The sequence below is a fragment of the Pseudoduganella sp. HUAS MS19 genome, from assembly GCF_053615455.1.
On sequence record NZ_CM132133.1, the window covers coordinates 5,049,713 to 5,507,778 of the forward strand.

The 458,066-nt window shown below is 62.6% G+C and carries 419 protein-coding genes, 3 tRNA genes and 1 other RNA gene (2 of these 423 running past the window's edge); 236 read left to right on the forward strand and 187 right to left on the reverse strand.

The features are described from left to right. Positions 1-2,404, reverse strand: partial view of an error-prone DNA polymerase gene (locus tag ACWBU6_RS23125; protein ID WP_452645690.1) — the 5' portion only. The gene continues 749 nt to the left of window position 1, outside the view; 2,404 of the gene's 3,153 nt are visible here — the first part of the coding sequence; the start codon lies at positions 2,402-2,404; its stop codon lies beyond the left edge, outside the window. 55 nt (positions 2,405-2,459) lie between these two features. Here ACWBU6_RS23125 and ACWBU6_RS23130 point away from each other — a divergent pair, with 55 nt between their 5' ends. The 3 genes from ACWBU6_RS23130 (at position 2,460) to ACWBU6_RS23140 (ending at position 6,086) form a co-directional block, all read left to right on the forward strand. Beyond that, positions 2,460-3,224: a PhzF family phenazine biosynthesis protein gene (locus tag ACWBU6_RS23130; RefSeq protein ID WP_452645691.1), complete on the forward strand. Its 765-nt coding sequence runs from the start codon at positions 2,460-2,462 to the stop codon at positions 3,222-3,224. Positions 3,225-3,331: 107 nt separating this feature from the next. Further along, positions 3,332-5,707 (forward strand): TonB-dependent receptor plug domain-containing protein, encoded by a 2,376-nt coding sequence (locus ACWBU6_RS23135; protein WP_452645692.1) that lies wholly within the window; start codon positions 3,332-3,334, stop codon positions 5,705-5,707. Positions 5,708-5,894: 187 nt separating this feature from the next. Further along, a complete protein-coding gene (locus tag ACWBU6_RS23140; protein ID WP_452645693.1) occupies positions 5,895-6,086 on the forward strand; it encodes a hypothetical protein in 192 nt (63 codons plus the stop codon). Here ACWBU6_RS23140 and coaD read toward each other — a convergent pair. From coaD to ACWBU6_RS23165, 5 genes are all read right to left on the reverse strand, one after another. After that, complete coding sequence (gene coaD, locus ACWBU6_RS23145) at positions 6,069-7,199, reverse strand: pantetheine-phosphate adenylyltransferase (protein WP_452645694.1); 1,131 nt, start codon at positions 7,197-7,199, stop codon at positions 6,069-6,071. The two genes, ACWBU6_RS23140 and coaD, sit on opposite strands and share 18 nt — an antisense overlap. A gap of 29 nt (positions 7,200-7,228) precedes the next feature. After that, positions 7,229-8,569 (reverse strand): ATP-binding protein, encoded by a 1,341-nt coding sequence (locus ACWBU6_RS23150; RefSeq protein ID WP_452649609.1) that lies wholly within the window; start codon positions 8,567-8,569, stop codon positions 7,229-7,231. Beyond that, positions 8,569-9,228 (reverse strand): response regulator, encoded by a 660-nt coding sequence (locus tag ACWBU6_RS23155; RefSeq protein ID WP_057261227.1) that lies wholly within the window; start codon positions 9,226-9,228, stop codon positions 8,569-8,571. Before ACWBU6_RS23155 ends, ACWBU6_RS23150 begins: the two co-directional genes overlap by 1 nt. A gap of 23 nt (positions 9,229-9,251) precedes the next feature. Further along, a complete protein-coding gene (locus tag ACWBU6_RS23160; RefSeq protein WP_452645695.1) occupies positions 9,252-10,736 on the reverse strand; it encodes a DegQ family serine endoprotease in 1,485 nt (494 codons plus the stop codon). A 117-nt stretch (positions 10,737-10,853) separates the two neighbouring features. Further along, positions 10,854-11,309 carry an Hsp20 family protein gene (locus ACWBU6_RS23165; protein ID WP_452645696.1) on the reverse strand — a complete coding sequence of 152 codons (456 nt, stop codon included), beginning with the start codon at positions 11,307-11,309 and terminating at the stop codon, positions 10,854-10,856. Positions 11,310-11,487: 178 nt separating this feature from the next. Here ACWBU6_RS23165 and ACWBU6_RS23170 point away from each other — a divergent pair, with 178 nt between their 5' ends. Next, positions 11,488-13,380, forward strand: coding sequence for a M61 family metallopeptidase (locus ACWBU6_RS23170; protein ID WP_452645697.1), 1,893 nt, complete (start codon positions 11,488-11,490; stop codon positions 13,378-13,380). Positions 13,381-13,445: 65 nt separating this feature from the next. Beyond that, the gene (locus ACWBU6_RS23175; protein ID WP_452645698.1) at positions 13,446-14,051 is read left to right on the forward strand and encodes a glutathione S-transferase family protein; all 606 of its coding nucleotides are present in this window, start codon (positions 13,446-13,448) and stop codon (positions 14,049-14,051) included. On the opposite strand, the gene ACWBU6_RS23180 is transcribed toward ACWBU6_RS23175, so the two are convergent. From ACWBU6_RS23180 to imuA, 3 genes are read right to left on the reverse strand one after another with little or no spacing between them, the layout of a single operon-like run. Then, the gene (locus ACWBU6_RS23180) at positions 14,014-14,802 is read right to left on the reverse strand and encodes an alpha/beta hydrolase family protein (RefSeq protein ID WP_452645699.1); all 789 of its coding nucleotides are present in this window, start codon (positions 14,800-14,802) and stop codon (positions 14,014-14,016) included. The two genes, ACWBU6_RS23175 and ACWBU6_RS23180, sit on opposite strands and share 38 nt — an antisense overlap. Before the next feature lie 28 nt (positions 14,803-14,830). Beyond that, a complete protein-coding gene (locus tag ACWBU6_RS23185) occupies positions 14,831-16,297 on the reverse strand; it encodes a Y-family DNA polymerase (protein WP_452645700.1) in 1,467 nt (488 codons plus the stop codon). Continuing rightward, entirely contained in the window at positions 16,227-16,913 is a 687-nt protein-coding gene (gene imuA / locus ACWBU6_RS23190; protein WP_452645701.1) for a translesion DNA synthesis-associated protein ImuA, read from the reverse strand. Before imuA ends, ACWBU6_RS23185 begins: the two co-directional genes overlap by 71 nt. Positions 16,914-17,070: 157 nt before the next feature. Between imuA and ACWBU6_RS23195 the strand changes: the two genes are divergently transcribed. Both ACWBU6_RS23195 and ACWBU6_RS23200 read left to right on the forward strand, forming a co-directional pair. Next, the gene (locus ACWBU6_RS23195) at positions 17,071-18,306 is read left to right on the forward strand and encodes a putative Na+/H+ antiporter (RefSeq protein WP_452645702.1); all 1,236 of its coding nucleotides are present in this window, start codon (positions 17,071-17,073) and stop codon (positions 18,304-18,306) included. A gap of 88 nt (positions 18,307-18,394) precedes the next feature. Further along, positions 18,395-18,925 carry a PRC-barrel domain-containing protein gene (locus ACWBU6_RS23200; RefSeq protein ID WP_452645703.1) on the forward strand — a complete coding sequence of 177 codons (531 nt, stop codon included), beginning with the start codon at positions 18,395-18,397 and terminating at the stop codon, positions 18,923-18,925. Positions 18,926-18,969: 44 nt separating this feature from the next. Here the strand turns inward: ACWBU6_RS23200 and hrpA are convergent, their stop codons facing one another. Continuing rightward, positions 18,970-23,193, reverse strand: a complete 4,224-nt coding sequence (hrpA, locus tag ACWBU6_RS23205) for an ATP-dependent RNA helicase HrpA (RefSeq protein WP_452645704.1) — start codon at positions 23,191-23,193, stop codon at positions 18,970-18,972. Positions 23,194-23,249: 56 nt separating this feature from the next. Here hrpA and argA point away from each other — a divergent pair, with 56 nt between their 5' ends. Next, positions 23,250-24,560: an amino-acid N-acetyltransferase gene (argA, locus tag ACWBU6_RS23210; RefSeq protein WP_452645705.1), complete on the forward strand. Its 1,311-nt coding sequence runs from the start codon at positions 23,250-23,252 to the stop codon at positions 24,558-24,560. A gap of 24 nt (positions 24,561-24,584) precedes the next feature. Then, complete coding sequence (locus ACWBU6_RS23215) at positions 24,585-24,857, forward strand: oxidative damage protection protein (RefSeq protein WP_057261247.1); 273 nt, start codon at positions 24,585-24,587, stop codon at positions 24,855-24,857. Between the two features lie 63 nt (positions 24,858-24,920). Here ACWBU6_RS23215 and ACWBU6_RS23220 read toward each other — a convergent pair whose 3' ends face one another. Beyond that, positions 24,921-25,283 (reverse strand): hypothetical protein, encoded by a 363-nt coding sequence (locus ACWBU6_RS23220; RefSeq protein ID WP_452645706.1) that lies wholly within the window; start codon positions 25,281-25,283, stop codon positions 24,921-24,923. A 22-nt stretch (positions 25,284-25,305) separates the two neighbouring features. Next, a complete protein-coding gene (rpiA, locus tag ACWBU6_RS23225; protein ID WP_452645707.1) occupies positions 25,306-25,983 on the reverse strand; it encodes a ribose-5-phosphate isomerase RpiA in 678 nt (225 codons plus the stop codon). A gap of 67 nt (positions 25,984-26,050) precedes the next feature. Between rpiA and ACWBU6_RS23230 the strand changes: the two genes are divergently transcribed. The 3 genes from ACWBU6_RS23230 to ACWBU6_RS23240 are packed head-to-tail and all read left to right on the forward strand — an operon-like array spanning position 26,051 to position 28,001. Then, on the forward strand, positions 26,051-26,416 hold the full coding sequence (locus ACWBU6_RS23230; RefSeq protein WP_452645708.1) for a response regulator: 366 nt from the start codon (positions 26,051-26,053) through the stop codon (positions 26,414-26,416). Positions 26,417-26,418: 2 nt separating this feature from the next. Then, on the forward strand, positions 26,419-27,048 hold the full coding sequence (locus ACWBU6_RS23235; protein WP_452645709.1) for a chemotaxis protein CheC: 630 nt from the start codon (positions 26,419-26,421) through the stop codon (positions 27,046-27,048). Then, positions 27,045-28,001: a diguanylate cyclase domain-containing protein gene (locus ACWBU6_RS23240; protein ID WP_452645710.1), complete on the forward strand. Its 957-nt coding sequence runs from the start codon at positions 27,045-27,047 to the stop codon at positions 27,999-28,001. Before ACWBU6_RS23235 ends, ACWBU6_RS23240 begins: the two co-directional genes overlap by 4 nt. 55 nt (positions 28,002-28,056) lie before the next feature. Here the strand turns inward: ACWBU6_RS23240 and ACWBU6_RS23245 are convergent, their stop codons facing one another. Together ACWBU6_RS23245 and ACWBU6_RS23250 are read right to left on the reverse strand one after the other, a co-directional pair. Next, positions 28,057-28,437 carry a hypothetical protein gene (locus ACWBU6_RS23245; protein WP_452645711.1) on the reverse strand — a complete coding sequence of 127 codons (381 nt, stop codon included), beginning with the start codon at positions 28,435-28,437 and terminating at the stop codon, positions 28,057-28,059. Further along, positions 28,434-29,483: an acyl-CoA dehydrogenase gene (locus tag ACWBU6_RS23250; RefSeq protein ID WP_452645712.1), complete on the reverse strand. Its 1,050-nt coding sequence runs from the start codon at positions 29,481-29,483 to the stop codon at positions 28,434-28,436. Before ACWBU6_RS23250 ends, ACWBU6_RS23245 begins: the two co-directional genes overlap by 4 nt. A 47-nt stretch (positions 29,484-29,530) precedes the next feature. Here ACWBU6_RS23250 and ACWBU6_RS23255 point away from each other — a divergent pair, with 47 nt between their 5' ends. Beyond that, complete coding sequence (locus ACWBU6_RS23255) at positions 29,531-30,010, forward strand: GlcG/HbpS family heme-binding protein (protein ID WP_452645713.1); 480 nt, start codon at positions 29,531-29,533, stop codon at positions 30,008-30,010. Here the strand turns inward: ACWBU6_RS23255 and ACWBU6_RS23260 are convergent. From ACWBU6_RS23260 to edd, 5 genes are all read right to left on the reverse strand, one after another. Further along, positions 30,007-31,233 carry a DUF3667 domain-containing protein gene (locus ACWBU6_RS23260; protein ID WP_452645714.1) on the reverse strand — a complete coding sequence of 409 codons (1,227 nt, stop codon included), beginning with the start codon at positions 31,231-31,233 and terminating at the stop codon, positions 30,007-30,009. The genes ACWBU6_RS23255 and ACWBU6_RS23260 overlap by 4 nt on opposite strands. A gap of 208 nt (positions 31,234-31,441) precedes the next feature. After that, positions 31,442-32,050 (reverse strand): RDD family protein, encoded by a 609-nt coding sequence (locus ACWBU6_RS23265; RefSeq protein WP_452645715.1) that lies wholly within the window; start codon positions 32,048-32,050, stop codon positions 31,442-31,444. 28 nt (positions 32,051-32,078) lie between these two features. Next, positions 32,079-32,591 (reverse strand): Rhs element Vgr protein, encoded by a 513-nt coding sequence (locus ACWBU6_RS23270; RefSeq protein ID WP_452645716.1) that lies wholly within the window; start codon positions 32,589-32,591, stop codon positions 32,079-32,081. After that, a complete protein-coding gene (eda, locus tag ACWBU6_RS23275) occupies positions 32,591-33,211 on the reverse strand; it encodes a bifunctional 4-hydroxy-2-oxoglutarate aldolase/2-dehydro-3-deoxy-phosphogluconate aldolase (protein ID WP_452645717.1) in 621 nt (206 codons plus the stop codon). Before eda ends, ACWBU6_RS23270 begins: the two co-directional genes overlap by 1 nt. A gap of 1 nt (position 33,212) precedes the next feature. After that, the gene (edd, locus tag ACWBU6_RS23280; protein ID WP_452645718.1) at positions 33,213-35,135 is read right to left on the reverse strand and encodes a phosphogluconate dehydratase; all 1,923 of its coding nucleotides are present in this window, start codon (positions 35,133-35,135) and stop codon (positions 33,213-33,215) included. A gap of 187 nt (positions 35,136-35,322) precedes the next feature. On the opposite strand from edd, the gene pgi reads away from it, so the two are divergent. Genes pgi through ACWBU6_RS23300 form a run of 4 tightly spaced genes read left to right on the forward strand, consistent with a single transcriptional unit; the run spans position 35,323 to position 40,222 of the window. Further along, complete coding sequence (gene pgi, locus ACWBU6_RS23285) at positions 35,323-36,972, forward strand: glucose-6-phosphate isomerase (RefSeq protein WP_452649610.1); 1,650 nt, start codon at positions 35,323-35,325, stop codon at positions 36,970-36,972. Continuing rightward, positions 36,969-37,862: an SMP-30/gluconolactonase/LRE family protein gene (locus ACWBU6_RS23290; RefSeq protein WP_452645719.1), complete on the forward strand. Its 894-nt coding sequence runs from the start codon at positions 36,969-36,971 to the stop codon at positions 37,860-37,862. Before pgi ends, ACWBU6_RS23290 begins: the two co-directional genes overlap by 4 nt. A 33-nt stretch (positions 37,863-37,895) precedes the next feature. Further along, a complete protein-coding gene (gene zwf, locus ACWBU6_RS23295; RefSeq protein WP_452645720.1) occupies positions 37,896-39,368 on the forward strand; it encodes a glucose-6-phosphate dehydrogenase in 1,473 nt (490 codons plus the stop codon). Beyond that, on the forward strand, positions 39,368-40,222 hold the full coding sequence (locus ACWBU6_RS23300) for an SIS domain-containing protein (RefSeq protein ID WP_426339189.1): 855 nt from the start codon (positions 39,368-39,370) through the stop codon (positions 40,220-40,222). Before zwf ends, ACWBU6_RS23300 begins: the two co-directional genes overlap by 1 nt. 82 nt (positions 40,223-40,304) lie before the next feature. Here ACWBU6_RS23300 and ACWBU6_RS23305 read toward each other — a convergent pair whose 3' ends face one another. Next, positions 40,305-40,709 carry a hypothetical protein gene (locus ACWBU6_RS23305; protein ID WP_452645721.1) on the reverse strand — a complete coding sequence of 135 codons (405 nt, stop codon included), beginning with the start codon at positions 40,707-40,709 and terminating at the stop codon, positions 40,305-40,307. A gap of 81 nt (positions 40,710-40,790) precedes the next feature. Between ACWBU6_RS23305 and ACWBU6_RS23310 the strand changes: the two genes are divergently transcribed. Then, positions 40,791-41,732 carry a diguanylate cyclase gene (locus ACWBU6_RS23310; protein ID WP_452645722.1) on the forward strand — a complete coding sequence of 314 codons (942 nt, stop codon included), beginning with the start codon at positions 40,791-40,793 and terminating at the stop codon, positions 41,730-41,732. Here ACWBU6_RS23310 and ACWBU6_RS23315 read toward each other — a convergent pair. From ACWBU6_RS23315 to ACWBU6_RS23325, 3 genes are all read right to left on the reverse strand, one after another. Then, positions 41,729-42,004, reverse strand: a complete 276-nt coding sequence (locus ACWBU6_RS23315) for a DUF4242 domain-containing protein (RefSeq protein WP_452645723.1) — start codon at positions 42,002-42,004, stop codon at positions 41,729-41,731. The two genes, ACWBU6_RS23310 and ACWBU6_RS23315, sit on opposite strands and share 4 nt — an antisense overlap. Before the next feature lie 76 nt (positions 42,005-42,080). Continuing rightward, positions 42,081-43,337, reverse strand: a complete 1,257-nt coding sequence (locus ACWBU6_RS23320; protein ID WP_452645724.1) for a D-amino acid dehydrogenase — start codon at positions 43,335-43,337, stop codon at positions 42,081-42,083. A 16-nt stretch (positions 43,338-43,353) separates the two neighbouring features. Further along, on the reverse strand, positions 43,354-43,728 hold the full coding sequence (locus ACWBU6_RS23325) for a hypothetical protein (protein WP_452645725.1): 375 nt from the start codon (positions 43,726-43,728) through the stop codon (positions 43,354-43,356). Between the two features lie 118 nt (positions 43,729-43,846). Between ACWBU6_RS23325 and tal the strand changes: the two genes are divergently transcribed. From tal to ACWBU6_RS23355, 6 genes are all read left to right on the forward strand, one after another. After that, positions 43,847-44,776 carry a transaldolase gene (gene tal / locus ACWBU6_RS23330; protein ID WP_452645726.1) on the forward strand — a complete coding sequence of 310 codons (930 nt, stop codon included), beginning with the start codon at positions 43,847-43,849 and terminating at the stop codon, positions 44,774-44,776. 120 nt (positions 44,777-44,896) lie between these two features. After that, positions 44,897-46,093 carry an efflux RND transporter periplasmic adaptor subunit gene (locus ACWBU6_RS23335; RefSeq protein ID WP_452645727.1) on the forward strand — a complete coding sequence of 399 codons (1,197 nt, stop codon included), beginning with the start codon at positions 44,897-44,899 and terminating at the stop codon, positions 46,091-46,093. Positions 46,094-46,105: 12 nt separating this feature from the next. Next, positions 46,106-49,252: an efflux RND transporter permease subunit gene (locus tag ACWBU6_RS23340; protein WP_452645728.1), complete on the forward strand. Its 3,147-nt coding sequence runs from the start codon at positions 46,106-46,108 to the stop codon at positions 49,250-49,252. Continuing rightward, positions 49,249-50,730, forward strand: a complete 1,482-nt coding sequence (locus ACWBU6_RS23345) for an efflux transporter outer membrane subunit (RefSeq protein ID WP_452645729.1) — start codon at positions 49,249-49,251, stop codon at positions 50,728-50,730. Before ACWBU6_RS23340 ends, ACWBU6_RS23345 begins: the two co-directional genes overlap by 4 nt. Further along, a complete protein-coding gene (locus ACWBU6_RS23350) occupies positions 50,730-51,803 on the forward strand; it encodes a patatin-like phospholipase family protein (RefSeq protein ID WP_452645730.1) in 1,074 nt (357 codons plus the stop codon). Before ACWBU6_RS23345 ends, ACWBU6_RS23350 begins: the two co-directional genes overlap by 1 nt. Before the next feature lie 94 nt (positions 51,804-51,897). Continuing rightward, positions 51,898-53,691, forward strand: coding sequence for a methyl-accepting chemotaxis protein (locus ACWBU6_RS23355; RefSeq protein ID WP_452645731.1), 1,794 nt, complete (start codon positions 51,898-51,900; stop codon positions 53,689-53,691). Between the two features lie 144 nt (positions 53,692-53,835). Here ACWBU6_RS23355 and hemW read toward each other — a convergent pair whose 3' ends face one another. The 5 genes from hemW to ACWBU6_RS23380 are packed head-to-tail and all read right to left on the reverse strand — an operon-like array spanning position 53,836 to position 58,378. Next, positions 53,836-55,077 carry a radical SAM family heme chaperone HemW gene (gene hemW, locus ACWBU6_RS23360; protein WP_452645732.1) on the reverse strand — a complete coding sequence of 414 codons (1,242 nt, stop codon included), beginning with the start codon at positions 55,075-55,077 and terminating at the stop codon, positions 53,836-53,838. Then, a complete protein-coding gene (gene rdgB / locus ACWBU6_RS23365; RefSeq protein ID WP_452645733.1) occupies positions 55,074-55,661 on the reverse strand; it encodes an RdgB/HAM1 family non-canonical purine NTP pyrophosphatase in 588 nt (195 codons plus the stop codon). The genes hemW and rdgB overlap by 4 nt, the downstream gene beginning before the upstream one ends. A 46-nt stretch (positions 55,662-55,707) precedes the next feature. Further along, positions 55,708-56,436, reverse strand: a complete 729-nt coding sequence (gene rph, locus ACWBU6_RS23370) for a ribonuclease PH (protein WP_426339211.1) — start codon at positions 56,434-56,436, stop codon at positions 55,708-55,710. 7 nt (positions 56,437-56,443) lie between these two features. Beyond that, positions 56,444-57,376 carry a PP2C family protein-serine/threonine phosphatase gene (locus ACWBU6_RS23375; RefSeq protein WP_452645734.1) on the reverse strand — a complete coding sequence of 311 codons (933 nt, stop codon included), beginning with the start codon at positions 57,374-57,376 and terminating at the stop codon, positions 56,444-56,446. A gap of 12 nt (positions 57,377-57,388) precedes the next feature. Next, a complete protein-coding gene (locus ACWBU6_RS23380; RefSeq protein ID WP_452645735.1) occupies positions 57,389-58,378 on the reverse strand; it encodes a serine/threonine protein kinase in 990 nt (329 codons plus the stop codon). A gap of 97 nt (positions 58,379-58,475) precedes the next feature. On the opposite strand from ACWBU6_RS23380, the gene ACWBU6_RS23385 reads away from it, so the two are divergent. After that, positions 58,476-59,366, forward strand: a complete 891-nt coding sequence (locus ACWBU6_RS23385; RefSeq protein WP_452645736.1) for a YicC/YloC family endoribonuclease — start codon at positions 58,476-58,478, stop codon at positions 59,364-59,366. 85 nt (positions 59,367-59,451) lie between these two features. Here ACWBU6_RS23385 and ACWBU6_RS23390 read toward each other — a convergent pair whose 3' ends face one another. Further along, entirely contained in the window at positions 59,452-60,753 is a 1,302-nt protein-coding gene (locus tag ACWBU6_RS23390) for a M20/M25/M40 family metallo-hydrolase (protein WP_452645737.1), read from the reverse strand. A gap of 53 nt (positions 60,754-60,806) precedes the next feature. On the opposite strand from ACWBU6_RS23390, the gene ACWBU6_RS23395 reads away from it, so the two are divergent. Then, entirely contained in the window at positions 60,807-61,547 is a 741-nt protein-coding gene (locus tag ACWBU6_RS23395; protein WP_452645738.1) for a DUF72 domain-containing protein, read from the forward strand. Here ACWBU6_RS23395 and ACWBU6_RS23400 read toward each other — a convergent pair. Further along, on the reverse strand, positions 61,544-62,587 hold the full coding sequence (locus tag ACWBU6_RS23400; RefSeq protein WP_452645739.1) for an ABC transporter ATP-binding protein: 1,044 nt from the start codon (positions 62,585-62,587) through the stop codon (positions 61,544-61,546). The genes ACWBU6_RS23395 and ACWBU6_RS23400 overlap by 4 nt on opposite strands. A gap of 76 nt (positions 62,588-62,663) precedes the next feature. Here ACWBU6_RS23400 and ACWBU6_RS23405 point away from each other — a divergent pair, with 76 nt between their 5' ends. Beyond that, positions 62,664-64,310: an ABC transporter permease gene (locus tag ACWBU6_RS23405; RefSeq protein ID WP_452649611.1), complete on the forward strand. Its 1,647-nt coding sequence runs from the start codon at positions 62,664-62,666 to the stop codon at positions 64,308-64,310. Here ACWBU6_RS23405 and ACWBU6_RS23410 read toward each other — a convergent pair. The 3 genes from ACWBU6_RS23410 to ACWBU6_RS23420 all read right to left on the reverse strand — a co-directional run bounded on the left by ACWBU6_RS23410 (position 64,286) and on the right by ACWBU6_RS23420 (position 66,856). Beyond that, a complete protein-coding gene (locus tag ACWBU6_RS23410) occupies positions 64,286-65,293 on the reverse strand; it encodes an extracellular solute-binding protein (RefSeq protein ID WP_452645740.1) in 1,008 nt (335 codons plus the stop codon). The two genes, ACWBU6_RS23405 and ACWBU6_RS23410, sit on opposite strands and share 25 nt — an antisense overlap. A 73-nt stretch (positions 65,294-65,366) precedes the next feature. Continuing rightward, positions 65,367-66,275: an alpha/beta hydrolase family protein gene (locus ACWBU6_RS23415; protein WP_452645741.1), complete on the reverse strand. Its 909-nt coding sequence runs from the start codon at positions 66,273-66,275 to the stop codon at positions 65,367-65,369. Then, the gene (locus ACWBU6_RS23420; RefSeq protein ID WP_452645742.1) at positions 66,272-66,856 is read right to left on the reverse strand and encodes a TetR/AcrR family transcriptional regulator; all 585 of its coding nucleotides are present in this window, start codon (positions 66,854-66,856) and stop codon (positions 66,272-66,274) included. Before ACWBU6_RS23420 ends, ACWBU6_RS23415 begins: the two co-directional genes overlap by 4 nt. Positions 66,857-66,978: 122 nt before the next feature. Between ACWBU6_RS23420 and gmk the strand changes: the two genes are divergently transcribed. The 3 genes from gmk to ACWBU6_RS23435 are packed head-to-tail and all read left to right on the forward strand — an operon-like array spanning position 66,979 to position 70,169. Then, positions 66,979-67,620, forward strand: a complete 642-nt coding sequence (gmk, locus tag ACWBU6_RS23425) for a guanylate kinase (protein ID WP_452645743.1) — start codon at positions 66,979-66,981, stop codon at positions 67,618-67,620. Between the two features lie 41 nt (positions 67,621-67,661). After that, a complete protein-coding gene (gene rpoZ / locus ACWBU6_RS23430) occupies positions 67,662-67,865 on the forward strand; it encodes a DNA-directed RNA polymerase subunit omega (RefSeq protein ID WP_005665923.1) in 204 nt (67 codons plus the stop codon). Positions 67,866-67,889: 24 nt separating this feature from the next. Further along, the gene (locus tag ACWBU6_RS23435; protein ID WP_452645744.1) at positions 67,890-70,169 is read left to right on the forward strand and encodes a RelA/SpoT family protein; all 2,280 of its coding nucleotides are present in this window, start codon (positions 67,890-67,892) and stop codon (positions 70,167-70,169) included. A 33-nt stretch (positions 70,170-70,202) separates the two neighbouring features. On the opposite strand, the gene ACWBU6_RS23440 is transcribed toward ACWBU6_RS23435, so the two are convergent. From ACWBU6_RS23440 to greB, 6 genes are all read right to left on the reverse strand, one after another. Next, a complete protein-coding gene (locus ACWBU6_RS23440) occupies positions 70,203-70,823 on the reverse strand; it encodes a transposase (RefSeq protein WP_452645745.1) in 621 nt (206 codons plus the stop codon). Positions 70,824-70,934: 111 nt separating this feature from the next. Then, positions 70,935-72,158, reverse strand: coding sequence for an ABC transporter permease (locus ACWBU6_RS23445; protein ID WP_452645746.1), 1,224 nt, complete (start codon positions 72,156-72,158; stop codon positions 70,935-70,937). A gap of 4 nt (positions 72,159-72,162) precedes the next feature. Then, complete coding sequence (locus ACWBU6_RS23450) at positions 72,163-72,846, reverse strand: ABC transporter ATP-binding protein (protein WP_452645747.1); 684 nt, start codon at positions 72,844-72,846, stop codon at positions 72,163-72,165. Further along, positions 72,843-74,060, reverse strand: coding sequence for an efflux RND transporter periplasmic adaptor subunit (locus ACWBU6_RS23455; RefSeq protein WP_452645748.1), 1,218 nt, complete (start codon positions 74,058-74,060; stop codon positions 72,843-72,845). Before ACWBU6_RS23455 ends, ACWBU6_RS23450 begins: the two co-directional genes overlap by 4 nt. A 7-nt stretch (positions 74,061-74,067) precedes the next feature. Further along, entirely contained in the window at positions 74,068-74,748 is a 681-nt protein-coding gene (locus ACWBU6_RS23460) for a YIP1 family protein (protein WP_452645749.1), read from the reverse strand. 75 nt (positions 74,749-74,823) lie between these two features. Beyond that, the gene (greB, locus tag ACWBU6_RS23465) at positions 74,824-75,387 is read right to left on the reverse strand and encodes a transcription elongation factor GreB (protein WP_452645750.1); all 564 of its coding nucleotides are present in this window, start codon (positions 75,385-75,387) and stop codon (positions 74,824-74,826) included. A gap of 106 nt (positions 75,388-75,493) precedes the next feature. Between greB and ACWBU6_RS23470 the strand changes: the two genes are divergently transcribed. The 11 genes from ACWBU6_RS23470 to ACWBU6_RS23520 all read left to right on the forward strand — a co-directional run bounded on the left by ACWBU6_RS23470 (position 75,494) and on the right by ACWBU6_RS23520 (position 87,146). After that, positions 75,494-76,585, forward strand: coding sequence for a histidine kinase (locus ACWBU6_RS23470; protein WP_452645751.1), 1,092 nt, complete (start codon positions 75,494-75,496; stop codon positions 76,583-76,585). Next, entirely contained in the window at positions 76,578-77,225 is a 648-nt protein-coding gene (locus tag ACWBU6_RS23475; RefSeq protein ID WP_452645752.1) for a response regulator, read from the forward strand. Before ACWBU6_RS23470 ends, ACWBU6_RS23475 begins: the two co-directional genes overlap by 8 nt. Before the next feature lie 113 nt (positions 77,226-77,338). After that, the gene (locus ACWBU6_RS23480) at positions 77,339-78,916 is read left to right on the forward strand and encodes a GGDEF domain-containing protein (protein ID WP_452645753.1); all 1,578 of its coding nucleotides are present in this window, start codon (positions 77,339-77,341) and stop codon (positions 78,914-78,916) included. 289 nt (positions 78,917-79,205) lie between these two features. Beyond that, the gene (locus ACWBU6_RS23485) at positions 79,206-80,666 is read left to right on the forward strand and encodes a flagellin N-terminal helical domain-containing protein (RefSeq protein ID WP_452645754.1); all 1,461 of its coding nucleotides are present in this window, start codon (positions 79,206-79,208) and stop codon (positions 80,664-80,666) included. A 76-nt stretch (positions 80,667-80,742) separates the two neighbouring features. After that, a complete protein-coding gene (locus ACWBU6_RS23490; RefSeq protein WP_452645755.1) occupies positions 80,743-81,114 on the forward strand; it encodes a flagellar protein FlaG in 372 nt (123 codons plus the stop codon). Between the two features lie 183 nt (positions 81,115-81,297). Then, on the forward strand, positions 81,298-83,955 hold the full coding sequence (fliD, locus tag ACWBU6_RS23495) for a flagellar filament capping protein FliD (RefSeq protein ID WP_452645756.1): 2,658 nt from the start codon (positions 81,298-81,300) through the stop codon (positions 83,953-83,955). 21 nt (positions 83,956-83,976) lie between these two features. Continuing rightward, the gene (fliS, locus tag ACWBU6_RS23500; RefSeq protein WP_452645757.1) at positions 83,977-84,414 is read left to right on the forward strand and encodes a flagellar export chaperone FliS; all 438 of its coding nucleotides are present in this window, start codon (positions 83,977-83,979) and stop codon (positions 84,412-84,414) included. Between the two features lie 12 nt (positions 84,415-84,426). Beyond that, positions 84,427-84,753, forward strand: coding sequence for a flagellar protein FliT (locus ACWBU6_RS23505; protein ID WP_452645758.1), 327 nt, complete (start codon positions 84,427-84,429; stop codon positions 84,751-84,753). A 14-nt stretch (positions 84,754-84,767) separates the two neighbouring features. Next, the gene (fliK, locus tag ACWBU6_RS23510; RefSeq protein ID WP_452645759.1) at positions 84,768-86,042 is read left to right on the forward strand and encodes a flagellar hook-length control protein FliK; all 1,275 of its coding nucleotides are present in this window, start codon (positions 84,768-84,770) and stop codon (positions 86,040-86,042) included. Beyond that, the gene (locus ACWBU6_RS23515; protein ID WP_452645760.1) at positions 86,029-86,385 is read left to right on the forward strand and encodes an EscU/YscU/HrcU family type III secretion system export apparatus switch protein; all 357 of its coding nucleotides are present in this window, start codon (positions 86,029-86,031) and stop codon (positions 86,383-86,385) included. The genes fliK and ACWBU6_RS23515 overlap by 14 nt, the downstream gene beginning before the upstream one ends. A gap of 26 nt (positions 86,386-86,411) precedes the next feature. Beyond that, positions 86,412-87,146 (forward strand): flagellar brake protein, encoded by a 735-nt coding sequence (locus tag ACWBU6_RS23520; RefSeq protein WP_452645761.1) that lies wholly within the window; start codon positions 86,412-86,414, stop codon positions 87,144-87,146. 75 nt (positions 87,147-87,221) lie between these two features. Here ACWBU6_RS23520 and fliE read toward each other — a convergent pair whose 3' ends face one another. Next, complete coding sequence (gene fliE / locus ACWBU6_RS23525) at positions 87,222-87,563, reverse strand: flagellar hook-basal body complex protein FliE (protein WP_452645762.1); 342 nt, start codon at positions 87,561-87,563, stop codon at positions 87,222-87,224. A 169-nt stretch (positions 87,564-87,732) separates the two neighbouring features. On the opposite strand from fliE, the gene fliF reads away from it, so the two are divergent. From fliF to fliR, 13 genes are all read left to right on the forward strand, one after another. After that, positions 87,733-89,469: a flagellar basal-body MS-ring/collar protein FliF gene (gene fliF, locus ACWBU6_RS23530; protein WP_452645763.1), complete on the forward strand. Its 1,737-nt coding sequence runs from the start codon at positions 87,733-87,735 to the stop codon at positions 89,467-89,469. Next, the gene (gene fliG, locus ACWBU6_RS23535; RefSeq protein ID WP_452645764.1) at positions 89,462-90,460 is read left to right on the forward strand and encodes a flagellar motor switch protein FliG; all 999 of its coding nucleotides are present in this window, start codon (positions 89,462-89,464) and stop codon (positions 90,458-90,460) included. The genes fliF and fliG overlap by 8 nt, the downstream gene beginning before the upstream one ends. A 29-nt stretch (positions 90,461-90,489) precedes the next feature. Continuing rightward, the gene (locus ACWBU6_RS23540; protein WP_452645765.1) at positions 90,490-91,236 is read left to right on the forward strand and encodes a flagellar assembly protein FliH; all 747 of its coding nucleotides are present in this window, start codon (positions 90,490-90,492) and stop codon (positions 91,234-91,236) included. A 1-nt stretch (position 91,237) separates the two neighbouring features. Then, positions 91,238-92,641, forward strand: a complete 1,404-nt coding sequence (gene fliI, locus ACWBU6_RS23545; RefSeq protein ID WP_452645766.1) for a flagellar protein export ATPase FliI — start codon at positions 91,238-91,240, stop codon at positions 92,639-92,641. A 34-nt stretch (positions 92,642-92,675) separates the two neighbouring features. Beyond that, positions 92,676-93,116, forward strand: a complete 441-nt coding sequence (fliJ, locus tag ACWBU6_RS23550) for a flagellar export protein FliJ (RefSeq protein ID WP_452645767.1) — start codon at positions 92,676-92,678, stop codon at positions 93,114-93,116. Positions 93,117-93,128: 12 nt separating this feature from the next. Continuing rightward, positions 93,129-94,592, forward strand: coding sequence for a flagellar hook-length control protein FliK (locus ACWBU6_RS23555; RefSeq protein ID WP_452645768.1), 1,464 nt, complete (start codon positions 93,129-93,131; stop codon positions 94,590-94,592). A gap of 129 nt (positions 94,593-94,721) precedes the next feature. Next, positions 94,722-95,237 carry a flagellar basal body-associated protein FliL gene (fliL, locus tag ACWBU6_RS23560; protein ID WP_452645769.1) on the forward strand — a complete coding sequence of 172 codons (516 nt, stop codon included), beginning with the start codon at positions 94,722-94,724 and terminating at the stop codon, positions 95,235-95,237. Positions 95,238-95,251: 14 nt separating this feature from the next. After that, positions 95,252-96,232, forward strand: a complete 981-nt coding sequence (gene fliM / locus ACWBU6_RS23565; RefSeq protein ID WP_057260407.1) for a flagellar motor switch protein FliM — start codon at positions 95,252-95,254, stop codon at positions 96,230-96,232. A 24-nt stretch (positions 96,233-96,256) separates the two neighbouring features. Beyond that, positions 96,257-96,676: a flagellar motor switch protein FliN gene (gene fliN, locus ACWBU6_RS23570; RefSeq protein WP_055930721.1), complete on the forward strand. Its 420-nt coding sequence runs from the start codon at positions 96,257-96,259 to the stop codon at positions 96,674-96,676. After that, entirely contained in the window at positions 96,673-97,317 is a 645-nt protein-coding gene (gene fliO, locus ACWBU6_RS23575; RefSeq protein WP_452645770.1) for a flagellar biosynthetic protein FliO, read from the forward strand. The genes fliN and fliO overlap by 4 nt, the downstream gene beginning before the upstream one ends. After that, positions 97,307-98,053 (forward strand): flagellar type III secretion system pore protein FliP, encoded by a 747-nt coding sequence (gene fliP / locus ACWBU6_RS23580; protein WP_452645771.1) that lies wholly within the window; start codon positions 97,307-97,309, stop codon positions 98,051-98,053. The genes fliO and fliP overlap by 11 nt, the downstream gene beginning before the upstream one ends. A gap of 11 nt (positions 98,054-98,064) precedes the next feature. Next, complete coding sequence (fliQ, locus tag ACWBU6_RS23585; protein WP_055930712.1) at positions 98,065-98,334, forward strand: flagellar biosynthesis protein FliQ; 270 nt, start codon at positions 98,065-98,067, stop codon at positions 98,332-98,334. A gap of 3 nt (positions 98,335-98,337) precedes the next feature. Beyond that, entirely contained in the window at positions 98,338-99,198 is an 861-nt protein-coding gene (gene fliR, locus ACWBU6_RS23590) for a flagellar biosynthetic protein FliR (protein WP_452645772.1), read from the forward strand. On the opposite strand, the gene flgL is transcribed toward fliR, so the two are convergent. The 6 genes from flgL to flgG form a co-directional block, all read right to left on the reverse strand. Beyond that, positions 99,156-100,385: a flagellar hook-associated protein FlgL gene (gene flgL / locus ACWBU6_RS23595; RefSeq protein WP_452645773.1), complete on the reverse strand. Its 1,230-nt coding sequence runs from the start codon at positions 100,383-100,385 to the stop codon at positions 99,156-99,158. The two genes, fliR and flgL, sit on opposite strands and share 43 nt — an antisense overlap. A gap of 21 nt (positions 100,386-100,406) precedes the next feature. Next, entirely contained in the window at positions 100,407-102,356 is a 1,950-nt protein-coding gene (gene flgK, locus ACWBU6_RS23600; RefSeq protein WP_452645774.1) for a flagellar hook-associated protein FlgK, read from the reverse strand. A gap of 62 nt (positions 102,357-102,418) precedes the next feature. Next, a complete protein-coding gene (gene flgJ, locus ACWBU6_RS23605; RefSeq protein ID WP_452645775.1) occupies positions 102,419-103,339 on the reverse strand; it encodes a flagellar assembly peptidoglycan hydrolase FlgJ in 921 nt (306 codons plus the stop codon). 10 nt (positions 103,340-103,349) lie between these two features. Continuing rightward, positions 103,350-104,456: a flagellar basal body P-ring protein FlgI gene (locus tag ACWBU6_RS23610; RefSeq protein WP_452645776.1), complete on the reverse strand. Its 1,107-nt coding sequence runs from the start codon at positions 104,454-104,456 to the stop codon at positions 103,350-103,352. A 2-nt stretch (positions 104,457-104,458) separates the two neighbouring features. Further along, complete coding sequence (locus ACWBU6_RS23615; RefSeq protein WP_452645777.1) at positions 104,459-105,115, reverse strand: flagellar basal body L-ring protein FlgH; 657 nt, start codon at positions 105,113-105,115, stop codon at positions 104,459-104,461. A gap of 15 nt (positions 105,116-105,130) precedes the next feature. Continuing rightward, entirely contained in the window at positions 105,131-105,913 is a 783-nt protein-coding gene (gene flgG / locus ACWBU6_RS23620; RefSeq protein ID WP_452645778.1) for a flagellar basal-body rod protein FlgG, read from the reverse strand. Between the two features lie 178 nt (positions 105,914-106,091). Here flgG and ACWBU6_RS23625 point away from each other — a divergent pair, with 178 nt between their 5' ends. From ACWBU6_RS23625 to ACWBU6_RS23720, 20 genes are all read left to right on the forward strand, one after another. Then, entirely contained in the window at positions 106,092-108,965 is a 2,874-nt protein-coding gene (locus ACWBU6_RS23625; RefSeq protein ID WP_452645779.1) for a type VI secretion system Vgr family protein, read from the forward strand. Beyond that, entirely contained in the window at positions 108,966-109,850 is an 885-nt protein-coding gene (locus ACWBU6_RS23630) for a DUF4123 domain-containing protein (RefSeq protein ID WP_452645780.1), read from the forward strand. Positions 109,851-109,915: 65 nt separating this feature from the next. Then, positions 109,916-110,434 carry a DUF3304 domain-containing protein gene (locus ACWBU6_RS23635; protein ID WP_452645781.1) on the forward strand — a complete coding sequence of 173 codons (519 nt, stop codon included), beginning with the start codon at positions 109,916-109,918 and terminating at the stop codon, positions 110,432-110,434. Continuing rightward, on the forward strand, positions 110,424-112,406 hold the full coding sequence (locus ACWBU6_RS23640) for a T6SS phospholipase effector Tle1-like catalytic domain-containing protein (protein WP_452645782.1): 1,983 nt from the start codon (positions 110,424-110,426) through the stop codon (positions 112,404-112,406). Before ACWBU6_RS23635 ends, ACWBU6_RS23640 begins: the two co-directional genes overlap by 11 nt. A gap of 24 nt (positions 112,407-112,430) precedes the next feature. After that, on the forward strand, positions 112,431-115,487 hold the full coding sequence (locus ACWBU6_RS23645) for a type VI secretion system Vgr family protein (protein WP_452645783.1): 3,057 nt from the start codon (positions 112,431-112,433) through the stop codon (positions 115,485-115,487). Between the two features lie 5 nt (positions 115,488-115,492). Next, complete coding sequence (locus ACWBU6_RS23650) at positions 115,493-117,925, forward strand: phospholipase D-like domain-containing protein (RefSeq protein ID WP_452645784.1); 2,433 nt, start codon at positions 115,493-115,495, stop codon at positions 117,923-117,925. Then, positions 117,925-119,022: a T6SS immunity protein Tli4 family protein gene (locus tag ACWBU6_RS23655; protein WP_452645785.1), complete on the forward strand. Its 1,098-nt coding sequence runs from the start codon at positions 117,925-117,927 to the stop codon at positions 119,020-119,022. The genes ACWBU6_RS23650 and ACWBU6_RS23655 overlap by 1 nt, the downstream gene beginning before the upstream one ends. Before the next feature lie 424 nt (positions 119,023-119,446). Continuing rightward, on the forward strand, positions 119,447-120,334 hold the full coding sequence (locus tag ACWBU6_RS23660; protein WP_452645786.1) for a T6SS immunity protein Tli4 family protein: 888 nt from the start codon (positions 119,447-119,449) through the stop codon (positions 120,332-120,334). Positions 120,335-120,391: 57 nt separating this feature from the next. Continuing rightward, positions 120,392-121,641 (forward strand): IS3 family transposase gene (locus ACWBU6_RS23665; protein WP_452645787.1). Its coding sequence is split into 2 segments (ribosomal slippage): positions 120,392-120,677 and positions 120,677-121,641, totalling 1,251 coding nucleotides; the frame shifts between segments, so codons are not numbered across the junction. A 329-nt stretch (positions 121,642-121,970) separates the two neighbouring features. Then, the gene (locus ACWBU6_RS23670; protein ID WP_452645788.1) at positions 121,971-122,198 is read left to right on the forward strand and encodes a hypothetical protein; all 228 of its coding nucleotides are present in this window, start codon (positions 121,971-121,973) and stop codon (positions 122,196-122,198) included. 34 nt (positions 122,199-122,232) lie between these two features. Then, the gene (locus tag ACWBU6_RS23675; RefSeq protein ID WP_452649612.1) at positions 122,233-122,733 is read left to right on the forward strand and encodes a DUF3304 domain-containing protein; all 501 of its coding nucleotides are present in this window, start codon (positions 122,233-122,235) and stop codon (positions 122,731-122,733) included. A gap of 538 nt (positions 122,734-123,271) precedes the next feature. Further along, positions 123,272-123,682, forward strand: a complete 411-nt coding sequence (locus ACWBU6_RS23680; protein ID WP_452645789.1) for a DUF3304 domain-containing protein — start codon at positions 123,272-123,274, stop codon at positions 123,680-123,682. Position 123,683: 1 nt separating this feature from the next. After that, complete coding sequence (locus ACWBU6_RS23685; protein ID WP_452645790.1) at positions 123,684-124,394, forward strand: DUF3304 domain-containing protein; 711 nt, start codon at positions 123,684-123,686, stop codon at positions 124,392-124,394. Positions 124,395-124,670: 276 nt separating this feature from the next. Further along, positions 124,671-126,044 carry an IS4 family transposase gene (locus ACWBU6_RS23690; RefSeq protein ID WP_452649585.1) on the forward strand — a complete coding sequence of 458 codons (1,374 nt, stop codon included), beginning with the start codon at positions 124,671-124,673 and terminating at the stop codon, positions 126,042-126,044. 8 nt (positions 126,045-126,052) lie between these two features. Then, a complete protein-coding gene (locus ACWBU6_RS23695) occupies positions 126,053-126,325 on the forward strand; it encodes a DUF3304 domain-containing protein (protein WP_452645791.1) in 273 nt (90 codons plus the stop codon). 10 nt (positions 126,326-126,335) lie between these two features. Beyond that, positions 126,336-126,725 (forward strand): hypothetical protein, encoded by a 390-nt coding sequence (locus ACWBU6_RS23700; RefSeq protein WP_452645792.1) that lies wholly within the window; start codon positions 126,336-126,338, stop codon positions 126,723-126,725. Between the two features lie 78 nt (positions 126,726-126,803). Further along, the gene (locus tag ACWBU6_RS23705; protein ID WP_452645793.1) at positions 126,804-128,207 is read left to right on the forward strand and encodes a tetratricopeptide repeat protein; all 1,404 of its coding nucleotides are present in this window, start codon (positions 126,804-126,806) and stop codon (positions 128,205-128,207) included. Positions 128,208-128,512: 305 nt separating this feature from the next. After that, positions 128,513-128,806 (forward strand): DUF3304 domain-containing protein, encoded by a 294-nt coding sequence (locus ACWBU6_RS23710; RefSeq protein ID WP_452649613.1) that lies wholly within the window; start codon positions 128,513-128,515, stop codon positions 128,804-128,806. 278 nt (positions 128,807-129,084) lie between these two features. Further along, positions 129,085-129,531, forward strand: coding sequence for a DUF3304 domain-containing protein (locus ACWBU6_RS23715; RefSeq protein ID WP_452645794.1), 447 nt, complete (start codon positions 129,085-129,087; stop codon positions 129,529-129,531). Between the two features lie 107 nt (positions 129,532-129,638). Beyond that, positions 129,639-131,114 (forward strand): tetratricopeptide repeat protein, encoded by a 1,476-nt coding sequence (locus ACWBU6_RS23720; RefSeq protein WP_452645795.1) that lies wholly within the window; start codon positions 129,639-129,641, stop codon positions 131,112-131,114. 9 nt (positions 131,115-131,123) lie between these two features. Here the strand turns inward: ACWBU6_RS23720 and ACWBU6_RS23725 are convergent, their stop codons facing one another. From ACWBU6_RS23725 to flgB, 6 genes are all read right to left on the reverse strand, one after another. After that, a complete protein-coding gene (locus ACWBU6_RS23725) occupies positions 131,124-133,457 on the reverse strand; it encodes an EAL domain-containing protein (protein ID WP_452645796.1) in 2,334 nt (777 codons plus the stop codon). Positions 133,458-133,564: 107 nt separating this feature from the next. Beyond that, positions 133,565-134,308, reverse strand: a complete 744-nt coding sequence (gene flgF, locus ACWBU6_RS23730; protein ID WP_452645797.1) for a flagellar basal-body rod protein FlgF — start codon at positions 134,306-134,308, stop codon at positions 133,565-133,567. Positions 134,309-134,328: 20 nt separating this feature from the next. Beyond that, positions 134,329-135,870 (reverse strand): flagellar hook protein FlgE, encoded by a 1,542-nt coding sequence (locus ACWBU6_RS23735; protein ID WP_452645798.1) that lies wholly within the window; start codon positions 135,868-135,870, stop codon positions 134,329-134,331. 24 nt (positions 135,871-135,894) lie between these two features. Then, the gene (locus tag ACWBU6_RS23740; RefSeq protein ID WP_452645799.1) at positions 135,895-136,587 is read right to left on the reverse strand and encodes a flagellar hook assembly protein FlgD; all 693 of its coding nucleotides are present in this window, start codon (positions 136,585-136,587) and stop codon (positions 135,895-135,897) included. 2 nt (positions 136,588-136,589) lie between these two features. Beyond that, positions 136,590-136,994 carry a flagellar basal body rod protein FlgC gene (gene flgC / locus ACWBU6_RS23745; RefSeq protein ID WP_452645800.1) on the reverse strand — a complete coding sequence of 135 codons (405 nt, stop codon included), beginning with the start codon at positions 136,992-136,994 and terminating at the stop codon, positions 136,590-136,592. Beyond that, positions 136,994-137,413, reverse strand: coding sequence for a flagellar basal body rod protein FlgB (gene flgB, locus ACWBU6_RS23750; protein ID WP_452645801.1), 420 nt, complete (start codon positions 137,411-137,413; stop codon positions 136,994-136,996). The genes flgC and flgB overlap by 1 nt, the downstream gene beginning before the upstream one ends. Positions 137,414-137,541: 128 nt before the next feature. Here flgB and flgA point away from each other — a divergent pair, with 128 nt between their 5' ends. The 4 genes from flgA (at position 137,542) to ACWBU6_RS23770 (ending at position 140,760) form a co-directional block, all read left to right on the forward strand. After that, positions 137,542-138,228 (forward strand): flagellar basal body P-ring formation chaperone FlgA, encoded by a 687-nt coding sequence (gene flgA, locus ACWBU6_RS23755; protein WP_452645802.1) that lies wholly within the window; start codon positions 137,542-137,544, stop codon positions 138,226-138,228. A 95-nt stretch (positions 138,229-138,323) separates the two neighbouring features. Then, positions 138,324-138,647, forward strand: coding sequence for a flagellar biosynthesis anti-sigma factor FlgM (flgM, locus tag ACWBU6_RS23760; RefSeq protein ID WP_452645803.1), 324 nt, complete (start codon positions 138,324-138,326; stop codon positions 138,645-138,647). A gap of 6 nt (positions 138,648-138,653) precedes the next feature. Continuing rightward, entirely contained in the window at positions 138,654-139,118 is a 465-nt protein-coding gene (locus ACWBU6_RS23765) for a flagella synthesis protein FlgN (RefSeq protein WP_452645804.1), read from the forward strand. 76 nt (positions 139,119-139,194) lie between these two features. Continuing rightward, a complete protein-coding gene (locus tag ACWBU6_RS23770) occupies positions 139,195-140,760 on the forward strand; it encodes a hypothetical protein (protein WP_452645805.1) in 1,566 nt (521 codons plus the stop codon). 69 nt (positions 140,761-140,829) lie between these two features. On the opposite strand, the gene motD is transcribed toward ACWBU6_RS23770, so the two are convergent. The 8 genes from motD to ACWBU6_RS23810 form a co-directional block, all read right to left on the reverse strand. Then, positions 140,830-141,591: a flagellar motor protein MotD gene (gene motD, locus ACWBU6_RS23775; RefSeq protein WP_452645806.1), complete on the reverse strand. Its 762-nt coding sequence runs from the start codon at positions 141,589-141,591 to the stop codon at positions 140,830-140,832. A gap of 1 nt (position 141,592) precedes the next feature. Next, positions 141,593-142,339: a flagellar motor protein gene (locus ACWBU6_RS23780; RefSeq protein WP_452645807.1), complete on the reverse strand. Its 747-nt coding sequence runs from the start codon at positions 142,337-142,339 to the stop codon at positions 141,593-141,595. Continuing rightward, positions 142,321-143,052, reverse strand: a complete 732-nt coding sequence (locus tag ACWBU6_RS23785; RefSeq protein ID WP_130310819.1) for an RNA polymerase sigma factor FliA — start codon at positions 143,050-143,052, stop codon at positions 142,321-142,323. The genes ACWBU6_RS23780 and ACWBU6_RS23785 overlap by 19 nt, the downstream gene beginning before the upstream one ends. Positions 143,053-143,069: 17 nt before the next feature. Further along, entirely contained in the window at positions 143,070-143,870 is an 801-nt protein-coding gene (locus ACWBU6_RS23790) for a MinD/ParA family ATP-binding protein (RefSeq protein ID WP_452645808.1), read from the reverse strand. Continuing rightward, positions 143,863-145,233 (reverse strand): flagellar biosynthesis protein FlhF, encoded by a 1,371-nt coding sequence (flhF, locus tag ACWBU6_RS23795; RefSeq protein ID WP_452645809.1) that lies wholly within the window; start codon positions 145,231-145,233, stop codon positions 143,863-143,865. The genes ACWBU6_RS23790 and flhF overlap by 8 nt, the downstream gene beginning before the upstream one ends. Before the next feature lie 197 nt (positions 145,234-145,430). Then, positions 145,431-147,557 carry a flagellar biosynthesis protein FlhA gene (flhA, locus tag ACWBU6_RS23800; protein WP_452645810.1) on the reverse strand — a complete coding sequence of 709 codons (2,127 nt, stop codon included), beginning with the start codon at positions 147,555-147,557 and terminating at the stop codon, positions 145,431-145,433. Positions 147,558-147,569: 12 nt separating this feature from the next. Then, on the reverse strand, positions 147,570-148,706 hold the full coding sequence (gene flhB, locus ACWBU6_RS23805; RefSeq protein WP_452645811.1) for a flagellar biosynthesis protein FlhB: 1,137 nt from the start codon (positions 148,704-148,706) through the stop codon (positions 147,570-147,572). Between the two features lie 81 nt (positions 148,707-148,787). Then, positions 148,788-149,819 (reverse strand): fumarylacetoacetate hydrolase family protein, encoded by a 1,032-nt coding sequence (locus ACWBU6_RS23810; RefSeq protein ID WP_452645812.1) that lies wholly within the window; start codon positions 149,817-149,819, stop codon positions 148,788-148,790. A 113-nt stretch (positions 149,820-149,932) separates the two neighbouring features. Here ACWBU6_RS23810 and ACWBU6_RS23815 point away from each other — a divergent pair, with 113 nt between their 5' ends. The 3 genes from ACWBU6_RS23815 (at position 149,933) to ACWBU6_RS23825 (ending at position 151,238) form a co-directional block, all read left to right on the forward strand. After that, entirely contained in the window at positions 149,933-150,310 is a 378-nt protein-coding gene (locus tag ACWBU6_RS23815) for a DUF2061 domain-containing protein (RefSeq protein WP_452645813.1), read from the forward strand. Between the two features lie 121 nt (positions 150,311-150,431). Then, complete coding sequence (locus ACWBU6_RS23820; RefSeq protein ID WP_452645814.1) at positions 150,432-150,809, forward strand: VOC family protein; 378 nt, start codon at positions 150,432-150,434, stop codon at positions 150,807-150,809. 9 nt (positions 150,810-150,818) lie between these two features. Continuing rightward, a complete protein-coding gene (locus tag ACWBU6_RS23825) occupies positions 150,819-151,238 on the forward strand; it encodes an EF-hand domain-containing protein (protein ID WP_452645815.1) in 420 nt (139 codons plus the stop codon). On the opposite strand, the gene ACWBU6_RS23830 is transcribed toward ACWBU6_RS23825, so the two are convergent. Next, a complete protein-coding gene (locus ACWBU6_RS23830; RefSeq protein ID WP_452645816.1) occupies positions 151,239-151,955 on the reverse strand; it encodes a pseudouridine synthase in 717 nt (238 codons plus the stop codon). A gap of 143 nt (positions 151,956-152,098) precedes the next feature. Between ACWBU6_RS23830 and ACWBU6_RS23835 the strand changes: the two genes are divergently transcribed. Continuing rightward, the gene (locus tag ACWBU6_RS23835) at positions 152,099-152,392 is read left to right on the forward strand and encodes a hypothetical protein (protein ID WP_452645817.1); all 294 of its coding nucleotides are present in this window, start codon (positions 152,099-152,101) and stop codon (positions 152,390-152,392) included. A 139-nt stretch (positions 152,393-152,531) separates the two neighbouring features. On the opposite strand, the gene ACWBU6_RS23840 is transcribed toward ACWBU6_RS23835, so the two are convergent. Genes ACWBU6_RS23840 through rluC form a run of 4 tightly spaced genes read right to left on the reverse strand, consistent with a single transcriptional unit; the run spans position 152,532 to position 155,581 of the window. After that, positions 152,532-153,530, reverse strand: coding sequence for a S49 family peptidase (locus ACWBU6_RS23840; RefSeq protein WP_452645818.1), 999 nt, complete (start codon positions 153,528-153,530; stop codon positions 152,532-152,534). Next, the gene (locus ACWBU6_RS23845; RefSeq protein WP_452645819.1) at positions 153,527-153,892 is read right to left on the reverse strand and encodes a Rieske (2Fe-2S) protein; all 366 of its coding nucleotides are present in this window, start codon (positions 153,890-153,892) and stop codon (positions 153,527-153,529) included. Before ACWBU6_RS23845 ends, ACWBU6_RS23840 begins: the two co-directional genes overlap by 4 nt. Next, positions 153,892-154,551 carry an HAD-IIIA family hydrolase gene (locus ACWBU6_RS23850; RefSeq protein WP_452645820.1) on the reverse strand — a complete coding sequence of 220 codons (660 nt, stop codon included), beginning with the start codon at positions 154,549-154,551 and terminating at the stop codon, positions 153,892-153,894. Before ACWBU6_RS23850 ends, ACWBU6_RS23845 begins: the two co-directional genes overlap by 1 nt. Before the next feature lie 10 nt (positions 154,552-154,561). Continuing rightward, positions 154,562-155,581: a 23S rRNA pseudouridine(955/2504/2580) synthase RluC gene (rluC, locus tag ACWBU6_RS23855; RefSeq protein ID WP_452649614.1), complete on the reverse strand. Its 1,020-nt coding sequence runs from the start codon at positions 155,579-155,581 to the stop codon at positions 154,562-154,564. A 563-nt stretch (positions 155,582-156,144) separates the two neighbouring features. On the opposite strand from rluC, the gene ACWBU6_RS23860 reads away from it, so the two are divergent. The 5 genes from ACWBU6_RS23860 to ACWBU6_RS23880 are packed head-to-tail and all read left to right on the forward strand — an operon-like array spanning position 156,145 to position 163,922. Further along, the gene (locus ACWBU6_RS23860; RefSeq protein ID WP_452645821.1) at positions 156,145-159,297 is read left to right on the forward strand and encodes an Rne/Rng family ribonuclease; all 3,153 of its coding nucleotides are present in this window, start codon (positions 156,145-156,147) and stop codon (positions 159,295-159,297) included. Continuing rightward, complete coding sequence (gene chrA, locus ACWBU6_RS23865; protein WP_452645822.1) at positions 159,290-160,651, forward strand: chromate efflux transporter; 1,362 nt, start codon at positions 159,290-159,292, stop codon at positions 160,649-160,651. The genes ACWBU6_RS23860 and chrA overlap by 8 nt, the downstream gene beginning before the upstream one ends. A gap of 13 nt (positions 160,652-160,664) precedes the next feature. After that, the gene (gene moaA / locus ACWBU6_RS23870) at positions 160,665-161,777 is read left to right on the forward strand and encodes a GTP 3',8-cyclase MoaA (protein ID WP_452645823.1); all 1,113 of its coding nucleotides are present in this window, start codon (positions 160,665-160,667) and stop codon (positions 161,775-161,777) included. A 7-nt stretch (positions 161,778-161,784) separates the two neighbouring features. Continuing rightward, positions 161,785-163,674 (forward strand): molybdopterin molybdotransferase MoeA, encoded by a 1,890-nt coding sequence (gene moeA, locus ACWBU6_RS23875; protein ID WP_452645824.1) that lies wholly within the window; start codon positions 161,785-161,787, stop codon positions 163,672-163,674. Continuing rightward, the gene (locus ACWBU6_RS23880) at positions 163,674-163,922 is read left to right on the forward strand and encodes a hypothetical protein (RefSeq protein WP_452645825.1); all 249 of its coding nucleotides are present in this window, start codon (positions 163,674-163,676) and stop codon (positions 163,920-163,922) included. Before moeA ends, ACWBU6_RS23880 begins: the two co-directional genes overlap by 1 nt. A 116-nt stretch (positions 163,923-164,038) precedes the next feature. On the opposite strand, the gene ACWBU6_RS23885 is transcribed toward ACWBU6_RS23880, so the two are convergent. From ACWBU6_RS23885 to ACWBU6_RS23895, 3 genes are read right to left on the reverse strand one after another with little or no spacing between them, the layout of a single operon-like run. Then, complete coding sequence (locus tag ACWBU6_RS23885) at positions 164,039-164,374, reverse strand: hypothetical protein (protein ID WP_452645826.1); 336 nt, start codon at positions 164,372-164,374, stop codon at positions 164,039-164,041. Between the two features lie 3 nt (positions 164,375-164,377). Further along, positions 164,378-165,628: a DNA recombination protein RmuC gene (rmuC, locus tag ACWBU6_RS23890; protein ID WP_452645827.1), complete on the reverse strand. Its 1,251-nt coding sequence runs from the start codon at positions 165,626-165,628 to the stop codon at positions 164,378-164,380. Further along, positions 165,628-166,020: a group II truncated hemoglobin gene (locus ACWBU6_RS23895; RefSeq protein WP_452645828.1), complete on the reverse strand. Its 393-nt coding sequence runs from the start codon at positions 166,018-166,020 to the stop codon at positions 165,628-165,630. Before ACWBU6_RS23895 ends, rmuC begins: the two co-directional genes overlap by 1 nt. A 91-nt stretch (positions 166,021-166,111) precedes the next feature. Between ACWBU6_RS23895 and ACWBU6_RS23900 the strand changes: the two genes are divergently transcribed. Together ACWBU6_RS23900 and ACWBU6_RS23905 are read left to right on the forward strand one after the other, a co-directional pair. Continuing rightward, complete coding sequence (locus tag ACWBU6_RS23900) at positions 166,112-167,341, forward strand: sensor histidine kinase (protein WP_452645829.1); 1,230 nt, start codon at positions 166,112-166,114, stop codon at positions 167,339-167,341. Between the two features lie 3 nt (positions 167,342-167,344). Further along, on the forward strand, positions 167,345-168,340 hold the full coding sequence (locus tag ACWBU6_RS23905) for a response regulator (RefSeq protein WP_452645830.1): 996 nt from the start codon (positions 167,345-167,347) through the stop codon (positions 168,338-168,340). Between the two features lie 58 nt (positions 168,341-168,398). Here ACWBU6_RS23905 and ACWBU6_RS23910 read toward each other — a convergent pair whose 3' ends face one another. Together ACWBU6_RS23910 and ACWBU6_RS23915 are read right to left on the reverse strand one after the other, a co-directional pair. Further along, complete coding sequence (locus ACWBU6_RS23910) at positions 168,399-170,924, reverse strand: ABC transporter permease (RefSeq protein WP_452645831.1); 2,526 nt, start codon at positions 170,922-170,924, stop codon at positions 168,399-168,401. 6 nt (positions 170,925-170,930) lie between these two features. Next, positions 170,931-171,944 (reverse strand): adenosine deaminase, encoded by a 1,014-nt coding sequence (locus ACWBU6_RS23915; RefSeq protein ID WP_452645832.1) that lies wholly within the window; start codon positions 171,942-171,944, stop codon positions 170,931-170,933. Between the two features lie 340 nt (positions 171,945-172,284). On the opposite strand from ACWBU6_RS23915, the gene ACWBU6_RS23920 reads away from it, so the two are divergent. The 18 genes from ACWBU6_RS23920 to ACWBU6_RS24005 all read left to right on the forward strand — a co-directional run bounded on the left by ACWBU6_RS23920 (position 172,285) and on the right by ACWBU6_RS24005 (position 192,008). Then, positions 172,285-174,207 (forward strand): PrkA family serine protein kinase, encoded by a 1,923-nt coding sequence (locus tag ACWBU6_RS23920; RefSeq protein WP_057260456.1) that lies wholly within the window; start codon positions 172,285-172,287, stop codon positions 174,205-174,207. A gap of 49 nt (positions 174,208-174,256) precedes the next feature. Next, positions 174,257-175,525 carry a YeaH/YhbH family protein gene (locus ACWBU6_RS23925; protein ID WP_452645833.1) on the forward strand — a complete coding sequence of 423 codons (1,269 nt, stop codon included), beginning with the start codon at positions 174,257-174,259 and terminating at the stop codon, positions 175,523-175,525. After that, positions 175,522-177,060, forward strand: a complete 1,539-nt coding sequence (locus ACWBU6_RS23930) for a SpoVR family protein (RefSeq protein ID WP_452645834.1) — start codon at positions 175,522-175,524, stop codon at positions 177,058-177,060. The genes ACWBU6_RS23925 and ACWBU6_RS23930 overlap by 4 nt, the downstream gene beginning before the upstream one ends. A 364-nt stretch (positions 177,061-177,424) precedes the next feature. After that, positions 177,425-178,087, forward strand: a complete 663-nt coding sequence (locus ACWBU6_RS23935) for an energy transducer TonB (protein ID WP_452645835.1) — start codon at positions 177,425-177,427, stop codon at positions 178,085-178,087. Between the two features lie 87 nt (positions 178,088-178,174). Then, positions 178,175-179,101 (forward strand): MotA/TolQ/ExbB proton channel family protein, encoded by a 927-nt coding sequence (locus ACWBU6_RS23940; protein ID WP_452645836.1) that lies wholly within the window; start codon positions 178,175-178,177, stop codon positions 179,099-179,101. Positions 179,102-179,105: 4 nt separating this feature from the next. Continuing rightward, positions 179,106-179,531 (forward strand): ExbD/TolR family protein, encoded by a 426-nt coding sequence (locus ACWBU6_RS23945; RefSeq protein ID WP_452645837.1) that lies wholly within the window; start codon positions 179,106-179,108, stop codon positions 179,529-179,531. Positions 179,532-179,585: 54 nt separating this feature from the next. Beyond that, entirely contained in the window at positions 179,586-180,008 is a 423-nt protein-coding gene (locus tag ACWBU6_RS23950; RefSeq protein ID WP_452645838.1) for an ExbD/TolR family protein, read from the forward strand. A gap of 84 nt (positions 180,009-180,092) precedes the next feature. After that, complete coding sequence (locus tag ACWBU6_RS23955) at positions 180,093-181,304, forward strand: tetratricopeptide repeat protein (RefSeq protein ID WP_452645839.1); 1,212 nt, start codon at positions 180,093-180,095, stop codon at positions 181,302-181,304. A 102-nt stretch (positions 181,305-181,406) separates the two neighbouring features. Next, complete coding sequence (locus tag ACWBU6_RS23960) at positions 181,407-182,366, forward strand: bifunctional riboflavin kinase/FAD synthetase (protein WP_452645840.1); 960 nt, start codon at positions 181,407-181,409, stop codon at positions 182,364-182,366. A gap of 53 nt (positions 182,367-182,419) precedes the next feature. Next, positions 182,420-185,278: an isoleucine--tRNA ligase gene (ileS, locus tag ACWBU6_RS23965; protein ID WP_452645841.1), complete on the forward strand. Its 2,859-nt coding sequence runs from the start codon at positions 182,420-182,422 to the stop codon at positions 185,276-185,278. A gap of 50 nt (positions 185,279-185,328) precedes the next feature. After that, the gene (lspA, locus tag ACWBU6_RS23970) at positions 185,329-185,841 is read left to right on the forward strand and encodes a signal peptidase II (RefSeq protein ID WP_452645842.1); all 513 of its coding nucleotides are present in this window, start codon (positions 185,329-185,331) and stop codon (positions 185,839-185,841) included. Positions 185,842-185,851: 10 nt separating this feature from the next. Next, complete coding sequence (coaBC, locus tag ACWBU6_RS23975; RefSeq protein WP_452645843.1) at positions 185,852-187,072, forward strand: bifunctional phosphopantothenoylcysteine decarboxylase/phosphopantothenate--cysteine ligase CoaBC; 1,221 nt, start codon at positions 185,852-185,854, stop codon at positions 187,070-187,072. Next, a complete protein-coding gene (dut, locus tag ACWBU6_RS23980) occupies positions 187,069-187,518 on the forward strand; it encodes a dUTP diphosphatase (RefSeq protein WP_452645844.1) in 450 nt (149 codons plus the stop codon). Before coaBC ends, dut begins: the two co-directional genes overlap by 4 nt. A 10-nt stretch (positions 187,519-187,528) precedes the next feature. Then, positions 187,529-188,638, forward strand: coding sequence for a M48 family metalloprotease (locus ACWBU6_RS23985; protein ID WP_452645845.1), 1,110 nt, complete (start codon positions 187,529-187,531; stop codon positions 188,636-188,638). Beyond that, positions 188,635-189,024, forward strand: a complete 390-nt coding sequence (locus ACWBU6_RS23990; protein WP_452645846.1) for a surface-adhesin E family protein — start codon at positions 188,635-188,637, stop codon at positions 189,022-189,024. Before ACWBU6_RS23985 ends, ACWBU6_RS23990 begins: the two co-directional genes overlap by 4 nt. 20 nt (positions 189,025-189,044) lie before the next feature. Then, complete coding sequence (locus ACWBU6_RS23995) at positions 189,045-190,052, forward strand: XdhC family protein (RefSeq protein ID WP_452645847.1); 1,008 nt, start codon at positions 189,045-189,047, stop codon at positions 190,050-190,052. A 148-nt stretch (positions 190,053-190,200) separates the two neighbouring features. Beyond that, positions 190,201-191,100 (forward strand): DMT family transporter, encoded by a 900-nt coding sequence (locus ACWBU6_RS24000; protein WP_452645848.1) that lies wholly within the window; start codon positions 190,201-190,203, stop codon positions 191,098-191,100. Then, positions 191,097-192,008 carry a DNA-3-methyladenine glycosylase 2 gene (locus tag ACWBU6_RS24005; RefSeq protein WP_452645849.1) on the forward strand — a complete coding sequence of 304 codons (912 nt, stop codon included), beginning with the start codon at positions 191,097-191,099 and terminating at the stop codon, positions 192,006-192,008. The genes ACWBU6_RS24000 and ACWBU6_RS24005 overlap by 4 nt, the downstream gene beginning before the upstream one ends. Before the next feature lie 2 nt (positions 192,009-192,010). Here the strand turns inward: ACWBU6_RS24005 and ACWBU6_RS24010 are convergent, their stop codons facing one another. Both ACWBU6_RS24010 and ACWBU6_RS24015 read right to left on the reverse strand, forming a co-directional pair. Then, positions 192,011-194,239 (reverse strand): hypothetical protein, encoded by a 2,229-nt coding sequence (locus tag ACWBU6_RS24010; RefSeq protein WP_452645850.1) that lies wholly within the window; start codon positions 194,237-194,239, stop codon positions 192,011-192,013. Then, positions 194,236-194,994, reverse strand: coding sequence for a hypothetical protein (locus tag ACWBU6_RS24015; RefSeq protein ID WP_452645851.1), 759 nt, complete (start codon positions 194,992-194,994; stop codon positions 194,236-194,238). The genes ACWBU6_RS24010 and ACWBU6_RS24015 overlap by 4 nt, the downstream gene beginning before the upstream one ends. A 116-nt stretch (positions 194,995-195,110) precedes the next feature. On the opposite strand from ACWBU6_RS24015, the gene ACWBU6_RS24020 reads away from it, so the two are divergent. After that, the gene (locus tag ACWBU6_RS24020) at positions 195,111-196,124 is read left to right on the forward strand and encodes a MerR family transcriptional regulator (protein ID WP_452645852.1); all 1,014 of its coding nucleotides are present in this window, start codon (positions 195,111-195,113) and stop codon (positions 196,122-196,124) included. A gap of 57 nt (positions 196,125-196,181) precedes the next feature. Here the strand turns inward: ACWBU6_RS24020 and ACWBU6_RS24025 are convergent. Next, positions 196,182-196,258 (reverse strand) — tRNA-Met (locus ACWBU6_RS24025). A gap of 124 nt (positions 196,259-196,382) precedes the next feature. Between ACWBU6_RS24025 and ACWBU6_RS24030 the strand changes: the two genes are divergently transcribed. Genes ACWBU6_RS24030 through ACWBU6_RS24040 form a run of 3 tightly spaced genes read left to right on the forward strand, consistent with a single transcriptional unit; the run spans position 196,383 to position 198,444 of the window. Further along, positions 196,383-196,961: an NUDIX hydrolase gene (locus ACWBU6_RS24030; protein WP_452645853.1), complete on the forward strand. Its 579-nt coding sequence runs from the start codon at positions 196,383-196,385 to the stop codon at positions 196,959-196,961. Further along, complete coding sequence (gene aat, locus ACWBU6_RS24035; RefSeq protein ID WP_452645854.1) at positions 196,958-197,665, forward strand: leucyl/phenylalanyl-tRNA--protein transferase; 708 nt, start codon at positions 196,958-196,960, stop codon at positions 197,663-197,665. The genes ACWBU6_RS24030 and aat overlap by 4 nt, the downstream gene beginning before the upstream one ends. 26 nt (positions 197,666-197,691) lie before the next feature. Continuing rightward, positions 197,692-198,444, forward strand: a complete 753-nt coding sequence (locus ACWBU6_RS24040) for an arginyltransferase (protein ID WP_452645855.1) — start codon at positions 197,692-197,694, stop codon at positions 198,442-198,444. On the opposite strand, the gene ACWBU6_RS24045 is transcribed toward ACWBU6_RS24040, so the two are convergent. After that, on the reverse strand, positions 198,410-199,723 hold the full coding sequence (locus ACWBU6_RS24045; protein ID WP_452645856.1) for an amidohydrolase: 1,314 nt from the start codon (positions 199,721-199,723) through the stop codon (positions 198,410-198,412). The genes ACWBU6_RS24040 and ACWBU6_RS24045 overlap by 35 nt on opposite strands. Positions 199,724-199,783: 60 nt before the next feature. Here ACWBU6_RS24045 and ACWBU6_RS24050 point away from each other — a divergent pair, with 60 nt between their 5' ends. The 4 genes from ACWBU6_RS24050 (at position 199,784) to ACWBU6_RS24065 (ending at position 204,715) form a co-directional block, all read left to right on the forward strand. Continuing rightward, positions 199,784-200,824, forward strand: a complete 1,041-nt coding sequence (locus ACWBU6_RS24050) for a quinone-dependent dihydroorotate dehydrogenase (RefSeq protein WP_452645857.1) — start codon at positions 199,784-199,786, stop codon at positions 200,822-200,824. Positions 200,825-200,826: 2 nt separating this feature from the next. Beyond that, positions 200,827-201,873 (forward strand): aldo/keto reductase, encoded by a 1,047-nt coding sequence (locus ACWBU6_RS24055; RefSeq protein ID WP_452645858.1) that lies wholly within the window; start codon positions 200,827-200,829, stop codon positions 201,871-201,873. 86 nt (positions 201,874-201,959) lie between these two features. Then, positions 201,960-202,871, forward strand: a complete 912-nt coding sequence (locus ACWBU6_RS24060; RefSeq protein ID WP_452645859.1) for an alpha/beta hydrolase family esterase — start codon at positions 201,960-201,962, stop codon at positions 202,869-202,871. 179 nt (positions 202,872-203,050) lie between these two features. Then, the gene (locus ACWBU6_RS24065; protein ID WP_452645860.1) at positions 203,051-204,715 is read left to right on the forward strand and encodes a methyl-accepting chemotaxis protein; all 1,665 of its coding nucleotides are present in this window, start codon (positions 203,051-203,053) and stop codon (positions 204,713-204,715) included. Positions 204,716-204,721: 6 nt separating this feature from the next. Here the strand turns inward: ACWBU6_RS24065 and ACWBU6_RS24070 are convergent, their stop codons facing one another. The 6 genes from ACWBU6_RS24070 to ACWBU6_RS24095 all read right to left on the reverse strand — a co-directional run bounded on the left by ACWBU6_RS24070 (position 204,722) and on the right by ACWBU6_RS24095 (position 211,909). Then, on the reverse strand, positions 204,722-205,654 hold the full coding sequence (locus tag ACWBU6_RS24070; RefSeq protein WP_452645861.1) for a CysB family HTH-type transcriptional regulator: 933 nt from the start codon (positions 205,652-205,654) through the stop codon (positions 204,722-204,724). Beyond that, positions 205,651-206,715 (reverse strand): sulfate/molybdate ABC transporter ATP-binding protein, encoded by a 1,065-nt coding sequence (locus ACWBU6_RS24075; protein ID WP_452645862.1) that lies wholly within the window; start codon positions 206,713-206,715, stop codon positions 205,651-205,653. The genes ACWBU6_RS24070 and ACWBU6_RS24075 overlap by 4 nt, the downstream gene beginning before the upstream one ends. A gap of 1 nt (position 206,716) precedes the next feature. Further along, positions 206,717-207,601: a sulfate ABC transporter permease subunit CysW gene (gene cysW / locus ACWBU6_RS24080; protein ID WP_452645863.1), complete on the reverse strand. Its 885-nt coding sequence runs from the start codon at positions 207,599-207,601 to the stop codon at positions 206,717-206,719. Then, positions 207,598-208,404 carry a sulfate ABC transporter permease subunit CysT gene (gene cysT, locus ACWBU6_RS24085; RefSeq protein ID WP_452649615.1) on the reverse strand — a complete coding sequence of 269 codons (807 nt, stop codon included), beginning with the start codon at positions 208,402-208,404 and terminating at the stop codon, positions 207,598-207,600. Before cysT ends, cysW begins: the two co-directional genes overlap by 4 nt. A 200-nt stretch (positions 208,405-208,604) precedes the next feature. Further along, positions 208,605-209,378, reverse strand: a complete 774-nt coding sequence (locus ACWBU6_RS24090) for a sulfite exporter TauE/SafE family protein (RefSeq protein WP_452645864.1) — start codon at positions 209,376-209,378, stop codon at positions 208,605-208,607. 119 nt (positions 209,379-209,497) lie between these two features. Then, positions 209,498-211,909 carry a TonB-dependent receptor plug domain-containing protein gene (locus ACWBU6_RS24095; RefSeq protein ID WP_452645865.1) on the reverse strand — a complete coding sequence of 804 codons (2,412 nt, stop codon included), beginning with the start codon at positions 211,907-211,909 and terminating at the stop codon, positions 209,498-209,500. A gap of 203 nt (positions 211,910-212,112) precedes the next feature. On the opposite strand from ACWBU6_RS24095, the gene ACWBU6_RS24100 reads away from it, so the two are divergent. Continuing rightward, on the forward strand, positions 212,113-212,439 hold the full coding sequence (locus tag ACWBU6_RS24100; protein WP_130310766.1) for a hypothetical protein: 327 nt from the start codon (positions 212,113-212,115) through the stop codon (positions 212,437-212,439). Between the two features lie 57 nt (positions 212,440-212,496). On the opposite strand, the gene ACWBU6_RS24105 is transcribed toward ACWBU6_RS24100, so the two are convergent. The 4 genes from ACWBU6_RS24105 to ACWBU6_RS24120 all read right to left on the reverse strand — a co-directional run bounded on the left by ACWBU6_RS24105 (position 212,497) and on the right by ACWBU6_RS24120 (position 215,216). After that, on the reverse strand, positions 212,497-213,135 hold the full coding sequence (locus ACWBU6_RS24105) for a peroxiredoxin (RefSeq protein WP_452645866.1): 639 nt from the start codon (positions 213,133-213,135) through the stop codon (positions 212,497-212,499). Continuing rightward, positions 213,062-213,697, reverse strand: coding sequence for an RBBP9/YdeN family alpha/beta hydrolase (locus ACWBU6_RS24110; protein WP_452645867.1), 636 nt, complete (start codon positions 213,695-213,697; stop codon positions 213,062-213,064). The genes ACWBU6_RS24105 and ACWBU6_RS24110 overlap by 74 nt, the downstream gene beginning before the upstream one ends. A gap of 28 nt (positions 213,698-213,725) precedes the next feature. Continuing rightward, a complete protein-coding gene (locus ACWBU6_RS24115) occupies positions 213,726-214,739 on the reverse strand; it encodes a sulfate ABC transporter substrate-binding protein (protein WP_452645868.1) in 1,014 nt (337 codons plus the stop codon). 93 nt (positions 214,740-214,832) lie between these two features. After that, on the reverse strand, positions 214,833-215,216 hold the full coding sequence (locus tag ACWBU6_RS24120; protein WP_452645869.1) for a diacylglycerol kinase: 384 nt from the start codon (positions 215,214-215,216) through the stop codon (positions 214,833-214,835). Positions 215,217-215,303: 87 nt separating this feature from the next. On the opposite strand from ACWBU6_RS24120, the gene ACWBU6_RS24125 reads away from it, so the two are divergent. Beyond that, complete coding sequence (locus ACWBU6_RS24125; protein ID WP_452645870.1) at positions 215,304-216,086, forward strand: IclR family transcriptional regulator; 783 nt, start codon at positions 215,304-215,306, stop codon at positions 216,084-216,086. Here the strand turns inward: ACWBU6_RS24125 and ACWBU6_RS24130 are convergent. The 3 genes from ACWBU6_RS24130 to ACWBU6_RS24140 all read right to left on the reverse strand — a co-directional run bounded on the left by ACWBU6_RS24130 (position 216,071) and on the right by ACWBU6_RS24140 (position 218,826). After that, on the reverse strand, positions 216,071-217,117 hold the full coding sequence (locus ACWBU6_RS24130; protein WP_452645871.1) for a serine hydrolase: 1,047 nt from the start codon (positions 217,115-217,117) through the stop codon (positions 216,071-216,073). The two genes, ACWBU6_RS24125 and ACWBU6_RS24130, sit on opposite strands and share 16 nt — an antisense overlap. Positions 217,118-217,260: 143 nt before the next feature. After that, complete coding sequence (locus tag ACWBU6_RS24135; protein WP_452645872.1) at positions 217,261-217,956, reverse strand: nitroreductase; 696 nt, start codon at positions 217,954-217,956, stop codon at positions 217,261-217,263. A 9-nt stretch (positions 217,957-217,965) separates the two neighbouring features. After that, positions 217,966-218,826, reverse strand: a complete 861-nt coding sequence (locus tag ACWBU6_RS24140) for a DMT family transporter (protein ID WP_452645873.1) — start codon at positions 218,824-218,826, stop codon at positions 217,966-217,968. A gap of 232 nt (positions 218,827-219,058) precedes the next feature. On the opposite strand from ACWBU6_RS24140, the gene ACWBU6_RS24145 reads away from it, so the two are divergent. The 4 genes from ACWBU6_RS24145 (at position 219,059) to ACWBU6_RS24160 (ending at position 222,373) form a co-directional block, all read left to right on the forward strand. Next, positions 219,059-219,616, forward strand: coding sequence for a phasin family protein (locus tag ACWBU6_RS24145; RefSeq protein WP_452645874.1), 558 nt, complete (start codon positions 219,059-219,061; stop codon positions 219,614-219,616). A 176-nt stretch (positions 219,617-219,792) separates the two neighbouring features. Next, the gene (locus tag ACWBU6_RS24150; protein ID WP_452645875.1) at positions 219,793-220,425 is read left to right on the forward strand and encodes a helix-turn-helix transcriptional regulator; all 633 of its coding nucleotides are present in this window, start codon (positions 219,793-219,795) and stop codon (positions 220,423-220,425) included. Beyond that, positions 220,415-221,407: an ornithine cyclodeaminase family protein gene (locus ACWBU6_RS24155; RefSeq protein ID WP_452645876.1), complete on the forward strand. Its 993-nt coding sequence runs from the start codon at positions 220,415-220,417 to the stop codon at positions 221,405-221,407. Before ACWBU6_RS24150 ends, ACWBU6_RS24155 begins: the two co-directional genes overlap by 11 nt. 12 nt (positions 221,408-221,419) lie before the next feature. Next, a complete protein-coding gene (locus tag ACWBU6_RS24160) occupies positions 221,420-222,373 on the forward strand; it encodes a threo-3-hydroxy-L-aspartate ammonia-lyase (RefSeq protein WP_452645877.1) in 954 nt (317 codons plus the stop codon). Here the strand turns inward: ACWBU6_RS24160 and ACWBU6_RS24165 are convergent. The 7 genes from ACWBU6_RS24165 to ACWBU6_RS24195 form a co-directional block, all read right to left on the reverse strand. Continuing rightward, complete coding sequence (locus ACWBU6_RS24165) at positions 222,370-222,915, reverse strand: nucleotidyltransferase family protein (RefSeq protein WP_452645878.1); 546 nt, start codon at positions 222,913-222,915, stop codon at positions 222,370-222,372. The genes ACWBU6_RS24160 and ACWBU6_RS24165 overlap by 4 nt on opposite strands. After that, on the reverse strand, positions 222,912-223,634 hold the full coding sequence (locus tag ACWBU6_RS24170; RefSeq protein ID WP_452645879.1) for an ABC transporter ATP-binding protein: 723 nt from the start codon (positions 223,632-223,634) through the stop codon (positions 222,912-222,914). The genes ACWBU6_RS24165 and ACWBU6_RS24170 overlap by 4 nt, the downstream gene beginning before the upstream one ends. Beyond that, a complete protein-coding gene (locus tag ACWBU6_RS24175; protein ID WP_452645880.1) occupies positions 223,634-224,404 on the reverse strand; it encodes an ABC transporter ATP-binding protein in 771 nt (256 codons plus the stop codon). Before ACWBU6_RS24175 ends, ACWBU6_RS24170 begins: the two co-directional genes overlap by 1 nt. A gap of 11 nt (positions 224,405-224,415) precedes the next feature. Next, the gene (locus tag ACWBU6_RS24180) at positions 224,416-225,627 is read right to left on the reverse strand and encodes an ABC transporter permease subunit (protein ID WP_452645881.1); all 1,212 of its coding nucleotides are present in this window, start codon (positions 225,625-225,627) and stop codon (positions 224,416-224,418) included. Positions 225,628-225,640: 13 nt separating this feature from the next. Further along, complete coding sequence (locus tag ACWBU6_RS24185) at positions 225,641-226,570, reverse strand: branched-chain amino acid ABC transporter permease (protein WP_452645882.1); 930 nt, start codon at positions 226,568-226,570, stop codon at positions 225,641-225,643. 155 nt (positions 226,571-226,725) lie between these two features. Continuing rightward, on the reverse strand, positions 226,726-227,676 hold the full coding sequence (gene ispH, locus ACWBU6_RS24190; protein WP_452645883.1) for a 4-hydroxy-3-methylbut-2-enyl diphosphate reductase: 951 nt from the start codon (positions 227,674-227,676) through the stop codon (positions 226,726-226,728). A gap of 7 nt (positions 227,677-227,683) precedes the next feature. After that, on the reverse strand, positions 227,684-228,127 hold the full coding sequence (locus ACWBU6_RS24195; protein WP_452645884.1) for an FKBP-type peptidyl-prolyl cis-trans isomerase: 444 nt from the start codon (positions 228,125-228,127) through the stop codon (positions 227,684-227,686). Between the two features lie 145 nt (positions 228,128-228,272). Here ACWBU6_RS24195 and radC point away from each other — a divergent pair, with 145 nt between their 5' ends. The 3 genes from radC (at position 228,273) to rpmG (ending at position 229,483) form a co-directional block, all read left to right on the forward strand. After that, positions 228,273-228,947, forward strand: a complete 675-nt coding sequence (gene radC / locus ACWBU6_RS24200; RefSeq protein WP_452645885.1) for a RadC family protein — start codon at positions 228,273-228,275, stop codon at positions 228,945-228,947. 117 nt (positions 228,948-229,064) lie between these two features. Beyond that, complete coding sequence (rpmB, locus tag ACWBU6_RS24205; RefSeq protein WP_008451488.1) at positions 229,065-229,301, forward strand: 50S ribosomal protein L28; 237 nt, start codon at positions 229,065-229,067, stop codon at positions 229,299-229,301. An 11-nt stretch (positions 229,302-229,312) separates the two neighbouring features. Beyond that, positions 229,313-229,483, forward strand: coding sequence for a 50S ribosomal protein L33 (gene rpmG, locus ACWBU6_RS24210; RefSeq protein ID WP_028101815.1), 171 nt, complete (start codon positions 229,313-229,315; stop codon positions 229,481-229,483). Positions 229,484-229,578: 95 nt separating this feature from the next. On the opposite strand, the gene ACWBU6_RS24215 is transcribed toward rpmG, so the two are convergent. From ACWBU6_RS24215 to ACWBU6_RS24240, 6 genes are all read right to left on the reverse strand, one after another. Continuing rightward, positions 229,579-230,058, reverse strand: coding sequence for a hypothetical protein (locus ACWBU6_RS24215; RefSeq protein WP_452645886.1), 480 nt, complete (start codon positions 230,056-230,058; stop codon positions 229,579-229,581). Between the two features lie 235 nt (positions 230,059-230,293). After that, the gene (locus tag ACWBU6_RS24220) at positions 230,294-231,490 is read right to left on the reverse strand and encodes a DesA family fatty acid desaturase (RefSeq protein ID WP_452645887.1); all 1,197 of its coding nucleotides are present in this window, start codon (positions 231,488-231,490) and stop codon (positions 230,294-230,296) included. 92 nt (positions 231,491-231,582) lie between these two features. Next, positions 231,583-232,878, reverse strand: coding sequence for a mechanosensitive ion channel family protein (locus ACWBU6_RS24225; protein WP_452645888.1), 1,296 nt, complete (start codon positions 232,876-232,878; stop codon positions 231,583-231,585). A 116-nt stretch (positions 232,879-232,994) separates the two neighbouring features. Continuing rightward, positions 232,995-234,287 (reverse strand): RsmB/NOP family class I SAM-dependent RNA methyltransferase, encoded by a 1,293-nt coding sequence (locus ACWBU6_RS24230; protein ID WP_452645889.1) that lies wholly within the window; start codon positions 234,285-234,287, stop codon positions 232,995-232,997. Positions 234,288-234,305: 18 nt separating this feature from the next. Then, entirely contained in the window at positions 234,306-234,914 is a 609-nt protein-coding gene (gene purN, locus ACWBU6_RS24235; protein ID WP_452649616.1) for a phosphoribosylglycinamide formyltransferase, read from the reverse strand. 80 nt (positions 234,915-234,994) lie between these two features. Further along, positions 234,995-235,393 (reverse strand): barstar family protein, encoded by a 399-nt coding sequence (locus ACWBU6_RS24240; RefSeq protein WP_452645890.1) that lies wholly within the window; start codon positions 235,391-235,393, stop codon positions 234,995-234,997. Positions 235,394-235,701: 308 nt separating this feature from the next. Here ACWBU6_RS24240 and ACWBU6_RS24245 point away from each other — a divergent pair, with 308 nt between their 5' ends. From ACWBU6_RS24245 to ACWBU6_RS24260, 4 genes are all read left to right on the forward strand, one after another. Then, positions 235,702-236,217 carry a glycine zipper 2TM domain-containing protein gene (locus ACWBU6_RS24245; protein ID WP_452645891.1) on the forward strand — a complete coding sequence of 172 codons (516 nt, stop codon included), beginning with the start codon at positions 235,702-235,704 and terminating at the stop codon, positions 236,215-236,217. A 118-nt stretch (positions 236,218-236,335) separates the two neighbouring features. After that, positions 236,336-237,121: a spermine/spermidine synthase domain-containing protein gene (locus tag ACWBU6_RS24250; RefSeq protein ID WP_452645892.1), complete on the forward strand. Its 786-nt coding sequence runs from the start codon at positions 236,336-236,338 to the stop codon at positions 237,119-237,121. Between the two features lie 8 nt (positions 237,122-237,129). Then, the gene (locus tag ACWBU6_RS24255; RefSeq protein ID WP_452645893.1) at positions 237,130-238,893 is read left to right on the forward strand and encodes a GspE/PulE family protein; all 1,764 of its coding nucleotides are present in this window, start codon (positions 237,130-237,132) and stop codon (positions 238,891-238,893) included. Positions 238,894-238,950: 57 nt separating this feature from the next. Then, positions 238,951-239,026: transfer RNA gene (locus ACWBU6_RS24260), tRNA-Lys, on the forward strand. Between the two features lie 47 nt (positions 239,027-239,073). Here ACWBU6_RS24260 and ACWBU6_RS24265 read toward each other — a convergent pair. Then, positions 239,074-240,318 (reverse strand): outer membrane protein assembly factor BamB family protein, encoded by a 1,245-nt coding sequence (locus tag ACWBU6_RS24265; protein WP_452645894.1) that lies wholly within the window; start codon positions 240,316-240,318, stop codon positions 239,074-239,076. A gap of 103 nt (positions 240,319-240,421) precedes the next feature. Here ACWBU6_RS24265 and ACWBU6_RS24270 point away from each other — a divergent pair, with 103 nt between their 5' ends. Both ACWBU6_RS24270 and ACWBU6_RS24275 read left to right on the forward strand, forming a co-directional pair. Next, positions 240,422-241,075 (forward strand): response regulator transcription factor, encoded by a 654-nt coding sequence (locus ACWBU6_RS24270; protein ID WP_452645895.1) that lies wholly within the window; start codon positions 240,422-240,424, stop codon positions 241,073-241,075. Further along, a complete protein-coding gene (locus tag ACWBU6_RS24275) occupies positions 241,072-242,433 on the forward strand; it encodes a sensor histidine kinase (RefSeq protein ID WP_452645896.1) in 1,362 nt (453 codons plus the stop codon). The genes ACWBU6_RS24270 and ACWBU6_RS24275 overlap by 4 nt, the downstream gene beginning before the upstream one ends. Here the strand turns inward: ACWBU6_RS24275 and ACWBU6_RS24280 are convergent. Further along, positions 242,430-244,361 (reverse strand): helicase-related protein, encoded by a 1,932-nt coding sequence (locus ACWBU6_RS24280; RefSeq protein WP_452645897.1) that lies wholly within the window; start codon positions 244,359-244,361, stop codon positions 242,430-242,432. The genes ACWBU6_RS24275 and ACWBU6_RS24280 overlap by 4 nt on opposite strands. Positions 244,362-244,389: 28 nt before the next feature. Then, a complete protein-coding gene (locus tag ACWBU6_RS24285) occupies positions 244,390-245,226 on the reverse strand; it encodes a helix-turn-helix domain-containing protein (protein WP_452645898.1) in 837 nt (278 codons plus the stop codon). 69 nt (positions 245,227-245,295) lie between these two features. Here ACWBU6_RS24285 and ACWBU6_RS24290 point away from each other — a divergent pair, with 69 nt between their 5' ends. Then, positions 245,296-246,708 carry a cytochrome P450 gene (locus ACWBU6_RS24290; RefSeq protein ID WP_452645899.1) on the forward strand — a complete coding sequence of 471 codons (1,413 nt, stop codon included), beginning with the start codon at positions 245,296-245,298 and terminating at the stop codon, positions 246,706-246,708. Here ACWBU6_RS24290 and ACWBU6_RS24295 read toward each other — a convergent pair. Further along, positions 246,659-247,465 (reverse strand): hypothetical protein, encoded by an 807-nt coding sequence (locus ACWBU6_RS24295; RefSeq protein ID WP_452645900.1) that lies wholly within the window; start codon positions 247,463-247,465, stop codon positions 246,659-246,661. The genes ACWBU6_RS24290 and ACWBU6_RS24295 overlap by 50 nt on opposite strands. A 111-nt stretch (positions 247,466-247,576) precedes the next feature. On the opposite strand from ACWBU6_RS24295, the gene ACWBU6_RS24300 reads away from it, so the two are divergent. After that, positions 247,577-249,691: a dipeptidyl-peptidase 5 gene (locus ACWBU6_RS24300; RefSeq protein WP_452645901.1), complete on the forward strand. Its 2,115-nt coding sequence runs from the start codon at positions 247,577-247,579 to the stop codon at positions 249,689-249,691. A 15-nt stretch (positions 249,692-249,706) separates the two neighbouring features. Next, a complete protein-coding gene (locus ACWBU6_RS24305; protein WP_452645902.1) occupies positions 249,707-250,090 on the forward strand; it encodes an MAPEG family protein in 384 nt (127 codons plus the stop codon). 4 nt (positions 250,091-250,094) lie between these two features. On the opposite strand, the gene ACWBU6_RS24310 is transcribed toward ACWBU6_RS24305, so the two are convergent. From ACWBU6_RS24310 to ACWBU6_RS24335, 6 genes are all read right to left on the reverse strand, one after another. Further along, a complete protein-coding gene (locus ACWBU6_RS24310; RefSeq protein WP_452645903.1) occupies positions 250,095-251,393 on the reverse strand; it encodes an MFS transporter in 1,299 nt (432 codons plus the stop codon). 87 nt (positions 251,394-251,480) lie between these two features. After that, positions 251,481-252,212: a BON domain-containing protein gene (locus ACWBU6_RS24315; RefSeq protein ID WP_452645904.1), complete on the reverse strand. Its 732-nt coding sequence runs from the start codon at positions 252,210-252,212 to the stop codon at positions 251,481-251,483. Between the two features lie 83 nt (positions 252,213-252,295). Beyond that, the gene (locus ACWBU6_RS24320; protein WP_452645905.1) at positions 252,296-252,982 is read right to left on the reverse strand and encodes a hypothetical protein; all 687 of its coding nucleotides are present in this window, start codon (positions 252,980-252,982) and stop codon (positions 252,296-252,298) included. A 102-nt stretch (positions 252,983-253,084) separates the two neighbouring features. After that, complete coding sequence (locus tag ACWBU6_RS24325) at positions 253,085-254,785, reverse strand: dipeptidyl-peptidase 3 family protein (protein ID WP_452645906.1); 1,701 nt, start codon at positions 254,783-254,785, stop codon at positions 253,085-253,087. A gap of 49 nt (positions 254,786-254,834) precedes the next feature. Next, the gene (locus ACWBU6_RS24330; RefSeq protein ID WP_452645907.1) at positions 254,835-255,437 is read right to left on the reverse strand and encodes a short chain dehydrogenase; all 603 of its coding nucleotides are present in this window, start codon (positions 255,435-255,437) and stop codon (positions 254,835-254,837) included. After that, entirely contained in the window at positions 255,437-256,039 is a 603-nt protein-coding gene (locus tag ACWBU6_RS24335; RefSeq protein ID WP_452645908.1) for a short chain dehydrogenase, read from the reverse strand. The genes ACWBU6_RS24330 and ACWBU6_RS24335 overlap by 1 nt, the downstream gene beginning before the upstream one ends. A gap of 101 nt (positions 256,040-256,140) precedes the next feature. On the opposite strand from ACWBU6_RS24335, the gene ACWBU6_RS24340 reads away from it, so the two are divergent. Both ACWBU6_RS24340 and ACWBU6_RS24345 read left to right on the forward strand, forming a co-directional pair. Beyond that, entirely contained in the window at positions 256,141-257,028 is an 888-nt protein-coding gene (locus ACWBU6_RS24340; protein ID WP_452645909.1) for a LysR family transcriptional regulator, read from the forward strand. Between the two features lie 208 nt (positions 257,029-257,236). After that, positions 257,237-258,424: an IS4 family transposase gene (locus ACWBU6_RS24345; protein ID WP_452644560.1), complete on the forward strand. Its 1,188-nt coding sequence runs from the start codon at positions 257,237-257,239 to the stop codon at positions 258,422-258,424. A gap of 36 nt (positions 258,425-258,460) precedes the next feature. On the opposite strand, the gene ACWBU6_RS24350 is transcribed toward ACWBU6_RS24345, so the two are convergent. From ACWBU6_RS24350 to ACWBU6_RS24360, 3 genes are read right to left on the reverse strand one after another with little or no spacing between them, the layout of a single operon-like run. Next, positions 258,461-259,879: an efflux transporter outer membrane subunit gene (locus ACWBU6_RS24350; RefSeq protein ID WP_452645910.1), complete on the reverse strand. Its 1,419-nt coding sequence runs from the start codon at positions 259,877-259,879 to the stop codon at positions 258,461-258,463. A 21-nt stretch (positions 259,880-259,900) separates the two neighbouring features. Then, complete coding sequence (locus ACWBU6_RS24355; RefSeq protein WP_452645911.1) at positions 259,901-261,463, reverse strand: DHA2 family efflux MFS transporter permease subunit; 1,563 nt, start codon at positions 261,461-261,463, stop codon at positions 259,901-259,903. An 8-nt stretch (positions 261,464-261,471) separates the two neighbouring features. Then, entirely contained in the window at positions 261,472-262,590 is a 1,119-nt protein-coding gene (locus ACWBU6_RS24360; protein WP_452645912.1) for an HlyD family efflux transporter periplasmic adaptor subunit, read from the reverse strand. A 152-nt stretch (positions 262,591-262,742) separates the two neighbouring features. Here ACWBU6_RS24360 and ACWBU6_RS24365 point away from each other — a divergent pair, with 152 nt between their 5' ends. The 4 genes from ACWBU6_RS24365 to ACWBU6_RS24380 all read left to right on the forward strand — a co-directional run bounded on the left by ACWBU6_RS24365 (position 262,743) and on the right by ACWBU6_RS24380 (position 264,926). Further along, positions 262,743-263,384 carry a TetR/AcrR family transcriptional regulator gene (locus ACWBU6_RS24365; protein ID WP_452645913.1) on the forward strand — a complete coding sequence of 214 codons (642 nt, stop codon included), beginning with the start codon at positions 262,743-262,745 and terminating at the stop codon, positions 263,382-263,384. Positions 263,385-263,492: 108 nt separating this feature from the next. Continuing rightward, positions 263,493-263,675: a hypothetical protein gene (locus tag ACWBU6_RS24370; protein ID WP_130310722.1), complete on the forward strand. Its 183-nt coding sequence runs from the start codon at positions 263,493-263,495 to the stop codon at positions 263,673-263,675. Positions 263,676-263,769: 94 nt separating this feature from the next. Beyond that, positions 263,770-264,084, forward strand: coding sequence for a DUF3144 domain-containing protein (locus ACWBU6_RS24375; protein WP_452645914.1), 315 nt, complete (start codon positions 263,770-263,772; stop codon positions 264,082-264,084). A gap of 134 nt (positions 264,085-264,218) precedes the next feature. Then, entirely contained in the window at positions 264,219-264,926 is a 708-nt protein-coding gene (locus tag ACWBU6_RS24380; protein ID WP_452645915.1) for a transposase, read from the forward strand. 59 nt (positions 264,927-264,985) lie between these two features. On the opposite strand, the gene lpdA is transcribed toward ACWBU6_RS24380, so the two are convergent. From lpdA to aceE, 3 genes are read right to left on the reverse strand one after another with little or no spacing between them, the layout of a single operon-like run. After that, entirely contained in the window at positions 264,986-266,761 is a 1,776-nt protein-coding gene (lpdA, locus tag ACWBU6_RS24385) for a dihydrolipoyl dehydrogenase (protein ID WP_452645916.1), read from the reverse strand. Positions 266,762-266,771: 10 nt separating this feature from the next. Further along, positions 266,772-268,445 (reverse strand): dihydrolipoyllysine-residue acetyltransferase, encoded by a 1,674-nt coding sequence (gene aceF / locus ACWBU6_RS24390; protein WP_452645917.1) that lies wholly within the window; start codon positions 268,443-268,445, stop codon positions 266,772-266,774. 21 nt (positions 268,446-268,466) lie between these two features. Further along, positions 268,467-271,163, reverse strand: coding sequence for a pyruvate dehydrogenase (acetyl-transferring), homodimeric type (gene aceE, locus ACWBU6_RS24395; protein WP_452645918.1), 2,697 nt, complete (start codon positions 271,161-271,163; stop codon positions 268,467-268,469). Between the two features lie 230 nt (positions 271,164-271,393). On the opposite strand from aceE, the gene ACWBU6_RS24400 reads away from it, so the two are divergent. Continuing rightward, on the forward strand, positions 271,394-272,476 hold the full coding sequence (locus ACWBU6_RS24400; protein ID WP_452645919.1) for a sensor histidine kinase: 1,083 nt from the start codon (positions 271,394-271,396) through the stop codon (positions 272,474-272,476). Between the two features lie 80 nt (positions 272,477-272,556). Beyond that, complete coding sequence (locus tag ACWBU6_RS24405; protein WP_452645920.1) at positions 272,557-273,381, forward strand: DUF2071 domain-containing protein; 825 nt, start codon at positions 272,557-272,559, stop codon at positions 273,379-273,381. Here the strand turns inward: ACWBU6_RS24405 and ACWBU6_RS24410 are convergent. Then, the gene (locus ACWBU6_RS24410) at positions 273,347-274,108 is read right to left on the reverse strand and encodes an AAA family ATPase (protein ID WP_452645921.1); all 762 of its coding nucleotides are present in this window, start codon (positions 274,106-274,108) and stop codon (positions 273,347-273,349) included. The genes ACWBU6_RS24405 and ACWBU6_RS24410 overlap by 35 nt on opposite strands. Before the next feature lie 88 nt (positions 274,109-274,196). On the opposite strand from ACWBU6_RS24410, the gene folD reads away from it, so the two are divergent. From folD to ACWBU6_RS24445, 7 genes are all read left to right on the forward strand, one after another. After that, entirely contained in the window at positions 274,197-275,042 is an 846-nt protein-coding gene (gene folD / locus ACWBU6_RS24415; protein ID WP_452645922.1) for a bifunctional methylenetetrahydrofolate dehydrogenase/methenyltetrahydrofolate cyclohydrolase FolD, read from the forward strand. Between the two features lie 87 nt (positions 275,043-275,129). After that, positions 275,130-277,202 (forward strand): M3 family metallopeptidase, encoded by a 2,073-nt coding sequence (locus ACWBU6_RS24420; protein WP_452645923.1) that lies wholly within the window; start codon positions 275,130-275,132, stop codon positions 277,200-277,202. Positions 277,203-277,218: 16 nt separating this feature from the next. Further along, on the forward strand, positions 277,219-277,851 hold the full coding sequence (locus ACWBU6_RS24425; protein WP_452645924.1) for a glutaredoxin family protein: 633 nt from the start codon (positions 277,219-277,221) through the stop codon (positions 277,849-277,851). Between the two features lie 17 nt (positions 277,852-277,868). After that, positions 277,869-278,291, forward strand: a complete 423-nt coding sequence (locus ACWBU6_RS24430) for a DNA polymerase III subunit chi (protein WP_452645925.1) — start codon at positions 277,869-277,871, stop codon at positions 278,289-278,291. 3 nt (positions 278,292-278,294) lie between these two features. Further along, a complete protein-coding gene (locus tag ACWBU6_RS24435) occupies positions 278,295-278,645 on the forward strand; it encodes a hypothetical protein (protein WP_452645926.1) in 351 nt (116 codons plus the stop codon). 72 nt (positions 278,646-278,717) lie between these two features. After that, positions 278,718-279,860, forward strand: a complete 1,143-nt coding sequence (locus ACWBU6_RS24440) for a branched-chain amino acid ABC transporter substrate-binding protein (protein ID WP_452645927.1) — start codon at positions 278,718-278,720, stop codon at positions 279,858-279,860. A 78-nt stretch (positions 279,861-279,938) separates the two neighbouring features. Then, positions 279,939-281,066, forward strand: coding sequence for a branched-chain amino acid ABC transporter substrate-binding protein (locus ACWBU6_RS24445; protein WP_452645928.1), 1,128 nt, complete (start codon positions 279,939-279,941; stop codon positions 281,064-281,066). A 57-nt stretch (positions 281,067-281,123) separates the two neighbouring features. On the opposite strand, the gene ACWBU6_RS24450 is transcribed toward ACWBU6_RS24445, so the two are convergent. Next, positions 281,124-281,435: a c-type cytochrome gene (locus ACWBU6_RS24450; protein WP_452645929.1), complete on the reverse strand. Its 312-nt coding sequence runs from the start codon at positions 281,433-281,435 to the stop codon at positions 281,124-281,126. Positions 281,436-281,545: 110 nt separating this feature from the next. Here ACWBU6_RS24450 and ACWBU6_RS24455 point away from each other — a divergent pair, with 110 nt between their 5' ends. After that, positions 281,546-281,779 (forward strand): TIGR04438 family Trp-rich protein, encoded by a 234-nt coding sequence (locus ACWBU6_RS24455; RefSeq protein WP_452645930.1) that lies wholly within the window; start codon positions 281,546-281,548, stop codon positions 281,777-281,779. Here the strand turns inward: ACWBU6_RS24455 and ACWBU6_RS24460 are convergent. Next, positions 281,742-282,542, reverse strand: a complete 801-nt coding sequence (locus tag ACWBU6_RS24460) for an MBL fold metallo-hydrolase (RefSeq protein ID WP_452645931.1) — start codon at positions 282,540-282,542, stop codon at positions 281,742-281,744. The genes ACWBU6_RS24455 and ACWBU6_RS24460 overlap by 38 nt on opposite strands. A 34-nt stretch (positions 282,543-282,576) precedes the next feature. On the opposite strand from ACWBU6_RS24460, the gene ACWBU6_RS24465 reads away from it, so the two are divergent. Then, a complete protein-coding gene (locus tag ACWBU6_RS24465; protein ID WP_452645932.1) occupies positions 282,577-283,569 on the forward strand; it encodes a helix-turn-helix domain-containing protein in 993 nt (330 codons plus the stop codon). 29 nt (positions 283,570-283,598) lie between these two features. On the opposite strand, the gene ACWBU6_RS24470 is transcribed toward ACWBU6_RS24465, so the two are convergent. Both ACWBU6_RS24470 and ilvD read right to left on the reverse strand, forming a co-directional pair. After that, on the reverse strand, positions 283,599-284,786 hold the full coding sequence (locus ACWBU6_RS24470; protein WP_452644803.1) for an IS4 family transposase: 1,188 nt from the start codon (positions 284,784-284,786) through the stop codon (positions 283,599-283,601). A gap of 154 nt (positions 284,787-284,940) precedes the next feature. Then, entirely contained in the window at positions 284,941-286,806 is a 1,866-nt protein-coding gene (ilvD, locus tag ACWBU6_RS24475; RefSeq protein ID WP_452645933.1) for a dihydroxy-acid dehydratase, read from the reverse strand. A 90-nt stretch (positions 286,807-286,896) separates the two neighbouring features. Between ilvD and ACWBU6_RS24480 the strand changes: the two genes are divergently transcribed. Further along, positions 286,897-287,793, forward strand: coding sequence for a LysR family transcriptional regulator (locus ACWBU6_RS24480; RefSeq protein WP_452645934.1), 897 nt, complete (start codon positions 286,897-286,899; stop codon positions 287,791-287,793). Next, positions 287,794-288,618 carry a prolipoprotein diacylglyceryl transferase gene (gene lgt, locus ACWBU6_RS24485; protein ID WP_452645935.1) on the forward strand — a complete coding sequence of 275 codons (825 nt, stop codon included), beginning with the start codon at positions 287,794-287,796 and terminating at the stop codon, positions 288,616-288,618. It abuts the gene before it with no gap. On the opposite strand, the gene ACWBU6_RS24490 is transcribed toward lgt, so the two are convergent. The 8 genes from ACWBU6_RS24490 to ACWBU6_RS24525 form a co-directional block, all read right to left on the reverse strand. Then, a complete protein-coding gene (locus tag ACWBU6_RS24490) occupies positions 288,583-289,122 on the reverse strand; it encodes a chromate transporter (protein WP_452645936.1) in 540 nt (179 codons plus the stop codon). The two genes, lgt and ACWBU6_RS24490, sit on opposite strands and share 36 nt — an antisense overlap. Continuing rightward, positions 289,119-289,685 (reverse strand): chromate transporter, encoded by a 567-nt coding sequence (locus ACWBU6_RS24495; protein WP_452645937.1) that lies wholly within the window; start codon positions 289,683-289,685, stop codon positions 289,119-289,121. The genes ACWBU6_RS24490 and ACWBU6_RS24495 overlap by 4 nt, the downstream gene beginning before the upstream one ends. A 58-nt stretch (positions 289,686-289,743) precedes the next feature. Then, a complete protein-coding gene (locus ACWBU6_RS24500) occupies positions 289,744-290,547 on the reverse strand; it encodes a sulfite exporter TauE/SafE family protein (protein ID WP_452645938.1) in 804 nt (267 codons plus the stop codon). Continuing rightward, complete coding sequence (locus tag ACWBU6_RS24505; protein ID WP_452645939.1) at positions 290,547-291,011, reverse strand: EVE domain-containing protein; 465 nt, start codon at positions 291,009-291,011, stop codon at positions 290,547-290,549. The genes ACWBU6_RS24500 and ACWBU6_RS24505 overlap by 1 nt, the downstream gene beginning before the upstream one ends. 67 nt (positions 291,012-291,078) lie before the next feature. Beyond that, positions 291,079-291,259, reverse strand: a non-coding RNA gene (gene ssrS, locus ACWBU6_RS24510) — 6S RNA. A gap of 57 nt (positions 291,260-291,316) precedes the next feature. Beyond that, entirely contained in the window at positions 291,317-291,619 is a 303-nt protein-coding gene (locus tag ACWBU6_RS24515; RefSeq protein ID WP_452645940.1) for a cell division protein ZapA, read from the reverse strand. After that, positions 291,616-291,837, reverse strand: coding sequence for a hypothetical protein (locus ACWBU6_RS24520; protein WP_057260584.1), 222 nt, complete (start codon positions 291,835-291,837; stop codon positions 291,616-291,618). Before ACWBU6_RS24520 ends, ACWBU6_RS24515 begins: the two co-directional genes overlap by 4 nt. 65 nt (positions 291,838-291,902) lie before the next feature. Beyond that, on the reverse strand, positions 291,903-292,028 hold the full coding sequence (locus tag ACWBU6_RS24525) for a hypothetical protein (protein WP_452645941.1): 126 nt from the start codon (positions 292,026-292,028) through the stop codon (positions 291,903-291,905). Positions 292,029-292,162: 134 nt separating this feature from the next. On the opposite strand from ACWBU6_RS24525, the gene ACWBU6_RS24530 reads away from it, so the two are divergent. From ACWBU6_RS24530 to ACWBU6_RS24565, 8 genes are all read left to right on the forward strand, one after another. Continuing rightward, positions 292,163-292,843 (forward strand): response regulator transcription factor, encoded by a 681-nt coding sequence (locus ACWBU6_RS24530; protein ID WP_452645942.1) that lies wholly within the window; start codon positions 292,163-292,165, stop codon positions 292,841-292,843. Next, a complete protein-coding gene (locus tag ACWBU6_RS24535; protein WP_452645943.1) occupies positions 292,840-294,231 on the forward strand; it encodes a sensor histidine kinase in 1,392 nt (463 codons plus the stop codon). The genes ACWBU6_RS24530 and ACWBU6_RS24535 overlap by 4 nt, the downstream gene beginning before the upstream one ends. A 208-nt stretch (positions 294,232-294,439) precedes the next feature. Continuing rightward, entirely contained in the window at positions 294,440-295,255 is an 816-nt protein-coding gene (gene pepA, locus ACWBU6_RS24540) for a flocculation-associated PEP-CTERM protein PepA (RefSeq protein WP_452645944.1), read from the forward strand. Positions 295,256-295,413: 158 nt separating this feature from the next. Next, complete coding sequence (locus tag ACWBU6_RS24545; RefSeq protein WP_452645945.1) at positions 295,414-296,178, forward strand: N-acyl amino acid synthase FeeM domain-containing protein; 765 nt, start codon at positions 295,414-295,416, stop codon at positions 296,176-296,178. Beyond that, on the forward strand, positions 296,171-297,079 hold the full coding sequence (locus ACWBU6_RS24550; protein WP_452645946.1) for a ThiF family adenylyltransferase: 909 nt from the start codon (positions 296,171-296,173) through the stop codon (positions 297,077-297,079). Before ACWBU6_RS24545 ends, ACWBU6_RS24550 begins: the two co-directional genes overlap by 8 nt. 215 nt (positions 297,080-297,294) lie before the next feature. Further along, on the forward strand, positions 297,295-297,585 hold the full coding sequence (gene groES, locus ACWBU6_RS24555) for a co-chaperone GroES (protein WP_028101749.1): 291 nt from the start codon (positions 297,295-297,297) through the stop codon (positions 297,583-297,585). Positions 297,586-297,626: 41 nt separating this feature from the next. Then, positions 297,627-299,273: a chaperonin GroEL gene (gene groL, locus ACWBU6_RS24560; RefSeq protein ID WP_452645947.1), complete on the forward strand. Its 1,647-nt coding sequence runs from the start codon at positions 297,627-297,629 to the stop codon at positions 299,271-299,273. A gap of 152 nt (positions 299,274-299,425) precedes the next feature. Further along, the gene (locus ACWBU6_RS24565) at positions 299,426-300,163 is read left to right on the forward strand and encodes a DUF6882 domain-containing protein (protein WP_452645948.1); all 738 of its coding nucleotides are present in this window, start codon (positions 299,426-299,428) and stop codon (positions 300,161-300,163) included. Positions 300,164-300,199: 36 nt separating this feature from the next. On the opposite strand, the gene ACWBU6_RS24570 is transcribed toward ACWBU6_RS24565, so the two are convergent. After that, the gene (locus ACWBU6_RS24570; protein ID WP_452645949.1) at positions 300,200-301,036 is read right to left on the reverse strand and encodes a DUF6348 family protein; all 837 of its coding nucleotides are present in this window, start codon (positions 301,034-301,036) and stop codon (positions 300,200-300,202) included. Between the two features lie 2 nt (positions 301,037-301,038). Between ACWBU6_RS24570 and ACWBU6_RS24575 the strand changes: the two genes are divergently transcribed. From ACWBU6_RS24575 to ACWBU6_RS24585, 3 genes are read left to right on the forward strand one after another with little or no spacing between them, the layout of a single operon-like run. Beyond that, positions 301,039-301,497 (forward strand): hypothetical protein, encoded by a 459-nt coding sequence (locus tag ACWBU6_RS24575; RefSeq protein ID WP_452645950.1) that lies wholly within the window; start codon positions 301,039-301,041, stop codon positions 301,495-301,497. A gap of 3 nt (positions 301,498-301,500) precedes the next feature. Beyond that, on the forward strand, positions 301,501-302,130 hold the full coding sequence (locus ACWBU6_RS24580) for a glutathione S-transferase family protein (protein ID WP_452645951.1): 630 nt from the start codon (positions 301,501-301,503) through the stop codon (positions 302,128-302,130). A 3-nt stretch (positions 302,131-302,133) separates the two neighbouring features. Further along, the gene (locus ACWBU6_RS24585) at positions 302,134-302,754 is read left to right on the forward strand and encodes a hypothetical protein (protein WP_452645952.1); all 621 of its coding nucleotides are present in this window, start codon (positions 302,134-302,136) and stop codon (positions 302,752-302,754) included. Here the strand turns inward: ACWBU6_RS24585 and ACWBU6_RS24590 are convergent. Both ACWBU6_RS24590 and ACWBU6_RS24595 read right to left on the reverse strand, forming a co-directional pair. Continuing rightward, positions 302,732-303,967: an MFS transporter gene (locus ACWBU6_RS24590; RefSeq protein WP_452645953.1), complete on the reverse strand. Its 1,236-nt coding sequence runs from the start codon at positions 303,965-303,967 to the stop codon at positions 302,732-302,734. The genes ACWBU6_RS24585 and ACWBU6_RS24590 overlap by 23 nt on opposite strands. Continuing rightward, entirely contained in the window at positions 303,967-304,491 is a 525-nt protein-coding gene (locus tag ACWBU6_RS24595) for a PadR family transcriptional regulator (RefSeq protein WP_452645954.1), read from the reverse strand. The genes ACWBU6_RS24590 and ACWBU6_RS24595 overlap by 1 nt, the downstream gene beginning before the upstream one ends. A gap of 147 nt (positions 304,492-304,638) precedes the next feature. On the opposite strand from ACWBU6_RS24595, the gene ACWBU6_RS24600 reads away from it, so the two are divergent. From ACWBU6_RS24600 to ACWBU6_RS24610, 3 genes are all read left to right on the forward strand, one after another. Further along, the gene (locus ACWBU6_RS24600) at positions 304,639-306,057 is read left to right on the forward strand and encodes a homospermidine synthase (protein WP_452645955.1); all 1,419 of its coding nucleotides are present in this window, start codon (positions 304,639-304,641) and stop codon (positions 306,055-306,057) included. Position 306,058: 1 nt separating this feature from the next. Continuing rightward, entirely contained in the window at positions 306,059-307,366 is a 1,308-nt protein-coding gene (locus tag ACWBU6_RS24605) for an NAD(P)/FAD-dependent oxidoreductase (RefSeq protein ID WP_452645956.1), read from the forward strand. A gap of 189 nt (positions 307,367-307,555) precedes the next feature. Then, positions 307,556-308,743: an IS4 family transposase gene (locus tag ACWBU6_RS24610; protein ID WP_452644803.1), complete on the forward strand. Its 1,188-nt coding sequence runs from the start codon at positions 307,556-307,558 to the stop codon at positions 308,741-308,743. Positions 308,744-308,772: 29 nt separating this feature from the next. On the opposite strand, the gene ACWBU6_RS24615 is transcribed toward ACWBU6_RS24610, so the two are convergent. Both ACWBU6_RS24615 and ACWBU6_RS24620 read right to left on the reverse strand, forming a co-directional pair. Next, positions 308,773-310,647, reverse strand: a complete 1,875-nt coding sequence (locus tag ACWBU6_RS24615; RefSeq protein WP_452645957.1) for a glucokinase — start codon at positions 310,645-310,647, stop codon at positions 308,773-308,775. Between the two features lie 84 nt (positions 310,648-310,731). Then, complete coding sequence (locus ACWBU6_RS24620; RefSeq protein ID WP_452645958.1) at positions 310,732-312,339, reverse strand: alpha-amylase family glycosyl hydrolase; 1,608 nt, start codon at positions 312,337-312,339, stop codon at positions 310,732-310,734. 195 nt (positions 312,340-312,534) lie between these two features. Here ACWBU6_RS24620 and ACWBU6_RS24625 point away from each other — a divergent pair, with 195 nt between their 5' ends. From ACWBU6_RS24625 to ACWBU6_RS24660, 8 genes are all read left to right on the forward strand, one after another. After that, entirely contained in the window at positions 312,535-314,163 is a 1,629-nt protein-coding gene (locus ACWBU6_RS24625; protein ID WP_452645959.1) for a POT-type proton-dependent oligopeptide transporter, read from the forward strand. A gap of 425 nt (positions 314,164-314,588) precedes the next feature. After that, a complete protein-coding gene (locus ACWBU6_RS24630; RefSeq protein WP_452645960.1) occupies positions 314,589-315,557 on the forward strand; it encodes an ABC transporter substrate-binding protein in 969 nt (322 codons plus the stop codon). 13 nt (positions 315,558-315,570) lie between these two features. After that, positions 315,571-316,392 carry an ABC transporter permease gene (locus ACWBU6_RS24635; protein ID WP_452645961.1) on the forward strand — a complete coding sequence of 274 codons (822 nt, stop codon included), beginning with the start codon at positions 315,571-315,573 and terminating at the stop codon, positions 316,390-316,392. Position 316,393: 1 nt separating this feature from the next. Continuing rightward, a complete protein-coding gene (locus ACWBU6_RS24640; RefSeq protein ID WP_452645962.1) occupies positions 316,394-317,191 on the forward strand; it encodes an ABC transporter ATP-binding protein in 798 nt (265 codons plus the stop codon). Positions 317,192-317,201: 10 nt separating this feature from the next. After that, entirely contained in the window at positions 317,202-318,893 is a 1,692-nt protein-coding gene (locus ACWBU6_RS24645; RefSeq protein ID WP_452645963.1) for a sensor histidine kinase, read from the forward strand. Further along, on the forward strand, positions 318,890-320,431 hold the full coding sequence (locus tag ACWBU6_RS24650; RefSeq protein WP_452645964.1) for a sigma-54-dependent transcriptional regulator: 1,542 nt from the start codon (positions 318,890-318,892) through the stop codon (positions 320,429-320,431). The genes ACWBU6_RS24645 and ACWBU6_RS24650 overlap by 4 nt, the downstream gene beginning before the upstream one ends. A gap of 62 nt (positions 320,432-320,493) precedes the next feature. Further along, the gene (locus ACWBU6_RS24655; protein WP_452645965.1) at positions 320,494-323,229 is read left to right on the forward strand and encodes an alpha-1,6-glucosidase domain-containing protein; all 2,736 of its coding nucleotides are present in this window, start codon (positions 320,494-320,496) and stop codon (positions 323,227-323,229) included. A 26-nt stretch (positions 323,230-323,255) separates the two neighbouring features. Further along, positions 323,256-323,693, forward strand: coding sequence for a macro domain-containing protein (locus ACWBU6_RS24660; protein WP_452645966.1), 438 nt, complete (start codon positions 323,256-323,258; stop codon positions 323,691-323,693). 139 nt (positions 323,694-323,832) lie between these two features. On the opposite strand, the gene ACWBU6_RS24665 is transcribed toward ACWBU6_RS24660, so the two are convergent. The 4 genes from ACWBU6_RS24665 to ACWBU6_RS24680 form a co-directional block, all read right to left on the reverse strand. Beyond that, entirely contained in the window at positions 323,833-325,452 is a 1,620-nt protein-coding gene (locus ACWBU6_RS24665; protein ID WP_452645967.1) for an alpha-amylase family glycosyl hydrolase, read from the reverse strand. Positions 325,453-325,462: 10 nt separating this feature from the next. After that, on the reverse strand, positions 325,463-327,097 hold the full coding sequence (locus tag ACWBU6_RS24670; protein ID WP_452645968.1) for an alpha-D-glucose phosphate-specific phosphoglucomutase: 1,635 nt from the start codon (positions 327,095-327,097) through the stop codon (positions 325,463-325,465). A gap of 117 nt (positions 327,098-327,214) precedes the next feature. Beyond that, positions 327,215-328,546: an MFS transporter gene (locus tag ACWBU6_RS24675; protein WP_452645969.1), complete on the reverse strand. Its 1,332-nt coding sequence runs from the start codon at positions 328,544-328,546 to the stop codon at positions 327,215-327,217. A gap of 105 nt (positions 328,547-328,651) precedes the next feature. Further along, positions 328,652-331,033: a TIM-barrel domain-containing protein gene (locus ACWBU6_RS24680; protein WP_452645970.1), complete on the reverse strand. Its 2,382-nt coding sequence runs from the start codon at positions 331,031-331,033 to the stop codon at positions 328,652-328,654. Between the two features lie 71 nt (positions 331,034-331,104). Here ACWBU6_RS24680 and ACWBU6_RS24685 point away from each other — a divergent pair, with 71 nt between their 5' ends. After that, positions 331,105-332,901: a M2 family metallopeptidase gene (locus ACWBU6_RS24685; protein WP_452645971.1), complete on the forward strand. Its 1,797-nt coding sequence runs from the start codon at positions 331,105-331,107 to the stop codon at positions 332,899-332,901. Between the two features lie 49 nt (positions 332,902-332,950). On the opposite strand, the gene ACWBU6_RS24690 is transcribed toward ACWBU6_RS24685, so the two are convergent. Then, on the reverse strand, positions 332,951-335,539 hold the full coding sequence (locus ACWBU6_RS24690; protein ID WP_452645972.1) for a TonB-dependent receptor: 2,589 nt from the start codon (positions 335,537-335,539) through the stop codon (positions 332,951-332,953). 453 nt (positions 335,540-335,992) lie between these two features. Between ACWBU6_RS24690 and ACWBU6_RS24695 the strand changes: the two genes are divergently transcribed. Further along, positions 335,993-337,819, forward strand: coding sequence for a glycoside hydrolase family 13 protein (locus ACWBU6_RS24695; protein ID WP_452645973.1), 1,827 nt, complete (start codon positions 335,993-335,995; stop codon positions 337,817-337,819). Continuing rightward, positions 337,819-341,049: an alpha/beta hydrolase-fold protein gene (locus ACWBU6_RS24700; protein WP_452645974.1), complete on the forward strand. Its 3,231-nt coding sequence runs from the start codon at positions 337,819-337,821 to the stop codon at positions 341,047-341,049. The genes ACWBU6_RS24695 and ACWBU6_RS24700 overlap by 1 nt, the downstream gene beginning before the upstream one ends. On the opposite strand, the gene ACWBU6_RS24705 is transcribed toward ACWBU6_RS24700, so the two are convergent. The 4 genes from ACWBU6_RS24705 to ACWBU6_RS24720 all read right to left on the reverse strand — a co-directional run bounded on the left by ACWBU6_RS24705 (position 341,046) and on the right by ACWBU6_RS24720 (position 345,143). After that, positions 341,046-342,677, reverse strand: a complete 1,632-nt coding sequence (locus ACWBU6_RS24705; protein ID WP_452645975.1) for a methyl-accepting chemotaxis protein — start codon at positions 342,675-342,677, stop codon at positions 341,046-341,048. The genes ACWBU6_RS24700 and ACWBU6_RS24705 overlap by 4 nt on opposite strands. 105 nt (positions 342,678-342,782) lie before the next feature. Beyond that, a complete protein-coding gene (locus tag ACWBU6_RS24710; protein WP_452645976.1) occupies positions 342,783-343,289 on the reverse strand; it encodes a GNAT family N-acetyltransferase in 507 nt (168 codons plus the stop codon). Beyond that, on the reverse strand, positions 343,286-343,807 hold the full coding sequence (locus ACWBU6_RS24715) for an N-acetyltransferase family protein (RefSeq protein WP_452645977.1): 522 nt from the start codon (positions 343,805-343,807) through the stop codon (positions 343,286-343,288). Before ACWBU6_RS24715 ends, ACWBU6_RS24710 begins: the two co-directional genes overlap by 4 nt. 34 nt (positions 343,808-343,841) lie before the next feature. Next, the gene (locus ACWBU6_RS24720; protein WP_452645978.1) at positions 343,842-345,143 is read right to left on the reverse strand and encodes an amidohydrolase family protein; all 1,302 of its coding nucleotides are present in this window, start codon (positions 345,141-345,143) and stop codon (positions 343,842-343,844) included. A gap of 174 nt (positions 345,144-345,317) precedes the next feature. On the opposite strand from ACWBU6_RS24720, the gene ACWBU6_RS24725 reads away from it, so the two are divergent. From ACWBU6_RS24725 to ACWBU6_RS24740, 4 genes are all read left to right on the forward strand, one after another. Continuing rightward, on the forward strand, positions 345,318-345,914 hold the full coding sequence (locus ACWBU6_RS24725; RefSeq protein WP_452645979.1) for a phasin family protein: 597 nt from the start codon (positions 345,318-345,320) through the stop codon (positions 345,912-345,914). 167 nt (positions 345,915-346,081) lie between these two features. Further along, complete coding sequence (locus ACWBU6_RS24730; protein ID WP_452645980.1) at positions 346,082-347,833, forward strand: ABC transporter ATP-binding protein; 1,752 nt, start codon at positions 346,082-346,084, stop codon at positions 347,831-347,833. Then, positions 347,820-349,601, forward strand: a complete 1,782-nt coding sequence (locus ACWBU6_RS24735; RefSeq protein WP_452645981.1) for an ABC transporter ATP-binding protein — start codon at positions 347,820-347,822, stop codon at positions 349,599-349,601. Before ACWBU6_RS24730 ends, ACWBU6_RS24735 begins: the two co-directional genes overlap by 14 nt. A 76-nt stretch (positions 349,602-349,677) precedes the next feature. Next, positions 349,678-351,639 carry a methyl-accepting chemotaxis protein gene (locus ACWBU6_RS24740; protein WP_452645982.1) on the forward strand — a complete coding sequence of 654 codons (1,962 nt, stop codon included), beginning with the start codon at positions 349,678-349,680 and terminating at the stop codon, positions 351,637-351,639. Here the strand turns inward: ACWBU6_RS24740 and ACWBU6_RS24745 are convergent. Together ACWBU6_RS24745 and ACWBU6_RS24750 are read right to left on the reverse strand one after the other, a co-directional pair. Further along, complete coding sequence (locus ACWBU6_RS24745) at positions 351,636-353,189, reverse strand: hypothetical protein (protein WP_452645983.1); 1,554 nt, start codon at positions 353,187-353,189, stop codon at positions 351,636-351,638. The two genes, ACWBU6_RS24740 and ACWBU6_RS24745, sit on opposite strands and share 4 nt — an antisense overlap. After that, entirely contained in the window at positions 353,186-354,061 is an 876-nt protein-coding gene (locus ACWBU6_RS24750) for an ABC transporter ATP-binding protein (RefSeq protein WP_452645984.1), read from the reverse strand. Before ACWBU6_RS24750 ends, ACWBU6_RS24745 begins: the two co-directional genes overlap by 4 nt. Positions 354,062-354,340: 279 nt before the next feature. Between ACWBU6_RS24750 and ACWBU6_RS24755 the strand changes: the two genes are divergently transcribed. Continuing rightward, the gene (locus tag ACWBU6_RS24755) at positions 354,341-356,416 is read left to right on the forward strand and encodes a diguanylate cyclase (RefSeq protein WP_452645985.1); all 2,076 of its coding nucleotides are present in this window, start codon (positions 354,341-354,343) and stop codon (positions 356,414-356,416) included. Here ACWBU6_RS24755 and ACWBU6_RS24760 read toward each other — a convergent pair. Further along, positions 356,413-356,736 (reverse strand): apolipophorin, encoded by a 324-nt coding sequence (locus tag ACWBU6_RS24760; RefSeq protein ID WP_452645986.1) that lies wholly within the window; start codon positions 356,734-356,736, stop codon positions 356,413-356,415. The two genes, ACWBU6_RS24755 and ACWBU6_RS24760, sit on opposite strands and share 4 nt — an antisense overlap. Positions 356,737-356,787: 51 nt before the next feature. Here ACWBU6_RS24760 and ACWBU6_RS24765 point away from each other — a divergent pair, with 51 nt between their 5' ends. After that, positions 356,788-357,426, forward strand: a complete 639-nt coding sequence (locus ACWBU6_RS24765; protein WP_452645987.1) for a hypothetical protein — start codon at positions 356,788-356,790, stop codon at positions 357,424-357,426. On the opposite strand, the gene ACWBU6_RS24770 is transcribed toward ACWBU6_RS24765, so the two are convergent. Together ACWBU6_RS24770 and ACWBU6_RS24775 are read right to left on the reverse strand one after the other, a co-directional pair. Continuing rightward, positions 357,410-357,691 carry a hypothetical protein gene (locus ACWBU6_RS24770; protein WP_452645988.1) on the reverse strand — a complete coding sequence of 94 codons (282 nt, stop codon included), beginning with the start codon at positions 357,689-357,691 and terminating at the stop codon, positions 357,410-357,412. The genes ACWBU6_RS24765 and ACWBU6_RS24770 overlap by 17 nt on opposite strands. A 44-nt stretch (positions 357,692-357,735) precedes the next feature. Further along, a complete protein-coding gene (locus ACWBU6_RS24775) occupies positions 357,736-358,191 on the reverse strand; it encodes a hypothetical protein (RefSeq protein ID WP_452645989.1) in 456 nt (151 codons plus the stop codon). A 109-nt stretch (positions 358,192-358,300) separates the two neighbouring features. Between ACWBU6_RS24775 and ACWBU6_RS24780 the strand changes: the two genes are divergently transcribed. Continuing rightward, positions 358,301-359,329: a hypothetical protein gene (locus ACWBU6_RS24780; protein WP_452645990.1), complete on the forward strand. Its 1,029-nt coding sequence runs from the start codon at positions 358,301-358,303 to the stop codon at positions 359,327-359,329. Here the strand turns inward: ACWBU6_RS24780 and ACWBU6_RS24785 are convergent. Both ACWBU6_RS24785 and ACWBU6_RS24790 read right to left on the reverse strand, forming a co-directional pair. Next, positions 359,296-360,477, reverse strand: coding sequence for a DUF418 domain-containing protein (locus tag ACWBU6_RS24785; RefSeq protein WP_452645991.1), 1,182 nt, complete (start codon positions 360,475-360,477; stop codon positions 359,296-359,298). The two genes, ACWBU6_RS24780 and ACWBU6_RS24785, sit on opposite strands and share 34 nt — an antisense overlap. A gap of 7 nt (positions 360,478-360,484) precedes the next feature. Further along, positions 360,485-361,438: a LysR substrate-binding domain-containing protein gene (locus ACWBU6_RS24790; protein ID WP_452645992.1), complete on the reverse strand. Its 954-nt coding sequence runs from the start codon at positions 361,436-361,438 to the stop codon at positions 360,485-360,487. A gap of 85 nt (positions 361,439-361,523) precedes the next feature. On the opposite strand from ACWBU6_RS24790, the gene ACWBU6_RS24795 reads away from it, so the two are divergent. The 18 genes from ACWBU6_RS24795 to ACWBU6_RS24880 all read left to right on the forward strand — a co-directional run bounded on the left by ACWBU6_RS24795 (position 361,524) and on the right by ACWBU6_RS24880 (position 372,600). Then, positions 361,524-362,363 carry a phytanoyl-CoA dioxygenase family protein gene (locus tag ACWBU6_RS24795; RefSeq protein ID WP_452645993.1) on the forward strand — a complete coding sequence of 280 codons (840 nt, stop codon included), beginning with the start codon at positions 361,524-361,526 and terminating at the stop codon, positions 362,361-362,363. Next, entirely contained in the window at positions 362,360-363,178 is an 819-nt protein-coding gene (locus ACWBU6_RS24800) for a sugar phosphate isomerase/epimerase family protein (protein ID WP_452645994.1), read from the forward strand. Before ACWBU6_RS24795 ends, ACWBU6_RS24800 begins: the two co-directional genes overlap by 4 nt. 129 nt (positions 363,179-363,307) lie before the next feature. Continuing rightward, on the forward strand, positions 363,308-364,291 hold the full coding sequence (locus tag ACWBU6_RS24805) for a hypothetical protein (protein ID WP_452645995.1): 984 nt from the start codon (positions 363,308-363,310) through the stop codon (positions 364,289-364,291). Further along, the gene (locus ACWBU6_RS24810) at positions 364,292-365,035 is read left to right on the forward strand and encodes a hypothetical protein (protein WP_452645996.1); all 744 of its coding nucleotides are present in this window, start codon (positions 364,292-364,294) and stop codon (positions 365,033-365,035) included. Positions 365,036-365,046: 11 nt separating this feature from the next. Continuing rightward, positions 365,047-365,553 carry a DUF4240 domain-containing protein gene (locus ACWBU6_RS24815; RefSeq protein ID WP_452645997.1) on the forward strand — a complete coding sequence of 169 codons (507 nt, stop codon included), beginning with the start codon at positions 365,047-365,049 and terminating at the stop codon, positions 365,551-365,553. Between the two features lie 12 nt (positions 365,554-365,565). Beyond that, positions 365,566-365,982 (forward strand): hypothetical protein, encoded by a 417-nt coding sequence (locus ACWBU6_RS24820; protein WP_452645998.1) that lies wholly within the window; start codon positions 365,566-365,568, stop codon positions 365,980-365,982. Beyond that, on the forward strand, positions 365,982-366,425 hold the full coding sequence (locus ACWBU6_RS24825; protein WP_452645999.1) for a hypothetical protein: 444 nt from the start codon (positions 365,982-365,984) through the stop codon (positions 366,423-366,425). The genes ACWBU6_RS24820 and ACWBU6_RS24825 overlap by 1 nt, the downstream gene beginning before the upstream one ends. Before the next feature lie 27 nt (positions 366,426-366,452). Next, on the forward strand, positions 366,453-366,812 hold the full coding sequence (locus ACWBU6_RS24830; protein ID WP_452646000.1) for a hypothetical protein: 360 nt from the start codon (positions 366,453-366,455) through the stop codon (positions 366,810-366,812). A gap of 54 nt (positions 366,813-366,866) precedes the next feature. Then, positions 366,867-367,103: a hypothetical protein gene (locus tag ACWBU6_RS24835; protein ID WP_452646001.1), complete on the forward strand. Its 237-nt coding sequence runs from the start codon at positions 366,867-366,869 to the stop codon at positions 367,101-367,103. Between the two features lie 19 nt (positions 367,104-367,122). Further along, on the forward strand, positions 367,123-367,419 hold the full coding sequence (locus ACWBU6_RS24840; protein ID WP_452646002.1) for a hypothetical protein: 297 nt from the start codon (positions 367,123-367,125) through the stop codon (positions 367,417-367,419). Further along, positions 367,419-367,916, forward strand: a complete 498-nt coding sequence (locus ACWBU6_RS24845; RefSeq protein WP_452646003.1) for a hypothetical protein — start codon at positions 367,419-367,421, stop codon at positions 367,914-367,916. The genes ACWBU6_RS24840 and ACWBU6_RS24845 overlap by 1 nt, the downstream gene beginning before the upstream one ends. A gap of 107 nt (positions 367,917-368,023) precedes the next feature. Next, positions 368,024-368,464, forward strand: coding sequence for a hypothetical protein (locus ACWBU6_RS24850; RefSeq protein ID WP_452646004.1), 441 nt, complete (start codon positions 368,024-368,026; stop codon positions 368,462-368,464). Positions 368,465-368,575: 111 nt separating this feature from the next. Continuing rightward, the gene (locus tag ACWBU6_RS24855; RefSeq protein ID WP_452646005.1) at positions 368,576-368,938 is read left to right on the forward strand and encodes a hypothetical protein; all 363 of its coding nucleotides are present in this window, start codon (positions 368,576-368,578) and stop codon (positions 368,936-368,938) included. Positions 368,939-369,159: 221 nt separating this feature from the next. Further along, a protein-coding gene (locus ACWBU6_RS24860; protein ID WP_452646006.1) for an IS3 family transposase occupies positions 369,160-370,409 on the forward strand; the annotation gives its coding sequence in 2 pieces (ribosomal slippage) (positions 369,160-369,445 and positions 369,445-370,409; 1,251 coding nt in all). Positions 370,410-370,490: 81 nt separating this feature from the next. Next, entirely contained in the window at positions 370,491-370,829 is a 339-nt protein-coding gene (locus ACWBU6_RS24865) for a hypothetical protein (RefSeq protein ID WP_452646007.1), read from the forward strand. Between the two features lie 50 nt (positions 370,830-370,879). Continuing rightward, positions 370,880-371,185, forward strand: a complete 306-nt coding sequence (locus ACWBU6_RS24870; RefSeq protein WP_452646008.1) for an NIPSNAP family protein — start codon at positions 370,880-370,882, stop codon at positions 371,183-371,185. Between the two features lie 54 nt (positions 371,186-371,239). After that, positions 371,240-371,716 (forward strand): cupin domain-containing protein, encoded by a 477-nt coding sequence (locus ACWBU6_RS24875; RefSeq protein WP_452646009.1) that lies wholly within the window; start codon positions 371,240-371,242, stop codon positions 371,714-371,716. Positions 371,717-371,727: 11 nt separating this feature from the next. Then, positions 371,728-372,600 carry an alpha/beta hydrolase gene (locus ACWBU6_RS24880; protein ID WP_452646010.1) on the forward strand — a complete coding sequence of 291 codons (873 nt, stop codon included), beginning with the start codon at positions 371,728-371,730 and terminating at the stop codon, positions 372,598-372,600. Here the strand turns inward: ACWBU6_RS24880 and ACWBU6_RS24885 are convergent, their stop codons facing one another. Genes ACWBU6_RS24885 through ACWBU6_RS24895 form a run of 3 tightly spaced genes read right to left on the reverse strand, consistent with a single transcriptional unit; the run spans position 372,601 to position 375,209 of the window. Next, positions 372,601-373,311 carry an anaerobic ribonucleoside-triphosphate reductase activating protein gene (locus tag ACWBU6_RS24885; RefSeq protein WP_452646011.1) on the reverse strand — a complete coding sequence of 237 codons (711 nt, stop codon included), beginning with the start codon at positions 373,309-373,311 and terminating at the stop codon, positions 372,601-372,603. Continuing rightward, a complete protein-coding gene (nrdD, locus tag ACWBU6_RS24890) occupies positions 373,304-373,477 on the reverse strand; it encodes an anaerobic ribonucleoside-triphosphate reductase (protein WP_452646012.1) in 174 nt (57 codons plus the stop codon). Before nrdD ends, ACWBU6_RS24885 begins: the two co-directional genes overlap by 8 nt. Positions 373,478-373,487: 10 nt before the next feature. Beyond that, positions 373,488-375,209, reverse strand: coding sequence for a ribonucleoside triphosphate reductase (locus ACWBU6_RS24895; RefSeq protein WP_452646013.1), 1,722 nt, complete (start codon positions 375,207-375,209; stop codon positions 373,488-373,490). Between the two features lie 147 nt (positions 375,210-375,356). Between ACWBU6_RS24895 and ACWBU6_RS24900 the strand changes: the two genes are divergently transcribed. The 3 genes from ACWBU6_RS24900 to ACWBU6_RS24910 all read left to right on the forward strand — a co-directional run bounded on the left by ACWBU6_RS24900 (position 375,357) and on the right by ACWBU6_RS24910 (position 376,698). Beyond that, the gene (locus ACWBU6_RS24900; RefSeq protein WP_452646014.1) at positions 375,357-375,680 is read left to right on the forward strand and encodes a low molecular weight protein tyrosine phosphatase family protein; all 324 of its coding nucleotides are present in this window, start codon (positions 375,357-375,359) and stop codon (positions 375,678-375,680) included. Between the two features lie 153 nt (positions 375,681-375,833). Further along, positions 375,834-376,103: a hypothetical protein gene (locus ACWBU6_RS24905; protein WP_452646015.1), complete on the forward strand. Its 270-nt coding sequence runs from the start codon at positions 375,834-375,836 to the stop codon at positions 376,101-376,103. A gap of 64 nt (positions 376,104-376,167) precedes the next feature. Continuing rightward, a complete protein-coding gene (locus ACWBU6_RS24910; protein ID WP_452646016.1) occupies positions 376,168-376,698 on the forward strand; it encodes a CPBP family intramembrane glutamic endopeptidase in 531 nt (176 codons plus the stop codon). On the opposite strand, the gene ACWBU6_RS24915 is transcribed toward ACWBU6_RS24910, so the two are convergent. The 3 genes from ACWBU6_RS24915 to ACWBU6_RS24925 form a co-directional block, all read right to left on the reverse strand. Then, the gene (locus ACWBU6_RS24915) at positions 376,699-379,014 is read right to left on the reverse strand and encodes a CHASE domain-containing protein (RefSeq protein WP_452646017.1); all 2,316 of its coding nucleotides are present in this window, start codon (positions 379,012-379,014) and stop codon (positions 376,699-376,701) included. 77 nt (positions 379,015-379,091) lie between these two features. Then, a complete protein-coding gene (locus ACWBU6_RS24920; RefSeq protein ID WP_452646018.1) occupies positions 379,092-380,159 on the reverse strand; it encodes an HD-GYP domain-containing protein in 1,068 nt (355 codons plus the stop codon). Positions 380,160-380,199: 40 nt separating this feature from the next. Further along, a complete protein-coding gene (locus ACWBU6_RS24925; protein ID WP_426164285.1) occupies positions 380,200-380,511 on the reverse strand; it encodes a hypothetical protein in 312 nt (103 codons plus the stop codon). Positions 380,512-380,634: 123 nt separating this feature from the next. On the opposite strand from ACWBU6_RS24925, the gene ACWBU6_RS24930 reads away from it, so the two are divergent. The 8 genes from ACWBU6_RS24930 (at position 380,635) to ACWBU6_RS24965 (ending at position 390,168) form a co-directional block, all read left to right on the forward strand. Further along, entirely contained in the window at positions 380,635-381,090 is a 456-nt protein-coding gene (locus ACWBU6_RS24930; RefSeq protein ID WP_452646019.1) for a MarR family winged helix-turn-helix transcriptional regulator, read from the forward strand. A 96-nt stretch (positions 381,091-381,186) separates the two neighbouring features. Beyond that, the gene (locus ACWBU6_RS24935; protein ID WP_452646020.1) at positions 381,187-382,185 is read left to right on the forward strand and encodes an alpha/beta hydrolase; all 999 of its coding nucleotides are present in this window, start codon (positions 381,187-381,189) and stop codon (positions 382,183-382,185) included. A 180-nt stretch (positions 382,186-382,365) separates the two neighbouring features. Continuing rightward, positions 382,366-384,729 (forward strand): M1 family aminopeptidase, encoded by a 2,364-nt coding sequence (locus tag ACWBU6_RS24940; RefSeq protein WP_452646021.1) that lies wholly within the window; start codon positions 382,366-382,368, stop codon positions 384,727-384,729. Further along, entirely contained in the window at positions 384,726-385,214 is a 489-nt protein-coding gene (locus tag ACWBU6_RS24945; RefSeq protein ID WP_452646022.1) for a DUF6702 family protein, read from the forward strand. Before ACWBU6_RS24940 ends, ACWBU6_RS24945 begins: the two co-directional genes overlap by 4 nt. After that, the gene (locus ACWBU6_RS24950) at positions 385,195-387,234 is read left to right on the forward strand and encodes a TonB-dependent receptor (RefSeq protein WP_452646023.1); all 2,040 of its coding nucleotides are present in this window, start codon (positions 385,195-385,197) and stop codon (positions 387,232-387,234) included. The genes ACWBU6_RS24945 and ACWBU6_RS24950 overlap by 20 nt, the downstream gene beginning before the upstream one ends. 13 nt (positions 387,235-387,247) lie before the next feature. Continuing rightward, complete coding sequence (locus tag ACWBU6_RS24955; RefSeq protein ID WP_452646024.1) at positions 387,248-387,961, forward strand: 2OG-Fe dioxygenase family protein; 714 nt, start codon at positions 387,248-387,250, stop codon at positions 387,959-387,961. Between the two features lie 42 nt (positions 387,962-388,003). Next, a complete protein-coding gene (locus ACWBU6_RS24960; protein ID WP_452646025.1) occupies positions 388,004-389,365 on the forward strand; it encodes a hybrid sensor histidine kinase/response regulator in 1,362 nt (453 codons plus the stop codon). Continuing rightward, positions 389,347-390,168, forward strand: coding sequence for a response regulator (locus ACWBU6_RS24965; RefSeq protein WP_452646026.1), 822 nt, complete (start codon positions 389,347-389,349; stop codon positions 390,166-390,168). The genes ACWBU6_RS24960 and ACWBU6_RS24965 overlap by 19 nt, the downstream gene beginning before the upstream one ends. A 210-nt stretch (positions 390,169-390,378) precedes the next feature. Here the strand turns inward: ACWBU6_RS24965 and ACWBU6_RS24970 are convergent, their stop codons facing one another. Together ACWBU6_RS24970 and ACWBU6_RS24975 are read right to left on the reverse strand one after the other, a co-directional pair. Then, positions 390,379-391,626: a DUF1501 domain-containing protein gene (locus tag ACWBU6_RS24970; protein ID WP_452646027.1), complete on the reverse strand. Its 1,248-nt coding sequence runs from the start codon at positions 391,624-391,626 to the stop codon at positions 390,379-390,381. Positions 391,627-391,637: 11 nt separating this feature from the next. Further along, positions 391,638-392,999 carry a DUF1800 domain-containing protein gene (locus ACWBU6_RS24975; RefSeq protein ID WP_452646028.1) on the reverse strand — a complete coding sequence of 454 codons (1,362 nt, stop codon included), beginning with the start codon at positions 392,997-392,999 and terminating at the stop codon, positions 391,638-391,640. Positions 393,000-393,139: 140 nt separating this feature from the next. Between ACWBU6_RS24975 and ACWBU6_RS24980 the strand changes: the two genes are divergently transcribed. From ACWBU6_RS24980 to ACWBU6_RS25010, 7 genes are all read left to right on the forward strand, one after another. Continuing rightward, positions 393,140-394,543 (forward strand): efflux transporter outer membrane subunit, encoded by a 1,404-nt coding sequence (locus ACWBU6_RS24980; protein WP_452646029.1) that lies wholly within the window; start codon positions 393,140-393,142, stop codon positions 394,541-394,543. A gap of 13 nt (positions 394,544-394,556) precedes the next feature. Then, on the forward strand, positions 394,557-395,702 hold the full coding sequence (locus ACWBU6_RS24985; RefSeq protein ID WP_452646030.1) for an efflux RND transporter periplasmic adaptor subunit: 1,146 nt from the start codon (positions 394,557-394,559) through the stop codon (positions 395,700-395,702). A 9-nt stretch (positions 395,703-395,711) separates the two neighbouring features. Continuing rightward, entirely contained in the window at positions 395,712-398,810 is a 3,099-nt protein-coding gene (locus ACWBU6_RS24990) for an efflux RND transporter permease subunit (protein ID WP_452646031.1), read from the forward strand. Between the two features lie 10 nt (positions 398,811-398,820). Beyond that, complete coding sequence (locus ACWBU6_RS24995; RefSeq protein WP_452646032.1) at positions 398,821-399,285, forward strand: AraC family transcriptional regulator; 465 nt, start codon at positions 398,821-398,823, stop codon at positions 399,283-399,285. A 152-nt stretch (positions 399,286-399,437) separates the two neighbouring features. After that, entirely contained in the window at positions 399,438-401,741 is a 2,304-nt protein-coding gene (locus ACWBU6_RS25000) for a VIT domain-containing protein (protein ID WP_452646033.1), read from the forward strand. Further along, positions 401,738-402,523 carry an archaeosortase/exosortase family protein gene (locus tag ACWBU6_RS25005; protein WP_452646034.1) on the forward strand — a complete coding sequence of 262 codons (786 nt, stop codon included), beginning with the start codon at positions 401,738-401,740 and terminating at the stop codon, positions 402,521-402,523. The genes ACWBU6_RS25000 and ACWBU6_RS25005 overlap by 4 nt, the downstream gene beginning before the upstream one ends. Further along, positions 402,520-403,038 carry a hypothetical protein gene (locus ACWBU6_RS25010; protein WP_452646035.1) on the forward strand — a complete coding sequence of 173 codons (519 nt, stop codon included), beginning with the start codon at positions 402,520-402,522 and terminating at the stop codon, positions 403,036-403,038. Before ACWBU6_RS25005 ends, ACWBU6_RS25010 begins: the two co-directional genes overlap by 4 nt. Positions 403,039-403,048: 10 nt before the next feature. Here the strand turns inward: ACWBU6_RS25010 and ACWBU6_RS25015 are convergent, their stop codons facing one another. Further along, positions 403,049-405,328, reverse strand: coding sequence for a catalase (locus ACWBU6_RS25015; protein ID WP_452646036.1), 2,280 nt, complete (start codon positions 405,326-405,328; stop codon positions 403,049-403,051). A 15-nt stretch (positions 405,329-405,343) separates the two neighbouring features. Continuing rightward, complete coding sequence (locus ACWBU6_RS25020; protein ID WP_452646037.1) at positions 405,344-405,604, reverse strand: hypothetical protein; 261 nt, start codon at positions 405,602-405,604, stop codon at positions 405,344-405,346. A 135-nt stretch (positions 405,605-405,739) separates the two neighbouring features. Here ACWBU6_RS25020 and ACWBU6_RS25025 point away from each other — a divergent pair, with 135 nt between their 5' ends. Beyond that, entirely contained in the window at positions 405,740-407,884 is a 2,145-nt protein-coding gene (locus tag ACWBU6_RS25025; protein WP_452646038.1) for a hypothetical protein, read from the forward strand. 188 nt (positions 407,885-408,072) lie between these two features. Next, entirely contained in the window at positions 408,073-409,197 is a 1,125-nt protein-coding gene (locus tag ACWBU6_RS25030; protein ID WP_452646039.1) for a branched-chain amino acid ABC transporter substrate-binding protein, read from the forward strand. On the opposite strand, the gene ACWBU6_RS25035 is transcribed toward ACWBU6_RS25030, so the two are convergent. Continuing rightward, positions 409,160-410,065, reverse strand: coding sequence for a LysR family transcriptional regulator (locus tag ACWBU6_RS25035; protein ID WP_452646040.1), 906 nt, complete (start codon positions 410,063-410,065; stop codon positions 409,160-409,162). The genes ACWBU6_RS25030 and ACWBU6_RS25035 overlap by 38 nt on opposite strands. A gap of 103 nt (positions 410,066-410,168) precedes the next feature. Between ACWBU6_RS25035 and pcaD the strand changes: the two genes are divergently transcribed. Continuing rightward, positions 410,169-410,945 carry a 3-oxoadipate enol-lactonase gene (gene pcaD, locus ACWBU6_RS25040; protein ID WP_452646041.1) on the forward strand — a complete coding sequence of 259 codons (777 nt, stop codon included), beginning with the start codon at positions 410,169-410,171 and terminating at the stop codon, positions 410,943-410,945. A gap of 12 nt (positions 410,946-410,957) precedes the next feature. On the opposite strand, the gene entS is transcribed toward pcaD, so the two are convergent. The 14 genes from entS to ACWBU6_RS25110 all read right to left on the reverse strand — a co-directional run bounded on the left by entS (position 410,958) and on the right by ACWBU6_RS25110 (position 433,879). After that, a complete protein-coding gene (gene entS, locus ACWBU6_RS25045; protein ID WP_452646042.1) occupies positions 410,958-412,181 on the reverse strand; it encodes an enterobactin transporter EntS in 1,224 nt (407 codons plus the stop codon). A gap of 19 nt (positions 412,182-412,200) precedes the next feature. Then, a complete protein-coding gene (locus ACWBU6_RS25050; protein ID WP_452646043.1) occupies positions 412,201-419,409 on the reverse strand; it encodes an amino acid adenylation domain-containing protein in 7,209 nt (2,402 codons plus the stop codon). 9 nt (positions 419,410-419,418) lie between these two features. Then, on the reverse strand, positions 419,419-419,631 hold the full coding sequence (locus ACWBU6_RS25055) for an MbtH family protein (protein WP_452646044.1): 213 nt from the start codon (positions 419,629-419,631) through the stop codon (positions 419,419-419,421). Next, positions 419,628-420,845, reverse strand: a complete 1,218-nt coding sequence (gene fes / locus ACWBU6_RS25060; protein WP_452646045.1) for an enterochelin esterase — start codon at positions 420,843-420,845, stop codon at positions 419,628-419,630. Before fes ends, ACWBU6_RS25055 begins: the two co-directional genes overlap by 4 nt. Then, positions 420,842-422,488, reverse strand: coding sequence for a PepSY-associated TM helix domain-containing protein (locus tag ACWBU6_RS25065; protein ID WP_452646046.1), 1,647 nt, complete (start codon positions 422,486-422,488; stop codon positions 420,842-420,844). Before ACWBU6_RS25065 ends, fes begins: the two co-directional genes overlap by 4 nt. Positions 422,489-422,491: 3 nt before the next feature. Next, on the reverse strand, positions 422,492-422,788 hold the full coding sequence (locus ACWBU6_RS25070; RefSeq protein ID WP_452646047.1) for a hypothetical protein: 297 nt from the start codon (positions 422,786-422,788) through the stop codon (positions 422,492-422,494). Next, positions 422,785-423,033 carry a hypothetical protein gene (locus ACWBU6_RS25075; RefSeq protein ID WP_452646048.1) on the reverse strand — a complete coding sequence of 83 codons (249 nt, stop codon included), beginning with the start codon at positions 423,031-423,033 and terminating at the stop codon, positions 422,785-422,787. The genes ACWBU6_RS25070 and ACWBU6_RS25075 overlap by 4 nt, the downstream gene beginning before the upstream one ends. After that, positions 423,011-426,121: a multidrug efflux RND transporter permease subunit gene (locus ACWBU6_RS25080; RefSeq protein ID WP_452646049.1), complete on the reverse strand. Its 3,111-nt coding sequence runs from the start codon at positions 426,119-426,121 to the stop codon at positions 423,011-423,013. The genes ACWBU6_RS25075 and ACWBU6_RS25080 overlap by 23 nt, the downstream gene beginning before the upstream one ends. Positions 426,122-426,127: 6 nt before the next feature. Next, complete coding sequence (locus tag ACWBU6_RS25085; protein WP_452646050.1) at positions 426,128-427,432, reverse strand: efflux RND transporter periplasmic adaptor subunit; 1,305 nt, start codon at positions 427,430-427,432, stop codon at positions 426,128-426,130. Positions 427,433-427,448: 16 nt separating this feature from the next. Then, complete coding sequence (gene dhbA / locus ACWBU6_RS25090; RefSeq protein ID WP_452646051.1) at positions 427,449-428,282, reverse strand: 2,3-dihydro-2,3-dihydroxybenzoate dehydrogenase; 834 nt, start codon at positions 428,280-428,282, stop codon at positions 427,449-427,451. A gap of 8 nt (positions 428,283-428,290) precedes the next feature. Beyond that, positions 428,291-429,151: an isochorismatase family protein gene (locus ACWBU6_RS25095; protein WP_452646052.1), complete on the reverse strand. Its 861-nt coding sequence runs from the start codon at positions 429,149-429,151 to the stop codon at positions 428,291-428,293. A gap of 15 nt (positions 429,152-429,166) precedes the next feature. Beyond that, positions 429,167-430,741, reverse strand: coding sequence for a (2,3-dihydroxybenzoyl)adenylate synthase (locus ACWBU6_RS25100; RefSeq protein ID WP_452646053.1), 1,575 nt, complete (start codon positions 430,739-430,741; stop codon positions 429,167-429,169). Then, the gene (locus ACWBU6_RS25105) at positions 430,738-431,850 is read right to left on the reverse strand and encodes an isochorismate synthase (RefSeq protein WP_452646054.1); all 1,113 of its coding nucleotides are present in this window, start codon (positions 431,848-431,850) and stop codon (positions 430,738-430,740) included. Before ACWBU6_RS25105 ends, ACWBU6_RS25100 begins: the two co-directional genes overlap by 4 nt. Positions 431,851-431,929: 79 nt before the next feature. Then, positions 431,930-433,879, reverse strand: coding sequence for a TonB-dependent receptor domain-containing protein (locus tag ACWBU6_RS25110; protein WP_452646055.1), 1,950 nt, complete (start codon positions 433,877-433,879; stop codon positions 431,930-431,932). Positions 433,880-434,017: 138 nt separating this feature from the next. Here ACWBU6_RS25110 and ACWBU6_RS25115 point away from each other — a divergent pair, with 138 nt between their 5' ends. Next, positions 434,018-434,917 carry a LysR family transcriptional regulator gene (locus ACWBU6_RS25115; protein WP_452646056.1) on the forward strand — a complete coding sequence of 300 codons (900 nt, stop codon included), beginning with the start codon at positions 434,018-434,020 and terminating at the stop codon, positions 434,915-434,917. Here ACWBU6_RS25115 and ACWBU6_RS25120 read toward each other — a convergent pair. After that, the gene (locus tag ACWBU6_RS25120; RefSeq protein ID WP_452646057.1) at positions 434,868-435,215 is read right to left on the reverse strand and encodes an alpha/beta fold hydrolase; all 348 of its coding nucleotides are present in this window, start codon (positions 435,213-435,215) and stop codon (positions 434,868-434,870) included. The genes ACWBU6_RS25115 and ACWBU6_RS25120 overlap by 50 nt on opposite strands. Further along, positions 435,216-435,821 (reverse strand): alpha/beta fold hydrolase, encoded by a 606-nt coding sequence (locus tag ACWBU6_RS25125; protein ID WP_452646058.1) that lies wholly within the window; start codon positions 435,819-435,821, stop codon positions 435,216-435,218. A 159-nt stretch (positions 435,822-435,980) separates the two neighbouring features. Between ACWBU6_RS25125 and ACWBU6_RS25130 the strand changes: the two genes are divergently transcribed. Continuing rightward, positions 435,981-436,913 carry an alpha/beta fold hydrolase gene (locus ACWBU6_RS25130; RefSeq protein ID WP_452646059.1) on the forward strand — a complete coding sequence of 311 codons (933 nt, stop codon included), beginning with the start codon at positions 435,981-435,983 and terminating at the stop codon, positions 436,911-436,913. 105 nt (positions 436,914-437,018) lie between these two features. Here the strand turns inward: ACWBU6_RS25130 and ACWBU6_RS25135 are convergent. The 3 genes from ACWBU6_RS25135 to pepN all read right to left on the reverse strand — a co-directional run bounded on the left by ACWBU6_RS25135 (position 437,019) and on the right by pepN (position 440,835). Then, positions 437,019-437,094, reverse strand: a tRNA-Thr gene (locus ACWBU6_RS25135). A gap of 67 nt (positions 437,095-437,161) precedes the next feature. After that, a complete protein-coding gene (locus ACWBU6_RS25140) occupies positions 437,162-438,169 on the reverse strand; it encodes a class 1 fructose-bisphosphatase (protein ID WP_452646060.1) in 1,008 nt (335 codons plus the stop codon). Between the two features lie 23 nt (positions 438,170-438,192). Further along, complete coding sequence (pepN, locus tag ACWBU6_RS25145) at positions 438,193-440,835, reverse strand: aminopeptidase N (RefSeq protein WP_452646061.1); 2,643 nt, start codon at positions 440,833-440,835, stop codon at positions 438,193-438,195. A 163-nt stretch (positions 440,836-440,998) separates the two neighbouring features. Here pepN and ACWBU6_RS25150 point away from each other — a divergent pair, with 163 nt between their 5' ends. Then, positions 440,999-441,637: a DUF4136 domain-containing protein gene (locus ACWBU6_RS25150; RefSeq protein WP_452646062.1), complete on the forward strand. Its 639-nt coding sequence runs from the start codon at positions 440,999-441,001 to the stop codon at positions 441,635-441,637. Continuing rightward, positions 441,624-443,015, forward strand: a complete 1,392-nt coding sequence (locus tag ACWBU6_RS25155; RefSeq protein WP_452646063.1) for a C13 family peptidase — start codon at positions 441,624-441,626, stop codon at positions 443,013-443,015. The genes ACWBU6_RS25150 and ACWBU6_RS25155 overlap by 14 nt, the downstream gene beginning before the upstream one ends. Before the next feature lie 9 nt (positions 443,016-443,024). On the opposite strand, the gene ACWBU6_RS25160 is transcribed toward ACWBU6_RS25155, so the two are convergent. The 7 genes from ACWBU6_RS25160 to ACWBU6_RS25190 all read right to left on the reverse strand — a co-directional run bounded on the left by ACWBU6_RS25160 (position 443,025) and on the right by ACWBU6_RS25190 (position 450,465). Next, positions 443,025-443,756, reverse strand: a complete 732-nt coding sequence (locus ACWBU6_RS25160; protein ID WP_452646064.1) for an alpha/beta hydrolase — start codon at positions 443,754-443,756, stop codon at positions 443,025-443,027. A gap of 2 nt (positions 443,757-443,758) precedes the next feature. After that, positions 443,759-443,887, reverse strand: a complete 129-nt coding sequence (locus ACWBU6_RS25165; RefSeq protein ID WP_452646065.1) for a hypothetical protein — start codon at positions 443,885-443,887, stop codon at positions 443,759-443,761. Positions 443,888-443,895: 8 nt separating this feature from the next. Continuing rightward, positions 443,896-444,870, reverse strand: a complete 975-nt coding sequence (locus ACWBU6_RS25170) for a quinone oxidoreductase family protein (protein WP_452646066.1) — start codon at positions 444,868-444,870, stop codon at positions 443,896-443,898. An 11-nt stretch (positions 444,871-444,881) separates the two neighbouring features. After that, a complete protein-coding gene (locus ACWBU6_RS25175; RefSeq protein ID WP_452646067.1) occupies positions 444,882-446,459 on the reverse strand; it encodes an alpha/beta hydrolase family protein in 1,578 nt (525 codons plus the stop codon). A gap of 64 nt (positions 446,460-446,523) precedes the next feature. After that, positions 446,524-446,922 (reverse strand): methylglyoxal synthase, encoded by a 399-nt coding sequence (locus ACWBU6_RS25180; protein ID WP_452646068.1) that lies wholly within the window; start codon positions 446,920-446,922, stop codon positions 446,524-446,526. Then, positions 446,919-447,842 carry a DMT family transporter gene (locus ACWBU6_RS25185; RefSeq protein ID WP_452646069.1) on the reverse strand — a complete coding sequence of 308 codons (924 nt, stop codon included), beginning with the start codon at positions 447,840-447,842 and terminating at the stop codon, positions 446,919-446,921. Before ACWBU6_RS25185 ends, ACWBU6_RS25180 begins: the two co-directional genes overlap by 4 nt. Before the next feature lie 127 nt (positions 447,843-447,969). Next, positions 447,970-450,465 carry an alkaline phosphatase D family protein gene (locus ACWBU6_RS25190; protein WP_452646070.1) on the reverse strand — a complete coding sequence of 832 codons (2,496 nt, stop codon included), beginning with the start codon at positions 450,463-450,465 and terminating at the stop codon, positions 447,970-447,972. 197 nt (positions 450,466-450,662) lie between these two features. Here ACWBU6_RS25190 and ACWBU6_RS25195 point away from each other — a divergent pair, with 197 nt between their 5' ends. From ACWBU6_RS25195 to ACWBU6_RS25235, 9 genes are all read left to right on the forward strand, one after another. Continuing rightward, the gene (locus ACWBU6_RS25195) at positions 450,663-451,388 is read left to right on the forward strand and encodes a YebC/PmpR family DNA-binding transcriptional regulator (RefSeq protein ID WP_452646071.1); all 726 of its coding nucleotides are present in this window, start codon (positions 450,663-450,665) and stop codon (positions 451,386-451,388) included. Between the two features lie 5 nt (positions 451,389-451,393). Further along, positions 451,394-452,665 (forward strand): phosphoribosylamine--glycine ligase, encoded by a 1,272-nt coding sequence (gene purD, locus ACWBU6_RS25200; protein WP_452646072.1) that lies wholly within the window; start codon positions 451,394-451,396, stop codon positions 452,663-452,665. A 99-nt stretch (positions 452,666-452,764) separates the two neighbouring features. Then, the gene (hemF, locus tag ACWBU6_RS25205) at positions 452,765-453,676 is read left to right on the forward strand and encodes an oxygen-dependent coproporphyrinogen oxidase (RefSeq protein WP_452646073.1); all 912 of its coding nucleotides are present in this window, start codon (positions 452,765-452,767) and stop codon (positions 453,674-453,676) included. Next, positions 453,673-454,320 carry a nicotinate-nucleotide adenylyltransferase gene (locus tag ACWBU6_RS25210; protein WP_452646074.1) on the forward strand — a complete coding sequence of 216 codons (648 nt, stop codon included), beginning with the start codon at positions 453,673-453,675 and terminating at the stop codon, positions 454,318-454,320. The genes hemF and ACWBU6_RS25210 overlap by 4 nt, the downstream gene beginning before the upstream one ends. Before the next feature lie 3 nt (positions 454,321-454,323). Continuing rightward, a complete protein-coding gene (gene rsfS, locus ACWBU6_RS25215) occupies positions 454,324-455,028 on the forward strand; it encodes a ribosome silencing factor (RefSeq protein WP_130310590.1) in 705 nt (234 codons plus the stop codon). Between the two features lie 5 nt (positions 455,029-455,033). Continuing rightward, complete coding sequence (gene rlmH, locus ACWBU6_RS25220; protein ID WP_426164472.1) at positions 455,034-455,504, forward strand: 23S rRNA (pseudouridine(1915)-N(3))-methyltransferase RlmH; 471 nt, start codon at positions 455,034-455,036, stop codon at positions 455,502-455,504. 15 nt (positions 455,505-455,519) lie between these two features. After that, positions 455,520-456,140 (forward strand): Maf family protein, encoded by a 621-nt coding sequence (locus tag ACWBU6_RS25225; RefSeq protein ID WP_452646075.1) that lies wholly within the window; start codon positions 455,520-455,522, stop codon positions 456,138-456,140. Further along, the gene (rng, locus tag ACWBU6_RS25230) at positions 456,140-457,606 is read left to right on the forward strand and encodes a ribonuclease G (protein WP_452646076.1); all 1,467 of its coding nucleotides are present in this window, start codon (positions 456,140-456,142) and stop codon (positions 457,604-457,606) included. Before ACWBU6_RS25225 ends, rng begins: the two co-directional genes overlap by 1 nt. 42 nt (positions 457,607-457,648) lie before the next feature. Next, a protein-coding gene (locus ACWBU6_RS25235; protein WP_452646077.1) for a class I SAM-dependent methyltransferase crosses the window boundary here: on the forward strand, positions 457,649-458,066 show its 5' portion. Its footprint extends 332 nt past the window's final position; the window shows 418 of its 750 coding nt (coding positions 1-418); its start codon is at positions 457,649-457,651; its stop codon lies off the right edge, out of view.

Below are 458,066 nucleotides of genomic sequence, written 5' to 3' on the forward strand. Positions count from 1 at the left end.
TGCAAGTGATGTCGACCGGCCGCACTTCAATGCCATGCCGTTTCGCATCCTGCACCAGTTGCGAGGGCGAATAGAATCCCATCGGCTGGCTGTTCAACAAGGCGCACAGGAAGGCAGCCGGTTCATGGCATTTGATCCATGAGCTCACATACGTCAGCCAGGCAAAACTGGCCGCGTGCGATTCGGGGAAGCCGTATTCGCCAAAGCCCTGGATCTGCTGGCAGATCTGCAGCGCGAAGGCTGCGTCGTAGCCCCGATCCACCATGCCGCTGACAATGCGGTCCTGGTATTTTTCCAGCCCGCCCTTGCGCTTCCAGGCCGCCATCGAACGCCTTAACTGGTCCGCCTCGCCCGGCGTGAAACCGGCGGCATCGATCACCACCTGCATCACCTGCTCCTGGAAGATCGGCACGCCCAGCGTACGCCCAAGCGCTTTCTTAAGTCCCGGCGGAAAGTCGGCCGGCACCTTGCCCATGCGCCGCTGCAGGTAGGGGTGCACCATGCCGCCCTGGATCGGGCCGGGCCGCACGATCGCGACCTCGATCACCAGGTCGTAGAACACCTGCGGCTTCAGGCGCGGCAGCATGCTCATTTGCGCCCGCGATTCGATCTGGAATACGCCGATGGTGTCGGCCTGGCAGATCATCTCGTAGGTGGCGCGGTCTTCGCGCGGCACATCCTGCATGGTGAAGATTTCACCGCGGCGCGCGCTGACCAGGTCGAAGGCGCGGCGCAGCGCGGACAACATCCCCAGTGCCAGCACGTCCACCTTCAGCAAGCCCAGCTCCTCCAGGTCGTCCTTGTCCCACTGGATCACGCTGCGCTCTTCCATGGCTGCGTTTTCGATCGGCACCAGGCGCGATAGCTTGTCCTGCGAAATGACAAAACCGCCGACGTGCTGCGACAAGTGGCGCGGGAAGCTCAGGAATTGAAGCGCGATGTGAGCCCATTGATGCGCCAGCGGCGACTCCGGGTCCAGCCCGCATTCGGCAAAACGCTCCATCAACTCGTGCTTGCGGTCGAACCAGCGGTGCGATTTGGCGACCTTTTCGACAATCTCCAGGTCCACGCCTAGCGCCTTGCCGCTGTCGCGCAGCGCGCTCTTGGTGCGATAGCAAATCACTGTCGCGGCCAGCGCCGTGCGGTGGCGGCCGTATTTGCGGTAGATGTACTGGATCACTTCTTCGCGGCGCTGGTGCTCGAAGTCGACGTCGATGTCGGGCGGCTCATCGCGCTCGATCGACATGAAGCGCCCTACCACGCTGTTGCCCAGCGCAGGGTCGACTTCGGTAATTCCAAGGCAGTAGCAGACGGCCGAATTGGCGGCCGATCCCCGTCCCTGGCACAGGATCTCCTGTGAGCGCGCGTAGCGCACGATGTCGTACACGGTCAGGAAAAAATACTCGTACTTCAGTTGCGCAGCCAGCGCCAGCTCTTCCTCGATCTGGTTTTGCACATTGGCCGGCACGCCGGCCGGGTAGCGGCGATGGGCGCCGATATAGGCTTCCTGGCGCAGGAAGCTGGACGGCGTATGGCCTGCCGGGATCAATTCATTCGGGTATTCGTAGCGCAGTTCTTCCAGCGAGAACTTGCACATATCGGCAATGCGCATGGTCTCTTCCAGCACTTGCGGCGCATAGACGTTGGCCAGGCGCAGGCGCGAACGCAAATGCTGTTCGGCGTTCTGCCCCAGTTCATAACCGCATTCGCTGACCGGCTTGCCAAGCCGCACTGCCGTCAAGGTGTCATGCAGCGGCTTGCGGGAGCGTACGTGCATGCAGACGTGGCCGGCCGCGACCATCGGCATGGCATGCTGCAGCGCGACTTCCTCGATCGCTGCGCCGTGCGCTTCATCGAAGGCGCGGCCCAGCATGGTCATGGCCAGCCAGGTGCGCCCGCCAAAGGTGGCGGCCATCCAGGAAGCCTGCCGGTGCAGGCGTTCCACGTCGGCCGGGTATTCCGGCAGCAGGAGCAGCAGGCAATCCGGCAGGCCGCGCAAATGTTCGCGCTCGGGCGGCGGGCTGGCGAAATCGTCCGGGTGCAGTGCGTAACTGCCCTTGTCGGCACGCATGCGGCCAAGGGTGATCATTTCCGACAGGTTGCCGTAGCCATTGCGGTTGGTGGCCAGCGCCAGCAACGAGAGCGCGGGACGGCCGTCGGCATGGGTCAGGTGGAAGTGGGCGCCGATCAGCAGCTTCAGGCCGGCCTGCTTCGCCTCGCCGTGTGCGCGGACGACGCCGGCCAGCGAGCATTCGTCCGTGATGGCCAATGCGCCATAGCCAAGCTTTAGCGCGCGTTCCACCAGCTCTTCGGCATGGGAGGCGCCGTGCAGAAATGAAAAATTCGTCAGGCAAAACAGCTCCGCATAGGCGGGCAGCCCGGCGCGCGATGACTGTATATCCATACAGTATTTTACACCGCCTCCGGCATCCTGCGCCACCCTGTTGTATGCTGCGCCGATGGCTATTTACGAACTGAAATGTTTTGGCGCCCGGCCCGGCGCGGGCAATGCGGCATTGGTCATTCTCGACGGTCCTGCCGTCGCCGAGGAAAGGCAAGCCTTCGCCAGGTCGGCCAACAAGAGCGCCTGCGTGTTTGTCGACGGCGCGACCCTGGATTACTACTACCCGCACACGCGTTCTCCCCTCTGCCTGCATGCCACGCTGGCCGCGGCCCGCGTGCTGCTGGCAGACGCGCCCGGCCCGCTGACGGTGCGCACGGCAATGCGCGCGCAGGAGCTGGTGCTGACACGCAGCGGCGCCGCTCTCTTCGTGCGCCTGGCGCCGCAAGTTGCGCCGGCGGTTACCCCGCCTGCCGACCTGGCGGAGCGCCTGCTGGCCGCGCCCGGCCTGGCACTCGTCTCACCTCCCGCCGTCGCCTCGGTCGGCAGTCCCAAAATGCTGGTCGAAGTGGCCGACTGCGCCACCTTGCATTCGCTGCGCCCGAATCTGGCCGCGGTTGTCGAATGGGGCAAGGCAAATGGGGTGAACGGCATCTATGCCTGGTGCCGCCGCCCGGACGGCGCCTTGGAAGGCCGCAACTTCAACCACCTCGCCCCGGCAAATGAAGACAGCGCCACCGGCGTCGCTGCCGGCGCCCTCACCCGCCACCTCGGCCGCTCGCTCGATCTCTACCAGGGCGCGCCTCTCGGTCAGCCCTGCCGCCTGCGCACCAGGCTCGACGGCGACCAGATCCTGATCGGCGGCGCCGCGGAATACGTATGATCCGCAGCGCCGGCGTGGCGTCCTTGCAACGAAAACTTGTCATTTGTGAACGCTGCACAAATGTAGTTCGGCTAGAATCTAAGGCAATTTTTCCCAGGAGCAAAAAATTGTCAAGCCATTCGATTCTGCGTAAAGCCGTCCTGACCGCCCTGTATGGCGCGGGCGCCCTGTCCGCCCTGCCAGTAGCAGCGCAAACCCAAACCGCTTCCGGCGACATGACCGTGGTGAACGTGGTGGGGTCGCGCCGCGCGACCAGCTCCCTCACCGACACCGTAGCGCCGATCGACGTCATTCCATTGACCAAGGCCTCCGAGCAAGGCGCGCAGTTCGACTTGGCACAAACCCTGACCTTCATTTCGCCCTCGTTCAACTCGACCCGCCAGACCGGCGCCGACGGTGCCGACCTGGTGGACTCCGCCGCGCTGCGCGGCCTGAGCTCGGACCAGACCCTGGTGCTGGTGAACGGCAAGCGCCGCCACACCTCGGCCCTGGTCAACATCTTCGGCGCGCGCAACCGCGGCGCCACCGGTACCGACATGAACGCCATCCCGGTCATGGCGATCAAGGACGTGCAGGTGCTGCGCGACGGCGCCGCCGCGCAATACGGTTCCGACGCGATTGCCGGCGTGATGGACATCGGACTGAAAAAGAACGTGGGCTGCGAATCGGCAGTGGGCTACGGCCAATACGGCGCGGGCGACGGCAAGAACTGGCTGGCCTCGGCCTATTGCGGCTTCGCGCTGGCTGGCGGCACCGTCGGCATCACCGGCGAATTCCTCGACCGCGGCCGCTCCAACCGCGCCGAAGAAGGCAACCCGCGCACCATCGGCGATTCCAAGTCCAAGAACAAAACCCTGTACGTGAACGGCGAGATCCCGGCCGGTCCGGGCCGTGTTTATTTCACCGGCGGCGTGCAGCAGCGCGACGCCTCCAGCGGCGCCTGGGCGCGCAATGGCACCGATGACATCCCGACCCGCAACTCCGCCGCCATGTACCCGGACGGCTTCGTCCCGTTCATCAACGGCGACCTGGATGACCGCTACGCCATCTTCGGCTATAAGCAAAAGATCGGCGACTGGAATGCCGACCTGTCGCAAACCTATGGCTACAACCGCCTGAAGTACAACATCAGCAACACCCTGAACGCCTCCATCGCCAACCTCGACCTGCTGAACGGCGGCCAGGGCATCAGTCCTGACCACTTCGACGCGGGCGGCTTCTCGTTCCAGCAATCGACCACCAACTTCGACATGAACCGCTACTTCGAAGGCCTGGTTGGCGAAGGCCTGAACGTGGCTTTCGGCGCCGAGTACCGCGCCGAGAAGTACAAGATCTACGCCGGCGAACCTGGCTCCTACATCGACGCCGATGGCGCCGGCGGCGGCAATGCCGGCAGCCAGGGCTTCCCGGGCTTCCAGCCGGGCGACGCGACCAACGCCAAGCGCCACAGCACCGCCGCCTACCTCGACCTGGAAGCGGACCTGAGCAAGAATGCCCGCCTGCAGGGTGCCCTGCGCTGGGAGAAGTACAGCGACTTCGGCTCCACCGTGACCGGCAAGATTGCCGGCAGCTACCGCGTCAGCGATCCTGTGCTGCTGCGGGCCTCGGCATCGACCGGCTTCCGCGCACCGTCGCTGCAGCAGGCTTACTTCTCCTCGACCTACACCGACTTCGTGGGCGGCGTGCCGACCGATATTTCGATCACACCGGCCGTGGGCCCGGTAGGCAAAGTGGCCGGCCTCGATCCGCTGAAGGAAGAAAAGTCGCGCAGCTTCACCTTCGGCGCCACCTGGACCCCGACCGCAGACCTGTCGGTGACGGCCGACCTGTACCGCATCAAGATCAAGGACCGCATTGTGCTGTCGGGCCTGTTTGACGACTCGAACTACCCGACCCTGGCCGCCAAGCTGGCGACCCTGGGCGTGGGCGGCGCGCAATTCTTCGTCAACTCGGTCGACACCAAGACCCAGGGCCTGGACCTGACCGCATCGCACAAGGGCAGCCTGTTCGGCAACAAGCTGACCACCTTCCTGGCCATGAACTTCAGCAAGACCGAAGTGACCGACATCCACGCCCCGGCCGCGCTGCAAGGCTTTGAAGACGTGCTGCTGTCCGAACGCGAGCGCCTGTTCCTGGAACAGGGCGGCCCGCGCCGCAAGGCCACCCTGGGCTTCGACTACGCCACCGGCCCGCTGGAAACCAGCTTCAAGATCATCCACTTCGGCCCGCAGACCCTGGGCACCTGGAGCGGCACCGCAGCCGGCGTGGCCAACCAGAAGTACGAAGCGAAGACCTCGGCCGACCTGGGCTTCACCTACGCCATCAACAAGAACACGAAGCTAAGCTTCGGTGCCGCCAACATCTTCGACGTGCACCCAACGCCGCAGGACCCGAACGAAACCGACAACGGCTTCAAGTACGAGAGCGTGCAGTTCGGCCTGAACGGCGTGTCCTACTTCGCCCGCCTGCACGTCAAGTTCTAAGCGCCCAACGGCCCAGCCCGTGGCAACCTTGGGGTCAGACCCTTTGCTTGCCACGTGTGGCAAGCAAAGGGTCTGACCCCAAGGTTGCCACGGCTCTTGCGTATGGTTTGATGTAGCGCAAAGACTGTGGCGGGCAGTTGATGCAATGTGGAATCACATTCCACTCGGAGGAGGTGCTATGGCTGCAATGACGATCCACCTGGCTGGCGACGTTATTTCCGCAATCGCTAAATGGGCGCCGATGGAGCATATGTCGGCGGAAGAATTCATTCTCAGCGCCGTTTCCGAAAAGTGCGCGAAAGCGACCGCGCTGGAGGAGGTGGAGAGCTTCTGGCGCGACCTCGCCCTCCCTCTGCCGGCCTTACCCGTTCGAAATTAGCGCCAGCTCGGCGCCCATGTTCGCAATCGCCGCGGCGGTATAGTTGTCGGTGAAGAAGGGGTCGGCGAACAGGGTGCCCGCTTCGGCCTTGCCGCGCAAATGCGCCAGGACCTGGGCGCGCTGGCTGCTGTAGCGCTCTTCCGGTACGTGGGCATATTCGGCGCGGATGCCGCGTGCATAGGCCTGGTACACCTCGGCTTCCTGGCCGAGGATGGCCAGGTCCACCGACAGCATGGTGTCTTTCAACGGGTGTACGATGGCGCCGCCCTGGAAGTGGTCGGTGGCGCGGATCAGCATTGCCACATCGTCGGCACGGGCGCTGTCCGGCTCCAGCCCGCTGCCCAGCCACAGCCGGGCGCTGGCTTCTTCATTCGTCACCTCCCCTGCGCCGTGGGCGTACACGGCATCGTGGAACCAGAAGGCGGCTTTGACCACGGCCACGTCGGCTGGCACTGCGCCGGTATTGGCGGCCCAGGCGCGGATTTCCGCCAGGCCGTGCACCAGATGGTCCAGGTTATGGTAATGGCGGTCGGCGCCGCCGTAGGCTGCCTCGCCGGTCAGCCGGTCGAACCAGTCGGCCGAATGCGGGCGTTCGCGCCACAGGCTGTCCCACTCCTTGCGCAGCCAGGCCAGGATCCAGGCCTTGTAGGCCGGCGCGGGGACGAACTTCTTCATGGTCCAGTTCCAGCCCACCGGGCCTTCCAGCGCTTTCACGAAGCTGGAGCTCACCGAACCCAGGTCGCGCGGCGGCATCACGAACAGCGTCTTGGCGCCGCCGATCACTTCCACATTGGTTTGCTGGATCAGGTTCTCGTAATCGAAATCGGCGGTGCTGCGGATGCCGCGGATCAGGTAGTCGACGCCGTTGCGCTTGGCCACGCGCGCCGTGTATTCGCTCTTGACGATCTGCACGCTGACATTGCCCCAGCCCCGCTCGGCACAACTGGCCAGCACGATGGCCTTGCGCTCTTCGGCGGTGAACTTGGGCGCCTTGGTGGAGTTCTCGGACAGGAAGACCACCACTGTCTCCGCGAGCGAACGCGCCTCGCCAATGACCCACATATGGCCGTTGGTGATGGGGTCCAAGGTCCCCGAGAAACCGATCTTCTGCATGCCCTGCTCCGATTGTCAAAAACGACATTCTAGCGCGGGGCAAACTCCACCGTCACTTTCAGGCCGCCAAGGCGCTGCGAGGCGTCCAGCGCCAGCCTGGCGCCGTGCCGTTCGGCGATGGCGCGGATGATGGCCAGGCCAAGCCCGCTGCCCTGCGCTTCGCTGCCCGGCACGCGGTAGAAGCGGTGGAATACGCGTTCGCGCTCTTCCGGTGCGATGCCGGGGCCGCTGTCCTCCACCACCAGCCGCGCGCCGCGACCGCCCGCTGCATCAGCGCCCAGCACCGACACGTCGACGGTGCCGCCGGCCGGCGTGTACTTGACCGCATTGTCTACCAGGTTGCGCAGCAGGATAACCAGGGCGTCGCCCTGGCCCTGCACCTGCGCCTCCTCGGCCTGCTCCAGGCCAAGGTCGATATTACGCGCCTGCGCGGCGCCAGCCATGTCGCCTACCGCGCGCTTGGCCAGGTCGGTCAGGCTGACCGGTTCCAGCCTAGAGTCCGCCGCTTCGGTGCGCGCCAGCACCAGCAATTGTTCGACCAGGCGCGAGGCGCGCTCAACGCCCGCCGAGAGACGGCCAATCGCCACGTCGCGTGCTTCGCTGCAATCGGCGCGCGACAGGCTGAGGATCTGCAGCTTGAGCGCCGCCAGCGGCGTGCGCAGCTCGTGGGCGGCGTCGGCCACAAAGTTCTGCTGCGCCTCGAAGGCCGTCTCCACGCGCGAGAACAGCAGGTTCAGTTCCTGCACCAGCGGCCGAACCTCGTCCGGCAGGTCGGCATCGGACACTTCCGACAAATCGTCGGCCTTGCGCGACGCCAGTTGCCGCTGCACGCGCGCCACCGGTGCCAGCGAGCCGGATACCACCCACCACACCACCAGCATCAGCACCGGCGCCATCAGTGCGATGGGCCCGACAGTGCGCAAGGCCAGCGTGCCCGCCATGCGCTTGCGCACGGACAGGTCCTGGGCGATCTGGATGGTCTGGGTGGCGGTCTGCGCCGAGAACACGCGGTAAGTGGTGCCGTTGGCGCGCACATTGGAGAAGCCCAGCACCGCGCGCTGCGGCAGCTCGGCACGCGACAGGGAGCGGAACACCTGGATGCCGTCCGGCGTCCACACCTGTACCACCATTTCATCGTTGCCGGGGTCATTGGGGTCGCGGTTGCCGGTGGCGGCCATCGGCGCATTGGAGCGCAGCGACATGGCCATCTGCTGCATGTGGTAGTCGAAGATCTGGTCGGCGTCGTTCAGCGCCGAGCTGTACGCGATCATGGCCTGCGCCACGGCGGCCATGGTGATCGCCGCCAGCAAGAACCATAGCAGGCGCCCACGCAGCGAGTGCGTGACGTTGACCTTGGGGACCGCCATCATCATGCCTTGGGCACCATGTAGCCGAGGCCGCGCACGTTCTGGATCAGTTCCGACCCGAGCTTCTTGCGCAAGCCGTGGATATACACTTCAACCGCATTGGAATTGACTTCGTCTTTCCAGCTGTACAGCTTTTCTTCCAGCTGGGCGCGCGACAGCACGATGCCGGGGCGTGCGATCAGCGCTTCCAGCACCGCCCACTCGCGGGCCGACAGGCTGACCGGCTGGCCGTTGGCAATCACCTCGCGCGTCTGCGGGTTGATCGACACGCCCTTGTGCTCGAACACCGGCTCGGCGCGGCCGGCGGCGCGGCGCAGCAAGGCGCGGATGCGGGCCAGCAGCTCGTCCAGGTCGTAGGGCTTGAGCACATAGTCGTCGGCGCCGGCATCCAGGCCGGCAATGCGCTGCTCCACCGCATCGCGCGCGGTGGCCACCAGTACCGGCGTCAGCTCCTTGCGCGCGCGCATCGAGCGCAGCACTTCCAGGCCGTCTTTCTTGGGCAGGCCCAAATCCAGCAGCACCAGATCGTAAGTCTGGGTCTGCAGGGCCGTGTCGGCCATGGCGCCATCCTTGACCCAGTCGACCGCGTAGTGCTCGGCCCGGAGCAGGTCGAGCACTACCTCGCCGATCATCGTGTCGTCTTCTACCAGCAGGAGGCGCATTTCTTACTACCTTTCTTGTTTTGTTAGCCGAGGCGCACCGGGATAAAGATGCGATCCTCGCCGCGCTGGATCAGCAGCGCTACGGATTTACTCGATTTTGCCACGAGGTCGCGCACATCGTTCACGGACGTGACAGGACGGCCGTTCACCGACAACAGCACGTCGCCCGGCTGCACGCCGGCGCTGGCGGCCGCGCCGCCGGCATCCTCGATCAGCAAGCCCGATGCCAGGCCCGATTCACGGCGTTCCAGCGGGTCGAGCTGGCGCAGCGACAAGCCGAGGCGCAGCTTGGCGGCCGCTTCATCGTTCTGCAGCGCGGCCACATTGCGCTCGGAGGCGTTACCCAGCTTGCCTTCCAGCGTGATGGTTTTACCCTGGCGCCATACCTCAAGCGCTACTTTATCACCCGGCATAGCCAAGCCCACCATGGCCGGCAAATCGCCGGAGGCAACGATCTTCTGGCCGTTCATCTTGCGGATCACGTCGCCCGCCTTCAGGCCGAGCTTGTCAGCCGGGCCGCCGCGCTCCACGTTCGACACCAGCGCGCCTTCCGGCGACTCCAGGTCGAAGGAGTCGGCAAAGCCCTGGTTCACTTCCTGCACCATCACGCCCAGGCGGGCATGCACCACCTTGCCGGTCTTGATGACCTGGTCGCGCACACGGGTCGCCACGTCGATCGGGATCGAGAACGACAGGCCCTGGTAGCCGCCGCTCTGGCTGTAGATCTGCGAGTTGATGCCGATCACCTCGCCCTTGGTGTTGAACAGCGGCCCCCCCGAGTTGCCGGGATTGATTGCCACGTCGGTCTGGATGAAGGGCACGTTGGAGTCGTCTGGCAGGGAGCGCCCCTTGGCGCTCACCACGCCGGCAGTCACGGTGTTTTCCAGGCCGAACGGGGAGCCGATCGCCAGCACCCACTCGCCCACTTTCACGTCGGTCGAGCGGCCCAGCGGCACCACGGGCAGGTTCTTGGCCTCGATCTTCAATACGGCCACGTCGGTCTTCGGGTCGGAGCCCAGCACCTTGGCGCGGAATTCGCGGCGGTCGGTCAGCTTGACCGTCACCTCGCTGGCGTCGCGCACCACGTGGGCGTTGGTCAGGATGATGCCGTCGGCGCTGACGATGAAGCCGGAACCGACGCCGTGCGAAGGCGCCGGCGCGCTGCCGCGGCCGCGCTGGCCAGGCATCTGGAAGCGGCGGAAAAATTCGTAGAACGGATCGTTTTCAGCGTCGTCGTCACCGCGGAACTGGGCCTTGGTGGTGCCGGTAGTGCTGATGTTCACCACGGCCGGGCCATTGCGCGTCGCGATCACGCTGAAGTCAGGCAGGGAAATCATCGGCGCTGGCACCGGCGCCGGTGCGCCCTGGGCGGCGTTGGCCGGGGCGGTGGCGGTAACGACTGCTGGCGGCGATGCGAAGGCCTGGCTCTGCTGGACAGCGATGGCTGCACCGGCACCGATAACACCGGCGCTGGCCAGGGCGAGGAACATGGTGGTGGCGTTGCGCATGATTAAACTCCTGATGAAGATTGCTTTCTCAACGGCTCTAATATGCGGCATCAAACTTAGACGCGTCTTAATGCAAAAAGGCCGGAAAACCGGCCTTTTTCGAGGGGCTACGCGCGCTTAGGCGGCAGCTTTCTGCTCCAGGGCAGTGTGGTTGACCACGCCGTCAATCGCGATCTTGCGCGGCTTCAATGCCTCGGGCACTTCGCGCACCAGTTCGATGGTCAGCATGCCGTTGTCGAAGGAAGCGCCAGTCACCTTCACATGGTTGGCGAGCTGGAAGCGCTGTTCGAAGTCGCGGAAGGCGATGCCGCGGTGCAGGAATGTCTTTTCCTGGCCGTCTTTCTGCTTGCGGCCAATCACCACCAGGGAATCGCGCTCGGAGGTGATGTCGATTTCGCTACGGTCAAAGCCGGCCAGCGCCATCACGATACGGTACTGGTCTTCGGTCACCAGTTCGATGTTGTACGGCGGGTAGCTGGGCTGGTCGCCGCGATGCGAATCATTCAGCATCTGGGCCAGGCGGTCGAAACCGATAGCGGAACGATACAGTGGGGTCAGGTCAAAAGTACGCATTTTCATATCCTTTCAATTTAAGCGATATAAGGTCCGGCGGTCCCCGGCTGGGCAACCGCTGCATCCGATATAAGTGCCGCAAATAGGATTTCAAGGGCCTTTTTTGCGTTACGTTCCGAAACAATTTCGCTGACCCTGCGTGCTAAACTCGCCCGTCGTACTTTCCCTGTTGAAATAAATGAAACTGTTCACCAATACCGCCATCGCCCTGCTGCTGGGCGCCGCCTGCAGCGCCCAGGCCGGCCAAGCCATCCCTGCCCCGGCCGACCAGCCTTACCCCGGCACCATCGTGATGAAGGTCGATGCGTCGGATACCGCCCGGAATATCTACCGCATCCAGCAGACCATTCCCGCCAGGCCGGGCAAGATGACGCTGCTGTTCCCGCAGTGGGTCACGGCGCAGCATGGCCCGACCGGTGCACTGAACCAGTTTGCCGGCCTGAAGGTCTCCGCCAACGGCAAGACCCTGGCCTGGCGCCGCGACAATGTGAACGTGTATGCCTTCCACCTCGAAGTGCCGGCCGGCGCCAAGGCGATCGACGTGGAATACCAGCACCTGGCCCCGACCGAGGCTGCGCAAGGCCGCACCTCGATCACGCCCGACATGCTGGGCATCCAGTGGCAATCGCTGACCATGTACCCGGCCGGCTACGCCACCCGCCGCATCCCGATCCAGACCACGCTGACCTTGCCGGCCGGCTGGCAGTACGGCTCCGCGCTGGAAGAAGCTGAGCGCAAAGGCGACGTGGTGACCTTCAAGACCACCGACGTGGAAACCTTCGTCGACTCGCCGCTGTTCGCCGGCCGCCACTTCAAGCGCTTCGACCTCGACCCAGGCGGCAAGGTGCCGGTGCACCTGAACGTGGTGGCCGACACTGCGGAAGCGTTGGAAGCCAAGCCTGAACACATCGAACTGCACCGCAACCTGGTCAAGCAAACCTACAAGGTGTTCGGCTCCCAGCATTACAAGCATTACGATTTCCTGTTCGCGCTGAGCGATGAATTCGGCCGCGTCGGCCGCGAGCACCACCAGTCCAGCGAAAACGCCTTGAAGCCCGACTATTTCACCGACTGGAACAAGACAGAATCCGACCGCGGCCTGCTGCCGCATGAATTCACCCACTCCTGGAACGGCAAGTTCCGCCGCCCGAAAGGCCAGGACGTGCTGAACTTCAACCAGCCGCTGCAGAACGATCTGCTGTGGGTGTACGAAGGCCAGACCACCTACTACGGCGAAGTGCTGGCCGCGCGTTCCGGCCTGATGAAGGGCGCCAGCATCAAGGACATCATTGCCTCCAGCGCCGCGCGCTACGGCATCCAGAAAGGCCGCGAATGGCGTTCGGTGCAGGACACCACCTACGATCCGATCATCAACGCGCGCCGTCCGATTCCATGGTCGAACTACCAGCGCAGCGAAGACTACTACGTCGAAGGCATGCTGGTCTGGCTGGACGTGGATACCAAGATCCGCGAGCTGTCGGGCGACAAGCGCTCGCTGGACGACTTCGCGGCCAAGTTCTTTGGCGTGGAGGATGGCCGCGTGCAGGCGCTGCACTACACCTTCGACGACGTCGTCAAAGTGCTTAACAATGTGCAGCCGCACGATTGGGCGAGCTTCCTGCGCACCCGCATCGAGGAGCTGGGCCCGGTGCCGATGGATGGCATCACCCGCGCCGGCTACCAGCTGGTGTTCACCGAAAAGCAGACCGACTTCCTGAAGACCGCCGAAGAGCGCAGCAAGTCCGCCGACTTTACCTATTCGCTTGGTTTTAACGTCGGCAACGAAGGCAAGATCGAAGGCATCCAGTGGGAAGGCGTGGGCTTCAAGGCCGGCCTGTCCGGCAACACCACCTTGCTGGCGGTGAATGGCCGCGTCTACAAGGCCGAGCTGTTGCGCAAGGCGATCACTGAAGCCAAGGCCAGCAGGAAGCCGATCGAACTGCTGGTGAAACGCGGCCAGCAATACCGCACCGTCGCGCTGGCGTACTACGAAGGCTTGAAGTATCCGCGCCTGGAACGCATCGAAGGCACGCCTGACCGGCTGGAAGCCATCCTGTCGCCGCGACAGTAAGTCACATTCAACGGGCGCACTGCGGTGCGCCCGTTTTCATTTGCCCGCGCTAGAGTGTGGACACCATGTTTACCGTCTACACCTGGACCACCCCCAATGGGCGCAAGCCGCTGATCCTGCTGGAAGAGCTCGACCTTCCTTATGAGGTGGTGCCGGTCGACCTGCGTGAGCATGAGCAGTTCGCTCCCGCCTTCCTGGCCATCTCGCCCAACAATAAGATCCCCGCGCTGAAGGATGGCTCGCTTGCGCTGTTCGAGAGCGGCGCGATCCTGACTTACCTGGCCGAAAAGTACGAGCGCTTCCTGGCGCCGGAAGGGCCGGAACGCTACCACACACTGCAATGGCTGCACTGGCAGGTCGGCGGCCTTGGCCCCATGCTGGGCCAGTTGGGCTTCTTTTCAAAAGTAGATCTTGCGCTGCCGACGGAGCATTTCATCGCCGAGGCGGACCGCTTGCTAAATGTGCTCGACCGTACGCTGGCCGGCAATACCTATGTGGCCGGCGAACACTACACGATCGCCGACATGGCCTGTTACCCCTGGACGCAGGCCGCCGCTGCGCACCTGGAACTGAACTTGTCCGGCAAGCCCGCCGTGCAACGCTGGCTCGCGCTGGTCGGCGAGCGCCCCGCCGTCAGGAAGGCGATGGCGTGGAAGCCTGGTAATCCTTGAGATAGCGCCCGCTCCAGGCAGCAATCAGGCCAGCCACATACATCGCATCCTCGCGCACGGTCAGCAGGTGATCGGCTGTATCGAGTGAGATAAAGCTCTTTGGATGCTTGGCCGCCGTGAAAATTTCCAGCGCGTTATTGATGCCGACTGTCGTATCGCCCGGCGCGTGCATGACCAGCAAGGCCTTGCGCATATTGGCGATCTTGTTGCGCAGGCTGTTCTCCGCCACGTCTTCCAGGAACTGCCGCTTGATGCGGAACGGCCGCCCGGCCAATTGGACCATGGCCTCGCCCTGCGCCGTGATCGCATCGATCTGGTCACCGAACAAATGCGTCACGTGCACCGGATCGCTCGGCGCGGCAATGGTGACCACGGCTTGCGCTTCCGGCACGGTGCCGGCAAAGGCCAGCGTCGCCGCACCGCCGAGGCTATGCCCGATCAGGATGCGCGGCGCCTGGAATTCACGGCGCAGGAAATCGGTGGCCGCCTGCAGGTCGGCCACATTGGATGAGAAATTGGTGTTGGCAAAGTCGCCTTCGCTGGCCCCCAGGCCGGTGAAGTCGAAGCGCAGCACGGCAATGCCGTGCTCAGTCAGCGCCTGCGCGATGCGGCTGGCGGCGAAAACGTCCTTGCCGCAAGTGAAGCAATGCGCGAACAGAGCGTAGGCGCGCGCGCCAGTCTCAGGAGAGTCCAGCCGCGCCGCCAGCAATTGGCCATGAGCGCCAGGGAATTCGAGTCGTTGTGCGGTCATACGTCCCCCTTTCTCAATCAATGATACTTCAGGCGAACAATCCATGCAGATACCAGCGCGTTTCCTCGGTGCCAGGCGTGCGTTCGCGGTAGACCCAGTAGTAGGCATTGTCCTCGCCCTCGGCGATGAAGTAGTCGCGGCTTTGCGTTTCGCTCCACCAGCCGGCTTCGATGCGCTCAGCGGTCGACACCATGCGCAGCGGCGAGCAGTAGAACGGGCGGTGGTCGCGCATCAGGAGCGGGATCGGCTTGGGCAGCAGGAAGGCGGGGCGCGGCAACGGGCGCGGCGGCATCTGGGCTGCCACATCGGCCGGACGCACCTTCTCCTGCAGGGGCACCCAGCGGTTGGCCACTTCGGGGCGGTAGTCGGCCTTGGGATATGGCTGCAGCACGTTCTCCGCGCCAAGGCGCGCCACCAACACTTCGAACAGGCGCTGGCGGTCTTGCGGGCTGCCGCCGGGATCGGGGAACAGCGAGTCGCTAAGCGGCGCCATCGGCTCGACCTGGGCCGCTTCCAGCACCAGCCCGAGCACCGGCGCCGGCAGCTCCACCTTGGCCAGGCGTTCCTTCAGCAGGCGCACGAGATGCTCGTCGCGCCAGGTGGGCTCGGCCAACATGACTTCCACCGGCGTCGGCGGACACGCTTCGCGGCCGCGCTCATGCTCCAGCAGCAGGCGGATGCGCGAGACCGCAAACTGGTGGGCGCACAGCCAGCCGGTCAGTTGCTGCAGCAGGCGGCAGGCGCCGGCCAGCAACAGGTCGGCATTCTCGATGCGGCCAAACAATTCCAGCCGGGCCTTGAAGGCGGGCGGCGCCGCGATCCATTCGTGCATTTCGGGCGCCAGGCCTTGCGCGGCATCGAGCATGTCCAGCACCTCGATGCCGCAGCGGCGCTGCAGGCCGGGGCGCGGCAGGCGTACCAGGTCGCCGATATTCAGGCAGCCGATGCCATCCAGCCAGCGCAGGTGGCGCTGCAGCGGCGGCAGCAGGCCTACCGGCAGGCGATGCAGGCGGCGCAGCAGGCTATCCAATTTGAGCGTGCGGCCGCCGCCGGCACGCGCCAGCAGCCAGGCGCCGCGCGCAGTGGGCGCCACCCCCAGCACACCGCTGAAGCCAAGCTTTTGCAGGCTGTCCCGCACCAGGCGGCACAGGCGCCGGATGCCGCCGAACAGGCGCAGGCTGGCCCCCACGTCCAGCAGCAGGGTGGCGCCCTCGCCTGCCGCCACCTGGGGCGTGTATTGCAGCATGGCCATTGCGACCGCGTGCAGGGCTTCCTGTTCCTGCTGCGGGGCGCGTTCGTGCATCTGGGCTTCCGGCGCCAGCATCAGGGCGCCGCTGCGGCGCATGCCGGGACGCACGCCCATCATATGGGCGCGGTACGACACCGCGAGCACGCCCTCCTGTTCCAGCACGACGCTGCACAGGTCATCCGACCAATTCGGACAGAACACTTCGAGCGGTAGCCGGGGCAGGTAGAGGCCGATCCACAGGCGCATGGCGTTGCAACAGGGTTGGGGTTAATGGGAGGAACAGCGGCGTGTCGCGCTGCGGTCCGCGGCGTTTGACGAATTCGATATTGATCCCCCCGGACGCCGGCCGCAGCGCCAGCCGCAACGGCGCGGGCGAGGAATCCTGGGCGGCAGCAATTGGCCGCAGCAGGAAAAACAGCGTTTCGCCGCACTGGGCGGCCAGGTGCAGGCGGCGCAGCGATTCGTTGCGGATGTGCTGTTGCCACAGCAGCACCGCGCCGCAACTGCCGCTGCGCAGGATTTGCTCGGCCGCCCACAGGCCGTCGGCGGCCTTGCCGGTGTTGCGGATCCACAGCAGTTGCTGTGGAGGCAAGTCGAGGCCGAGGGCCTGGGGGGCATAGGGCGGCTGCAGCAAGGCCGTCGGGCGCGTCAGGTTGGCCAGGCTGGCTTTCAATAAACGCAACTCGCCTATGCCTGGTTGCTGGAGCAGCAACTCGGTCAGGACGCCCGTCGGCCAGCCGCCCCCCGGCAATTGATGGGAGAGAACGGGAATGCCGCTATCCACGCAGGACGTGGCGCCCTTGGTGAGCTGGGAAGCCAGCCAGAGGGCCGGGTGCAGGGGTTGGGGGTCGAAAAGCGCCATGATGGAAAATGCTGTATATGCATACAGTATAATCCTACGCGCGCGAAGAGGAAACCTGTTTCAGGGTTGGGGCATCCAGGACGGCATCACTCCCAGTCGGGCAAGTCAGGCCGCGCCTGATAGAATCGGCAATATTGCCAACTTACATTTCCCAGCCATGCAATTGATCGGCGCCATCCTGTTTGCCCTTGCCTTGCTTCACACCTTCAGCGCAAAAGCGTTTGAGCGCCTGTCGCACAAATGCCCGCGCCACAGCGGCTTGCTGCACTTGCTGGGCGAGGTGGAAGTGGTGTTTGGCTTCTGGGCCATGGTGCTGCTGGTGGTGATGGCCCTCGTGGCCGGACCGCAGAACGCCATCGCCTACGCGGAAACCCAGCAATACACCGAACCGCTGTTTGTCTTCGTGGTGATGGTGGTGGCCGCCTCGCGGCCGGTGCTGGATTTCGTGCAGCGCCTGGTCGACACGCTGTCCGGCGGCCGCCCGCTGCTGAAGGCGTGGATGGGCCTTGCCCTGGTGCCGCTGGTCGGTTCCCTGATCACCGAGCCAGCCGCAATGACGCTGGCCGCCCTGATGCTGGCGCCGCAAATCTTCCGCGATGGCGTGCCTGAATGGCAAAAGTACGCCGCCCTCGGCGTGCTGTTCGTCAACGTTTCGATCGGCGGCACACTGACCGCTTACGCCGCGCCACCGGTGCTGATGGTCGCTGCAACCTGGCAATGGGATAGCGCCTTCATGGCCGCCAACTTCGGCTGGAAAGCCACACTGGCCGTGCTGGTCAACGCCAGCGCCTTGACCTGGCTGCTGCGCGCGCACCTGCGCAATGGGGGCAAAGCCGATGCAGCGGCCCTCACCGCCCGTACAGCAGCCCCAATGCTCACCAGCATCATCCATCTGGGCTTCCTGGCAGCCGTGGTACTGCTGGCGCACCACCCGGTGCTGTTCCTCGGCCTGTTCCTGTTCTTCATCGGCTTCACCACGGCCTACCCGCAACACCAGTCGCCCCTGATCCTGAAGGAAGCCTTGCTGGTCGGCTTCTTCCTGGCCGGCCTGGTGGTACTGGGCAGCATGCAGCAATGGTGGCTGCAACCAATTGTCGAAAGCCTGCAGCCACTCGCGCTCTTCTTCGGCGCGCTGGGCCTGACTGCCATCACCGACAACGCCGCCCTCACCTACCTCGGCTCGCTGATCGACGGCATCTCGCCGCAGGCGCAATACATGCTCGTGGCAGGCGCCGTTGCCGGCGGCGGCCTGACCGTCATCGCCAACGCACCGAATCCGGCCGGCGTTGCACTGCTGCGCAAAGGATTCCGCGATGAATCAATCGGCGCCCTCGGCTTGCTGGCAGGCGCCCTGGCGCCGACTGCAGTTGCTGCCCTCGCCTTCTTTTTGTAGGACTATGCCGCGCTAGCGTAGCGCGCGCCTTGCGCCCGCTGCTTAGGCTATTCTGGGCTCACCCGTTCACACTAATGAGGAGAGCAGAATGAGCTACCTAGACCGCGACAAATTCGGCATCTATCGCGACCGTGACGACAACGATGGACCAGGCCCACGCCTGATGGGCGCTGACACGCTGATGGGCGAAGACGTCTATAACCGCCAGGAAGAAGACCTTGGCGACATCAAGGAAATCATGCTCGACATGCAGACCGGCCAGATCGCTTACGCGGTGCTGTCCTTCGGCGGCGTGCTGGGCATGGGCGACAAGCTGTTTGCCGTGCCATGGCAGGCATTGCAGCTCGACACCGTGAACAAGCGCTTCATCCTTGACTGCACCAAGGAAAAACTGGAGAACGCGCCAGGCTTCGACAAGGACCGCTGGCCAGACATGGCAAGCCCTGAATTCGGCACGCAGATCCATAATTTCTACGGCACCAGCGCCACCGGCATGCGTACTTCGACCGGCAGCGTAATGGGGGCCGGCACCAGCACCATGCAAAGCGGTTCGGCCAGCGGCAGCAGCTATAGCGGCGGCGCCACCGGCAGCGAAAGCGGCAGCAAGGGCAATTACTGATTTGCCTTGCGCGCGGCGCAATATGCGCCGCGCTTGCAGCATGTTTAACGCTGCATCGACTCCCACACCTTCATCAGGCGCTTGACGGAGACCGGCATCGGCGTGCGCAACTCCTGCGCGAACAGCGACACACGAAGCTCCTCCAGCATCCAGCGGTATTCCACCAGTTTCGGATCGGTGTTCTTGCCGGCCGACTTGTCGCGCATCAGACGCTGGAAAGGCGCTGCGGCCTGGTTCCATTCGGTCATGGCTTTGGCATCGCGCGCCGCGTCCGCGCGCAGCTTCTCCAGGCGCACGTTCATCGCCTTCAGGTAGCGCGGGAAGTGCGAAAGCTGCGAGAACTCGTTCTCGATCAGGAAGCGCTTATGCACCAGGCCCTGCAATTGCTGCTGCATATCCTGCGCCACCTGCTGGTTGATGCCTTGCAGGCGCTTGGGCAGGCCATGGTATTCGGTCAGCACTTGCGACACCAGGCGGGCGATTTCATTCACCAGCAGCACGATGCGCGACTTGCCTTCGTCCTTGCGTTTGATGAAGCTCCCCTCGTCGGTAGGCAGCGGGTCCTGCAGGCAGGCGATGTCGATAGCCTTGGCGATGATCTGGTCGCGCAGTTCCTCCTGCGTGCCCATGGACATGAATTGCATGCCCATCTGCTGCAGGTTCGGGATCGATTTCTCGACGAACTTGATCTGGTCGCGCATCTGCAGCATGAACAGGCGGCGCAGGCCGACACGGTGGGTGCGGGCGGCAACATTGGGGTCGTCGAACACTTCCAGGTCGCAGTGCGTGCCTTTATCCACCAGCGCGGGGAAGCCGATCAGGCTAAGCTTGCCCTGCGTGATTTCAAGCAGCTCGGGCAGCTCGCCGAAGCTCCAGGTGGTGATGTTTGTGTGTTGCGGAGCGGCGCCGCCAGCTGGCGCGGTCGGCGCAGCGGCAGGGGCTCGGGCCGGGGCTGCGCCGCACGCGGCGTCGGCAGCGATGCCGCCGTGCTTCGGCTTGGCCTGGGCGGAGCCGCTGCCGCTGCCGATGCCGCCGCCGGCCAGCTGCGCCAGTTGCGCGGCGGAGGCAGGCGCGTTGCCGCCTTCGGCCATGCGCTGGAAGCTCTGGCGCGCCTGCAGGCCGTACTCCGCCTGCAGCGTGGCCAGGTTGCGTCCCATGTCGAGCTGGCGGCCATGCTCGTCCACCACCTTGAAATTCATGAAGTGATGGGCCGGCAGCTGCTCCGGCTTGAAGTCGGAGGTCAGTACGCTGATCGTGATTTGCTTACGGATGTCGGCAATGATCGCGTCAATCAGGTCGCCGCGCGCGAACTCGGTGCGCTCGCAGAACTTGGCCGCGTAATCCGGCAGCGGCACCATGTGGCGGCGCTGCTTTTGCGGCAGCGTCTTGAGCAGCAGGTGCACCTTCTCCTTCAGCATGCCGGGCACCAGCCATTCGCAGCGTTCGCGCGAGAGCTGGTTCAGCGCATACAGCGGCACGGTGAGCGTGACCCCGTCACGCGGCGTGCCCGGTTCGAAGTGGTAGGAAAGCTGCATCTCCAGCCCGGCCGCCATCATCTTTTTCGGGAACAGGTCGGTCGTGATGCCGGCCGCCTCATGGCGCATCAAGTCATCGCGGATCAGGTACAGCAGCTTCGGATTGTCGGCCGAGGCATCCTTGTACCATTTCTCGAAACCGGCGCCGTTGACCACGTCGGCAGGAATCTGCTGGTCGTAGAAGGCTTCGATCAACTGCTCGTCCACCAGCACGTCCTGGCGGCGCGACTTGTGCTCGAGGTTCTCGATCTCGCGCACCAGCTTGTGGTTGTGGGCGAAGAACGGCGCCCGGGTGTCGTAGTCGCCGCCGACCAGCGCGTCGCGGATGAAGATCTCGCGCGCTTCGACCGGGTTCTTCTGGCCGTAGTTGATGCGGCGCTGGCTGTACACCACAAGGCCATACAGCGTGGCGCGTTCGGACGCGGTAACTTGCGCCGGACGCTTCTCCCAGCGCGGCTCACCCCAGGATTTCTTCAGCAGGTGGCCGCCGATCTTTTCAATCCATTCCGGCTCGATGCGGGCCACGCAGCGCGCGTACAGGCGCGTGGTCTCCACTAGTTCGGCCGAGACAATCCACTTGCCCGGCTTCTTCGACAGGTGCGCACCGGGCCAGATGTGGAACTTGATGCCGCGCGCACCGAGATAGGCGCCGCCCGGTTCATCCTCGCCCTTGAAACCGATATTGCCCAGCAGCCCGGTGAGCAGCGCCATATGCAGCTGGTCGTAGGTGGCCGGCAGTTCATTGGTGCGCCAGCCCTGCTCCTTCACGATCGTCAGCAGTTGCGAGTGCACGTCGCGCCACTCGCGCAGGCGCAGCTGGTTGAGGAAGGTCGCGCGGCAGCTGTCCATCAGCTGGCGGTTCGATTTCTTGTGCTCGATCGCGCTCTCGAACCACCTCCAGATTTTCAGGTAGCTGAGGAACTCGGACTTTTCGTCGGCGAACTTCTTGTGCGCTTCGTCGGCGGCCTGCTGATGCTCCACCGGGCGGTCGCGCGGGTCTTGCACCGAGAGCGCCGCAGCGACGATCAGCACTTCGGTCAGGCAGTGGTACTCCTGCGCGGCTAAGATCATGCGGCCGACGCGCGGGTCGAGCGGCAGCTTGGCAAGCTTGCGGCCCAATGGGGTCAACTGGTTATCGTCATCGACTGCGCCCAGTTCCTGCAGCAGCTGGTAGCCGTCTGCGATCGCGCGTCCGGGCGGCGGCTCGATGAACGGGAAGCTCTCCACGTCCGTCAGGTGCAGCGACTTCATGCGCAGGATGACGGAGGCCAGCGAGGAACGCAGGATTTCCGGATCGGTGAACTTCGGACGCTGCAGGAAATCCTGCTCGTCGTACAGGCGGATACAGACGCCGTCGGCGACACGGCCGCAACGGCCGGCACGCTGGTTGGCGGCCGATTGCGCCACCGCTTCTATCTGCAGCTGCTCGACCTTGTTGCGGTAACTGTAGCGTTTGACCCGCGCCAGGCCGGCGTCCACCACGTAGCGGATACCGGGCACGGTCAGCGAGGTTTCCGCCACGTTGGTGGCCAGCACGATGCGGCGCGCATTGGTAGTGCGGAAGACGCGGTCCTGCTCTTCAACCGACAGGCGGGCGAACAGCGGCAGGATTTCCACATGCGGCGGGTGATGCTTGCGCAGGGCTTCCGCGGCGTCGCGGATTTCGCGCTCGCCGGGCAGGAACACCAGCACGTCGCCGCTGCCGATACGGCAGACTTCATCGACGCCGTCGACGATGGCATCCATCAGGTCGCGTTTTTCGCGGGCGGCGGCGGTGCGGGCGCCCTTGGCGTCGGCGCCCTGCTGCGCGCCGGGCACGCTGACCTGTTCGCGCTCCACGGGGCGGTAGCGCACTTCGACCGCGTACAGGCGGCCGGACACTTCGATCACCGGCACCGGCGGCTTGCCCTCCTGCGTGAAGTGGCGGGCGAATCGTTCGGCGTCAATGGTGGCGGAGGTGATGATCACCTTCAGGTCCGGGCGGCGCGGCAGGATCTGCTTCAGGTAGCCAAGCAGGAAGTCGATGTTCAGGCTGCGCTCGTGGGCTTCGTCAATGATGATCGTGTCGTAAGCCTTCAGCAGCGGGTCGGTCTGGGTTTCGGCCAGCAGGATCCCGTCGGTCATCAGCTTGACCGAGGCGCCTTTGCTCAGGGTATCGTTGAAGCGCACCTTGTAGCCGACATGCTCGCCCAGCGGCGAGCCCAGTTCCACTGCAATGCGTTTCGCGGTCGACGAGGCCGCGATACGGCGCGGCTGGGTATGGCCGATCAAGCCTTTCTGGCCGCGTCCGAGTTCCAGGCAGATTTTCGGCAGCTGGGTGGTCTTGCCGGAACCGGTTTCGCCGGACACGATCACTACCTGGTGTTTGGTCAAGGCCTGCGCGATTTCCGCGCGGCGGCCCGAGACTGGCAAGTCCTCGGGAAAGGTGATCGGCGGCAGTGGATTGCGGAAAGCCTGCGCAGCCTCGCGGGCGGCGCGCTGTTCCGGCGTCTCGCGCGCACGGCGCTCGCCCCGTCGTTCCGCTCCAGCGTCGCCGCGGCCGGCGCCTTGCGCCGCAGCGTCACGCTGCTGTGGTCGCGCGGTGTCGCGACGGCTATCGGCCGGCACCGGGCGCGCCCCTTCCTTGCCGCCCTGGCGCGGTTGCGCGGCCTGGCTGGCCGGAGCCCGGCGGGCTTGCTGGCCCGGCTGGCCGGCAGCTTGCCGGGGAGGATTGTTCTTGCTTGCTTCAGACATCGTTTTTTACATAGTTTGGGCGCGAAAACCGCGCAGCGCATTATAATGCGCGGATAATGGAAAACCCTATCCAATTCGTCTCCTGGCTGCGCTCCGTCGCCCCTTACGTCCATGCCTTCCGCGGCAAGACCTTCGTGGTTGCTTTCCCTGGTGAACTGGTTGCCGCCGGCGCCCTCTCGGTGCTGGCCCACGACCTGTCCCTGCTGCACGCGCTGGACATCAATGTCACGGTGGTCTACGGCTCGCGCCCCCAGGTCGCCGAGCAGCTCGCCCTGCGCAACGTGGAAGGCCGCTTCCACAACGGCGTGCGCATCACCGACACGGCCGCCATGGAATGCGCCAAGGAAGCCGCGGGCGAACTGCGCCTCGATATCGAGGCCGCCTTCAGCCAGGGCTTGCCCAATACGCCAATGTCGCATGCCGCGATCCGTATCATTTCCGGCAACTTCATCACGGCCCGCCCGCTGGGCGTGATCGACGGCGTCGACTTCGAACTGACAGGCCTGACCCGTAAGGTCGACGCCGAAACCATCCACTCCATCATGGGGTCGGACGGCGTGGTGCTGCTGTCGCCGCTGGGTTTTTCCCCCACCGGCGAGACCTTCAACCTGACCATGGAAGACGTGGCCTGCACCGCCGCCATCGCCCTGCACGCCGACAAGCTGGTATTCATCACCGAAACCGAGATGATGACCGACGCCGGCGGCACCGAGATCCGCGAGCTGTCCTCGCACCAGGCCGAAGCCGTGCTGCAGGCCGGCTTCCTGCCCGACGCCACCGCCTACTACCTGAAGCACTGCATCAAGGCCTGCAACAACGGCGTCGAGCGTGCCCACATCGTGCCGTTCGCCATGGACGGTTCGGCCCTGCTGGAACTGTTCACCCACGATGGCGTGGGCACCATGATCTCGCACGAGAACCTGGAATCGCTGCGCCCGGCCACCATCGAAGACGTGGGCGGCATCATCAAGCTGATCGAACCGCTGGAAGCCGACGGCACCCTGGTCAAGCGCGGCCGTGAGCTGATCGAGCGCGAAATCGAGATGTTCTCGGTCATCGAGCACGACGGCGTGATCTTCGGCTGCGCCGCGCTGTACGTCTTCCCGGAAGAGAAAATGGCTGAAATGGCATGCCTTACGGTCAATCCCGACGTGCAAGCCCAGGGCGACGGCGAGCGCATCCTCAAGCACATGGAAAACCGCGCCCGGGCGCAGGGCATCAGCAAGCTGTTCGTGCTGACCACCCGCACCGCGCACTGGTTCATCAAGCGCGGCTTCATGCCTGCCACGGTGGACGCGCTGCCGAAAGACCGCCAGCGCCTCTACAACTGGCAGCGCAAGTCGCAAGTCTTGATCAAGACCTTATAATTGACTTTTTTAGGAGCACCGAAGATGGCCCGTACCGTCCACTGCATCAAACTGAACAAGGAAGCCGAAGGCCTGGACTTCCCGCCATATCCGGGCGAGCTGGGCAAGCGCATTTATGAATCCGTGTCGAAGGAAGCCTGGGCCGCCTGGATCAAGCACCAGACCATGCTGGTCAATGAAAACCGCCTGAACCTGGCGGACGTGCGCGCCCGCAAATACCTGGCCGCGCAAATGGAGAAACATTTCTTCGGCGAAGGCGCCGACCAGGCCGCCGGCTACGTACCGCCCAGCGCATAAAATAAATGGGGACGTACCCCATTTATTTGTTGCTAATTAAATGGGGTACGTCCCCATTTAATTTTAGCGGCTCGCTACATTGGCGCTCATCGGCTTGCACTGGCGCAGCTCGCAGCGCGCCATGAAGACTTGGCCATTGCTGCACGTCATCCGATACACCTCAACCGGACCCCGTTCCGTCACCAGCCCTGCCCCGCGACCGCCGCGGCAGCCTTCCGCATTGGCCAGGCGCTCCACCGTTGCCGAAGAGATCCCCGGGCGGAATTCCACCTTTTCCACCGGCACGCCGTCAATCACGGCGCGCCTGGATGCAGCTTCCGCCTCCAGCACGGATTTACGCTTCACAGGCGCTTGGGCAACCTGTTTTTTGGAAGCACAAGCACTCAACATACCAGCAGCCAGCAACAGCAGGAACAGTCGTTTCATGGGTTCTTTCTAAAGGGAAGAATCAGTATTTAACGGTACGCACGCCGTCGGGGGTGCCCAGCAGGCACACATTGGCGCCGCGGGCTGCGAACAGGCCGACGGCCACTACGCCGACGATCTGGTTGATACGGGTTTCCAGCGCAACCGGGTCGGTGATCGACAGGCCGGCCACGTCGATGATATTGCCGCCATTGTCAGTTACGAAGATTTCATCGGAACCGGCCTTGGTGCGCACCTTCGGCTGGCCGCCCAGGGCTGCCAGCTGGCGCATCACCGCGTTGCGGGCCATCGGCAGCACTTCCACCGGCAGCGGGAACTTGCCCAGGGTTTCTACCAGCTTGGAACCATCTGCGATGCAGACGAACTGCTTCGATACCGAAGCGACGATCTTTTCGCGGGTCAGCGCTGCGCCGCCGCCTTTGATCATGTGGCCTGCCGCATTGATCTCATCGGCGCCATCAATGTACACCGCAATTTCCGAAACCTCGTTAAGATCATAGACAGCAATGCCGTGACCGGCCAGGCGCGCTGCAGTCGCTTCCGACGAGGCAACAGCACCCTTGATGCGGTGCTTGATCTTGCCCAGTTCATCAATGAAGAAATTCGCAGTGGAACCGGTGCCAACGCCGATGATTTCGCCGTCGATCACGTACTCGATCGCCGAAATAGCAACAGCCTGTTTCAATTTGTCTTGCGTCATAGTTACAATGGATTCAATAAAGGTTGCCTATTTTATCCGAACTGTCAACTAAGCCGGGAAAAACGCCATGAAGCCAAGTACCGTATTGATCGTCGATGACAGCCGCGTGTCGCGCATGCTGACCCGCCAGCACATCCAGGTGCGCCATGCCGACTGGGTGGTGGAGGAAGCCGCCACCGGCGATGAAGCGATTGCCAAGGCCCAGGGATTGCAGCCCGACCTGGTGCTGCTGGACGTGAACATGCCGGGCATGAATGGCGTCGACGCCGCCGCCGCGCTGCGCGCGATGTTGCCCAACGCCCACATCTCCCTGCTGACAGCCAATGTCCAGGCCGCGACCCGCCAGCGGGCCGAAGCGATCGGCGTGGGCTTCATGGAAAAACCAATTACCGCCGAGCGCATCGCGCAGCTGATTGCGCCGTTGGAAGCCTGACCATGGTCCGGCTCACCGAACTGGAGCACGACGCCCTCGTCGAGCTGTTCAATATTGGCGTGGGCCAGGCTGCCTCTGCCATGAGCGAGATCGTCAACGAAACGGTCAGCATGTCGGTGCCTGCCATCAGCTTCCTCACCCGCGCTTCCGCCGCCAAACTGCTGGCCAGCCGCAGCACCGGCAACGGCCGCCTGTGCGGCATCAGCCAGCATTACAGCGGCGCCTTCGACACCGAAGCCGTCCTCATGTTCCCGGAAGAGAAGAGCCAGGAAATCGTGCGCCTGATGGTCGGCGAGGCCATGCCCCTGGCCGAGCTGTCGGCCATGGAACAGGAGGCGATGAGCGAGATCGGCAATATCCTGCTGAACAGTTGCGTCGGTTCGCTGGCCAACCTGCTCGGGCACGAGCTGCATGGCTCGCTGCCGGACTACCACGTGGGCTACAGCGAAGAGATCATGGCACTGGCAGGCAGCGGCGAGACGGCGGTGCTGATGCTGCATATCGAATTCGTCATCGAGCGCCAGCAGATTGCCGGCGATGTGGCCTTCATCATGGACATGACGGCGCTGCACGACCTGAAGCAGCATGTGGCGGACTTCCTCGAACGGTCGGTCGGCGGAGCGCAGCCATGAAATCTTCAGTCGAGTCCCTGCCGCTGCTGCAGGGCGTTATCGATTGCATCGACGTCGGTGCGCTGGTGCTCGATGCCAGGGAGCGGGTGGTGCTGTGGAACCGCTGGATGGACCACCACTCCGGTGTGCTCGGCGCCGAAACGCTGGAGCGCAACTTCTTCGACCTGTTCCCAGAACAGCGCGGCAAGCGGCTGGAGGCCGCCATCAGCCAGGCGCTGCGCAGCAACCTGCCCTCCTTGCTGTCGCAAACCCTGAACCGCTGGCCGCTGCCGCTGTACGCCAGCAAGGCTGCCGCCGAAAAAGGCGAGCGCATGCACCAGCAAATCACGGTCTCGCCGCTCAACCTGGGCAATAGTGAACGCTATTGCATGATCCAGGTCAGCGACGTATCAGCCGCCGTACAGCGCGAAAACCTGTTGCGCGAACAGGCCGTGGCGCTGCGCTCACAGACCTTGCTGGACGACCTGACCGGCGTTGCCAACCGTCGCCACTTCGACATGGCAATCGACCGCGAAACACGCCGCGCGCGGCGCATGGGCACCGATCTTTCGCTGATGATGCTCGATATCGATTACTTCAAGGCCTACAACGACCATTACGGCCACCAGCAAGGCGATGCCTGCCTGGAGGCCGTGGCCTCGGCGCTCTCCACCATGCAGCAGCGCCCGGCCGACCTGTTCGCGCGCTACGGCGGCGAAGAGTTCGCGGTGATCCTGCCCGACACGCCGGCCGACGCAGCCGTAATGATGGCCAACGCCATGTGCCGCAAAGTGCGCGACCTGCGCATCCCGCACCAGGCCGCCCGCACGGACGAGCGCATCGTCACCATCAGCATTGGCGTCGCCAGCAGCGACAGCAGCAATGCCGGCGAAGTGTACGACCTGATCAACGCCGCCGACCGCGCGCTCTACCAGGCCAAGGCATGCGGCCGCAACCGCGTGCACTCGCTTTGACAGCGCACGCATAGAGTTTTAACCTGGGCGTGGCCAGGCAGGCCATCGCCCTCTCCTATTGTGCAAAAACGAAGCGAACCAGGGCCAGCGACAGCGCGAACACATAACCATACGCGAAACGGTCGATGCGCAGCACTTCGTCGCCGCGGCGCGCGCGCCATGCTCCCAGCAGGCACATCATCCCGCCCGCCGCCAGCGGCGTGAGCAGCAGGTTCAGCACGCGCAGCACTTCACTGCGTACCAGGTGCTGCGGCAGCAGCCAGAGCGTGATGCCTCCCGCAATGGCGCCGAAAATGGCATAGCCCAGCCCTGCCATCCAGGGATTGCGTGGACGGCGGAATGGTTCGCCCAGCGAATGCAGGCCCAGTTCCGCCAGGGTCTCAAGCAGCACTTGCAGCAGGAATTCGCCGACGATCTCGAACAGGAATTCGATCATGGTGTGAACAGGGCATGCTGGCTGGCGGTATGAAAATCGCGCCAGGCACGGTTGATCTCGGAATCTTCCTGCGCAGCGCGCAGCCCGCAGAAAGGATAGATGTCGCCTACCGCCCGGCGCGCCGCCAGCACCAGGGCCATCGACGCCTGGCGCAACTGCGTATCCAGCGCTTCGTCGACGCGGCCACCCTCGCCGTCCGCCTGCGCCCAGGCCTGGTCGAGCAGCGCGAACATACGCTCCCGCGCCCCTTCCAGCGCCACGGCAGCCCGCGCCAGCGCATCCTGAGCGCTGGCGGGCGGCTGGCGGCGCGCAGCAACGACGTCATGCGCCAAAGCCAGGAAGTGCCGCGCCATGCCGGACAGGTTGGCCGCCAGCGTCACCCACGCCAGCAGCATGAAGGGAAAACGATACAGGGTGCCGGGCGCCGTCGCGTGGGCAGGGTCAATCGTAAAGCCATGGCTTGCCGGCACCCACGCGCCTTCGATACGGTAACTGTGCGACGCGGAGCCCTTCATGCCGAAGCTGCGCCAGGTCGCCTCAACCACCACCTGCGCGGCCGGCACAACAAATGCCCGAATCCGCGGCGCGCCATCCGGCCCGGCCTGCGGCTGGCCATTTTCGCGCAGCACCGCGTTGAGCGTGAAATGCGTCGCCATCGGCGCACCGCTGGCGATGTCCCAGCGGCCGGTAATGCGATAGCCCTCGCCTTCCCTGTCGGCGAAGCCGGTCGGCGCCCCGCTGCCCGCCAGGCAAACGTTCGGCGTCGAAATGATCTCGCGCGCCGTATCCGGCGCCAGGAAGCCGGCAAACCAGGCCGCGCCAGCGCACAGCGTGACCACCCAGCCCATGCTGCCATCGGCCTGCGCAATCGCCTCCTCCAGCCTCACCACCTGCGGCAAAGCCATCTCCGCGCCACCGGCGGCCCGCGGCGCCAGCATTTTCAGCCAGCCCTGCTGGTGGACCAGGGCCTGCTGGCCGGCCAGCAGGAAGCCCGCCGATTCGGCGCCGGAAGCGCCTTCACGGATACGTTCGATGTCAACTTTCATATGCAATCTATGACAGAATTGCCAGCATTCTAACCTTGGAGACCCCGATGCTGCGAAACGCCCTGCTTTGCCTTCTGACCGCCCTGCCGATCGCCGCCTGGGCCGCGCCACTCAACTCCCAGCTTACCCAACGTGCGGTACTGAACCTGAATGTGGTCAAGCAGGTTGCCGCGGCAGCCGAGGCGGAAGCGCGCAAGAACAACTGGAACGTATCGATCGCCGTCGTCGATGAAGCAGGCCAGTTGATGCATTTCATCCGCATGGACGATACGGCCAACTCCACGGTCAGCGTGGCACAAGGGAAAGCGCGCCACGCCGTCAACTACCGCCGCGATACCAAGTTTCATCAGGACATACTGGAAAAGGGCAATGCGGTCGTACTCGGCCTGCCCGATTCGCTGCCGGTCGAGGGCGGCGTGCGGCTGGTGGCCGACGGCAAGGTGATCGGCGCGATCGGCGTGGCAGGCGTCCAGGCGTCGCAAGACGCCCAGATCGCACGTGCCGGTGCGGCACTGCTGCAGGATTAAGCTGCTGACAGTGCCAGCACGACCAGGGCGTACATGATCAGTACGATGAACGTCATGAAGAGCAGGAAGCAGGTGCGCCACAGTGCGCCGAAACGCGACAGCCCATAGGCGCCGCGCAGCTGCAAGTACATGTGCACCGGCGGAATGAAGGCGAACAGGCTGCCGGCCAGGCCGCCGAATTCAAAGTAGCTCAGTGTCGCAACGATGGTAAACAGCAGCGACATGAATGACAGCGAATACAGCGAGAACACGGCATGGTCATACATCGTTATGCCGCGGCGCCAGAAGAACATCAGCCACAGGAAAGGCAGCGAGATCGGCACCAGCAGGAAGGAGTATTTGTAGGCCGCGTTCTTCAGCTTGTACTTGGCCAGCTCCGGGCTATCGACCGCGTGCTTGATGCCCTTGCCAATCCAGCCGGATTCGGCCTGGCTGGCGTCCTTGCTGTCGTCCGCGTCCTGCTCTGTGATCCCCTCGGCGACTTCGTTCAGGATCTCCTCAATGATGCCCGGTTCTTTCGCGTTCGCGTCGCCATCCGCGCTTTCCGCCGCGGCATCCTTGCCGGCCGGCTTGATCGATTCGGTGAACCTGGCGGTGCCGGTCATGGCGATCCTGCCCGTAGTCATAGCGGCATTCAGCCCATCGAGCGCTTTCCTTGCGTCCTCCAGCTTGCGCTGGGCTTGCGCAACTTCCGCCGTGCCGGGTGCCGCCGCCTTGGCTTCAGCCGTCGCCTCGGCGATCAACACCTTCTGTTCAGCGATCTTTTCGTTCATCTTCTGCTCGAACGCCGCCTTGCCGCTCTTGCCATCGGCAGGCTTGATTGCGCTCGGGCCTGAGCTGGTGCCCATCGTCAGCGAGAAGACGAAGAACATGAAGAACATCATGAACAGGAACAGCGCCAGCGGCGAAACGAAACGCGTGCGCTGGCCGTCGATGTAGCGGCGCGTGAGCTGGCCCGGGCGTGCAATCAGGAGCGGCATGGTGCGCCAGCCCTTGGTATCGAAGTGCAGCAGGCCGTGGATCAACTCCTCGCCCAGGTGCAGCACCGACTTGTGCAGGTGGCCTTTCTGGCCGCAGTTGCCGCAATAATGGGCGGTGACCGGCGTCCCGCAGTTTGCGCATGACGCGCTGTGTGCGTGTTCGCCGGTCTTGCCGGCGCCGCCCTCGACCTCTTTAGCCACCAGGCTGGCCGTCACCAGGTCACCTGCTGCTTCAACCTCCATCCCCATCGCCGCTGCTCCGCCAAATGCAAAGTTTGCATGTTAGCAAATAATCGGCCTCGGCAACACGGTCAGCGCGTTACCGCGACGAGCGCAAGCCCAAGGTTACGCCCCACCGTGCAGAGGGCCGCTGCCCGGCTTCCGGCCATCTGCGTCACCCAAACGCGTCGAGGCTTGGCAGCTGCGTCTTCGGACAGGGCCGCAAGCCCCATCACCGCTTCCGGCTTGTGTTCACCACCACGGTGCCGGCAATGAAGTCATGCAAGGCGCGGCGGCGGCTGTTAAGCAGCATGACAATTGCCCCCACCCAGGCCCAGCCATTAATCAGCCAGCTGACCATCTGCGCCCACTCCGGCCCCGACGCCGCCAGTACCGCGCTGCGCTCAAAGAAGCCATAGGCGTGGTAGGTCGCGTCGTCCATGGCCAGCGCCGCCAGGCCGAGTCCGAGACTGCTTGCAGCTCCCATCAACATCATTGGTGCTTCACGAATCAGGGCGGCCTTGAACGACACTGGCGCGTGGTCCTTCATCTGGACGCGCAGCTTCAACAGCAGCTTGCCCGGCGTGCCGCCGTAACGGCGCACCAGGTAAACCGAATAGAACAGGGCGAACAGCGCGGACGGGATGATCGACCACAGGTAAAAGGAGCGGGACAATGAACTCAGCCAGTAGCTCAGCCCGATCACCGGCGACATGACAAGGAAGTCGATGAATTTGGCGCCGACGCGCAGCCAGAAGCCGCCAACGTCGGGGGACGCTTTACTGTCGTCCTGCACCGGAAGATCGAGGTCCGCGACGGGTGACTGGTAGGGGTTAAGCATGCTGCCTCAAGAATGTGCTTTAAAGCAACTACGATAACACATTGTTAGCAAAAAATATACGCGGCAGGTTGGCCGGCGATGCCGGGTTGCGCAGGAAATCGCGCAGCATGTCGTGATACAGACCGGCATCGGTCTTGTGCAGGCAGACCATGGCGAAGTAATCGGCCAGCACTTCGGCCTGCGCTTCCATATTGAAATCGCACAGGCGCAGTTCGGGCGAAACTTCGTAGTCATAGCTCAAGCCGAGGCGAATCGCGCCGCGCCACAGCACGGGATAGCCAAGCTGGTGTTGCCACACGTGGGCCATCTCGTGCATGAACCAGTGCTGTTCGCGCTCGCTGGCGAGCGAAAAGTCTGCGCGGTAGCGGGAGATGTGGAAATACAGTTCGCCGTTGGGCGTGATACAGACGTCCTTGCGCTGCAGGAAAGGAATGAAACGGGTGTTGTGGATGCGCACCCGCTTGTAGTCGATCGCGCCGCCGAATACCAGCCGGGCCAGCGCGATCTCACCCGCCGTCAACGGCCGGGCGATGACTTCCATCAGTGGCGCAGCGCGCTGGCTGCTTTGGCGATGGCTGTGATGCGCTCCCAGTCGCCCGCCTGCATGGCATCCTTCGGCGTCAGCCAGGAGCCGCCCACGCAAGCCACGTTCTTCAGCGACAGGAAGGCCGGCGCGGTGTCTTGCGAGATGCCGCCGGTCGGGCAGAACACCACGTCCGACAACGGGCCGGCAATCGCATTCAGCATGCCGACGCCGCCGGCAGGCACCGCCGGGAACAACTTCAGTTGCCTGAAGCCCTGCTCGCGCGCCTTCATCACTTCCGACGGTGTCATCACGCCGGGCAGCAGCGGCAGGCCGCTCGACTTGGCAGCGCCGATCAGCGCATCGGTCAGGCCCGGCGACACGCCAAACACCGCGCCCGCATCGCGCGCAGCGGCGAACTCCTCCGGCTGGGTCAACGTGCCGACGCCGACGATGGCGCCTTCCACCTGGCTCATGGCGCGGATCGCGCCCAGGCCGTGCTGGGTACGCAGGGTCACCTCCAGCACGCGGATGCCGCCTGCCACCAGGGCTTTCGCCAGCGGCACGGCATGGTCAGGGTCGTCAATCGCAATCACAGGGATCACGGCCGAAGTACGCATAATTTCGAGCAGGGTCATGTCAGGCTTTCTTGGCAAGGAAATCTTCATCGGAACCGGGCACGGTATTGCCCACGTTATCGTCGCCATGCAGCGGCACAGTGGTCGGAATCGGCGACGGCAGCGGGAACATGGTTGCGCCCTGCTCCGCCGCGCAAACGCTGCTGCGGAACATGGTGAACAGTTCGCGGCCCATGCCGATCTGGTTGGGCGACAGGTCGGCCTGCGCCAGCGAGCGGCCATGCCACACGTCGGAGGAAACCAGTGCTTCGAGCGTACCGGAGGCAGCGTCGAGGCGGATGATGTCGCCGTCGCGCACCAGGCCCAGCGGGCCGCCGGCCAGGATTTCCGGCGAAACGTGGATCGCTGCAGGCACCTTGCCCGAAGCGCCGGACATGCGGCCATCGGTCACCAGCGCCACCTTGCGGCCGGCGTCCTGCAAGTTGGCCAGCGCCGGGGTCAGGGCGTGCAGTTCCGGCATGCCGTTGGCCTTCGGGCCCTGGAAGCGGATCACGGCCACAAAATCGCGATCCAGCGTGCCGGCCTTGTAGGCCGCCATGAAAGCTTCCTGCGAATCGAACACCAGCGCCGGCGCTTCGACCGTACGGTGCTCTTCCTTGACGGCGGACACCTTCATGATGGCGCGGCCCAGGTTGCCCTGCACCAGCACCATGCCGCCGTCTTTCGAGAACGGCTCGGCGGCGCCGCGCAGCACTTTTTCATCGGCGCTCTTGAGCGGCGCTTCCCTGAAGATCACGCCGGTGGCGTCTTCGTTCAGGAACGGCTCGGCGCAGTGCGCGCGCAGTCCCCGGCCCAGGATGGTGTTCACATCGTCGTGCAGCAAGCCGGCGTCGAGCAGTTCGCGGATCACGAAACCGGTGCCGCCGGCAGCGTGGAAATGGTTGACGTCAGCGTCGCCGTTCGGGTAAATACGGCACAGCAGCGGCACCACGGCCGACAGCTCGTTGAAATCGTCCCAGTCGATCACCACGCCGGCCGCCTTGGCGATCGCCACCAGGTGCAGCGTATGGTTGGTCGAACCGCCGGTCGCCAGCAGGCCCACCACGGCGTTGATGATGGACTTCTCGTCCACGATATGGCCGACCGGGATGTATTCACTGCCCATTTCGGTGATCTGTGCCGCACGCTGTGCGGCAGCGGCGGTGAGCGCATCGCGCAGCGGGGTGCCCGGGTTGATGAAGGCGGCTCCCGGCAAGTGCAGGCCCATGATTTCCATCAGGAGCTGGTTGGAGTTGGCGGTGCCGTAGAAGGTGCATGTACCGGCGCCGTGATAGGACTGGGCCTCGCCTTCCAGCAGCTCTTCACGGCTCGCCTTGCCTTGCGCATAGCGCTGGCGGATCGCCGCTTTCTCCTTATTCGACAAGCCCGAGGTCATCGGGCCGGCCGGCACGAACACCGCCGGCAAGTGGCCGAAATGCAGCGCGCCGATCAGCAGGCCCGGCACGATCTTGTCGCACACGCCAAGGTACAGCACGGAGTCGAACATATTGTGCGACAGGCCGATCGCCGCCGACATCGCAATCGCATCGCGCGAGAACAGCGACAGCTCCATGCCCGGCTGGCCCTGGGTCACGCCGTCGCACATGGCAGGGGTGCCGCCCGCATATTGCGCCACCGCCCCAACCTTGCGCACCGCGTCCTTGATGATGGCCGGGAAGGTTTCGAACGGCTGGTGCGCCGACAGCATATCGTTGTATGCGGAGATGATCGCCACTGAAGGCTGCTTCACCTCCTTCAGGATCAGCTTGTCGTTCGCCGGGAACGCGGCAAAACCGTGCGCCAGGTTAGTGCAGGACAGGGTTCCGCGCTGGGTGCGGCCTTTGACGCGGGCCGCCTGCAAGTGCGCCAGGTAGGCCCCGCGGGAAACGCGGCTGCGCTGGATGACGCGCGCGGTGACTTTTTCCAGGACTGGATGCAACGGCATGATCGTTCCTTTTCAATGAATTTCCGGAAATTTTACTACAAAATTTCCAGTTGCGAGCGCTCCCATTGCGTTCAATCTCACCCCAAAGCCCCTGGATATACCAACGAACGAAAAGATTTGTAGTGAATTTACCTGTTTTTCCTGTATAGTTAAACACAATTCATAAAACCATATGCCACAGGACATTATGCGCTTGCCCGCCCTGACCTCCACCGCCGCCTACCAGGCCCTCGAAAACCATGCCCACGATGCCCGCGACTGGCAAATGCGCCAGTTGTTCCGCAAAGACCCCGGCCGCTTCCCGCGCATGACGGTCGACGCGGCAGGCCTGTTCCTGGACTACTCGAAGAACCGCGCGGACCACGAGACCATCAAGCTGCTGGTGCACCTGGCCCGCACCCGCGGCGTGGCCGAACAGCGCGACGCCATGTTTGCCGGTGAAAAAATCAATATTACCGAACGCCGCAGCGTGCTGCACACCGCCTTGCGTATGCCGCGCGGCAAGGCGCTGAAGGTCGATGGCCAGGACGTCAACGCCGACGTGCACGCTGTGCTGGACCGCATCAAGGTTTTCACCGACAAGGTACGCAACGGCGGCTGGCTGGGTCATACCGGCAAGCCGATCACAGACGTGGTGAACATCGGCATCGGCGGGTCCGACCTGGGGCCGAAGATGGCCGTGCTGGCCCTGCGTTCCTACTGCCATCCGCGCCTGAAGATGCATTTCGTCTCCAACGTGGACGGCCACGACATGGATGCGGTGCTGGGCCAGGTGAATCCCGAAACCACGCTGTTCATTGTTGCGTCGAAGACCTTCACCACTGCGGAAACCATGCTGAACGCGCAGACCGCGCGCACCTGGTTCCTCGGCCGCGCACGCGACGCCGACTTGCCGCGCCATTTTGTCGCCGTCTCCACCAATACCGACGCGGTGCGCGCCTTCGGCATCGATCCTGAAAACATGTTCCCGTTCTGGGACTGGGTGGGCGGCCGCTACTCCGTGTGGTCGGCCATTGGCCTGCCGGTTGCGATCGCGGTCGGCTTCGGCTACTTCCAGGCCTTCCTGGAAGGCGCGCACGCCATGGACGAACACTTCCGCGAGGCGCCGCTGGAGGCCAACATGCCGGTGCTGCTGGCCCTGATCGGCTTCTGGAACCGCCAGTTCCTGGGCGCGGCTTCGCTCTCCATCGCGCCCTACCACCAGGACCTGAACCGCTTCCCGGCCTACCTGCAGCAGCTCGACATGGAAAGCAACGGCAAGCGCGTGACGAAGAACGGCCAGCCGGCCGACACCCCGACCTGCCCTGTCGTCTGGGGCGAGTGCGGCACCAATGCGCAGCACGCCTATTTCCAGCTCCTGCACCAGGGTACCGACGTAACGCCGATCGACTTCATCGCCGCGCTGCGCGCGACCCACGACCTGCCTGGCCACCATGACGCCCTGCTGGCAAACTGCTTCGCCCAGTCGGAAGCGTTCATGAAGGGCAAGACCGAAGACGAAGTGCGCGCAGAGCTCAAAGGCGCCGGCCTGACCGCTGCGGAAATCGAGGAGATGGTCCCGCACAAGGCCTTCCCCGGCAACCGCCCGTCCAACACCATCCTGATGGACCAGCTCACGCCGGCCACGCTCGGCGCCCTGATCGCGCTGTACGAACACAAGACTTTCGTGCAGGGCGTGATCTGGAATATCGCCAGCTTCGACCAATGGGGCGTGGAACTGGGCAAGGTGCTGGCCAGGAAGATCCAGGCCGAACTGACCGGCAAGGCCGATGCCGAAGCCCATGACAGCTCGACCAACGGCCTGATCGTGATGGCCAAGTCAGCGCAAATCCAATGAACAGCTATCAGATCGAAGTCGCCTGCGACGCCACCATGACCGTGGGCGAATGCCCGCTGTGGGCGCCGGACGAGCAAGCGCTGTATTGGGTCGATATCGAAGGCTTTGCCATTCATCGCCTGCGCACGGCCAGCGGCCAGCACGAGCAGTGGAAGGTCGACAGCGAGGCATCGTCGCTTGCGCGCGCCGCAAATGGCGGCCTGATGGTCGCCCAGCGCCGCGGCTTCTCCCGCTTCAATCCCGCCACCGGCGAGTTGAAGCTGGTAGCCGAAGCGCCGTTCGACCAGTCGACCACCCGCTTCAATGACGGCAAATGCGACGCGGCGGGCCGTTTCTGGTGCGGCACCATTTACGAGCCGCGCGACAAGCCGGCGGCGGAAATGTATGTGCTCGAGCGCGGCCAGGTGCGCAAGGTCTGGTCCGGCGGCATGGTCAATTCGAATGGCCTGGGCTTCAGCCCTGACAACAAGACCATGTTCCACGCCGAGACAGCCAGCCACCGCGTGACGCGCTTCGCATTCGACCTGCTGTCCGGCACCGTCGGCGATGAACGCGACGTGCGCCGTTTCAGCACCGACAAGTCGGCAGCCGATTACGGCGGCCGCCCCGATGGTGCGGCGGTCGACAGCGAAGGCAATTACTGGGTCGCCATGTTCGAAGGCGGCCGCATCCTCAAGCTGTCGCCGCAGGGCGACCAGCTCGATGAGATCCGCCTGCCGCTGCGTTGCCCGACCATGGTGGCTTTCGGCGGTCCCGACCTGCGCACCCTGTACATCACGACCGCCGGCAAGCGGCCGGCCGAAGAACTGGCAGCATTCCCGCTTAGCGGCAAGCTGCTGTCGGTACGCATGCCGGTGGCAGGCCGCATTGAACCTGCTTACGCAGACTGAAGTAAACCCGTATTAACTTACCTGAAGACGATTATGGCTCTCTCTGATTTCGACCTGGTTCTGTTTGGCGGCAGCGGCGACCTCGCAATGCGCAAATTGCTGCCTGCTATGTTTAGCCGCGACGTATGCGGCGACCTGCCGCCGACCGCGCGCATTGTCTGCGTCGGCCGCCAGGAGAGCACCCAGGAAGAGTTCATCAATATGGTGACGACCACCTCGCGCCCCCATATCAAGTCGGCCAAGGCTACCGACGAGAACTGGGACCGTTTCATCGCCCGCATCGTCTACGTCGCGCTCGATGCGGTCGACTCGACAAGCTACAAAGGCCTGGCCGAAGCGCTGCGCACCGACCCTGCCATCACCCGCGTCTACTACCTGGCCACCCCGCCCGCCCTGTTCTCGCGCATCTGCGACAACCTGAAGGACAACGGCCTGGCCACCGGCAATTCGCGCGTGGTGCTGGAAAAGCCGCTGGGCCGCGACCTGGCCTCGGCCAAGCAGATCAACAAGGAAGTGGGCAAGGTCTTCGACGAACAGCAGATCTACCGAATCGACCATTACCTGGGCAAGGAGACCGTGCAGAACCTGCTGGCCCTGCGCTTTGGCAATATCCTGTTCGAGCCGCTGTGGCGCCGCGAATGGATCTCCGACGTGCAGATCACCATCGCCGAAAAGCTGGGCGTGGGCAACCGCATCGGCTACTACGACACCTCCGGCGCGCTGCGCGACATGCTGCAGAACCACCTGCTGCAACTGCTTTGTATCGTCGCCATGGAACCGCCGACCTCGATCGCGCCGGACGCCGTGCGCGACTCCAAGCTGCAGGTGCTGCGCTCCCTGAAGCGCTTCACCCCGACCACGCTGGCGCAGAACATCGTGCGCGGCCAATACCGCGCCGGCCACGTGGAAGGCAAGGCCGTGCCGAGCTACCGCGACGAGCCGGAAGCGCCGCAGAATTCGAAGACCGAAACCTTCGTCGCCATGAAGGTCGAAATCGACACCTGGCGCTGGGCCGGCGTGCCGTTCTACCTGCGCACCGGCAAACGCATGGCTGACTCGCTGGCCGAAATCGTCGTGCGCTTCAAGCAGATCCCGCACTCGATCTTCAACCAGCCGACATCGAGTTTCCAGCCCAATTCCCTGGTGATCCGCCTGCAGCCGGACGAAGGCCTGCGCATGAACCTGATGGCCAAGACCCCGGGCGAAGGCATGCGCCTGAAACCGGCCGAACTGGAACTGGACTTCCGCGAAACCTTCAAGATGCCGCGCATGGACGCTTACGAGCGCCTGCTGCTGGACGTGCTGCGCGGCCAACTGACCCTGTTCATGCGTGGCGACGAACTGGAGGCGGCTTGGGAATGGGTCGAACCGATCCTGAACAACTGGGAGCAGGACGATTCCACGCCGCTGCCGTATGCCTCCGGCACCTGGGGCCCGGCGGCGGCCAGTGCCCTGATCGGCCGCGACGGGCTACAATGGCGCGAAGAAGCTTTGCCGGAAGACTGATGCTGCTCGACTCCATCCGCACCCAGCTCGACTCGCTCTCCAAATCGGAGCGCAAGGTCGCGCTGGCCGTGCTAGACAACCCGGCCCGCACCGTGGGCGCCAATATCACCGCGCTGGCCAAGAGCGCGCAAGTGTCCGAGCCAACCGTGGTGCGGTTCTGCCGTACGCTCGGCTACGACGGCTGGCATGAATTCAAGCTCAAGCTGGCGCAAGGCCTGGCGCTCGCCCTGCCCGGCCTGAACGACCAGCCGGCGCAGGACGACCTGGCGGCCGACCTGGTGAACAAGATCTGCAGCCGCTCCATCAACACGCTGCTGGATTTGCGCAACAACCTGAATGCGGAACCGGTGCAGAAGGCGCTCGACATCCTGTCGCGCGCGCGCAAGATCGAGTTCTACGGCCACGGCACGTCCGGCATCGTAGCGGCCGACGCACAGCACAAGTTCTTCCGCTCCGGCGTGCCGACGGTGGCCTACGCCGACCCGGCCATCCACAGTATTTCAGCGGCCCTGCTGCATGACGGCGATGCGGTGGTCGCGATTTCCCAGCGCGGCAACAGCCCGGCGCTGGTGCGCTCGGCCAAACTGGCGAGGGAGGGCGGCGCCGACGTGATCGTGCTGGCGCCCTCCGGCACCCCGCTGGCTGAAACGGCCACGGTGCTGATCCCGATCGACCTGATCTTCAACACCGACCCCTACACCCCGATCTCCGCCCGCCTGGCCTACCTCGTGGTGATCGACGTGCTGGCCGTCGGCCTGGCCCTGAAGCGCGGCCCCGAATTCCGCAAGAAAATGCAAAACGCCCAGAAGGCGCTGCAGGAGTTCGACATGCAGTTCGACTCCTTCATTGGTTAGAGAATAAAAGTCGGGGTCAGCTCCGGCAATCGGACATTCGCTGCGCGAATGTCCGATTGCCGGAGCTGACCCCGACTTTTAATCAGAGACTTTCTTTCAGCATTTTTTCCAGCGCCACGCGGGATACGTGTGGCGTGTCCTTGCCGGCTTCTACCTGCCACTGGCCGCCCTTCTGCAGGACGATGTAATCGACCTGGGCGCTGCCGCCTTTCGGATGCGGTACCGCCTGCTCCAGGTCCAGCCCAGCAGTCGGGGTGTAGGTGAAGGTGACGGTTGCCTTGCAGCGGGCGCCGTCGCAGTTGAGCGCGTCGGTTTTCCAGCCGTCGACCAGATGCACCTGCTCGTAATAGCCCTCGGTATCGTTGTGCAGGCGGCCGCCGTCCAGTTCGAATTTCAGGAATTGATCAAGTGCCGCTTGCGGCGTGGCTTCCGCGGCGTGGGCGGAAAAGGCGGCGCACAGCGCGGCCAGAATCAGTAGTTTTTTCATAGCAGCATTATATTTTTCCGCAATGTAATTTTTCAACAGGAAAATCCGACATGAAACTCTAAAATCCCTATAATGCCTTTCATGCAAGAACCAACACTATATGGCCGCGTTCTCGGCCTTGCCAACCTCGGCTTGATGGTACTGGACGCCGACCAGCGCATCATTTTCTGGAACCAATGGCTGGCCAGCCGCTCCGGCATGGCCGCCCCCCGCGTGCAAGGGCTGACCCTGGTGGAAGCCTTCCCCGAACTGTCCGGCAAACGCATCGAGCAATCGCTGCACACGGCGCTGGCCAACAACCTGCCCTCCGTGCTGCCGCAAAACCAGGACCGCACGCCTTTCCCGCTGTTCGCTGCCGGCACCTGGGGCGGCGAGCGCATCGAGCAGGCTGTTACGCTGACGCCCTTCAACGAAGGCAAGGAGCGCTTTTGCCTGATCGAGGTGGCGGACGTCAGCAACACCGTGGGGCGCGAACGCCAGTTGCGCGGCCAGGCCGAAGCCCTGCGCGCGCAGTCCTATGTGGACGGCCTGACCGGCATCGCCAACCGCCGCCACTTCGACGTGGCATTGGACCGCGAATTGCGCCGCGCACAGCGCCAGGGCGCCAGCCTGTCCCTGCTGCTGATGGATATCGATTCGTTCAAGGCCTATAACGACCACTTTGGCCACCAGCAGGGCGATGCCTGCCTGACCATGGTGGCCGAAGCCTTCGCCTCGCGCCTGCAGCGGCCGGCCGACCTGGCCGCGCGCTACGGCGGCGAGGAGTTTGCCGCCATCCTGCCCGACACCACGCCGGAACAGGCGGCCCAGCATGCGGAAGTGATCCGCGCCTATGTGGAATCGCTGAACATGGCGCATGCGCCCAAGGCCGTGCACCCGCAGGTCACCCTCAGCATCGGTGTCGCCAGCTTCGACAAGGAGCGCCTGAACGATGCCAGGTCGCTGCTGGATGCGGCCGACCGTGCGCTCTATTCCGCCAAGCGCGAAGGCCGCAACCGCGTGGTCGTCGAACGGCGCGCCTAGCCCTTGTAGAAATAGGGGTCGAGCGAGGTCACCTGCGTGATCTTGTCCACCGGCAGGTGGTTCATTTCCGCCGTCTCGCGGATCGCTTCCGGCGATGGCGCTTCGTACAGGCAGTATGTCTTGCGCAGGTCGTCGCTCACATAGGAATGAATCCAGGTAACGCCGCTGCGGGCATTGGTGCCAATGACCGCTTCACAGGCCCTGGCGCCGTCCGCGTTGACAGGAATGTGCAAGCCTTCCGGGAAAGTGCGTTCAACTATATAGCGGGGCATGATGGTCTCCTTCGGTTCCCTGATTTGCGGCCGGGCCGCCAATCTTCACCATAGACCATCCTGCCGCCCTGTCCAGTCAAGCCGCCAATGATGCGTGCTGGCGCGCAGTCCCCGGCGCGAGGGCCGCTTGCACTTGCCCCGCAATGAGCTCGGCAGTAGCAGCCGACATGGTCCACCCCAGGTGGCCATGGCCGGTATTGTAAAAGACGCCCGGACGCTTGCCTGCACCGACCCGCGGCATCAGGTCCGGCATCATCGGCCGCAAGCCGGCCCACGGCACCACCTGCCGGGTGCACACGCCCGGAAAGCACTGCTGCACCCAGTCCACCAGCGGTGCAATGCGGTCGGCGCGGATATCGCGGTTAAAGCCGTTGAACTCCGCCGTCCCGGCCACCCGAAAGCGGTTGGCGCCCAGGCGGCTGCTGACCAGCTTGGCGGCATCGTCCACCAGGCTGACCGTTGGCGCAGCGGCGCGGCTTTGCGCCTCTTCCAGCATCACGGTGATCGAATAGCCTTTCACCGGGTAGACGTTGACGCGGTCGCCCAGCATGGCGGCCAACGCCCGGCTGGCCGTGCCGGCGCAGACCACCAGCGCATCGAAGCGTCTTGCCTGCGCCGCGCCGTCCAGTGCAAACACGAGCTGCGCGCCATTCCCGTCTGCATCCAGGCTACGCACCTCGGCACCGCAAATCATGTGCACGCCGCGCGCCTCGGCAGCTGCCGCCAGCCCCAGCGTGTACTTGTGAATGTCGCCCGTGCTGTCGCTCTCGGTATAGAAACCGCCATAGAAGCGGCCTTCCAGCGTGGGTTCGATCGCCCGCATTTCGTCCGGCGTCACGGCGCGCCGCAGCAAGCCGCCCTGAGCCAGCAGGGCAGTCACCCGCGCAGCATGGTCGAAACCAGCCTTGTCGCGGTAGATATGCAGGATGCCCTCATGCCGCTCATCAAAATCGATGCCTTCCTCGCGCGCCCAGCCAAACAGGTGCTCGCGCGCTGCAATCGCCAGCCGCGTGCTGGCAATGGTGTTGGTTTCGTAGCGGGGGATGGCAGCCAGGAATTCGGCAAGCCAGGACAGCTTGTGCCAGCCGGGCTTGGGGTTGACCAGCAGCGGCGCATCGCCGCGCAGCATCCACTGCAAGCCTTTGCCAACCGTACTCCAGCTGTTCCATGCTTCCGCATGGGAGGCGGACAACTGGCCGCCGTTGGCGAACGATGTCTCCATCGCCGGATAGCGATGGCGCTCGAACAAGCTAACCCGGAGGCCCCGGCGCGCCAGCGCATAAGCTGTGGTGACGCCGGTGATGCCGCCGCCGATGACTGCGACTGATTTCATGAAGGAATTTCCGCTCTTACTGCGCCGCGACCCTTCCATGCGAGGCGGCGCCGGTTGCGCCCAGCACGCCGGCAATCAGCAACACGTACCACAGGGCGCCGGTGCCGCCCTTCAGCACCATCAGCGCGGTGGCATCGGCCACCAGGGCGGCCGCGCAGCCCAGCGCCAGGACCAGCAAGGCGATCGAGACGGCAAAGGACAGCACACGGAAATTGGCTGCGCGCGCTCCGGTGGCAAACAGCAGGTAGCCGGTAACGCTAAACAGCGGGAACATCAGCCACAGCGACATGCCGGCCGCCAATCCCCCGACGCCCAACTGGGCCAGGACCAGCGCGGCACCAGAAAACAAGCCCAGCGCCAGCAGCAGCGCACCAACAATTGCCAGGATCATGGCTGACTCCTCCGACCAAAATATGAGAAAACTGATAATCCCCATTGTAAACGCAACATGGCGGGCCTCGCCGATTTAGTACAATAGGTTTTTTGTCCCCCACGTTTCCAGGACTGCAATGAACCAGCTCGAACAGCTCAAGCAATACACTACCGTTGTTGCCGACACCGGCGATTTCCAGTCGATCAAGGCATATGCGCCGCAAGATGCGACCACCAATCCATCGCTGATCCTGAAGGCGGTGCAGAAGGATGAATACAAGCCGCTGCTGGAAAAAGCCGTGCGCGACAACCCGAACGCCACCAGCGGCGAGATCATCGACAAGCTGCTGATTGCCTTCGGCACCGAGATCCTGAAGTATGTTCCAGGCCGCGTTTCGACCGAAATCGACGCTGCCCTGTCCTTCGACGTGGCAGGCAACGTGGCCAAGGGCCGCGAACTGATCGCCCTGTACCAACAGGCCGGCATCCCGCGCGAGCGTGTGCTGATCAAGATTGCCTCCACCTGGGAAGGCATCCGCGCCTCCGAGCAGTTGGAGAAGGAAGGCATCCGCACCAACATGACCCTGCTGTTCTCGCTGTGCCAGGCCATTGCCTGCGCCGAAGCAGGCTCGCAGCTGATCTCCCCGTTTGTCGGCCGCATCTTCGACTGGTACAAGAAGTCCACCGGCATCGACTACCAGGGCGCCGAAGATCCGGGCGTGCAGTCGGTCAAGCGCATTTACAACTATTACCGCAAGTTCGGCTACAAGACCGAGGTGATGGGTGCCTCCTTCCGCAACACCGGCCAGATCCTGGAACTGGCCGGCTGCGACTTGCTGACCATTTCGCCGGACCTGCTGCAGAAGCTGGCCGACACCCAGGCCCCGGTCGAGCGCAAACTGTCCCCGGCCGATACCGGTACCGCCGTCAAGATCTCGATGGACGAGAAGACTTTCCGCTTCATGCTGAACGAAGACGCAATGGCGACCGAAAAGCTGGCCGAAGGCATCCGCGCCTTCGTGGCCGACTCCAACAAGCTGAAACAGATGATTTCGGCCATGCGCTAAGCGTTTCCCGCATCTACCTCGAAAAGGGCGCTTCGGCGCCCTTTTTGCTATACAAAACGTTACAATTGCTAGTGTTATACAATTTTCGGCGCTGTCCCACCTCACAAGAAGAGACGCCCAATGAAACCTGTATTGCGCACCCTGCCCCTGGCAGCCGCAGCCCTGTCGCTCACCCTCGCGGCATGCGGCGATAAAAAGGACGCCAACAAGGCTGCCCCGCCCCCACCCACCGTTTCCGTCGTCACCGCCACAACCGGCGAAGTCACCGTCACCAACGAGCTGCCGGGCAGGGTCGAGGCATCGCGCATCGCCCAGGTGCGGGCGCGTACGCCGGGCATCGTACTGCAGCGGGTGTTCAGGGAAGGCGGCGACGTCAAGGCGGGGGAAGTCCTGTTCCGTATCGATCCGGCGCAATTCCAGGCCAATGTGGAGAGCGCCGACGCGGCGATCGCCCGCGCAGAAGCCAACCTGGCGCAGGCCGACCTGAAGGCCAGGCGCTACAAGCCGCTGCTGGCGGCGCAAGCGGTCAGCCAGCAGGAATACGATGACGCGGTCACCGCGCAAAAGCAGGCTTCGGCCGAACTGCAGTCGGCCCGCGCCGCACGCAAGAATGCCGCACTGACGCTGGGCTACGCCACCGTCACGGCGCCGATCTCGGGCCGTGTCGGCCGCGCCCTGGTGACCGAAGGCGCCCTGGTGGGCCAGAACGAAGCGACGCCAATGGCGACCGTGCAGCAACTGGATCCGATCTACGTCACGATTTCCCAATCCTCCGCCGAGCTGCTGCGCCTCAAGCAGGCGCTGGCCGCCGGCACGCTGAAAAGCGCCGGCAAAGACCAGGCGCGCGTCACCCTGCTGACCGAAGACGGCCAGCAGTATCCGCGCCCCGGCAAGCTGCTGTTCGCCGATGTCGCGGTCGACGAATCCAGCGGTTCGGTATCGATGCGCGCCGAATTCCCGAACCCCGAGCGCACCCTGCTGCCGGGCATGTACGTGCGCGCCCGCCTCGAACAGGGCATCAACGAATCGGCCATCACCGTGCCGCAGCAAGCCGTGGTGCGCGGCGCGGAAGGCGCCTCGGTGCTGGTGGTCGGCCCCGACAACAAGGTCAGTTCGGTGCCGGTGAAGGCGGATGCAGCGGCCGGCGGCAAGTGGGTGGTCAGCTCGGGCCTGAAAGGCGGCGAGCGCATCATCGTGGAAGGCTTCCAGAAAACCAAACCAGGCGGCACCGTCAATCCGGTTCCGTGGAAAGGTCCGGCAAACGGGCCGGCACCGGCGGGCGCCGCGCCTGCCGCATCCGCTCCGGCGGCCAGGTAAAGGGGCCGCCACATGGCAAAGTTCTTTATCGACCGCCCCGTGTTCGCGTGGGTGATCGCCCTCTTCATCCTGCTCGGTGGAGCGCTGGCAATCACCGTATTACCGGTGGCCCAATACCCGACCATCGCGCCGCCCTCCATCGTCATCAGCGCAGCCTATCCCGGCGCTTCGGCGCAGGTGCTGGACGATGCCGTCACCTCGGTCATCGAGCAGGAGATGAACGGCGCCGACGGATTGCAATATATCGAATCCCAGAGCGATTCGAACGGCTCCGTCAGCATCACCGTCACCTTCCAGCCCGGCACCAACCCCGACCTGGCGGCGGTCGACGTGCAAAACCGCATCAAGCGCGTGGAATCGCGCCTGCCGCAAGCCGTGATCCAGCAGGGCGTGCAGGTCACCAAGGCGCGCTCCAATATCCTGATGTTTGTCGGCGCATCGTCGACCGACGGCAGCATGGATACCACCGCCATTGGCGACTACCTGGCGCGCAACGTGGTCAACGAGATCAAGCGCCTGCCCGGCGTCGGCCAGGCGGAACTGTTCGGCACGGAGCGCTCCATGCGCATCTGGGTCGATCCCGACAAGCTGACCGGCTACAAGCTCAATATGAGCGACGTCACGGCCGCCATTCGCCAGCAGAATGCCCAGGTCGCCGCCGGCACGGTGGGCGATTTGCCCAACGAGCGCTCGCAGACCTGGTTCGCGCCGGTGGTCGTGACCGGCCAACTGAGCTCCGTCGAGGAATTCGGCAAGGTCGTGCTGCGCGCCAACCGCGACGGCTCCCTGGTGCGCCTGCGCGACGTGGCGCGGCTGGAACTGGGCGGTGCCAGCTACCGCGTCAGCGCGCGCCTGAATGGCGAACCCTTTGTCGCCATCGCCGTGCAGCAGTCGCTGACGGGCAATGCACTGGCTACTGCCAACATCGTGCGCGCCAAGATGGACGAGCTGCAGAAGTATTTCCCGCCGGGCTTGAAGTACACCGTGCCTTACGATACCTCGCTGTTCGTCAAGATCTCCATCGAGGAAGTGGTCAAGACCCTGCTGGAAGCCGTGGTCCTGGTGTTCCTGGTGATGTATGTCTTCCTGCAGAACTTCCGCTACACCCTGATCCCGACCATCGTGGTGCCGATCGCGCTGATGGGCACTTTCGCCGCCATGCAGGTATTCGGCTTCTCGATCAACGTGCTGACCATGTTCGGCATGGTGCTGGCGATCGGCATCCTGGTCGACGATGCCATCGTGGTGGTGGAGAACGTCGAACGCATCATGAGCGAGGAAGGCCTGTCGCCGCGCGATGCGACGCGCAAGGCGATGTCGCAGATTACCGGCGCGATCATCGGCATCACCCTGGTGCTGATTGCGGTGTTCATCCCGATGGCCTTCTTCGGCGGCGCGGTCGGCGCGATCTACCGCCAGTTCTCGCTGTCGATGGTGTCGGCCATGGTGTTCTCGGCGCTGATGGCGCTGTCGCTGACGCCGGCCCTGTGCGCGACCATGCTGAAGCCGGTCGAAGCCGGCCACCACCATGCCAAGTCCGGCCTGTTCGGCTGGTTCAACCGCGGCTTCGCCTCCACTGCCACGCATTACCAGGGCTGGGTGGCGAAGATCCTGCAGCGCACCGGTCGCTTCATGCTGATCTTCGCGGCGCTGCTGGGCATCGTCGCCTGGCTGTACGTGCGGCTGCCCTCCTCCTTCCTGCCGAACGAAGACCAGGGCTACATCATCGCCAATGTGCAGCTGCCGCCGGGTGCGGCGCGCGGCAGGACCGAAGCCGTACTGGCGGAGGTGGACAAGTACTTCCGCAGCCAGCCGGGCGTAGCCCGCACCATTGCGGTGGCTGGCTTCAGCTTCTCCGGCAGCGGGCAGAATGCGGGGCTGGTGTTCATTCCGCTGAAGGACTGGAAAGAACGCGGTCCAGACCAGTCGGCCGAAGCGATCGCCGGCCGCTCCTTCGGCGGCCTGGCGCACATCCAGGACGCCCAGATCTTCGCCTTGAGCCCGCCGCCGATCCGAGAACTGGGCAACGCAACGGGCATCACGGCGCGCCTGCAGGACCGCAGCGGATTGGGGCACGACGCCTTGCTGGCTGCGCGCAACCAGCTGCTGGAGCTGGCGGGCAAGAGCAAGGTCCTGGTGGGCATGCGTCCCGAAGGCCTGGAGGATGCGCCGCAGATGCAGGTCGATGTCGACCGCGAGAAAGCCAACGCCCTGGGCGTGGCGTTCACCGATATCGCTGCCACCCTCGGCACGGCGCTGGGTTCTTCCTATGTGAACGACTTTGCCAACAGCGGCCGCCAGCAGCGCGTGATCGTGCAGGCCGACCAGGCCCGCCGCATGCAGCCGGAAGATATCCTGCGCATTCACGTGCGCAGCAACAGCGGGACGATGGTACCGTTTGCCTCCTTCGCCACCACGCGCTGGGTGACAGGCCCGATCCAGCTGGTGCGCTATAACGGCTATCCGGCGTATCGCCTGAGCGCCAACGCCGCGGCCGGCTATTCGACCGGCGAGGCGATGGAGGAGCTGCAGCGCCTGGCCGGGCAGTTGCCGCCGGGCTTCGGCATCGAATGGACCGGGCAGTCAGCCGAGGAGCGCCTGTCCGGCTCGCAGGCGCCGATGCTGTTTGCCCTGTCGCTGCTGGCCGCGTTCCTGGTGCTGGCGGCGCTGTACGAGTCGGAATCGATCCCGGTGGCGGTATTGCTGGTGGTGCCGCTGGGCGTGCTGGGCGCGCTGCTCGGTGCGCACCTGCGCGACCTGCCGAATGACGTGTACTTCAAGGTCGGCCTGATCGCCATCATCGGCCTGTCCGCCAAGAACGCGATCCTGATCATTGAATTCGCCAAGGACTTGCAGGCGCAAGGCAAGGGCCTGATCGAATCCACGCTGGAAGCGGTGCACCTGCGCTTCCGCCCGATCATCATGACTTCGCTGGCCTTCATCCTTGGCGTGCTGCCGCTGGTGATTGCCTCCGGCGCCGGCTCCGCCTCGCAGCGCGCCATCGGCACCGGCGTGATGGGCGGCATGATCACCGCCACCGTGCTGGCGGTGTTCCTGGTGCCCGTCTTCTTTGTGGTCGTGCGCCGCATCTTCAAAGGCAGCGAACGCCAGCGCCGCCTCGCCGCGCATGAACTGGATCTTCCGGAGTCGAAGCAATGATGAAGCCAATCTCCACCCACGCGCGCATGCCCGCCGCCGGCGCGATTGCCGCCGCGCTGCTGCTGGCCGGCTGCTCGATGGCGCCGACCTACCAGCGCCCGGACGCGCCAGTCGCGCAAACCTTCCCCGCCGCCGCCCCCGCCGCCGGCATGGCGGCCGCAGGCGCGATGCCCGCCGCATCGGCTTCCGCCCCGAGCGCCGCGCAGTACGCCGTGGACACCGACTGGCGCACGTTCTTTCCTGACGGCCGTCTCCAGCAGTTGATCGCCGCGGCGCTCGAAAACAACCGCGACCTGCGCATAGCGGCCCTGCGCATTGAAGAAGCGCGCGGCGCCTACCGCATCCAGCGCGCCGACCGCCTGCCGACCCTGAACGCCACACTTGGCGGTTCGCGCAGCCGGTCGCCTGGCTTTGCCAATTCCAACGGCCAGCCGCAAATCAGCGAACGCTTTGATGCCGGCCTGGGGATCTCCGCTTTCGAACTCGACTTCTTCGGCCGAGTAAGAAGCCTGAGCGACTCCGCCCTCGCCAGCTATCTGGCCACCGAAGAAGCCAGGCAAGCCGCCCAAATCAGCCTGATCGCCGAAGTCGCGAAGGCCTACTACACCGAACGCGCCTTCGCAGAACAGCAAACCTTGGCCGAAAGCACCTACGAAGCCCGCAAGCGCACCTTCGACCTGACGAAACAGCGCGTTGAAGCGGGCGCCTCGTCGCGCCTCGACCTGCGCTCGAACGAGCAGCAGATGGAGACCGCCCGCGCCGCCGCCCTCGCCCTGGCCCGCCAGCGCGCGCAGGCAGCCAATGCGCTGGCCCTGCTGGTCGGCCAGGCGCTTCCGGCCGGCGTCGTTACCGGTGGTCCCGCCCCGACGGAAGACGCCCAGGCCGACGCCATGTCCACCCTGGCCGCGGGCCTGCCATCCGACCTGCTGGCCAACCGCCCCGACATCCGCGCCGCCGAACAACGCCTGAAAGCGGCCAATGCCAATATCGGGGCCGCCCGCGCCGCCTTCTTCCCGCGCGTGACGCTGACCACCTCGATCGGCAGCGCCAGCCGCGATTTCAGCGGCCTGTTCGACAGCGGCAGCAACACCTGGAGCTTCACCCCGCAACTGGTGCTGCCCATCTTCGACACCGGCCGCAACCTGGCCAACCTCGACGTCAGCCACGCCCGCAAGAACATCGCCGTAGCCGACTATGAGAAAACCATCCAGCAAGCCTTCCGTGAAGTAGCCGATGCCCTGGCCGCCCGCAGCTACCTCGGCGAACAGGTGGCAGCCCAGCGGGCGGTGCAGGACGCCCAGGCCGAACGCCTGCGCCTATTACAATTACGCTTTGAGAATGGGGTCGCCAGTTCGCTCGACGTGCTCGACGCCCAACGCGAATTGTTCACCGCGCAGCAGGCCCTGGTCCAGGCACGCCTGCTGCGCACAAGCAGCGCCATCGACTTGTACCGGGCGCTCGGAGGAGGCTTGAAGTAGTGGATTCACCGATCAATATCCGGCTCGGCCAGCGCGCCCGCCAGCGCATCGAGCGCGAAGGCTTGCAGGCCGCCGACATCGCCATCATTCCCGCCGCGGCAGGCGGCCCCAAAGGCCTGATCCTGAACGGCATCGACCAATGGATGTTTGGCGAATGGCTGAAACAGGCGCCGCGCCAGCGCCGCCTGATCGGCGCCTCGATCGGCGCCTGGCGCATGGCAGCCGCCGCCTTCCATGATCCGATCGCCGCGCACAAGCGCCTGGCCCACCATTACGCCCACCAGACCTACCCGGACAAGGTGGATGCCGCCTACGTCAGCCGCGTCATCCGCAGCCTGCTTGACAGCGTGCTCGATGGCCGCGGCGAAGAAATGCTCACCAATCCCGACTACCTGCTGTCGGTGATCACGGTACGCGGCATCGGGCCCCTGGCCGACACGCGCGGCAGCCGCTGGCGCGAAATGGCCGGATTCCTGCGTGCCGCCGCCGGCAACGCTGTTTCGCGCAGCCGCCTGGCCGGCGCCATGGAGCGGGTGGTCTTCCACGATACGCGCGACGACGCGGCCTGGCTGCGCAGCAGCTTCGACGCCTTCGCCTCGCACTTTGTCGGCCTGTCGGAACAAAACCTGCACTCCGCCCTGCTCGCCTCCGGCTCGATCCCGCTGGTGCTGCAAGCGGTCAGCAACATCCACGGCGCGCCGCCCGGAGACTATTGGGACGGCGGCTTGATCGACTACCACCTGCACCTGCCCTACCAGCGCGACGAAGGCCTGGTGCTGTACCCGCACTTCACCGACCACATCGTGCCGGGCTGGCTCGATAAATCGATGCCATGGCGCCGCGCGCGCGACAGCGCACTGGAAAACGTGATCCTGGTTTCGCCCTCGCCGTCCTTCGTGGCGCGCCTGCCGAACCGCAAACTGCCCGACCGCACGGACTTCAAGCACTACGGCCAGGACCACGGCGCCCGCATCCGCGACTGGACCTACGCCATCGGCGAAAGCCAGCGCATGGCCGACGCATTGGCCCGGTGGGCCGAAAACCCGGACCTGAAGTTAGCCCGGCAGTTTTAAAGCAGCTGTGATTCCCTGTTGCAGCCTTGCAACGGGATATCTACCACGCAACTGTTCAGGCGCATACTAGTACTCCTAAATCCTGGAGGCCAGTATGCAATTCCTGTCCCAGCTCCGCATCGGACCGCGCCTTGCGGCGGGCTTTGGCATCGTCCTGATGCTGTCAGCCATCGGTACCAGCTATGCCTTGTACCATTCCAACCAGACCGCCAACGCCACGCGCGCCATGATGGACCGGCCGCTGGCAAAAGAACGCATCGTTTCGGACTGGTACGTCCTGATCTACTCGGCCATCGCGCGCACCCAGATGATTTCGCGCAGCAGCGATGCCGAACTGTCGAATACTTTCGCCACCATCATTGCCGACAGTGCCAAGCGCGGCGCCGAACTCCTGAAATCCATCGAAGGCTTGCTGGAGTCGGAAGAAGAACGCAAGATCTACCAGGACGCAGTCGCCATCCGCAACAAATACCAGGATGCGAAGAACCAGGTAATGAACGCCAAGAAGGCCGGCGACGCGGCGGAGGGCGAACGCCTGTACCGCGAGGTATTCGAGCCCGCGGCCAAGGCATACCAGGAGAAGGTCAAGGAGTTGTTGGCGCAGCAGCGCAAGGCCATCGACGCCACGGCAGCCGGCATCAACGAAGCCAATGCGCGCAGTACCCGCCTGATGCTTACCCTTGGCATCCTGTTGCTGGCCTTTGGCGCCTGGGCGGCATGGATCATTTCGCGCAGCATCACGGTACCGCTCAATTCCGCGCTGGGCATTGCGAATACGGTGGCAGAAGGCGACCTGACTACACGTTTCGACGAGCAGACTGCCCGCGATGAGATCGGCGACCTGATGAAGGCCCTGCGCGGCATGAACGACGCCCTGCGCCGCGTGGTAAGCCAGGTGCAGACCGGCACCACGGCTATTGCCACCGCTTCCAGCGAAATCGCAGAAGGCAACCTGGACCTCTCCTCGCGCACCGAACAGCAAGCCAGCTCGCTGGAAGAAACCGCCTCCTCGATGGAGGAACTGACGTCCACTGTGCGCCAGAACGCCGACAACGCCAACCAGGCAAACCAGCTCGCACAGGCGGCATCCGACGTAGCGGCACGCGGCGGCGAGATCGTGGGACAGGTGGTGGAAACCATGGGCTCGATCGATGCTTCCTCACGCAAGATCGTCGACATCATCGGCACCATCGACGGCATCGCCTTCCAGACCAACATCCTCGCGCTGAACGCAGCGGTCGAAGCAGCACGCGCCGGCGAGCAAGGACGCGGCTTCGCCGTGGTCGCCTCCGAAGTGCGCAACCTGGCGCAACGCTCGGCCGCCGCAGCAAAAGAGATCAAGGAGCTGATCGACGACTCCGTGGTACAGGTGAATGCCGGCACTTCGCTGGTGCAGCAGGCCGGCACCACCATGGGCGAGGTGGTGACCAGCGTGCGCCGCGTGACGGACATCATGGGCGAGATCACCTCGGCCAGCCGCGAGCAAAGCGTCGGCATCGATGAAGTGAACCAGGCCATCGGCCAGATGGACCAGGTGACGCAGCAGAACGCCGCCTTGGTGGAAGAAGCCGCCGCCGCTGCTGCCAGCATGCAGGAACAGGCCGCACAACTCGCGCAAGTCGCCGCCTCGTTCCGCCTCGGAACGGAGGCCGTCGCCCGCTGGAGCGCCCCGCCCCGCCGCGTCGCCGACGACGGCGCCCCCGCTCCTGCGGTCGAAGCGCCGCGTCCCAAGCGCCTCGCCGCACCGGACCAGCGCGCCGCTCCGCGCACCGCCCCACGCGCTGCGAACAGCAGCGCCAGCACCGCGACAGACCACACAACTGAACGACGCTCAAAAAGCGAACGGCGCGCTCCCGCCGCCGCCAACGATGAATGGGAAGAATTCTGAGGCAAGGGATTTGCTCAGCCCCGGCGAATTGACGAGCATGGCGGAATACGTCATGCCGTCATTGCCGGCGCAAGCGCATGCGCGCTAGCTTGAAGAAGTGAAAAGCCGCCGTCGGTCGCGTGTGGCGCGACGTGGAGCGGCAAATTACTCCCCGAGGAACATCTGCTGCAGGTCGTTCAGGAAGCGCTGGCCCAATTCGGTCGGCTTGATCAGCATGTGGTCGCGATACAGCAAGCCTTTGGCCTCGGCCGCGTTGAGCTGCTGTTCGATGGTGTTGAGCGCCACACCGGTGCGTTCGGCGAACAGGTTCGGCTCGAAGCCGCCTTGCAGGCGCAGGGCGTTCAGCATGAACTCGAAACCCATTTCGTCGCGCGACAGCTCGCGCTCTTCCTGCACGGGATTACCGGCGGCCACCGCTTCCATATAGGACTTGGGCTGCTTGTAGCGCGCCTGGCGCAGCACCCGGTGCGGGAAGGACAGCTTGGAGTGTGCGCCGGCGCCGATGCCGAGGTAGTCGCCGAACTGCCAGTAGTTCAAGTTGTGGCGCGCCTGGTGCCCCGGCTGGGCGTAGGCCGACACTTCGTAGTGGCCGTAACCGTTCGCCGTGGTCAGCTCGGCGATCATGTCCTGCATGTCCGCGCTCAGGTCGTCGTCCGGCAACTGCGGCGGATACTTGGCGAACAGGGTGTTCGGCTCCATCGTCAGGTGGTACAGCGACAGGTGCGGCGGCTTGAAGCCGATTGCAGTCTCGATATCCCGGCGCGCCTGTTCCAGCGTCTGGTTCGGCAGCGCGTACATCAGGTCCAGGTTGAAGTTGTCGAAGTTCGCCAGCGCGATCTCCACCGCGCGTTTCGCCTCGCCGTCATCGTGGATGCGGCCCAGCGCCTTCAGGTGCTCGCTATTGAAGCTCTGGATGCCGATCGACAGGCGGTTGATGCCGCTGTCGCGGTAGGAGCGGAACTTCTCGGCCTCGAAGGTGCCGGGATTGGCCTCCATCGTGATCTCGCAGGCGCCATCGAGCGGCAGCAGGCTGCGCAAGTCCGACATCAGGCGGTCCATGCCGGCTGCCGACATCAGGCTGGGCGTGCCGCCGCCGATGAATACGGTGTAAATCTTGCGCCCCCAGATCAGCGGAAGCGACATTTCCAGGTCGCGCCGCAGCGCGTCCAGATATTCCTTCTCTGGGACTTCGCCCTTCGCCTCGTGCGAATTGAAATCGCAATAAGGGCATTTGCGCACGCACCACGGCCAGTGGATATACAGCGACAACGGCGGCAAGGCCTGCAGGTTCAGCGCGCCAGGGCGCAGGTAGGTAGCAGCGACGCCGGCGGCGCTGTCGATGGTGCGGCTTGGTACGGCATTGCCGACCGGCTTAATCGGGATCATTTCTTCAACTTCTCAACCAGGGCGCGCAGGGCCTGGCCGCGATGGGACAGGCGGTTCTTCTCCTCCGGCGCCAATTCGGCAACGTGCTTCCCCAGCGAAGGAATCAGGAAATACGGGTCGTAGCCAAAGCCGCCCTCACCGCGCGCTTCGGCCGAAATCACGCCTTCCCAACGCCCGTCGGCGATCACCGGCTGCGGATCGTCGGCATGGCGCACGAATACCAGCACGCAGTAATAGTAGGCCGATTTGTCGGCATGCGCCGCCAGGTCGGCAATCAGTTTCTCGCTGTTGCGCGCGTCCGATTTCGGCTCGCCCGCATAGCGCGCCGAATACACGCCAGGCGCGCCGCCCAGCGCGTTGACGCATACGCCCGAGTCATCGGCCAGCGCCGGCATGCCGGTCAGGCGCGCGGCATGGCGCGCCTTGGCCAGTGCATTTTCGACAAAAGTGTGGAAAGGCTCATCCGCCTCCGGCACGTCGAATTCACCCTGCGGATGGGCGGAAAAACCAATGGTCGAGAGCAGCTCGTTGAATTCCTTGAGCTTGCCCTTGTTGTTCGATGCGAGAACGATGCGTTGTGTCATGTATGTCGGCTCTTAAGAGAGAGCCGACATTGTAAACCACTTGGGATTACAGGCCGAGCGCCTGCTTTTGCAGCTTGACCAGGTCGCGGATGCCGCCTTCGGCCAGATCCAGCAGGCGGTTCATGGCAGCACGGTCGAAGGCCGCACCTTCCGCAGTGCCCTGGACTTCAACAAAGGCGCCGGCATCGGTCATGATCACGTTCATGTCGGTGTCGCAATCCGAGTCTTCCAGATAGTCCAGGTCCAGCACCGGCACGCCCTGGTACACGCCAACCGAAATCGCGGCCACGAAATGCTTGACCGGAATGGTCTCGATCATGCCGCGCGCCTTGAGCTTGGAGAAGGCATCATAGGCCGCCACCATGGCGCCGGTGATCGAAGCGGTGCGGGTGCCGCCATCCGCCTGGATCACATCGCAGTCCAGTTGCAGGGTGCGCTCGCCGAACGCTTCCAGGTCGAAGGCAGCGCGCAGCGAACGGCCGATCAGGCGCTGGATCTCCTGGGTGCGGCCACTTTGCTTGCCCTTGGCTGCCTCGCGGTCCATGCGCGAGTGGGTGGAACGCGGCAGCATGCCGTATTCCGCCGTCATCCAGCCCTGGCCCTTGCCCTTCAAGAAGCCCGGTACGCGCTCTTCAATGCTCGCCGTACAAATCACCTTGGTATCGCCGCACTCGATCAGCACAGAACCTTCTGCGTGCTTGGTGTAGTCGCGGGTGATGCGGATGTTGCGCAGCGCATCGACGGCGCGGCCGCTCGGGCGGTTGACAGTGCTCATGGAATTCCTATTTCAGTAACTGGGTGGATTTCTCGATGGCGCCGCGGATTTCCGCGATCGCCTTTTCAATTTCGTCGTCGTCGAACACGTCGACTTCGGTCTTGGCCCCATGGATGGTCGTACTGACCACATCGTCGGGCAACTGCTCGGTCGAAATCACGGTGGAACCGGCGTGCGTGGTCGGCGTGCCGTCGGACACCAGGGCGCCCTGCCACATGATGGCCAGCGCCGTCACGTTGTCACTGGTGTCGCCGGCGCGGCGCAGCGCGGTGGCCAGCATGTCGGGCACTGCCCGCACGACGGTCTGGGTAGTCAGCATCTGCACCAGCTCTTCGTCGCTGACCACCGACCACAGGCCGTCGGAGCACAGCATTAGCGTGTCGCCGGGCAGCAGGTTGGCGCGGCCGGAAACCTCGATGCGCGGTGCGCTGCTGGCGCCAAGGCAGGCATACAGCTTGTTGCGGTCCGGGTGGGTATTGCGCGCCGACGCCGGGATCAGGCCCTTCTCGATCATGTTCTCGACGTGCGAGTGGTCGCGCGTGCGGCCATGCACCTGGCCGTTGCGCACCCAGTAAAGTCGCGAATCGCCGCAATGCGCCCACACGGCGGTATTGTGCTGCACCAGGCAAGCCACGATGGTGGTGCGCGGCGACTCCGGCATATTGTGGGTCATCGTGTACGAATGGATGTCCCGGTGCGCAGCAGCCAACGCCTCTTCGAGGAAGCGCTCCGCCCCCTTCACGTACGGCGTTGCCTGTTGCTGGAACATCTGGGAAATGGTGCGGGTAGCGATGGAGGCGGCAATTTCGCCGCGCGCATGGCCGCCCATGCCATCGGCGAGCACCAGCAACAGCGCATCGCGCGTGAAGCTGTAGCCCATCCGGTCCTGGTTAACCTTGCGGCCCCCGATATGCGTTTCCTGGTAGACGGCGAATTGCATGGCATGGGCTCCTTATTGTTGGCGCGGGGCCGAGTCTTTTTTACGGCCGAATCCGAGCTTGCCTGCCAGCTTGCCCAGCTTTTCCAAAGCCCCCGGTGGAGGCGGCGGTTCTTTTGGCGCAGGCGCCTGCGCCAGCATCTTCTGCAGCTCAAACAGGCTTTGCGGACGGGCCAGGGGATCGATCTCCAAAGTCCATCGTACCAGCTTCACCAGCTCCGGCGAATAGAGGATTTCCAGCTTCTGGAAATGCGGCTCCATCTTGTCTTCCTTACGGCGCTGGTCGGCCGGCTGCGGCGGCTGGCCCAGCATGCAGGCGAAAATCGACGCACCGATCGAATAGACGTCAGTCCACGGCCCCAGCGCCTCGGTCTTGGAGTACAGCTCGGGCGGCGCAAAGCCGGGGGTGTACATCGGCATCAGCTTCGGGCTGTCCGTATTCACCGTCTGGCGCGCAGCGCCGAAGTCCAGCAGCATCGGCGTGCCGTCCGTGCGCAGGTAGATATTGGCCGGTTTCAGGTCCAGGTGCAGCAGCTTATTGGTGTGCACCTCGCGCAAGCCTTTCAGGACTTGCGTGAAGATCTGGCGCACGAAGGCCTCGCTGCAATTGCGACCCTTGCTGCGTTGCCGCTGGATGTGATCCTGCAGCGAATGGCCGGACTCGTAGGCCATTACCATATAAACAGTTTCGTTAGCACGGAAGAAATTCAACACCCTTACAACATTGGGATGTGAAATTTTTGCAAGTGCACGACCCTCTTCGAAAAAGCACTTGAGCCCGATCCGGAACACCGGCAGGTTCGATTTTGTGACCACAGGTACCATCTCGCCCTCTTGACGCAATGCAAGGCTGCTTGGTAAATATTCTTTAATTGCTACTGCATTACCTTCTGCGTCGTAGGCCAAATACACAATACTGAACCCGCCTGACGCAATTTTCTTTACAATGCGGTATCCAGCAATTTCCAGACCATCCGGTAATGGAGCGTTGTTCTGAGCTGCCATAAGTTTCCTCGCTTCAACTAAACCGGATTGTGTGGGACAAAGCAATATATTGTAAAGACAAAGACAAAATCGGGGATATCCTTTGAGCATTTCCAGCATGACTGGCTACGCCGTAGCCACCAGCGAAAGCGCGGCGGGCACGCTGACAATTGAGATCAAAAGCGTCAATTCGCGCTTTCTTGACCTTCAATTCCGTATCAACGACGATCTGCGCGCCCTCGAACCCGATTTGCGATCCGCCATCATGGGCGCCATCACCCGCGGCAAAGTGGAGCTACGGCTGAGTTTTGGCCGCAAGGCCGTCGCCGCCGGCACCCAGGCCCTGAATGTAGCCCTGCTCAACGAACTGGCCCGCCTGCAAGGCGAGGTCAGCCAGCATTTTAGCGGCGCCGCGCAGATGAGTGTTGCCGAACTACTTCGCTGGCCCGGTGTTGTCGAAGAAGCACAAATCGGCCAGGAATGGCTCCAGGCCGACGTTTCGGCCCTGATGAACAAGACCCTGGAAGCCTTTGTCCAGAGCCGCCAGCGCGAAGGCGCGGCCCTGGAATCGATGCTGGTTTCGCGCATTGAAGCGATGGAAGCCATCGTCAAAAGAATCACCCCACTAATTCCTCAGGTAGTTGCACAATTCCAACAAAAAGCCGTGGAACGCATGCAGGAAGCGCTCGGTCTGGCCTGCCAGGGATCGAATACCGCGATGTCGCGCCAGGACGCGATGGAGCGCATCCGCCAGGAAGTCATCCTGTACGGCATCCGCATCGACGTAGCCGAAGAGCTGGGCCGCCTGTCGGCCCACCTGGGCGAAACCCGCCACATCCTGAAAAAAGGCGGCCAGGTCGGCAAGCGCCTGGACTTCATGATGCAGGAGCTCAACCGCGAAGCCAACACCCTCGGCGCCAAAGCCTCGGTCAAGGAACTGGCCGACGCCTCGATGGAACTGAAGCTGCTGATCGAGCAGATGCGCGAACAGGTCCAGAACCTAGAATAAAGAAAGTCGGGGTCAGCTCCGGCAATCGGACAAAAGGCGCACATTCGTGCGCCTTTTGTCCGATTGCCGGAGCTGACCCCGACTTTTATCTTGTAAGACGATACAGCAGGACCGCTGTCCGGATCGCTCCCTGCTCGATCGAGCGCACGTCAAGCTCTTCTCCCGGCGCGTGAGCGCCTTTGCCGATGGCGCCGAGGCCGTCCAGGCTGTCAACATACGGCGCGACAAATTGCACGTCGCCCGCGCCGCGCAAGCCGGGCGGCAGGGCGGCAACCGGGCCCAGGCCGGCGTCGGCGCTGGCTTTTGAATACATTCCCAGTATTTTCAGGTTGCCTTCGGTCGGCGCCATCGGCGGGTAGCCATCCTGGAAGCGGATCTGGGCGCTGGCGCCTGGCAGGCTTTGCGCAACGATTGCGCGCATGCGGATACGGGCCTGCTCGCCCTGCTCCGGCGTCAGGAAGCGCAGGTCGCCTTTGACCACCGCGCTGTTGGCAATCACGTTCGTCTTGCCGAAGGCCGTACCTTTCGCTGCCGGAGCGTCGTATGTGACCTCCGTGCCGCCCAGCACCAGGCCGGGGTTGAAGCTTAGGTTCGGCTCCTGCAATTGCTGGCGGAAGGCGTCCAGGATGCGTGCCGTTTCGTACACTGCGCCATAGCCTGCGCTGGCATTGAAGATGCCGGAGGAGTGGCCCTGCTTTCCCTTCACTTCCAGCTGCCATGAAGTCGAGGAGCGGCGGCCGATGGTGCCGGTGGCCCGGCCGTTTTCGTCAAGCACGGTGGCCTCGAATGCCAGCGCGACATCGCTGCGCCTGGCCAGGTTGACCATGTCGCGCCGCGAGATGTCTTTCGGGTCGCCGGCATTTTCTTCGTCGCCGGTGAAGATCACGCTGATGGTGGTGTTGTCCAGCGCACCCGCCGCATGCAGTGCGCGCAAGGCTTCGATGATGATGACGTTGCCGCCTTTCATGTCGTTGACGCCCTGTCCGCTTGCGCGCTCGCCCTGGCGGCTCCATCGCTGCATCGGCGCATCGGCCTCGAACACGGTGTCGAGGTGTCCGATCATCAGTACGCGCTTGCCCTGCCTGCCTTCGCGCGTGGCAACCAGGTGGCCGGCGCGCTGCATCTCCTTCGGCATGTCGATCCATTGCGTCTTGAATCCCAGCTGGTCGAATTCGGCGCGGAATACCTTGCCCACTTCGCGCACACCCTTGTGATTCATGGTGCCGCTGTTGATGTTGACCGTTTTTTCCAGCAGCGCGAGCGCCTGGCCGGAATTGGCCTTGACCAGGCTGACGATGCGTTCTTCGTCGGGCGATAGCGATTGCGCGGCCGCAGCGCCCATCAGCCCAGCGGCAAGCAGCGAAACGAACAGGCGGGACATTCGCATTTCTGGCATCCTCCTCGATGTGTGCTTGCAACTCTACTACGGAAACCAAAGCCATGAACATCCGCGTTGGCATCGGCGGCTGGGACTATGCTCCCTGGCGCGATACGTTCTATCCTCCCGACGTCCCGCTCAAGCGCGCGCTGGAATATGCCAGCAGCGTGCTGACCAGCATCGAAATCAACGGCACCTTCTACCGCAACGCCAAGCCGGAACACTTCGCCGGCTGGGCCGAACGCACGCCGGACAACTTCGTGTTCTCCGTGAAGGCGTCACGCTACGCGACCAACCGCAAGGTGTTGGGCGAGGCAGGCGAATCGATCGAGCGCTTTATCGGCAGCGGCCTGACGGAGCTGGGCGACAAGCTTGGTCCGCTCCTGTGGCAGTTGGCGGCGACCAAGCGCTTCGATCCGGACGACCTGGAGGCCTTCTTCAAGCTGCTGCCGAAGAAGCTGGGCAAGCGCAAGCTGCAGCATGTGCTGGATGCGCGCCACGAAAGCTTCTTGTGTCCCGAATACCTGAAGCTGGCGCGCCAATACAAGATCGCGACCGTGCTCACCGATTCGCCGAAATATCCCAACTTTACGGAGGTAACGGGCGATTTCGTCTACGCCCGCCTGATGCATGCGCAAAGCGAAGTCACCACCGGCTATACCAAGCCTGCACTGAAGAAATGGGCGGCACAGGCGCAGCAATGGAGCGATGGCGGGAAGCGCGAGGTCTTTATCTACTTCATCAACGGCGCCAAGGAGCGTGCGCCCGCCGCTGCGCAGCAACTGATACGAAACCTGGCCTAACGCTGCGGCCCGCCGCTTTCGAACGCTACGACATGCTCCGCCCCCAGCACGATGCCGATGCGTTCGCCCAGGGCGTGGTTGTGGTGGCTGGGCACCAGCGACAGCACCTGCACGCCGCTGGCCAGGCGCAGCGTGTACAGGAACTCCGCGCCGCGGAACGCCTTGGCGACCACTTCGGCCTGCAGCGGGCTGGCATCGTCATGCAGCACGTCGTCCGGCCGCAGCAGCACATTGACCTTCCGCCCCGGCGCACCCGCAGCGCCGCGCGCCGGCAGGCTGCCCAGCTCGATCCGGATGCGGCCGTCGCCCTGCACTTCTCCCGGCAGGAATACACCTTGTCCGACAAAGTCGGCGACAAAACGGTTGGCGGGACGGTGGTACAGGTTGTAGGGTGTGTCCCATTGCTGGATGCGGCCCTCGTCCATCACGCCGACCTGGTCGGCAAAGGCAAAGGCTTCGTGCTGGTCGTGCGTGACCAGGATCGCGCTCACGCCTTCAGCGCGCAGGATGGCGCGCACTTCCTGCGCCAGCCTTTCCCGCAGATCGACGTCAAGGTTGGAGAACGGTTCGTCCAGCAGCAACAGGCGCGGGCGCGGCGCCAGCGCGCGGGCCAGGGCCACACGCTGCTGCTGACCACCCGACAGTTCGTGCGGATAGCGCCCGCCCTGCCCCGCCAGGCCCACGGTCGCGAGCAGCGCGGCCACACGTGCCGGCCGTTCGCTGCGCTCCAGGCCGAAGCCGATATTCTCGGCCACCGTCAAATGGGGAAACAGCGCATAGTCCTGGAATACCATGCCGACGCGGCGCCGCTCGGGCGGCAGGTGCAGGCCGGGCCGGGCCACGAATTCGCCATCGAGCGCGATGCCGCCCGCCGCCACCGGTTCAAAACCGGCGATGCAGCGCAGCACCGTGGTCTTGCCGCATCCCGATGGCCCGAGCAGGCAGGCGATGCTGCCCGCCGGCAGTTGCAGCGACAGCCGGTCCACCACAAGGTGGCTGCCGAAGGCGAAGGAGATTTGCTGCAGGTCGAGGATGGGCATAGTACGGAATTATAATTCCCATTTTCGCCACGGAGCCGCTTTGACCAACCTTCTCTCCCGCCCGACCCGGCATTCGCTGAAAGCGCAACCGGCCATCCTGTGGTGGGCCCTGGCCGTGGCCGTGCTGGTCTCATTGCCGATCGCCAGCGTGGTTGCAAACCTGCTGTCGGGCGAAGGCGGAGAAACCTGGTCGCACCTGGCCGGCACCGTGCTGGCCGGCTACATCGGCAACACGCTGAAGCTGTGCGCCGGCGTGGCGCTGGGCACGGTGCTGGTCGGCACCGGCGCCGCCTGGCTGGTCACCATGCATGATTTCCCCGGGCGGCGCCTGTTCGAGTGGGCCCTGGTGCTGCCCTTGGCGATGCCGGCCTATGTCATGGCCTATACCTATACCGACCTGCTGCAGTTCGTCGGCCCCGTGCAAAGCTGGTTGCGCGCAGCCACTGGCTGGCAGGCTGGCGACTACTGGTTTCCCGATGTGCGCACCGTGGGCGGCGCGGTGCTGATGTTTGTCTTCGTGCTTTACCCCTATGTCTACCTGCTGGCGCGCGCCGCCTTCCTGGAACGCGCGGCCGGCGTACTGGAGGCGGGCCGCTCGCTGGGCCTGGGACCGTGGGCCAACTTCCTGCGCGTGTCGCTGCCGCTGGCGCGGCCGGCCATCGCCACCGGCGCCGCCCTGGCGCTGATGGAGACGCTGGCCGACTACGGGGCGGTTTCCTATTTCGGCGTGCACACCTTCACTACCGGGATTTACCGCGCCTGGTTCTCGCTGGGCGACCGCGTGGCGGCCTCGCAGCTGTCGGCGACCTTGCTCGGCTTTGTGGCCCTGGTGCTGTGGCTGGAATACCTGGCGCGCGGCCGGGCGCGCTTCCACAATACTGGCCGACGCGCTGCGCCGCCGGCCCAGCGCCTGCATGGCGTGCAGGCATGGGCGTCCGGCATGGCCTGCCTGCTGCCGCTGCTGCTTGGTTTCCTGTTACCGGGCGGGGTGCTGCTGCAAATGGCCTTGGGCGGCGGCGATGCGCAGTTCGGCCCGCGCTTCATGGAGCTGGCGCGCAACAGCTTCGTGCTGGCGGCGCTGACGGCCGGTTGCGCCGTGCTGCTGGCGGTGCTGCTGGCCTATGCCGACCGCCTGTCGGATCATCCCTTGCTGCGGCTGGCCAATGGCACCGTGGGCATGGGCTATGCGGTACCCGGTTCGGTGATCGCGGTGGGCGTGCTGGTGCCGCTGGCGTGGCTGGACAACCGTCTGGCGCAAACGGTGACGGCCCTGACCGGGAACAATCCGGGCTTGCTGCTGACGGGCGGTATCGCCGCTCTGGTGTACGCCTACCTGGTGCGCTTCCAGACGGTGTCTTTGCGCACGGTGCAGGCCAGCCTGGGCAAGGTCACGCTGAACATGGACGAGGCGGCGCGTTCGCTGGGCCAGACGCAGCTTGGCGTGTTGCGGCGCGTGCACCTGCCGCTGCTGCGCGGCAGCCTGTTGACGGCCGCGCTGCTGGTGTTCGTCGATGTGATGAAGGAACTGCCGGCCACCCTGGTCATGCGGCCGTTTAACTTCGACACGCTGGCCACCCAGGCTTATACGCTGGCGGCCGACGAACGCCTGGCGGAAGCGTCCACCGCAGCCCTGGCCATCGTGGCCGTGGGCGTGCTGCCGCTGGTGCTGCTGTCGCGGCAGATTCGCGAAGGCAGTGCCTACTGCCAGCCGGCGCGGTCGTAGATCTTTTGCACCGCGGCCTGGTGCTTGGCCAGCTTGCCGACGTTGATGCTGTCCTGCTTGAAGCTGCCCAGCTTCGCCAGCGCCGGGTTGGCGGTCTTCACGCCGGCCACCACCGGCCACTCATTGTTGCCGTCGGCGAAGTAGACCTGGGCCGAATCCGATGCCAGGTACTCCAGGAACTTGACGGCAGCGTCCTTGTTCGGCGCCGTTTTCAGCACGCCCGCCCCGGAAATGTTCACATGGGTGCCCTCGCCTTTCTGGTTCGGCCAGACCACACTGACCGACTCCATCAGCTTCTTGTCTTCCGGTTTGTCGGAACGCATCAGGCGCGCCACATAATAGGAATTGGCCAGCGCCACCCCGCATTCGCCGGCCGCCACCGCCTTGATCTGGTCGGTGTCGCCGCCCTTGGGCGCGCGCGCGAAATTGGCTACCAGGCCCTTGGCCCAGTCGAATACCTTTTGCTCACCGCCACGCTCATACATGGCCGCGCCCAGCGACAGGTTGTAGGGGTGGGCGCCGGAACGCACGCAGACCTTGCCCTTCAGGCGCGGGTTGGCCAGGTCTTCGTAGTTCTGCACATCGGCCGCGTTGACGCTCTTGTTGTGCACGATGACGCGGGCGCGGGTGGAAAAGGCATACCAGTCGGCCGTGCGCAAGTGGGCCGGCACGCGCGCGTTCAACGCGGCCGATTGCACGGGCGCGAACAGCTGCAATTCATCGGCCTTGGCCAGGCGCGCCGCATCGACCGTCAGCAGCACGTCTGCCGGGCTGTTGGCGCCTTCGTTCCTGATGCGCTCCAGCAGTTCGTTCTCGCCGGCTTCGATGCGGTTGATCTTGATGCCGGTCTGCTTGGTGAAGTTGTCGTACAGCGCCTGGTCGGTCTGGTAGTGGCGCGCCGAGTACAGGTTCAGCACTTGCGCTTGGGCGGCGCCGGCGGCCAGGGTGGCCGCTAGCAGGGCGACGGTTTGCAGCAGCTTCATGGGGCGTTCTCCAGTAATGGGATGAGGCCCCGATGCTAGCAAACAATCAAGATCAGATGCAAATGATTCTCATCTAACTGCCAGTGCGTCCCCGGCCGCTGCCGTCGATTCCGGCAAACCAGTCCAGCGCGGCCTGCCACAGCGGCTCGGCATGGGCGCGGAAATAGCCCATATGCCCCAGTTGGCCGAGGCCCTGCGCGGCCGGGTCAATGTCAATGCCATGCCACGGCGCATTGCGGTAGCCGGACATCAGCGCATCGCGCGAGCGCGGTGGCGCCCACAGGTCGTCGGTCGCGTTCAGGGCCAGAATCGGCGTGCGCACGGTGGCGAAGCCCTCGGCGATTTCCGGCACCTGCGGGTCATCCAGGAAATAGCGCGGGAATTTGCACCAATGCTTCCACTGGCGATAGACCCCCATCGGCAGATCCTCGCCCATGCCAAGCTTGCTCCAGGCCAGGCGCCCCTTCCAGCGCGTGACGATTGGTCCGACCACATGCCACATGGCCAGCACGCGCATGCGCTCGAGGCGCGGCATCCAGCCATGCCAGCCGGCGCCAACGCCGAACAGGTAAACGCCGGCGAGCTTCTCGTGGTTCGGCACCAGGCCCAGGGCATGGCCGCCGTAGGAGTGGCCCACCATGTACAGCGGCGTGCTGTCCGATGGCGCAAAATATTCGATGACTGCATTCAGGTCCAGCCGCGCCCAGTCGAGGAAGCTGGCCTCGAAGCCGCGCAGGGTTTTCGGCGCCGAGCCGCCCACGCCGCGGTAATCGAAGGTCAGCACGGTATAGCCCTGCGCCGCCGCGAATTCGGCGAAGCGGCGGTAGAACCCTTGCGGCACGCCGGTGGCGCCGGCCAGCAGCAGGCGCGCTTTCTCCGGACCGCGGGCGCGATAGCACATGGCCGACAGCGGGTAGCCGTCCAGCGCGCGCAATTCCAGTTTTTCAGCCAGCAGCAAGGCGGCGGCAGGCATATGGCTCATGTTTTTTTCTCCACTTTCAGCATTGGCATCAGGGCGTCCATGGTCTGCACCATGGGCGCGGTGTCGCCCGCCACGCGGGCTTGCAGCAGGCCGCCTTCGTAGGCGGCAAGAATCAGGGCGGCAATGCCCTCGGCGCGCAGGCGTTCATGGCCGGCCTGCGCCAGGGCGTCGGCCATGCGGCCGCGCAGTGCGGCAAAGCCGGTTTTCAGGGCGTTGCGGATTTCCACGTCGCCGGCTGTCGATTCGAGTGCCACTGCCGCCAGCGGGCAGCCCAGTTCGAATTCGCTGTCATCGAGGCCGCGCAGGGCGCGCAGGATCCAGGCTTGTAGCGCGGCGACCACATCGGGCTCGCGCTGCATATAGCTGTCCAGCTTATGCAGCAGGAAGCTGAACGTGGCTTCGATGGCGGCGACTGCCAGCTGGTCTTTGCCGCCGGGGAAATGGTGGTACATCACGCCTTTCGGCGCCTTGGCGGCGGCAAGGATCTCGCTCAGGCCGGCGCCATGCAGGCCGCGGTGCTGCAGTGTGGTGATCATGGCGTTGATCAGGCGTTCGCGGGTGCTCAGTTGTTGGGAGCTCATGCGGTTTACTCTATAGACCGGTCGGTCCAGTGTCAAGAACTGCCTGCACACCCCGTTTCAACTCTGCTTGCTCCTTGGTAAAATACTTCTTTGGGCGACAGCCTAGCTTTCGAGAATTGCAAATGAGCCAACATTTTTCCGGCAGCCTGTTCATGGTTGCTGCACCATCCGGTGCCGGTAAATCGACGCTGGTCAATGCCCTGCTGGCGCAGGAACCGGCCATCAAGCTGTCCATCTCGACCACCACGCGCCCGCCGCGGCCGGGCGAACAGCACGGCCGCGAGTACTTCTTCACCACGGCGGAGGACTTCCGCAAGCGCGCCTCGGAAGGCGAATTCCTGGAGTGGGCCGAAGTGCACGGCAATTACTACGGCACCTCGCGCATCTTCGTGGAAGAGCAAATGAAGGCTGGCACCGACATCCTGCTGGAGATCGACTGGCAGGGTGCGCGCCAGGTGAAGAAGCAATTCCCGCAAGCGGCCGGCATTTTCATCCTGCCGCCATCGTTCGCGGCGCTGGAAGAACGCCTGCACAAACGCGGCCAGGACGAGGTCCACGTGATCAACCGCCGCCTGCTGGCAGCGGGCGGCGAAATCGCCCACGCGCCCGAGTTTGAGTATGTTATTATCAACGAAGAGTTCCCGGTCGCCTTGTCGGAGCTAAGCGCGATCGTCCGATCGGCCCGTTGCCGGTTTGCGCAACAAGCCGCCCGCAATGCCAGGTTGATGTCCGAACTGGGCATCCACGCCGACCACGCAGAATAATCACCGACGCACCAAGTATCGAATTTACCCAGGAGTTAAGCATGGCCCGTATCACTATTGAAGATTGCCTGAAGAATGTCCCTAACCGCTTCCAGCTGACCCTGGCAGCCACCTACCGCGCACGCCAGCTGCTGCAAGGCCACACCCCCAAGGTCGAAGCCAAGGACAAGCCAACCGTGGTCGCCCTGCGTGAAATCGCCGCCGGCAAGGTAGGCCTGGAAATGCTGAAAAAGGTCCCTATGTAAGCTGGGAACCTTTTTGTTCCCGATATGAACCTGACTTCCGCCGATCCCAACATCAGCGAACAGCCCGCACGGCGGGCACGGCGCCCGGCTAAGCAACAGCCGGGCGTTGACGTTTCTGCACCATCAGTTTCCACTTCTGCACTAGCTGCGCCCACCGTGGCGACCGGCGTCGCGACCATCACCCACCTGACCGAAAAGCTTGCCGAGTACATGGGCGAAGCCGACCTGAAAAAGGTCAAGGAAGCCTATCGTTTCTCGGACGAGATGCACCTGGGCCAGGTACGCAAGTCGGGCGAGCCGTATATTTCGCACCCGATCGCCGTGGCCGAGATCTGCACCGAGTGGAAACTGGACGCGCAAGCCATCATGGCCGCGCTGCTGCACGACGTGATGGAAGACCAGGACGTCAAGAAGGATGAGTTGATCGAACGCTTTGGCGCCCAGGTGGCCCATCTGGTCGACGGCTTGTCCAAGCTGGAAAAAATCGAGTTCCAGAGCCAGATCGAAGCGCAGGCGGAAAACTTCCGCAAGATGCTGCTGGCCATGGCCTCGGACGTGCGCGTGATCCTGATCAAGCTGGCCGACCGCCTGCACAATATGCGCACGCTGGAAGTGATGATCCCGGCCAAAAAGCGCCGCATCGCGGCCGAGACGATGGAAGTCTACGTGCCCATCGCGCACCGTCTTGGCCTGAACAACATCTACCGCGAGTTGCAGGACCTGTCCTTCTCCCACCTGTACCCGGTGCGCTACCACGTGCTGTCGAAAGCCGTGAAAGCGGCGCGCGGCAACCGGCGCGAGGTGGTGTCGAAGATCCTCGACGCGGTAAAGAACACGCTGGCCATGGCCGGCATCGAGGCCGAGGTCTACGGCCGCGAGAAAACCCTGTACGGCATCTACAAGAAGATGCGCTCCAAGCACCTCTCGTTCTCGCAGGTGCTGGACGTGTACGGCTTCCGCGTGGTGGTCGACAGCTTCCCCAACTGCTATGTGGCGCTGGGCACCCTGCATTCGCTGTACAAGCCGATGCCGGGCAAGTTCAAGGACTACATCGCGATCCGTAAGCTGAACGGCTACCAATCGCTGCATACCACCCTGATCGGCCCTTACGGCACGCCGGTGGAATTCCAGATCCGCACCCAGGAAATGCACCGCACCGCCGAATCGGGCGTGGCAGCACACTGGCTGTACAAGAGCAACGACGCCAATATGTCGGACATGCAGCAGCGCACCCACGCCTGGCTGCAATCGCTGCTCGACATCCAGCAACAGACCGGCGACTCGGCCGAATTCCTGGAACACGTCAAGGTCGACCTGTTCCCCGATTCGGTCTACGTGTTCACACCAAAGTCCAAGATCATCGCCCTGCCGCGCGGCGCCACGCCGATCGATTTCGCCTATGCCATCCATACAGGGATCGGCGACCACACGGTATCGGTCAACATCAACGGCGACGCGGCGCAACTGCGCACGGAACTGCGCAACGGCGATATCGTGGAAATCGTCACCGACCCGAATTCGCGTCCAAGCCCGACCTGGCTGTCCTTCGTGCGCACCGGCAAGGCGCGCTCCGCGATCCGCCACCACTTGCGCACGATCAACCTGCCGGAATCGATCCGCCTCGGCCAGCAGTTGCTGGCGCAGGCGCTGGACGCGATCAGCGTCCCGGGCGAACTGGCGCCACCGCTGATGGAACGCCTGCTGAACGAATCCTCGGCCAAGTCGATGGAAGAACTGTATGCCGACATCGGCATCGGCAAGCGCATGGCCGCGCTGGTGGCGCGCCACATCTTCGGCCTGCTGGGCGGCGAATCGGCCAGCGCGCCGATCGAGCACACCAGCCCGAAGGAACTCGACCCGGTCACGATTTACGGCAGCGAAGGCGTATCGGTACAGCTGGCGCCGTGCTGCCTGCCGATCCCTGGCGACCATATCGTCGGCCAGTTGCGCCGCGACCAGGGCTTGCAGGTGCATACCGGCGACTGCTCCGTGGCCAAGCGTTCGAAGCAGAAGGAACCGGAGCGCTGGATTGCGGTCAAATGGGGCACCGAGATCAACCGCCGATTCGACAGCCGCATCCGCCTGATCATCAATAACGAAAAGGGCATCCTGGCGCGCGTCGCCGCGGAAATCGGCGAAAGCGACGGCAACATCACCTTCGTCGGCATGGACGAAGACAGGGAACACGTGCTGCACCAGCTGCGCTTCACGATCCAGGTGAAAGACCGCGTACACCTGGCGGCGCTGATCCGCAACGTCAGGAAAGTCGCCGGCGTCAACCGCGTCACCCGCGAGCGCGCATAGCGGGGTGTCAGACCCTGCGGGTCTGACACCGGTTTACTGGTTTACCGGTTTCCGCAAAGCGGCATCGCCTCTAATTGCGAACCTGATTCTCTCCAGATCTTTCTCAGCCAACGGCATATCAAACAACGCTCGATACGCACGCTGACGTTCCAGCGTGTCCCGACCTAGTCCAAGATAGACCGGATGCGGACAAAGCAAGTCATCCCTGCCCCCCTCGGCATTTGCCCGATAGCTCGACCACCTGTAACCGCCCGCAAATTCAACCATTCCCGCGCGAACGGGATTAAGTTCGATATAGCGCTGACATACAAGCAGATAAGCTTCGCTATCAATTTGTGATGAGTGATATCGCCCATCCCACATGGCGCCTGTTCCGCCATGTCGCATATGCCGCCAAAGCGCAGTTCGCTGGGCAAGCGACTTCATCAAATTTGCCTGCGAATTTCTTTCTCTCACGGTGACCAGTAAATGGAAATGGCTGGTCATCAGCACATACGCATGGATATCACAGCGGGATTTCAGGCCGTGTTCTTTAAGCAGGGATAGAAATCCTTGCCGTTCGTTATCGTCATGGAAGCATGACTGGCCGCTGTTGCCACGCTGGACTAGATGGAGGCAGGTGCCTGCTGGGTAATTACGTAGTGGACGGGGCATTTCCATTCTCCTTTGAAACCGGTCAACCGGTGTCTGACCCACAGGGTCAGACACCTCCCGTTCAAAGGATAGCGGTGCTGTTTTCGCGCGGCTTGTGCTGACTCAAGGGCGCTATTCGTAGCGCAAGGCTTCGATCGGGTCGAGCTTGGCGGCTTTGGCGGCGGGCAGCACGCCGAAGATCACGCCTACGCCGGCGGAGAACAGCACCGACAAGGCCACTGCCCACCACGGCACGTAGGCGCCGGGAAAATCGGGGATCACACTGGCAATCGCGTGACCCAGGCCATATCCCAGCAACACGCCAAGCGCGCCGCCCAGCATCGACAGGGTCACCGCTTCGATCAGGAACTGCATCAGGATGTCGCGGCTGCGGGCGCCGATCGCCTTGCAGATGCCGATCTCGCGCGTGCGCTCGCTGACCGATACCAGCATGATGTTCATGATTCCGATCCCGCCCACCAGCAGCGCAATGCCCACCACGCCGCCCATCACCAGCGTGACCGTCGTGGTCACCGTCTCGAAGCTCTTGAGGAACTGGTCGGATGACTCGATCTCGAAGTCGTCCTTCTGGTCCGCGCGCAGGCGGTGCGCCTGCCGCATCACCGTGGCAATGCGTGCCTTGATCTCTTCTGCGCGGCCGATGTCGCTAATCGACACCGTGATCGACATGCTCGGCTTGCTGGTATTGCCGATGATGCTCTGGCCGGTGCGGAAGGGCACCAGCACCTGGTCGTCCTGCGACATGCCCAGGATCTCGCCCTTCTTCTCCAGCACGCCGACGATCTTGAACCATTCGCCGGAAAACTGGATGAACTCGCCCAGCGGATTTTCCGGCAGGTGCAGCATCTCGATCAGCTTCTCGCCGATCACGCAGACCCGCCGGCCGCCGGCATTATCCGATTCGCTGATGAAGCGTCCCAGGCGCGGGTAGCTGCCGTTCACCTCCATGAAGGCTGCCGTCACCGCCAGCTGCTGGCGGCTGGAGGCAGTCCGGTTACCATAGCGGATTTCCCCGCCCGGGAACATGAAGGCCGGGCTCAGTTCGCGGATGCCCTCCACGTGCCCGCGCAACTGCTCGACGTCTTCAAACTGCAGGTAGTTGATCTTGCCCCGCATGACATCCTTGAAGTCGTTCTTGGCATGCACCGTCAGCGCATTGCCGCCCAGGCCTTCGAACTGGCGCGTGATCGATTGCGACAGCCCCTGGATCAGCGAAATCACGGTAATCACCGACGCCACGCCGATGATAATGCCCAGCGACGTCAGGAAGCTGCGCATGCGGTGGGCGCGGATCGCCGCCATGGCCGAACGCAGCGCTTCGATAAAGATGTACATCGGCTTATCCTCCCGCCAGGCGCTGGTCCGACAGCACGCGGCCGTCCTGCAGCCGCACGATGCGCTGGCATTGTTCCGCGATGTCCGGTTCGTGCGTCACCATCACGACCGTCTGCCCGTTCCGGTGCACGTCCTTGATCAGCGCCATGATCTCGCGCGTGGTGGCCGAATCGAGGTTGCCGGTCGGTTCATCGGCCAGCAGGATGGACGGCTTGCCCACCAGCGCCCGTGCAATGGCCACGCGCTGCCGCTGACCGCCGGACAGCTCGTTCGGCCGGTGATGCATGCGCTCGCCCAGCCCGACATGCTGCAGCGCCTCGCGCGCCATGCGCTTGCGCTCGGATGGGGGAATGCCGCGATAGATCAGCGGCTGCGCCACATTGTCCAGCGCGGTATGGCGCGGCAGCAGGTGAAAGCTCTGGAAGATGAAGCCGATCTCCTCGTTGCGGACCTGGGCCAGGTCGTCGCTGGCCATGGCCGCGACATCTTTCCCGTTCAGGAAGTATGTGCCGCCGCTGGGCCGGTCCAGACAGCCGACAATATTCATCATGGTCGACTTGCCGGAGCCGGAGGCGCCGATGAAGGCCACCAGCTCGTTGCGCTCGATATGCAGGTCGACACCCTGCAGTGCATGCACGGTCTGGTCGCCCATCCGGTATTGCTTGGTAATGCCGGTCAGCGTGATCACGGCCGGCTTCCATCGGCGACCTTGAGCGGTTTGGCGTCCGCCGCCCTGGCCTTGACGGCAACGCCTTCGCGCAGGTCGCGCAACGTGCGCGCCGGCCCGATCGCCACGGTTTCACCAAGCGCCAGTCCCTTGGTGACTTCCTGGTTGCTGTCATCCGACAGGCCCAGCTCCACGGTACGCTTCTTCACCACGCCATCGACCACCGCGTACACATAGTTGCTGCGTTTGCCCTTGCCTTCCGCCGCCTCGCTCAGTTGCACGGCCTGCAGCGGAACCACCGGGCGCAGCGCGCCGTCGCCGGTCACGATCTCGGCACGGCAGCTCATGCCCGAGCGCAGCGCCAGCTGGTGATCGGCCAGTTTGACCTTCACCACATAACTGCGCCCCTGGCTGGCCGCCTGGCCCAGGGCCTGGGCTTTGGGTGCCAGCGAGACCGATTCCACGCTCCCGGCCAAGGGGCGATCGGCGTAGGCCGAAGGGAAGATGCGGGTTTTCAGCCCCGGCACCACGTTGGCGATATCGCCCTCGTCGACATTCACTTCCGCGATCATCGAGCCGACGTCGGCAATCGTCATCAGGCTGGAGCCGGCAATGCCGGTGGCACTGGCAACTGCCGTTTCGCCGGCCTTGATCGATACGCTGGTAGCAGTGCCGGATATCGGCGCCCTCACCTCGGTCTTGGCCAGGCGCTCCTGGGCCAGCGCCAGCATTGCCATCGCCTGCTGGCGGCTTTCGCGCGCACTGCGCAGCGCCACCACGGCCAGGTCCACTGCCAGCTTCGCATCGTCCAGGCGCGACACGTCGATGAACCTGGCCGCGGCAAGCTGGCGCGAGCGCTCCAGCTTGCGCTGCTGGTTCTCCAGGTCGATCTGCGCACGGTCGACGCTGACGGCCGCGTTGCGCACCGCCGCTTCCTGCTGCGCCACGTCAGCCTTGTAGGTGCTCGGATCGAGGCGCAGCACGACCTGCCCTTTCTCGATCCTGTCGCCCTCTTTCACCAGCACCTCCGACACTTTGCCGATCACCTCCGGTGACAGCTGGACCTCCTGGCGGAACACCAGGCTGCCCGAGGCCAGCACTGCCGGGTAAATCGCCCTGTTTTCGACCCTGGCCAGCTCCGCTTCGACCTGCGCCGGCGAGCTGCCGAACTTGATCGCGACCGGAATGCCAATCATGGCCGCGATCACGGCCAATGCAATCAGTTTGCGTTTCATGCGCGCCTCAATTCGTAAACAGGACCCAGGCGGCCCAGCAACCGTAGATCAGCACATACGGCAGCGCAGCGATGATGGCACAGGTCGTGGTGCTCTTGCCGGTCCAGGTGCGCAGGCCGATGGCGGCCAGCACGATGACCCAGATATCGGTGACCTTGAGGGCGCTGGCCAGACCGAACCACGGCGTATGCGGTGCGGCGTGCACCAGCAGGAAGTTCAGCGACAGCATGTCGGCTTGCTCGAACGCCAGTTGCCCATTGCTGGTGGCGATCTGCAGCGCCATCAGGGGCACGCCGATCAGGCTTGGCAGCGACGACCAGGCGACCAGCGCGAAGCCCGACTTGAAGCTGAGCTCCATGCTGGCCAGCTTGCCCGCCAGCCAGAAGTAAAAGCCCAGCAGGCTGTAAATGAGCAGGGTGCCCAAGATGAGCCCGGCGATCCCCATCCCCATCATCACGCCAGGCGTCATGGTCCTGGCCGCAGCCTCACGCTGCTCGGCATCCAGCTCCGGCGGGAGTGCGTGTGTGATCATCCAGTCCCGGTCGATGGTCTGGAAGTACCACACCATCACGCCAATACTGGCCACGTAAAGCAGCAACAGCGGCAGCCAGGCCCGCGGCCGCTCCTTCAGCGCCGAGAACGCTGCCGATGGTTCATAGAAGACCTGCGTCAGTTGAGCAAATGCCATGCGCGCACCTTGCCAAAAGGGTAATTAAAAAATAATTATAACAACTTGGCAAGTTGCGCAACATACTATGCCTGCTCAGGCAGCGGGCGCTGGATAGCTGACTTCAAGAATGTCCAGTTCTTCGGCGCCGCTAGGCGTATGCAGCAGGACGGTGTCGCCTTCGCGGGCCTTGGTTAATGTGCGGGCAACCGGACTGATCCAGCTGACCTTGCCCTTCAGCGGGTCGAATTCATCAATGCCGACGATCGTGATCGTGTGCTCTTCTCCGTCGCGCCTGGCGTAAGTGACGGTGGCGCCGAAAAATACCTGGTCGTTGCCATAGTGGATGCTCGGGTCGACCACCTCGGCCAGGTCCATGCGCTTGGTCAGGAAACGGATGCGGCGGTCGATCTCGCGCAGGCGGCGCTTGCCGTAGATGTAGTCGCCGTTTTCAGAGCGGTCGCCATTCGACGCGGCCCAGTGCACCACCTTCACCACCTCCGGCCGTTCGACATCGATCAGCTGCAGCAACTCGTCCTTGATGCGCTGGTAGCCGGCCGGCGTAATGTAATTTTTGGAACCGGGAGGAATGGGCGGCGCACCTGGCGGCAGGTCGTCGTCATCGTCCTGTGCGCCCTCTTTGACAAAAGCTTTGTTCATAACCGTTTTCTGATTGTTTGGTGCAATAATGGCAGCCACATGAAGCGATTGTACACACTCAGGCGGCGCCTGTTTGCCCCCTCGCCCCTGACCTGCCAACCACCTTATGCGCCCTGCCTTGCCGACCGCCCTCCACCATATTGCCGCCAACGCTCCCGGCCTGGTATACCAGTTCCGCCGCCACGCCGACGGCAGCGTGGCCTTTCCCTATGTGAGCGATGGCTGCCTGGCCCTGTTGGGCATCAACGCCGCCGAACTGCAGGCCGAGCCGGAACGCTTCCTGTCGCTGGTGCTGCCGGAGGACCGCCCCGCCTACCTGGAATCGATGCAGGCATCGGCACAATCGCTGTGGAGCTGGAACTGGGAAGGCCGCATCTGGGTCGAGGCATGGAAGGACGTCAAATGGATCAACCTGCGCAGTACCCCGCACGCCCTGCCCGACGGCGGCGTGCAGTGGGAAGGCATCATGTCCAACATCACGGAGAGCAAGCAGGAGCAGCTCGAAGTGCGTGCCAGCCGCGCCCGCCTGGCCGAGCTGACCGCCCACATCGAACGGGTCAAGGAGCAGGAGCGCGAACGCATCGCGCGTGAAATCCACGACGACCTGGGCGGCAACCTGACGGCCATCAAGATGGCCCTGGCCATGCTGGCCGCGCGCTTGCCCGAAGGCGATGAAACCCTGCAGCAAAAAGCCGCCTACGTTGACGCCCTGGTCGACCGCACGATCGACGCGGTGCACCGCCTGACCCTGGACTTGCGTCCTTCCGTGCTCGATTTCGGCCTGCTGCCTGCGCTGGAATGGCAGGTCAAGGAATTCGAAGCCCAGGCCGGCATTGCCTGCACCCTGCAGGCCAGCATGAAGGAACTTGAACTCGACCCCGAACAGGCCGCTGCCCTGTTCCGCATCGCGCAGGAAGCGCTGACCAATATCGCCAAGCACGCGCAAGCCACGGCCGTCACCGTCAGGCTGACCCGCAGCCGCGGCGTGCTGAGCCTGAAGATTATCGACAATGGCCGCGGCATCCGCGCCGCCGACCGCGCCAAGCCCGATTCCTTCGGCCTGCGCGGCATGGCCGAACGCGCGCGGGCCCTGGGCGGCACGCTCAACCTGGGCCATGCGGCCGGCGGCGGCACCGAAGTGGCGATCAAAATCCGCCTCCCGGCCAGCACGCCAGACGTTACAATGGGTCATGAGTGAAAAAGCCGTCATCAAAGTTTTTATTGCCGACGACCATGCCATCGTACGCGAAGGCTTGAAACAGATCCTGGCTGAAACCAAGGACATTGTCGTCGCCGGCGAAGCGGAAAATGGCCTCGATGCCATCAAGCTGTTCCGCAAGTCCGGCTGCAATGTTTTACTACTCGACATCTCATTGCCTGACCGCAACGGCATCGAAGTGCTGAAGCAGGTCAAGAAGGACAAACCCGAACTGTCCGTGCTGATGCTGTCCATGCATCGCGAAGACCAGTACGCCATCCGCTCGCTCAAGGCCGGCGCTTCCGGCTACCTCACCAAACAAAGTGCACCGAAAGAGTTAGTAAATGCAATCCGCCAGTGCGCAGCGGGGTTAAAATATGTAAGCCCGGCATTGGCCCAGGAACTGGCCAACCATGTCGGCGAGGACCACCAGGTGGCGCCGCACGAAACCCTGTCGGACCGCGAGTACCAGACCCTGACCATGATCGCCTCCGGCAAGACCGTGGGCGCCATTGCCAAGGAGCTATCGCTCTCGGTCAAGACGGTCAGCGAGTACCGCTCCCGCCTGCTGGCCAAGATGAACCTGAAGAACAGCGCCGAGCTGACGCATTACGCCATCAAGAACCAGTTGATCGATTAGAAAATGATGCCAAGAAGTAAGCATATTTTCTCCCGTTTATCCTCGAATCGTGCGACTGGACAGTGGCTTAATATGCTGGTAATCGGTAAACCTTCGTAAAGGCTGTACGTCAGATGTCTAGCAAACCCACCAACCCAGCCGCGGCGGATATGAATCCGGCTGATATCGCGCGCGAGGCATTCCGCCGCCTTGCGGTGCGCCGGATTGCCCCTACGCCTGACGCGTATCGTGACATCTACAATGAAATCGCCGGTATCGTGCCGGTAGCGCCGGCCCCGGTCGTGCAGGAGAGCCCGGCAGAAACCATGCTGGTCCAGTTCGCGGCCCGCCTGACCGACCAGCCGGGCGACCTGGCCGATTTCGGCCGCCGTTTCAACCGCGCCGTCAAGGCGCGCGACTGGGATACCTATGCCCGCACCCTGGCCGCGCTGGCCGAACGCCCGCTGGTCAAGGTGGGCGCCGGCGGCCTGGTGCCGGAAGAGAATAACGAACAGGCGCGCCTGCTGCGCGAACTGCTGAGCCGGACCCTGACCTTTGCCGTCGCCTCCCTGCTGTCGGACAGCCCCAACCTGGTGGCCGAAGCCGAATCGCTCGGCGCCGCCACCAAGGAAGCGCATACCGAGCTGGCGCTGGCCGAAATCGGCAGCCGCCTGAAAGAATTGTGCTACCAGATCGAGATCCGCAGCGGCGACACCGCCGAGCAGCAGGAATTGCTGCTGCGCCTGTTCCGCCTGCTGCTGGAAAACGTCAGCGAACTGCTGGACGACGATTCCTGGCTGCGCGGCCAGATCGATGCCGTGCAAAACCTGATCGCCGGCCCGATCGACCAGCGCGCCCTGGAAGAAGCCACGCGCAGCCTGAAAGACGTGATCTATAAACAGAGCCAGCTCAAGCATTCGATCACCGACGTCAAGGCCACCGTCAAGAACATGATGATGACCTTCATCGACCGCCTCGGCGCCGTGGCGACCTCGACCGGGGACTTCCACGAAAAGATCGGTGGCTATTCCGACAAGATCCGCGCGGCGCGCGATATCGGCGAGCTGAACCAGATCCTCGACGATGTGCTGAAGGAAACCCGCCAGGTGCAGAGCGAAGCGCTCAAGGCGCGCGACAATATGATGGTGGCGCGGCAGGAAGTGCAGGATGCCGAAGCGCGCATTCACGCGCTGGAAGCGAAGCTGCAGCACTTGAGCGAACTGGTGCGCGAAGACCAGTTGACCGGCTCGCTCAACCGGCGCGGCCTGGACGACGTATTCGAGCGCGAAACCGCGCGCGCCGACCGCCGCGGCACCCCGCTCTGCATCGCCGTGCTCGACCTGGACGATTTCAAGAAGCTCAACGACACCATGGGCCACATCGCCGGCGACAATGCGCTCAAGCACCTGGTCAAGGTGGTCAAGGAGACCCTGCGCTCGATGGACGTGATCGCCCGCTTCGGCGGCGAGGAATTCCTGATCCTGCTGCCCGAGACCACCATCGAAGCAGCCGAGGCTACCATGACCCGCCTGCAGCGCGAGCTGACGCGCCACTTCTTCATGCACGAAAACGAGAAGGTGCTGATCACCTTCTCCGCCGGCGTTGCCCTGCGCCGCCCGCACGAAGGCCAGGCCGACCTGGTCAAGCGCGCCGACGAGGCCATGTACAAGGCCAAGAAATCCGGCAAGAACCGGGTCGTCGTTGCCGGATAGGCAATGACACTCCAGCAAGCCCGCCCGATCCGGCGGGCTTTTTTATTTTCTTTGCCCGTGAAAAATATTTTTTTTCGGCCTAAAGTTCATGCAAAGCCCGCCGTTTAAGCGGCACTCTGTCGGCAACTTGAGGGTAAGCACAGGGCGATTTTCCTGCTCAATCCCCCTAAAGGTTCCCGTGTGGAAACCGTTACCCAAAACAACAGCGGCTTGATCGTCACAGCACAGCGTGGCGGGCCAAAGTGAATGAGCAAACTGCCCAATCAGTAGTACCGAATGGAGAAATACCATGGCTTCCGTAATTAACACCAACATCTCGTCCCTGAACTCGCAGCGCAACCTGAACGCATCCCAGAGCAGCCTGTCGACCTCCCTGCAACGTCTGTCCTCCGGCCTGCGTATCAACAGCGCTAAGGACGATGCGGCTGGCCTGGCGATTTCCGACCGTATGAATTCCCAGATTCGCGGTATGAACCAGGCAATGCGCAACGCCAACGACGGCGTTTCGCTGGCTCAAACCGCTGAAGGCGCGCTGGCTTCCTCCGGCGACATTCTGCAGCGTATCCGTGAACTGGCCGTGCAGTCGTCCAACGCCACCAACTCGGCTTCGGACCGTCAAGCTCTGCAGACCGAAGTTGGCGAACTGGCATCGGAACTGAACCGCGTTGCCCAGACCACCAACTTCAACGGCAAAAACCTGCTGGACGGCTCGATGGGCACCGCGACCTTCCAGGTCGGCGCTGACGCGAACCAGACCATCCAGGCTGTGGGCGCGAACTTCCTGACCAGCACCTACGGCGACAACCGTATCGAAGGCTCGCCAGCTGCCGTGACCGCTGCCAACACCTCGGCTGCCACCACCGCTACCATCAACGGTTCCCGCGGTTCGGCAACCATCACCACCTTGGCCGCTACCAGCACCGCCAAGTCGGTCGCTGCCAGCATCAACGCCCAGACCGCCAACACCGGCGTCACTGCTTCGGCCAAAACCGACGCGGCACTGACCCTGGGCGCTGAGTCCTACACCATGACCGTCGAAGGCGACAACGCTGGTTCCCCAGTGACCGTGTCCTTCACCATCGGCACCGGCGCCAACTCGGCTGACGACTACGCTTCGGCGATCAATGCCTTCAATGCGCAATCGTCCAAGACTGGCGTTACTGCCCAGTACGACGAGACCAACAACAAGCTGAAGCTGTCGCACTCGACCGGCTCCGACATCAAGCTGACCAACACCAAAACCGGTGGCAACACTGTCTTGAGCGCACAGAACTACACCGCTGCCGGCGCCCTGAACGGTGCCGCCAACGCGATGACCGCTGCTGCTGCTGTGTCGACCGTCATGGGCCGCGTGACCATGGACTCCGAGAACTCGTTCTCGGTAACTGAAGCCGCTGCAACCGGTTTCAGCCTGGCTGGCGGTTCGACCCTGAAGTCGGTCGCCACCCTGGACGTGACCACCTTCGATAACGCCCAGCTGGCCATCAAGATCGCTGACGCCGCCCTGGCATCGGTGAACAGCCAGCGCGCTTCCTTCGGTGCACTGCAGTCCCGTTTCTCGTCGACCATCTCGAACCTGAGCGCAACGACCGAGAACCTGTCTGCATCCCGCAGCCGTATCGTGGACACCGACTTTGCTGCAGAAACCGCAAGCCTGACCCGCGGCCAGATCCTGCAACAAGCCGGTACCGCCATGCTGGCCCAGGCTAACTCGCTGCCTAACGGCGTGCTGAGCCTGCTGCGCGGCTAATCGCCAGGAAGCTAAGTAAAAAAGCGGTTCCCCGCTCCGGTTCGCCGGACCGGGGAATTTTCCGTAGGAGGTCTGTATGACTATCGATTCAATAACTGCTACTGTGCCGCGGGCTGACCGCGGCATCGCGGTCCCGGACTTCGTGGCCCTCCCGGTGGCAGGCCGCAGCCCGGCTGCTGCGGTGGAAACCATCGATGCGGTCAAGGCCAAGGAAGCAACGCCTTCCAGGCAAGAGGTGGAAGATGCAGTTGCCAGGCTGAACAACTCGGTGCAGCAGCGGGCGCAAAGCCTGCTGTTTGCCATCGACGACGACAGCCACCGCACTATTGTCAAAGTGATTGACCTGCGTACCCAGGAAGTACTGCGCCAGATTCCGACGCCGGAGGCGCTGGAGATCGCGAAAGCGATCGATGCTTTCAGGGGTCTGCTGGTCGACCAGGAAGCCTGACCACCAGCAACAGCATTCGCGGCCCGGCCTGCCCTTGCGGCAGTCCGGGCTTTTTTACGTTATGCTGCTCGTATTGACAGCTTGTCTTTTCGGTCACGAATAAACAGGTATTTCCCCCTCTCAAGTCCACTTTGAATCTGCCGTAAACAAGTTAGACTTATCTTGTTTCCTCAGGAGTTTGCCGTGGCCCTTTCCAGCACCCCAGCACTGTCATCCCCCGGTATCGGTTCCGGCCTGAATGTCAACGACATCGTTGACAAACTGATGGCCGCCGAAGCCGCGCCACTGGCGGGCTACGACCGCAAGACCGCCTCCTACCAGGCCAAGGTGAGCGCCTTCGGTTCGCTGACCGCGGCGGTCGGCGTGTTCCAGAGCGCACTGGGCGGGCTCACCTCGGCCAACGCCTTCAAGGGCTTTTCCACCACGGTAGGCAACAAGGATTTGCTGACCGCCAGCGCTTCGGCCAAGGCCGTGGCAGGCAACTACAAGATCAACGTCAGCCAGCTGGCCCAGGCCCAGACCCTGATGACCACTGGCCTGGCAAGCAAGACTTCGACCATCGGCCTGGGCGGCTCGACCACCCTGTTCTTCCAGTTCGGTACCGCCAGCGGCAGCTTCGGCTTGCAAGGCACGGGCTTGAGTTCGTCGATGCTGACCAACGGCCTGGCCAATGGCTCGCTCAGCATCAACGGCACCGCCATTGCCACCTCGAGCGGCACCAATAGCGCCACCGCCCTGGCCAATGCCATCAACGACAAGACCAGCACCACCGGCGTCACCGCCAGCGTAGCGAATATCTTCTCGACCTTCGGCGACGTCGCCACCGACGGCAGCGGTTCCTATGCGCTGAAAGTAGGCAATGTCACGATCGCCAGCCAGGGCGCAGGCGTCGCGGCAGGCGCCGGCGTAACGGCGGCCTCGCTCGATGCCGACCTGGCCAACGCGGGCGGCGCCACCGCCACCGCGCTTGCCGCGGCAGGCATCACCTTTACCGGCAGTGCCGCCGCCGGCACCCTGGAATTCCGCAGCGCCAGCGGCGCCAGCGTGGCCATCACCGAAACGGCCAGCGGCGTTACCGGCGGCGCAAAGACCGCGGCCGGCGCAGCCAATGCCGGCGCCAGCTACGCTTCGGCCAGCAGCGTCACTCTGACCTCGGCCAACGGCAGCCCGATTACCATTGCCGGCAACAACCCGGCCGCTGCCGGCCTGACTGCCGGCACCGGCGGCAGCATGATTGGCGGCGGGTTCAGCCAGGACGCCAGCCAGCCGTCCGGCTCGGTTGTCATCGACAGCACCAACAATACTTTGCAAGGCGTCGCCGATGCCATCAACAAGGCCAGCCTCGGGGTGACCGCCACCATCGTTTCCGACGGCAGCGCCACCCCCTACCGCCTGGTGCTGACGTCGAACAAGACCGGTGAAAACGCCGCCATGAAGATCAGCCTTAGCGGTGACGGCAGCAACCCGCCGGACGCCGCCCTCAGCAGCCTGCTCAGTTACGACCCGGCCGGCACCCAGTCGATGCAGCAGACCTCGGCCGCGCAGGACACCAAGCTGACCGTCAACGGCATTGCCGTCAGCAGCCACTCGAACACCGTCAACGAGTCGATCCAGGGCGTGGGCTTGACGGTCAACCAGCTGGGCAGCACCACGCTGAACGTGGCGCGCGACACCAACAGCGTCAAGACCAACTTGACGGCTTTCGTCAAAGCGTACAACGAACTGAACGGCGCGCTGAAAAAACTCACCGCCTACGACCCGGAAACCAAGAAAGCCGGTGCCCTGCAGGGCGACCCGACCGCCCAGTCGATGCAGGCGCAACTGCGCCGCATGATGAGCGGGCAGATCACCGGCCTGTCCGGCAGCCTGACCAATATGGGCCAGGTCGGCATTTCCTTTGCCAAGGATGGCACGCTGACCCTGGACGACGCCAAGCTGAGCAAGGCAATCGAGAAGAACTTCGGCGATATTGCCGGCCTGTTCACCGCCATCGGCAATGCCACCGACCCGAATGTAAGCTTTGTCAGCTCGACCGCGAAAACCAAGCCGGGCAGCTATGCGCTCAACATCACGGCGCTGGCCAGCCAGGGCGCACTGACCAGCTCGGCAGCGCTGGCCGGCACCACCACGATTGACGCCAACACCAGCTGGACGGTGACCCTGAACGACACCACGCCGAGCAACTCGAAAAATATCGCCAACGTCACGATCCCGGCCGGCACCTACACGCCCGCCGAGCTGGCCAAGATCGTGCAGTCGTCGATCAACGGCACCTCCGCCTTCGCGGATGCCGGCTCCAGCGTCACGGCCACGATTGACGGCAGCGGCAAACTGGTGCTGTCGTCCAGCAAATACGGTTCGGCTTCGAATATCGCCCTGACCAGTGTCACCGGCAGCACGGTCGACAGCGTGTTTGGCGGCGCGGCGCCGGTCGCCGGCACCGACGTGGCCGGCACGCTGGGCGGCAAGGCCGTGGTCGGCACCGGCCAGACCCTGACCGGCGCCGAAGGCACCGATGCGGAAGGCTTGAAGATCGATATCACCGGCGGCGCCCTGGGCGACCGCGGCACTGTCTCGTTCTCGCAGGGCTATGCCTACCAGCTCAACAACCTGGCCACGTCCTTCCTCGGCAGCAAGGGCTTGCTGACCACCGTGACCGAAGGTTTGAACAAGAGCATCAAGGACGTGGCCAAGCAGCGCGATGCCTTCTCCTCCAAGCTGGACGACGTCGAAAAACGCTACCGCGCCCAGTTCACCCGGCTCGATACCACCCTGGCGAAAATGCAGAGCACGCAAGCGTATTTGACTCAGCAACTGGCGGCCCTCGCCTCCAACAGCTGAGCGCAGAAATAAGGAGAGATTATGTTTGGAACTACTTCACGCGGTGTCAATGCCTACGCGAAAGTTGGCCTGGAAACTGGCGTTAGCTCCGCCTCGCCGCACAAGCTGATCGTCATGCTTTACGACGGCGCCTTGGCTGCGATCATGACCGCACTCACCCAGATGAACGCTGGCAATGTGCAGGAAAAAGGCCAGGCCATCTCGAAAGCCATCCGCATCATCGACGATGGCCTGCGCGCCAGCCTGGACAAGCAAGCTGGCGGCGAAATCGCGCAGAACCTGGACGCGCTGTACGACTACATGAGCCGTCGCCTGCTGGAAGCAAACATCAAGAACCAGCCGGAAATCCTGGAAGAAGTGCGCGGCCTGCTGGCCGATTTGCGCGACACCTGGAACCAGATCGGCGGCGCCCCAGCCAGCAACAACAATACCCAGCCTGCTGCTTTCGCTAGCATGTAATCGAGGACGACAATGACGAACGTGGAAGTTTTAAGCGCCTACACCGCCATGGCAGCACTGACCCACAAGATGGTGGCGGCAGCAACAATGTCCGACTGGGACGGACTGGAAGTGCTGGAAAGCCAGGTAGCGGCCCAGGTCGCCCTGCTGCGCGGCGCGGAAGAAGCGGTCGTGCTGGACGCCAGCGAGCGCCAGCAGAAGCTCGGCCTGATCAAGCAGATGCTGGACGACGACCGCCAGATCCGCGACCTGACCATGCCCTGGATGGCCCAGCTGTCCAAACTGATCAACAACACCGGCACTGAACGGCGCCTGGCCGCCGCCTACGGCGCCGTCTGAGCGGGGCGGCTGCCATGCTGCCCCCGCGCCTGGATGTCCGGGCCGTCAGCCCCACCAGCGCAGCGTCGTCCGCGCCAGCCGTTGCCGCACCGCGCCAGGAAGCTTTCCAGCGCGCCCTCTCGCAAATGGTCGGGCAAACCCTGCCCGCCCAGGTCCTCAGCAAATTCCCCGACGGCAGTTTCCTGGTGCGCGTGGCCGACACCAATGCGCGCATGCTGCTGCCGGCCGGGGTCAACGCCGGCGACGACCTGCCGCTGACCGTGCTCAGCGGCCAGCCGCGCCCCACGCTGCAAGTGGGCGCCGGCAGTGCGCAGGCCGGCCAGATGGCCACCTTTGTCGCCGGCGACCAGATGCCGGAGCTGCCGGCCACGGGCGCACGGCTGCCGTCGCAGGAGGCGGCCATCCTCAACCTCAGCGGCAAGCAGCCGCAGGCTGCCGGCGGCACCGAGGCCGGCCAGGCCGGCGCAGCGCAGGGCCGCACACTGAGTGCCGGCGCCGCCCTGCTCAGCAAGGCCCCGCTGGTGCCGGCCGACCAGTTGCCCGCACTTGGCAAGGACACGCCGCAAGCGGCCCTCAGCCCCGCCGCGCGCGCCATTGCCAGCGCACTGGCCTCGGCCTACACCACGCCCGGGGTGCCGGTCACCATCAACGGCAAGACGCCGCTCAGCGCAGGCGGCCCGCCCGATACCGGCAAGCTCAGCCAGGGCTTGCAGCGCGCCCTGGGCGACAGCGGCCTGTTCTATGAATCCCATGTGGCCGAATGGGCCGAAGGCAAGCGCCCGCTGCAAGACTTGCAGCGCGAGCCGCAGATGCAGCGCCAGGCTGGCGCGCCAGGCGCGGCGCAGAGCCAGGCCGAGGCGGTAGCGAAGGCGCTGGCCGGTCCCGACCTGTCCGCCGCGCAAATGATCAACCAGCAGTTGCACACCCACGAGCAGGGCAAGCTCATGTGGCAAGGCGAAGCCTGGCCCGGGCAGCAGATGCAATGGCTGGTGGAACGCGAGCAGCAGGACGAGGCCGGCGGCAAAGGCGGCCGCGGCGAAGGCCGCGATGGCGAAGCGGACCCGGTCTGGCGCAGCGGCGTGCGCTTCCGCTTCCCCATGCTGGGCCAGGTCGCCGCCAACGTCACCCTGGTCGGCGACCAGGTGCACATCGCCGTGCAGTCCGGTTCGCAAGACACGGCCGCCACGCTGCGCGCCTGGGCCGGCGCCTTGCAGCAGGCGCTGGATGCCGCCGGTGCACCGCTGGCATCGCTTGCCATCCAGGCGGAGGGCAAAGATGGCGCAGAGTGAGCATGGCGAGCCGCCCCGCCGCCCGCTGCAAAGCGCCGTCGCCCTCGCCTACAAGAGCGGCCAGGCGGCACCAAAAGTCGTCGCCAAAGGGCGCGGACTGGTAGCGGAGCAGATCATTGCCGTGGCCGCCGAGCACGGCGTCCACATCCATGAGTCAAAGGAACTGGTATCGCTGCTGATGGAAGTGGACCTCGACCAGCAGATCCCGCCACTGCTCTACCGTGTAATTGCGGAACTGTTGGCATGGCTTTATCATATTGAAGCAGCGCAAAAGACTGGCCAGCCCCCGCCGCCGGCGCCCGATCTCAGCGTACCGAATGAATCCCCCAAAAACGGACCTTGATGCACAGCTATATTTCGGAATCGGACATGGAAAACTGGCATGATTTCGAGGTTGCTTCGCGCCGCGAGATCACTGCGTTGCTGCGCAGTATCGGCGAGAAAAACCAGTTGATCCGCATGCTCGTCAAAGGCGAGTCCGACGTCTGCGTCACGTCCATCCTGGAGGTCGATGCCGATGGCGGCAACGTAATCCTCGACTGCTCCATCAGTCCCGACCAGAACCGCCGCATCCTTGGCGCCAAGCGGCTTTCCTTCGAAACCACGCTGGACAAGATCCGCATCATGTTCAGCGGCGAGCACATCGAATCGACCACGTTTGAAGGCAGCCCGGCCTTCAAGATGCCGCTGCCGGCCAGCCTGGTGCGCCTGCAGCGCCGCGAGTTCTACCGCATCGCCACGCCGGTCACCAATCCCGTGCGCGTGCTGATTCCGCAGCCGGCCGAACTGGGCGGCGGCAGCAAGGCGTTTCCGCTGTCCGACATCAGTTGCGGCGGCATTGCGATCCTCGATAACAGCCTGGAACTGGGCGACACGATCGGCAAGGTTTACCACGACTGCCGCATTGAATTACCTGAAGTGGCCACGGTCAGCACCGGCCTGCAGATCCGCAACTCGCTGGACCTGACGCTTTTAAACAACAAAACCAACCGCCGTCTCGGCTGCCAGTTTGTCGACATGCCGCGTTCCGCGCTGGCGGCTGTCCAGCGCTACATCACCAAGCTCGAGCGCGAACGCAACGCCCGCACCGCCGGCCTCGAATAATCAAGCACTTAGAAAATAGGGACGTACCCCATTTTTGAAAAAAATGGGGTACGTCCCTATTTTCTAAGTGCTTGATTACACTTGCATGTTCATGATGTCGTGGTAGGCCTGCACCAGCTTGTTGCGCACCTGCACGGTGGCTTGGAAGTTGATGCTGGCTTTTTGCATCGAAATCATGACGTCCGACAGGTTGACCGAATCGTCCCCCATCTGGAAGCGCTTGGTCAGGCCTTCGGCCTTGTTCTGGCTGGCCTGCACCGCATCGAGCGCGCCTTTCAGGGCGTTGGTGAAGTCGGGCTTTTCCGCCACCTTCTCGGTCTGGATCACCGGCGGCGTCGCAGAGGGCCGCGTGGCCGCCGCATGAAGCTGGGCAATCATGGCCTGGATTTGGCTAGAATCAATTCCGCCTGTTCTCATTAGTTGACTCCAAGATACAATATTCCTGTTTTCAGGCTTCCAGAATACCCGCGTGAAAGCCAGCGGATAGCCTTGAGCAGGCAGGCAAACGGCTGCCTGTTCCGGCCTTTAACGGGCGCAACATCGCCTGATAATGTGCAACAGGCCCATTAACCCACAGTGATAACCCATGGCTGCAGCCGCCGAACCAATCGATATCGACGCCCCCGAAGCCCAGCAGGCGCCCCGCAGCCGCTTTGCCTTCTTCCAGACCCCGATGGGCAAGATGGTGGTGCGCGGCGCCGCCGTGGCGGGCATCCTGGCGCTCATCCTGATCCTGTGGCTGTGGAATAAGGAACCGGACTACAAGGTCCTGTTCGCCAACTACACCGACAAGGATGGCGGCGCCATCACCGCAGCGCTGGACCAGATGCAGGTCAAGTACAAGCTGGCCGAGGGCGGCCAGGCCATCCTGGTGCCGGCCGAGCAAGTGCACAATGTGCGTCTGCGCCTGGCCCAGCAGGGCTTGCCGAAGGGGGGCAATGTCGGCTTTGAAGTCATGGAAAACCAGAAGCTGGGCGTGTCCCAGTTCCTGGAACAGGTCAATTACCAGCGAGCGCTGGAAGGCGAACTGGCGCGCTCCATCCAGTCCATCGCTGCGGTGGAATCGGCGCGCGTGCACCTGGCCTTGCCCAAGCCTTCCGTGTTCGTGCGCGACCAGCAGAAACCCACCGCTTCCGTGATCCTGCAACTGCACGCCAACCGCATGATCGATCCGGCCCAGGTCAGCGCCATCGTGCACCTGGTCGCCTCTTCCGTGCCGGAACTGTCGCCGGCCAACGTGACCGTGGTCGACCAGGCCGGCAACCTGGTTTCCGACCTCAACAAGAATGGCAGCGCAGCCGGCAACGCCAAGAACCTCGACGCTTCCCAGCTCAAGTATGTGCAGGAGATGCAAAAGCAAGTTATCAAGCAAGTCGAGTCGATCATCACGCCGATCGTGGGCGAAGGCAATGTGCGCGCCGAGGCCGTGGCCGACGTCGATTTTTCCGCCATCGAACAGGCGGCCGAAACCTACAAGCCGAATTCGCCGCCGGCCGCTTCCGCCATCCGCAGCCAGCAGAGCAGCGAAACCAGCGGCAATGCCAACGCCAACCCGGGCGGCATTCCGGGCGCGCTGTCGAACCAGCCGCCGGGCGTGGCCACGGCGCCGCTGACCACCACGCCGCCCGGCGCGGCCGGTGCGCCGGGCCAGCCTGGCACAGCCCCTGCAACCACGGCGGCCGGCCCCAGCCATAAGGAATCGACCACCAATTACGAAGTCGACAAGACTGTGCGCTATGAACAGAAGGCAATGGCCGGACTGAAGCGCATGACCGTCGGCGTCGTAGTAAACTATCGTCGGACCATCGATAAAAACGGCAAGGTCGTGGTCAAGCCGTTAAGCGCTGACGAAATGGCCAAGATCAACAGCCTGGTCAAGGAAGCCATGGGCTACAACCAGGACCGCGGCGACTCCGTCAGCGTGGCCAACGCGCCGTTCGACGGCGTCGACAGGGAACCGGAAGCGCCGCTGGAATGGTGGCGCGACCCGGCCAACCTGCCGCTGGCCAAGGAGCTGGCGAAATTTCTGATCACGGCCTTGATCCTGCTCTACATCCTGCTGCGTATCGTGCGTCCGATGATGCGTCCGGTGTTCAAGAAGATCGACCAGATCAACGAACCGGAACCGGAGCCGGAACCCGCGCCGATCGTCGAGCCGGTCGGCCCGACACCGGAAGAATTGCTGGCGGAGGAGATCGCCAAGATGGAAGAGAATACTGCCCGCACCTACCGCGACAATCTGGCGCTGGCGAAAAAACTGGCCGCGGAAGATCCGCGCATCGTCGCCAACGTCATCAAGGAATGGATAGGCAACAATGACTGAGAATACCGGATTGCAAAAGGCCGCCATCCTGATGCTGGCCATGGGCGAAGCCGAAGCGGCCGAGGTGATGAAATTCCTCGGTCCGCGCGAAGTGCTGAAGCTGGGCGCCTCGATGGCCACCATGAAGAACATCCCGCATGAAATGGTGGTCGATGTGCTGGACGATTTCCGCGACCAGTATGCGGCCGCTTCCACGGTCGGCCTCGATTCGGACGAGTACATCCGCCAGGTGCTGACCAAGGCGCTGGGCGACGATAAGGCTTCGGTCCTGCTGTCGCGTATTTTGGGCGGCAAGGATGCTTCCGGCATCGAGTCGCTAAAGTGGATGGATTCGCAATCGGTTGCCGAACTGATCCGCAACGAGCACCCGCAGATCATTGCCACCATCCTGGTCCACCTGGAGCGCGACCAGGCTTGCGAGATCCTGGGCCACTTCACCGACCGCCTGCGCAACGACGTGGTGTTGCGGATCGCCACGCTCGATGGCGTGCAGCCGGCCGCCCTGCGCGAACTGAACGACGTGCTGACCAAGCTGTTGTCCGGTAACGAAAACATCAAGAAATCGACCCTGGGCGGCGTGCGCGCCGCCGCCGAGATCCTGAACTTCATGTCCGGCGAGCAGGAACAGAACGTGATGGACAACATCAAGAACTACGACAACGACATGGCGCAGAAGATCATGGACGAGATGTTCGTGTTCGACAACCTGATCGATGTCGACGACCGCGGCATCCAGCTGCTGTTGCGCGAAGTGCAGTCCGAAATGCTGATCATTGCGCTGAAAGGCGCTTCGCAGGATTTGCGCGACAAGATTTTCAGAAACATGTCGGCGCGCGCTTCCGAAATGATGCGCGAAGATCTGGAAAACAAAGGCCCGGTACGCCTGTCGGAAGTGGAGACGCAGCAGAAGCAGATCCTGCAGATTGTGCGCCGCCTGGCCGATGAAGGGCAGATCGTGCTGGGTGGTAAGGGTGAGGACTCCTTCGTTTAAGGATTACCGGTTTAAAGACAAGTTCGGCAATGACAAGCATCCCAAAAGAAAAACAGACTGCCTACCAGCGCTGGGAATTGCAATCCTTCGGCGACTCGCGCCCGAGCGTGGTGGCGCAGCGCGAACGCGAAGAAGAGTCTGCGCGCGCCGCCGCCGCACAGGAAGCGGCAGCCCTGGCGGAAGTCGAGCAAGCCGAATACGCGGCAGAACACGCCCCTGCCCCCGAGTACCCGAGCGACGAAGAACTGGCTGCCATCCGCGAGCAAGCGCGCCAGCAGGGCTATGACGCCGGTTTCAAGGCCGGCCACGACGATGGCGCGGCACAGGCGCTGGATGAAGCGCGCGCCGCCACCGACCAGGCGCTTGCGCCGGTGCGCGCCATCGCCGACAACTTCAGCGCCGCCCTGCGCGACGCCGACCAGGCCATCAGCAACGAGGTGCTGGAACTGGCGCTGCACCTGGCCAAGGGCATGCTCAAGACCGCCCTGCGCGTCAAGCCGGAGCTGATCCTGCCGGTGGTGCGCGAAGCCATCGAATACCTGCCGGTCTTGCAGCAGCCGGCGCTGCTGATCCTGAATCCGGAAGACGCTGCCGTGGTGCGCGAGGGCATTGCGGAAGAGCTCGACAAAGGCGGCTGGCGCGTCATCGACGACCCTACCGTCGAGCGCGGCGGCTGCAAGGTCGACACCGCCTCCAACCAGATCGACGCCACCGTGCAGTCGCGCTGGCAACGCCTAAGCCTTGCGCTGGGCAAGGACATCGACTGGATCGACTGATATGGGCGCCCCCGACCCACAAGTGCACGCAGGCCGCTGGCGTTCTTACCTGAATGATTGCGCCACCCTGGTCGATTTCGTCGAACCGATGCAAGTGTCTGGCCGCGTCACGCGCGTGGCGGGCCTGGTGATGGAAGCGGTCGGCCTGCGCCTGGCGGTCGGCGCCGCCTGCACCGTGCCCCTGCCTTCCGGCGGCAAGGTCGAGGCCGAGGTGGTCGGCTTTGAAGGCGACAAGCTGTTCCTGATGCCGCAAAGCGACGTCGAGGGCATCATCCCCGGCACCCGCGTCTTCCCGGTCGAACAAAGCGTGCCCAAGCCAGGCTCGGTCAACCACCCGCGCCGCCGCCCCAGCGACCGCGCCCGCCACCTGCCGGTCGGCCCCGAACTGCTCGGCCGCGTGGTCGACGGCGCCGGCCGCCCGCTGGACGGCCTGGGCCCGATCCAGACCAATGATTCGGCGCCGATCAATGTGCGTCCGGCCAACCCGCTGGGCCGGGCGCCCATCGTGGAAACGCTGGACGTTGGCGTGCGCTGCATCAACGCCATGCTGACGGTCGGACGCGGCCAGCGCATGGGCCTGTTCGCCGGTTCCGGCGTCGGCAAATCCGTCCTGCTCGGCATGATGGCGCGCTATACCGAGGCCGACATCATCGTGGTCGGCCTGATCGGCGAGCGGGGCCGTGAAGTGAAGGAATTCATCGAGCAGATCCTGGGCGAGGAAGGCTTGCGCCGCTCGGTGGTGGTGGCGGCGCCGGCCGACACGCCGCCGCTGATGCGCATGCAGGGCGCCGCCTATTCCACCGCGATTGCCGAGCACTTCCGCGACAAGGGCCAGAACGTGCTGCTGATCATGGACTCGCTGACCCGCTACGCCATGGCGCAGCGCGAGATCGCGCTGGCGATCGGCGAGCCGCCGGCGACCAAGGGTTACCCGCCTTCCGTGTTTGCCAAACTGCCAGTGCTGGTGGAGCGCGCCGGCAATGGCGAACTGGGCGGCGGCTCGATCACGGCCTTCTACACCGTCCTGACCGAGGGCGACGACCAGCAGGACCCGATTGCCGACTCGGCGCGCGCCATCCTGGACGGCCACATCGTGCTGAACCGGCGCCTGGCGGAAGCCGGCCACTACCCGGCAATTGATATCGAACAGTCAATCAGCCGCGCCATGCACTCGATTACCTCGCACGCCCACCAGAACCAGGCGCGCCGGCTGAAACAGTTGTTTTCACGCTACGAACGCAGCCGCGACCTGATTGCGGTCGGGGCCTACACGCCAGGCACCGATCCGGTGCTTGACCAGGCCATCAAGCTCCACGATAAGATTGAACAATTCCTGCAACAGCAAATTACCGAGCAGGTGACTATGCCCGAGAGCTTGGGGCAGTTAACCACGCTATTCGACTGATTGATGCGTTTGGCCTTGCATATAATTGAACATCATGGCCTCTACCCAGCAACTTGAAACCCTGATCGACCTGGCGCAGCGGGAAACCGACGATGCCGCCAAGCGCCTTGGCGCGGCCCTGAAAGCCGCGGCGGACGCGGAAGAGAAGCTCAATATGTTGATTGGCTATCGCGACGAGTATGGCCGCCGTTTCGACGCTTCGCAGCAGCAAGGCATCACGCCGATGGCGTATCGCAATTTCCAAGCTTTCATGGAAAAGCTCGATACTGCGATCCAGGGGCAGCAGGAAGTGGTGCGCCACAGCAAGGCGCGCGGCGATAAAGAGAAGCAATTGTGGCAAGACGCGGAACGCAAGCGCATGTCGTATTCCACCCTGCGCGACCGGGCCGAAGCCCTGGAGCTCAAGAAGGAAGCCAAACGCGACCAGAAGGCCATGGACGAACACGCCTCCCGCCAGGCATTTTTCAAACGCTAGACTGATTCGATCATGCAAACCCAGACTGTACAGAACTCCCCTCTTCTTTCCGGCAATACGGCTTCCGGCCGCTCGTCCAATGCCGCGCAGGAAGACAATCAGTTCGCACAGGCCCTGAACAATCAGATCGAACGCCAGGCCAGGGCCTTGCCGCCGGCGCTGCAGCCGCAAGCGAATGGCGCAACGCGCCGCGCCGAGGCGCCCAAGCCTGCCGCGCAGCAGCCCCATGCCAACCAGCAGCCCAAGCCCGCCGCCAACGCCCCGGCCGCGGCCGCCAAACCGGCCGCACAAGCCCAGGCGCCCGCCAAGACCGAGCAAGGCAACCAGGCAAACAATGAAGCCACGCCCGCCGAGGCACAGGCGGCGCCGGCCGATACCGCCGCTGCCGCCTCCGGCGCCAGCGCATCCGCCAGCGCCGACCCGGCAAGCGAAGGCGGCGACAGCCAGCAGGCCGCTAGCGATGCCGCGGCCGACATGCTGGCCATGATCCAGGGCCTCGCCCAGCCGCCTGCCGCAGACGCCGCCGCCGCGAGCGCGGCCGCCGCCGCTGCGGCCGCTGCCGCTGCCGCGTCCGGCAAAGACGGCCGCGCCACCGGTGCCGAACTGGCCGGCGACGCCGTCCTGTCCAGCCCAGGCGGCAGGACCGGCATTGCCGAGCGCCTGCCGGAAGACGGCATGGCCGTCGACCAGGAAGCCTTGCTGGCAGCGAAAGCCGCCGCGCAAGGCGCCGGCACAGCGCAAGATCCCAGCCTGGCGGATGCCTTGGCGAAAGGGCGCCACGCTGCGGCGGCCGAGACCGCTGACGCGAATGCTGCACAAGCCTCTAGCAACGACAAGGCCGCGGTACAGCCGCGCGCCGATTTCCAGGCCGCCCTGCAGCGCGCCGGCACCGACGCCAGCAAGGCGGCCGACGCTGCCGCGCTGGAAGCGCGCCATGCCATCCAGCCGCAAGCAGGCGCCCTGCAGGCGGCCGCCACCGCCCTCGCCCCGGCCGGCGCCGCCCATGCACAGGCCGCGCATGCCCTGGCCGGCAACCAGCTGCACGCCCGCGTCGGCAGCCAAGGCTGGGACCACCAGCTGGGCCAGAAGGTGGTGTGGATGGTCAATGGCGGCGAACATAGCGCCACCCTGACCCTGAACCCGCCTGACCTCGGCCCGCTGCAGGTGGTGCTGAGCGTCTCCAATGACCAGGCCAGCGTCGCCTTCACCGCGGCCCAGCCGGAAGTTCGGGAAGCGCTGGAACAGGCACTGCCGAAACTGCGCGAAACCATGGGTGAAGCCGGCATCGCGCTGGGCGACACCAGCGTGTCGGCCGGCAGCCAGGACCAGCAGAAAGCCTTTGCCGAAATGGAGGCTGCCGCAGCCGGCCGACGCCGTGGCGTGGCCGATGGCCAGAATGACAATACGGAAGATGCCGCACCGGCTGCTCCCCAAGTACGGCGCAGCGTGCTCAGCGCCGTCGATACCTTCGCCTAAGGCAGAGATAGCCCTGCTTCCTGCCTCTTTTCGGCGCATCGCTCCCCGAAAGCTTTCGCGATAATGACATAATGGCGTCATGATCCAACTCTTGCATCCAGGGCAGCAGAATTGAAAGCGAATCCAAAAATGAAGGCTGATGCGAAGGCAGAAGCAGCACCGCCGGCAGGTGGGGGAAAGAAAAAGCTGATCATCATCCTGGCCGGCGTGCTGGTGCTCGCCCTGGCCGGTGGCGGCGGCGCCTGGTTCATGCTGAAGGGCGATAGCGAGGAACATTCGGAAGAAGCCAAGCCGAACAAGAAGGCCAAGAAGCCGGCCAAGAAGGCCGGCCCGCCGGTCTACATTCCAGTGGACCAGTTCACGGTCAACCTGCAGCCGGAAAACGGCGAGCAGTATCTGCAACTGGCAATCACGCTGCAGGCCAGCAGCCTGGAAGAGTCGGAGATCATCAAGACCAATATGCCGAAGGTGCGCAGCCGCATCCTGCTGCTGCTATCGAGCAAGCACGCGTCCGAGATCAATACCCCGGAAGGCAAGCAGCAACTGAGCAAGGACATCATGGACGCCGTCAACCTGCCGTTTGAAAACGAGGGCGAGGCGCAGGAAGTATCGGAAGTATTGTTCACCGCTTTCATCATCCAGTAAGGTCCGGGTGAAGCATGGCTGATAATTTTCTCTCGCAGGAAGAAGTCGATGCCCTCCTGAAGGGCGTCAACGGCGACCAGGACGACGTCGCTGCGCCCGAGGAGACGTCGGGTGTCCGCACCTACAACCTGGCGACGCAGGAACGCATCGTCCGGGGCCGGATGCCGACCCTGGAAATTATCAACGAGCGTTTCGCGCGCCTGCTGCGCGTGGGCCTGTTCAACTTCCTGCGCCGCAGCGCGGAAGTGTCGGTCGGCTCGGTGCGCGTGTCCAAGTATTCCGAGTTCATCCGCAACCTGGTGGTGCCGACCAACCTCAACCTGGTGCACATGAAGCCGCTGCGCGGCACGGCCCTGATGGTGTTCGACCCGGGCCTGGTGTTCCTGCTGGTCGATAACCTGTTCGGCGGCGATGGCCGTTTCCACACCCGCGTGGAAGGCCGCGACTTCACCCAGACCGAGCAGCGCATCATCCTGCGCATCCTCGACATCGTGTTCGAGGCCTATACCAAGTCGTGGGAACCGGTGTACCCGGTGGAATTCGAGTACATCCGCTCCGAAATGAATACGCAGTTCGCCAACATCGCCACGCCAAACGAGGTGGTGGTGGCATCGACCTTCACCATCGAGCTCGGTTCGGTGTCGGGCCAGATCCACTTCTGCATGCCCTACTCGATGATCGAACCGATCCGCGATGCGCTGACCTCCTCGCTGCAGGGTGAAGCGCTGGAAGTGGACAAGCGCTGGATCCGCCTGATGACGCAGCAGATCCAGATCGCCGAAGTGGAACTGGTGGCCAAGCTCGGCACGGCCAAGGTCAGCTTCGACGAAATCCTGAACATGAAGGTCGGCGACGTGATCCCCTTGTCCATCCCGGAAACCATCGAGGCCACCGTGGATGGCGTGCCTGTGCTCGACTGCACCTACGGGGTGTTGAACGGGCAATACGCATTGAAGGTGGAGAAACTGCTGGCAAACGCGGATAATATGAAATAAAGCTAGGAAAGCTAGGAGAGAAACATGGCGGATAATCAAGACGACGATACAAGCATGGATGACGATTGGGGCGCCGCGATTGCCGAGCAGGCTGCGGCCGAGGCTGCTGCCATGCAGAACCAGGCCGCCACTGCCGCCGTGTTCAAGGACTTTTCCAAGCAGCCGAACAAGACCGAAACCCATAACGATATCGACTTCATCCTCGATATCCCGGTCCAGCTCACCGTGGAACTGGGCCGCACCAAGATTGCCATCAAGAACCTGCTGCAGCTGGCGCAAGGCTCGGTGGTGGAGCTGGACGGCCTGGCGGGCGAGCCGATGGACGTGCTGGTCAACGGCTGCCTGATCGCCCAGGGCGAAGTGGTGGTGGTGAACGACAAGTTCGGGATCCGCCTGACCGATATCATTACGCCTTCCGAACGCATCCGAAAACTGAATAAATGAAGCACAGCCTCGCTGCCCATCACCTGCTGCGGCCGCTGACCATCGCGGCCGCACTCTGCCTCGCCGGCGCGCCCGCCCTGGCGCAGCAAGCACCGGCTCCCGACACCATTGCCACCTCTGCGCAAGCGGCCCCGGTCAACGCCGCCAGCCCGGCCGCGCCTGGCGCCGCCCAGCCTGCTGCTGCACCGGAGGCTGCCGCGCCAGCCGCAACGCCCGAGCAGCAAGCCGCCCTGGCCGGCGCCCGCGCCGCCAACGTCCAGGCGCCGAACAATGTGCTGGCAACACAGGCGCCCTCCGCTGCCGGCTCGCTGGTACAGACCGTGCTGTCGCTGGGCTTCGTCATCGCCCTGCTGGTCGGCCTGGCCTGGCTGCTGAAACGCTTCGGCCCGAGACACATCACCGGCGCCAGCAAGGTCAAGCTGGTGGGCGCACTGAGCGTCGGCGCCCGCGAGCGCATCCTGGTGGTGGAAGTGGGCGAGCAATGGATCGTGGTCGGCGCTTCGCCCGGCCGCATGAACGCCCTGGCCACCATGCCGCGCCAGGAAGCCGACGAAGCCGAACTGGCCGCCGCCCAGGCCGTGCCGGGCGCCAACTTCGCCGAATGGTTCAAACAGACGATCGAAAAGCGCAATGGCAAATAAACGCGCCCTGCGCCTGGCTGCCGGCGCCGCGCTGATCCTGCCGCTGATCGCCGCCGCCGAACCCACCATCCCGGCCTTCACCAGCACCCCGGCACCGGGCGGCGGCACCAATTACGGCCTGACGCTGCAAACGCTGATCCTGATGACGGCGCTGACCTTCATCCCGGCAGCGCTGCTGATGATGACCGGTTTCACCCGTATCGTGATCGTGCTGTCGCTGCTGCGCCAGGCGCTGGGCACGCAGTCGGCGCCGCCCAACCAGGTCATCATCGGCCTGTCGCTATTCCTCACCTTCTTCGTCATGAGTCCGGTGTTCGACAGGATTTACACCGAAGCCTGGGTGCCGCTGCAGGACAACAAGATCAGCATGCAGCAAGCGATGGAGCGCTCGGCCGCACCGCTGAAAACCTTCATGCTGAAGCAGACCCGCCAGTCCGACCTGGCCCTGTTCGTCAAGATTTCGCGCAGCCAGGAATTGCAGGGGCCGGAAGACGTGCCGCTCAAGATCCTGGTGCCGGCCTTCATCACTTCCGAACTGAAGACCGCCTTCCAGATCGGCTTTGCCATCTTCATTCCCTTCCTCATCATCGACATGGTGGTGGCCTCGGTGCTGATGTCGATGGGTATGATGATGATGTCGCCCGCCGTGATTTCGCTGCCGTTCAAGCTGATGCTGTTCGTGCTGGTCGATGGCTGGCAACTGCTGCTGGGTTCGCTGTCCCAGAGCTTTTATTAGGGAGGCTTGCGATGACGCCAGAAACCGTCATGACCATGGGCCGCCAGGCCATGGAAGTCACGTTGATGGTGGCCGCGCCCCTGCTGCTGGTGGCGCTGCTGATCGGCCTGGTGGTCTCGATCTTCCAGGCAGCCACCCAGATCAACGAAGCTACCCTGTCCTTCATCCCGAAACTGGTGGGCGTGTTCGTCACCCTGGTGGTGGCGGGACCGTGGATGATTTCCGTGATGGTCGACTATATGCGCCAGGTGCTGACCGGCATTCCATCGCTGGTCTCGTGACCGATGCTGGTCGTCACTTCCGCCGAGCTCAACACCTGGATCGCCGCCCTGCTGTGGCCGACGGCGCGCATCCTGGCGCTGATCGCCGCCTCCCCTATTTTCGGCAATGCCCGCATCCCGATGCGGGTCAAGGTCGCGCTCGGCGTGCTGATTGCGATGGTGGTGGCGCCGGGCGTGCCGGCCATGCCGGCGCTCGATCCGGCCGGCTGGGCCGGACTGTCGGTGCTGGGACGGGAAATCGTGATCGGCGCCGGCATGGGGTTCGCGATACGGCTGGTATTTGCAGCGGTGGAAATGGCGGGTGAGATTTCCAGCCTGACCATGGGTCTCGGTTTCGCCAGTTTCTTCGACCCGATGTCGCAAGGCCGCTCGTCCGCGGTGTCACAGTTCCTGGTATGGATATTGACGCTGGCGGTGCTGGCGGTGAACGCCCATCTGGTGCTGATCGAAGCGCTGGCGGAAAGCTTTTATACGCTGCCGGTGGCGGCCATCTCCTTCCACAACGACGGCTTCTGGGAACTGGCGCTGTGGGGGTCCAAGATTTTCACGGCGGGCCTGCAGTTGTCGCTGCCGATTGTCGCCGCGCTACTGATCACCAACGTCGCGCTGGGCATCCTGACCCGGGCCGCGCCGCAGCTGAACCTGTTTGGCATCGGCTTCCCGATCACGCTGGGCGTCGGCTTCCTGACGATGACCATGACCCTGCCTTACATGAGCATGCCGCTCCAGGTGCTGGTCAACGAAGGCATAGAAAAAGCGCGGCAATTGCCGCGCGAGTGGGACAGCAGGCAGGAAGCCCGGCCGCCAAAGCCGGGTAAGCCTCAGATCAAGTTGAACAACGACAAGCCTGCCAGCGCCTTATAGGACTTCTGCGCTGCTTCCAGCGTGGTCTGCTGCTGCGTGAAACGGGAAATGGCTTCCACCGGGTCCAGGTCGACCAGGTCGGAGATCTGGCTCGAATACTGCAGGTTCAGGTCCTCGCCCGCGCTGTCGAGGTGATCCAGTTCGCTCATGCGGGCGCCGACCGAGGCGCGCACCGACAACACATTGTCGAGCGAATTGGTGATGTTCTGGTTGGCCAGGTTCAGCGCATTGGTCAGGGCCGCGCCTGCCGCCGGCGTCCCCGAAGGGCCACGCAGCGCGCCAATCAGGGTGGTCATGGTCTCGAACACCGACTGGTTCTTGCTTGGGTCGACATTGAACACGTCGCCATTGGCCGGTGCCCCGGTAATGTCCATCTGGATGCCATCGAAGGCGATCGGCTGGCCGGACACATAGGGGACGTTCGACGCGACCGGCGTGCCGGTCGTGACGTTGTTGACGGTATAGGTGGTCACCGCCGGCGTGCCGGTCACCGTGAAGTTCAGCGTGTAGTTGTGGCCGGTGACTGCCGACGGCGTCTTCACCACGCCCGGCGAAATGATGCCGGTGCCGCCGCGCGTGACGTTGCCCGCATCGACGCTGGTCTGGAAGGTGCCGTTGCCGGTGATGTTGCTTTCAAAGATGGCCGAGCCAGTCTCGCTGGTGGCAAGCTTGCGCGACGAGGCCACCTGCAGTTCGCGCTGGCCCTGGTCGCCGTTGTAGGTAGCGCCGGTGGCGGAACGGGTAAATGGCTGGATGTCGCTCTTGTAGCCCGAGAACAGGTAGGCGCCGGTGCCGTCGGTGGCATTGGCCTGGCCCAGCAAGTCCTCCAGCCGTCCTTCCAGTTCCTTGGCCAGGGCTTCGCGGTCGGCCAGCGTGAAGCCGGGATTGCCGGCAGCGACGATCTTGCTCTTTACTTCCTGCAGCAAGTCGTCGGTGCTTGCCAGCGTATTGTCCACCAGCGACAGCGAGGCATTGGCATTGCTGCGGTTGGTGGCGAACTGGGTGTTCATGTTCTTGGACTGCGATACCTCCAGCGCGCGGGCCGAAGCGACCGGGTCGTCCGACGGGGTCACGACGCGCCGCATGGTCGACAACTGCAACTGCGTCTTCTGCAGTTGCGCCTGCAGCGTATTCAGCTGGCTGACGCCGCTCTCGTAAATCGTCCGGGTGGCAATACGCATGACCATGATGCTCTTCCTTCAAAAATCCTAATTGCCCAGCGACAGCAGGGTATCAAACAATTCGCTTGCCACCTGGATCACTTTGCCGGAGGCCTGGTAGGCCTGCTGGTAGCGCAGCAGGTTGGACGCTTCTTCGTCCAGGTTCACGCCGGACACCGAATCGCGCGCCGCCTGGGCCTGCTGCACGGTGGTGTCGGCTGCCGCGCCGGCAATCTGCACTTCGCGCGTCTTGTTGCCGACAAAATTGACCATCTGGGCATAGCTGGCCTGGAAGGTAGCGTGGCCATCATCCAGGATATTCTTGGTCTGCAGGCCAGCCAGCAGCACGCCATTGCGCGCATCGCCGACGCCGCTGCCGGGTGAGATGGTGAACTTGTCGTTGTTGGCCGGGCTGCCGGTGATCTCGATCTCGATGCCCTGGAAGGTCATCTTGGCGCCGGCGGTGTACGGTACCGGCGTACCCGCGGGATAGTTGGTGATAACGCCATTGACCGTGACGTCCACCGCCGTCGGGAAGCCGGTCAGCTGGTTGGTCGCGCTGTTGTAGGTCAGCGTGACCGGCGCCGCAAGCTGGTTGCCCGGCAACAGGTAGTTCGAGTTCACGGCGCCGGCACTGATCTTGCCGGTGCCGGTATTGGCGGTCGGCACCGTGGTGCTGATCGGCGCGCCCAGCGCAATCTTGTTGCGGTCCTTCAATTCAACAGCGAAATCCTGCGCCGCGTTATAGGTCGGGCGCACCACGAAGTGGTCCGGGCCGCCTGCCGCACCGGTGATCGAAAAGGCCACGCCATCGATTACTTGCGGCTGGGTCTGCGGATACGGCGCGATGGTCGTGGTCGCGCCATCGCTGGCGCGCGTCACGATAAAGTCGGTGCCGTTGTAGTTGATGTCGTAATCGGACGTGGTCAGCTTGGCCGCATCGACCACCACCGCATCGATTTTCACCGTGCTCGAGGGCGAGTTGCGGGTATCGTAGCCGACGTAGGCGTGGATGTCCTTGAAGAAGTTGCCGCCCAGGTTGCCGTCCAGGTCGATGCCGAGCTTGTGCTGGTCGTTGAAGGCATCGGCCAGGCCGGCGGCAATCTTGCCGAGGTTGGCATTGGCCACGTCCAGGCCGCTGTTGCGGAAGTCGATCAGGCCGCCCAACTGGCCGCCGGTCAGCACGCTGTCCGGCAGTTGCGAGAAGGTGCCGCCCTGGGTCCGGTAGCCCACCACGATGCGCTCCGGGTCGGAGGGCGAAGGCGCCGTTGCCAGTTCCTGGCTGCGGTTGCCAATCACCAGCGGCTGGCCGGTGCCGAACGATACGTTCAGCATATTGTTCTCGGCCGGGCGCACAGTCACCTGGATCTGCTTGTTCATTTCGGCGATCAGGGCGTCGCGCTGATCCATCAGGTCGCTTGGCAAGGCCGAAGGATCGACCGACAGGCCGGCAATCGTATTGTTCAGTTCAGCGATACGGCGCGCAAAGGAATTGATTTCGGTGACGCTGGCCGTGACGCCGCTGTTGACGCCTTCGTTCAATTCCTTCATGCGGCTGGACAGGCCATTGAAGCGCGAAGCCAGCGACTCGGCCGCCGACAGCATGGCTTGGCGCGCTGCCGTCGATTGCGGGTTGGAGTTGGCGTTCTGCACGCCAGTGAAGAAACCCTGCAGTGCCGGCCCGAGGCCGACCGTGGTATCGGCCAGCAGGTTATCGATCTGGCTGACCTGGTTCAAATAGGTGTCGAAATGGGCCTGGTTGGTCTGGGCGCCCAGCAGTTGGCGGTTCAGGAAGTCGTCATAGATGCGCTTGATCTGCGCGACCTCGGTACCGGTGCCGAGGAAACCCTCCCCCGTCTGCAGCGGCGGCGTGGTGCCCTGCACCACCACCTGCCGGTTATAGCCGAGCACGTTTGCGTTGGTAATGTTGTGCCCAGTGGTGGCCAGGCCCGTCTGGGCAGCCATCAAACCACTTCTACCGATGCTGAGTAAGGACATTTTGATAATTACCTTCGCTAGATATACAGTTTACGGCACATCCGGACAAAACTTGATGTTCGTCAGGCAAGAGTGCGCTTGATAATGCCGGCCAGCTTGGTGGCGTAGTTGGGATCGGTGGCGTAGCCGGCGCGCTGCAGGTTCCTGGCAAAGCCGGCGGCATCGGTGCTGCCGGCCGCTGCCAGCGCCTTTTCATAGCGCGGGTTGTTGCTCAGCAGGCGGGCGTAATCCTTGAAGCTGTCGGCATAGCTGTCATAGGCGCGGAATTTCTCGACACGGGTCTGCGGCTTGCCATTGATATATTCGGTTGTAGCCGTTTCGACAACACGCCCCTTCCAGTCCGGGCCAGCCTTGATGCCGAACAGGTTGTGACTGTTGCTGCCGTCGCGGCCCTTGATCTCGCGCCGGCCCCAGCCCGTTTCCAGCGCCGCCTGGCCCAGCATGAACTTGGCCGGGATGCCGGAGGCGCGGCTGGCCTCTTCGGCATGGCTGGCGAGCTTGTCCTGGAAGCTGCGCACATGGGCCGGCTTATCGGATGCCGCCACCGCGCCGGCGCCGGACCTGGCCACGGCCGCCGCGCCGCCGCTGGCTTCGATCGAACGCTGCAGCTTGGCCTGCTCCATCAATGCCCGCGCCATGGCCGGGTCGGTCGGCACGCCGTCCAGCGGCGCCAGCGTCTTCGACAGCTGGCGCACCAGCACATCGGCCAAGCCCAGGCCTTTCTTCGCGATGTCCTGGCTGGTCTGCTGGTCGAGCATGGTGGTGAACATCTTGGTTTGCTGGTTGTCCATCAAGCCGTCTTGCGAGGTGGCGTCGCGCATGCTCTTCATCATCATGTTGACGAACATGGCTTCGAACTGGGTCGCCGCGGTTTTCAGCGCCTCCGGCGACCCCGCGCGCGCCGACTGGCGCAGCTCGGACATGCCTTTGGTGTCGATGGCAAGGTTGGTGCTCAGGTCGGTGGAGGCGGTGCGCGGGATCATGGCAGCGTCCTTAGATGATTTCCAGCTCGGCGCGCAGCGAACCGGCCGCCTTCATCGCCTGCAGGATGGCCAGCAAGTCTTGGGGGGAAGCGCCGATGGCGTTGAGGGCTTTCACCACGTCGGCCAGCGACGCGCCGCCCCTCAGCATGATGACCTTGCCGGAGTCTTTCTTGATGTCGACATTGCCCTGCTGGGCCACCACGGTCTGGCCGCCGCTGAGCGGGTTTGGCTGGCTGACCTGGGTATCGGCACTCACCGATACTGACAGGTTGCCGTGCGAAATGGCGCACGTCTCAAGCGTCACTTCCTGGTTCATGACCACCGAGCCGGTACGCGCGTTCATGATGACCTTGGCCGCCTGGCGCGCCGGGCGCACATCCATCCCCTCCAGCTCGCCGATGAAGGCAACCCGCGCATCGCTCGACGATGGCGCGGTGACGCGGATGGTGCGGCCATCCTGCGCGTAGGCCACGCCGGCGCCGTACTTGTCGTTGATGGCATTGACCACGCGGCTGGCCGTGGCAAAGTCGGTGTTGTTCAGTTCAAGGCGGATCTGGTTGCCCTCGCCCAGCGTGGTCGGCACTGCGCGCTCCACCGTGGCGCCGCCGGAAATGCGGCCGACCGACAAGTGGTTGACCACGACTGCGGCGCCGCCTCCCGGCGCCTGCGCGCCAACGCCGCCGACCAGCACATTGCCTTGCGCCATGCCGTACACCTGGCCATCGGCGCCCTTCAAAGGGGTCATCAGCAGCGTACCGCCACGCAGCGACTTGGCGTTGCCCATCGAAGAAACAGTGACGTCGATCAGCTGGCCCGGTTGGGCGAATGCCGGCAGGTTGGTGGTAACCATCACGGCTGCCACGTTCTTCAATTGCAGCGTGGTGCCCGCCGGCAGCGCAATGCCCATCTGCTGCAGCATCGAGGCCACCGATTGCACGGTAAACGGGGTTTGCGTGGTCTGGTCGCCCGAACCGTCGAGGCCGACCACCAGGCCATAACCCATCAGCTGGTTCTGGCGCACCCCAGCGATGCTGGCCAGGTCCTTCAGGCGTTCGGCCTGCACGGCCGGCGCCAGCAGCAAGGCGGCGCAGAGAGCGAGGAGCTTGAAATTCTTCATGATCAGAAAGGCAGCAGGCTGAGGAAGAAGCGCGACAGCATCGACTGCACTTCGGCGCCGTCGATATTGCTCTTGGTGCGATATTCGACGCGGGCATCGGCGATCGAGGTCGAGGGCACCGAATTGCCAGTGATGGAATCCGGATTCACCATGCCGGAAATGCGGATATATTCAGTGGCCTTGTTCATGCCGACCTGCTTTTCGCCGGCGATGATCAGGTTACCGTTCGACAGCACCTCGACGACGGTGGCGCCAATGGTGCCGCGGAAGCTGTTGCTGAGCGATTGGGTGTCCGCATCGGCGTACTTGTTGTCGGCACTGGTGGCGATATTGGTGCCCAGCTTGTTCTGCAGCAGGCCCGGTACGCCAAAATTGACGCTGCCCGACTTGTTGCCGGCGCTTGCGCCATTCTTGACAGCCGACGTGCTTTCCGTGATGACGACATTGATCACATCCCCCACATGGCGGGCGCGACGGTCTTCAAAAGCCGGACGGTAGCTGGCGGCTTGGAAAATCGCGCCATTGTTCTGCGCCGCCGGCGGGTATGGCGGCGGCAGCGGACGGGCGCTGGTCGGGCCGTTGACGATCGAGGTTGGCGCGCTGACGCAGGCGGACAGCAGCGCACTGGCGATGATGGTGGCGGCAAGGCGGAATCGCATGGCGGGCTCGTTCTATTACAGTTGCGACAGGCGCTGCAGCATCTGGTCGGAGGTGGTGATCGCCTTCGAATTGATTTCGTAGGCGCGCTGGGTCTGGATCATATTGACCATTTCTTCGACCACGTTGACGTTCGAGGTTTCCACATAGCCCTGCAGGATGACGCCGGTGCCATTGGTACCCGGCTGGTTCTGTGTGGCGGCGCCGGAGGAACCGGTTTCCACGTACAGGTTTTCGCCCTTCGACTCCAGCCCGGTCGGGTTGATGAAGGTGGCCAGCTGGATGGCGCCGATCTGCTGCGGCGCGGCCTGGCCCGGCAAGGTAACCGACACGATGCCGTCGCGGCCCACGGTAATACTGGTGGCATTGATCGGGATGGTGATGGCCGGCTGCAGCACGAAACCGCTGGAAGTGACCATCTGGCCATTGTTGTCGCGCTGGAAGGAACCATCGCGGGTGTAGGCCGTGGTACCGTCCGGCAGCAGCACCGGGAAAAAGCCATTGCCGTTGACCATCAGATCCTTGTCATTGCCGGTCGACTGCGGATTACCCTGGGTATGGATGCGCTCGATAGCCACCGGGCGTACGCCGGTGCCGAGCTGCATGCCCGACGGGAGTTGGGTCTGCTGGGAAGACGCAGCGCCCGGCTGGCGGATATTCTGGTACAGCAAGTCCTCGAAGACGGCGCGCGACTTCTTGAAGCCGTTAGTGCTCACATTCGCCAGGTTATTGGACACCACATCCATCTGGGTCTGCTGCGCTTCCATGCCGGTCTTGGCAATCCACAGTGATCGAATCATTTGCTGCCCCTTAAACGGTAAAACTAAGCGGTTTTTCTATGCAGGCATTATCCCGTGGCAAGGATCAACTCAAAGCCCCGATCTGGCCGGTTTTCCCCCGCCTATTCAAGTGTGTGGCATGAATTGTTCAGCTCTGCTATTGTTTTCTATTTGCTAATTGTTGCCATAAAGATAGAATATGAGGACTGAACTCCTGTCCCAGGCGTATGCCGCCCTCGCCCAGTTCGCCAGTGAAAGCCGGCTGTACGAGCTGACACTGGAAAAAGACGGCGAATACGGCTCGGGCGGGCTGCTGGTCGAAGCATTCCTGGCCGACGACAGCCTGCAGGAAGTCGGTACCCGCGACGTGATCGCCCTTTCGACCAGCGCCACCATTCAACCAGCCAGCCTGCTGGGCCAGCGCGCCAGCCTGCAAGCCAGCCTGGCCGACGGCAGCCGCACCGCCTTCCACGGCTACATCAGCCATGCCGCCATGCTGGGCAGCGAGGGCGGATTTGCGCGCTATCGCCTGCGGATGTCATCCTGGCTGTGGCTGGCCACCCAGGCACGTAACAGCCGCGTATGGCAGGACAAGGGCGTAGCCGACATCGTGGACGAAGTGTTCTCCGGCTTCGCCCCCTACGCCAAATGGCAGTGGAGCGACGACGCGCGCACCCTGCTCGACGCGATCCCTGTGCGCAGCTACTGCTGCCAATACCGCGAATCCGACTACGACTTCGTGCGCCGCCTGCTGACGGAGGAAGGTATCACCTGGCGCCTCGAGGACGGCGAAGAAGAGCAAACCCTCGTACTGTTCGCCGACAGCAGCCAACAATCGGCCACACCGGAAGACGCCAGCAGCGCGGCCGGCAACGGCCTGCGCTACCATGCGGCCCGCGCCGGCGAGCAGTTCGACACCATCCAGTCGCTGCAATCCATGCGCCAGCTGGTTAGCGGCGCGGTGGCGGTCCTCAGCTACGACTACAAGGCCAAAGCCGCCGTCAGCGCCACCATTCCTACGCGCGTAAGCGACCTGGGCAAGCACGCCCACCAGCCGGAAAGCTATGACTATCCTGGCCAGTACTTCTACGGCGACAGCTCCGAGGCCGAACGCTACGCCACCCTGCACATGCAACTACATGAAGCGCGCAGCCAGCAGTGCTTGGGCCGCTCCACCGTGCGCACGCTGCGCGCCGGCACCCGCTTCACCATGACGCAAGGGGCGCTTCTCTCCGATGAAAAAGACGCAGAATATGTCGCCCTGCGCGTACTCGGCGTGGGCGTCAACAACCTGCCAATTGCCGCCAAACGCGGCCTGGCCGAGCTGTTCGGCCCCATCCCCGAACTGCTCGAAACGCTGGCCGCGCAAACGCGCGACCTGCCTGAAGATTTCGGCACCACGGTGGAAAAAGCTTCCGCCAGCGGTTATGCCAATAGCTTCGCCGCGTTGGCAGCAGACGTTCCGTGGCGCCCTGCCCACCATGGCGGCGAAGGCCGGCAGCACGCCAAGCCTACCGCCCTCGGCTCCCAAAGCGCGATCGTGGTCGGCGAGAACGGCCAGGACGTGCCGCAGGGCGGCAACGAGATCCATTGCGACCGGCTTGGCCGGGTACGGATCCGCTACCACTGGCAAGACTCCGCCGACGCCACGTGCTGGGTGCGCGTCGCGCAACGCTCGGCCGGCGGTGGCATGGGGAGCCAGTTCCTACCGCGCATCGGACAGGAAGTGCTGGTGCAATTCATCGAGAACGACATCGACCGCCCGATCATCGTCGGCGCGCTGTACAACGGCCAGGGCGAAAGCGGCATCCCGCCGACGCCTGGCGGCGCCACCGCCCAGGAGGCGTCCGATCATTTCGGCCATGCCCACGACCACGCCACTTCGGCGCAGGGCAACCTGGTTGGCGGCAATGGCCCGGTATGGCACGGCTCCGGCGGCGGCAGCGGCGCTCACCGCAACGCCTCCGCGATGTGGGGCGTGCGCAGCAAGGAATTCGGCGGCAGCGGCTATAACCAGCTCTTATTCGACGACACCGACAGCCAGGGCCGCGTACAACTGCGCACCACCCAGGCTGCCACGGAGCTGAACCTGGGCCACCTGGTGCACAACACCGACAACTACCGCGGCAGCCTGCGCGGCCAGGGCGCCGAGCTGCGCACCGATGCTTATGGCGCGGTGCGCGCGGGCGCCGGCCTGCTGGTCACGAGCTACAAGATCAGTCACGGCGCCCCTCAGCGCGACCCGGCGGGTGACAACACCGCTGGTATCGCCATGCTGAAGCAAGCCGTCAAGCTGGGAGAAACCTTCAGCGACGTCGCCGTGAAGAACGGCACCGTCGGCCTGGCCTCCCACATGGGCGCCCACAAAGCCAATGCCAGCGCACTCGATGCAAAAGAAGCGCCGCTGAAATCGTTGTTGACCGCAGTGTCCGGCATGGTGGGTGACGCCAGCCTCGACGCCGCGCAAGCGGATGCTGGCGAGCGCAAGACTAGAGCTGGCGCAGGAAAACTGCCGCACAGCGCAGATCCGATCGTCGCCATCACCGCCAAGGACGGCCTATCAGCGAGCGCCGCACGCGACCTGCAAATGGCAGTGGGCGAAACCGCAACCGTGATGAGCGGCGCCGACACGCAACTCACCACTGGCGGTCAGATGCGCATCCACACGCAGCAAACGATTGGGATGCTGGGCGGCGCAGTCAAGCCGGGCGAGCAGGATATCGGCGTGCAGGTCATCGCCGCACGCGATCCTATCGATATTCAGGCGCAGGCAGGTGCAATGCTGGTACAGGCGCTTAATGTAATCAACGTGAAGAGCTCCAATGCCCATATAGACTGGGCTGCGGCGAAGAAGATCAGCCTTTCCACCGTTGGCGGCGCAAACATCACTATCGATGGCGGCAACATCACGGTGCAATGCCCAGGAAAAATCGAGATTAAGGCAGGCAAGAAGTCCTTCGTTGGTCCCGAGCGGGAAGATTATCCAATGCCCAAGCTGCCGTCGAGTGCTCCTGTCTGTATCGAATGCCTGATAAAGGCCCTTAAGTCTGGTTCCCCTATTGCGGTGGTTTGAATGAAGAAAAGGTCGGAATTATTCGGGCAGGACCCGGCAAATGTATCTGCAGTAATCGCGGAATTGTATGAGCTTGCGAACTCAAAACCGGAACTGCATTGGGCTGCGCTCGTCGACGCAGCTTTCGACCATCCTTTGGCGCATGAATCACCGTATTGGAGCATCGGAATCAACTGCTACGACAGCGTCGCATACGAAGGTTTGACTAAGGCCGCTCCAATGCTAGTGCCCGTTGATCCAGTCAACAACCAAGCGTTCGTGTCCCGCTTGTTAAAGCACTGCTATGATCGACCAATGGTCAGCTTCATTGCATGCCAAATCGAATTGGACAAGTTGAGCGAATCGTGGCGACAACTGCATTGGATAACGGCGGTCGATCAACAACGGATGATTTTGCGATTGGCAGATACCCGTATTCTCTTGGCGCTTCCTCAAACACTGAAGAAAAACCAATGGGCAGCCTTCGCGGAACCGGTGGCACAGTGGCTCATTGTCAATCGAACGGGCGACCTCGCTCCGCTTGACCTTCCTGCACAAGATACTGCAAAAGTATCCACAATTCACCTCGAGCTTGAGCAACTTTCCGCTCTACTTTCTGCGGCTGAACCAGATAACGTGCTCGCAACGTTATCTGACTCCATGTCAGACATCCTTCCGATGGATATACGCCCTTCGGTTCGATACGAGATCGTTGCGCAATGCTGCGAACTGGCGAGCAGGTTCAATATCTCGAACTGGGCAGACGTGGTTTCACTTTCCATCGCTGCTTTCCTTACAGGAGGAAAAACAAATCATGACGAAGCTCTGCTTGCGTTCCTGAACGCTAAACAATGGACACCTGGAGACCTTGGGATCAGGTTGGTTAACGACGGCTTCATAAGCTAACAGCCCGCGCTTTGCAATTCTCCTTCGAGTCCCATTCAGCAGTCTCAAAAATCAAAGAAAGTGACGTGGCGGTGAAAAAAGTTACTTCAATACTCATACCCATCTTAAGCAGCATTCTTTTGCTAACTGCCTGCAAAGAACATTCTGTGCCTGCTGGCATAAGAGGGTTCAACCATACAAAAGACATGTATATCTATAACTATACTGTTAACGGAGCAATGGGAGCGGATATTGAGCCAGAAACAGGTGGCGGCACAAGCAGTTGCTGTATTTCTTTGCCTGCAATCTGGCGCCCGGGATTGCGGATGAAGATCTCGTGGGAGTACGGCCGCATTAAGGAGGGTGATCCGAAACTACCTCCGCAAATGGTGGAAGTCGAGGTTCCGAAATACGGAGAGAGTGCGGGAGATTTACATGTGCATTTCTATGGCGGCAATCGCGTAAAGGTCCTGGTCTCCCGTTGTTTGCCAGAACATCCTTTCTACCCAATGGATGCGGGATCGCTTTTGCCTTGGAAAGCAAACAGCACTAAAGAAGAATATCTTAAATGGAAAAAAAAGGTTGGTAAAGGTCATGGCTGCTAATATCGAATCGGCAAAAAACCCTACGCTTTTCAACTCTAGATCACGTTCCCGCCCCCTGAATAAACTGGAGATTATGCAACGCGCAAAAGCCATTAGCGCTCATAAGCTTCAGAACACTACTATGAGATGTTCCGGGCAAGTTTTTGGAGGTGTATTCTTCGATGGCACCGGGAATAATGAAGAGAAAGATTACTTCGAGGCTAAAGGTATTTCGCGGAAGCAAAAGCAAAGTAATGTTGTGCGCCTTCTCCATACCTACCCTCAAAAGAACGATGAAACAAACAAGTACTACCGAACATATATCCCTGGCGTCGGCACACCCTTCCCAAGTATCAAAGACGATGGTGGAGCATTTGGAACGGCAATGTCGTGGAACGGAGAGCCGCGCATTGTTTGGGGAATGTTTGAGGTCTTGAATTTTGTTAGCCTTTACGTCTCTAATGAATTGTTATTGTCTAAACACGAAGCCGGGGATTTGTCAAATGACCTCGGTGGAGTTGGATCCAGGGCGAAAAGGCGTAACGCCAAATTTCAAGAATGGATAAATAAGCTAGAATTAAAGATCAAAAACCGGGGCCCGCGTATGCCCATGCCCGAACAAATAAATTTGTCGGTTTTTGGTTTTTCGCGAGGCGCGGCAGAGTCGAGAGCATTCGTAAATTGGCTCTTCGACATCTGTGAAAAGCGGGAGGGCATTCACTTTCTGGCTGGCGTTCCGTTGCATATCAACTTCTTGGGCATTTTTGATACGGTCGCATCTGTCGGCATCGCTAATGCCTATTCTTCCGGCTTGCTATCTGCAGATGGCCATCAATCATGGGCTGACGAGAATATGCAAATTCACGGAAGCGTCCAGAATTGCTTCCATATTGTTGCTGCACATGAAGTACGTTCTACGTTTCCTGTTGATTCGGTTCGTATTGAAGGCCGATACCCACCCAATACGACAGAACATGTATATCCTGGCGCCCACTCCGATGTGGGTGGGGGATATTCCACAAACGCGCAGGGGAAAACAGATGCGTTAGCCCGCGTAGCCGGCTTCGAAATGTATTGTGCGGCGCTTGCTGCTGGTGTACCGCTTAAAAGAGTGGATGAGCTGGCGTTTGAAGCGCGCTCAGCTTTATTGCCATCTCAAGATGCAATTAACATCTTCACGACATATATGAAAGGAGCAAATATAAAAGAGGCACCCGTCGAAGACATGTTGCGTCAGCACATGGCACATTACTTCACTTACCGATATCAAGCCAGGAAGTCTCGAAATCTTTACTCCAATGCGGATCATTACTACTCACGCAAGTTCTTCAAGGTAGCTCCCGATGAACAGGAGTTCTTACGCGACACCCAACAGCATTTCATCGCTATCTTGGCTCGTGCAGTCAAAATGATGGAGAAAGTTCAATCTGGAAAGTCTTGGAGCGATCACCCGTTCCCTCAGCCATTTCGAAGTATTTACAGGTCTTCGCATCCTGATCCAGAAATTCCGCTTCCTATCATGGGGACACAGAAGGTCGCCTACCGCAGCGGGGCATTGATAGACAAAAAAGACGACGGATCGAACGATGCAGCAGTCAAGCAGATTCGAGAAAAGGTCGAGTCATGGCATAAATGGCTGGCTGACAATAATTATGCTTACCTCGTCGACGAAGACGCACCTGAGCGCGACATTATCAGCGTTCTACAAACCTTGAGCGAAGATCCGCAACCCAAAGAAATGATTGCCTTTTTCGACCATTGGGTTCACGACTCTATGGCAGGCTTAGCAAAAGACCATTTGAATGAATTTCTAGTAAACGGTATCGGACTGGCGAAATTCAGAAGAGTCTATTTTGGTGACATGGAAGACTCAATTGTTCGAAATGCGGTTAAAGAGGCTAACGCCAAGAAGTTGAGTCTAGCGCAAGAGCGCCGTAGACAAAAGAGGCAATGGGACCTGGAAGCGGCTGAGTTTGCACGCACCAGATCCTAGTCATCTGAAGGCAGTAGGATCCGCATGGCGTGCAGGCCGATCGAGCAAGTTAGCGACGTGGCGAAGCGTAGCCGCACCGCCTTCCACGGCTACATCAGCCATGCCGCCATGCTGGGCAGCGAGGGCGGATTTGCGCGCTATCGCCTGCGCATGTCGTCCTGGCTGTGGCTGGCTACCCAGGCACGCAACAGCCGCGTATGGCAGGACAAGGGTGTAGCCGACATCGTGGACGACGTGTTCTCCGGCTTCGCCCCCTACGCCAAATGGCAGTGGAGCGACGACGCGCGCACCCTGCTCGACGCGATCCCTGTGCGCAGCTACTGCTGCCAATACCGCGAATCCGACTATGACTTCGTGCGCCGCCTGCTGACGGAAGAAGGCATCACCTGGCGCCTCGAGGACGGCGAAGAAGAGCAAACCCTGGTGCTATTCGCCGACAGCAGCCAACAATCGGCCACGCCGGAAGACGCCAGCAGCGCGGCCGGCAACGGCCTGCGCTACCATGCGGCCCGCGCCGGCGAGCAGTTCGACACCATCCAGTCGCTGCAATCCATGCGCCAGCTGGTCAGCGGCGCGGTGGCGGTCCTCAGCTACGACTACAAGGCCAAAGCCGCCGTCAGCGCCACCATTCCAACGCGCGTAAGCGACCTGGGCAAGCACGCCCACCAGCCGGAAAGCTATGACTATCCTGGCCAGTACTTCTACGGCGACAGTTCCGAGGCCGAACGCTACGCCACCCTGCACATGCAACTACACGAAGCGCGCGGCCAGCAGTGCCTGGGCCGCTCCACCGTGCGCACGCTGCGCGCCGGCACCCGCTTCACGATGACGCAAGGGGCCCTTTTCTCCGATGAAAAGGACGCAGAGTATGTCGCACTGCGCGTGCTCGGCGTGGGCGTCAACAACCTGCCGATTGCCGCCAAACGCGGCTTGGCCGAACTGTTCGGCCCTATCCCCGAACTGCTCGAAACGCTGGCCGCGCAAACGCGCGACCTGCCTGAAGATTTCGGCACCACGGTGGAAAAAGCTTCCGCCAGCGGATATGCCAACAGCTTCGCCGCTTTGGCAGCAGACGTTCCGTGGCGCCCTGCCCACCATGGCGGCGAAGGCCGGCAACACGCCAAGCCTACCGCCCTCGGCTCCCAGAGCGCGATCGTGGTCGGGGAAGATGGCCAGGACCAGCCAAAGGGCGGCAACGAGATCCATTGCGACCGGCTTGGCCGCGTACGGATCCGCTACCACTGGCAAGAATCCGCCGACGCCACGTGCTGGGTGCGCGTCGCACAACGCTCGGCCGGCGGCGGCATGGGCAGCCAGTTCCTGCCGCGCATCGGACAGGAAGTGCTGGTGCAATTCATCGAGAACGATATCGACCGCCCGATCATTGTCGGCGCGCTATACAACGGCCAGGGCGAAAGTGGCATCCCGCCAACGCCTGGCGGCGCCACAGCGCAGGAAGCATCCGACCATTTCAGCCAGGCTCACGACCACGCCACTTCGGCGCAGGGCAACCTGGTCGGCGGCAATGCCCCGGTATGGCACGGCTCCGGTGGCGGCAGCGGCGCCCACCGCAACGCCTCCGCGATGTGGGGCGTGCGCAGCAAGGAGTTCGGCGGCAGCGGCTATAACCAGCTTTTGTTCGACGACACCGACAACCAGGGCCGCGTGCAACTGCGCACCACACAGGCCGCCACGGAACTGAATCTGGGCCACCTGGTCCACAACACCGACAACTACCGCGGCAGCCTGCGCGGCCAAGGCGCAGAACTGCGCACCGATGCTTACGGTACCGTGCGCGCCGGAGCTGGCCTGCTGGTCACCAGCTACAAGATCACCCACGGTTCATCGCAGCGCGAACCAGCCGGCGACAATACCGCCGGCATCGCCATGCTGAAGCAAGCCGTCAAACTGGGAGAAACTTTCAGCGATATCGCCGTAAAGCATGGCACCGTCGGCCTCGCCTCCCACATGGGATCGCACAAAGCCAATGCCAGCGCGCTCGATGACAAAGAGGCACCACTGAAATCGCTACTCACTGCCGCCTCGGGGATGGTGGGCGACGCAGGTGTCGACGCCGCGCAAGCCGATGCCGGCGAGCGCAAGACCGGCCCTGGCGCAGGAAAATTGCCGCACAGCGCCGATCCGATCATCGCCTTTTCCGCCAAGGATGGCCTGTCAATGAGCGCGGCACGAGACCTGCAAATGGCCACAGGCGAAACCGCAACCGTCATGAGCGGCGCCGACACGCAAATCGCCACTGGCGGCCAGATGCGCATCCACACGCAGCAAGCGATCGGCATGCTGGGTGGCGCGGTCAAGCCGGGCGAGCAGGACATCGGCGTACAGGTCATCGCCGCGCGCGATCCGATTGACATGCAGGCGCAAGCCGGTGCAATGCTGGTGCAGGCGCGCGACGTGATCAACGTGAAGAGCTCCAACGCCCATATCGATTGGGCTGCTGCGAAGAAGATCAGCCTGTCCACCGTTGGCGGAGCAAACATCACGATCGATGGCGGCAATATCACGGTGCAGTGCCCCGGCAAGATCGAGATCAAGGCAGGTAAAAAGAGCTTTGTAGGGCCGGTACGCTCGAACTACGTGATGCCAGCATTGCCGCGCTCCGCAATCAAGGATGTCCCTGTCAAATTTGATATGCGGCTTCAAGACGTCCCCGGCCTTGATGCAGAGCCATATCCGCATGCGAAATGGCGGATTGTTCGAGCAAGCAGCCATGCGCTCGCCCTCGGTGAGAAGAAGTTCCTGCTTTCCGGAGTGAGTGATCACGACGGGAAGATTGTGCTCACGCCTGCAGACGAAAAGACTCTGCACGAAGCCTACAATCAGACACCAAACAAGATCTGGCTGGTCGCCGTCGGCCACGCCCGCGAACTCGAAATCGGAGTTGCACAGGACGAATGGAGCGACACCGAAAAGTTCTATCACGGATTGAATGCCCTAGGGTATGCAGACAGTCACCTGAACGTGGCTGGCGTCGACGTGGAGCAATTCCATGCGCCGATTGCCCGAACCGAATTGAAGACAGCGAGTGGATCCACTCTCCTCAAGAAGATCAAGACTTAACGCAAATGAGCATTAATCAATCACCTAAGGTACCGCCTACACTTTATCAACTTGTCGGCAAAGATGGCGGCTCCTTTCAGGCAGCGCATACAGACACCCTATGGGTCGATGATAAAAACGCATTCTCAGCGCCTACGTCAGGCAATAAGATCGCCGCGTTTACCACTGGCGAGGCTTATTTCGCTGACCTGATCAAAGAATTTGATGCTGCAACCAGTGAGATATGCATGGCGGGATGGCAGGTGAACTGGGATGCCATGCTGGCGCCTGGTGTTCGCCTGTACGACGTTTTCCTTCGGGCTGCCAAACGAGGCGTGGACATCTACGTCATGCCATGGAACGATACGGAACCAGTCCAGACCTACGATGACCAGACCAAAGTGGTTCTGGAATCGATCAATGATCTGAAACCGAGAGACGGTACGAAATTCGGTAAGGTTAAGGTTGAACTTTGCCCCGCGTTCGTCGAGCACAATGGAGGCTATTACTCTCACCACCAGAAACAGGTGGTCGTCGATCGTAAGATTGCCTACGTCGGAGGAATTGACGTGGCTTACGGCAGGTTTGACGATGATACCTATGATCTTCGGCCTGATGCCAAAAGTCGGCAAGGCTTGAACCGCTACAACCCCGGTATTCCTCGTCTGTTGGATATCTCGTCAACTCCCTATGTAGATCCTGACTTGATGTCTGGTATGGTGGATCGTTCGCGCACTTTTGATGGAAAGAAAGTCGACGAGGCAAAAGCCACGAAGGAAGCTCGAAAAATCGCTGCCGGTTCGTGGCAAGTTCCATACGCCGATGCAGGCATGGCTGGGATCATTTTCAACAGCCCTCGAATTTCAGCAAACTCGACTGCTCCATATACGTTGGATCCTGCACGCCAACCCCGAATGCCGTGGCAGGATGTTCACAGCAGAATTGAGGGGCCTGCGGTTTCGCACTTGCTGCGCAACTTCGTGGCCAGGTGGAATGCGATTTCTGATATCACGCTACCTCCTGCGCCCGCGCCGGGAGCATATCCAAAGCTGGGAAACGCGCAAATTCAGGTTCTGCGCAGCGCAGCAATGGAACAATGTGCCAAAGAGCGTGGGAGCAAGAACTCTGCAAAAACTCAGACCGACATACATCAGGCGATGATCAAACTCATCGAGAAGTCGCGTCATTTCATCTACATTGAGAACCAGTTCTTCGTTTCTGATTTTGGAGAAGTCGACGGTGTGGGAGAAAAACTCTCGAACGCGGCGCAATTCATCAAAAACGGAGCCAATGGTCTTGGTGCAGTCGGCCAATTTGCCGTTCGGCGTGCGTCTGGCAGTTGGTGGAGCGAACTGGATCGCCTGCCCCAAAATCTGATCCTGAAAACCCTGCTTGACAGACTGCGCAAAGTTATAGTCGATGACGCTGCAGAACCGAACTTCCACGTCTATATCACAGTGCCAGTGCACCCTGAGGGCTCGATATACAATGCCGCGATTGCTGTGCAAGTATTCTTCACTATGCAATCACTGGTTTTTGGAAGTAATAGCCTTATCAATGGCATTCGGAGGTTGATCAAAGCACGTAAGCTAAAAGAAAGGGAAGACCCAACTTACGAGCGCGTAATCCGCGACCAAGACAACACTGAGTATAAGAGCGTAAGTATTGAAGAATGTTATCAGTACGTTACCCTAATGAATCTACGAAACTGGGCGAAGCTCGGCAATAGATACGTAACGGAGCAAATCTATGTTCATAGCAAACTGATGATCGTTGATGACCGCTTTGCGATCATGGGAAGCGCTAACATCAATGATCGCAGTTTGTTGGGTGATCGTGATTCTGAATTGGCAATACTAGTCGCGGATGAAGATTCGACACGCTGTGACATTAACGGTGACGGGTGCCCTCAACCTGTTCGGACTTTCGCACACGAATTGCGTAAGAACGTTTGGAAGAAGATTTTTGGAGTCGGTATACCAGGGCGAGAACCTGAGGGCATTGCCACCGCGATCGACGCGCCGGGCTCGCCGGCGAGCCGGAAAGCGATTGCAGAGCTGATCACGAAAAATGCCGGGATATATGAAGAGGCGTTCGACTATATCCCTCGCAACAAATCAAATTACGAAAAGGCCGCTGGTTCAATCATGCCCACGTGGACAGGAGACCCTGGAGCGAAATTCAAAGGAAAGCTCGCAGCATCATTACCATTCCAGGAAGAGTTTTGGAATCCTTCAGCGAAGTACTCGCAAGCCAGCGGAATCGCGGGGGTTCGTGGTTTCGCGTGCGCCTTACCAGTTAAATGGACTACCGGTGAGAACATTTGGATTAAGTTCCCGACGGCCTTGATCGTCAAGCGCAAAGAGGGAGCTGATCAACCAGCCACGCCTACTGAACCTAATAATGATGTGAGAGTGGCGAGCAATGGCATTCAGACTGACGGACTTGTAAAACTTTGATGAATATGCACGCAATCCACCTTCGAAGCATGCCGATTCTTTTGACCGTAACGATTTCCTTTGGCGCACAAGCAGGAATGCTCGCTACCTGGAAGTCTGAGTGCGTGGGCAGATCCAAGGTTTCGTTACCGTCCGATGTAGAAATGGCGGCAATCTCATATGACAGCTTTACCGAGGAACTTGCCGGAGGCTCTAGGCTTTCGGTAGCACAGTTTGAAGACGGGCAACGGGCTGGTTGGAGCAGCATTTCTTATCTCAGCGGATCGGTTGTGGTTTCCAATGAGCTGGAAGACGCTCAGATTGAAGACTTACGCTCTCGTTTCAGCAAACAGCCAGCGGGCGAACGCGACTATTTAAAGATGCTAGACACGCCCAAAAGCCGGGTCACGATTGTGCCAGACGTAAAGTCAAGCTCGCCTCAGGTAATGTCATGGAGTTACGGTTCTCACATATCATATCTTCATCAGCTGCAAAATCATCTGCTCTATACGGTGATCTCAAATGATGGCGAGAGACTTGCGGAATCGAACGAGAAATTTGTTTCGCTGGCAAAGAACACGAGTTATCGTGCACTGTTCTCCATACCCAACGGGAGTGGGGTATGCCTGCCCTTTGCATTTATCAAGGACAAGGGACGCGAGCCGCGGAGCATCGCAATTTCATATCGTGTGCGGTCCCATCCTGACGTAATGATTGTCGTAACCGACGAGAGTGCCGGAAAGTCAGATGATGCCGAGGCGAGAAATTCACCCGAGTCGGAGATCAACGAATTCTGGACCCAGTACGAAGTAAGTCGAACGGTCAAGAGGGTTGGTACCCGTTGGCCTCTGAACTCCAAACATGCGGTCGAGATGGATAAACGCAAAGGCATCGCCTCTTTTGTCAGCATTACTCGTAAGGACGACAGTAGAGACTTCGGCTACCTTGCAATCGTGCCGGGAGATCCGCAGTCAAAGACTGACGCTCCACAGCTCAGCTTGCTCGTTGTTCGGGAAGCCAAACACGCCCGAGCAAAGGGCATTGAACCCATCGATGAAAAAGCATTCCTTAAACTTGCTGAACGAATTGCAGCGACCGTGCAGGTTCGACGCGATTGATAGTGGGCGCTTCGAACTTTGTCGGACCACGGAAACGCCGCAGTCGAAAGGTAAAGTGGCAAACCCCAGAAGAGTTTTACAAGGCCTTTGACTCAAGCATCGAGTTGCGCCAGGTCTTTCCCGACAAGACGAAGTAGACCTCAGCGGAGAACAGAATATCACTAACTTCTTTCATATGCGCCAGGGGCTGGCGATGGCGAAGGAGGATGGCAAGTGACGAGCCTTAATGACTGGAGGCCTTCGTCGACGCCTTTTACGAACTTGTTGACTCTTTCAGATGAAGTTGCCACGAATCTTCCTAAACCGCAGCGTTCCGCTTCTTTTAACCGTAACGCTTCCGTTGGGTGCCCATGCGGTAACCTCCACTAACTGGGAACTTGAATGCGTCGGCAGGTCGAGCGTAACTTTGCCGTCGGACGTCGAGATGGCTGCGCTCTCATACGACAGCTTTGCCGAAGAAATTGGCGGAGGGTCCCGCCTTTCGGTATCGCAATTTAAGGACGGACAACGAGCAGGATGGAGTCAGATCTCGTATCTAAACGGGTTGCTTCTTATTTCAAATGAGCTCGACGCGACGCAAATTGCAGACTTACGCTCTCTGTTCATTAAACAGCCAGAACTCAAGCGCGAGCAACTAAAACAGCGTGATACAGCGAAAAGCCAAGCGACAGTTGTGTCGGACGTAAAGGTAAGCTCACCTCAACTAATGTCTTGGGGCTATGCTTCACACACGTTATACCTCCACCAGTTGCAAAATCACTTCCTGACAACGGGGTTTACAAGCGACGGCGAGACGAATTCAGCTTCGAACGAAACATTTGATCTGTTTGCAAAGAATGCCAGCTATCGCCCGCTATTCTCGATTCCTCGCGGGAAAGGTGTGTGTCTGCCTTATGCGTTTATTGGCGACCAGGGACACGGGCCTAGAGACATCTCAATCTCATATCGAATCAAGTCCCATCCAGACGTGATGATTGTCTTTACTGATGCGAGCGCCGAGGAACTCGATGATCCTAAAAGCGCCATCAAATCAGCAGAGGATGAAATCAATGACTTCTGGTCTCAGTACGAGGTCAGCCGAACGGGCAAGAAGGTCCGTTCACATTGGCCGATAAACTCTAAACGTATGGTCAAACTGGATGGGCGCAAAGGAGTTGCCTCCTTTGTCGACATAACGCGTAAAGACGATAGTAAAGACATCGGCTATCTAGCAGTCGTACCTGGTGACTCGCAGGCGAAGGTCGATGTTCCAAAACTTCGTTTGTTTGTGGTTCGGGAGGCCAACCACGCCCGAGCTAGGGGTGTTGTATAGTGGACCCCGAATTTGAGACGGTGGTTTAAGCTGTCGTCCGTGAAAGGATGATAGCGCATGAGTGAAGGCAAAAAACGCAGGGTGCATACGGCGGAGTTCAAGGCCAAGGTGGGCTTGGAAGCGGTACGCGGGGTGAAGACGGTGACGGAGATCGCGCAGGAATACGGCGTGCATCCGGTGCTGGTCGGGCAGTGGAAAAAGGAAATCCTGGAAAACGCCGGGGTGCTGTTCGACGTCAAGCGCGGCCCCAAGCCGGTCGATGAAAGCAGCCCGGAGGACAAGCTGTATGGCGAGATTGGGCGGCTGAAGATGCAGGTCGATTGGCTCAAAAAAAAGCTCGGGGAATGAGCCCAGCCGAACGGGCGCAGTGGATTGATCGCGGCGATGAGGTGCCGTTGGCGATGCAGTGCGAGCTGGCAGCCGTGCCGCGCTCCACGGTCTACCGGCGACTGGAAGCGGCAGCGCGCCAGCCGTTGATAGACGAGGAAGATGGCCAGCTGCGGGCGCTGATCGACGAGGAGTACACCAATCGGCCGTTCTACGGTAGTCGGCGTATGGTGGTGTTTCTGCGCGGGCGAGGCCATTGCGTCAACCGTAAGCGCGTGCAGCGCCTGATGCGGGAGATGGGCCTGGCCGGCATGGCGCCGGGACCCAACACGAGCAAGGCGCAGCCAGGGCACAAGGTCTATCCTTACCTGCTGCGCGGTGTGGCGGTAACGCGGCCAAACCAGGTGTGGTCGACGGATCTCACCTACATCCGACTGGCGAAGGGTTTCGCCTATCTGGTGGCGATCATCGACTGGTACAGCCGCAAGGTGCTGGCCTGGCGCCTCAGCAACAGCATGGACGCCGCGTTCTGCGTGGACTGCCTGGAAGACGCGATACGTCACCATGGCAAGCCCGAGGTTTTCAATAGCGACCAAGGCTCGCAGTTCACCAGCAGCGCCTTCACCGGTGTACTCAAACGCGAAGGCGTGGCGATCAGCATGGATGGGCGCGGACGGGCTTTGAACAACATCTTCGTGGAGCGCCTGTGGCGCAACGTGAAGTACGAGGACGTGTATTTGAAGGGCTATGCCAACATGGCCGAGTTGACGGTGGGGCTGGCGCAATACTTCGCGTTCTACAACGCCGGGCGCCCACATCAGGCATTGGGCTACGAGACGCCAGATCGGGTCTACAGCGCGGGCATCGGCGGCGGTGCGATGATCGTTGACAAATTCAGCGACGCAGATCAGGGGCAGGAAGAAGTGAGCAATACGGGGCAGCGCCGGGCAGCTGCAGAAGTGGAAACGGGCACAGCTTAAATTAACCGGCTAAGTGTCTTGACTGACGGGTCCACTTTATTGAGCCAATTGGCGAAAAGGCTTTCCTTGAACTTGCCGAGCAGATTGCATCATCCGTTCAAGTTCGCCGTAATTGATAGTGGGCGCATTGAATCTTGTCGCATCGCGGAAACGCCGCAGGCTTGGTCGACTTGAAGACCAGCAAGCCCAAGAACTTCCGGATGCACCAGTACGAATAGAATGGTGGAAGTATCTACCTACATTTTTATCCGGACGACTATGTGCGTGTGGCCCTATGACGGCGCAAGTCTGCTGCACCCTATTCAACGTCCTGAGAAGCCAACTGCGCAATGAGGAGATTTAGCATCAAAGCAGGCGTGTTGCTTGGCTCGCTACTTATTGCGGGCTGCTCTAATCTTCCCACTGAAGACGTTCCAAGTTATGGCGCCAGCATCGGCATCGTCAACCACACAGGAAAATTCATCTACTCCGCATCCGTGAATGGTGCTGGCGGCGGGAGCGTTGCAGAGGAAAACCGCTCCTTACAGCCAAATTATCAACTCACAAATATGAATTAGAGGTCAAAAAGTGAAAGTGCTCTTAGCATTTGGCGTGTTACTTCTAGCTGCGTGCTCTACTCATCCCAAAGCAGATGAATCCAATTACGGCGCGAGCGTAGGCATCGTAAACCATACCGGCAATTTCATATACTCAGCATCTGTAAATGGCGGCGGCGGCGGTCATATGGAAGCTTGGGGGGCCGGTGCAGCGAATGTTTGTTGCGTTATGGTTCCGAAGAAGTGGTACCCGGGTATGCAAGTATCGGTACGCTGGGATATGCCTCAAGGAAGCAAGCACATCTACAAAGAGAAGGTCGTCGAGGTCGAGCGATACGAGGAGTCTGGCAGCGTCTACATTCACGTTTTCCCAAACGATGAAGTCAGAGTCGTAATTTCAAACTATGACGGCTGGAGCTCCAAGCATCCCATCCAGGCTCCTAAGCGGCCGGCCACTCAACGCGCACCTACCTCATATGCCGAACTGAAGACACTGTCGAATGGCCTGTGCGCTGGGGCGATACTCGTGTCTTATCCAGCTTGTTGGATTCAATGACTACAACCCAACAAGGGCACCTGCTTAGCCCACTTTATTGCTGGTGGTCGCCAAATCGACAGGGGAATGAATTGAAATGGCGCGGTGTTGGCGCGGCTTCTCCGCTCGCAGCGGAGTTCGACAAGTTTCCGATAGATGACGCGACCTTTGCAGCGCTAATGGACTCGGCTGAGCCAGACTCCATCTTAAGCAACATCTATGACAGCCAACCAGATGTCTTGCGTGCTCACAGTCCCTTTCATGCGCACGCGACTGTGTCGCGACATCTGAAGGTGGCGTCTGCCCACCGAATTGAAGCTGCAAGAGCAAGGCACCACTTCGGCGTCTTATCGCTAATCCTCAGGGACGAATTCACAAAGCATCCAGCTATGGCTGCAACACTAAGTCGCGTTTAAGTGGAGCCGAGTACTTTGACGAAATTCGCAGACTCCCATCGAGCTTTTGGGAATCTGCTGAGGGATACCACTCTACGTCCTCGACCAACAGGCAAAAGGAATGTTCATGAAATTGCTAATCACGCTATTGTGCCGCGCTCTTGGTGGCTTGCTCCACCCCTGCCAAGCACGACGACTCAAAATATGGCGCCAGCGTAGGGATTGTTAATCACACAGGTCGATATATTCATTCAGCGACAGTAAATGGTGCAGGCGGGGCAAACATGGATGCATGGGGAGCTGGTATCGGTGACGTTTGTTGCGTTTCGGTTCCTACGAAATGGTACCCAGGAATGGAAGTCCTCGTACGTTGGAATATGCCTGAGAACGGCAAATATGTTTTCAAGGAGAAGATGGTCACGGTGGAAAAATACGACGAGCCGGGCAGCGTCTACATGCATTTTTTTCCGAATGATCAGGTCCGAGTAATTGTGTCCCGACATTGGAGCATCAGTGACAAGCATCCCATTCCCGCTCCAGTAAAGCCTGCGTCTTCGTCTAATCCATCACATTAAAATGACTAATGAAATTGTAGGGGCGCCTGGTCGAGCCCCTTATCCGGTATCTGACTTCCTAATACCGACCGCGCAGCGACAATCCGGTATGGCGGAGAAATTTGCGCGTTCGGACCCTAAGGACGGGCCGTGTTCGATCCCCGTTCACATTGCGCTGTTTTTTGATGGTACCAATAACAACCTATACCGCGATAAAGCCGTTCCCAATAGGCGCCAATTATTAAAAGGAACGTTCATGAAACTGCTAATTGTGCTTGGGGCAGCATTATTGTCCGCGTGCTCAACTCAGCCCAAACAAGACGACTCTAGTTATGGGGCGAATGTGGGTATCGTCAACCACACTGCTCACTATATACATTCGGCATCAGTGAATGGTGCAGGCGGCGCAAATATGGGCGCATGGGGGGCCGGCATGGGGAACGTCTGCTGCGCGATAGTTCCCACGAAATGGCATCCCGGTATGCAGGTCGTGGTGCGTTGGGATGTACCAGAGGGTAGTAAGCACGTTTATAAAGAAAAGACCGTCGAAGTAGAACGGTACGACGAGCCAGGAAGTATCTACTTACACTTCTTCCCGAATGACGAGGTACGGGTGGTCGTTTCTCAGTACGTGGGATGGAGTCCAATGCACCCGATTACACCACCAAAAAATCCTTCCTCCGAGCCCGTTCAATGTCTTCAAAATCATTCTGACGACAAACAGGGAATTTAAAGAGTGAAAGCACTTTTGGCGATTAGCGCGCTACTGCTGGCAGCTTGCTCCACGCAATCCAGGACCGAAGACTCAAAATATGGGGCGAGTATTGGCATCGTGAATCACACAAGCAATTTTATTTATTCTGCTGCTGCAAATGGTGCCGGTGGTTCAAACATGGCTGCATGGGGAGCCGGTATGGCTGAGGTCATGCCCTTATACACAAGTCTGACATGACCGGCATGCGCCAGAAAAATCAGTTTACATTCAAGGACTTGCAACAGCACTTGTAAGCTGACGTCATTTCGCGTTTACTCTCGCCTTTTAGGTGGCGCGTTGACGACAGCAGCACAGTGGGCAACCACGGAATTTGCAGGATTAGATCTCGGTGATGCGCGCCTCAACAATCGAGCGAGGACGTTGATGGAGCGATTTGCAGCCGACCCGACGGCGAGCATTCCTGATGCCTGCCACGGCTGGGCGGAGACGATGGCCGCTTACCGTTTTTTGAGCAATGAAGCGGTGGATTGGCAAGCCATCCTTACGCCGCATTGGCAGCAGACTCAGCAGCGCATGCACGGCAAGGCGGTCGTTCTCTGTATGCAAGACACGACAGAACTGAATTTCAACGGACAAGAGACGGAGGGCCTGGGGCCGTTATGTTACGAGCCGCAGCGCGGCATGTATTTGCATCCGACTTATGCGGTGACGCCGCAGCGCGAAGCGCTGGGTGTGCTCGATGCATGGATGTGGGCTCGCAGCAAGAAAGATGCATCTGGTAAGCGCAATGATTTGAAGGAAAGCCTGCGTTGGATCGAGGGCTATGATCGCGTTGCCGAAATGGCGGCGGACTTCCCCGATACGCGCCTGGTTTATTTGGCGGACCGGGAAGCCGATCTTTTACCCTTGATGCGCCGGGCGCAAGAAGCTGGCGAGCCAGCCGACTGGCTAATCCGCGCCGCGCACAACCGATGCCTGCCTGATGGCGGCAAGCTTTGGGAGCGCACCACCGCCAGTGAGCCAGTTGGGCAGATTGAATTCACCATGGCGTCGCGGCATGGCGTCAAAGCCCGTCCTGTACGCCAGCAATTGTGGGTGCAGCGGATTGATCTGCGCAACGGTGCCAATGGCCCCCTGGCCGTGACCAGCATCGTGGCGCGCGAAATCGATGCGCCAGCCGGCGTTAAGCCAATTGAATGGCGCTTGCTGACCAACCGTTGTGCCACTAGCCATGCGGAGGTAGTGGAATTGATCGACTGGTATCGCGCCCGCTGGGAAATCGAAATGCTGTTCGACATCCTGAAGAATGCTTGCCGTATCGAGTCGTTGCAGTTGGAGCATATCGGCAAACTGGAACGGGCTATCGCGATGTATCTGGTAGTGGCATGGCGCATCGCGCACCTGATGCGGCTGGGGCGAACCTGCCCAGACCTGGAGGCCAGTCGCTTCTTCGACTGGGCCGAAATTCGCGCTGCATACATGCGCTCCAAGGCTGGGCCGCCAGCAAAGCCGACGCTGAATGAGGTGCTACGTTTGATCGCCGGATTTGGCGGTTTCCTTGCCCGCAAAGGCGACGGTGAGCCCGGTGTGCAAACGATTTGGAAAGGACTGCGGAAAGTGCGCGTGGCGGCGGAAGCATTACGCTATGCAGCTATGCCTGCTTCCTGATTTTGGACTTGTGTATAAGGGCATGGGCTGAGGTATGCTGCGTGATGGTCCCTAACACATGGTACCCAGGCATGAAGGTTACGGTCGAGTGGGATATGCCTGACGGAAGCAAACACAATTACAAGAAGAAGACAGTCGAAGTCGAACAGTATGACGAGCCCGGCAGCGTATACCTGCACTTTTTCCCAGATGATCAAGTACGTGTGATTGTTACTCCATATGGCGGCCCTAGTCCAAAGCATCCTATTCCACGGCCACAGAAACCATCCTTAGCTCGATAATTGTCATCATATGATTCATGCAACTCCAAGCGAAACTTCTTTTCCGGTGTCAGACTTTCTTATGTTCAGCGCAATGGAAAAGTCTGATATTGCTAAGCAATGCAAACTAGGTTCAGGTAAGTGCTCAATACCGGTCCACGTAGCCCTTTTCTTCGACGGAACTAAGAACAATCTTTATCGTTACAAATTTGGCAGACGTATTGGCGTTCCGAATGGGGCAGGCGAACCGACTCCGATAAACAATAAGCAAATTGCACCTGAGGCAGCCGACCACCTGGTGTTCGGCACGCCAGACGGCAAGGAAAAATGGAAGACACGCGGAGAGCCCGACAAGGCTTTTGATATCAGTGAAGACGCGCGCCAAGTCTTCCCCGATCGGCCGCGGGACGATGACGAATAGCCTTTCCCAACGTTGATTCCAGCTCACCCATACCTACAAAATTTATTCCTCGAAATGACAAAGACTTCATTCACAATCTTGGCAGCCGCACTACTCAGCGTGCTGCCACTAACTTCCTCTGCACAGCAAGAGTTTCCGCTCACCGACGAAGAGAAAATCTACATTAACTCTCTGCTTGAATTCCAACAGGAGCCGGACTTGCCTATGCCTGCCAAACAGTTCCTGCTAGCGCGTGCTCATGGATATCGCGGAGACCTTCGCGAAGATGACAAGCGCTCGGAGAAGCTTTATGTCCTCGCTGCCGAAGGTGGCCACATTAGTGCACAGAAGCACCTGCTTGAGGCCCGGAAGGAGAACAGTTCCGGTTCGACGCCAACCGCAAAGCAGTTGGCGGAGTGGGAGGCGAACATCGAAAAGAACGCATCAGCTGCGCCTGCTGCTTCGGCGTCGAAAAGAGCCCGCTCCGATCGCGCTAATAACTTCATAATGTCGCTGTCATTATCGGAACCCTCACAGCGGCAGCAGGCATTCGAACTGCTAAAAAAATCTGCGGAGGCCGGGTACATACTGGCCCAACTGAACTTGGGATACAAATACCGGCGCGGCCTCGACGGGGTCGAGAGCAGTGTTACCAACAGCAAGCGATGGTATTTGAAGGCTGCCGAGCAACTCTGGCCAATGACTGACAAAGGAAACCCCATAGCCGCGAGCGCCCTGGCCGACCTGAGCCTGGAAAATAAAGGATTGCCTTATGACCCAGAACTGGCGGGAGTCCTGTTCAAAATCTCCCTGGAGCGTTTACCTGGACGTGAGCATGATGCAGAAGAATTGCGCAAGATCGAGCAAAAGCTTCCACCCGAACGGCTTGCCCGCATGAATGCCACAGCAGCACAATGGCGGCCTGGAATGGCGCTGCCGCGCGATCTTCGGCAAGCGCTTTGCACCTCGTCCGATTTTGTCCAGCCGGGTTTCGACAAGAAGAAGGCGCAAGCGGAATTTGCTGATTTCCAGGCGCGCCTGCGGAAGGCCGCCGATGATGTGAGTGAGGTCGAGCCATCGCGTATTGGCAAAACTGCCGCACTCAACGCGGTACGCACGGCGTTCGCGGGAACAATCGCGACAGGGGCTAAAGGCGAGGCGCTGCTGGCCGAACTCATTCAGCCTGCACCGAGGGGCATGGTTTCGCCAATGGGATCGATGTTTGAAAAAATCATGGGCAAAGCATGCCCGGCAGGATTCGGCGGCACCTTCACCGACGAAGGCAATTCCGTTGAGCTTTGGTATGTGGATCTCGATCCGGCCGACCGCGGCGCACTCAAGGCGTTCCCGAAAGCGGCGTTGCCTGCCCATGGAAGCCTGGTGCGCGGCAAATTCCCGGCGCTTGCTTTCTCGCGAAACCAAAACGGGGAGCTGCAGCTTTACGGCATGTCGCAGGAAATGGCGATGATCATGCAGTACTGGTGGGGCGTCCAGTTAATGTAGCCCCCAGGCTCTGGGCGCGACTAGAATCCCGTCGCGCCGGCTGCTGTGGCATGCTGCAACCCATCCGCAATTTCCCCAATATGCTGGCCGGAGCCCAATACGCAAGCTCAAGGTCCCAGCACCTCAAACAGGTAGTCATGAATGAAAGTACTTTGGGCATTTAGCGCTCTACTTCTGACGGCTTGCTCCATGCCGGCCAGGGTTGACGATTCGAAATACGGTGCGAGTATTGGTATCGTGAACCACACGAGCAAGTTCATATATTCTGCTTCCGCAAATGGCGGCGGTGGCGGTCATATGGAAGCCTGGGGGCAGGTGGTGCAAATGTTTGTTGTGTGATGGTTCCTCGTAAGTGGTATCCGGGAATGAAGGTTCCCGTGCGTTGGGATATGCCGGAAGGAAGCAAGCACGTCTATAAAGAAAAAATCGTTGAGGTGGAAAGGTATGAAGAGTCCGGCGGTAGCCTCTACATTCACGTCTTTCCAAACGACGCGATACGGGTGGTCATTTCGAAGTATGCAGGGTGGAGTCCAAAACATCCAATTCCGCCCCCGTGGAGCCTGCCTCAAAGATTGATCAGTCAAAATAAACATGATTAACGCGCGCCCCATTTCTGCCCCATTTCCAGTTACTGAATATTTGCGTCCCGATGCATGAGACCATTCTAAGATCTCCGAAAAAAGTGCTTGCGCCGCTGAAGGACCATGTTCAATCCTGGTGCACGTTGCAATATTCTTTGATGGGAACAATAACAATCTGTGATCAGAAAGGGGAGCGACTATTTCAAAGAGATTGCTCAGTTGCCGTCAACTTTTTGGGCTGTAGCCGAAGATTCCCGTGCCAATTCGCCAACGCGTACACCACCAAAGGAACATTCATGAAATCGCCATTTATGTTTAGCGCGCTGCTTCTCGCAGCTTGCTCTACGCCGCCGAAAAAAAACATTTCCAATTACGGGGCCAGCGTAGGAATCGTTAATCACACGGCCAAGTATATCCATTCCGCCTCGGTGAACGGTGCTGGCGGAGCAAATATGAGCCCATGGGGAGCTGGCGCTGCAGAGGTATGTTGCGCCGCCGTTCCTCGAAAATGGTATCCGGGAATGCAGGTAGTTGTGCGTTGGGATATGCCAGAAGGAGGAATGCACATTTACAAGGAAAAAGTCGTCGAGGTGGAGCAGTACGAAGAAGGCGGAAGCATTTATCTGCACTTTTTCCCTGACGACAAAGTGCGTGTTGTTGTGTCTCGTTATTACGGATCGAGTCCCAAACACCCAATTCCGAGCCCACAACAACCAACTTCACAGCCCACCCAACCCCATTAAACATGATTGGAGTTCGATGCACCCGATCAAGGCGCCAGAAAGCCCTGCCGAACAATCCAGCCAATCGAGATAAACATGCCCCAGCTGAAATCAATTAGGAAGTGGGAATGAGAGCACTTCTGGCGGCAATGGCCAACAAACTTTCGATCTTTGAAATGACAATAACTCCTGCCACCTTCTTTGCAGCAACGCTGCTTTGCGCGTCGCCATTTACTTTCGCTGCGGATTCAGACTTCGCGTTCACCGATAAGGAGAACATCTACATTAGCGCTATGCTCGAATTCGAGCAGATAGCCGAATTGCGCACGCCTGCCAAGCAGTTCATGGTGGCGCGGGAACATGAACATGGCGGCGACCTTGGACGAGATGATAAGCGCTCCCAAAAACTCTACATCCTCGCTGCCAACGGCGGGCACATTGCTGCACAGAAGCACTTGGTGGCAGCCTACCGGAAAAAAAGTTCCGGTTCGGCGCTAAGCGCCAAGCAGGTAGCAGCGTGGGAGGCAAACATCAAACGGCATGAGGGAGCGGCTAGCCCGGCTTTAATGCCGGAACCGGGCCGCACCGATCGCGTCACAGAATTCAGATTGTCGCTCTCTTTATCGGATCCCTCGCAGCAACAGCAGGCATTTGCGCTCCTTGAGAAGTCTGCGGAATCCGGATACATGCAGGCCCAGCTCAGCTTGGCATACAAATACCGGCGTGGCCTGGATGGGGTTCAGCGCAACGCTGCCCGCAGCAAGCAATGGTATCTGAAGGCCGCCGAGCAGCTTTGGACCATGGCCGACAACGGAAACCCTATTGCCGCTCGTGTCCTGGCCGACTTGAGCCTGCATAGCAAAGAGATACCTTATGATCCTGAATTGGCGGGAGTCCTGCTAAAAGTCTTGCTAGAGCGGATACCGGGAAACGAGCGCGACGCAGAAGAATTGCACAAGATCCAACGGGAACTGCCGCCCGAAAGGCTCGCTCGCCTGAATGCTACGGCAGCGCAATGGCGGCCAGGAATGGCGCTGCCACGTGATCTTCGGCAGGCGATTTGTACCTCTTCCGACTTTGTCCAGTCAGGGTTCGACAAGCAGAAGGCGCAAGCGGAGTTTGCTGATTTCCAGACGCGTCTGCGGAAGGCGATCGATGACGTGAGTGATGTCGAGCCCCGGCGGGTTGGCGAAACGGCCGCACTGACCGCGGTGGGCGCTGCATTTGCAGGCACAATCGCAACCGGGGCTAAGGGCGATGCGCTGCTGGAAGAACTCATTCAGCCATCACCCAGGCGCGTGGTTTCCCCGTTGGGATCCATGTTTGACAAGATCATGGGGAAAGCATGCCCGGTAGGATTCGGCGGCAGCTTTACCGACGACGGAAATACTGTAGAGCTTTGGTATGTGGATCTCGACCCTGCCGACCGCGGCTCACTTCAGGCCTTTCCGCAAGCCGCTTTGCCTGCGCATGGAAGCCTGGTGCGCGGCAAATTCCCTGCGCTGGCTTTTTCGAGAAACGAAAGCGGAAAGCTTCAGCTTTATGGCATGTCGCAGGAGATGGCGATGATCATGCAATTTTGGTGGGGCGTGCAGTTAATGTAGGCGCCTTCTTCAGAGCGCAGCTACCTTGTCTGGTTGCCGGACAGCCTTCAAAGGCTCGGGCCGACCTACCCCATAGCCTTGGGCGAAATCGACACCCATCGCGCGCAGGCAGGCCAGTATCGCATCGTCTTCAACGAATTCGGCAATGGTCTGCTTGCCCATCACATGCGCGATCTGGTTGATCGATTCAACCATGGCGCGTTCGGTCGGGCTGTGGAGGATGCCTTTGATGAAGCTGCCGTCGATCTTCACGTAATCGACCGGCAAGTGCTTCAGGTAGGCGAAGGACGACATGCCGGCACCGAAGTCGTCCAGCGCGAAGCGGGCCCCTTGCGCTTGCAGGTCCTGGATCAACGTAGCGGCCTGCGCAAGATTGGCCACTGCCACCGTTTCCGTGATCTCAAAGCAGACATCTTCCAGCGCCACGCCGGTGATGCGCTGCTGCTCCAACACGAATTCCAGCAAGCCCTCGTCGCATACCGAGGCGCCGGACAGATTGATCGCCCAGCTCGTACCCGGCGGCTGCTGCGCCAGCGCTTCGAAAGCGTGGCGGATCACCCAGCGATCGAGCAGCGGCATCAGGTCGTAGCGTTCGGCGGCGGGGATGAAGGCCATCGGCGGCACCAGGCCGCCCTCTTCGTCCAGCATGCGCACCAGCACTTCGGCATGGGCGCGGCCGCCGCGCAGCGGTGCAATCGTCTGCAGATGCAGGCAGAAGCGGTCGTTTTCCAGCGCGGTGCGGATGCGCGACACGGCTTCCATTTCCGTCTGCCGCACCGATAGTTCGGCATCGTCGTCGCTGTACAGGTGGATGCGGTTGCGGCCCTTTTCCTTTGCCATATAGCAGGCGGCGTCGGCCGCTTTCATCACTTCTTTCAGACTGCTGCTGCGGCTATCGAGCAGCACCAGGCCGATGCTGACGCCGATGCGGTAGCTGCGCACGCCCCAGGCGAAATGCAGGTCTACCACGGCCTTGCGTACTTTCTCGGCGACGCGCAAGGCGTCTTCGTGGCTGCACTGGGTCAGCATGATGCCGAATTCATCGCCTCCCAGGCGGCCAACGATATCGCGTTCGCGCAGCGTGGCTTGCAGGAGCTGGCTTACCTGCTTGATCAGCTCATCCCCGGCCGCGTGGCCGCTGGTGTCGTTGATGATCTTGAAGCGGTCAAGGTCGAGATACAGCACGGCATGTTCGCCGCCACTGCCTTGCCGCAGGGCTGCCAGCAGTTCGCGCAGGCGGCGTTCGAACTCGCGCCGGTTCAGGATGTCGGTCAGTTCGTCGTGCGTGGCCTGGTAGCTCAGTTGGGCGGCATGGCGGCGCGCTTCGCTGGCGTCGTGCAGCACGATGACCTGGCCGATGGCGGTGCCGTCCGGCGCGTGGATAGGCGCTTCCGAACAGTCGACTGGCAGCAGCGTGCCGTCCGCCGCCAACAAGTGCAGCGCACCACCCTCGCCTTCCAGCCGGCACACTTCATCCAGCAGGCGGCCCAGCATGGCGCCGCCTGGCATGCCCAGCATCTGTTCGGCATTGCGGTTGCAGTAGCTCACGCGCTGCCTGCTGTCGGTGGTGATGACGGCGTCGGCGATCGAGCCCAGGGTCACCTGCACCAGTTCTTTTTCGGCGAAAGCTTCCGCCTCGCTTTGGCGCAGCTGCTGCAGCAGGCGTGCGCGGCGGGCGAAAGAGCGGCGCAGGTAGCCATGGCCGCTCCACGCCAGCAGCACTGCCGCCATCACCAGCACCGCCAGCAAGGCGTTCGACACCTGGCGCGCTGCATCGTTGATGGCGGCGGCAAAGCCGATGGCGAGCGGCGTCAGGCGGCGGTCGATTTCCTGGATTTCCAGCAGCACCACCGGTGCGCGGCGTGCGGCGGGCGCCATGCCGCGCACGCGTTCGCCCAACTCGCGCAGGCGCAGCAGATGCTGGTCGCTGTGTTCCCAGTAGGTGATGGCGCGCGCCATCAGGTAGAGGTCTTTGAAGTTGCGGTACAGCCAGACCATGCCGCGCACATCTTCTTCGGCATTGCGGCCGCCAAGGAAGCCTTCGCGCACCACAACCCAATCCATCTGTTCCTTGTCCATTTCGCGCCGTGCGCGCATATCGGATAGTGGCACCGCCAGCTCGGTCTGGAACTGGGCGTAATCCTGCTCGTCGGAGGTGACAAGGTAGCGCTGCAGGGAGGCGATCGCGGCCTTCTGGCCTTTGGACCAATGGCTTTCACCGCCGACGTAGGCTCGCAGCGTAGCGGCAATGGACAGGCTGAACACCGCTACCAGGGTAAGCGCTGCCACGGCCAGCACGAACGGCAGGACTACGGTGGCGTAACGTTCCTCGGGGCGGGCCATAAACTTGCACTGCTGGGATGAAAAATCCCATGATGGGGGAATCCCGGCAATGCGCGCAATGGGGGAAATGCCATGCGTTGCCCGATGGCAACAAAATTAACGCAATATTAATTCAACGCTAAGATTTGCGTGGCCTTGGCTGCATTGTTTTCCGCATTCTTCAGCAAACTCATCTGCGTTTCGAAAGAACGTGCCAGGGTGATCATGTTGACCATGGCATCGATCGGGTTGACGTTGCTGCCTTCCAGCGTGCCGTCTGCCAGCCGCACGCCCTGGTCGGGATCGGCTGGCAAGCCGCTTTGCTGGCGGAACAGGCCATCGTCGCCGCGCACCAGCCCCTTGACGTCGGGATTAACCAGCTTGATGCGGCCCAGCACATTCGATGGACCCGGCTGGGTCTGGGTGGTGTCGATGGCAGACACGGTGCCGTCGGCGGCAATGGCCACCTGGGCATCGGGCGGGATGGCGATCGGACCATTCTCGCCCACCAGGGTCATGCCGGCCGAGGTTTGCAGCATGCCGTTTTCGCTGACCTTCAGGCTGCCGTTGCGGGTATAGGCTTCCGAGCCGTCGGGCGATTGCACGGCAATGAAACCGTCGCCACGCAGGGCCACGTCCAGCGCCCGCCCCGTGGTCTGCATCGCGCCGGCGCGGAAATCCGAGCCAACGGTGTTGTCGACCACGAAGGTGCGGGTTGGCAAGCCCTCCCCCACCACCGGCACGGCGCGGAAGGAGTCGAGCTGGGCGCGGAAGCCGGTCGTGGTGGCATTGGCCAGGTTGTTCGACGTGGTGGCCTGCTGCTCCAGGATGTGGCGCGCGCCGGTGGCGGCGGTGTAGACAAGGCGGTCCATCGCTTGCTCGCTTTATCCGGTTAGCGCAGGTTGACCAGGGTTTGCAGCACCGAGTCCTGGGTCTTGATGGTCTGCGCATTGGCCTGGTAGACGCGTTGCGCGGTGATCATGTCGACCAGTTCCTTGGTCAGGTCCACGTTGGACGATTCAACCGAAGAAGAGCGCAGCTGGCCCAGGTTGCCTTCGCCCGGTGTGCCGACTTGCGGTGCACCGGAAGCCGAGCTCTCTGCCCACACGTTGTTACCGAGCGGGATCAGGCCGTCCGGGCTGGCGAAGTTGGCCAGCACGAACTGCGCCAGTGGACGCGACTTGCCGTTGCTGTACTGGCCGATGATGGTGCCGCTGGCATCGGTCGAGAAACGCTGCAGGCTGCCGGACGAGTAGCCGTTCTGGGTCGATTCCTTCTCGCTGGTCGGCGAGCCGTATTGCGTGGTGCCGACGAAGTTGGTGGTGATCGTCATCGTCAGGTCGGCGCCGTTGTCCGGGAAGATCGGCAGGTCGATCGAGAAGGGCAAGGTCTGCGGCGGCGTCAGCAGCGCCATACGGGCCGCGCTCAGCTGGCCGTTGGTGTCGAACGCCAGGGTGCCGACCTTGACGGCCGGGACGGTAATGGCGGCCGCCAGTTTCTGGTCAATGATGTCAGGCGTATTGCCCGGGACGGCGCCAACGTCGGTCGGCGGCGTGTACACCGCTGCCAGTTTCGCCAGCTGGGCCGGGGTGGCGCCCGCCGCCGTCGCGGCAGCGGTCATGGCCGCTCCGGCAGCAGCGGAATACGCTTGCTGGGCCGCCAGCATGCCGGCGGCATTGCCGGCCGCCGCCGCGGTGTTGTAGGCAGCGCGCGCTGCCAGCGATGCCGGGTCGGTCAGCACGGCTTGCGCGATCGCCTTGGAGTCGACCTGCACACCATCGCTGCCGGCGTAAACATCCCATACGCCGCTGCCCTTGTTCACATAGAACACCGACATGGTGTGGGCATTGCCCAGGCTGTCGAACACATCCATCACGGTCTGCTTGGTGTAAGTCAGCGGATCGCTGGCGTCGAACGGCACCTTGGTCGGTACCGGCGAGGTGGACGACAGGTTGATCTTGAAGTTCGCTTCCGTGGTTTCGACCGGGGTCAGGTCGGCCGTATCGATCTTGATCGGCACCGGGGCGCCCGCCAGGATCACGCCGTCCTGGTTCGCCAGGTAGCCGGTAATGGCATTGCCCTGGGCGTTGGTGATGATGCCGTTCTTATCGAGCAGGAACTGGCCGTTGCGCGAGTACTGCACTTCGCCGCTGGGCGCCACGGTGCGGAAGAAGCCGCCGCCATTGATGGACACGTCCAGCGGATTGTTGGTGGTTTCGATATTGCCCTGCGTGAATTGCTGGGCGATGCGCGAAATGCTCACGCCGATACCGGGATTGTTGCCCGCCACTCCGTTGAGGGAATTGGCATACAGGTCGGCAAACTGCGCCTGCGAACTCTTGAAGCCCACCGTGCTCGCGTTGGCGATGTTGTTGCCGATAACGTCGAGCGACTTACCTGCGGCGTTCAGGCCGCTGAGACCTTGTTGAAACATGGTATTTCCCCTATCAGGTTGGGCTTACAAAACTTGTTTGATATCGTCCATGGTCAGTTGACCGATGGCTGGAACATTGAGCTTGGTGCCGCCGGCGCCGGTGGACACGCTGGCCACGGTGCCGAACGTCAGCGGCTGCACGCCTTCGGCGGGCTTGCCGCCCAGCGTGCCGCTGACTGCCACGGTGTACATGCCATCCGGCGCAGTCGTGCCATCGTCCATCTTGCCGTCCCAGCCGAGCGGCAGTACGCCGGCATCGACTGCCTGCAGCGTCTGCGTGTGCACCACCTTGCCGGCGGCATTCTTGATGTCGATCTGCAGCGTATCGACGGCATTTTTCAGTTCGACACCGAACAGGCCTTTGCCTGACGCCACCTGCAGGTTTTTGCCGGCAGCCAGCACGCCATGGTTGATCAGGTTGGTCGCCTGCAGCGAGGCCGAATTGGCGTAGTCTTTTTTCAGCGACTCGATCGTCTCGTTCAGTTTGTTGATGCCGGTGACCGTTTGCAGTTGGGCAAGCTGGCTGGTGACTTGGGCGTTGTCCAGCGGGTTCAACGGGTCCTGGTTCTTGAGCTGCGTAATCAGCAGCGTCATGAATTTATCCTGGTCGGCCGAGACGCTGGAGCCCGACGTGTTGTTGCCGCGGGTGTTGACCGCGTTGAGCAGGGCTTGCGACGGGGCGCCGCTGCCGGTGACAGGGGTGTTGGTGATGGCCATGGTTACTGTCCGATCGTCAGGGTTTTCAGCAGCATGGTCTTGGCTGCATTCATGGTTTCCACATTGGTCTGGTAGGAGCGCGAAGCCGAGAGCATATTGACCATCTCGTCGACCACGTTCACATTCGGCATCGTCACGTAGCCCTTCTCGTCCGCCAGCGGATGCTTGGGGTCGTACACTTGCTTGAGCGGCGACGGGTCTTCCACCACCTGGCTCACCTTCACCGAGGTGGCGGCGCCATTGGCGCTCGGGGTGGCTTCGAACACGACCTGCTTGGCGCGGTAGGCTTCGCCGCTGGCCGAGGTGGCGCTGTCGGCGTTGGCCAGGTTGGATGCCACCACGTTCAGGCGCTGGGCCTGGGCGCTCATGGCCGAACCGGAAACGTTGAAAATGCTGAACAAGGACATTACTGGCCTCCCTGGATCGCGGCCAGCAGGCCTTTGATCTGCGAATTAATAAAGGTCACGCCGGCTTCGTAGCGCAGTGCATTGTCGGCAAAGTTGTTACGTTCGACATCCATGTCGACCGTATTGCCGTCCACGGCGCCCTGCGCCGGGTGGCGGTACAGCAGGGGCGTACCGTCCGGCAGCGTGCTGCCGTCCTGCGGCGGACGCGGGTAGTGCTTGTGGGCCGTCGTCGTCAGGGGCTGCGGGGTGGCCGCGCGCTGCATGGCTGCCTGCAGGTTGGCGGAAAAGTCGATATCGCGCGCCTTGTAGTTGGGCGTATCGGCATTGGCGATGTTCGACGCCAGCACGGCCTGGCGCTTCTCGCGCAGGCTGAGGGCGGTTTCATTGAACAGCAGGTGGTTGTCGAGTTTGCCTAACATGGCACTTCTCCGCTTGATGACAGGTTCGATGATACGGAGCAATGTGCTTGCTTGATCGGAAGAGAAAGGCGGGGTTTTTGCCCTTATTCCCGGCTTGCCGCTGTCGCACGAGGGCTAAGATGGGCAACATGAAACTAATCCTCGTCATTGCCTCCCTGTGCGCGGCAAATGCTGCCTGCGCCGCCCCATCCCGCATGGAGCCTGCCGCCCTGCGCCAGGTAGCCGAACAATTCCTGCAAGTCCAGACTGCCGGCCTGCCGGGCAAGGTCACGGTCAGCGTCGGCGCGGTCGACCAGCGCCTGAACCTGGCGCCCTGTCCCGCCCCGGAAGCCTTCCTGATGCCGGGCGCCCGCGCCTGGGGCAAGACCACGGTCGGCGTACGCTGTGCGGCGCCTTCGCCGTGGACGGTATATATTCAGTCCCAGGTATCCGTGTTGGGCAGCTATGTGGCGGCCGCCGTGCCGCTGGTGCAGGGCCAGTCCATCGAGGATGGACAGTTGGCGATGATGCAAGGCGAATTGACCGCCCTGCCGCCGGGGATCGCGACCGACAAGGCGCAACTGGTCGGCAAGTCCAGCAGCATGTCGATTGCGGCCGGTACCCCGGTCCGGGTCGACATGGTCAAGGCCAGGCCGGTGATCCTGCAGGGCCAGCTGGTCAAGCTGGTCACCCGGGGCAATGGTTTCTCGGTGTCGGCCGAGGGCAAGGCGGCCGGTTCGGCGGCCGAGGGCCAGGTGGTGGCAGTGCGCACCGGCAATGGCCAGCAAATCAGCGGGATTGCCCGCGTGGGCGGACTGGTCGAAGTGGCTTTTTAAACAAGTTTCACCATGCCAGCTAAAGTTTGGCGGCAGGTTGCCGTAATAGACTCGTATGCCGGGGTAAAGTACTCCAACCAGACGAGGATAAAGCTGTGAAGATCAACGATACATTGAAGAACACGCCGGGCTTGCCAAGTTCGCCCGCGACGAGCACGAACGCGCGCGGCGCGGACAAGGCCGCCGCGGCAACTTCGACCGCACCACAGGCAGGTACCGACAATGTGCGCCTGTCCGCACAAGGACAGGCAATGGCGGCCAGTGGCGCTGCAGCCAGCAATGCCGTGTTCGACACGAAAAAAGTCGAACGCATCAAGTTGGCAATTGCTGACGGCCAGTTCCAGGTCAATTCGGAAAAAGTGGCAGACGGTTTGCTGGACACGGTCCGCGACCTGCTGCACGCACGTAAGCAACGCTAAGGAAACATGATGGCCGCTGTCTCCCCCAAACACAGCCTGCAGGCTGAGTTGAGCAAGATCACGGAATTGCTGGAAGTCCTGCAGCAGGAACAGCAAGACCTGGTAGCGGCCGACATCGACCACCTGACCTCGCTGACCCCGCACAAGTCGGCCCTGGTCAATGAAATGGCCACCCTGGCCACCGCGCGCCACCGCGCCCTGGCCGAGGCGGGTTATCCGGCCATGGAGCTGGGCATGGAATCCTGGCTGGAAGCCCAGCATGACGATGCTGCCAACATCCTGTGGCAGCAGTTGCTGGACCAGACCCGCGCGGCGAAGGAATTGAACCGCCTGAACGGTTTGCTGATCAACAAGCACCTGGGCCACACCCAGGGGGCGCTGCAGGCGCTGCGCCCGCAGCAAACCACGGTCTATGGCCCGAGCGGCATGACCACGGGCGGCACCACCCGCCGCGGCTTCATCGCCGGCTGAGCCCTTCCGAAACCGGCCTGCTGCCGGACCTTTCATTTCATGTGACTTTTTATGCAACTTTCTGCATAATGAGCGGATGCGTACATTTCTCTCAGGAATTATTCTGGCGGCCACGACCGCTCAAGCCGGTGCCGCCTCCGTCCATTCCGCCTTGGGCGGTGAACAGTTCGGACTGCATCCCGCCCACAATTTCCGCCTGGCCAACGGCCGCTGCAACGATTGCGGCCAGAAGCAAGCCCTGTGGTACTTCCAGGACGAGCTGATCGCCTTGCCGGCGGCCGGTGCGGCGGACGCACCGGGCCTGGTCTGGCTCGGTTCGCCGCAACTGGTGCCGCAGGCGCGCTTTGACGGCAAATCGCTGCACACGGCCGATGGCGGAACACTCGGTTTCCGCTTGGCGCCCAAGCTTTCTACCAACCGCTCCTATTTCGACGCCAGCTCCGAAGCCTTCTTCCGCCAGCGCGAGGTGCGCGTGCGCGGCCAGTGGGATGAAGCCGGCCAGCAATTCGTGGCGCGCACGATCTGGCCGCGCGACTATGTGATCGATGCCGCCAAGCTGCCGCTGCAGCCGCTGGCCGGCGCCGACAACCTGCAGGGCTTCGTGCGCCAGGCCGAAGGCGGCGCGCGCGGCCAGTATGCGGTGCGCAAGGTGTGGCAGCGCCCCGGCGCCGCGCCGGCTGACCTGTCCGGCAAGCCGGTGCTGGCCATGATGCTGAGCGGCGCCCAGGGCGACGACGATGAAGCGTATGGCGGCCACTTTGCCATCGCCACCGGCCGCCTGGGACCACAGGGCGAGTGGTCTGACTGGCTGGTGAATAACTTCTACGGCCTGGATTCGTATAGCGAAAAAGGCATCGTCGCCTCGGCGCTGCCGATGGATAACTACCTGATGGACCTGAATAGCGGCCAACAGTATTACCGTCCCTCGTACATGCTGGTGGCGGTGCTGAAAGACCCGCGCACGGCGCAGGCTTACCAGGCCAACGTGAACCAGGTGTTCCGCGCGTTTTACGCCCATCATTTCAGCTACCAGCATGCGGCTGCCAACTGCACCGGAATCAATGTCGACGTGCTGCGCAAGCTGGGCTGGCAGTGGCCTTTGCAGGGGCCAACCAACCGGCTGAAGGCCGTTGGCGCGTTTGCCTACATGGCAGCGACGCAGATGAGCATTGCCAGCGGCAAGAAGGCCTACAGCTATTTCACCGAGGAGCAGACACGCTTGCATCCGGCGGTGGCGTTCGATGCGCTGGGCAAGGACCTGCTGGACGTATTGGGCGGACAGGCGGGGCGCCAGTTGAGCGGCTTTGAGCAGCAGTTGCAGGCGGATGTGGAAGCGGTGATGCTGGTGCGGATTCCGCAGGTGCCGTCCAGCCGCGCCTTCGGTTCGGCGCCGGCGTACTCGATCGACGAATTCATGGCGCGCGCGCCGCAAGACCGCAGCAAGTGGCAGGTGGTGCCGGTGGAGCCGCGGCCGTTTCCCGAAGAACTGATGGACGAGCAGGCGAAGAAGAATTTGCAAAGGTCGGCGTGGCCGATGGCGGCACTGGTGTTGCTGGTTGCCGCGATCGGGACGGGCTGGCATTGGCGCCGCCGGCAGCGGCTGCGGGCAGCAATGCAGCATCCGGAGCGCCTGCGCGCCTGAAACCGGCAAACCGGCGGCAGCCACAGCCCTGGTGTCTGACCCTGCGGGTCAGACACCGGATTACCGGTTTTAAGGGTTTGGAATCTCGGTAGCCGGATCAGGGATGCCCGACAAAATCGTCACCGCCACCCGCCGATTCCTCGCCCGCGACTCGGCATCATCATTCGAAGCCACCGGCTGGTTATCGGCATGCCCCACCGCAGTCATGCGCGACGCTGCGATCCCCGACTCGATAAACAGCCTGACCACACTCCCTGCCCGTACCGCCGACAACTCCCAGTTCGACGGATAGGTGGCATTCCTGATCGGCACGTTGTCGGTGTGCCCCTCCACCTGCACATTATGCGGATCGTCCTTCAGCAGCGTCGCCACCGCGGTCAGCGCCTCGCGCGATTCATCGGTCAGGCTCGCATCGCCAGCGCGGAACAACACTGAGGCATTGATCTCGACGCTCACCCCGCGGCTGTTCTGCGTCACCCGCACCTTGCCCTCCTTGACCAGCGGCGCCAGGGTACTGGCCAGGTCCTTGGCCAGCCGCGTCATCTGCTCCTTCTCCTTCTTGATCGCCTCATTGCGCTTGCGCGTGGCCGGATTGGGAATCGGCAGGCTCTGGACTTCCGTATTGGTCGGCGGCGCAGCGCCAGCCCCGCCGAACGCATCCCCCAGTGCATCGGAGAACACCTTGTATTTGCCGATGTTAACGGAGGACACCGCATACATCACGACAAAGAAGGCAAACAGCAGGGTAATGAAATCCGCGTAGGAGATCAGCCAGCGCTCATGGTTCTCGGGATCGTCATCGAACTTGCGGCGTGCGCGGCGGTATTGCATGTCACGGCTCCCGCATCAGGGTCGCGATCCGTTCATCGATAACGCGCGTGAAATCACCGGTGGCAATGTCGTACATCACCGCAGCGGTCAGCTCCTGCAAATAGACCTGGCGCGTGACAATGGTCTTGAGCTTGTTGGCGATCGGGTAAAAGAACAGGTTGGCCAGCCCGACGCCGTAAATGGTCGACACGAACGCCACCGCAATGCCGGAACCGAGCTTGCTCGGGTCGGTCAGGTTTTCCATCACATGGATCAGGCCCAGCACCGCGCCCAGGATGCCGATGGTGGGCGAGTAGCCGGCCGCCGATTCCCAGATGCGCACCGCCTGGCGCTCCGCCGTTTCGAAAGCGGTTATCTCCATGTCCAGCATCTGGCGCATCTTGTCCGGGTTGATGCCGTCCACGATCATGCGCAAGCCCTTGGCGATGAACTTGTCCTTGGCGCCCAGCATGGGGCGCTCCAGCGCCAACAGCCCGTCGCGGCGGGCCAGCATGCTCCAGGTATTGATATCGCGCGCCAGCTGGGCGCGGTTGTCTGGCGGCGGCTTGAACACCCAGCGCAGCATGGTCAGGCCGCGGCGCAAGGTTGGCACACGGGTTTGCAGCATGACCGCGCCGAAAGTGCCGATCACCACGATGGCAAACGCCGCGGGCTGCAGCAAGGAGGATATCTTGCCGCCTTCCAGCCCCTGGCCGACGATGATGCCGGCCAGCGCCAGCAAAACGCCGGCTACGCTGGACCAGTCCATGCCTGCTCCCGCAGCGAGGCACGCAGGCGCGCCACGGCTTGTGTATGCAACTGCGACACCCGGGATTCGGATACGCCCATCACGGCGCCGATCTCCTTCAGGTTCAGCTCTTCCTCGTAGTAAAGGCCCATCAGCATTTTCTCACGTGGCGGTAGCGCTTCAATCGCATCGATCACAGCCTGGCGGAAGTCGGTGTCGAGCAGCGCGCGCAGCGGATCGGCATCTTCATCATGGGCGTAGCGGTCGAGGAAGCTGTCGTTGCCGTCTTCCTCGTGAAAGTCTTCGTAGTACACCAGTTGGTGGCCGCCGCCTTCGGACAGCATTTCCTGGTAATCGGCCAACGACAGCTTGAGCGACTTCGCCACTTCCGATTCGGTGGGCGGGCGGCCCAGGCGCTGCTGCAGCGTGGCCATGGCGTTTTCAATCTTGCGCATGTCCTGGCGCATCGAACGCGGCATCCAGTCGGAAGAGCGCAATTCATCGAGCATGGCGCCGCGGATGCGCATCACCGCGTAAGTCTCGAACTGGGCGCCGTGGGTTTCTTCGTAGCGGTTGATTGCGTCAAGCAAGCCGATCATACCGGCCTGTACCAGGTCATCCACTTCCACACTGGGCGGCAATTTTGCCTTCATATGGTGGGCCAGGCGCTTCACCAACGGCATGTGCTCCGTCAGCAAGGAATCCTTGTCCACCTTCCCTTTGACCGTGTACATAAAGGTTCTAATTCTTTTCAGGCTCTAAAATGGTTGCAGCTCCCCATTGCAAAACGCCCGGCCAGCTGGCGGAAGGCCACTGAAGCCCCGGCCAAGGGGAAGGCGTCCACCACCGCACGACCCAGCCGGGCTGCACGCTGCAGGTATTCGTCGGCCGGGACAGACCCCATGGAAACGAGGTTGACTGCCAGGTAACGGCTTGCCGCATGTGCCATATTATCGTAAACCACCCTTGCTTCGGCCTCCGAAGCGCCGGTGACCAGGATGCCGAACGGACGGCGGCCCAGTTCATGGTTGAGCCGCTTGATCATCATATAAGCATTCTTGATGGAAGTGGCGCTGTTCGACACCTGCACCACGATCTCGGAACTGGCCATCAAGGGCACCGGGAAGGCTTCACCGTCGAACTCGCCGTCCACCAGCACGATGCCGGCCTGGCTGGCCAACACACCGAAGGCCTTGGCCAGGCGCCGGCCTTCGTCCGGGCCGTGGCGCGACTCGCCACGCGTCATCGACACCACGTTGAAGCCTTGCGGTGCAGCATGCAGCACCTGGTTCAGGCCGCAGCGCTGGCGCGCCACGTCGAGCAGGCTGGTGCCGTAGTCCAGGCCCAGGCGGGACACCACGCCGTGGGCGCTGGCGCAGGCATCGACCAGCAGCACGTTGTTGCCGGCTTGCGACAGCGAGGCGCCCAGGTTGACCAGCATGGCGCCCTTGTCGTCCTGCGGCGTGGCCGACAGGAAGGTGACGATGCGCGGCCGGGGACCGGCCAGCATCCGGCGCAGGCCTTCGGCCTGGTCGAAATCGAAATTAGCCAAAGCGTACCTCGCGCAGCATTGGGTCATGGGCGGCACCGGCCACCAGCAGCGGCAGCTCGGCGTCGCCGTATTTCGGGGCGGACTGGCAGCCGAAGGCGCGGCCTACCAGCGCCACCGGGTCGGCCAGGTGCAGGTCTTCCGGCACGCGCTGGCCGTTGGACGCGTAGTACAGGCGCAGCTTGTGGCGGATCACCACGTCCAGCGCGGAACCGATCGAGGCGGCTTCGTCCAGCTTGGTGATGATGGCGCCGGCCAGGCCGCTGCCCTGGTAGGCGCGCACCACTTCGGCCAGGGTTTCCTGGGTCGAGGTGGCGTTCATGCACAGGATGCGCTGGACGTCGGCGCCGACGCCCTGCAGCATGGCGACCTGCTCGGCCACCATCTGGTCGCGCTGGCTGACACCAACAGTATCAATCAGCACGGTGTGCTTGTTGCGCAGCTCATTGAGGGCGATGCGCAGGTCGGCCTCGTCCTTTACCGAGTGCACCATGACGCCCAGGATCTTGCCGTAAATGCGCAGCTGTTCGTGGGCGCCGATACGGTAGGCATCGGTGGTGATCAGGGCCAGTTTTTCCGGGCCGTGGCGCATCACGCAGCGCGCGGCCAGCTTGGCGGTGGTGGTGGTCTTGCCGACGCCGGTCGGGCCGACCAGGGCGAATACGCCGCCCTTTTCCAGCAGCGCATCTTCGTTGTTCATGGCGTTGATGTTGCGGGCCAGCACGGTGCGCATCCACTGCAGCGCTTCGGCGCTGTCGCGGGTGGCCGGCAGCTTGTCGGTCAGGTAGCGCGCCAGGCTGGCAGAGAAGCCGGCTGCCAGCAGTTCGCGCAGCACCACGGTCTTGTGCGGTTCGCGTTGCTGGGTGTTGGCGAAGGCCAGTTCATTGAGCTGGGTCTCCATCATGCCGCGCATGGCGCGCAGTTCGCTCATCATGCTGGTCATCTCGGCGGCGGCAGTGGCTTTGGCGCTGGCGACAGCTTCTGCGACCAAGGAGGAAATGCGCTCCATGTCCATGGCTGGAACGGCCGGAGCCGGTGCGATCGGGCGGGCCGCCGGGCGCGTGGCCGACGGCGCAGGACGCGCCGCGGCGCGCACGACCGGTGCGGCAGGCTGGGAGAGCAGTGCCGGGGCGTGACCTGCAGCGGGAGCGACCGGCGCCAGGTCCAACTGCGGCGCTGGGGCGGACATCGGGGAATCCGGGGAGTGCGGGGCCAGGGCGGCGGCATCGTCGCCGGCCAGGGCCAGGATTTCCACCGCGCCATCGACGGCACGATTGGAAAGGATCACCGCATCCGGGCCAAGCGCTTCGCGTACCTTGCGCAGCGCTTCACGAGATGTTGGGGCGGTAAATTTTTTGACGTTCATTTCCTGCTGCTCCGACTGATTCGCACATGGTCAGATTATTGACGATGCGTGAAGGTAACAATCGGTGGAATAGCTCGGGAAATGCGGCTTAATTCAAAACCGGTAAACCTGGGTCAGACCCCGTTGGCGCCACGGCCAACCCGCAGCAGCCGAACAGGCAGGGTCAGACCCTTGGGCCTGACCCTGGTTCACCGGTGTTATTGCGCACCCACCAGCGCGGTGACACGAATGGTTTTAGTCTCCGGAATCTCCGAATGCGACAGCACCTTCAGCTGCGGCAGCGCGCGGCGCAGGAACTTGGACAGCAGCGGACGCAGCGCCCCCGGCACCAGCAGCACCGGCGTGACGCCCAGCGCCTCCTGCTGCTGCGTTGCTGCCGCAGCCTGCTGCGCGATCGTATCAGCCAGTCCCGGTTCGATGCCGGCGGCATCGGCGCCGCCGCTGGCCATGGCCTGCATCAGCAAGCGCTCAAGGCGGTTATCCAGCGTCATCACGGACAGCTCCCCGCCTGCCGGGAACAGCTGCTGCACGATCGCCCGGCCCAGCGCCACGCGCACCTGCGCAGTCAGCTCATTCGGATCCTGGGTATGCGGTGTGAACTCGGCCAGCGTTTCAATGATGGTGCGCATATCGCGGATGTGCACCCCTTCCGCCAACAGGTTCTGCAACACCTTCTGCAGGGTCGACAGCGACAGCATCTTCGGCACCAGGTCCTCCACCAGCTTCGGCGAGTCCTTGCCCAGGTGATCCAGCAGCGACTGCACTTCCGCGCGGCCAAGCAGTTCGGATGCGTGCGAGGTGATCAGGTGATTCAGGTGGGTCGCCACCACGGTGCCGGCATCGACTACGGTATAACCCATGCCGGTAGCCTGGTCGCGCAGCGAGGCATCGATCCAGATGGCCGGAAGGCCGAACGCAGGATCAGTGGTCACCATGCCCGGCAGCGTGCCGCTGGCCATGCCCGGGTTGATCGCCAGGTACTGGCCATTGAATGCCTCGCCGGTACCGACTTCCACACCCTTTAACGTAATGCGGTAAGCGGAAGGCTTCAGTTCCAGGTTATCGCGGATATGTACCGGCGGCGCCAGGAAACCCACCTCCTGCGCGAACTTCTTGCGGATGCCCTTGATGCGTTTCAGCAGTTCGCCGCCCTGGGTCTTGTCGACCAGCGGAATCAGGCGGTAGCCTACTTCCAGGCCAAGGGTATCGACCGCCAGCACGTCCTGCCAGGTCGCCTCCTCCTGCTCGGGCGCCGCCTGCGTCCCGGCAGCCGCACCGGCGCCGCCGCCGCCCGCCCCGCCGGCTTCTTGCGCGGCAACCGTTTCGGCTTTTTCCCTGGCCCGCTTCTGCTGCAGGTAGCCGGCGCCGATCAGGGTCGACGCCAGCAGGATGAACACCAGGTTTGGCATGCCGGGAATCAGGCCCAGGCCGCCGATGATGGCGCCGGTGATGAACAGCACTTGCGGCTTGGCGAACAACTGGCTGATCACCTGGGTACCGATATCGGTTTCGGAGGCGACGCGCGATACCACAATACCAGCGGCGATCGAGATCACCAGCGAAGGAATCTGTGCCACCAGGCCGTCACCGATTGCCAGCAGAACGTAGTTTTTCAGCGCGTCGGCAAAAGCCATGTCGTGCTGGATCATGCCCACCAGCAGGCCGCCCACCACATTGATGACGGTAACGAGGATGCCGGCGATCGCATCGCCGCGCACGTACTTCGATGCACCGTCCATGGCGCCGTAGAATTCCGCCTCCTGCGAGACTTCATTGCGGCGGCGCTTTGCTTCCGCCTCGCCAATCAGGCCGGCATTCAGGTCGGCGTCAATCGCCATCTGTTTGCCGGGCATCGCATCCAGGGCGAACCGCGCGCCCACTTCGGCGATACGGCCAGCACCCTTGGTCACCACCACGAAGTTGATGATGGTCAGGATCACGAACACCACGATACCGACAGTGTAGTTGCCGCCGATCAGGAAGTGGCCGAAGGCCTCAATCACCTTGCCGGCCGCATCCGGGCCGGTGTGACCTTCGGTCAGCACGACGCGGGTCGACGCCACATTCAGGGACAGGCGCAGCATGGTCGACACCAGCAGAACGGTCGGGAAAGCCATGAAGTCCAAAGGCTTGACCGTATACAGGCTGGTCAGCAGCACGATGATCGACAGCGCGATATTGAAGCTGAAGAACAGGTCGAGCACGAACGCCGGCAAGGGCAGGATCATCATTGCCAGCAGCATGATGATCAGGATCGGTGCAGCCAAGGCCTGGCCGTTGCCGGCTATGCCTTTCATCCATGGCGGCATGTTCAGGGCGTTCATTCTCTAACTCCGTTAATGCTTGTTCAGTGGGTCCATATCGTCCGGCACATCGAGCCTGGTCGGACGGTCCGGGTAACGCAGGCCTGGACGATAGGCCTTGATCTGGTACACATACGCCAGCACTTCCGCCACGGCCGCGTACAGGCGCGGCGGGATTTCGTCGCCGATTTCCGTGTGCTTGTGCAGGGCCCGTGCCAGCGGCGGCGCTTCCAGGATGGCGACGCGATGCTCTTTCGCCAGCTCGCGGATCCTGGCTGCCACGGCATCGGTACCTTTGGCCACCACGCGCGGCGCACCCTGCCCGCCTTCGGCGTACTTCAGCGCCACCGCATAATGGGTCGGGTTGGTCACCACCACATCGGCGGTCGGCACTTCCTGCATCATGCGTTTCTTCGCCATTTCGCGCTGGAGCTGGCGGATCTTGCCCTTGATTTGCGGGTTGCCGTCCGATTCCTTGGACTCCTGGATCACCTCCTGCCGTGTCATCTTCAGCTTGTTCGCGTAATGCCACATCTGGTAGGGCGCATCGATCAAGGCAATGAAGCCCAGCGCGCCGACGATCACGATGAAGCTGAAGCCGAGCATATTCATGACGTGCGTGCTGCCGGTGTGCAGCGGCTCGACCATCAGGCCGATCGCTTCCTGCTGCTGGCGCGAAATGACCAGATAGGCCACCACACCCACCACGATGGACTTGATGATGGCCTTGACCAGCTCCACCAGCGAATTGGTGGAGAACATATTGCCGATACCCGTGATAGGGTTCAGCTTCATGAAATTCGGGGTAAATGCCTTGGCCGAGAACAGCCAGCCGCCAACCAGCAGCGGCGAGGCCAGTGCCACCACCATCACGGCGAGGGCGATCGGCAGGCAGGCCAGCATCACATGCACGACGTCGACCAGGATGCGGGTCGTCAGCACATCAGGATTGAAGACTTGCTCGCGCGTCAGCGACAGCCCCGAGGTGAGGCTGCGGCTCAATTCGCGCACCAGGCCGGAACCGGTCATCCACAAGCCGGCACCCGCTGCCATAAGAACGGTAAAGGTCGCCACTTCACGCGACCTGGGTACATCCCCTTCTTCACGCGCCTGCTCGAGGCGCCTCTGTGACGCGGGTTCTGTTTTCTCGGCTTCGCTGTCTTCAGCCATTGACCGCTCCTGTTATCGACCGTGCCATTATCGCTGCGGCCGGGCAAGAGCTATCGCTGGAAAAGGAAGGTAAATCCGGCTTTACTCGGCGGGGGCCGCCTCCGGAGCGTCCACTGCAGCCGTTTTCGGACGCCCCGCTTGCCAGACCTGCTGGTCGATGGCGCCGAAGATGGACTTACCGTCCGCGTCCAGCATTTCGATCTTGATGGTGTCGCCGAAGGACATGAAAGAAGTTGTGGCTTTGCCATCGGCGATCATCTCCAGGCAGCGCTTTTCGGCGATGCAGGAATAACCCTTTTTGGCATCCTTGTTGGACACGGTGCCGGAGCCGACGATAGTGCCAGCGCGCGCATTGCGCGTCTTCACCAGGTGGGCAATCAGCTGGGCGAAGTTGAAGACCATGTCCACGCCGGCGTTAGGCTGGCCCACCAGCTTGCCATTCCAGCTGGAGCGCAGCGGCAGGTGGACCTTGGCGTCCTTCCAGGCTTCGCCCAGCTCGTCCGGCGTGACAGCGACCGGCGCGAAGCTGCTGGCCGGCTTGGACTGGAAGAAGCCGAAACCTTTCGCCAATTCCTCCGGGATCAGGTTGCGCAGCGAAACATCGTTGACCAGCACCAGCAGGCGAATCTGCTGGAACGCCAGGTCGGGCGTGGCGCCCATCGGCACGTCGTCGGTAATCACGGCGATTTCCGATTCGAAGTCGATGCCCCACTCTTCGTGCTTCAGCTCGATGTCGTCGCAAGGACCGATGAAGTCATCGCTGCCGCCCTGGTACATCAGCGGGTCTTCCCAGAACGAGGCGGGCATCTCGGCATTGCGCGCCTTGCGTACCAGTTCAACGTGGTTGACGTAGGCCGAACCGTCGGCCCACTGGTAGGCGCGCGGCAGCGGGGCCATGCAATTCTTCGGTTCGAAGTCGAAGCTGCGGCGGGCTTTACCCTCGTTGAGCTGGCGGTACAGCTCATCCAGCTGGGGCGAAATGAAAGACCAGTCATCCAACGCGCGCTGCAGGTTGCGGGCAATGCCATCGGCGACCACGGCGGTCTTCAGGTCGCGGGAGACGACGATCAGCTGGCCGTCGCGGGTGCCGTCTTTAAGGGTGGCAAGTTTCATCTTGAGAATGCTATCGGATCGGTAGAGATAATCAATTTTACCTCTTAGATGCGAATCATTACCATTTGACCCAACTGGAAAGGGTATCGGCCATGGCAATCGCAGCAAAGAAAATGAGTCAAGTCACCGCCCACATGGGCATTGCGTTTGGCCTGATGTACCTGTTGACCGGCTCGGTAGCGTTTGGCGGCCTGGTTGCCGTCCTTGAGCCCGTCATCAATGTTGTGCTGCTTCCATTTCATGAACGGGCATGGCGCGGGGTACGCACACGCTTCAGCACACGCCGGCTGGCGCTGATCGCGGCCGAAAAGGTGTCGCAAACCCTGATGCATGCGCTGGTTGCATTTGCCACGCTGTACGCTGCCACCGGTTCGCTCGCCTTTGGCGGTCTTGCCGCTGTCCTGGAGCCCATCATCAACGTCATCGCTCTGCCTTGCCACGACCGCCTGTTCGACCGCCACGTGCTGCGGGCATCGCCGCTGGCGGCGTGATGGACGGCTTGCCCAGACGCAAAGCGGCGCGATAAATCAGCCGGGCCGGGTGCGACAACTAACCGACGCGGCGTGCGAACTGACTTAGCCTCCATCGGTAACACAGAGGCGGAGTCGGACCATGCTAGCTGACAAAGATGCGATTGCCATGATCGCCGTGAAAGACCTGGCTGCGGCAGCGAAGTTCTACGGTGACATACTTGGGCTCGAAAAACTCGACAGCCCCGAAGAGGAAGTGCTGATATTCCGTAGCGGAGCTAGCCGGATCAATGTCTATCGCTCGGAGTTCGCAGGGACTAATAAAGCAACTTGCGTGACATGGAACGCAGGCGCCGAACTGGAAACCGTTGCGGCGCGCCTGAAGGCACTGGGCGTGAAGTTTGAACATTACGCCATGCCGGGCCTGACGCTCGACGGCGACATCCACGTGGGCAGCCACATGAAGGTGGCCTGGTTCAAGGATGTCGACGGCAATATCCTCAGCATGGTTAGCGCTTAGGAGGCCAATATGAAAGTACCTGGCTTAATCGCAGCAGCATTGCTATCGGCCCAGGCAATGGCCGGGCCGGAAGTGGACCGGCAATTCACATCGATGGACGCAGACCGCGACGGCAAGGTGTCGGCGGCCGAACATGCGGCGGGCGCCAAGGCGATGTTCGGAAAAATGGACGCCAACCGCGACGGCAAGGTCACCGCCGCGGAAATGACTGCGGCCCACACGGCCGTTACGGGCCACACCGCCAGGACATCGGATATGCCCGCTGCCGACAAGATCAAGGCCGTCGATTCGGATGGAGACGGCCTCCTGAGCGCCGACGAGCACGCGAAAGGATCGGCATCCATGCTGGCGAAAATGGATACCGACAAGAATGGCTTCCTGAGCAAGGAAGAAATGGCCGCAGGGCATGCGGCCATGCTGAAGAAGTGATCAGGCAGGCGCCAACAGGGCAAGCTGTTCCGGCGTGAGGTAACACCACTCGCCCTCCTGCAGGCCCAGCGAGTCGAGCTGCAGTTGACCGATGGCGGAGCGATGCAGGGCGGAGCAGTGATTGCCGGCGGCAGCCAGCATGCGTTTGACCTGGTGGTACTTGCCCTGCTCCAGCACGATCTCAAGCTGGTGCTCGCCGCGTTTGATGCAGGTAACGGCGGCCAGCGGCGCCGGTTCATCGTGCAGCTGGACCCCGGCCAGCATCTGGGCCACCAGCTGGTCGGTCACCGGTTCGGCCGTGGTGGCCAGGTAGACCTTGGGCACGTGGCGCTTGGGAGAGGACTGGGCATGAATGAACGGGCCATCGTCGGACATCAGCAGCATGCCGGTGGTGTCGTGATCGAGGCGGCCCACCGGCTGGACTTCGCGCCAGGTAAATTGCTCAGGAAGCAAGGTCAGCACGCCGGGGTGATGGCTGGGCTTGCGGGAGCATTCGTAATTGGAAGGCTTATACAAGGCAAGATAGAGGTGCTCGCGATACACCCACTCATCGCCGAACACTTCCAGCACCAGGCCGTCGGTTTCGATAGTCGCTTTATAGTTATCCTGCACGGCGCCGCCGATGGAAACGTCACCGTCTTCGATCAGGGCGCGGCAGTATTTACGGGTGCCGAAGCCTTGCGACTGCAGGATTCGGTCCAGGGATAATTTACTCATGGGGCGGGATTTTACCGGATTTACGCTACCGCAAGCCTCCCTATTGATGCAGATCAAAGGGTGTGACAGTCGAGTTGGTACACTTAAATAGCATTAGGAATCTGCTGACTGGGCTATAGGAATTTCTTTGGGAGATCTCAGCAATGAAGCTCTACATCAACCGTAAGTCGTTGGCACAGGCCCATGCCGCTGCGCTGGAAACCAAGCTGGCTGTTGCGCGCTGGAGCGGCCAGGCAGGCGCAATGCCGCAGGCATTGTGGCGGCGTCAACAGGGAACAGAGTTGCTCGAGTGGATGGTGCAAGGCGGCTTTGCGACCGAAGAACAGAGTACGCAAACGAAAACAGCGGCCAGGGGCCGCCGTTCTCTTGCCTCCCAAAGAGACAGTGACGAGGAATGTGAATTCACTCAACTCCGCATCCGTGATGCGGCTGCGTAGTCTGCCTCAAGAATTGATTGCTAATCGCCCTCCCCTTGAATCGAACTACACCGTCAATATAGTCCACGTCGGGGAAATGGCAAGGCAAAATCTAGGCAAAAATGCCAATGTTAACTGCTGAGCCATTCGGGGCCACGGCTTAGCGCAAGCTCGGCTTGGCCGCATCGGCAGCGGCCTTGATTGCGCCGTAGCCCACGGCTGCGCCAAACTTCTTCAGCACGCGCTCAGGCAGGTTTTCATGCTGGGTGTAGTCGACAATATCTTCGGCTTTCACGATATCGCGCGCCACGCTGTCGACACTGCCCAGGTCGTCGGCCAAGCCCATTTCCACGGCGCGCGCGCCCGTCCAGTACAGGCCGGAAAACATGTCCGGCGTTTCCCTCAGGCGCTTGCCGCGGCCGGTGCGCACCACGTCGATAAACTGGGCGTGAATCTCCTTCAACATGGTCTGCGCGTGCTGCTTCTGCTTGTCCGACTGCGGGCTGAACGGGTCCATGAAGCCTTTGTTCTCGCCAGCCGTCAGCAGGCGGCGTTCAATGCCCAGCTTTTCCATGGTGCCGGTAAATCCAAAGCCATCCATCAGCACGCCGATCGAACCGATGATGCTGGCCTTGTTGACGTAGATACGGTCGGCCGCCGACGCGATGTAATACCCGCCCGAGGCGCAGATTTCATCGACCACCACATATAGCGGTTTTTGCGGGTAGCCTAGGCGCAGGCGGCGGATCTCGTCGACGATCATGCCAGCCTGCACTGCACTGCCGCCCGGGCTGTTGATGTGCAGGACGATGGCGACCGAGCCGGTGTCCGAGAAAGCTTTATTCAGCGCAGGAATGACGACGTCAGCAGCGCCGCTGCCTTCGGATTCGATGCTGCCTTCGATTTCAATCAGGGCGGTGTGGCGGCCGAGCGCTTCGGCATCGCCCCCCATCAGATTGACGCCGAAATAGCTGGCCAGGGCGAAGAAGATGATCGCCAATGTCGACACCTTGAAGAAGATGCTCCAGCGGCGATTGGCGCGCTGTTCCTTCAGTGTCGCGAAGACCAGCTTTTCCAGGACTTCGCGCTCCCACTTGATGGGCGGGTTCTCGGCAGGCGGGAGCGGCTGCTTGTCATTGTTGTCGATGTTATCACTCATGGTCGTGGGCGCACATAATCGTCAGGCTGCCAGTAGATGTTATCGTCGCGTTCGGTCACCGCAATAGGGCGCAGGCGGCCGCCGCGGCACGGGCCGCCGGCACATTGGCCATTCTCAGGCATATAAATGGCGCCGTGGGTGGAACACATAATATACAGGCCGCTGGATTCGAAGAACTCGCCCTCCGCCCAGTCCAGCTCGATCGGGACATGGGCGCAACGATTCAGGTAGCCGTACACCTTGCCGCCATAGCGCACCACGAAGCCGGTGGTGTCTTCGCCACCGGCGCGCAGCGGGAAGCGGATCCCTTTGCCGCCCTCCAGCAGCGCATCGGCAGCGCAAACCAGGATTTCAGCATCCATCAGGCGTTCTCAATCAGCCATTGGTGCAACTGCGGCACATTGCGCGCCGAAAACACCGGGTTGCAGGCAGCCAGTTGCTCGAGCGGATGGGCGCCATATTCGACGGCGATGCCGGACGATCCGGCATTTTGCGCCATCATCAAGTCATGGGTGGTGTCGCCGATCATGACCGTGCGGCGCAGATCCTGGCCCAGTTCGCGGGTCAGTTCCTGCAGCATGGCAGGGTGGGGTTTGGAGAAAGTCTCATCGGCACAGCGCGTGGCATCGAAGGTGGACAACAGGCCCGCGGCGTTCAGCGAGCGGTTCAGGCCGACCCGGCTCTTGCCTGTGGCAACTGCGAGGAAATAGCCCTGCTGCGATAAGTCCTGCAGCATATCGTGCACGCCGTCGAACAAGGTCAGCTCGTGGTCCTTCGCCAGGTAGTGGTAGCGGTAACGCTCCATTACGCGCGGATAAACCTTCGGGTCGAGGTTTGGCATCGCGACTTGCATGGCTTCCCCCATGCCCAGCCCAATCACATGGGCGGATTGCTCCCGGCTCGGGATGGGCAGGCCAAGGTCCTTGGCGGCAGCCTGGATGCACTTCACGATGGTGGCAGTGCTGTCCATGAGCGTGCCATCCCAATCGAAGACGATCAGGTCAAATTGCTTGCGCGGCATTATTTTTTTCTCAATTCAATGGTTTCCCCAAGCTTACCAAGAATCGCTGGCATTCGGCAGCCAAAGGCGCATTCAGGGTCATTTGCTTGCCCGTTTCCGGGTGGGTAAACGTAATCTGGTGGGCATGCAGGAACATACGCTTGAGCGCGCCGCGCGTTTCCGTGGCTTTCTGCAGTGCTTTATTTAAGGCGAAATCGCCGTATTTATCGTCACCTGCAATAGGGAAACCCGAAGATTGCAGATGAACGCGAATCTGGTGGGTGCGGCCAGTCTTCAACTCGGCTTCCAGCAAGGCAAAACCGTCGAACTTCTGCAGCAGGCTGAACACGGTATGCGAGGCCTGGCCGTCCGCTTGCACGCGCACCCGGCGCTCGCCGTCTGGCAGTGTGAATTTGTGCAATGCCAACTTCACGTGCTGGCGCTTGTTCTTCCAGTCGCCGACGGCCAGCGCCAGGTAGCGCTTGTCAGTCAGGCCGTCACGCATCTGGTCGTGCAGGTTGGTCAGGGCGGTACGTTTCTTCGCAATTAACAGCAGACCGGACGTTTCCCGGTCCAGGCGATGCACCAGTTCCAGGAATTTGGCCTCCGGGCGCGCAGCGCGCAGCTGCTCGATCACGCCAAACGAAACGCCGGAGCCGCCATGAACGGCCACGCCGCAGGGCTTGTTGATGACCAGCAAGTTGGCGTCTTCAAAAATCACCTCGAATTCAGCAGCCGGGACGGTAGCTTCTTGCTTCTCGGCAATTCGAATCGGTGGAATGCGCACCAGGTCGCCGGCATTCAGGCGGTACAACTGGTCGATGCGGCCCTTGTTGACCCGTACTTCCCCCGAACGCAGGATACGATAGACGTGGCTCTTCGGCACGCCTTTGCAAACACGCAACAGGTAGTTATCGATCCGCTGACCGGCCTCTTCTTCAGTGATTGTCACGAATTGTGCTTGCGGCAGGACCTGTTGGGGGGAAGCGGAATCGGCTTGTTGCGCCTTGTTTTGGCCCGGCTTCCCAGAATTTCTCTCTAAGTCCTTCATTTTGAATATATAATCGTTATGCCGCGGTTTTATCTGCTGCAAGTGTAAAGAATTAAACGTACATTTTACACAGGGGCGTATCTGCTGGCCTCGCCAAACGCAAATTCGGTGGAAAAAATTGTATACGCACATTCGTGCGCCGATCAGGGTCGCAACCACTGTTGCCATCGGCTCGAGCGCTCGTGTGCTGAATTAGACTGGCTGGATTGTTAGGATAAGTCCGGCGAGCAAGCACTACAGTCGTTGCTCGCTGGTTGATGAAGTGGATAACGCTTGCCGTTTCGCCAAGGCACCATACAAGATGCCCTGGCCCGACGATGTGCGCACGCCTGCATTCTCCCGCCACCCGGCAACGCTCGGGCCGTTGGATGATGTTGCACGCAGTGCGCAAACTCGGCATGACGATTTGCTTCATGCGCCCAATGCGGCGGCAGCGCTTTGCGCCTGCCGCATGACGAGGCATTTCCCCCTACAGCCTCCTTAATTCACGCGTATATCCTTGTACTTCGCCGTCTCCACGGAGGCGGCTTTGACATGGCCCAAGGGTCGCGGAGTTAATAAAAATGAAACGCATGTTGTTTAATGCTACGCAGCAAGAGGAGTTGCGCGTAGCAATTGTCGACGGTCAAAAATTGATCGATATCGACATCGAGACCGCCGGACGAGAGCAACGCAAGTCCAATATCTACAAAGGCGTCATCACTCGAATCGAACCCTCCCTCGAAGCTTGCTTCGTCAGCTACGGCGAAGACCGCCACGGCTTCCTCCCCTTTAAAGAAGTTGCCCGTTCCTATTTCCGCGAAGGCGTCGACGTCCGCAATGCATCCGTCAAGGAAGCGCTGCGCGAAGGCCAGGAAATCATGGTGCAGGTGGAAAAGGAAGAACGCGGCAATAAGGGCGCGGCACTGACTTCCTTTATTTCGCTGGCCGGCCGCTACCTGGTGCTGATGCCGAACAACCCACGTGGCGGCGGTGTTTCCCGTCGTGTGGAAGGCGAAGAGCGCCAGGAACTGCGCGAAACCATGGACAAGCTGGACCTGCCGCAAGGCATGTCGGTAATTGCCCGTACTGCCGGCATCGGCCGTACCGTGGAAGAGCTGCAGTGGGACTTGAATTACCTGATGCAACTGTGGCGCGCGATCGAAGGCGCCTCCAAGGCCGCCTCCGGCGCCTTTCTGATCTACCAGGAGTCTTCGCTGGTGATCCGCGCCATTCGCGACTACTTCCAGCCCGATATCGGCGAGATCCTGATCGATACCGACGAGATCTACGAACAGGCGCACCAGTTCATGTCCCATGTGATGCCGGACATGGTGCACCGCGTGAAACGTTACAGCGACGACGTGCCGCTGTTCTCCCGCTTCCAGATCGAACACCAGATCGAAACGGCATATAGCCGCACGGTGCCGCTGCCTTCGGGCGGCGCTATCGTGATCGACCACACGGAAGCCCTGGTGTCGATCGACGTCAACTCGGCCCGCGCCACCCGCGGTTCGGACATCGAAACCACCGCCTTCCACACCAACTGCGAAGCCGCCGACGAAGTGGCGCGCCAGCTGCGCCTGCGCGACCTGGGCGGCCTGATCGTGATCGACTTCATCGACATGGAAGTGTCGAAGAACCAGCGCGAGGTGGAACAGCGCCTGAAAGACGCCCTGCACCACGACCGTGCCCGCGTCCAGATGGGCAAGATTTCGCGCTTCGGCCTGATGGAACTGTCGCGCCAGCGCCTGCGCCCTTCCCTGTCGGAAGGCTCGCACGTGACTTGCCCGCGCTGCTCGGGCACCGGCCATATCCGCGATACCGAATCGTCCGCCCTGCAGGTGCTGCGCATCATCCAGGAAGAGGCGATGAAGGAAAATTCCGCCGCCATCCACGTGCAAGTGCCAGTCGACGTGGCTGCCTTCCTGCTCAACGAAAAGCGCGGCGAAGTGCTGAAGATCGAGACCCGTCACCGCATCACCGTGATCCTGATCCCGAACAAGCACCTGGAAACCCCGCATTACAAGCTGGAACGCATCAAGCACGACGATCCGCGCCTGGAAGACCACGCCGCTTCCTACACCATGGCCGAAGCTGCAGAGACCGACATGTCCTTCAGCAAACGCCATAAGGAGGAAGCCAAGCCGCGCCAGGAAGCCGTGGTCAAGACCATTACCCCAGAGCAACCAGCACCAATGGTGGAGCACAAGCCGGAAGCTGCCAAGCCGGTAGCTGCCGCTCCGCGCACTGTTGCCGCAGCTCCTGCAGAAAAAGGCTTCTTCGCCAAGCTGATCTCCTTCTTCACCGGCGGTGACAAGGAAGAGCCAGTGCAGCCGAAAGCGCCAGTGATTGTTACCAAGGCACCAGCCAGCGCAGAACGCGGCGACCGCAAGGATCGCGGCCAGCGTGGCCGCAACCGTGGCGGCAAAGGCGGCCGCGGCGAGCGCGAAGACCGCGAACCAGGTGCCCGTCCTGGCGCCGAGGAAGCCAAGCCGGCCGCCGAAGCCCGCAAGCCGCGCGAACAGCGTGAGCCACGTGAGCCGCGTGAACCACGCCAGCCGCGTGAACCACGCGAACAGCGCGACGGCGCCGAGGCAGCCCAGGCCCAAGGCCAGCGTGCCGAGCGCGAACCGCGTGAACCACGTGAACCGCGCCAGCCACGCCAGCCGCGTGAGCCACGCGCCGAGAAGCCGGTTCCGGCAGAAGCCAAGGCCGAGGAATTGGCATTGGCAGCAGCCGCCGTCGGCCCGGTTGGCACCGGCACTGGTGCAGCAGAGACGCCAGTTCTGGTGAAAGCTGCCGCCAATACCGGTCCCGAGGGTGAAGAACACGAAGGCGCTGAAGGTGGCGACGAGCCACGCCGCCGCCGCCGTCGCGGTGGCCGCAACCGTAACCGTCGTGAGCGTGAAGGCGCCGAGGGCGTGGACGGTGCGGAAGGCGCGACCGAGGCAACGTTCACCGTTGCTCCGGCTGAAGGCGAAGCTGCTCCTGTCGTGGCTGCCGCAGCTGCATCTGCTGCCCCAACTGTAGCCGATGCGCCTGCTGCTGTTTCCGTTGAACCTGCTTCCACCGAGGCCGCCAGCGCTGCTGCTGCCGAAGGTGCTGCTGCGCAAGCTGCCGCAACTGCGGCTGTCGAGGCGCCAGCGCTTGCCGAGCCGGTCGTTGCTGCCCCAGCGGCAGCCCCGGCCGCCCCTGCGCCAGTCGAAGAGGCTCCGGTCGCTGCTGCTCCAGTGCAGCCAGCTGCTGTGGACCTGCCCGTTGCAGCGCCAGCCGCCGCTGCGCCTGTTGCCGCTGCGCCTGCGTCGCCGCAAGGCGTGCTGCCGTTCGCTGAAGCTGCTCCGGCTGCTGTCGAACCAGCTACTGCAGAAGAAGTTGCCGCTGACGTGGTTGAACCAGCCGCCGCACAAGCGCCGGCCGAGCCAGTCGCTGCCGCTCCTGTCGCTGCCGCCCCGGCCCCTGCGCCAGTTGCACCAGCGCCAGCTCCGGTTGCAGCCCCAACTGCCACACCGGCTCCAGCCCCTGCTCCAGCCGCCGCCAAAGCAGACGTCGACGCCATGCTGGCCGCGGCCGGCCTGTCGATGGCTGTAACCGATCCGGCCAAGGTGCGTGCCGCCCAGGAAGCTGCTGCCGCAGCAGCCACCTCCCAGCCAATCCGCGTGCCCCGCGAGCGCAAGCCGCTGCCAGCGGTCGCCAGCGAACCGCTGGTGCAGGTTGAAACCAAGGTGAATGGCTAAGCAGCCTGTCGCTGAAGAAAAAGGGAAGCCAAGTGCTTCCCTTTTTCATGTCCCATTGTGGGAAGCCTTCCTCTACTGGCTCAAGCTGGGCTTCATCAGCTTTGGCGGACCGGCCGGCCAGATCGCCCTGATGCACACCGAGCTGGTTGAGCGCCGGCGCTGGATTTCCGAACACCGCTTCCTGCACGCCCTGAATTACTGCATGCTGCTGCCAGGCCCCGAAGCCACGCAACTTGCCATCTACATCGGCTGGCTCATGCACCGCACCTTGGGCGGCATCATCGCCGGTGTGCTTTTCGTCCTCCCTTCACTATTACTTCTGATCGGCCTGTCCTGGGCCTATATGGCTTATGGCAAGCTGCCCGCCATCGCCGGCATCCTGTACGGCATGAAGCCCGCCGTCGTTGCCATCGTGCTGGCGGCCGCCTGGCGCATCGGAAAACGCACGCTACGCAACCGCCCTTTGATGGCAATCGCGCTGGCAGCCTTCGTCGCCATCAGCTTCATCAAATTGCCCTTCCCGGCGATCGTCGCCAGCGCCGCCCTGCTCGGATGGTTCGGCGGCCGCCTGCGTCCTGAGGTGTTTGCGCTGGGTGGCATCGCGTACGGCCCGGCCGCAACGCAGGGCGCGCATGCCCGCGCCCTGATTGACGATGACACGCCGACGCCGCCGCACGCCCGCTTCAGCTGGGCCAGGCTGGCACGCGTCGCCCTAGCCGGTCTTGCGTTGATGGCTGGCGCCTGGCTGGTGCTCGCCTGGGCGTTCGGCATCGACAAGCCGCTGGCGCAAATGGGCTGGTTCTTCACCAAAGCCGCCATGATGACCTTTGGCGGAGCCTATGCCGTGCTGCCCTATGTTTACCAGGGCGGCGTCGAACACTTCCAGTGGCTGACCGCTGCCCAGATGGTGGACGGCCTGGCCTTGGGCGAAACCACGCCCGGCCCGCTGATCATGGTAGTGGCCTTCGTCGGCTTCGTCGGCGCCTGGACGCACGAAGCGATTGCCGGCTATCCTGCCCTGGCAGGCGTTCTGGGCGCCGCTGTGGCTGCCTGGTTTACCTTCGTCCCCTCTTTCATCTTCATCCTGGCCGGCGGCCCGCTGGTCGAATCCACCCGCGGCAATATCCGCATGACCGCCCCGTTGACTGCGATTTCGGCCGCCGTGGTAGGGGTTATTGCCAGCCTGGCACTATTTTTCGGCATCCATGTGTTCTACCCTGCCGGTCGCTGGGAATGGCCGGCCGTGGTAATTGCCGTTGCCGCCGCCATAGCCTTGATGCAGTACAAGCAAGGAACAATCCGCGTATTACTTGCCTGTGCGATTGCTGGCATCGTGCTATCGTACCGGGTGTAACCGAACACCCAGCATGACCGAAAAAATCATCCTATTGAATGATGGCCGCAGCCAGGCGCCGGCCATCCCGGCAAACTTAGAGGCCCCCACCGGCAGCCTGCTGGACCGGTTCGCCCGTCCCTTGCACGACCTGCGCATTTCCATCACAGACCGCTGCAACTTCCGCTGTGTCTACTGCATGCCGAAGGAAGTCTTCGACAAGGACTATCAGTACCTGCCGCACAACGCCCTGCTGACTTTTGAAGAGATCACACGCATCGCGCGATTGTTCATCGAACATGGCGTTGAGAAGATCCGCCTGACCGGCGGCGAACCGCTGTTGCGCAAAGACCTGGAGCGGCTGGTGGCAATGCTGGCCGAACTGCGCACGGTAAGCGGCAAGCCGCTCGACCTGACCCTGACCACCAATGGTTCCCTGCTGGCCCGCAAGGCGCAATCCCTGAAGGATGCCGGCTTGCAGCGCGTCACCGTCTCGCTCGACGCCCTGGACGACGCCACTTTCAAGCGCATGAACGATGTCGATTTTGCGGTGGCGGACGTGCTGCATGGGATCGATGTGGCGCACAGCGTCGGCCTGGGCCCGGTCAAAGTCAACATGGTGGTCAAGCGCGGCATGAATGAGCAGGAAATTCTGCCGATGGCACGCCATTTCAAAGGCTCGCCGGCGATCCTGCGCTTCATCGAATTCATGGACGTCGGCACGTCCAACGGTTGGAACATGCGCGACGTGGTACCGTCGGCGGAAGTGGTGCGCATGATCGGTGCCCAAATGCCGTTGCTGCCTGTGGACCCTAACTACACTGGAGAAACCGCCGAACGCTGGCGCTATGCCGATGGCGGCGGCGAAATCGGTGTCATCTCCAGCGTGACGCAGGCCTTCTGCAAGGATTGCTCGCGCGCGCGCCTGTCGACCGAGGGTAAGCTGTACACCTGCCTGTTCGCCTCGCGCGGCCACGACCTGCGCGCCCTGCTGCGCGAAGGCCGCAGCGACGCGGAAATTTCATCGGCCATCGGCGCGCTGTGGAGCGTGCGCGGCGACCGCTATTCAGAGCAGCGCACCATCAATACCGAGGGGCTGGCGCTGGGCGCCGACCGCAAAGTCGAAATGTCATATATCGGGGGCTAAGCCGGGGATGGAAAAAAACATCAGTGCATTGATCCTGGCAGGCGGCCGCGGCACCCGCATGGGACGCGTGGACAAAGGCCTGCAGCCATTTCGCGGCGGCACGCTTGCCTCGCACGTGCTGCATCGGATTGCGCCGCAAGTGTCCAGCGTCACCATTAACGCCAACCGCAACCTCGGCGCTTATGGCGCACTCGGCGTAGCAGTGCTGCCCGACGAGCTGGAAGGCTACGAAGGCCCGCTGGCCGGCCTGCAAACCGGCCTGCGTCACTGCGCAACCGAGCTGCTGCTGACGGCGCCCTGCGACTCCCCCTTCCTGCCGCCCGACCTGGCGCAACGCCTGTACGAAGCACTGAACGCGCAAGGGGCCGATCTCGCCGTCGCAGCCACGCTGGAAACCGACGAAGAGGGCAAGACGCGCACGCAACTGCATCCCGTATTCTGCATGGTGCGCAAGAGCGCCTTGCCCGCCCTGGACGAATATCTGCAAACCGGGGCGCGCAAAATGGATGGCTGGTACAAGTCGATCAAGGTGGCGGAAGTACTGTTCAACGATGCGGCGGCCTTCCGCAACATTAATACGCTGACCGAGCTGCAGATCGAGGAAGAAGCCGCAATCAACCCTTCGCTAAAGGAAGTGGCCAGTTGCCTGTCCGGTTATGATCCGGATGCGCTGCCGGTGCGGCAAGCGCAGCGCATCATCCGCGACTTCATCCAGCCTGTGCGCGGCATCGAGAAAGTGGCCCTGCGCAGTGCCCTGGACCGCGTGCTGGCGGCCGACGTGATATCGCCTATCAATGTGCCGGCACATGACAACTCCGCGATGGATGGTTTTGCCTTTGCCGGCGCCCAGCTCAAAGGCGACGGCAATACCACGCTCAAGGTGATTGGCACGGCTTATGCCGGCCGGCCTTCCGGCTTGAAGCCGGGACCTGGGGAATGCGTGCGCATCATGACCGGCGGCGTCATGCCCGATGGCTGCGACACCGTACTGCCCCAGGAGCTTGCGGCAGACATGAGCGACGTCGCCGTAACCATCGCACCGAACACCGTACGCACTGGCGACAATCGCCGCTTCAAAGGTGAAGACCTGGCCGCCGGCACGCCTGCACTACGCAAAGGAAAGGTGCTGCGACCGGCCGACCTAGGCCTGCTGGCATCGCTCGGCCTGGCCGAAGCACCAGTCCAGCGGCGCCTGCGCGTAGTTTTCTTCTCCACCGGCGACGAACTGCGCTCGATCGGCGAACCGCTGGCTGAGGGCTGCGTCTACGACAGCAACCGCTACACCTTGTTCGGCATGCTGCAGCGGCTCGGCTGCGACATCGTCGACATGGGGATCGTGAAGGACGACGCGGCATCGCTCGAAGAGGCCTTGCGCACCGCCTGCGAATGCGCCGACGCCGTGATCACTTCCGGCGGTGTATCGGTTGGTGCGGCCGATTACACCAGGCAGGTCATGGCCACGCTCGGCGACGTGCATTTCTGGAAAATCGGCATGCGCCCCGGCCGCCCGATGGCCTTCGGCCGTATCCGCTCCAATGGCCACAGCGCCTATCTGTTTGGCCTGCCGGGCAATCCCGTGGCCGTGATGGTCACCTTCTACTTCTTTGCGCGCCACGCCCTGCTGCGCATGATGGGTGCCGACACCCCAGGCGACCAGTTGCTGCGCGTGCGCTCCGCCCAGGCGATCCGCAAGAAACCCGGCCGCACGGAATACCAGCGCGGAATCCTCGCCACCGCCTTGGATGGCACCCGAGAAGTGCGCATCACCGGCTCGCAAGGCTCAGGCATCCTGCGTTCAATGTCTGAAGCAAACTGCATGGTGGTGCTGCACGACGAACAAGGCAATGTTGCCGAGGGCGATTTAGTCGACGTCATCGTTTTCGAAGGGTTGGTCTGATGACTCGCCTGGTGGACCATTCAAAGGAAAGTTTCGACGCCGTCGTGGCCGTGCTTGTCGAACATGGCAATTCCATTGTCGGGTCAGGCTGGTTCGTCAACAAGGAGGGCTATCATTTGCTGTTTGCAAAGCCCATCGACTGGAATCTCCTGTACTCGAAATTCACGTTCTCTACCGAAGAAATCAAGCTTGACCGCAACAGTATCTCGACTTGGCAAGAGGCCTACGAGATCATAGGCGGTCGGTAGCTTTCACATGCCCTAATTATTCATGGTTCGATTTACGCATGAGCACGATCTGACGGTCGTGTTGTACACATGCTCGGGATAACGCTCACCGCATGAGATTCGGCGACCTGGCCCGTTCAATAGCGGAAGCAGTGGGCCTGCTGCGGCTCGCTGCGCATTAGCGCGGTGGTCCACGCAGGATTAGTGGCTTGCTGGCACTTGAGCAGGACTTCGGACCAAGCCTTCAGATTGGTCTCGGAGGCGTCCTTTTTCCACGCCTCATCCAATGCGCGCGCCACGGCTGTTTGGCGGCGCAGGGCGGCTAGTGGGCGGCCAAAGCTGTCGCGCGCGGTGGGGATATCAAGCGGGGGGCGCAGGGCAGGTCTTACGGCAGGGAGTTCAAGTTCGCCGGCCCACGCGCTGGCAGCTACAGGCAGCAGCAACATCAGCGCGAGGTCGGCGGCGAACTTCATCGCTTACGCAGAGCTGTCGGCGTCGGTGTCGGCGCTGTCGACCGCGCCCAGCATGAGCAAGGCCTCTTCCGATGGTAGCGCTTCGACGGATTTCAGCTTGCGCGCCATCTGCCGGCTTCGGACTTCGGCATTTTCAATGTTGCGCGCGGCGCGTTCGAGCGTGGTTTTGGTTGCGGCGAGCACGTCGCCGAACTTGGCGAATTCGGTCTTCACTGCGCCCAGCACTTGCCATACTTCGGACGAGCGTTTTTCCAGTGCCAGCGTGCGGAAGCCCATCTGCAGGCTGTTCAGCAGAGCGGTCAGCGTGGATGGGCCGGCGATGCTGACGCGGTTCACGCGCTGCAATTCGTCGGCCAGGCCGGGGCGGCGCATTACTTCCGCGTACAAGCCTTCGGTCGGCAAGAACAGGATGGCGAAGTCGGTGGTCATTGGCGGCGAGACGTATTTTTCCGCGATGGTCTTTGCCTCGCCGCGCACGGCGCGTTCCAGCTCGCGGCCGGCGGCAGCAACTGCCTCGGCATCGGCACGGTCCGCAGCCTCCAGCAGGCGCTCGTATTGCTCTTTCGGGAATTTGGCGTCGATCGGCATCCACACCGGCGCCCCACCCTCTTTCTGGCCCGGCAGCTTGAGCGCGAATTCGACACGCGCATTGGAGCCGGGGATGGTTTCGACGTTCTTGGCGTATTGGTCCGGCGTGAGGATTTGCTCGAGCAGCATCTCCAGTTGCACTTCGCCCCAGGTGCCGCGCGTTTTCACATTGGTCAGTACGCGCTTCAGGTCGCCGACGCCCAGCGCCAGCTGCTGCATTTCGCCCAGGCCCTGGTGCACGCGCTCCAGGCGCTCGGACACCTGGCGGAACGATTCGGTCAGGCGCGTTTCCAGGGTTTCATGCAGCTTTTCATCAACCGTCCTGCGCATTTCTTCCAGCCGCGCGCCGTTATCGGCCTGCAGCTCGCGCATCCTGGTTTCCAGCGCTACCCGCACCTCCAGCAAGCGGCGTGTGTTCGACTCGGTCAGCACTTCGATCTGGCGGCGCATGGTTTCGAGCTGCTGCACAGTTGCGGCGTGCGACTGCGCGAGCAAATTGCCCATCTCCTGGCGCTGCGCTTGGGCAGTCGCCTGCAACTGCAGGCGCACCTCGCGTTCAACCCGATCCAGCTGGTCGGCGACGTCGGGGCCGCGGCTGCGCAGCAGCGAAACGATTTGCAGGACGATGATCACGGCGGCCAGCGCCAGCAGGATGGTCAATTCCATCAATCAGCCTTGTTCCGCATCCAGTCGGCGGTCTGGTAGAACGACTCCATCAGCCGCAGCCGCAAGGCTTCGGCGATGCCGACATCCTGCATTGCCCAGGCCATGCAGCGCAACCACTGGTCGCGTTCACTGGAGCCGACAGCGAAAGGCAGGTGGCGCGCGCGCAGGCGCGGGTGGCCGAAGCGCTCAATGAACAGGTCCGGCCCGCCCATCCAGCCGCTGAGGAACCAGAACAGCTTGTCGCGCGAGCCGTCGGTGCTGGGCGGGTGCATGGCGCGGATGCCGGCGAATTCCGGCTCCAGTTCCATCAGGTCGTAAAAGCGGTCAACCATCTCGCGCAGCTTGGCTTCGCCGCCGATGACTTCATAAAGGGTGCGTGCATCATCATTCATAAGGCAATGATAGCGCATGGACGTATTGATGTGGATCAAGCATAGTGCTGATTCTGCGCAAAATGCGCCAACAAACCGCCATTATTGCCAGATGATCCGACGTCTCATCCGAACCCGGCTGCATGCCCGCAGTGCCGAGGAAATCGCCGACCTGCGCCTCGCCGCCTTGAGCTGGCTCGGAATCACCTGCTTCCCCTTGTATTACGCGATTTTCGGCTGGCTGGTGCCGCAGCCTTATGAAAACCTGATGGCGCGCGCGGCCGGCACCGCGCTGGGATTGGGCGGCCTGTGGGCGAGACGCCTGCCGCCACGGCTGCGCGACCGCTACACCCTGGTGCTGGTGACCTACGAATTGCCATTTTTCTGCACCTTCATGTTCCTGATGAATCACGCTAACGTCACCTGGTCCCAGGTGATGCTGGTGATGCTGGTGGCGCTGTTTCATTTCGACGGCCGCCTCGCCTTGCGCGCTGGCGCAATCGGCATCTCCGCCGCCGTGCTGCTGACGATTGCATTGGGGGCTGGCGACGTCATAGTCTCCACGGCGGTGCTGCAATTGCTGCCGGTGCAGTTGTTCCTGGTCGGCTGGATGTGGGTATTTTCCCAAAGCCGCAAGGCGCTGGAAGAGGAAAAGCTGGAAGGCCTGGGCGAAGGCCTGGGTGCCGTGGCACACGAAATGCGTACCCCGCTGGCCAGCCTGGATGCCAATGTGCGCGGTCTGTCGCGCATGCAGCAGCGCGCAGGACAGGAAAATCCTGCCATGCAGCAGGCGCTGGGGCGCATGCAGTATGAGGTGCGCCATATGAACCATATGATCGACCTGTTCCTGCTCAGCGCACAGGCGGTGCGGCAGAAGCTGGATCCGCACGAAACCGTGTCCATGCTCGATACGGTTGAATCGGCGCTGCGCCGCTATCCTTTCACAGGGGAGGCGCAGCGCCAGCTGGTCGCGCTGCAGGTGCGCAGCGATTTCCGCTTCGGCGGTCAGAATGAGCTGGCCATCATGCTGCTGCTGAACCTCCTGCGCAATGCAATGCAAGCGGTTCAGCGTGCCGGCAAGGGACGGGTCCGGATCGTGATCGACGGCTGCCGGCCGGTTCCGCGCGTCCTGGTGATCGATACCGGCTGCGGCATCGCACCGCACCACCTGCCGATGATTTTCCAGCGCTTCTTCACTTATCCAGAGCATAATGGCGCCGGCATCGGCCTGGCTTTGTGCCGCCAGGTGATGCAAGCGTGGCAAGCAAAACTACATTGTGTCTCCCGCGAGCACGCATATGCTATCTTTGTGCTTGAATTTCCTTCACAAGCAAGCCGTTGAACCATGAAACTGCCCGTTTACGCCCACCCAACCATGACCGTCCTGGTGGACGACAGCGATACCTTCCTTCACAGCCTGGTATTCCAGCTCGACCCCATGCAGGCAAGCGTATGCTTCCACGACCCGCTCCAGGCGCTGGAATGGTTCAAAGCCAATGCCCGCAGCAGCGAACTGCCGCTGCAGGTGGATTTCGACAACCCGAACCAGTCGGCGGAGCAGCGCAATGTGGCGGTGGACCTGGAGCAGATCTACAAGATTTCCGGGCAACGCCAGCGCTTTTCCATTCCTTCCGTGCTGGTGGTCGATTATTCGATGCCGCAAATGAACGGCGTGGCGTTTTGCCAGGCAATCCAGCACCTGCCGTGCAAGAAAATCCTGTTTACCGGCCAGGCCGATGAAAAGATCGCGGTGGACGCCTTCAACCGCGGCCTGATCGACCGCTACATCAAGAAAAGCGCGGACGATGCGCTGGACCGGCTGGAAGAGGAAGTGGCGGCGCTGCAGAAGGCGTTCTTCCAGGAGCAGTCCGAGACCCTGCTCGATATGCTGGTGCTGCACGAATTCAGCTTCCTGCGCTGCGGCGCGCTGGCCAAGGTGGTGCAGCAGTTGTACCAGGAGCATGGCTTCGTCGAGCACTACCCCTTCCCCAGCCCGAGCGGTATCCTGTTCTTCAAGGCGGACGGCTCGGCGCAGCTGATGGTGGTGGAAACGCAGCGCGGCTACGAATCGCAGGTGGAAATGGCGCGCGACAGCGGCGCTCCGCAATCGCTGGTGGAAGCACTGGAAGAAAAGCGCATGCTGCCGTTCTTCCCGCCGGACGGCATGTATTCGGACGAAGTGGGCCAGCACTGGCACCGCTACTGCAAGGCGCCGCAGGTGTGCAAGGGGCTGGAGACCTACTATTGGGCCTTGTTCGAAGTCGAACCGACCCTGCTCGATATCCAGCCCACTCCCTACGCGGAATTCCTGCGCCAGCACACGCCGCCCCTGGCCGCATAACGGCCCAGCCCGTGTCACACCTTGGGGTCAGACCCCAAGGTGTGACACGGGCACAGCCTTAAGCTTCGCGCAGCGTTTGCAGCGGGGGGTGGTTCAGCACGTTGCGCAGGCCGAGCCAGCCGCCGATCACCGCGCAGATCGCGCCTGCCAGCAGGCCTGCCAGCCAGACCCAGGGACTGAAACTCCAGGCGAATTTGAACTGGTAGGTCGCCAGGCCCCATCCCATCAAACCGGCGCCGGTGGCGGCCAGCAGGCCTCCCAGGCCGCCCACCAGCATGAATTCGATCAGTTGCGCTTGCGAGAGCTGGCGCCGGGTGGCGCCCAGGGCGCGCAACAGGCCGGCTTCGCGGCGGCGCTCGTCCTGGGAGCCCATGAGCGCGGCATACAGTACCAGCACACCGGACAGCAAAGTGAAGGCAAACAGGAATTCCACCGCCTGGATCACCTGGTCCAGTACGGATTGCACCTGGCGCAGGATGCCGCCGACGTCGATGATAGTCAGGTTGGGGAATTCGCGCGACAGTGCATTGCCGGCAGCCAGGGCGTCCTTCGGCAAGTGGTAGGACGTAATCCAGGTCTGCGGGGTGTCGGCCATCACCGCGGGGTTGATGATGACGAAGAAATTCACCCGCATCGAGCCCCATTCGAGCTTGCGCAGGCTGGTGATTTTCGCCTCCACCGGCGAGCCGGCGATATCGAAGCGCATCGTGTCGCCCAGCTTCAATCCCAGTGTCTTGGCGATGCCTTCCTCGACCGAGGCTTCTCCCGCAGTGCCGGCCATCGACCATTTGCCGGAAGTGACCTGGTTTTGCGCCGGCAGCTGCGTCATCGTCGACAGGTTGAATTCGCGCTCGGCCAGGCCTTTCGCCCGGTCGTCGGTGTAGGTCGAGCCGGTGATGGCCTTGCCGTTGACCGCCACCAGGCGGCCGCGGATCATCGGGAACATCGGCACATCCTTTACGCCGGCCGCCTTCAATCGCGCGGCGATGGCATCCTTCTGGTCCGGCTGGATGTTGATGATGAAGCGGTTCGGCGCGTCCGGCGGCATGGTATTGCGCCAGGCGGCCATCAAGTCGCCGCGCACCACGGTCAGCAGCAGCAACGCCATCAGCCCAAGCGACAGCGATACCACCTGGACCACGGTGGCGCCGGGACGGCGGCGCAGCGAGGTGAGCGCGAAGCGCCACGACTGGTGCGGGAATGCGTTGCGCAGTGGACGCAGGGCTTGCAGTCCAAGCCAGCCAACCAGGGCAAACAGCGCGAATCCAAGCAGGAAGCCGCCGCCCGTCACACCAGCCAGCTTGACGTCATTCGATTGCCACAGCAGCAATGCGCCGAAAGCAGCGATGCCAAGGCCGTAGGTCGCCAGCGCAGCCGGCCTGGGTGCAGCGGCTTCGCGGCGGATGACGCGGTTGTGCGGCACGTTGCGCAGTTGCAGGATGGGCGGCAGCGCGAAGCCGGCCAGCAGGATCATGCCGGTGGCCAGGCCTTGCAATGCAGGTAGGATAGTCGGCGCCGGAATATCGGTGGCGACCAGGCTGCCGAGCAGTTGCAGCAGGACGTAGTGGGCGCCAAAGCCGACCAGCACGCCAAGCAGGCTGCCCGCCAGGCCGACCAGCAGGAATTCAACCAGGTAAATCACCGTCACCTGGCTTTGCGTCAGGCCCAGGCAGCGCAGCATGGCGCAGGAATCGAGGTGGCGCTGCATGAAGCGGCGCGCGGCCATTGCGACCGCTACCGCAGCCAGCATGGCCGACAGCAGGCCAACCAGCGACAGGAAGCGGTCGGCGCGGTCGAGGGTGGCGCTCATTTCGGGGCGCCCTTCTTCCAGCGACTCGATCCGCACGCCGCGCACATTGTCTTTCTTGATCAAGGCTTTCAGCCACTCGCCAAACTCCTGCGCCGGCTTGGCACTGGCGGCGGGACCGGCCACCAACAGCCGGTAGCCGACGCGCGAGCCTTCCTGCACCAGCTTGGTCGCCGGCATATCGGACAGGGGAAGGAAAACGCGCGGCGCGAAGTTGATGAAACCGCCGCCCCGATCCGGTTCCGCGGCAATCAGCTGCGTCACGCGGAACTGCTTGTCGCCCAGTTGCACCGTGCCGCCGACTGTCACCTCCAGCGACGTTGCCAGCGCCGGGTCAATCCACACCGTGCCGGGCTGCGGCGCAGCAGGCGCCGGCGCGCCAATGCTTTCATTGGCTTGCGCGATGTCGGTATTTACTTTGACGCGGCCGCGCAGCGGGTAGCCGGGGCTGACGGCCTTCAGCGTCACCAGCACGGAGCGGGCGGCATCGCCCTGCCCAGCCTGGGCCATGCTGGGGAAGGCCAGCGTATCGGCTACCAGCAAGCCGCGCCGCAACGCCTCCTCGCGCCAGGCGGCAGGCACAGGATTGTCGGCCACCACCACCAGGTCGGCGCCCAGCAACTGGTGCGCGTCGCGATTCAGCCCGCTGCGCAGGCGATCGATAAAGAAACCGGCAGCCGACAGCGCCGCCACTGCCACTACCAGCGCTACCAACAGGAAGCGCAGCTGCCCGGCGCGCCAGTCGCGCGCCGTCATCCTCAAGGCTTGTCGAAACATTGATTGTCAGACCACGTTAAAGGCAGAGAAATAAGTGTCCACTTCGTCCAGGAACTTCTGCTTTTCGTCCGCTGGCAGGAAGGCCGCCTCGAAGCTGTTGCGCGCCAGCTGGTGCGCATGGGCCAGGCCCAGCGGCAGCGCGTCGAACACGGCGACGAAATTATCGTTCATATAGCCGCCGAAGTATGCCGGGTCGTCCGAATTGACCATTGCCACCAGGCCCGCGTCGAGCAGCTGCAGCAGGTTATGGTCTTTCATCTGGTCGAACACCCGCAGCTTGGTATTGGACAGCGGGCAAACGGTCAGGGGCATGCGCAATGCGGCCAGGCGGCGTACCAGCGCCGGATCTTCCAGGCAGCGCACGCCATGGTCGATGCGCTCCACTTTGAGCAGGTCGACCGCGGTCTCGATGTAGGCTGGCGGACCTTCTTCGCCGGCATGGGCCACCAGGTGCAGGCCCAGGTCGCGGGCGCGTGCGAACACGCGGGCGAATTTCTCCGGCGGGTGGCCAACTTCGGATGAATCGAGGCCGACGCCAATGAATTGATCGCGGTAGGGCAACGCAGCTTCCAGCGTGGCGAGCGCATCTTCCTCGCTCAGGTGGCGCAGGAAGCACAGGATCAGCTTGGCGCTGATCGGCCCTTCGGTGCAAGCGCGATGGATACCATGAATCACATCGCCGATCGGCACGCCGCGCGCGGTGTGGGTTTGCGGGTCGAAGAAAATCTCTGCATGGCGCACATGGTCGGCCTTGGCGCGCTGCAGATAGGCCATTGTCATGTCATAAAAATCCTGCTCTTTCAACAGTACGCTGGCGCCGGCGTAGTAAATATCGAGAAACGATTGCAGGTTGGTGAAGGCATACGCGGCACGCAGTGCATCCACCGACGGATAGGCCAGCGCGACGCCATTGCGTTGGGCCAGCGCGAAAATCAGTTCCGGCTCCAGCGAGCCTTCGATATGGATGTGCAGTTCCGCCTTCGGCATGTTTTGCACGATGGAGCGCATCTGGGTAGTCATTATTTTCTCTCTCGCGATGGACATGGATTGGCATCTTACTTCACAAGTGTGCTGCAGAGTGCAGCCAGCCGTGCTACTGTGGTGCCATATGCGAGGGGATCTGCACTGGCTTTACTACTGGCTTTACTTCTAGATCCAATAGAGCAATAATAAATTTCATCAACGTAAGATGCGTTTCGAGCCCGGCAACCATCCCCCCGCCGGCTAATAATGATCCAGCTCCGAGCCTCGGGCAATCCCTGGCAACTCAGGCAAGCTGGCAAAGCATTGAGCAGGCCTGCAGCCCACGCTTCGACTGCCGACCATGTGACTAGTAGATTTTTCATTAAAGGACATTCACATGACCATTTTTGACAACTACGCAGCACGGTATGAGCGCACCAAGGAAGAGGAAATGTCCCTCTCCGAGTACCTCGCGCTTTGCAAAAAGGACCGCCTGACCTACGCTTCGGCGGCGGAACGGATGCTGGCTGCGATTGGCGAACCGACCCTGGTTGATACGCGCAACGACACGCGCCTGTCCCGCATTTTCGCCAACAAGGTCATCAAGATTTATCCCGCCTTCCGCGAGTTCTACGGCATGGAAGACGTGATCGAACAGGTGGTCGCCTACTTCCGCCATGCCGCGCAAGGGCTGGAAGAACGCAAACAGATCCTCTACCTGCTGGGCCCTGTCGGCGGCGGCAAATCCTCGATTGCCGAAAAGCTCAAGCAATTGATGGAAGAAGTGCCGTTCTATTGCCTGAAAGGGTCGCCAGTGAACGAGTCGCCGCTCGGCCTGTTCAGCGAGGCGGAAGACGGCACCATCCTGGAAGAAGATTACGGCATCCCGCGCCGCTACCTGCGCAATATCCCGTCGCCATGGGCGGTCAAGCGCCTGCACGAATTCAATGGCGATATCAACCAGTTCCGCGTGGTCAAGCGCTACCCTTCCGTGCTGAAGCAGACCGCCATTTCCAAGACCGAACCGGGCGACGAGAATAACCAGGATATTTCTTCCCTGGTCGGCAAGGTCGATATCCGCAAACTGGAAGACTACGCCCAGGACGATCCCGACGCCTACAGCTATTCCGGCGGCCTGTGCCTGGCCAACCAGGGCCTGATGGAATTCGTCGAGATGTTCAAGGCGCCGATCAAGGTGCTGCACCCCTTGCTGACCGCCACCCAGGAGGGGAACTACAAGGGCACGGAAGGCTTTGGCGCCATCCCCTTCGAAGGCATCATCCTGGCGCACTCGAACGAGTCGGAGTGGAAGAGCTTCAAGAACAACCGCAACAACGAGGCATTCCTCGACCGTATATATATAGTGAAGGTGCCGTACTGCCTGCGCGTGACCGACGAAATCAAGATTTACGAGAAACTGCTGCACAATTCCTCGCTCGACAAGGCGCCCTGCGCCCCCGGCACCTTGCGCATGATGTCGCAGTTTGCCATCCTGTCGCGCCTGAAGGAGCCGGAAAACTCGAGTATTTTCAGCAAGATGCTGGTATACGACGGTGAAAACCTCAAGGATACCGACCCGAAAGCCAAGTCCATCCACGAATACGTGGACTATGCCGGGGTGGACGAAGGCATGAGCGGGCTGTCGACGCGTTTTGCCTTCAAGATCCTGTCCAAGGTCTTCAATTTCGACTCGACCGAGGTGGCCGCCAATCCGGTGCATCTGCTCTACGTGCTGGAGCAGCAGGTCGAACGCGAACAGTTCCCGCCGGAGACCGAGCAAAAGTACTTCTCCTATATAAAAGAGCACCTGGCCCAGCGCTATGTCGAGTTCATCGGCAAGGAAATCCAGACTGCCTACCTGGAGAGCTACTCCGAATACGGCCAGAACATCTTCGACCGCTACGTCACGTTTGCCGACTTCTGGATCCAGGACCAGGAATACCGCGACCCGGACACCGGCGAAAGCTTCGACCGCGAATCGCTGAACAACGAACTGGAAAAAATCGAGAAGCCGGCCGGGATTTCGAACCCGAAAGACTTCCGTAATGAGATTGTCAACTTCGGGCTGCGCGCGCGCGCCAATAACGGCGGCAAGAACCCGGCCTGGACCAGTTACGAGAAGTTCCGCACCGTGATCGAGAAGAAAATGTTCTCCAATACGGAGGAACTGCTGCCGGTGATCTCCTTCAACGCCAAGGCCAGTGCCGAGGACGCCAACAAGCACGCCGACTTCGTGGCGCGCATGGTGGAAAAGGGATACACGGCCAAGCAAGTCCGGCTGCTGTGCGAATGGTATCTGCGCGTGAGGAAGTCGTCCTGATCGAGAAGTGGGATAATCAGGACGCGCCAATCAAGCAGGCAGGAGGCACATGACTTACCTCATCGACCGTCGTTTGCAGGGCAAGAACAAGTCCGCAGTCAACCGCGAACGATTTTTGCGGCGTTACAAGGGCCAGATCAAGGATGCGGTCGGGCGCGCCATCAAGGGGCGCTCGATTACCGACATCGAGAATGGCGAAAAGGTGTCCATTCCCGTCAAGGACGTGAACGAGCCCTCGTTCGGCCACGCCCACGGCGGGATCTGGGAAGTGGTCAACCCGGGTAACGAGGAGTACCAGAAAGGCGACCAGATCAACCGTCCCAAAGGGGGCGGGGGCAGCGGCCGTGGCCGCGCAGGCAATAGCGACCAGACTACCGAGGATGATTTCATCTTCGAACTGTCGCGCGAAGAATTCATGAACTACTTCTTCGAGGACCTGGAATTGCCGCATATGATCAAGACCCAGCTCACGGCCACCACGGAGTTCAAGCCGCAGCGCGCCGGTTACACGGTGTCCGGTACGCCGTCCAATATCCACGTGCTGCGCTCCCTGCGCGGCGCACTGGGCCGCCGCATTGCGGTGGGCGGCAATTCGCGCAAGCGCCTGATCGAGGCCGAACGCGAACTGGAAGAGCTGCTGGTGGCCGGCGCCCCGCTCGACGAGCCGCAAGTGATCGAGCTGAAACGGCTGATCCACCACCTGCATACCCGGCTGCTGGCCATTCCCTTCATCGACCCCTTCGACCTGCGCTACTCGAACCGCATCAAGGTGCCGAAACCGATGACCCAGGCGGTGATGTTCTGCATCATGGACGTCTCCGGCTCCATGGACGAGCAGCGCAAGGATACCGCCAAGCGCTTCTTCATCCTGCTCTACCTGTTCCTCAAGCGCGTATACGACAAGATCGAAGTCGTATTCATCCGCCACCATACGGCTGCGTCGGAAGTGGACGAAAACGAGTTCTTCCACTCGCGCGAGTCGGGCGGCACCGTGGTGTCTTCGGCCCTGCACCTGTTAAACAAGATCATCGACGAGCGCTTTGGCGGCGGCAGCTGGAACGCCTATGTGGCGCAAGCGTCCGACGGCGACAACTGGGACAACGATTCCGTGCTGTGCCGGCAACTGCTGGTCAATACCATCATGCCCAAGGTGCAGTACTACACCTATGTCGAGATCACCGACGGCCCGCCGCAGAACCTGTGGGAGCAGTACGCCCAGATTCCCGAATACCACCAGCACTTCGCCATGCAAAAGATAGTCACGCCGGCCGATATCTATCCGGTGTTCCGCGAACTGTTCAAGAAGCAGCCAAAATGAACCAGATGACCAAGCGCCCCCCGCATCCACGCGCCCTGCCGGAACAATCCGAATGGACGTTTGAACTGATCGAGCAGGCGCACGAGGAAATCCGCCGTGTGGCGCAGAATTTCGGGCTCGACACCTATCCCAACCAGCTGGAGATTATTACTGCCGAGCAAATGATGGATGCCTACACTTCGGTCGGCATGCCGGTATCGTATGCGCACTGGTCTTTCGGCAAGCACTTCCTGGCAACCGAGAAGGGCTACAAGCGCGGGCAGATGGGGCTGGCCTATGAGATCGTCATCAACTCCAATCCCTGCATTGCCTATTTAATGGAGGAGAACAGCCTGACCATGCAGGCGCTGGTCATTGCCCATGCCGCCTACGGCCACAACTCCTTCTTCAAGGGCAATTACCTGTTCAAGACCTGGACCGATGCCGACGCCATTATCGATTACATGGTGTTTGCCAAGAATTACATCACCGAGTGCGAACAGCGGCATGGCATCGATGCCATTGAATTGCTGCTTGACTCCTGCCATGCGATCCAGAACTACGGCGTGGACCGCTACAAGCGGCCGGCCAAGTTGTCGCTGGCCCAGGAACAAATGAAGCAGAAGGAGCGCGAAGCTTACCTGCAGTCGCAGATCAACGAGCTGTGGCGCACCGTGCCGCGGCGCGAGGAAGAAGCGGTCGACAAGCCGGCGCCGCGCTTCCCGCCCGAGCCGGAAGAAAACCTGCTGTACTTTATAGAGAAGTACGCCCCCTTGCTGGAACCCTGGCAGCGCGAGATCGTGCGCATCGTGCGCAAGATCAGCCAGTATTTCTATCCGCAGCGCCAGACCCAGGTGATGAACGAGGGCTGGGCCACGTTCTGGCATTACACCATCCTCAACCAGTTGTACGACGAGGGCGTGGTCAGCGACGGCTTCATGATGGAGTTCCTGAAGAGCCATACCAATGTGGTGTACCAGCCGCCGGTGCACAGCCCTTATTACAACGGCATCAATCCCTATGCACTGGGCTTCGCGATGATGTCCGACATCCGCCGCATCTGCGAGAACCCGACGCCGGAAGACCGCGAATGGTTCCCCGACATCGCCGGCAGCGACTGGAAGAAGACGCTCGACTTCGCGATGCGCAACTTCAAGGATGAAAGCTTTATTGCCCAGTACCTGTCGCCGCGCCTGATCCGCGAGTTCCACTTCTTTGCTGTATTAGATGACGACAAGAACGACAAGCTGGCCGTATCGGCCATCCACGACGAGCTCGGCTACCGCTATGTGCGGCAAATGCTGGCCGACCAGTACAACCTGGGCAACCGTGAGCCTAATATACAGGTGTGGTCCGTCAATACCCGCGACGACCGCGCCCTGACACTGCGCCACACGCAGTACAACCGCCGCCCCCTCAACCAGCAGGCCAATGAAGTCCTGAAACACGTGGCCCGCCTCTGGGGATTCGACGTTCACCTGGATACGGTCGCGCCGGATGGCCAGGTGATCAGCACCATCGAGTGCAAGCGCGAGAAGCGCAACCGGGTGATCTGACGGCCGCTTTTGACATAGTTACGTCAAAGCAACACACTTCGCCAAATTTCCTTAGCTTCGCCGACCTTGTTGGCGAGCATTCTTTCGTCTTTAAGAAAAAGTGATGAAGATCAATCGCAGGGGCGAAAGAACGCTCAATTTTCTCTTGCTTTTTCTGCCAGAGCGCTTTGGCGGAGCCTGGTAACAGCCTGCCAATATGGGGCTAAGGGCATGAAATTTAAACGGTTTTCGGGACAAAATTCTATGCAAAAATCCAAAATTCGTATGTATAATTCGCCGACGTCCCGGATGCGGCTGTAGCTTTGTGTCGCCATTTTGGGGGTTTAAAGTAGCAACACAAGAGTTGGTATTGGAGAAAGCAGGCATGAATTTCAGTGATAACGAGAAAATTGCCGGGAAGAAGAACTATACGGGCATCGCGTTCGTGATAGTCCTGCACCTTGTAGTCGGTTACGGCATGGTATCCGGCCTGGGCAAGCGCATGATCAGCAAGATGATCGAACCGGTGGAGACCAAGATCATCGAGGAGGTTGCCCCACCTCCGCCAAAAGAACTGCCGCCACCACCACCTCCACCAGAGATGAAGGCCCCCCCACCGCCATTCATTCCTCCGGTTGAAGTGAACGTGCAGCAACCGCCGCCAGCGCAGAACGTGATCGCCAACGCGACCAACGTGAAGCCTGCAACCACCGATATTCGCCCAGCCCCTCCGGCACAACCAGCACCACCTGCCCCAGCGGCGACCGGTGTTCGTACCCCGGCTGTGGTCGACTTCAGCACCTGCGCCAAGCCGGAATGGCCGAAGTCCTCGCTGCGTAACGAAGAGACTGGCACCGTGACCATGTCCTTCCTGATCGGTGTCGACGGCAGCGTCGCGCAGGCAAAAGTAGTGAAATCTAGTGGTTTCCGTGATTTGGACAAGGCTGCCCAAACGGGTATCTCCAAGTGCAAATTCAAGCCGGCCACCGTGGACGGCGTACCGCAAGAAGGCTGGCAACAGATGCAATACGTCTGGACGCTGGAATAAACCTGAGACAGAACACCGTCTCGCAACTAAGTAAGTCCGTTGTCGTTTAAGCCAGCGAACTGATTATTTTTCAAATTTGGAGGAAGCATGTTTAAGAATACCCGTTTGTCCGCTGTACTGGCCGCTGTGCTGTTCTCGGTGACCGCAGCTACCGCCCTGGTAAGCGCCCCAGCCATGGCTGACGCGCCTGCCCCGGCAGCTTCGGCCCCAGCTGATGCAGCAGCAGCCCCAGCAGCTGACGCGGCCGCAGCACCAGCAGCTGAAGCAGCTGCGCCAGCAGCCGAAGCTGCACCAGCAGCAGCTCCAGCTGCCGGCGCCAAAGAAGAAGCGGAAAACCCATTCGGTATCGCCGCAGTGTGGGATGGCGGCTTCGTTGACCGCGCTACCCTGATCATCCTGTCCATCATGTCCATCGGTTCCTGGTACATCATCGTGACCAAGCTGATCGACCAGCAGAAGATCTTCAAGCAGCACAAGGAAACCACCGCCAAGTTCTGGAAAGCATCCTCGATCGCTGCCGGTACCGCGACCCTGACCGAAGGTTCCCCATTCCGCTTCATCGCTGAAACCGGCACCAAGGCCACCGCTCACCACGACGGCGCCCTGCTGGAACAAATCGACCTGTCGACCTGGGTAACCATGTCCATCCAGCGCGCTGTGGACAAGGTGCAGTCCCGCCTGTCCGATGGCCTGTCCTTCCTGGCAACCGTTGGTTCCACCGCACCGTTCATCGGTCTGTTTGGTACCGTTTGGGGTATCTACCACGCGCTGACCAACATCGGTATGTCCGGTAACGCGTCGATCGACAAAGTGGCAGGTCCTGTGGGCGCCGCACTGATCATGACCGCGTTCGGCCTGCTGGTCGCAGTTCCAGCCGTTCTGGGTTACAACTGGCTGCTGCGTCGTAACAAGACCGCAATGGAAGACGTGCGTTCCTTCTCCGCAGACGTGCACTCCGTGCTGATCTCCGGCGCAATGTCCACCTCCGCTGCCGCATCCAAAAAAGTAGGTTAATACCATGTCGATGTCTGTAGGCTCCGAAGGCGGAGAAGAGCAGCTTAACAGTGAGATCAACACGACTCCGCTCGTGGACATCATGCTGGTTCTGCTGATCATCTTCCTGATCACGAGCCCGGTCGTTCTCAAACTGCAGAAGATCAACCTGCCGGCCGAGATCAACCAGGCAATCCAGACCAAGCCAGAGAACGTCAACATCGTTGTCAACAAGGATGGCGACATCTACTGGAACCAGAAGAAAATGCGCGACGCTAATGAGCTGTTCGATTTTCTGAAGTTAGAAGCGGTGAAGATGCCTCAGCCTGAGGTTCATGTGCGCGGCGACAAAGACGCGAAATATGAATCGATCGGCCGCGTGATCTACACTACCCAGCGCGCTGGCATCCAGAAGGTCGGTTTCATCACCGAACCGCCTGATAAGATGTAAGAACAAGCCGCCCCCGGCACTTTTGGGGGCGGCCTTCTGAAAAGGAAACAATTCATGAGTATGAGCGTAGGCAGTTCCGGCGGCGAAGCGGAACCGATGATGGAAATGAACATGACGCCGATGATCGACGTCATGCTCGTTCTGATCATTCTGCTGATCATTACCATTCCAAAAGCAAACCACTCGGTCAACCTGAACATGCCGGTCGGCACCCCGCCGCCGCCAACCAGGGAACCTGTGGTTGTGACGATTGACGTCGACTTCGACGGCACCATCCTGTGGGACAACGTGGTGGTACCTGACCGCCCTGCCCTGGAAGCCAAGCTGATGAACGTAGCAGCACAGGCTGACCAGCCTGAAGTGCACCTGCGTCCCAACAAGCTGGTTAACTACAGCGTGGTGGCAGGCGTGATGGCTTCGGCCCAGCGTCTCGGCGTCACCAAGATCGGTCTGGTCGGCAACGAGCAGTTCCAGTAAATAATTGGTCCAACACACCCTTTATTTTCCCAAATAGGCAGGTTATCCTGCCTATTTCGCATTCTGAAGAAAGAAATTTATCCCATGACCAAGTTTCGTCTTGCACATCTCGGCCTGGTAATGGCCGCAATCGGTTTCAATGCTGCCGCCCCGATGCTGGGCCTGTCGTCGGTCGCGCACGCGCAGACCGTGCGCGCCGAAGTCGGCAAGCCGCTGCAGGAAGCCCAGAAGCTGGCGTCCTCCGGCCGCCACAAGGAAGCCCTGGCGAAACTGAAGGAAGCAGACGCTGTCGGCAACAAGTCGGAACTGGAAAAGTTCCAGATCGAGTACACCCGCGGTTCCGCAGCTGCCGCTGCCGGCGAGAATGAGACCGCCGCCCGCGCCTTCGAGTTCGTGCTGGCATCGGGCAAACTGTCCCCGGCCCAGGCACCGAAAATTACCGAAGCCTTGGCCAGCATCTACCTGCGCGCCAAGGATTATCCAAAAGCCATCACTTACATCCAGAAGGTCCTGAAAGACAATCCGGGCAATGCCCAGATGAAGGAACAACTGATCCAGACCTACTACCTGAGCGGCAAACTGAACGAGGCGGCACGCGAACTGCAAGGCGCCAAATCCGAAGGCAGCCTGCAGATGCTGGCCAATATCCAGCTGAAGCAGAACGACAAGGCTGGCTACGTGCAGACCCTGGAAAAGCTGGCAGCGTCCTATCCGAAGGCATCCTACTGGGCCGACCTGCTGAACCGCGTGGTCGGCAAGCCAGGCTTCTCCTCGTCCCTGAACCTGGACGTGATGCGCCTCAAGCTGGCCCTGAAGCAGATCGCCAAGCCGGCCGAATTCATGGAAATGGGCCAGTTGGCCTTGCAAGCCGGCAATCCGGCTGAAGCCCTGAAGATTGTCGACGAAGGCTACAAGAAAGGTGCCCTGGGCACCGGCGCCGACGCCGGCCGTCACCAGCGCTTGAAAGACCTGGCGGCCAAGACCCAGGCCGACCTGCAGAAGAACGCTGCCACCCAGGAAGCCAACTTCCGCAAGGAGAAGGATGCCGATGGCCTGGCCAACCTGGGTTATGCCCTGGTTTCCGAAGGCAAAGCGGACGGCCTGAAGCTGATCGAGGAAGCGATCAAGATGGGTAGCGCGCGCAAGCCTGAAGAGATGAAGCTGCACTACGGCGTGGCACAGTACATCGCCGGCAAGAAGGCTGCTGCCCTGAGCACCCTGAAGTCGGTGAAAGGCAGCGCTGGCGAGCCGGAACTGGCCCGCTACTGGACCATGTACATTAACAACCCGGTCTGAACAAAGCCGGGCTGAGCCAAGAAAAGCGCTGCCTGCACCCGCAGGCAGCGCTTTTTTGCTTTCATCTCGTATAATCAAGCATTTACGCCCAACAACAGAAGCATGAAGGTATTTCGCGGACTTCCCAATGCAGCGGCGCGTGCGCCCTGCGCCCTGACGATCGGCAACTTCGACGGTGTCCACCGCGGCCACCAGGCGTTGCTGGCGCGCGTACGCGCGGCCGCCGATCGCCTGGGGCTGGAATCGGCCGTCATGACCTTCGAGCCGCATCCGCGCGAATTCTTCGCCCGCAAGATGGGCGACATGTCGAAAGCCCCGCCGCGCATCGCCAACCTGCGCGACAAGTTGCAGGCGCTGGAAAACAATGGCGTCGACCGCGTGATCGTCGAACACTTCTGCGACGCCTTTGCCGGCCAGTCGCCGCAAACCTTCGTCGAGAAGGTGCTGGTCGAAGGCCTGCACGTGAAATGGCTGATGGTGGGTGACGATTTCTGCTATGGCGCCAAACGCGCCGGCAACGTCGCCCTGCTGGCCGAAGCGGGCAAGCACTACGGCTTTGAAGTCGAAGTGCTGCCCACCGTGCGCAATGGCGAAACCCGCATTTCCTCCTCCGCCGTGCGCAGCGTGCTGGCGCAAGGCGATTTCCCGCATGCACAGGCACTGCTGGGCCATCCCTACTCCATTTCCGGCCACGTGATCCACGGCGCCAAGCTGGGACGCGATATCGGCTTCCCGACGCTGAACCTGCGCGTACCGCACCGCCCTGCCCTCTCCGGCATTTTCATCGTGCAGGTGCACGGCCTGGGCCCGCAGCCCTTGCCGGCAGTGGCCAGCCTCGGTGTGCGCCCGACCGTGGAAGACGCCGGCCGCGTGCTGCTGGAAGTCCATGTCTTCGATTTCGCCAAAAGCTGCTACGGCAAGGTGGTGCGCGTCGAATTCCTGAAAAAGATACGTGACGAAGAAAAGTTCATTGACCTGCCTACCCTGGTCAAAGCCATCGAGCGCGACGCCGACCAAGCGCGCGCCTTCTTCGCCGCCAACTCCGTGACTGACCGAATTTAGGCGCTGCCCGACTCCGCAAGCGCCTACCGAAATACAAACTTAAAGCATTCATCATGTCTGACAACAAAGCAAACAAGAGCAAATACCCGGTCAATATGACCGAGACCCCATTCCCGATGCGCGGCGACCTGGCCAAGCGCGAACCGGGCTGGGTCAAGCAATGGCAGGACAAGAAGATCTACGAACGCGTCCGCAAGGCATCGGCTGGCCGCCCGAAGTTCGTGCTGCATGATGGTCCTCCATATGCCAACGGCGACATCCACATCGGCCACGCCGTCAACAAGATCCTGAAGGACATCGTCGTGAAGTCGCGCACCCTGGCCGGCTTCGACGCGCCGTACGTGCCGGGCTGGGATTGCCACGGCATGCCGATCGAGATCCAGATCGAAAAGCTGTTCGGCAAGAACCTGCCGACCGCCGACGTGCTGGCCAAGGCCCGTGCCTACGCGCACGAGCAGGTTGAGCGCCAGAAGAAGGACTTCATCCGCCTGGGCGTGCTGGGTGAATGGGACAACCCATACCTGACCATGAACTACGGCAACGAGGCCGACGAGCTGCGCGCCCTGGGCAAGCTGCTGGAGAAGGGCTACGTCTACCGCGGCCTGAAGCCGGTGAACTGGTGCTTCGATTGCGGCTCCGCCCTGGCCGAAGCGGAGGTGGAATACCAGAACAAGCGCGACCCGGCGATCGACGTCGGCTTCGCCTTCCATGAACACGACAAGCTGGCAACCGCCTTCGGCCTGCCTGCCCTGCCGGCCGGCGACGGCTTCGTGGTGATCTGGACCACCACCCCCTGGACCATCCCGTCCAACCAGGCCCTGAACATGCACCACGAGGTGACCTACGCGCTGGTGCAGACCGAGCGTGAAGGCAAACCCCTGCTGCTGATCCTGGCCAAGGACCTGGTGGCATCCTGCCTCGAACGCTACAAGCTGGAAGGCTCGGTCGTTGCCACCGCCACCGGCGACAAGCTGGCCGGCATCGCCTTCAAACACCCGCTGCATGCGCGCGACGCGTTCTACGACCGCCTGTCGCCGGTGTACATCGCCGATTACGTAACGACGGAAAGCGGTACCGGCGTGGTGCACTCCGCGCCGGCCTACGGCCAGGACGACTTTATCTCCTGCAAATCGCACGGCATGAAGGATGACGAGATCCTGAAGCCGGTGATGGGCGATGGCAAATACATCCCTTCGCTGCCGCTGTTCGGCGGCATGAGCATCTGGGAAGCCTCGAAGCCGATCTGCGAAGCGCTGCGCGAAGCAGGTGCCCTGTTCGAGCTGAAGATGTTCGACCACAGCTACATGCACTGCTGGCGCCACAAGACCCCGATCGTCTACCGCGCCACCTCGCAGTGGTTTGCCGGCATGGACATCCAGCCGCTCGATGGCGGTTCCACCCTGCGCGAAACGGCGCTGGAAGGCATCGAGGCCACGGAGTTCTTCCCGGACTGGGGCAAAGCACGCCTGCACGGCATGATCGCCAACCGTCCGGACTGGACCCTGTCGCGCCAGCGCCAGTGGGGCGTGCCGATGGCGGTGTTCGTCCACAAGGAAACCGGCGAGCTGCACCCGCGCACCGCGGAACTGCTGGAGCAAGTGGCCAAGCTGATCGAGCAAGGCGGCATCGACGCCTGGCAAGCGCTCGACCCGGCTACCCTGCTGGGCGCGGAAGCCGAGCACTATGTGAAGAACAAGGACACCCTGGACGTTTGGTTCGACTCCGGCTGTACCCACCAGACCGTGCTGCGCGGCTCGCATCCTGAGCAATCGCATTTCCCGGCCGACCTGTACCTGGAAGGCTCCGACCAGCACCGCGGCTGGTTCCACTCCTCCTTGCTGACCTCTTCGATGCTGAACGGCCGTCCGCCGTACAAGGCGCTCTTGACCCACGGCTTCGTGGTCGACGGCGAAGGCAAGAAGATGTCCAAGTCGATCGGCAACACCGTCGCGCCGCAGAAAGTGTCCGACACCCTGGGCGCCGACATCCTGCGCCTGTGGGTCGCCGCCACCGACTACACCTCCGAGCTGTCGATCTCCGACGAGATCCTGAAGCGCGTGACCGAATCATACCGCCGCATCCGCAACACCCTGCGCTTCCTGCTGGCCAACACCTCGGACTTCGACCCGAAGGCCAATGCCGTGCCGGTTGCCGAGCTGTTGGAAATCGACCGCTACGCCCTGGCCAATATGGCCGCGCTGCAGAAGGAACTGTCCGCTCACTACGAGCGCTACGAGTTCCACCCGGTCGTCTCCAAGCTGCAGAACTTCTGCTCCGAAGACCTGGGCGGCTTCTACCTGGACATCCTGAAAGACCGCCTGTACACCAGCGCGGTGGACTCGAAGGCGCGCCGTTCCGCGCAGACCGCACTGTGGCACATCACCCAGTCGCTGCTGCGCCTGATGGCACCGGTCCTGTGCTTCACCGCCGAAGAGGCGTGGGCATCGTTCGCCGGCGAGGAAGCCTTCAAGGCCAGCGACGAAACCATCTACACCCAGACCTGGTGGCAGTTGCCTGAACTGGCAGATGCCGAAGTCCTGATGGCCAAGTACGCAACCCTCATCGCCGTGCGCGCCAACGTGACGAAGCAGCTGGAAGAACTGCGCGGCTCCGGCGCGATCGGCTCCTCGCTGCAGGCGGAGCTGGAGATCAAGGCTGCCGGCGAGAAGTTCAAGGTACTGTCCTCGCTGGACGACGACCTGAAGTTCATCTTCATCACCTCGCTGGCCAAGGCTGTCGAAGTGGCATCCGAAGCGGATGAAGCGGTGAACGTGGCGGCATCGACCGCGCAGAAATGCGAGCGCTGCTGGCACTACCGCGCAGACGTCGGTTCGCACGCCGACCATCCTGGCCTGTGCGGCCGTTGCCACGCCAATCTGTTCGGCGCCGGCGAGTCCCGCAAGTTCGCCTGAAATGGCTTTGCCGCCGCGCTGCTGCGCGGCGGCCCTCACCTTGAATCTACATGGCCACCAAAAAGACCACCACCTTCAGCAGCAAACCCGCTTCCGGCAGCATGGCCCCTTGGCTGGGCATTGCCTTCATCATCATCCTGCTCGACCAGCTTACCAAGATCACGGTCAACAAGCTGTTCGTGTACGGCGAAGAAAAAGTCGTCACCAGCTTCTTCAACCTGGTCCTGGCCTACAACAAAGGCGCGGCGTTCAGCTTCCTGGCCAATGAAGGCGGTTGGCAGCGCCACTTCTTCACGGCGATCGGCGTGTTCGCAGCGCTGTACATCATTTACCTGTTGATGCGCCACAGCGGCCAGCGCATGTTCTGCTGGGCCTTGTCCCTGATTCTGGGCGGCGCGGTCGGCAACGTGATCGACCGCATCTGGCACGGCCACGTGATCGATTTCCTGGACTTCCACTGGCGCGGCTTCGGCCATTTCCCGGCCTTTAACATCGCCGACACCGCCATCTGCATCGGCGCCGCACTGTTCGTACTGGACGAGCTGCGGCGCGTGAACAAGTAGGAGCCGCACTATGGAACTGACTGGCAAAAAAATCGTCCTCGGCCTGTCCGGCGGCGTCGCTTGCTACAAAGCCGCTGAACTGTGCCGCGCATTGAGCAGGGAAGGCGCTTCGGTACAGGTCGTGATGACGGACGCCGCGACCCACTTCATCACGCCGGTGACGATGCAGGCGCTGTCCGGCAAGCCGGTCTTCAGCAGCCAGTGGGATCCGCGCGTGAACAACAATATGGCCCACATCGACGTCACGCGCGATGCCGACGCCATCCTGATTGCGCCCTGCTCCGCCGACTTCATTTATAAGCTGGCGCACGGCGTCTGCGACGACCTGCTGTCGACCATGTGCCTGGCCCGCCCAAGCCGGGTGCCGCTGCTGATTGCGCCGGCCATGAATGTTGAGATGTGGTCCAACCCGGCCACCCAGCGCAATGTCGGGCAGGTGCGCGAAGACGGCATCACGGTCTTCGGCCCTGCCGCCGGCGACCAGGCCTGCGGCGAAGTGGGCCTGGGCCGCATGCTGGAACCGGAGCAGCTGCTGGCCGAAATGATCGCCGCCTTCCAGCCGAAAGTCCTGGCCGGCAAGCGTATCCTCGTCACCGCCGGCCCGACCTTCGAAGCCATCGACCCGGTGCGCGGCATCACCAATCTCTCCTCCGGCAAGATGGGCTATGCCGTAGCGCGCGCCGCACGCGAAGCCGGCGCCGAGGTGACCCTGGTGTCCGGCCCGACCGCGCTGGCAACGCCGTTCGGCGTGGAGCGCCACGACGTCAAGAGCGCGCAGCAGATGTTCGACGCCGTGATGGACCATATCGGCGGCCAGCACGTATTCATCTCGGTGGCCGCGGTAGCCGACTGGAAGGTGCTGAACCCGAGCGCGCAGAAGGTCAAGAAAACCGGCGACGGCAGCGTGCCGGAACTGAAGTTCGAACAGAACCCGGACATCCTGGCCAGCGTTGCCACCCGCACCAGCCTGGCCGGCTGGCCTTACTGCGTGGGCTTCGCCGCCGAATCGGAAAACCTGATCGAATACGGCGCCTCCAAACGCGAACGCAAAGGCATTCCCCTCCTGGTCGGCAATATCGGCCACAACACCTTCGGCCAGGACGACAACACCATCATCCTGTTTGACGAACACGGACACACCATCCTGCCGCGCGCCGACAAGCTCACGCTGGCGCGCCAGCTGATTTCCGAAATCGCCAAACGCATCGACAAGAACTCGCTCTTCCAATGAAAACTGTAGACGTCAAGATCCTCGACCCGCGCATGAAAGACCAGATGCCGGCCTATGCAACCCCCGGCAGCGCCGGCCTCGACCTGCGCGCCTGCATCGATGCGCCGCTGGTGATCGAGCCCGGCCAGACCGTGCTGGTGCCAACCGGCCTGGCCATCCACATTGCCGATCCGGGCTATGCCGCCATGATACTGCCGCGTTCGGGCATGGGCCACAAGAACGGCATTGTTTTGGGGAATCTGGTAGGCTTGATTGACTCCGATTACCAGGGACAATTGATGGTGTCTACCTGGAACCGGGGCTTCAACACGTTTACGCTGAACCCAATGGAGCGCCTGGCGCAATTGATCATCGTGCCCGTGCTGCAGGTTGGCTTCAAGGTGGTCGAAGACTTCGAGGCCAGCGACCGCGGCGCCGGAGGTTTCGGCAGCACAGGCAAGCACTGAGGAAATATCTATGGCAGTAGAGCAACGCAATCAATCCCCTTCGCCGGCCCGCCGGCTGACCTGGCCCGCGATTGCGGCCGCGCTCCTGCTCTCTGCCTGTTCAACGATCCAGCCTGACGGCGCGCCTGCCGCACCGCTGGAGCCGGTCGCGCCGGCGGCACCTGCCGCCCCGGTGGTGACGCCGCAAATGCAGGCCGCACGCGACAACCTGAAGGTGATCGCCGGCCTGCAGGAACGCCTGTACCGCATTGCCGCCCCGCTGCTGATCAACAACGCCGACCTGTGCAAGGCACAGGCGCGCAACCTGCTCGGCTTCACCGCCAAGAACAAATACTCCTACCCTGGCGAATATGCCGATGCCTCGGCCGCCGTGCTGGGCTACGACGAAGTGCTGCAAGTGTCCGGCGTGCTGGCCGGCAGCGGCGCCGCCAAGGCCGGCCTGCGCAAGGGTGACGACCTGGTCGCCGCCGGCGGCAAGCCGCTGCCGCGCGGCCGCGATGCCGAAAGCAAGGCCGCCGCCGTCTTCGGCCCGCTGACCGCCAGCAGCGCCACGCTGAACATGACCATCGCCCGCAACGGAAACAACCAGACACTGAACGTGCCGGTGACGCGCGCCTGCGCCTTCCGCGTCGACCTGGGCAACTCGGACAATGTGAACGCCTACAACGACGGCAGCCGCGTCATGCTCACGCGCGGCATGATCAACTTCGCCCAGAACGATGAAGCGATCGCCTACGTGATGGCGAAGGAACTGGCGCATAACATCCTGGGCCATGCCGGCTCCATGCGCAGCACCGCCACCATGGCCAGCATCATCGACAACCTGGCTTCGGTGCGGCCCGACCTGACCATGCTGGTCGGCAGCGCCGGCGTGCGCCCGATGCCGTCCGATTACGATGTGGCGGCCGACAACCTGGCGCTGTACATGCTGGCGCGCGCCGGCTACAACATCGGCAATGCCCGCAGTTTCTGGCAGCGCCTGTCCAGCCAGTATCCGGCGACGGCGCTCAACGGCTACACCGCGATCCACCCCAACGTCACCGCCCGCCTGGCCGCGATGGACCGCAGCGTTTCCGAAATCAAGGCCAAGCAGGCCGCCAAGCGCCCGCTGCTGCCATGAAGACCCCGGTCCTGCTGCTCGCCCTGGCGCCCGGCGTGGCGCTGGCGGGCCCCTGGACCACGGTCGGCAAGGACAAGGACGGCACCCTGCTGCTGGACAGTAAATCCGTGCGCAGCGTCGCCGAAGGCCGCAAGGCCTGGACCATGGAAACCTTCCGCAAGCCGCAGACTGCACCGGACGGCAAGATGTACCTTTCGGTGCGTTCGCAGCACCTGTATGCCTGCGACGCGGGCACCCGCACCCTGCTCAGCCAGACCTTCCACGCCGATGTCCTGGGCAAGGGCGAACCGGCCGCCACCTTCAAATACGAAGCCTACGATCCCGAAACGATTGCGCCCGGCAGCCTGCCGGAAAAGGCCCTGCAGGCCGTCTGCAAAAAGCGCTGACCCTTGCTATAGTTCGGTGCATGGACAGCATCGACCTCGAAGTACTCAAGACTTGCTCCGCATGGCTGGCGGCGGGGCACCGCTGCCAGCTGGTCACGGTCATCCGTACCTGGGGCTCCAGCCCGCGCCCGGTTGGCGCCACACTCGCCATCTGCGACGACGGCCGCGTGGTCGGCTCGGTCTCCGGCGGCTGCATCGAAGATGACCTGATCGAGCGGGTGCGCAAGGAAGGCATCGTGCGCGCAATGCCCGACGTTGTCAGTTACGGCATCAGCGCCGACGAAGCGCACCGCTTCGGCCTGCCCTGCGGCGGCACCATCGAATTGGCGCTGGAGCCGCTTGGCCCGCACAGCCAAATCGACGAATTGCTGGAGCGCCTGGCCGGACATGAACTGGTAACCCGCACGCTCAACTTGGGCAACGGCGCCGTCGCACTGGAGCGCGCCCGTCCCGGCGCCGTGCTCGAACGCAGAGGCGACCTGCTGGTCACCCAGCACGGCCCGCGCTGGCGGCTGTTGATCATCGGCGCCGGCCAGCTATCGCGGATGCTGGCGCAGATCGCCAGCGCGATGGATTACCACGTCACGGTCTGCGACCCGCGCGAAGAATACCGCGCCGGCTGGACGCTACCGGACGTACCGCTGGTGCACGCCATGCCGGACGACCTGGTGCTGGAAATGCAGCTCGACTCGCGCAGCGCAGTAGTCGCGCTGACCCACGACCCCAAGCTGGACGACATGGCCCTGCTGGAAGCGCTCAAGTCCGACGCCTTCTACATTGGCGCCATCGGCTCGCGCGCCAACAACAGCAAGCGGCGCGAACGGCTGTTGCAGTTCGACCTGACGGAAGAACAGATCGCCCGCCTGCACGGCCCGATCGGGCTGTACATCGGCAGCAAAACGCCGCCGGAAATCGCCATCTCCATCCTGGCTGAAATGACCGCGGTAAAAAACGGCGTCCCCCGGGTACTGCAGATCAACCACGCCGCCGCCCTCGCCAGTGCCCCCGGCCCCGCCTGCCCCACATGAATTCAATAGCAAGAACCGGCTTGCCACCGCCCAGCCCGTGTCACACCATGGGGTCACACCCCGAGAGTGACACGGACTCCTCAGTGAAGCGCTTGAGCCCGTGTCACACTTAGGGTGTGACCCCATGGTGTGACACGAACTGAACAGTATGAATACTTCGAACCTTCTCAAATTGATTTTGCTGGCCGCCATCTGGGGCGGCTCTTTCCTGTTCATGCGGATTGCGGCGCCGGTGCTGGGGCCCGGGGTGTTGATCGAGTACCGCGTGACGTTTGCGGCGATGTTCCTGGCTGTGGTGGCCCTGGTGCTGCGCAAGCGGCTTGACCTGGGCAGGCATTGGAAACATTACCTCGTGCTGGGCTTCTTTAACTCTGCCCTGCCCTTCCTGCTGTTCGCCTTCGCGGCTAAAACGCTGACTGCCTCGGTCCTGTCGGTGCTGAATGCGACCGCGCCCATCTGGGGGGCGATCGTTGGCGCCGTGTGGCATCGCCATATGGTTTCCGGGCGTGTGATGCTGGGACTGGCCTTGGGCACGGCAGGTGTCGCCATGCTGGTCGGCTTTGACCACGCCAGCAGCAAGGCGGGCGCGGGACTGGCCATCGCCGCCGCCACCCTGGCGGCCTTCAGCTACAGCATCGCCACCACCTACACCAAGGTGGCCAAGTCGGCACAGGGCGTGGAACCATTCGCCAATGCCCACGGCAGCATGTGGGCGGCGGCCTTGCTGACCATTCCGTCCCTGGCGATCTTTCCGCAGCCGGGCGAGCCGACCATCGGCATCATGGGCGCTGCCCTGGCGCTGGGCGTGCTATGCAGCGGTATCGCTTATCTGCTGTACTTCGGGCTGGTGCGCGACGTGGGGCCGACTTCGGCGCTGACCGTCACGTTCCTGAACCCCCTGTTCGGTATCCTGTGGGGCGCGCTGTTCCTGCATGAGGTGGTCGGCTGGTACACCGTTGCCGGTGCCGCCATCGTCATCGCCGGCACCATGCTGGTTACCGGCTACAAAGTCAGGCTGCCCTGGATGCAAAAGACCGAGGCCGTATGAAGCATACGTTTTCCCTTGCCCTGCCCGTCGCCTATCGCGTGCAGGATGTCCTGTCCTTCCACAGCCGCGATGCCGAAAGCGTGGCGGAACACGTGAGCCCGGAGACGATTCGCAAGGGCATGCTGCTGTGCGGCGTGCCGGTGGTGCTGGCCGTTACGCTGGCGCAGGGGCGCGAACGCTGCATCGCCTGCGAAGCCGATTTCGACCTTCCGCGTGCCCGCAAGCTTCCTCCTGGGCTGGCGGCGCAAGCCGAAGCCGCGGCGCGCAACATCCTCGGCCTGCACATCGATCCGGCTCCTTTCGTTGCGTTCGCACGCGGGGACGAGCTGCTTGGCCCTCTGGTCGCTCGCCAGCCCGGCCTGCGGATCGTGCAATCGGCAACCGTTTTCGAAGCCTTGACCTGGGCCATCATCGGCCAGCAAATCAATCTGTCTTTTGCGATTGCGCTGCGCCGCACTTTCATCCTGCAGGCGGGGCGCCAGCACAGAAATGGCCTGTGGTGCTATCCGGAAGCCGCAGATGTGGCCAAGCTTGCGGCCGAAGACCTGACCACCCGCAAATTCTCGCGCGCCAAGGCCGAGACCCTGATCCGCTTGGCCCAGCTTGTCGCCAACGGCGATCTTGATATCGAACAGCGCGAGGACAACCCGCTCACCGCCATCTGCCGCAACCTGCTGGCGGTGAAAGGCATCGGGCCGTGGACAGTCAACTATGCCCTGCTGCGAGGCTACGGCTACGCCGACTGCTCGCTGCACGGCGACGTGGCTGTTCGCGCTGCGCTGCAGCGCTTGCTGGGCGAAGAGAACAAGCCTGACATGGCGCGCACCGAAGCCCTGCTGCAGCGCTACGCTCCGCACCGCACGATGGCGGCGGCCCACTTGTGGGCCAGCCTGGCTCTCGAGGCCTGAACTCAATAATAGTATTTGGTGTTGCGCGCCCAGTCGCTCTTCGGGTACAGCTTGTGCAGCATGGTGAAGGCCTGTTTCGAATAGCGGGAGCGCAAATCCCATGTTTCCTGGGGAACCTCGCCCCAAGGGCATTCACGCCGCATCGATTTGACCAGGAAGTGCAGCGCTTTCGGCGCCTCTTCGTCGTTCGGCTTGGCCGACGCCCAGGCCATCAGGGCCGGCGCCAGGTATGTCGAGCGCAGCGACAACTGCCGCAAGTCTTGTTGCTCCCGCTCGGCCGCCGCCAGTTGTTCCTGGCTCAGGAAGCGCGGCGCTGGGGCCAGTCTCCCTTCCATGCCGATCGGGTTGCAGGCGGCGTCACTGCCAACGCCTGCTTTGCTGACTACCTGCGGCCTTAACTCCGGCGTATTCACCAGGATCAATGCGCCGGCCAGCTTGCGCTCGGCACCGCTGGCTGCCTTGCGATAGCGCGCGTACAGGTGCGCTGTGGTCTTGCGCCCTTCCGCGACGCCATCCAGCAGGGACAGCGCTGTCGCTTCATCGTTGGCGATCAATGCGCGCGTGAACATGGTTTCACGCAGCTCCGTCTTCCATGCCGGCAGCAAGGCGGGATGCTCGTACAGCGCTTTCAGGCTCGCCATTGGCAGGTAGCGGTTCACCGCCAGCCGGAAATCGTCGTCGGTGCCTTCGGGTACTTTTGCCGCGTCATCGACCGGACCGCCCCGCTCGACCGGATCAGGCAGACGGCGCCCGGCCTTGACGAAGCCGTCCAGTGTCCCTGCCGTCAACATCTTCAGTGCCATGAAGCGATTGCTGGTTGCGGCCGACATGGACTTACCCTGTGCCGCCAGGACGCGGTCGATATCCTTGTCGGCTTGCGCCTGTCGGTTTTCCGCTACCGCCAGGCGGGCCAGGTTGTACTGCATGGTCTGGTATAGCGGATGGCTGGCCGGAACGGCGGCAGCGGCTTTGCGTTCTGCGTCGCTGAGGTCACCCGCCTTGCCCAGCGTAAGCAGGGGCGCCAGCCACAAGGGGTCTCCCAGCTTTTGCCAGTTCTGCCGGGCCACGTCCAGGGACTGCTTGCGCCGCGCCTTCGTTTCGGGCGTGTCGTTACTGTCATGGAAATCCGCCGAGTCGCCCTGCATGCTGCCGATCCACGCAGTCAGCGGTTCCTTGGCGGCGATCATCTCGCTGCGCGGCAGCTTGTCCAGCAACATCAGATAGTCGCTCAGTATCGATGGCGTATCCGCGCTGAAAGGCTCCTGCTCGAGGCGGCGCGCCAGCGCTTTCACCTGCGCCGCTGGATCGAGGCGCGCATCGACCAGCAGCATCATTTTCCGGGCCGGCGCGTAGCTCGGCGCCAATGCTTCCAGCTCCTGGCGCGCCTGCTTGAAGTTGGCCACGCGCTTGTCCTGCGCTTCCTCGTCGTGCAGTGTGGCGCTGCGAATCAGGCAGCGTGCGGCCAGGTAGGCGCCCAGCGGCTGCCAGGGCGACGAGGCATCTTGTGCCACTGCCTGGAACTGGCGGCGCGCGGCGTCGAGATTACCTGAATAGAAATTGGCTGCTGCCTCCTGGTAGGCACGGTCTGCTTTCAGCCATGCAGGGGCATCGCCTGGAATGGCAGGCGGCAAAACCGCTGTCGCAGGGCCGTCCTGTACGCGGCAATTGGCAAATACCGCGTCCTGCCCTTCCAGCCAGGCCTTGAACCACTGGTCAGGCTTGCCGCCCGGCCCCATTTGCGCACGCGCCTTGGCAGTGGCGGCGGCACGCCGCAAGGCATCGGCATGGCAATTCACGTAGTTGCCCCAATAGTCGGAGCCGGTGATTTCGATACTTACTTCGGCCGGCAAGCCCACTTGCTGCGCAAGCGGCGCGCGCGCCTTGAACCAGTCACCGCTGCCATTCTTTTCGGCATTCGCGACGTAGTCCCACGAACGGTGGCCTTCCCCCACGTGCCAATCCCGGACCTTCAGCGCAGCGACTTGCGACGGGTTGATGCCACGGCCATTGGCCGCCTGGTAAGCGAGATACAGGTACACCCGCCAATAACTGCTGGACAGCACGCCAAGGTTGCCTGCCGCGTATTTGGGCAGCGCGCGCGGCGCCACCATGAATTCATTGGCGTAAAGGTTGTAATTGAAGCCGTCGCCACCGCTCGGGAGCGCATATTGCGGGAGAGCGACTAACGCGGCGGCGACTGCAAGCTTGCGCAGCTTGGGGAATCGTTTCATGGAGCGTGTACCTTGATTGGTGAATGGAGGGCCTGCCATTGCGCGGCCGTCCAGGATCGGGGTGAAAAATAGTAGCTGCGCGGAGCCAGGCGCCGCAGGCGCGGCTCATCGGTCGCATAGCCTACCGCCTGGCGGCAATAAGGCTGGCTGAATCCTTGCCAGCGCAGGCGCTGGCGAAGCTCGTGCTGTTGCTGCCCCATGCGAAATGCCATCGGCACCACTTCGTCGGCCATGCCTTCGGCCAGCCAGGCATCGTCGAGGCACCACGATGCCAGCGCAGTGACCGACAATGCCACTTCGGGCGGCAGGCTGCGGCGGATGGCGGCAATGGTGCGGGCCAGGAATGGCCGCTGCGAGCGACGCACTTCGAAATCGAGTTGCACGACCTGCCGGTTGGCGCCTGGAGCAATGCGCAGCAGTTCCGTCACGATGGCCTGCATCTGCGCTTCATTCAACGCCGGCGGCTCGCGCCCGGACATGTCTACGTGCAGTACCGGCACGCGTGCGGTGGCTGGCTCCACCAGCAGGCGCGCCGTACGCGGACGCACCAGCGCCTCCTCGCCCCGCAGCAGGATGCTCGATGCGACAAACGCCACGCCGGCATCGCCGGGCAGCCAGCGCAAATCCTCCGCCCGCTCCCAGGCCCAGGCCATCTGGAGCGGCAACAGTGCCAGCGCGGGATGCGCATTGGGCACCCGGCTGCTATCGGCGCGGGCCAGCAGCAGGATGGCGATAAGTAAAAGCAAACGTTGCATGTCCAGCATCATAATGGATGGATCGCTTACCATCACGTTTTTGCACGCAACGCTTGACCCTGACCTGACGTCAGGCTCCAGCATGGCGCCAACGTAACGAAGACAAGGAGCACAGCATGATGTTGAAAGTAGGTGAACTGGCGCGCCGCTCGGGCCTGACCGTGCGCACCCTGCACCATTACGACAGCATCGGCTTGCTCAAGCCTTCGGGACGTTCCGCTGCCGGCTACCGCCTCTACAACCGCGACGATGTGGCCCGCCTGCACCAGGTGCAGGCCCTGCGCCGTTTCGGCATGGCGCTGGCCGACATCGGTCAATTCCTGGCCAAGCCAGGCGCTTCCCTGCCCGACCTGATTGCGCGCCAGATCGATGCGCTCGACCAGCAAATCGCCGAGGCGGCCAAGCTGCGTGGGCTGCTGACGGCCCTGCGCGGGAAACTGCTGGCCGGGGAGGCGCCGGAATTGGCCAGTTGGCTAACCACACTGGAGCAAATGACGATGTACGACAAATATTTTACCCAGGAAGAACTGGCGCAACTGCCCATCCTGACCGATCCTGCCGCGCGCGACGAGTGGCTACCCCTGGTTGAGGCAGTGCAGCAGAAAATGGCGGCCGGCGTCGCGCCTGCCGATCCCGCGGTGCAAACGCTGGCGGAGCAATGGATGGCGACATTCAGCCGCCAGGCCGGTCACAGCCGCGAGATGATGGTGCGCCTCGATACCATGTGGACGCGCGAGGAAGCCTACCGCAAGGAGGCCGGCGTTACCGTCGAGATGCGCAATTACATCGCGGCGGCAAGCGGCCAAAGCAATCTGGCGCTGTACGCCAAATACTTGCGGCCGGAGGAAGTGGCGGCCATGCACAAGCATTTCCAGACCCGCGTCCACGAATGGCCGGCATTGATCAGCGAAATCCGCGAGCAAATGGCTGCCAATCGCTCGCCTTTGGCGCCGCAAGCACATGCCTTGGCACAGCGCTGGTTTGAGCTGTTCACCGATATGGTCGGCAATGCGCCCGGGGTGCGCGAACGCTTCCGCCAAGCCATCGAAAGCGAACCGGCCCTGAGCGCGGGCCGCATGATGTCGGATGAAGTGCTGGATTTCCTGCGCCAGGCGCACGCTGCGGCGTAAACAGGCGAAAAAAAACCGTCATCGCAAGGCTGCTGATGACGGTTTTCTTCGGAATTCTGGTTGCGGGGACAGGATTTGAACCTGTGACCTTCGGGTTATGAGCCCGACGAGCTGCCAGACTGCTCCACCCCGCGTCTGATGCGAGTATTATAGGGCGTCTCGCCAATTTAGGCAATATTTATCCCACTCGTTCTTACGATAGCTCGAATATATTTCGCTGAATTCCGGCAACGGGCCGTTCGGTGTACAGTAAACATTATGAAATTTTGCTCAGAATGCGCCCACCCTGTTGAGTTGATGGTGCCGGCCGGTGACAACCGGCCGCGTTATGTTTGCGTCAACTGTTCTGCGATTCATTATCAAAATCCCAAGATGGTGATCGGCACGGTCCCGGTCTGGGAGCGCGACGGTCAATTGCAGGTTCTGTTATGCAAGCGCGCCATCGAACCGCGCCGCGGTTTCTGGACCTTGCCGGCGGGCTTCATGGAAAACAATGAAACCACGGCTGAAGCGGCCCAGCGCGAGACCGAGGAAGAAGCCGGCGCCAATATCGACCTGGGCCAGTTGTACACCCTGCTCAACGTGCCGCGCGTGCACCAGGTGCATATGTTCTACCTGGCGACCTTGCGCGACCTGGAGTTTGCGCCGGGCGAAGAAAGCCTCGACGTCAGGATGTTCACGGAAGCGGAAATCCCTTGGGATGACCTGGCCTTTCCGACCATCCGCACCACGCTGGAATGCTTTTTCGCCGACCGCGCCAGGATGCGCGAAGGCGGCAGCTACGGTTTCCACACCCAGGATATCACCCAGCCCATGCGCCAGCCGTCCGACACATGATTCCCTGGCTCGACGTCAATACGCCCTTCCCCGACGTCTCCGAAGCCCTGACCACGGACGCGCCGGGCCTGCTGGCTGCCGGCGCTGACTTATCGCCGAAGCGGCTGCTGGCCGCTTACCAGCGCGGCATCTTCCCATGGTTTTCGGAGGGGCAGCCCATCCTGTGGTGGAGCACCGACCCGCGCATGGTGCTGCGCACTGCCGACTTCAAGATTTCCGACAGCCTGCGCAAGACGCTGAAGAAGATTGCCCGCGACGGCGAGCGCTGGGAAGTGCGTTTCGACAGCGCCTTTGAACAGGTGATGCGCGCCTGCGCCGCGCCACGGCGCGACGGCCCCGGCACCTGGATTTCGGAAGACATCATTGCCGGCTACACCGGCCTGCACCGCCAGGGCTTCGCCCATTCTTCCGAACTGTGGCTGGACGGCGAGCTGGTGGGTGGTGCTTACGGCGTCTCCATCGGCACCATGTTTTACGGCGAATCGATGTTTGCGCGCGTCACCGACGGTTCCAAGGTAGCGCTGGCTTACCTCGTGCATTTCCTGCGGCAGCACGGCGTGGCGCTGATCGATTGCCAGCAAGAGACCGGCCACCTGGCCTCGCTGGGCGCGCGGCCCATTCCGCGCAAAGAGTTCATCGCGCACTTGCAGGCGAGTATTGTGATGCCCCAGATACGCGATTGGTGCCCTATCGCACCGTTTTAGGCCGCGGACGCGTTATGATATGAACCATGACGCAGCTTAACGACCTTCCATTCGCAACGTTGCAGTTTTATACAACGGCGCCTTACCCGTGCAGCTACCTTGATGCACGTCAGGCCCGCTCGCAGGTGGCAACGCCGTCGCACCTGATCAACGCCGACGTGTACTCGGAACTGGTGAAGAACGGCTTCCGCCGCAGCGGCATCTTTACTTATCGTCCATATTGCGACGGCTGCCAGGCCTGCATCCCGGTGCGCGTGGTGGCCGGCGGTTTCACCCCGACGCGCGGCCAGCGCCGGGCCTGGGCGCGCCACTGCAAGCTGGAAGCCGGCGTGGCCAGCCTGTCCTTCTCGGACGAGCATTACGATCTTTACCTGCGCTACCAGAGCACGCGCCACGCAGGCGGCGGCATGGACCAGGATTCACGCGACCAGTATGCCCAATTCCTGCTGCAAAGCCGGGTCAATACGCGCCTGGTGGAGTTCCGCGAACCGGGCGGCACGCTCCGCATGGTGTCCATCATCGACGTGCTGTCGGATGGCCTGTCGTCGGTCTACACCTTCTTCGACCCGGACGTGCCGGGTGCTTCCTTCGGCACCTATAACGTGATGTGGCAGATCGCGCAGGCGCATGAACTGGGACTCGACTTCGTCTACCTGGGCTACTGGATCGAAGACAGCCCGAAAATGAACTACAAAATCAAGTTCCAGCCCCTGCAGGCGCGCATCAAGGGCGTGTGGGGCCCGCTCACTTCCTCATCAGGTCCAGCAGTGCAACCGTAGTCGCCAGCACGCCGGTCTGGATCGACTTCTCGGCATCGGCGCGGAACAGCGGGCTGTGGTTGTAGGCAAGCGTGGCCTTGCCGGTGCGCGCCGCTTCCACCTGCGCGGCCGGCGTGCCGCCCACCATGAAATACACGCTCGGAATGCCCTGGCCGTAAATGAAATGGGCATAGTCTTCCCCCACCATGCTGCCGCGCTGGTAACCCTTGTCGAAAATGCCCTCGCCCAGCTTGCTTGACCAGACGCTGCGCAGGCGCTGCAGCATGGCCTTGTCGTTCAGGGTCGGTGGCACCGGGCGGTCGGTGTGGCGGATTTCCGGCAACTTGTCTTCCGGTACGCCTGCTGCACGCGCTGTGTTCTCAGCCACGCGCTTGATACCGTCCAGCAGCCTGGCGCGCGCCTCGTCGCTTTCGGAGCGCACGGTCAGTTCCAGGCGCGCCGTATCGCTGATCACATTGCCCTTGGTGCCGGCATGGAAGGAGCCGACGGTGATCAGGGCCGCTTCGCGCGGCGCGATATCGCGCGTGACGACGGTTTGCAGCGCCAGCACGATCTGCGACGCGATCACGACCGGGTCCTTGCCGGTATGCGGGCTGGCGCCGTGGGTACCAACGCCGTGCACCACGATTTCCATCAGGTCCGCGCCGGAGAACGGCGCTTCGCTGGCGTCGATCTTGCCGGCTTCGATATCGGCGCCCACGTGTAGCGCCAACGCATAATCGGGCTTGCCGAAACGTTTGTAGATGCCGTCGGCCATCATGTCGAGCGCACCGCCGGTACGCTCCTCCGCAGGCTGGCCAACCAGCATCAGCGTGCCTTTCCAGTCACCCTTGCGCGCGGCCATCTGGTGGGCGGTGCCCACCAGGCTGGTCATGTGCACGTCGTGGCCGCAAGCATGCATCACCGGCACCAGGTTGCCGCTCGCGTCCTTGACCTTCACCCTGGAGGCGTTCGGCGCATCGGACTTCTCTTCCACCGGCAGCGCGTCCATGTCGGCGCGCACCATCACGGTCGGGCCTTTGCCATTGCGCAGGATGGCCACCAGGCCGGTCTTGCCGATGCCTTCCGTTACCTCGAAACCTGCCGCACGCAACTCCCTGGCCATGCGCGCGGCGGTCTGCACTTCCATGTAGGACAGCTCCGGGTTGGCGTGCAGGTGGTTGAACAGGGGCTCGAGGCTGGCTTTGTAGTCGCTCGCGATGGCGGCGGCGAGCTGGTTTTCGGCGGCAATGGCAGGCAGGGAAAGGCAGGCCAGCAAGGCAAGTCCAGGCTTGATCACGGAAGGTCCTCCAGGGGGCGCAGTGTAAAATGCTACAAAATACACCAAAGCTGCCCACAAATGTCCGATAAATTCCTGTACACCCTCGCCCGCCCCATCCTGTTCTCGATGGACGCGGAATCGGCCCACCATTTCACCCTGCCGGCATTGAAGCGCCTGTCCGCACTGGGCCTGACGCGCGCCATGGTGCGCCGCCCGAAAGACGATCCGCGCACCGTCATGGGCCTGACCTTCCGCAATCCGGTCGGCCTGGCCGCCGGCCTGGACAAGGATGGCGCCTTCATCGATGCGCTGGCCGACCTGGGCTTCGGCTCCATCGAAGTGGGCACCGTGACTCCGCGCGCCCAGCCGGGCAACCCGAAGCCGCGCATGTTCCGCATCCCCGCTGCGCACGGCATCATCAACCGCATGGGCTTCAATAACGGCGGTGTCGACGCCTTCGTGGCCAATGTACAGTCCTCGCGCTTCTACCAGAACCGCGAGGGCGTGCTGGGCCTGAACATCGGCAAGAACGCCGACACGCCAATCGAGCGCGCGGTGGACGATTACCTGCACTGCCTGGACAAGGTCTATCCATATGCCAGCTATGTCACCGTCAACATCTCCTCGCCAAACACCAAGAACCTGCGCCAGCTGCAGGGTGCTTCGGAAGTCGATGGCCTGCTGTCGCAACTGAAGGAGGCGCAACTGCGCCTGGCCGACCAGCACAAGCGCTACGTGCCGATGACGCTGAAGATCGCGCCTGACATGGATGGCGACCAGGTGAAGAACATCGCCGACGCCCTGCTGCGCCACAAGATCGATGGCGTGATCGCCACCAACACGACCCTGAGCCGCACGGCGGTGGAAGGCATGCAGCATGGCGCGGAAGCCGGCGGCCTGTCCGGCGCGCCGGTGTTCGAACTGTCGAACAACGTGATCCGCCTGCTGAAGGCGGAACTGGGCGACGCCCTGCCGATCATCGGCGTGGGCGGCATCATGCAGGGCAAGGATGCCAAGGCCAAGATCGAAGCCGGCGCGCAGCTGGTGCAGCTCTATTCCGGCCTGATTTACGCCGGCCCGGCCCTGGTGCGCGATTGCGCCGACGCGCTGCGAGGCTAAGCGTGGAAAAGATCGCCCTTGGCCGCAGCGACCTGAAGGTCAGCAGGATCTGCCTCGGCACGATGACCTTCGGCCAGCAAAATAGCGAAGCCGATGCGCACGCCCAGCTCGATGTTGCGCTCGAGCGCGGCATCAACTTCATCGACACCGCCGAGCTGTACCCGGTGATGCCGTCCGCTGCGACGCAGGGCGATACCGAACGCTTCATCGGCACCTGGCTGAAAAAGTCCGGCCGCCGTGCCGACGTGGTGCTGGCGACCAAGATTGCAGGCCCGAATCCGTACATGCACTGGATCCGCAAGGGCAAGAGCAACCACAATGCGGCCAATATCCGCGCCGCGGTGGAAACCAGCCTGCAGCGCCTGCAGACCGATGTCATCGACCTGTACCAGCTGCACTGGCCAAGCCGCAATGTCCCGATCTTCGGCGCCAGCCGGTTCGACCCCGACAAGGAGCGCCACAGCATCGCCATCGAGGAAACGCTGGCCGTGCTCGGTGAGCTGATCAAGGAAGGCAAAATCCGCCACATCGGCGTATCGAACGAAAGCAGCTGGGGAGTGTCCGAATTCGTCAAGCAGGCCGAGATGAAGGGCCTACCGCGCATTGCCACCATCCAGAACCTGTACAACCTGACGGCGCGCCATTTCGAGACCAGCTTCCTGGACGAGACCTGCTTCCGCGAGCAAGTCAGCCTGATGGCCTATAGCCCGCTGGCGTTCGGCCAGCTCACCGCCAAGTATCTCGATGATCCGAAAGCGCACGGCCGCCTGACGATCTTCCCGCCGTCCTGGAGCCCGCGCTACCTGCGCCAGGGGGTGCTGGATGCTGTGGCGCAGTACGCCAGGCTGGCGCGCGACAACGGCATGACGCCGGCCCAGCTCGCGCTGGCTTGGTGTTATTCACGCTGGTTCGTCGCCTCCACCATCATCGGCGCCACCACGCTGGCGCAGCTCCGGGAAAACATCGACGCCTTCGATGTCCGCCTGTCACCGGAAGTCGTGGCAGCAGTCGACGCGATCCACGCCAAACTGCCCAATCCCGGCCAGTAAGCGCTCGCGCCGGAACAGTCCTTTTCACAGTTTCTTCACGGGCGCTGCCCTAAGCTGGGTGTTCCACCACTGCGTTAGGGCAAACCATGAAAAAACTGTTCGCACTTGTCATTCTCTGCGTCTCCGCCACTGCCTCGGCGCAGGAGCAGAGGCTCGTTCACCAGGACGTCAAACGAAAATACATTGTCTACACCCCGGCGTCCTACGCAAGCAGGCCACAGCAACAATTCCCCGTGGTGGTCAATTACCATGGTGGCGGAATGACGATGCGCGAACAGATGCTCTATACGCAGATGAATCGGACGGCCGACCGCGAAAACTTCATCGCGGTTTACCCGCAAGGCATCAAGCAGGATTGGAACGTCAATTTCGAACGCGAGAATAAGGATGGCAGCGACGACATCGGTTTCACTGAAGCGATGCTGGCCAAACTGGCGCAGGAGTACCGCATCGACCGCAGCCGCATCTATGCAACCGGCCTGTCACGAGGCGGCTTTTTTAGCCTGCGTATCGCCGCTGAACTGCCGCACCTGTTTGCGGCAGTGGCGGCGGTGGGCGCGACAACGCCGCAATCGCTTGTCGACCAGGCCGTAAAACGCGGCAACGCCGGACAGGCCGGCACGGTTGGCATCATGCACCTGCTCGGCACTGCCGACGAGATCGTGGCCTTCGGCGGCAAGCAAGGCAGCTATCTTTCAGCCGCAGATTCGTATCATTTCTGGCTAAGGAACAACGGGATCGTCGACGCTAGCGCGAAACAGCGCAGTATCGACAACGACAAGCACGACGACACCGAGGTGGCCTTCCTCGAGCAGAGCCGGGATGGCGTCGGCGTGGCATTGGTCACGGTCAGCAACGGCGGCCATACCTGGGCCGGAGCAGACGCTTTCAACGTTGGTCTGCCGCTCGGAAAAACCACGCGCGAGATCGAGGCCAATAGCGTGATCTGGGAGTTCCTTGCCCGGCACCGCAAACAAGCGCCAACCGGCGGTCAATAAACCACAATCTCACCAATTCCCACTTGCCTGTCCGAACCCTTGTTGGTAGCATCGTGGCTCCAGGGTGTCCGCCTTGCCGGCCCCCAGCCTGCCCTGGTCCACAGCCGCCCCACCCTTGCGGTATTACTACTCCCACACCAAGAACTTTGCTTGCGCCTGCGCGCAGGCTGGAGCCGTGCATGCTGAACAACCTGACAATCAAAACCCGCCTGGTGGCTGTCCTGGCAATCCTTTGCGTCACCATGACGATCATCGGTACGGCCGGCATCGCCAGCCTGTCCAAGTCCAATGCATCTTTGCAAACCGTGTACGAAGACCGCCTGGTCGCCTTGGGCATGCTGCAGGAAGTGATCCGCACCATCAACCGCAACCAGCTTACGGTTGCCAAGGCTGTCAGCGACGATCCCGCCCGCCTGCCGGAAGCAGTCAAGGCAGTGGAAGAAGCGCGGGCTAAGGCAAGCAAGGTATGGCAGGAGTACGCGCTAACGAAGCTGACGCCCGAAGAAAAAGTCCTGGTTGACCGCTTCGTTGCAGCGCGTACCGCCTTCCTCGATGAAGGCCTGAATCCGGCCATCGAGGCCGCGCGTTCGGCCGACGTTGAAAAGATGAAGAATCTGTTGCACGGCCGCATGAATGAACGATACCTGGCCGTGCGCGAAGTCATGAACCAGTTGATCCAGCTCCAAATGGATGTAGGCAAGCAGGAATACGAGGCTTCGCAAGCGAGCTACGCCAGCTTCCGCCTGCTCGCTTCCGGCTTGCTGGCCGGTGGCCTGGCGTTGGCAGCAGGCATAGGCTGGTGGCTGGTGCGCAGCATTACCGTGCCATTGAATCGCGCCGTCCGCATCGCACAAGGCGTTGCGGCGGGCGACCTGACGCAGCAGATCGAGGCCGGCTCGCAGGACGAAACCGGAAAACTGCTGTCTGCCCTGCGCGAGATGAATAGCAGCCTGGCCGGCATTGTCGGCGATGTGCGCCAAGCAACCGACTCCATTACGACAGCGTCCTCCGAAATCGCCAGCGGCAACCTGGATTTGTCGTCGCGCACCGAACAGCAAGCCAGTTCGCTGGAGGAAACCGCCTCGTCGATGGAGGAGCTGACTTCGACCGTGCGCCAGAATGCCGACAATGCCCGGCAGGCCAACCAGTTGGCCGACAATGCATCCACCGTGGCGCGGCGCGGCGGCGACGTGGTGTCGCAGGTCGTGGACAAGATGAGCGCCATCAACGAATCGGCCTACAAGATCGTAGAGATCATTTCGGTGATCGACGGCATCGCGTTCCAGACCAATATCCTCGCTTTGAACGCGGCGGTGGAAGCGGCGCGCGCCGGCGAACAGGGGCGCGGTTTCGCGGTCGTCGCTTCGGAAGTGCGCAACCTGGCGCAACGCGCGGCCGGCGCCGCCAAGGAGATCAAGCAGCTCATCGACAGTTCGGTAGCGCAGGTGGAGGAAGGCAGCCGCCTGGCCGACCAGGCCGGGTCCACCATGCGCGAAGTGGTCGGCAGCGTGCAGCAGGTGACGGACATCATCGCCGAGATTTCCGCGGCCAGCGGCGAGCAGAGCGCCGGCATTGAGCAGATCAACGAAGCCGTCGTACAGATGGATAATGTGACGCAGCAGAACGCGGCGCTGGTGGAGCAGGCTGCTGCCGCGGCCGGCGCCTTGCAGGACCAGGCAGCGTCGCTGGCGCAGGCCGTCAGCGTATTCCGCCTGACGGCGCCGGCGCCGGCGGCGCGTGCCACCGTTACCCGGCTCAAGCCGCGCAGCGCGGCGACTGCCGCCCTGGCGCCTGTCCCCAGGCAGCGAACCGCTGCCGCCGGCGACGGTTGGGAAGAGTTCTAAGCCGGCTTAAACGGCGTCGCCGCCCTGCAAGGCGTGCTCGACTTCGGCCCGCGTCAAATCGGGAGCGAACTGCGCGATGAACTCGTAGGCATACGATCGCAGGTACGCCCCCTTGCGCAGCGCAAGCCGGGTCGTATTGGCGGCAAACAGGTGCGAAGCCTCGATGGCACGCAGCCCCTTGTCGCGGCCATGGTCGAAGGCCATCGATGCCACCAGGCCAACGCCCAGGCCCAGCGACACGTATTGCTTGATAACGTCGGAATCCATTGCGGTCAGCACGATGTCGGGGCGCACGCCGGCCTTGTCGAAGGCGGCATCGATGTGGCCACGGCCGGTGAAGCCGACGTCGTAAGTGATCAGCGGGTATTCGGCCAGGTCTTCCAGCCGGATCGGGGAACGCGTCAGCAGAGGGTGGCCATCCGGCACCACCACCAGGTGGCTCCAGCGATAGCAGGGGAAAGACACCAGGTCGGGGAACTGCGACAGGCCTTCGGTGGCAATGCCGATATCGGCCTTGCCCGACAGGACCCATTCCGCGATATGGTCGGGAGCGCTTTGCTGCAGGGCGATGCGCACATCCGGGAACTCATTGCGGAAATGCGAGACCGCCTTCGGCAGCGCGTAGCGCGCCTGGGTGTGGGTAGCGGCGATGGTCAGCGTGCCGCTTTTCTGGCCGGTGAACTCCAGGCTGGCCTGCTGCAGGTTTTCCGCTTCCACCAGCAGACGGTCGACGATCTTCAGGATGCCTTTGCCAGGCTCGGTCAGCCCGGTCAGGCGCTTGCCGTTGCGCTCGAAGATGATGACGCCAAGTTCGTCTTCCAGCTCGCGGATCTGGCGGCTCACACCAGGCTGGGACGTGAATAGGGCATTGGCCACTTCGGTCAGGTTGTAGTTGCGGCGCGCCGCTTCGCGCACGGAGCGCAGTTGCTGGAAGTTCATGCGTGTGCCCCTTCATCCACAAAGACCCGCAGGCGCTTGGGACGCACCACCAGGGTTTCACCGTCTTTCAGGTTCAGCTGGATATAGCGTTCGTTGGAAATCGTGGCTTCGATGATCTGGGCGTTGTCGGTGCGCTCCAGGTCGAGCTGGGCCAGCGGGCCGATCGCGTGGGCACGGCGCAGCTTGACCACGATGCCTTCCGCGCCCTCCACATAGCGCTCGACTTCCAGGTCGTGCGGGCGGATATAAGCTGTGCCCTTGCCGCTGCCATGGCCTTCAACATCGAATTCCACGCCGTCGCTGGCCAGCACGCCCTCATGCACGCGGCCGTGGAACACGTTGACGTTGCCGAGGAAGCCATACACAAACGGCGAGGCAGGATGGTTGTACACCTCGTCCGGCGATCCCAGTTGCTCGACGCGGCCCTTGTTCATCAGCACCACGCGGTCGGCCACTTCCAGCGCTTCCTCCTGGTCGTGCGTGACGAAGATCGAGGTCACGTGCAACTCGTCGTGCAGGCGGCGCAGCCAGCGGCGCAGCTCCTTGCGCACCTTGGCGTCCAGCGCGCCGAACGGCTCGTCCAGCAGCAGCACGCGCGGTTCGACGGCCAGGGCGCGCGCCAGGGCGATACGCTGGCGTTGGCCGCCGGACAGCTGCGGCGGATACCGGTCGGCCAGCCAGTCCAGCTGCACCAGTTCCAGCAGTTCCTTCACCTTGCGGCGGATCTGTTCTTCCGACGGACGCTCCTTGCGCGGCTTGACGCGCAGGCCGAAGGCCACGTTCTCGAACACGGTCATGTGCTTGAACAGCGCATAGTGCTGGAACACGAAGCCAACCTGGCGCTCGCGCACATGGCGGTCGGAGGCGTCGGCGCCATCCAGCAGCACCTGGCCCGAATCCGGATGTTCCAGGCCGGCGATGCAGCGCAGCAGCGTGGTCTTGCCGCAGCCCGATGGGCCCAGCAGCGCGGTCAGCTCGCCCTGCGGGAAGTCGAGCGAAACATTATCCAGGGCGACGAAGTCGCCGAAACGCTTGTTGATGTTCTTGACTGCGATCGTCATCTCAATGCTCCTTGGCGTCATCGCCGTAGTTTTCGTGCAGGCGCCATTCGATAAAGGTTTTCACTGCCAGGGTCACCAGCGCCAGCAGGGCCAGCAGCGAGGCCACGGCAAAGGCGGCGGCAAAGTTGTATTCGTTGTACAGGATCTCGACCTGCAGCGGCATGGTATTGGTCTCGCCGCGGATATGGCCTGAGACCACCGACACCGCGCCGAACTCGCCCATGGCGCGGGCGTTACACAGGATCACGCCGTACAGCAGGCCCCACTTGATATTCGGCAGGGTCACGCGGAAGAAGGTTTGCCAGCCGTTCGCGCCCAGCACCACGGCCGCTTCCTCTTCTTCGCTGCCCTGCGCCTGCATCAGCGGGATCAGTTCGCGCGCCACGAACGGGAAGGTGATGAACACGGTGGCGATCACGATACCGGGCACAGCGAACAGGATCTTGATGTCGTGCTCCGCCAGCCATGGGCCGAACCAGCCCTGGGCGCCGAACAGCAGCACATAGATCAGGCCCGAGATCACTGGCGATACCGAGAACGGCAGGTCGATCAGCGTCAGCAGCAGGCTCTTGCCGCGGAATTCAAACTTGGTGATGGCCCAGGAAGCGGCTACACCAAACACCAGGTTGAACGGCACGGCAATAGCGGCCGTCAGCAAGGTAAGCTTGATGGCAGCAATCGAATCGTCTTCCATGATGGCGCTGGCATACACGTCCCAACCCTTCTTCAGTGCTTCGGCGAACACGGCGACCAGCGGCACGAACAGGAACAGGGTCAGGAAAGTCAGCGCCACAGCGATCAGGGCGTAACGCACCCAGCGCGGCTCCAGCACATCGTGGCGTTGCGGCAGTTCTCCGCGGCGGATCGGGCTTACGGATGTGCTCATTTGGCATTCCTCCCGCGCGACCAGGCTTGCAGCAGGTTAATCGTCAGCAGCATGATGAAGGAAGCCACCAGCATGACCACGGCGATGGCAGTGGCGCCGGCGTAGTCGTATTGTTCCAGTTTGGTGATGATGAACAGCGGGGTGATCTCGGACACCAGCGGCATATTGCCGGCGATGAAAATGACCGAGCCGAATTCACCCGTGGCGCGCGCGAAAGCCAGCGCAAAACCGGTCAGCAGCGAAGGCAAGATTGTCGGGAAGACCACGCGGCGGAAAGTCTGGAAGGCCGAGGCGCCCAGGCTGGCCGCGGCTTCTTCCAGTTCGCGCTCGGCGTCTTCCAGCACCGGCTGCACGGTACGCACCACGAAAGGCAGGCCGATGAAGGTCAGCGCCACCACCACGCCCAACGGGGTAAAGGCGACCTTGAGGCCCAGCACGCCCTCGATATAGCGGCCGAACCAGCCATTGGAGGAATACAGGGCGGTCAGCGTAATGCCGGCAACCGCGGTCGGCAGCGCGAAAGGCAGGTCGACCAGCGCGTCGACAATGCGCTTGCCGGGGAATTTGTAGCGCACCAGTACCCAGGCCACGATGCCGCCGAAGAAGACATTCAGCAAGGCGCCAAGAAAGGAGGCGCCGAAAGTCAGTTTGTAGGAGGCGACCACGCGTTCCGAGGTGACGGCGCTCCAGAAGCCATCCCAGGTCATGGTGAAGGTTTTCAGGAAGATTGCCGACAGCGGGATCAGGACGATCAGCGTCAGGTACAGGATGGTGAAACCGAGCGACAGGTTAAAGCCCGGCATCACGCGGTATGGCGCTTTGCGGGCCTTGACCTCTCCTCCGAGTGCGGTTGCCGGGGTAGGCACCGATGCAGCTACTGCAGGCATGCTTGCTCCCTTATTACATTTTCGACTAACAGGAGCGCATGTTCGCATTCATGCGTTATAAACCAAACTACCCTTTTTTCATTTGCTTAGATGCCAAATTCGCAGTGGGCAAGCTTTCAGGCCACCAGTTTCGCTGCTACCGACACCAGCACCGTGGCCAGCACGCCGCGCAGGAAACGCTCCGGCATGGAGCGCGCAAACCAGGAGCCGATGGTAATGCCGGGCACCGAGCCTACCAGCAAGGTCGCCAGGAGCGACCAGTCGATGGAGCCCAGCCACCAGTGCCCCACCGCGGCAATTGCCGTCAACGGCACGGCATAGGCGATATCGGTGCCGGCCACTTCTGCCGGCGTAAGGCGGGGATACATCAGCACCAGCAGCGTGGCACCAACGGCGCCGGCCCCAATGGAAGAAATGGTTACCAGCGTGCCCAGTACGGCGCCGGCAAGGACGGTGGCCGTTGCCAGCGCCCTGCCCTGCAGCTGCCGTTCCGGGTGAGCCAGCATCCAGGCCAGCATCTTGCCGCGGAATAGGATGGCGACCACGGTCAGCATGACGGAACCGGCGATGCAGATGCGGATCACATGGCCGATTTGCTTGTCCAGGGCGCCGAAATACTTCAGGCCCAGGGTCGCAGCAAGGGCTGCAGGCAAGGCGCCGTAGCACAGCAGGCGCACCACGTCCCAGCGCACCGTGCCACGCAGACGGTGCGTGAGGGTGCCGGCAGTCTTGGTGATGGAGGCAAAGGCCAGGTCGGTGCCCACCGCCACCGAGGGCGAAACGCCGAACACCAGGGTCAGGATGGGCGTCATGAGCGAACCGCCGCCTACGCCGGTTAATCCGACCAGCGTGCCTACGACAAAACCAGAAACGATGAACGACAGATCCATGCGATATCCTTCCAAGACCCGCTAGGGTATCGAGAGCGCAATGGAAACTCAACAACGAATTCCTTATTTGCTTATGAAAAAAGCGCCCCGAGGGGCGCTTTCGTGCGCGCAGCAGCGGTTTAGAAGGCGGTATCGAACTTCAGGTACATCGAACGGCCATTTACGCCGAATGGGCAGGTCTCCCAGCAGTATTTGAAGCCCATGTTCGCCAGGGCGCCACCATTGGTCCATTCAGATGGGTAGGTATCGAACAAGTTGTTGACGCCGAAAGCCAAGGTGGTCTTCTTGCTAAAGCTATAACGCACGCTCGAATCCACAATCCATTTGGCATCCCAGGTGTGCAACGGGCCAAAACCTTCGCCGCTCACTTCGCCGTAATAGTTAGCACGTGCATTCACGTTCCACGGGCCAGTGGTGTAGTCGGCAGCAATGACATGATGCTTGCGTGGCTGGCCACGCTCGATCAGGGTCACCTGCGCCTGGCTAAAGAGCTGCTCGCCGGTCAGCAAGGTCGATGGCGAATGACGCTTGGTGACTTCGGTCTTGTTGAAGCCTAACTGGCCGGACAGTACCAGCGTCGAGGACGTGAACCTGGTGGTGTGGTCGGCGACGATGTCCAGGCCACGGGTGGTGGTGTCAACCGCGTTGGTGAAGAACTGCGCCTGGCCGACGCTCAGCGGGTTCAGCACGTTGGCGATCGGGCCGCCGCCCTCTTCCGGCGTGATCTCGCTCGAGAACACGATACGGTCCTTAATCTTGATCTGATACACGTCAGCGGTCAGCGACATGTTCTTTGCCGGACGCAGCACCATGCCGATCGAGGCATTGCGCGAAGTTTCTTCCTTTAACGGCTTGATACCCAAGGCGGTGGTAACAAGACTGCCTTCACGCGCGGTCAGGGTTTCGGTCAATTCGCCAGCGTCGTTCAGGTTGGTCGATACCGAGCTGTAGAACTTCTGCTGCACACCCGGTGCGCGGAAGCCGGACGACACGCTGCCGCGCAGGCCGAATTCCTTGGTCGGGTCCCAGCGCGCACTGAGCTTGCCAGTGGTTGTATTGCCAAAGTCGGAATACTTCTCGTAGCGCACTGCAGCTGCCAGCAGCAGATCCTTGACCGGACGGTATTCAGTATCCAGGAACAGGGCGATATTATGGCGGCCTTCGTCAACCTCAGTGGCAGGGGTGTAGCCCGGGAAGCCCTGGGTGCCGGAGGCCGCTTTGCCGCCTTTCTGGTTGATGATGTCGATCGCGGGGTTGTTGGTGCGACCGTACTGATAGGACACCGGGTCGCCAGCGACGATCTGGTAGTTATCGCGGCGGTATTCAAAGCCGGTTGCCACAAAGACTTCTTCGCTGCCGAATTTAACCGGGCCTTTCACATCAGCATTGAAGGTCGTCTGGTTGAACTTCAGCTTGCCGGTGTCGGCTTCGAGCGGCGACTCGGCATAGATGCCGCCACCTGGTTTTGGCTCATACCAATAGGAGACGTTGATCGTTTGCTTCTCGTGGAAATCGAGCTCGCTGCGGCCATGGTTGATGCTGATGTCGGCCTTCCAGTCATTCGGCAGGTCGCGGCGATAGCCGAAGGCAAACGACGCATCTTTCACGGTAGTGCGGATATTCGGCAGGAAGCCGTTCGGATACACAGCCGGAACATTACGGGCATCATCATTCGGACGGAAGAACCCGGAAGAGTCCCCCTTGCGCTTGGAAACGCCGCCGAAGCTATAGAACTCGCCCACTTTGTCGACCGGCAGGGCGGCGTTCCACCACAGGTACGCATCCTTTGCATCGCTGTCGCCAATGCGCTGCGTCACGCGCGGCGGATTGACGCGCACCGAGTCGGGTCCGGCGCGGTTGGTCTCATCGCGCTTGCGCCCTTCCAGCGAAAGGTTGACGTAGCCGCCGTCCTCGCCCAGCGACCAGCCGCGGTTCACGCTGGCCGAAACCATGTCGCCGTCACCTTCCTTGGTGGTGCCAACCTGGCCACTGAGGGCGGTTTCGTTCACGTTCGACTTCAGCACGATGTTGATCACGCCGGCAATCGCGTCCGAGCCGTATTGGGCGGCCGCGCCATCGCGCAGCACTTCGATGTGGTGGATGGCCGACAGCGGGATCGCGTTGATGTCGGTACCGGCCGAACCGCGGCCGATGGTTTGCTGCACGTTGACCAGCGCCTGCTGGTGGCGGCGCTTACCGTTCACCAGTACCAGCAACTGGTCAGGGCCGAGCGAGCGCAGGGTCGCAGGACGGATGATGTCGGTACCGTCGCTGATGAAGGTGGTGGAGAAGTTGAACGAGGGGTCGAGGGTCTGCAGCAGCTTGCCCAGCTCCAGCGGGCCTGCCGTATGCAGGTCCTTGGCATTGATCAGGCCAACGGGCGCTGCGGTATCCAGCGCAGTCTTGGCAGTGGCACGCGAGCCCAGCACGACCACGGTCTGCTGTTCTTCAGCGGCGGGTTGGGCGGCGGTCTGTGCGTAAGCTTGCGAGGTGGCCAGCAAAACAGCACTGGCGATGAGGGTGCGTTTCATAGGTAATCCGATCTCTCTAACGATTTTTATTTGGTGCCGCGAAAAAAATACTAACCTCGCACAATAGAACTCACAAAGGAATAATTCATTTATGACAAGTGAATCACCTGCCAACGTTGCATGAATGGAACAGATCCAAGGCTATTGGCTTGTATTCAGCCAAGTGCTACATTGTCTGCAAGCGATTCAAGGGAGGAAGTGTGATGACTGATGCTCTGTTGCTGACCGACCGTTTGTGCGACCTGACCGAAATGGCCCTGCAGGCCTACACCAAGTTCGAAAAGGCCACTGTCTACTGCACCGCCAAGCACCTGATGGCCGATTTCGAGGACGCCGGGCTGCCGCTGGCGGCCTTCGATAAATTGTCGACCATCCAGGCAGCTATCCTGGCGGCGGTCGAATTCGCCCCGCCCGGCGGCAAGAACAATCCCCAATGCATCGTCGCAGCACGCAACGAGATTGCCGCGCTGCGCGAAATGCTGAAGGAAAAAAAGCGCCCCGAAGGGCGCCTGCAAGAACATTTGCACTAGCCATTCCAGGGACCTGGTGATCGTCTCCCCTTCCTGACCGGCATACTTCCGAAACCGTTACTTGTTCGGTTGCGGCGTGATGCGCAGGTAAGGACGCGGGGCCTTGAAGCCGGCCGGGTACTTCTGTTTGATCACTTCCGGATCCTGTACGGTGAGCGGGATGATCACGTCATCGCCATCCTTCCAGTTGCCTGGGGTGGCGACGGTGTGCTTGTCGGTCAGCTGCAGGGCATCGATCACGCGCAGCACTTCCTCGAAGTTGCGGCCGGTGCTCAGCGGGTAAGTGATCTGCAGGCGTACTTTCCTGGCCGGGTCGATCACGAACAGAGAGCGTACGGTGGCGGTGGCCGACTGGTTCGGGTGGATCATGTCGTACAGCTCGGCCACCTTGCGGTCAGCGTCGGCGATGATCGGGAAGCCCACCACGGTTTGCTGCGTCTCTTCGATATCCTTGATCCACTCCCGGTGCTTGTCGGCCGGATCGACCGACAAGGCGATCGCCTTGACGTTGCGCTTGTCGAACTCCGGCTTCAGCCTGGCGGTCAGGCCCAGTTCCGTGGTGCAGACCGGCGTGAAGTCGGCCGGGTGCGAGAACAGCACTACCCAGGAATCTCCGGCCCACTCATGAAACCTGATACTGCCAATGCTGGAATCCTGTTCGAAGTCCGGTGCGGTATCGCCAAGGCGTAAACTCATTCTTATTCTCCAAAGTTATATTCGATGCGCGCTGCGCCAGGACCTGCAGCAGGCGCTGGCCGAAACGCCAGTCGCCAAGCCCCGATTCAGCGTTGATATGTCCCAGCGCTCCCGCGTTGACGAAGTCGCTGCCCCAGCGCCGCGCCCAGGTTTCGGCGCTTTGCGCCGTCATCCATGGGTCGTTGGTGCTGGCCACCATGATCGACGGGCAAGGCAGTTCACCGTGCGGCAGCAAGGAGCTGACCTGGAACTTGTCGGGATCGGCAGGCCCCACCAGCAATACCCCCGCCACGTGGGGGGAGGTTGAACGTGACAGGCTTAATGCTGTGGTGAGGCAGCCGAAACTGTGTGCAACGATCAGGGTCGGACGACGGTCCTCGTCCAGCACCTCATCCAGGCGGTCGGCCCAGCGCAGCAGGACCGGATCACTCCAGCGCCGCTGCTCTACCCGCTCAAAGCGCGGGTACAGGCGCTGCCAGCGGCTCTGCCAGTGTTCGGGCCCGCTGTTATGCAGGCCTGGCGCGACCAGGACGCGGAATCGGTTCAATAGTTGGATCGCCATGGCCCCTCCGTTGCGTGGAATGCTTGATTTACTGGCCCGCGACTTTCGCGCCAGGCTGGTAGATCTGGTCAAATACGCCGCCGTCGGCAAAATGGGTCTTCTGCGCGGCAGTCCAGTCGCCAGCGACGTCGGTGAGCCGGAACAGCTTCACGCTCGGGAACTGGGCGGCGTATTTCTTCGCTTCCTTCTCGATGCTTGGGCGGTAGTAGTTCTTGGCGATGATGGCCTGGGCCTGGTCGGTGTACAGGAAGTTCAGGTAGGCCTCGGCCACCTTGCGCGTGCCGCGTTTGTCGACCACCTTGTCGACCACGGCCACGGGGGGCTCGGCCAGGATCGAGACGGAAGGCGCCACGATTTCAACCTTGTCCGGGCCCAGTTCCTTGATCGCCAGCAGGGCTTCGTTTTCCCAGGCAATCAGCACATCGCCGATGCCGCGTTCCACGAAAGTGGTGGTGGCGCCGCGTGCGCCGGAATCGAGCACCGGCACGTTCCTGTACAGCTTTTTGAGGTATTCGCGGGCAGCGGCATCGCTGCCGCCCGGCTGGCGCAGCGCGTAACCATAAGCGGCCAGGTGGTTCCAGCGCGCGCCACCGGAAGTCTTGGGGTTCGGGGTGATCACTGCCACGCCCGGCCTGACCAGGTCGCTCCAGTCCTTGATGCCTTTCGGGTTGCCCTTGCGGACCAGGAAGACGATGGTGGAGCTATAGGGGGAAGCATTATGGCCCAGGCGCTTCTGCCAATCCTTGTTCAGCAAGCCACGCTCGGCGACGGCGTCAATGTCGTAGGCCAGCGCCAGCGTCACTACATCGGCCTCCAGGCCATCGATCACGGCGCGCGCCTGTTTGCCGGAACCGCCGTGCGACTGCTTGATCTTCACGTTGTCGCCGGTCCTGGCCTTCCATTCCTTGGCAAAGGCAGCGTTGACATCCTGGTACAGCTCGCGGGTCGGATCGTAGGAGACGTTGAGCAAGCTCACGTCAGCTGCCTGCGCCACTGCGGCGGTGGCAAACAAGGCAGCAGCAATCAGTTTCCTGGACAGCATCTGGTTTCCCCTTAATGTTTGGAGATGCCAGATTAACTGCCCCTTATATAAATACGAACGAATACTTTCGTCGTTCGTTATACAGGAAAGTAATTAAAAGAAGCGGTTCACCAACACCACCAGCCAGGCAGCGCCCGACAGCAGGCAAGAGAGCAGCACAGCGGCACTGCCAAAATCCTTGGCGTTCTTGGACAGCGGATGGCGTTCCAGCGACACCCGGTCCACGACCGCTTCGATCGCGGAATTGATGAGTTCAACGATCAGCACGATCACCATGCTGCCGATCAACACCAGTTTCTGAAACGCCGAAACGGGCAATAACAGGGCGGCGATGGTGCCGATGACGAAAACGAACAGTTCCTGGCGGAAAGCATGCTCGGAACGGATGGCGGTCTGCAGGCCCTGCAGGGAGTAGAAAAAGGCCGAGAAAATACGCTTCAGGCCGCTCTTGCTTTTAAATTCGCTAGTAGGTTCCATGGACACGGATTATAGCGACAGAATTCCCATTTTTTTCACATCATGGTATAAATAAGTCTGCCTATACCGCACTGCACCAACCACATTATGAAAAGCGAAACCTTGCCCCCGCAAGAGCAGAAAACCACGATCCAGGTGATCGAGCGCATGACTGCATTGCTGGACGCTCTTGCGAAATACCCTGATCCGGTGAGCCTGAAGGAACTTTCGAAAGTCTCCGGGCTGCACCCTTCCACCGCCCACCGCATCCTGAACGACCTGGTGGTGACGCGCTTTGTCGACCGCGTCGAGCCCGGCACCTACCGCCTGGGCATGCGCCTGCTGGAACTGGGCAATGTGGTCAAGAGCCGCCTGTCGGTGCGCGAAGCCGCCCTCGATTCGATGCGCGCCCTGCACAAGAAGACGCAGCAGACCATCAACCTGTCGGTGCGCCAGGGCGATGAGATCGTGTATATCGACCGCGCCTACTCCGAGCGTTCGGGCATGCAGGTGGTGCGCGCGATTGGCGCACGCGGCCCGCTGCACCTGACGTCGACCGGCAAGCTGTTCCTGTCGGTGGACGAACCGAAGGCGATCCGCGCCTATGCCACCCGCACCGGGCTGGCCGGCCACAACAAGAATTCGATTACCGACCTGGCGCGCCTGGAGCGCGAATTGAGCCTGGTACGCGCACGCGGCTATGCGCGTGACAACGAGGAACTGGAGCTGGGCGTGCGCTGCATGGCGGCCGGCATCCGCGACGATTCCGGCAAACTGGTGGCAGGCTTGTCGATTTCCGCGCCGGCAGACCGGCTGCAGGACGATTGGCTGGAAGACCTGGTCAATACCGCCAACCAGATCTCCGCCACCCTGGGTTACATCCCCGAGTAAGACTGGGCGCCGGTGCTGGCGCCGCTGACATTCTCACCAAAGGTTGGCTTCAGCGAAACCAGCCAGTTCTTCATGCGGGTGGCATCGGCCACACGCGCCGCGGAACCCTTGGCATCGAGCAGCACCATGATGACGGCGCGGCCTTCCACCATGGCCTGCATGATCAGGCAACGGCCGGCTTCGTTGATGAAGCCGGTTTTCTGCAGGCCGATTTCCCAGCCCGAGTTGGCGGCCACCAGGCGATTGGTGGTGCCGAACCAGCGCGGACGGCCGCTCGCTTCGACCAGGGCCTTCGGATCGGTGGAGAATTCGCGCAGGATCGGATGTTCGTAGGCGGCCTGCACCAGCTTCGCCAGGTCGCGGGCGCTGGCCATATTCCGTTTCGACAGACCGCTCGAATCGACGAACTGGCTGTCGGCCATGCCCAGCGACTGGGCCTTGGCATTCATTGCCGCCACAAAGGATGGCAAACCGCCGGGATAGTTGCGGCCAAGTGCGGACGCGGCACGGTTCTCCGAGCTCATCAGGGCAATGTGCAGCATGTCGCGGCGGGTCAGCTGGTCACCGACTTTCAGGCGCGAGGAGCTGAATTTTTCGCGGTCGACGTCTTCGTCGGTCACGGTCAGCACTTCATCGAGGTCCTGGTTGGCTTCCACCACCACCAGTCCGGTCATCATCTTGGTGATCGAGGCGATCGGCAGGGCCACGCCGGCATTCTTCTCGAACAGGACTTCGGAATTGGCCTGGTCCAGCACCAGGGCCACATTGGATTTCAGGTCCAGGGGATCGCGCACCAGGTTCAGGCCGGCCAAGTCGCCCATGGTGGGACGGTTGAAGTCATTCACCTTGGTGACGCGTGCGTAGACAACCTTGCTCTTGCCGCGGACCTTGACGGTGCGTTTGACGACGTAAGCCTTGCTGGCGGGAGCGGCATAGCGGGTACCAGCTTTCTTGACGGCCGCTTGCGCAGTCCCCATCGAAGCCGATGCGCACAGCAAGGACACAAGCGCGCTAATAGCAAGTTTCTTCATTCGTCATTCCCCGGTGTGAAGCAGCAGAATCGCTAGTTGCAGTGTAGCAAAATCAGATTCTCGCGCAAGCATTTCCGAAGTAAAGTTTTCAGCCTCACAATACACATTTTTCAGAGTGACGCGAGACTGCAACGGAAGCTTGTTCACTCCATAAATTTAACAAATTTGGCAATGGGTTCGCGCTCGGTTACCAGCGTGTTTTCAATTTTGCCACTATCAGCATAGCCAAGCGACATCCCACATACAACAGTTTCACTGGCCGGCAGGCCCAATACTTCGCTGATGATGCGGTGGTACTGGGTAAAAGCTGCCTGCGGGCAGGTATCGAGGCCACGGCCGCGTGCCGCCACCATGATACTTTGCAAAAACATCCCATAATCAAGCCAGGAGCCCTGCTCCATGATGCGGTCGATCGTGAAGATGAAGCCAACCGGCGCACCAAAGAACTCGAAGTTGCGGCCGTGCTGGGCGGCCATACCAGCCTTGTTCTCGCGCGTCAGGCCAAGCAGCGCGTACAAGTCCCAGCCCACTTTACGGCGGCGGTCGATGTAGGGCGACACCCACTCGCGCGGGTAGTAGGCGTATTCCTCGGTATGCAGCCGGTTCTGTTCAGGATCGGCATAGGCCGCCAGGATCTTTGCCGACAAAGCTTGCTTCATGGCGCCGCTCAGCACATATACTTGCCAGGGCTGGGTATTGGTACCGGAAGGCGCGCGGGCTGCCACTTCCAGGATGGCTTCGATATCTTCGCGCGGCACCGGGGTGGGCAGGAAGGCGCGGATCGAGCGGCGTGTGGTGATGGCTGCGTCGACGGCCTGCTGTGCTGGGGAGCTGATCATGATTCTCGCCTAGTTGGGTTGCTTAACCACAAATATTACTCCAATCACTGCCAGTGCCATACCGGCAACGCCCATTCCGTTCAAGACTTCGCCAAACATGCCCCAGGCCATGAGGGCCGTCGTGGGCGGCGTCAGGTACAGCAGGCTGGTGACCTGGGTCGCGTCACTGCGTCGAATGAGCGCAAACAGAAGGAAGATCGCACCGATGGACAAGGCGAGCACCGACCAGGCCCAGGCAGCCAGGAATTGGGCCGTCCACTGCACCGCTGCCATGTCTTCCAGCAGCCAGGCAAACGGCAATACCAGCACCAAGGAGGCGGCGAATTGGATGACGGTGCCGCTGCGCAAGTCGAACTTTGGACAAAAGTGCTTTTGGTAGAGCGTGCCGGCGGTAATTGACAACAGGGCGAACACGGCCAACCCGATCGCCTGCCAACTGAGCCCAACCAGCGTGATCTTCGCATAAACGACAAGCGCCACCCCGCCCAGACCGAAAGCCAGCCCCAGCCATTGGCGCGGACGCACCCGTTCGCCAATCAAGGGCGCCGCAAACGCGGTCAGGATAGGCTGCATGCCGACGATCAGGGCCGACAGCCCGGCCGGCATGCCCAGTTTGATGGCGCACCACACCCCGCTCAGGTAGCCCGCCTGCAACAGGATGCCAGCGACAGCCACATGGGCCACCTTCCCTTTCGGCCACGGCGCGCGCAGCAGCAACACCAGCGGCGCCAGGAGCGCCAACACGCCCAGGAAGCGCAGCAGCAGGAAGGTCAACGGCGGTGCATAGGGCAGGCCGTAGCGGGCCACAATGAAACCGGTGCTCCACAGGAAGACAAAGAACAGCGGGACAGGGGAAAAGAGGGAACGCATCTGCTGCATTCTAGCACCGTCGCCAGAGACCCTGCTGGGCAGCAATACTTATGATTTATCTGGCCAGAATCCCTTTACTGACAACAGGTTAGTTACTTTGTGCAATGCACAAAAAGCGCTTGACTTTGAATCCTGAACCCGGATAATTGCCTTTGTTGCGTTGCACAATGCGTTGTTTTCCGTTGTAGAAACATCAAGTTCCAACGACTAATTCACTTATTTGGAGAGTCCAATGTTTGCGATTCCTGAGCAGTTTTCCAATGCCACCAAGGCAAACTTCGAAAGCCAATTTGCACTCTTTTCTTCGCTGACCAACAAAGCCTTCGAAGGCGTTGAGAAGTTCGTCGACCTGAACATCACCGCTGCCAAGGCTTCGCTGGAAGAATCGTCGGCCGCAACCCGGCAGCTGCTGTCTGCCAAGGACCCGCAAGAGTTCTTCACGCTGACCGCTGCCCAGGCCCAGCCAGTTGCTGAAAAAGCCATCGCTTACAGCCGTCACCTGGCATCGATCGCTTCCGGCACCGGCGCTGAATTCAGCAAGGCCGCCGAATCCCAGATCGCCGAGACCAACCGCAAGGTGATCTCCCTGGTTGACGAAGTGAGCAAGAACGCCCCAGCCGGCAGCGAAAGCGCCGTGGCCCTGTTCAAGTCCGCCCTGAACAACGCCAACGCCGGTTACGAGCAGTTCACCAAGAGCGCCAAGGCTGCTGCTGAAACCTTCGAAGCCAACGTGAATGCAGCGGTGAACCAGTTCACCACCGCAGCCACTACCGCAGCCAAGAAACAGTAACGATTTACCCGGCCGGCCCGGACGGCCGGCCATGCAGCAACGCTGTACGCAGGTCTCCTCGGCATCCGTGGTTTCCTCTCAGCGGGTGTCCTTCCCGAGCCCCGGCAATTGCCCGGGGCTTTTTTTGTTTACGGGAGCACGTTTACATTTCATCTAAAACGAGATAATCTGTCTCAATGATGAAACGAACTCCCGAGCAGCAGCACCTGCTGGACCAGATGAAGCATGTGGCCGAAGGGCTTGGCCGCACGCTGGCGCCCTTCACCGAAGTGGTGCTGCACGACCTGCTCGACCCGGGGCATGCCGTGCTGGCAATCCACAATAACCTGTCCGGCCGCGCGGTTGGCGAACCGGCAACCGAACTGGGGCTAGCGCGCATTGCCGACCCGGCTTTCCCGCAAGTGCTGGCAAATTACCCGAACAGCTTCCCTGACGGCCGTCCAGCGAAAAGCACCTCGGTCGGCATCAAGGACAGCGAAGGCCGCTACATCGCCGCGCTCTGCATGAACGTGGACCTGAACCTGTTCCGCAGCCTGCAAGCCATGCTGGGCCAGTTCAGCAATGTCGACCCGGCGGCGGCCCCGATCGAGTCCCTGGCCCCGGCGGCCGGCGCCGATGCGATCCGTGCCCATATCGAGCAATTCGCCGCCCGCCTCTCCACCACGCCGCGGGCACTGAAAGCCGACGACCGCCGCGCCCTGCTGCGCGAACTGGCCGATGCAGGCTTGCTGGAAATGCGGCGTTCGATGGAAACCATCGCCGCCCACCTGGGCGTATCCCGCGCCACTGTCTACAACTATGCCAAGTAACGACGCCTGCCTGCTGCTGCTCGACCGCGACGCAGTCGCCGCGCTCCTGCAGCCAGGCGACGTGCGCGCAGCCGTGCGCGAAGCCTTTGTCTTGCACGCCGCGCGCGCGGCGCGCGTCTTCCCGCTGGTGCGCGAAGAGCTGCCTGGCAGCGCGATCTTCGGCATCAAGTCGGGCGATGTGCCTTCGCAGGAACTGCTGGGTTTCAAAGCCGCGGGCTTCTGGCCTGCCAACCGCGAAGCTGGCGGCGCGGCGCACCAGGCAACCATCATGCTCTTTGACCCGCGCAGCGGCCGTCCACTGTGCATCGCCGACGGAAACGCGGTAACGACCGCGCGCACCGCCGCCGCAGGCGCGTTCGGGCTTGAACTGCTGGCGCGCGCCGAGAGCGAAGCGTTGTGCGTGTTTGGCACCGGCGTGCAAGCCTGCGGGCACGTTGAATATGCGCTGCACGCCCTGCCTTCCCTCAAGCGCATACGTTACGTCACCTCGGACGGCCGGCAGGCGCCGGCATTTGAAGCGCTGTTCGCGGGACGCTGCGAGGTGGCTCTGGCGGGAGGCGCGCGCACCACAGCCGCCGATGCAGCGGTTGCGGCGTCGGATGTGATCATCACCGCTACACCAGGCCACAGCATGCTCTTCAGCGCAGGCGCAGTACGTGCCGGAACGCACATCAATGCCGTTGGCGCCGACACGCAAGGCAAGCGCGAGCTGCCTGCAGGCCTGCTCGAGCGCGCACGCTTGTGGGCCGACGACCTGGCGCAGGCGCGGCACATCGGCGAACTGCAATGGGCCTGCGAGCTGCCCGCTGCGGAACTGGGCGAGCTGCTGGCCGCAAGCGCAAGCGCGGCGCCACGCACGGCCGGCGACATCACGATTTTTGATATGACGGGCATCGCCCTGCAGGACCTCACCACGGTGCGCATGCTGTACCAGCGCGCCCTCGCCAACAATATCGGCCGGAACATCCCCTGGCCCTGGTAAGGAAGGAGAACCATGAGCATCACCTACGAAGACATCGTCGCAGCAGCCGCACGCATTGAAGGCTATGCCCACCGCACGCCGGTACTGACATCCCGCACCGCCAACGAAGAGTCGGGTGCGGAGATTTTCTTCAAGGCCGAGAACTTGCAGCGCATGGGCGCCTTCAAGTTCCGCGGCGGCTTCAATGCCCTCTCGCGCTTCAACGAGGCCCAACGCAAGGCCGGCGTGGTGGCTTTCTCGTCCGGCAACCATGCCCAGGCTATTGCGCTGTCGGCGAAGCTCTTGGGCATTCCAGCCACGATCATCATGCCGCATGACGCCCCGGCGTCCAAGGTCGCCGCCACGCGCGGTTACGGCGGCAATGTGGTGATCTATGACCGCTACAAGGAAGACCGCGAAGCCATCGGCCGCAAGCTGGCCGAAGAAAAAGGCATGACCCTGATTCCGCCGTACGACCACGCTGACGTGATTGCCGGCCAGGGCACCGCGGCCAAGGAGCTGTTCGATGAGGTGGGCGAACTGGATTACCTCTTCGTCTGCCTGGGCGGCGGCGGCCTGCTGTCCGGTTCCGCGCTGGCGGCGCGCGCCTTGTCGCCGAAGTGCAGGCTGTACGGCGTGGAGCCGGAAGCGGGCAACGACGGCCAGCAATCGTTCCGCAGCGGCGCCATCGTCCACATCGACACCCCGAAAACCATCGCCGACGGCGCCCAGACGCAGCACCTGGGCTCACTGACCTTCCCCATCATCCAGCGCGAAGTGGACGACATCCTGACCGTCAGCGATGCGGAACTGGTCGATGCAATGCGCTTCTTTGCCGCGCGCATGAAGATCGTGGTCGAACCTACCGGCTGCCTGGGCTTCGCGGCAGTACGCAAGATGAAGGAAGAACTGCGCGGCAAGCGCGTAGGTGTGCTGATTAGCGGCGGCAACATCGATATCGAGCGGTTCGCCGCCCTGCTGTCTTAAGCAGGAATCACCTGCACCCTGGGCCAGCGCTCCGCGTAGCGTTTCTGCACCACGCGGGCGCGGTACATCTCGGCCGTGGCGCGCAAGGGGTTGTGGCGCACCACAAGGCCGAACAGGTCATCCAGGCCATGCGGGGCGATAACATGCAATTCATCGTTCCAGTCCAGCCACAGGCCCACGCAAGTCGCGTATTCGGGCCAGGTGGCGACGGCTTCTTCCAGGGATGCAAACGGCGCGACTGGAAACGGATACCAGCGATGCACGCCGGCCTGGTTGACGGCCTCCCATCGCGGTCCAAGCAATTGCGCCAGCCCGGCATCCCGCGCAGGTAACACGTTCGAGGCGGCGAAATAGGCCAGATCGACATCCGGCAAAGCGTCGGCGTTATGCGCATTGTGCAGCGCGTCCCACACCAGGGTACGTACTGCACCCGCGCCGATGCACCACGACTGGAGGCGCAGTGCGCGTGCTGCGCGCAGGTATTCCATGAACCAGGCGGACTGGCGCGCCAGTTGCATCGGCGCGCCCTCGTGATTCATCATTCCCCGAGGTAGGCCGCCTTGACACGCGGGTCGTCCAGCATGTCTTTTGCGTTACCGGTCATGGTGACCGAGCCGGACTCCATCACATAGCCACGATTGGCGGCCTGCAGCGCCAGCTTGGCGTTCTGCTCCACCAGAAGGACGGTGATGCCCTGCTTGTGCACGTCGCGGATCACTTCGAAAATCTTCTCGACCATGATCGGCGACAGACCCATCGAAGGCTCGTCCAGCAACAGCAAATGCGGATGGCACATCAGCGCGCGCGCCATGGCCAGCATCTGCTGTTCGCCGCCGGACAGGGTGCCGGCCAGTTGCGAGGCGCGCTCTTTCAGGCGCGGGAACACGCTGAACCACTTCTCGATATCGGCTGCAATCGCCGCCTTGTCGTGCATGGTATAGGCGCCCATCATCAGGTTTTCGGTGATGGTCATGCGCGTGAACACGCCGCGGCCTTCCGGCACCATGGCCAGCTTCTTCTCTACCAGGTGGAAGGAATGCGAGCCCTTCAGCGACTGGCCCATATAGGCCACGGTGCCCTCCACCTTGCATGGTGGCAGCGTGCCGGTGATCGCCTTCAGCGTGGTGGTCTTGCCGGCGCCGTTGGCGCCGATCAGGGTGACCAGTTCGCCCTCGTTGACTTCCAGGTCGATGCCTTTGACTGCCTTGATGCCGCCGTATGCGACCTTCAGGCCCGAAACTTTCAGAACATTGGCGCCCATCAGTGCGCTCCTCCCAGATAGGCTTCAATCACTGCTTTATTGCTTTGGATCTCGGCCGGCAAGCCTTCGGCAATCAGCTTGCCGTATTCCAGCACGCTGATGCGGTCGCACAGGCCCATCATCAGCTTCACATCGTGCTCGATCAGCAGCACGGTCTTGCCCTCGTCCTTGATCTTGACCAGCAGCTCGCGCAGCGCCAGCTTCTCGGTCGCGTTCATGCCCGCAGCCGGTTCGTCCAGCGCCAGCAACTGCGGATCGGTGGCCAATGCGCGGGCGATTTCAAGGCGACGCTGGTCGCCATAGGACAGGTACTTGGACGTGCGACTGGCAAACTGGCCGATGCCAACGAAGTCCAGCAGCTCCTGCGCCCGCTTGCGGATCGCAGCTTCCTCCTCGCGTGCGGCCTTGTGGCGGAACACCGCCCCGAACACGCCCTGGTGCGAACGCACATGGCGGCCCACCATCACGTTTTCCAGCGCAGTCATTTCGCCGAATAGGCGGATGTTCTGGAAGGTGCGGGCAATGCCTGCCTTGGCCACCGCGTGCGGGGCCGACGGCGAGTACGGCTTGCCGGCCAGCTCAAAGGTACCGGTGTCCGGCTGGTACAAGCCGGTGATCACGTTGAAGAAGGTGGTCTTGCCGGCACCGTTCGGGCCGATCAGGCCATAGATCTGGCCCTTGTTGATCTTGATGCGCACGTCGGTCAGCGCCTGCAGGCCGCCGAAGCGTTTGTTGACGCCTTCAATATTCAGGATTACTTGTTCGCTCATCTCTACTAACCTCATGCAGCCATTACGCCGGTAGACTGGCCTTTGGAGTCCGAGTCCGCATCCGGACGCTCTTCATGCTTGGGCGATGGCCACAGGCCCGCAGGACGCGTCAGCATAATCACCACCATAGCCAGGCCGTACAGCAACTGGCGCAGCACTTCGGATTCGATCAATACCTTGCCGAACAGCTTCATTTGCAGCGGTTCCACCACATGGCGCAGGATCTCGGGCAGTGCCGCCAGCAATGCGCCGCCCAGCACCACGCCCGGGATATGGCCGATACCGCCCAGCACTACCATCGCCAGAACCGCGATCGACTCGGTCAGCGAGAACGATTCCGGCGACACGAAGCCCTGGAACGAAGCGAACATGGCTCCAGCCACGCCGCCGAAGGTGGCACCCATCGAGAACGCCAGCAGTTTTACGTTGCGGGTGTTGATGCCCATGGCTTTGGCCGCGATTTCGTCCTCGCGGATCGCCACCCAGGCGCGGCCCAGGCGGGAGTGCTGCAGGCGCGAAGTGACGAACACAGTGGCAATGGTCAGCACCAGGAACAGGAAATAATAGGCATTCACGGATGGCATCGAAAAATCGCCGATGAACACCGTGGCGCGCGAGCCTTGCTCGCCTGCCAGGTTCACGCCGAACACGCGTATAGGATCGATCAGGTTGATGCCCTGCGGGCCGTTGGTGATGTTGACCGGATCATTCAGGTTGTTCATGAAGATACGGATGATTTCACCGAAGCCCAGGGTAACGATAGCCAGGTAATCGCCGCGCAGCTTCAGCGTAGGAGCGCCGAGCAGCGCACCGAAGAGGCCGGCCAATGCGGCGGCCAGCGGCACGATTACCCATACCGAGAGATGGATGCCGTTGGTACGGATATCCTCGCCCAGCATGGCCGCCAGCGCTTCGCCAAAGGCGGGATGCATGTTGATCAGTGACTCCAGCACGGTCGCGAATTGCGGCGACGCCAGCAGCCCGGTCATGTAAGCACCCACTGCATAGAACGCGATGTAGCCCAGGTCCAGCAGGCCGGCAAATCCCACCACGATATTGAGGCCCACCGCCAGCATGATGTACAGCAGCGCCAGGTCGGCGATTCGCACCCACGAGTTCCCGAATGGCGCGGCGGCGAACGGGAAGATGATCAGCGCGGCCAGCAACAACGCCATGCTGGTGTAGGCTTGCTTTGGATTCTTTTGAATGTCGAAAGTCAGCATGTTCAGGTTCCCATCAGGCGCGGTCGGCCACGCGTTCGCCCATGATGCCGGACGGACGCACCGTCAGCACCAGGATCAGCACAATGAAGGCGAAGATGTCCTGGTAGTGCGAACCGAGGAAACCGCCGGTGAGTTCACCGATATAACCAGCGCCCAGCGCTTCGATAATGCCCAGCACAATGCCGCCGATCATGGCGCCGTATATATTGCCAATGCCGCCCAGTACCGCGGCGCAGAAGGCCTTCAGGCCAGGCATGAAGCCCATCGCAAACTGGATGGAGGCATAGTTCGCGCCCCACATCACGCCTGCCACGGCAGCCAGCGCCGCACCGATCGCGAAGGTCGCGACAATGATCTTGTTCGAGTCCACGCCCATCAGGCCGGCGACCCGCGGATTCTCCGCCACGGCGCGCATGGCGCGGCCCATGCGGGTACGCTCGACCAGCATCACCAGGCCGAACATCGAGACCGCGGCCAGCACCAGCAGCAGCACCTGGGTCACCGTGATCACGGCGCCGCCCACCATGATCGGATCGCTCGGCAGCAGTTGCGGGAATGGCAGCGGGTTGCGCCCCCAGATCATCATGGCGAAGGTCTGCAACAGGTAGGAAACGCCAATGGCGGTAATCAGGGGCGCCAGGCGCGGAGCGTTGCGCAGGCGGCGGTAGGCAATGCGCTCAATCAGGATGTTCACGAGCATGCAGGCCGGGATCGCGCCGATGATGGCGATACCCAACTGGAGGTAGCCCGGCAAGTCCGGCGCATACACGCCCAACAAATTCAGGATGGAGAGGCCGATCATCGCGCCGATCATCAGCACGTCGCCATGGGCGAAGTTAATCAGGTTCAGCACGCCGTACACCATCGTATAACCGAGGGCGACCAGCGCATACATACTGCCCAGCACCAGGCCGTTAAGAATTTGTTGGATAAAGGTATCCATCGAGTATGCCCTTAAGAACTATAAAAAACGGCACCCAAGGTTTCCCTCGTGGTGCCGCCGTTTGGAAGCGTTCGCCATGATAGCGAGGTTTCCGGAAAACTAATCGTGGAAAATCCGCAATATTCTAAATTAAATTCTATAAGGTTCGGCCCAAATCACTGGACGCTGTTGTTTTTGCCGCCATCAAGGCCTTTCGGCAGTGGGAAAGTCACCGCCTCCTCCACGCCGTCCAGGGTGCGCACGCTCTTCGCGCCCAGCTCTTTCAGGCGGTTGATGACCGCTTCAACCAGCACTTCCGGCGCCGAAGCGCCAGCGGTCACGCCCACACGCAGCTTGCCTTCCAGCCAGGCTGGATCGATCTGGGAAGCGTTGTCCACCATATAGGCCGGGGTGCCCTTCTTCTGTGCCACTTCGCGCAGGCGGTTCGAGTTGGAGCTGTTCGGCGAGCCGACCACGATCACCACTTCCACCTGCGGCGCCATGAATTTCACGGCTTCCTGGCGGTTGGTGGTGGCGTAGCAAATGTCGCCTTTTTTCGGCTCAATAATATTCGGGTATTTTGCCTTCAGGGCTTCGATGATTTGTGCCGTATCATCCACGGAAAGTGTCGTTTGCGACACATAGGCCAACTGCTCCGGATTGCGGACCTGCAGGCCGGCCACATCCTCCACTGTTTCGACCAGGTACATGCCCTCATCGGTCTGGCCCATGGTGCCCTCGACTTCCGGGTGGCCGTCGTGGCCGATCATGATGATCTCGCAGCCCTGCTTGCGCATCTTGGCCACTTCCACGTGGACCTTGGTCACCAGCGGACAAGTCGCGTCGAAGATCGACAGGCCGCGCGCTTCCGCTTCCGCCCGCACCGCTTTCGACACGCCGTGGGCAGAGAACACCAGGGTATTGCCGGCCGGGACGTCGTCCAGTTCTTCGATGAAGATGGCGCCCTTGGCGCGCAGGTCTTCCACCACATAGGCGTTGTGCACGATCTCGTGGCGCACGTAGATCGGCGCACCGAACTGCTGCAGCGCGCGTTCGACGATCTCGATGGCGCGGTCAACGCCGGCGCAAAAACCGCGCGGCTGGGCGAGGAGGATTTCTTTGTCCATTGTTCTTTTACAGCACAGAGATAAGGTTCACTTCAAACTTCACCGGCTGGCCGGCCAGCGGGTGATTGAAGTCGAAGATGGCAACGTCGTCGCGCAGTTCGCGCAGCACGCCGGCAAAGCGGCCGCCTTTGGGCGCGTTGAAGTCGACCAGGTCGCCGACCTTGTATTCATTGTCCGGATCGGAGTTTTCTTCCAGCGTAGCACGGGACACGGCCTGCACCAGGTCCGGGTTGCGCGGACCGAAGCCTTCGCCCGGCGCCAGCTCGAACACCTTGTGCGTGCCTTCCGGCAGGCCGATCAGCAGCGCTTCCAGGTTCGGCGCCAACTGGCCCTGGCCCAGCATCAGGGTGGCAGGGTTGCCTTCGAAGGTGGAAACGATATTGGTGCCATCCATGGCGGCCAGGCGGTAATGCAGGGTGAGGTAAGCCGAAGCAGTGACAACGTTAGACATGGAAACAACTCTGGTGACAGGCAAAACGCTATTGTAAGCCATCGGGCGGCCCGCGGCGTGGCAGCCAGCCCTGACCCGAGCAAAACCTGACCCAGCGCAAACAGGCCCTCCGGCCCGGGCCAGATAATGGGCGATGGAGGTGACCATGGCGATCTCAGACTGGCCAGAACAACTGCGCCCACGCGAACGATTGTTAAGAGCCGGGCCGCAAGCCCTGTCCGACGCTGAACTGCTGGCGATCTTCCTGCGGGTCGGCATCCCCGGCAAGGACGCGGTGGCGCTGGCGACCGACCTGCTGGGGCGTTTCGGCTCCCTGCGCGCCCTGATCCACGCCAGCCGGACCGATTTCACGGCCATGCCCGGCCTGGGCGCCGCCAAATACGCCCAGCTGCAAGCTGTTGTCGAATTGGCACGGCGCGCCATTACCGAGGAAATGACAGCCGGCGAAGAGCTTTCCTCGCCGCACGCAGTCAAAGATTTCCTGCGCCTTTCGCTGGCCGGCCAGCCTTATGAATCCTTCCACGTCCTGTTCCTGGACGTGAAAAACCGCTTGATCGAAGCCTGCGAATTGTTTCGCGGCACGCTCACCCATACCAGCGTTTATCCGCGCGAAGTGGTGCGGGAAGCGCTGGCGCGCAACGCCGCCGCCGTCATGCTGGCCCATAACCACCCGTCCGGATCGCCTGCGCCAAGCGAGTCCGATGTGCTGCTGACCAGGGCGCTGGTACAGGCGCTAGCCCTGGTCGATATCCGCATCCTGGACCATTTTGTGGTCGCGGGACACCAGGTGCATTCCTTCGCGGAACATGGTCAAATCTAATTGTTAAATTCAACGATTTAATGTGACACAATTGTTTTTCGCAAGTGCTTGAAAATCTTGGGAAATTTCCATATACTCTTGTTTTTCCAATTTCGGAAGTAATTCAAGGAGTGTGCCATGGCACGTGTTTGCCAAGTTACTGGGAAGAAGCCGATGGTCGGCAACAATGTTTCCCACGCAAACAACAAAACCAAGCGTCGTTTCCTGCCAAACCTGCAGAACCGTCGTATTTTTGTTGAATCTGAAAACCGCTGGGTCTCCCTGCGTCTGTCTAACGCCGGTCTGCGCGTGATCGACAAGGTCGGCATCGACGCCGTCCTGGCCGACATGCGTGCACGTGGCGAGAAAGTTTAATAGGGAGCTGAATCATGGCAAAAACTGGCCGCGACAAGATCAAGCTGGAATCGACCGCTGGTACTGGTCACTTCTACACCACGACCAAGAACAAGCGCACCATGCCTTCCAAAATGGAAATCATGAAGTTCGATCCTAAAGCACGCAAGCACGTGATGTACAAGGAAACCAAGATCAAGTAATCGATCTAGGTTCAAAAAAATGTCCACCTTGGGGTCAGACCCCGAAGTGGACACGAGTGTCCACCTCGGGGTCTGACCCCAAGGTGGACATTTTTTTATTTGCAGCCTTCCAATGTTTGCAGCTGGAGGCGCTTGCCGGCGTGGATTGCCGTTACCTTTCCCTCGTGCATCATGTAGCGGATGGCCAGTTCACGGTCGCCCGTTTCCACCATCAGCCAATCCGGATGCTCAGGATGCGGCTTCACTGCGTCGCCATACACGCGCTGCAGCTTGGATGCCGGATCGCCAATACGCACGCCGCGTTCGGTCGCGTAGCGTCCCGCCACGTCGACCCGGACGACGACTTTGCGCACGAACGTCACCTCAAGGCTTGGATAGCGCTTGGAGCGCGCCACGCGGCATACCTTGTCCAGGGTAATGTCCTTGTCAGGCTCCAGGCCGCCGAAGGTCTTGCCCAGGTTTTCGTAGCGGGCGCCCACTTTGTACGGTCCGAGGCCATCAGGTTTAATGACCCAGCTCGCGGCCTGGGCAGTACCTGCCAGGGTCATCGCCAGCGGAAAAATCCACCATTTCACTGCAATCTCCTAAAATGTTGACTCACGGAAACAGCATACTCCTAAGACCTAAGTCACGCCAACACGAATTGCGGGCCTTCCCATCCATCGAGGTATTTTGGTCACACCGGCGCACGGTTGGCTGCCAAACCTGCGGCAGGCTGCTGCCGGCATACCAGTCCTGACTGCAGTCATTCGCTCCCCTTAAAAAACAAAACGGCCCCGAAGGGCCGTCTGATGGCAAGGCCGATCCGGCTTAGGCGTAGCTGCGCAGGCGCATCGAGAACTCTTGCAGGGACTTGATGCCGGACGCCTCCGCACGCTCGCACCAGTCTTGCAGCTTGTGTACCAGCTCGTCGCGGGTGAAATGCGAACGCTCCCACAGCATGCCCAGTTCCACGCGCATATTGTGCATGGTTTCCAGGGCTTTCGAATGCTGGAACAATTCCACCAGCTGCTGCTTCTGTGGAGCTTCCAGCTTGCCTGGCTCGCGCTGCAGCAGCTTGCGGGCCGATTTAGGGAAACGCGCATCGAGCTGCGACTTGTCCTTCAGTTGCGCCAGCTCCTCTTTCCAGGCGTGCTTGACGGATTTGGCGTACTTGGCCATTACGTCGTAGCGGTTGGCAATCACCGATTGCAGGGTTTCGAAGTCGGCCTTCACCTTGGCGGTGTCGAACTTGGGCTTGGGCGGCATCTTCTTCACTTTGGCCATGCCGATCATTTCCATGGCGCGGATATAACCCCAGCCGATGTCGAACTCATACCACTTGGACGACAGCTTGGCCGAAGTCGCATAAGTGTGGTGGTTGTTGTGCAGTTCTTCGCCGCCGATGATGATGCCCCAAGGGATGATGTTGGTCGCAGCATCGGAGCAGTCGTAATTGCGGTAGCCCCACCAGTGGCCGATACCGTTGATGATGCCGGCGGCGGTCACAGGGATCCACAGCATCTGCACGGCCCACACGGTAATGCCCTTGGCGCCGAACAGGATGAAATCGATGATCAGCATCAGCGCCACGCCCTGCCAGCTGAAACGCGAGTACAGGTTCTTTTCGATCCAGTCGTCAGGCGTGCCGTGGCCGTACTTCTCCATGGTTTCCTTGTTCTTGGACTCAGCGCGGTACAGCTCGGCGCCTTGCCAGAACACGGTCTTGATGCCCTTGGTGACCGGGCTGTGCGGATCTTCTTCGGTATCGCACTTGGCGTGGTGCTTGCGATGGATCGCCGCCCATTCCTTGGTCACCTGGCCGGTGGTCAGCCACAGCCAGAAACGGAAGAAGTGCGAAGGGATCGCGTGCAGTTCCAAGGCACGGTGCGCCTGGTGGCGATGCAGGAAGATCGTCACGCTGGCGATGGTGATGTGGGTCAGGATCAGGGTCACGCCAACCGTGGCCCAGGCACCGAGGCCGGTCACGCCATGGCTGATGAAATCGAGAACTGCGCTTAAATCCATTACAACTCCAAATGAGGACTCCGAATAGGCGCAATTGTACGCGCTTTCGCAAGTGATTAGCGGAAGGTTTTCCCGTAGGCACTGATTATTTTTTAGGCAGACTGCTCAGGCAGAGGGCCCAGCAGGCGAATCTCGCGTTGCGGGAACGGTACAGTAATTCCGTTTTCTTTCAAGGACTTCCAGATTGCCCGATTGACATCCGAAGTCACGCCGCCGCGGCCATTTTCCGGATCGGCGATCCAGAAAGCCAGCGCCAGTTCCAGGCCATCAGCGCCAAACGCCTGCAGCATGCCCGAAGGCGGCTTGTCCTTCATGACACGTTCGATGGACAGGGCAGCATCTTCCATCAGCTTGAGCACGAAATCGACATCGCTATCGTAGCCGACCGTGACGCGGGTGACGATCACCACGGCCGGATTCGATAGCGAAGAATTCTGTACCGCGCCCGAGACCAGCATTTCGTTCGGTACGATCGATTCCACGCCATCGGTCCCCTGCAGCACGGTATAGCGGGTATTGATCTGGGTAACCTGGCCGGTGTATTTGTCGACCGTGATGACATTGCCGATGGTCAGGCTGCGGTCCAGCAGGATGATAAAGCCCGACACATAATTGCTGGCGATCTTCTGCAAGCCCAAGCCAAGGCCGACGCCCAGCGCACCGCCGAACACGGACAGCACGGTCAGGTCGATGCCCACCAGCGACAGGCTGAGCAGCACCGCAACCAGGATCAGCACCGCGCGGCCCATGCGCGCGATCACCACGCGCAGGTTGGAATGCATGGTGTGCAGGTTCATCAAGCGCTCTTCCAACGCCGCGCCGGCCCACATAGCCAGCAACAGCAGCACCACCACCGACACTGCCGCCTGCAAGATGGTTGCGATCGACACCTTGTGCTTGCCGAGCGGGATCAGCGTGTCGTCGAGGAAGGCAAAGACCTCCCGGTAAAAGCCGGTGATATACAGCACGAAGGCCAGCCACACCAGGAGCTGGAAGGCCTTCTCGAAATTCTGCATGCCCTCGCCCACGACGCCACCGCGCACGAACACGCGGCGCAGCAGGTAAAAGCCGAAGCGGATCACGGCCAACGAGCTGAAGATCGGCAGCGCCAGGTTGAACAGATTCGTGTGCAGGTGGAAGCGGCCCAGCATTTTCTGCGAAGCCCACAGCAGCACGACGATGGCCAGCGGACCGACCACGCGGCCAAAGCTCTCCACGCCAAAGCGCGCCACATCATTATTAGCGGTACGCGCCTTCACGCCGCGCAGCAGGAAGAGCGACAAGGTCCAGCCCAGCATGATGGACAACACGATCGCACCCACCTGCCACATCAGGCCCGGATCGCGCAGATCACCCAGAAGATCATTCAGCAAGTTCGCCAACGACATCGTTCGGTTTTCTCCTTATGGTTCAGCCCGTGTCAACCTTGGGGTCAGACCCTTTGCTTGCCACGCGCGCGTGGCAAGCAAAGGGTCTGACCCCAAGGTTGACACGGGCTGGGCAGTTACTCTTCGTCGGCCTTGGCTGGCTTGGCCATCGGCTTGCGTTCGAAGACGGCGGCGAAGAAGCCGTCAGTCTGGTGCTTGTGCGGCAGCAGCTTGAGGTAGTCGCCCATCTCAAGGTTGGCGATCTTTTGCTCTGCCAGCACTTTGGACATCGGCACCAGCTCGAAATCCGGATGGGTTTCGATGAATTGCTTTGCGACTGCGTCGTTCTCCTCGTCCAGCAGCGAGCAGGTGGCGTACACCAGGCGTCCGCCGCCTTTGACCAGGCGCGCTGCGCCGTCCAGGATCGAGACCTGCTTTTCGTGCATTTCGGCGATCGCGCCTTCCGGCTGGCGCCATTTCACGTCCGGGTTGCGGCGCAGCGTGCCCATGCCGGAACATGGCGCGTCCACCAGCACGCGGTCGATCTTGCCCGCCAGGCGCTTGACCTTGGCATCTTTTTCGTGGGCGATGGCGACCGGGTGCACGTTCGACAAGCCGGAGCGCGCCAGGCGCGGCTTCAGCTTGCTCAAACGCTTTTCCGATACGTCGAAGGCATACAGGCGGCCGGTGTTGCGCATCTGCGCACCCAGCGCCAGCGTCTTGCCGCCGGCGCCGGCGCAGAAGTCGACCACCATCTCGCCACGCTTGGCGCCGAGGATCTGAGCCAGCAGCTGGCTGCCTTCGTCCTGCACTTCGATCGCGCCGGATTTGAACAGCGGCAGGTTCTGCAGCGCCGGCTTTTTCTTCAGGCGCAGGCCCAGCGGGGCATACGGCGTTGGCTCGGCGACGATAGGCGCGGTGGCCAGTTCAGCCACCACCGCATCGCGGTCGCTCTTCATGGCGTTGACGCGCAGGTCCAGCGGCGCCGGGGTGTTCAGCGCATCGGCCAGGGCCAGGGTTTCCTCTTCGCCGTATTGCGCGACCAGTTTGTCGAACAGCCATTTCGGCATGTTCGCACGCATCGATTTATGCAGCAGCGAGCGGTCGATTTCGAGCTGGCGCTTCAGCCATTCGGATTCTTCTTCGCTCAGGCCCGGCAGGGCGTCGATACCGACGGCATCGGCCATGCCCAGCAGCACCAGGCGGCGCATGGTGGCGCCTCCTGCGCCGGCCTCGGCGCGGTCGGTGAAGAAGGCCTTGTTACGCAGCACGGCGTATACCGATTCAGCAATGGCGCCGCGCTCGCGGCCGCCCAGCTTAGGGTGCGATTTGAAAAAGTGCGACAGGGTGGTGTCGGCCGGCGCAGTGAAGCGCATGATTTCACGCAGCACGTTTTCGGCGCTGGTGAGGACGTATGGTGGCAAACGCATGGTGTTCTTTCTATTTGTTCAGTTGCGGTCAATATTGACCTTGCCATCCTCGACCCGCAAACGGCCTTCGATGAACCAGCGGATCGCGCGCGGGTACATGACCCATTCCTGCTCCAGCACGCGCGCCGCCAGCACATCGGCGGTATCGCCCGGCAGGATCGGCACGGCCACCTGGTCCACCAGCGGGCCATGGTCCAGCTCCGCGGTCACGAAATGGACGGTGGCGCCGTGCGTGGCGGCGCCCGATGCCAGCGCCTGCTCGTGCGTGTGCAGTCCCGGGAACAGCGGCAGCAGCGATGGGTGGATATTCAGCATGCGGTTTTCGTAGTGGCTGACAAAGCCCGGCGTCAGGATGCGCATGAAGCCGGCCAGCACCACGAGGTCGGGCTTGAAGCCGTCAATGACTTCCTGCAGCGCAGCATCGAATGCTTCGCGGCTAGGATAATCCTTGTTGCTGACTACTGCGGTCGGGATGCCGTGCCTGGCCGCAAATTCGAGGCCTTTGGCGTCCGCCTTATTGCTGATGACGGCGGCAATGCGGGCCGGCCATTGTTCGGCCTGGGCTGCACGGACCACCGCTTCCATATTGCTTCCGCGTCCGGAAATGAGGATGACGATGTTTTTCATGGCCGCCATTGTACCTGCTCAGGCGAGCCAACGCGACATTATGCTGCTGCGCAGCAAACTATGCAAGTGGGGGTTTGCGGCTACTCGAAGGAGTAAAAGACGCGGAACGGTACTTTCTTTTCGGCCCAGAAATCGGCCGCATCGCGAAATACATCGAGCAGGCACTCGCGTGCTTCGCGGTCAAATTTTTGCGTATTTGGCAATTGTTCGAGGACGATCAGGAAACCGGTCTGCTCGCCTGCCTTGGCCATGGTTTCCGTCAGGGTTTCGCGCAGGGCGTCGAAATTCTTGCCGTGCGGTTTAGGGATGTGGAAAGACTCGGCAATAATGCCCAGGACTTGCTGCTTGGTCAGGCCGGCATTGCAATGTGCGTACAAAAAGTGCTGCCCCAGGCGCGCTGCCTCGTCCTGCAGCTCTGCCACGCGGAAGGCGCGAATAGACTGGACTAAATTAGGCGGCACAGTTATCAACAAACTCATCTTTCCCTCAAATCGACCTATCCATTACAAGCCGTAGGCGGGTCAATGCGCCGGGGCCGGAGCTTTCGTTTCTCCCTGTCAATCTGATTCCACGCCATAAGGGTAACGTGTTGTACTCTATGAATCAACCCGAAAGTGAGTCCTAACGCAAGTTTTGTTAAAAACTTACCATATTAACCCAAAAGCATGGGGTTACATTTTGTTGCCTTACTTCCCCCAAGGATACAAGCCTTGGCGTTACTATTTAGACGTGCAATTCCAATTTAAGCAAAGCGAACTGCCCAAAAGACAGAAACGAGGTAAACAGAATGAAAGCCAAAACTAAATTGTTTTTCGCAGCAATGGGCCTCGGCGCCCTGCCGCTGGCGCAGGCCCAGGCCATCGACTTCGAAGACTACGGCCGCGTGACCCGCGTAACGCCAGTGACCGAGCAGGTTAACCGGCCACGCCAGGAGTGCCGCACCGAGTATGTCCAGGTGCAGCAGCCGCAGGAACGCGGTGTCGGCGGCAGCATCCTGGGCGGCATCCTGGGGGCGGCAGTGGGCAGCCAGGTTGGTTCGGGCAGCGGCAAGACTGCCGCCACCGCCGCCGGCGCGATTGCCGGCGCCGTGATCGGTGACCGCACCCAGAACGCGAACGCCCAGCCGGGCGCAGTGCAGGAGCAGGCCGTGAAACAGTGCCGCATGGTCGATGCGTACGAGACCCGCACCACCGGTTATAACGTGGAGTACGATTATCGCGGACGCACCTACACCAACTTCATGAGTTACGATCCGGGCCAGCGTATTCGCCTGCGCGTGAATGTTGAGCCGATGAATAATTAAGTCCCGGCCACGAAAAAATGGGGACGGCCCCCGTTTTCCGCCAGGCGGAAAATGGGGCCCGTCCCCATTTTTTATCGTGCGCTTGCTTGTGAGCAAGATAACGCGGGATAATGCCGCCATGCTGATCAAACGTAAATCCATTGAAAAAGAAGAGTCTTCGCGTCCGGCCACGCGAAAACCCAGGTTTGCGCCGGTCACGCTATCCGAACTGGATGGTGTGCGCTACCTGCATTTCGGTACCGAGTGGGTGCAAGGGGCGATGCGCATCCGCAAACCGGACTGGCCAGAGCTGGAGTACGCGCAGCAGATGATGGCGTGGATGCTGTGGCATGATGCCCCGTCCCACGTCGCCCAACTGGGCCTGGGCACCGGCGCGCTGACCAAGTTCTGCTACAAGCACTTTCTCCAGACGCAGGTCACCACCGTGGAACTGAACCCGTCGGTGATCAGCATCTGCTATGCCATGTTCAAGCTGCCCGACAATGACGAGCGCCTGAATGTGGTCGAAATGGATGCGATGGATTACGTCACCAATCCCGACCACCACGGCACCCTGGATGCGCTGCAGGTCGACCTGTACGATGCCACCGCACGCGGCCCGGTACTCGACACGCCCGAGTTCTACCAGGCCTGCGCCGCCTGCCTGAATGACGATGGCATCATGACCATCAACCTGTTCGGCGACCATCCGAGCTTCGCCAAGAATCTGAAGGCGATGAAGTTTGCCTTCCCTCAAGTGGTGTCGCTGCCGGAAGTCCACGATGGGAACGTGGTGGCGATCGCCTTCAAGACCCGCCGCCAGATCGACGTTGCTGCGCTGGCAGAGCGCGCCGCACAAATCGTCGCCGAAACTAAGTTGCCCGCAAAGTCCTGGCTCAAGGGACTGAAAGCCGCACTCGCATAAGGTCACCCATGGCAAAAGCACTCGATCTTCAAATTATCTTCACCTGGCTGCTGGCCGATGGAATGGTCGAGAAAGCCGAAGTCAAAGGGCTTTACTCGCAAGCGCAGGGCATCCTGCGCAATACGCCCGGCGCCATGCATCCCCTGAGCGCGGTGGCGCACTGCAAGCTGGTGTCGGCCAAGAGCGGGAAGCTGCTGACGCTGGACGTGCTGACCGAATGGCTGGCGCAGCGCGCCAAACTGCCCTTCTACCGCATTGACCCGCTGAAGATCGATTTCACCAAGGTGGCGGACGTGATGTCTGCCAGCTATGCGGCGCGCTTCAACATACTGCCGGTGGAAATCACGCCCGATACGCTGACCGTGGCCACCGCCGATCCGTTCGCACTGGAGTGGGAAGCGGAAATCGCCAAGGTCTCGCGCCGCGTCATCAAGCGCGTCATCTCGAACCCGCTCGACATCTCCCAGTACACCTCGCAGTTCTTCTCGCTGGCCAAGTCGATCAAGCACGCCAACAAGAACACTGGCCAGGACGTCGCGCTGCGCAACAACTTCGAGCAGCTCGTCGAATTGGGCAAGATGAACAAGACGGTCGATGCCAACGACCAGCACGTGATCAACATCGTCGACTGGCTGTGGCAGTACGCGTTCGAACAGCGTGCATCGGATATCCACCTAGAGCCCAAGCGCGACCTCGGCACCATCCGTTTCCGTATCGACGGCGTGCTGCACCAGGTCTACCAAGTGCCTGCCGTGGTGATGATCGCCATGACCGCACGCATCAAGCTGCTGGGCCGCATGGACGTCATCGAAAAGCGCCGGCCGCAGGACGGGCGCATCAAGACCCGCACCGCCGGCGGCCAGGAAATCGAGCTGCGCCTGTCGACCCTGCCTACCGCTTTCGGCGAAAAGCTGGTGATGCGTATCTTCGACCCGGAGGTGGTGGTGAAGACCCTGCCCGAACTGGGCTTCCCGGTCGAAGACGCAAAGCGCTGGGATGCGCTGACCAACCGCCCGCACGGCATCATCCTCGTTACCGGCCCTACCGGCTCGGGCAAAACCACCACGCTGTACACCACGCTGAAGACGCTGGCGACGCCGGAGGTCAATGTCTGCACGGTGGAAGACCCGATCGAGATGGTGGAAGCCTCTTTTAACCAGATGCAGGTGCAGCCCGGCATCGACCTGACCTTCGCCGACGGCGTGCGCGCCCTGATGCGGCAAGACCCGGACATCATCATGGTGGGTGAGATCCGTGACCTGGAGACTGCCGAAATGGCAATCCAGGCCGCGCTGACCGGTCACCTTGTGCTGTCCACCCTGCACACCAACGACGCGCCATCCGCGGTGATGCGCTTGCTGGAACTGGGCGTGCCCTACTACATGCTGGAAGCGACCCTGATCGGCATCATGGCGCAGCGCCTGGTGCGCACACTCTGCGTGGACTGCAAGGAAGAAGGCGGCGAACTGGCCGACGATATCTGGCAAGGCCTGAGCGGGGGCTGGGACATGGGCAAGCCGGAGAAGGTGTATCGCCCGGTCGGCTGCCCGGAATGCCGCCAGACCGGATTCCGCGGCCGCACCGGCATCTATGAGCTGCTTACCACCAGCGAATCGTTCAACTCCATGCTGGAAGAGGAAACCGACATCACTGCCTTGCGCAAGCAAGCGGTAGCCGAAGGCATGATCCCGCTGCGCATTGCAGGCGCCTTCAAGGTGCGCGAGGGCGTGACCACGGCGGAAGAAGTACTCAAAGTTACCGCCATGGGCTGACGGCAGAAAAGGGGCTTTGCAAACGCCGCAATCCTCGTATATAATACGGCCTCTTTCGGGTCGTTAGCTCAGTTGGTAGAGCAGCGGACTTTTAATCCGTTGGTCGCAGGTTCGAGCCCCGCACGGCCTACCAGAATGAACAGGAAAGCCTCGTCTTCGGACGAGGCTTTTTTGTTTCTGTCAGCGGAAGAACATCACCCTTCCATCTGCGGTGGCCGCTATCAGCTGGCCATCATGCCAGACCGGCGTCGAGATAAAGGCGCCCAGCCGTTTCACATGTTCGATCGTGGCCAGCATGGACTGGGGACCTTCAAACAAACGCTTGCTGTCGAACTTGCCGCTCTTTGCATCCAGCAGGCCGAAATCGTTGGCCAGGCTTTCCGGTGTACGCCAGGACCACTGCGCTTTACCCGTTGTTGCGTCCAGCGCAAACAGCTCGCCGCGCATGCTGGCGCCATACACGGTTCCGCCAGCCAGTACCGGCGTGGCGTAAGTCCACACCTTGGTGTCATGTTCGAACAGGGGCTGGCCGCTGCGCTTGTCCAGGCCGACCAGCAGATTGGTGTCGGACGTGCCGAAGTAGACGCCTTTTCCGCTGGCGACCGCACCCGAAATCACCCAGGAACCCTTGCCGTCATAGCGCCATCTCAGCTTCCCGCTGGCCAGCTCCAGCGCGTAGAACCAGGTATCGCGCGAGCCGATATACACCGTATCGCCATCAACCAGGGGCGGGGCCTGCACGCCCAACAGGGTGCTGGTCTTCTGCTCGGTTTCGGTCTGGTAGCGCCATAGCTGCCTGCCGCTGGCCACATCCAGCGCATACACCGCACCGTCCCAGCTGCCGAACACCAGGGTCTTGCCGGCAAGCGCGGGCGCTGCGTGGATCATGCCGCCGCTCTTGAAAGCCCATTGCACGGCACCCGTCTTCGCGTCCAGCGCGTACAGGCGCTCATCGGAGCTGCCGAAGTACACGCGGCCGTCCGCAACCACCGGCGACGACAGCCAGAAATCCCAGGGATCGCGGGCAGGAGCGGCCCTCTTCTCGCTGCCATACAGGCCGTATGCCGCAAAGCGGGCTTCACCCTGGGTGGCAAATTCCCAGCGGCGCGCACCGGTCGCGGCATCGACTGCGTGCAAGCGGCCGTCGCGCGCCAGTGCGTACACCGTGCCATCGGCCACTGCCGGCGTGGACCCGATGCCAGCACCTGCATGGTATAGCCAGGCGAGCTTGCGGCTGGCCAGGTCATAGGCGTAGAGATTGCCGTCCTCCGCGCCGATGAACAGCCTGCCCTGCGCGACCACAGGGCTCGAAACGGTCTGCGCGCGCAGCTCGATAGTGTGCTCCAGTTTCATGGATGGCGCGGCGCCGGCAAGCGGCGCGGCAAATGCCAGCGCCAGCGCCAGCAAGGTAGTGATAGCTCGCATAAGGTCTCCTGTTTAAACGCAGCGATTCTAGCGGCGCCGGCTGCGGCAAACCTTCAGGCTTCCTAAAGACCGTGCGGCATGCTTGCTGCTACACTCCGGGGCCATGAAGATCCTGCTCGTAGAAGATGACCTCGAACTGGGCCGCGCCCTGCAGGCCGTGCTGCTGGACGATGGCTTCGATGCTGTCTGGGTGCGCATGGCTGCCGATGCCCGCCGCCTGCTCGCGCCAGGCAGCTTTGCTGCCGCCGTGCTGGACCTCGGCCTGCCCGACGGCGACGGCATGGCAATGCTGCGGGAACTACGCGGCAATGACGACCTGCTGCCGGTGGTGTTGATCACGGCGCGCGATGCACTGGAAGACCGGCTGTCGGGTTTCGCGGCTGGCGCCGACGATTACCTTGTCAAGCCCTTCGACATGGCGGAGTTGCTGGCGCGGCTGCGCGCCGTCCTGCGCCGCACGCATGGTGCATCGGCCGGCACCGGCATCTGGACATGCGGCGCGCTTGCGCTTGACGAACGGCGCAAGGCCGCGCGCTGCGAGGGCGAGGCGGTTGCACTCTCGCCCACCGAGTACGCCCTGCTGCTGGCACTGATGCAGTCGGCCGACCGCGTCGTAACGCGCACCGAACTTGAGGACAGCGCATTGGCCGGCAACGAAAGCCAGTCGCTGGATGTCCACATGTCCAACCTGCGCAAGAAGATCGGCGAGCGGCACCTGCGTACCGTGCGCGGCATCGGCTACATGATCGTCGCATGATGGCACAGCGCTCCCTGTTCCGCCGCCTGCTGGGTGGCTTCCTGCTGGTGATGCTGGCAATCTGGCTCGGCGTGGTCGGCCTGGCCGTCTATGAAACCAAGGTACTGCACGCCCGCCACACGGCGGCTGAAAACCGGGGCTGGACGCGCCAGATCCTGCTCAACCTGCGCTCGGTGGCGCATGATGCTGCGGAAACGGCGCGCGTGGCACAGCAGGTGGAGAAACTGCGCTACGACATGCTGCGCGAAATCGATTACTGGCCCAAGCCGGTCATGCTGCAGGTTTGGCTGCACGGCGAACCCATCTACCGCTCCGCAGGCGGCCTGCCCGCGGGACTGGCGCTGCCCGGTCCGGACAGCCCCGGCCTCGGCGCCAACTGGTCGAGCGAGACGGAACACAACGCCGCCGCCGGGCTTGTCGTGCGGCGCGACGCCATGCATGACACCAGCTGGCTGTTGACCGGTTCCGGTGCCGCCTATTACCTGGCGCCCTTGCTGTACAGCCTGCCCTTCCTGCTGCTGCCCGCATGGTTTATCGTGCGCCGCGGCCTGCAGCCCTTGCAGACCTTGGTGGCGGCGATCGAGCAGCGCTCGGACAGCGCCCTGCAGCCGCTGCCGCCATCGGGCTACCGCGAGCTGGCGCCGCTCGCCGCTTCAGTGAACCGCCTGATGCAGCGCCTGACCGAGCGCGTCGAACGCGACAAGCAATTCCTGACCGATGCCGCGCACGAACTCAAAACGCCTTTGTCCGTGATCCAGGCCAATGCCCACCTGCTGCTGAACCATCGCGACAACCCGGCGCGCTTGCAGGAAGCCGACCAGGGTCTGCGCCAGGGCGTCGCGCGCGCAACGCACACCGTGCACCAGCTGCTGGCCCTGGAACGGGCGCGCCACGATGCCGAGGCCGGCGCGGCACAGCCGCTCGATCTGGTGCACCTGCTGCGCGAACGGCTGGCGCATGCGGCGCCGCTGGCGATGCAGCGCAATGTCGAACTGGAGCTGGCAGCGCCGCCCGCATGCCGCCTTGCCCTGCACCGCGAAAGCATCGTCGCCCTGCTCGACAACGTGGTGGGCAACGCCATCAAATATTCGCCGGACGGCGGCTGCATACGCGTCGCGTTATCGGCGGGGGCCGCGCCCACGCTGGCGGTCTGCGACGAAGGCCCTGGCATCGCGCCGGAACTGCGCGCCAGGGTATTCGAGCGCTTTTACCGCATTCCCGGCCAGACCCATGCCGGCAGCGGCCTTGGCCTTGCCATTGCGGAGCGCGCAGCCCGGCGTAACGGCGCCCGCATCACGCTGCATGATGGCGATGGTGGGCGCGGCCTGCTGGTGCTGCTGCGTTTCGCGCCGCCTTAACGGAAGCGCTTGGGCTGGCGGCGGCGGTTGGCGGCGTTCTGGTCTTGCAAAATGCCGTCCACCCGTTCCGAGGCTGAACGCGAGAGCTCCAGCGCCTGCGCCACATCGGGGAAGAATTCCGGCAGGCGGTAGCCCAGCCAGGCGTAGGCCGAGTACAGGCGGCAGGCGTCTTCCGCTTCCTGCAGGTTCATCCACTGCAGCGGGTTCTGCTCCGGGTGCAGGTGGGTAACGCGCTGGCGCGACAGCGACACGCACCAATGCTCCCATGCCTTTTGCAGCGTGACCACGTTGCAGGAAACCGGCACCAGCGACAACGTGAACTTGTCGGCCACCGACAGCGGCAAGGTGTCGAGCCATTCGGCGCGTTCGAACTGCTCTTCGGTGATGCGCGGGAAGAAGAAGCCGTCCGGCACGTCGATATTGTGGACGAAGCGCTTGAGCAGCCGCGCCAGCGAACCTTCGCCCGTAACGGAAGCGATGCGGTGCAGGTGTTCCAGCGTTGGCGCCACGGCGAAGCCGGTGGCCTTCAGCGGGGGCAGCTTTTCCTTCAGCAGCGAACGCATCACGCCGTGCGTCTCGTCGTCGTAGCCGGCCACGTGGCCTTCCTCGTGCACGCCGTAGCGCCCTGCCCTGCCCGCAATCTGGCGCGCCAATGCCGCCGGGATTTCCTCTTCCTCGTAGCCGTTGTACTTGACGGTGGTGGTCATCACCACGCGCTGGATCGGCAGGTTCAAGCCCATGGCGATGGCGTCGGTGCCCACCACCACGTCAGCGTGCCCGTCGCGGAAGCGCTGCGCCTGCGCGCGCCGCACTTCCGGCGACAGGTTGCCGTACACGGTGGCGACCGACAGCCCGGCCTCGGTCACCATATCGCGCCACATCAGCACTTCACGGCGCGAGAATGCGATCACGGCATCGCCCTTGCGCAAGCCCTTGAGCTTGCGTACGGCGGACGGCTCCATCGACAAGGGCGCCTTGCGCTTCAGGATATGGACTTCGATCGGGCACTCCAGTCGCTGCGCCAGCGCTTCCACCGCGCGGCGTGCCTCGGCAGCGCCCACCAGGTAGACCGTGCGTGCCGGTGCGCCACAGACTGCGGCGGTCCAGGCCGCGCCGCGGTCGAAGTCGGACAGCATCTGGATCTCGTCGATCACCGCCACTTCGACCGGGGTGCGCGTGTCCAGCATTTCCACCGTACTGGCGACGTGGGTCGCGCCCTGTTCGATACGGCGCTCTTCACCGGTCACCAGGCTGACCTTCAGCTCGGGATCGGAAGCTTGCAGGCGCTCGTAGTTTTCCAATGCCAGCAGGCGCAGCGGTGCGAGATAGACGCCGCTGCGCGCCTTTGCCAACGCTTCCATCGCCTTGTGGGTCTTGCCGGAATTGGTCGGCCCCAGCAGCGCGATGAATTTGCGCGGCAGGCGGCGCGCCACCTCGAAGGTGTCCGGGTATTCCGCCAGGTTGATGCTTTGCCGTGTACGTTCGGCGTGGCGCTCTTCACGATGGCGCTCCACCGCATGCTCCAGGCGCTGGCGGATGCGGTCGAAGACGATGCCGGCCGGTTCGGAGGTCTGCATGTCTTCCAGCGCGTGCAGGAAGTCCATCGGCCGCATGCCACAATCGTCGCACTCTTCGCGCAGCTCGGCGGCGAAGGCGGCGACATCGGCATGCAGCGCGCCTTGCGCCGCTTCGCTGCCGCGCTCAAGCAACAAGGCCGCGCGCCCGTCGCGCTCCAGCTTGCGCCATTTGGAGGGTTTGGCCAGTACGCCTTGCTGCGGCACCAGGTCGTAGGGAAGGTGCAGGCCGTCCAGCTCCACGGCGCCCGTGAAGCGCAGGAATACCCGGCCCTCCTGCTTTGCCAGTTCGATGCCGCGGGCTGCGAGGCCCAGCTCAGTCACCAACTGTTCGTCGTCGTCAATATCTGTCATGGCGCGCCGATTATAGCTCGCAGCAATGCTAGTTCCAGATACGGTAGACCCAGTAGGTTTCGTCTTCCAGGCCGCGGCGCAGGATCTCGGACGGGCTCAGGCCGCTGATTGCGCGCGCCTCCCTGCTCATGTGCGACTGGTCGGAGTAGCCGCCCAGCTGAGCCATGTCGCCGAGCGAAACCCTGCCTTTCAATGCGGCGTCGCGCGCTGCAATGAAGGTCTGTTCGGCGCGATAGGAGCGGCGCAGGCGGCGCAACGGCTGCCCCGCCCACTCGCGGATGCGCCGCTCGGCCATGCGAACGCTGCGGCCGATGCCCGCTGCTGCAGCCTGCCCTTCCAGGCGGCGCACCCAGTCGCCCACGGCGCCATCGACATGGCTGTGGCCGCGCACGGCGCGCCAGCGCGGCTCAAGGAACTCCTCCAGCAAAGCCACGCGCGCATCGTCGTCGGGGGCAGCCAGCATGTGCGCCGCCAGCTGCTGCCATTCGCTGTCGAGCAAGGCATCAAGCGGCTGGAACTGGTCGACGATGGTGCTCATGTCGATCCCGGTCAGGCGATGCAGCGCTTCGGGAAAGAACAGCACAGTCATGAAATGCGTGGGGCCGGGATTGGCGGAAACCGTGGGCCCGGTCCATGCCCCGGACAGCAGTGCCGCGCCTTCCGGGCACTTGTCCGGCATGGGCGGCTCGACCATGACCGATTCGCCCACCAGTTGCAGGAACAGCACAGGAAAGCCGGTCGAAGGATAACGGTTCAGGCGCTGCTCATCGGGCAGCTCGCAACCGACGGTATTGCGCACGACGATCGCGCGCAGGCAGGAGGCGAGCGAACGGCGCGGCACGATGAATTTACTAATTGGCAACATGCACAACATTGTAGCGCGATGTCGCAAATGTTCAAGACCGGGCCGCACGCCAGGCGCATACTGGCCCTCATGGATACCACAACCACCCCAGCTAGCGGCGCGCTGCGCCGGCTTTCCGACCTGCCCGGACCCAAGGGGCTGCCTTTTCTCGGCAATGCCTTGCAGATCCGCCCTCGCAAGGTGCATGCCGATGTCGAGGCACTGGCGCAGCACTATGGCACTTTATTCCGCCTGTGTTTTGGCCGCACGCAAGCGCTGGTCGTTGCCGATGCGGCGCTGGTCGGCGGCGTGCTGCGCGACCGGCCCGACGGTTTCCGGCGGATCGATGTCACGGCCCAGGTATCGGATGAGATGGGCGGCGAGCGCGGCGTCTTCCTGGCGGAAGGAGCAGCCTGGCGCAACCAGCGCAAGATGGTGATGCAGGCGTTTGCGCCGCACGCGATCAAGGCCTACTTCCCCTTGCTGGCGCGCGTCGGCGCACGGTTGCAGGGGCGCTGGGCACAGGCGGCGCAGGAAGGCCGGCCCATCGCCCTGAACGCAGACCTGAAGCGCTATACGGTGGACGTCATCGCCGGGCTGGCGTTCGGCGAAGAGGTCAACACCATCGAGCATGGCGACGACGTGGTTCAACAGCAGCTTGAGCTGATTATGGAAGGGACGGCGCGCCGTTCGCTGCTGCCGGTTCCCTACTGGCGCTATGTCAAGCTGCCCTACGACCGCAGGCTGGAGGCGGCGGTGCTGGCCATGCGCGAGGCGACCAACGGCTTTATCGCCAAGGCGCGCCAACGCATGACCGACGATCCTTCGCGCGCCACCAAGCCGCAGAACATGCTGGAGGCGATGCTGGCAGCGGCCGACCAGGACGGCAGCGGCATCGACCACGCCGCCGTGGTGGGCAACGTCAGCACCATGCTGCTGGCCGGCGAAGACACGACTTCCAGCGCCTTGTCCTGGCTGATCTGGCTGCTGGCCCGTCATCCGGCGGCGCTGCAGCGTGCGCAGGAGGAAGTGCGGCGCGTAGCTCCCGACTGCTCCCGCTTCACCATCGAACAGATGGACCAGCTGGAATACATCGACGCCTGCGCCCACGAGGCGATGCGCATCAAGCCGCCTGCCCCCTTTATTCCGCTGCAGGCCAATCGCGATTGCGTGGTGGGCGATGTGCAGGTGCCGAAAGACAGCCTGGTGTGGTGCGTGCTGCGGCACGACAGTGTGTCCGAATCGAAGCTGCGCAATGCGGCCGGCTTCGATCCCCAGCGCTGGCTCGATGGCAGCAATGCGCGCCAGCTGGCCATGCCGTTCGGTTCCGGGCCGCGCCTTTGCCCGGGGCGCTACCTGTCGCTGCTGGAGATGAAGGTGGCCATGGCTTGCCTGCTGGGGCGCTTCGACCTGGTTTCGGTCGAAGGCGACAACGAGGAGTACCACGGCTTCGTCATGTCGCCTGGCGCCTTGTCGATGCGGCTTTCGCCAGCAGCTGGATAGTCAGCGCGAAAACGAAGGCGCAAAAGAACGATATGGCCACCGGCTGCGCGCGCAGCAGGAGCGCAATCGCCACGCAGAATGCGGCGAAGGCAAAGTAGCCGAGCATCGTACCGCGCAGCAGTTGCACCGCGCTGTCGCGGCCGGCCTGCACGTGGGTAAAGCCGACCAGCACGGTGCCCATCACGGGAAACATGGCGAAGAAGCCGCTCAGGCGCGGACCCAGCCCGGCCGCAGCCGCGCTGACGGACATCACCAGCACGGCGCCGGCCAGCATGCGCCACGGCAGGTCGCCGCCGCGGCGCACCGCCGCTACGCCACCTGCGCCGGCCGGGCCAGCCGGGACGGCCGGGGCGCGGGATCGCGGCGGGAACAGGCGCGGCGCGGCTACCAGCGCCGCGACCACGGCCAGCACTGCGATCGGCAGTGACAGCCGCACCGACTGCAAGGCGGCCACCGCCAGCGCCCATGCCGCCAGCGCGACCGGCATCGCACCGGCAACGCCCATCCGCCCGGAAGCCCAGGCGTACGCCAGGCTGAAGACAATCATTGCCAGCACGGCCATCAGGGTACCTTCCGCCGCAGTGGCTGCAAACCCCGCCCCCTGCTCCAGCGAGATCGCCAACAGTATCGGCCCCGCAACGATCGGGAATGCCGAAAGCCAGCCCGCAACGGCAGGCCCCCAGCGCCGGCCAGCCAGCGTGACCGCGTAGATCAGGGAAGGAACGAGGAACAGTTTCAGCGCGAGGATGGAATTCATGGGGCGCGAGTCTACCACGCGCTTCTTTGTATCAGCTAAGTAACAGCACGTTGACACGGGGCGGCCGTTTCCCCACTATCTTCGCTCCACTGAATCAACGAAGCCCGTGCAATGATTGCAACTAAACTCTTCCCCAAGCTCACTTCCCTGCTGATCCTCGGCGCCTGCGCCGGCCTGGCCCAGGCGGCCGCGGTTGAACCTGCCAAACACGCCATCACCCACGAAGACGTATGGCTGATGAAACGCGTCGGCGCCCCGCAGCCAAGCCCGGACGGCAAATGGGCAGTGTTCTCGGTCACCGATCCTGCCTACGACAGCAAGGAACAATGGTCCGACATCTGGATCAAATCGCTGGTGGACGACAGCGCGCCGCGCCGCCTGACCTTCAGCAAAGGCGGCGAATCCGCGCACGCCTGGTCGCCCGACAGCCGCTTCCTGCTGTTCGTCGCCAAGCGCGAAGGCGACGAGGCGCCGCAAATCTATCGGATCGACGTGGCCAGCGGCGGCGAAGCCCAGCGCATGACCACCTTGACGCTGGGCGCACGCATGCCCAAGTGGAGCCCGGACGGCAGGCAGATCCTGTTCGTCAGCGAGATCTTCCCCGGCACCGGCAGCGAAGAAGCGGTGAAGAAGGCCGCAAAGGAGCGCAAGGAACGCAAATACAGCGCCCGCGCCTACGAATCCTTCCCGCCGCGCTTCTTCGACAAGTGGCTGGACGACAAGAAGGTGCGCCTGTTCGTCATGGATGCGCAAGCAGACGCCAGGCCGCGCGATATCCTTGCCGGCAGCAAGCTGGCCGACCTGCCTGGCTTTGGCGGCAGCCAGGGCGACGATGGCCAGTCGCTGAATGCCGTCTGGGCGCCGGATGGCAAGAGCGTGGTGTTCGCCGTCTCCACCAACCGCGACCAAGCCGCGCGCGCCTCGACCTTCACCCAGGTCTACAGCGTCCCGCTAGCAGGCGGCGAGCCGGCCCAGTTGACCAGGGATGGCCGCAGCTACCACGACCTGCGCTTCTCCCCGGACGGCAAGACCCTGTTCGCGCTGACCGAAGAGGAAGCGCCGAACAAGGTGTACGACCTGACCCGCGTGGCAAGCTTCGCCTGGCCATTCACCAGCGCGCAGCCGAAGATCCTGACCCAGGACCTGGACCGCTCGGTCTCGCGCATTGCGCTGCCGGCCGATGGCAAGCGCATTTACTACTCGTTCGAGCATGCCGGCCTGGAAAAGGTCAACTCGATGAACTACGCAGGTGGCGACAAGCGTGAAGAGCCATCGCTGCCCAACGGTGCGATCAACTCGCTGAACGCCGGCGGCAAGGCGCTGGTGGGCGTATGGGAATCCGCCATCAACCCGCCGGAGATCTACTCCTTCAACGGCACGCCAAAGCGCCTGACTTCCTTCAACGTGGAAAAAGCCGCAACGATCGACTGGCAGGCGCCCGAACACTTCTGGTACAAGACTCCGGACGGCCGCCAGATCCACAACATGATCGTCAAGCCGGCCGGCTTTGACCCGAACAAGAAGTATCCGTTGTTCGCGGTGATTCACGGCGGCGCGGCAAACATGTGGCGCGACCAGTTCGTGCTGCGATGGAACTACCACCTGCTGGCCAAGCCTGGCTATGTGGTGCTGCTGACCGACTACAAGGGCTCCACCGGCTATGGCGAGGAATTCGCACGCTCGATCCAGCACGACCCGCTGAAAGGCCCGGGCGACGAAATCAACTGGGCAGTCGATGAAGCGATCAGGAAGTACCCGTTCATCGACAGCACCAGGCTGGCAGCCGGCGGCGCAAGCTACGGCGGCCACCTGGCCAACTGGCTGCAGGCCACCACTACCCGCTACAAGGCCATCGTGTCGCACGCCGGCGAGATGGACCTGGTGATGCAATGGGGTACCAGCGACAGCATCTACGGCCGCGAAGTCAATAGCGGGGGACCGGTGTGGAGCAACCTGCCGGTCTGGCGCGAACAAAGCCCGATCATGCAAGGCGCGAATCACGAAAAAGGCACCGGCTTCAAGACGCCGATCCTGATCACCGTGGGCGAACTGGATTACCGTGTACCGGTCAACAACGCGCTGATGAACTTCGCGGCACAACAGCGTTTGAATACGCCGAGCAAGCTGGTAGTATTCCCGGACGAAAACCACTGGATCCTGAAAGGCGAAAACAGCCGCTACTTCTATAACGAGGTGCACGGCTGGCTCGCCAAATACCTTAATTAAGAGGAGAAGTAGAAGATGACGGTTGCAAACTGGTGTATCGCCGCGGCCTGCCTGCTGCCAATGATGGTTGCGCTGACGCCCAAAGTCGCCTCGGTCACGAGCAAGGACCGCTACGACAACGCCGACCCGCGCGATTGGGCCAGCCGCCAGGCTGGCTGGATGAAACGCGCCCACGCCGCACACCTGAACGGCTTTGAAGCACTGCCGCTGTTCATTGCCGCCGTCATCCTGGCGCAGCAGGCGCACGCCAACCAGGACCGCATCGACATCCTTGCGATGGCATTCGTCCTGATCCGCGTCACCTACAGCATCATCTACATCAGCAACCTGGCCACCCTGCGCACGCTGGTGTGGTTCGCCGGCATCGGCGTCAGCCTGGCGATCCTCGCCCAGTCCTGAACCCTCAAGCGGCGCTGGCTGCGACCGGCGCCGCTGCGGCGGCGGGCCGCAGCCGGATCGCCAGCACCATCAGTCCGGCCACCAGGCAAGCCGCTCCCGCAGCAAACAGGGCCGGGTTATAGGTAAGCAGCAGTGTACGCACCTGCCCTGCCCCGAACGCGGCAAGCGCCGCGCCCAACTGGTGGGCTGCGAATATCCAGCCGAAGACCATGCCGGCTTTTTCCTTGCCGAAGGTCGTTGCAACCAGGCGCACTGTCGGCGGCACGGTGGCGATCCAGTCCAGGCCATAGAACATGGCAAACACCGATAGGCCATACAGCGTGAATTCCGAATACGGGAGCCACAGCAGCGACAGGCCGCGCAGGCTGTAGTACCAGAACAGCAGCTTGCGGTTGTCGTAGCGGTCGGACAGCCAGCCGGAAAGAATGGTGCCAACCAGGTCGAAAGCGCCCATCATCGCCAGCACGGAAGCAGCAGGCACCGGCCCCAGGCCCGCATCGCCGCACAGGGAGATGAAATGGGTCTGGATCAGGCCATTCGTACTCAGGCCGCAAATGAAGAAGCTGCCGGCCAGCAGCCAGAATACCAGGCTGCCCGAAGCTTCGCGCAGGATGCGGAACGGCGTTGCGAACCCGATCATCATCGGCGCCGGCCCCGCCGTCACGGGCTGCGTGGCGCCGTACGGCGCCAGGCCCAAGTCCGCGGGTCGGTTTCGCATTAGGAAGTACACGGCAACTGCGATCGCGCCGCACGCCACCAGCACCGGCACCACCGCCATGCGCCAGCCGAAACGCTCCACCAGCCATGCCCCCACCGGCAGGAAGACCAGTTGCCCCGTTGCCGAACTGGCTGTCAGCACGCCGACCACCAGGCCGCGCCGGGATTCAAACCAGCGATTGGACACCACCGCACTCAGGACCAGCGCCGTCATGCCCGAGCCCACGCCCAGCATCACGCCCCATAGCAACACCAGCTGCCAGAACTGCGTCATCCCCAGCGCCAGCAGCGAACCGGCCGTGATCAGGCCGAGCGCCGTCACCACGACTTTGCGCAAGCCGAAACGTTCCATGAGGATCGCCGAGAAAGGTCCCATCAGGCCAAACAGGGCAAAGCGCACCGCCAGCGCCGAAGAAATCTGGTCGACACCCCAGCCGAACTCTTTACTCAATGGCTGCAGCAGCGCGCCCGGCAAGCCGAGTGCCGCCGACGACGCGAGCCCGGTCAGGAAGGTCAAGGCAACGATGATCCACGCGTAGTGGATGCCGCGGCGTTGCAACCGCAGGGAGAGGGTTTCGGCTATCATGCAAAACATCTTAAATGACGATCATCATAAATGCAAGAAAAAGAAAAGCCGGCGCGCAGCCGGCTCTTCATCGGCGCAAGGCGCCGCTTACTTCTTGATTTGCAGGGAAGATTTTACTTCCTGCACGCCCTCAATCTTGCGGGCCAGTTCGATCGCTTTATCCGCTTCCGCTTTCGATGGCACGAAGCCGCTCAGCATGACGATACCCTTCTGTGTTTCCACGTGAACGTCCATGGCCTTGACCAGCGGATCGGCTGCATATTCAGCCTTCACCTTGGTGGTGATCATGGTGTCGGACATCGCGGTGCGGGTGTCGGCGGTTGCCTCGCGAGCCGCTGCGCGGGTATCGGCCGTTGCGTCGCGCGTGGTATTGGCCAGGTTGGTGCCGGCTTCACGCGTGTTCCGGGCTACGGCAGCCGTGGTGCTGGTGGTGCCGGCGCTGGCCAGCGCGGTTTTGTGGGCCGACTTGGCGTCGGACTTGCAGGCCGATTTTGCCGAGCCGCTCATGTCGTCGCAACGTTCCTTGGCCAGGTCATACTCGGCGTCGGCCAGCTTGCGCTGTGCTTTGTCGACGTCCTTGGCCGTATTCTGGTGCTGCCTGGTCGCATCGAGGATGGCGCGCGCTTCGGCTACTTTGGCTTCCTCTTTGCAGATGTCTTCAGCATTGTCCTTCAGGCTCTTGCAATTGTCTTTAGCAACCTTGTAGTCGGATTCAGCCTTGTCCTTCGCCGCCTTGTAGGCGTCGTTATCGGCAGCCTGGGCGACAGCGAACGAAGTGCTGAACAGGGCAGCCAGCGAAATACACAGGATTTTCTTCATGGTTAGTCCCCTTTAGGATGGTTTGCATGGCGATTACACGCCTCCTGGGAACTAATTTCTGTGCGCGACCGAACACAGTTGCGTTATTGCTCGTCTTTAAGTAGCCCTTTACCCCACAGCAGCCGTGCCTGTTCGAAGGGATTATGTTCGCTGGAGAACACAGCGCCATTGGCAGCAAGTTGCAACCAGGCGCGCGTATTGTGCGATCCATGCTCGACAGGCTGGCGCACCTGCATCAGCCAGGCATGCACCTGCGTGTAGTGCGCCGCGTTGGCGCGCTGCGTCCAGGCCAGGGCCACCAGGTCGGAGAAGGCTTCCTCGCGGCGGGTGTCGCGCATGGCTTTCGTCAGGGCTTGCAATTCCGGATTGTCGGGCTGCTGCTGCGGACCTTCGACAAAGCCGGCCGGCAAGGCATGCCAGCTGCCCTGGGCCTGGCGCCAGCAATGGCCGACTTCGTGTGCAGTCATGGCCTCGATCAAGACTTTTTGTTGCTCGGCAGGCACGCCGTTCAGCACTTCTTCCGCCTGCGGGTTGCCGCGCATCGAAAACACCAGCTTGCAGCGGCCATCGGCAAACCCCATGGCCAGCGGCACGTCATTCGGTCCGGCCTGCGGCTGGACCACGATATCGATCGGCAGCTTGAGTTCCTGCTTGGCGTAGGCCAGCACGGGAGCGCCGGCTTGCAGCCAGCGGGTTTCGGTTTCAGTCAGCTGTGCAGCGCCGGCAGAGGCAGCGCAGCAGGACAGCAGGATTGGCAGGCTCAGCTTCATAACAAGACTCCGGTAACTGGATTCAACTATACATGCCTAGCGGCAAGCTGTTACCGGAGTTTCTGAGCTGTTACAAAATATTGGCTGAGCTAGTCGACAAGTTTATTTTGCCAGCAAGGAGTTAGCAGTCGGGAAAGATGGACGAATGTCATTCGGCACTTTCTTCATCTTGTCCAGGGCCTTCTGCACGTCTGGACGAATGACCACATACTGCGCCATCATATCCTTGGCGCGCGCATAATCGCCGGTCGCCTCGATGGTGAGGAATTCGCGGTCGAGATCGAGCACCGCTTGTTTGATCCTCCTGAAGTCGACCGAGAAGGTGCCGTCGCCGTGCGAGACGAAGGCGCCTTTATCCAGCAGGTAGTTGACCTGGATCGCCATGCCGCGTGCGTGCGAGTCGGTCAGGCCGAAGTGCAGCGTGCGGAAAGCTGAAGCGAGGAAGGTGGTGTGCAGCTTGCGCTCGGCAGCCTCGCCCTGGCCCAGCGTGTCCTTCAACTGGCCCTTCTCCATCATGTACATCAGGGCGAACAGGCCGGTGATGTCGGCCTTCGCTTCCTCGATGGTGGAATAAGTTTCCTTCAGGTCCTGGCGCGGGGTCGACTCGGTGGCGCCGGTCCTGGTGATGTGCGGGCCCAGGCCATGCGTGATTTCATGCGCCAGGATGTGGGTGAAGAAGGAATTGAAGTCCAGGTCCTTCTGGTCCGCCGGACGCAGCACCAGCTTGGCGATCGGGGTCAGCGTGGCTTTGAATTTTTCTTCCTGCACGTTCTTCAGCATCACGCGCTTGGAGCCGCGCTGGCTGATGATGCGCTCGTCGTTCGGCAGGTTGTAGGCGGCGGTCTGAACGCCCATATTGCCATCGCCTGCGCCATACACCTGGTTCACCACCACCATCGGCGCCACGGCACCTACTTTCGGGTTGCGGTATTTCGGATCGAGCGGCAAGTTGTCTTCCAGCTCCTGCATATGCTTGGCAAAGAAGTCCAGCTTGCGCGTTTCCTTTTCGTCGCGGATGTTCACATAGGCTTCGAAGGCAGCCTTGTAGCCAAACAGTTCGTCGTTATAGGTTTCGTACGGGCCGATGGTGACGTCCACCGGCGAATCCAGGTCCATCCAGGCGAAGTCGGAGGGCAGGTAATCGTTGGACAGGAAGGCGTCGGCGCGCAGGTCGAGGAACTTCTTCAGCGAAGCGTTGCTGGTGGCGGCAGCCGCCTCCTTCAACAGCCTGGACAACTTTTCCAGCTCCGGCCCGTACTCGTCCGAATATTTGACGGTCTTGAACTTCCCATCATCACCCTTGCGGATGGTGGTGAAGAACCACTGCGCTTCCTGCTTTTGGGCTGCAGGCAAGCCATTGATCCAGGATTCCAGTTCTTCCTTGGTCGCGCCTTCCGGATAGAAGTTGGCACCGGCAGGCTTATGGCCAGGCACCCTGATTCCAGCCACCTCCGCCGGCAGGAAAGACTTGTGGCCATCGAGGATGGACCACGGGCCTTTATTCAGCCAGAAGTAATCGGCGCGCGCCTTGCCCAGTGCGGACCTGTCCTTTTGCAGCGCAGCGTACAAGGCTTCATTGCCGGACCAGCGCTGGCGCAGTTGCAGGGTGTCGACGATCTTCGCCGCCTCGATCAGCTTCTTGATCGCCAGCCGGTCGCCGGAGGACAAGTGCGAGGTGTCGGCTTTCAGTTGCACCGGCGCGTAACGCCTGGTCATTTTCTGCAGTTCGGCGACGTCGGCGGGAGCAGCGGCAGCAGCGGCGCCAGCAAGCGCCAGCAGCAGCGGAGTCAGGAGGTTTTTCATGTGGCCTTTTCTCTACAATTGAAAGGAAGGCCACATTGTATGCCTGCGTTTACCAGGCGCGGTAAGTTTTTCCGCTTTCTGCGCCTTCCACGCAACGGCTGTAGGCACGTGCAACGCGGCTGGCCGGAACGGGCTCGAAACCATGGAACAGCGAATCGAATTTTTCTGCCGACTCCTCCAGCAGCGAAGGATTGACCACGTTGATGCGAAGGCCGCGCTGCAGCTCCAGTGCCGCGCCGCGGGCAAAGGCCTCGATGCCGTTGTTGACGGCCACCGTGTTGGCGCAACCGCGCAGCGGGTGATGGGCATCTACGCCGCTGGTCAACGTGATGGAGCCGCCGTCATTCAGCGCGTGCTGCGCAACGAGCGTCACATTCACCTGCCCCGCCAGCTTCGAGTCGAGGCCGATGCGGAACTGGCCGTGCGTCATCGCCTCCAGCGGGCCGACGTGGAGCGCACCTGCCGCCACCACCACATGATCCACCCTGCCCGCTGCCGCAAACAGCGACTGCACCGAAGCGAAATCCTCGATCGCCACGCGGTGATCGCCGCTGCTGCGGCCAGCAGTGATCACGCGGTGGCGCACGCCCAGCTCCCGCACCACCGCGCTGCCGATGGTGCCTGAGCCGCCAATAACCAGGACCGTACGCATTACCACACGCGATAGGTCTTGCCGTTTTCCGCGCCCTCTACGCTGCGGCTGTAAGCCAGGGCGGCGCGCTTCACCGGAACAGTTTCCATGCCGTAGAAATATGCACCGTAAACATCGACCGACTCATCGACCAGGGTCGGGCTCACGGAATTGATGCGCAGGCCGCGCGGCATCTCGACAGCGGCGCCCAGCACGAAGCCATCCACGGCCGCGTTGACGGTGCTGGCATTGACGCCGAGGCGGATCGGATTATGGGACAGGCTGCCGCTGGTCAGGGTGATCGAGCCGCCGTCGTTCAGGTATTTCTGCGCAGCCAGCGCCACATTCACCTGGCCCATCAGCTTCGAGTTCAGGCCGATGTGGAACTGCTCGGCCGACATTTCCTGCAGCGCGCCAAAGTGCGCATCGCCGGCAGCCACCACCACGCCATCGACCTTGCCCACCTGCTCGAACAGCGCCTGGACCGACGCCGGGTCTTCGATCCTGACCTGGTATTGGCCGCTGTTGCGGCCCACGCTGATCACTTCATGGCGCAAGCCCAGTTGCTCCACGATGGCTTTGCCGATGGTGCCCGAGGCGCCGATCACGATGATCTTCTTCATGTTGAATCTCCTGTTGGGTTTCGAAGTGGAGCCAGTATGCTCTCCGTCCCCGCAGGAATAAATGAGCTATCATTTACATAATTACAAACCAATGGTTAGCAATGGATAAATTGCGCAGCATGGAAGTCTTCGTCGCCGCCGTCGACAGCGGCAGCTTCACGGCAGCGGCCGAACGCTTCGGCATCTCTGCCGTCATGGTCGGCAAGCACGTGCGGGAACTCGAACAGAAACTCGGCGCCGCCCTGCTCACCCGCACTACGCGGCGCCAGTCGCTGACCGAAATCGGCCGCCAATATGCCGAACAATGCCGCGCCATCCTGGCGCAGATCAGCGCCGCCGAAAGCCTGGCCGAAACCATGCGCATCACGCCACGCGGCGTCCTGAAGGTCACCGCGGCGGTCTCGTTCGGAATGGAATGGCTAGCTCCCATGCTTCCCGACTTCCTCGATATGTACCCCGAAGTCAGCGTGGACCTGAGCCTGAACGACCGCATGATCGACGTGGTGGAAGAAGGTTTCGACGTCGCAGTGCGCATTGGCACGCTGGAAGATTCATCGCTGGTGGCGCGCCCGCTGCGGCCATACGGCGTGGTGATTTGCGGCTCGCCCGGCTACCTGGCACGGCGCGGCGTCCCGCAAGAACCGGCCGATCTCGCGCAGCACGAATGCCTGGAATTCAGCGGCTGGGTGCCGCAAGCGCGCTGGCGCCTGAAGGGCATCAAGGACAGCCGCCACGTGCCCCTGAGCCGCCTGCGCGCCAACAACAGCTACGCGTTAAAGCAAGCGGCCCTGAAAGGCTTCGGCCTGATCATGCAAGCGGAAACAGCGCTGGCGCAAGACATCGCCGCCGGCCGCCTGGTACGCGTGCTGGACGACTACCTGCCCACCCCACGCCCCATGCACCTGCTCTACCCCCGCAACCGCCAGCCCACGCCCAAGCTGACCAGCTTCATCGACTTCATGCTCGCCCGCCTCGGCCCTATCAATTAAAAAGTCGGGGTCAGCTCCGGCAATCGGACATTTCTTTCGCTAGCGAAAGAAATGTCCGATTGCCGGAGCTGACCCTGACCCTTCCCCTCATATTTTTGTTGTAAACGTCTAAGGAAGCTGTTAACTTTCAATCCCAAAAACGGCGCATGCATGGCTGTGTCACCCCTTTCATTCGTAGCGTCCAAACTGCGAGGGAAAGGAATAAGCCATGCATGCACATGCAATCATACAGGGGTTATTGGAGCAGGAATGTCCGAACATGCATGCCAAGCGGCGAGCATGCCTGGCCAAGGTGGCAATCGCGGCGTTGCATGGTGGCCTGAGCCTGGTGCGCATGGGCAAGAAATTGGCCTCGGCGACGCAATTGCGTCATCGCATCAAATGCTGCGATCGACTTTTGAGCAATCCCCATCTGGCGCAGGAAAAGCATGCGGTGTACCGCGCGATGGCGCGTCGCGTGATTCGCCGCCCTGGCGTGCAGATTGCTGTGGACTGGTCGGCGGTACGCGACGATAGCAGTATTCAGTTGCTGCGGGCAGCGGCCATCATCAAGGGCCGCGCTTTCACGTTATATGAAGAAGTCCATCCCTGTGCCAAGCTCGGTTCACCGATTGTGCACCGAAACTTCATGCAATCGTTGCGTAGCATACTGCCGCCTGGCAGCCGAGCTATCATCATCACCGATGCCGGCTTTCGCGCCAGTTGGTTCAAGCTGCTTAACCAGCTCGGATTTGCCTGGGTAGGGAGAATCCGAAATCGGGACATGGTGCGCCCACACGACAGTTCTGACTGGGCTGGCTGCAAAACACTCTATGCGCAGGCATGCGCCCACGCGCGCGACCTGGGTCAATACTTCTATACGCGGGCCAATCCTGCCCTGTGTCGGCTCGTCCTATTGAAACGCCAGGCCAAGGGGCGGCACCGGCTGACCAAGATCGGCAAGCTGGCGCGCAGCTGCCGCAGCAAGAAGAATAGTAAGGGACAACGCGAGCCATGGTTGCTCGCCGTTTCACCCAAGCTCGCCTCCCTCAATGCCGAGCAAGTGGCAAACATCTATGCCGGCCGCATGCAGATTGAACAGACTTTCCGCGATCTCAAGAACGCGCAGTGGGGTATGGGGCTACGCTTTAGCCAAACCTACACATTGCGACGCCTGGCTGTATTGCTTTTACTGGGAGCGTTGCTCGCGTACGCACTCTGGCTTATCGGACTCGCCGCTCGCAAGATAGGTTTCAATGTCGCCTACGGCAGTCGCGCGAAGGCCGCCAGCACCCTGTCAATCCTGTCATTGGCGATGCATTGGATTAGTGAGGCCCAGCCGCCTTCGATCCACCTGACAGATCTCAAACACGCACTTGTCGAACTGATATCGATGGTGCGTGTCAGTGAAATATGAGGGGAAGGGTCAGGAGCTGACCCCGACTTTTATGCGTTAAGGGGCTTGCCAGCCGCCGCCGAGGGCGCGGGCGAAGCTCACTGTCGCGAGCAGGCGCTGGGTCTCGATCTGCACGGCTGCGCGGTCGGCTGCCAAGGCGCTGCGCTGGGCGTCGGTGACGTCGAGGTAGGTGCTGATGCCGCGCTCGTAGCGGGCGCGGGCGACGTCGTAGGCGCGGGTGGCGGCTTCGCGCGATGTCGCCTGGACCTTGCCTTGCTGCGTGCGCTGCTGCACGTCGGACAGGGCGTCTTCCACTTCACGCAGGGCAGTCAGCAACCTGCCTTCGTGGTTGGCGACCGCTTCTTCATAGCGGGCCTTGGCGACCGTCAGGTTGGACTGGTTGCGGCCACCGTCGAAGATCGGCAGCGACAAAGCCAGCGGGCCGAAACTGAACACGCGCGAGCCGCCTTTGGCGATGTCGCCCAGGCTCTCGGACGCGTAGCCGAAATTGCCGGTCAGGCTGATCGACGGATAGAACGCGCCTTGCGCCACGCCGACGTTGGCGTTGGTCGCGCGCAGGGTAGCGACACTGGCTGCCAGGTCAGGACGGTGGGCCAGCAAGCTGGCAGGAACGCCGGCCGGAATCACCGGCGGTGCCGGCAATTCGGTGGCGCCTGACTGCTCCAGTTGCATGGTCGATGGCGACGCGCCTACCAGCACGGCCAATGCATGCTCCAGCGTGTTGCGCTGGCGTTGCACTTCTTCCAGGTCGGCTTCGGCGTTGGCGCGTTCGATGCGGGCGCGCGAGGTATCGAGCTCGTTCGACAGCCCGGCGCTGAAGCGGGCATTCACCAGTTCTTCGGTTTCCTTGCGGGTGGCCAGCGCGCCGCGCAGGATCGCCATCTCGGCGTCCAGGCCGCGCAACTGCCAGTAAGTGGTGGCGATCTGCGACGACAGCAGCAACAGTACGCCATCGCGGTCATGGCTGGCAGCCAGCGCTTGCGCGTCGGCCGATTCCACGGCGCGGCGTACGCGGCCAAACAGGTCCAGTTCATACGAGAAGCCTGCGGCGACCGAGTAGTTGTTGCCGTGGATCGAACGGTGGCCCAGCGCGATGCCTTGCGAGGTATTGGCCGAGGTGCGCGAGTTCGATACGCCGGTACTGAGCGTCACGGATGGCAACTGGCTGGCTTTCGCCAGTCCCAGTTGCGCTTCGGCCTGGAACAGGCGCTGCGCCGCCGCCTTCACGGTCGGGCTGTCGCGCAGGGCCTGGTGCTCAAGCCGGTTCAGCGTGTCGTCGCTGAACACGGTCCACCACTGCGCCGGCAGTCGGGCCTCGCCTGCCGCGCCTTGCGGCGCATGGCGGAAGGCCTGCTCCTGCATCCCCGCAGGCGCCTTGAAGTCGTCGCCTACGGTGCCGCAACCGGCCAATACTGCCGCCGCGCCAACTGCCATTGCAATCAATTTGATGTTCATACTGTTTACCTCAATTCTTTTTTAATGCGCACCCGCGCCGCCGCCCGAGGGGGACTTCACCTTGTCGGACAGCCACAGGATCAGGATGCAGGACAGCAGGATGCCGCCCACGATCAGGAAGCCGTCGTTGTAAGCCATCACGAAGGACTCGCGCCGCACGATGCCATCCACCGCCTTGAGCGCCTTGTCCGACGCGGTGACCGGGTCGAAGCCCTTGCTGATGAAGTTCTGGGTCAACTGGTCCAGGCGCAACTGGGTCGCTGCCGAGAAGCTGTTCACCGCCTCCCCCAGGCGCGCCGAGTGGAAGTGTTCGCGCTGCGTCAGTTGCGTTGCCAATAGAGCAATGCCGATCGAGCCGCCCAGGTTGCGGATCATGTTGAACAGGCTCGATGCCGATGCGGTGTCTTTCGGCGCAATGCCGTTCATGGCAAAGTTCGACAGCGTCAGCATCACGAACGGCTGGCCCAGTGCGCGCACTACCTGCGACAGCAGCAACTGGTCGTAGCCGGTGCTCGCGTCCATGTAGGCATTCATGATGCAGGACACGCCGAACAGACCCAGCCCGATCGAGCACAGGATGCGGTTGTCGACCTTCATCGACAGCTTGGCTGCAATCGGCATGATGAAGAGCTGCGGCAAGCCGGCCCACATGATCACTTCGCCAATCTGCATCGGCGAGTAACCGGCGATCTGGCCCAGGTACAGCGGCAGCAGGAAGGATGAGCCGTACAAGCCCATGCCCATCACCGCCGCCAGCGCCGACGCCACCAGGAAATTGCGCTGCGTGAACAAGCCCAGGTTGACGAAAGGTTGCGGGCGCATCGCGCTGGTCAGCACCCATCCCAGCAGGCCAACGATGGACAAGCCCGCGAACGCGATGATGAAGCCGGACTCGAACCAGTCCTTGCTATTGCCTTCTTCCAGGAAGATGGTCAGGCAGCCCAGGCCCAGCGCCATGAAGGCGATGCCGAGCCAGTCGGCGTGCAACAACTCGCTGAGTTTGCGTTCTTCGCGGTCGAGGCCATACGCCACGCCGGCGATCAGCAGCAGGCCGGGCACCCAGTTGATGTAGAAGATCGAAGGCCAGCCATACAGTTCGCTCAGGTAGCCGCCCAGGGTCGGGCCCATGGAAGGCGCCAGCGTGGCGGTCAGGCCGAAAATCGCCATGCCGGCCGCGCGCTTGGACGGCGGCAGCTTGGCCATCACCAGAGTCATCGCCATCGGGATCAGCGCGCCGCCGGTAAAGCCCTGCATCATGCGGAACAGGATCATGCTTTCCAGGTTCCAGGCCGCCCCGCACAAGGTCGAGAACACCAGGAACAGCGCGGTCGTGCCCATCATGTAGCCGCGCATGCCGAAGGTGCGCGTCAGCAGCGCCGTCAGCGGGATCACGATGATCTCGGCCACCAGGTAGGCGGTCGAAATCCAGGAGCCCTCTTCCTGCGTCGCGTTCAGCGCGCCAAGGATGTCGCGCAGCGAGGAGTTGGTGATCTGGATATCCAGCACGGCCATGAAGGCGCCCAGCATGCCCGCTGCGACTGCGATCCAGGTGCGGCCGGATACCCGGCCTTCAGGCACCGTCATTGGGGCACTCATTTTGCGTTCGCGCCGGAACTGATGCTGACTTCAGCGATGGCCGACATGCCTGGCACAAGACGGCCTGCGTAGGCCTTCAGGTCCTCCGGCTTGAAGGTGATCTTCACCGGAATGCGCTGCACGATCTTGGTGAAGTTGCCGGTGGCGTTATCGGCCGGCAGCAGCGCAAATTGGGCACCGGAGGCCGGCGAGAACGAGTCGACGCGGCCCACCAGTTCCTTGCCGGGCAGCGCATCGATGGCCAGGTTCACTTCCTGGCCCACACGCATGTCGGCTAGCTGGGTTTCCTTGAAGTTGGCAGTGATCCACACATTGTCCTGCACCAGCGCCACCAGCTGCTGGCCTGGCTGAACGCGCTGGCCTACCTCCAGGTTGCGCTTGCCGACGCGGCCTTCGACCGGGGCGACGATGCGGTTGTATGCCAGTTGCTGCTGCGCGTCTTTCAGCTGTACTTGCAGCACCTTTACCTGCGCCTTCAGCACTTCGCGCGCGGACGTCGCGGAAGCGATTTGCGCTTTCGCAGCTGCTGCGCTGTCCTTGCGCGCCGCCACGTCGGCAGTGGCGCTGGCACGGGCGGCATTGGCGGCATCCAGTTCGGCCTTCGACACCGCCTTCATCTGGCTGGAATACAGCTGGCCGTAGCGTTCTGCATCCTGCGAAGCGCGCAGTTGGTTCGCTTGCGCCTGCGCGACTTGGGCGGCGGCGGCGCTGGCTTGTGCATTCACTTGCGCGATCTGGGCATCGGCCTGCAGGACTTGCTGCTGCACGCTGGCGATCTGCGCCTGGATCTGTTCCACCTTCACCTGCTGGTCGAAGGGATCGAGTTCGGCGATCGCGTCGCCGGCCTTCACGAACTGGTTATCCTCCACCAGCACTTTGGTTACCACGCCCGAAATGCGCGACGACACCGGATGCACGTGGCCGGCCACATAGGCGTTTTCCGTCTCAACGTAATGATGGCTGTGGTACCACATGCGGCCGCCCGCGGCCAGGGCGGCCAGGGCGATCAGGCCGGCGATCACCAGCACGCGACGGTTAGGCGGGGTAGCTGCGGGCGCGCCGGCTTCTGGCACGGCGCTGAGCACTTTTTGTTCGGTTGGGTTGTGCTGGGACATGGTGGGAAACTCCCTGAAAATGAAATGAGGCATGTGCATTATTTGCCAAGCAATGACGAAAGTCAAGAAATGAAACGATTGCATTTCATTTTTAATTGGCCTAAAGTGGGGGCAATCTGTTAGCCTTCGGGCATTACTTACGGTTCTCAATCATGTCTGTTGAACAAGTTACCGAGCCAGTCAAAGCCGGCCGCCCCAAGGCTGCCGAGGCGGAAGCCCGCCTGAACGACCTGCTGGATACGGCTGCGCGGCTCATCCTCGAAAAGGGATATGCCAAGGTCAGCCTGGAAGCCATTGCCAGGGAAGCGCGGGTTGCCGTGCGCACCATCTACGTCAAGTTCGGCGGCAAGGCCGGGCTGCTGAAGGCCATCCTGCTGCGCCACCGCGCGGGCGCCTTCGACCCGGTCGGCATGGCGAGCATCGACCGCCCGATCCGCGACACGCTGCTGGAGTTCGGCCTGCGCTTCCACCGTCTGGTCAGCACGCCGCAAGCTACCGCGCTATACCAGATCGTGGTGGCGGAAGCGCATGCCAATCCCGACCTGGCGGAAGCCTTCTGGGATGCCGGCCCGCGCCAGACGCGCGAGCTGGTAGCGCACTATTTCGCCCGTGCCGACATTCGCGCCCAGCTGAAAACCGAGGCCTCGCCGGAGCGCCTGGCAATCCACTTGATGAATTGCCTGATGGGCGACCAGTTGCGCCGCTTCCTGTTCGATTCGCGCTGCGGCGTGGCGACCACGCCCGAGGAAATTGAACAAGGCGTCGACCTTTTCCTGAACGGCATCCTGCGTTAAGCAGGCCTTAAGCGTGCGCGGCAGCGTATGTGCGCTAGCGCACGGTGGCGCGTCGGCCAGCTGCCGGATACTGATCTCCTCAAGAACATAATTAAAGTGGGAGGTTGTATGAGCAAGGTCGATCGGCTCGAATGGAGCAGGAAAATCGCCACGATCAACGAACGCATCAAAGGTTTCCAGGAAAACCCGAACAAGGAGCACCTGGATGCCGCGATCAATGAACTGAAGGCCTATGCAGAAGCTGCCAATAGCGGCGGCATCGAAATCCCAGAGCGCTTCATAGCGAGCTAACAACAAACCGGGCAAAAGCCCGGTTTTTTATTGCAGCAACGCGTTTCCTGTGTCACGATGCCCACCCCGAGTATCAACTTATTGGTAGTAAATCATGAGCGAACAAGCAACCCAACAGCAGCAGAACGACGACCAGAAATTCTTCGAGAACATCGACGCCTACATTGCACTGGCCAACGCCCACGAAAACAGCAATAAAGGCGCACCGCAACTGGTTGGCGCCAGCCTGCTGTTCGCAGCCGCACGCTACAACATCTTCCTGGTAGCCCGCGCCCAGGGCGACCTGGAAACCTACAACAGCAAAAAAGAAGAAGCGAAAGCCTACTTCATGGACCAGTTCGGCAAGATGTTCGACGACAACTGGAACGACTACAGCCAGCACTTCGAGCAATACCGCAACCAGAAATAATGTCCACCTTGGGGTCAGGAAGGAAAGTGGACATTTTTCCTTCCGCCCCATGTCCCTGCTTTCCCCCTGATCTAGATCAGTTCGTTCTATTGTCACCGTGATATCGTCGGTGGATGAGCCGACCACCACGCCCCTTGCTTCCGAACGCCTTCTACCACGTCACAGCACGTGGCAATCGCAAGGCCAACATCTATCTCGACGAACGCGACTACCTGATCTGGCATGACCTGGTCGCGCGCACTGCCGACCGCTTTGGCTTCATCTGCCATGCTTACTGCCAGATGCCGAACCACTTCCACCTGCTGCTCGAAACGCCTTTGCCCAATTTGTCGGAGGGCATGCATTTCCTCAATTGCGTCTATTCGCAGAACTTCAATATACGGCACGGGCTGTGCGGACATGTATTCCAGGGCCGCTTCCATTCCGTGCTATTGGAAAAGGAATCCCATTTCCTCGAACTTGCTCGGTATGTCACATTGAATCCGGTGCGGGCCGGAATGGTGACCGGCGCCGCGGATTGGCGCTGGAGCAGCTACCGGGCGACGGCTGGTCTTGTCGCGGCGCCGGATTGGCTGGACACGGCAACCATTCGAGAACGCTTTCACGGCGCAAACGATATAGAACGCATCCGCGCCTACTGCGACTTTGTATCGGCCGGAATCGGTGGACACAATCCGCTGAAGTCCCCCGCCCTGCCCAAGGTCGAAGGCAAAATGGAGCGCCAGCAAGCCATCGCCGAAGCCCTGCGCGCGGGCCAGCACAGCCCTGCTCAAATCGCCGAGCATTTCAAGGTTTCAACGAAGACGGTACAAAGAATACGCGCAGCCGAAGCTGCGCGTTGAAGAAGAGAAAATGTCCACATTCGTTCCTGACCCCGAGGTGGACATTTTGCTGAGCATGTTTAGCGCTTGCGCGGCGGCGGCAGGTCGGTGCAGACGCCTTCGTACGCTTCGGCGGCCATGCCGATCGACTCGCCCAGGGTCGGGTGCGGGTGGATCGTCTTGCCGATGTCGATGCCGTCGGCGCCCATTTCGATTGCCAGGGCGATTTCACCGATCATGTCGCCGGCGTGGGTTCCGACAATGGTGCCGCCGATGATGCGGTGGGTCTCGGCATCGAACAGCAGCTTGGTGAAGCCTTCGTCACGGCCATTGGCAACGGCGCGGCCACTGGCTGCCCATGGGAAGTGGCCCTTCTCGACCTTGATGCCTTTCGCTTTGGCTTCGTCTTCGGTAATGCCGGCCCATGCCACTTCCGGGTCGGTGTAGGCCACCGATGGAATGATCCTGGCGTCGAAGTGGGCTTTCTCGCCGTGCGCTGCTTCCGCTGCGACGTGCGCTTCGTGCACGGCTTTGTGCGCGAGCATCGGCTGGCCGACGATGTCGCCAATGGCGAAGATGTGCGGCACATTGGTGCGCATCTGGCTGTCGACGTTAATGAAGCCGCGGTCGGTGACGATCACGCCGGCCTTGTCGGCGGCGAGCTTTTTGCCGTTCGGGCTGCGGCCCACTGCGACCAGGACCATGTCGTACATCTGAGGTTCCGGTGCGGTAGCCCCGGCTTCGGCGGCTTCGAAGGTGACCTTGATCCCTTCCGGCAGCGCTTCCACGCCAACGGTCTTGGTCTTGGTCATGATGCGGTCGAAGCGCTTTTCGTTGTACTTCTGCCAGACCTTCACTGCTTCGCGGTCGGCGCCTTGCATCAGGCCGTCCATCATCTCGACCACGTCGATGCGTGCGCCGAAGGTGCTGTACACGGTGGCCATTTCAAGGCCAATGATGCCGCCGCCAATGACCAGCATCTTTTTCGGCATAAAGCGCAGTTCGAGCGCGCCGGTGCTGTCGACGATACGGTTGTCTTCAGGGACGAACGGCAGCTTCACCACGCTGGAACCAGCGGCGATGATGGCTTGCTTGAACTGGACCACTTTCTTGCTGCCGTCGGCTGCGGTGACTTCGATGTGGTTAGGGCTGAGGAACTGGCCTACGCCTTGCACGACGTTCACCTTGCGCATCTTGGCCATGCCGGCCAGGCCGGTGGTCATCTTCTTGATGACGCCTTCCTTGTAGCTGCGCACCTGGTCGATGTCGATAGTCGGCTTGGCAAATGTGACGCCGTTCTTGGCCATGTGGCTGGTCTCGTCGACCACGGCTGCCAGGTGCAGCAGGGCTTTCGATGGAATGCAGCCAACGTTCAGGCAGACGCCGCCCAGGGTCGCGTATTTTTCGACCAGCACGGTGTTCATGCCCAGGTCGGCGGAGCGGAAGGCGGCGGAGTAGCCGCCCGGGCCGCCGCCCAGGACCATCATGTCGCAGCTGATGTCGACCTGGCCGGCGTAGCCGCCCGCCGTCGGTGCGACCGCTGGCGCGGCCGGTGCAGCCACAGGAGCCGGCGCGGCAGCGGCAGGCGCTGGTGCGGCGGCGGCCGGTGCGGCGCTTGCCCCCGCAGCTTCCTCCAGCACCATCAGCGCGGAGCCTTCGCTCACTTTATCGCCAACCTTGATCTTGAGTTCCTTGATCACGCCAGCGTGGGTCGATGGAATCTCCATGGACGCCTTGTCGGATTCCACTGTGGCCAGCGACTGGTCGACCTTGACGGTATCGCCAACCTTGACCAGCAGTTCGATCACTTCAACGTCCTTGAAGTCGCCGATGTTCGGTACTTTAACTTCGATCATCGCGGCCTCCTTACAGCAGGATCTTGCGCATATCGGCCAGTACTTCGGCCAGGTATGCAGCGAAGCGGGCGCCGGACGCGCCGTCGACCACGCGGTGGTCGTAGGACAGCGACAGCGGCAGCATCAGGCGCGGCACGAACTGCTTGCCGTCCCATACTGGTTTCATGGAGGACTTGGACAGGCCGAGGATCGCCACTTCCGGTGCGTTCACAATCGGGGTGAAGGCAGTACCGCCGATGCCGCCCAGCGAGGAAATGGTGAAGCAGGCGCCCTGCATGTCGGTCGGCTTCAGCTTGCCTTCGCGCGCGGCCAGTGACAGTTCGCCCATTTCCTTGGCGATCTGGGTCACGGACTTCTGGTCGGCATTCTTCACAACCGGCACCACCAGGCCTTGCGGCGTGTCGGCGGCGAAGCCGATGTTGTAGTACTTCTTCAGGATCAGGTTCTCGCCCTTCTCGTCCAGGGACGAGTTGAAGGTCGGGAATTTCTTCAGCGCGGTCACGGAAGCCTTGATCACGAACGCCAGCATGGTGAGCTTGACGGCATCCTTGTTCTTGGCGTTGGCTGCGTTGCTGTCGACGCGGAACTGTTCCAGGTCGGTGATGTCGGCGTCTTCGAACTGCGTCACATGCGGGATCATGACCCAGTTGCGGTGCAGGTTAGGGCCGGAAATCTTCTTGATGCGCGGCAGCGGGGACAGTTCGGTTTCGCCGAACTTGCTGAAATCCAGCGATGGCCATGGCAGCAGATTCAGGCCTGCACCGCTGCCAGCGGCCGCCGGGGCGGCGTTCGGGGCCGCCGCGGCGCCGGACATGATGCCCTTCACGTAGTTCTGCACGTCTAGCTGGGTCACGCGGCCTTTCGGCCCGGTGCCGCCGACGCGGGTCACATCCACGCCCAGTTCGCGGGCGAACTTGCGGACGGATGGGGAGGCGTGGGCCATTTTGCCGCTTGCGGCCGGAGTGGCCGGGGCCGCCATTGCAGGCGCTGCGGCAGGCGCAGGGGCGGCGGCGCTGGCGCCCGCAGGCGCCGCCGGCGCAGCAGCAGCCGGAGCTGGCGCAGCGGCAGGCGCGGACGCTGGCGCAGCACCGCCGACGGCGTCCACGACCAGCACCAGGGAGCCTTCAGCGACCTTGTCGCCAACCTTGACCTTCACTTCTTTCACCACGCCGGCGTGCGACGATGGGATTTCCATGGAGGCCTTGTCGGATTCAACGGTCACCAGGGACTGGTCCTTGGCGATGGTATCGCCAACCTTGACCAGCACCTCGATCACTTCCACTTCCTTGAAGTCGCCGATGTCGGGCACCTTCACCTCGACCGGGCCAGCCGAAGCTGCGGCCGGCGCAGGCGCGGCGGCAGCGGCAGGCGCCGGGGCGGCGGCTGGCGCGGCGGCCGCCGCGGCCACAGGAGCTGGTGCTGCCGGAGCGGCGCCGGCGGCGTCACCGGAAGCTTCCACGATCAGCAGCAGCGAGCCTTCAGCGACCTTGTCGCCGACCTTCACTTTGATTTCCTTGACGACGCCGGCTTGCGACGAAGGGATCTCCATCGATGCCTTATCCGACTCGACGGTCACCAGCGACTGGTCGACCTTGATCGTGTCGCCAACCTTGACCATCAGTTCGATGACTTCGACTTCCTTGAAGTCGCCGATATCCGGGACTTTCACTTCAACCATGCTCATAGTGTTTGCTCCGTCTTCTCTTTATTGGGTCACCGGATTTGGCTTGTTCGGGTTGATGCCATACTTCTTGATGGCGTCTTCCACCACCGACATCGCGATCTTGCCTTCGTCCGCCAGGGCGCGCAGCGATGCGACGGTGATGTAGTAGCGGTTCACCTCGAAGAATTCGCGCAGCTTGGCGCGGCTGTCCGAACGGCCAAAGCCGTCGGTGCCCAGCACCTTGTAGGTGCGGCCTTCCGGCATGTAAGGACGGATCTGTTCAGCGAATGCACGCATGTAGTCGGTGGTTGCAACGATCGGTCCGGTGGTGTCCTTCAGCAGGCCGGTCACGTAAGGCACGCGCTGTTCCTTGGTCGGGTTGACCATATTCCAGCGTTCGCAGTCGGTGCCTTCGCGCGCCACCAGGGTCAGCGAAGGAGCCGACCACACGTCGGCGGCGATGTTCCAGTCGTTCTTCAGCAGTTCCGCGGCGAAGATGGATTCGCGCAGGATGGTGCCCGAGCCGATCAGCTGCACACGCTGCTTGGCGGCCTTGTCGCCCTCTTGCAGCAGGTACATGCCCTTCAGGATGCCTTCTTCCTGGCCCGGCTTCAGGCCTGGGTGGGCATAGTTCTCGTTCATGATGGTGATGTAGTAGAACACATCTTCCTGCTCGCCTACCATGCGGCGCAGGCCGTCCTGCACGATCACTGCCAGTTCGTGGCCGAAGGTCGGGTCGTACGGCACGCAGTTCGGGATGGTGGCAGCCATGATGTGGCTGTGGCCATCTTCGTGCTGCAGGCCTTCGCCGTTCAGCGTGGTACGGCCGGCGGTACCGCCCATCAGGAAGCCGCGCGCACGCATGTCGCCCGCCGCCCATGCCAGGTCGCCAACGCGCTGCAGGCCGAACATCGAGTAGTAGGTGAAGAACGGGATCATCACGCGGTTGTTGGTCGAGTACGAGGTGGCAGCGGCGATCCACGAGCTCATGCCGCCCGCTTCATTGATGCCTTCCTGCAGGATCTGGCCGGCCTTGTCTTCGCGGTAGTACATCACCTGGTCCTTGTCGACCGGCTCGTACAACTGGCCTTGCTGGTTGAAGATACCGATCTGGCGGAACAGGCCTTCCATACCGAAGGTACGGGACTCGTCAACCAGGATAGGCACCACGCGCTGGCCCAGGGACTGGTCGCGCAGCAGTGCGGTGATGATGCGCACGAAGGCCTGGGTGGTGGAGATCTCGCGGCCTTCCGGGGTCGGGTCGGTCACGGCCTTGAAGGCGTCCAGGCCCGGCACCACCAGTTGCTCGTCGGCCTTGGTGCGGCGCGCAGGCAGGTAGCCGCCCAGCGCCTTGCGGCGCTCGTGCAGGTATTTGATTTCCGGCGCGTCGTCGGACGGCTTGAAGAACGGGATGTCTTTCAGCTGGTCGTCCGGGATCGGAATGTTGAAGCGGTCGCGCATTTCGCGGATTGCCTCGTCGTCCAGCTTCTTGGTCTGGTGCGCGGTATTGCGCGCTTCGCCGGACTTGCCCATGCCGAAGCCCTTGACGGTCTTGACCAGCAGCACGGTCGGCTTGCCGACCGATTCGTTGGCCTGCTTGAATGCGGCGTAGATCTTGTGCGGATCGTGGCCGCCGCGGGTCAGGCGCCAGATATCGTCGTCGGACATGTTGGCGACCATTTCCAGCAGCTTTGGATGCTTGCCGAAGAAGTGCTTGCGCACGTAAGCGCCGTCCTTGGCCTTGTAGTTCTGGTATTCGCCATCCACGGTTTCCATCATTACGCGCTGCAGGATGCCGTCCTTGTCCTGCGCCAGCAGGTTGTCCCAGCCCGGGCCCCAAATGACCTTGATGACGTTCCAGCCGGCGCCGCGGAAGTCCGCTTCCAGTTCCTGAATGATCTTGCCGTTGCCGCGCACCGGACCGTCCAGGCGCTGCAGGTTACAGTTGACCACGATGTTCAGGTTGTCCAGCTGTTCGCGGGCAGCCATGCCGATCGCGCCCATCGATTCCGGTTCGTCCATCTCGCCGTCGCCGCAGAAGGCCCAGACCTTGCGGCCTTCGGTGTTGGCGATGCCGCGTGCGTGCAGATACTTCAGGAAACGCGCCTGGTAGATCGCCATCAACGGGCCCAGGCCCATCGATACGGTCGGGAATTGCCAGAATTCCGGCATCAGTTTCGGGTGCGGGTAGGAGGACAAGCCTTTGCCGTCCACTTCGCGGCGGAAGTTCAGCAGTTGTTCTTCGGTCAGGCGGCCTTCCAGGAAGGCGCGCGCATAGACGCCAGGGGACGAATGGCCCTGGATGTACAGCAGGTCGCCGCCGTGGTTTTCGCTCTCGGCCTTCCAGAAGTGGTTAAAACCGATGCCCAGCATATTCGCCAGCGAGGCGAACGAGGACAGGTGGCCGCCCAGGTCGCCGTCGGCGCGGTTGGCCTTGACCACCATTGCCATCGCATTCCAGCGCATCCAGGAGCGCAGGCGCTCCTCGTATTCCAGGTTGCCCGGGCAGTGGGCTTCTTTGTGGGCGGGGATGGTGTTGACGTAAGCGGTGTTGGCGGAGAACGGGATATCGGCGCCGCGGCGGCGGGCCAGGTCGACCAGTCGCTCCATCAGGTAGTGGGCGCGTTCAGGGCCTTCGTTTTCCAGGACGGCTTCCAACGCCTCCAGCCATTCTTTGGTTTCCTGTGCATCAGGATCGTTGGCCGTTTGTGCCGTGACCTGGTCAAGTTGAGCTGACATGTAACTAGTCTCCTATCGATTTGAAGGCGCCCCACCCTGTGTGCTCCGGACGGTGCAGGTGATTATTTACTAAGACTTTGGCTAAGTGTGAAGGATTCTATCAGTGAATCCTTTGTTTTTCAAATTACGGAAATTGATTTCGCATTATGAAATCAACAGGAATTGAGCCACCTCAATCGTGCGCCCGTCGACCGCGAATAGCCTGACATTGAATAAGCGGGAGGAGCGCCATGCTGTATGAATTCATCTCAAGCAACCGCGACTCGCTACTCGAGCGCTGCAAGAAATTCCGGGAAGCGCGCACCCAGGTCAGTTCAGACGAACGCACCGACGAGGCCATCAGCACTTTCCTCGACCAGTTGATTGAGTCGCTCAAGATCGAGCAGTCGTCGCTTGGCGAGCGCGCCAGCGAAGGGGTCTCGGGCAGCACGATCGGCGTGCCGACCCACTACGATATCGGCACAGCGGCCACCCGGCACGGCAAGTCGATGGAAAACCTCGGTTTCAGCGTCAATGACGTGGTGCACAGCTACGGCGACATGTGCCACGCGATCGTGGAACTGGCCATCGAGCAAAGCATGAGCTTCGAGGTGCCCGAGTACCGCCTGTTGAACCGCTGCCTGGACAACGCCGTCGCCAGCGCGGTGACCGAGTTCAGCTATCATCATGACATGGGACAGGCCAACAGCCAGTCCAGCGATGAAAGCCAGAGACTTGGGGCGGTAGCGAATGAATTGCGCAACCAGCTTGGCACGGCCACCCTGGCTGTGGCGGCAATCAAGACGCGCGAGCTGACGCTGGGCGGCACCACCGGGGCCATCCTGGAGCGCAGCCTGCAAAGCCTGGGCCGCCTGGTCGAAGACATGCTGCAATACGCCGGAAACAAGGATGCCTCGCGGGATTTGCTGGACCTGTTTTCGCTGCGCCAATTCATGGAGTTACTGCAGCAAACCATTGAGCCTGCGGCAGCCAGCCTGTCACTCAAGCTGACCTTGTCGGCTGTCGATTCCAGCCTCGCGGTCAAGGGTGGCCGCGACTACCTGCAAGCGGCCCTGGCAGGATTGCTGCAGGCCGCCTTCCAGTTCAGCCATGTCGGCGAACAGATCCAGATGCACGCTTATGCCAGCGGCAAGCGCATCCTGATCGATATCCTGTGCCCGAGCTGCCCAGACAATTCCCTGGCCCAGCATCCGGCCCTGGCGGTGGCACGCCAGCTGGTCGCCGGCATCAAGGGCAAGCTGGAGCTGCGCGACGGAGAAGCCGCGCCCTTCACATTGTCAATCAGCCTGCCCCGCTATTCCCTGCCAAGCTGACACCCCAGGCGCAGGGCCCGCATGCAGCGTCCAGGAGGATCGCTGTCTTCTTTATACGCATTCGCATATGATAGTGCGATATGACTAACGAATTTGTCCACCCGAAACCGGGCCTTCCCGGCCGCTTGCTCGCACGCCTTGCCAATTCCCGCCGCATCGCAACCGCCCGCCGGGCCGTGTTGTCGCGCCTGCCGTTCCTGACACTTGAGAGCGACGTGCGCGATGTCGTCTACCTGACCTGGATGATGGATGCAGCGACAGCGCAGGCCATGGTGCCTGCGCGCGTGCGTTTATGGCAGCGCAATGGCCTTACGCCGTTCAGCATCCTGACCTATCGCCATGGGCATTTTGGCCCGGCGCTGGCAGGGCCGGCGCGACGCCTGCTGCCATCGCCCTTGCAAAGCAACTGGCGCTTCTACCTGGAAGAGCCGGGAAAGGTGTATTTCGTGCGCAATATGATGGATAGCACACTGCACGCGCTCGGCACCCGCATCTTCAGCGATATCCTGCCGACGCACCTGCCATCGCACTTCACACACGTCCGCGATGGCGAGGAATACGCCACCGTCATCGAGCCCGGCGCCGGCAGCGCCCCGCTGCTGGGGGCGCGCACCCGGGTCTCGGCGCGGCGTGAGCTGCCAAGCGGCCTGGCGCACGCCTTCGCCAGCTGGGACCAGGCGGTCAGCTTCCTTGCATGCCAGCACACGGCCATGATCGAGGTTCCCGGCCTGGGGCGCATGGTGGAATCGGAAATCAGCCTGCCGATTCCGCTCGATGAGGTGCTGCCGCTGGAGGCGCAGGCGGTGACATGCCCGATGGCTGGCACCGACGCCGGCACACCACTCTGCTTCGCCGTTCCACGCGTGCGGTTCAGGGTTCTTTCGGAGTCTCTAGCAGATTCTTGAGCATGCCCCGCGGATTGGCCATGAAGTCGTGCATGACTTCGTAGTGCTCGGTGTCTTCGTAGGCGCGCTGGCGGATGCCGTCGGGCGTGCAGACGAAGATCGACGCTTCAGAATAGGCCATCAGGATCGGCGAATGGGTCGCAATCACGAACTGCGACCCTTGCTGCACCAGCTCATGGATGCGCTTCAATGCACGCAGTTGGCGCTGCGGCGACAGCGCCGCCTCCGGCTCGTCTAGGATGTACAGGCCTTTGCCGCCAAACCGTTTTTCCAGCAGTGCGAGGAACGATTCGCCATGCGACTGCCCGTGCAGCGAACGGCCGCCGTAAGAGTCGATGATGGGCGGCGCGGGAGCGGGAATGCGGTCCAGGTTTTCGATCTCAGTAGCGACGTTGAAGAAGCTTTCCGCACGCAGGAAGTAGTCGGTCCGCGGCTTGCGCACACCGCGTGCAACCCGCAGGTATTCATGCAGGCAGGAGTGCGAGTTACGGGTCCCAAAGTTGAAATTGCTGCTGCCGCCTTCCGCATTGAAGCCCAGCGCGACGGCCAAACCTTCCAGCAAAGTCGATTTTCCCGAGCCGTTTTCACCGACGATGAAGGTCACCGCCGGGTCGAACTCGAGACGGCCGAGGTGCCGCACGGCGGGCAGGCAGAACGGATAAGCCGAGAAATCGGGAGCCTTGTCGGGACGCAGCTGGGCGTCAATCAGGAACTGGTGGGAGATCATTTGTTGATAAGCTTACAATCATGTGCAGTGCAGCACAAGGCCGCCACCATTTATAATGGCGACTTTCCATTCCACCCACCATGCAATCATGTCTGCACAACTGATCGACGGAGTAGCGCTCTCCCAAAAACTGCGCGCCGAAATCGCTTCCCGCGCCGCCGCACTGACCGCCAAGGGCAAACAGCCTGGCCTGGCCGTGATCCTGGTGGGCGACGACCCGGCCAGCCACGTCTACGTGCGCAACAAGGTCAAGGCTTGCGAAGATGCCGGCATCCGTTCCGTCAAAGAGCAGTATGCAGCAGATATGACCGAGCAGGCACTGCTCGACCGCATCGCCACCCTGAATGCCGATCCGGGCATCCACGGCATCCTGGTGCAGATGCCGCTGCCAAAGCATATCGACCCGCACAAGGTTATCGAAGCCATCGCCACCACCAAGGACGTGGACGGCTACTCGGTGCTGAGCGCCGGTGAGCTGATGACCGGCCTGGAAGGTTTCCTGCCATGCACCCCATACGGCTGCATGAAGCTGATCGAATCGACCGGGGTCAACCTGAAGGGCAAGCACGCAGTCGTGATCGGCCGTTCCAATACCGTCGGTAAACCAATGGGCCTGCTGCTCTTGCAAGCCAATGCAACCGTCACCATCTGCCATAGTGGTACCTCGGACCTGGGATACCACACCCGCCAGGCCGATATCGTGGTGGCTGCAACTGGCCGCCGCAATACCCTGACTGCTGATATGGTGAAGCCGGGCGCCATCGTGATCGATGTGGGCATCAACCGCGACGAAAACGGCAAACTGTGCGGCGACGTGGACTTTGCGGGCATCAAGGAAGTGGCCTCGCATATCACGCCGGTGCCGGGTGGCGTGGGTCCGATGACGATTACCATGCTGCTGATGAATACCATCGAATCGGCGGAACGCGCTTAAAACCGGTAGCCCGGTCAGCGCCTTCGGCATACCGGTGTCTGACCCTGCGGGTCAGACACCGCTTTTACGGTTTTAGAGGAGTTAAGAATGACTGACAATCCCCTGCTGGACTTTAGCGGCTTGCCGCGTTTCGATGCGATCAGGCCCGAACACGTCACTCCCGCGATCGAGCACCTGCTGGAGAAAAACCGCGCCGCCGTGGCGCAACTGGAAACGCCAGGCGACAACGTGACCTGGGATAACTTCGTCACCCCGCTGGAGAATGCCACCGAGCTGCTGGGCCGTGCCTGGGGCATCGTCAGTCACCTGAACAACGTGGTGGACACGCCCGAGCTGCGCGCCACCTACAATGAAAACCTGCCGAAAATCACCGAGTTCTGGACCGCCCTGGCGCAGAACGAAGCGCTGTTCGCCAAATACAAGGCCCTGCGTGCCAGCGCGGAATTCTCCACCCTGTCGCCGGCGCGCCAGCGCATCATCGACAACGCGATCCGCGACTTCCGCATGGGCGGCGCCGAACTGCCGGCCGATAAGAAAGAACGCTTCGCCGCCATCCAGGAAGAGCACGCAGCAACCAGCACGCGCTTCAGCGAAAACGTGCTGGACGCCACCAACGACTGGAAACTGCTGGTCGAAGACGAGGCCGAACTGCGCGGCCTGCCGGACGATTCCAAGGCTGCCGCCAAGGCTCTGGCCGAGAAAGACGGCAAGCAGGGCTGGGCCTTCACCCTGCATTTCCCTTCCTACTACCCGATCCTGCAGTTCTGCGACAACCGCGCCCTGCGCGAAAAAGTCTACCGCGCCAACGCCACCAAGGCTTCCGAGCTGGGCGAGGCATTCAGCAAGCGCGAAGACTGGGACAACACCGGCAATATCGCCACCCTGCTGAAACTGCGCGCCGAAGAAGCGAACCTGCTCGGCTACAAGAACTTCGCCGAAGTCTCGCTGGTGCCGAAAATGGCCAAGTCGCCGGAACAGGTGATCGAATTCCTGGAGGACCTGGCCAGGCGCGCCCGTCCGTTCGCGGAGAAAGACCTGGCCGAACTGCAGGCCTACTCCAGCAAGGAACTGGGCATCGGCGACCTGCAGTCGTGGGACCTGCCATACGCCTCCGAAAAGCTGCAGCAGCACCTGTACTCCTTCTCGGCGCAGGAAGTGAAGCAGTACTTCCCCGAGCATAAAGTCGTGGACGGCCTGTTCAAGCTGGTGCAAACCCTGTTCGGCGTAAGCATCAGGCCGGACAGCGCCCCGGTGTGGCACAAGGACGTACGTTTCTACAGCATCGAACGCGATGGCGTGCTGGTGGGCCAGTTCTACCTCGACCTGTACGCCCGCGAGGGCAAGAGCGGCGGCGCCTGGATGGACGACGCGCGCGGCCGGCGCCTGAAGAACGGCGAGCTGCAAACCCCGGTCGCCTACCTGACCTGCAACTTCACCGAGCCGCTGGTGGTGGACGGCGTGCCGCAGCCATCGCTGTTCACGCACGATGAAGTGATCACCCTGTTCCACGAATTCGGCCATGGCCTGCACCACATGCTGACCCAGGTCGAAGAGCTGGCGGTATCCGGCATCTCCGGCGTCGAGTGGGATGCGGTGGAGCTGCCATCCCAGTTCATGGAAAACTTCTGCTGGGAGTGGGATGTGCTGAGCCACATGAGCGCCCACGTGAAAAGCGGCCTGCCGCTGCCGCGCGCCCTGTACGACCGCATGCTGGCAGCCAAGAACTTCCAGTCCGGCCTGCAGACCCTGCGCCAGGTGGAATTCGCCCTGCTCGACATGCTGCTGCACTACGATTTCCAGCCTTCCGGCGCCAAATCGGTGCAGGACGTGATTGACGAAGTGCGGCGTAAATTCGCCGTTATCATCCCGCCAAGTTTCAACCGTTTCCAACATTCCTTCGGCCATATCTTTGCCGGAGGCTACGCGGCGGGATACTATAGCTATAAGTGGGCAGAAGTACTGTCTGCCGACGCCTACGCCGCCTTCGAGGAAGCGGCGGCGCTGGACGGCGGTAAACTGTCCACCGATACTGGTAAGCGATTCCAGCAAGAGATCCTGGCCGTCGGCGGCTCCCGCCCGGCCCTGGAATCGTTCACTGCATTCCGCGGCCGCGAGCCGACCATCGACGCCCTGCTGCGCCACAGCGGCATGGCGGCTTAAAGGAGATAGAGATTCAATGAAACGCGCTGCCCTGCTTTTGCTGCTGCTGACTGCCAGCGCGGCGCACGCCCAGATGTACAAGTGGAAGGACGAAAAAGGCGTCACCCACTTTACGGAGACGCCGCCGCCCACCACTGCCAAGAAGGCCGAGGTGAAAAATTACAACACCGCCGGTGCCGGCGGTGTCGCCTTGCCATCGGAACTGGCGGAAGTCGTGCGTGCCCGCCCGGTGGTGCTGTACACCACATCCAACTGCGGCGCCGGCTGCAATATGGCCCGCACCTTGCTGGCCAACCGCGGCATTCCCTACCGCGAAAAGACCGTTTCGACCAACGAGGACTTTGAAGCCATGAAAAAGGCCGGCAGCGAAGGCCAGGTGCCGTTCCTGCTGATCGGGCGTACGCGCCAGATCGGTTTCGAACAGGGCACCTGGGACAACGCGCTGACCGAAGCGGGCTACCCGACCGTGAAGATGCTGCCGCCGGGCTATTCGAACCCGCCGCCAACGTCGGCCGCACCGCCACGCGGCCCGAGCGCCGATGAGGTGGCCGCCGCCAAGGCGGAAGCCGACCGTGCGGCAGCGGCCGCGGAGAAGGCGCGCCGTGACCGCGATACGCCGCAAAATGCATCGCCGAACTTCCGCTTTTAAACCGCTTCGCAGAAACAATGACGCAGATTGATTTTCACAGCGGCGTGCCGGACAAGGTTGCCTACGCCTGCCGCTTGCTGCGTAAAGCCTACGCCAGCACGCCCCGCATCGTCGTCATGACTGAAGATGCGGCGCAGCTGGCGGAGCTGGACAAGGCCCTGTGGACCTTTTCCGCCACCGACTTCCTGCCGCACGCCCACGCCAACGACCCATTGGCACCCGATTCCGCCATCGTGCTGGCCGACAGCGACACGACCGAACTGCCGGAAGCCGGGCTGCTGGTCAACCTGGCGCGCCGCGCACCGGCCCAGTTCGAGGCTTTTCCGCGTTTGATCGAAGTCATTTCTTCCGCCGAGGAAGATGCGGCGGCGGGCCGCCTGCGCTATGCTGCCTACAAGCGCCAGGACTTCCCGCTCAAACACCTCACTGTAGGCAAATAGCCCATGAACCAGCCTTTTGACGCCAGCATCCCGGTCCTGACCGAAATCATGAAGGACGAGGTGCCAGCGCCCGCCGCGCCGGCGCCGGTCGCAGAAGCAATGCTTCTGGACGAGGACTGGGCAGCACTGCAGCAGCGCGTCTCCGAACAGGTGCTGCAACAGTTGTCGAACCGTGTCGATTTCGTGCTGGAGCAGCGCATCAAGGACTGCATGGCCGAGGTCCTGGAACAGGCCTTGCACACCCTGACGTCGGAGATTCGCGCCGGCCTGCACGACACCATCGGCAAGATCGTCACCCGCGCCGTGCAGCAGGAAATCACACACTTGCAGGCCAATTCCAGCCGCCGGCAATAATTCCCTCTTTGCCATTCGGGGTTTTTGTTGTATTTTCTCTGGCAAATCTGACCTTTTTGACTGGAGCCCCCGATGCAGTTCAAGAACAAGTTCATCCCTGTCGCACTCGCCCTGGCATTTGCCGGCAACGCCTACGCCCAGGACACCATCAAGATCGGCCACGTGGCCCCTGTGTCGGGCCCTAACTCCCACCTGGGCAAGGATATGGAAAACGGCGCCCGCATGGCCGTCGAAGACCTGACCGCCAAAGGCGTCAAGATTGGCGGCAAGCCCGTCAAGTTCGTGGTCCAGTTCGAAGACGACGCCGGCGACCCGAAACAAGGCACCACCGCAGCCCAGAAACTGGTGGATGCCAAGGTCCAGGGCGTGATCGGCCACCTGAATTCCGGCACCACCATCCCGGCCTCGAAAATCTACTATGACGCCGGCATTCCGCAAATTTCCCCGGCCGCCACCTCGCCGGTGTACACCAAGCAGAAATTCAACACTGCCTTCCGCGTTGTCGCCAACGACAACAAGCTGGGCGGCACCCTTGGCGCCTACGCCGTGCAGAAGCTGGGCGCCAAGAAGATCGCCGTGATCGACGACCGCACCGCCTACGGCCAGGGCGTGGCCGACGAATTCGTGAAAGGCGCCAAGAAAGCCCTGCCGGGCGTGCAAGTGGTTGGCAAGGAATTCACCAACGCCAACGCCACCGATTTCAACGCCATCCTGACCAACATCAAATCCAAGAACCCTGACCTGGTGTTCTTCGGCGGCATGGACTCGGTTGGCGGCCCGCTGCTGCGCCAAATGAAGGCGCTGGGCATCAACGCCAAATTCATGGGCGGCGACGGCGTCTGTACCGACGCGCTGTACCGCCTGTCCGCCGGCGCTGCCGCCGACGGCGTGGTCACTTGCGCCGAAGCGGGCGGCGTCACGGCCGACATGCAGAAGAACATGGACGACTTCCGCGCCCGCTACAAGAAGAAGTACGGCCAGGAAGTGCAGCTGTACGCGCCGTATGTGTACGACGCCATCATGACCATGGCCGACGCCATGGAAAAGGCCAATTCGTCGGAGCCGGCCAAATACCTACCGGTGCTGGCCAAGATCAAGCACCAGGGCGTGACCGGCACCGTCGAATTTGACCAGTTCGGCGATATCAAGGACGGCGCCCTGACCCTGTTCACCTACAAGGGCGGCATCAAGACCAGGATGGAAGTGATTAAGTAATACACGAGAATTATCGGGGGGGAGCCCGTGGGCCGCCAGCCAGCATGGCGGCCCATTTTCGTTTCAGGAGAAAGTGCAATGCAAACCAAAACCATCATCGCTGCCATCGCCTTGGCCTTTGCCGGCGCCGCAGGCGCCCAGGAAGTGGTCAAGATCGGCTATGTCGGCCCGCTGTCCGGCCAGTCCGCCCACCTGGGCAAGGATAACCAGAGCGGTGTCCGCATGGCGGTGGAAGACTTGAATGCCAAGGGATTCAAGGTCAATGGCAAAACGGTCAAGTTCGAGATGGTATCGGAGGACGATGCCGGCGACCCCAAACAGGGCACGTCGGCAGCGCAAAAACTGGTCGACGCCAAAGTGCAGGGCGTGATCGGCCACCAGAATTCCGGCACCACCATTCCTGCGTCGAAGATCTACTACGACGCCGGCATCCCGCAGATTTCCGCATCGTCCACCAGCCCGGTGTACACCAACCAGGGCTTCAACACCACCTTCCGCGTCGTGGCGAACGACTTCAAGCTGGGCAGCTCGCTGGGCAAATACGCCACGCAGAAACTGGGCGCCAAGCGCATCGCGGTGATCGATGACCGCACCGCCTACGGCCAGGGCGTGGCTGCCGAGTTCCTGAAGGAAGCCAAGAAAGGCGCCGGCGTGCAGATCGTGGACAAGCAGTTCACCACCGACAAATCGACCGACTTCAACGCCATCCTGACTTCGATCCGTGCCAAGAACCCGGACCTGGTGTTCTTCGGCGGCATGGATTCGGTGGGCGGCCCGCTGCTGCGCCAGATGAAGGCGCTCGGCATCAAAGCCAAGCTGATGGGCGGCGACGGCATCTGCACCGAAGCGATGCCCAAGCTGTCGGGCGGTGCCGACGACGTGGTGGTGTGCGCGGAAGCCGGCGGCGTCACGCCGGAGCAGGAGAAGAAGCTGGCCGAATTCGCCGGCCGCTTCAAGAAGCGCTACGGCTACGACGTGCAGATTTACGCCCCGTACGCCTACGATGCAACGATGGCGATTGCGCATGCCATGGCAGATGCCAAGTCGACCGACCCGGCGCAGTACCTGCCCTTCCTGAAGAAGGTCAAGCATGACGGTCTCAGCGGCACCATCGCTTTTGACGCCAAGGGCGACATCAAGGATGGCGCACTGACACTGTTTGGCTACAAGGCCGACAAGAAAACGCGCATCGAAGTGATCAAATAGAAGCACCGGACGAAAAAAAATGGGGACGTACCCCATTTTTTTCGTCCTGCTTTCACATCATTTCTGGGTCAGTATCCATTTCACCAGGGTCTTGGCTTCGGCCTCGCTCACCTGCGGATTGGCTGGCATTGGGACCGCGCCCCACACGCCGGAGCCGCCCTTGGTCACTTTAGTTGCCAGTTTGGCTTCAGCATCTTTCTGGCCGGCGTACTTGGCAGCGACATCCTTGAATGCCGGGCCAACCAGCTTAGTGGCCACCGCGTGGCAAGCCATGCAGTTCTTGGCCTTGGCCAGGTCAGCGTTTGCGAAAGCGGCCGGCGACGAGAAAGCCGCGGCGACCAGGAAACCAAGCAACAGGGAACGTTTCATTTTCATCTCCAGGAAAAAAACTGACACAATTCTACTCCACAACGCGCCCTGCGTATTATGGGTTGACCGTTAGCTGGATATTGCTATGATGGAATACTAAGGAGTTTTCCATGCCCATTATTCTATTGATAATCGCCCTCGTGGCACTGAAGTACTTTGAAATCTGGAAGTTCGCTGAACTGTCGTGGTGGTGGATCACCGGCACGATGGGCGTTGCCTTTTTATGGTTCGAGTTCATCGAGCCGATGCTGGGCCTCGACAAGCGCAAGGCCCACAACGTCGACGAGCAACGCCGCAAAGACCGCGTCAAGAAAGCGTTCGACGATCTGAAGAAACGTAAGTAAGGCTCTCGCCATCCGCCGGCACGACGATGCGGCCGGCCAGGCCTGCGCCTCGCGCCTGCTCCTGTAGCGCTGCCCGCTGAACCGGGCAGTGGCTTAGGGCTTCAAGGTGGTTCGCCACCATGATGCCCTTGGCGGCGCCGGCGAACTGCAATACCTCTCCTATCCCCATGATGATTTCGTGGCCCAGGTCGAACCTGGCGCCGCCGGCCGGCACCACGCTCACGTCGGGCTGGTGCCGCGCCAGGAAATCGCGCACCTCCCGGGTCAGGATGGTGTCGCCCGACAGGTACAGGCTGGGCTCACCGGGCATCTCGACGAAGTAGCCCACGCCGTGCTCCATCATCAGGCTGACCAGACCTTTGCCATGGCGGCAGTTGACAGTCCTGATGCGGCCTTCGAAGAAAGGCTGCGGCTCGTGATGATTTGGCGCCAGCGGCTGCACATTCAGCCCACGCTGGCGCAGGTGCGCCGCATCATGCGGCGTGCAGATGACGGGGACCTGCCTGCTCCGCAGCCAAGCCTTGGCAGCGCGGTCCAGGTGGTCGAAGTGGCCTTTCTGGCAGTGCGTGATCAGGCAGTGCGTCACCGTTTCCAGGATCGATTCCGTGACCGGCGGCAGGTCGACGATCGGGTTGCGCGTCCTTTCCCCCAGCAGCTTAAGCGGCGGCAGCGCACCTTTCGGCGCCAGCATGGGGTCCACGAGTATTTTGTATCGGCCGAACTCGATCACGGCCGTCGCGTTGCGAAGTTGAGTGATTTTCATGCCGCGATTGTGCGCCGGAGCGGCCCGCCCTACAATGGCAGGATCTGACACAATCCATCCATTTCCAGCCATGCGCATCGGCCTGCTGCTCTACCCCAATTGCCTGCCCGCCGGCCTGTTCGGCACCATGGACTTGCTGCATGCGGCCAACCTGCGCGCCGGCAATACGCTGTTCGAACCGGTCCTCGTCGCAGCGCGGGCGGGCAAAGTCGATTGCGCGCACGGCCAGCAGTTGAATGCCGCCGCGGCGCTTGGCGATGCTGACCTGGACGCGCTGCTGGTACCTGGCTTCTGGGGACAATCATCAGGCCATGCCGCACGCACGCTGGCGGCCAACGCAGGCCTCATCACCGCACTTGCCGCACTGCCGCGCCGCCTGCAGCTCTGGTCTTATTGCACCGGCGTATGCCTGACGGCCGGCACCTCCCGGCTGGACCTGCAAGCAGCAACGATCACCTGGTGGCTGGCGGAATTTGCCGCAGCCCGCTTCCCGAAAGTGCGCTGGCAGTTCGAACGCACGCTGGCATTCAACGAGCATAACGCGACCGCCTCGGGCGTCAATGGCTATCTGCCGATCATGCAGGCCTTGATCGAAACCCGCCTGGGCAAGGAAGCCTATCGCGAGCTGACAAGGCTGATGGTGCTGCCGCGGCCAGAGGAGAGGACGCACCTGGCCTTCCACATGCTCGACCTGATCGAACAACAGGACGCACTGCTGCGCAAGCTGCACCTGGCCGTGGAGGAGATGGCCGCAAGTGCGGCAACGCTGCCGCGCGTCGCCGCCCTGCTGCATACCACGGAAAGGACGCTGGCGCGCAAGGTGCTGGCGGCGAGCGGAATGCCGGCGGCGGCATACATTCGCCGCATCAAACTGAAACAGGTCAGCGAGCGCCTGATCTACACCAAGGCATCGGCCACCGCGATCAGCCTCGAACTGGGCTTCAGCAGCGACTCAGGCATGCGCCGCATGTTCAAGGACTTGACCGCCCTCACCCCGGCCCAATACCGCGTTACCTACAGCAGATGAAAGTCGGGGTCAGCTCCTGACCCTTCCCCTCATATTTTGCAGACACGCACCATCGATATCAGTTCGATAAGTGCGTGTTTGATATCTGTCAGATGGATCGAAGGCGGTTGGGCCTCATTAATCCAATGCATCGCCAATGACAGGATTGACAGAGTGCTGGCAGCCTTCGCGCGACTGCCGTAAGCGACACTGAAACCTGTTTTGCGAGCGGCGAGTCCGATAAGCCAGAGTGCGTAGGTGAGCAATGTCCCCAGCAAGAGCAAAATAGCCAAGCGCCGCAATGTGTGGGTCTGACTAAGGCGTAATCCCATTCCCCACTGCGCGTTCTTGAGGTCGCGGAAGGTTTGTTCGATCTGCATGCGGCCAGCGTAAATGTTGGCGATTTGCTCGGCATTGAGTGAGGCGAGCTTGGGTGAAACGGCGAGCAACCATGGCTCGCGTTGTCCCCGACTATTCTTCTTGCTGTGGCAGCTGCGTGCCGGCTTGCCTATCTTGGTCAATCGGCGCCGCCCCTTTGGGTGGCGTTTCAGCAGCACAAGCCGGCACAGGACAGGATTAGCGCGTGTGTAAAAGTATTGGCCCAGGTCGCGCGCATGGGCGCTGGCCTGTGCATAGAGCGTCTTGCAGCCAACCCAGCCAGGACTGTCGTGCCAGCGCACCATGTCGCGATTGCGGATCCTCCCCACCCAGGCAAATCCGAGCTGGTTTAACAGCTTGAACCAACTGGCGCGAAAGCCGGCATCGGTGATGATGATGGCCCGGCTGCCCGGTGGAAGTATGCTGCGCAACGATTGTAGAAAGTGTTGATGCACAATCGGTGAGCCAAGCTTGGCGCAGGGGTGGGTTTCCTCATAGAGGGTGAACGCACGCCCTTTGACGATGGCTGCTGCCCGTAGCAACTGAATGCTGCTATCGTCTCGTACCGCCGACCAGTCCACAGCAATCTGCACACCAGGCTGGCGGATCACACGGCGAGCCAGCGCACGGTACACGGCATGCTTTTCCTGCGCCAGATGGGGGTTACTCAACAGCCGATCACAGCATTTGATGCGATGGCGCAACTGCGTCGCCGAAGCCAGCTTCTTCCCCATGCGCACCAGACTTAGGCCACCATGCAACGCCGCTGTCGCCACCTTGGCCAAGCATGTCCGCCGCTTGGCATGCATGTTCGGACATTCCTGATCCAATAACCCCTGTATGATTGCATGTGCATGCATGGCGTATTCCTTTCCCTCGCAGTTTGGACGCTACGAATGAAAGGGGTGACACAGCCATGCATGCGCCGTTTTTGGGATTGAAAGTTAACAGCTTCCTTCAACGTTTACAACAAAAATATGAGGGGAAGGGTCAGGAGCTGACCCCGACTTTTCATTACTTACGCGCGAGCTGGCTGAGGTCGCGCACTGCGCCGCGGTCGGCGGAGGTGGTCAGTGCGGCGTAGGCCTGCAGGGCTTGCGAGACGTGGCGCTCGCGCTTGACCGGCTTCCAGGCATCGGCGCCGCGGGCGTCCATCGCTGCGCGGCGTTGCGCCAGCGTTTCGGGCGTCACGCGCAGATTGATGGTGCGCGATGGGATGTCGATGTCGATCATGTCGCCCTCTTCCACCAGGCCGATCGCGCCGCCTTCCGCCGCTTCCGGCGAGGCGTGGCCGATCACCAGGCCGGACGAGCCGCCGGAGAAGCGGCCGTCGGTGAACAGGGCGCATGCCTTGCCCAGGCCTTTCGATTTGATGTACGAGGTCGGGTACAGCATTTCCTGCATGCCGGGGCCGCCTTTCGGGCCCTCGTAACGAATGATGACCACGTCGCCTTCGTGCACGGTATCGCCCAGGATGCCTTCCACCGCCGCATCCTGGCTTTCGAACACGCGCGCCTTGCCGCTGAATTTGAGGATCGATTCGTCCACGCCGGCAGTCTTCACGATGCAGCCCTTCTCGGCGATGTTCCCGTACAGGACTGCCAGGCCGCCGTCTTTCGAGTAGGCGTGCTCCAGGTCGCGGATGCAGCCGGTGCTGCGGTCCAGGTCCGACGAGGCATAGCGTTCGGATTGCGAGAACGCCACCTGGGTCGGCACGCCGCCCGGCGCGGCGCGGAACAGCTGGTGCACGGCCGCGTCGTCGCTGCGCTTGATGTCGTATTTCTCGATTGCTTCGCCCATGGTCGGGCTGTGCACGGTGTGCTGGGTGGTGTCCAACAGGCCGGCGCGCGCCAGCTCGCCGAGGATGGAGATGATGCCGCCCGCGCGGTGCACGTCTTCGATGTGGAACTTGTCGGTCATCGGCGCTACCTTGCACAGGCAAGGCACTTTGCGCGAGATGCGGTCGATATCGGCCATGGTGAACGGCACTCCCGCTTCATGCGCTGCCGCCAGCAGGTGCAGCACGGTGTTGGTGGAGCCGCCCATCGATACGTCGAGCGCCATCGCGTTTTCAAACGCCTCCTTGGTGGCGATGGAGCGCGGCAGCACGCTGTAGTCGTCCTGCTCGTAGTGGCGTTTGGCCAGGTCCACGATCAGGCGGCCGGCACGCAGGAACAGCTCCTTGCGGTCGCTGTGGGTGGCGACGATGGTGCCGTTGCCCGGCAGGGACAGGCCCAGCGCTTCGGTCAGGCAGTTCATCGAATTGGCGGTGAACATGCCGGAACAGGAGCCGCAGGTCGGGCAGGCCGAGCGCTCGATTTCCGCCACGTCGGCATCGGATACGGTGCTGTCGCCGGCCTTGATCATGGCGTCAACCAGGTCCAGCTTGATAATCTTCTCGCCGCCGTTGACGGCCTTGATCACCTTGCCCGCTTCCATCGGGCCGCCGGAGACGAAGACGGCCGGTATGTTCAGGCGCATGGCAGCCATCAGCATGCCCGGCGTGATCTTGTCGCAGTTGGAGATGCAGACCATGGCGTCGGCACAGTGCGCGTTGACCATGTATTCCACCGAGTCGGCGATCAGGTCGCGCGAGGGCAGCGAATACAGCATGCCGCCGTGGCCCATGGCGATGCCGTCGTCAACGGCGATGGTGTTGAATTCCTTGGCCACGCCGCCGGATGCTTCGATCTCGCGCGCGACCAGTTGGCCAAGGTCTTTCAGGTGGACGTGGCCAGGCACGAACTGAGTGAAGGAGTTGACCACGGCGATGATGGGCTTATTGAAATCACCATCTTTCATGCCGGTGGCGCGCCACAGGGCGCGCGCGCCTGCCATATTGCGGCCTTGGGTGGTGGTATAGGAACGGTATTGCGGCATGGTGGGGTCTCCTCAGTAAGAAGCCAAGGGTGCCTTGCCCCTGGCGAGTTGTCAAATATATGATAATCACAGCTGTGATATTCTTCGCGAATGAATATCGAACTTCGCCAGCTGCGTTATTTCGCCACCGTCGCCGAGGAGCTGCATTTCGGCCGCGCCGCGCGGCGCCTGCACATGACCCAGCCGCCGCTGTCGCAAACCATCATGGCGCTGGAGGAGATGCTGGGCGCGCCGCTGTTCCAGCGCAACCGGCGCGGCGTGGCGCTGACCGCGGCCGGGGAAGCGCTGCTGCCGGAAGCGCGCCGCCTGCTCGAGCAATCGGCCGGGCTGGCGGAGCTGGTGCAGCGGGCCGCCACTGGCGCCAGCGGGCGGCTGTCCCTGGCCTTCGTGTCTTCCGCCGATTACAGCGTGCTGCCGCCCACCCTGCGCGCTTACCGCGCCGAGTATCCGCAAGTCGAAATCGCGCTGAAGGAAGCGACCTCCGACCTCCAGCTCGACGACCTGCTGGAAGGCCGGGTCGACGCCGGCCTGCTGATTCCTCCCCTGCCCGACCGTGCGCGCCAGGAGCTGGATTACCTGCCAGTGTTGCGCGAGCCCCTGGTACTGGCCGCGCCGGCACGATTGCCAGCCCTGGCGCGGGCGCATGCTGCCGATCTGCGCAAGCTGGCAGGACTGCCGCTGATCATTTTCCCGCGCCATATCTCGCCGGGACTGTACGACGACATCCTGTCGGTATTCCGCGAAGCGGGCATCGCCGCCGAGGTGGGACAGGAGGCAATCCAGATGCAGACCATCGTCAGCCTCGTATCGGCTGGCATGGGTATCGCACTTGTGCCACAATCCGTGTCGAATTTGCGCCGGCCGGGCGTGGAATACCTGCCCCTGGTCCAGAGCACGCCGCTGGTGGAAACCGGCCTGGCCTGGCGGCGCGACAATGCCTCGCCCGTGCTGCGCGGCTTTTTGGAATTAATGAGAAAGAGAATCTGAATGCCTGCGTTAATGCATCCAATGCCCGATCCGGTCGCCATCCATCTGGGGCCTGTGGCGATCCACTGGTACGGCCTGATGTACGTGCTGGCCTTTGCCTTCTTCATCGCACTGGGCCGCGTGCGCATCAAGCAGCCGCACATCGCCAAGCAAGGCTGGACCAAGGAAGACCTGGACGACATGCTGTTCTACGGCATGCTGGGCGTGATCGTGGGCGGGCGCCTGGGTGAAGTGTTCTTCTACCAGCCGGAAATGCTGCTGACGCCACTGCGCGTGTTCAAGGTGTGGGAAGGCGGCATGAGCTTCCACGGCGGCTTCCTCGGCGTGCTGATCGCCATGGCGCTGTGGGCGCGCAAACGCAAGCGCAACCTGCTGGACGTGTATGACTTCATCGCACCGCTGGTGCCGCTGGGCTACGCCGCCGGCCGCCTGGGCAATTTCATCAACGCCGAACTGCCGGGACGCATTGTCAGCAATCCTGACCTGCCATGGGCGATGATCTACCCGAACGTCGGCCCGCTGCCGCGCCACCCTTCGGCGATCTACCAGATGCTGGTGGACGGTATCCTGGTGTTCTGCATCCTGTGGCCGTTTGCCCGCAAGGCCCGTCCGCGCCTGGCAGTGGGCGCACTGTACGTGCTGCTGTATGGCTGCGCGCGCTTCTTCACCGAGTGGTTCCGCACCCCGGACTGGGAAATCACCGTGGCCGGACTGCCGATCACCTCCGGCCAGATGCTGTCGCTGCCGATGATCATCGGCGCCATCATCATGCTGGTGTGGGCTTACCGTTCACACCAGCCCAACGGCGCCGGCCAGCGCGCCTAAGGCGATCAGCCACAAGGGATTCAATCTGCTTGCATAGGCCGCCGCTGCGGCGGCCAGCGCCAGCACGATGCCGCGCCAACCGGCGCCGGCCACGTTCAGGAAAGTCCACGCGGCGCCGGCCAGCATGCCGGCAGCCAGCGGCGCCAGCGCATCGCGCAGCGCGCCGGCCCAGCGCCCTTCCCCGCCGCCATGACGGTTGATCACCGTCCCCAGCGCCAGCACCAGACAGGACGAAGGCACGATCGCCGCCAGCGTCACCACGACCGCGCCAAGCCAGCCCTTGATCATCCAGCCGATCAGCGTCACGAACAGCAGGTTCGGGCCGGGAGCCGCTTGCGCCAGCGCGTACATGGCGGCGAACTGCTCGTCCGTCAGCCAGTGGTTCTGTACCGAGACGTAATGGTGCACGTCCGGAGCCACCAGCACCACGCCGCCGCCGATCGCCGTCAGCGACAGCACCGCCAGGTGCCAGGCCAGGCCGCCCAGTTTGACGTCATCGTTCACGGCTTCCTCCAGACGAAAGCAAACAGCAGGAAGCCGACCGGCACCAGGGTGGCGACCACCGTGATCAGCCCGACCTTCGCCACCCCGAGGCCGACAAAGGCCGCCACCAGCAGCGCAAGCTGCACCGCGCGGCGTCCGGGCTGGGCGGTGCCGCGCAGCATGCCGGCCGCAAGCTTGAGCGCCGTCGCGAGGATCAGGCCCGACGCGGCTGCCGCCATGCCGCGCATGGCATTGACAAAGAGCGGCTGGTGCGCCAGTCCCTGGTAGGCCGCGCCCAGCGCGATGACGATGAAGAATGGGCCGAGCAGCAGCCCGGCCAGCGCGGAGAAGCCGCCTGCCACGCCAGCGTAGCGCTGGCCGACCATGACGGAGAGATTGCAGATCGTGGGGCCGGGCAGGAGCTGGGCGATGCTGAGAAGCTGGCCGAATTCAGCGGCAGTCAGCCACTGCGTGCGTTCGACCAGGTGGCGGTAGGCAAAGGGCAGCACGCCGCCAAAGCCCTGCATCGCCATGTGTGAGAAGACCTTGAACAGCGCCCAGCATCCGACCCGTGCATCCTGCATCGCAACCTCCATTCAGCCCGGCATGCCCGGCCGCGGCCGGGGCGCCGCGACGCGTCCGCTACGCGAACGCGCGGTAAAACATATAGCCCGCAAGTGCGAACAGCACCACGGCAAAGGCGCGCTTGAGCGCAGCCACGTCCATTTTGTGCGCCATGCGCGCGCCCAGCGGCGCCATGACTACGCTGGCAGCCACGATCACGGCCAGCGCAGGCAAATAGATAAACCCCAGCGAATACTGCGGCAGGCCCGGCGCTGACCAGCCAAAGTAAATATTCGACAGGGTGCCCGCCAGCGCAATCGGGAAACCCAGCGCCGCGCTGGTTGCCACCGCCTGGTGAATACGCACATTACACCACGCCATGAACGGCACCGAGATGAACCCACCGCCAGCACCGACCAGTCCCGCCGCGGTGCCGATCACGCCGCCCGCGGCAAACATGCCCGCCGTGCCAGGCAATTCGCGCCCGGCGGAAGTTTTCCTGTTACGCAGCATCTGCGTCGCGGAGAACGCCACGAACAGCGCGAACAGCAGCGCCAGCGCCGAAGTATCCAGCTGCTTGCCGATCCAAGGCCCGATCCAGGAACCGATCACGATGCCCGGCGCCAGCAGGGCCACGATGCGCCATTGCACCGCGCCGTGCCGGTGGTGCGCCCGCACCGAAGACAGGGAAGTAAACATGATCGTCGCCAGCGAAGTGGCAATCGCCATATGCACCACCAGTCCGGGCGGAAAGCCCTTGGCCGTGAAGATCATGGTGATGAAGGGAACCAGCACCATGCCGCCGCCTATCCCCAGCAAACCCGCCGCGTATCCGCCTCCCGCCCCCATCAGGAGCAGGATGCCGATCAGACTCCAATCCATCAAACGCCCTTCAGCAGCGCCATCACATGCTTCCACTGGGCCGGCGTAACCGGCGTGATCGACAGGCGGCTGCCTTTTTGCAGCACGGCCATGTCTTCCAGTTGCGGCAGCGTGCGCATCTCCGCCAGCGACAGAAGGCGCGTCTTGCGCACGCCCTTCACGTCGACGGAAATCCAGCGCGGCTGCTCCTGCGTCGCCTTCGCGTCGTAGTAATGGCTCCTGGGATCGAACTGCGTGGCGTCGGGATAAGGCCCGCTGACCACTTCGGCAATACCGGCAATACCCGGCTCGGGACAGGAGGAATGGTAGAACAGGACGCCGTCGCCGATCTTCATCGCATCGCGCATGAAATTGCGGGCCTGGTAATTGCGCACTCCGAACCAGGGCACCGTCTTGCCGTTGGCGGACATCACATCGTCGATGCTGACTTCGTCGGGCTCAGACTTCATCAACCAATATTGCATGGCGCTCCTCTGGGCGTAAAAAAACGGTTGCGCACCCTCGGGTGCTGGCAACCGCTTTCGTATGGAATGAGGCCCCGCCTGTGCCGTTATGCCGGCATCCCGAACCTTACGGTTCAAGGTGGTTGCAGTTAGTTCAACTTCGGGTTCATCAGACAAGTGACGCTCACGCCCGTCGAACAAATTTCCGCAACCGATGCGTGTAAATGGTTCAAGGAATATATGGCAAATCTCGAACACCGCAGGGTGACACGAAGTTTACTCCTCAAACGTTTTGCGGGAAAGGCCTTTAAGACAATTTTTGGGAATTAGAAGAGATTCTCTTGCGGCGTCAGCGCGTTGTCGAGCACCTTGTGCATGGCGCCCAGCTTCTCCTGCACCTCCAGCATCGACGGGCCGCCATTGGCAGTCTTCGATGCCAGGAATTCGGCCGCCATGCCCAGCGCCGCCATCACGGCGATGCGGTCATTGCCCTTGATCTTGCCGGCATCGCGGATCGCACTCATCTTTTTGTCGAGCAGGTTGGCCGCTTCGCGCAGCGCGCGTTCTTCGTCAGCCTTGCAGGCGAGCTTGTAGGGCTGGCCCATGATGGTCACGTCGACTTGGATCATTGTGCATCCTCAGGAGTGTCTGCTTCGGCAGCGGGGATTTTATCGAGCAGCGCCATCACGCGTGCGTGCGCCTCACCCAGGCGGCGCTGGTATTCGAGATTGTCGGCCACCAGAGCTGCATTGGCCTGGCGCAACTGGGAATTCTCCCGGCGCAAGGCTTGCGCGAGTTCCGCAAGGCGGTCGATTTTGTCGGAAAGTTCTTGGAAGTCTGCGATCATCCCGAAACTATAGAGCCGCACGATTGTACGGTCAACTTGGTGTTATACATGCTTACGATTGTAGCTCATTTGTAAGCGTGCCCTGCGATCTTGCGCGCTGCCGCCGCGATGTCGACGCACACGTCCTTGAACGCGCCGCCGATGTCGGCCAGGTCATTGCCTAGTTCCCGGAACCAGATGCCGAGGCTCATGGTCTGTCTCCCTTGTTTTGACCCCGCCATTACACCAGGTGAAAATGACGGGACGGCCAACGCTTCGATTACAAAGCTGTAATCGAGACCCGCCCGCATTGACGGCGCTTTGGCATTTCCTGACAATGCTGGGGATGAAAGCCCTACTGGTAGAAGACGAACAGCGTATCGCGAGCTTTGTATGCAGCGGATTGCGCGAACAAGGCATCCTGGTCGACCATTGCGAAGATGGGAACCAGGGCTATGACTACGCGCTGACACGCCAGTACGACATCATCCTGCTCGACATCATGGTGCCGGGCCGCGACGGCCTGGCGATCCTGAAAGCCCTGCGCCGCGACGGCCGCGACACGCCGGTCATCCTGCTGACCGCACGCAATGAGCTGGACGACCGCCTGCAAGGCCTGAACCTGGGCGCCGACGACTACCTGGCCAAGCCGTTCTACGTGGAAGAACTGATCGCCCGCATCCACGCCCTGCTGCGCCGCGTAAGCGGCGAGCGGCAGAACGTGCTGACGGCCGGCCCGCTCAAACTGGACCGCCTATCGCGCGTGGCACAACTCGATGGCCGCGAAGTCGAACTGACCAGCCGGGAATTCAACCTGATGGAATACCTGATGCGCGCGCCGGGCCGGGTGTATACCCGCACCCAGATCCTCGAGCATGTGTGGGGCTACGACTTCGACCCGCAAACCAATATGGTCGACGTCTGCATCCAGCGCCTGCGCAAGAAGCTGGCCTTGCCCGAGCACGTTGCCATCGAGGCTGTGCGCGGCGTCGGCTACCGCCTGCGCAAGCCGGATGGCGACGCATGAAGCCTGCGCGCCGCCCCTTCATCCGCTCCTTCCGCATTCGCATTGCGCTGATCACGACCGGCCTCGCCATCGGCGTGGTCGCAGTGCTGTTCGTCGCCTCCGCCGTGGCGGTCGTTGCGCGGCGCGCCAGCATCCTGGACCGCATGATGGTGGCGCACCTGTCAGGGCCGGGTTTCGGCACCAGGACGCCGGCCGTATGGCCTTCCATCGATGCCCACCTGAACGCCAGCTTCAGCGGCTTCGCGCCGGCCGGCAGCACGGAGCATTTCGCCATCCTGCGCGCGGTGGACGACAGCGGTGCCCTGCTGTACCGAAGCCCTGACTGGCCCCGCTCGCTGCTGGTGCCGGAAGCTGCCGACAGCCAACTGCGCACCTACTACGGCGGCGGCACGCAGTGGCGCATCGGCCAGACGCGGCGCGGCAGCGTGCTGGTGCAGTTCGGCGTCAACACCACCCTGTCTGAAGCCCAGCTCAAGGCCACCATCTGGCGCTTTGGCGGCGCAGTGATCCTGCTTTGCCTGGCGGTGGGCGGCGTGGCGTGGTACCTGGCCGGCCGTGCCATGCGCCCGATCGAACACCTGACCGGCGTGATGGAACGCATCCGTGCCAGCGATCTGCGCCAGCGTGTGGCAGCCGATGAAGAGGTGACGGAGTTCGAGCGCCTGGTTACCGTGTTCAACGACATGCTGGACCGGCTCGAGCGCAGCTTCCTGCAGTCGGCGCGCTTCTCGGGCGATGCGGCCCATGAACTGCGCACACCGGTATCGATCCTGCAGGGCGAACTGGAACGCGCCTTCGAACGGGCCGGCGCCTACCCCGAACTGGAACAGGCGCTGGCCGACATGCTGGATGAAGTGCGCCGCCTCGACAATGTGGTGCGCAAGCTGTTGATGCTGTCGCGCGCCGATGCCGGCCAGCTGCAGATCCCGATGCAGGCGTTCGACCTGGTGCCGGTCCTGCGTGAGCTGGCCGACGACCTCGACATGATGGCGCCGGACCGCCCCTTGCGGCTCGACCTGCCGCCGCGCATGGATGCGCAGGGCGACGCCGACCTGCTGCGCCAGGTGCTGCAAAACCTGGTCAGCAATGCGGTCAAGTACGGTGTGCCGCAAGGCTGGATCGCCATTGCCGGCCGCCGCAGCGGCACGGGCTGGCTAGTCGAGGTGGCCAACGCCTCAGCCGGCATCGCTTTCGAGCAGCGCGAACGCTTGTTCGACCGCTTCTATCGCGCCGAACATGCCTACAACCGGCGCATAGCCGGCGTCGGGCTCGGCCTGGCACTGGCACGCGAAATCGCCCGGGCCCACGGCGGCGAGCTGAAGCTGTCCGATTGCACGCCGACCCAGGTCACATTCAGCCTGACCCTGCCGTTAATAACTACTCAATAAGTAGTTGCAAGTCATTGATTTGATTGGCTTTTATGTCGGGAATTTTTACAGCAATATAAAAGTTGCTTCGATATTAATTTACAAGCGAATATTAAGTGCTTGATTCATTTAGGACTGTGATTTTTTGGCATGGCCCTTGCATGGATGGCCATGCAGATGATTGGTACCCGCCAATTCCTCACTGAAAAACCTGATTGGAGAGACGAGCATGAAAAAATATTTGCGCTGGTTGCTGGCAGGCGCACTGGGTTTGCTAAGCGCGGCCCAAGCATCCGCGTCGCCGGTGTTCACCGTGAACCCCACGGTCATCAACGGCGCCGGCAGCACCTTTGACGCCGATGCCATCAATGGCTTTTCTTCCACCCGTATCCGGCATGAAGCCGGCGACCCGGCCACCTTCTACCGCGCCAGCGGCTATGCTGTCTTCACCGGTTTTGCGCTGAACAGCGCGCCAGTACCTGGCGGACAATCGCAAGTCAACGTGGCTTACGGCCTGTATGCAACCTTTACCCAGGAGTTCACCTGCTCCGGCGTGCTGGCGCCAGGCGTGAGCTGCAACGTGAGCGCTTTCTCGTTCGAGCTGTGGGCCGACCCGGACAACGACAACACCTATTCGCTGGCGACCGTAGCGCTGGACCCGACCGTCCTGGCTGCCGGCGACCAGTACAAGCTGGCCAGCTCGAGCATGCTGACCGCCGGTGTCGGCGGCCTGGACCCGCTGGGCGGGGCGTACCAGAACCTGAACTTCGGCTGGGAGTTGTTCGACAATCCCGATCCGCTGGTGCCGGACGGCTTTGACTACTTCACCCTGCCGCGCCCGTTCTATACCGCCGCCTTCTCCGCCTTCAATAACACCTCGCTAGGCATCGAATGCGACGTGGCGGGCTGCCTCGGCGCCAACATCGTGGCGATTAACTCGGAGACCGGCATCTTGGACTTCAACCAGGTTCCGGAACCTGGCAGCCTGGTCCTGCTTGGCCTGGGCTTGCTGATGGTGGGCACGCAGCGCTTGCGGCGCCGCTAAGCCGAGCGCTGGAAGGCACGACGAGCTGATGCGATTGCCCGCATCAGCTCGTCGTGGCATGATCGTTTTTCAGCGCCGCGCGTTGGTCGGCCTTTTTAGCTTTCACCATGCTATTTGCGGGATGACTTGACGCCTGGCGCTTGCTGGAGGAACTCGCCATGCATGACAGCCCCGACGCCACGTCCAACACTGCGCACGACACCAGCGCAGACGACGCAGCCCCGCACTCCACGCTGAGCGAAGGCGATCCCCTGGTCGCGCAACTAGCCGACCAAGTCACGCAAGAACTGGACTTCGGCATCAGACTGGTCGACACGCCCACCGGGCGCAACCAGGCCAGCATGCTGATCCACCGCATGTATAGCTGGCGCGGTTTTACCGGCAACCATGCGTTGACGCCGGTCGCCAACCGCGTCACCCTGATGGCCAGCCAGCGCGGCGAAGCGGTGGGCACATTGAGCGTCGGCCTGGATTGCCCGGAAGGCTTGCTGGCCGACGAGCTGTTCAAGCCCGAACTGGACGCCTGCCGCGCCAAAGGCGGCCGCATCTGCGAAATCATCAAGTTCGCCTTCGACATGGCGGGCAACAGCAAGCAGTACCAGGCCGCCCTGTTCCACCTGGCCGTGATCACCGCGCGCGACGTCCACCAGCGCACGCATATGTTCATTGAAGTGCAGCCGCGCCATCGCGCCTTTTTCGACAATGCGCTGGGCTTCAAGCAGATCGGCGAGCCGGTGCTGAACCCGCGCGTCAATGTGCAGGGCATCCTGATGTGCGTCGAGCTGGCCTATATGACGGAACAGATCCAGCGTTACGGCGGCAAGGGGGCGGTGCCCGGCGTACGCTCGTTCTACCCGCAGTTCTTCTCGCCGCGCGAGGAAATAGGAATCGTCAACAGAATGCTCAACCTGCCACATGACTAGCCGCGACAAAGAACCTGCGATGGCTGCCCGCTTCCAGTACGAAGAGGCGTTTGCGCGCAACCTCGGTTGGGTCACACCGGAGGAACAGCAACGCTTGCGCGGCAAGCGCATCGCCATTGCCGGCATGGGCGGCGTGGGCGCCGTGCACCTGCTGACATTGGCCCGGCTCGGCGTCGGCGCCTTCCATATCGCCGACTTCGACTGCTACGACATCCCCAACCTGAACCGGCAGGCGGCCGCCTTCATGTCCACCATGGGCCAGCCCAAGGTGGCCGTGGCGGCACGCATGGCGCAGGACATCAATCCAGAAATCGAGATACGCCAGTTCGGCCAGGGCGTCAACGGCGCCAATGTCAGCGCCTTCCTCGACGGGGTCGACCTGTATGTCGATGGCCTGGACTTTTACGCCTTTGCCGCGCGCACCCTGGTCTACGGCCACTGCGCCGCGCAGCGCATCCCCGCGACCATGGCCGCGCCGCTGGGGATGGGCGCCTCCTGCCTGAATTTCCTGCCAGGACACATGAGCTTCGAGGACTATTTCCAGTGGGGCGACTTGCCGGAAGTGGAGAAAGCCCTGCGTTTCCTGGTCGGCCTGGCGCCGGCCAGCCTGCATCGCGGCTACCTGGTATGGCCGCAGGGCGTCGACCTGGCGCAGCGCCGCGGCCCGTCCACCAGCATGGGTTGCCAGCTGTGCGCGGGCATCGCGGCCAGCCAGGCGCTGAAAATCCTGCTGGGACGGGGCAAAGTGCTGGCCGCTCCCCACGGCTTCCAGTACGACGCCTACGAAGACAGATATGTGACGACCTGGCGGCCGGGCGGCAACCGCCACCCGCTGCAGCGCCTGGCCATGGCGCTGGCGCGCCGCAAATTCGTCGGTACGGCGCCGCCGCGCGCCGGCTGACTGGGGTGCGCGGCAGCCCGCCATTACCCGCTACATTCCACCGTTGGCTCCGATTTGTGCCAAATTATCACTTTGGCATGATTGCTGTCAAATCAACGCTTGACCAGACGCAAAGAAATTCCCTTGAAAAGGGAAAGTGTCGTCCCTATAATTGTTGGCACTCGTTAGCCGAGAGTGCTAACAACTGTCAATAAACCGAGTTAAAGGAGTTTTGTATGAACCTTCGCCCTTTGCATGATCGCGTCATCGTCAAACGCCTGGACCAGGAAACCAAGACCGCGTCCGGCCTGATCATCCCTGATGCAGCCGCTGAAAAGCCAGACCAGGGTGAAGTGCTGGCAGTTGGCAACGGCAAAGTTGCTGACAACGGCACCGTGCGTGCTCTGGAAGTGAAAGTGGGCGACCGCGTTCTGTTCGGCAAATACGCCGGCCAAGCCGTCAAGGTGGACGGCCAGGAACTGCTGGTAATGCGCGAAGAAGACATCATGGCCGTGGTGCAGAAGTAATCACAGCCCCCTAGATAGACAGAATTCAGGAGAAAACAAACATGGCAGCTAAAGAAGTCATTTTCGGCGATTCCGCACGTGCCAAGATGGTCGAAGGCGTGAACATCCTCGCCAACGCAGTTAAAGTCACCCTGGGCCCGAAAGGCCGCAACGTGGTGCTGGAGCGCTCCTTCGGCGCCCCAACCGTCACCAAGGACGGCGTGTCGGTCGCTAAAGAGATCGAACTGAAAGACAAGCTGATGAACATGGGCGCGCAGATGGTCAAGGAAGTTGCTTCCAAGACCTCCGACAACGCCGGTGACGGTACCACCACCGCAACCGTGCTGGCCCAGGCAATCGTGCGCGAAGGCATGAAATACGTTGCCGCCGGCATGAACCCGATGGACCTGAAGCGCGGCATCGACAAGGCAGTTGCTGCCACCGTCGAACAGCTGAAGACCATGTCCAAGCCAACCACCACCTCCAAGGAAATCGCCCAGGTTGGCGCGATCTCCGCCAACTCCGAGTCCTCGATCGGCGAGCGTATCGCTGAAGCGATGGAAAAAGTGGGCAAGGAAGGCGTCATCACCGTGGAAGACGGCAAGTCCCTGCACGACGAGCTGGACATCGTGGAAGGCATGCAGTTCGACCGCGGCTACCTGTCCCCGTACTTCATCAACAACCAGGAAAAGCAAGTTGCCGTCCTGGAGAACCCATTCGTCCTGCTGTGCGACAAGAAGATCTCCAACATCCGCGACCTGCTGCCAGTACTGGAGCAAGTAGCCAAAGCCGGCCGTCCGCTGCTGATCATCGCTGAAGACATCGAAGGCGAAGCACTGGCAACCCTGGTGGTCAACAATATCCGCGGCATCCTGAAGACCTGCGCAGTGAAAGCCCCTGGCTTCGGCGACCGTCGCAAGGCAATGCTGGAAGACATCGCCATCCTGACCGGCGGCCAGGTAGTTGCGGAAGAAGTCGGCCTGACCCTGGAAAAAGCCACCCTGGCGGAACTGGGCCAAGCCAAGCGTATCGAAGTGGGCAAGGAAAACACCATCGTCATCGACGGCGCAGGCGAAGCTTCCGCAATCGAAGGCCGCGTGGCACAGATCCGCACCCAGATCGAAGGCGCGACCTCCGACTACGACCGCGAAAAACTGCAAGAGCGCGTGGCCAAGCTGGCCGGCGGTGTTGCCGTGATCAAGGTTGGTGCAGCCACCGAAGTCGAAATGAAAGAGAAGAAGGCCCGCGTTGAAGACGCACTGCACGCAACCCGCGCAGCTGTGGAAGAAGGCATTGTGCCTGGCGGCGGCGTAGCCCTGCTGCGCGCCCGCGCTAACCTGAACGTCAAAGGCGACAACGCCGACCAGGACGCAGGTATCAAGATCGTCCTGCGCGCAATGGAAGAGCCACTGCGCATGATCGTCACCAACGCCGGCGAAGAAGCCTCGGTGGTTGTAAACGCAGTGCTGGCTGGTTCCGGTAACTACGGCTACAACGCTGCCAACGGCACCTACGGCGACATGGTTGAAATGGGCGTGCTGGACCCAGCCAAAGTGACCCGCTCGGCCCTGCAGAACGCGGCGTCGATCGCTGGCCTGATGCTGACCACCGACTGCATGGTTGCCGAAGTCGTAGAAGACAAGCCAGCCGGCGGCATGGGTGGTATGGGCGGCATGGGCGGCATGGGTGGCATGGACGGCATGATGTAATAGCCGACAGCCTCACCGCTGACCAAGAAGCCTGCAAGGTTCACGCCTTGCAGGCTTTTTTCATTCCTGCGACACGCAATTTCTCATAGGCCCAAGAAGCGAAACGTTGCTTCATACTTTGTCGCCTCCTTGTGATTGTGTAACATCCCGCCATGACATCCGAAACCATCACCTGCCCCACACACGGCGAAAGCCAGTTCGCCTTTGTTTGCAAACACCTGATCGCTGACCCCGCACAGAAATGGCACTGCGGCTATCCCGAAGAAGGCGAGCCCTGGCGCGATGCCTGGTGTTCCGCCTGCAATGAAGTCTTTGAGCGCGAAGGCGAATGGAACGAGAATAACGAGGGCGAAGCCGAAATCGGCATGCTGTGCGGCCATTGCTATGAGGATGGCATCGCGCAAAGCGTCACCTGCATGAATAACGCCACGGCGACGGCCTGGGTTCAGTATCTGGAAACCCGATGCGATGCCATGCAGGAGAAGCAGAAGGCCATGGTCGACAGCTTGAAGCTCAACGACTACCCGCGCTGGGACTATTACCAGGAAACCGCGCAGTTGGTGTTCTCTGGCGGCGAGCTGCCTGAGCTGGTGGCTGATGTCGAATTTGTCGGAACACTTTCGACGGCCAGCGACACCTGGATGTGGTCGTGGGCGAACTTCAGCCTGCTCGAACCGGTGCGCTCGCGCATCAGCGCCTTGCGCGACTTCGGCGAAGAACAAGGCTATCCACTGCTCACCGTCCCGAAGTGGAAGGCTGATATGCAGGATGGCTGGCACATGTCAGCAGCGGCGCTCGATATTCTCGACGGCCTGGGTGCCTACCGCGTGCCAACCGATAACGGTTACATCTTCATGGTCGTCCTATCCGCCCGGTTAAGGGAAGAGTGAGGCGGCCTGGCACGGCCGCATGGCATCGCGAAAGCATTACTGCGCGTTGCGGATCACCACGTATTGCTTGCGGAATTCGAGGCCGCGCGGCGGCCAGGTAGCGGCGTATTGCTTCAGGAGCTCGGCGCCAGCCGGAAAGTCTTCACCATTGACCCGGCAATCGGCGGCAAGCATGCCTTCGTCGCTCCTGCATGCGTATAAGCGGATACCGTAGAAAGCCTGGCTGGCAAGCAGGTCCCTGAATGCCTCGATCGAATTCGTGAACAGGCAGCAGGGACAGAAATCGTGACACTGGTCGCTGCAATCTTGTCCCGCTGGCGCAGTCGTCGCATGATGAATGTAAGGGCCCATGAAAACTTTGCGGGGCATTTCCATCACCAGGCTGGCGTTGACTTCATTGCTCACTGCATCCGACAACGTCGCAAGGTCGGTCTGCGCCCAGCTACGGAACCCATTCAGCAACGACTCTACTTCAGTGCTGCCGCTCGCGTGCTGGAATTCGAACAAGCCCTCCGGGAAGTATGCAGGGTGTTTGCAAAAGACCTTTGACACCGTCCGCAAGGCATTCTCGCCGATCGGCTCGGACTCAAGATATTCCAGCGAGAAGAGGAGGCCGTTGTCCATGGTAATGCCGTCGGCAGTCTCCCGGCATGCAAAGCCTTCTCCCCGCAAGGCTTCCACGAACAAGCTTTCCAGCGTGGCGCTGGCAGGCTGCGTGTCGTCCGCATTGGGCTGTTTCAGGAAAGAGGCTAGCCATTTCAACATAATAAAGAGCCAAATTTTCGATGATGCGGTATTGTACGCCGCCCCCTTCTCCGGGCAGGATGCAGATTCTGTTAGTATTGGCGCACTTTCATCGCAGGATTGTGACACGTATGTCTTCCTCCCGTACATCCGCCATCGCCGGCGCTGTTGCCGGCTTTCTTGTCGCCGGCTTGGGCGCCTGGTACGTAAGTCATCACAAACCGGAAGCGGCGCATGCGACTGCGGGCACTGCGACGCCAATATCAGCGCCTGCGGCGAACGCGAAGGTGAGCCGAGACCAGGCGGTTGAAAAGCTGATGGCGCTGCCCGAGTTGAAGCGCCTGGCGGATGCGATTGAAAAGCGCAGTGGCGGTGAGCGGCACGGTGCGCTGCTTGAAACCGACCCGGCGCCGCGCGATGTGAAAGGCAGCCCGTACTACCAGCTCACTTTCGTGGAGAACGGCGACGACATGGCGCAAGCTGTAGCCAGCTTCCTCGTTTCGCACGTGAACGGCGAAATCCTCGTAGAAGATGACATCAGCGGCGAGCTGATGTCGCTCGATCAATGGCGCAAGGGCTTAAAGGACTAAACCATGTATACCCTCTACTACGGCCGCGGCACGGCGAGCTTGGCGATCCATGCGGCACTGAAAGAAATCGGCGTTCCTTACGACCTGGTGGAAATCGATATCGAAGCGGGCCAGCAGCGCAGCCCCGAATACCTGCGCATCAACCCGCAAGGCAAGGTCCCTACCCTCCTGATCGACGGCAAGCCTTTCACCGAATCGGCTGCCTTGATGATGATGCTGGCCGAGCGCCACCCGCAATCGAGCCTGGCGCCACCGGCCGGCTCACTGGCGCGTGCCCAGTGGTATGAACTGCTTGTGATGATGGCGAACAACCTGGGCGGCAATTTCCGGCTCTGGTTCTACCCGTCCGATATCGGCAGCACGAAAGAGGATTCCACGCTGCGCAGCGCAATCCAGCTGCGCATCGAAGCAATGTGGGCGACGCTCGATGCGCGCCTGGCCGATAATGGCCCTTACCTGCTGGGTGAATCGTTCTCCGGCGCGGACCTGATGCTGACCATGTACATGCGCTGGTCACGCAATATGCCGCGCCCCGCAACTGCCTGGCCGGCATTGCAAAAGTATGCCGACATGATGCGTGCCCGCCCCAGCTGGCGCCACATTACGGAAGTTGAAGCACTAACCGGATGGTAAAAGATGTTCAAGAAGTTGTTTGCGGCGTTCAGCGCCAAATCGAAGACCCGCGCTGACGCGCCGTACGGTACGGACGAATTAAACACCGTGCACCGGATGCTGTTCGCCGACGATGCCGGCCAGCTCTTCGGCGAAGCACCCGACGCACGCGTCGTGCAAGCCATCGCGCAAGACGCCAGCGAAGAATCGCGTGTTCGCCTGCTGGCGGCGCAATGGCTGCGCGCCAACGGCCATGCACCAGAGGTGCCGGAAGTACTGGGCGTGGTAATCGAAGTGCCGCTGGACGGCAGCATGGATACCCTGGCCGCCTACGCCGACGGGCGCGTACGCTATATCAACCAGACCGGCCGCACCGCTGTGTTCGAAGGCGCACCGGCCGATGTCGCGGCCCAGGCGAAAACGCTGGTGGCAAGCGCCATTCCTGCTTTCGTCAAGGCCTCTCCGCAAAAACCCCTCTATGCCCCGGGCGCGGGCCAGTTGCGCTTTACTTTCCTGTCGCAGGATGGCAACCGCGTGACCGATGGCTTCTTCAGCGACATCGTGCGCGACGAGCTGGCCAAGCCCGTCCTCGAGCAGGGTCAGCGCCTGCTGGACCTCGTGGTCAAGCAGGGGAACGCGCAGTAAGCGGCGCCGGTGCGCTCTGCACCCGCCCGACCCACCACACCGAGAAGAAGATCAGCGCCGACGCAATGATGCCGATGGTGTCATAACCATGCAAACGTCCGGCCGCATCGGTATGCACCAGCAAACCACCGGCAAAGGCGCCAATCCCCGTCCCCATCTGCTGAATTGCCGCATTCGCGCTCAGGAACGCGCCGCGTCGCTGTGGTTCGGGAATGGTGGTCAGCAGCGCCTGCATCGGAACGAAACGCCCCGACATCGCCACCATGAAAAAGGGGAAGAACAGCATGATCGCCAGCAGCGGGATTTGCGGCATGTGGGTGATGAACAGCGTCGGCATGATCGAGAACAGCGCCACCCAGCGGAACACAGACTGCTTGCCGGCCCGGTCCGACCAGCCGCCAATCAGGCGTGAGCTGAACAGGGTTGCGATACCGCCGCACAGGTAGACGTAGCTGATTTGCGCCGGCTCGACACCGAGGTTCCCGACCAGCATGGGCGAGATGAAGGGGATCACCATCATGCCGCTGACCGTCACCGCAAAGCACAGCAGGAAGCCGCGTAAATGGGCGCCCACCGCGAACAGGCCGAACAGCTCGGGCAGGACGCGCGCCAGCGGTACCGGCGCGTTCGCCAGGTGTGCCGTCATCGCCGGCAGCGCACGCGCGGCGACCAGCCAGACCACCATCGACAGCACGACCAGCAGGTAGAACGGCGACTGCCAGCCGTAATGCGCGCCAAGCATGACGCCGGCCGGCACGCCCGCAATCGCGGCCATGCTGAACGATGTCATCACCACGCCAGTGGCGGCGCCGCGGCGTTCCTGCGGAATCAGGTCGGCAATGATGGACATGCTGATCGCTCCCAGCACGCCGCCGGTCATACCGGCAAAGGCGCGCGACAGCACCAGCACGTGGAAGTTCGGCGCCAGTGCGCAGGCCAGGTTGGACAGGTTGAACAGCATGAAGACGGTGAGCAGCAGCTTCTTGCGGTCAAAACGGTCGGCATAAGTTGCCGCCAGCAGGCCGGAAAGGCCGGCGCACCACGCGTAGGCCGACACGGCGCCCGAAACCTGGGCCGCCGAAATCGAGAATGCCTTCATCAGTTGCGGCGCGAGCGGCATCATGACCATGAAGTCCATGATGACGGTGAATTGTATGAATGCCAGCAGCCACAGGACTGCGCGTTCGCGTTGAGGAGTAAGGGTCTGGGTCATCAGCTAAGTTGGTTAATGTCGTTGATGGCGCGCTTGAGGATAGCGCGAATTGCGTCGACGTGCTCGCGGGTGGTCCGCGGACCGCGGCCACGGGTAATGACGGCATCCTTCAGGGCATGCATCAGGGCGCGCAGGTCGCCACCATCCTCGCCGCGCGCATTCTCGACCAGGCGCGCCATGTAGGCGTCGACCATATTGCGGTTCTCGTCGAGGAACTGCTGCCCTTCCGGCAGGACTGAATACAGCTTCTTGTTGCCGTCCTTGACGATATCGACATGGCCCATGTCGGCCATCATCGACAACAGTGGATAGATCGCGCCGGGGCTCGGCGAGTAGCTGCCGCCGGTCAGCGTTTCCAGCTCCTTGATGATTTCATAGCCATGGCGCGGCTTGTCGGCAATCAGTTGCAGTACGACGTAGCGCATGGCGCCGGCATCAAACATCTTCGGGCCGCGGCCGCCGCCGCGCTGGTGATGGTGGTGCTCGTGATGCAGCCGGTGGTGGCCGCGGAAAAAGTGGAACATGACTACCTCCTCAGTAGTTAAGATATATCGCAATAAGACATATCTTAACTCATTCTTGGCGAAATGCAAGGAGGTTGAAATGTTAAATCCCGCATGGAAGCCAGCCGGCGTACGCCACACAATAGATCTCACTTGAGGGGAGATTGGATGGATAGCCATAAAAAATACGGCGCACTGCCGGGGCGCCTGGTCATGCTCGGATTCGGCAGCATCGGCCAGGCAGTGGTGCCGCTGCTGTTCCGCCACTTCGCGCTGGCCCCTGCGCAGGTCGCCGTGGTATCGCGCGGCCCGGACCGGAGCGGCATCGCCGAGGAATACGGCATTGCCTATGAAGCCAAGCCGCTGCAGGAAGGGAATCTCGAGAGCATCCTCGATCCCCTGCTGCAGAAGGGCGACTTTCTGCTCAATCTATCAGTCGACGTATCGAGCCTGGACCTGATCCGATATTGCTGGCGGCGCGGCATCCTTTATCTCGATACCTGCACCGAGCCATGGAAAGGCTTCTACGATGACGAGCAGCTGTCGCTGTCGCAGCGCTCGAATTACGCGCTGCGCGAGGCAGTACTGGCCTTTCGCCTCGACAAGCGGCACGGCGCGACGGCCGTGGTGACGCAGGGCGCCAACCCAGGCCTGGCTTCGGTACTGGTCAAGCGGGCGCTGATGAATATGGCGCGCGACCAGCACCTCCAGGTGGAGCGGCCATCCTGCTATGAAGACTGGGCCAGGCTGGCGCAAAAGCTGGAGATCAAAGTGATCCACATTGCCGAACGCGATACGCAAACCTCCAGCCACCGCAAGGCGCGCGGCGAATTCGTCAATACCTGGTCGGTGGACGGCTTTGTCAGCGAAGGATTGCAGCCGGCGGAACTGGGCTGGGGCAGCCATGAGAAGCACTGGCCGGCCGATGCGGAGCGCCACGGCTACGGCAGCGACGCCGCCATCTATCTGAAGCGGCCCGGCATCGCCACGCGCGTGCGAAGCTGGACGCCGCTGGAAGGTCCTTACCACGGCTTCCTCGTCACACATGCCGAGTCGATCTCGATTACAGACCACCTGACGCTACGCGAAAACAATGAAGTTGTTTACCGGCCCACGGTGCACTATGCCTACCATCCTTGTGACGATGCCGTGCTGTCGCTGCACGAAGTGGCCGGCAAGAACTGGCAGCAGCAAAAGGAGCAACGCATCATCGGCAAGGAAATTGAAAGCGGGATGGATGAACTGGGCGTTCTCCTGATGGGCAACCCCAAGGGCGTCTATTGGTTCGGTTCGCGCCTGAGCATCGAGCAGGCGCGCGAACTGGCACCGCATAATTCAGCCACTTCGCTGCAAGTGGTGGCCGGCATACTCGGCGGCATGGCATGGGCCCTGCGCAATCCGGACTGCGGCGTGGTGGAGCCGGACGATATCGACGACAAGCTGGTGATGGAAGTTGCCGCCCCCTACCTGGGCGAACTGGTTGGCGTGTATGGCGACTGGACGCCACTGAAGGAGCGCAGCGGCCTGTTCGACGAAGCGCGCGACCAGGAAGACCCCTGGCAGTTCCTGAACTTCCGCGTCACCTGACATGGGCACGCTGCTGCGAAAAGAACTGGGCGTAATCGAGAACTCATACTATGAGGCGAGCGTGCAGCGCGCTGCCGCCCTGCCCCCGTTGGCCGGCAGCACCAGCGCCGACGTTTGCGTGGTGGGCGGCGGCCTGGCCGGGCTGTCCGCCGCGCTGGAACTGGCGGAACGCGGCTACTCGGTCGTACTGCTGGAAGCCCAGCGGCTCGGCTGGGGCGCATCCGGCCGCAATGGCGGCCAGGTCCTGCCGGGTTTCGGCAACGACGGCGAGCACGCCATCGAACGCCAGTTGGCACGCGAAGACGCGCGCCGCGCATGGGATATATCCGTGGCAGGCGTGCATTTGCTGCGCAAGCGCATCGACAAGTACAGCATCGATTGCGATTATATGCCCGGTGCGCTCAGCCTCGCAGTCAAGCCGGGCAAGATGCGCGCACTGGAGGCATGGGGGCGGCATGTCGAAACCGCATACGATTATCCACTGCACTGGATTTCGCCGCGCGAGATCGGGCAATGGATCGACAGCCCCCGCTTTCATGCCGGCGTGGCGGATATGGGCGGCGGGCATTTGCACCCGCTCAAATACACGCTCGGCCTAGGGCGTGCCGCCATGGCAGCCGGCGTGCGCGTGTTCGAAGGCTCGCCGGTATTCCTGCTCGAGCGCGGCGCCACGCCCGTGGTGCACACGGCGCAGGGACAAGTGGCCGCGCGTTTTGTCGTGCTGGGGGCGAACGCCTATCTCGCCGAATATGGCGACCTGGTGCCGCAAGTGAGCGCCCGCATCATGCCGGTCGGGACTTACATTGTCGCGACGGAGGCGCTCAGCAAAGCGCACGCCGACAGCCTGCTGCCACGCCGCAGCGCCGTGTCGGACACCAATTTCGTGCTGGACTATTTCCGCCTGAGTGCCGACCACCGGCTGCTGTTCGGCGCCGGCGACAGCTACAGCGCCAAGACGCCGGCCAACCTGGTAGAGCGCGTGCGCCGCCGCATGGTGGCGGTGTTTCCGCAACTGGCCGACGTGGGCATCGATTACTCGTGGGGCGGTTTCGTCGACATCAGCATGAACCGCGCGCCGGACATCGGGCGGGTCGGCCACAACATCTATTACATGCAGGGCTTCTCGGGCCACGGCCTGGCCTTCACCGGCATGGCCGGCCTGTTGGTGGCGGAAGCGATTGCGGGCCAGGCGGAGCGCTTCGACCTCTTCGCGCGCGTGAAACACGCCCCCTTCCCCGGCGGCACGCTGCTGCGCACCCCAGCGCTGGTGCTGGGCATGCTCTACTTCCAGATGCGGGACCTGTTTTGAAAGTCGGGGTCAGCTCCGGCAATCGGACATAAATGTCCGATTGCCGGAGCTGACCCTGACCCTTCCCCTCATATTTTTGTTGTAAACGTTGAAGGAAGCTGTTAACTTTCAATCCCAAAAACGGCGCATGCATGGCTGTGTCACCCCTTTCATTCGTAGCGTCCAAACTGCGAGGGAAAGGAATAAGCCATGCATGCACATGCAATCATACAGGGGTTATTGGATCAGGAATGTCCGAACATGCATGCCAAGCGGCGGACATGCTTGGCCAAGGTGGCGACAGCGGCGTTGCATGGTGGCCTAAGTCTGGTGCGCATGGGGAAGAAGCTGGCTTCGGCGACGCAGTTGCGCCATCGCATCAAATGCTGTGATCGGCTGTTGAGTAACCCCCATCTGGCGCAGGAAAAGCATGCCGTGTACCGTGCGCTGGCTCGCCGTGTGATCCGCCAGCCTGGTGTGCAGATTGCTGTGGACTGGTCGGCGGTACGAGACGATAGCAGCATTCAGTTGCTACGGGCAGCAGCCATCGTCAAAGGGCGTGCGTTCACCCTCTATGAGGAAACCCACCCCTGCGCCAAGCTTGGCTCACCGATTGTGCATCAACACTTTCTACAATCGTTGCGCAGCATACTTCCACCGGGCAGCCGGGCCATCATCATCACCGATGCCGGCTTTCGCGCCAGTTGGTTCAAGCTGTTAAACCAGCTCGGATTTGCCTGGGTGGGGAGGATCCGCAATCGCGACATGGTGCGCTGGCACGACAGTCCTGGCTGGGTTGGCTGCAAGACGCTCTATGCACAGGCCAGCGCCCATGCGCGCGACCTGGGCCAATACTTTTACACACGCGCTAATCCTGTCCTGTGCCGGCTTGTGCTGCTGAAACGCCACCCAAAGGGGCGGCGCCGATTGACCAAGATAGGCAAGCCGGCACGCAGCTGCCACAGCAAGAAGAATAGTCGGGGACAACGCGAGCCATGGTTGCTCGCCGTTTCACCCAAGCTCGCCTCACTCAATGCCGAGCAAATCGCCAACATTTACGCTGGCCGCATGCAGATCGAACAAACCTTCCGCGACCTCAAGAACGCGCAGTGGGGAATGGGATTACGCCTTAGTCAGACCCACACATTGCGGCGCTTGGCTATTTTGCTCTTGCTGGGGACATTGCTCACCTACGCACTCTGGCTTATCGGACTCGCCGCTCGCAAAACAGGTTTCAGTGTCGCTTACGGCAGTCGCGCGAAGGCTGCCAGCACTCTGTCAATCCTGTCATTGGCGATGCATTGGATTAATGAGGCCCAACCGCCTTCGATCCATCTGACAGATATCAAACACGCACTTATCGAACTGATATCGATGGTGCGTGTCTGCAAAATATGAGGGGAAGGGTCAGGAGCTGACCCCGACTTTCAATTATCAAGGTGGGAAATTTGCAGGCGGCGGCTTTCCTGCACCACGCCGTTGGCCTTGTGCTCCAGTACCAGCTCGGCATTCTGCTCGTCCAGCGAAATGCCTACCGACAGGATGTCAATCAGCAGCAGTTGCAGGATGCGCGAAATCATCGACAGGAAGGCGCTGCTGTCTTCCGTATGGTCGACCGCCAGGCAGACCGTGGCCTTCTTGGCCAGCGGCGACTGGCTGCTGGTGATGGCGATGACGTCGGCGCCGGCATTGCGCGCCGATTCCACCGCTTCCAGCAGCTCCGGCAACTTGCCGGAATTGGAGATGGCAATCACGACATCGCCCGGTTTCAGCAGCTCGGAGGCCAGCTTGAACAGGTGCGAGTCGCCGTAGGCCGCGGTCGGGATGCGGAAGCGGAAAAACTTGTGCTGTCCATCCAGCGCCACCACGCGCGAATTGCCCATGGCGTAGAACTCGACCTTCTTGGCCCTGGACAGCAGTTCGATGGCGCGGTCCAGCGAGTGCACGTCCATCTGGTCGCGGAATTTGAGGATCGCCGAAACGGTATTGTCGATCACCTTGGCGCTCAGGTCGTGCGTGCTGTCGGACACCCGTACCTGGCTGTGGCGCACCGGAATCGCGCCAGTCAGGCTGGAGGCAAACTTCAGCTTGAAGTCGGCCAGGCCCTGGAAGCCGAGCGAGCGGCAGAAGCGGATCACGGTCGGCTGCGACACTTCCGCCAGGCGCGCGATATCGGCAATCGGTTCGTTCAGCACCAGGCGCGGTTGCTCGATCACCAGCTGCGCGACGCGCTGTTCGGCCGGGGTCAGTTCGGACTTCAGCGACTGTACGCGTTCCATCAGCGTATTGGCGCCGGTGCGCCCGCGCAGGTGCTCGGACAGGATCGTGGCAACGCCGTAGAAGGCGGGATTCGGCGTAGTGATCACATACGTGGGGATATCGGCCAAGTAGGACGAGAAACGGCCCTTGGCTTCAAAGCGGCTGCGGAACGGCGACTCCCTGAACCACTCACCCATGCGCGGCACGATGCCGCCGCCGATGAAGATGCCGCCGAAGGAACCCAGGGTCACCGCCAGGTTGGCCGCGGCGCCGCCCAGCATGGCGCAGAAGCATTCCAGCACTTCGATGCACAGCGCGTTCCTGTCTTTCAGCGCGCCGGCAATAATCTGCTGCGAGGTCAGGTCGCGCACACTGAGGCCGTTGCGGCGCGCCAGCGCGCGGTAGATGATTTCCATGCCGGGACCGGAAATCAGTCGTTCGTTGGAAACGTGCGGCCAGGTCTGCCAGGCGTATTGCAGGATCGCGTATTCGCGCTCGTCGGCCGGGGCAAAGTTGGTATGCCCTCCTTCCGAACCCAGGGTCACGAAACCGTCGGTGGTCGGGATCACGCCGGAGCAGCCCAGGCCAGTACCGGGGCCCAGCACGCCGATCACCGAATTCTGCGCCGGAGAACCGCCGCCGACCTGCATCAGGTCATCTGCCTTGAAGCCGGGAATGGCCATGGCCAATGCGGTGAAGTCGTTCACCACCAACAGGGTATGCAGGCCAAGTTCGCGCCGCACTTCGTCGGTGGAGAATTGCCAGTCGCGGTTGGTCATGCGAATGTAGTCGCCATGCACCGGGTTGGCCAGCGCCAGCGCGCCGTGATTGAGGCTGATGTCTCCGTGGTCCGCCAGGTAGCTGCGCAGCAGCGGGACGATGCCGGTGAAGTCGTCGCATTGCAGCACGCGCACCGACTGGAACTCGCCCGGTGCGGTTTGCAGCGCCAGGCGTGCATGAGTTGCGCCGATGTCAGCCAGCAGGCGGGGGCCGTCCGCAAAAGCGGATCGGTTAGCTTTTGGGTCTGCCTCTATCTGTTTCATTGTCTTTTAAGTATTAGATAATGCCTTAAAGGCGGGAGGATACCCGAAAAACAAGGCCCCGTGCGTGGACGGGGCCTCTTATATTTACACTACGCGGCCGAACCAGGCGCCGTAGCCTGGCAATTGGACCGTTCCATCCACCACTTCACCCGGCAGGCCTGGCTGTTCCAGCTTTTGCGCCCCTTTTGCCGCCGGCAGCGTGAAATTAACCGGTGCGGCACCCAGGTTGAACACCGCAATCACGCTGCGCTCCCCCTCCAGGTCGCGCCGCAGGGCCAGCACCGGCTCCGGCGCGTCGTAGAACACGATGTCGCCGCGCGTCAGTTGCGGCATGGTCTTGCGCCAGGCGATCATGCGGCGCGCAAAGTTCAGCGGCGAGTCCGGGTCTTCTTCCTGCACCGAGGCGGCGATGGCCTTGTGTTCCTCAGCCACCGGCAGCCATGGGGTGCCGGAAGTGAAGCCGCCATGGGCGCCGGTGGTCCACGCGATCGGCGTGCGGCAGCCGTCGCGGCCCTTGAATTCGGGCCAGAAGGTCTTGCCGTACGGGTCCTGGATCAGCTCATAAGGAACGTCTGCCTCGCTGAAGGCCAGCTCGTCGCCCTGGTAGAGGCACGGGGTGCCTTTCAGCGACAGCTGCATGGCCAGCACCAGCTTGGCGAAAGCGGCCTGGTTGCTCATGCCGTTCCAGCGCGTGACCACGCGCACCGCGTCATGGTTGCCGACCGACCAGGATGGCTGGCCGTCCTTGACGCGCGCCTTGAAGTCTTCCACCTGCTTACGAATGTGGCCTGCGCTGCTGTCGGCAGTCAGCAGGTTGAAGCTGTAGGCCATGTGCAGCTTGTTGCCGCCGGCCGTGTATTCGGCCATGACGGCCAGGGAATCGTCGGCGCCCACTTCGCCGATCGCCACCGCGCCGTATTCGTCCAGCAGCACGCGCAGCTTTTCCAGGAAGGCCACGTTTTCAGGCTGGCTCTTGTCGTGGATGTGGGCCTGCATGCCGTATGGGTTGGCGTCGCTCACCGTGGAGGTGTCGCGCACCAGTGCCGGCGGATTGCTGCGCAACTGGCGGTCGTGGAAGTGGAAGTTGCAGGCATCCATGCGCACGCCGTCGACGCCGCGCTCCAGCCAGAAGCGCAGCGCGTCGATGTGAGCTTGCTGCACGTCCGGATTATGGAAGTTCAGGTCCGGCTGGCTGACCAGGAAGTTGTGCATGTAGTACTGTTTGCGGCGCGAATCCCATTGCCACGACGAGCCGCCGAATACGGACAGCCAGTTATTAGGAGGATTCCCGTCCGGCAGCGGGTCTGCCCAGACGTACCAGTCGGATTTGGGATTGTCGCGCGAAGAACGGCTTTCCTTGAACCATGGATGGTCTTCCGAGGTATGCGACATGACCTGGTCGATCATGATTTTTAAGCCCAGGCTGTGGGCTTTGGCAATCATGCGGTCGAAGTCGGCCAGGGTGCCGAACATCGGGTCGACATCGCAGTAATCGGCCACGTCGTAGCCGAAATCGCGCATCGGGGATTTGAAGAACGGTGAGATCCAGATGATGTCCACACCCAGCCTGGCGATGTAGTCGAGGCGATCGGTAATGCCATTCAGGTCGCCGATGCCGTCACCATTGGTGTCCAGGTAACTGCGCGGATAAACCTGATAAATGATTGCTTCTTTCCACCAAGGTGTGCTCATATTCCTCATCCCGATCAAAAACAGTTATGTAGATAATATACATCATGACGAAGGGAAGTTCAAATGCTATGAATCGTTAAAAATCAATGACTTACAATTTTTTAAGTAGTCAAACTACATGCAAATGAATCCAGTAGTTGCCAAGGGCGGGGCGTTCGCATAGGATCGCGGCCATTATTCGAATCGGGAGACCTTATGTCGACGCAAGAACTGGAACAGGGTAACGGGCCAATGCCCCGGCAAATCCCGTACATCATTACCAACGAAGCCTGCGAGCGTTTCAGTTTTTACGGCATGCGCAACATCCTGGTGCCGTTCCTGATCAGCACCCTGCTGCTGTTCATTCCGTCCGAGCACCGCACCAGCGAAGCGAAGCATGTGTTCCATACTTTCGTGATTGGCGTGTATTTCTTCCCGCTGCTGGGCGGGTGGCTGTCGGACCGCTATTTCGGCAAATACAACACGGTATTCTGGTTCTCGCTGATTTACTGCGCGGGGCACGCCTGCCTGGCGCTGTTCGAGAGCCACCTGGAAGGTTTCTATTTCGGCCTGTTCCTGATCGCCTTCGGTTCGGGCGGCATCAAGCCATTGGTGGTGTCGTTCGTCGGCGACCAGTTCGACCAGACCAACAAGAAGAAGGCGAAGGTGGTGTTTGACGCCTTCTACTGGAGCATCAACTTCGGCTCCTTCTTCGCCTCCCTGCTGATGCCGATCTTCCTGCGTGACTACGGCCCATCGGTCGCTTTCGGCATTCCCGGCATCCTGATGTTCATCGCCACCCTGGTGTTCTGGGCCGGCCGCAAAAAGTATGTGCACGTGCCGCCGTCGGAACCGAACCAGGAGTCCTTCACCCGCGTTGCCAAGACTGCGCTGATGTCCGCCGCGCCTGGCCAGTCCCGTCCGGGCCTGACCGTCGCCATGGTGGGTGTGGCAGCCGCACTTGTCTCGCTGGCCATGGCCCCGTCCTGGGGCTTCGTGATCGCAGCCTGTACCGCGCTGGTTCTGGTGATGGCTTTCGGCGGCATCGGCACTTCAATGCAGCTCGAGCGCGCGCGCGGCAAGCATAGCGACGAGGCGGTGGATGGCGTGCGCGCCGTTTTGCGCATCTTTATTGTGTTTGCAATGGTGACGCCGTTCTGGTCCCTGTTCGACCAGAAGGCTTCGACCTGGATCGTGCAGGCCAACGACATGGTGCACCCGACCTACGAGATCCTGGGCTGGTCGTTCTCCTTCGTGCCGGCGCAGATGCAGGCGCTGAACCCGCTGCTGGTGATGCTGCTGATCCCGTTCAATAACATTGCCCTGTTCCCGCTGCTGCGCAAACTGGGTATTGAACCGACGCCGCTGCGCCGCATGGGGGCCGGCATCTTCGTTTCCGCGCTGGCCTGGGTGGTGATCGGCACGCTGCAGGTGGTGATGGATGGCGGCACGCCGGTGTCCATGGCCTGGCAGATCCTGCCTTATGCACTGCTGACGTTCGGCGAAGTGCTGGTTTCGGCAACCGGACTGGAATTCGCTTACTCGCAGGCGCCTTCGTCGATGAAGGGTGTGATCATGGCGCTGTGGTACCTGGCGGTCACGGTCGGCAACCTGTGGGTGCTGATCCTGAATGCCGGCGTAAAGAACGAGGCCGTATCGGCCTATATCAAGACCACGGGCTTCTCAGTAATGGCCTTCCAGATGTATTTCTTCGCCGCCTTTGCCGCCCTGGTGGCCGGCTGCTTCGCCCTGTACGCGATGCGCTACAAGATGGTGGACTTCTACCGCAAGGAACCGGAGCCGCAAGCCTGCTACGGCTCCACGCCGGAGCCGCAAAAAGCCTGACCCTTGCCAGAGAGCCCGCCCTTCCGGCGGGCTCTTTTCAGACGAACACCTGCTTCAGGGAAGATGCCTCAAGCACCGGCGCCCCCCCCCCCAGGCAGCCAACTGCTCTTCGAAATAGAACGCCATGAAGGCGTGGCCCAACGCAGCTTTCCACGGCGAGTCGTACTGTGCTGGCGGCGATCGGTTTGGCATCAGGCCGGACTACGGCTGGAGCCCGGCGCAGCCCGTTGAGGAAGCGCAGCGAAGGTGCGGCGAAATTCCGCACAAAGCGTGGATGGAATTCCGGAATCCCGCCACAGGCCACCGGGTCGCCACCTGCAGCGACACAGCACGCTCCAATAAAATCAAGCACTTGCCGCATTCCAATTTTCTGGCATGGAAGCTGCTAATTGCTGGTCAAAACACCCCTTACCCAGGAGACCAGCATGACCAAGCTTAAAATCGCATCCCTCTTCGTGGCCGCTGCATTCGCTTCGGCCGCCAACGCACAGGAAGTTGTCCGCCTCGGCAACCTGAAATTCGCGCATTACGGCGCCGTCTCGTATATCAAGGAAATCGCACCGAAGTGCGGCATCAAGGTCGAAGAGCATATCTTCGCCAAAGGCCCTGACGTGATGCAGGCCATCCTGGCGGGCGAGCTTGATGTCGGTGCGACCGCGTCGGAAGCGGCCATCCAGGGCCGCGCCAATGGCGCCCCGATTTATGTCGTCGCCGGTTTCGCCAAAGGTGGCGCGCGCCTGGTCGCGCGCCCCGACAGCGGCATCAAGGCGATCAAGGACCTGAAAGGCAAGAAAGTCGGCGTGACCCGCGGCGGCATCCACGAGGTGCTGCTGGCTGCCGAACTGGCGCAGGCAGGCATGACCTTCTCCGACGCACCAGGCAAGGACGTGCAACTGGTGTTCCTGGCTTTTGCAGACCTGAACCAGGCCCTGCTCGGCAAGAACCTGGACGCGATCATGCAATCGGAGCCGCAATCCTCGCAGGCCATCAACAAGGGCTTCGGCGTGGAAGTCATGAAGCCGTATGGCACCCCGATCGGCGAACCGGTACGCACCATGGTGATGAGCGAGAAGTTCTACTCGACCCGCCGCGCCACCGCCGCCAAGTTCATGAACTGCTTCGTGCAAGCGACCAAGACCTTCATCGACGACAAGCCTGCCGCTGAAAAATATGTGCGCAACGTCATCTTCAAAGGCCAGATCACCTCTGACGACTTCCAGGACGCGATCGCCAACTCCCCTTACACCTACGACATCTCGACGCAGCACATCCAGATCACCACCGATGTGATGAACAAGACGGGCGTGGGCAAGATGCGCAAGGCGCCAGTGGCTACCGAGTGGGTCAAGACCGACCTGCTGGACGAAGCCAAGAAGAACCTGAACATCAAGTAAGGCTGGGCATATCATGGCAAAACTGAATTTACGCCAGATTGCAGCGGGCTCCGTTGTGCCCGTGCTGGTCATCGCATTGTGGCAAACCTGCGCTTCGCTGGAGTGGATCAATCCGCAAGTCCTGCCCTCCCCATGGGCGGTGGTAACCAAGTGGGTGGAATACCTGCTGCCGCTGCAACCTTACGACCCGGCTGCCAGCTCCTGGCTGGCCTGGGCGGTGTCGGGCGAGCTGATTGGCGACACCATCAGCAGCATGTACCGCGTGCTGGTCGGCTTCGCAGTCGGCGCCGGCCTGGCCCTGCCATTCGGCCTGGTCATGGGCTCGAGCAAGCGCATGTACGACTGGCTCAATCCCCTGCTGCAGGTGCTGCGCCCGATTCCTCCTATCGCCTACATCCCGTTGGCGATCCTGTGGTTCGGCCTGGGTAACGCGCCAGCCGTGTTCCTGATTGCGCTGGGCGCCTTCTTCCCGGTGCTGATGAACACCATCGCCGGCGTGCGCCACGTTGACGGCATCTATGTCCGCGCCGCCCGCAACCTGGGCGTCAGCCAACGCACCATGTTCGTCCGCGTGATGCTGCCGGCCGCGGTGCCTTACATCCTGTCCGGCGTGCGCATCGGCATCGGTACCGCTTTCATCGTGGTGATCGTCTCCGAAATGATCGCTGTGAATAACGGCCTCGGTTTCCGCATCCTGGAAGCACGCGAGTACTTCTGGTCGGACAAGATCATTGCAGGCATGATCAGCATCGGCCTGCTTGGCCTGGCGATCGACATTGGCATGAACAAGCTGAATAACCATCTGCTGCGCTGGCACCGTGGCCTGGAGAACTGAAATGAGCGCAACCCACATCGACGTCAAGCACGTCAACAAGATATTCAAGACCGACAACCGCGAAGTGGTGGCGCTGCGCGACATTAACCTGCAGATCCCGCAAGGCCAGTTCGTCTGCCTGCTGGGTCCATCGGGCTGCGGCAAGTCCACGCTGCTGAACGCCATCGCCGGTTTCTCGCTGCCTTCCAGCGGCGAGATCACGGCCGACGGCAAGTTGATCACTGGCCCAGGCCCGGAACGCGGCATGGTGTTCCAGGAATACGCGCTGTTCCCATGGATGACCGTGGAAAAGAACATCGCTTTCGGCCTGGAAGTCAAAGGCATGGGCCAGGCGGAAATCAAGCAGCGCGTGGACCAGTTGCTGTCCATGCTGTCGCTGTCGGACTTCCGCAACCGCTATCCGAAGGACCTGTCGGGCGGCATGCGCCAGCGCGTGGCGATTGCGCGCGTGCTGGCACTGGACTCCCCGATCATGCTGATGGATGAGCCGTTCGGCGCGCTGGACGCGCTGACCCGCCGCAACCTGCAGGACGAGCTGCTGCGCATCTGGTCGGAGCTGAAAAAGACCATCATCTTCGTTACCCACAGTATCGAAGAAGCGATCTACCTGGCCGACCGCATCGTGGTGATGACCTACCGTCCTGGCACGGTCAAGCGCGACATGATCGTCGAACTGCCGCGCATGCGCGATCCGGCTTCGGCCGACTTCAACGCGCTCAAACGCGAACTGGGCGCGCTGGTGATGGAAGAACAGCAGCGTCACCACAGCGACGAACTGCGCATGGCTGCGGTGGACTAAAATTGCGCTTATGCGCAAACCATTCATCCTGATGCTGTTACCGGCGGCCGCGATCATCGTGGCCGCCTACATGCTTGGCGCTTACCGCGCCGGCAACGAGCAACTGGCGCAAGGCCAGCGCCAGCTGCAGCTCATGGCGCCGGAACTGCAGTCGGTTCTGGAGCGCTTCGAGACCCTTCCTTTCGTCCTGGCGCAGCAACCCGACCTGACCAACGCCCTCGCCCACCCGAAAGACCCTGAAGCCATCGCCCGGCTGAACGCAACGCTGCAAACCATCCAGCAGCAAGCCAAGGTCGGAGCACTTTACCTGATGGACCGCAGCGGGCTGACGCTGGGCGCCAGCAACTGGGACCAGCCGCTTGGCTTTGCAGGCAAGAATTTCTCCTACCGCCCTTATTTCCAGGCTGCGTTGCAAGGCGAGGCGGGCCGCTTTTACGGCATCGGCACCAGTACCAGCGAAGCGGGCTACTTCATCGCCCACCCAGTGCTCAGGCAGGGAAAAATCGAAGGCGTGATTGCGGTCAAGATCAGCCTTGCAGAACTGGAACGCAACTGGAACAGCAGCGAGGACCCGATCCTGCTGGCCGATCGCCACGGCGTGATCTTCCTCAGCAACCGGCCTAACTGGCGCTATCACAGCCTGACAGCCCTGCCGCCAGATGCCCTGTCGGAACTGGCGCGGACGCAGCAGTACATCGGCCGCGAAGTCACGCCGCTGGCGCGCAATCCCGGTCCGCGCGTCACGCAGGAGGTGGGCCGGCTGGGCTGGCAGCTGATGATCTTCCCGAGCCAGTTGCGCGTGATCCGCAGCGGCATCAACTGGGCGCTGGCCACCGCGCTGCTGCTGGCTTGCGGCGCCATCTCATATTGGGCCATGCACCAGCGCCGCCGCCGGCGCGAAGAACGCCGCGCCTTCGACCGTGAACTGGAGTCGCGCATCGCCCAGCGCACGCAGCAATTGAGTGAAACCAACCGCATCCTGCGCACCACGCAAAATGAACTGGTGCAGGCCGGCAAGCTGGCCATGCTGGGCCAGATGGCGGCCGGCGTGACGCATGAACTGAACCAGCCGCTGGCGGCGATCCGCGCCTTTGCCGACAACGCCCGCACCTTCCTGGAACGCGGGCAGCCGGAGCAGGCGGCCAGCAACCTTGGCCACATCGGCGACGCCAGTGCGCGCATGGGGGCGATCATCAGCCAGCTGAAAGGCTTCGCGCGCAAGGACGAAACCATCGGCCCGGTGGACTTTGCGCGTGCCGCGCGCAGTTCGGCTTTCCTGCTCGAGAGCGAAAGCAAGCGGCGCAATGTGGCGTTGGATATCGATACGGGAGATGAACCGCTGACAGTGGCGGGCGACACGGTACGCATTGAGCAGGTACTGATCAACCTGCTGCGCAATGCCCTGGATGCAGTCGAAGCGATGCCGCAGCCGCGCGTCACCGTCGTCCTGTCGCGCGAAGGCGCCGAAGGCGTCGCGCGCATCAGCGATAGCGGCCCCGGCATCCCTCAGGAAGTGGCTGCGCACCTGTTCGAGCCGTTCTTCACGACCAAGCCTGCCGGGCAAGGACTGGGTTTGGGATTGGCGATCTCCTCTTCGATCGTACAGGCCATGAACGGCCGCCTGACGGCCCGCAACCTGGACGGCGGCGGCGCGCAGTTTGAGTTACGCTTACCGCTTATTAAAGAAGGAGTTGCCCGATGAAGGCGCTATTGGTTGAAGACGAGGCCGCGCTGCGCCTGGCCACCTCGCAAACGCTGGAACTGGGCGGCTTTTCGGTGCAGGCCTGCGCAAGTGCCGAGGCAGCGCTACCGCTGCTGCTGGCGAATTTCGCCGGCGTGGTGGTGACCGACGTGCGGCTGCCCGGACTCTCCGGGCTGGACTTGCTGGCGCGCGTGGCAGCGCTCGACGCCGAGCTGCCGGTGATCGTGGTCACCGGTCATGGTGACGTCAGCATGGCAGTGGAGGCCATGCGCGCCGGTGCTTATGACTTCATCGAGAAACCCTTCTCTTCCGAACGCCTGATGGATGCGGTCAAGCGCGCGCAGGAGCGCCGCAACCTGGTTCTGGAGAACCGCCGGCTGCGCACCGAACGCGCACAGCACCCGGACATGCCCGACCTTATCGGCCGTTCGGAAGCGATCGAACATTTAAAGGTAGTGGTGCGTAACGTAGCCCCGACCGGCGTGGATATCCTGATCAACGGCCAGACCGGCACCGGCAAGGAAGTGATGGCGCGGCTGATTCATGCGGCCAGCGGGCGCAAAGGCAATTTTGTCGCCATCAACTGCGGTGCGCTGCCGGAGTCCGTTTTCGAGAGCGAGATCTTTGGCCACGAGCCGGGTGCATTCACGGGCGCGCAGAAGCGGCGTATCGGCAAGCTCGAATTTGCCAACGGCGGTACTGTATTCCTCGACGAAATCGAGAGCATGCCGATGGCTTTGCAGGTCAAGCTGCTGCGCGTGCTGCAGGAACGGCGCCTTGAGCGACTGGGCGGGAATGAGTCGGTAGCGCTGGATTGCAGGGTGGTCGCGGCCAGCAAGGCCGACTTGCTGGCCTTGTCGGCGCAGGGATTATTCCGCGAGGACTTGTATTACCGCATCGGCGTCATCAGCATCGATTTGCCGCGCCTGCGCGACCGGCGGGAGGATATCCCCCTGTTGCTGGCACACTTCGTCGCCGAGGCCGCGCGGCGCTATCAGCGGGCAATGCCAATCTGGACGCCGGAGCAGATGGCCGCGTGGCAGGCGGCTGACTGGCCGGGCAATGTGCGGGAACTGCGCAACTTTGCAGAACGCCTCACACTTGGCCTGGTCCCCGCAGCGTCCATTTCTCCATCGCATGGGGCGGCAGCAAGCGCTGGTGCCGTGCATGGCGCGGGCATCCCATCCAATGCGGCGTTTGCGACCGGCGCAGGCGTTTCGTCACCGGCGGGCGCCGCGACCGGCGCGGGCGTTGAATGGGCTGCCGGCGCTGGAGCGATGGGCAGCGCCGCGATGACGGCAGGTGCCGCATCGGCCGCCGGCGTCGCAATGGCGGCCGGCGCCCCTGCTGCGGGGCTGGCGGCTGCAGACGCCGAGCAGTCTTCCCTGCCACAGCAAGTCGATGCATTCGAGCGCGACTTGATCCTGCGCGCCCTGGCTGCCGCCGATAACAATGTGGCACTGGCGGCAGACCGCCTGCTCCTGCCCCGCAAAACCCTGTATGACAAGCTGAAAAAGCACCAGATCCAGCGCGACTGAAATGTAGTATAGCTACATATTTTGCGGTAAGATTTCTGTAGCACCACTACTACGGAGACAAAATGAAGCAGCGCACCCTCGTCGCGGCCCTCCCGGCGGCTTTCGCGGCGTTTTCCGCAGCCGCCGCGCCAACCACCGCCCTCACCGCCTCCCCCACTGCCGCGACGCCGCACACATTAGCCTCCTGCGCCGGGCCGCATGAAACCGTGCTTGCGCGCACCCAGGGCTTTGACGCTCGCGCCCTCTGGCTGGACGGCAGCCAGGCCAAATGGGCCGGCATCCAGGCCGAAGGCAGCTTCAAACTCTATTACGCCACTGCCGCAGGCATCAGCGCCCCACAAGGCGCAACCGTCAGCGGAGCGGATGGCTCCCTGCCCCTGGCTGCAACAAGCGACACGCTTCCCGCCCCGCTTGCCCGCCGCTTCAAATACACCGGCGACGGTGTGGTGCTTGCCCTCTCCGGCTCCGACCGCGCCCGCCTGCCGGCACTGCTGGCAAAACAGCTGGTGCTGGTGCAGGAAAACCCCGACGGTACCGTGCGCGACGCCACCGCCCTGCAGGTGCCCGGCGCGCTGGACGACATCTACGCCGCCGCAGAGCAGGCCAGCGACCTGGGCGCCACCATCGGCAGGAACGGCACCACCTTCAAACTATGGGCACCGACCGCGCAACGCGTATCCGTCTGCATCTTTGACACCGGCAGCAGCAAACCGAAATCCGTCTCCACCATGCGCGCCGACGCGAAAACCGGCATCTGGTCCGCCGACGCACGCAGCAACCTGTCCGGCCGCTACTACAAGTACGTAGTGGACGTGGTCGCACCGAAGACCGGGCTGGTACGTAATGTGGTGACCGACCCTTACTCAGTCAGCCTGACCGCCGATTCCGCCCGCAGCTATATCGCCGACCTGGCCGACCCGCGCCTGGCGCCGGCCGGCTGGAACAAGGACCAGCCACCGGCCAAGGTAAAGGCGCAGCCGGACATGTCCATCTACGAGCTGCACGTGCGCGACTTCTCTATCAACGACCAGACGGTCAGCGCCATGAACCGCGGCAAATACACTGCCTTCCGCGAGACCGGCTCCAACGGCATGAAGCACCTTGCCATGCTCGCCAGGGCCGGACTGACCGACGTGCACCTGCTGCCAGTCTACGACCTGGGCAGCGTGCCTGAAAAGGGCTGCGTGGTCCCGGTCGTGCATGGCGCGCCTGACAGCGACCAGCAGCAGAAGACCGCCAGCGACAACGCCTCGAAGGATTGCTACAACTGGGGCTACGACCCGTGGCATTACAACGCCCCGGAAGGCAGTTACAGCACCGACGCGTCCGACGGTGCTCGCCGCATCATCGAATTGCGCGAGATGGTGATGGCGCTCCACAAGACCGGCCTGCGTGTCGGTACCGACGTCGTCTACAACCACACCTACCGCGGTGGCCAGCACGAGCGCTCTGTTCTGGACCGCATCGTGCCCGGCTACTACCAGCGCCTGAACCTGAAAGGCGAAATCGAAAGCTCCACCTGCTGCTTCAACACGGCCACCGAACACCGCATGATGGCCAAGCTGATGATCGATTCTGCCGAGCTGTGGACCAGGCACTACCACATCGATTCCTTCCGCTTCGACCTGATGGGCCACCAGCCGCGTGCTGTCATGGAAGCGCTGCAAGCGCGCGTCAACAAGGCCGCCGGGCGGCACGTGAACCTGATCGGCGAAGGCTGGAATTTCGGCGAAGTGGCCGACGGTGCGCGCTTTGTGCAAGCCTCGCAGCTGTCGCTGAATGGCAGCGGCATCGGCACGTTCAGCGACCGGGCGCGGGATGCCTTGCGTGGCGGGGGTGCTGGCGATTCGGGACAGCAAATGATCTCGCAACAAGGTTATATCAACGGCCTGGTATATGACCCGAATGCCGGCGCTGGCTTGCGTCCGGTGGCGGATCTGATGAAAGCCTCCGATCTCGTCAAGGTCGGCCTGGCCGGCTCGATCCGCAGCTATCGCATGCAGACCTTCACCGGCGAGACCAGGGAGCTGCAGGCCATCGTTTATGGCGGCAACCAACCGGCTGGCTATGCCTCCCAGCCGGGCGAGGTAGTCAACTATGTGGAAAACCACGATAACCAAACCCTGTACGACATCAATGCCCTGAAACTTCCGCTGTCAGCGACCAGTGCCGACCGCGCCCGCGTGCAAATGCTGGCCGCGGCGATCAATGCGTTCTCCCAGGGCGTAGCCTACTACCATGCGGGGTTTGAAATCCTGCGTTCGAAGTCGATGGACCGTAACAGCTTCGAATCGGGCGACTGGTTCAACCGCCTGGACTGGACATACCAGACCAACTACTTCGGTACCGGCCTGCCGCCTGCGGCCGACAACGGCAAGGACTATGCGCTGCTCCAGCCCTTGCTGGCAAATCGCGCGCTACAGCCGACGCCTGATGACATTGCATTTGCGCGCGACACCTTCCGCGATCTGCTGCGCATTCGAGCCAGCAGCACGCTGTTCCGGATGCGTACCGCGGACGACATCAAAAAGCGCCTGCATTTCCTGAATACCGGGCCGGACCAGGTGGCGACGGTTGTTGCTGCTCGCCTGGACGGCGCTGGCTATGACGGCGCAGGCTTCAAGACGGTGGCCTACTTTATCAACGTAGACAAGGTCGAGCAGACGATCACCGCCCCAAGTGAGGCCGGCAAGGCGTATCGCCTGCACCCCGTGCAGGCCGGGTCGGCAGGCCGCTACGATGCTGCGACAGGTAGCTTCACCATTCCGGCCAGGACGGCTATAGTATTCGTTGAATAAACTTTAAGGCCAATGGCCGCCTCGTCATGTCAACGTTCCTGCGCGCCATCCAGGGCGATATCACCAAGCTTTCGGCCGACGCAGTCGTCAACGCTGCCAACTCTTCTCTCCTGGGTGGTGGCGGCGTTGACGGTGCAATTCATCGCGCAGCCGGGCCAGAGCTGGTCCACGAATGCCGGCTTCTTGGCGGCTGCAAGACTGGCCAAGCGAAACTGACGAAGGGCTACCGGCTTCCGGCCAAGTACATCATCCATACCGTGGGACCTGTATGGCGAGGTGGCACATGCGGCGAACCGGAGCTTCTGGCCGCCTGTTATCTTGGCAGCATAGAACTGGCCGCCCGGCATGGCGTCGCCACGCTGGCATTCCCCAGCATCAGCACTGGCATCTACGGCTACCCAATCGCGTACAGCCGGGGCAAGAGCCACATTATGTCGTGGTCAACCGAGAGAAACGGATGGTAAGCATCCATGATCGCCTGGCCGGGGCGATACAGGCATGGCGGCAGCGAACGCCTTCTGCGATGCGCTTTGCGCTGCCTTTTTCAACGCACGTTCCGACACATTTTCGAAGGCCCTTGTTATTACAGTCCCCCAGCCGCTCTTATTGCGAGAGCAGGATAGTGGAGTTTTTGCCGCTGGTGCGGACGACACCTTCGTTTACTGTGTAGGAAACGCCGGAGTAGGCATCCTTCACCTTTGCGCCATCGGCGAAGACGCCGCCGACTGTGATGTCGGCCGGCTGCCCGGTTTTCACGTCAAGCGCCACCACCACCTTGTCGTCGCCGCGCACACGGCTGAAGGTATATGGCAGATCCGCCAGCTTTTTATGCTCCCCCGCGCCGATAGATGGATGCGCTTGGCGGAATTTGCCGAGTTTCGCCCAATGCGTCCGAATCCTGGCATTCGACTTCAAATCGCCCCAGTTCATGAAAGAGCGCAGCTTCGCGTCCCCCTTAGCTTCAGCGACGTCGAGACGGCGCGCGATCTCGTCACCGTAATAGATCTGCGCTGCGCCGGGCGCCAGCAACAGCTTGTTCGCGGTCTCGTAAGGCTTCTGGCGCGCAGGATCGAAGGGATTGCCGTCATCGTGGGAGTCCATATAGTTCACGACCGAATGCCCTTTCAGCGGACCCGCAAGCTGCGCTGCGTACTTGCTGAACAAGGACTCATAATCGCCCTTCGCGTCGTGCACCATGCCGAAATTGATCAACCCATCGAATCCATTGGCGAAGTAGTTGGCTTTTTCGCCGCCGCCCATGTCAAAGGCCTGGCCATGCGCGATGTTGTAGTTGTACACCTCGGCCAGCATGTAGAAACGGCCGTCGCCCTGGACCTTCTTCGGATTCAGGCTTTTCCATTCATCGTGCGCTGCCAGGGCGACCTTGCGCAACTCGCCCCACACTGCGGGTTCGACATGCTTGGCTGTATCGGCGCGGAAGCCGTCGATACCGTACTTGCGTACCCAGTCTGCATGCCATTTCATCAGGTAATAGCGCGGTGCACGCGGATAGCCGGTGCGGGCGAAGAAGTCATCCAGCTCCTTCGCTTCGCGCTCGTAACGGCCCTCGGCTTTCCATTTGGCCGCCAGCGCTGGTGGCAGTTCGACCGGTGTATCGCTCTCGGTGCGGAAGTCGGGCAGGTTCTTTACCAGCGTGCAGCTCACTGTCGATGGCGCGTCTTTGTACTGGCATTGCGGTTCGGTGCGTATCCAGCCTTCCGGCCAAACGGGGTCGGCTTCTGTTACCGGGCCGGTGTGATTCATGACCACGTCAAGCAACACGCGAATGCCGCGCGCATGGGCAGCTTCAACGAAATCGCGGAAATCCTTTTCCGTGCCAAGATTGGCGTCCATCGCGGTGAAGTCGCGCGCCCAATAGCCGTGAAAACCGTAGGATTTGCCGGTGCCTTCATCCGTGCCGGCGTGAATTTGCTCGACTGGCGGCGTGGTCCAGATCACGTCCACACCCAGGTCATCGAAATAGCCGGACTTGATCTTAGCCGTCAGTCCCTTGAAATCGCCGCCCATGAAGCCGCGCAGCGGCGCACCGTCAGCCTTGCGTCCGTACGCGAGGTCATTGCTTTTGTCTCCGTTGGCGAAACGGTCGGTGATCAGGAAGTAGACGGTCGCATTCTCCCAAAGAAATGACTTTGGCGGCGCCGCGACTGCGCAGTGCGCGCCGGTGGCAAGCAATAAGGACAATGCGAGTGACGAAAGTTTCATGCGGCTTTTCCTATGTGATGACTGTTGGATTACTGCGGCCTGTATGCATGGCAATGCTCGCCACGCTGTCTGCGATTGCAATCAGCCCTGCAAGGGCTTGTTGCGTCGGGATGTGGTGCTGTTCAGGGTCGGATTCATAGCGTTCGAGATAGACGCGCAAGGTTGCGCCTTCAGTGCCAGTACCGGAAAGGCGGTACACGATACGCGAGCCATCCGTCATCATGACGCGGATGCCCTGCTGGCTGGCATATGAGCCGTCAACCGGATCGGTGTACTCGAAATCGTCGGCGGCCTGCACTTCGTAGTGATTCAATTTCTGGCCTGCCAGGTTGGGCAGCTTGATGCGCAGATCCTGCATCAGAAGTTGTGCGGCATCTGTTGCTATGGTTTCGTAGTCGTGGCGCGAATAGTAATGGCGGCCGAAGCGCTGCCAGTGCGCGGTGACGATATCCTGCACCGAGCCGCCGCGCACAGCCAACAGGTTGAGCCAGAACAGCACCGCCCACAGGCCATCTTTCTCGCGGATATGGCGCGAACCGGTGCCATAGCTTTCTTCGCCGCACAGCGTCGCTTTGCCGGCATCGAGCAGCGTACCGAAGTACTTCCATCCGGTCGGCGTTTCATAACATGGCACGCCAAGTGCAGCCGCCACCTTGTCTGCGGCGCGAGAGGTTGGCATGGAGCGGGCGATGCCGGAAATACCTTCGGCGTAGCCAGGCGCTACGCTAGCGTTTGCAGCCAGAACGGCCAGGCTGTCGGAGGGCGTGACAACGAAATCGCGGCCGACGATCATATTGCGGTCGGCATCGCCGTCGGAGGCGGCGCCAAAGTCTGGTGCGGCGTTGGCGCACATGATGTCGATGAGTTCCTCGGCATTGACGGGATTGGGGTCCGGATGCAGGCCGCCAAAGTCCTCCAGCGGCTCGCCGTTGATGACGGTACACTCCGGCGCACCCAGCATGCCTTCAAGGATGGCGTGCGCGTAAGGGCCCGAAACCGCATTCATGGCGTCAAAGCGCATGGTGAAGCCGCCGGCAAACAGCCGCCGGATGGCATCGAAGTCGAAAAGCTGCGCCATCAATTCCGCATAATCGGCAACCGGGTCGATGACTTCGACCGCCATGCCATCGATGGCTGCGTGCGCGCCTGGCGTGTCGATGTCGATATCCGGCGCGTCGCTGATGCGGTATTGATCCAGCGCTAGCGTGCGCGCGTAGATCGCCTCGGTCAACGCTTCCGGAGCGGGGCCGCCGTTGGAAGCGTTGTACTTGATGCCGAAATCGCCGTCCGGTCCGCCGGGGTTGTGGCTGGCCGAGAGGATGATGCCGCCCAATGCACCGTGTTTGCGAATCACGCAACTTGCAGCCGGCGTGGACAGGATGCCGCCCTGCCCCAGCAACACGCGTGCGAAGCCGTGCGCGGCGGCCATCTTGACGATTACCTGGATTGCTTCGCGGTTGTGGAAGCGGCCGTCGCCGCCCAGTACCAGCGTTTTGCCAGCGGCGTCGCCGAGCGTGTCGAACACGCCCTGCACGAAATTTTCGAGATAGTGCGGCTGCTGGAAGGCTGCGACTTTCTTGCGCAAGCCCGAAGTCCCGGGACGTTGCCCTGGAACAGGCGTTGTTGCTACCGTCTGGATTGCCATATTCGCTCCTCACGAAAATAAATGGGGACGTACCCCATTTTTCTTCGAAAAATAAATGGGGTACGTCCCCATTTATTTTCCTGCGAATGGCGCGATCGGTGCGCGCCGCTGGATGGCTTAGGCTTCTTTCTTGGCGGAGTCGCTGACAATCAGGGTGACAATGCCGCCAAGCGCCATCGAGACGCCGCCCAGCACCAGCACGTTGACCGAATGGCCGTCGAACAGGTGCTTGATGACCGGGCCAAGCACCAGGTTGGCGACAATCTGCGGCAGCACCACGAAATAATTGAACACGCCCATGAAGTAACCCATGCGCTTGGCCGGCAACGCGCCCGCCAGGATCGCATACGGCATGGTCAGGATACTGGCCCACGCAATACCTACGCCGATCATCGGCAGCATCAGCATGTTCTTGTCGTGGATGAAGGCAATGCTGATCAGGCTCACGCCGCCGATCACCAGGCAGAGCATGTGCACCATCTTGCGGCTGGTGAGATGCGCCAGCTTGGGCAACAGGAAGGCGACCAGTGCGGATACGCCACCGTAAATCGCGAACAGGTTGCCGACCCAGTTGCCCGCTTCCTGGAAGATGGCCGATTTGCCGTCGGTGGTGCCGAAGACATTTTCAGCCACAGCCGGCGTAGTGAAGACCCACATGCCCATCAGCGCGAACCAGGTGAAGAACTGCACCACTGCAAGCTGCATCATGGTTTTCGGCATGTGCACGAAGCCGCCGAACACTTCCTTGAGGGAGAACAGGAAGCCGCGGCGCTGCGCTTTCTCCATGCGGAATTTCTCGACGTCTTCCGGCGGCAGTTCGTCGGCCGTCAGCACGGTCCACAGGACGGCCAGGAAGTAAGCGGTGCCGCCAGCATAGAAGGAATAGCGAACGGAGTCGGGGATTGCGCCGTTGACCACTTCATTGCTGACGTGAAGGAAATCGGTGAAGATCATCGGCAGCAGCGAGGCGATCACGCCGCCCACGCCAATGAAGAAAGTCTGCATCGCGAAGCCGGCCGTCTGCTGCGATTCATCGAGCTTGTCGCCGACGAAGGCGCGGAACGGCTCCATCGAAATATTGATCGAGGCATCCATCAGCCACAGCACGAGGATAGCCATCCACAGCGCGCTCGAATTGGGCATCATGAACAGGGCAATACTCGCCAGCAGCGCCCCGATGAAGAAGAATGGGCGACGGCGGCCCCATTTGGCGTGCCAGGTGTTGTCGCTCAGGTAGCCGATGATCGGTTGCACCAGCAGGCCGGTAACCGGCGCGGCAAGCCAGAACAGCGGCAGTTCATCCGGGGTTGCGCCCAGGGTCGAGAAGATGCGGCTGGTGTTGGTGTTCTGCAGCGCAAAACCAAACTGGATGCCGAAGAAGCCGAAGCTCATGTTCCACAACTGCCAGAAGGTCAGCCGCGGCTTGCTGATGATGGAATGCATTTGCATCACTGTCCCCGATTAATTTTGTAGCAAAATAACATGGCGAATTCGGGCTGTCAATGCACCAACAGCCCGTAAACGCGCAGCTTCAAGGTATTTTTTGTAGTCAGGTTACAGAACCACCACCAGTTTTGCCTTCATCGCACTACGTGCTGGCAAAGCCAGCTCCAAGGTACGCGAACGGGCATCCCAACGGGACGCCACCGACTTGCCATCCAACTTTACGCTGCGCGGGCGGTTCGCCATATTGTGCACTTTGACCGTATAAGCGCGCGCCACCGGTTGCCAGGCCCTGCCAAGCTCGGTCGCGATGCCGATTTCGAAGCCGCTTGCCGATGCCGCGCCGGCGAAGCGTGCGATTTCGTATTTGCCCTGCTCGTAGGCGTTGGCGCTTGCACCATCGTCGTCATAAAGCTTGCCGCTGGTCGCGCCCGCGCTGGCATCGTAGTAGTAATGCAGCTCGATTTGCCTGGTGTTGTAGTCGCGCGTAGTCTGCACCACCTTCGCCAAAGGCACGAAAGCGCCGGCGCGCACGAACACCGGTATATGTTCGGCGAACACCGGCACAATCTCATTGATGCCGCCTTTGTGCGCGGCGCCGCTGTAGAAATCGAACCAGACCTTGGACGATGCCGGGAAGTTCACTTCCTTGCGCTGCGCACCCGGTTCGGTCACCGGCGCCACCAGGAAGTCCCGGCCCCACAGGTAGGTCGATGCCACGCCGTTGTCGCCGCCCTCGAACATGATCGGGCGCATCAGCGGCAAGCCTGTCTGGCTGTTATCGAAGGCCGCACTGTAGTTATATGGCAGCATGGCGTAACGCAAGCGGATCGCATCGCGCGCCAGTGATTTGGCGCGGTCGGCGCGGAACACCGGTTCGGCCGGCACTTCCTCCTGCGCGTGCGGGCGGAATACCGGCTGGAATACGCCGTACTGCAGCCAGCGCACGTACAGTTCGTCGTCCAGCATCGGCGAGGCGAAGCCGCCCAGGTCGGAGTGCATATAGGCCAGGCCCTGCATGCCCATCTGCAGGGCGATTTCCATCTGCGACTGCAGGCCGCCCCAGCTACGCTGCACGTCGCCGGACCATGGAATCATGCCGAAACGCTGCGAGCCCGAATAGCCGGCGCGCATCAGGATGAAGGGCCGCTCGTTGGGGAAATCCTTCTTGTAGCCTTCCGCGATCAGGCGCGCCCAATCGTGGCCGTAGATATTGTGGACCTGGTCGGCGCCAAGCTGTCCATTGCTGCCGTGGCGCAGTGCGGATGGATGCACCTCCGGCTCGCCGAGGTCGCCCCACCAGCCGGCCACGCCACCCTCTTTCAACTCCTTGTAGATATTCCAGAACCAGTCACGCCCCTCCGGGCGGTACAGGTCGACCAGGCCGGTGTTACCGAAGTAGAAGTCATACTTGAACGGCGCGCCGGCGGAATCGGTCGCCAGCACTTTCCTGTCGACCGCCTCCTGCCAGCGGCTGGAAGTGGTCAGCACGAACGGCTCGGTGATGACGACGGTCTTCACGCCCTTCGCCGCCAGGTCGGCCATCATGCCTTTCGGGTTGGGGAAGCTCTCTTTATCCCATGCCAGGTTACCCATGGTGCCCTTGACTGTCTTGCCGAACCAGTACAGGTCCAGCACCACGGCATCGACCGGGATCTTGTCGGCGATGAACTTGTCGACCACGGCGCGGGTCTCCGCTTCGGTATGGTAGCCAAAGCGGCTGGCGAAATTACCGAAGGTCCAGCGCGGCGGCAACGGCTGGCGGCCGGTCAGGCTGGTGTAATTGGCCACCACATCCTCCCACTGCTCGCCTGCGATCACCTGGTAGGTTTTGCGGCCGCCAATGGTTTCGTAAGACAGCGTGCCGTCTTTCCTGCTGTCGAAATCGAGGTACCCGATCTGCGGGTTGTCGAAGTGGATCGCGTACTTCTTCGACGACAGCGCCACCGGAATGGTGAAGTTCAGCAGTTGCGAGCGCGCTTCGTAACCGTAATGGGCGCGGTTGTACAGCTGGAAGCGGTTGCCGCGGCGGTTCATGCCCGTCGCCCGCGCACCGGCGCCGTACAGGGCCTCGTCGCCATCCAGGGCAAACTCGATCGCCTCCATGCCGCCATCACGGCGATAACCGCGCTTCTCGGCGACCAGCGGCTGGCCTTTATACAAATAGCTGATGCGGAAAGGCTGCTTTTCCACGCGTACAGCGATGCCTTGCGTGGCAAATTCCAGCACGCCGCCTTCGTCCCGCAGCGTGCTGGCGACAACTGCAGGCGCCAGCACTACCGCGTGGGACGTGGCGTCAGCCACTTCACCCTTCGGAATGAAAGTGGTTTCCACTAAGGCCGCGGAATACGGCTTGATGATGTATCTGCCGTCGTTTGTGCCAATTTCCAGTGCATTACCGTTTTTCGCGGCAGATAAGAAATGGCGATCCGCGTTTTGCGCCATGGCGGCTTGGCTAACGAGGACCAATATTGCAAATTTAATTAGTTTCATAGGGTGATATATTAGCGGGCAGTTTTATCTGAGAGGAGAATGAATTGAATAAAACGACTATGAAAAAACCAATGGTTCTGGCTCTGGGCCTGGCCCTGGCAGCGGGCTTCGCCCATGCCGCACCAGCCCAGAAAAAAGGCAAAGGCACTCCGGCCGAAGCGAAGAAGTTCATCGCCGAGACCGAACGGAAATTCGACAAGCTCGCCCTGGACGGCTCTCGTGCCGCCTGGGTTGCGCAGAACTTCATCACCGACGATACCGAAGCGCTGACCGCCTACTTCGGCGAGCTGCAACTGGGCGCCTCGGGCGAGGCCGCGCTGGAGGCGCGCCGCTTTAATGGCATCAAGCTGAGCGACGAGGAAGCGCGCAAGATCAAGTTGCTGCAACTGACGCTGATGCTGCCTGATCCGAAGGAACGCCAGGCTTACGCCGACGCCAACGCCAAGCTGAATGGCGCCTACGGCAAAGCCAAGTACTGCCCGAACGACGGAAAGCGCGAGTGCATGGCGCTGGGCGAACTGGAAAAGACCCTGGCCAACAGCCGCGACCCCAAGGTCCTGCTGGATGCGTGGAACGGCTGGCACATGCAGGCGCCATCCTATAAGAAGCTGTACACCGAATACGTCGAGCTTTCCAACAAGGGCGCGCGCGAAATGGGTTATGCCGACACCGGCGCCCTGTGGCGTTCGGGCTACGACATGAAGCCGGAGGAATTCTCGGCCGAGATGGAGCGCATCTGGCAGCAGGTCAAGCCGCTGCACGATTCTCTGCACACCTACGCCCGCTACAAGCTGCGCGAAGCCTACGGCCCGGACGTGGTGCCGCTGACCGGCCCGATTCCGGCCCATCTGTTCGGCAATATGTGGAGCCAGACCTGGGACAATATCTACCCGCTGCTGATGCCCGCCACCGGCGCCTCCAAGTTTGACCTGACCAAGGTGCTGGAAGAGCGCAAGACCAGCGCCAAGGAAATGGTGCAGTACGGCGAGCGTTTCTATACCTCGCTGGGCATGCCCAAGCTGCCTGCCACTTTCTATGAGCGCTCGCTGCTGGAAAAGCCGCGCGACCGCGAAGTGGTGTGCCACGCATCCGCATGGCAGCTTGACGGCAAGGATGACGTGCGCATCAAGATGTGCATCCGCCCGACCGAAGAGGAATTCGCCGTCATCCACCATGAGCTGGGGCATATCTATTACGACCTGGCTTACAAGAACCAGTCCAACCTGTTCCGCACCGGCGCCAACGACGGCTTCCACGAAGCGATCGGCGACACCATCGCCCTGTCCATCACCCCGAGCTACCTGAAGAAGGTCGGCCTGATGAACGAAGAACCTGACCCGAACGCCGCCATCGGCGACCTGCTGAAGCGCGCGCTGTCCAAGGTTGCCTTCCTGCCGTTCGGCTACTCGGTCGACAAATGGCGCTGGGACGTCTACAGCGGCAAAACCAAGCCAGCGGACTACGACAAGAGCTGGTGGCAACTGCGCGAGCAGTACATGGGCGTGAAGCGCCCGCTGCCGATGCTGGCTGACGGCTTCGACGCCGGCGCCAAGTACCACGTAGCCGCCGACGTGCCTTACGCCCGCTACTTCCTGGCCCACCTGCTGCAGTTCCAGTTCCATCGTGCCCTGTGCAAGGAAGCCGGCTACACCGGCCCGCTGCACCAGTGCTCGATCTACGGCAGTGAAAAAGCCGGCAAGAAGCTGTGGAGCATGCTGGAAATGGGCACCTCCAAGCCATGGCCGGAAGCCCTGAAAGCCGCTACCGGCGAGGAGCGCATCGACGGCCAGGCCCTGCTCGACTACTTCGCCCCGCTGAAAGTCTGGCTGGACGAGCAAAACAAGCAACTGGCCGCGAAGGCTAAGTAAATACAAAAATCGGGGGCCGCGGCCCCCGATTTTTTTTGCACCTGAAAGCTTAGAACTTGTAGTTCGCGCCCAGCAGGAAGGTACGGCCATACTTCTGGTATTCCAGTTGCTGGTTGCGGTTGCCGTTGTAGGTCTCGTAAGCCGCGTCGCGCAGGTTGTTCACCTGCAGGACCAGGCCTACGCCCTTGAACATGCCTTCGTTGAAGGTGTAGCCAACCTGGAAGTCCAGGATGTTCTCGCCAACCACGTAGCGCAGCGAACGCTCGCCGGCGAAGTTGCCGATTTCACCCACGAAGTCCGAACGCTTGCGCTGGCTCAGGCGGGTTTCGAAGCCGGCCTTTTCGTAGTACACGGTCAGGTTGCTGGTGTTTTTCGACAGGCCTGGCAGCATGATGGTCTGGCCCAGGTTGGCGCTAGGCTCCTTGATGGTGATGGCGCTGTCGTTGTACGAGTAGCTGCCGCTCACGCCGAAGCCGTCCAGCATCGGGGTCACCATGTTCAGCGGCAGGGAGGCGGTCAGCTCCAGGCCTTTCATGTTGCCGCCCTTGCCGTTGTAAGGAGCGGTGTAGTTGCCGAACGGGGTAATCGCATTGGTGCCTGGGATCTGCGCCGAGAAATCGTGGGTACGGGTTTCGGTGAAGATGTAGGTGTCCAGCTTCTTGTAGTAGAAGGCCAGTGCCGCGTATGCTTTCTTGCCGAAGTATTTTTCATACGACAGGTCGAATGCCTTGGCGCGCCATGGGTCCAGTTGCGCATTGCCGCCGCTGCCGCCCGGTTTGAAGTCATTGGTGCCGACGTTGAAGTCCAGTGCGGAACGCAGTTGGTCAACGCGCGGACGGGCGATCTGCTTGGCCAGGGCCATGCGCACGGTGTGGTCGTTCGGCATCTGGAATGCCAGGTTCAGGCTTGGCAGCACGTCGGTGTATTTCTTGCCGTCGTGGACCGGCTTGACCTGCTGGCCGGCCGGGGCGGTGCCGTCCCAGTACTTGGCGTCGGACGACTGGTCGGTGCGCTGGACCTGCACGCCAAAGTTACCGCGCAGGCTGACGTTCCCCAGTTCGTGTTCGATATTGGCCTTGGCAAACGCTGTGGTGATTTTCTCATTCACGGTCCAGGCTTTGCCGATCAGGTAGTCCTTGTCTTCGGTCGGGGCGAAGGTCATGTACTTGGCCACAACACCGGGCACGTTCCAGGCCGGAATGGTGCCCACTCCGGCGAAGCCCAGGTCGACCGGGTTGTACATCAGGTCCGACGAAATGGTGGAAGGCGCGCCAGCCAGGTTGATGTTGCCTTCAGGCTGGTGCTTGACCTTGCTGCGGTCGGAGTAATGCACGCCGAAATCGAAGCTCGAGAAGTACTTCTCCAGGGCGCCGGCGGACTGGATGTTGGCAGCCAGCTTGAAGCCGTTCAGCTCATCTTCCACGTGCGGAGTCTTGCCGTAGCCGGAACCGTAGATCGTGTTGCGCACGAACAGGGTGGCCGGGTTGCTGTAGTCGCGGCCCGGGTTCATGGTCGGGAAACCGCCGGTACCCAGCGCCAGGGCAACGGAATCCAGGTATGGATTGCCGGCTGCATCGCTGATCTGCAGGTTGTTTTCCAGGCTCAGTTCATCGCGCTTGGCGGTGGAGCGGCTCAGGTCAGCCACCAGCGACCAGCCGTCCATCTTCCACTCGTTGTTCCAGCCGATAGCGCGGATATCATCCTTGCGCTTGGTGTACATGCCGCGCACCAGCGGGTACACGCCGGTTGCGGTACCGGTTGCGAACGAACCGTTGTTGGTCGTGACGTTTTCGAAGTTCAGGCCCGGGGTGTAGTTGCCGTTGTAGCCGCCGACATGGACTTCGAACTGGTTGGCAGTGTCTTCATGCTTGAAGCGCGAAGCGTACACGTCGATCATCGAGGTGAAGTTCTTGCTTGGACGGTATTGCAGCACGCCCATCAAACCGTCGCGCTTGTTGTAGCCGCTGCGTGCCACGGACTTGATGCCGTCGGTGACATTGGTACCGGCAGGCACGCCTGGACGGGACTCGTTCTTCCATGGCTCGTACAGGCCGGTCTCGCGGGCCAGCACCGGCGAGTCCAGGTGGGCAAAGCCGATTGCCACACCAATGGTACGGTTCGCGAACTGGTCGATGTAGGTGGCGCTGAAGCGGCCGCCGCGCGAGTTGGTGTCAGCGATGCTGCCCAGCGAATTCTTCTCCATGCGGGCGTTCAGGGACACGGTACGGCCGCCGAAAGCCAGCGGACGCACGGTTTGCAGGTCCAGGGTACCGGACAGGCCCTGGCCGATCATGCCGGCGTCAGGGGTCTTGTAAATGGTGACGGCGCCGATCAGTTCGGACGGGTACTGGTCGAATTCGACACTGCGGTTGTCGCCGGTGGAGACTTGCTCGCGGCCGTTCAGCAGGGTGGTGGCAAAGTCCGGCGACAGGCCGCGTACGGAAATGTTTTGCGCACGGCCGGCAACGCGCTGGGCTGCCAGGCCCGGCAGGCGGGCGATGGATTCGGCGATGGAGGTATCGGGCAGCTTGCCGATGTCTTCCGCGGAGATGGCCTCGACGATGGAAGTCGCGTTTTTCTTGACGGAGATCGCGTCTTCAATACCGCGGCGGATGCCGGAGACGGTCACAGTTTGCATCGGCGCTTCCGCTGCCTGGCCGGTGGTCGCAGTCTGCGCGTACGCAGAGCCTGCGAAGGCGGATACAAATACAGCACACCCGGCCGCAACCGGACTCAGTCGGAAAGCGGTATTGCCTCGCTTGTTGGCGAAGATAGTCATCAAAGTCCCCTCACTCAGTAAACATTCTTTCCCGCAACCTACACAGACCGGTTTATTTCGACTACACGGGAATCCTTGGAAAGCGAACGCTCTTACGGACGCTCTGAGGCGGATTCTGTACTAAAACTAGATTTGATGTCAATGAATGACCATCATCATCGGCATGTATTTCTGCCTTTCCCGTGGCACCCTCTCTGGCATTTCGGATGGCTACGTTGTATTTCGGCTACAAATTTAGACATATCAAGGTGTAGTAGAACTACAGTGAATTTAGGTGTATTGTCGGGCTCACAAGACGTCCCAACCGGAGAAATGATGAAGAAGACCGCTTTCGCCGCCCTGCTTGGCATCACCTTGCTGCAAGCCGTTCATGCAGCCGCGCCAACCGTCCAGCATATGGAACCGCCTTTTTGGTGGGCAGGCATGCAGAATCCAAGGCTACAGTTGATGGTGCATGCACCGAAGCTGGCGGACCTGGAACCGTCCATCGATTACCCGGGCGTGAGGATCGGGAACGTGAGCCGCGTAGCCAACCGAAATTACCTGTTCATCGACCTCGTGCTGGCGCCGGATGTGGCGCCGGGACGCTTCGACATCCGCTTTACCGCACCCGGCAAGCAAGACCTTACTTATAGTTACCAGTTGCTGGCGCGCGCGCCCGGTTCCGCGCAGCGCCAGGGCTTCAATACTTCCGACACGATTTACCAGGTCATGCCAGACCGCTTCGCCAACGGTAACCCAGCGAACGACAACGTCGCCGGCATGCCGGACAAGGCCAACCGCACCGAAGGCAATGGCCGCCACGGTGGCGACCTGGCCGGCATGACTGCGCGCCTCGACTATATAAAAGACATGGGTTTCACCCAGGTCTGGCCGACGCCGCTGGTGGAAAACAACCAGGACATCCACTCCTACCACGGCTACGCGGCGACCGACCATTACAAGATCGACGCGCGCTATGGCAGCAACGAGGACTACCGCGCCTTCGTGGCGCAAGCGCGCTCGCGCGGCATCGGCGTGATCCAGGATGTGGTGCTGAGCCACATCGGCAGCCACCACTGGTGGATGAAAGACATGCCGATGCAGGACTGGCTTAGCTATGACGGCAAGTACACGCCGACCGCGCACCACCGCGTCGCCAACGTCGACCCTTACGGCAGCAAGGAAGATGCCCGCAACTTCACGCAGGGCTGGTTCGGCCCGCATATGCCGGACATGAACCAGACCAACCCGTATGTGGCCAACTACCTTATCCAGAACAATATCTGGTGGATCGAATACGCCGGCTTGTCCGGGCTGCGCGTGGATACCTACGGCTATTCCGATACTGCCTTCCTGAGCGAATGGTCGAAGCGGGTCCTGGCGGAATACCCGAAACTGAATATCGTGGGTGAGGAATGGAGCTCACGGATTCCGATCGTGGCGCGCTGGCAGGCACTGAACGCGCCAAGCATGATGGATTTCCCGCTCAACGACGTGCTGCGCAAGGCGCTTGGCGATACCGACGGCACCTACCGCCTGTACGACATCTATGAAACGCTGGCGCAGGACTACCTCTATCCGAACCCATCCAACCTGGTGCTGTTCGAAGGGAATCATGACCTGGCGCGCAGTTTCAGCATGGTGAACAATGACCCTGCCCTGCTGCGCATGGCGCTCGCCTTTACGCTGACCGTGCCGCGCATCCCGCAGTTTTACTATGGAACTGAAATCCTGATGCCAAGTACAGTGAAGGGCCGGGACGACCCATCCTATCGGCACGACATGCCGGGAGGCTGGGCGGGCGACAAGGTGAATGCGTTCACGGGCGCTGGGCTGAGCGCCGAGCAGCGCGACATGCAAGCCTTCGTGAAGAAGCTGGCCAACTGGCGCAAGACTGCCAGCGCGGTCCAGCATGGCAAGATGATGCAATATGGGCCTGAACAGGATACCTATGTGTACTTCCGCTATGACGATAAGCAGAAGATCATGATCGCGCTGAACAAGAACGCCAGGGAGATGACACTCGGCGCGGACCGCTTCCGCGAAATGCTGGCTGGCGCGCGTAGCGGCACGGACGTGATCACTGGCCGCGAGATTCCGCTCGCGGGCAAATTCACGCTCCCGGCCCGCTCGGTATTGGTGATGGAGGTTAAGTAATGCCCCGCCGCGCCGTGGCCGCCGCCATCGCAGCGGCATTTGCCGCTGCCTGCATCCTGGCGGTCGGCCCGGCGCTGGCGAGTACCAGCGTGGAACTGCCGTTCGGCGCCCACAAGGCCAGCTTCGCAACGCCGGATGCACAGGCGATGCTACGCAGCTACACGCAATCAACCACAATGCCCCTGCGCGACAATGCACCGCAGTCGATTTCCTTCAGCGAGAAGCCCGGCTTGCCCAAGGTACGCAGTGGCAGCCTTGCCTTCGACGCCCTGTTCGCGCTGGCGATCACGGAAATGCAGCAGGATTCGGTGCAAACCATCCGTGATGACAGCTACAACTCCGGCAAGCCGATAGCGTGCGAGTGTTTCGAAACAGGTGAAAAGTGGCACTACGTCTGGACGCGCGACTTATCCTATGCCGCCAACCTCGGGCTGGCCATGCTCGACCCGCAGCGCACACGCAATTCCCTGCTGTTCAAGCTCTCCGGCTATCGCAACGGCAAGCCGCCGCTGGCGGCAGGCAGCGAAGACGGCCTGCAGATCGTGCAGGATACCGGCAGCGGCGGAAGCTGGCCCGTCAGCACGGACCGCGTAAGCTGGGCCTTCGGCGCCGAGCAGGTGCTCAAGGCACTCCCTGCGGACGAGCGCAGTCAGTTCGCCGCCATCGCCCTGCAAGCGCTGCGCAACACGATCGAGAACGACCGCATCGCCGCCTTTGACGCCGCCAGCGGCTTGTACAAGGGCGAGCAATCCTTCCTCGACTGGCGCGAACAGTCGTACGCAGCGTGGATTCGCAACGACCTGTCCAGCATGGCCTCATCCAGGTCGCTGTCCACCAACGTTGCCCACTTCAAGGCGCTGACCCTGGCGGCCGAACTGGCGCAGCAGGCAGGCGACAACGACGTTGCACTGCGTTACACGCGCTGGGCCTCCGACCTGAAAATCGCAATCAACGACCGGCTATGGCTCAAGGATGCAGGCATGTACAGCAGCCTTACCGCCGGCCACTTCGACGGCGCCGCCATGCACAAATTCGACTGGCTCGGCCAGACGCTCGCCATCATCACTGGTGTGGCGGATGCCGAACAGGCGCAATCGATACTGGCGCGCTACCCGCACGGCCCGCTGGGCGCGCCGGTGATCTGGCCGCAGCAGCCCGGCGTCGCGGTGTACCACAACCGCGCCCTGTGGCCTTTTGTCACCGCTTATGGCCTACGGGCCGCGGCGCAATACGCCAATGTGGCGGTCGCCGATGCAGCCTATGCCAGCCTGCTGCAGGGCGCGGCGCTCAACTTGTCGAATATGGAGAACATGGAATGGCAAGGCGGAGATCCTTCCGCGCCTGCCATCAATTCGCGGCGCCAGCTTTGGTCGGTGGGCGGCTTCCTGGGAATGGTGGTGCAGCAGGTGTTCGGTATCGGGGTGGACGCCGACCAATTGCACGTTCATCCTTTTATTACTTCCCGGCTGCGGCGGGAATGGTTTGCGGGCAGCGATGTGATCGAGCTGTCCGGCCTGGTCTTGCGCGGAAAGCGCCTGCAGATCAGGATCAAGCTTCCGCCGGCTGTCGCGCTGGAGGGGTATTACATGCCGGTTGGCGGCAAGCTGAATGGCAAGGACGCGCGCAGCCCGGTCGCATGGAGCGAACTGGCGGAAGATAACGTGATCGAGGTGGAAATGGGGACGCTGGTACCTGGGCGGCAGCAGATCACTTTCTCGCGTAGCGAAGCTGCATCGACTGCGCCGCCTGAACCCACTGTCGCACAAGCAGCAATGGCCAGCGCCGGCGTTCTTCACATCGCGGCAGGCGCCGGAACACAGGAAGGCACTCGCTTCAACGTGTACCGCGACGGCCGGCTCGTCGCCGCCAACGCCGCCGCGGGCAACTGGTCGCCCGGGCGCAGCGGCAACGCAGCACAGGCAAGCGCGGCGGCGGAAGGTGCGGCCGTAACCGCATCCTGCTACGCCGTCGAGGCAGTCGATCCGGCCACAGGCTTGCGAAGCCATCATTCGGAGCCGGTCTGCCCCGCCGCGGCAGGCAATAAAGCCAATGCAAGGGCGGATGCAGGCGGAGTGGCAGACAGCGTGACCGTCGCCAAGGACGGCCGGTACAACGTTCAACTGCGCTACAACAACCACGCCCACCAGATCAACCTCGGCATCACCAATGCCGTGCATCTGCTGCGGCTGCGCGATAAGCATGGCGTAGTCGCGGCCCAGGGCATCATCCAGATGCCGCACAACGCCCCCGATTACGGTCCCACGTGGTCGACTCCCCTGCCCGCCGCGCTAAAGCAAGGCAGCTACCGCCTCGAGCTCCAGCCCTTCTACAACATGAGCAGCCTGCAAGCCAACGCCGGCTACGCTGACGCCGGTGGCATCGGCGGCGCCCGCAATCATGCCGATGTCCAGGCAGTGCGCCTCCTGCCCGCACCTGCGCCAGACAGGCCACCACGGCACGGCACCTTGCAGCTGGTGGAAAAGTTCAGATCGCCCCAACTGGGCAACGAGCGCACGCTGCGCATCTACCTTCCGCCAAGTTATGGCAGCGACACCCGGCGCCGCTATCCCGTGCTGTACATGCACGACGGACAGAACCTGTTCGACGCCCGGACCGCCAGCTACGGCACTGAATGGAATATCGACGAGGTTGCAGACCGCCTGGTACGTCAGGGCGACATGGAAGAAGTGATTGTAGTCGGCATCGATAACACCACCGACCGCATTGCGGAATACACGCCCTGCTGCGATCCGAAACATGGAGGCGGAAAGCTGAACGCCTATGCCGACTTCGTGGCAAGAACCGTCAAGCCCTGGGTAGACAAGCAATACCGCACCAAGCCTGGCCGCCGGCACACGGCGGTGATGGGTTCTTCGCTGGGCGGCCTGGCTTCCATCGGCATCATCCAGCGCTACCCGCGAATATTCTCGATGGCTGGTGGCGTCTCCAGCTCCTTCTGGTGGAACAACCGGGAACAAGTGAAACACCCGCCAAAGAAAATGCCAGCCAGGTTCTACATTGATGTGGGGACGGTATTTGACGGCCAGGAGGACAGCGAAGTTTTCCGCCAGGCCCTGGTGAGAAAAGGCTACCGCGAAGGACGCGACCTGCTGTTCCTGGTCGATGAAGGCGGGCGCCATCACGAGCAATCGTGGGCCGGCCGCGTGCACGTCGCGCTGGCGTGGTTCTTCGGCAAACCACGCCACGCAACAGGGCAGAAAGCCCCTTAAGCCGGCAAGGCCTGGAGGCTGCGGCTTGCCGACATCTTCATGCGCGAGCCGGCAGTCGGTTCGTGCACCTTGAACACCGACACTGCCTCCGACAGGCTGGCGGCCTGCTGCTGCAAGGCCTCGGCAGCGGCAGCAGCTTCCTCCACCAGCGCCGCATTCTGCTGGGTCACGGTATCCATTTGGGTAATCGCATCGCTGATCTGCTCGATGCCATCACGCTGCTCGCCGGTGGCAACGGCAATCTCGCCGATAATCGAAGTCACGCGCCGCACACTGGTGACCACTTCTTCCATGGTCACGCCAGCTTCGCCCACCAGTCGGCTGCCCTCTTCCACGCGTTCGACTGAGTTGCCGATCAGCTCCTTGATCTCTTTCGCCGCAGCCGCCGAACGATGCGCCAGGTTGCGCACCTCGCCCGCCACCACGGCAAAGCCGCGTCCCTGCTCACCGGCACGCGCAGCTTCCACTGCGGCATTCAGCGCCAGGATATTGGTCTGGAACGCAATGCCGTCGATCACGCCAATGATGTCGACGATCTTGCGCGACGACTCGTTGATCGCGCCCATGGTCTGCACCACTTCCGACACGGTCGCACCACCGCGCACTGCGACGTTGGACGCCTCGTCAGCCAGCTTGCGCGCCTGGGTCGCGTTCTCGTTATTCTGCCGCACGGTGCTGGTCAGCTCCGTCATCGAAGATGCGGTTTCCTCCAGCGAACTGGCTTGCTGTTCAGTGCGGGTCGACAGGTCCATGCTGCCGGTTGCCACTTCGTTCGATGCACTGGCAATGGTTTCAGTGCCTGTGCGCACGCGGCTGACGATATCGGACAGGTTGCCGCTCATCTGCTTCAGCGCGGACAACAGTTCACCCACCTCATCCTTGGTTCGCACATCGACGTCGACCCGCAAGTCCCCGGCTGCTACCGTCTTGGCGATATCGATCGCCTGGTCCAGCGGACGCGTAATGCCCTTCACGATCCACCAGACAATCGCCGCGCCGATCACAGTCGTCACGACCAGCACCACCAGCAATGTAATGGTGGCCGAACGATTGGCCGCTTCTGCCGCGGCAACTGCTTCCGCCGCATTCTTCTTCGACTGGGTATCAATGAACGCAACGATCTCATCGATCTTTTTGGTCGGTGCGCGGTCCATGCCGGCCACGGCCTTGTCGAGGATCTTGTAGCTTTCGGGATTGGCCGTGTCGAACTGCTTCAGCGCAGCCATATAGTTCTTGCCCAGCTCGTCGTGCATCTTGATCGCTTCATCGACCAGCGGTGTTTGCAGCTTCAATTGCGCCAGCAAGCTGGCCAGCTTGTGCAGCTCGGCATTGGTAGCCTGGCCGCTTTTGACGAAGGCTGCCGAGTATTTTTCCAGCTGTGCGGGATCGTGGCCGCGCACCAGGATATTCTTCCACTCCTGCACCTGGATCTTGAATTCGACCTGCGCTCCGCGCGCAGTATCGACCGCCTGGGTCAAGTCGACCGAGCGCTGCATGCTCTGCGCATTGCCGGTCTTGATAAAGCTGATGGCGCTCCAGCCCTGGTAGCCGACCGTAAACAAGGCCAGCATGAAGAAAGCACCCAGTAAGGCCAAGCGCACTCCGATCTTTAGATTGCCGAAGTTCATGATTCGTTTCCTCCAGGTAAAAAGGCAGCATTATGCCTTCTGGACTGCAATCTTCATCATGCGCCTTAAAGTACTAAAAGCCAAGAAACCTGTTTTCGCAACAACCTAGTTGTGGCGCGGGGGAAACTCCATGCGGTAAAGGTCGGTTTTCCCCGTGGCGAAACGCTCAACAAAATGCATGCCGAGCTTGACCAGCAGCGCCGACGACGCAGTATTGCCGGGTGAAACGATACCCAGCAGGCGAGGCAAACCAATAACATCGCGGCCATACGCCACCGCAGCCGACGCAGCTTCCCAGGCATATCCCTGGCCCCAAAAGGCTGGCAGGTAGGCATAGCCTATATCGGTATCGGGCAAGGTGTCGCGCTTGATCAAGCCGCACATGCCGATGGTGGCGCCATCGTCCTTGCGGATCACCATCCACAACGAATAGCCCAACTGGGCCTGCATGGCGATCGGGCCGGCAAGCAAGGCGGCACGTGCACCTTTCAGGTCGCGTACGCCTTTGTCGCCGATGTTTTCGAGGAAGGAAGGCTCGTTCACCAGGCGCAGGTAGAACGATGCATCATCAAGGGTTGCGGGACGCAGGGTCAGTCGTTTGGTATCGATCATTGCTCCGGCCAATCGTTAGGGTCGGCCAGGAACTTGTACATCACATACACGTCGACAAAACCGAGCTGCTTGTGCCGATAAGCGCGCGGCAGCGTGCCTATCACGGAAAAGCCGAGCCGCTTCCACAGCAGCACGGCAGAAACATTGGTGCTTACAACGTAATTGAACTGCATGGCGAGGAAGCCGTCGCGCCGCGCCTGTTCCAGGCAATGGCGGCCCAGCATTTTGCCGATGCCCACGCCTTGCGCGGCAGGGCTGACCATGAAGGAAGCGTTGGCGACATGCGAACCGCGGTCAAGCTGGTTGGGCAGCAGGCGGTACATGCCAAGCAGGCGGCCGGTATTCAGCACGGCGACCCAGGTCTTGATGCCGCGCCCGAACCAGAACGCATGGCAGTCGTCGCGGCTGGTCTCGGCCGCGAAGTAATAGGTATCGCCGCTGGCGATCAACTCCTGGAATATAGTCCACATGGAGTCGAAGTCGGCCTCGCTGGCCGGGCGGATGTCGATATCTTTCAAAGCTGCTCCCAGCGGCAGGAATGATGCTGAATTTTCATGCATTTTCCTTGGCAAGTCCAGCGCGCCCGGACAGCCGGAAATCCGCCTGCTGCGGCCGGCCCGGCAAGGCAAGGCGCGCCACCGCACGCGGCGATTCCGCCACCACCTGCCCGCGCCGCAGCACCAGCCGCCTTGCGGCGCGCAGGCGGATAGCTTCCACCGGGTCACCGGCATCGAGCAGCACCAGGTCGGCGTGGCAGCCCGGCTGCAAGCCATATCCTTCAAGGCCGAGAATCTTCGCCGGCGTTTCCGTCACGGCCTTGAAGCAGGCGCGCATTGCCTCCTGCCCGGTCATCTGCGCTACGTGCAGGCCCATATGGGCCACCTCCAGCATATCGCCTGAGCCCAGGCTGTACCAGGGATCCATCACGCAGTCATGGCCAAAGGCGACGTCAATGCCTTGCGCCAGCATCTCCGGCACGCGCGTCATGCCGCGGCGCTTGGGATAGGTATCGTGGCGGCCTTGCAAAGTGATGTTGATCAGCGGGTTGGCGATCGCGGCGACGCCGGCCTCCCGGATCAGCGGCAGCAGTTTGCTGACGTAGTAGTTATCCATCGAATGCATGGAAGTCAGGTGCGAACCGGCCACGCGGCCTTGCAGGCCAAGGCGCTGCGTGTGAAACGCCAGCGTTTCGATGTGGCGCGACATGGGATCGTCCGATTCGTCGCAATGCATATCGACGCGCAGCCCCTTCTGCGCAGCGAACTCGCACAGGATGCGCACCGATTCCGCACCATCGGCCATGGTGCGCTCGAAATGCGGGATGCCGCCAACGACGTCGACGCCCATTGCGATCGCGCGCTTCAGGTTATCCAGCGCGGTCGGGCTGCGCAGCACGCCATCCTGCGGGAAGGCCACCAGTTGCAGATCCAGGTAAGGGGCGACGCGGCGCCTTACTTCGAGCAGCGCCTCCACGGCCAGCAGGCGGTCGTCGCACACATCGACGTGGCTGCGGATGGCGAGAAGGCCACGCGCCACGGCCCAATCGCAATACTGCAGCGCGCGTTCCACCAGGGCTTGCTGCGTCAGTTGCGGCTTCAGCTCGCCCCACAGGGCAATACCCTCCAGCAGGGTGCCGGACTGGTTCACGCGCGGCAAGCCGTAACTGAGCGTGGCATCCATATGGAAATGCGCGTCGACGAAAGGCGGCGTGACAAGATCGCCTTCCGCATCGATCTCGCGCCCACCTTTGGCTTGCAGGGCGGGAGCGACATCGGCGATGCGGCCCTGGTCGATGGCGATATCGATGCCCTGGCGGCCATCGGGCAAGCTGGCATTGCGGATTACAAGATCCATCGCATGGCTCCACTGGTAAGGATGGCCGATTGTAGGCAGGCTGCGCAGGGCATGCAATGTTGCACTGCATAACTTTTGCTTCGATAGTCGGCAAAAATGTCTTTCCATTACCATATTTCGTCGCTAGAATGGGTTTATTGCAGCGCACCATTTCCCATCGATCCAGGAGAAAATATGTTTTCGATTCCCGAGCAATTTTCCGCAGCCACCAAGTCGCAGCTGGAAGCGCAGCTGAAAATCCTCAACAACTTCGCCACCACGGCCTTCGAAGGCGCACAGAAGGTGATTGCCCTCAACCTGAGCACCACCAAAGCCTCCGTCGAAAAAGGTTCCGCTGCCGCGCGCGAACTGCTGGAAGCGAAAGACCCACAAGATTTCTTCGCCAAGAGCACGGCGCGCGCGCCGAACCTTGACGGCCTGTTCGCCTACAACCGCGAGCTGTTCAGCATCGCCAGCAAGACCCAGGCGGAACTGTTCCAGGCAGCGCAAGAGCAGTTGAAAGAAGCCGGCAATCAAGTCGCGCAAGTACCAAAGCTGTCCGCACCGGTTGCGGCGCCAGTTCCGGCACCAGCTCCCGCACCAGCACCGAAGGTGGCCAAAGCCGAAGCCAAGCCAGTCTCCAAAGCTGAAGGAAAAGTAGAAGCCAAACCTGAAGCGCTCGAAAGCAAGCCCGAAGTCAAAGCCGACGCCAAACCAGCCAAGCCGGCCGGCAACTTCCCCGACGCCAAAAACGCCAACGCCAACGCCAACAGCGCCAAAGCGCACAAGTAACAAGTAATTTAAAAGTCGGGGTCAGCTCCGGCAATCGGACATTTCGCGCGGCGAAATGTCCGATTGCCGGAGCTGACCCCGACTTTTATCCGCGGAGGGGCGCTCGGCGAAAAATTCTGCCCTGAGGTATGCTTGCAGGCTCTTGGCAGCATTTATCTAATAAGCATATGAGTTTATCGCGCCTGATCGGTGGCTTCGTCCGTAGCCACTGGCGTCCTTACGCAGCCGCCGGCGCCATGCTGACCGGCGTTGCAATCATCGGTATCTGGATTCCGCGCCAGATCGGCTTCATGGTCGATGGCCTGGCGGCGGGCACGCTTGGCCGCGAGGCCTTGTGGCAGGCTATCGGCTTGCTGCTTTTGCTGGGTGTAGCGAATTACGGTCTGCGCGTGGCGTGGCGCATGAAGCTGTTCTCGGCCGCTTATCAATTGGGCGTCGAACTGCGCACGCGCTTCTATCGCCGTCTGTCATTGCAAGGCCCGCAATTCTTCCAGAAGCAGCGCACCGGCGACCTGATGGCATTGGCCACCAACGATATCGATGCCATCGAGATGGCGGCCGGCGAGGCGATGCTGGCTGGTTTCGATGGTTCGCTTACGCTGCTGCTGGTGCTGGGCATGATGCTGGTCGGCGTCGACTGGCGCCTGGCCTTGTTCGCCTTGATCCCTTTCCCGCTGATGGCCTGGGCCTTCTGGCGCATTTCGTCGCACATCCATACTGCTTCGGCCGATTCGCTGAAGCGTTTCAGCGCCTTGAACGATCATGTGCAGGAAACCCTGTCCGGCGTGCGCACCTTGCGCGCGCTTGGGCTGGAACAGCGCAGCAGCAAGCGCTTCGAGGAACTGGCCGGCGCCGCTGCAGATTCCAGCCTTACCGCGCAGCGTTGGGAAGCGGCGTATGAACCTGCCGTCGGCCTGGCGCTGACTGCGGCTACCGGACTGTCGCTGGGCCTGGGCGGCTTCCTGGTGTGGCGCGGCGAGTTGACGATTGGCGAACTGACTTCCTTCAGCATGTATCTCGGCCAGTTGATATGGCCGATGTTTGCGGCGGGCTGGGTGCTGTCGCTGATCGAGCGTGGCCGCGCCGCTTATGCGCGCCTGCAGCCGATGCTCGATGCGCCGTTGACCATCGAAGACCACGGCACCCTGCCGCACGTCGCTCCCGGCAACCTGGAGCTGCACGGCGTCGGTTTTTCCTATCCCGGCCAGCATGAGCCGGCGCTGACCGATATCTCGCTCACCTTGAAGCCAGGCCAGACCCTCGGGCTTGTCGGGCCGACCGGCTCCGGGAAATCGACGCTCCTGCGCGTGCTGCTGCGCCAGGTCACGCCTGCGCACGGCAGCGCTAAATGGAGTGGCCACCCGCTGGACCAGTACACCCTGCAGGCGCTGCGCGCGGCCATCAGCTGGGTGCCGCAGGAATCCTTCCTGTTCTCCGCTTCGATTGCCGACAATATCGCGCTGGCCAAGCCCGGCGCCACGCGTGCGGATGTCGAACGCGCGGCCGGCCTGGCCGCGATCCATGACGACATCCTGCTGTTCCCGCACAAATATGAAACGGAGGTCGGCGAGAAGGGCATCACCCTGTCCGGCGGTCAGCGCCAGCGGGTGGCGATTGCGCGTGCCCTGCTGTCGGACAACGACTTGCTGCTGCTGGACGATGCCCTGTCGGCAGTGGACACCGGCACCGAAACCGCCATCCTCGAACACCTGGAGGAACTGCGCCGTGCCCACCCCACGCGCAGCGCCATCATTGCCAGCCACCGCCTGAGCGCCGTGGTGGATGCGGACCAGATCGTGGTGCTGCGGCATGGCCGCATTACCGAGTCGGGTACACACGAAGAATTGCTTGCGCTGAACGGCTGGTATGCCAGCCAGTGGCGCTACCAACAACTGGAGGCCAGCCTTGACGCAGCCTGATAAACAGAGCGCTCGCGAACAGACGCGCCAAGCCGCCGGCCTCCTGAAAGAAGCTTCCGGTCCCGACCTGCACCATCTCGGCTGGGCCGTCCTGTGGCTGGCCTTTGCGGCCGGCATGGAAGTCCTCGGTCCATTGCTGGGCAAGCGCCTGATCGACGAACACCTGCTGCCAAAACACCTGGATTGGGCCAGCATGGCCCTGTTGCTGGGCGGCGTCCTGCTGACCGGCTGGATCGCCACCTGGGTGCGCTACCTGCAGCTGGTGCGCTTGTCCGGCGTGGCCATGCGCTCGGTGCAGCGGCTGCGCGAACGCGTCTATAGCCATGTCTTGCGGCTGCCGATGGCCTTCTTCGACCGCGCCATCACCGGCCAACTGGTATCGCGTGTCACCAATGACACCGAGGCGGTGAAAGGCTTGTACATCCAGGTGCTGTTCGTGATCCTGGACAGCACCATCGTCCTGCTCGGCACGGTGGCTGCCATGGCCTGGCTGGACTGGCGCCTGATGACCATCGTGGTGGCGCTGCTGCCTTTCGTACTGGTGATCGTGTGGGCCTACCAGCGCCTGAGCGCGCCGGCCGTGACACGCGCGCGCCAGCTGCGCAGCGACATCAACGCCCAGATCGCCGAATCCATCGGCGGCATGACGGTACTGCAGGCGAATAACGCGGAGCAGCGCTTCGGGGAACGCTTTGCCAGCACCAATGCGGAACACTACACCCAGCGCCTGGCTGAAATCCGCGCCAATGCCTGGCTGCTGCGCCCCGCTCTGGACATGCTGAACATCCTGCTGCTGGCATCCGTGATCTTCATGTTCGGCCAGCGCGACATGAGCGCAGCGGAAGTGGGCGTGCTGTACGCTTTCATCAACTATATCGCGCGCGTGATCGAGCCGCTGATCCAGATCACCATGCAGTTCAGCCAGCTGCAGCAATCGGTAGTGGCAACATCGCGTGTGGCGGTCCTGCTCGGCGAACAGAGTGCAGCGGAGCACCGCGCCGGCGCCCACACGCGCCACGCGGCCAATGACGACGGCGCTTCCGCCATCGATATCCGCGGCCTGGATTTCGAATACATCGAGGGCCAGCGCGTGCTGCACCAGTTGTCGCTGGAGATTCCGCAAGGCTCCTTCTTCGGCATCGTCGGCCACACCGGCAGCGGCAAATCAACCCTGCTGTCGCTGCTGCTGCGCTACTATCCCGCCCCGCACGGCAGCATCCGCATGAACGGCATGCAACTGGACGAAATCGATAACGAGCAATTCCGCTCCGATGTGGGACTGGTGCCGCAAGATCCCTTCCTGCTTGCCGCTTCCGCGCGCGAGAATATCGATATGGGCCGCGGCCTGTCGCAGGACGAAATCGAGATTGCGGCGCGCGCGGCCCATTGCCACGACTTCATCATGGCAATGGAGGACCGCTATGACACGGTACTGGGCGAAGGCGGCTCGCGCCTGTCGTCCGGCCAGAAGCAGCTGATCGCCATTGCCCGCGCACTGGCAGGCAAGCCGCGCATCCTGCTGCTGGACGAGGCGACCTCGCGCATCGATTCGCATACCGAGCAGATCGTGCAGGTGGCGCTCAACGAGCTGCGCGGCCAGGTCACCATCATCGCCATCGCGCACCGCCTGTCCACCATTCGCGAAGCGGACCGCATCATCGTGCTGAATCACGGACGTATTGTGGAACAGGGACCGCACGAAGACCTTATGCAAATTGATAACGGCTTGTACCAGCGCCTTTATCTTTTGCAACAGCTGGCCGCCTGACTTATTGTTTCCGCACGATAAGAATTACTAGTCGCTTGGTAGTCGGGGTATGCTGTCCTCCAGGGGGGACAGCGCCATGCAAAAGAACCTATCCATCAAACGTATCTTCATTGCGTTTTTTGCCATCACGGTGGTGTTGGCAACGCTGACCATGCTGGCCTTGCTACGCGTTTCCAACAAGGAGGCGGAGGCCAAGCAGGCCGCCGATTCTCGCTACCAGTCCTATTTGCTGGCCGACGAACTGCGGCAAAGCTCCGATGACCTGACCCGCCTGGCGCGTACCTATGTGGTGTCGGGCGATGCGGCTTACGAGCAACAGTACATGGACATCCTGGCCATCCGCAACGGCCAGAAGCCGCGCCCGAAAAACTATGAACGCATCTACTGGGACTTCGTGGCTGCAGGCATGCCGGTAACGCCCTCCTCCGGCCAGAGCATCGCCCTGTCGGAGTTGATGAAGCGGGCAGGTTTCACCGACCAGGAATTCGCCAAGCTGAAGGAGGCTGAGGCGAACTCCAACGAACTGGTCCACACAGAAGTGATCGCGATGAATGCGGTCAAGGGAAAATTCGATGACGGTAAAGGCGGCTTCACGCGCGAGGAGGCGCCCGATCCGGAGATGGCGCGGCGCATCATGCACGACCAGGCCTACCACCAGAACAAGGCCAGGATCATGCAGCCGGTGAACGAATTCCTGGCCCTCCTCGACGAGCGCACCAGCGCCGAAGTGGCTGCTGCCGGTGCAGCCTTCGACCGGGCCCAGCGCCTGGCCCAGGCTTTGCAAGCCATGTCGGTCATCGCTGCCGTCGCTTGCCTGCTTTTCGCTTACCGTTACATCCGCTCCGGTCTGCAGCAGGCGATCGACACCGCCGAATGCATTGCAGGTGGCGACCTGAGCCGCGACATCGATGCCGGCCGCAGCGACGAGATCGGCCAGCTGCTGCAAGCGATGGAGCACATCAACAAGGGCCTGGCCGACATGATCGGCAACATCCGCAACAGCACCGACCAGATGACGGTGGCCACCACTGAAATCGCCACCGGCAATGCCGACCTCTCGGCCCGCACCGAAACCCAGGCTTCCTCGCTGGAAGAAACCGCCAGTGCGATGGAAAACCTGACCGATACCGTGCAGCAGAACGCCAGCAATGCGCAGCAGGCCAACCAGCTGGCAGCCGATGCCGCCCAGGTGGCCGAACAAGGTGGCGACGTGGTGTCGCAGGTGGTCGCGACCATGGGCGCCATCAAGGACAGCTCGGCGCGCATCGGCGATATCATCAGCGTCATCGATGGCATTGCATTCCAGACCAATATCCTGGCGCTGAACGCGGCGGTGGAGGCGGCGCGCGCCGGCGAGCAAGGTCGCGGCTTTGCGGTCGTGGCGTCGGAAGTGCGCAACCTGGCGCAGCGCAGCGCCGCGGCAGCCAAGGAAATCAAGGAACTGATCGGCGCCTCGGTGTCGCGGGTCGAGGAAGGCGGACGGCTGGTCGATGCCGCCGGCGACACCATGCAACGCATTGTCGCTTCGGTTCACAAGGTGGCCGGCATCATGGGGGAGATTACCAGCGCCAGCCAGCAACAGGGCAGCGGCATTGGCGAAGTGAACCAGGCGATCGGCCAGATGGATGCCATGACGCAGCAAAATGCCGCGCTGGTCGAGCAGGCAGCGGCTGCGGCGGAAAGCTTGCAGGAACAGGCGCAAGCCTTGGCGCAGGCGGTCAGCATCTTCCGGCTGAAAGGCGGTGCTGCCGCATTGGCAGCAACCGGCAAGGCCGCTGTGAGTCCGCGTACCGGGCTTGCGGTGACCGCCTCGATGCCGGCGCGCCAGGCATCCCGCACCGGCATCCGCCCCGCGGGCGGCCTCGCTACCGGAACACCGCGCCATGCTGGCGGCGCGGCCTCATCCGACGGCGCGCGTGGCGCCGCTGCAGCCCCGAGGCAGAGGTCGGCCACGGCAGTGCCGGCCGGGAAAGCACCACGGGCGGCCGCGACAGTCCGCAACACCACTCCCGCAGGCGACGACTGGGAAGAATTCTAGGCGCGGCGCCAGCGGCTGTGGGCGTATCCAGCCGCCCATGCGAGGCTGCCCGCCAGCGCCCATGCGGCTGCAGAACCCACGCTGGCGGAGCCATTAAAGCCAACCAGATCGAGTGCCGCCTCCTTCGGCGCATTGAGCGCGATATACCATGTGAACAGGAACAGGGCGAGGAACAGCCGCGCCCCGCGCGTCAAGCCGCCCAGCAGGCTGGCGGCCGCAGCGAGCGCCAGGACGCCGGCCAGTGCAGCGGCAGCGCGCACCGGTTCGTCAAGCGACCAGCGCAAAGCGACGACCGCCAGCGGCAGGCCGAGCACCAGGCTGGCCGTCCATTGCCGCAGGTAGCGCCGCACCATGCCGCCCGGCAGCGCGCCGGTCATCGCATCCGCCCCGTTTTGCCAGTCGCGCGGCGCGATGCCGCACACGATCACGCCCCAGCATGCGACGCCGGCAGTCATCACGCCTGGCAGCACATCTGGCGCCACCAGCGCCGCCGCCACGGTGCCTGCTGCCAGCGCCAACGCTGCAGCGGGCGCCATCGACAATACCAGTGCCACCTCGGCCAGCACTTCTCCCGCAAAACCCGGCACGCGCATCGCCAGGCGCGGCAAGGGCCGTACCGCTACCGCCACCGGATGGAGCACCCGGTCAGCCAACGCCGACAAGCGCCTGCCGCGTGCAGAGCGCGGACGTACCCGGTCCGGCGAATAGCGGTGGAAGAACAGCGTAGCCGGCAGCAACAGCAGGAGGGACAGCGCCAGCGTCGTCGCGCGGATGGCCCACGCCTGAAGCGTCCAAAGGCGGGCGGGAAGCACCATTGCCGCTCCGGCCGGATCGAACCCGTTCCGCCCCAGGCTGAGGTGCGTTGTTTCGAAGTGCTCGCGCAGCGAGGTCACAGCCACCGATAGTCCGGAAAAATCGAAGAACATGGGCCACAGCACACCCGGATGCTCAGTCACGCCCGCGAGAGCGCCGAACTGCATGCACCAAAGGAAGAAGAAGAGCACGTCGCCGCGTTTGCCAAGCAGTGGTCCGATATTGTCGAACAGGACCGCGCAGGCGGCCACATAGCTGATAACGGGCAGCAGCATCAACGTATAGGTCTGCAAGTAGACCAACAGCTGGACCGGCCCCTCGCCCCGCAAGGCATGCAGCGCGAGCGTGGAACCCAGATAGGCCAGCACAAACAGCATCAGGTAAGCCACGCCGCCCAGCCAGCGTCCGAACACCAGCAAGGCATTGCTGGCGCCCGTTGCAGCGATCACCGCCCCCATGCCGCTTTGCAGGTCATCCGCCACCCGTCCACGCACCAGGTAAAAGCCTGCCAGTCCAAGCAGCAGGCCGGCGACATGCGCGCTGCCAAAGGCCAACGCCTGGCTGGTGTAGAGAACGCGCTTCTGGTCGACCACCATCATCGTGACGCCATCGGCAGGATCGGCAATCGCAATCCAGCACAGGGCCACCACCGCCAGCAGCACCACCAACGTGGACAGGCGGCGCAGGCGCAAACGGACTTCGTTAAGCGCAAGAATGCGCAAGGCCTGCGTATTCATGCTGCCGCCGCCACCGGCTCGGACAGCGCGTAGCGTTGCGCCATCAAGGCCTCCTCAAGGCTAGGCTCGACCGCGTGAGCTCCCGCCATCGGCTGTTCCGAATGGGCCAGGCGCAATTGCACCTGCGAGCCCTGGCGCTGCGCCTGCAGCACATGGAAGCGCTTGCGCAGCGCATCGTAATCGGCCGTATCGACACTGGCCTGCCACACCTGGCCGCGCGCCCGCTGCAGGATGGCTTCCGGCGCTTCCAGCGCAAGCAGGCGCCCCTTGCGCATGATGGCCAGCTGGCCGGCGATGCTCTCCACGTCCGGCACGATATGGGTCGACACGATGACCAGCTTGCCGAAGCCCAGCTCGGACAACAGCCGGCGGAAACGCAAGCGCTCCTCCGGATCGAGTCCCGCCGTCGGTTCGTCCACGATCAGGATATCGGGATCGTTCAGCAAAGCTTGCGCGATTCCCAGGCGCCGCCGCATGCCGCCCGAGAAGGATGCCGCCGGCCGCCGCGCATGCTCGGCGAGATTTACCAGCTCCAGCAGGTGGCGGATGCGGGCCGCATCGCGCACGCCTTTGAGCGCCGCGAAATACTGCATGCACTCCAGTGCCGTCAGCTTGGGATAGACCCCGAACTCCTGCGGCAGGAAGCCAAGGCGGCGCCGCATGGCATCCGGATTACGCACAATGTCCTTGCCGTCGAACAGGATGCTGCCGGAGGTCGGCCGCGACAGCGTAGCGACCAGCTGCATCAAGGTAGTCTTGCCGGCGCCGTTGTGACCGACAAGGCCAACCACGCCGCTACCAAGTTTCAGGCAAACGTCGTCGACCGCTGTCAGGTCGCGGAAAGTTTTGCTGACATTGCGCAGTTCGAGCATATTGTTCTTCGCCTCAGGAATGTTGTTGAGGCGGACTGTAGCGAACTCGCATCGAGCCCGCATGGGCGTTGCGACGAACGGTCGAAATCGAGGCCTGGGTGGCATTTATGGCAACAAGTTACACAAGTGGAATTTCCACTTGTATTTTCCCCACAGTTACGACCTCTATCATGAAAATAGTGAGTGAGGTTGCGGATTTCCCGCTTGCAACAGGCATATAATGAACCGCACACCTTGCTCATGCGACCCCAAGGACCCAAGTTGGCAGGCTTTCCGGTTTTGACGATCTCCAAGCGCCTGCGCATGCTGGCTGGCGCTTGCCTGCTCGCGCCCTGCCTGGCCTTCGCCCAGTCCCCGCTGGACAGCGAAATTGCCCAGATCCGCGAACTGGTGCGCTTCGTGCCGGAGAAAGCCCTGGTCCAGTTGCAGCAGATGGAACCGGCGGCCCGTTCCGCACCGGCGCTGACACGTGCCGAATTCCTGACCCAGCTCAGCCTCACCCACCGCAGCCTTGGCAGGCAGGACGTTGCGCTCGCCCTGGCCGAAGAATTGCACGACTTCGGGCGCGCGCAGGACAACAAGATCATTATCGCCAAAGCCTTGCTGACCAAGGCGTATGTGCGCTCGGCAATGAACCAGTACCAACTGTCGCACGAACTGGCGTTCGACGCGGAAAAGCTGGCAAGCAGCACCAGCGACATGGTGCTGCGCGTGCAGTCCACCATCACGGCTGGCCAGAGCTACGCCGAGCAGGGCAACTACCCGGTAGCCCTGGCTCGCCTGCAGTCGGCGGTGGAGATGGCGCACAAGATTGAAAGCGACAAGGTGCCGCTGGCCAGCGCGCTGAATGCCCTGACCCTGTTCTACACCCAGGTACGCGAGTACGACAAGGCATGGGAAACGCTTGGCGAGACGTTCGAAGTGTCGGAGACCCTGAATTCGCCGGGCCGCATGGCGATCGCCAACAACACCGAATACGGCCTGGCGGTCGATACGCGCCAGTACAAGCGTGGCATGCGCGCCCTGCTGGCAAACCTCGACCTGACCCGCAAACTCGGCGCGCGCGGCATGATCGCCACCACGCTGGTCAACCTGTCCGACATCAACCTCAAGCTGCACGACTTCCCGGCCGCGCTGCGCTTTGCCAACGAGGCATCGGCCGCATCGCGCGAGGCCAGCGACGAAGCCAACGAAGCCACCGCGCGCATCAATGCCGGCCAGGCCTATATGGGCATCAACAAGGTCGCTGAAGGAAAGAAGTCCTTTGCGCTCGGCATGGCCTACTTCGAAAAAACCGGCGACAAGCCGGAGCTGCAGGCCCTGCTGACCGAGTACGGCGAAGCGCTGGAACGCGTGGGCGACTACCAGGGCGCCGTTGAAGCCTACCACCGCGAGCGCCAGATTTCGAACGAACTGTTCGAATCGCAGCGCAAGAAAACCATGTGGGAGCTGCAGGAAAAGTACGACACCGAAAAGAAGAAGCGCCAGATCGAACAGCTATCGCATGAAAACCAGGCCAAGGGCGCGGAGCTCACTGCTCGCCGCCTGCAGCAGCGCATCTGGTGGCTGCTGGCGGTCGTGTTCGCGCTGGCTGCGGTGATTGTCGGCCTGCTGTACCGCAAGGTGCGCCAGGCCAACGCCCAGCTGGAAGTGAAGAACCTCGAGCTGAAGGCGCAAAGCTCGCTCGATCCGCTGACGGCGCTGTACAACCGCCGCCACTTCCAGGAGTACATGCGTACGCATAACCAGGTGGAGCGGCGCGGTGCCAACGGCGAGGACATTGTCGGCGCCCTGTTCCTGCTGGACGTCGACCACTTCAAGCACGTCAACGACACTTACGGCCATGCGGCCGGCGATGCGGTGCTGAAGATGATTGCGGAAAGCCTGCGCGTTGCGCTGCGCGAGACCGACATGATCGTGCGCTGGGGCGGTGAAGAGTTCCTGGCCTTCCTGCCCGCCATCCCGCGCAACGGCGTGGACGACATCGCGCGCCGCATCCTGGGCTGCGTGTCGTCGCAGCCGGTGCCGTTCCAGGACCACATGATCCACGTGAATGTATCGGTCGGCTTTGCGCCGTTCCCGTTGGCGCCAGGCGGCGTGCCATTGCCCTGGGAACGCGCGGTCAACCTGGTGGACATGGCGCTGTACCTGGCCAAAGCCCATGGCCGCAACCGTGCCTACGGCGTGCGCGGCTTCACCAACTTCGAGCAAACCTCGATGGAAACCATCGAGCAGAACCTGGAACAGGCCTGGCGTGCCGGCTTTGTCGACCTGACGCTGGTGTTGGGCGGCACCATGCCGGAAGAACCGCCGCCTTCCAATGTGGTGCCGCTCAAGAGCAAGTCCGGAAACTAGTGCTTTTCCTTGCGCGCCTCGCGGGCCGACTCCTGCATTTCCTTGCCGGCCTGCTCGACCTTCTCGCCGAGCTTTTCAGTCGCCTTGTTCAGTTTTTCGCCAGCCTGCTGGGCCGCCTGGTCCAGTTTCTCGCCGGCCTGGCCCAGTTTTTCTTCCGCCTTGCTGGCTGCCTGGTCCAGCTTTTCGCCTGCAACGCTGGCGGCTTGGTCGATTTCGCGCCCGGCCTGCTCGGCCGGGCCGATGCGTTTGTCGTCCGGTTTCTGGCAAGCGCCCAGGGCCAGCGCGAGCGTGGCAAACAGCACGGCAATGATGCTTTTCATGGTGTCTCCTTTCCTTCCAGCATATCGAAAATGTTACGCTAGAATACTCCAATGGACGCGCACATTCCCATCCTTAAGCGGGCGGGCATGGTGCTGGTGGTGCTGGGCACCTGCGACCTGCTGGCCATCCGGTCCGGCCTGTTCCTGCTTGGCGCAGCAGCCGGAGTCGGCTTGCTGTACGGCAGCCTGCAGGTGGCATCGCTGGTACGTTGGATGGCTGTCTTCGCGCTGTGCGCCCTTGGCGTGATGATGCTGGCCTGGCCCCTGATGCAGCCGGTCGACCTGACCCTGACCCAGCTCAAGCTGCAGCCGCGCATCCTGCCTTCCCTGGTCCTCAGCGCGACCTGGCTGCTGCTGTTGCACTGGCTGTACCGCACGCTCGGCGCCCCGGCCGTACTGGCCGCGCGCCGCGCCGCCGGCCACAAACCGGGCCATATGGGCTTCGCTGCCGCCAGCGGGGCCGCGCTGGCGCTGGTGGTTTGCGCCACCTTGTCCCAGCTGCTGAATGGCGAAGTCGCGGAACGCGCGCGGCGCTCGGCCGAACGCCAGTTCGGGCCGGATTATCGCTACCACGTGGCCGCACTGAAGGTGGATGGCAAGCGCGTGGAAGGGCTGGTCACCGCGTGGAACGGCAACGAGATCCGCAACATTCCGGTGGCCTGGCAGGACGACGCTAACGCCGACCAATGACGAAGGCGCCGACCAGCGCGGCGACCCCGAACACCAGCAGGGTGCTGCAAAACGCCAGGTTGAGGAATTTGGAAAGGTTCAGCACCCCAAGCAGGGCGGCAGCCAGGAATGCCAGTCCGAAGAACAGCAGCCAGCCTGCCGTGTCTGCGGCCGACAGCTCGGTTCCCCGTTCCTGGGCATGGCGCATGTAGGCGCGCCGGATGGCGTTGGATGCCAGCAACACCAACAGGAATGCAACACCTGCAGCTAATAGGCTTACCTGCATCTGCCCTCCGATTTTTGGCTTTGGGCAGATGGTAGCACCGAGTCTTAATCGGCGACGATCTTTTTGGGCGGCGGTGGCGGGGCGAAGGCGACGGTATCGCCTTCCGGTGCGGAATCCTGGGCGTCCGAGAACTCGAGCCAGCGGTCCAGGCTGGCACGACGCCGGATCGTGATGCCCTTGTTGCTGATGTAACCGATCTGTTCGAAGTTATCCAGCTTGCACACCATCTTCGAGGTGGTCGGCAGGTTGTCGCGCAGGCGGTCGTACGCCTTGCGCGCCTTCTGCTCCCACTTGGCCAGGGTCGGCTCGTTGAAACGGTTGCTCTCGTAATAGATGGTCAAGGTGTGGTCGTGATTGCCATAGCCGACTACCGCCGCGCCCTTGCGGACCGCGGACAGGATATCTTCCTTGATATTGGCAGTCGGGACGAAGATGGCCGCACGGCTATCCGCCTCATCGGGCCGCTGCAGCGGCAAGTCCTGGCCAAACTGTACACCCATTGATGTTTCTCCCCGGCTATATTCTTCCGATTCTACCTCGCGCCCTTTCCCGGTTCAAGCGGCGGCGCGCCGTATAATGCCCATGCCTCATCCTCTTTATAGCCTGATAATGACCGCTTTTCCACCTGCCGCCCGCGATTCGGCAGCCCGCAACGTCCGCGACCTGCTTGCCCACGCCATCGAATATGCCGCGCCACAGCGGGCTTTGCTGGTATTCGACCTGCGCAGCCCACTGTCCCAGGTGCTGGCCGACGCCTACCGCGCGGCCCTGCCGGCAGGCCGCTGCATCGACTTCGACACGGTGCAGCCGGACGATGTGCTGGCGGCTTTCGAACAACTGCAGGCGGGCGACCTGGTGGTGCTGGTGCAGACCACCAGCTTCCGCCTGAACGAATACCGCATCCGCATGGAGCTGTTCAAGCGTGGCCTCAAGGTGATCGAACATATGCATCTGTCACGCATGCCAGGCGAGCAAGGTCTTGTCTATATTGACGCGTTGGCCTACGACCCGGCGTATTACCGCGGCGTCGGCCACGCCCTGAAGGCGCGCATCGACCGCGCGCAGTCGGGCGTGGTGGAAAGCGGCGGCGAACGGCTGGTCTTCGCTTCGCCGTTTGAAGAAGCCAAGCTGAATATCGGCGACTACAGCGCCATGAAAAATGTCGGCGGCCTGTTCCCGATCGGCGAAGTGTTCACCGAGGCGCAAGACCTGGAAGCAGTCAACGGCCGCGCCAGGGTTTTCGTGTTCGGCGACACCACCTTCCACGTCAACCGTCCCGCCACGCCAATCACCATGATCGTGGAAAAAGGCCGCGTGACCGGCGCCGAAAACAGCACGCCGGAATTCGACAATATGCTGGCCATCATCCGCGCACATGAAGGCGAAGTATGGGTACGCGAGCTCGGCTTCGGCATGAACCGCGCCTTCTCGCGCGAACGCACGGTGGACGATATCGGCACATACGAGCGCATGTGCGGCATCCACCTTTCCCTGGGCGCCAAGCACGGCCAGTACCAGAAGCCCCAGTTCAAGCGCAAGGACGCCCGCTTCCACGTCGACGTCTTCGTCCAGACAGACGCCGTCTACCTTGACGGCGACCAGGTCTACCGCGACGGCGGCTGGGCTCCCGCTTCCTGAGGCGTCCACTGCCAGTTGGTGATTGCGCGCAGCACCCACTCGGCCGGGCCGTAGGTGAAGTACCTGAGCCACCATGCGCTGAGGGCCATTTGCGTGAGATAGATGGCCGGCACCAGCGCCAGCACGGCGATGGGAGGAAGTTCGTCGCACAGGCGCAGGCCGTAGCCGGTGAACAGCAAAGCCATGACCAGGGACTGCAGCAGGTAGTTGCTCAACGCGAGCTTGCCCATTGGTGCCAGTGCAGCGATCACCCGCGCGCCGTAGCGGCTCTCGAACAGCAGCATCAGGCCGACGACATACGCGGCCGCCAGCAGCGGCGCGGTCAGGTAGTTGAGCGCCGTGGCGAAAATCATCAGCACCCCGCCCGGCGCGAATTCGGAAGCAGCCGCATACAGCAGCGCCCCACCGAGCCCGAACGTGGCGCCAAGACGCAAGACCGGCCGCACCAGCTGGTCGATGGATTCGACGCTCTCAAGCAGATGTGCACGCCCGGCCCCCAGGCCAAGCAGGAACATCGCCAGTGCACTCGGGCCCTGGCCGAACATCAGCAGCGCAGCAGTCGCAGGAAACTCGCCCATCGTATACGCCTGGGTGCTGCGCGCATCGCCGTGGAAGGCAGCCACCTTGGCAAATACGTCTTTCAGGTCCGGTGCCCCCGTTTCTGGCGCGAACATGAGCACCACACCCAGCACCACCAGCATGAAGGCTGCCAGCATCAGCAGCAGCGCAGCGCTTTCGGCCGTGCGCCATTGACGGCCATACCAGACTAGCAGCAGCGTGCTCAGCACCCCATACAGGTGCAGGATATCGCCGTAGAACAGGAAGCAGCCATGCAGTACGCCCAAAAGCACCAGCCCAGCCGCGCGGCGCAGAATGCGCGGACGGAACGCGGCGCCTGCACGCGCGGCGGCCCAAGCCTGGAGCATGAAGCTGTAGCCGAACAGGAAGGAGAACAACAGGTAGAACTTGGCCTCGAACAGCAGCGCTTCCACGAAACGCACTGCCACATCAAGCACACCGGCATAGCGCGGATTGTTCACGCCGGTGGCGAAATAGGGGTCGGCAAATGCCCAGATATTGACGGCGAGGATGCCGAATAGCGCAAAGCCGCGCAGGGCATCGATTTGGAGGAAGCGGTGCTGGTTCATCCTCCGATTATATATTTAGCAACCCCGCCCCTGCCAACGCTTTATCCCAGGGCGGCACCGGCTGGTATTCCGCCACCAGGAAGTCGATCAGCGCCCTCACCTTCGGCGACAACTGGCGAGTGGCCGGATACAAGGCGCTCAAATGGTTCAGGGGCAGCTCCCAGTCGCTCAGCACCGGTACCAGCCGCCCCTCGATAATGTCGCTCCAGGCCAGGAAGGTTGTGGTGTAGACGATGCCCAGCCCGCGCAGGGCAGCATGCTGCAATACCATGCCGTTATTGGCTGTGAAGGCCGGCGTCACCCGCACCGTAGCCTGTTCCTCGCCGCGCGCAAAATGCCACGCAATGCCGCCGGTCAGGTGGCTGAAATGCAGGCACTGGTGGCGATGCAGGTCTTCCGGCGCCTCCGGCCGTCCCGCCCGCGCCAGATAGGCGGGCGAAGCGCACAGCACGCCGCGGCAAGGCGCCAGGGGCCGTATCGCCAGCGCACGGCTGTCAGGAATTCCGCCGACGCGGATGGTCAGGTCGAAGCCATGCTCGATCGGATCGAGCAGCGCATCGTCCACGTGCAACAGCGGCGACAACTGTGGATGCGGCAAGCTGAATCGCGCCACAGCATCGGCCAGCCACTCGCTGCCGAAGCTGGAAGGCGCCTGTATCCGCAACGGCCCCGCCAGCTCGATGCCGGCATGCGTCACCACCCGCGCCGCCTCCTGTGCCTGCAGCACCGCCAGGGCGCAAGGCTCCAGGTAAGCCTGGCCCGCATCGGTCAGGCTCACATCGCGCGTGGAACGGTGCAGCAGGCGTGCATTAAGGCGCTCTTCCAGCGCGATGACATGCTTGCTGACCATGGCACGCGTCATGCCCAGCCGGCGCGCGGCGCCGCTGAAGCTGCGCTGCCGCGCCACCTCCACGAAGATTTCCATTGCCTTGAGCTGGTCCATGGCGTGGATTGTCTCCATTTTAGAGACAAAGTGTCAACCGTTTGCGCGTTGTTTGCGCCCAATGGCTTCCCTACAATGACCCAAGTTAAGAAAAGGAGCACACATGCTGACCGACGCCCAGAAAGCCCAATATGCCGAGGATGGCTTTATCATCATCCCCGGCTTCAAGACCACAGGAGAAATCGCCGCCCTGCGCGCGCGCGCCGCACAAGTCGTGCATGACTTCGACCCTGCAGTCGCGCAAGGCATTTTCACCACCAAGGAGCAGGAGAAGAAGGCCGACGACTATTTCCTCGGCTCGGACAACACCATTCGCTGCTTCTTTGAAGAGGAAGCTTTCGGGCCCGACGGCCAACTGAAGCAGGCCAAGGAACTGTCGATCAACAAGATCGGCCACGCCATGCACGACCTCGACCCGGCTTTCCGCGCTTTCACCGCCGATGCGCGCCTGGAGCAGATCGCCCGTGATATCGGGCTGGCCGAGCCGCAGGTCTGGCAATCGATGTACATCTTCAAGCAGCCTGGCATTGGCGGCGAAGTACGCTGGCATCAGGACGCCACCTATTTCGACACCACGCCAATCAGCGTCACCACCTTTTGGTTCGCCCTGGAAGACGCCACGCTGGAAAACGGCTGCATGTGGGCTGAACCGGGCGGCCACCGCTCGCCGCTGCGCGAACGCTTCATCCGCGAAGGCGACCAGGTGCGCGTGGAAAAGCTGGACAACACGCCATGGCCAACCGACGCCACCGCCGTGCCGCTCGAATGCAAGGCCGGTTCGCTGGTCTGCTTCCATGGTTTGCTGCCGCACTACAGCGCCCCTAACCGCTCGCCGGTTTCGCGCCACGCCTACACGCTGCACGTGACCGACGGCCGCACCGAGTATTCCCGGCGCAACTGGATCCAGCGCGACAACTCCTTCCCGGTGCGAGGCTTCCTGTGAAAATCAGCATCTTCGCGCCGCACTGGGGCAGCAACGACCTGCCGCCGGACGTTTTCATCGCCAAGGTAAAAGAGGCCGGGTTCGACGGCATTGAAATGTCGCTGCCGCTGGACCGCGCCCAGCGCGACAACTGGGTCTACAAGATCGCCAACGCCGGGCTGGACTTGATTGTCGCCCAATGGGAGACAGTGTTCCATAGCGACTTTGAAGCACACAAGCAGGCGCTTGGCGAGCTGCTGCGCAATGCCTGCGAGGTGCAGCCCGTGCTGGTGAACTCGCACACAGGCAAGGACTGGTACACGCCACAGCAGAATGAAGAATTGATCGCACTTGCCGCTGGCATCTCGAAGGAATACGGCGTGCCGGTCGTGCACGAGATCCACCGCAGCCGCTTCAGCGGCCACCCGATGCTGCTGCTGCCCTACCTCGATCGCCTGCCGCAACTGCACCTGAACGCAGACCTCTCGCATTGGTGCGTGGCATGCGAATCGCTGCTGGAAGACCAGGAGCTGACGCTGGCCAAGGTACTGCCGCGCGTGCGCCACATCCACGCCCGCGTCGGCCACCAGCAAGGCCCGCAAGTGGCTGACTTCCGCGCGCCGGAGAATGCCGAAGCATTGAAGGCCCACCTGTCCTGGTGGGACCGCATCATCGAATTGCGCCGCAACGACGGCGCCGAACGCATGACGCTCACGCCGGAATTCGGCCCGGCGCCTTACACCTTCACCCTGCCTTACACCGGCCAGCCGGTCAGCAACGCATGGGACCAGAACGTGGCGATGCTGGAGTTGCTGCGCAATCGCTACTGCAAGTAATCCGATCTGTGCTGCGCACACAAAGGGCATGATGATGCATGCCCTGGATTTCTCCCGGGATTGGACTTTTCCCCGTTCAGTGTCATACTGCTAATTGCACAATCGCAAGATTTCCCTTTGACACGACAAATGAGCGCAGGCCAAGTAGGTAAGCCGATAAGCCGGGTACTAGGAACCATCACCTTGTTGGCTGCTTGCCAAGCGAATATCGCGCTGGCAGATGACTTCCCGGAAAGCTATATTCGCGCGCAATTGCAGAAGGCAAACGCTGGCGTGGAAGTCAACCTGGGTGGTCTCCAGCCAGGCAAATATATGCAGATCGAATACGCTGACAGGCCAATCTTGATTTACCGGCGCACACCGGAAGACTTGAAGTACCTGCGTAGCAATACGACCGCCCAACTCGCAGATCCGGCCGGTAAAAACTGGGCCAAATCCATTGCTGCCTCACACCGGGTCTCGACCTCAAAAGTCTGGGCGCGACTTCTGGCATTTAGCCTGCCATCAATCGAAAAGACATCTTTTCGATCGCTCCAGGACGAGTACCTGGTCATCGGTGCCTGGAGCCCGCACTCTGGATGCCGGCTTCAATTTGTGGAAACAAACCAGCGCACGGACAAATCGGCACCATTCTTCGATTCCTGCAGGGGGATATGGTTCGACGTTGCAGGCAGGGTGCTGAAGGCAGAAATGGCGGTACCGGCTCAACAGGCAAAGCAATTCTCCGCCTTCAACCTGGACGTGCCGCCATATTACTATCGCACGCCATCCCGATTGACGCTTGGACCGGCAAAAGATGCAATCCTGCCCAACCTGGACATTTCCGCACAGCGCAGCGATGAAGGCCTCGATGCAAATGAACGCCTGATTTCCGCGGCGGGCCACAACGATATGGCGGGCGTGAAGGCGGCTTTGCAGTCCGGCGCAAAGGCTGATTTCTATATGCCGGGAAAGGGAAGTCCGCTCGATGCTGCAATCGTTGGCGGCAGCATGGGTATTATCGAACTGCTGGTCGCCAAAGGCGCGCGTCCGACGCCGAACTCCCGCAATTCTGCAAACTTCGTAAAGCGGCAGGACGTGCTTGAACTGATCAACCGCCTGGAGAAGCGATAAATGGGATGGGACATTACCTATCACCTTGTTGGAGCAGACGAGATCCGCTCGATCTACTTCAAAGGGCTGGCAGACCAGGATTACTACAAATCGCTGGTAACACAATTTGAAGTGGACGATTTTTACGCCGAGCAGTTACGTATCCGCTTTGAGGAAGCCAGGCGCATCGGCGATGACGTTCCCTTCAACAAAGGTCACGCATTCTACGTGGCCATCATTTTTGGCTTCCTGAGGAAACATCATTACATCCGTGGCGGCGCCTTCTCGTTCCTGGCAGACGATCGCGTGATGGCCCGGTATGTCGGCGACTGGGCATTACTTGTGCCGGAGAATCTTCGCGGGCGAAAGTTTGAGAATCGCCTGACCGAGAATTACTGCGGCGGCGTCTATCTTTCGAACGAATCGCTTAAGACATTACGCAGGGATTACGAATCGGATCCGATCGTGCGCTCAAAACTGGACGAGATATTCTCCCACGGGCGCCTGGCCATTTTCTGGCAAGCCGTAGACGACGCCATTGGAAACGGCCATGGTCTTGTCGAAGCCACGGAGGTGGTTGAACCGAGACCGTTCAACCTGGACGCGAGTTCGAGCCTGTCGAATTTATTCAACTGCCACCCCGATGGCGCGATCCTTTACAGCGAAGCGGCGCTTGAACAGCTTGCGGCAGCTGTCGCCGACAACGATGCCAAAAAGGCAAAGAAGAAGGGATTCTTCAGTCGGCTGTTCCGAAAACAAGATTAGGGAGAGCAACTATGGACAAAGCGGGATTCTGGAGCATCATCGACAAATCGCGGGAAGCTGCCGGCGGCGATCCGGAGCAGCAGCTTGAGACGCTTGGTGAGCTCCTTGGCGAGATGCCGCCGGAGGAAATCGTCTCCTTCGATTTCCACTTGAGCGCCTACCATGCGCGTGCCTACCATTGGGATCTCTGGGGGGCGGCCTACATCATTGGCGGCGGGTGCTCAGACGATGGTTTCATGGACTTCAGGGGCTGGCTGATCTCACGGGGCGAGAAAATATATGAAGCGGCAATGGCCGACGCCGATTCGCTCGCAAATCTCGTCGAGGACCATGACGGCGATTGCCAGGTCGAGGGCTACCAGTACCTGGCGTCCCAGGCCTGGGAGGAGAAGACCGGTAAATCATATGATGACTTCCCCGAACACGGCTTGCCGATAGCGCGGGAAGTGGCAGGCACGCCGTGGGAGGAAGAAGACCTGGAAGCCAGATTCCCCGAACTGTCCAAGAGGTTCGACTGATGGCCCCGGACCATGAATAAAATCCTCATTGGCATTGCCATAGTCGTCGCCGCCGCAGGCTTGGGCAGCGTCCAGTATATGAAGGCAGAAATCGCCGAGCGTTATTCGCCCGAGGCGCTCAGTAAGATTGCAGCACAATCCAGCAAAGAGCTTCCCGTGATGGTTGACCACCTGACTCGACTCGATGCCGTGGTGGCCACTGAACACACATTGGAAAAGCGATACACGCTGGTCTCGGCCCAAGTCTCCGAGCCTCTGCGGGCCGAAGTAGCGACAAAGCTCTTCCCTGTTCTTAAGGCGCAGTCATGCCAGAACGAGCAGTCAAAAGACCTTTATCAACACGGCGTATCGGAGGCGTTCACGTACTCGGACATGAACGGAAAGCCGGTCGCCTCCATCACCTTCAACGAAAATAGCTGCAAACAGTAATGAATAAGTTCGGAAACAAAATTGTTATCGCGCTCATGGCTTCTCTTTCCAGCGCCTTCGCCCATGCAGAAGGCAAAGCGTTTGATCCACTTGACTACACGACCCTCGGCGTATGGGCCAACGCGCCACTCGGCGTTTCAGCACGCGTCGGCCTCGCGCTGCCGGCCGGCGATGATTCCGCTATCACTATCGGCAACGAATTTGGCCTTCGCGGCAGCAAACAGTTTGTCGGCTACCGCGTGGTGGCCAAAGGACATGGGGTGGCCTGGGGCAGTATCGACCTCGCACGCTGGAAAACACGCGCTAACCCATGGCTGGCCGATGCCTACACTGAATACTATGGCATCGAAGCACAGGTGGTAATTTTCCGGGCGGGCGTCATGTTCCCGAAAGGAGACGGCCGCCACCCCAAGCTTAGTCTCGGCGCAGGCTTCGGGTTCTGAACTTCGGCGGTTGATCAGGAGCAGATCGTGGAATCGAAATTCAATCTTCAAGGGCGAATCGAAATTGATGATGCCCTGATCACGGAAAATCTGTCGCTATCCTTCTACGACGACCAGCAAACCATTGAACTGAGCGATGCGAATCAGATCGCACCTTTAGCAGGGGGCCTGACCTTGTTCATTCATCCCTTGAGCAGACACATGCTGCGATCGGGCCTGTCGTTTGGAGCGGATCGCTGTTTCGAATATTCGATATCAGGAACCAATGTTGGCACATGCCAGAACGGACCACTCGGCCATCCTGCTGATGGCGAATACGATACCTGGCCGATAAAGCAGTTCAGGACCCGATCGATCTTCAGCCGTGAACGTCGAGGAGATCCTTGATGGGCTCAGCGAAACGATACCCTCCGGAACCGGAACAATATAAGGGATGACAGAATGGAAAATCAAAAGATCGAATCCTTGCTTACCGAAATTCGAGACCTGCATCGCCAGCACCTGGAGGAATACCGCCGCCTCGCTGGCGAATCAGTCGCTGCGCAAAAGGCTGCATTTGAATTGCACACGCTATCGGTGCAGCGGCAGTTAAAAGTGGTTCGCTTCTACCGATTTGCCGTGATGGCTTTCGGGCTTCTCGTCGCATGCCTGATGTGGTTCCTGTTCCAGCACGCGTAAAATCCGCTGATAGATGCCGATGAAATCCACGACACTTTTCTGTGAAGAGCTGGCCCCGATCCTGGCAAGGGAACTCGCCAGCGGTAACTCATTGTCCGAGAAGCCGACGGTGACGGATTGGCCCAGCAAAGGTTCGGTCTTCGCCCACTTATCAAAAGACCTCGCTATACCAAAGGCCGCGCTTCCGGACATCATCGAAGCGTCAATCTGCAACGACCCTCATTACGGGTGGTATCAGGAGCTGTTCTGCCCAAAACACCAGCACCTTCTGGTAGCGGGCATGCCAAAACCCGGGCTGCCGATGTGGACCTCCTGATGTCAACGCCAATGCGACTCATAGGCCTATGCCTTGTGCTTGCGGCTACGGGCTGCGGGAACAGGGAACAATCGACCGGACCGGAATCGCACGCCGCGGAGCAATTACCGGAATTCGGCTACGTCGCCGCGCCAAACGTAAAGGTCATCGTTGAAATCAGGGGGCCGGGCGAAGCCAGGGTGGGCGAATGGATTACACTGAACGCATCGCGCACCGTTACCGGCGACTGGGTCCGGACCAGACTCGCACAGCTTCCGGAGGGAAGCGATTGGTGGGCGCAGCCTATGTCCGGTTATGAAAGCGAGGTTGCGGCCAATCTCAACTGGCAAATCGATCCGCCTGGCCTGGCCCGGATGAATGTCCCAACATTAGTAAACGCCGTCAGCCATGACCGCAAGGTACAGTTCTCCAAGCCTGGAATCTATGTATTATCGGGACACAGCGCTGTTCCGATCCATACCGACAGCAACAAACTCACGGTCGTGGTACATCCATAAATTGTGGTGGTTCAAACTTAATCTGACACTGATTGTCATATGATTTAGAGTCCTTCTTGGTCCGAAAACGGCTGACAGCTGCCGATGAAAATTGAAGCGAAGGGTTTATGAAAAAGGTTATCTTTGCGTTTGCTGCGCTGGTCCTGCTAAATGCTGATGCTCGTGCGTGCAGCTGTCAGTTCACGCCGCTAGCTCAGCGGGTAAATGAGGCAGACGAGATTTTCATCGCAACCCTTCAGCGTGCTGAAATCAAGCCGGGAGATTATCCCGAAAAATGGTCATACATTGAAGGCACTTTTCAGAGGCGCAGTGTGTTAAAGGGGGCTGCCAGTACCAAGGAAATCGTGCTCTCGACCGGAACGGGAAATAGTGGCTGTAACGTCCCTATGTTTGTATCAGCGAAATATATCATCTTCAAAACGAAAGACCAGCAGAGCATTGAAACCTGTAGCGGTTCTAGCGTTATAGAAGATTTTCAGGAAGATGAAATCGCAGCTAAGATTAAAGCTGAGCTCAAACGTAAAAGCGTCAAGTCTGACATGAGATAGCAGCCGAAGTCCTTACCGACGTTTTCAATTAAGGGCGAACGTCCGAGTTGGGGCGGAAGCCCCTCCCAACTGACGCACAATGTCAGATCAGATCGCGACCACTACACATAAATGCTTACCATTGCCGCACTGCTGCTTTTCCTTACCGGCGTCGCCCACTCTTACCTTGGCGAGCGCTACATCCTGATACGCCTCTTCAAGCGCGACAACCTCCCCCAGCTTTTTGGCGGAACGGGCTTCACTACAGGTACGCTGAGATTTGTCTGGCACCTTCTCACCTTGGTCTGGTGGGGTATCGCGGCCATCGTTCTCCTGGCATCGGGACAAGATCTCAATGCCACAATGGTTCTTCGCACCTTCAGCGCCATCGCTTTGATTTCTGCTCTGTTTCCCCTGTATTTCACCCGTGGCCGGCACTTGTCCTGGATTGTCTTCCTGGCCGTCGCAGCCCTTCTCTGGCTAGGATCTCGATGATGACGGCTACGAATGGAAAGATAACGTACTGACAGACGTTCAATGCCTATCACACCATTTCACTTCGGACCTGGCGCCGCCATCCATGCACTCGCTCCAAAACGGATCAGCTTCATAGCCTTTTGCTCTGCGAATGTCCTGACCGATGTCGAGTCGCTCTATAGTGGACCCCGAATTTGAGACGGTGGTTTAAGCTGTCGTCTGTGAAAGGATGATAGCGCATGAGTGAAGGCAAAAAACGCAGGGTGCATACGGCGGAGTTCAAGGCCAAGGTGGGCTTGGAAGCGGTACGCGGGGTGAAGACGGTGACGGAGATCGCGCAGGAATACGGCGTGCATCCGGTGCTGGTCGGGCAGTGGAAAAAGGAAATCCTGGAAAACGCCGGGGTGCTGTTCGACGTCAAGCGCGGCCCCAAGCCGGTCGATGAAAGCAGCCCGGAGGACAAGCTGTATGGCGAGATTGGGCGGCTGAAGATGCAGGTCGATTGGCTCAAAAAAAAGCTCGGGGAATGAGCCCAGCCGAACGGGCGCAGTGGATTGATCGCGGCGATGAGGTGCCGTTGGCGATGCAGTGCGAGCTGGCAGCCGTGCCGCGCTCCACGGTCTACCGGCGACTGGAAGCGGCAGCGCGCCAGCCGTTGATAGACGAGGAAGATGGCCAGCTGCGGGCGCTGATCGACGAGGAGTACACCAATCGGCCGTTCTACGGTAGTCGGCGTATGGTGGTGTTTCTGCGCGGGCGAGGCCATTGCGTCAACCGTAAGCGCGTGCAGCGCCTGATGCGGGAGATGGGCCTGGCCGGCATGGCGCCGGGACCCAACACGAGCAAGGCGCAGCCAGGGCACAAGGTCTATCCTTACCTGCTGCGCGGTGTGGCGGTAACGCGGCCAAACCAGGTGTGGTCGACGGATCTCACCTACATCCGACTGGCGAAGGGTTTCGCCTATCTGGTGGCGATCATCGACTGGTACAGCCGCAAGGTGCTGGCCTGGCGCCTCAGCAACAGCATGGACGCCGCGTTCTGCGTGGACTGCCTGGAAGACGCTATACGTCACCATGGCAAGCCCGAGGTTTTCAATAGCGACCAAGGCTCGCAGTTCACCAGCAGCGCCTTCACCGGTGTACTCAAACGCGAAGGCGTGGCGATCAGCATGGATGGGCGCGGACGAGCTTTGGACAACATCTTCGTGGAGCGCCTGTGGCGCAACGTGAAGTACGAGGACGTGTATTTGAAGGGCTATGCCAACATGGCCGAGTTGACGGTGGGGCTGGCGCAATACTTCGCGTTCTACAACGCCGGGCGCCCACATCAGGCATTGGGCTACGAGACGCCAGATCGGGTCTACAGCGCGGGCATCGGCGGCGGTGCGATGATCGTTGACAAATTCGGCGACGCAGATCAGGGGCAGGAAGAAGTGAGCAATACGGGGCAGCGCCGGGCAGCTGCAGAAGTGGAAACGGGCACAGCTTAAATTAACCGGCTAAGTGTCTTGACTGACGGGTCCACTTTACTCTACTACATGACAACCGGGCAGTTCCCGATACACCGGTTCTTGCATACTTACGTTGGGGCGACGCTCACAGTTTGCCTGACGCTCGCACTTTTCTACGCAACGCGCGCCGCCGCGAACCGGTTCCGCCTGCCGAACCTGTTTGCCTGGCGCGGCTTGAACGCGGCCAACGTAGCCGTCGGTGCGGCATTTGGCAGCTACACGCATATCGTATTCGACAGCATCATGCATTCGGATATCAGGCCTTTCGCGCCTTTCAGCGATGCCAACCCGCTCTGGAGGATTATCCCGCTCGATGCCCTGCATTGGTCATGCGTCGTGGCTGGAGCAATTGGCGTGGCGATCCTGATACTGCGAAAGATGCGCAGGGCAAGCGCGTAATTACGGCCTCACTTATACTAGGGATAAACCATCCTGCCTGACGAAGCCCTATGATCACCTGCTACCTCCGCTACATCATCGATCCTTACAAGCTCAAGGAATTTGAACATTACGGGAAGATCTGGATTCCGCTAGTCGAGAGGTTTGGCGGCACTCACCACGGTTACTTCCTTCCGTCCGAGGGCACGAACAATGTCGCGCTGGCGATGTTCTCCTTTCCTAGCCTGGCGAAGTACGAAGAGTACAGGATCAGGTCTCTTGAAGACGCGGAATGCCAGGCTGCATTCAAATATGCAGAGGACACCCGCTGCATCGTCAGTTACGAACGAAGCTTCTTCCGCCCCGTCTTCGCCTAGAAAGCGTCCAGGCAAAAGGCGGGTATGCTGGTCACCTGATCAATGAGGAGCATCATGCCAGTAATCCGCATCGCCCAAAGGCAAGTCGAGACTGTCGAGACTTCCATGCCCGGTGTCGTGAACCGGGAAGAGTGGATCAGTGAGCCCGGCGGGCTGACTCAGTTTGGCGTTTTTATTCATCTGCTCATGCCGGGCACGCGCTCGTCGATCAAGCATTGGCACCTGTCGGAAGACGAGCTTATGTACGTTCTCGATGGGGAAGTAACCGTTGTCGAAGGAAGTGTTGAATCCACCCTCGGCCCTGGCGATGCCGCGACATTCCCGCTTGGTAGCCCGGTTGGCCACTATCTTTTGAACAGGAGCCAATCGCCGGTCCGGTGCATGATAGTGGGAACACGGGCACCAACCGACCGCATTACCTATCCCGACCATGACCGCGTGCTGCATCGGGACAGATCACAGCCCGACGATATCTGGACCGACTCGTCTGGCCGCGCTGCTGATAGCCCATACAAACAGTGGACGCCATGAGGAGCTGACCAATGAGCGAGCTCGAACGATTGGAAGCGATGTTTCGCGCACGGCCGGCAGGCCTCACCATTGAGCAACGCCGGGAGGCATGCGATGCGCTGGCCGAGCGCTACCCGACTGCGACGGATGTACGTGTCGATCCCGTTGTTGCGAACGGCATCCCCGCCGAATGGACCTCCACTCCTGCTGCGCGCGAAGATGCCGTGATTCTCTATTTGCACGGCGGTGGTTTTGTGTGGGGATCCTTGGCAAGTCATCGTCACTTTGTCAGCGAACTTGGACGTGCGGCGGAGATGAAGACATTCGCCCTCGATTACCGGCGCGCCCCGGAATTCCCTTTCCCCCATGCGCTGGAAGATGCCGTCAATGGATACCAGTACGTGCTGGATCGCGGCGTGCAGGTCACGGTGGCTGGCGATAGCGCGGGTGCTGGCCTGGCAGTCGCCATGCTGGTGCGTTTGCGCGCACTGGGCCTGCCCCAACCGGCAAGTACCGTCCTTTTCTCTCCCTGGGCAGACATGACCATTTCGGCGGGCAGCTACGCGCGAAATGCAGTACGCGACCCGGTGCTGAACCGTGAGCTGATGTTATTCCTCGCCGCACAATACCTCGGCGACCGGGAAAGGAATACCCCGCTGGCGTCGCCTGCTTTCGCCGACCTGCACGGCATCGCACCGCTCAACATCTTTGTCGGCGCGACCGAATCGTTATTGGACGACTCGATCGCCCTCGCACGCGCAGCCACGCTCGCGGACGTTCGCGTGCGGCTGGAGATATGGCCGAAGATGTTCCATTTCTGGCCTAACTACTACCCGGAACTGGCCGAAGGCAGGCAAGCTCTGAGCATGGCAGGGACGATATTGCGTGAGGCATTGGTAAGGTGACTAGCCGTCCGCTCGCCTGTGCGTGAATTGGCGGAACATGGATTTCACCTGGCCGACCAATTCGCTGTCCAATGCGCTCTTGCCGGCGAAATCAATCAGTTCCCCGGCCCGACAACCTACTGAGCGAAAGTCCTGCAGAGCATAAGTCTCACAGCCCATGTCCGAAATCTGCCGCGCCAGGGTAGAGATCTGCTGGCGAGTGGTCAGTTCGGGATGCACGGTGGTCCTGAATTCGTATGGCACGCCGCTCTCAAGCACCAGGCGGGCGGCGGCTTGAGCGGCCTGTGCGCTGCCGCTGGCCCCGGTGATTTCATCGTAGGCTTCGAATGAAGTCTTGATATCCAGCCCCACCCAATCCACCAGCGGCAGCACCTCCTTCAATCGCTCGGGGTAGATGCCAGCCGTGTGCAAGCCGACTTTAAAGCCCAGCGCCTTCACGCCGCGCATCGCATCTTCCAGGGCCGGATCAAGGGTTGGCTCGCCGCCGGAGAACACTACCGCATCGAGCAACCCTGCCCTTTCGGAGAGGAAGGCAAGCAAGTCACGCCATGCAATCGCTGCCTCACCGTCCCGCGGCTGCAAGTGCGGGTTATGGCAGTAGCCACAGCGCCAGGGGCAGCCCTGGACGAAGACCACGGCCGCCAGCTCACCTGGATAGTCGGTCGACGTGAACTTTGTGTAGCCTCCGACCTTGAGCTCCCTTTCAGCCATTGTTCCGGCGCTCGACGAAATAAGTGCGTTCGTTGAATTCCCCCTTCTTGCCGACGTTGAAGGACGAATATGGACGGTGGTAGCCCATCACGCGCGTCCAGACTTCACAGGGCTGGCGCTCGGCGTCGGTCAGGACGATTTCCTGGACTGGTTGCTTGGCGGTCATGCATATCTCCTCAGTTAAGTGAAAGTTCGCGCGCCTTGCGCGCTATGATGTCCTCATCGCATTTGGGACAGAATTCGTGCTTGCCGCTCAGGTAGCCGTGCTTCGGGCAGACCGAGAAAGTCGGCGTGACGGTGATATATGGCAGGCGGAAGCGGGTCAGGGCACGCTGCACCAGCCGGCGGCATGCATCGGCGCTCGATACCTGTTCAGTCATGTACAGGTGCAGAACGGTGCCGCCGGTGTACTTCCTCTGCAGCTCATCCTGCCGCTCCAGCGCTTCGAAAGGGTCGTCGGTAAAGCCGACCGGAAGCTGCGATGAATTGGTGTAGTACGGCATCTCCTTCGTGCCGGCCTGGATGATCGAGGGCATGCGCGCGCGGTCCTCCTTGGCAAAGCGGTAGGTTGTGCCCTCGGCCGGAGTCGCCTCAAGGTTATACATGTGCCCGGTCTCCTCCTGGAATTCCAGCATGCGGGCGCGAACGTGATCCAGCAGGCGTATTGCCAACGCGGCGCCGGCTTCGGTCGTGATGTCTTCCGAGTCGCGGCTGAAGTTGCGGATCATTTCGTTGATGCCGTTCACGCCGAGCGTCGAGAAGTGGTTGCGCAGCGTGCCGAGGTAGCGTTTGGTGTAGGGGAACAGGCCGCCATCCATCAGGCGCTGGATCACCTGGCGTTTGATCTCCAGGCTGGTCTTGCCGAGTTCGAGCAATTCGTCCACGCGCGCAAGCAGCGCAGCTTCATCGCCCGCAAACAGGTAGCCAAGACGGGCGCAGTTCAGCGTCACTACGCCGAGCGAGCCGGTTTGTTCGGCCGAACCGAACAGGCCGTTGCCTCGCTTGAGCAGTTCGCGCAGGTCAAGCTGCAGCCGACAGCACATGGAACGGATCATGTTCGGCTTGAGTTCCGAATTCACGAAGTTCTGGAAGTACGGCAGGCCGTAGCGCGCAGTCATCTCGAACAGCAGTTCGGCGTTCGGGCTGTACCAGTTGAAGTCCGGCGTGATGTTGTAAGTCGGGATCGGGAAGGTGAATGCCCGGCCTTTGGCGTCGCCGCGCATCATCACTTCAATGTAGGCGCGATTGATCATATCCATCTCGGCCTGCAGGTCGCCGTAGGTGAAGGGCATTTCTTCGCCGGCGATCACCGGCACCTGCTCCTGGAGGTCTTCCGGACAAGTCCAGTCGAAAGTGAGATTGGTAAATGGTGTCTGCGTTCCCCAGCGTGACGGGACATTCAGGTTGTAGATCAGCTCCTGCATGGTTTGCAGGACCTGTTCATATTCCAGACTGTCCTTGCGTACGTAAGGCGCCATGTAGGTATCGAAGGAGCTGAATGCCTGCGCTCCGGCCCACTCGTTTTGCAGCGTGCCGAGGAAGTTCACGATCTGGCCGGCTGCGCTGGAGAGGTGCTTCGGTGGCGCCGATTCCACCTTTCCCGGCACGCCGTTCAGGCCTTCGTTCAGCAAGGTGCGCAACGACCATCCGGCGCAGTAACCTGCCAGCATGTCGAGGTCGTGGATGTGGATGTCGGCATTGCGGTGCGCCGCGCCGACTTCGCGCGGGTAGACGTGGTCGAGCCAGTAGTTGGCGATCATCTTGCCGGAGATGTTGAGGATCATGCCGCCCAGGGAGTAACCCTGGTTGGCATTGGCGTTCACGCGCCAATCGAGCTGCTGCAGGTATTCATCGATCGAGGACTGTACGTCCACCGTGGTCTTGCGGGTCGAATTCATCGTCTTGATAGTCTACATATTGTGTCAAAACGAATCTTACACACTAAATATAGTAATCGACGCCGCTAGAGTTCCGATTTTTGATTTCCTTGATCCAGTTTAAATTTGATAAGATTTGCGCATAACGAATAGCCAAGCCCCTACTTTGTGAAACGAGCACTTTTCATTTGCACCCAAAACCGCTTGCGCAGCCCGACGGCGGAACACATCTTTGCCGGTTGGCCGGATGTCGAGACCGATTCGGCAGGCCTGGGCAATGATGCCGACGTGCAGTTGTCGACCGAGCAGATAGCGTGGTCGAACATCATCTTCGTGATGGAGAAGGCCCATCGCAACCGCCTCTCCCGGAATTTCAGGGCTCACCTGAACGGCAAGCGCGTGATCTGCCTCGACATCCCTGATGATTACGAGTACATGCAGCCCGAATTGATCCGCCTTCTGGAAGCTAAGGCCGGCAAGTTCTTGCGCTAAACGTGGCTGCCTTTCGCATATGTCCAATCATTCGATCGCTCAGCTTGGACGCAGCCCAAACGATGCACCCGCCGGCGCACGTCCCGCCACGGCCCAGTTCAAACGCATTAACCGGGAGCAGCGCTACAAAAGGAGCGGTCCAGGCTATTTGTTATGCTGGACCTTCTCGCCAAGCGGAGAATGACGATGCCTAACAGGAGCATTGATGGCTATGAGATCGAATTCACCGGCGAACTGCTGGAAGGTACGAAGCTATGGGGCGCCTATGTATCCATCTTCGCCCCTTCTGCGAACCCGATGCATATGACGCATGTCTATCCAAAGCGTCGCGTGTCGGCGGACCTCACCTTATTGGACCAGCAAGCCGCCGAAGCCGAGGCCGAACGCGCCGCATTGAAAATCCTTGAAGACTTGCGCTCCTGATTTTATGCAGAGAAATCCAAACACCCGATTCACCCTGGCCCGGCAGCTTCGCACCTGCGCTATCATGTCCGCAATCGCGGTCGCCATCATCGCGTTGCTCCACGATAAACCCTACCTGTCCAAGCTACATGCCGGCATGCCGTTGCTGCTGCAAGCCGGCATAGGCCTGACGGTTGGCTTACTGTATTGGGCGTTCGGCGTCATCGGTTTCAAGTATGCCGCAGCACGAAAGACAAACCGATCTACTGTTGAAAGCTACAGCCGCCTGGACTTGAGCGGCTGGAACCCCGTCTGGATCGCATTGGCAGCGGGCTTTGGCGAAGAGCTGTTATTCCGCGGAGCGTTGCAACCCCTTCTTGGCATCTGGTTCACTTCCGCGCTATTCGTCCTCGCGCACACGAGGGCTTACAAGTTCAATGAGCTGACCGGGCGGGTGCTGATCCAGGCTGGCAGCGTCTTTGTCGTAAGCGTCTTCTTCGGCTACATTACGCAGTATGTCGGGCTACTCGCCGCGATGGTCATTCATGCCGCTATCGACATCGTCGGCCTGTACGCAATCCGCCGCATGGCATCTCAAACGCCGGCAGTTGCCTGACTACTGCGCGTGCAGCAGGTCGTTCTCCGCGAGTTCGTCTTTTGCGGGAGCGTTGCGGGGCAAGGTGATGATTACGGTCGTACCTTTTCCGACCTCGGAATCGACGTGGATGGTTCCGCGCAAGACACCGGTAACAAGGTTGTAGACGATATTCATGCCGAGCCCAGAACCGCCCTGCCCCATTTTCGTGGTGAAGAAGGGATCGTACACCTGGCGCAGGGTACGTGCGCTCATGCCATTGCCGTCGTCGGCGAAGCGCAGTTCGACATTTTCCTCGTCCATTTCAACAGCGCTGATCGTGATGCGGCCGGATTCGCGTCCTTCAAAGGCATGCATGATGGCGTTCTGAATCAGGTTACTCAACACCTGTCCAATGCTGCCGGGATAGGAGATAAAGGTCAGCGTCTCCGGCATCCACACCTTCACCTCGCAATTGGCACGGCGCAGCTGGGCCGAATAGGTGGCAAGCGTGTCGTGCACCACCCCATGCAGGTTGAACGAACGCCGTTTGTCTGAAGTCTGGTCGACGGCCACTTGCTTGAAGGAGTGGATCAGGTCCGCCGCGCGCGTCAGTGAATTGGTGATGATCGAGCACGCCATGCGCGCATCCTTCAGATGCGTATCGAGCGCGGAGCGCTTGATACCGCCCTCGGAAAGCTGGCGTTCAAATTCCTTGCACATATCGCTCAAGGCGGTCGCGGTCAGCAGGCTGTTGCCGATCGGCGTGTTCAGTTCATGCGCAATGCCGGCCACCAGCGCGCCCAGAGATGCCATCTTTTCCGAAGTGATCAGGTTCGCCTGCGCCTGCTTCAACGTCAGCAGCACAGCCGACAAATCCTTGTGTGCCAGTTCCACATTGGCCTTTTGCAATGCCAGCTCACTCAGGCTGCGTTCCAGGCCATGCTTGGTGTCGACCAGCGCGGCCTCGGTCTGCTTGCGCTCGGTGATATCGATGATCACCCACACGCAGCCCTTGCGCGGTTCCTCCTGGTCCAGCATTCGCCCGTTCACCATGCACCACAGGCGCCGTCCGCTGGAGCTGGCCAGCTCCAGTTCGAAATGCATTGGGCTGCCGTCCGCCACGCAGGCAAAGGGATCGTTTAACCCCCCTGTCAGCATATTGCAGGAACGGCCCGCCAGCTCGCCGGGCTGGTAGCCCATCATCTCCTCCAGCCCACGATTGCAGCGCACGATCACGCCGTTGGCGAATAGTCCGATGCCGACAATGGCGCTGTCCTGCAGCGCACGCAGTTCATCGGCTGTCACCCGGAGCTTTTGCGCCAGCGCGCGGCGCCGCTGCAGCGTCATGATCTGCGCGCCAATCAGGGCGCTGATGATAAAGCCCGCCAGGCCGATCACGGTAATCAGCCTGAGGTCGCGGCTGTAACGTTCGCTTGCATGGCCTTCGAATGTCATGACCCAGCGCCGCTCACCGACATCGAGCGGAATCTTGCTGACCAGGCCTGGCAGCGGCGGCAGGCGCTCGCCCGATCCAAGCTTGCCGAAGCTGTTGAACATCAGGTTATCGACTGTTGGGGGCCTATTGCCGCCGTCGCTGATATAACCCGCGTCGTTGATGTTGACATAGAGATGCTGCAGCATCGGGCTGTCGATGGTTTCCGACATCAGGTCGTTGACGCGGAACACGATGGCGACAAAGCCAACCAGCGCCGCATCACGTTCCTGTTCCGTCAGCAGCGACGCGCCACGCCGGTAGATGGGTGCACGCGCCACAAAGCCGGGCTGGCCGCTGATATCCTGCACCAGGGTGATACGTTCAGTGGCCACTACGCGGCCAGTGGCTTTGCCCAGTTGCAAGGCTTTGTAATGCGGCGGCAAGGCGGCGAGATCGAGGCCAAAGGCATTTTCATTGCCCCGCATTGGCTCGTTATACTCGATCAGGAAGTGCTCCGGCCGCACCGATGCCGGATGCACCTTGTAGTCGGGATAGCCGCCGCTTTGCAGGCTGTCGTCGGCGCGGATACGTGCCGCATAGGCATCTAATTGGCTGGAAGGCACGCGCCGCACGAACTGGATGGCCTGGAAGCCGGGATAGCGGCGCTTGAGGTCCAGCTCGCGCACGTAGCGGCTGAATTCCACACGCGAGACATCGTCCTTCACCGCGAACACGCCCTTAATACTCAGCAGCATGTCGAAGTAGGTTTGCAGGCGAAGCTGGGTATCGCGCGCTATCTTTTGCGTATCGCGCTGGAAGGCTTCATTGGTTTGGCGGTCCTGCACATTCATCACGAACATGCAGACCCACACGGTAACGCAAATACCGACAATAAAGGCCAGGTATCCGTGTATGCGCATGCTTGCTCCGACAGGACTGTGGAGACGACTATAGCATAGGGAAATCCATAATTCGCTGGGGAAACGGTCGGCCGTTGTTAGTGCGTCGTATCCTGATACCGCACCGTAATTTCCATCACTCGCTCCTCTGCAGCCAGCAATGCGTCGACCACATCCGGATCGAACTGCTCACCGCTGCCCTGGCGGATCAGCTCGATCGCGGTCTCGTGCGTAAACGCCGGGCGGTAGACCCGCCGGGACACCAGTGCGTCATAGACATCCGCCACGGCGACCAGGCGCGCCGATACCGGAATGGCATCACCCGCCAGGCCCTGCGGATAACCCGAACCATCGTAGCGCTCCTGATGGCTGTAGGTAATTTCGCGCGCAAAACGCAGGAAGGCATTGGAGAAACCCAGCTCGCGCTCCACCCCGGCGATGGCATCGCGCCCATGCACCGTGTGCAGCTTCATGATCTCGAATTCCTCCGGCGTCAGTTGGCCCGGCTTGAGCAGGATCGCATCCGGAATGCGCACTTTGCCGATGTCGTGCAGCGGGGCTGCTTTGAACAGCAAGGGAATATGCGCTTCGACCAGTTCATCGGCAAAGCGCGGATTACCCTGCAACTGGCGCGCCAGCGCCAGCACGATGTGCTGGATACGGCGCAAGTGCGAAGGGTCTTCCTCATCGCGCCATTCGGCCAGGCTGGCGATGGCCCAGGCGGCCGCATCGGCAATCTGGCCCAGTTCATTGAGCTGGGTACGCTGGCGCTGCACCTTCGCTTGCACCTCGCGCAACTGCAGGTGGGTAGCGATGCGGGCGCGCAGCAATTCCGGCACCAGCGGTCGCGCCACCACATCCGATGCACCTTCGGCAATGGCGCTTTGCTCCAGCTCCGGCTGGCCGCGTTCGATCATGGCGATCAGCGGAATGCTGGCCGTATCCGGATTGCCGCGCAGGCGTTGGCAAACCGCAAAGCCATCGCGCACCACATCGACCAGGATCAGGTCTGGACGCGGTAGCTGCTGTGCCACGGCAAGCGCGCTGTCACCGTCGACGGCCGCGCGCACAGCGTACTTGTCTTCCAGCAGGTGGCTGAGCTGCCGCAGGTGGTCAGCCGATCCATCAACGATCAGCAGCAGCGGCTTGGTCTTTGGGCTCTTCATTGCGGCATGATACCGCACGGGAACATCCAGCAGGGGATGTTCAATCTGCGAGTGCAGGTGAACCGTCCGGCAGGAACGCACCGAAGCAACGGGTGCATTCAATGCAGAACAGGTGCGCCACCCGCACATTCTTCTGGCGCAGGACCAATTGCAGGTGGCCCTCCTCGCAAATGGGACAGGTCTCGCGCATGGTGCCGCAGGCCAGGACGTCGTCCGCCAGGTAGTTTTCGTCGTAACGTACACCATCAACGACGCGCTGCGGGTCAAGCTCAACCAGGAAAAGCACGGGCTCCGGGCCTCGCTGGTCGGGCACTGGGTAGGCGCCTGAATGATAGTGATTCATTTGATTCATTGTCATCCCCTTTGCCCAGCGCAGGTTACGGGCACTTTAACGATAGTCAAAGATTCCTCATCAGGCAAGGTCAGCGAGAAAAATTGCTTGCAATTAGATCGCGCACTACATATACTCCTGTCCATGGATACGAAAACATTAGACCTGGAGCAGGTTCCCAAGCTCGACCAGCAATTGTGCTTCGCCTTGTACTCGACGTCCCTGGCGATGAACAAGCTGTACCGCAAACTGCTGCGCAAGCTGGGCCTGACCTACTCACAATACCTGGTCATGATGGTGTTGTGGGAACAGGACGAGCAAACGGTGTCAGCCCTGGGCGACCGCCTCTTCCTCGACTCGGCCACGCTGACTCCGCTGCTGAAGCGGATGGAGCAGGCGGAACTGATCACCCGCACCCGCTGTCCGCAAGACGAGCGCCAGGTGATCATTGCCCTCACGCCGCACGGCAGCGAACTGCGGAACGAAGGTGCCAAGCTGCCGGCCTGCGTCCTCGGCGCCAGCGGCTGCGACCTGGAGCAAGTGATCCGCCTGCAACGCGAACTGTCCGTACTGCGCACCAGCCTGATGAACAACGCATAAAACCAGATGTCCACCCTGGGGTCAGGAACAAAGGTGGACATTTTTTTATATCAATTAGGTAGCACACTATTTAATCGCCAACAAAGGAGAATCACCATGAAAAACGCCATTTCTGCTTCCGCCCTCGCCCTCTTTGCCGGTTCCGCCCTCGCTGCCAGCTTGCCAGGCGTCGAGCCGCACACCGCACAATTCCTGAAAGCCATCGAGGGCGGCGCACCGCTCGAATCACTGAGCCCGGCCGATGCCCGCCAAGTGCTGGTCGGCGCCCAGAAAGGCGCCAGGCTGCCGGCCGCCGACGTCTCCGACAAGGTGATCGACGTCGACGGCGAAAAGGTCAAGCTGCACATCGTGCGCCCGGCCGGCGCCAAGGGCACCCTGCCCGTGTTCATGTTCTTCCACGGCGGCGGCTGGGTATTGGGTGACTTCGCGACCCATGAACGCCTGGTGCGCGACCTGGTGGTCAATTCCGGCGCCGCGGCAGTCTTCGTTGACTACACCCCATCGCCGGAAGCCGGCTATGGCGTGGCAATCAAGCAAGCGTATGGCGCAACCAAATGGGTCGCAAAGAATGGCAAGGAAATCAATGTCGACGGTTCCCGCCTGGCAGTAGCCGGCAATAGCGTCGGCGGAAATATGGCAGCCGTCGTCGCGCTGATGGCGAAAGACCAGGGGCAGCCCAAGCTGCGCGCCCAGGTCCTGTTGTGGCCCGTCACCGATGCCGATTTCGACAATGCATCGTACAGGCAGTTCGCCGAAGGCCACTTCCTGACCCGCAATGCGATGAAATGGTTCTGGGACAATTACACGACGGACCTGGCCAAGCGCAAGGAAATCTACGCCTCGCCTTTGCAAGCCTCGATCGAGCAACTCAAAGGCTTGCCCCCCACCCTGATCCAGACCGCCGAATTCGACGTACTGCGTGACGAAGGTGAAGCCTATGGCAAGAAGCTGGATGCGGCCGGTGTCGAAACCGCCACCATCCGCTACAACGGCATGATCCACGACTTCGGCCTGCTCAACGTGCTGTCCAACGTACCCGGCACCAAAGCCGCCATGCGCCAGGCCGGCCAGGAACTGAAATTCCGCCTGAAGTGAAAGATGAAAGTCGGGGTCAGCTCCGGCAATCGGACATTTGCCGAAGGCAAATGTCCGATTGCCGGAGCTGACCCCGACTTTCACAATGGATGTTTCAGGTTTTTTACAAATAAAGAAAGTGTCGCAAGGAAAAGCTCTCTAGAATAGCCCGGCATTTATTACAACAAGCCTGGGGATTCGATGAAACGCTTTCAATTCGGCCTTGCCGCACTTTGCCTGACGGCGACGGCCTTCGCTGCCGAGCCATTCGATGACAAGTTCCGCCAGCTCGAAGAGCTGCTGCCTTCCGCCAACCAGTACCGCACCGCTTCCGGCGCTCCCGGCCACGCCTACTGGCAGCAGCGCGCGGACTACACGATCCGCGCCACGCTGGATGAGGCGAACCGCGCCATCTCGGGCAGCGGCCAGGTCACCTACCATAATAATTCGCCCGACACCTTGCACTACCTGTGGCTGCAGCTCGACCAGAACATTTACAGATCGGATTCGGACGCACGCATGACCATGACCGCACCTTCGCGCGAGGCGTGGGGCCGTGCCAGGAACGATGAAGACGGTTTGAAGTATGACGGCCTGCGTAATATCCTGGCCGGCCGCGATTTCGACGGCGGCTTCAAGATCGGCTCCGTCAAAAATGCCGGCGGTGCTCCGCTGAAGTACGCCATCAACCGCACCATGATGCGCATCGACTTGCAGCAGCCGCTGAAGCCGGGCGAGAAGTTCAGCTTCTCCATCGACTGGAGCTACAAGATCAACGAGCAGAAAGTCCTGGGCGGCCGCTCCGGCTACGAGTACTTCGCCGAAGACAAGAACGCGCTGTTCGAGATCGCCCAGTGGTTCCCGCGCATGGCTGCCTACTATGACGTGTACGGCTGGCAGCACAAGCAGTTCCTGGGGTCCGGCGAATTTACGCTGGAATTCGGCGACTACGACGTGCAGATCACCGTGCCGGCCGACCACATCGTCGCTTCCACCGGCGAACTGCAAAATCCGAACGAAGTGCTGAGCGCTACCCAGCGCGAGCGGCTGGCCAAGGCCCGCACCAGCAAAACCCCGGTCCTTATCGTGACCCAGGCGGAAGCCGAGCAGGCCGAGAAGAGTCAGGCCAAGGGCTCCAAGACCTGGCATTTCAAGGCCAGGAACGTGCGTGACTTCGCCTGGGCTTCTTCGCGCAAGTTCATCTGGGATGCGCAGGGCTACAAGAAGGATGGCAGCAACCTGATGGCCATGTCCTTCTATCCGAAGGAAGGCAACCCGCTGTGGGAGAAGTATTCGACCGCCGCCATCATCCACACCATCGAGCAGTACAACAAGTACAGCTTCGACTACCCGTACCCGACCGCGATTTCCGTCAACGGCCCGGTGGGCGGGATGGAGTATCCGATGATCTCCTTTAACGGTCCACGCCCAGTGAAGGACAGGAAAACCGGCGAAATCACCTACACCAAGCGCGCCAAGTACGGCTTGATCGGGGTGGTGATCCACGAGGTCGGCCACAACTACTACCCGATGATCATCAACAGCGATGAACGCCAGTGGACCTGGATGGACGAGGGGCTGAACACCTTCGTGCAGTCGCTGGCACAGGAAGCCTGGGAAGAGGACTATCCCGCCGGCCGCGGCGACCCGCGCTTCATCGTTGACTACATGCGTTCAAAGAACCAGGTGCCGATCATGACCAACTCGGAGTCGCTGCTCCAGTTCGGAAACAACGCCTATGCCAAGCCGGCGGCGGCGCTGAACGTGCTGCGCGAGACCGTCCTGGGGCGCGAACTGTTCGACTATGCTTTCCGCGAGTACGCGCGCCGCTGGAAGTTCAAGCGCCCGACCCCGGCCGACTTCTTCCGCACCATGGAAGACGCTTCGGGCACCGACCTTGACTGGTTCTGGCGCGGCTGGTTCTACACCACCGATGCGGTGGACGTATCGATCGACGGCATCAGCGAGTACGGCGTGAGCACCAGGAAGCCGGAAACCGAAAAAGCCTGGAAGAAGGCACAGCGCGATGCCGAGCCGGTCTCCATCATCGACCAGCGCAACAAAGGCATGGTGCGCAAGGTGGACGAGCAGCCTGCGTTGAAGGATTTCTACAACGAGCACGACGACTTCACCGTCACCAACGCCGATCGCAATAAGTATGCCGAGCAGACCAAGGACCTGGAACAGTGGGAGAAGGATCTGCTGGCCCAGGGCAAGCACCTGTACCTGGTGGACTTCTCGAACTTGGGCGGCCTGGTGACCCCGCTGGTCCTGCAGATCGAGCTGAAGTCGGGCAAGAAGTATATCGAGCGCGTTCCTGCTGAAGTGTGGCGCTACTCGCCGAAGAAGGTCACCAAGGTTATCGTGACTGACGAGCCGCTGGTGTCGCTGGTGCACGACCCGTACTGGGAAACCGCCGACATCGACCAGTCGAACAACGCCTGGCCGCGCAAGGTGACGCCTTCGCGCCTGGAACTGTTCAAGGCGCGGCAACCCGACAACATGATGAAGGACTTCAACACCCCGCTCAAGAAGCAGGACGCGGAAGCAGGTAACAAGCAATGATGCGTTTCAAGGCCGCCCTCACAGCGGCGCTGCTCTGGTGCGGCACCGCCGCCCAAGCCCACAATTTTCACGTGGGTTTGACCGAGATCAGCTTCAACCCACGCACGGGCAGCACGGAAGTGGTTCATACTTACACGGCGCATGATGTGGAAGCGTTGCTGATGAACCTGTACCAGCGCCGCTTTGACCTTGGGTTGGAGGAGGACCAGGCCGTGTTCCGTCGCTACCTCGAAAAGCAGTTCCGCATCACAGTCAACGGCAAGCCTTTGCCGCTGCAGTGGGTTGGCATGCAGGCCAATGTCGACAGCGTCAACGTGTTCCAGGAAATCGAAAAGACCGAACTGCCGCCAGGCGCCGTTCTGCTGGATGGCGTGCTGACCGACTTCCTGCCGCAGCAAGTCAACAACGTCAATGTCAGCGGACCTGGCCGCCCGGCAGCCTCCATCGTTTTCAATCGCGAACGCCGTGAACAGCCGCTCCCTTAAGAACGGGCGGGGGCCGGCCATGGTCCTGGCCTGGCTGCTCGCCCCGGCCGCCGCATATGCCGACGATCCCTTCATGCAGCGCGTGCTGGTCGAAGGTGCGCGCGCCAGCCAGCTTGGCGTGGCCGATTCGGCCGGCATGGGCAGCGTGTCGCAGCGCCAGCTCGAAGCACGCACCATTTACCGTCCCGGAGAATTGCTGGAAGCGACGCCCGGCCTGGTGGCCAGCCAGCACAGCGGCGAGGGCAAGGCCAACCAATTCTACCTGCGCGGCTTCAACCTCGACCACGGCACCGACCTGCGCACCACGGTCGATGGCATGCCGGTCAACCAGCGCAGCCATGCACACGGCCAGGGCTGGACCGACCTGAATTTCATCATCCCGGAACTGGTGGCGCGGCTCGATTACAACAAGGGCCCGTACAACGCCAGTACCGGCGATTTCTCCTCCGCCGGCGCCACGGCGATCGGTTACTCCAGCCGTTTGCCGAATAGCCAGGCCAGCATTACCGCAGGCGGGAACGGCTACGGGCGCACGCTGTTGGCCGGCTCGCACGACGCAGACGGCAGCGGCGGCGCGGGCAGTCCCAGCGCCTGGCTTTACGCGCTGGAGGCAGTCCATAACGACGGCCCCTTCACGCGCGGCGACAATTTCCGCAAGCTGAACGCAGTGCTGCGCTACAGCTCCGGCTTCGCCAACAACGGCTACACCATCACTGCCATGGCCTATCGCGGTGCATGGAATGCGACCGACCAGATTCCGCAGCGCGCGGTGGACAGCGGCTTGCTGGGCCGCTTCGACGGCATCGACTTGAGCGACGGCGGGCAGGCGCGCCGTTTCAGCCTGTCCGCGGCATGGGCCCGCAGCGACGAGAAACAGACCACACGCGCTAACGCCTACATCGTCAACAACCGTCTCGAGCTGTTTTCCAACTTCACTTACTTCCTGGAAGATCCCGTGCATGGCGACCAGTTCGCCCAGCCGGACCGCCGCGTGACCAGCGGTTTCGAGGCAAGCCACAGCTGGCATGACCATATGGACGATATGGCGTGGAGCACAACGATCGGCCTGCAGGCGCAGAACGACAATATCTTCAACGCCTTGCAACGCACGGAAGCGCGCCAGGTGCTGGCGACCGTGCGCGCCGACCATATTGTCGAAACCAGTGCCGCACTCTATTTGCAGCAGCGCCTGCGCGTCACGCCATGGCTGCGCGGCGAAGCCGGCGTGCGCCTGGACCGCTACCGCTTCGCTGTCGGTGGCGCAGGGCGCGCCGGCCAGACCCTGGCCAGTCCGGGTATCAGCCTGGCCTTCGGTCCCTGGTCGCGCACCGAGCTTTACTTCAATGCTGGCCGCGGCTTCCACAGCAACGACGCGCGCGGCGTGACGCAGGCACAGGAGCGCGCAACACCGCTGGCCCGCTCGCGTGGACTCGAGTTCGGCCTGCGCAGCGAAGAGGTCAAAGGCCTGCAGACCGTACTTGCGCTGTACCGGCTGGACTTCGATTCGGAGCTGGTCTACCTCGGCGATGCCGGTAATACTGAGGCAGGCCGCCCGAGCCGCCGTTACGGGGTCGAATTGTCCAACTACTACAAGCCGTTCAAGTGGCTGTCCCTGGACGCCGACCTCGCTTTTGCGCGCGGCCGCTTCCGCCGCGCCGCGCCGCAAGGAGACCGCATCCCGGGCGCAGTCGAAGGTGTCGCGCAACTGGCCGCCACCATCACGCCGGCCGGGCCCTGGTCCGGCGCCATGCGCCTGCGCTGGTTTGGTCCGCGTCCGCTGGTGGAAGACAACTCTGTCCGCTCCCAAGCCAGTGCCACCGTCAACGGCCGCATGGCTTACAAGCTCGGCGCCCGCGCCACGCTGGAGCTGGAAGGATTCAACCTCGCCAACCGCCGGGTATCGGCCATCGACTACTTCTACGAATCGCGCCTGAAGGGCGAGGCCGAGGCAAAGCCGGACATCCATTTCCATCCGATCGAGGCCCGCTCCTTCCGCCTCAGCCTGAATTACATATTCTAAGTACAATAAGGGCATGATGACGCCCTTGCCCCAATTGATCCACACCCTGCGCAGCGCCGGCTACGCCCTGCTCAAGCCGGCCGACGTGGCCAGCCTGGCCGGCTGCACCTTGGATGAACTGAACTCCCTGGTCCCGAGCTGGGACGATCTGGTCCCGGACAACTACCTGAAGGACGGCGGCCGCTACCGCCGCCGTCGCCACTCCTGCTTCGTGCATGACGGCCTGGCCCTCGACCAGACCCCGCACCGGGCCCACTGGCAGCCGGTCGAATACAACGCCCTGCACGGCGGCATGCGCCGCCTGTTCGAGCCGGTTGCACCGCAGACCGCCGCCAATCCGGCCTGGACCAGGCTGGTGGCAGCCATCGGCCAGGCCTGCGCCCAGGTGCGCGGCCAGCACCCATGGTATGTGGAAGCCCACCAGTTCCGCATCGACACCACCGACGGCATCGGCCGGCCCACGCCGGAAGGCGCCCACCGCGACGGCGTCGATTTCGTCGCCGTGCTGCTGGTCGGCCGTCATGGCATCAAGGGCGGCGAGACCCGCGTGTTCGAGGCCGATGGGCCGAACGGCAAGCGCTTCACCATGACCGAGCCGTGGACCCTGCTGCTGCTTGACGATGCGGCTGTCATCCATGAATCGACCCCAATCCAGCCCCTGGACGGCCATGGCCACCGCGACACACTGGTCCTCACCTATCGTGACGGCGGTTTCCAAGGCGGGTGAAAAAACGGTATAGTCTGAACACCCAACCATTTCGGAGGTGACTTGGACTCCAGCTACGATATCGCGCCCGATGAGCTGGAAATACTCATCGTGGAAGACAGTCCGACCCAGGCTGAGCGCCTGCGGCGGCTGATCCGGTCCTCGGGCTATCACGCCAGGGTGGCTGCCAACGGCAAGCTGGCGCTGGCTGATATCCGCGAGCACAAGCCGCACCTGGTCCTGTCGGACATCGTCATGCCCGAGATGAACGGCTATGAACTGTGCCGCGCCGTCAAGGCCGACCCCACGCTGCGCGACATCCCTGTCATCCTGGTCACCTCGCTGACTGACCCCAAGGACATCATCCGCGGCATCGAATGCGGCGCCGACAACTTCATCCGCAAGCCCTACGCCGAAGACTACCTGCTGAACCGCATCGGCCAGATGCTGGTCAACCAGAAGCTGCGCAAGAACTCCAGCATGGAGGTCGGTATCGCCCTCTACCTGGGCGACCAGAAGCACTTCATCAATGCCGAGCGCCAGCAAATTCTCGACCTGCTGATTTCAACTTACGAGCAGGCGGTGCAGGTCAATAGCGAACTGCAGGCGCGTGAACGGCAGGTGATCGAACTGAATATGCGCCTGGCCCACCATGCGGGCGAACTGGAAACCATCAACCGCGAAATCGCGCTGAAGAACCTGGAGCTGGCTGAAGCAAGCCGCATGAAGTCGGCCTTCATCGCCAATATGTCGCACGAACTGCGCACGCCGCTGAACGCCATCATCGGCTTCACCGGCGCACTGCTGATGAAGCTGCCCGGCCCGCTGACCGACGAGCAGGACCGACAGCTCAATACCATCCGTAACAGCGCGCGCCACCTGCTCTCGCTGATCAACGATATCCTGGATGTGGCCAAGATCGAGGCCGGCAAGGTCACCCTGTCGCTGGAGTCCGTGCCATGCCAGCAGCTGATGGGTGAAGTGGCCGACACCCTGCGCCCGCTGGCCGCGCAGAAGGGCCTGGAAGTCTTGATCGACATGCCCGAGCAGCCGATCGTGCTGCAGACCGACCGCCGCGCGCTGGCGCAAATCATGATCAACCTGGCCAACAACGCCATCAAGTTCACTGAGAAAGGCATGGTCAAGCTGGCCCTCAGCCAGCGCACCGACGACGAGCAGGCCCTGATCACCGAGTTCAGCGTGACCGACAGCGGCAGCGGCATCAAGGAAGAAGACCAGGCCAAGCTGTTCCAGGCCTTCTCGCAACTGGACAACACCTCGACCCGGCATGTGGAAGGCGCGGGCCTGGGCCTTTACCTGAGCCAGAACCTGGCCAACCTCCTCGGCGGCTCGCTGTTCTTCAGCAGCGACTTCGGCAAAGGCAGCACCTTCACGCTCGCGCTCAAATGTCGGCACGCATCCTGATCATCGAAGACAACCAGGCCAATATGGACCTGATGACGTACTTGCTGCAGGCTTTCGGCCACCAGCCCTTGTGCGCCACCGATGGCGAGATGGGCGTGGCGCTGGCCGCCAGCGCCACGCCGGACCTGATCCTGTGCGATCTGCACCTGCCAAAGCTCGACGGAATGGGGGTCGTGGCACGCTTGCGCGCCGATCCCGCCACACGCCAGATCCCGGTCCTGGCTGCCAGCGCCCTGCCCGTCACGGACGGCTGCGCAGCCCTGCGCCGCGCCGGCTTTTCCGGCTGCCTGCCCAAGTCGCTGGAGCCCGACGTCCTGATCCCGGCACTGGAAAGCTTCCTTCCCCCGCAGCTGCGCTCAGGCAACGCCCCGCCGGCGCCGGCGGATTCGGCCCCTGCGCCTGGGCCCGCTGCCGCGGCGCCTTGCGCAAGCGCCGGGCGCGCCCGCGTCTTGCTGCTTGACGCCGCGCCCGAGAATGCCGGCCTGGTGGCCGCCATCCTGGCGCACAGCGGCTACACCGTCAGCACAGCTGCCAATCCAATGGATGCCGGCGCGCTGCTGGACGGGCATGCGTTCGACCTGGTGCTGTGTGAACTGGGATTGCTGGAGGCAGGCCGTCTGGCCTTCCTGGGCGACGCGCTGGAAATGGCGCCCGGGCTGCCGGTGCTGGTAATTCGCCCCGATGACGAAGACGACCTGGGAGCGCTCGGCGCGGGACGCCGGCGCAGCGTGCTGTCCCACCCGCTCGACCCGCAGCAGCTGGTAGCGGAAATCGACAGCTTGCTTGGCCTGGCCAGGCGCTAGGCCAGCACCAGCCACCCCAGCGCGATCAGGCTGAACACTGCGGCAACCATGCCAAGCGCATTCTCAGACCGTTCATCCGGACTGGTCAACTTCCAAAGAAACTTCAACATTCTTGTTGTCCCCAACCACGTCCCAACGCCATGCACGCGCCGGGATCCTGCACCATTTTAGCGCTTCCGGCGCGCAGCGGCGCTCAGGACAGCGCCAGTTTCAGGCCAACAACTTCAAACGGCCGCCAGCCGGCAAGCCGGGGAAAGCCCGCGCCAGCGCGGCATCCGGCAAGCGCAGGTGGCGCTCGGCCACGTGCGCCAGCACCTGGCGGAAATCGGTGGTGACCGGCAGGTCGCGGCCTTCGTTCAGCTGCGCGTCGGCCAGCCCCTGCCATTCGCCAGCGACCTTGCCGCCCTGCAACTTCCCGCCCAGCAGCCACATCGCGTTGCCGTGGCCATGGTCGGTGCCGCGATTGCCGTTCTCGCGTGCGGTGCGGCCGAATTCGGACATCACCACGATCACCGTGTCGTCGAACAGCGGACCAAGGCGTTGCGCCAGCGTCGCCAGTCCCTGCCCCAGCGGCTGCAGGCGGTTGGCCAGCTGGCCGCTGCCAGCCCCCTGGTTGGCGTGGGTATCCCAGCCGCCCAGGGCAATGAAGGCGAGCTGGATATTCGCGTTATTGCGCATCAACGTGGCCAGCCTGCCGGCATCGTCCGGAAAACCATTGGGCAGCGGAGCACCGTTATCGGCCGCCTGCATTTCGGACAGCATGCCGCTGTTGGCGGCGGCCATCACTTCTTCATGCGCCTTGCGCCCGGCCAGGTATACCTTGCCGTAACGCTCATGGCCGGCATATAAGGCGTCGAAGGCGCTGGCAACCTGCGGCCGGTCGAGCGGCGTGCTGCGCGTACCCGCAGCGCCATTGGCAAGGTTGGTTGCAGGCAACGCACCGGACAGTACACGCGGCATCACGGGGCCGATGCTGAGCGCCCGGGTCGGCGTCGTTTCGCCGGGCAGGCCGCCAAGCAGGCGGTTCATCCAGCCGTCCTGCGTGCTCTTCACGCCCGGCGTGGCCGATTCCATATAGTCTTGTGCGTCGAAATGCGAACGGCTGGCATCGGGCGAACCGCTGGCGTGCACGAAGGCCAGCTTCTTCTGCTGCCACAATGGCAGCAAGGGTGCCAGCGCCGGATGCAGGCCAAAGTAGCCGTCCAGGTCCAGCGCGCCGCCATCGGCGCCTGGCTTGGCCAGCGCAATATTCGGGCGCAGGCGGGCATACTCCGGGTCGGCCACCGGCGCCACCACATTCAGGCCGTCTACTGCGCCGCGCAGCATGACGACGATCAGCTTTTTCGCCGTTGGCGCAGTGCTGCCGGAGGCCATGGTCGCCGCCCAGGCTTGAGGGCCAAGCGGCAGTACCAGGCCGGCGCCGGCGGCAAAGGCATTCAGGAATTGGCGTCGTTGCATGGGGTGCTCCGTTAGCGTTGCATGAAGTCGGGGCTGGCAAGCAGCATGGCTGCGCGCAGGCGCTCATTGCTGGCGGCGACGATGGCCGCAGTCCTCTTCGATACGGACACGCCCAGCGCCTGCTGCACGGCGTCGGCATCGGCGCCGGAGGAGAGTGCCAGCGCATAGCCGATGCGGCGGCTCAGCCCATCGGGGTTGAGCCAGGCGTCTTCCGTGTTCTTGTAGCCGTCCGGCGTCTGGCAGCCGTACAGCGGCATGCCTAGGCGGTTCAGGATGCCCACCAGCGGCTTCACTTCAGGCGTCGGCATGGCAGCGGCGCGTGAGGCGGATACCACGTACTGGTAAGGCGTCTTGAACTTGGCGCCGGCATACTGCTGGTCCATGAATTGCGGGCTGGAGAACAGGGTGCGCAGCACGGTGCGGATATCGCCCTTGCCGGCGATCCATGCCTGCGCCATGCGCTCCACCAGCGCGGGCGGCGGCTGGTCGGCTACGAAGTACTGCGCCAGCTTGCGGCTGATATGGCGGGCGGTGGCCGGATGCACCGCCAGCACGTCCAGCGCATACTCGCCTTCCGCCTCGCCGCGGGCGGCAACCGGCTTGCCCAGCCAGGTCTTGGCGCCGTTGTCGTGGCGGCGTGGATCGAACGCGAACCGGGCATCGCGCTTCGGGCGGTAGGTCCAGCCGGTCAGCATGCGTGCCAGCTCGGTCACGTCTTTCTGCGTATAGCCGCCGTCGACACCCAGGGTATGCAGCTCCATCAGCTCACGCGCGTAGTTTTCATTCAGGCCGCCCGCCTTCGACACCCAGTTATCCAGGTAAAACAGCATGGCCGGGTGGCGGGCCGTGGCGCCCAGCATCTGGCGGAACGAGCCGAAGACATGCGGGCGGATTGCATCGCGCTCATAGCTGGTGACCAGCGCGCGGTCCTGCCCTTTTCCCGAGAATACGTTGAAATGGTTGTACCAGAAGTCAACCATCACCTCTTCCAGCTGGCGCGGGCTTTCGATGGCGCGCAGCAGGCGCGCTTCGGCCGCTTCGGAGGCCATCTGCTGCACCACTTCGCGGCGCTCGCCCTGCTCGCCACTGCGGGCCTGCTGGAAGCGCTCCAGCGCCTCGCCGGCGCTCATTTTCAGCGTTTCCAGCTTGTCCAGGCGCCGGGCCAGCGTCACGGGCAGGGGCGGCGGATCGAGTTGCTCATCAATATACGCTTGCACCCCGGACTGGCGCACCCGCTCGATATCGCCCGGCCGCGGCCCGTAAGCGAGCCGGTTCAGCACATGGATAGCAGCCTGCTCGCCAGCCAGCGGCGCCGCCCACAGGGCGGCCTGGGGCAATGCGGCAAGCACGGCGCCGAGTATCCAGCCTCGCATGATGTCGTCCCAATACAATGATTTGCAGGACTTTCTTTATACGCTAGCCGCCGGATTGAGGGCAAAGACTCCTTTGTATCAGGATGTTAATTGTTTGATTTGTATGCTCTAATTCACGTTGCGCAAAATGAAAGGACGGCATGAAGAGATATCAGGTCCCGCTATCGGTGATGGCAATGCTGGCGCTTGGCGCCTGCGGCGTTACCGGACCGGCGAACAAGGTCGCGGCGGATGCGCCGCAACAATGGCAGGCTCCCCTGCCCCACAACGGCAGCACCGGTGAACTGGCAAACTGGTGGCAGCGCCAGTCCGACCCGCTGCTGGTGCAATTGATCGAGGCCGCACAGGCGGCCAGTCCCACCATTGCCAGCGCCCAGGCGCGCTTTGCTGCAGCCAGTGCCGAGCGGACCGCCGCCGGCGCGGCGCTCGCCCCCTCGCTGACCGGCGTGCTGACGTCTACCCGCATGAGCCAGCAGTCAGCCAGTGCGCCCACCAACACCACTACCCAGCTCCTGGCACAGGCCCAGTGGGAAATCGACCTGTTCGGCGGCGGCCGTGCGCGCCGCAACGCGGCCATCGCGCGCCATGAAGGCGCCCAGGCCGGCTGGCATGTAGCCCGCGTCAGCGTGGCAGCCGAAACGGCCAACCAGTACTACAGCCTGCGCGCCTGCGAGAAGCTGGTGGAAGTGACGCGCATGGACGCTGCCTCGCGCGCCCATACCGCACGCCTGACCGAAATCACAGCCAAGGCGGGTTTCCAGTCGACATCGGCCAATGCCCTGGCCCGCGCCAGCGCCGCCGACGGCAACAACCGCGCGCTGGCCCAACGCGCCGCCTGCGACAGCGAGTTGAAAGTGCTGGTGGCGCTGACCGCCATCCCGGAACCGGACCTGCGCGCGCGGCTGGCCGACAGCTCGGCCAATGCGGCGCTGTCGCCGGCCGCCGGCGTCGCCATCGATTCGCTGCCGGCCCAGGTACTGGCCCAGCGTCCGGACGTGCTCAACGCCGAGCGCGCAGTGGCGGCTGCAAGCTACGACGTCGCCAGTGCGCGGGCCGAGCGCCTGCCGCGGCTTGGGCTATCCGGCTCCGTCGGGCGCGGCCGTCTGCACGCGGGAGGCCAGGACATCAGCGCCAACGTGTGGACCATCGGCCCGCTGCAAATGACCCTGCCGATCATCGACTGGGGCGTGCGCCGTGCCAACGTGGAAGCTTCGCGCGCCAGTTACGACGCAGCCGTGTCGGGCTACAAGGCCAGCGTGCGCCAGGCCGTGGCGGAAGTCGAACAGGCACTGGTGGCGCTGCAAAGCACCCAGGAGCGCGCCGAGGATGCGCAAACCGCCCTGGAAGGCTACCGCACCTTCTTCACCGCGACCGAAGAACGCTACAAGAACGGGCTGGCCAGCCTGATCGAACTGGAAGATGCCCGCCGTACGCGGCTGGCCGCAGAGAACACAGTCGTGAACCTGCAGCGCGAACGCAGCGCCGCATGGATCGCCCTGTACCGTGCAGCAGGCGGCGGCTGGACCGCGCCCGCAGCGCAATGAGATTGGATAACCTATGAAACCACTGCACCGCATTACCCCCGCCGTCGCCGCCATCGCCGTTGCCGCCGCCCTCGCCGCCCTGGCGCAGGTGCCGTCCGCCATGGCTGACGACAAGAAACCCGCCGCAGCCAAGCCCTCGCTGACCGTGACTACCGTCCGTCCGCAGAAAACCAGCCTGCCGATCCGCCTCACCGCGAACGGCAACGTCGCTGCCTGGCAGGAAGCTGTCATCAGCAGCGAATCGAACGGCCTGCGCCTGTCCGACGTCAAGGTGAACGTCGGCGACGTCGTCACCAAGGGCGAGGTACTGGCCGTGTTTGCGCCGGAAACCCCGCAGGCGGAAGTGGCGCAAGCCAGGGCCGCGCTGATGGAGGCCGAAGCCGCCGCGGCGGAGGCCAAGGCCAATGCCGACCGCGCCCGCTCGATTGAAGACACCGGAGCCCTGAGCGCACAGCAGGTCAGCCAGTACACCACCGCCGAAGCCACCGCGAAGGCACGCGCCGCTTCCGCCAAAGCCATGCTGGCGTCGGCCGAACTGCGCCTGCGCTACGCCAGGGTGGTTGCGCCCGACGCGGGCGTGATTTCCTCCCGCAGCGCCACCGTCGGCGCGGTGGCCGGTCCCGGCACCGAATTGTTCCGCATGATCCGCCAGGGCCGCCTGGAATGGCGCGCAGAAGTCACGGCTGCCGACCTGCGCAACATCAAGGTTGGCGGCACTGCCCTCGTCAAGGCTGCCAACGGCAGTGAACTGACCGGCAAGATCCGCATGGTGGCGCCGACCATCGACCCGCAAACCCGCTCCGCCCTGGTCTACGTCGACCTGCCGCCCAATACCGCCAAGCAGGCGCCGTTCAAGGCCGGCATGTTCGCCACCGGGCAGTTCGAGCTGGGCGCATCCGATGCCCTGACCGTGCCGCAACAGGCGATCACGGTGCGCGACGGCTTCAGCTACGTGTTCCGCCTGAACCAGGACCAGCGCGTCAGCCAGGTCAAGGTGCAGCCGGGCCGCCGCATCGGCGACCGCATCGAAGTGCTGTCCGGCCTGGCGCCCGAAGCGCAGATCGTGGCCGCCGGCGCGGGCTTCCTGAACGACGGCGACCTGGTACGCAATACCGGCGCGCCGGCGCAAGCGGCCACGGCGGCCAAGCCAGTACGCTAAGGAGGCGCCGTGAATTTTTCAGCCCTCTCAATCAAGCACCCGGTTCCGGCGATCATGCTGTTCATCCTGCTGTCGCTGGCAGGATGGATGGCGTACCGCGCCAACCCGGTGCAGGACTTTCCCGACATCGAACTGCCGATCGTCACCGTTTCCGCCACCCTGCCGGGCGCCGCGCCGGCCCAGCTGGAAACCGAGGTGGCGCGCAAGATCGAGGATTCGGTCGCCACGCTGCAAGGCGTGAAGAACATCTACTCCAAGGTGCTGGACGGTACAGCCACCATCACCGTCGAATTCATCCTCGAGAAGAACCTGTCCGACGCCGTCAATGAAGTGCGTGACGCCGTGACCCAGGTGCGCGCCGACATGCCCGGCGAGATGCGCGACCCGGTGGTCAGCAAGGTGTCCACGGCCGGCCGCGTGATCCTGGCCTTTGTCGTCACGCCCAAGGAAGGCACGAAGATCGACGATGCGGACCTGAGCTGGTATGTCGACAATTCCGTCGCCAAGAAGCTGCTGTCGGTGCCGGGCGTCGGCGCCGTCAAGCGCGTCGGCGGCGTGAACCGCGAGATCCGCGTGGAACTCGATGACGAGCGCATGGCGGCGCTGCGCGTGTCCGCGCTGGACGTGTCGCGCATGCTGCGCCAGGTTCAGAAGGAGGCTCCGGGCGGGCGCGGCGACATCAGCGGCGCCGAGCAATCGGTGCGCACCATCGCCACCGTGAAAAGCGCACAGGAACTGTCGCAGATGGATATCCCGCTGGGCGATGGCCGCCATGTGCGCCTCGAACAAGTGGCCAATGTGACCGACACGATTGCCGAACCGCGCTCCGAAGCGACCCAGGACGGCAAGAAAGTGGTCGCCTTCGAGATCTTCCGCACCAAGGGCGCCAGCGAGACCCAGGTCGCCGCCGATTCGCGCGCGGCAGTGGAAGAACTGCGCAAGGCGCATCCGACCATCGAGATCGCGCAATCGATCGACAACGCCGAACCGGTGGACGAAAACTTCGACGGCTCGATGGAGCTTCTGTACGAAGGCGCCATCCTGGCCGTGCTGGTGGTGTGGTGGTTCCTGCGCGACTGGCGCGCCACGCTGGTGGCCGCATCGGCACTGCCGCTTTCGGTGCTGCCAGCCTTCCTCGGCATGTACTGGATGGGCTTTACGCTGAATACCGTGACGCTGCTGTCGCTGGCCCTGGTGGTCGGCGTTCTGGTGGACGACGCCATCGTGGAAATCGAGAACATCGAGCGCCACCTGCACATGGGCAAGACGCCGATGCAGGCCGCGCTGGAAGCGGCCGATGAAATCGGCATGGCGGTGATTGCCACCACCTTTGCCCTGGTTGCCGTGTTCCTGCCCACCGCCTTCATGGGCGGCATTCCGGGCAAGTTCTTCAAGCAGTTCGGCTGGGCGGCAGTGCTGGCGGTGCTGGCATCGCTGGTCGTGGCGCGCCTGCTGACGCCGATGATGGCGGCACACCTCCTGAAAGCGACCGACAAGCCGCAACAGGAGGACGGCTGGATCATGCAGCGCTACATGAAAACCATGCGCTGGTGCCTGCAAAACCGCGGCAAGACCTCGCTGGCGGCCGGCGCCTTCTTCATTGGCTCGATCATGCTGGTAGGCCTGCTGCCGACCGGCTTCGTGCCGCCGGCCGACCGCGGCCAGACCATGGTCAACCTGGAACTGCCGCCCGGCTCCACGCTGGCGGAGACCCGCGCCATTGCCGAACGCGCGCGCCTGGCCATCATGGAAGTGAAGCCGGTGACCAATGTGTTCAGCTCCATCGGCGGCGGTTCTTCGGGCGATGCTTTCGCACCGGGCGCCGCAGCGGAGGCGCGCCGCGCCGTGCTGACCATTACCACCAAGCACCGCAACGACCGCAACGAATCGATGCCCGAGATCGACGACATGATCCGCGAGAAGCTCTCCACCCTGCCCGGCGCCCGCTTCACCGTGGGCCCGCCCGATACCGGCGTGAAGATGCAGCTCGTGCTGCGCTCGGAAGATCCTGTCGCGCTGATCGAATCGGCACGCAAGGTCGAACGCGACCTGCGCACCCTGCAAGGCATCGGCAACGTGAGTTCCAGCGCTTCGCTGGTGCGCCCGGAAATCATCGTGCGCCCCGACTTTGCCAGGGCCGCCGACCTGGGCGTTACCGCCAACGCCATTGGCGAGACGGTGCGCGTGGCCACCGCCGGCGACTACGACTTCGAGCTGACCAAGATGAACCTGGCCGAACGCCAGGTGCCGATCCGCGTCAAGCTGCCGGACAGCGTGCGCGCCGACCTCGACGCCATCGGGCGCCTGACCGTGCCGGGCCGCAACGGCCCGGTGATGCTGGCCAATGTGGCGACCATCACCATGGATTCCGGCCCGGCCCAGATCGACCGCCTGAACCGCAGCCGCAACGTGACGCTGGACGTGGAGCTGGGCAGCCGTTCGCTGGGCGAACTGGATGAGGAAGCGCGCCAGTTGCCGTCAATGAAAAACCTGCCGCCAACGGTGACCCGCGCGGAACTGGGCGATACGCAGGAGATGCAGAACCTGTTCGCCAGCTTCGGCATCGCCATGCTGATCGGCGTGCTGTGCATCTACGGCGTGCTGGTGCTGCTGTTCCACGACTTCCTGCAGCCGCTGACCATCCTGGCGGCACTGCCGCTGTCGATCGGCGGCGCCTTCGTGGCCCTGCTGGTGACGCAGAAAGCGCTGTCGATGCCGTCCATGATCGGCCTGATTATGCTGATGGGGATTGTGACCAAGAACTCGATCCTGCTGGTCGACTACGCGATCCTGGCGCGCGCCGAAGGCATGAGCCGCTTCGATGCGCTGGTCGATGCCTGCCACAAGCGCAGCCGCCCGATCCTGATGACCACGATCGCCATGGGCGCCGGCATGATGCCGCTGGCCCTGGGCTGGGGCGCCGACCCGAGCTTCCGCTCGCCGATGGCGATTGCCGTGATCGGCGGCCTGATCACCTCAACCCTGCTGTCGCTGCTGGTGGTGCCGGCCGTGTTCACCTATGTGGACGATGCCGAACACCTGATCAAGCGCATCGTGCACAAACTGCGCAAGCCGCACAAGCATGCAGCGGCGCCGCTCGCCGAATAAGGAACCTGCCATGAAAGTCCGCGCCGTCGAGACCGAACCTGTCCGCGTAGCCTGTTTGCGCCACACTGGTCCCTTCGGCCCGGCGCTGGGCGAGTTCTGGCGCGGCGTCGTGGCGCCATGGATGCAAACGAACGGCCTGCTGGGGCGAGTCACCTACGGCGTGGCGATGGACGATCCCGGCACCACGCCGCCTGAGAAATGCCGCTACGACGCCTGCGTCGAAGTCGGACACGACGACCCGGCGCCGCCGCCCGCAACGCTGGCAACCATCCCCGGCGGCCGCTACGCGGTGGTGGACTATTACGGCGCACCGGCCGGCATCGGGGAAGTGTGGCAGGCCTTTTACAGCGAGGGCTTGCCCGCGGCGGGGCTGGCAAGCCGCCCGGGCCCTTGCTTTGAGCGTTATGCGGCCGACTTTAGCGCCGACCCGGCAACAGGCGAATTTGCCTGCGAGCTGTTCATCCCGATCGACTAGGAAAGGCTGCGCGCGGGCTGTCCCATGCGCAGCTTCACACGGAACGCATACTCTACGCACAATCTTAAGCCACAATTGCGCCTCCACCATCCATTACCGGAAGCGCAATGCCAGCGATACCCGCATCAGAAAACCCGCCATCCACGTACCGCATGCCCCGCGGTACCATCGCCTTCATCTCGCTGTTTGGGGTTGCGTTGCCTATAGCTGCGCTGCTGTTTGAATCGATCACCGGCATGTGCCGCCAGATCTTCTTCGATCCCCTGCCCACGCCGTTTCATTTCGCCTTGTACGCCACCATACCGGCGGCAAACGTGCGGCTTTCGCTGGCGCTGGTGCGCGGTGAAGCCTTGCCGCCCCGCTGGAGCTGGTTCCATGCTTTTTCGGCCGGCGTCGCCATGTTTTACAGCCTGGTGTTCCTGCCAATATCCCCGATTGCCGCATTCGCGGTTATCGCCTTCGGTATCGGCCTGCTTGGCCTCTCGCCAATATTTGCCGTGGCCTGCGTCATATTCGCCAGGAAGGCAATGAAAGCGCGACACGGCCAGCTGCCTGGCAAGCTATGGCAGGGCGTCGCGCTTGCGTTCCTTGTGCTGCTGGCTGCGGATGCCCCGTCTACCTTGACACGCATCGGCATGCAGATGGCAGCATCGGACTCTGCCGAAACGCGCCTGCGCGGTATCAAGCTCCTGCGCAAGGTTGGGGATGAGGACTTGATGCTGCGCCTTTGCTACCACCAGAACGGGCAGGCAACGGACTTGCTGGGCACCCTGGTCGCAGGCCAGATGGAGAGCGATCCGCAGCAAGCGCGGACCACCTTCTACCAGGTGACGGGGACCGTATTCAACTCCCATCCAGCCCCGGTGCGCCGTTCGATGCGCGAGTGGGAGCGCACGTTCGACGGCGACCTGGGCGGCGCCAGCGTAGGCCAGCGCATCAACGACGTTACCCTTGTCGCCTCGCGCATGGATGGATCGCTCGATGCCAACGCCGCGTTGGGCTACATGGAGTGGACGATGGAGCTGCAGAACAAGTCGGCGAGCCAGCAGGAAGGCCGCGCCGAAATCATGCTGCCCCCCGGTGGCATAGTTTCCCGCGCCACGTTATGGATTGATGGCGAAGAGCGCGAAGCCGCATTCGGTGGCCGCGCGCAAGTACGCGAAGCCTACACGAAAGTGGTTCGCCAGAGCCGCGATCCCCTGCTGGTCACTACCGCAGGCAATGACCGGATACTGGTGCAGATGTTCCCGATTCCTCCGTCGGGCAATATGAAAATCCGTCTCGGCATCACTGTTCCCATGGCTCCACCCGGCCACGACGCCATGCATCTGCAATTGCCGGCCTTCAGCGAACGCAATTTCGACCTCGCGCCGGACTTGCGCCACGCCGTGTGGTTCGAATCGCAGGCTCCCCTGAAAGGCAGCCCGGGCCTCTCCGCACAAGCGGGACCGCGCGGCCTGTACGCCGTTCGCGGCGAGCTGGCAGAGCCCGCGGCCGCGCACCCGATGCATACAATCTGGGCGCCAGGTGCACGGCCGGCGCCCCTCGCCTGGAGCGCCGACGGGAAAGGCAATGACGGCAAGGCCGTCGTCCAGGTATACAGCGAAGCCGCCGCCACTGCGCCGCAGCGGCTTGCGCTGGTCATCGATGGATCATCGTCGATGCGGGAACAGAAGCGGCAATTGCTTGATGCCCTCGCAGCCTTCCCCAGGAATATCGAGGTGGCCATCGTTTTTGCCGGAGACGAGAAGCCGTCGCTGTTCCTCCACGATGCCGCCAATCCGCTTCTCACCCGCCAGTACATCGCGCAGCTGGACTTTGCCGGTGGACGGGACAACAGCGACGCGCTGGGTGCGGCGTGGGACTGGGCCAGCATGTCGTCCCGCGGGGCGATCGTATGGATCCATGGCGCACAGCCGGTGGCAGTCCCGTCGGCAGGCGCCTTGCGGCAGCGCTTCGAACGCCGCGCAAGCCAGGTCGCCATCTACGACGTGGCGGTGGAACGCGGGCCAAATGTCCTTGCGCAGCAACTGCAGGGCGTGAGCGCAGTACCGGGCTTCGGCAACCTGGCCGGGGACCTGGGCAAGCTGTTCGCGCAATGGCAGCCGGGAGCCACCCAAGCCGTCCTGCTGAGGGAGCGGCGCGGCGCCGCGGGTATGACGCAATCGAGCCGCACTTCCGAGCACCTTGCGCGCTTGTGGGCGGCGAGCGAAGTCACCGCAATGAGCGCGAACCCGGCCCGGAACGGCGCTGCCGTCGCGCTGGCGACCCGCTACCAGCTGGTGACTTCCGTATCGGGCGCCGTCGTACTGGAAACCCGCGAGCAGTATGACGATGCCGGCCTGGAGCCTGTCCCGCCGGGCAGCGTACCAACCATTCCGGAACCGGAGACCTGGATGCTGATCCTGGTGGCGACGCTCATGCTGGCATGGCACCGCCGCTCCCGCGCCCAATGAAAGCGCCGCCATTCATCTTGCTGCTGGCCGCGCTATGCCTGGCATGTTGGCCCGTGCTGCTCTGGTTCGCCCGGGGTACCCTGGACGGTTCGAACGACAGCGCCGGAATGCTGGCGGCAGCCGCGGCAGGCGCCATCGTCGCGTTTGCGCCGAAGCGGGAAGTGGTGCCGCGCCCGCTGCTGTTGCCGTGCGCATGCCTGGCCGCGTATCTTGCCGCCACCGCCTGCCTGGTTCCCGTGCCGGCGCGTTCCCTGCTCCTGGCGCTGGCCGTCACCGCGCTGGCCAGCAGTTACCGGCTGGGGAAGCGATTCGACGTGCCCTTGTTCGCACTGTGCATCCTTGCGCTGCCGTTTGCCGCAACCTTGCAGTTCTACCTCGGATATCCGCTGCGCGTGATCGCCGGCGACCTGTCGGTATTCCTGCTGCGCATGAACGGCATCGCTGTGGCGCGCGAAGGTGCCATGCTGGCATGGCATGGACAACTTGTTTCCATCGACGCTCCATGCAGCGGCGTGAAAATGCTGTGGGCCGGCCTGCTGCTGGCGAGCGCATTGGCAGGCGCTGTCCGCTTGTCGCCGCTTCGCACGGCGGCCGCGCTGACGCTGGCAGTCATCGCCGTCGTCGTGGCCAACGCCATCCGCGCCACGGCATTGTTCTATGTGGAGACCGGTATCGTGCACCTGCCGGCATCGGCGCACGATGCCATCGGCATCTTCAGCTTTGCTGCCGCGGGTGCGGGCATTCTTTTCATCACCCAGCAACTGGAGAAACGCAAGGCATGAGATCTTTCACCACCATTGCTTTCGCCGGATTATGCGTCCTGGCTGCACTCGCGCCCCTGGTTTTCGAAAGCAATGCAGGCACGCGCGCAATAGCTGGTTTCCCTGGATGGCCCGCAAGCTTTGAAGGCCGGAAGCTTACGCCGCTTCCCCTCACCCCGATTGAGCTGCGCTTCCAGCAGAACTTTCCCGGCCGGGTGGGCCGCTTCAGCGATGGCGAGCGTGAGATCGTGATCCGCTGGGTGGACCAGGGCACGCGCAAGCTGCATGCAAGCAGCGACTGTTTCAAGGCGAACGGCTACGACCTCACGGTGCAGCCGGTGAAAATCGTCGGCAATGAGCGCTGGTCGGGTTTCACTGCCTCGCGCGGAGCACAAAAGCTGGAAGTGCGCGAACGCATTGCCGATGGCCACGGCGGGCAGTGGAGCGACGTCTCGGCCTGGTACTGGGCCGCGCAACTGGGCCGGACGGACGGCCCGTGGTGGGCCGTCACCGTTGCGACGAACATCGGCAATTAGCCGCCGGCATTCAGACTACCGGCGGATCGGTTTCCCGGTCGAAGACGCGCGGGCCCGCCAGGGCTGAGATGAATGCCGCCAGCGCGGCTTGCAGGTCGGCCGGTGCCGTGCCCACCAGGCCGGGGTCGGGTACGCCGCCTGGCAAGGTTGCCGGAATGCCTGCCGCCGCCAGCAGCGTGGCCCCCGCGCCAACCACCATCAGCGGTTTGCAGTGGCGGTATTGCAGGGTAACGAATTCCACCGCCAACGCGTTGGCGGCCAGGGTTTCGACAGCGGCATCGCCGTCAGGCACCAGCATGGCGTCGAACAGTACCGCCGGGCCGGTTTCCAGGGACATGTCGGCTTCCAGTGCGCCAACCATGCCGACACGGGGCCCGACCAGGCGCGTGACCGCCCCCTGGGCTTCCAGCTCGGCCTGGAGTGAAGCGACCATCGCTTCATCGCATCCGGGCGCAACCAGGATAGCCACTTTGCGCCCGCGAATACCGGTCTGCCCGGGCCGCGTCATGAGCGACAGGCCCGGCGACGGCTGGTACGTGGGCAGCTCGCGCGTAGTGGCCATCGGTTGCGGGTCCGGCGCGCTGGTCCCCAGGCGCAGCGCCACCATGTCAGCCAGCACCGCATCGACGTTGACCAGCATGGACAAGGTGCGTTCGCGGATCGCTGGCACCTGCACCTTGCTCAACTCGAAGCTGAACGCATGGGCGATGTGCATCTGTTCCACCGGCGTCTGGCTTTGCCAGAACAGGCGTGCCTGCGAATAGTGGTCGGCAAACAGTTCCGGCTTGCCGCGCACTTTATCTTCCTGCACCGGCTCCGGGAAAGACATGAAGCCCATGCGTCCGGCCTGGAACGGGCAACCGCCGCCCAGCGAATTCGGTTCGTAGGCTACGCGGCCGCGGTGGATCGCCTGCCGGTGCATGCCATCGCGCTGGTTGTTGTGCACTTGCGCGACCGGGGCATTGATCGGGATCTCATGGAAATTGGGGCCGCCCAGGCGGCTGATCTGGGTGTCCACATAGGAGTGGATGCGGCCTGCCAGCAACGGATCGTTGCTGAAGTCGATGCCGGGGACAATGTGCGCTGCGCAGAACGCCACCTGCTCCGTTTCGGCGAAGAAGTTGTCGGGGTTACGGTCCAATACCATGCGGCCGACCACCTGCAGCGGCACCATTTCCTCCGGCACGATCTTGGTCGGGTCCAGCACGTCGAACGGGAATTCGGCTGCCTCTTCTTCCGTGAAGACTTGCAGCGCCAGCTCCCATTCCGGGTAGTCGCCCATCTCGATGGATTCCCACAGGTCGCGGCGGTGGAAATCGGGATCGGCGCCGGAGATGCGCACTGCTTCGTCCCATACCAGCGAATAGGTGCCCTGCTTGGGCAGCCAGTGGAATTTCACGAAACGCGTCTGCCCGGCTGAGTTCACCAGACGGAAAGTATGCACGCCGAAGCCTTGCATGGTGCGGAAGCTGCGTGGTATCGCGCGGTCGGACATCACCCACATCAGCATATGCATCGATTCCGGCATCAGGGATACGAAGTCCCAGAAGGTGTCATGGGCACTGGCGGCCTGCGGCATGGCATGGTGCGGCTCGGGCTTGACCGCATGCACCAGGTCCGGGAATTTCATCGCGTCCTGGATGAAGAAAACGGGGATGTTGTTGCCGACCAGGTCCCAGTTGCCATCATCGGTATAAAACTTGACGGCGAAGCCGCGCACGTCGCGCGCGGTATCGGTGGAGCCGCGCTCGCCGGCCACGGTGGAGAAACGCACAAAGACCGGCGTGCGCTTGCCTGCTGCTGCGAAAGGCGCGGCGCGCGTCAGGTCGGACAGTTCGCGGTAGCACTCGAAAAATCCATGCGCCGCGGAGCCGCGGGCATGCACCACGCGCTCAGGAATGCGCTCGTGGTCGAAGTGCGTGATCTTTTCGCGCAGGATGAAGTCTTCCAGCAACGCCGGACCGCGCAGGCCGGCCTTCAGCGAGTTCTGGTTATCGGAAACCGGCACGCCCTGGTTGGTGGTGAGCGGGCGGCCGCCGCCATCGGTGCGTACACGGTCCAGCGGGGCGTTATTGGAGTTGGCGCCCTGCGGTGGCACTCCGGCGCCGGCTTTCGGCGAAGCGGCGCTTTCACTGGCGGTGCTGGCGGTATCCAGCGGGTCCGCAGGACTGGCCGAGGCGCCGGCGGGCGGAATGCCCGCGCCATGCTCCGCAGCCTTGTTGACGTTGTAGGGGAATCGCGCGGCCAGTCCGGCGCCGCGTTTAGCCGGGTCAGGTTTGGTCGTGGGCACGGCGCGCTCCCCGGCTCAATGCTTGCGCGAACCGAGCAGCTTGGAGACGGCGTAGCCGGCGGCCAGCGCCACCAGCAACGATTTGCCGGGGCTCTGGCGCACGTAATTGCGGCCGGATTCTGCAAAACGTTTATAGGCGGCATTCAACTGGTCGCCCTTGGCGCCCACCTGGTCGGTGATGCTGGTGATGTTGTCGGCCACCTTATCGATGGTGCTGTGCATGCCGGCGCGCAGGTCTTTGGCTGGGCTGTCGCTGCGGGTGATGTTGTTGTCCATGATCGGGTTCCTCATCGTTTGGTTGCTGTGGAAGGGTCAAGATAAGGCCGCACGCCTGCATCCACCGTGCGCCAGCTAACGATGCGCGGCGGCGATTTCTGGCAACCTGAAATTGTCCCCGTTGAAAGGTGCCGCGTGATTCCTATCGACCCTGTCTCGAGCGCCACCACGGTCACGCCGGCAACGCCGGGCGACCGTGTTGTGCCTGCCGCTGCCGCGCCGTCTCCCGCCAATGCGACGCCTACGGTGTCGTCGCTTGGACTGTTCCTGTCCAACCTGGTGCTGGCGCAACGGCGGCTGCGTGAGCTGGCCACTGAAGGCGGCGACGCGGCCGCGTTTGCGGCGGCGGCACAGCAGGTAGTCGAGAACATGAATGCCAATGCGCCGCCCATCCTGGGCGGCGTGCTGGCATCGCAGCAGCCCGCGCTCAGGCAGGCCGGCATCGACGTCGCCAGCGGCGGCACCCTATCGGCCGACGAGGGCACGCTGTCGACCGCGTTCAACGCGGCGCCGCAGCGCGCGCTATCGGCGTTGGGGGACGCACTGGGCGCAGTAGCCGACGCCGCTGCCGCTACCCAGCCCAACGCCGCCGCACTGGCACTGGCGGCAGGGGACGATGCCCCTGCCGCCGCATCGCCCAACCTGGCAGAACTGAGCACGCAACAGCGCATCGCCGCGCAGCAGGCAACGGAAACCCGGCGGCTTGCCAGCGCGGCCCTGGCTGCCAATGAGCTGGAAGATACGCAGCAGCAGCGCCTCGCCGAAACGCAGGCCGCTGCCACGCGGCAACTGGAAAGCACGCGCGAAGAGGACCGCGCCGCCCAGGCCCTGGCGGACCGCCTCGAAGCCGCCCGCCGCGCCGCCCTGCAGGAAGCCGAAACCAGCCAGCTTGGCCGCACCCGTGCCGAACGTGCCGCCGCCGATCGCCTGGATACTGCGCGCCGCCTGGTCGCCGAACAGGCCGAAACTGCCGAGTCGGAGGAATTGATCGCGGCGCGGCTCGCCCTCGCCCGCCAGCAGGCGGCAACCATCAACGCTGAAGCCGAAACCATCGCAGCCACCGACGCGCGGCTCACGCTGGCCCGTCAGCAGGCGGCCGATTCCAGCAGCGAAGCCGCGGCCACTGCAGCCAGCGACGCCCGCCTGGCACGGATGCGGCAGGAAGCTGCAAGGGAGGCTGGTGCGGGCGTATTGCCCGGCCCGGCCGGCGCCCCTGGCAGCGGCACCGCGACGCCGGCCGCGCAGGAAGCCCAGGCATCCGAAGCCGCGACAAGCGCCGCACGTACACGACAAGTCCAAGTTAACGCCACTGCGGCACAAGCGCGCCGCGTTGCCGAAGAGGCCGAACGGACCCGGGCTGCACTGACAACCGAGGCGCTGTCGCTGCAAGACCGCCTGACCGCCCAGCGCCTGGAGGAAGCCGCCGATATTTCCCGTGACATCGCAAACGAGCAGGCCGAAGTCCGCCTGGAAGCCCGCCGGCAAGCGCTGCGCGAAGCGCAGGCAGCCGCGCAAGCCGCAGCATCCCTGACCAGCAACGCCGCCATAGCCCCCCCTGGCGCGCCGCCAAACCCTGCCAGCGCAGGCGCCCCGGCCGCACCGGCCGGCGCCGTACCACCCGGCAACACGGCAATCCGGCCGCCGGAAGCCGGCATCAGCGCAGCCGGTCCGCAAGTCAGCGGCGCGACGCCGACCGGCATCGCTCCCGGTCCAGGCCCGGCAGCGGCAGCAGGCGCCGGCATCGGCCAAGCTGTCCCCACCATCGCCGGGGCGACGGCCAGCACGGCAGCCGCCGCCCAGGAAGCCAACACCGCAGCCGAACGCGCCGCCCGCGCTGCCGAGGCAGCGCGCCGCGCCGCCGCGCCAACGACGCTGCAAGCGCAACGTCAGCAGGCCGCCGACCCGGCCATCGCGGCCGCGGTGGCCGCCTACCGTAGCGGCGATATCGCGGCAGCGGCAGGGCGGCCGCCCGCGGCGGCACCGCCGATCGAAGCGGTCCCCGCACCGGTCGCCGTGCCGGCCACCACTCCTGTCGCACCAGTCCAGTCGCGTCCCGTCCAGCGCGCCGGCGAGTCGGCTGCCGGCCAGAATGCCGAAGCGGGCACGCAGGCGGGGGGCGGTCCGGCCGGCGGTGCGCCAGGCGGCACGGCCGGCGGCGCGTCTGGCGGCGGCACGCCAGGCCAAGGCGCGCGGCCCCAGGGAACGCGCCAAGCTGCGGCGCCCGCCACGGCACCGGCGACAACGCCGGCACCGGGCAGCCGCATCGACAACAATGCGTAAGGCCCCATAGCCGCGGTGACAGGGCCGCTATGCCGTTTTAATCGCCCAGTGGGCAGAACACAGCAGAATCGAAGCCGGGCCGCCCTTCATCGATTGCCTTGCCGCATTCCGGCATGATGCAGTGCGGCTTGCCGCGCCGCCCGGATTGTGGATAATCACGCCATCGACAAACAAAGGGAGACCCTTCGATGAAGCTGAAGCACTCGGTAAGCGCAGTGGCGCTGCTGGCAATGGCCGCTGGCGCCTGCGCGCAGGACATGGTGGTAAAGATCGGCCATAGCGGCCCGCTGTCCGGCGCACAAGCGTTTTCCGGCAAAGACAATGAAAACGGTGCCCGTCTGGCCGTCGAAGAACTGAACGCCAAGCCGATCACCGTCGGCGGCAAGAAAATCAAATTCGAACTGATGTCGGAAGACGACCAGGGCGACCCGAAAGCCGGCGTCTCCGCCGCGCAGAAGCTGGCCGATGCAGGCGTCAAGTACGTGGTCGGTCCATACAACTCCGGCGTCGCCATTCCAGCCTCCCGCATCTACAACGAAGCCGGCACCCTGATCGCACCAGTTGCGACCAACCCCAAGTTAACGCAACAAGGTTACAAGAATATCTTTCGTATCAACGCCAGCGATACCCAGCTCGGTTCCAAGATGGCGCTCTATGCCGCCAATGAGCTGAAGGTGAAGAACGTCGCCGTGATCGACGACCGTACTGCATTCGGCCAGGGACTGGCGGAAGAATTCAAGAAGCAGGCACGGGCTTCCGGACTGCAGGTGGCCGGCCACGAATACACCACCGACAAGGCGGTCGACTTCACTTCCATCCTGACCAAGTTGAAGTCGAAGAACGTGCAGGCCATTTTCTTCGGCGGCTATGCTCCGCAAGGTGCGCCGATGGCGCGCCAGATGAAGCAGCTTGGCATCCCGGCCAAGCTGCTGGGCGGCGATACCATCTGCACCGCTGAAATGGGCAAGCTGGGCGGCGATGCCGTCGGCGACAACGTGCTGTGCGCGCAAGGCGGCGCCTTGCTGGAAAAGGCGGCTTCCGGCCCGGCCTTCAAGGCCAAGTTCAAGAAGCGCTTCAACGCGGAACCCGACGTCTATGCTTCGGCCTACTACGATGCCGTGCTGATGTACGCTGCCTCGATGCAGAAGGTGAATTCGACCGATCCGGCCAAGGTTGGCGCCGATATTTCCGCCGGCAGCTACAAGGGCGTGTCGGGCACCTACGCGTTCGATGCCAAAGGCGATATGAAGTCTTCGCCGGTAACCATCTTCAATTTCAAGAACGGCCAGCCGGCTGCGATTTCGAGCTACTGAGGAATTCCCATAATTCCTGAGCGACCGGCCCGTGCGGCCGGTCACTCAGGCGCGCAGCCGCCAGTTGCTCCACGCTGCCCGGCAGGTACCTGCCGGCGATCGACAGCAAACTCCCCTCCTCCAGTTCACGCTCCACCAGGAAACGCGGCAAATGGCCCCAGGCCAGGCCTTGCAGGATGATTTCCTTCTTCATTTGCTGGTCCGGCACCGAGCACCAGCTCGCCCCCTCGACCACGAAATAGTCTCTGCCCTGCGTATGGCGCGCGGTGTCGCGGATGATGCACTGGGTGTACTGGCGCAATTGCGCGGGCTTGATTGCGCGGGACACGGCAAAACGCAGGAAGCCCGGCGCCACCACAGGCACGAAGGGGATCTTCGCCAGCGGCACCCATTCAATGCGCGGATCGCCCTGGTCGACGCCATGCACGATAAGGTCCGCGTCGCCATCGTATAGCCGCTCGGCCGGTCCGCTGACCGTCTCCACCTGCACATGCAGGCGCGTCGCCGGCCGGCCGCGGAAGAACCCGGCCAGCGTCGCCAGTACCTCGCGCTGCGGGCAGATATCGCCGATAACCACGCGCAGTTCATCTTCCTCACCCATTGCCAGTTGCCGCGCGTGCACCTGCAGCCCGGCCATTTCCGTCAGTGTGGCCTGCGCCTTGCGATGAAAGGACTTGCCGGCCGGTGTCAGCGCGACACGGTAGCCGCTGCGGTCCAGCAGTTGCAGGCCGGTTTGCTGCTCCAGGCGGGTAAGCGCTGCGTGCACGGCAGGGTGGGAGCGGTGCAACAGCTCGGCGGCAGGCTGGAACCCGCCGCTGCGCGCCACCGCGTCGAAGCATTGCAGGTCATGCAGTGTGAATGTGCTCATTGTCCACTTTTCTTACAAGGATTTGCCGAACTTTATAATATATTTCCGCGGCTGGCGCACCTAGGATCTGGTCTATCAACTACCCATCGAAAGGGCCAGTACCATGTTCATCACCACCGGCGACAATGTCCGCATTGCTTACCGCTTCGACGGCGCAGGGCACCTGCCTGTCCTGATCCTGTCGAACTCCATCGGCACCAGCTACCGCATGTGGGATGGTGAAGTCGGCGCGCTGTCGCAGCATTTCCGCGTGCTGCGCTTCGACACGCGCGGCCACGGAGCATCGGACGTGCCGGCCGGCGACTATTCGCTCGACCGCCTTGGCCGCGACGTACTCGAGCTGATGGATGCCCTCGGCATCCGGCGCGCGCACTTCCTCGGCCTTTCCCTGGGCGGCTTCATCGGCCAATGGCTGGCCATCCATGCGCCCGAACGCATCGGGCGCCTGGTCCTGGCCAATACCGCCGCCAGCCTGGGGCCGGAAGGCTTTGACGAGCAGATTACTGCCGTGCGTGCCGCGCCCGACATGCGCGATACCGCCGAAGGCTTCCTTTCCCGATGGTTCCCCCCACACATGCTGGCCGCACGGCATGCTACGGTCGGCAAATTCCGCGCCATGCTGCTGGCAACGGAAAACCAGGGGCTCGCCGCCAGCCTGGCAGCGGTGCGCGACGCGGATTTGCGCCGCACCATCGGGCTGATCGAAGCGCCAACCCTGGTGATCGCCGGGCGCGACGACACCGTGACCTCGGCCCGGCATGGTGCCGAGATCGCGGCGGCCATCCCCGGCGCACGCCTGGTGACACTGCCGACGGTACACCTGTCGAACATCGAGATGCCGGAGGAATTCAGCGCAGCCGTGCTGGGCTTCCTGCGCTGACTTGCCCGTCTTTCAAGCTGTGGGCAGCGATGGGTCGTTCAGCGGCACGGTGCGCAGCTGCTTGCACAGGCCCAGCATCGCCAGGCCCAGCACGCCTGCGGTGGCGCCCAGCACGAAGATGCCCGCCGTGGCCGACAGCAGTTTGCCCAGCAGGCCGATGCCGATCGTGGCCAGCGAATCCCCAGCTGCGTCCTGCGCCGCCCACAGGCCGTTCACGCGTCCCAGGTAGTGGTCCGGCGTATGGCCCTGCACCAGGCCATACTGCAGCAGCGATGCGATCGAAACGCTGTAGCCGAAGCAGGCCAGCAAAGCCAACACCAGCGGGAATGACGGCTGGGCGCCCAGCAGCATCAGGCAGGCAAAAGCGGCAAGGCTGGCCGCAATCATGGCCTGGCCGGGCCGCTGCAGGCGCTCGGTCCAGCCGCTGATGATGGCGCCCAGCGTAGCGCCCAGTGACACCGCGGAGTACATCAGTCCCAGCTCCAGCGCGCCCGGCGCCATGGCCGGGAACAGCACGCGCACCGCCGTGGTCAAGGTGACCAGCGTGCCGACCAGCACCGTTGCCGCCAGCACCGGGCTGGTGGACAGGAATCGTACGCCGTCGGCCAGGGCGCGCAGTGGATGCTCGTCGCCCGCATGCTGCGGCAGCATGGACGGAAGACGCAGCAGCGGCAGCAGGGTCAGGCCGGTGCCGATGGCGGCGATGGCGTAGGCCCAGCCCACGTCCGTGGCGGCGATCAGCATGCCGCCGATGGCCGGCGAAATCACCGTCGCCAGCCGCATCGAGACCATGTTCACCGCGCGCGCCTGCATCAGGTTTTCGCGCCCTACAATGGCCGGCATGCAGGCCAGCAGCGCCGTCACGCCCAGGGCGCCAAAAAAGCCGTCCCAGGCCGAGAGGATGCAGACTGCCCACAAGGACGGCGCTGGCAGCCAGGCATTTGCCGCCAGGCCGAGGAAGCCCAGGCCGCAAATGGCGCGCGCCAGCAGGATCAGCTTGCGGCGGTCGTAGCGATCGGCCAGCACGCCGCCCAGCAGCAGGCCGGCAAACATGCCGCCGCCCTCCAGCGCCAGCGCCAGCCCGACCTGCAGGCTGTCGCCAGTCAGGGCGTAGACCTGCATCGGCACGGCCACCGACAGCATGCCAAGTCCCAGCAGCGATATGCTGCGCGCGATGAACACGCTGCGGAAGTCCCGGTTGCGGCGCAGCAGGCCAAGGTCAACAAACAGTTTCATACTTTTTTCCTCTTCTTCTTTATGCGCTGCGGCGCTGGCGCAGTTGCGAGCGCTGTTCGGCGCTTGCGATCGCGCGGTCCAGCAGGGGACCAAGCACTTCCAGCGACTGCGGCGACAGGATGGTTTCATGCGAGCAGTGCGCCAGATGGTGCACTTCGAGATCCGCCACGTGCTTGCGCCACGCTTCGACCGGCCGGATGTACACGGGCAGCGACTGGCCGGCGATGAACAGCGTGACCGGCCCGTCGTAATCCGGCGTGCGGGTGCGCGCCAGCAGGCGCACTGCATCGCGGTAGTTGGCGAAGACCTGTTCCAGCATCGCTTCCTTCTCCCGGCGCAGCACTTCATCGGTCTCGCCTTCGTAGGCATCGCCCAGCAGGCGTTCCTGCTCGCGTTCCGCACCCAGCGCCGCTTCCGCGCCCTGCGGGTCGGTCCAGTCGTGCACTTCGGCCGGATAGGTGTCCAGCAGGCCGAGGAAGCTGACCTCCTCACCTTGCGCGCGCAAACGCTCGGCCACGCCGTAGGCGACCGTGCCGCCCAGCGAGTAGCCCAGCAGGTAGTACGGCCCCTGCGCCTGCACCCCGCGCACGATCTCCACCTGGCGCTCCAGCAGCGCATCCATATCGGCGCTGGATGCCACCAGGCCGTGCGGGCGCGGCGACTGCAGTCCGACAATGGCGCGGCCGCCGCCAAGGTAGCGCGACAGCACGCTGTACTGCCAGGCGAAACCGGAACCGGGATAGAAGCAGATCAGCGGCGGGCCTTCGCCCTGGCGCAGCTGGATCACTTCGTCGAAACCGTCGCTGCCGAAATCGTTGACCATGCCCTGGCTGTTCAGCAAGGCGGCCAGCCGCGCTACCGTCGGCGCCGTCATCACCTGGCCGACCGTGATACGCCGCTGCAGACTGCGCCGCACTTCGGCCGCCAGCTTCATCGCCAGCAGCGAATGCCCGCCGAGCGCGAAGAAATCGTCGTCGGCGCCCACCGCCTGCAGCCCCAGCACGCGCCCGAATACGTCGGCCAGGCGCTGTTCCAGGCCGCGCGCAGGCGCCCGGCCGGCCGCCTTGCCGCTGCGGGCCGGCAGCGGCAGCGCCTTGCGGTCAAGCTTGCCGTTCGCGCTGAGCGGGAGCCGCTCCAGCTGCATGACAGCCACCGGCACCATGTGGCCCGGCAGGCGCGCCGCCAGCGCGCTGCGCAACTGCTCGCCATCCGGCTGCGCATCAGGTGCGGCAACCACATAGGCCAGCAACTGGCGCGCATCCGCCCCGCTGCTGCTATCGCCGCCCAGCACCGCTGCATGCACGGCCGCCTCTGCTATGCCCGCCTGCTCGCGCAAGACCGCCTCGATCTCGCCCAGTTCGATACGCTGGCCGCGTATCTTGACCTGGTCGTCGGCACGCCCCAGGTATTCCACGATGCCGCCTTCCAGCCAACGCACGATGTCGCCGGTGCGGTACAGGCGCGCGCCTGGCATGAACGGGTCGGCCACGAAGCGCGCAGCGGTCAGGCCCGGCTTGCCGACATAGCCGTCCGCCAGCTGGATGCCGCCCAGGTACAACTCGCCGACCGCCCCCGGCGGCACCTGCCGCAGCCAGCGGTCGAGCACGCGCAACTGGGTATTCCAGACCGGACGGCCGATCGGCACTCCGGCGCCGCCCGGCCCCATGGCGCCAAAGGCCGGCATGTAGCTGACGTCGACTGCCGCTTCGGTCGGCCCGTACAGGTTGTGCAGGGCCGCGGAGCTCAATTGCGCAAACTCGCGCGCCAGCGACTTGCTCAGCGCTTCCCCGCTGCAGAACACCAGCCGCAGGCTGGCGCAACGCAGCTCGCCCTGCCCTGCCAGATGGCCGGAAAACACCGACAGCATCGAAGGCACGAAATGCAGGCAGGTCACGCCATGCTGCTCGATGGCCTGCAGCAGTGCAGCCGGATCGCGGTGGGCATCCGGTTCCGCCATCGCCAGGCAGGCGCCCTGCATCAGGGGCCAGAAGAATTCCCATACCGAGACGTCGAATCCGCAGGGGGTCTTCTGCAGCACCACATCGTCCTCGCGCAACTGGTACTGGTACTGCATCCAGGCGATGCGGTTGTAGATGGCCTGGTGCGGCACCATGGCGCCCTTGGGGCGGCCGGTGGTGCCCGATGTGTAGATGACGTAGGCCGGGTGTGCGGGGCTGCAGTCCAGGTCGAGCTGCGGCGCGAACATCCCCGGGCCCGCCAGTTCGTCGAAGCACAACTGCGGCGTGCCGGCAGCGTCGAAGCGCGCCTGATGGGCGCTGTCGCTCAGCAGCAGGCGCGGCGCGGCATCGGCCAGCATATACGCCAGGCGCTCGGCCGGATAGCCCAGCTCCAGCGGCAGGTAGGCGGCGCCGGCCTCGATCACGGCCATGATGGCAATGCTCAGGCGTGCCGAACGGGGCAACGCGACTGCGACGATGTCGCCGGGCTGCACGCCCTGCTCAACCAGGCGCCCCGCCAGCACACATACCTGTCGCCGCGTTTCCGCGTAATCCAGCTGAACCTGCGCATCCACCAGCGCGGGGCGGTATGGCGTGCGCCGCGCCTGGGCGGCCAGCGCTCCGCGCAGGGTCTGCGCCGACAACGCCACGACGGTATCGTTGGCTGCTGCCAGCGACTGCGCCTCGCCCGGCGTCAGCACGGGGTAGCGCGCCAGGGGCAATTGCGGCTGGTCCAGCGCCGTGCGCAGCACCATCGCCACCCGCTGGGCCAGCGCTGCCGCATCGGCCACCGCGCCGCGATTTTCCACCAGCAGCGTCAGGCGCTCGCCCGGCAGCACCAGCAGGGCCAGCGGATAGTGGCTGTAACCGCGGTTCACCACTTCCCCGATGCGCAGCGGACGGCCGTCCCGGCCGGGAAGGTTCTGCGCCAGGTAGGCATTGTCGGGGTAGTTTTCCACCACCAGCAGCGTGTCAAAGAGCGCAGCCGTGCCAGCTTCGCGCTGGATGGCAGCCAGGCCAAGCCCGTCATGCTCCATCAGCGCGATGTGGCGCTGCTGCAGGGCGGGCAACTGCTCCCACAGCCCTTGCGCTGCATCGAGGCGGGTTCGCACCGGGATCGTGTTCAGGAACAGGCCGACCTGCTCTTCGATACCATCTATTTCGCTGTGGCGGCCCGACACCGGGCAGCCGAACAGCACATCGCCGCGACCCGACATTACGCCCAGCACCTGGCCCCAGACGGCTTGCATCAGCACATTCAGCGTGATGCCGCGCGCGCGCAAGGTTTCCTGCAAGCGCGCAGTCAGCGACGCAGGCAATTGCAGGGTGTACTCCTGCACCGGCGCGCCGGCCGCCGCGGCGTCGAACAGCAGCAGCGGTTCCGCGCCTGCCAGATCGTCCCGCCAGGCCGCTTGCGCCGGAGCCGGGTCGCGCTGCGCCAGCCGTTGTACCAGCTGGCCATAGCTGGCCCGCAACGGGACGGCTGCAGCGTCGGGTTCACTGTAGGCCGACAGCAGTGCGCGCAGCAGCAGCGGTGTCGACCAGCCGTCGATCACCAGGTGGTGCACCACCAGCAACAACGCATGGCGGCGCTCCGCCAGCTTCACCAGGGCCGCCTGCAGCATGCCGCCGAAGCGCGCCGTGGAACCGTCATGCGCCAGCAGCGCCGCCTGCAGCGCCGCCAGCCGCGCTTCCGCCTCCGCTTGCGGCAGGTGGCTGAAGTCATGCTGCTGCCAGGGCCAGGAAGGGATGGCGTCCGGGGCGGGCATCAGGAATAGCGGCTGCTCCGCCGCATCGAGGTCGAACATGCCACCAAGTTGCGGATAGCGGCGCATTACCGCCCCTAGGGCGCCCTGCACGCGGTCCGGGTCGACCTCGCCGTCAAGGTGCAGCAGGGTGAAGGCGTTATAGCTGCCCTGCCCCTGCGCCGTCTGTGCATGGAACAGCATGCCCTGCTGCAACGGCAGGACCGGGAGGATGTCGCCGTATGCGCCGTGACGGCGCTGCAGCAGTTCGCGCTGTTGCGCCGTCGGCACAAGCGGTGCCTGTACTGCACCGGCCGGGCCAGCCTCCTGCGCGGCGAACGGCGCCAGCCGGGCCGCCATGGCGCGCGGGGTGCGTTCTGCGAAAACCGCGGCGGGCCGCAGCATGTAGCCGGTATGGCGCATGGACGTGCACAGCATGATGGCGGAAATGCTGTCGCCGCCCAAGGCAAAGAAATCGTCGTCCACCGAAGCCGAGGCAAGCCGCAGCACATCGGCCATCGCACGTGCCACCAGCAAGGGCAAGGGTCCGGCGTCGCCGTCGCTGCCGGTCTGCGCGTTCCCGGCTGCCGGTGCGGTGCCAGGACCGGCATGCGGGACAGGCAACTGCTTGCGGTCAACCTTGCCGCTGACATTGCGCGGGAAACGTTCCATCACCACCAGCGCAGCCGGCACCATATAGTCCGGCAGCACCTGGCGCAACGCCGCCAGCAATTCCGCGCTCTTCGCCGCACGCCGGGCCTCGTCCAGTCCGGGCACCACGCAGTAGCCGACCAGGCGCTGCGTATTGTTGACTGCCTGCGCCAGCACTACGACGCTTTCCACACCCGGCAGGAGTGACAGCGCGTTTTCCACCTCGCCCAGTTCGACGCGGTAGCCGCGCACCTTGACCTGGTCGTCGCCGCGGCCAAGGAATTCCAGCTGCCCTGCAGTATTCCAGCGTACCAGGTCGCCGGTGCGGTACATCCGGCCGCCTGGCGGACCGAATGGGCAGGCAACGAAGCGCGCTGCGCTCAAGCCCCCCCGCGCCAGGTAGCCTTGCGCCAGCCCGGCGCCGCTGACATACAACTCTCCCGCCACGCCAACCGGCACCGGCTGCAGCCGGGCATCGAGCACATGGGCCATCGTATTGCCGATCGGCCGGCCGAGCACCGGATGGGCGCTGTCGGCCAGCGCTGCACGCAGCGTATCGACCGTGTATTCGGTGGGCCCGTACAGGTTGTGCGCCTGCAGCCCGGGAAAGGAGCGCAACTGCTGCCATAGCGCCGCCGGCGCCGCTTCGCCGCCGATCAGGATCAGCGCCGGCTGGTGGCGGCCTGGCGCCAGCAACCCATTGCCCAGCATCTGTGCCAGGAAGGAAGGCGGCAAGTCCATCGCATCGATGCCGATACGCTCAACTTCCTGCACCAGGGCGTATGCATCGCGCCGCATCTCTTCGTCGAACACATACAGTTCCTGGCCGCGCAGCAGCCAGAACAGTTGCAGCCAGGAGGAATCAAACGAGAAGGAATGGGTATGGGCGGCGCGCAGCGTGCGGCCGGGATGGCGCGCCCCCACTTCGGCCAGCGCCGGGCCGTAGACCGTTCCCGCATGCGCCTGGAACAGGTTGAGCAGCGCGCTGTGGGTATTCATCACGCCTTTTGGCCGGCCGGTGCTGCCCGATGTGAAGATAATATAGGCCACCGCATCGGCAGGCAGCGCGCCGCCGCGCTCCTCGTCCTCCAGCGGCGTTGCCGGCAACTGCGCCAGGGCCGTGCGGGCGGGTTCGCCGTCCAGGTCTAGGCGCGGAATACCGGCCGGCGGAATGATCGCTGCCGCACGGCTGGACAGGAGCAGCACGGGCGCAGCATCTTCGCACATCATGGCCACGCGGTCCGCCGGGTAGTCCAGGTCCAGCGGAAGGAATACGGCGCCGCACTCCATCACCGCCAGCATTGCCACCACGGATTCCACGGAACGCGGAATGGCGACCGCCACCACGCGGCCGGGACCGGCGCCCTGCATGCGCAGCAGGCGCGCCAACTGCGCCACCCGTCCTGCCAGTGCGGAGAAACGCAAGGTCGCGCCGCCGCATACCAGCGCGACGGCCTCTGGCGTTGCCGCAGCCTGGCGCGCCAGCATGGCTGACAGACGGTCCATCCCGGCCACGCCGACAGCCGGTCCTTGCGACCATTGCGCGATATTGTTCCGCTCATCGGGCGTTGCCGGCAGCAGCGCCTGCAGTTCACCATGCGGCGCCGCCAGCCATTGCTGCAGCATGGCATCGAGGCGCGACACATGCTGTTTCAGCTCCGCGGCCTCATAACGCGCGGCATCGGCGCGCAGCTCGATCGAGATGCGTTCGCCTACCTGAAGGTTGAACTCAAGGTCGTCCACCGGCCCCGTCGCCAGGTGATGCGTAATGCCCTGCAGGCCGCCCAGGTCCAGCCGGTAATCGAACATCTTGAAGTTGACCAGCGCGCCATACAGCTTGCGTCCGCTGCCAACCAGGCCCGCGTCGCGCTGGATCTGCTCCGCTTCATAACGCTGGTGCGGGCGCACCGCCTGTGCCGCGGTACGGAAGGCGCGTGCTACCGCGAACCAGTCCATAGCGCCTTCCATCTCGACTGCCAGCGGAAGCACATTGACCATCGGCGCCAGCGCGTTGATGGCGCGCGATCCCATGCGGCGCATGAAGGGCATGCCGATAGCCTGGCGCTTCTGGCCCGTCATCCGGTACAGGTAAGCCGCCAGCAAGCCATGCAGCAGGTCCGGGACCGCCAGGGCGGCGTCCAGCGCATGGCGCTGCAGCGCCATCGCAGCGTCGTCAGGCAGTTCCCACCCCAGGCTGCGCACATGGCCCGACGGCGCTGCATTGCGCAGGGAAAGGCTGGCCGCCGGCGGCAGCGTTTCGCAAAAGCCCGCCCAGAAAGCGCGGTCACGCTCCCGCGCGTCGCTGTGCTGGTATGCCTCATACTCCTCGACTGCGACCGATACCGGCGCAAAGGGCGACGGCCCGGCTTCGGCACCGGTCGCCAGCGCCGTGTAATGGGCCGCAATGCGCCGCGTCAAAGCCAGGAAGCTGAAGCCGTCCAGCATGATGTGGTGAAAGCGCTGGTACCAGAGCCAGTGGTCGGCGCCAATATGGAACAGCGCCTGGCGGTAGCAACACTGGCCGCTGGACAGGTCGAAGGGCTCGGCCATGTCCGCGCGCATCCAGGCGTCGGCCTGCATCCTGGCGTCCGGGTGGCGGCGCATATCGAATTCCAGCGGCGGGGCGATGGCGTCCATGGCGCCGGCGGCCTGCAGCTCCTGCCGCGCTCCTGCATCGGCCTGGACATAGCGCGCCGTCACGGTGTCCGCCTCGGCCAGTCCGCGCCGGATAGCGCTCGATAGCAGTTCCGGTTGCAAGGCGCCACGCACTTCGATGCAATGGGCGATGACGTAGCCTTGCTTGTTCTCGGCCACCTGGTCGGCCAGCCAGATACCGAGCTGGCTGCCGTTCAAAGGCAGGTATTGTGCTTGCATGGCGATTCCTCAGGCGCGAGCCGCAAACGGGTTGATGGCATGCCAGTGGCGCTCGATGTAGTCGATGCACTCGCTGCGCGGCGCAGGGCCATGCTGCGCATGCCAGCCTGCCGGCTGGGGCGCGAATTCCGGCCACAGGCTGTACTGGCCCGAGCCATTGCGCAGCACTGTGAACTGGTAGCTTTCATCATCAAAAGGATTGGTGTTGTCTTCGTTGCTCATGGTCGTCGGTTCCAGTCAAAGTCATTCATCAATTCACACAGACCCTCCAGCAGGCCATCGCGCCAGCACAGCCAGTCATGGCCGCCGCGCACCTCGCGCAGTTCGGCACGGTGGCCCGCGGCGCAAAGCGCCCGGTGGAAGGAACGGTTAGGGCCAAGCATGCTGTCCTCGTAACAGCCGATCTCCAGCAGGAAGCGCAGCGGCATGCCTGCCGCCAAGCCGCGTTCCACTTCGCCCGCCAGCCAGCCGCCGCTGGCCGTATCGCTTGGGTCGGGCCACCAGAACGAGCCTGATTGGCTCAGCACATTGCCAAAGCGCTCGGGCCAATGCAGCGCCGCATAGGCCGCGCCCAGGCCGCCGAAGCTCTGGCCGGCAATGACGGTGCGTTCAGGCTGCGCAGTGAACGGCTCGAGCGCATGCACCGGCGGCAGCAGGTCCTGCTGCAGGGCGATCCAGAACGGCGCATTGCAAGGCAGCTCCTGCGCGCGCTTTTCCGGCGATACGGCGTCAAGCAGCAGGTAGACTGCCGGCGGCAGCTTGCCCTGTGTGGTCAAGGTATCGAGTGCCCCGAACAGGTTTACCTGGCGTGCCCAATAGTGGCCATCGAGCAGCACCGCCAGCGGCGAATCGTTTGCTTGCGCTTCTGGCGCCGTGCGATAGATCCAGGTATCGCGGGCGTTGCCAAGGGCCGCGCTTTGCCAGCGCAAGCGCTGCAGCCGGCCTTGCGGCAATCCGGCGTCCGCCCATGCCGGATGTGCGGCAGCGTCCGGCAGCAGCAGTGCGGACAGCGGCTGGCCCCAGCCGCCGCCATGCCGTGGTCGCCGGTTCAACGGGTCTGCCTGGGCGTTCGTTTCGAGAAGGCCGGTCCACCAGCGCCGCAGCTCGGGGGCGCCGCCCTTTTCAGGCGCCGGCCGGTCCGCACCCACCGGCATCAGGAAGTAGCTGCCGCGCCAGTCGGAAGACAGCCGCGTGCTCCAGCTCCAGACGTCGGTACCGGCATGGTGGCGCAAGGCTGCCGGCCCGGTGCTGGGGTGCGGCGTATGCGAGTACACATCGATATAGACGGCATGGACTTGCCCCCCGGCGGGCGCGCGCCACAGGAAGGTGACGTCGTGTGCACCTGCCGTATCGCCTGCAGCGCTCAGCAGCGGCGTGCCGCGTGCCGCGGCTTCGCTCCACCATGCGGCGCTGCCAAGGTCGGCGCGATGCATCATGCCTGGCGCTCCTGCGCCACAGCCAGCGCCGGCGCCTCGGCGGCTGGCGCCGCCCATACGCTGTCCACCGGGCCGCCGCGGGCGCGGCGTGCGGCCAGGCGGGCCGCCCATGCCAGCAGCAGGGCCAGTACGAAGGCGGTCAGGTCCACCGCCACCGCGCCCAGGCTGCCGTGCGCCCACATGCCAAGCGAAGGAAGGAGGCGTGCCAGCAGCGAAGTGAGGGGAATGGCGAAACCGGCTGCCGCGCACAGCGCCAGCAGCTCCGGTGCCGCGCGCGCCGCGCCGCGCCAGAAAGCCCAGGCCACGCAGGACAGGAATAGCGCATAGTAGGACATCAGCAGCACCGCATTCAGGTTGTCCGCCGACGCGTGCAGCCATTTGGCTGCCAGCAGCGCCCCGGCCACGCCGGCCACGCTGCCCAGGCACATGCCGACCGTCGCCGCCGCCAGCAGGGCGGTGCGGCGGGGCTGCACCGGCGGCGCCTGGTCGCGCAGCTGGTTCTTGCGGCGCTTTTCGACCCACAGCAGGTTGCCGGAATAAAACAGGAATGCGCCCGACAGCCCGAATACAAAGTACACCCAGCGCATCCAGTTCCCGCCGTAGCTGCCGAAGTGCAGCGCAAAGAACGAGGCCGCGATACTGCTCCAGGTATCGCTCCTGGTCGGCAGCATGCTCGTGTTCAGCACTTGTGCGCTGTACGGATCCATCAGCAGGAAGCCCGACACGGCGCCGCGTACCACATAGTCCTCGTTGGCCACGCCGACACGCACCAGCGGGCGCGGGCTCTCCAGATCCATGAACAGCATTTCCGTCACCGCGAAGCCCGGCGCTTCCTGCTGCGCGCGGCGTACCAGCTCGCTGGCCGGCGCCAGCTTCGACACGTCCCCCGGCCCCGGCGTCCCGGCCGGGCGCGACCACATCTTCTTCTCGCCGTACACCACTTCCTGCAGTCCATCGTAGAACTGGTCGTGGAAGGCGAAGACAATCACTGTCAGGCTGATCACGAGGTGGAACGGCAGGCTGGCAATGCCGACCACATTGTGTGCGTCGAGCCAGAAGCGCTTGCGGTTCCTGCCCTTGCGCAGCGCGAAGAAGTCCTTCACCAGCGTCGGTAACAGCAGCACCACGCCGGAGACCAGCGCCAGGAAGTACAGCACGCCCGCCACGCCCATCAGGTAGACGCCCAGGTACTCGTCACCCAGCGTGCCGGGAATACCGCCGGTGCGGTGCAGCATGTCGACCAGCTCGCCAAACAGGGATGGCCGCACTTCCTGCGCGGCCAGTTTGCCTTGCCCATCCAGCGTTGCCTGCCAGCGTGTGGCATCCAGGTCGATGTCGCGTGCCGCATGAGCCGCGCTCCAGGTCACCGGCGCCGGGTTGTTTTCATGCTGCACCAGGTGCAGGGTGAACTCCTCGCGGGCGGCGGGGTGGGCCGCCAGCACCTCGCGCACGACGGTATCGACCTGCTGCGGCGCCAACGCCGAGACGGGTGCGGACGGCGCGCTGACCCAGCGCTCCAGCGGATGCTTGAACATGGTCAGCGCACCGCCGAAGAAGCCGATGAACAGCAGGATACCGGCGCAGATGCCGGTCCAGGTGTGCAGGGATTGGTAGATGCGAAGGATATCGCTGCGAACTTTCATGGCTTACCCCAGGCTGGTACGGACATGGAACAACAGGCTGTACGCCAACACATTGGCGCCGCCGAGCCACAGCACGGCGCGCAGGCCAGTGCGGAACAGATAGACGGAAGCGAACACGATCATCCACAGCGGCGCCATGCTCCACATGACGACCTGTGCTTTCTCGCGTGCGCCGATGCCGCCGGGACCGGCCCAGGCGAAGAGGCCGGCCAGGGCCAGTGCCAGGGCGCCGCCCAGTACGGCGCCGGCAAAGGTCTTGCTCCACCAGTCGGGGCGGATCGCGTCCGCTTTGGCGTTCATGGTTTTCCTTTCAACAGGGAGGCAAATGGCAGCAGGCTGAAAACCAGCATGCTGGTGACGGTCCACGCGAACGCCGCTGCCAGCGGCGTCAGCGCAATGCAGGCGCTGGCCAGTGCCAGCAGCAATGCCAGCACGCCGGCGGCAGCGCCAAGCGGGCCAATGGGTTGCGCCAGCCAGCCCTGGTGGCGGTGGCTCAGGTACAGCAGGCAGCAGCCCGCGATATCAAGCAGTAGGAACAGGATCATTTGCTAATGCCCGGCGTTGGCCGAGTTTCAGGATGGAGAGATAGAACAGGGGCACCAGGAATACTCCCAGCGCGGTCGAGAGGAGGACGCCGCCCAGCACGCTGGCGCCGATGGCCTGCTGCGCGGCTGCGCCCGGACCGGAGGCCAGCACCAGCGGCACGATGCCAGCGCCGAATGCCAGGGAAGTCATCAGGATGGGCCGCAGGCGCTGGCTGGCGGCTGCCGTGACGGCGCTCCAGGGCGCCTGCCCCGCACGCACCGCAGCCTCGGCGAATTCCACGATCAGGATCGCGTTCTTGGCCGACAGGCCGACCGTGGCCAGTACGCCCACCTGGAAGAAGATATCGCGTTCCAGGCCAAGCAGGCCGGCGCCTGCCACGGCACCCAGTACGCCGGGCGGAACCGCCAGCAGCACGCAGAAGGGGATCGACCAGCTGCCGTACAGGCCGGCCAGGCACAGGAAGACGAACAGCACCGACACCGCATACAGCAGCGGCGCCTGGCCGCGCGAGAGCTGGTCCTGGTAGGACAGGCCGCTCCAGGCCAGGCGGCTGGAAGGCTGCGCGGCCACCAATGCCTCCAGGCGCGCCATCAGTTCCCCCGAGCTCGCGCCGGGCGTGCCGGCGCCGCTGATATGCACGGCAGGCAGCCCGTTGAAACGGCGCAGCTGCGTCGGGCCGCTGTCCCAGCGCGTGGAGGCGAAGGCGGACAAAGGGGTCATGGCATTGCCGTCGCCGCGCACCGACCAGTGCTGCAGGTCGTCCGGGGCGGCCCGCCATTGTGCGTCGGCCTGCACCAGTACCTTGCGCACGCGGCCCTCATGCAGGTAGTCGTTGACGTAGACGCCGCCCCAGGCGGAACTGAGCGTGCTGTTGACGTCATCCAGGTCCAGGCCCAGCGTGAGGGCCTTGGCCTGGTCGATATCGATACGCAGCTGGGCCTTGCTTTCACTGCCGTCGGCCTCCGCATACATTATCCCCGGCAGCTTGCCTGCGCTGGCAGCCAGGGCTGCGGCACGCCCGGCCAGTTCCTCAGCAGTCGCGCCGGAAGTGTCCTGCAGCCAGAATTCGAAGCCGCTGGCCTCGCCCAGGCCGTCGATCGGTGGCGGCACCATGGCGAATACGCGCGCGTCGCGCAGCTTGCCCAACGCTGCGGTGGCGCGGGCGGCGATGGCTTGCGCCGAATTCCCGGCGCCCTTGCGCTGCGACCAGTCCTTCAGGTTGACGAAGGCCATGCCGGCGTTCTGGCCCGCACCGCCCATGCCCATGCCGGCGATGGTGTACACCATGGTAACGTTGGCTTTCTCATTCTCCCGGAAATGGCGCTCCACTTCGCGCGCCAGCTCGGCGGTGCGAGGATAGGTGGCGCCGGCAGGCAGCGCAAAGCGCACCATCACCGTGCCCTGGTCGTCCACCGGTATGAACGAAGCCGGCAGGCGCTGGTAGCCCCAGGCGGTAGCGCCCAGCAGGACCGCATACACCAGCGCCAGGCGCCATGGCCGGCCCGGCAGCCCTTGCAACAGCCAGTCGTAGCACCGCTGCAGCGCAGCCATGGCGCGTGCGAACCGGCCGTCAACAGCGTGCGCCGGGGCGGGAAGCAGCAAGGCCGCGCACAGCACCGGCGTCAGGCTGATCGCCACCAGCACTGACAGCGCCATGGCCGTCACCAGCGTGATCGAAAACTGGCGGTAGATCACCCCTACCGAACCGGGGAAGAAAGCCATCGGCAGGAATACGGCGCCCAGGACGATGGCGATGCCTGCCAGGGCACCGGTGATGCCGCGCATCGATTGCAGCGTGGCCTCGCGCGCGCCGATGCGCTGCTCCGCCATGATGCGCTCGACGTTCTCCACCACGACGATGGAATCGTCTACCAGCAGGCCGATCGCCAGCACCATGGCAAACAGGGTCAGTGTGTTGATCGAGAAACCGGCCAGGGCCAGTACGCCGCAGGTTCCCAGCAGGACCACCGGCACGGTAATCACAGGCACCAGCGTGGCGCGCCACCCCTGCAGGAAGACGAACATCACCAGCACCACCAGCAATACCGCCTCGGCCAGCGTCACGGCCACCTGGCGGATCGACAGCTTGACGAAGCGGGTGGCGTCCTCCGGGTAGGCCACTTCAACGCCGGTGCGGAACGAAGGCTGGAGCGCAGCGATCCGTGCACGCACGCCGGCGGCCGTGGCCAGTCCGTTGGCACCGGGTGCAAGCATGACGGCAAAGCCGGAAGCCGGCTGGCCATCCAGGCGCGAGGCTGCGCCGTATGCTTCGCTGCCGATTTCCACACGCGCCACGTCGGACAGCCTCACCACGGCACCGTCCTGCCGGGTCTTCAGCACCAGGTCGCGGAACTGCTGCGGTGTTTTCAGGCGCGACAGCGCGGTGACGGAAACGTTCAGAGCCTGGCCCGCCGGCGCCGGACGGGCGCCTAGCTCGCCGACCGGCACTTCGGTATTCTGGCTTTCGATGGCGCGGATCACGTCGGCCGGCATCAGCCCGAAGCTGTGCAGCCTGTGCGGGTGCAGCCAGACGCGCATGGCGTACTGCGAACCGAAGCTGCGCACCTCGCCGACACCTGGCACGCGGCTGACGGCATCGATCACCTGGCTGCTCATCCAGTCCGACAGGGCCGCCTCGCCCAGCGCGCCGCGACGGTCGCTGAACACCACCACCATCAGGAAGCTGTTCTGCATCGCCGTCACACTCAGGCCGTTCTGCTGGACGGCGCGCGGCAGGCGGTAGGCCAGCTGGTTGACCTTGTTCTGCACCTCGAGCTGGGCCAGCGCGGGATCGGCACCCTGCTCGAAGGTGAGCATGATTTCCGCCTCGCCGGAGGAACTGCTGCTGGCGTCGAAATAGGTCAGGTGCTTCAGGTTCTTGAGTTCCTGCTCCAGTACCTGCACCACGCTGTGCTCGACCACCTGGGCCGAAGCGCCCGGATAGCTGGCCGCCACCCGTACTGTCGGCGGAGCGATGTTCGGGTACTGCGCCACCGGCAGCAGGACCAATGCCAGCAGGCCGCCCAGCATGACAACCGTTGCCAGGACCCAGGCCAGGACCGGCCGGGCAATAAAGAAACGCGCCACCACCGGTCAGCCCTCGCGCCCGGGCAGCGCCGCTGAGGACGCGGCACCAAGCGCCGCGACCGCAGCCGAGGCGGCCGGCGCGGACGACGCGGCTGTGGCCGGCGCCGACGCAGGACGCCCTGCCGATGCGGCAGCAGGACGGGACGCCGCCGGCGGTTCAGCCGACGCCGCCGCAGGCGCATGATTGGCCTTCTGTGCCGGGTCGCGCCACTCGACGGCGTGAACCCGGCTGCCCGGCGCAGCCTTCATGCCGCCTTCAACGATCACGCGTTCGCCCGCGCTCACGCCGGAGAGCGCGGCCCAGCGTCCCTGGTGGCTGCCGGCGAGCACCAGCTGGCGCGGCTCGACCTCACCCTTCGCATTGACCACCAACGCGGACGCCTGCTCGCCGTCGCCCAGGCGCACCGCCTGCTGCGGCAGCATCACCGCTTCCGGCTGCACCCCATGTTCGACGCGGGCCCGCACATACATTCCAGGCACCAGCAGGCGCTCCGGATTAGGGAAACGTGCCCGCAATGTCACCATGCCGGTCTGCTGGTCCACCTGCATTTCGGCGAACTGCAGCTCGCCGGCATGGGCATACTGGCTGCCATCCTCCAGCGCCAGCGTCACCGCACGCGCGCCGGGCTTGATGTTTCCGCTGCGCAGTGCACGCTGCAGGGCCAGCATCTGCTGGCTGGACTGCACCACGTCCACATAGACCGGGTCGAGCTGCTGCACGCGCGCCAGTGGTTCCTGCTGCGCGCGCGACACCAGCGCCCCTTCGGTCGCTTCCGCGCGGCCGATGCGCCCGGCAATCGCGGCCCGCACCTCGGTGCGCTGCAAGTCGATTTCTGCCGAGCGCAGGGATGCGGCGCGCGCGCGTACCCGCGCCAGCCCTTGCTGGTAGTTGGCCTGCGCCAGGTCGTGATCCTGCTGCGTCACCGTACGCGAGTCGAGCAGGCGCGCATAGCGCTCCGCGATCACGCGCAGGTTGACCAGGCTGGCCTTCTCCAGCGCCAGCTCGGCGCTGGCCTGCTCCTGCCGCGCCGCATAGCTTGCGCTGTCGATGCGGTACAGCAGCTGCCCCGCGCGCACATCCGCGCCTTCCTCGAAATAGCGCTGCACGATCACGCCGTCGACCTGCGGGCGCACCTCGGACACGCGCACGGCCGCCACCCGGCCCGCCAGGTCGCTTTGCAGCGGCAGCTTTTCCAGCGCCAGCGTGGCAACTGCCACTTCCGGCAGCGGTGGCGTGGGCGGTGCTTCCTGCTTCGCGCCGCAGGCGGCCAACAGGAGCGGCACGGCCGGCAGGTACTTCATAAATTGCATGGTTGCTCCAGTTTGTTCATGCGGCCAGTGTGGCGCCGCCATCGACGACCAGGTCCTGCATGGTGATGTGGCTGGCCAGGTCGGAAGCCAGGAATACAATGGTGTTGGCGATCTCGCGCGCCGAGGCTATCTTGCGCAGCGGGATGCCCAGCTTGAACTGTTCCGGTAGTCCCGCGATGGTGCGCTGCATGCCTTCCTCGTCGGGCAGCATGGAGCGCAGCATCGGCGTATCGGTGGAGCCGGGCGACACCAGGTTGCAGCGCACGCCGTACTGTGCCAGTTCCAGCCCGGCGCAGTGGCTGAGACTCACCAGGGCCGACTTGGAGGCGCAATAGGCCACCATGTTCAGGCGCGGCACGTGCGCCGCATTCGAGGCGACATTGACGATGCTGCCCGAGCGCTGCGCTTTGAACTGCGGCAGCAATTGGCTGAGGATATGGAACACCCCGCTCACATTGATGTCGAAGCAAGCCTGCCAGTCTTCGGCGCTAGTGTTTTCCAGCCGGCCCAGGCGCAGCACGCCGGCCGCGTTGACCAGCACGTCCACGCGCGGCGTCTCCAGCAGCAGCTGGTCGCAGGCTTTCGCAATCGCGGCACGGTCGGTGATGTCCAGCTGCACCGTCTTGAAGGGATACTTCTTGCCGTGCAGCGTGCCCAGTTCGGTGTCGAACTGGCGGTCGATGCCGATCACCCGCGCGCCCAGTTGGCGGAACGCCATTGCCGCCTGGTAGCCGATACCGCGCCCGGCGCCGGTCACCCACACCTGTCGCCCCTCGAAATACAGGCCGGGAGGACGCGGCGGCGCTTGCGGGCGAGCCGAAGTCAGGTTGTTCTGGTCAGCCAGGAACATGGCTCACCTCATGCCGCAAGCTTACGCTGCAGGACATCCCACCACGCGTTGAGCGTCGGCGTGCCAGCCAGCTCCTCAAAGCTTACGCGCAAGCCGAGCTTCTGCCATTCGGCCACCAGCACCATCACTTCCATGGAATCGAGGCCGTAGTCGACCAGGTTGTCGTCCGGGCCGAAGCCATCCTCCTCCAGACGCGGCAGCAGGCTGGCGCGCAGCCATTCGATCGACAGCGGCGGACGCTGCGCCAGCACCTGCGCCGTGTGCGTCACGCTGCCGCAGCGGCCGGCCACGTAGCGCAGGGCCATGCGGTGTTCCTCTTCACTGAAGTCGGCCAGCGCATCGGCCACCATGAAAGGCTGCACGTCGCGCATGAAAGCGTCCAGCGCCGTCGTCATGCAGCCGATATGCGCGTAGACGCCGGCGATCAGCAGCTGGTCGCGGCCCCAGTCGCGCATCATCTGCTGCAGCTCGGAGCGCTGGAAGGCGCTGTAGCGCCATTTGACCAGGACCGTATCGCCCGGCGCCGGCGCCACGGCAGCAGTGACCTGCTGCAGCGCCGGGTCGGCGCTTGTCAGGCCGGGTCCCCACATATCGTTCAGCAAGGCGCGCTCTTCGGCGCTTTGCCTGACCGGCTGCGCGGTGTACACCAGCGGCACGCCGCAGGCCCGCGCCCACGCGCACAGGGCGGCGATATTGGCAACCAGCTTGGTGCGCAGCTCGCTGTCCTCGCCGTAGAAGCGCAGGAAGTAATCCTGCATATCGTGCACCAGCAGCACGGCGCGGCGGGCCTCCAGCTGCCACGCCACCTTGTTGGCCGGCAGCCAATCCGGCATCGGCATCGGGTAGGAAGAAATCACGGGAATACTCATGGTCCTGGCTCCATCTCAATTGGGAATGCTGGCGCGCAGCGCCAGCTTGTCGGTCTTGCCGACCGCCGTCAGCGGCAGGCGGTCCAGCATTTCGAAGCGGTCGGGCAGCTTGTAGTCGGCCACGCCCAGGCCGCGCAGGTACTTGCGCAGTTCGACCGGGCGCAGGCCCCCGGCTCTCGGCACAATGCAGGCGCAGCTCATTTCGCCCAGCAACGCATGCGGCACCGAAATCAGGGCCGCCTGCAGTACGCCCGGATGGCGCAGCAGCAGGTTCTCCACTTCTTCCGCTGCGATCTTCTCGCCGCCGCGGTTGATCTGGTCCTTCACCCGGCCGACCACGCGCAGATTGCCGTCGGCGCCGCGCTGTACCAGGTCGCCCGTGTGGTAGAAGCCATCCGCATCGAACACGCGCGCATTGTGTTCCGGCGCGCGGTAATAGCCGCGGAAGGTATACGGGCCGCGCGTTGCCAGCATGCCCGTCTCGCCGTCGGCCACTGGCTGGCCGCCGGCATCGAGTACACGCACTTCGTCGGCATCGCTCATGGGGCGGCCCTGCGTCGTGTAGACCACATCATCCGGGTCGTCCAGGCGTGTGTAGTTGACCAGGCCTTCGGCCATGCCGAACACCTGCTGCAGCGCGCAACCGAGCTCCTGCGGCACGCGGCGCGCCAGCGCTTCGGCAAAACTGGCGCCGCCCACCTGCAGCAGGCGCAGCGAAGCCAGTTGCGCGCGGCGTTCCGCCTGCTGGGCAGCCTGCAGCCACAAGGTAACGGCGGAGGGAACCAGCGCCGCCATGTTCACGCGGTGCCGCTCGACCAGGCCGAAGCAGGCCAGCGGCTCCGGCGCGCGCGCCAGCACTACGGTGCCGCCCGCGTGGAACACGCCCAGCGCGCCGGGAGAACTGAGCAGGAAGTTGTGCCCGGCCGGCAGCGCGCACAGGAAGCGCGTGCCGCGCTCCAGGCGGCAGATTTCCGCGCTGCGGCGCACGCTGTAATAGTAATCGTCATGGGTACGCGGAATCAGTTTGGGCGTTCCGGTACTGCCACCGGACAGCTGGAAAAACGCCACTTCGTGCGCGGGCGAATGCTGCGGACGCGGGCCGATACCCTGCGCCTGCTCCCGGAATCCATCCTCTCCCAGCACCATGGTGTGCGGCACCGCCAATTCGCGGGCAAACGCTTCGTTTGCAAACAATGGGTGGCTGGCCGAGGCGACCAGCAGCCGGGGTTGCAGCTGCTGCGCATACGCCGCCAGTTCCAGCCGCTGGTGGCTGAACAGCGCATTGACCGGCGCCACTCCGGCCTTCAGCAGGCCAAAGAATGCGACGTAGAATTCGGCCACATTGGGCAGTTGCACCAGGGCCGTATCACCCACGCCCAGGCCGCGCCGCGCCAGCACCTGCGCCAGCTGCTCCGCCTGTTCGTCAAGTTCCCGGTAGCTGAGCATGCGTTCGCCGCAGATGACGGCGATGCCTTGCGGATGCTCGCGCGCCTGGCGTTCCAGGATTTCGTTCAGCGGCATGCCGGTCCACAGGCCTTGCGCCCGGTAGCGCTGCGCTGCGTCCTGCGGCCACGGTGTGAAGGCGATCATGCTGCCTCCCTTGCGGTCAAAGCGCCAAGCATGGTCTGCAGCTTGGCCTGGGTTTCCGCCCACTCGGCATCGGGGCAGGAATCGGCCACGATGCCGGCGCCGGCGAACAGCTGCACCCGGTTACCGGCCACGCGGCCGCAACGGATGGTGACTGCCCACTCGCCGTTGCCCTCGTCGTCGCACCAGCCCACCATGCCGGCGAACAGCCCCCGGTCGAACGGCTCCACCAGGTCGATCAGCTTGCGCGCCAGGCGCGTTGGAAAACCGCAGACAGCCGGCGTCGGATGCAGGCGGCAGGCCAGCTCCAGCGCGCCCATTGCAGGATCGTGCAGCACGCCCTGTATCGGCGTCGACAGGTGCCACATCGCCGCCGTGGACAGCAGTGATGGATGCTCAGGAATCGACAGCTGCCGGCAAACCGGAGCCAGCACGCGCCGGATTTCATCCGTGACGAGCCGGTGTTCGTAGGCGTCCTTGGACGAGCGCAGCAGCGCATCGCTGACCTGGCGGTCGCGCACCGGATCGGCATCGCGCCGCGCGGAACCTGCCAGCGGGTTGGATTCCATGCGCGCCCCATCCTTGCGTACCAGCAGTTCGGGACTCACGCCTACCAGTTCGGAGCCGTCGGCCAGCGGAAGCCGGAACTGGAATCCGGAAGGATTGCGCGCCACCAGCCGCCGGAAGATGTCGCCGGCATCGGCAAGGCCGGCCAGTTCGACATCCAGCAGACGAGACAGAACCGCCTTGCGGATCTCGCTCAGGCCAAAGTTGGCGACTGCCTGGCGCACGCCCTGCTTGAATCGCTCTTCGCCGGGAATGCTTTGGGCGTGCAGGATGGGCGGCAGTTCCACCGCGCCGCCCTGCAGCACTTCCTTGCGGTCGACAAATTCCGATACCTGCGGCACCACAAGCGCGGACGGCTGTCGTGTATCGAACGGAATGGCGCCCAGCGCCACCGGATGGGGATTGCCGCGCATGCGCGCCCGGCGCAAGGCTGCCGCCACATCGGCCTGCAGGCGGCCGGTATGATGTGCCGGCGTATCGATGCGTTCAGCAACGCCGCTGCCACGCAGCGAACGGTGCGGCGACAGGAATAAGCTTGTAGCCATGTTCTACCTCGCAAACTGTTGAATGGTTCGCTGGCTTTACGCTGGCTGGGGGAATCAGGGGATCCAGCCCCTGCGGGCGTCAGAAGCCGTAGCTGGCGCTGACGTAGTAATTGCGGCCCAGCTCAAAGAAGCTGAAGTCCTTGCTCTTTCTGGACAGGTCGACGTCGGTCAGGTTCTTGACGCCGGTGCGCAGGGTCCAGTGCTTGCCTGCCTTGGCGGACATGCCGAGGTCGACGCGGGTATAGCCGGGCAGCTCCTTGCCGGAGTAGAACTGCTTGCCCGTATAGTGCGCTGCCAGCGATGCCTGCACGCCCGGCACTGCGGTCCATGTCAGCCCGACGCGGCCCACGTTTTCCGGGCGGTTGTCCAGGACCGTGGTCTTGCCGTTCTCGTTGACGTAGTCGGCCTTCAAATGGGTGAAGTTGCCGGACAGGGTCAGGGAAGGATGCAGCTGCACGCTCGCTTCCAGTTCCAGGCCTTTGGTCTTGGCTTGCGCCACGTTGACCCAGCGGCGCGCGTTGGCCGCCGCATCGTAGGTTGCCACGATCATGTCGTCCACGTCGTTCTTGAATACGACTGCGGTCAGGTCCCAGCCCTTCTGGTGGACTTCGAAGCCCAGCTCATAGTTGGTGCTGGTCTCCGGCGACAGTTCCGGGTTACCGGCCAGGAAGCAGCTGCCGCCGCAGCTGACGATGCGGTATTCCTTGCTCAACTGGTAGGAATCCGGCGCCTTGAACGCCTTGCTGATGCCGCCCTTGACGGTCAGGACATCGCTGCCCTGCCAGACCAGGTAGCTCTTTGGCGAGAAGTGGCTGCCGAACACGCTGTGATCGTCCAGGCGGCCGGCCAGGGTCAGGCGCCAGTCCTTCGCCAGCGACAGTTCATCCTCGACGAAGGCCGCCTTGCTGTCGGTGCTGACCTTGCCGGTGTCCAGGTAGCTTGCCGCATCGCGGATCACCTGGCGGCGCAGGTCGATACCCGCGGTCAGCGCGTTGATGCCGAAGGTGGTGTTGCCGTAGAACTTGGCGTAGGTGTTGTCTTCTTTCAAGGTGCGCTGCTGCGGCGCGTTATAGCGGGTGTTGAAGTCCCGGATTTCCGCATTCTCGCGGGTGATATATGCGGTGGTATTGCCCCAGTCCCAGCTGGCGCGGTGGGTCATGCCATAGGTCTTGCGCTCGATCTCCTGGTCGCGGATATCCCTCGTTTCGAAGTTCCAAGCCGGGTAGAAGGCGTAGAAATACATCACGCGCGGACGCTCGTCCTTGTTGTAGCCCAGGTCGAAGTCCAGCGACTGGTTTTCCGCCAGTTGCCAGGTCAGCGTACCGGTCAGGTTGCTGGCTTTCTTCTCTTCCAGGCGCGGGGTACGCGTATTGTCGCCGGCAGGCGCACCCCACCATGCATCGCGGTCATAGCGTTCGCCGGCAAGGGACAGGCTGACGGTATCGCTCAACGCGCCGGACAGGTTGGCGCCCAGGCGATACTGGTCGCCGTCGTAACCGCTATCGACGGTGCGGTACTCGCCAGTGACGCTGCCCTTCCACTCCTTGGTGGCCGGCCAGGTGATGATGTTGATCACGCCACCCATCGCATCGGAACCGTACAGCGCCGCCATCGGACCACGCACGATCTCGACGCGCTTGATGCTGGACAGCGGGATGGAGCTGAAATCGAAATCGCCGCCGCGCCACAGGGCGCCGCCCGACGAAACGCGCTTGCCGTTCACCAGCATCAGCGTGTACTTGCCGCCCAGGCCGCGGATGCGGATTTCGTCGCGGCCGTTTTCGTCGGTCCGGTTGTTCACGCCGACGCTGTCGCGCAACAGGTCCGCCAGGCCGTTGGCCGGCGATTTGGCGATATCTTCCGCCGTAAGGACGGTGGTGAAGGCGGGAGCGCCGGCCACGGTGTGGGCACGCATGGAAGCGGTAACGACAACGACGTTGCCGTCGCCGACGCCACCTGCATCATCGGCAAGCACAGGAAGGCCGATGGCGGCCAGGCTCGCCGCGATGAGGGTTTTCGAGAAAGACATGACTTTGTTCAGAAATGAAAATTGAACGCAAATGATAATCATTCGCATTCAAATGTGCAAGAAGTATAAGGCAAAAAAGTTAATATGGCTTAAGTTTTAATGCTTTAGTCCAGCTACCATCGTGTCAGGAGGAAATTCATGGATCACATGCACCTGATGACGGTTTTCGTGGCGGTAGGCGAGCAGGAAAGTTTTGCGGGCGCCTCGCGCAGCCTGAACATGTCGCCTGCCGCCATCACGCGCGCGGTGGCGGCGCTGGAAAAAAAGCTGGGCGCCCAGCTGTTGCTGCGGACCACGCGCAATGTCCGCCTCACCGAGGCGGGCCAGCGTTACCTGGACGACTGCCGCCATATCCTGGCCAGCATCGAGGAAGCCAACGACGCCGCTTCCGGCGTCAATGCACCGCCCAAGGGCAACGTGACCGTCACCGCCTCCGTGTTGTTCGGGAAAACTTTCGTCACCCCTTGCATCGTGCAGTTCCTGCAGCAGTATCCGGAAGTCGACGTCACCGCCTATTTCCTCGACCGCGTGGTCAACCTGGTCGAAGAAGGCATGGACGTGGCGGTGCGCCTTGGCCCCCTGCCCGATTCGAGCATGAAGGCGCTGCGCGTGGGACAGATGCGGCGCGTGCTGTGCGCGTCGCCGGAGTACCTCGCCGGGCATGGCGTGCCGCAGCAACCCGAAGACCTGCAACGGCATACGATCATCGCCGCCAGCAATATCACGCCACGCGTGGAGTGGAAGTTCGGCCATGGGACAGGAGCGATCACGGTGCGCATGAAGCCGCGCTTCACCGTCTCCAGCAACGATGCGGCGGTTCGCGCCGCGGTGGAAGGCCTGGGCATCTGCCGCCTGCTGTCCTACCAGATGGCCGACGAACTGGCGGCCGGGAAGTTGAAGATCATCCTGGCCGAATTCGAAGAAGAGCCGTGGCCGGTGCATATCCTGCACCGGGAAAGCAAGTACGGCTCTTCCCGTGTCCGAAAATTCATCGACCTGCTGGCGCAGCACCTGCGGACGCATCCGCACCTGGCTTGAGCTTGCCCAGGAAGGCGCCGGTGATGGCCGCGACTTCGTCAAGCCTGGTGTCCATCACAAAGTGCCCACCGTCGAGGATGTGCACTTCGGCCGAGGGGTTGTCGCGCCGGAACGCGTGCGCGCCCGGCACGGTGAATGCGAGGTCATGCCTGCCCCACACCACCAGGGTCGGCAACTGGCGCTGCTTCAGCCAAGCCTGCCACGCTGGATATGCCGCCAGGTTGTACTGGTAATCGTAAATCAGGTCGGCCTGGATGCGCGCCTGCCCGGGACGATTGAGATAGGCATATTCGTCCATTCAGAGATCCGGATCGTAGGCTTCGATGGCCGGATCGCTGCCGATATGCCGCGCACGGGTTGCGGCCACCGACTGGTGCACGGCGATGACCTCCTTCTCGTGCGCGGCGCGATCCGCCCAGAAAGGCTTGCGCTTGGCCCACATCGCACCGAGGCCTTCCTCATACACATTCCCGTTCTGGAAGACCAGTGCCTGCACCGCTTGCGGCCGTGCCTGCGCCATGCGCATACCGACAGGCGCGCCGTAGTCCTGCATCAGCAGCACGTAGTGGCGCGCGCCGACGGCATCGGTGAATTTGTTCATGATCCTGGCCAGGTTGTCGAAGGTATAGCTGAATCTCGCCGGGTCGGGTGCGTCGCTGTTGCCAAAACCGGGATAGTCCGGCGCCACCAGGTGGTAGCGGTCGCCCAGCTTGCGCAGCAAGCCGTCGTACATGCGGGACGAGCTTGGCACACCATGCAGCAGCAGGACCGTCGGTTTGCTGGCATCGCCGGCTTCGCGGTAGGCGATATTGATACCGTCCACGGCGACCGTGCGGTAGGCGACGGGAGCAGCTTGCGCGGCTCCTGCGAAGGCGATAGCGGCGGCGGCGACGAATTTTCTCATGTTGTTCTCCAGTGGATGTCGATGGCCCCACTCTAGCGACGATCCCGGCCCGGCGGAACCGCGTCCAGCGAAACGGATTGTTTCGCTGGGCGTAGTTCCGGCGCATTGGGCCTCTTCCTACAATCCATCCCATCCAAACCACTTTTGAAGGAAGCGAACATGAACACCTCCCGCATCGCCGCAACCCTGGTCCTGGCCCTCGCAGCCGCCACCGCGTCCGCCGCCCCGACCGACGTACGCTACCGCAGCGTGAAGGTCGACGGCGTCAACATTTTCTACCGCGAAGCCGGCCCGAAGGATGCGCCCACGGTGTTGCTGCTGCACGGTTTCCCGACCTCGTCCCAGATGTTCCGCAACCTGATTCCGCAGCTGGCCGAGCGCTATCACGTAATCGCCCCCGACTATCCTGGCTTTGGCCAGAGCGATGCGCCGGCCGTCGATAAATTCGCCTACAGTTTCGACAACCTGGCGAATGTGGTCGACAAGTTCACCACTGCAGTTGGCGCGTCGACGTACGCCTTGTACGTGCAGGACTACGGCGCCCCGATCGGCTTTCGCCTTGCAGCCGCGCACCCGGAGCGGGTGTCCGCCATCGTGGTCCAGAACGGCAACGCTTACACCGAAGGTATCGACAATGAATTCTGGGCGCCGTTCAAGCTCTATTGGGCCGACAAATCCGAAGCCAATGCCGCCAAGCTGAAACCGTTCTTCGAGATCGGCGCAACCAAGTGGCAGTACACGCACGGCGCGCGCGACGCCAGCAGGATCAGTCCAGATGCATGGACCGTCGACCAGGCCTATATGGACCGTCCCGGCAACAAGGAAATCCAGCTCGAGCTGTTCTACAGCTACGGCAGCAACCCGGCGCGCTATCCGGAGTGGCAAGCCTACTTCCGCAAACACCAGCCGCCGATGCTGATCGCCTGGGGCAAGAACGACAAGATCTTTCCCGCTGCCGGCGCCGCGCCCTACCTGCGCGACCTGCCGAAAGCCGAACTGCACCTGCTCGACACCGGTCACTTTGCCCTCGAGGAAGACGGCGAACAGATCGGCAAGCTGATGCGCACTTTCCTCGCGCGTAACGTGAAGTAACGCAGCTTTAAGCGCCTTTGGTTGTATCAGGCTGACGCTGGGCGGTGTGGCGTTAAACGAAAAAACCCTGTCAGATCAATGACCTGACAGGGTTCTTGTACGTCCTGGTGCCGGAGAAGAGAATCGAACTCCCGACCTTCTCATTACGAATGAGCTGCTCTACCAACTGAGCTACACCGGCAAAGAGCCCGGATTATAGCAAACAAACTTGCGCGTTTGCTAGTATCGGGGCGCCATCATTGCAAAAATTACACGCCTTCCTGATGGTAGCTGGTCACCAGTGCCACTTCGTCGCGGGAGCCGAGGAAGACCGGCACGCGCTGGTGCAGCTTCTCAGGCTGGATGTCGAGGATGCGCCTCTTTCCGTCGGTCGCCATACCGCCCGCCTGTTCCACGATGAAGGCCATCGGGTTGGCTTCGTACATCAGGCGCAGGCGGCCTGGCTTGGATGGATCCTTATTGTCGGCCGGGTACATGAAGATGCCGCCGCGATTCAGGATGCGGTGCACGTCGGCCACCATCGAGGCGATCCAGCGCATGTTGAAGTCGGTGCCGCGCGGGCCGGTGGTGCCGGCCAGCAGTTCGCCAATGTAACGCTGCACCGGCGCGTGCCAGTGGCGCATATTGGACGAGTTGATCGCGAATTCCTTGGTCTTGGCAGGAATCTGCATATTGCGCTGGGTCAGCACCCACGAACCCATCTCGCGGTCCAGGGTGAAGCAGTTCACGCCATTGCCGGTGGTAAGCACCAGCAGGGTTTGCGGGCCGTACAGGGCGTAGCCGGCGGCCACTTGCTTGGCTCCTGGCTGCAGGAAGTCCTGTTCGGTCGGCTCGGTCATGCCCTCCGGTGCTTTCAGCACGGAGAAGATGGTGCCGATCGAAACGTTGACGTCGATATTGGAGGATCCGTCCAGCGGGTCGAACACCAGCAGGTATTCGCCTTTCGGGTAACGGTTAGGGATCGGGTGGATGTCTTCCATTTCTTCCGACGCCATCGCCGCCAGGTGGCCGCCCCACTCGTTCGCTTCCAGCAGGATTTCGTTGGAGATCACGTCCAGCTTCTTCTGAACTTCACCCTGGACGTTTTCCGATTCCAGCGCGCCCAGCACCTCGCCCAGTGCGCCCTTGCCGACGCTGTGCGAAATGGTTTTGCAGGCGCGGCCTACCACCTCGATCAGGAGGCGCAGTTCGGCCGGAATGGTGTGGTGCTGGCGTTGTTCTTCAACGAGATATTGGGTCAGGCTGATGCGTTTCATTGTTTCCCTAGGTTTGTGCTTAATTAGTTTGCGAGTGCTTTGCTGACCACTTCCATCACGTCATTCGACAGCGGAGTGGCGGCGGCGACTTTTTCCAGCGCGTGGCGCATATGGACTTGCAGCGCCGGCGCGTAACGGCGCCAGCGGTCCATGCTGCGTGCCAGGCGGGCGGCCACTTGCGGGTTCAAGGCGTCGAGCTTGATCACATGCTCGGCCCAGAATTCGTAGGCGCTGCCGTCGGCGGCGTGGAATTGCGACGGGTTCTGGTTGCAGAAACTGAACAGCAGGCTGCGCGCGCGGTTCGGGTTCTTCAGCGTGAAAGCCGGGTGCTTCATCAGTTCACGCACCTTGCCCACATTGGTGTGCGGAGCCGAGCCTTGCATGGCGAACCACTTGTCGACCACCAGCGCTTCGCCTTTGAAGTCCTTGTAGAAGGCGTCGAGCTGCTTGCCGGCGTCGGCGCCGCTGTGGATCAGGGCGGACAAGGCGGCAGCTCGGTCGGTCATGTTGGTGGCGGCGGCGAACTGCTCGCCCGCCAGCTTGACCGCTTCCGCATTCGGCTGCACCAGCAGGTAAGCCAGGGCCACGTTCTTCAGGCCGCGCTTGCCGGCCGAAATGGCGTCCGGGCTGTAGGTGCCGGGCGTGGCGTTGGCCGCGTACACCTGCAGCAGTTCGGCGCGCAGCGCGGTGCCGATGGCATGGCGCATGAACTGACGCGCGCTGTGGATAGCTTGCGGATGCACCACTTCCATCTGCTCGGCGATGATGATTTCGGAAGGCAGGATCAGGCACTGTTCGCGGAAGGCGGCATCGAGGCCGGTGTCGCTCAGCACGGCGCGCAGCGCGCCGATGTAGGTGTCGTCCAGCTTGAGCGGCTGGTCCTCCAGCACTGCCTGGGTCAGCGACAGCAGGCGCTCCATGGCCAGGCGCTGGCCGGCTTCCCAGCGATTTACCGGGTCGCTGTCGTAGCGGAACAGATGCAGCAGTTCGTCATCGGTGTACGGGTACTCCAGCACGACCGGCGCGGAGAAGTCGCGCAGGATCGACGGCACCGGTGCTTCGGCAATGCCTTCGAAGCGGAAGGTCTGCTCGGCGGCTGTCAGTTCCAGCACGGTCGTGGTGCCGAGCTGCTTGCCGTCCAGCGTCAGCGCCAGGTCCTTGCCGTCGCGGCCCAGCAGGCCCACGGCCACCGGGATGTGGAACGGCAGCTTCTTGTCCTGTCCGGGCGTGGCCGGGCAGGACTGGCGCAGCGTCAGTTCGTAGACCTGCTTGCCGCCGTCGTGCTGGCCGCTGGCGCTGACCACCGGCGTGCCGGCCTGGCTGTACCAGCGCTCGAACTGTTTCAGGTCGCGCTGGTTGGCGTCGGCCATTGCCGCGCGGAAGTCGTCGCACTGCACGGCCTGGCCGTCATGGCGCTCGAAATACAGGTCCATGCCCTTGCGGAAGCCTTCGCGGCCCAGCAAGGTCTGGTACATGCGCACCACTTCGGCGCCCTTTTCGTACACGGTCACCGTGTAGAAGTTGTTGATCTCGACAAACGAATCGGGACGCACCGGGTGCGCCATCGGGCCCGCGTCTTCCGGGAACTGGGCCTGGCGCAGCGTGCGCACCTGGTCGATACGGGTCACGGCGCGGCCGCTGTCGGTGCCGATCATGTCGGCGCTGAATTCCTGGTCGCGGAACACGGTCAGGCCTTCCTTCAGCGACAGCTGGAACCAGTCGCGGCACGTCACGCGGTTGCCGGTCCAGTTGTGGAAGTACTCGTGGCCCACCACGGCTTCGATGCCGGAGTAGTCGACGTCGGTCGCGGTGCGCGGGTTGGCCAGCACGAATTTCGTGTTGAAGATATTCAGGCCCTTGTTCTCCATCGCGCCCATATTGAAGTCGCTTACGGCGACAATCATGAAGCGGTCCAGGTCAAGTTCCAGGCCCCAGCGTTCCTCGTCCCAGCGGATCGAGTTTTTCAGCGACTCCATCGCATAGTCGGTCTTGTCGAGGTTGCCCTCTTCCACCCACACCTGCAGCAGTACTTCCCGGCCGGACTTCAGCTTGAATTTCTCTTCCTGGCATACCAGGCGCGCGGCCACCAGTGCAAACAGGTAGGACGGCTTCTTGAACGGGTCTTCCCACTTTGCGTAGTGGCGGCCGCCTTCGAGGTCGCCTTCTTCCAGCAGGTTGCCGTTGGAGAGCAGTACCGGGTATTGCTCCTTGTCGGCGCGCAGCATCACGGTGTAGCGCGCCATCACGTCCGGGCGGTCCGGGAAATAGGTGATGCGGCGGAAGCCTTCGGCCTCGCACTGGGTGTAGAAACCGCTGCCCGAGGTGTACAGGCCGGACAGCGTCGTGTTCTCAACCGGGGCACAGGTCGTTTCGATTTCCAGCACCACGTTGACGGGGGCATTGCGGATGGTCAGGGTATTGTTGCTAATAATATATTGACCAGGATTCAGCGCCACCCCGTTCATGCGCAGGGCAACCAGTTCGATGGCCTCACCGTGCAGCACCAGGTCATGGCTCTTGCTATCGGGGTTATGCCGCAGGTGCACGCGGTTGGCGACGATGGTGCGGGCGGGATCAAGGTCGAAGCCCAGTTCCACGGTCTCCACCAGGTAGCTGGGCGGGGTGTAGTCTTTACGATAGATCGTTTGAGGGCTGTCGGTACGCATGGTTTGGGCGAGCGAGGACAAAGAAGGCTATTTTACCAATACCGGGCAAGGGGTACGCCCGATTCTTTTCCGGTGTCCCTGTGGGGGTAACATTCTGTAATAATTAGGTGAAACGCATGTTGCCGGATTAAACTGGCTTATGAGGATAAAAAGGAGTTTTGCCATGAAAGCGCTAGCCATTTTGGTGGCAGCCACCAGTCTGTTGCTGAGCGGCTGTGCCACCACCCTGCGCAGCAACGTCACGGTCTTCCATGAGTGGCCGAGCGACCTGCAGGACAAATCTTATACCTTCGAAACGCCTTCCCCGGGTGAGGATACGCTGGAATACCGCAGCTACCAGAACCTGGTGAGCGGCGAACTGGCCAAGCTGGGCTTCACCCAGGCCGCCAGCGCCAGGGATGCCAAGCTGCGCGTCGCCATGCAGTTCAGCACTATCGACCGCCCGGTCAAGGTCCTGACTGCGACCGACCCGTGGATGTATGGACCCGGCCCCTGGGGCTACTACCCGCGCTGGGGCTACTACCCTTACCGTTATCGCTACTACGGCTTCTACCGTCCATACTACGATCCGTGGATGTGGGGACCGATGGAGTTCCGCGAAACCATCCAGCATAACTATGACCGCAACCTGCGCGTCACCATCAACAACCTGCAGGGCAAGAAGCTGTATGACGTGACCGTGCAAAACACCAGCCGCAAGCAATCGACGCCGCTGGTCATGCCGGCACTGGTACAAAGCGCCTTCACCGGCTTCCCTGGCGAAAGCGGAAAGGCCAAGCGCGTAGATCTTGAGCTCCAATAATTCCATCAAATCGATCGGGCGGTGGTTGCGCGAAGGCGCTTCCACCGCCTTTTTCCGTCCACCCCGCTGGGATGGCCTGTCCACCGGGCCGGGCGTTGTCGCCGTTCTGGCGCTGCTGGTGCTGGCGCTTTCGGTATTGTTCCAGCGCGTGTATATCAACGGCCCGGCGATCTTCTACTGGAAGGCCATCGCCTACGGCTGGCTTCCTTTCGCCCTGCTGCCGTTCTACGCGCTGATGGCGCGCGGTACCGGACCAAGCGGGCGTCCCGGCGCCGCGCCCGACCTGGCGCTTCTCACTACCCTATTGCTGGCGCAGACCGTCTGGCTGGAACTGTTTATTGACCTGTGCTTCACCGCTATGCTGTACGGCGGCGCCGAGGCCTGGTCGGTGCGCTATATGGGGCAATGGGGCGCGTGGATCGTCTGGGCAGTTCCGGTCGCCCTGGTGATCCTGTCCCAACTCGCGCTGCTGGCGCGCGGCGGCCGCGGCAGGCGCCGGCCGCTGATGCTCAGCGGGGGCATGATGGCGGGCGTGATCGCGCTGGGCGTGACCACGCAGCAGCCCGATTTCTGGTATCCGAAAAAACAGGAAGCGGGCAACGAAGAATCGTCGCGCTACCTGAAGCTGACCGCGGAACTGATGGAGTCGCAGCCGGTGCTGCTGTCGCGCCAACTGGCAGCGCTGGCCCCGCAGCGCCCGGGCAAGGTCGACATGTATGCACTGACCTTCGCGCCTTACGGCGACGAAGTGTTCCGCCGCGAGAGCCAGATGGTGGCCGACGTGATGTCGCAGCGCTTCGACACTGCCGGCCGCACGATGCAACTGGTGAACCATTTCCAGACCGCCGAAAAACTGCCGTGGGCCACTACTGTTAACTTGCAGAAGACGATCCGCAGTGTGTCGCGCACCATGGACAAGGACGAAGATGTGCTGTTCATTTACCTGACTTCGCACGGTGCGCGCGAAGGCCAGTTGGCGGCGGAGTTCTGGCCGTTCGAGTTGACAGAACTGACGCCTTCCATGCTGCGCAAATTCCTGGACGAAGCGGGAATCAAACATCGTGTCATCGCAGTCTCGGCCTGCTACTCCGGCAGCTGGATTCCGGCGCTGAAAGACGACGCGACCATGGTGCTGACTGCAGCCGATGCCGACCATACCTCCTACGGCTGCGGCTACAAATCCGAGCTCACTTTCTTCGGCCGCGCCATGTTCGACGAACAGCTGCGCAGCCACACGCGCTCCTTCGAACAAGCCCACGCCGCCGCACGTGAAGTGATACGCAAACGTGAAGTCGAGGCTGGCAAGGACGACGGCTATTCGAACCCGCAGATCTCCATCGGCCGCGCCATCGGCGCCAAGCTGGCCACGTTTCAGTGACTGCAAAGTTCAATGCAGCGGCAGCTGGGAGAGGGAAATATCGTTGTGCCCGACGCCGGGCACAACATGGAATGTGGCGAGCCCTGGGCGGAAGCTGCGATACAGCGCTTCGCTGCTGGCGCGGGGGATGATGTCGTCGCGCTCGGCAGCGAAGATGGTGGTTGGGGCGTTGACTGTAGCGGCGTAGCCCGCCGAGTCGTAGCGCTCGCGCAGCAGCAAGCGCACAGGCAGCCAGGGATAATGGTGCGAGGCTGCCCCGGCCATGCTGTCATACGGCGTGACCAGCACCAGCCGCTCGGCCGGTTTGCTGCCGGCCAGCCGTGTGGCGATCCCGCTGCCAAGGCTGCGGCCAACGATCGTGACCTGCGGGTGCCGGGCGCGCACATGCTCATACAAGGCCAGCGCATCGGCAAACAGGCCGGCCTCCGTCGGCTCTCCCGGTGTGGCGCCGTAGCCGCGATAGTGCATCAGGTACAGTGCATGGCCGGGAAAAGCGGCCTGCAGCTCCGGCAGACTATGGCCGACCGCCTCCGCATTGCCGCCGAAGTAGATCACCGCTGCAGGCCCCGGCTGCTCGTCTAAGGTAACCCCGACACGCACGCCGCCATCCAGCGCGAGCACGGTGCCGCCTTCAAACGCCTGCGGAAAATAGATCATGCTGCGCTGGCGGAAAAACACCAGCGCGCAAACGGCGACATACACGGCCAGCACCGACAGCAGGAGCGGCAGCAGGAGTCGCATGGTCAGCGGTAGTAAGCTTCGCTGGCGAAGGTGATGAGACCGATCAGGGCGACAGCACACAACAGGACAATCAGCAAGCGTCCAAACTTCGGGGTGCCGTCGTCATCGGCTGGGCGGTTCTGGTCAGTCATATTCGGTTTCAAGGCAAGAGGATGGTGGAGCCTGTGGTGCGGCGCGCCTCAAGGTCGCGATGCGCCCGCCCTACGTCGGCCAGATTATACCGCTGCTGGATTTCGATCTTGACCTCGCCGCGCGCCACCACATCGAACAGCGATTGTGCGCAGGCCTCAAGGTCGGCGCGCGTGGCCGTATAGTTGCCAAGCGCAGGACGGGTCAGGAACAGCGAGCCGCGCGAAGCCAGTTCGCCCAGCGAGAAGTTGGCCACCGGGCCGGACGCATTGCCGAAGCTGACCATCATGCCGCGCGGCCGCAGGCAGTCGAGCGAACCGGTGAAGGTATCCTTGCCGATCGAATCGAATACGATGGAAACGCCTTTGCCGCCGGTGATCTCACGCACCCTTTCTGCAAAGTTTTCCTTGTTGTAGTTGATCCCATGGGCCGCGCCATGCTGCAGCGCCAGCGCCACCTTTTCGTCGCAACCGGCGGTGCCGATCAGGGTGACGCCCAGGGCACGCGCCCACTGGCAAGCAATCAGGCCCACGCCGCCGGCCGCCGCATGAAACAGGATGGTGTCGCCGGCCTTGACCGGCGCCGCGCTGTGGAACAGGTATTGCACTGTCATCCCTTGCAACATCATGGCGGCCGCAGTGTCGCTGCCGATTGCATCGGGCAGCTTGACCAGCAAGCTGGCGGGCAAATTGCGCGCCTGCGCATAAGCGCCGTTCGGACGGCCGGCATAGGCCACGCGGTCGCCCACGCGCACATGGCTCACGCCCTCGCCTACCGCTTCCACCACGCCGGCCCCTTCCTGCCCCAGGCCGCCCGGCAGCGGCTGCGGATACAGGCCGGTGCGGAAGTACACATCGATAAAGTTAAGGCCGATCGCTTCGTGCCGCACGGTCGCTTCGCCCGGACCTGGCGGCGCAACCTCGACCTCGACGTATTCCATCACTTCCGGCCCGCCAGTGCGGGACATGCGAATCGCCTTAACCATTACCTGCTCCTTTAGTGTGTGATGAAGCCACGCTCGCGCAGCCATTGCGTCATGCGTGGATAGTGTTCGCGCGCCCAGTGCGTGGAGTTGATATAGGCACTGCCGCCATCGGCATCGGTTTCCCACAAACCGTGCGCCGCACGCGGCAGCATCCACACCTGGTGGTCCTTGTGGCCGCTCGCATCAAGCGTTTGCTGGAACAGCTTCGCGCTCTTATGCACCGGTACGAAAGCGTCTTTCTCGCCGAGGATATAGACCACGGGCGCGTTCAGCTTCTTCAGGTCAGGCAGCGGGTCGTAGCTGTAGAAGGCGGTGGTGGTCTCGCTCGGCTTCTCCTTCAGCGTGTCCGGCACGATTTCGACGCGGCTGGCCCAGCGCGCCTTCTCGCCGGCGCGCGCCGCGGCCAGCAATTCGGTGCGGTTGGCGCCGCCGCTGGTCACCCAATGCATCAGTTTCTCCTGGTACGCAGCGCCCGCCTTTACCTCGTCTTCGCTGAAGCCTTGCGCACGCAGGGAGCTTTCGATGCGGTAAACCTCCTGTTCGGCCGGCGGAACGGCCGATGCGGCTTGCGCGATCACGAACGCGACCTTCTGCGAACGGACCGCCGCCAGCGGCGCCAGCCAGCCGCCCTGGCTATGGCCCCAGGTTCCGATCGCATCGCCCTTGATGTCGCTGCGCTTGCCGAGCAGCTCAATGCCTGCGATGGCATCATCGGCCAACTGCTCCATGGTGGCCTTGTTGAATTGTCCGCTGGATTTGCCCACGCCGCGCTTGTCGTACATCAGCGCTGCCATGCCGTGTGCGGCGAAGTAGTACGCTTGCAGCGCATATGCGCCACGCGGTGCTGGGCTGGACATCTGCGTCAGCACGATGGCGGGGAATGGCCCCTTCCCTTCCGGCAGCACCAGGGTGCCGGAAAGCGTAACGTCGCCGTTGCGGAACGTCACCTCTTCCGAGCGGAACTGCAGGCGGCGGCCGGTTTCCTTCTTGCCGGCCTGCTGCCAAACCATCTTGTTGCCCTCGAAGCGCATCGTGGTCTCGCGCACGGCGGGATTCAGGTTTCCGGCGCCGGCGTAATACACGTTCCCGCTTTCGGCGAACATGGAGGCGTAGCGGCCCGTGCTCAAATCGCTGTAGAACATCTGCGGAAAGTCGCCCCACTCGGACAACACGACCAGGCGCTTGCCGGGGAATTCATAGGCTCCCAGCAGCGGTTGGTGGCGCGCGGGATCGTCGGGCAGCGTGCGGCGGAAGGCGAACTTTCCGTCCTTCCCGTTCAGTCTTACTTTGCCGGCCAACAGGTCGCCTTGCAGCTTGCCGTCGAATTGCAGCACACCGTCGGGGCCAGGCAGGGAAAAACTCACGCTGCCGCCTTTGTTCGCAACAGCTTCGAGCGGCAGGCCTTTTTTCTCGAAGGCCGGCATGTCGACCGTGGCCTTGCCATCTGCGCCGAAATGCGGACGCAGGAAATTCATATCGCCGCCCACCCCGTAAGTGCCGACCCAGTGGCCCGCCAGGCCAGGGGCTGCACTGGCCGAGCTGGCGCCGATGATGGCGATGGCGGCAACGCCGCCCAGGATACCCTTCATGCACGCTCTCCTCTTTTTTTAATGAGGACGCTACAGTGCCAGCACGCAGGGCGCCGGCCAAGCTTCATGCGACAGGCTGCGTTTTTGCGGCATCAGCCTGCATTTGCGACAGTACCAGGTGGGCGCTTGCCAGATTGGTAGCGCAAGCAACGTTGTGCACGTCGCAAGCACGCACCAGTGCGTTGATATCGGGTTCGTGCGGTTGCGGGGTCATCGGGTCGCGCAGGAAGATGATGGCATCGATGTGCCCTTCCACCAGCATGGCGCCGATCTGCAGGTCGCCGCCCAGCGGGCCGGAATGCTTGCGCTCCACCGTCAGGCCAACTTCCGCGATCAGGCGGCCGCCCGTGGTGCCGGTCGCGCACAGCTTGCAGCTACGCAGGAAGGCAGCGTACTCGCGGGCCAGCGCGATCATGTCGTCTTTCTTCTTGTCGTGGGCAATCAGGGCAATGCGGGGCGTCATTTCTCTTTACCTTTCACATTCGACAGCAGGTAGATACCGGCCAGCACCAGGGCCGTTCCCGCCAGTTGCCAACTGGTGACGGGTTCGGACAGGATGACGGCGCCAAAGAACAGGGTGGACACAGGACCGATCATACCCGCCAGCGAAGCGGGACCGGCGCCGATGCGCTGTACGGCGACCATGGTCATAAAGACCGGCATCACCGTGCACAGGATACCGTTTACCAGCGACAGGCCGTAAACCTCCATCGGCTGTACCAGCAGGGCGGCGGGCCGCAGCAGGAAGAATTGGCCGATGCAGGCGGCACTGGACACGCACATGGCATACGACACCAGGCGCAGCGAGCCGAGGCGCTTGACCATTTCGCCCGATGCCAGCAGGTACAGGGCGTAAGCCATGGCCGAACCGAGCACCAGCAGCGAACCGAGTGCCACATTGCTGCCGCCGTCGCGCAGGTCGTGGAAGAACACCAGGACGATGCCGGCGTAGGCGGTAAGCAGGGAGATCCACTGGCTGCGGCCGATATGCTTCTTCAACCACAGCGCGGAGGCCAGCAGCACGAAGGTCGGCGTCAGGAACAGGATCAGGCGCTCCAGGCCGACTGTAATGAACTGCAGGCCGAGGAAATCGAGGTAAGACGAAAGGTAGTAGCCAACCAGGCCCAGTCCTGTCAGTCGCCAGGCATCGGCGCGGCTCAAAGGCGGCTCGGTACGCATCTTCCACAGCGCAATGGCTGCAAAGACTGGCAAAGAGAACAACATGCGGAAGGCGATCACCGTGACGGCGTCGAGCTGGTACCGGTACAGCAGCTTGGCCACGATGGCCTTGGTGGAGAACAGTACTGCCCCGCCGACAGCTATTGCCAATCCGCCCAGGTAGGCGGCACGTTTGCCCTGCGGTTCCGGTGTAGCTGTTTCCATGCCACCATTGTAGCGGCAAGCCGCCAAGGTTGCTGGCGCCCCCTTAAAACCGGTAATGCAGTGTCTGACCCACAGGGTCAGACACTGGTCTGCGGCGGCCGCGTGCCAAGGGCCGGTTTTGGCCTATTTACAAGACGACTACGGCTGCCTGGCCCGCGTTCACGGTGGCGGTAGTGACCCTGGCGATCACAGTGGCAGGGGCATTGCTGCCTACCAGCTTGTTGACCTGCTTGAACTGGGCCACCAGCGAACCCGGGGTCACAGTCACCACGGTGAAGCCCTGCGCATCGGTGTTCACGTGGCGCAGCCATGGGTTGCTGTTCAGGCTGGCCAGCTGCTGCGCCAGGCCAACCAGGGTGCCGAAGTTGGCATCAGCCTTGATGGCCGACAGCACCGCGTCCATGGTCGCATCCAGCATGGCTTCCGGCACACCCTTGGCACCCAGCGCGCCGCGCAACTGGATCATCAGCGAAGTCGCCACCGAATCGGCGCTTGGCGACACCTTGCCCATGGTGTAGTCCAGCAGGTTGACGTTCAGCGTGATCGTGCCCACGTTCGGCACCGGCACCGAAAGCGGCAGGGACACCAGGGTGCCCAGGTCGCCCAGGCTTGCAGAAGCTTCGCGCAGGTAGGTGAAGAAGGAGTCCGAGCTGACGCCGGCCGATACCAGGTCCACCATCACCGGCGTGCCGCCGCCCGCCGCATCGTAATCGTCATTGACGGTACCGGCGAAGAAGGAGTGGATGTCGCCGGTCAGCGCCACCACGTTGCCGATGTTGTTGGTCTTCAGGTGCGACATCAGGGCCTTGCGCTCGGCGTTGTAGCCGTCCCACTGGTCGCAATTGATCAGGAACTTGCGGAAGTAAGGCGCCAGGGCGGCAGCCTTGCCCGAAGCGACCACGAACTGCGATGCGGCCTTGTTGGCTTGCACGTCCGGCTTGATATAGCCGATCGCGATACCCTGTGCGGCTGCCGTAACCTGGGCTGTGGCGCTGCCGCCCGACTTGGCCACGTTCTCCGCCTGGCCAAACACCAGGACCGCTACGCTGGCCTGGACCGAGTTCAATCCAGCGCCGACGGCTGCCGTCAGGCGCGCGCTGGTGTCGCCGCCGCCGGCAGCGGAAGTGGCGATCGCGGTCGCGGCAGCCGCCGCCACGGAAGACGATGCGCCTGCAGTCATGGCGCCGACAATCGCACCGGCCACCGGAACGTTGCCGCCGGTCGAATTGGCGGCAGTGCTGCCGATATTGGTGGCCAGCGTGGCAACGGCCTGCAAGGCCACCAGGGTGGCGATGGCGTCCACGCCGCTCAGGCCCATGCGCAGCAGCGATACTTCATTGCCCCACAGCTTCCAGGTGGCGCTGGAAGACTTCATGGTGGCCTTCCACCAGTCGCGCTGGGTGGCGCCCAGCATGCTGATGGCGGCCAGCGGATCGGCGCCGCCCACGGCAGCCACCTTCTGCGCTTCGGCGGCGCTGTAGAGGTCCTGCGCCACCAGGTAGCGCGCACCGATGCTGCCCAGCGGCTGTCCGGTGGCCGGATTGGCCATCTGCTCCGGCACCACGTGGTCGGCGCGGTACAGGCGCTCGTCGGTCATCACCAGCTGCATCAGTTTGCCGAACTGGAAATCGCGGTAGATCTTGATGTTCTGGAAACCGGTGGCTGCGCTGTCGAGCGTAACGTCGGCCGGCATGTATTCGAACCAGGCTTGGTTGGCGCTGCGGCGGCGGGCGGTATCCTTCTTTTCGCCTTCCGAATAGGTCTGGGTATCGCCCCAGGAATCGTCGCTGAACTCGTGGTCGTCCCAGATGGCGATGAAGGCGAAGCGCTCGTGCACTGCCTGCAGGCGGGTATCGGTGCGGTACTTCTTGTACAGGTAGCGGTAGTCGGCCAGGGTGGTCGCGTATTTCGCGCCCGAGCTGCCGTTCTTGAAGGTGCCGTCCGGCAGGGTCAGGGCGCCATGGCGGGTTTCGACCGAGCCGACCTGGAAAGCCTCGCCCACGGTCTCGTAAATGTAGTCGCCGAGATGGACGATAAAGTCCAGTTTTTCGTTTTTGGCAATATGATCGAGCGCGCCCCAGTGGTTGATGCTCCAGTCCTGGCAGGTCAGGTAGGCGAACTGCAATTGCGAGACGCTGGCGTCGGCCGCCGGCGCAGTCTTGAAGCGGGCCACGTTGGAACGCACATCGCCGGCGGTGAACTGGTAGAAGTATACGGTGTTCGGCTGCAGGCCGGTGACCTTGTGGCGGATCGTGTTATCGAAATCGGCGTTCAGCTCGATCTGGACATCGACCACCGCGCTGCCCTCGAGTGCCTTGTTGCTGCCCAGGGCGGCAGTATTGTCGGCGGCGGAGACTTGCACGCGCACCGTGACGCCCGATTTGACCGTAACGGTCGCCACGTCATCCAGGGAGGTCGGCACCACGCGGGTCCACAGCAGGATGCTGTCGGCACGGGGGTCGCCGGAGGCTACGCTTTGCGGAAACTTCCAGTTGGCGCCGGTCGCAGGCGGCAGGCCGGGTGCCGGCGGGGTGTCGTTGCCGCCGCCGCAGCCTGCCAGGCCGCCGGTGGCAGCCGATACAGTAATAAAGCCGCCCAATTTAATAAATTGCCGACGATCCATAGGTCTCCTTCATGATAAAAATTATTGTTTTACGATATTAACTTTACATGCAGATGAAATAAGCCTGAGGAAAGCTACTAAACACGCGTGCGGGGGTTGCGCATGCGCTTTTGGTCGCGCCGGCGCGACAATTTCAGGGAAGGACCGGTATGCTAGAATGTCGCCCTCGATTGCATACCGTCTAAGGAAGATTGAACATGGCTGGACACAGCAAATGGGCCAATATTAAGCATAAAAAGGCTGCAACGGACGCGAAGCGCGGCAAAATCTGGACGCGCCTGATCAAGGAGATCACCGTGGCCGCGCGCATGGGCGGCGGCGACCTGAACTCCAATCCGCGCCTGCGCCTGGCAGTCGACAAGGCCGCTGACGCCAATATGCCGAAGGACAACGTGAACCGCGCCATTACGCGCGGCACCGGCGGCGGCGACGGCGCCAACTATGAAGAAGTCCGCTACGAAGGCTACGGCATCGGCGGCGCAGCCATCATCGTGGACTGCATGACCGACAACCGCGTGCGTACCGTGGCTGAAGTGCGCCATGCCTTCAACAAGTACGGCGGCAATATGGGCACCGAAGGCTCCGTGGCCTTCATGTTCCAGCACACCGGCCAGTTCCTGTTCGCTCCCGGCACCGATGAAGCCAAACTGATGGACGCAGCCCTGGAAGCGGGCGCCGAAGACGTGGTGACCGACGAGGAAGGCGGCATCGAAGTGCTGTGCGGCCCGCACGATTTCGCCGGCGTGAAGGATGCGCTGGAAGCGGCCGGCTTCAAGGCGGAAGTGGCGGAAGTGATCATGAAGCCGGCCACCGAGACCGTATTCACCGGTGAAGACGCGGCCAAGATGCAAAAGCTGCTGGATGCACTGGAAAACCTGGACGACGTCCAGGAAATCTATACCAACGCTGTCATCGAAGAATAATCCTTATGAAGATCCTGGTAGTCGGCTCGGGTGGCCGTGAACACGCTTTGGCTTGGAAACTGGCGCAGTCGGAACGCGTACAGATGGTCTATGTTGCGCCTGGCAACGGCGGCACCGCGCGCGATGTGCGCCTGGAAAACGTGCCGATCACCGACCTGGCGCAACTGGCCGACTTCGTCGAGAAAGAGCACGTCGGCCTGACCGTGGTCGGCCCGGAAGTGCCGCTGGCTGCCGGTATCGTCAACCTGTTCCGCGCGCGCGGCCTGAAAGTGTTCGGCCCGACCAAAGAGGCAGCCCAGCTCGAGTCGTCCAAAGACTTCGCCAAGGCCTTCATGAAGCGCCACGGCATCCCGACCGCCGAGTACGAAACCTTTGCCGATGCCAAGGCAGCCCACGCCTACGTGGACGCCAAGGGCGCGCCGATCGTCATCAAGGCCGACGGCCTGGCAGCGGGCAAGGGCGTGGTGGTTGCCATGACGCTGGAAGAAGCGCATGGCGCGGTCGACCACATGCTGTCCGATAATGCCTTCGGCGACGCCGGTGCGCGCATCGTGATTGAGGAATTCCTGGCCGGCGAAGAGGCTTCCTTCATCGTCATGTGCGACGGCAAAAACGTGCTGCCGCTGGCCACTTCGCAAGACCACAAGCGCCTGCTGGACAACGACCAGGGCCCGAACACCGGCGGCATGGGCGCCTACTCCCCCGCCCCGATCGTGACCCCGGCCATGCATGCGCGCGTGATGCGCGAGATCATCATGCCTACCATCCAGGGCATGGCCAAGGACGGCATCCAGTTCACCGGCTTCCTGTACGCCGGCCTGATGATCGACGCCGCCGGCAATCCGAAGACGCTGGAATTCAACTGCCGCATGGGCGATCCGGAAACCCAGCCGATCATGTCGCGCCTGAAGACCGAGCTGCTGGGCGTGATGGAGCATGCCGTCAACGGGACGCTGGACCAGGTGGAGCTGGAGTGGGACCGCCGCACCGCCGTCGGCGTGGTGCTGGCAGCCGCCGGCTACCCTGACGCACCGCGCAAGGGCGACCATATCCACGGCATTGCGGCTGAAACGAGCGATTCCGTGACCTTCCATGCCGGTACTACCGACGATGCGGACGGCAAGCTGGTTACCTCCGGCGGCCGCGTGCTGTGCGTGGTGGGCCTGGGCGACAACATCAAGATGGCGCAGAAGCAGGCGTACGAAGCGGTCGACAAGATCGGCTTCGAAGGCGTGCAGTTCCGCCGCGATATCGGCTGGCGCGGATTGAAGCACTAATACCGGCACTTGGCCCGCGACCGCCGCGTAAGGAAGGTGTCAGACCCTGCGGGTCTGACTTCGGTTTACCGGTTTGAAGAAAAGAGCAAAGAAAAAGAAATGACCGCCCCCAACCCACAAGACGTCAAAGCCTGGCTGCTTGGCCTGCAGGACCGCATCATCTCCGCCCTGGAAGATGTGGACGGCAAGCCATTCCTGCGCGATGCGTGGGAGCGCCCGGAAGGCGGCGGCGGCATCTCGCGCCTGATCGAAGAAGGCAACGTGTTCGAGCGCGGCGGCTGCAACTTCAGCCACGTCACGGGCGCCAAGCTGCCGCCATCGGCCTCGGCGCACCGCCCGGAGCTGGGCGGCCAGCCTTGGGAAGCCATGGGCGTCAGCCTGGTGCTGCACCCGCGCAATCCGTACGCGCCAACGGTACACATGAACGTGCGCTTCTTCACCACCACCACCACCGACGGCAAGCCGGTATGGTGGTTCGGCGGCGGCATGGACCTGACGCCCTACTACGGCAATGCCGACGATGCGCGCCACTTCCACCGCACCTGCCGCGACGCGCTGCAGCCTTTCGGCGACGAGCTGCACCCGAAATTCAAGAAATGGTGCGACGAGTATTTCTACCTGAAGCACCGCAAGGAAGCGCGCGGCGTGGGAGGCATCTTCTTCGATGACTTCAACGCACTTGGCTTCGACCAGAGTTTTGAAATGACCCGCAGCGTGGGCGACGCATTCCTGGCCGCCTACCTGCCGATCGTGAAAGCCCGCAAGGACACGCCCTACGGAGAACGCGAGCGCGACTTCCAGGCCTACCGCCGCGGACGCTACGTCGAATTCAACCTGGTGTTCGACCGCGGCACCCTGTTCGGCCTGCAGTCCGGCGGCCGCACCGAAGCGATCCTGATGTCCATGCCGCCGGTCGTCAAATGGCGCTACGACTGGCATCCGGAAGACGGCAGCGCGGAAGCGGCGCTGTACACCGGCTTCCTCCCGCACCGCGACTGGCTGGCCGAGTGAAACGCTGCATCGCACTGCTGGGAGGCAGTTTCGATCCGGTGCACAACGGCCACGTCGCGCTTGGCAAACAATTTGTCCAACTGCTCAACGCCGATGCGCTGCTCGTGATTCCAGCCCTGCCCTGGCAAAAGGGCGCGCTGGTAGCGACGCCGCAGCAGCGCGTGGATATGCTGACTTTGGCCTTTACCGGCCTGCCCTGCCCGGTCACGATCGACTGGCAGGAACTGGCGCGCGGCAGCGCCACTTATACGATCGACACGCTGCGGGCAATCCGCGCCGACATAGGCCCTGATGTATCGCTGGCCTTCCTGATGGGCGCCGACCAGCTGCAGCGACTGAACACCTGGCACGAATGGCGCAACCTGTTCGACCTGGCCCACTTCTGCGTGGCAGCCAGGCCCGGCTTCGAGCTGGACGACGCCCACGTGCCGGCCGAGGTGGCAGCTGAATTCCAGCGCCGCCTGGCCACGCCGGATCAGGTCAGGAACACCCCGGCGGGCATGACCATGCTGGCGGCTGATTTAGCCGTCGACATCTCGGCCACTGCCATTCGTGCTGCATTACAACGGGGGGACGGGGCGAACTCGCTTCTGCCACCGGTAGTGCTAGACTATATTGAACAACATAATTTGTATAAGAACTAAATAATGGATATCAAAAAACTGCAATCCATCGTCGTGGACGCCCTGGAAGACGTCAAGGGCCAGGAAATCGTCCTGTTCGACACCACCGGCCTGACCAGCCTTTTCGACCGCATCGCCATCGCTTCCGGTACTTCCAACCGCCAGACCAAGGCACTGGCTGCCTCGGTGCGCGACAAGGTGAAAGAAGCCGGCGGCGACGTGATCGGCATCGAGGGTGAAGATACCGGCGAATGGGTGCTGGTGGACCTGGGCGACATGATCGTCCACATCATGCAGGCGCCGATCCGCGCTTACTACCGCCTGGAAGAAATCTGGGGCGAGAAGCCGGTCAAGCTGGGCGCCGCCAAGCGCAAATCCACCGCCGAAGGCAAGGCCGCCGCCGAAAAGGAAGCCGCGCCGAAGAAATCGGGCCACCTGGCGGCCACCAAGGCAGCCAAAGCTGCGGAAGCCGTGGTCGAGAAGAAACCGGCGGCCAAGAAGCCAGGCACCGTGAAGGCAACTGCCGCAGCCGGCGCCGTGGCCAAGAAAGCCGCCGCCAAGAAGGCTGCGCCGAAGGTCGTCGCGCCGGAAGGCAAGAAAGTGAAGGTCGCTTCCACCAAGACCGCCGAGGCATCCGCCAAAGCCGCCAAGGAGAAGAAAGCCGCCGCTGCAGCCGCAGCGCCGGCCAAGACCGTCATCAAGCGCATCAAGAAGCCTGCGGCTGAGTAAGTCCGGTGCAGCTGATTATCGCTGCGGTCGGCCATAAAATGCCGGCTTGGATCGAGAATGGCTTCACCGAATACGTGAAGCGGATGCCGCCGGAACTGCGCATCGTGCTGAAGGAAATCAAGCCCGTTGAGCGTTCCGGCAGCAAGACCGCCGCCACCGCCATGGCCCTGGAACGGGAGCGTATCGAGGCCGCCTTGCCGAAATCGGTACGCATCATCGCCCTCGATGAACGCGGCAAGGACCTGACCAGCGTGGGCCTGTCCCAGCAGCTGGAAGCCTGGCAGCAGGATGGCCGCGATACCGCCTTCCTGATCGGCGGCGCCGACGGCCTCGATCCGGGGCTGAAGGCCAGGGCGGAAGGCATGATTCGCCTGTCCAGCCTGACCCTCCCGCATGGCATGGTGCGCGTCATGCTGGCCGAACAGTTGTACAGGGCGTGGACAATAACGCAAAACCACCCTTATCATCGTGTCTAACCTTTAAGGCAAACGATGAAACTGGTCGAAAAGAAGATCTACCTGGCTTCCAAGAGTCCGCGCCGGCGCGAATTGCTGCGCCAGATCGGCGTGGACTTTGAGTTGCTAATGCTGCGTAACGACGGCCCGCGCGGGCCGGACGTGAGCGAAGAAGTCCATGCCGGCGAAGAGCCGCTGGTCTATGTTGGCCGCGTGGCCCAGGAGAAAGCCGATTTTGCCTGGGACATGATCCAGCGCCGCCGCCTGATCCTGCGCCCCATCCTGGCCGCCGACACCACCGTCACCATCGACGGCGAAATCCTCGGCAAGCCGGCCAACGTGCGCGAGGCAACCGACATGCTGCACAAGCTGTCCGGCCGCACCCACCAGGTACTGACCTCGGTGGCCGTGCACTCGCAGGACTTCTCCGGCCATATCACCCAGGTCTCGGAGGTTCGCTTCGGCAAGCTGACCGAGGCCGAGATCAAGACTTATTGCGCCACCACCGAGCCTTACGACAAGGCCGGCGGCTATGGCATCCAGGGCCTGGCAGCCCTGTTCGTTGAACACATCGAAGGCAGCCACTCCGGCATCATGGGCCTGCCGCTGTACGAAACGGCGCAACTGTTGCGCCAGGCAGGATTGAAACTCCCCTGATGAACGAAGACATCCTCATTAATATCACCCCGCAGGAAACCCGCGTCGCCCTCATCGTGCAGGGCGCCGTGCAGGAACTGCACATCGAGCGCACGCTGACGCGCGGCCTGGCGGGCAACGTCTATTCCGGCAAAGTGGTGCGCGTGCTGCCCGGCATGCAGTCGGCCTTCATCGACATCGGCCTGGAGCGCGCAGCCTTCCTGCACGTGGCCGATATCTGGGAAGCCCGTCCGCACGACGGCGCCCAGAACGCCACCCCGACCCCGATCGAAAAGCTGCTGTTCGACGGCCAGGTGCTGACCGTGCAGGTCATCAAGGACCCGATCGGCACCAAGGGCGCGCGTTTGTCGACGCAGATTTCCATTGCCGGCCGCATGCTGGTCTACCTGCCGCAGGACGGCCATATCGGCATCTCGCAAAAGATCGAGAAGGAAGCCGACCGCGAAGCCCTGCGCGCGCGCATGCAAGGCCTGCTGCCGGAAGACGAAAAAGGCGGCTACATCGTGCGCACCCAGGCGGAAGACGCCTCGGACAGCGACCTGCAGGCCGACATCGAATACCTGCGCAAGACCTGGGGCGCGATCTGCCACGGCGCGCGCACCCGCCCGCCGACTTCCCTGCTGCACCAGGACCTGAACCTGGCACAGCGCGTGCTGCGCGACTTCGTACACGACGAAACCGCAACCATCCAGGTCGATTCGCGTGAAAACTTCCTGTCGCTGACGGAGTTCGGCCGCATCTACACGCCTTCCGTCCTGCAGCGCTTGCAGCACTACACCGGCGAGCGCCCGCTGTTCGACCTGTACGGCGTGGAAGAGGAAATCCACCGCGCGCTGGGCCGCCGCGTCGATTTGAAGTCAGGCGGCTATCTGATCGTCGACCAGACCGAGGCCATGACCACCATCGACGTCAATACCGGCGGTTTCGTCGGCGGCCGCAATTTTGCCGACACCATCTTCAAGACCAACCTGGAAGCGGCGCACGCCATCGCACGCCAGCTGCGCCTGCGCAACCTGGGCGGCATCATCATCCTCGACTTCATCGACATGGAGAACAACGAGCACCGCAACGCCGTGCTCGCGGAACTGAAGAAAGCCCTGGCGCGCGACCGCACCAAGGTGTCGGTGTCCGGCTTCTCCGCGCTGGGACTGGTGGAGATGACCCGCAAGCGCACGCGCGAATCGCTGGCCCACATCCTGTGCGAGCCCTGCCCCGCCTGCGAAGGCAAAGGCCAGGTCAAGACCTCGCGCACCATCTGCTACGAGATCCTGCGCGAACTGCTGCGCGAAGCCAAGCAGTTCAACCCGCGCGAATTCCGCATCCTGGCCTCGCAGGAAGTGGTCGACCTGTTCCTGGAGGAGGAATCGCAGCACCTGGCAATGCTGGGCGACTTCATCGGCAAGAAAATCTCACTACAGGTCGAAACCAGCTATCACCAGGAACAGTACGACGTGATCCTGATGTGATCCGGCACGCAACGCGCCAAGCCATCCAACAAGGAAATCCAAGTGGACTTTTTTAATCAGTACGATCAGTTTTACGCGACCAGCCTGACCAGTCCTTTTCCGCATCGGCTAAATGGCCGCCACGAAGCCATCATCGCGACAAATGCAGCCAACTTGTCAGGCAAAAAGGTACTGGACATTGCCAGTCACGATGGACGCTGGACGTTTGCGGCATTGAAGGCTGGAGCCGCTTATGTCAAGGGCATCGAGCCGCGTCAGGAGCTGATCGCAAATGCGGTAGCGACCTTTGACCGTTACGATATCGACCGTAGCCGTTACGACTTTGCCTGCGGCGACGTGTTCGAACTGCTACGGGATGAATCGTTCGACGTGGTCTTTTGCCTGGGCTTCTATTACCACACGATCCGTCACGCGGAATTGCTTGACCGGATCGAACGCACTGGCGCCCGATTGGTGATCA

Coding starts and splice junctions, on each gene's coding strand:
- ACWBU6_RS23300 (WP_426339189.1), top strand. CDS start 39,368: ATGCTGCTCGACTCCATCCGCACCCAGCTCGACTCGCTCTCCAAATCG.
- ACWBU6_RS23165 (WP_452645696.1), bottom strand. CDS start 11,309: ATGCGTACTTTTGACCTGACCCCACTGTATCGTTCCGCTATCGGTTTC.
- ACWBU6_RS23630 (WP_452645780.1), top strand. CDS start 108,966: ATGAAGAAAAGGTCGGAATTATTCGGGCAGGACCCGGCAAATGTATCT.
- ACWBU6_RS24170 (WP_452645879.1), bottom strand. CDS start 223,634: ATGGGCGCCAATGTTCTGAAAGTTTCGGGCCTGAAGGTCGCATACGGC.
- ACWBU6_RS24775 (WP_452645989.1), bottom strand. CDS start 358,191: ATGGGTGTACAGTTTGGCCAGGACTTGCCGCTGCAGCGGCCCGATGAG.
- ACWBU6_RS23335 (WP_452645727.1), top strand. CDS start 44,897: ATGAAACCTGTATTGCGCACCCTGCCCCTGGCAGCCGCAGCCCTGTCG.
- ACWBU6_RS24130 (WP_452645871.1), bottom strand. CDS start 217,117: ATGAAGAAACTTGCTATTAGCGCGCTTGTGTCCTTGCTGTGCGCATCG.
- ACWBU6_RS24730 (WP_452645980.1), top strand. CDS start 346,082: ATGAGTTTATCGCGCCTGATCGGTGGCTTCGTCCGTAGCCACTGGCGT.
- ACWBU6_RS23320 (WP_452645724.1), bottom strand. CDS start 43,337: ATGAAATCAGTCGCAGTCATCGGCGGCGGCATCACCGGCGTCACCACA.
- ACWBU6_RS24915 (WP_452646017.1), bottom strand. CDS start 379,014: ATGCGCATACACGGATACCTGGCCTTTATTGTCGGTATTTGCGTTACC.
- ACWBU6_RS24840 (WP_452646002.1), top strand. CDS start 367,123: ATGAAATCCACGACACTTTTCTGTGAAGAGCTGGCCCCGATCCTGGCA.
- ACWBU6_RS24010 (WP_452645850.1), bottom strand. CDS start 194,239: ATGAAACGATTCCCCAAGCTGCGCAAGCTTGCAGTCGCCGCCGCGTTA.
- ACWBU6_RS24335 (WP_452645908.1), bottom strand. CDS start 256,039: ATGAAGAAGATCATCGTGATCGGCGCCTCGGGCACCATCGGCAAAGCC.
- ACWBU6_RS24465 (WP_452645932.1), top strand. CDS start 282,577: ATGGCAGGATCTGACACAATCCATCCATTTCCAGCCATGCGCATCGGC.
- ACWBU6_RS24020 (WP_452645852.1), top strand. CDS start 195,111: ATGATGTTGAAAGTAGGTGAACTGGCGCGCCGCTCGGGCCTGACCGTG.
- ACWBU6_RS24585 (WP_452645952.1), top strand. CDS start 302,134: ATGTTCAAGAAGTTGTTTGCGGCGTTCAGCGCCAAATCGAAGACCCGC.
- ACWBU6_RS24320 (WP_452645905.1), bottom strand. CDS start 252,982: ATGAAGCTGAGCCTGCCAATCCTGCTGTCCTGCTGCGCTGCCTCTGCC.
- ACWBU6_RS24105 (WP_452645866.1), bottom strand. CDS start 213,135: ATGAGTTTACGCCTTGGCGATACCGCACCGGACTTCGAACAGGATTCC.
- coaD (WP_452645694.1), bottom strand. CDS start 7,199: ATGCAGAAGATCGGTTTCTCGGGGACCTTGGACCCCATCACCAACGGC.
- ACWBU6_RS24805 (WP_452645995.1), top strand. CDS start 363,308: ATGAGCGCAGGCCAAGTAGGTAAGCCGATAAGCCGGGTACTAGGAACC.
- ACWBU6_RS24400 (WP_452645919.1), top strand. CDS start 271,394: ATGCTGTATGAATTCATCTCAAGCAACCGCGACTCGCTACTCGAGCGC.
- ACWBU6_RS24430 (WP_452645925.1), top strand. CDS start 277,869: ATGACGCAGATTGATTTTCACAGCGGCGTGCCGGACAAGGTTGCCTAC.
- ACWBU6_RS24635 (WP_452645961.1), top strand. CDS start 315,571: ATGGCAAAACTGAATTTACGCCAGATTGCAGCGGGCTCCGTTGTGCCC.
- ACWBU6_RS25000 (WP_452646033.1), top strand. CDS start 399,438: ATGCCCCGCGGTACCATCGCCTTCATCTCGCTGTTTGGGGTTGCGTTG.
- ACWBU6_RS24905 (WP_452646015.1), top strand. CDS start 375,834: ATGCTGGACCTTCTCGCCAAGCGGAGAATGACGATGCCTAACAGGAGC.
- ACWBU6_RS25065 (WP_452646046.1), bottom strand. CDS start 422,488: ATGAAAGTTCGCAGCGATATCCTTCGCATCTACCAATCCCTGCACACC.
- ACWBU6_RS24275 (WP_452645896.1), top strand. CDS start 241,072: ATGATGGCACAGCGCTCCCTGTTCCGCCGCCTGCTGGGTGGCTTCCTG.
- chrA (WP_452645822.1), top strand. CDS start 159,290: ATGGCTAAGCAGCCTGTCGCTGAAGAAAAAGGGAAGCCAAGTGCTTCC.
- ACWBU6_RS24920 (WP_452646018.1), bottom strand. CDS start 380,159: ATGAAGAGCCCAAAGACCAAGCCGCTGCTGCTGATCGTTGATGGATCG.
- fliG (WP_452645764.1), top strand. CDS start 89,462: ATGACTGAGAATACCGGATTGCAAAAGGCCGCCATCCTGATGCTGGCC.
- ACWBU6_RS23490 (WP_452645755.1), top strand. CDS start 80,743: ATGACTATCGATTCAATAACTGCTACTGTGCCGCGGGCTGACCGCGGC.
- ACWBU6_RS23260 (WP_452645714.1), bottom strand. CDS start 31,233: ATGGAGGTTGAAGCAGCAGGTGACCTGGTGACGGCCAGCCTGGTGGCT.
- lpdA (WP_452645916.1), bottom strand. CDS start 266,761: ATGATCGAAGTTAAAGTACCGAACATCGGCGACTTCAAGGACGTTGAA.
- purD (WP_452646072.1), top strand. CDS start 451,394: ATGAAGATCCTGGTAGTCGGCTCGGGTGGCCGTGAACACGCTTTGGCT.
- purN (WP_452649616.1), bottom strand. CDS start 234,914: ATGAAAAACATCGTCATCCTCATTTCCGGACGCGGAAGCAATATGGAA.
- ACWBU6_RS24725 (WP_452645979.1), top strand. CDS start 345,318: ATGTTTTCGATTCCCGAGCAATTTTCCGCAGCCACCAAGTCGCAGCTG.
- ACWBU6_RS24785 (WP_452645991.1), bottom strand. CDS start 360,477: ATGAACCAGCACCGCTTCCTCCAAATCGATGCCCTGCGCGGCTTTGCG.
- ACWBU6_RS23290 (WP_452645719.1), top strand. CDS start 36,969: ATGAACAGCTATCAGATCGAAGTCGCCTGCGACGCCACCATGACCGTG.
- ACWBU6_RS24955 (WP_452646024.1), top strand. CDS start 387,248: ATGATGACGCCCTTGCCCCAATTGATCCACACCCTGCGCAGCGCCGGC.
- ACWBU6_RS24930 (WP_452646019.1), top strand. CDS start 380,635: ATGGATACGAAAACATTAGACCTGGAGCAGGTTCCCAAGCTCGACCAG.
- ACWBU6_RS25050 (WP_452646043.1), bottom strand. CDS start 419,409: ATGCAAGCACAATACCTGCCTTTGAACGGCAGCCAGCTCGGTATCTGG.
- ACWBU6_RS24165 (WP_452645878.1), bottom strand. CDS start 222,915: ATGATGAATCACGAGGGCGCGCCGATGCAACTGGCGCGCCAGTCCGCC.
- ACWBU6_RS23390 (WP_452645737.1), bottom strand. CDS start 60,753: ATGCGAATGTCCCGCCTGTTCGTTTCGCTGCTTGCCGCTGGGCTGATG.
- ACWBU6_RS23480 (WP_452645753.1), top strand. CDS start 77,339: ATGTCTAGCAAACCCACCAACCCAGCCGCGGCGGATATGAATCCGGCT.
- ACWBU6_RS24180 (WP_452645881.1), bottom strand. CDS start 225,627: ATGCTGACTTTCGACATTCAAAAGAATCCAAAGCAAGCCTACACCAGC.
- ACWBU6_RS24375 (WP_452645914.1), top strand. CDS start 263,770: ATGAGCGAACAAGCAACCCAACAGCAGCAGAACGACGACCAGAAATTC.
- ACWBU6_RS23960 (WP_452645840.1), top strand. CDS start 181,407: ATGAAGGTATTTCGCGGACTTCCCAATGCAGCGGCGCGTGCGCCCTGC.
- ACWBU6_RS24405 (WP_452645920.1), top strand. CDS start 272,557: ATGACTAACGAATTTGTCCACCCGAAACCGGGCCTTCCCGGCCGCTTG.
- ACWBU6_RS25125 (WP_452646058.1), bottom strand. CDS start 435,821: ATGAGAAAATTCGTCGCCGCCGCCGCTATCGCCTTCGCAGGAGCCGCG.
- flhF (WP_452645809.1), bottom strand. CDS start 145,233: ATGAACGTCAAAAAATTTACCGCCCCAACATCTCGTGAAGCGCTGCGC.
- ACWBU6_RS24650 (WP_452645964.1), top strand. CDS start 318,890: ATGAAGGCGCTATTGGTTGAAGACGAGGCCGCGCTGCGCCTGGCCACC.
- ACWBU6_RS24425 (WP_452645924.1), top strand. CDS start 277,219: ATGAAACGCGCTGCCCTGCTTTTGCTGCTGCTGACTGCCAGCGCGGCG.
- ACWBU6_RS25195 (WP_452646071.1), top strand. CDS start 450,663: ATGGCTGGACACAGCAAATGGGCCAATATTAAGCATAAAAAGGCTGCA.
- ACWBU6_RS24565 (WP_452645948.1), top strand. CDS start 299,426: ATGACATCCGAAACCATCACCTGCCCCACACACGGCGAAAGCCAGTTC.
- ACWBU6_RS24505 (WP_452645939.1), bottom strand. CDS start 291,011: ATGCAATATTGGTTGATGAAGTCTGAGCCCGACGAAGTCAGCATCGAC.
- ACWBU6_RS23455 (WP_452645748.1), bottom strand. CDS start 74,060: ATGAAACGCAAACTGATTGCATTGGCCGTGATCGCGGCCATGATTGGC.
- flgK (WP_452645774.1), bottom strand. CDS start 102,356: ATGTCCTTACTCAGCATCGGTAGAAGTGGTTTGATGGCTGCCCAGACG.
- ACWBU6_RS23540 (WP_452645765.1), top strand. CDS start 90,490: ATGACAAGCATCCCAAAAGAAAAACAGACTGCCTACCAGCGCTGGGAA.
- ACWBU6_RS23180 (WP_452645699.1), bottom strand. CDS start 14,802: ATGACCGCACAACGACTCGAATTCCCTGGCGCTCATGGCCAATTGCTG.
- flgJ (WP_452645775.1), bottom strand. CDS start 103,339: ATGATCCCGCGCACCGCCTCCACCGACCTGAGCACCAACCTTGCCATC.
- ACWBU6_RS24435 (WP_452645926.1), top strand. CDS start 278,295: ATGAACCAGCCTTTTGACGCCAGCATCCCGGTCCTGACCGAAATCATG.
- ACWBU6_RS24495 (WP_452645937.1), bottom strand. CDS start 289,685: ATGCAGGATGCACGGGTCGGATGCTGGGCGCTGTTCAAGGTCTTCTCA.
- ACWBU6_RS24605 (WP_452645956.1), top strand. CDS start 306,059: ATGGGCACGCTGCTGCGAAAAGAACTGGGCGTAATCGAGAACTCATAC.
- ACWBU6_RS24445 (WP_452645928.1), top strand. CDS start 279,939: ATGCAAACCAAAACCATCATCGCTGCCATCGCCTTGGCCTTTGCCGGC.
- dut (WP_452645844.1), top strand. CDS start 187,069: ATGAAAACTGTAGACGTCAAGATCCTCGACCCGCGCATGAAAGACCAG.
- ACWBU6_RS24575 (WP_452645950.1), top strand. CDS start 301,039: ATGTCTTCCTCCCGTACATCCGCCATCGCCGGCGCTGTTGCCGGCTTT.
- tal (WP_452645726.1), top strand. CDS start 43,847: ATGAACCAGCTCGAACAGCTCAAGCAATACACTACCGTTGTTGCCGAC.
- aceF (WP_452645917.1), bottom strand. CDS start 268,445: ATGAGCATGGTTGAAGTGAAAGTCCCGGATATCGGCGACTTCAAGGAA.
- ACWBU6_RS24610 (WP_452644803.1), top strand. CDS start 307,556: ATGCATGCACATGCAATCATACAGGGGTTATTGGATCAGGAATGTCCG.
- ACWBU6_RS24450 (WP_452645929.1), bottom strand. CDS start 281,435: ATGAAACGTTCCCTGTTGCTTGGTTTCCTGGTCGCCGCGGCTTTCTCG.
- ACWBU6_RS23780 (WP_452645807.1), bottom strand. CDS start 142,339: ATGGACTGGTCCAGCGTAGCCGGCGTTTTGCTGGCGCTGGCCGGCATC.
- ACWBU6_RS25185 (WP_452646069.1), bottom strand. CDS start 447,842: ATGGAAACAGCTACACCGGAACCGCAGGGCAAACGTGCCGCCTACCTG.
- ACWBU6_RS24360 (WP_452645912.1), bottom strand. CDS start 262,590: ATGTCCCAGCACAACCCAACCGAACAAAAAGTGCTCAGCGCCGTGCCA.
- ACWBU6_RS23470 (WP_452645751.1), top strand. CDS start 75,494: ATGCGCCCTGCCTTGCCGACCGCCCTCCACCATATTGCCGCCAACGCT.
- ACWBU6_RS24350 (WP_452645910.1), bottom strand. CDS start 259,879: ATGAACATCAAATTGATTGCAATGGCAGTTGGCGCGGCGGCAGTATTG.
- ACWBU6_RS23825 (WP_452645815.1), top strand. CDS start 150,819: ATGAAAGTACCTGGCTTAATCGCAGCAGCATTGCTATCGGCCCAGGCA.
- ACWBU6_RS24155 (WP_452645876.1), top strand. CDS start 220,415: ATGCCAAGTAACGACGCCTGCCTGCTGCTGCTCGACCGCGACGCAGTC.
- fes (WP_452646045.1), bottom strand. CDS start 420,845: ATGATGCATCGCGCCGACCTTGGCAGCGCCGCATGGTGGAGCGAAGCC.
- ACWBU6_RS24825 (WP_452645999.1), top strand. CDS start 365,982: ATGAATAAGTTCGGAAACAAAATTGTTATCGCGCTCATGGCTTCTCTT.
- imuA (WP_452645701.1), bottom strand. CDS start 16,913: ATGGCGCTTTTCGACCCCCAACCCCTGCACCCGGCCCTCTGGCTGGCT.
- ACWBU6_RS25130 (WP_452646059.1), top strand. CDS start 435,981: ATGAACACCTCCCGCATCGCCGCAACCCTGGTCCTGGCCCTCGCAGCC.
- ACWBU6_RS24530 (WP_452645942.1), top strand. CDS start 292,163: ATGAAAGCCCTACTGGTAGAAGACGAACAGCGTATCGCGAGCTTTGTA.
- ACWBU6_RS24695 (WP_452645973.1), top strand. CDS start 335,993: ATGATGAAGAAGACCGCTTTCGCCGCCCTGCTTGGCATCACCTTGCTG.
- ACWBU6_RS23155 (WP_057261227.1), bottom strand. CDS start 9,228: ATGCGCCTCCTGCTGGTAGAAGACGACACGATGATCGGCGAGGTAGTG.
- ACWBU6_RS24370 (WP_130310722.1), top strand. CDS start 263,493: ATGAGCAAGGTCGATCGGCTCGAATGGAGCAGGAAAATCGCCACGATC.
- ACWBU6_RS23650 (WP_452645784.1), top strand. CDS start 115,493: ATGAGCATTAATCAATCACCTAAGGTACCGCCTACACTTTATCAACTT.
- ACWBU6_RS24595 (WP_452645954.1), bottom strand. CDS start 304,491: ATGTTCCACTTTTTCCGCGGCCACCACCGGCTGCATCACGAGCACCAC.
- ACWBU6_RS25180 (WP_452646068.1), bottom strand. CDS start 446,922: ATGACGCCCCGCATTGCCCTGATTGCCCACGACAAGAAGAAAGACGAC.
- fliM (WP_057260407.1), top strand. CDS start 95,252: ATGGCTGATAATTTTCTCTCGCAGGAAGAAGTCGATGCCCTCCTGAAG.
- ACWBU6_RS24985 (WP_452646030.1), top strand. CDS start 394,557: ATGAAACCACTGCACCGCATTACCCCCGCCGTCGCCGCCATCGCCGTT.
- ACWBU6_RS23160 (WP_452645695.1), bottom strand. CDS start 10,736: ATGCGCAACGCCACCACCATGTTCCTCGCCCTGGCCAGCGCCGGTGTT.
- ACWBU6_RS24290 (WP_452645899.1), top strand. CDS start 245,296: ATGGATACCACAACCACCCCAGCTAGCGGCGCGCTGCGCCGGCTTTCC.
- ACWBU6_RS23130 (WP_452645691.1), top strand. CDS start 2,460: ATGGCTATTTACGAACTGAAATGTTTTGGCGCCCGGCCCGGCGCGGGC.
- fliN (WP_055930721.1), top strand. CDS start 96,257: ATGGCGGATAATCAAGACGACGATACAAGCATGGATGACGATTGGGGC.
- ACWBU6_RS23315 (WP_452645723.1), bottom strand. CDS start 42,004: ATGCCCCGCTATATAGTTGAACGCACTTTCCCGGAAGGCTTGCACATT.
- ACWBU6_RS24935 (WP_452646020.1), top strand. CDS start 381,187: ATGAAAAACGCCATTTCTGCTTCCGCCCTCGCCCTCTTTGCCGGTTCC.
- moaA (WP_452645823.1), top strand. CDS start 160,665: ATGACCGAAAAAATCATCCTATTGAATGATGGCCGCAGCCAGGCGCCG.
- ACWBU6_RS24305 (WP_452645902.1), top strand. CDS start 249,707: ATGACGGTTGCAAACTGGTGTATCGCCGCGGCCTGCCTGCTGCCAATG.
- ACWBU6_RS24795 (WP_452645993.1), top strand. CDS start 361,524: ATGCTGACCGACGCCCAGAAAGCCCAATATGCCGAGGATGGCTTTATC.
- zwf (WP_452645720.1), top strand. CDS start 37,896: ATGGCTCTCTCTGATTTCGACCTGGTTCTGTTTGGCGGCAGCGGCGAC.
- ACWBU6_RS23815 (WP_452645813.1), top strand. CDS start 149,933: ATGAGTCAAGTCACCGCCCACATGGGCATTGCGTTTGGCCTGATGTAC.
- ACWBU6_RS24760 (WP_452645986.1), bottom strand. CDS start 356,736: ATGAAAAGCATCATTGCCGTGCTGTTTGCCACGCTCGCGCTGGCCCTG.
- ACWBU6_RS24710 (WP_452645976.1), bottom strand. CDS start 343,289: ATGATCGATACCAAACGACTGACCCTGCGTCCCGCAACCCTTGATGAT.
- ACWBU6_RS23835 (WP_452645817.1), top strand. CDS start 152,099: ATGAAGCTCTACATCAACCGTAAGTCGTTGGCACAGGCCCATGCCGCT.
- ACWBU6_RS24670 (WP_452645968.1), bottom strand. CDS start 327,097: ATGGCAATCCAGACGGTAGCAACAACGCCTGTTCCAGGGCAACGTCCC.
- ACWBU6_RS25030 (WP_452646039.1), top strand. CDS start 408,073: ATGAAGCTGAAGCACTCGGTAAGCGCAGTGGCGCTGCTGGCAATGGCC.
- fliL (WP_452645769.1), top strand. CDS start 94,722: ATGAAGGCTGATGCGAAGGCAGAAGCAGCACCGCCGGCAGGTGGGGGA.
- ACWBU6_RS24060 (WP_452645859.1), top strand. CDS start 201,960: ATGAAAAAACTGTTCGCACTTGTCATTCTCTGCGTCTCCGCCACTGCC.
- ACWBU6_RS24500 (WP_452645938.1), bottom strand. CDS start 290,547: ATGGATTGGAGTCTGATCGGCATCCTGCTCCTGATGGGGGCGGGAGGC.
- ACWBU6_RS24285 (WP_452645898.1), bottom strand. CDS start 245,226: ATGTTGCCAATTAGTAAATTCATCGTGCCGCGCCGTTCGCTCGCCTCC.
- ACWBU6_RS24880 (WP_452646010.1), top strand. CDS start 371,728: ATGAGCGAGCTCGAACGATTGGAAGCGATGTTTCGCGCACGGCCGGCA.
- entS (WP_452646042.1), bottom strand. CDS start 412,181: ATGAAACTGTTTGTTGACCTTGGCCTGCTGCGCCGCAACCGGGACTTC.
- hemW (WP_452645732.1), bottom strand. CDS start 55,077: ATGATCCCGATTAAGCCGGTCGGCAATGCCGTACCAAGCCGCACCATC.
- fliK (WP_452645759.1), top strand. CDS start 84,768: ATGCTGCCCCCGCGCCTGGATGTCCGGGCCGTCAGCCCCACCAGCGCA.
- ACWBU6_RS25085 (WP_452646050.1), bottom strand. CDS start 427,432: ATGCAATTTATGAAGTACCTGCCGGCCGTGCCGCTCCTGTTGGCCGCC.
- ACWBU6_RS23195 (WP_452645702.1), top strand. CDS start 17,071: ATGCAATTGATCGGCGCCATCCTGTTTGCCCTTGCCTTGCTTCACACC.
- ACWBU6_RS23765 (WP_452645804.1), top strand. CDS start 138,654: ATGATGGCCGCTGTCTCCCCCAAACACAGCCTGCAGGCTGAGTTGAGC.
- ACWBU6_RS25055 (WP_452646044.1), bottom strand. CDS start 419,631: ATGAGCAACGAAGACAACACCAATCCTTTTGATGATGAAAGCTACCAG.
- groES (WP_028101749.1), top strand. CDS start 297,295: ATGAACCTTCGCCCTTTGCATGATCGCGTCATCGTCAAACGCCTGGAC.
- ACWBU6_RS23770 (WP_452645805.1), top strand. CDS start 139,195: ATGCGTACATTTCTCTCAGGAATTATTCTGGCGGCCACGACCGCTCAA.
- pepN (WP_452646061.1), bottom strand. CDS start 440,835: ATGCGTACCGACAGCCCTCAAACGATCTATCGTAAAGACTACACCCCG.
- ACWBU6_RS23940 (WP_452645836.1), top strand. CDS start 178,175: ATGTTTAAGAATACCCGTTTGTCCGCTGTACTGGCCGCTGTGCTGTTC.
- ACWBU6_RS23740 (WP_452645799.1), bottom strand. CDS start 136,587: ATGGCCATCACCAACACCCCTGTCACCGGCAGCGGCGCCCCGTCGCAA.
- ACWBU6_RS23725 (WP_452645796.1), bottom strand. CDS start 133,457: ATGGCCCGCCCCGAGGAACGTTACGCCACCGTAGTCCTGCCGTTCGTG.
- ACWBU6_RS23685 (WP_452645790.1), top strand. CDS start 123,684: ATGACTAATGAAATTGTAGGGGCGCCTGGTCGAGCCCCTTATCCGGTA.
- ACWBU6_RS24720 (WP_452645978.1), bottom strand. CDS start 345,143: ATGGATCTTGTAATCCGCAATGCCAGCTTGCCCGATGGCCGCCAGGGC.
- ACWBU6_RS25020 (WP_452646037.1), bottom strand. CDS start 405,604: ATGGACAACAACATCACCCGCAGCGACAGCCCAGCCAAAGACCTGCGC.
- ACWBU6_RS25170 (WP_452646066.1), bottom strand. CDS start 444,870: ATGGTTAAGGCGATTCGCATGTCCCGCACTGGCGGGCCGGAAGTGATG.
- ACWBU6_RS24250 (WP_452645892.1), top strand. CDS start 236,336: ATGCTGATCAAACGTAAATCCATTGAAAAAGAAGAGTCTTCGCGTCCG.
- ACWBU6_RS24120 (WP_452645869.1), bottom strand. CDS start 215,216: ATGGAACCTACTAGCGAATTTAAAAGCAAGAGCGGCCTGAAGCGTATT.
- ACWBU6_RS24330 (WP_452645907.1), bottom strand. CDS start 255,437: ATGCGTACGGTCCTGGTTATTGGCGGCTCAGGCACCATCGGCAGCGCG.
- ACWBU6_RS23995 (WP_452645847.1), top strand. CDS start 189,045: ATGGACAGCATCGACCTCGAAGTACTCAAGACTTGCTCCGCATGGCTG.
- ACWBU6_RS24615 (WP_452645957.1), bottom strand. CDS start 310,647: ATGAAACAGATAGAGGCAGACCCAAAAGCTAACCGATCCGCTTTTGCG.
- ACWBU6_RS24090 (WP_452645864.1), bottom strand. CDS start 209,378: ATGGATCTGTCGTTCATCGTTTCTGGTTTTGTCGTAGGCACGCTGGTC.
- ACWBU6_RS23700 (WP_452645792.1), top strand. CDS start 126,336: ATGATTCATGCAACTCCAAGCGAAACTTCTTTTCCGGTGTCAGACTTT.
- ACWBU6_RS23505 (WP_452645758.1), top strand. CDS start 84,427: ATGACGAACGTGGAAGTTTTAAGCGCCTACACCGCCATGGCAGCACTG.
- ACWBU6_RS25010 (WP_452646035.1), top strand. CDS start 402,520: ATGAGATCTTTCACCACCATTGCTTTCGCCGGATTATGCGTCCTGGCT.
- ACWBU6_RS23265 (WP_452645715.1), bottom strand. CDS start 32,050: ATGCTTAACCCCTACCAGTCACCCGTCGCGGACCTCGATCTTCCGGTG.
- ACWBU6_RS23860 (WP_452645821.1), top strand. CDS start 156,145: ATGAAACGCATGTTGTTTAATGCTACGCAGCAAGAGGAGTTGCGCGTA.
- ACWBU6_RS25175 (WP_452646067.1), bottom strand. CDS start 446,459: ATGAAGGGTATCCTGGGCGGCGTTGCCGCCATCGCCATCATCGGCGCC.
- ACWBU6_RS24705 (WP_452645975.1), bottom strand. CDS start 342,677: ATGAACTTCGGCAATCTAAAGATCGGAGTGCGCTTGGCCTTACTGGGT.
- ACWBU6_RS23440 (WP_452645745.1), bottom strand. CDS start 70,823: ATGCCCCGTCCACTACGTAATTACCCAGCAGGCACCTGCCTCCATCTA.
- ilvD (WP_452645933.1), bottom strand. CDS start 286,806: ATGCCGCAATACCGTTCCTATACCACCACCCAAGGCCGCAATATGGCA.
- ACWBU6_RS24870 (WP_452646008.1), top strand. CDS start 370,880: ATGATCACCTGCTACCTCCGCTACATCATCGATCCTTACAAGCTCAAG.
- pcaD (WP_452646041.1), top strand. CDS start 410,169: ATGTTCATCACCACCGGCGACAATGTCCGCATTGCTTACCGCTTCGAC.
- ACWBU6_RS23895 (WP_452645828.1), bottom strand. CDS start 166,020: ATGAATGATGATGCACGCACCCTTTATGAAGTCATCGGCGGCGAAGCC.
- nrdD (WP_452646012.1), bottom strand. CDS start 373,477: ATGACCGCCAAGCAACCAGTCCAGGAAATCGTCCTGACCGACGCCGAG.
- ACWBU6_RS23475 (WP_452645752.1), top strand. CDS start 76,578: ATGAGTGAAAAAGCCGTCATCAAAGTTTTTATTGCCGACGACCATGCC.
- ACWBU6_RS23150 (WP_452649609.1), bottom strand. CDS start 8,569: ATGATGGCGGTCCCCAAGGTCAACGTCACGCACTCGCTGCGTGGGCGC.
- ACWBU6_RS25140 (WP_452646060.1), bottom strand. CDS start 438,169: ATGAAACGCATCAGCCTGACCCAATATCTCGTTGAAGAACAACGCCAG.
- ACWBU6_RS23515 (WP_452645760.1), top strand. CDS start 86,029: ATGGCGCAGAGTGAGCATGGCGAGCCGCCCCGCCGCCCGCTGCAAAGC.
- rpmB (WP_008451488.1), top strand. CDS start 229,065: ATGGCACGTGTTTGCCAAGTTACTGGGAAGAAGCCGATGGTCGGCAAC.
- fliF (WP_452645763.1), top strand. CDS start 87,733: ATGGCTGCAGCCGCCGAACCAATCGATATCGACGCCCCCGAAGCCCAG.
- ACWBU6_RS23345 (WP_452645729.1), top strand. CDS start 49,249: ATGATGAAGCCAATCTCCACCCACGCGCGCATGCCCGCCGCCGGCGCG.
- ACWBU6_RS24355 (WP_452645911.1), bottom strand. CDS start 261,463: ATGACGGTGCCTGAAGGCCGGGTATCCGGCCGCACCTGGATCGCAGTC.
- ACWBU6_RS24625 (WP_452645959.1), top strand. CDS start 312,535: ATGTCGACGCAAGAACTGGAACAGGGTAACGGGCCAATGCCCCGGCAA.
- ACWBU6_RS24855 (WP_452646005.1), top strand. CDS start 368,576: ATGCTTACCATTGCCGCACTGCTGCTTTTCCTTACCGGCGTCGCCCAC.
- ACWBU6_RS24220 (WP_452645887.1), bottom strand. CDS start 231,490: ATGGATTTAAGCGCAGTTCTCGATTTCATCAGCCATGGCGTGACCGGC.
- ACWBU6_RS24925 (WP_426164285.1), bottom strand. CDS start 380,511: ATGAATCAAATGAATCACTATCATTCAGGCGCCTACCCAGTGCCCGAC.
- ACWBU6_RS24815 (WP_452645997.1), top strand. CDS start 365,047: ATGGACAAAGCGGGATTCTGGAGCATCATCGACAAATCGCGGGAAGCT.
- fliE (WP_452645762.1), bottom strand. CDS start 87,563: ATGAGAACAGGCGGAATTGATTCTAGCCAAATCCAGGCCATGATTGCC.
- ACWBU6_RS23985 (WP_452645845.1), top strand. CDS start 187,529: ATGGCAGTAGAGCAACGCAATCAATCCCCTTCGCCGGCCCGCCGGCTG.
- ACWBU6_RS24420 (WP_452645923.1), top strand. CDS start 275,130: ATGACTGACAATCCCCTGCTGGACTTTAGCGGCTTGCCGCGTTTCGAT.
- ACWBU6_RS23235 (WP_452645709.1), top strand. CDS start 26,419: ATGGTCCGGCTCACCGAACTGGAGCACGACGCCCTCGTCGAGCTGTTC.
- ACWBU6_RS24885 (WP_452646011.1), bottom strand. CDS start 373,311: ATGGCTGAAAGGGAGCTCAAGGTCGGAGGCTACACAAAGTTCACGTCG.
- ACWBU6_RS24455 (WP_452645930.1), top strand. CDS start 281,546: ATGCCCATTATTCTATTGATAATCGCCCTCGTGGCACTGAAGTACTTT.
- ACWBU6_RS23340 (WP_452645728.1), top strand. CDS start 46,106: ATGGCAAAGTTCTTTATCGACCGCCCCGTGTTCGCGTGGGTGATCGCC.
- ACWBU6_RS23930 (WP_452645834.1), top strand. CDS start 175,522: ATGAACCAGATGACCAAGCGCCCCCCGCATCCACGCGCCCTGCCGGAA.
- ACWBU6_RS24910 (WP_452646016.1), top strand. CDS start 376,168: ATGTCCGCAATCGCGGTCGCCATCATCGCGTTGCTCCACGATAAACCC.
- ACWBU6_RS25120 (WP_452646057.1), bottom strand. CDS start 435,215: ATGGACGAATATGCCTATCTCAATCGTCCCGGGCAGGCGCGCATCCAG.
- ACWBU6_RS23640 (WP_452645782.1), top strand. CDS start 110,424: ATGGCTGCTAATATCGAATCGGCAAAAAACCCTACGCTTTTCAACTCT.
- folD (WP_452645922.1), top strand. CDS start 274,197: ATGTCTGCACAACTGATCGACGGAGTAGCGCTCTCCCAAAAACTGCGC.
- ACWBU6_RS23915 (WP_452645832.1), bottom strand. CDS start 171,944: ATGACTACCCAGATGCGCTCCATCGTGCAAAACATGCCGAAGGCGGAA.
- fliR (WP_452645772.1), top strand. CDS start 98,338: ATGCTGGTCGTCACTTCCGCCGAGCTCAACACCTGGATCGCCGCCCTG.
- flhA (WP_452645810.1), bottom strand. CDS start 147,557: ATGAACGCCCTGAACATGCCGCCATGGATGAAAGGCATAGCCGGCAAC.
- ACWBU6_RS24780 (WP_452645990.1), top strand. CDS start 358,301: ATGACCGCTTTTCCACCTGCCGCCCGCGATTCGGCAGCCCGCAACGTC.
- ACWBU6_RS24520 (WP_057260584.1), bottom strand. CDS start 291,837: ATGATCGCAGACTTCCAAGAACTTTCCGACAAAATCGACCGCCTTGCG.
- ACWBU6_RS23850 (WP_452645820.1), bottom strand. CDS start 154,551: ATGCCGCGCAAGCAATTTGACCTGATCGTCTTCGATTGGGATGGCACG.
- ACWBU6_RS24665 (WP_452645967.1), bottom strand. CDS start 325,452: ATGAAACTTTCGTCACTCGCATTGTCCTTATTGCTTGCCACCGGCGCG.
- ACWBU6_RS24535 (WP_452645943.1), top strand. CDS start 292,840: ATGAAGCCTGCGCGCCGCCCCTTCATCCGCTCCTTCCGCATTCGCATT.
- ACWBU6_RS25225 (WP_452646075.1), top strand. CDS start 455,520: ATGAAACTGGTCGAAAAGAAGATCTACCTGGCTTCCAAGAGTCCGCGC.
- ACWBU6_RS24240 (WP_452645890.1), bottom strand. CDS start 235,393: ATGAGTTTGTTGATAACTGTGCCGCCTAATTTAGTCCAGTCTATTCGC.
- ACWBU6_RS23240 (WP_452645710.1), top strand. CDS start 27,045: ATGAAATCTTCAGTCGAGTCCCTGCCGCTGCTGCAGGGCGTTATCGAT.
- ACWBU6_RS23720 (WP_452645795.1), top strand. CDS start 129,639: ATGAGAGCACTTCTGGCGGCAATGGCCAACAAACTTTCGATCTTTGAA.
- ACWBU6_RS24845 (WP_452646003.1), top strand. CDS start 367,419: ATGTCAACGCCAATGCGACTCATAGGCCTATGCCTTGTGCTTGCGGCT.
- ACWBU6_RS24675 (WP_452645969.1), bottom strand. CDS start 328,546: ATGCAAATGCATTCCATCATCAGCAAGCCGCGGCTGACCTTCTGGCAG.
- ACWBU6_RS23670 (WP_452645788.1), top strand. CDS start 121,971: ATGAGGAGATTTAGCATCAAAGCAGGCGTGTTGCTTGGCTCGCTACTT.
- hrpA (WP_452645704.1), bottom strand. CDS start 23,193: ATGTCTGAAGCAAGCAAGAACAATCCTCCCCGGCAAGCTGCCGGCCAG.
- ACWBU6_RS23935 (WP_452645835.1), top strand. CDS start 177,425: ATGAATTTCAGTGATAACGAGAAAATTGCCGGGAAGAAGAACTATACG.
- flgC (WP_452645800.1), bottom strand. CDS start 136,994: ATGTCCTTGTTCAGCATTTTCAACGTTTCCGGTTCGGCCATGAGCGCC.
- ACWBU6_RS24820 (WP_452645998.1), top strand. CDS start 365,566: ATGAATAAAATCCTCATTGGCATTGCCATAGTCGTCGCCGCCGCAGGC.
- ACWBU6_RS24015 (WP_452645851.1), bottom strand. CDS start 194,994: ATGCAACGTTTGCTTTTACTTATCGCCATCCTGCTGCTGGCCCGCGCC.
- ACWBU6_RS24175 (WP_452645880.1), bottom strand. CDS start 224,404: ATGAGCGAACAAGTAATCCTGAATATTGAAGGCGTCAACAAACGCTTC.
- ACWBU6_RS25110 (WP_452646055.1), bottom strand. CDS start 433,879: ATGTCTTTCTCGAAAACCCTCATCGCGGCGAGCCTGGCCGCCATCGGC.
- ACWBU6_RS24630 (WP_452645960.1), top strand. CDS start 314,589: ATGACCAAGCTTAAAATCGCATCCCTCTTCGTGGCCGCTGCATTCGCT.
- ACWBU6_RS23900 (WP_452645829.1), top strand. CDS start 166,112: ATGATCCGACGTCTCATCCGAACCCGGCTGCATGCCCGCAGTGCCGAG.
- ACWBU6_RS24115 (WP_452645868.1), bottom strand. CDS start 214,739: ATGCTGTCCAGGAAACTGATTGCTGCTGCCTTGTTTGCCACCGCCGCA.
- flgG (WP_452645778.1), bottom strand. CDS start 105,913: ATGATTCGATCACTGTGGATTGCCAAGACCGGCATGGAAGCGCAGCAG.
- ACWBU6_RS23555 (WP_452645768.1), top strand. CDS start 93,129: ATGCAAACCCAGACTGTACAGAACTCCCCTCTTCTTTCCGGCAATACG.
- ACWBU6_RS24065 (WP_452645860.1), top strand. CDS start 203,051: ATGCTGAACAACCTGACAATCAAAACCCGCCTGGTGGCTGTCCTGGCA.
- ACWBU6_RS23325 (WP_452645725.1), bottom strand. CDS start 43,728: ATGATCCTGGCAATTGTTGGTGCGCTGCTGCTGGCGCTGGGCTTGTTT.
- ACWBU6_RS24140 (WP_452645873.1), bottom strand. CDS start 218,826: ATGCGTTCCCTCTTTTCCCCTGTCCCGCTGTTCTTTGTCTTCCTGTGG.
- ACWBU6_RS23230 (WP_452645708.1), top strand. CDS start 26,051: ATGAAGCCAAGTACCGTATTGATCGTCGATGACAGCCGCGTGTCGCGC.
- ACWBU6_RS24185 (WP_452645882.1), bottom strand. CDS start 226,570: ATGGATACCTTTATCCAACAAATTCTTAACGGCCTGGTGCTGGGCAGT.
- ACWBU6_RS24645 (WP_452645963.1), top strand. CDS start 317,202: ATGCGCAAACCATTCATCCTGATGCTGTTACCGGCGGCCGCGATCATC.
- ACWBU6_RS23395 (WP_452645738.1), top strand. CDS start 60,807: ATGAACATCCGCGTTGGCATCGGCGGCTGGGACTATGCTCCCTGGCGC.
- ACWBU6_RS24280 (WP_452645897.1), bottom strand. CDS start 244,361: ATGACAGATATTGACGACGACGAACAGTTGGTGACTGAGCTGGGCCTC.
- ACWBU6_RS23445 (WP_452645746.1), bottom strand. CDS start 72,158: ATGTACATCTTTATCGAAGCGCTGCGTTCGGCCATGGCGGCGATCCGC.
- lspA (WP_452645842.1), top strand. CDS start 185,329: ATGGCCACCAAAAAGACCACCACCTTCAGCAGCAAACCCGCTTCCGGC.
- edd (WP_452645718.1), bottom strand. CDS start 35,135: ATGCCGTTGCATCCAGTCCTGGAAAAAGTCACCGCGCGCGTCATCCAG.
- flgL (WP_452645773.1), bottom strand. CDS start 100,385: ATGGTCATGCGTATTGCCACCCGGACGATTTACGAGAGCGGCGTCAGC.
- cysT (WP_452649615.1), bottom strand. CDS start 208,404: ATGCCGGGCTTTAACCTGTCGCTCGGTTTCACCATCCTGTACCTGACG.
- ACWBU6_RS23925 (WP_452645833.1), top strand. CDS start 174,257: ATGACTTACCTCATCGACCGTCGTTTGCAGGGCAAGAACAAGTCCGCA.
- ACWBU6_RS25070 (WP_452646047.1), bottom strand. CDS start 422,788: ATGAACGCCAAAGCGGACGCGATCCGCCCCGACTGGTGGAGCAAGACC.
- ACWBU6_RS23645 (WP_452645783.1), top strand. CDS start 112,431: ATGGCGTGCAGGCCGATCGAGCAAGTTAGCGACGTGGCGAAGCGTAGC.
- ACWBU6_RS24620 (WP_452645958.1), bottom strand. CDS start 312,339: ATGAGCACACCTTGGTGGAAAGAAGCAATCATTTATCAGGTTTATCCG.
- ACWBU6_RS23355 (WP_452645731.1), top strand. CDS start 51,898: ATGCAATTCCTGTCCCAGCTCCGCATCGGACCGCGCCTTGCGGCGGGC.
- ACWBU6_RS23660 (WP_452645786.1), top strand. CDS start 119,447: ATGGCTGCGCTCTCATACGACAGCTTTGCCGAAGAAATTGGCGGAGGG.
- flhB (WP_452645811.1), bottom strand. CDS start 148,706: ATGGCTGAAGACAGCGAAGCCGAGAAAACAGAACCCGCGTCACAGAGG.
- ACWBU6_RS23220 (WP_452645706.1), bottom strand. CDS start 25,283: ATGAAACGACTGTTCCTGCTGTTGCTGGCTGCTGGTATGTTGAGTGCT.
- fliJ (WP_452645767.1), top strand. CDS start 92,676: ATGGCCTCTACCCAGCAACTTGAAACCCTGATCGACCTGGCGCAGCGG.
- fliQ (WP_055930712.1), top strand. CDS start 98,065: ATGACGCCAGAAACCGTCATGACCATGGGCCGCCAGGCCATGGAAGTC.
- ACWBU6_RS24460 (WP_452645931.1), bottom strand. CDS start 282,542: ATGAAAATCACTCAACTTCGCAACGCGACGGCCGTGATCGAGTTCGGC.
- aat (WP_452645854.1), top strand. CDS start 196,958: ATGATTCCCTGGCTCGACGTCAATACGCCCTTCCCCGACGTCTCCGAA.
- ACWBU6_RS24690 (WP_452645972.1), bottom strand. CDS start 335,539: ATGCAAACTGTGACCGTCTCCGGCATCCGCCGCGGTATTGAAGACGCG.
- cysW (WP_452645863.1), bottom strand. CDS start 207,601: ATGAGCACATCCGTAAGCCCGATCCGCCGCGGAGAACTGCCGCAACGC.
- ACWBU6_RS24590 (WP_452645953.1), bottom strand. CDS start 303,967: ATGACCCAGACCCTTACTCCTCAACGCGAACGCGCAGTCCTGTGGCTG.
- greB (WP_452645750.1), bottom strand. CDS start 75,387: ATGAACAAAGCTTTTGTCAAAGAGGGCGCACAGGACGATGACGACGAC.
- ACWBU6_RS24680 (WP_452645970.1), bottom strand. CDS start 331,033: ATGAAACTAATTAAATTTGCAATATTGGTCCTCGTTAGCCAAGCCGCC.
- ACWBU6_RS23185 (WP_452645700.1), bottom strand. CDS start 16,297: ATGCGCCTGTGGATCGGCCTCTACCTGCCCCGGCTACCGCTCGAAGTG.
- ACWBU6_RS23170 (WP_452645697.1), top strand. CDS start 11,488: ATGAAACTGTTCACCAATACCGCCATCGCCCTGCTGCTGGGCGCCGCC.
- ACWBU6_RS24685 (WP_452645971.1), top strand. CDS start 331,105: ATGGTTCTGGCTCTGGGCCTGGCCCTGGCAGCGGGCTTCGCCCATGCC.
- ACWBU6_RS23820 (WP_452645814.1), top strand. CDS start 150,432: ATGCTAGCTGACAAAGATGCGATTGCCATGATCGCCGTGAAAGACCTG.
- ACWBU6_RS23615 (WP_452645777.1), bottom strand. CDS start 105,115: ATGCGATTCCGCCTTGCCGCCACCATCATCGCCAGTGCGCTGCTGTCC.
- ACWBU6_RS23880 (WP_452645825.1), top strand. CDS start 163,674: ATGACTCGCCTGGTGGACCATTCAAAGGAAAGTTTCGACGCCGTCGTG.
- ACWBU6_RS24550 (WP_452645946.1), top strand. CDS start 296,171: ATGACTAGCCGCGACAAAGAACCTGCGATGGCTGCCCGCTTCCAGTAC.
- ACWBU6_RS24365 (WP_452645913.1), top strand. CDS start 262,743: ATGTCTGTTGAACAAGTTACCGAGCCAGTCAAAGCCGGCCGCCCCAAG.
- ACWBU6_RS25115 (WP_452646056.1), top strand. CDS start 434,018: ATGGATCACATGCACCTGATGACGGTTTTCGTGGCGGTAGGCGAGCAG.
- ACWBU6_RS23735 (WP_452645798.1), bottom strand. CDS start 135,870: ATGTTTCAACAAGGTCTCAGCGGCCTGAACGCCGCAGGTAAGTCGCTC.
- ACWBU6_RS23410 (WP_452645740.1), bottom strand. CDS start 65,293: ATGAAGCTGCTGCAAACCGTCGCCCTGCTAGCGGCCACCCTGGCCGCC.
- ACWBU6_RS24095 (WP_452645865.1), bottom strand. CDS start 211,909: ATGAAACGCACCCTCATCGCCAGTGCTGTTTTGCTGGCCACCTCGCAA.
- ACWBU6_RS23435 (WP_452645744.1), top strand. CDS start 67,890: ATGAACCTGACTTCCGCCGATCCCAACATCAGCGAACAGCCCGCACGG.
- rdgB (WP_452645733.1), bottom strand. CDS start 55,661: ATGACACAACGCATCGTTCTCGCATCGAACAACAAGGGCAAGCTCAAG.
- ACWBU6_RS23950 (WP_452645838.1), top strand. CDS start 179,586: ATGAGTATGAGCGTAGGCAGTTCCGGCGGCGAAGCGGAACCGATGATG.
- rph (WP_426339211.1), bottom strand. CDS start 56,436: ATGAGCACTGTCAACCGCCCGAGCGGCCGCGCCGTCGATGCGCTGCGC.
- moeA (WP_452645824.1), top strand. CDS start 161,785: ATGGAAAAAAACATCAGTGCATTGATCCTGGCAGGCGGCCGCGGCACC.
- ACWBU6_RS24110 (WP_452645867.1), bottom strand. CDS start 213,697: ATGGCGATCCAACTATTGAACCGATTCCGCGTCCTGGTCGCGCCAGGC.
- ACWBU6_RS24740 (WP_452645982.1), top strand. CDS start 349,678: ATGCAAAAGAACCTATCCATCAAACGTATCTTCATTGCGTTTTTTGCC.
- ACWBU6_RS24070 (WP_452645861.1), bottom strand. CDS start 205,654: ATGAACTTCCAGCAACTGCGCTCCGTGCGCGAAGCGGCGCGCCGCAAC.
- ACWBU6_RS24895 (WP_452646013.1), bottom strand. CDS start 375,209: ATGAATTCGACCCGCAAGACCACGGTGGACGTACAGTCCTCGATCGAT.
- ACWBU6_RS25075 (WP_452646048.1), bottom strand. CDS start 423,033: ATGATCCTGTTCCTACTGCTTGATATCGCGGGCTGCTGCCTGCTGTAC.
- ACWBU6_RS24100 (WP_130310766.1), top strand. CDS start 212,113: ATGACTGATGCTCTGTTGCTGACCGACCGTTTGTGCGACCTGACCGAA.
- ACWBU6_RS23655 (WP_452645785.1), top strand. CDS start 117,925: ATGAATATGCACGCAATCCACCTTCGAAGCATGCCGATTCTTTTGACC.
- ACWBU6_RS24270 (WP_452645895.1), top strand. CDS start 240,422: ATGAAGATCCTGCTCGTAGAAGATGACCTCGAACTGGGCCGCGCCCTG.
- ACWBU6_RS24545 (WP_452645945.1), top strand. CDS start 295,414: ATGCATGACAGCCCCGACGCCACGTCCAACACTGCGCACGACACCAGC.
- ACWBU6_RS24410 (WP_452645921.1), bottom strand. CDS start 274,108: ATGATCTCCCACCAGTTCCTGATTGACGCCCAGCTGCGTCCCGACAAG.
- ACWBU6_RS25160 (WP_452646064.1), bottom strand. CDS start 443,756: ATGCGACTCCTGCTGCCGCTCCTGCTGTCGGTGCTGGCCGTGTATGTC.
- ACWBU6_RS24050 (WP_452645857.1), top strand. CDS start 199,784: ATGTCCGATAAATTCCTGTACACCCTCGCCCGCCCCATCCTGTTCTCG.
- ACWBU6_RS24770 (WP_452645988.1), bottom strand. CDS start 357,691: ATGCAGGTAAGCCTATTAGCTGCAGGTGTTGCATTCCTGTTGGTGTTG.
- fliI (WP_452645766.1), top strand. CDS start 91,238: ATGGGCGCCCCCGACCCACAAGTGCACGCAGGCCGCTGGCGTTCTTAC.
- gmk (WP_452645743.1), top strand. CDS start 66,979: ATGAGCCAACATTTTTCCGGCAGCCTGTTCATGGTTGCTGCACCATCC.
- argA (WP_452645705.1), top strand. CDS start 23,250: ATGGAAAACCCTATCCAATTCGTCTCCTGGCTGCGCTCCGTCGCCCCT.
- ACWBU6_RS24980 (WP_452646029.1), top strand. CDS start 393,140: ATGAAGAGATATCAGGTCCCGCTATCGGTGATGGCAATGCTGGCGCTT.
- ACWBU6_RS25150 (WP_452646062.1), top strand. CDS start 440,999: ATGAAAGCGCTAGCCATTTTGGTGGCAGCCACCAGTCTGTTGCTGAGC.
- ACWBU6_RS24850 (WP_452646004.1), top strand. CDS start 368,024: ATGAAAAAGGTTATCTTTGCGTTTGCTGCGCTGGTCCTGCTAAATGCT.
- ACWBU6_RS24195 (WP_452645884.1), bottom strand. CDS start 228,127: ATGTCTAACGTTGTCACTGCTTCGGCTTACCTCACCCTGCATTACCGC.
- ACWBU6_RS24125 (WP_452645870.1), top strand. CDS start 215,304: ATGAAAAGCGAAACCTTGCCCCCGCAAGAGCAGAAAACCACGATCCAG.
- ACWBU6_RS23215 (WP_057261247.1), top strand. CDS start 24,585: ATGGCCCGTACCGTCCACTGCATCAAACTGAACAAGGAAGCCGAAGGC.
- ACWBU6_RS23400 (WP_452645739.1), bottom strand. CDS start 62,587: ATGCCCATCCTCGACCTGCAGCAAATCTCCTTCGCCTTCGGCAGCCAC.
- ACWBU6_RS24970 (WP_452646027.1), bottom strand. CDS start 391,626: ATGCAACGACGCCAATTCCTGAATGCCTTTGCCGCCGGCGCCGGCCTG.
- ACWBU6_RS24965 (WP_452646026.1), top strand. CDS start 389,347: ATGTCGGCACGCATCCTGATCATCGAAGACAACCAGGCCAATATGGAC.
- ACWBU6_RS25005 (WP_452646034.1), top strand. CDS start 401,738: ATGAAAGCGCCGCCATTCATCTTGCTGCTGGCCGCGCTATGCCTGGCA.
- ACWBU6_RS23830 (WP_452645816.1), bottom strand. CDS start 151,955: ATGAGTAAATTATCCCTGGACCGAATCCTGCAGTCGCAAGGCTTCGGC.
- ACWBU6_RS24340 (WP_452645909.1), top strand. CDS start 256,141: ATGGATAAATTGCGCAGCATGGAAGTCTTCGTCGCCGCCGTCGACAGC.
- ACWBU6_RS23270 (WP_452645716.1), bottom strand. CDS start 32,591: ATGGAAGTCATCGCCCGGCCGTTGACGGCGGGTGAGATCGCGCTGGCC.
- ACWBU6_RS24315 (WP_452645904.1), bottom strand. CDS start 252,212: ATGAAGAAAATCCTGTGTATTTCGCTGGCTGCCCTGTTCAGCACTTCG.
- ACWBU6_RS25105 (WP_452646054.1), bottom strand. CDS start 431,850: ATGGCTACAAGCTTATTCCTGTCGCCGCACCGTTCGCTGCGTGGCAGC.
- motD (WP_452645806.1), bottom strand. CDS start 141,591: ATGCAATACCGCCGCGCACGCCGCAAGTTCGATGACGATCCCGAGAAC.
- lgt (WP_452645935.1), top strand. CDS start 287,794: ATGCCTGCGTTAATGCATCCAATGCCCGATCCGGTCGCCATCCATCTG.
- ACWBU6_RS24995 (WP_452646032.1), top strand. CDS start 398,821: ATGAAAGTCCGCGCCGTCGAGACCGAACCTGTCCGCGTAGCCTGTTTG.
- rsfS (WP_130310590.1), top strand. CDS start 454,324: ATGGATATCAAAAAACTGCAATCCATCGTCGTGGACGCCCTGGAAGAC.
- ACWBU6_RS23810 (WP_452645812.1), bottom strand. CDS start 149,819: ATGAAACTTGCCACCCTTAAAGACGGCACCCGCGACGGCCAGCTGATC.
- flgB (WP_452645801.1), bottom strand. CDS start 137,413: ATGTTAGGCAAACTCGACAACCACCTGCTGTTCAATGAAACCGCCCTC.
- ACWBU6_RS24325 (WP_452645906.1), bottom strand. CDS start 254,785: ATGAAAAACCTCCTGACTCCGCTGCTGCTGGCGCTTGCTGGCGCCGCT.
- aceE (WP_452645918.1), bottom strand. CDS start 271,163: ATGTCAGCTCAACTTGACCAGGTCACGGCACAAACGGCCAACGATCCT.
- ACWBU6_RS24600 (WP_452645955.1), top strand. CDS start 304,639: ATGGATAGCCATAAAAAATACGGCGCACTGCCGGGGCGCCTGGTCATG.
- groL (WP_452645947.1), top strand. CDS start 297,627: ATGGCAGCTAAAGAAGTCATTTTCGGCGATTCCGCACGTGCCAAGATG.
- ACWBU6_RS23885 (WP_452645826.1), bottom strand. CDS start 164,374: ATGAAGTTCGCCGCCGACCTCGCGCTGATGTTGCTGCTGCCTGTAGCT.
- ACWBU6_RS23485 (WP_452645754.1), top strand. CDS start 79,206: ATGGCTTCCGTAATTAACACCAACATCTCGTCCCTGAACTCGCAGCGC.
- flgA (WP_452645802.1), top strand. CDS start 137,542: ATGAAACTAATCCTCGTCATTGCCTCCCTGTGCGCGGCAAATGCTGCC.
- ACWBU6_RS24150 (WP_452645875.1), top strand. CDS start 219,793: ATGATGAAACGAACTCCCGAGCAGCAGCACCTGCTGGACCAGATGAAG.
- fliP (WP_452645771.1), top strand. CDS start 97,307: ATGGCAAATAAACGCGCCCTGCGCCTGGCTGCCGGCGCCGCGCTGATC.
- ACWBU6_RS23250 (WP_452645712.1), bottom strand. CDS start 29,483: ATGAAAGTTGACATCGAACGTATCCGTGAAGGCGCTTCCGGCGCCGAA.
- ACWBU6_RS24940 (WP_452646021.1), top strand. CDS start 382,366: ATGAAACGCTTTCAATTCGGCCTTGCCGCACTTTGCCTGACGGCGACG.
- ACWBU6_RS24945 (WP_452646022.1), top strand. CDS start 384,726: ATGATGCGTTTCAAGGCCGCCCTCACAGCGGCGCTGCTCTGGTGCGGC.
- ACWBU6_RS23785 (WP_130310819.1), bottom strand. CDS start 143,052: ATGTACACGGTCAAAGGGAAGGTGGACAAGGATTCCTTGCTGACGGAG.
- ACWBU6_RS24265 (WP_452645894.1), bottom strand. CDS start 240,318: ATGCGAGCTATCACTACCTTGCTGGCGCTGGCGCTGGCATTTGCCGCG.
- ACWBU6_RS24295 (WP_452645900.1), bottom strand. CDS start 247,465: ATGAATTCCATCCTCGCGCTGAAACTGTTCCTCGTTCCTTCCCTGATC.
- ACWBU6_RS24790 (WP_452645992.1), bottom strand. CDS start 361,438: ATGGAGACAATCCACGCCATGGACCAGCTCAAGGCAATGGAAATCTTC.
- ACWBU6_RS24135 (WP_452645872.1), bottom strand. CDS start 217,956: ATGATCAGCTCCCCAGCACAGCAGGCCGTCGACGCAGCCATCACCACA.
- fliS (WP_452645757.1), top strand. CDS start 83,977: ATGTTTGGAACTACTTCACGCGGTGTCAATGCCTACGCGAAAGTTGGC.
- rpiA (WP_452645707.1), bottom strand. CDS start 25,983: ATGACGCAAGACAAATTGAAACAGGCTGTTGCTATTTCGGCGATCGAG.
- ACWBU6_RS24440 (WP_452645927.1), top strand. CDS start 278,718: ATGCAGTTCAAGAACAAGTTCATCCCTGTCGCACTCGCCCTGGCATTT.
- ispH (WP_452645883.1), bottom strand. CDS start 227,676: ATGGACAAAGAAATCCTCCTCGCCCAGCCGCGCGGTTTTTGCGCCGGC.
- ACWBU6_RS23905 (WP_452645830.1), top strand. CDS start 167,345: ATGAAACTGCCCGTTTACGCCCACCCAACCATGACCGTCCTGGTGGAC.
- ACWBU6_RS24000 (WP_452645848.1), top strand. CDS start 190,201: ATGAATACTTCGAACCTTCTCAAATTGATTTTGCTGGCCGCCATCTGG.
- ACWBU6_RS23845 (WP_452645819.1), bottom strand. CDS start 153,892: ATGGATGCTGAAATCCTGGTTTGCGCTGCCGATGCGCTGCTGGAGGGC.
- ACWBU6_RS24975 (WP_452646028.1), bottom strand. CDS start 392,999: ATGCGAGGCTGGATACTCGGCGCCGTGCTTGCCGCATTGCCCCAGGCC.
- ACWBU6_RS24310 (WP_452645903.1), bottom strand. CDS start 251,393: ATGATAGCCGAAACCCTCTCCCTGCGGTTGCAACGCCGCGGCATCCAC.
- eda (WP_452645717.1), bottom strand. CDS start 33,211: ATGACCCTGCTCGAAATTATGCGTACTTCGGCCGTGATCCCTGTGATT.
- ACWBU6_RS23945 (WP_452645837.1), top strand. CDS start 179,106: ATGTCGATGTCTGTAGGCTCCGAAGGCGGAGAAGAGCAGCTTAACAGT.
- ACWBU6_RS25190 (WP_452646070.1), bottom strand. CDS start 450,465: ATGGATCGTCGGCAATTTATTAAATTGGGCGGCTTTATTACTGTATCG.
- ACWBU6_RS24245 (WP_452645891.1), top strand. CDS start 235,702: ATGAAAGCCAAAACTAAATTGTTTTTCGCAGCAATGGGCCTCGGCGCC.
- ACWBU6_RS24660 (WP_452645966.1), top strand. CDS start 323,256: ATGTCAACGTTCCTGCGCGCCATCCAGGGCGATATCACCAAGCTTTCG.
- ACWBU6_RS24075 (WP_452645862.1), bottom strand. CDS start 206,715: ATGACGATCGCAGTCAAGAACATCAACAAGCGTTTCGGCGACTTCGTC.
- ACWBU6_RS23610 (WP_452645776.1), bottom strand. CDS start 104,456: ATGAAGAATTTCAAGCTCCTCGCTCTCTGCGCCGCCTTGCTGCTGGCG.
- ACWBU6_RS23200 (WP_452645703.1), top strand. CDS start 18,395: ATGAGCTACCTAGACCGCGACAAATTCGGCATCTATCGCGACCGTGAC.
- ACWBU6_RS24835 (WP_452646001.1), top strand. CDS start 366,867: ATGGAAAATCAAAAGATCGAATCCTTGCTTACCGAAATTCGAGACCTG.
- ACWBU6_RS23310 (WP_452645722.1), top strand. CDS start 40,791: ATGCAAGAACCAACACTATATGGCCGCGTTCTCGGCCTTGCCAACCTC.
- ACWBU6_RS24030 (WP_452645853.1), top strand. CDS start 196,383: ATGAAATTTTGCTCAGAATGCGCCCACCCTGTTGAGTTGATGGTGCCG.
- ACWBU6_RS24580 (WP_452645951.1), top strand. CDS start 301,501: ATGTATACCCTCTACTACGGCCGCGGCACGGCGAGCTTGGCGATCCAT.
- ACWBU6_RS23380 (WP_452645735.1), bottom strand. CDS start 58,378: ATGGCAGCTCAGAACAACGCTCCATTACCGGATGGTCTGGAAATTGCT.
- ACWBU6_RS23910 (WP_452645831.1), bottom strand. CDS start 170,924: ATGTTTCGACAAGCCTTGAGGATGACGGCGCGCGACTGGCGCGCCGGG.
- ACWBU6_RS24515 (WP_452645940.1), bottom strand. CDS start 291,619: ATGATCCAAGTCGACGTGACCATCATGGGCCAGCCCTACAAGCTCGCC.
- ACWBU6_RS24765 (WP_452645987.1), top strand. CDS start 356,788: ATGGACGCGCACATTCCCATCCTTAAGCGGGCGGGCATGGTGCTGGTG.
- radC (WP_452645885.1), top strand. CDS start 228,273: ATGGCGATCTCAGACTGGCCAGAACAACTGCGCCCACGCGAACGATTG.
- ACWBU6_RS25100 (WP_452646053.1), bottom strand. CDS start 430,741: ATGATCGCCTTCACACCGTGGCCGCAGGACGCAGCGCAGCGCTACCGG.
- ACWBU6_RS24160 (WP_452645877.1), top strand. CDS start 221,420: ATGAGCATCACCTACGAAGACATCGTCGCAGCAGCCGCACGCATTGAA.
- flgF (WP_452645797.1), bottom strand. CDS start 134,308: ATGGACCGCCTTGTCTACACCGCCGCCACCGGCGCGCGCCACATCCTG.
- pgi (WP_452649610.1), top strand. CDS start 35,323: ATGCGCTTGCCCGCCCTGACCTCCACCGCCGCCTACCAGGCCCTCGAA.
- rpoZ (WP_005665923.1), top strand. CDS start 67,662: ATGGCCCGTATCACTATTGAAGATTGCCTGAAGAATGTCCCTAACCGC.
- ACWBU6_RS24875 (WP_452646009.1), top strand. CDS start 371,240: ATGCCAGTAATCCGCATCGCCCAAAGGCAAGTCGAGACTGTCGAGACT.
- ACWBU6_RS24345 (WP_452644560.1), top strand. CDS start 257,237: ATGCATGCACATGCAATCATACAGGGGTTATTGGAGCAGGAATGTCCG.
- ACWBU6_RS24300 (WP_452645901.1), top strand. CDS start 247,577: ATGATTGCAACTAAACTCTTCCCCAAGCTCACTTCCCTGCTGATCCTC.
- rng (WP_452646076.1), top strand. CDS start 456,140: ATGAACGAAGACATCCTCATTAATATCACCCCGCAGGAAACCCGCGTC.
- ACWBU6_RS23375 (WP_452645734.1), bottom strand. CDS start 57,376: ATGCAATTCGCCGTCTACCAGGAAACGCATATCGGGGGCCGCAAGGTT.
- ACWBU6_RS23990 (WP_452645846.1), top strand. CDS start 188,635: ATGAAGACCCCGGTCCTGCTGCTCGCCCTGGCGCCCGGCGTGGCGCTG.
- ACWBU6_RS24145 (WP_452645874.1), top strand. CDS start 219,059: ATGTTTGCGATTCCTGAGCAGTTTTCCAATGCCACCAAGGCAAACTTC.
- ACWBU6_RS23840 (WP_452645818.1), bottom strand. CDS start 153,530: ATGAGTGATAACATCGACAACAATGACAAGCAGCCGCTCCCGCCTGCC.
- ACWBU6_RS24470 (WP_452644803.1), bottom strand. CDS start 284,786: ATGCATGCACATGCAATCATACAGGGGTTATTGGATCAGGAATGTCCG.
- fliO (WP_452645770.1), top strand. CDS start 96,673: ATGAAGCACAGCCTCGCTGCCCATCACCTGCTGCGGCCGCTGACCATC.
- ACWBU6_RS23175 (WP_452645698.1), top strand. CDS start 13,446: ATGTTTACCGTCTACACCTGGACCACCCCCAATGGGCGCAAGCCGCTG.
- pepA (WP_452645944.1), top strand. CDS start 294,440: ATGAAAAAATATTTGCGCTGGTTGCTGGCAGGCGCACTGGGTTTGCTA.
- coaBC (WP_452645843.1), top strand. CDS start 185,852: ATGGAACTGACTGGCAAAAAAATCGTCCTCGGCCTGTCCGGCGGCGTC.
- ACWBU6_RS23255 (WP_452645713.1), top strand. CDS start 29,531: ATGCTGCGAAACGCCCTGCTTTGCCTTCTGACCGCCCTGCCGATCGCC.
- ACWBU6_RS24810 (WP_452645996.1), top strand. CDS start 364,292: ATGGGATGGGACATTACCTATCACCTTGTTGGAGCAGACGAGATCCGC.
- ACWBU6_RS23520 (WP_452645761.1), top strand. CDS start 86,412: ATGGAAAACTGGCATGATTTCGAGGTTGCTTCGCGCCGCGAGATCACT.
- ileS (WP_452645841.1), top strand. CDS start 182,420: ATGTCTGACAACAAAGCAAACAAGAGCAAATACCCGGTCAATATGACC.
- ACWBU6_RS25095 (WP_452646052.1), bottom strand. CDS start 429,151: ATGAGTATTCCCGTGATTTCTTCCTACCCGATGCCGATGCCGGATTGG.
- ACWBU6_RS24655 (WP_452645965.1), top strand. CDS start 320,494: ATGAAGCAGCGCACCCTCGTCGCGGCCCTCCCGGCGGCTTTCGCGGCG.
- ACWBU6_RS25035 (WP_452646040.1), bottom strand. CDS start 410,065: ATGAGCACATTCACACTGCATGACCTGCAATGCTTCGACGCGGTGGCG.
- ACWBU6_RS23140 (WP_452645693.1), top strand. CDS start 5,895: ATGACGATCCACCTGGCTGGCGACGTTATTTCCGCAATCGCTAAATGG.
- ACWBU6_RS24480 (WP_452645934.1), top strand. CDS start 286,897: ATGAATATCGAACTTCGCCAGCTGCGTTATTTCGCCACCGTCGCCGAG.
- ACWBU6_RS23920 (WP_057260456.1), top strand. CDS start 172,285: ATGACCATTTTTGACAACTACGCAGCACGGTATGAGCGCACCAAGGAA.
- rmuC (WP_452645827.1), bottom strand. CDS start 165,628: ATGGAATTGACCATCCTGCTGGCGCTGGCCGCCGTGATCATCGTCCTG.
- ACWBU6_RS24255 (WP_452645893.1), top strand. CDS start 237,130: ATGGCAAAAGCACTCGATCTTCAAATTATCTTCACCTGGCTGCTGGCC.
- ACWBU6_RS24700 (WP_452645974.1), top strand. CDS start 337,819: ATGCCCCGCCGCGCCGTGGCCGCCGCCATCGCAGCGGCATTTGCCGCT.
- ACWBU6_RS23385 (WP_452645736.1), top strand. CDS start 58,476: ATGACTGGCTACGCCGTAGCCACCAGCGAAAGCGCGGCGGGCACGCTG.
- ACWBU6_RS23305 (WP_452645721.1), bottom strand. CDS start 40,709: ATGAAAAAACTACTGATTCTGGCCGCGCTGTGCGCCGCCTTTTCCGCC.
- rluC (WP_452649614.1), bottom strand. CDS start 155,581: ATGAAGGACTTAGAGAGAAATTCTGGGAAGCCGGGCCAAAACAAGGCG.
- ACWBU6_RS23245 (WP_452645711.1), bottom strand. CDS start 28,437: ATGATCGAATTCCTGTTCGAGATCGTCGGCGAATTCCTGCTGCAAGTG.
- ACWBU6_RS24525 (WP_452645941.1), bottom strand. CDS start 292,028: ATGAGCCTCGGCATCTGGTTCCGGGAACTAGGCAATGACCTGGCCGAC.
- ACWBU6_RS24040 (WP_452645855.1), top strand. CDS start 197,692: ATGACGCAGCTTAACGACCTTCCATTCGCAACGTTGCAGTTTTATACA.
- ACWBU6_RS24005 (WP_452645849.1), top strand. CDS start 191,097: ATGAAGCATACGTTTTCCCTTGCCCTGCCCGTCGCCTATCGCGTGCAG.
- ACWBU6_RS23955 (WP_452645839.1), top strand. CDS start 180,093: ATGACCAAGTTTCGTCTTGCACATCTCGGCCTGGTAATGGCCGCAATC.
- ACWBU6_RS24640 (WP_452645962.1), top strand. CDS start 316,394: ATGAGCGCAACCCACATCGACGTCAAGCACGTCAACAAGATATTCAAG.
- ACWBU6_RS23415 (WP_452645741.1), bottom strand. CDS start 66,275: ATGAGCCATATGCCTGCCGCCGCCTTGCTGCTGGCTGAAAAACTGGAA.
- ACWBU6_RS23715 (WP_452645794.1), top strand. CDS start 129,085: ATGAAATCGCCATTTATGTTTAGCGCGCTGCTTCTCGCAGCTTGCTCT.
- hemF (WP_452646073.1), top strand. CDS start 452,765: ATGACCGCCCCCAACCCACAAGACGTCAAAGCCTGGCTGCTTGGCCTG.
- ACWBU6_RS25165 (WP_452646065.1), bottom strand. CDS start 443,887: ATGACTGACCAGAACCGCCCAGCCGATGACGACGGCACCCCGAAGTTT.
- ACWBU6_RS24225 (WP_452645888.1), bottom strand. CDS start 232,878: ATGTCGTTGGCGAACTTGCTGAATGATCTTCTGGGTGATCTGCGCGAT.
- ACWBU6_RS23625 (WP_452645779.1), top strand. CDS start 106,092: ATGAGGACTGAACTCCTGTCCCAGGCGTATGCCGCCCTCGCCCAGTTC.
- dhbA (WP_452646051.1), bottom strand. CDS start 428,282: ATGTTCCTGGCTGACCAGAACAACCTGACTTCGGCTCGCCCGCAAGCG.
- ACWBU6_RS23420 (WP_452645742.1), bottom strand. CDS start 66,856: ATGAGCTCCCAACAACTGAGCACCCGCGAACGCCTGATCAACGCCATG.
- ACWBU6_RS23460 (WP_452645749.1), bottom strand. CDS start 74,748: ATGGCATTTGCTCAACTGACGCAGGTCTTCTATGAACCATCGGCAGCG.
- ACWBU6_RS24745 (WP_452645983.1), bottom strand. CDS start 353,189: ATGAATACGCAGGCCTTGCGCATTCTTGCGCTTAACGAAGTCCGTTTG.
- ACWBU6_RS24230 (WP_452645889.1), bottom strand. CDS start 234,287: ATGCGTTTGCCACCATACGTCCTCACCAGCGCCGAAAACGTGCTGCGT.
- ACWBU6_RS24750 (WP_452645984.1), bottom strand. CDS start 354,061: ATGCTCGAACTGCGCAATGTCAGCAAAACTTTCCGCGACCTGACAGCG.